Below are 415,850 nucleotides of genomic sequence, written 5' to 3'. Positions count from 1 at the left end.
CGGTGATGGAAGGAAGTTTTGGAACCCATAAAACGGCCTACGGCCTGAATAAAATCAAGGTTAAGGGAGAGAAACGAGAAATGATGCATGTTTTCTTCGCTGTCATGATGGCCAATGCTGTTAAGCTCAGCAAACGGAAATCTGAGAAAACACCCCTACTTCAGGCTGCATAAACTTAAGTCGGAAAAAGTCATGGGATCAGTGTGTCCATACTATTCAAAATAGGAATTTCTTCAGATTTGCAAATAGTAATATCTATAATTTTGTACTTTTCCAAGAAGTTAAACACCTAAACATCGAGGATCAAAATAAAAAAAGCTGAACTTCATCAGTCCAACTCTTATATTTTCCTTTGGCTATAGTAATTATCAAGGACGTCCTATTTACTTCTCTAGGAGTAGTAATATAAAAGTCATTGAAAAGAATCACATCCTTCACATAATGGGTTCGTACAATGGGTTTATTTAGGGACTCAATGGTAAAAATATTGTAGGTAGATTCAGTTCCTCCATGAGTAAGATCTCTTTTGATTATCCAGTCAAATGCAGTATCAACTGAGATTTCTCGATGAGCATCAAAAATAAATTTATCATCCTCTTCGGTGACTACGAAGATTCTTTGTTTTATTAGATTGCGAGTAGTATCAGAGTATTTTAAATCATAACTTTTTGTTGTCTCTTCAAAATCTTTTATCAGTTGTATGTTATGTATGTCAATAGTGGTTAACTTGTCAGTTACATTTTTTGATTCTGCACTATACCAGAGCTTTTTTGAAAAATAATCTTTTAAATAATCTGAAGAAAATGCGTAGCCGTATCGAGCAAAAATCTCGTTCCTCATTATGCTTAACTCTTTCTTCGATTTGCCTGCTAGAAATTCTTTAGTGAGTTTAAATTGCTCTGGAGTATTCTGTGCATTAATTGAAAATAAAGAAAAGAGGGATATGATAATACATAAGGTGATGTTTATAAATACCTTATTTATTCTTTTATTGTTTGTAATAAAAGTCCAATTAATATGTCTATATATTTCTAAACTAAGCATAATGCCAATTTATGCATAAAATCCACTTTTTTTGATTCCATTGTAAGCTTTGACATTTAATTAAATGATGAGCCTACACCTCTAACTGAGATTCTGTAAATGAAATGAACAACATTGAAAATCTGACCATCGTGTAATTATTTAGAAATATCATGGTTAATGTTTACTTAAATAATTTTTTATCACCTCAATTTCTATACGCTATCTTTGGTATGCGAATTCAATTACCTGGCTATGCTTTGAATTGACCCTATCTATTAAATAAGTGTGTTTTCAGCTATACTTATTTACTTTTCTTAACCTCCAACAAACAGCTACAATACTTACTAGTATTTACAAATTACTCTATTCAAAACAGTGAACATAGTTTCTTACTTTATAAAATCCTAACTATTTATAAAATAGATTAAGAATACTCAGCATTGGGTATAGGGATTGGAGTGGGAGGAGGCAGGTTATTCACCATCAGCACAAATGCTCCATTCATTTTAGTAGAGCACCTTTATGAAATGAAGTGGACAATACTGCTGAGCTCAGTGTATAAGTAAGAGGGAACAAAGAAAAGGTTGAAGTATCTTGTTTGGTCATATAATCAGCAATGCTATCATAGATTTAACTTAATTCACTTTTAAGTGAAGAGTTATTAACTGAAACAGCACGGTGCCTGCACGTGGTAATTTAAGTCAGGATGTAGTTAGAATTTCTAAATCAGGGTGCCATGGGTAAGCCTAATAATCCTCCTTATTCAATAACTAAAATGCAAAATATTTAATTGATAGAGTAGAAAATGGGATCATTTTGGTATAAAATATTAAGTATAAACGGTTGAGATATAATATATTGAGATAATGATGGGTATTTGTTTATTGTTGTTAACAATAATGGGTTAAAAGCATTTTACTCGTGAAGAAAATCGCTTTTTTTATTATTAAAGTTACATTTATCGATAGTTTTTATTTGTTTATTCCTCTTCTTATTAACCCAATTGATCGAATTAGGCGTTTAACCATCTATTAAATCCATATCTTAGTGGGAGAATTTTCTTTTTTAATAATTACATCAGAAAAAACAGAAAACATGAAAGAACTATTACCAATGAGAGTTGGCAGGTTAAAAACACTGCTGACATTGTCACTTACGTTACTGACGCATTTTATGTACAGTCAGGTAGTTAATATTGGATCTTCGCGCGGCACTATTTCCCTCAGTGTGGAGGCAGGAAATACAGCTGAGCAAACTTTTACTTTAAGTAATTCTGGTAATGCCACGCTGGAGTGGAATTTAGAGAATATAAGAATTGGGGAGGAGGTTACTTTTACCAAAACGGACTTTGCTGATTGGACATTGGAGGAAAATCAAGATAGAATTACAGAGCAGGTGTGGATTACCAGAGCTAATGAGCAAGGAATATTTAATTTTGCTTATGAGAGTAGCTTCAGGAGTGATGAATCCCCGGCAGGAACAGAATGGTCATATGGAAATTCATTAAATCTTAGCTCAGATGATTACAGAAATTGGTTAAGTGCTATTTCTGAGAACCCTCCAGAAATGGTCGGAAGAATTATTTCTATGCATGCTATTGAGGAAGATAGATATTTCGATATTGAGTTCACCTCGTGGACAGAATGGACAGAAGAGTCTTCTGGTGGTGGATTTTCCTACATCAGAAATGAAGTGTTTACACAGGCTGGTTTATCATCAAATAGTGGTGAGATAGCAGCTGGTGCTTCTGGCGATATTACTCTTACAGTAGATGCGCTAAATCTTGCTGCAGGAACTTATTCTTTTAATATTGTAATTGCTAGTAATGCTACGAGTACTCCTGAATTAATTATACCAGTAGAACTTACTGTTACAGGTAGTGCGGAGCTGGATGTAGCTGGCTCTTTGAGTTTTGATAATACATTCATCGGAGCAAACACTACGGAGGTATTAACTATTGTTAATGATGGTACTGCCTCTTTGACAATCTCCGAGATCAGTTCAGATAACGAAGCTTTTGCCTCTTCATTAAGTGATTTAACAGTTCCGGCTTTCTCGTCCAGAGATATTGAGGTCATTTTCACCCCGGCATTAGCGCAAACCTATACAGGAACACTTACTATAACCAGTAATGATGCTTCAAGTCCTACAGAAGTTTCCTTGTCAGGTAATGGGTTTGATCCTCCTGTAATAGAAGTGAGCGAAACATCTTTTGCCGAAACACTTGATTATGGAAATACGACCACCGCTACATTAACCATTAATAATACAGGTGCTTCATCACTTAATTGGGGTGCAAAGCTGGTGATTCCTAATTCTACTGTTTCTTTTGAAAAAAAGAATTATGCCGAAACATCTGAACCGGCCAATCAGGATAGAATTACTGATAATGTTTGGATTACGCGTGACGTAAGTCAGGGAATATTTAATATTAAACAAGAAAACTCTTATATAGGTAGTTCCCCTTTAGGTACGGAATGGGTAGATGAAAGTACTCAGATAGCCCTGAGTGATGATCTAACTTACTCCGGATGGAGAAGTGCACATGGTGGTTGTCCTTCATGCATGATAGGGGAAACTTATTCCATGAGAACTACAGATGATAACAGGTATTTTGATATAGAACTTTCCCAATGGACCGAAGGAGGGAATGGTGGTGGCTTTGCTTATACCAGAACCGAAGTTCCGGGGTGGATCACCTTATCTGATTATAGTAATACTGTGGAAGCTTCTTCTTCTACCGAAATCACGCTTGAATTTAATGCGAATAGATTCGGAGGTACACACGTAGCTCAGCTGATTATTTATTCAGATGACCCACTTCAGCCTGAAATTGTTATTCCTGTAACAATCACCATTAATGGAACTCCTGAAATTCAAGTACCTGTAACAACTTACGATTTCAATAGCGTATATGTAGGGGCTACATCGATTGCCACACAAGTAGAAGTTGTAAACAATGGAACCGCAGATTTAACCATAACTGATGTTGTTTCAGATAATACCGCTTTTACGGTGTCGGCTACATCAGCAGTTATTGCAGGAGGTGGCGGATCTTCATTTTTTGAAGTTTACTTTACACCAGGCACAGCAGGTGATGCTTCTGCTACTCTTACCCTTACCAGCGATGATCCTGTAAACAGCAGTGTGACGCTTGATCTATCTGGTAAGGGGGTAGTACCTCCATCTATTTCAGTTACACATAATGAATTGACTGTGGATTTGGATGCAGGCGTGTATGATGAAACCATTAGTATTGCCAATACAGAAGGAGCAGATTTGAAATGGACATTTTCTGCTAGTATTGATGAAACCTTAGTGAGTTTAAACGAGAACTTTAATTTGATTTTAAACCAACTACCAGGTTACTATGAGTTTAGGTATGATGGTGGTTCTGGTAACATTGGTGATGGTGGAAATGATATTTACGATGGAGGGAATGAACTTTCTACTGATTTAAGTGGTGGTACCATCGATTACTCCGACAATGTAGTGGCCGATGGAACCGGATTGTTTGGGATTGGAACAACTTATTATACCAGGCATTTCAATGGTTTATTTGTACTAGCTGCTGATTTAAACGGTGTAAGTGAATTTACCATAGACGGCAATATTGGGGCAGATGGTAATGGTGTTGTAACAGGACCAATCTTGGAAATAGAACATCATGGGGTAACATACCAGGGCTTTGTAAAAATAGTATCGGAAGGAGGAGACCCTTCTATTCATCATCTTATTATCCTTGAAAAGAATGCAGATGTTACACAAGAATATGATGAAACTTCAGAAGACGATTATCATAAGTTAAGCGGGCTTTCAGCATCTAATCGTTTGTATTATTTGCTTTTTACGCGTGAAGATGGGACCGCTTATAGCGAGGAGCAATTGAAAGCCGTAATGAATACATTTCTTGATATAACTGCAGGAGTTCCGGGTTATATTAGTCTTTCAGCAACAAGTGGTAATACAGCTAGTGGAAATGCTGATGATATAACTATGCGTATTGATCCTACAGCGGTTCCGAAAGGAATTAGTGGTACTGAGCTAAAAGTAATTAGTAATGACATAAATACTCCTGAAGTAATTATCCCTATTACTTTTATAAGTACTCCTAAAGCTATTGTTTCTGAAGCTGAGCTTAGTTTTGGTGATGTATTCCAGGAATATCCTGAAACGCAGGAATTTATTGTAACCAATGAAGGTCTTTCCAACCTGGAAGTAACCAGTATAGTCTCTGATAATGATCAGTTTACACTTGAATCATCTAGTTTAAGCCTGGCAAATGGAGAGGAAGCTGTGGTAAAAGTTATATATAGCCCATCCATTGATGGAACTGCTACAGGGACGATTACATTAACGACCAATGATCCAGCACATGAAACTATAGAGGTATTGGTTGATGGTAATGGTTTAACTGCTCCTGGTGCAGTGGTGTCACCTGAGTCCATTACGGTGAAATTATTCCCCGGTGAATCCACCACAGAAACAATCTCTATTGAGAATACTCAGGGAATTAATCTGGACTGGACTATATCAGAAGGTTCTATGGCCGGTTCTTTAGAGAGTGTATTATCTAATTTAAATAGTGGGTTTAGCAATATAACAGGTGTTATTCCTTCCAGATATGATTTTACATATGATATTACAGGGGATGCTGCAATAGAAACAGGAGGGAATGACATGTTTAGTAGTGGCAATTATATTATTAATAGTGCCTCACCTAGCACGCCATTGTTATATTCGGATAATGTGATTATAGAAGCACAGGCAGCTTTTAACAATTCTAAGGGTTACTTCGGAGAAGGGTCTATGGTGTTTACCAGGCATTTAACAGGATTGTTTGTAATGGTGGCTGATGTGAATCAACTAGATGAATTTGGAATAACTGGGGATTTGGGATCTTCTGTTTCTGTTGACGGTACAGTATTGGAGCTTACGTATCAAGGTAAGGTTTATGAGGGCTTTGTTAAGCGAGTATATGGAGGCATAACACCTTCTGTAAACCATATTGTAATAGCGGAGAAAACAGGTAATGCCACTCAAGATATTGATGGTTTTTTTATGGGGGATGACGATCATTTAGTAAGTGGTTTGAATGGTACAGATAGAATATATTACCTGATGTATGGTGGTACAGAGGGAGCCTATATTGACGATACAGCCACAGAGACTATTATGCAGACCTTCCTGGAAACTATACTTCCTGAAAGTAATTTGTCCGCAACAAGTGGCTCTACCGCTGCTGGTGATACAGATGTGATTGATTATACTTTTTCAGCAGATGATTACCCTACCGGAATTACAAGATTTAATGTAGTTGTTAATAGTAATGACCCTGAAAAACCTTCGATTTCCATTCCTGTTACGGTTTCAGTTGGAAATGTTCGTGTAGAAAATATAATCGATGATATAATTATAAATGAAGGCTTTGGTACTGAAGTAATTGATATATCAACTACTTTCCGTGATGCAGATGATGATGTTTTAACATATATCCCTGCATCAAGTCGTGAAGATTTACTCTTAGCATCTGTAGCAGGAGAATCACTTACGCTTACTGAAAAAGGTATTGGTACTTCCAGAATTTCAGTGGCTGCAACAGATGGTACTAATACTGCTTTTGCTGACTTCAATGTAAGAATAAATGCGGTGCCGGTTGCCGTGAATCCCATTGAAGATCAGGTGTATGAGAGAAGCTTCGGTACTGCACAATTTGATTTAACTACTGCTTTTGAAGATGCCGATACAGAAGATGAACTAAGTTACGCTGTTTCATTAAGTGTAGCGGGTGTTGTAGAAGCAAGTATTGATAATGGAATATTAACGTTAACAGAAGTAGCTGCGGGAACAGTCAATATCACTGTATCTGTTACTGATGGCGTAGGGGGAGAGTTGGACTATACCTTTGAGGTATCAGTTAATAAAACTGAAGCTACAATTACCATTACTGATTTAAGCTTTGAATTTGATGGCACAGCGAAAGAAGCAACTATTATAACCAATCCTGCGGGGTTAAATGTTGTTGTTACTTACAACGGTAGTGAAGAGGCTCCTGTTGAAGTGGGTGAGTACGATGTTTTAGCTAGTATAGAAGATGTTAATTTCAAAGGTAGTGCTAGTGCCACTTTAATAATCAGAGCTGTAACTGCAATTGATAAAGAGCAAATAGCTGATATTGTTATTTATCCCAATCCGGCTAGCAGTCATTTAAATGTAGTACTGGGGATTGAAAAAACTGATGTAGATATCATTGATATATCTGGAAGTGTTATAAAGCATATTGCTGGTTATACATCTGGTGAATCTATAGATGTTAGCACACTTAATTCTGGCGTTTATATTGTTCGTGTTCAAACAGAAGACGCAATAGCAAACCTTAGATTTATTAAAAAATAGATTTTTTGATCAATGAAAATTGGAAAAGGGGGAGCAATAGCTTCCCCTTTTTTTATATTATGTGATTTTATCTTATAGTGAGAGGTGATGAGGAAAATAATTAGAACTCACTTCTTCTATAAGTGTAGCTGAAGCTTTAGGTTTATGACCCAACGATTTAATCATTAATTATATCCTTCAACATTTTTTTTACTGTCTTACTGAGAAGGTTTGGTGTTTTAGGTCCACTTTGATTAGTTATGATGGAGATGCCTAACCGATAATCAGGAAAAATAAACAACCAGTTTTGTGTACCGCTTGTACCTCCATGATGATTGTATGAAGTACCATGTTTATCATTCCATACTCTCCAAAAATACGCTATTTTAAAAGTTTTTCCTTCTTCGAAAAGCACTTTATGGGACTCAGAGGCAATTGGGTCTTCATTATTTAGTTGCAATTCAATATAACGGAGCATATCAGTAAGATTCATTTTCACTCCACCTGCTGATCCCCATAACGGGTTGAGCTGATTCGGTGATAGCGTTGTATTGTTCATCCAATACCCTTTTACAAGTTTATCTTTTTGAATCTGGTTTAGTTCTATAGCTGTATTAGGCATACGATATGTATCCAGGAAGCTATCCTTCAAAAGTTCATCAATGCTTTTTTCATAGACTATTTCTAAAACATACCCAATTAATTCTGCTCCAGCATTAGAATATGTATACCGGGTACCCGGCTCAACATTTATAGAAACCTTTTTCAGATCCATAAGGAATTTTTGTTTATCATATGATTTCTCTATTTCATTGTACCTGGTTGGAACGTTTTCATCCAGATTTTCAAATACGCCATTTAATTCTACTGGCATAGTCATAGGTAAACCACTGGTATGCGTAAGGAGATGCTTTATTGTAATGGGCTTATCATTGTATTCTAAATTTGGATAATCTTCTTTCAAATAAAACCTAACATCTTCCTCTAAGTTAATTTTGCCCTCTTTTACAGCTTTTGCAACCAAATAGCCAGTCATTGTTTTAGTTACTGAGCCCACTTCATAGATAGATTCATTATTTGGATTATTAGCTCTTCCTTTTTCAAGCGCGCCAAAGTGTTGGGTGTAAATTTCTCCGTCATTAAACACACCTATAGAAACAGATGATATGTTTTTATTACTAACAAAGTCTTTTCCGTGTTTTTCAATAGTTTTTACAATAATATCATTGTTGTTTCTTTCTTGTGAGTAGCTCTTCTTAGATAAAAATGTTAAGCTTAAAATAATTAAGAATAGGTTGTGCTTTATTTTCATAAATGTTGGGTAACAATCTTTCAAATGTAATTTGAGGTACTCTTATTTACTTTATATTTTCCCCAGGTACCAACAAACGCTTGTAGTCGCTTAGTAAAAATTTACAAGCCGATTTATGCTGGTTACTTTATTCAATACTCTGAACATAGCTAATTTTTTATAAATATAATCTACTGAAGATCAGCGAAAAATATCCGTTCCTGGGTGTGTGTTTTGGTCAAAATGAGCAATACAAGTAAGAGTTCTGCATTGTAAATGCACTATATCAAATTAATCTGTGAAATGGAATTGAGGAGGCGGTGAAGATAATTACTAAAAATGATTAGTTTGAAATGCGTTATCATGGTCAATTTACAATGCCAGCCATATATTTTTTAGGCACTGTTGTGTGTTCTTTTCAGTTCATAAACGAAACATTCAGACTCATCAAACTGTCTCTCTTCAATAAACTCAAAGCCAAGCCTTTCATAAAATCTGTGGGCTTTTACATTGGATTTTAGTGGGTCAATAAGTATTCCGTCTACATCTTGATTCTGGAAACATCTTTGAATTGCAAGTGTCATCATTATGGTTCCATACCCTTTGTTCAGGTTGCTTTCTTCTCCAATCCAAATGTCAATAGCTTTTTTGTTTTTCTCAACAGTTCCCCAATAATGAGTTTCTTCTAAATAAGGATCAATTATTTGAATAAATCCAATTGGCTCTCCATTCAACTCAGCTATTAGTTGTTCTCTCCATGTAGGATTTCGATTAAGCTCAATTTCCCAATTCCATAAGCCATCAGGATCGCAATCAATTACGTGCTGTTTTGTGTCCCAGTGTTTTACTAAGTCAAGGTCATGAATTGTAGCAACTCTTAATTGCATTGATATCCCATTTTTTCAGCTTGCATATAATAAATTACTATATGCCCTTTAAAGTACACATATTTACTTTTTTCTTAACCGAAAGCAAAGGCTTGTAAGCCGTATTCTTTATTCCAACAGCTACAAACTATTTTAAGCACTATGTATTAACAATATTTAGTATCGTTTTATATCCTTAAGTATAGGCTACCCATTGCTTATCCACCTTTTTGTAGATCAAACTTCGGTTCATTTCTTCCACTGAATGGCATCCTGAAGCAGCCAATAATTCCAAAAAGTCTTCCAATATATTTTTGTGGTAATTCCTAACTCGCTTCCATTTTTCGGACACTACCAACCCTCTTACAAATTTTGGGTCGTTTGTAGCCACAGCGGTAGGGCATTCGTTGGTGTTGCATTTTAATGCTTGTATACAGCCCAGCGCCAACATCATACCGCGTGCTGAATTACATACATCTGCTCCGATGCACAGCGCCTTGAATATGTCAAAGGCAGTAAAAATCTTAGTGGCTGTGATGACCTTAATTTCTTGTTTCAGATTATACTTATTGAGTGTGTCAACCACAAAAATCAAAGCATCTTCCCAGGGCATGCCCACGTAGTTGGAGAAATCAATAGGAGCAGCGCCTGTACCTCCTTCGGCACCGTCTACAGTGATGAAATCCGGCTTGATGCCTGTTTTGAGCATTTCTTCACATATTTCAACAAACTCCTGCTTACTACCTATGGCCAGCTTAAAGCCAACAGGTTTTCCGTTGGACAATTCGCGCAATTGCTGAATGAACTGCAATAATCCTTCCGCATTCCCGAAAGCAGAATGACCTGGAGGGGAGAGTACCACCGTATGTGGTTTTACACCTCTTATTTCTGCAATTTCGGCATCATTTTTAGCTGCAGGCAATACCCCCCCATGCCCTGGCTTGGCTCCTTGTGAAACTTTGATTTCGATCATTTTCACTTGCTCCCAATTGGCCTTCTCTTGAAACTTATCCGCATCAAAGTTTCCCTCCTCATTCCGGCAACCAAAGTAGCCTGTGCCTATTTCCCACACTAAATCACCACCTTTCAAATGGTACTTTGATATACCGCCTTCGCCTGTATCATGAAAGAAGCCTCCGGCTTCTGCCCCTAAATTCAATGCTTCCACCGCATTTTTACTCAAAGCACCAAAACTCATTGCTGAAATGTTAAACAGAGAGGCGCTGTAGGGTTGTCGGCAATCTTTACCGCCAATCATAACGCGAGGAGGACGCTCCATTTTTTTGGCCGGGTAGATGCTGTGCTGCATCCATTTATAATCATCGTGATTAATGTCCAGCTCTGTGCCGAACGGGTGTGTTTGTCGCTCTTCTTTGGCGCGTTCGTAGATATAGCTGCGATGATTTCGATCGATGGGCTTTCCATCCGTGCCTGATTCCACGAAATACTGATGCAGTTCGGGACCAATCATTTCCAGTAAGAAACGTATATGGCCAACTACAGGAAAGTTTCTGAGTATGGTATGCTTTTTTTGAAACATATCATAAAAGCCAATGGATGCTAATAGGATAGCCAGAACAATAAAGCCTGGCAAAGGCCATAAAATAATCCCAATGATTATTCCAAAAATAATCGAGGCAATTAAGGTGAATTTAAGTGCTTCTTTCATAATAGATTACAATTCTCTCAGGTATTTTATGTCGCTTTTGGTTGTATCTACTATTTCTGCAAATTTTCCATTCAGCATCATTTTGGACATAGATTTAGCAAAGCCTTTCATTTGTTCAAAAGTGAGAGAGGGGGGCATGGCCAGCGCATTTGGATCCGTGAAAATGTTGACGATGGCAGGCCCTTTATGGTTGAATGCATTTGAAAGTGCTAATTCGACATCTTTGGATTCTTTGGCCTCCCAGCCGGCAATGTTCATTGACTCAGCCAATTTAACAAAATCAGGATTAACCATATCGGTTTGCCAATCCATGTAGCCTTCCACACGCATTTCCAGTTTCACCATCCCCAGCGTACGGTTATTAAAAATAATGATTTTAACCGGTATTTGATATTGGCTAATGGTCATCAAATCGCCTAAGAGCATGGAGATACCTCCGTCTCCGCAAAAAGCAATTACCTGACGATCAGGATGCGATAAGCCGGCACCCATGGCCATCGGCATGGCATTGGCCATAGATCCATGATTGAAAGAGCCGGTCAGATAGCGATTTTTCCCCGCTTTTAAGTAGCGCGCAGCCCACACAGCACTCATTCCAGTATCCACGGTAAATATGGCATCATCATCAGCTAATTGATCTACCAAATGAGCTACATATTCCGGGTGGATGTTTTTTTCAGAGGATTTATCTTTTACATAGCTTTCATAGGTGTTTTCAATATCCTGATGCAATGCACGCATTTTGTCAAGAAACTCAGTGGAGGTTTTTGCTTTCAGGAGAGGCAGGAGCTCTTGCAGGGTTGATTGAATATCGCCACAGTACCCATAATCTACCTTGGCCCTTCTACCCAATTTTTCCGGTTTGGTATCGATCTGAATGATTTTACATTTTTCCGGAAGAAATTCACTGTAAGGAAAATCTGTACCCAGCATCAGCAGTACATCTGCCTGATGCATGGCTTCAAAACCGGATTTATTCCCCAGAAGGCCATTTAAACCCACTGCATAGGGATTGCTAGCCCGTTCAAAAAATATTTTCCCTCTAAAACTATAGCCCAATGGGGAATGGAGTCTTTCGGCCAGTTGCATCACTTCATCTACCGCATGGCGACAACCATGTCCGCAAAAGAGCACCACTTTTTCATTTGTGTTGATGATCCCGGCAAGTTCATCAAGATCATCGGTGTTTGGTATCACGCGTGGCTGCGTATAGAAATTTTTATTGGCAGAGTGCACTGATTCTATTTGAGCAGAGGCTACATCACCCGGCAGCCCTAACACAGCTACCCCTCTTTGGCTGATAGCGTGCTGAATGGCAGTTTGCAACCCATTTTGTGCCTGTTTTGGCGTATTGGCCATAAACACGTATTTCGAACAATCCTGGAATAGTGCTTCGGGTCTTGTTTCCTGAAAATTGTCCAGCCCCAGTTTATCAGTATGAACGGTTGAAGCAATAGCAATAACAGGATTTTCGGCTCTGTTGGCATCATATAGGCCATTAACGAGGTGCACATGTCCCGGGCCACTGCTCCCCATACAACAACCGATGCCATTCAGTTCCGCATCCATAGAAGCTGCGTAAGCACCTGCTTCCTCGTGCCTGACGTGAATCCACTGCAACCTGCCATCTCTTCGCACGGCATCGTTTACGGGGTTGAGACTGTCACCTGTGATGGCATAAATTCTTTTTACACCTGCGGCAACAAGTGTTTCTACTAAGTGGTCAGCTACATTTTTTGACATATTAATTTTGGTTTGATAGTATTAAATTTATTGTTGCTTTAATTCGCTATAACGCCAATATAAGAACCGTAGCTTTGGCTTGCTCATGGCATTATGGAAATATAATTTTCACATATTTTAGCAGCTACTTTTCATTCATCAGTGATTTCAAATTTTTCCTGATCAACATCTGATTTAACTTTTTGAATCAATTTCAAATTATCAGTTGTCGCAATAAAATAAGCCGTTTCAGACCATTCCCAACTTTCCTGTTCTCTTACATTAGTACCATCTACTTCGTAATAAACAGAAATGGAATCTCCTTTAGTGTCAATTACAATTTTGTCGAAAGTATTTTGGCTTGTTGCAGTATAAGGAATTGTCGGGCAGTTTGATTTTTGTAGTTCGGATAAAACCTCTTTGTCACCTGAGAACCATTTTCTTAAATAACCAAGGTGTTTTTCTGAACATTGATAGCCTAGTCCAAGAGCGGTGATTATTTTACAGTCTAAATTGCTTCTATCCTCATTTGCCTCTCCGTCCCACCAACACTCGTTTCCTATAAAGGTAGACACATATCCAATCGCAGCTTTTTCCTGATTGGTCATTGTGTTAATATAGTCTGTATTCAAAAATATTGAGCTGAACGTCTCTTTTAGTGTTGAGTCGTACTTCATGTCTCTCCACATGAAGGTTATTGTCGTATCGGTTAAATTTAATTTAGAAGTTTCAGCTTCTTCTTTTTTTCTGTTTGTTGATTCCTGTTCAGTTTTTGTGTTTATCCGTCCACAACAAGTCAAAAGGGTGAAGACTGTAATTATTTGTATTAGTTTCATTTTTTCAATTGTCGCTACCAATTTGCTAAGTACACCGGAAGGTACACTTATTTACTTTAAAATTTTCACTACCCAACTATAATTACTGAAAATGCTTACAACATTTACAAATCATTTTTGCTAGTTACTCTATTCAAAGTTCTGAACATACTTTCTAAAAAAAAGAACCAACCTTTTAAAGAAGGCTGGTATAATTATGTTTTTTATATTCTCTATATTTCTATTTCGTTTCAATTTCGATTATTTCTTTTCCTTGATCGCCCAGATAATGAGTTAATATTCTTTCGTACACTTTATAGCCATCATCCACATTGGTGAAGATAATTAATCCTTTCTGGGTTTTTGGAAATATAAAAACAATGGTTTGAACCCCATTGTCAGCCCCTCCGTGGGATAAGGCATAATCTCCATTTTTAAAATTGTACACTTCAAATCCCAGCCCGAAGTGCTTTCCATTTTTGGTGGCCACCTGATTGCTTTGCATTTCTTTAAACACCTTCTCTGAAAGACCTTCACCCTTCATGGTGCTGATCAAAAAGGCTGCGTAGTCTTCTATGGTAGTGAGTAAGTCATCTGCAGCATTTTCATATTTTCTTTTATACGTTTCGTAAGTATTCCCCTCTTTGTCATACCCTAGTGCCACTCTCGATTCATCTGTCGCTTCATTCCAAATGTATTGGGTATCTGTCATTTTCAGAGGCTCAAAGATCAATTCCGTTGCTAGCTGATTTAAAGATTTATCAAACTTCTTTTCTAATGCTTTCCGCAAATATTCAAATCCTTCTCCTGAATATTGATATTGAGTTCCGGGAGTGAATTCAAAGTGCAACTTCCCATTTTCATTATTCTCCCGCCAGTTAGGAAAGCCTGTTTGATGACTGAGAATATGTCTTGTCGTCAATTTTTTAACCCTATCCTCATTCTTTAGATCCGGATCGATCCAATATTTGTAAATAGGTTCATCCAAATCCCACTGACCCGCACTGACTAATTTTAAAGTGACCATTGCAGTAACTGGCTTGGTTAATGAAGCTACATTGAAAATGGTATTATATGGAGCGGAAATACCTGCTTTAATTTCTCCAAAAACCTGTATTTGTTTAAGTGCTCCATTTTCAATTAAGCCAAGACCGAGCGTTGGAACTTTATTTTCTTTGAGCCATTGTTCCATTTCTGCGTTATTTTCAAAAATCGGTTTTTCTGTTGCTTGCACTTCATAGGCCCGATGTCCATAACTTAAAGAAGTTCCCAGTTTCCACAGGCCATTTTCCAGCACCCATACATTTGAAAACCTGGCAATACCGGGTTGGCTTTCTTCGCTTTCATAAAACAAATGTTTACCATTATGAATGGCTCCATACAAAACTCCATTTTTATATAGAGGGAAAATCTCTGTACTTTCTTTTACTAATATTCTTTCTACCTGGCGCGTTTCAGGACTTTTGCACAGTCCGTTTTTTAAATCGTACAGAAATTTTGTCTTATCAGAGATTCCATCTTTATCGTGGTAAAACTTTAAATCATTACTTAATAGGTATTCAAATTGGCTGATGTCGCAGGTATTAAACCCTACATTGAAAAGTAAGCTGTCTTGGGTTAGTATGGTATTATAGAGTGTTGAATTTTTGTCAACTTGCGCTATGCTATTTGCCTCAAAGATAATAGAGATCACGAAGCATAGAATGATTTTTTTGGACATAATGAATTTTGTTTTGCTGTAAATAATAATCTCAGCAAAAGTGAAAAACTCATTTACTTTATTCTAAAAATCAGCCCGACAATAACTCGACAATCACCCGACAGTTTTTATATCATATTGAAATTCAGCTTGTAGCGGAGTGTTTGGCGTTTATCAATCTCTCTTGCATTCCGAAGAATAATGAATAAGTTCGATAGAGCAATTGTTATCATTAGCAGGAAAGAGAGCTGGTTACCAGGCTTAAAAAAGATGCCCAGCATAAATACGATAGGGGCTAAAATTGTCCAAAGTATTTGTATTGAAATAAGCTGTTTAGTGAGGCTGTTTTTTTGTTTCATGGCGAACATCAGAACAAGCGGGATGAGGATGTTTAAGGGTGGAAAAATGATAAAAGGGATGGACGAAAGGTTGATTAATTTTAGAGTAGAATAGTTAATGAATGCCTCGTCCTGGAACTCTTTTTTCTCTTCAATGATAGGTTGTTTTGCCGGTTCAGGCTTTTTGTGAAGCAAGTCACTTTCTTTTATTTCTAATGCTTTTGCCAAAACTCTAAGAGTATGCCCTTTAGGCTCTCTTCCTGTTTCAATTCGCTGTATGGTTCTTGCAGAAATTCCGGATTTTTCTGATAACTCTTCCTGAGTCAGATTTTGTTGTTCTCTTAATGCTTTTAACCTGGACATTCTTCTTTTTTAAATCGCCACCAACAATGCTATAAACCCTGAATGAGTTTTGATGCAATATATCAAGATTCCCAATATGTTTTCACTTGGGGATTTTTAAATAAAGCAAATACTGGTTAACCTATAAAGGGAAAAAACATTTATTTAAGTTTTTACTTAGCTTTTAATCTGTAGAATTTAATGCAAGAAGTGCAGAAGTAAATAATTTCATTATAAATATATTTGTCGGAATATTGCCTGTATTTACCGGATTTTTTCTAATGATAAGGATAATCTCTTTTATATATTTGCAATTAGTGGTTTAATTACCCGTTACCAGGTAATAGTTCATCTGAAAATTAAGTTCAACCTAATAACCCCAAAAAAGCATGACAGCTTTCACATCTCAGTACTTCCGGTTTATAAAATGTGTACCCGATATTAATAGTAAGCTGAGTTAGTATCATAAACATGGAGTCTCCGCTAAGGCGGGGCAAAATCAAGACTAATTTTTTTAAAAGTCTTAATTTATGCTGCCTGTGCCTAATAATCGGCATATCTCCTGTTATAATACAATCAGATTATGGATACCGCCTGGGAGCGGCACAGGCTAATTTTCTTTTTTCTGAAAAATATAATCCCTCTTTAGCGAGACCGAAATAGCTTGTCCCGCCAAAGCGGGAAAGTCCCGAAGGACTCTCAGAATGCCTAATTATGCATTCATTTAATAATTCTTAAATCAAATTTTATAGTTAGCACATCAATACAATTCAATATAAATCAACCCTTTCAAAAGAAAAGACTATGGATAAGATCACCTATGCTACCCGGCAAAATGTAAAACAAAATAAGCAGTCTGAAGAAACGATTTGCACCTTTATTGACAAACAGGCCTTGCAGTACCCTGAACGCACTGCTTTAATAGATGGTGAAACAGAGATAAACTATAAGTACCTAATGAAAAGAGCAGGTGCAATTGCAGGCGAGCTTTTGGCACGTGGTGTGAAGCCCGGGTCATTAGTAGGAGTATGCATGGGCAGAAAATGGGAGCTTGCGGCCACTATCTTGGGAGTATTGCAGGCAGGCTGTGCGTATGTGCCGCTTGACCCCGCTTACCCTCGCGAACGTGTTAATTATATGTTGAAACACTCAGGGGCTGTAGCAGCAATTGTAGATACTGAAAGTACCGCTGAACTTTGCTCAGGAGTAAACGAATTAATATGGTTGGGTGATGCGATAAGTAATGAAACTTCAGACCATACAATTTCTCCCTCCGGAGATGATCTTGCCTATGTGATCTATACATCAGGCTCTACAGGACAACCAAAAGGAGTAGCCATAGAGCATCGCAATGTGGTGGCCATGATTGAGGCAATGGATAATATACTGGAAGAGGAAGACCTGCAGGGAATGCTGGCTGCGACATCAGTCTGTTTCGACCCATCGGTTATGGAAATCTTAGGTACCTTATCATTAGGAGGAACAGTGGTACTGGCCAATAATATGCTTGATCTGCCAGCGCTGACTGAGGCAAAACTGGTAAAAAGTTGCGTAGTGGTACCATCTGCCATACAAGCATTGCTTTCTTCAGGTTGGGTGCCGAGCGGTATGAGAACTATCGTTTTTGGCAGTGAAGCACTAAAGAAACCACTGGCAGAAAGGCTTTTCGCCCTCAGGACAGGAGTGAGGGTATTTAATTTATATGGACCTACCGAAGATACTGTGTTTTCTACTGCGACTGAGATCTTTGAAGATACACCTACCATTACTATTGGAAAGTCGGTGCCTAACTCCCGCTCATATATTCTGGATGCTTCTATGAACATAGTGCCCGATGGTGTGGAGGGAGAGTTATATTTGGCGGGAAACAAGCTTGCACGTGGCTACTTATATGATGAAGCCCGTACCAATGAACGATTTGTAGTGCCAGATTCGAATGATGCTATCCCTGAAGAAAGATTGTATAAAACGGGAGATCTATGCAGAAGAACTGAAAATGGGGATATTGAATTTCTGGGCCGCGTAGATCAGCAAGTGAAGATCAAAGGATTCCGGATTGAACTTGAAGAGATCGAGTCTGTGCTGGAATCTATGCAGGGCATTAAAGCAGCTGCGGTAGCCGCAGTGGAAGGTGGCAGTGGGCAAAAAGTACTTGTGGCCTATGTGGTTTGCCAGAGTAAACTAATTACAGATGAAGAGGTGAAGGCCTATTTATGGGAAAGAATGCCAAAGTATATGGTGCCTCACCTGATAGTGCACCTGGAGGAACTTCCCCTTTTGCCTAATGGAAAGCTAGACCGCAATACTTTAAGGAATTTAAAAGAAGTACATGATGGCAAGGAACCGGCTTCAGGCAGCAATGATATTGATCAATCAGGTAGCTTGATTCAGAGTCTGACAGAATCCACCAAAAGCCAGCAAGCCACCCTGCTTTCCATCATTCAGGGTGAAGTGGCTTCACTCCTGAACATTGATAAACAGCAGGTTTTGCCAAACCATTCTTTCACTGGCCTTGGTCTCGATTCTCTTACCACGCTGGAGTTGAGTAGCAGGCTTTCAAAGATACTAGGTAAGAGATTACCTGTAACAGCAGTGATGGAGTATCCTTCTCCCTCAGCACTTGCTAATTACATCTTTCAATTGATGAAAGGTAACACAGATCATGAATCTGCAGAACAGCAGTCCTGCAAGGTGGTTTCAGATTCTCTCGCCACTTTTCAGACGCATATTCAGTCGAGCCACCCTACTTTTCAGGCCGCCAAGGTATCTGCCTGGTCTGCTCCTGATAAGAGTAAGCTTGTGCAGGAAGTATTACACCTGGTGAATGATCAACGCAGAAACCCTTACAGTAAGGTACTTCGCACAGGAAGTGCCACACGGGGTATGGTAGCAGATGCGTATAATGATGAAGAACAAGAGGCTATTATATGGACAACCAACCTGTACCTGGGTTTGAATCGTGATGAGGAAGTGATCAGAGAGGCTACTAAAGCGGTACAGGAATTTGGTACCGGAATGGGAACTTCTGCTGCGGCTTCTGGTATGACTGATCACCACTTGCAGTTTGAAAAAGAATTTGCTGAGCTAACCGGAAAACCAAGTGCCTGCCTGTTTCCTACTGGCTACACGGCAAATGTAGGTGCTGTTGCAGGAATTCTGGGTAAGAATGATGTAGTCATTATCGATCAGCTTTGTCATGCATCCATCGTGGATGGCGCACGACTTTGCGGGGCCACTATCAGGTCGTTTCAACACAACAATGCCGCTGATCTGGAAGCTATTCTGAAGTCGGAAGCATCGCCATACCGCACTATGATGGTAGTACTTGAAGGTGTATACAGCATGGGGGAAGGTGCAGCTCCGGTAGCAGAAATTGTGCATACTGCCAAAAAATATGATGCATTGGTACTGGTTGATGAAGCTCATTCTTTCGGGTTTTACGGGGATCGTGGGGCAGGCATCTGTGCGGCTCAGGGTATTACGGAAAAGGTAGACTTTATTATGACTACACTAAGTAAGGCACTTGGAAGCCTGGGAGGTGTGGTGGCAGCTTCGCAGGAGCATGTGGACCTGATGAAATCTTCATCTCGTGCCTATATCTTCCAGGCCTCTATCAGTCCGGCCGATATGGCTGCTGCACTCACTTCTTTACGTAGGCTTCGCTCAGACGACAATTTAAGACAGCGCCTTTGGGATACCACCCGCTATATGCGTCAGCAATTTACTGAAGCAGGCTATGACCTGGGTACAGGAGATGGCCCCATTGTTACTCCGCATTTTAGTAATAAAGATAAGCTTTACGCCATAGTTCAGAGCATGTATAAACGGGGCATACAAACCTCAGCTGTTACTTATCCTATTGTGGAAAGTGGACGCGGTCGTCTCAGGCTCATCTGCTCGGCTGCACATACAAAAGAGGATGTGGATAAAACGCTGGCAGCACTTATAGAAGCCGAACGTGAGGTGGATGAACTGCTAGCAGCGATCCCTGCAGGTACTGAAGGCTCCGTTGCTAAGCAATCTGATTTAGAGGATTGGGCCTATAGCTTTTCTGTTTATCTGAAAGAGTGGGTGGATAAATCTCAGCAACCTACTCCGGATCTTGTTATTTTGGTCAGAATTTCCGAGCAGGAAAATCCGGTAATGATAGTGGTCAATAAAGGAGAAGTTATGTTGAAAACTGAAGAAGTAACGGGCCTCCCGGTTTGTTCGCTGCTTTTAAAGGACAGTGAGGCACTCTCTGCATTACGCGCTTCAAATGTTCAGGGACTGCTTCAGAGCATTGGTAAAGGCACATGTATATTGAATGGTCAGGTAGAGCCCTTTGTATGGTTCATCGGAAGGATGGTTGAACAGCAACGTGGTGTGAAGAAGGCTGAAGGAGAGAAGTTACTTGCCTGAACCAAATAACTAACAAACCCCCGAAGTCTGAGGCTTCGGAGGTTTAAATTATATTATTGTGCTTCTAATTATGGAGTTGTGAATAATTTGAATAGTCTAGAGTTATTAATAAACAGCTTCATGGTACGCACATATCTGTCAAGAAGCTACAGATTTATCCAATAGCTGCTAGTATGCTCAGGTAGTTGTTTTTAATGACTGAATTAAATTGTCAATGATTTCCATGTGATAGTTCAATACAACCGGACTGCCAGGGAATGAACCGGAAACTTCTGCTGATAGAACTTTAGTATTCCCTTTTTCGTTGTAGTTCAAGGGTTTCATCACTGTTTTGTACTGTTCGTTAGCTGCGGCTATCCAATGTTCAATTTCTTTTCTTCCATTGTAAGTCTTGCCTTCGTCCACTACTACAGCCATTTCTGAAAAACAATTAGCATAAGCGCTGCTGTTAGCATTATTTTGAGCCTCTATTAAATCGGTTATTACTGTCGGTAAATTTTTCATTTTATTTATTGTTTTAAGTTATTAAATAGTTGGTAGGGTGCCGCCATCAATTACAAATTCGGTTCCTGTTAAGTAGGCTGCTCGTGGAGAAACTAAAAAGCCTACCAATTCAGCAACCTCTTCTGGCTGGGCGGGTCGTCCCATAGGAATTCCCCCCAATGCTTGCATTACACTCTCTTTGGCCTCTTCGATAGAAATTTTTGAACTTTCAGAAATCCTCTCCATCATGCGAGAAGAGGAATCTGTCATAATCCATCCCGGTGAAACAGTCAAAACTCTAACCCTCTTTGAGGCAACTTCTTTGGATACCCCTTTGCTGTAATTAAGGAGGCCGGCCTTTGCAGCTGCATAAGGTAAGGTTGAATCGTATAAGGGAAGCTTTGCCTGAATTGAAGCAATGTGTATAATTACACCACTTTTTCGGGCAGTCATTTGAGGTAGAAATTCTCTGTCCAGTCGAACAGGAGCGAGTAAGTTTGTTTGAAGAGTCTGCTCCCAGTCATCATCGGACAAGGCGGAATAGCCCCCTGCTTTAGTTTCTGATCCCCCCATATTATTAATGAGAATATCCAGCCCTCCGAATTTTGAAAAAATTTCTTTGGCAACTTTCTGGGTGCCTTCGGTTTTGCTCAGGTCTGCAGCAATAAAATGTTGATGATCGCCCTCTGTATCGGGTTTATTTCTTGCTGTGATAATAACCGTTGCACCTGCTTTCACCAGTCGATCCGCAATTGCTTTGCCCGTGCCCCTGGTACCCCCGGTTACCAGCGCGATTTTGCCGGATAACTCATTATTGAAATTAAACTCCTGTCCCATTTGCTATAATATTTATGCAAAAATGGTTTGTATGTTGAGTTTGTACAAGTACGGAAAATCGATTCAGATAGGGATAAATTTATCCCCTATTGTGCATTTTAGTACATTGGGGTAAATTTACATTATGTATGAAAGAAAGATACCGTTAAGCTTAAATTGTGGCCTTGATCTTATTGGAGAGGTACTTTATGGCAAGTGGAAAATTCGCCTGCTATGGTTCATCAATGAAGGTTTTATGAGGCCAAGTGAATTGCAACGAAAAATTCCTGATGCCTCCCGGAGAGTTTTAAATATGCAGCTAAAAGAATTGGAAGAGCATGAGTTAATTAGCCGAAAGATTTATCCTGTTGTTCCCCCAAAAGTTGAGTACAGCCTTACAGAATTTGGCAATACCTTAATACCGGTAATTTCAGCTTTAGGTCAATGGGGTGATGATCATGAAGAACATTTACGAACGGTAATCACGAAAAGGTTAGAAAAATAGGCTCTGCATAAGCCTAACAAATCGATGGATAATTAGCTTCCTCCTGAAGTTTTATTGTGTAATCGTGAATTTCATTATTAAACAGATATGATTTGCAGTATCCTCAATTAAAGCTGGCTCTAAAGGCTAAAGGAGTCATTTGGGTTTTTGATTTAAACAATTTGCTAAATGATTGCGGATGTTCAAACCCGAGTTGATAGGCAACTTCAGCAACAGAGAGGGAGGAGATACTGAGTAATTCCTTAGCTTCTTCTATTACCAGATATTGAATATATTGCTGAGCATTTTTACCGATAAGCATCTTTAACAGATCACTTAAATAGCGTTGTGATAAACCAAGCTGGTCACTAATAAATGCTACTGAAGGCAGGCCTGTGTCAAGTCCTTTTTTCTGTTGAAAATAATCTTTTAATATTTGGTCCAGTGAATCAATCACCTTATGATTAACTGCTTTTCGGGTAATAAACTGACGGTTGTAAAAACGTTTGCTATAGTTTAACAGTAACTCTAGTTGTGAGACTAATACATCCTGACTAAATTGATCAATATTCTCATTTAATTCAGCGCTCATAGTTTGAAATAGTTGTTCAATAATCGCTTTTTCTTTTGCAGATAGGTACAACGCTTCCGAAACGTTATAAGAGAAAAAACCATATTTGTCAATGCTTGTTCCCAGCGGATATGTCCTGATGAAATCCGGATGAAAATATAAGGCATAGCCTTCATAGCTCTCTAAATTGTTATAGGGAGTAACTATTTGGCCGGGTTTTAAAAATGCGAGTCCTCCTTCTTCAAAATCATAATAATCCTGCCCATATTTAATTTTTCCACTGAACTTATCTTTAAAAGAGATTTTATAAAAATCGATACTTAGTTTTTGTTTACTCTCTGTTTGCTGTTGCGATGTTTGATTATAATCTATCAGGGCGAAAAGAGGGTGTTGCGGAGCAGGCAAACTCAAATAGCGCATCAATGTTGAAATGCTTTTAAAATGTTTTATTTCCGGATTACTCGCTCCCATACAGCCCTCAAGGTAATTAAATTTTAATTTTGTACAGCAGGGCGAATAACAATATCCCCAATTTCCACCTCTTTGGGTTGGCTTATGGCATAGATTACGGCATCTGCAATAGCTTCAGGGCTTATGGCTATTTTATCTCTGTTCTTTAAAATAGCAGTGCGCATCTTGTCATTTTTTATATTTTCAGCAAATGCTGTATCAACAAAACCCGGAGAAATTCCGGTAACCCTAATAGCACCATCCGACTCTTGTCTCAAAGCTTCAGCAAGGGTTCTTACCGCATTTTTGGTGGCAGCGTACACGCCCATAGTGGGTGTTATGGTGAGGCCGGCAGTAGAAATTATATTTACTATGTGTCCTGATTGCTGTTTTTTGAATACAGGGATGGAGGCTGCTATACCATGTAAAGTTCCATTGAGGTTAATGTTGATCATTTCCTCCCAGCCTTCCACATCCAGCTCATCAATTCTGCTTAACTGACTGATGCCAGCATTATTTATCATTACCTCCAGTTTTCCCCATTCAACCACAGCGCGTTCTACTAACTGAAGCAAATCCTGTTTTTTTTGAACATCTGTTACTACATAGATTGCCCGGCCTCCGTTTGCTGTAATGTCATCTACTATAGCTTTTAACTTTGCCTCTCTGCGGGCAGCCAATATTACTTGAGCACCATTTGCGGCTAACTTTATGGCGATAGCCTTGCCTATTCCGCTACTGGCTCCGGTGATGGCAACTACTTTTCCTTTCATTGGATTTTCCATATTTCAATTTTTATTTGAAATACAAATTTCAGCTTACTGGGGATTTAAAAAGTAGTTCAATCCGTAAATAGTGTAGCTATGTTTGCAGATTTTTATGGTGGAGGAGGAGGGAGATGTTTAAGCCCTTTAATACTTACTTAGTAACATAGTTGAAATTCTTTTTACCATCTTGGATTTCAATTTTGGCAATCTGATCAAGGGGGATTGATTTACTCATTGCAGACATAAATCTAGATTGTACACCATATAATTTATTATCCTCAATAATAATTCTATCGAAGTAAAAGATAGTTTTCTTGCCTGAAGTCTCAGTCAGCCGAATTTCAATTGAAGGTTTATTAACTAATTCCGCTTCATTCCCTTTCTTATCAGTTACTTTTATTATATCTATCGGATTAGCCAGGTAATTATATTTTTCTCCAAGAGGGCCTCTTACAGTTACGGGAGTTAAAGCAGCTGAGTCTACTTGAGCAAGTTGAGTTGTTAAACTATCTGTTGTAACCAGATAAGTTGTGCATGAAGAGCAGAAGATTGCAGCAATTATCACTTTTAGTAAAGTAAGCTTTTTCATATCATGGAGAAAGATTATTTAAACGAATAATGCGTTTTCCTGCAATATATCAACATTCCTGCAATATATTTTCAAATATTCCGAAATGCTAATTTAATCCCCTACAGTAAGACTTACTGAGTGCATTTAGTATCAGCCTATTTTAGCATGGGAAAAATGGACATAAAAAAACCTCCATGGAGAGATGGAGGTCTTTTACCCAACAAGTAATTGAAAATATTATCGTCTTTTACGTTTTGCCGGTCTAATATCATTTACAGGGCCAAAATGCTTAAATTCCAGCACCTTTTTCTTTCCTTTTATTAATTTAATTTCAGCAGGAGCTAGCTTTAGGTCAGAAGTCTTGACAATGGCTCCATCAAAAAAGGTTTTGGCCTGGTGAAATTCTCCCTTGTCAAAATCATGGCGCTCCTTGTTAGATTTTACAGGTAGCCCAGGGATAACGTGATACAAATCTACTTCAACAGCATATGTTGGCTTAAATGAAGTAATAAAACCTTGAACACTCTTCTTAATACTTTTGATCATACACTTAATGATTTAAAGCTTTGAAATAGTTTAAAAAAAATGGTTTATGCAAGTGTGGAAGCTTTCGCATTAATTACACATGACGTAATTTAAAGGGACTAATTGTATGGTAAAACACTCATTTTTGCGTGAAAATCATGATTTTAAAATATTGTTTGGATACTTGCTATGTATGTTATGCATAAAAATAGCTGGTTACATAATTGAGTATGTGGTGCAGGTGAATCACCTAAGTACATATGTATCGATGATGCAACCAAACGGCAATTAGTGTACTAACCTGAGTTCGGTTAACAAAATGGCACCCCTGCACCACCAAATCGAAAATGCTCTGACTGACTTTTAAATAAATTAAGAATTTAACTCAGGTTTATAGCAAAGGCAATTCTATAAAAAAGACGTTATTTCAACATGCTGTTGAAATGGACTGATTCCCTTCTGCAAGGGAATGACGGAGCTAATGGTAATTTGAGTATAAAAACTATCTTATTACACAAATGAACAGAAAAGCCAAGGTCTTTGGCTCACAGACCTTCCCCTTTTTGCTGGACTGTAAGCTGCAGACCAGTGGAAAAAAAGACCTAAATAAGCAAGCACTAAATGCTTGTCACCACCACAAAAGCCGGCAATTATCGTCATCCCCGAAATTTTTGGAGAGCAACGGAAAAAATTATCAGGGATCTTTTCAATGAAATGAAATTTCATTACCTGAATTTTATAGCATAATAGAAAAGATGGCTTTGTGACTGGCAATGACGTTTTAATTGAGTTTTCATTTTGTTTCTATCTGAGAATCCCCCCTGCCCCCTTTGAAAAAAAGGGGGAGAGATCCAGTGAGAATTTACGCTGTTCTTTTAGACATATCAAATTTTTCGTCCTTGCGAAGGAGGCACGACTGAAGCTGTCTTAGTGATTGGAATCTTTTCTTTGAGATTGCTTAGGTTCCCACTAAAGAACAGTAAGATTGCTTCGTTGCACCAGCAATGAATTCTATAACTCACCCAGCCAAAAGGCTGGCAAGCTCCTGATTCGTCTTCGGGCAAATCTGTCCCCTCTCTTTCCCGATAGGTCGGGCCAGGCCAAAAATAGAGGGGCAAGAATCGAACTCAGGTTAATACGTTTCGGGAAATCCGTTTTACTTAAAGCCCTCGGAAACTTCAATTTTTTGTCCTGTTACAGATGGTGCATCGTCAGAGGCTAAAAATACAGCAACTTTTCCAATATCACTGGGTTGCGCCATTCTCCCCATTGAAGTTCGTGACATCATTTGGTGGATCACTTCTGAATCTTCTGTCATACCCAAAGCCTTCATCCTTTTTTAGGAGCTTTTTTGCTTTCTGAGAATTTTTACTATTCTGTTATTGATGATTTCTGACAGGTTCCAATTGTACAACTTAGGATCTGTTGTACTGTAAAACTCAACCACAACTGCATCGAGGTCTTTGTAATATTTTGCGAAACTCTGGTAGCCGGGAACCCAGCCGGCATGTTCATACTTGTAGAGGGAAGAGTAAATTTCCTGTTCTCCTTTATCAAACAAAGAACCCTCGTTTAATGCTCTCAGGAATGTACCGACATCCTCTGCGGTAGCTAACATACCATGTTCGTCCTCCTTTAAGTCGAATGGATGTCCTACATGGTAACCACTCATTACATTGTCCATATTTACTTCTGCTAAGGAACTGAATGTGTGGTTTAGCTTCAGGGGAATCAAAATTTCTTCCCGAATGAATTGGAAGTTATCATAGCCCAGCGTTTCATCCATGATTTTATTGAGCAACAAGTAATTTGTATTACAGTATTCATAGTCTTCGCCTGGTTCAAAGTTGGCTGGCATGTCCAATATCAAAGCAAGGCTTTCTTCATAAGACTGGGTGGGGGTGGCCCAAAAATTTGGAGTGTCTGTAAAATTGGGAATACCACTTCGATGCTGGATCATCATTCTCAAAGTAATTTTGTCTGCGTTTTCGATTCTCCCGACAAGCTCAGGTAAATAATCAGCGATTGTCATATCTAAGGAAAGCCGACCCTCACTTACCAATTTTGTAACAGCTACAGCATCGTAAAGCTTGCTAATGCTGGCAATTTTAAACAGGGCCTGGGGTTTAGCAGGTATCTTAGCTTCTCTATTATGCCAACCGGAAGCAAAATATTGAGGTGGCTGACCCGCCTGCTCTATGTAAACAATCATCCCGTCAAATCCATGAGTTATGGCTTCATCTAACTGTTTCTGCACGGTTTCCGGTACGGGAAGTATCCATGCCTTCACCAAAAGCCAGGGTACAAAATACAAAGAAACAATAGTTCCGACTAGCAGTGTGATTCTGATTATCAGTGTTTTTTGCTTGTTCTTCATTTTATCTCCTATTGATGAGGGTGTTCATAATGCCATTGTATGAAGCATGAATAATTAAAAGTACAAAAAAATTTAGTTTACTACTGAGGCAATTTATTTGAGCATGAAAGTAAATCCTGTCGATAGACTGTAAACCAGCCATTATTTTATAAAGTGTTTAAGTGTTGACACTATCCAATTAATACAATATTTAATTTATTAGACTCAATATGCCTTTATCTTTTTTGAAAATCAAACCAACAATTCCAACTGTTAGCGCTATATGTCCTGAAATTATAATTTCTCTACTACCAAAAGCAAAAGAGCCTAATCCTGTGATGATAACTCCTAAAATGTTCATCAAAGACAAAAAAAAGTATGTTTTCTTATGAATTTTCCAGCGTTTATAGCTAAACCAAGATAAAATAAAGCTCGTCCGATAGTCATAAATGGAATTCGGATTGATGGCCTTTCCATTATTTGATTTGTCAAATTGTTCATTCCTTCATAAGCAGTTCCATAACTCCACCAAAGAAAATCTATAACTGCTTGTCCCATTAAGGCAATAATACCTATTAAAGTGAGAGCAGTTGCTGTGTTATTAAAAATACCATTTGAGAATAATTAGTTTAGGGATAAACTTAGTAATACACCTAAAAATAATAACCAATGAACATAATATATCGGCTCTTGAGTTGGAATGAATTCTTTTCCCTTTAGTAATAATAATTGATTAAGTATTAAAAATAACAATCCGACTGTAGCATAAATTTTCAGTTTCATTGATTTTTATTTAGACGGTTCAAATGGATTCAAATACCAAATTTTTTGTTCTATTATAAATTTACATTTTCTGAATTGTTGAATAAGCTTGACGAGTTGTTGATAATTTGCACAACACTTAGGCTATGACAATTGCGGGATTTTGAAACCACTTATTTGCCCGCCTTACTAAAGCGTATTAATTGCAATATTTTAATTTTTAACGATTTAACCAGCATTGGCTATTGCTGATGTGTGTTGACAGTATAGGGGTCGAAGTGTTAGCCTGACGGCTATGGCTAACTAGTGGATCAGAAACGCACACCCGATAAAAGATCGAGGCCGGTTGTGGGCTTATGGGGCTCACGGCCGTATACTCGATTGTAAGCAGTTTTATCCATCGAGGTTGAAAAAAGCTATAATTTAACATTCATTCCGGATTTATATATTGCAAGACCTATTTGACCAAAATTAGTAACACTAACTTTAACTCCGTTTTTAAGAAAATTATCTTTAATCCAGCTTTCTTCAAAAGAATATGTGCTAAGACCTTCTGGTGACTCGAATAGTACTCCTTTAGCACTTCGGCTTATCAATAGGTCGGTAAATCCACTTCCGTAATAATATAAAGCTCTTTCTTTATTGGCTAGTTCACTGCATGTATAAGTAAATATGATGAAATCCACATTCAACCTTGATATGGAATTAATTGCACTTAAATGATTGTTAATATTTCCAAAGCTATTAAATGGATAAATTGCAATTGACCTTTTCTCAGGCGTTAGGAACCTGAGTTCAGAAATATCAGCTAGACATTCCGCATTGCCATGTATAAGTTTACAATCACTTCCCATGTAATTACTAAAGAATCTAGTCCCATAGTCAATTTGTTTTTTGCTATAGTCGATACCCAAATATCTCTGATTTTGCTCTCTAACAAATTGCAACAATCTTCCATGCATGCATCCAATCTCAATAACCTGACTGTATTCACTTATCCCATTACAGGTTATCTGTCTCTCTAGTGAAATAAACTCACTAATGGCTCTAGAGTAATTCTTTGAATCAATCAGCCTATTGCCAATTTCGTTGTCGTAGATACTACTCATTTACACATATTATTGGATTCCATTTAGTTTAATTTATTTAGGTTATCATAGATTACTTTAATCTCTTTCAACTCTTCAACAGTTCCTATATACTTATCCTTCAAACTATACATCACAGATGCTTCACCAAAAATTTGAGTAAATATAGGCAAGTAATCGCTGAACGATGAGGTGCCCCATTTTGTGAAGCTTTCATCACCATCTTGTTGAAGTGGATGAAGTGTAGCAAGATTTAATGAGACAACTTTAGGTTGCTGAAATTCGCTCTGCCACTTTTTAAGTTGCTCAAGTATTTCAATTCTCTTGCGATGTGTTTCACCAAGACCATATAGGATAGAAAAGCCACAGTTAATTTGATATGAGTGCAAAAATTCAATTATTGACTTAGCCTTGGTCATCCATGGCGTCTTCTTATCTGTGTTCTTATTCATGGTTTCAGCAATCTCTTCAACATTCGTCTCGATACCAATAAATACATAAGTTAATCCAATAGTATTCAATTTTCGAATAGCCTCTCTATGGCTTTCTTTTTGAAGCAAATCAACTGTGTATTGCATTCCGAATTCAATGTCTAGTTCACTGCCCTCCATTAGGGTATGAAATTTATCGAGTAGTTTTACATTTCCTCCTAAGAACACACTATCCTCCACAAAAATGCTTGCCTTATGACCTACAGCCTTTGTCTTTTCACTAACTACGCTGAATTGTTGGTATAGTCGATTCGGTGCGGTAGATGACTGACTCATCATTCCATTAATCTGTCGCTTTTCACTACAGAAAAAACAATCAAAAGGACACCCTTTGCTCATATAAGAATAGGCATGGAAAGTCACATCTGAATCGAAAACTGGAAAATGGCTCTTGCTATAGAAAAATTCACATGGAAACGGAAGTATATCTTGGTTTAGTGGTTCATTTCCAACTAAGTATGATATTTCGTTCGACTCAATATATCCTCCAATCCAATTACCTTTTGCCAAAGCCAAAGAATCCGCTTTTTTGAGAACAGAACTCACAGAGAATTTGTCTTCCAGATTTACAATGATTTTTCCTAGTTCATAAATAACCTCTTCACCGTCTCCACTCACAACTAGATCAAAAACTTTTGGTACTTCACCTCTAATCATTTGCCTTAAAGTACAGGATTTATTACCACCGAGTTCTCCACTCTCATCGAGAAAAGTAGTTTCTATTATGTGCTTTCCCCCAATTGCAATAAAGACTTGATCGCCAAGTGTTTTCCTAGCAACTGATGCAATTTCAATAGCTCCCGGATAGCCAAGCGTCATAGTGCATATCACTATCAAGTTAGGTTTAATACTCTGAATGCGTGAAATATAATCGTCTAGTTGATTTTGAAAGTATTCATATAGCATTATACTCTCTTTCAGTCTTTCTCTGCAACTCCAATTTGATTCATACCATTCATCTTCTTTATTTGAAGCTGCTTTAACGCAAAGCCGAATCGCATTCTGAAGTGAAAAAGGCTCTCTACTATTCAGACTTGTTTGAGAGTCTGGATTATGGGATTTAATCCAATGAGGTGCTGTTACAGCGAAAGCCCTAAGTTTCTTCATAACTATTATTTTTATTATTATTTAATAATACGGTTATATTCTATTCTATGTCCCGTAGGTCATGATCTATACAGAGTGTTGTAGAGCGTTTAGTATTTTAATTTCAAACCCGTTTCCAAGGCATGAAAATCCTTGTAGATAGGACCATCATTCCCAATTTTGTATGATATATTCCAAAATAACTTTTTGCTTATACGCTTGTCAGTTGAGCATTTAAGTTTTCCTGCAAGGTGATTGTCATAGATTGAGTCATTTTCTGAAAGAATCGCGAAAAGATCACCTGATAACTTAAATACCCGGTTTTCAATGGGTTTATCTTTTTTGTCCTTTGTTAATAATCGATACTTTGTTTCTAAGATAAGACCTGCTACAGAGTAAAAGTTGTTTGCGTTTAAAGATTTACTAGTCCTTTGTCCTAAATTAACAAATGGACTTATGGCAAATAAAAAGCCTTTTTTTACGTAATCTTTTTCAGGATCAGAATCAGTAAACTTAGAGCCAATCCAATTCAGCTGATAGGATATTTGTCCATAATACAGATACTCTTTGAAGCTTTTGTCTGCGGTGAAAGATGGACTCAATTCAAGCCCTTGATTGAATTGATGTTGTTTCAGGTTTTCGTTTTTTAATTCACCTAAGAATACTTTGCCTAATGAAAACTGAAAAGTCACATTATTTTCAGAAGAGGTAGTACCTTCTCCTAGATTAACATCAGATGATGGCGTTAGATATATTCCATTTTTATTGTACAGAAGTGATTTTCCCGACTTTTCTTTTACGCTTTCCGTTCTGTTAAAATCAAATGAAATTGTTTGTATAAAGGAGGTAGAATCTTTTAAGGATGTTCCTACTCCAAAACGAAACATGTCTTGTGAAAATCCGGATTTCCCTATTAGGGTAAATAATACAATTATGAAGAGTGTTTTTTTCATTGGTTTAAGATTCTATTAATTTTATTATATCTTCTCCCGTTTTTATTGAATCAAATAATTCATTATGTAAGTCTGTACAATTAATTTCAGGCCATTGGTTACAAATATCATTCGCTAAAGAATCTTTAAATTCTGAGGCGACATATCTGTCTTTTATTTCCTTAGATAAATCAATCATGCTATAAATAAATGGATTATAGGAGGAAATGATTTTTTGAAGTTTTATTTTATTCATGATTCTTGTTCTTTATGTTCAACAACGACCAAATAAAATGAGTATGGTCCCCAGTTGCTAGAAGCACTGAAACGTCTGTTTTGCATTGTCTTGTCAAAGGGCTCAGTATGCATATTCGTTTTAGTGTTTGTTATCGGCTTTACTCTTTAAGGTGCTTTGATTTCCTTTGCGAAGCTCTGATAAATGGTGTTGTTAGCAGAGGCTGTAGCTTGAACCAATGACCTGAAGGTTCTCATTACTTTGTTTACCGTATTCGTGTTCTTAAGTCCGCCGTCTAGACCATCATTTAATTGGTTGCAAAATGGAACTGTGACATCTATTATGTGTAACCATATAACTTCGGCTTGTGCAGGACTTGTCTCATTTCCAAAAGAAATCCTGAAAATGTTAGGCACCTTCCGCTCTAAGAAAATTTCAAGGCAAGATGCTATCGCTGAACTAAACAAAAAAATTGAACCTCTTTGTCGGAAATAAGCTAAATAGTCTTCTTCAGCAGCAGTCAAATTTGATTTTTTAGATTTATCAACAATCTGCTGTTTCTTAGACTCTACTGATTTGAGTAACGAGTAAGCAAAAACAATGTGTGCGGCCTTTGTTTGCTCGTTGAAATATTTCGAGTACAGTCGGTCGTTAATCCAGATGGCTGACTTTTGATTATAAGCTATAATTGGCTCTAAATTTATACAAGCCAATGCCTGTCCAACTGTATAAGATGGTAAAAGATTGGCTCTTCTTCTAATTACTTCGGCAGAACCACCACGTCTACCGCCTTCATATTCAGCTGAATTAATGCTATCAAATTCTTGTTTCAGCCGCTTTTGAATTTTATCAGTGCTTCTAAAGTCAGACGCTTCAACTTTATTCTGACTATTGTTATACCTAATAATACTATGAATTAAATCAGTATCGGAATCAGTTGTTGCCACAAAGCGAGCTTGTACTAAAGTGTTTTTGTCTGGCAACTTATTTAAGGAACCAATTGCACCGGTGGTTTGAGCCCCATTAACAATTGAAAAGCCTTTAATTTTTAACTTTTTTGAATATGAATCGATGATTTCATGGGTTAGGATAGTTAACCCGTTATTGAAGACCCAAAAATTACCAGGGTCTTCCTCAATTGTTTTCCTAATACCATTATTAATATTGGAATCAGTTGATCGTGCTCCTAGATAGTCACGAATGTTAGCAGAGAATATTTTGGTTTTATGTTTTTTGTACATTCTATACAAGAATTGAGCTGGGATTGAAGTCGAAAAGGATTTCCATTTTTGGCCTTTTATTTCATACCCTCCACTGAAATCAATTTCTAAAACCTCATTTACTAGAATTGGGGATTGAGATTCTTCATACCACTCAGTAAGAGTATTTTTGCCAACTTCAATCGCACTTATCTTTAGTTTGTTTTCTGTAAAATCGGCCTCCAATATACTTGTGGCAGTTTGTTGAACCGTGATAAGTTCATTTTCTACATTTTGAGATTCAGGAAGATTATGAATATACCAAATATGTAGACGCTTTACTGTTTTGTCTTTAAGGCAGGATCGTAGTTCCTTAGCCGCAGACTTTATTCTTTCAGGTACTTCATTAATGTTTCTTTGCAGCAACCAGCCGATAGCAGTATTTAAGTCACTTGCCTTATTTGCAGGAGCCTCTTTTTTATCTTTAGAGCTCATGTAACACTGAGCAATTACAGCATATTCCTCTTCGGAATTGATGTAAACCATATCGCACTTTTTGTCATCACTACCGTCAGTAATGGCATCAGATGCTATAGTTTCTAAATCTTCTACACCAAATTTCAGGGCCAAACCAAATAATGCTAGGCCATTATCATCATATTGGCTTAAATCTTCTCTGTTTTCAAATGCTTCTTTCCAGTTGCCCATTATTTCTTGTTTGCAAAGTTGCCGATAGCAATTCGCTAAATACACCCAAAGGTGCATTTAGCAACTCTATATTTTCCCTAACCGAGAACAAACGACTGCAAGCGTTTACCAACATTTGCAAATCGCTTGATGATGGTTATTCAATGATTTGAACATAGCTCATTTATTTTTTTTAATACAACATAATTACCTGAAAATCAATGAAAAATACCCAAGGTTGGGTATATGTTTTGGCTAAAAAGAGGGGTGAAGAGGAGAAATGTAGTGAACATTCCATAGCCCAAGGTTTAAACCTTGGGCTATGGAATGTTCACAATATCCCTGATACTACAAACGATTATTTGCGATTATTAAGCCCATATAATTGAGCAAATTCATTATGCTCTTGGCTGAAAGATTTCTTTTGGTGATGTGCTTTTTGGTTTCTGATGTATTGAAAAACCCTTTCTACCACCGATTCTGAAACAGAATAAGCGGCATACCCGGCAAATTTGTCAGCTGTGAGGTTGCTTTGGTTAATAAAATGAGAACTGCTCCCTTTTACCTGTTTAATGGTTTCAGCAATAGACTTCTGGGGGCTTAATAAAAACAATGCGTGCACATGATCTGGCATTCCATTAATAATTCGTACCGGAGAGCCTGGTTCACGCAATTGTGTTGAGATGAAATGATAGACTTTTTGTTCAATGGAAGGACTAATGAAAGGTATTCTTTCCTTTGTTGCCCATATAGCATGAATCCAGATTTTGTTAAATGAATGTGCCATTCCTATATTTTTTGTGGAGCATTATAAATCTTACCCGATAAGCCCCTGGTTTAAACCATGAGCTTTATTGTATATCCTCAAAATAGCTTCTTTGCAAATGAAATCCCAAAGAACCCGACCAATAGTTAGCTTCTGCGATGCTTCTTAATCGTGCTACACTTTTAAAAATGATTCTTAATCTGTCAGCCATAGTAAGAGTTTAAAAAGGTAGCTGTCATAGTTTGAGATTCCCCTTATTTCTTATCTCTACCCTGTTTTTTCCTCCAATTGTACACCCATTGTACACCTGCATTTATCAGCACGTTTCTTTTTGTCTACCTCATTTATTAAGCAGTTTTTCTTGCTGAACCTACATTTGTATCAGTTCAAAAAAAAAGAACCTGAAAACCATTATCAACTATTTGTACCAGAAATGAAACGCATTTTCAATTATACCCCGCTCAGTGGACTTTTGGCAGTTTTTGCCTTAAATGCATGCACTTATGAAGTCATTCCTGAAGCAGCAGCATGTCCTGAGCTTCCCGTTCTAGAGCTGACAGCCACTACGGAAGCCAATTGTGGAACGGCCAATGGCGCACTCTCTGTAGCGGTTGTAAATCCGGCAGGCAGCTCTTTTATATTTAAGCTGAACGAGCTGGAAAATACAGATGGTGTATTTACAGGCCTGACTGCGGGCAATTATTCCATTACCGTGGAAAATGAAGAAGGCTGCACCAGTAGCATTGATGCTGTTATAAAAAATAAAGATGGCGTAAATATCACCACGAAAACAAAAAATGCCTCCTGTGGCAGTAATAATGGAAGCATCACTATCGCAACAGAAGGCGGGGTGGAGCCTTTGCAGTTTCGGATTGATACCAATGATTTTCAGAGCACCAATGTATTTAATGGGCTTGCGCAGGGAAAATACCAGGTATTGGTGAAAGATGCCAATGGCTGTGAAGTTTCCAGCGAAGTAGAAATCACTTCCGATGTGGTTTTCAGTGATGTAAAAGCCCTCATTAGCCAGAACTGTGCTACAGCAAGCTGCCATGGAGGCAATGTCTCTCCGGATTTCCGGCAGGATGGTAACATAGTGAGCCGTGCCAGCAGCATTCAATCCAGAACAGGAAGCAAATCCATGCCGCCCCCTTCCAGCGGAAAAAGTCTTAGTGATTCACAGATTCAGCAGATTGCCTGCTGGGTAAATGATGGAGCAAATCAATAACCTAAAAATATAACCATGAAAACGCAAAAAATTATTCTGGCAGCATTTTTAATGTTGTTTGTTGTAGTAAAAATTACAGCACAGGAAAGTAAGTACTTCACCACTGACGGAGTCGCTGAATTCTTTTCCGAAGCGCCTTTGGAGAATATTGAAGCACGCAACGAAAAAGTGCAGAGCATCATTGACCTCAGCAAAGGGGATGTAGTCATCAGCATTCCTATTAATGGGTTTGTATTCGAGAAATCACTGATGCAGGAGCATTTCAATGAAAACTACATGGAATCAGAGAAATTCCCCAAAGCGGAGTTTCAGGGCATTTTTACATCAGCCACTCCTATTAAAGCATCCAGAAATGGTACTTATGAAGTGGAAGTAAAAGGGAACCTCACCATCCATGGAGTTAGCAAGCCTTTAACTACCAAAGGAATTATTAAGGTAGATAAAAATACCTTAATAGCCACCACTACTTTTTTTGTGAAAGTGGCAGATCATAAAATTGAAATTCCTCGCATTGCTTTTAAAAATATTGCGGAAGAGGTAAAGGTTACAGTGGAAATGAAATACCTGCCTTTTAAGAGCTGATATTGATTGATAAAACTTCATAGTTAGGTTATAGGTAGTAGGGGGGACTGGCATAATGCCGGCCCCCTGAATGCCTGGTTGAAACCTTCTCTGCATACATCAACCAACAATTATATACACATGAAATATTTACTTTTTATCTCTGTTTTTCTCTTGCCATTTTTCAGCTCAGCCCAGGATAATGACCTAATGGCACTTCTGAATGACCAGGTGGAGGAACCAATAAACTATGCTACTGCTATTTTTAAAGGCAGCAGGCTGATTAACGGCCACACAGTACAAACCAGAAAGGCAAAAGCTTTTGAATTCCTGATTTCTCACCGATTTGGCAGGCTCAATTCAGGTGCTTATGAGCTTTTTGGACTAGATGGAGCTAACATAAGGCTGGGATTTGAATACGGGTTAAACGACTTTCTTACGGTAGGCCTGGGAAGAAATTCCTTTGAAAAAACGTACGATTCATTTTTAAAATTCAGGTTGTTTAGACAAAGCACCGGCCGGGTAAACAGGCCTATTTCATTGGTGTACCTCACCAGTATAGCTTTAAAAACTTTAAAGGATCAGGAACATTTTGATGATCTCTCTTCAAAACTTTCCTACACGCATCAATTCCTGATTGCACGCAAATTTAGCCCTAAGTTTTCCCTTCAGTTAATGCCTACACTGGTTCACAGAAACCTGGTATTAGAGCAACAAGGTGCCAGTGATATTTATGCTTTAGGTGCTGGCGGCAGGTTTAAGCTTACTCAAAGGTTGTCCTTTAACTCAGAATACTACTACCGCTTAAATCCGGAAGAGGATGAACTATACTATAACTCTATAGCTGTAGGGGTGGATATTGAAACCGGAGGCCATGTTTTTCAATTACACCTTACCAATAGCAGGGCCATGATTGAGAAAGGATTTATTACCGAAACTACTGGTAATTTCTTTAAAGGAGACATTCATTTTGGTTTTAACGTGTCACGTGTTTTCTAAAGTAAGATAGACTGATAGTATTTAATTAATAGATTGATGAAAGCAATACATTTTCTTACCAAAGCGCTCTTCGCCCTCACCATTTCTGTATGGAGTCTTTCAGCTTGTAACCCTACGGAAAAGGGTGATTTTAAAGCACCCCTCTTTGACAATCTTGGGGATTATGCGATCAGTATTTCTACAGAATCAAAATATTCTGAAAAGTTCTTCAATCAGGGGCTTAATCTGGCGTACGCCTTTAACCACGCGGAAGCAGAAAGATCCTACAAGGAAGCCATCAGGCTGGATAGCAACAATGCAATGGCCTATTGGGGCGCTGCCTATGTACTGGGAGCCAATTATAACGCTGCTATGGAGGAGGGAAACAAACTTAAGGCTAAAAGCCTTATAGAGAAAGCGGTGGATTTGGCCGAAAATGCTAATGACTGGGAAAAAGCACTTATTAATGCCACAGCCATTCGCTACAACTATACGCCTGGGAGTGATCAAAAGGTAATGGATTTGGAATATTCCACTGCCATGCGAAAGGTATACACAAGTTTCCCCGCTAATGATGAGGCTGTGGTTTTGTACGCAGAATCTTTAATGAACCTGCACCCCTGGGACTTTTATACAAAAAAGGGAATAGCTAAGCCCTGGGCTAAGGAAATTGAGGATTTACTGGAAAAGGTGTTGGAAAGAAACCCGGATCATCCCGGAGCCAATCATTTATATATTCATGCAGTGGAGGCTTCTTCCACCCCTGAAAGAGGTCTGCCTGCAGCTGAAAGGTTGCCCGCTTTGGTGCCTGGTGCAGGCCATCTGGTACATATGCCTTCCCATATTTACATCCGAACAGGTGACTACCACAAAGGCAGTGAAGTGAACGAATTAGCAACTGAAGTGGACAGCCTTTATATAGCTAATTGCAGTGCGCAGGGAGTTTACCCCTTGTCTTATTTCCCTCATAATATTCATTTTTTGGCAGCTACTGCAGCATTGGAAGGCAGAGGAGAAACGGCTATTAATGCTGCTTTCAGAACTGCTTTCCACACAGATACCACTGTAATGAGAGAGCCGGGTATGCAGACTTTGCAGCATTACCTGATGATTCCTTATTATGTAATGGTGAAATTTGGTCAGTGGGATAAAATTCTGTCGCTTGATAAACCTGCTTCAGACTTATTATATCCTACAGCCGTATGGCATTACGCACGCGGAATGGCTTTTGCTAACAAAAATAATATGCAAAAAGCGGGCATTGAACTGCACGAAGTAAAGGACATCTCTCAAAACCCTGAATTGAAGAACATCACTATCTGGGATATTAATTCAGCTGTAGAACTAATTCAAATAGCCAAAAATGTACTTGAAGCAGAGATTCTGAGAAAAAATGGTGAGTTCAGGGGAGCTATTCAATTGCTTTCCGAAGCGGTGGAAATTGAAGATCAGCTGAATTATAATGAACCGCCAGACTGGTTTTTCTCTGTGCGCCATACCCTGGGAGCTGTTTTAATTGCTGAGGGGCAGTTTGAGAAAGCACAGCAGGTTTATGAGGAGGATTTGTTTTATTTCCCTAAAAACGGATGGGCACTCAATGGCTTGTACAATAGTTTGATGAACCAAAATAAGTTAATGGAAGCTTTAACTGTACTGCAAAAATTTGAGGAGGCCTGGCAATATGCAGATATTGAGTTGAATGGTTCTTTAGTAAAGCCTAAAAATTACAGCAATATTCAGTTAGTGCCAAAGCTTCAGGATACCTTACTTACGTCTTCGCAAGTTATTCCTTTATGCAGAAGAAAAATGAAGAGCACTTATTTGATCAAAAACGGCAGTTAACCTTGATTTCTATTTTTAATGCAATTTAAGTACCTAATTGGTTGCCATGTGTGGGTTTTAGATGACTGGTATTAATGGTGTTCAGCGTTGAATAAAAGTATAATTACCTCAGTTCATCAGCTGTAGCAGTCATCTCAATCCATTATTAAAATCATTTTATTTTTATATTTCAATCACCTGTTTTTTTAAAATTGTTTACCTTTTGTCTACTTACTTTACAAGGTGTTTAAAGTAGATTAGCTTACTTTTGAGGCTAAATTTCACCAATAGGTTTTCAACTAAAATCAAAACAGACACATGCAGAACTATGAGGATGTTCCTTTTTCTATAATCTGGAAGTATAAAATTAAAATAGAGAATAAGGAAGAGTTTGAATTTGAATATGGCAAGGAAGGAACATGGGTAAGGTTATTTAGTGAGTCAGCAGATTACAGAGGCTCCATTATGTACAGTGAAACCATTTTAGACGACACTTATATTGTAGTGGATACATGGAAGGACGAAAAAAGCTATTTGACATTCTGCAAAATTATTGAAGACATATATCAAAGTATAGACCAGGAATTTAGTTCATTGTACATTTATGAAGAAAGGGTAGGAGGGTTCAATCAATGTTAGTATGTAATTTACCAGGTGTTCATACATGTGAAGCATTAAGGGAAAGATTAGCCTGATTTTAAATGCAATTAATTCAATTTTGATAGAATTGCCTGTACTTACCTTTTCCGTGAACTTAAAAATCGGTAGAAGCTCATAAAATGGTATATTTACGCGCCAAAGCTAAAAGCGACCCACTTATGAGATTTTTGCTTGTATTAACTCTGTTAATTAATAATACCCTGCTGGTAGAAGCTCAGAACATTGTTATTGATAGCCTTAAAAATGAATTACATCAAAATCCGGAAAGAAGGGAGCAACGTGTAAAAATCCTCAATGAACTAAGCTACAGGTACTGGATAGTTGATCCGGTGGAGGCTGAAAAATATAGTAGAGAGGCACTTTCTATTTCCGAGGATATGCAATATAAAAGCGGGAAGGCTTTTGCTTATAGATCGATAGGTGTAACCAATTGGGCACAAGGTAATTACGAAGAAGGTCTTGCGGCATTAATGCAATCTTTGGAATTATACAAGCAGATGCAGGATACCCTCAATATAGCAAATGCCATGATGAACACCGGGCTGATTTACAGTGAGCAGTTTAGCTTTGAGGAAGCATTGGCCTACTATCTTGAAGCACTAAAAACTTTTAATTTGCTGGACAGACAAGAACGTGCAGTGAATACACTCAACCATATTGGTGAGCTATACCAAAAGCAAAAAGATCATGAGAAAGCTTACGAGTATTTCCAACAGGCTTTGTCTCTAAGTTTTAAAAGTAATCACTCTTACGGTAAGTCAACGGCATATTCCAATCTCGCTAATTATTTTAAGGATGTTCAGCAGCTCGACTCCGCTCTCATTTATTCTAATAAAGCCTTACAGATTCAGAGAGCCACCAGTGATTTAAATGGTAAAACATTCTCTCTCTATACTATCGGACTTATTTACTACCTGAAAAGTAATTATACAGAGGCTGAAGATTATCTTTTAAGGGCACTGGCAGAGGCTGAAAGCATCAGTTCTAAAAAAATGAAGCAGGATATTTATTTTAAGCTACAGCAAGTGGCCACTAAGCAGGGTAATTATAAGAAAGCATTGAATTACTATCAGGATTATACCAATGTAAAAGACTCTTTATTCAATGCAGACAAATTAAGGGAGTTTGTCAGGCTGGAGAATAAGTACGAATTAGAAAAAAGCCAGCAAAAAATGCAATTGAAGGAGCAGGAACTGGAAATAGTACAGCAAGAGTCTGAATTAAATAAGCTTTGGAGACAAACACTTCTTATTGGCATAGTAGCTCTTATTCTCATCTCTTATTTTATATACAGCAGGCAGAGAATCAATATCAAAAGGAAAAATGAACTATTGTTAAAAAACCAGCAGATTTACGATGCCAGAGAAGCGTTAACAGTAGTAGAACTGGAGAATGCTAAGTTGAAAGAAGAAGAATTAAATCAAAAAATAGCATTTAAAAATAAAGAACTCACCAGCTATACGCTCAACTTTATGCAGAAAAATGAGCTGATGGAAGAGCTAAAGGAGGCAATTAAAGAAATTAAAAAATCTCCAGGTAATGATGTGGGTAAAAAGCTGGGTGCATTGAATAAAATGGTCACTAACAGTATGCAAATTGACAAAGACTGGCAGGATTTCAAGCGGCACTTTGAGGAAGTGCACACAGATTTCTTCACGAGGCTTAAGTCAAAATTTCCGGATATAACCAGCAATGAACTTAAGCTCTGTGCTTTGTTAAAGCTGAATATGAACCTGAAAGAAGCTGCAAGTATAATGGGGATTTCTCCTGAGAGTGTTAAAACAGCCCGTTACAGATTACGGAAAAAGCTACAGCTGAGCAAAGAGGATAACCTGGTGGAATATATTATTAACCTGGAGAAGGAGATAGTTTGAACGTGAGTAAGCCCACAAAAACCTTACGGGATAGAAAAAAGAAAAGACCTTTTACCAGTTGATATGGGAGCTTTTGGACAAAGTAAAACTAGTTTGAAAGGGATATTGAACTTTGATATGGGGCGTTATAAAGCATTTTGAACTGTTGAAACAAATATTATATCTATAGAATATCTTCAATCGTCTTTTGCTTTTTTATAACTAGAGCTTTCAGGTGAAACCCACTAAAAAATATAATGAAGCAAGGGACTAACTAAATTACGACTTTCATCGAATAATGAGGCTATTTGATAGCTAAGAATAAAAAAGCATACATAAAACAAACCCGGAAATTTGAAGGAAAGTGCCAGTGTTTTCCCTGAAAACCTTTTGAATATTTTTAAAACTGAAATTCCCCAAATTATAGAAATTCGGATTATAGCACCGGCCAATATATCTGTAGGGTAGTGTAATCCTAAATAAATTCTCGGAAAACAGATAACGAACAAAACATAAAAATATGAGATGATACCCCACTTTTTAGAAACAAGAAAAACTCCGGTGGCGAGAGAAAAGAAAAGAACCGCATGATCACTTGGAAAGGAACTCCAGGTTTCCAGACTGGATAATGAAGCTATTTTATAATTGAAATCGAATTCCGGATTAAGAAGAGGCCTGGCTCTGAAAGGAAGTAAATTAGCCAAACCTCTACCAACTACTATTGCAATGATGCAACCATATAAAGTACTAATGATTTTTTCACGGTTATTAGAGTTTTTGCTTTTCTCGTTAAACCAAAGATACCAAAGAACTGCTACAATCACTCCGCCCTTTACAAGCTTATTGCTTACTATTAAAGCCATAACTTTGGTGAAAAAGAATGCAATATTGGCTAGCGTATTTAATATATTAATAATAAAATCATCCATGAACTGTAGGTTTTTCCGATCAGTACCTTTGTGTCAACTTACACTTTGCAGCCTGAATAGCTTCTCAATTGATAGGTGAAATTTACTTAAGGATAAAATCAGGATCACTTATAAGTATTATACCCTATTATTTTGCAACGAAGCCTCTTATTACTAAGATTATCTTTTAGGCATATTTCTTTAAGTTATTGTTAATAAAGTTTTTGAAATAGCTTCTGAACGGATTGTGCTATGATCGAGTATCCACAATATAAATCACAGGCATTTTTCCACTCTATGTAGTCAGAGCATCTGGCCACAAAGATACTGGCAAACTGAAACTTCATAGTTGAAAGCAACAGCTATGGCTTAGGTATAGCACCGTTGTATTTAAAACAGGTAGTTTACTCCCAGGGAAAGTGAGAGGCCATAATGGTTTATTCTCTGGCCTCTAAAGTACTCTGAAGTAGTGACTGTTGTGAAACTGTGCTGATAGGCAACCGATGTTGATAGCGCAAAGCTGCCAGGGAGTTGAAAGTTTACGCCAAATTCTGCTAAACCGGCAAAGTCAAATTGCGCTACATTCTCTGTTACATCAACTGTACTAGCTTCTGCGAGGCCAATAATTGCAGGAGTTAAGGTTTCAGCATGTAAAAGTATTGAGGGAACCACACCAATATTCACAAATGTTGAAATTGTATTTCCTTTTTCAAATCCTACTTTTAAAGGAAGGGATAAGTAATCGTAATTAAACTCCATATCAATAGTAGCTGCATTTCCATCTGCATCAACGTAATTGAGATCAGTTTGAAATCCCTTTTGGGAATAAAGCATTTCTGCACCTGCATTAATGTTATTGTTGATTCTATAGCGATAGCTGAGTCCTGCATTCAGTCCTTTGCGGCCCGATGTATTTTTTATAAGATCGCCCGTATTAGCATTTGCCCAGTTAATGCCACTCTTTAATCCAATAGAATGTTTTTGTGCAATAGTTTGGAGTGATAACGCCATCAAAATTAGTAGGGGAAGGGTCTTTTTCATTATGGTTGTATTTTTTTTGATTGAAAAGTAAAATGTGTAGTCTACAAGTTGATAACTACGGACGGATTAACGCTTGAATGATGGGTTTAGTGTTCAATAGCATTAAGTTTAAACGGCTCTGTTTGAATTAATTATCTCATTCATAAACCTTTTTTATGAATGAGATAATTATTATTAATTTTTATTTATGAATTCAATCTTTTTGTTTTGTGAAAAACAAGCATTATGCAATATTATCTTTTAGCACTCATTCCAATTTTAGCTCCTTTAAGCCTCTTTCTCTATTCTTTAGTGATTGTAGCCGGCAAAAAATCACGATGGGCCCTGCCCGCAATTTTAGCAGAATACCTGGGCTGGTTTGGTATTTTAGTGGCATTGTACACTGCATTTTTAGTTTATCTGAAAGGCACTTTACAAACACCAACATTAGGCTGGGATGGCCTGGGCTTTTCCCTGAGGTTGGACCCGCTCAGTATCACCATGCTGTTGATGATCTCGCTACTGGGTTTTATCATTTTAAGATTCAGCCGAAACTATCTGGAAGGTGATGCAAGAAAGATGGTTTTTTATGCCAGGCTCTCAACCACCATTGCCTCAGTGCAACTGCTGGTGTTGTCTGGCAACCTTTTGCAGCTACTGGTTTTTTGGACTGCAACCAGTATTTGCCTGCACTATTTGCTGGTTTTTTATCGAGAGCGACCGCAAGCTATAGCCGCGGCAAGAAAAAAATTTGTAATAGCACGCCTTGGAGATCTTAGTCTTTTTGTAGCAGTAGTGTTACTCTACCTTTCCTTCGGAACAGGTGATTTACAGGAAATATTTACCAGCATTCAAAATGAGTTGATATTGAATAACTACTTAATGTGGGCGACAATACTATTGGTGATAACTGCAGTGCTTAAGTCTGCGCAGTTTCCTACATACGGTTGGCTAATCGAAGTGTTGGAAACTCCTACGCCCGTATCAGCACTTTTACATGCCGGCCTTCTTAATGCCGGCCCTTTTCTGATGGTAAGGTTAGCACTGCTGATGAACGAATCTGTACCTGCTTCTTTATTATTAATTTCTATAGGAGGTATTACAGCTATGTTTGCCTCAGTTGTTTTTCTAACTCAGCCTTCAGTAAAAGTAGCTTTAGGCTATTCAAGTATTGCCCACATGGGCTTTATGCTTATGATATGTGGTTTCGGGGTGTACACCGCAGCTATTTTACATTTGGTAGCCCACTCCTTTTACAAAGCGCATGCGTTTCTTTCATCTGGTAGTGTGGTAGAGTCTGTTAAATCCGGCAGGGTAGTAGTGCCTCGGAGAAGGGGGAACTCCTTGAAAATAGCATTGAGCATAGGTCTCTCATTTCTATTTTACCTTGGATGTTGTTATTTGTGGGGCGTCCACCCGGAGGAAAACTTTTCATTGATGGCTACAGGAGCTATCATCATCATGGGCTTAAGCCAGATTATGACGCCTACTCTTGATTCCACAGGAAATTTTAAAGGGGTATTGCTTTCAGCTTTAATGGCATTTGCAGTTGCGCTGGCCTTTTTCTCTTTGGAACACGGAGCCCACCTTGTATTGCATTCTCAAATTCCTGCAATTATCCAAACAAGCTTTATTGTAAAAGTGGCAACCACCATTATCTTATGCTGCTTCGTTTTGCTGGTGGTTTTACAGCTTTTTGCGCCAAAGCTTAAATACACTGCTACTGCGTACAAACTTGGAGTTCATTTAAGAAATGGCTTCTATGTTAATATCATTTTTGACAGATGGATAGGAGCTCTGAAACGCAATAAGTTTAAATGGGCTAATTTGGATGTTAGAGAGAACCCCTAAAAAATCTACCGTTGATTTTTCTCCTGAATGGAAAGACACACTTCCTTCAATATCACAAAACTAAAAAAACTGAATTCCATGAACCTAACGCAGAAATCTGATAAAACCCTCAGCATTCAATCACTTTTAAATAAAGGAGTAAGCAGAATCGCTCCTCTTTGGTCGCTCGACAGTTTTGTAGCTGTTAATCTATACCTGGGTCTAGCGGATATGAAGTTTCAGGATGCGATGCTGTTTCTGCATAAAAGCAGTAAAGTGGAAGCTACCTTGCCACTTTCCTTTTATCTCAATGCCTTACATGAAGATATTATCAGCAAGCAAGATCTTAAAGAAGCTTTTAGTAAAGATGGATCAGGTATTGTAAAAGAGGTGGATGAATTTTTATATCACCTTCAGGAGATAGATGAGCAGGAATCAGAATTCAAGTTATTGACTTTGGCAGAAGTGGCCAGCAGTATTTACAGCAAGGAATGGAGCAGGTTTATGGTAGATCGTGTTTCTTTCTGGGCTTCAGCCTATTTTGATAAGGATCAGGCGCTTTGGGATACTGCTCCTCGTTCCGCCTCCCTTTTTAAAGCATGGAAAAAAGAAGCAGAAATAGATTTTAGCATGGAGGCAATGGGCTTAAAAGGCTTTAGAAAATTCCTTCGATCATTACCTGATAATCATTTAGAAGCGGCTGAGGTAGCCCTGGAAAAATTAAAGCTTCCTGAGGGTTTGGTGGAGGCTTACTTAACAGGCTTGCTGATGACATTGAATGGCTGGTCTGGTTTTGCTGCCAGAATAGACTGGGATGCCAAATTGCAAAATAAGGATAGCCAGGCACTGGAAGAGTTTCTCTCGATTCTTTTAGTTTGGGAATTATGTTTGAAAGAATTGCTGGAAAGTGATGAGCTCGCAAACGCGTGGAATGCGCAGAAAGTTAAGGCAGACATTCAACTTAAAAAACATAATGTAAATACAGCATTCAATACTCAGCTTATTATGCAGGAGGCATTTGATCTGGCTAACCAAAGAAAGCTGATAACGAAAATCAACACAGAAAAAGTAAGCCAATCAAGAGAAAATAAACCAAAAGTTCAGGCAATATTTTGCATAGATGTTCGCTCCGAGTTATACCGAAGAAATTTGGAAGCGGCTAACCATGAAATTGAAACCATGGGATTTGCGGGCTTTTTTGCTTTCCCGATTAAATACGTGCCGCTTGCGTATCATGAAGGAAGTAGCCAATGCCCTGTGCTGCTTACCCCTTCACATACGGTAAAAGAGGGCCTGGGAAATTCTGAGGAAGAAAAAGCTGCTGTTGCCGGACGTACATTGAGGGCACATCTTCTAAAGGCATGGAAATCCTTTAAACTTGGTGCTATTACGTGTTTTAGCTTTGTGGGACCTGTGGGTTTAGCCTACCTGCCAAAACTTTTTTCCGATTCTTTCGGTTTTACCAGGCCAATTACCCATCCTGATGTTTCAGGTTTAAACAAAAAACAGTTTCAGCATAAGCAGGTAAACATCAACGAAGGGAAGGGAGATGCCTCCGGAATACCCGCTCAGGATAGAATTCAAATGGCAGCCGGAGCCTTAAAAGCGATGTCATTAACCGAAAATTTTGCTGAAACGGTGCTTATAGTGGGCCATGGTTCTTCTACAGTTAATAATCCTCATGCTACCGGGTTAGATTGCGGGGCATGTGGAGGAAATACAGGCGAAGCCAATGCAAAAGTTGCCGCAACAATATTGAATGATCCTGAAGTGAGAATAGGTTTGCAAACCATGGGCATCAGCATTCCTAATACTACTGTTTTTGTGGCGGCTCTGCATGATACCACCACGGATGAAGTAAAGCTCTTCCATACTGGAAATGAAGCTTTTACTATGAAAGAGGAAAACCTGAAGCAAATACAATTTTCACTGAAATTGGCAGGTGAAACATCAAGGAGAGAACGTGCGGTAAGAATGAAGCTTACAAAGGGAAATATTAACAGAAAAGTGCTGAAAAGAAGTACTGACTGGTCTCAGGTGAGGCCCGAATGGGGCCTGGCAGGTTGTTCCTCATTTATTGTTGCACCCAGAAAAAGAACAGAAGGTCTGGATTTTAAAGGCAAAGCTTTTATGCATAGCTACAATTGGCAGAAAGACGAGAATTTTGCTGTGCTTGAGCTGATAATGACTGCGCCTATGGTGGTCACCAGCTGGATCAACCTGCAATATTATGCCTCTACTGTCGATAATAAAAAGTTCGGCTCAGGCAATAAAACACTGCACAATGTGGTAGGTGGACTGGGAGTTTTAGAGGGTTTCGGAGGGGATTTGAGAGTTGGCCTTCCTTATCAGTCGGTTCATGATGGTGAACAATTTCAACACGAACCTCAGCGCTTAAATGTATTTATTGAGGCGCCCATAGATGAGATGAGTAAAATACTAGCCAAAAATGATACAATTAAACAGTTGTGCGACAATGAATGGATCTACCTCTTCGGAATGAATGATGACGGAAAGGTAGCTTTTCAATATTGTGGTGATTTACAGTGGGATATGATTTAAAAAATAGCCGGTAAATTATTGAGCACCATCTGAATATAGATACAAATTTGATGAAACACAGGTAAAATAGCTTCTTTGAACCATATCCTTTTTTTTAAAGAATTTATCAAGAACTATGTATTGTAACTTCTGTAACCCTTAAGTAGGAATAGAAGATCATTCTTTTATTGAAAGAAAATGATCAACTGAGCCTACTTAAAGGATGAGAAGAAATTCAGGTATTTAATTAATGTATTTTTTTAAGAGGTCATATATTATGAGAAATTATAGTACTCTCCCGGTAATGTATAGAGCAATAGGAAATGCATCTGATGAAGTTTTCCAGGGAGAGAAACTTGATTCCCGCATATATTGTCCCCCTTCTTCATAGCCTTTTCCATAAGTGAAAAAAATGTTGTTATAAGTTTTATTACTAAACCAGACTTTTACTACCTCATAGCTAATAATTACATCCTGATCAATAATAATTTTTTCATTACTAAAATCTTTACTTATCCATTTTTGCCCTTTATAACTTTTCATGTATAGTTCTTTACTTAAAATTGTCTGGTCGGGCAGTCCGTTTTTAATATCTTGTATATTAATTCTGAAGAGTATGCTGTCGGTGGAGTTAAATCGCATATGGAAATTCACTTCTTTGAGCATATAAGATAAGCCCTCTGTATTAATCCGAATGCCGTAAGCCATTCCTGTTCCATAAGAGGTTGAATTACTTTGCCCTCTGGTTGTTTTGGTCTTTTTCTTTCTTCCAAGTACCACCTCTTCATTGATTTCATTTGCCTTAATACTAACTTCCTTTAATATTTGTATATCCTCAGAAAGATAGACTTTTAGAAAATCTTCATTAATAGCTTTAATGGCAATGCTGAAAGGTTGGTAGCCCACCATAGAAAAACTTAAACTATCAGCAGAATCATAGTCTTTTATAATCATATCAAATGAGCCATCTTCTCTGGAGATAGTGCCAACGTTTTTACCTGATATTCCGATATTCACAAACGGAATAGCTGATTCGGTCTTTAAATCCATCACCTTTCCACTTATACTGAGTTGTGACATGTCTTCACTATCTGTCTTGTTATATTTGTTATATTGGTCCTTAAGTTTATTCAGAGATGTTTTCATTCCACTTAAATAGGAGTGACCCTGCTGATAGTTTTTCCAAAAAACATCTACAAACAATGGAAGATAAATGAAATGCTTTTGCTGCAGATGAAATTCCATTAGCTTGTCTTCAGCCTCAGTATCTCCCAGCATTTTTCTTATAATAATTTCGCCTGATCGTGTAAAATATTCATTTACTACACCCTTCCAAGATAAATAATTTTGCTCGCGCATTTGCTCTTCAATGAATGTGAAAGCAGGAGCTGTTTGTTCAAAAAGCTCATCTGATAATTGCTTAAATGAAGGATTTAATAAAGAATGCCCTAATTCATGAATATAGATGTCCATCACTTTTGAGGTGTCCGCAAATCCCATTTCTTTATTCTCCAGCGTTTGATGGGTTTGTGCTGATAGCAAAGCAAAAGCCTGTTTCTCATCATTGGTAGCAAATCCCATATAAGGAGGTAAAGTGAGAGATGGATACACATTATAAAGTGCAAATGAATGCTGATAGAATGATTCAGCCATATCAAGCCAATCACCGGAATTAAGTATTCCACTTATTTCATCAGTAGCTGACTGATAGAAAGCACTTCTTTCTTTCCAATAGCTATCAAAATCTATTTCTTTATAGAATTTATTCATTTGTCTTAAAAAGTGGATGGCTATTTCTCTGCCTTCTTGCGGATTTTTATTTTGTGAAAACCCTGCTATATCAGCATCTGATATGTCTTTAGGCAGCCTGGCTTTAGGAAAGTCATCAACTTTCAGGAGTAAGGAGAAGAAATCACTAATCCATAAATGATCAATAAGGGGTAGCATTTAATGTATGGTTTTACTTTCTCCATATTTACCATACTTTCCGAGCAACCAGTTTCCATATTCCCAATCAGGATTGTGCGTATCATATCTCGGATTTTCAGGGTTTTCATACACAATGGTGTACATCATCCCTAAAAGCTCCATGTTTTTATTAGGTTTTACCTGTATTCTATCTTGAGCAAAGCAAGTAGAAAGTCCAAGCCCCAGTGCAATCATCAAATAGTATTTCATAATTATTTTTTGATTGCAAGAAGGTTGAAAGAAAGTATGTAGTCGCCTAATTACCGGTTTTCGGACAAGTTTTTATCTATATTTTTCAGGTATTCTGTAGGTGTGTGGCCTGTAAGGCTTTTGAAGATGGCATTGAAACTTGATTTTGAATTGAAACCTGCATCAAGTGCAATGCTTAGTAGTGTTTGCTTTTTATGCTTACCCGCTTTTAATTCTTCAATTACCTTTTGCACTCTTTGTTGGTTAAGGTAATTTTTGAAATTCATTTGATAAAATTTGTTAACCAAATAGGACAGATATTTAGGAGAAACCTCAATTTCCTTAGCTGCTTGCTTAAGTGTTAGCCCGGAATCCTTATAATAACTTTCCTCCTGAATGTAATTTTTAAAAGCACTGCAATATTTTACATGGTTATAATTGGAATATTGAAGATCAAGAACAGATACAGACGGAGGTTGGAAGAAATTGGGTTTAATATAAGCCAGGTATCCTAGCACAAATAAAGTAGCTATCAGTATAATTTCTACGGCAGTAAAAATCTGATGAGGAAATATATAATCTACCAGCCAAAGCAGGAATACCAGAAAGGAGTAAATATATACTAGCAGGTATTTGGTGGATTGCTTCTTCCATTTCATGTTTATGATTAGGACAAACCCGAGCCAAATCAATGGTGCTATTTGTGTGTAAAATATCCAGAGAACATTGTTATTAAGGAATTGAAAATCAAAATAGTAATAAGAATAATAGCGAATTACATTGACTATAATTTCTAATATACCGGGGATTAATACGATGAAGGTTAGCTTATTGGGTTTATAATTCTCAAATCTTAGCCTGTGCAGAATATAATTAAGGGCTGGAGGAAAAAGTAAATAAGAACTTAAATTCCAACAGGGGAAAGCAAAATCGCTTTGGATAGTACGAGTTTGAATTCCCCAATAGGTCCAGATTTCAATGGAAATTACAAAGAGCAAAATACCGAAAAAGAATCTGAAATAATCTGATTTAACTACACGGCTGATCAACGCAATGCTTAATATGCTTCCCTGGCCTGCAGATAGTATCAAGATTAGGTTACTCAACTATTTATTTTTTTTAAAGTACGATGGTTGTGAAATTAGCTATCCAACTTCCACCGATTAATTTAACATTAAATTTATTGCTAAGATATGCTTCAAATTTAGTGGTATTTTACAATTAACATAAAAGTATAAGCTAAAGAGAATTTACATTTTGGCTTATACTCCATACCTGTATACCTTTCTTAATTTACTTCAGTCAACAGTTTCTCTTTTGGCCACCTTACTTACTTTCAGATTCAAAAGCTCGTCTAGTTTCTCACTATTAAAACCTTCCATTGGAGTGGTTTCTACCTGTAAATTGGCTGCAGCAATTAAAGCAGTACCTAATGCAATGTAAGCGTGTCTACTTGACCATTCAATGTTCCCTTTTTTAGTTTTCTGCTGATCTAAAGCCGTGTGGCTGTGCCCTCCAGCTGGAGGGGACTACAGGGGTGTTTTTCGAGATAGAATAGTTTTCCATTGAAGGAAATCAAGTCTTGTTATATAGTAGCAAAAAGATAGAGAATAAAATTTTGTTTAAAATAGCTTAAAGTGTAATTGAAACCTCAATATTTAGTGAAATTTCTCTTTTTTGAGGCTTTATACTTAGTTTTAAAGTTTAAGGAACACTTATTAAGGTCAGTATATCTAGTTTTTGAGTTCAATTTCATTTTCCATGAGTAGCGTAATTAATACTAACCTTCCCGGATATGGTATGTGCATTCGGGCTTTCTAAAGAAAATAAGCAGATGACAATTCGTTGATTTTTAACCAAACTTATCTTGAGGCAACTTAAATGACTTTTTTGTTTATTTTCTTTACATCTGGATAATTTAAAGAGAATTACTAAGCGCTACAAGAATAAGGTTTATGTAGACAGCGCAAATGGTGTGCCCAATTAATGTCCAAACAAAATACGTAAGCGATAGCAGGTTGTAGTTGGTACGACTTTACTTAAAAGTATATCATTGCTGGAGATAAGAATTCTGTTGCTATATAAAATCACAGCTTAATAGTTGATAATAAAGTAAATAGCATTTTAAACTTAAAAAGGAGTACCAATGAAATATCAAAAGAGAAGTAAAAAAATGACATTTCGGACAGAACATATATTCATTTTAATTTTTGCTTTTATGGTCAGTTGTAACAAGGACTCTACCATATTCGACCCGCCACATCCTTCTTTGCTATCATCAAAGGATTTACACTACTTAGGCTCTTTTAGGCTTGACTATGTTACCGGGCAAGAAGCGAGGTTAGGTTTTTCTGAAGGACGTTTTGCGGTCAGCCCTGAGACTAATTCATTTTTTATTGAAGGAAAGCCTTCCAATTCGATTGCCGAATTTGCAATTCCTGAGTTAACTAATACGACTGTATTATCAGAAATGAAAAAGACAGGGCCTACTTTACAAGAATTTTCATTGTTCAACGATCGAGTGCCTTTCAAAACCCCAAATAACGACATAAGAAATATAGGGGGCATGGAGCTAATTGACGGTAAACTTATTGTGACTGTATTCGACCCCTATGACGCAGCTTCTGCTACTGGGTTTGATGTTGACAACCTGATGATTATTGAAGATCCTTCCGATTTGGCAAACAGCGATGTGAGAGGCTATATCGGGATGAATGATAAAATGCGAGCTACAGGCTGGATGTCTCCTATTCCGCTTGAATTACAAGGTGATTTAGGTGGTAATTACTTAACAGGAGGAGCACGTATGGCCTCCATTAATGCCAGATGGTCAATGGGGCCTAGTGCATATAGCTTTAACAAAGAAGACCTGTTAACTATAGGGTCAGGAGGTACCGTTCCGAATACAAGATTGCAGGAATACCCGCTTCACAATCGCTTAGCCGAAAATTCGTTTAATTACCCTCGGCCATATACTGAAGAGTGCCCTGATTTCGTACATGACGCTAGCAAATGGCGAGGGGAATGTGTTGGTGATAACGATTTATGGACTGAGCTCTCTAGAGGGATTTATGGTGTAATCGTGCCAGGTACGCGTACTTATCTTACCATCGGAAGCACCGGTGGTATTCGTCACGGAATAGCCTATAAAAACACTCCTATCGGAAGGGATGGGGCGTGTTCAGGCGAATGCCCACATGATTGGGACGATTGGGATAACTACATTTGGTTATACGATGTGCAGGATTTGATTGATCATAAGAATGGCCTTACAAAAGAATATGAGGCCAGACCTTATGAGTACGGCCCGATAGTAGTACCGGTTCAAGATCCGGATAACGATGGACATATAGCTACCATTATTGGCGCTGATTATGATGAAATAAATAACAGGCTTTACATATCACTAAAGGCAGATACAGAAGGAGGCTATGAGACTATTCCTTTAATAGCTGTATATGAAATAGCTTTGTAGGCACTCCATAGTGTGTGTGAAGACCTTGGGAATATCCAATACCCTTATGGTTTATGTAAGGGTATTGGCATGTTTTCTCATTTTTCTTTTTGGTTGGTGACTGCCGTCTTGTGCCTGTCCTCCTCCTCTTTTTTGTATAGCAAACACCTAAAATTTGAAACATTTAAGAATTATATCTTTTGCTTTATTGCTAACAGGTTTTTCATTACTTGGAAATACCGCATCTGCCCAGAAAACGCCTCTTGTAATCAATCCTATTCTTAATCGTACTTACAATTATGAGCTTGAAATGGTTTATAAGGATCTGATTAGCAAATACGGCCCTTTAGGCACTACTGAAATGTTACTACACTTTGATTACACTGTAACTTTTATTAATGCCGATTTTGATTATTATTTTCAAATCGTTGGTTTAAAAGGGTACTCTAAAGTCAACTCTTCCGATGAATACTTTAACACCTATGAAACTACCCATATAAATAAGAAGAATAGCAAACTGTATCAACTTGTGGGTAAGCGTTTTTTAGTTTCTCATGAGGGTAAAATAAGTATGCCTGATAGTGCGGACAAATTTTGGGAAGAACTAATAGATGAAGAAATGTTACATAAGTTTGTTGATTTTAATCAAACGGCAATTCCCACTCCTAAAAGTGCAAAAAAAATAAAACAGGGAATGATATGGGAAAGTGCCGATTCTATGTTGGTACGAAAAAGCAGATATATTCCTTTTTCTTATAAACACAAGGTGAAAGAGGTCTCCAGAAAATCTATTCATGTCACATCTACCGGAAAAGGGCTTTTCTCTGGTAAAGAAATAGAGGCTGGGCAAAATATTATTCTTAATAAGAAAGACGGCATGCTGTTAATGGCCAACCAATATTTACAGCTAGATGGTAAGATGGAATTGTATACCAAAATTAAACAACAAGGTGTAAACTCCCCCACTTTGCTCGAGGAGATTGACTATTTCTCTATGATACGCAATGATAACTACTATAAGTACTTGATGAAGTCCATGTATAAAGAAAGTAGTGACCGAAATGATACTTTGCCCGAATTTCCACCTATGCCACATTACACCGACCTACAGCTTAATACAATAATAGATGCTTATACTGATAGCCTTCATTTTGCAAAACATGAAGGTTACGACCTCAGCATATATTACAAAGGCTCAATTGATTTTGATAAAGATTTTATAACCAGTCCTATGAGAGGTGTATATGTTAAGTCGAAATCTGTTCGTGGAATTACCAAAGAAGGAGATACTATATCCTATCAACCAATACTTAAGAGATATATTGGCTCATATGATACTTACTCTAATATTGGGCCATTTCAAAAATCACCTTACACACGAGATGCAGAACTTACTCAGTGCCTTGTTGACCTGGATATTTTTATTGCAACAGGAACGCACAAAACCAGGTTGTCAGCTGGTGATAAAATAAAGGATAATTTTGAAATTAAATCAACAGATAGCACACTCACCCTCAAGTATTATCCCAGGAACCAGTATTTCTATACACCTATTCCTATGTACTCTTTAAAATGTTACAATGCTAAAGGTGAAGAGTTGCATTATAGACCCACTATTCCGTTTCAAAGTGATCTGACTACTCAAAATCATGTGTTTACAGCTGCGGAATTAGCAGAACTATATGCCAACCTTGAATTGAAAGACTTAAATGTAACTCAGTCTGTTTTAATCGAAGTAAAAGACCTGGATCATATTATTCTGGAGGTCTTTGATAATGTACGTCAGTTTGAAAGAAGTATAGTGATTACCCATTAGAGTAAAACATAGCTTATGAAAAACCCCATAACCAGAAATTTCAATAACTTTTAAATAGAAACCTCAACAATGAAAAAGCAAATATTAGCGATCTTAATTTGCAGTTTAATTTTATTATCCTGCAAGAAAAACTCTGACCCTGGAATAATATATACAGTCAGTAATGTCAGTACTGTGGCCCCGGCAGGTATTATAAGCTGGGAAGATATAGAGGCTGGTTATAAGGGGAGTTTTTCCTTTCCTACGGGCAGTGAAGGAGTGAAAGACCAGAATTTCTCCTATTCCTATGGAGCCTTTTGTATGCTAGACCATACATCTATAATTCTGGAAGGGCATACCTATTCTAAAGATGTAAGAAAATTAATTTTGCCAGGCAACCTAAATGGTGCCGAAGCTACTGTTGAAGGAAACTGGTTTGAGCCAACAGGTAATTTACAATCAACAGGAGAAACAAGCAACGGATATTATAGGTTAGGCGATTTGTTAAATATTGATGACCGGATATATTTTACGAAATATGTGTGGTATAATGGGAGTGGGGAGGATTATGACAGCTTTGGTTATTTGCAAAAAGGAACTTCTTATGATAATGGAACGGCACATGGAATGTGGAATGCTGATCATGAGTTAGCCCATAATATGCGGATTGGTGGCTACTTATGTCAGGCTCCTGCCAATTTAAAAGCGAAAGGGGTTACTTTTCTAGCCGGACAAGAAGGGGTATCCGGAGCAGCTTTGGGACGTTGGGGACCAAATCTTTTTGCTGTAAAATTTGATGATACTAAACCTGTGGGGGAAGATATGACGGCAATCCCATTGGTCGTGCATAGCTCTGAAAGCACAATGCCCCAGTATTGGTGGATGGCCAACAAGGTACATTCAGCTGTCTGGATAGAAACAGAAAGCAAACATGGGGTTATGATTCTCTTTGATAGGGGATATGGTGACACTTGGTATGGTGAAGCAAATGCAAACAACCCGCCAGATCCTTACGGTGGTGGCAAGGGATACCATTCATCAGGGAAACAACTTGTTGCCTGGGTATATGATCCTGTTGATTTAATGAAAGTATACAATAACGAAATGGCACCGCATGAAGTAGAACCTGTTTATGAAAAGATTTTATATGATTTAAAACCAGGTGATAGTAGAGGTGAGGAAACCAGTTACAGCTTTTTACATGAAAATAGAGAGACAAGAATGGACATCAAAGACAATAGGTTGATTCTTTTGCAAGCAAGCTTTGGCGATCAACCAACCGGTTATGTAGTTGATTTGTAAAATATAAATAAAGCCTTCCTGTCATACCTCTGGTTGAACATGGTCTCCAGATCGCTCGGTTGCATGTCTGCATGAACAAGAAAATAAGTTTAGCATTCAGACATGCATACCAGCGGAGAATTAAAAGAGCCAGTGCTCTCCTGTCTCTCTCGATTAAACGATCAAGCATCTAAACCGCACAACGTTTTGTGATATTCCAAGGGATAGCCTTAGGTCTTGGCTACTTAGAGAGGGAAAAAAGTCGTGGTCTTTAAGGACTTTGACTTTGTACTTCCCAGGTGGATTTTGGAAGGATGTTCCCTACAGGGTTCTTTCACATCCTTCCAAAAAAGGTACAAGTTGTTCGTATTAATTAAACTTTGTTGAGCTAATCACTGAGTTTCCGATACATTTGAGGAAAAATTCTCAGCTCTAATTTTTTCAACAAAACTTAGATTGAGTTTACTCCACCAAAACCTTTAGTATAGAAATCTGATGGTTTGTTTCCGCTTTAATTATAAAAAGGCCTTTGTCCTGTAAAACAATGTTTTCTGGTTTTGAGAGTTCTTTTTCAAAAACTATTTTGCCATCTATGCTCATAATCTGTACAAAGGTTTTGGCATTTAACTCAATTGTAAATTGTCCGACAGAAGGGTTCGGATAGACTTTTATAAGCTTAACCGCATGTTTTTTATCTATTGAAGTTACTATAACACGTGTAGTAAAATCGATGGTAATATCAGATTGTAAATTGGTTATTCCCTTATTTTCAGGAGAAAATAGGTAGCCATCTAGTTCCGGTATGATGGTACCAGACCAGTTTTCAGATTCGGTAGTTGAGAAGTTTCCATTCTCATCTGTCAGTACAGGGTTGGTAAATCCATTGAGTTTTACACTTGCTAGTGGATTTCCCTCTTCATCCAGAATTTGACCACTTATTGTATAAATGATGGTTTCAGGAATAGTATGCTCTAATATCACAGACTGAATAATATCAGTAGCATCAATCTTAAATTCACCAGCATAATCATTAAAACCATCAGCAGAAATGGAATAGTTGTAAGTGCCGTTTTCAAGTTCATCAATCACAACTTCACCATTTTCATCGCTCAGATAGCTTTCTTCATTGAATTCAATTTTTGCGTTTTCTATTGGCGTAGTGCCATCTGAGATATTGAAGGTGATGGAATAAAGTGTTTCTTCTTCTACAGGTATAAGGGTGATGTTTTCTATGAGAGGAGCATCATTAATGGTAAATTCACCAGAATAATCCTCAAAACCATTTGCAGATATAGAATAGCTATAAGTACCGTTTTCTAGTTCATCAATGCTTACTTCTCCATTAGCATCACTTAGATAATTTTCATCATCCATTACAATTTTGGCATTTTCAATTGGGTTAGTGCCATCGGAGATATTAAATGTGATGCTATGCTTTTCTGTATCTACAGTTGAGGCTATAAAGTTGTTTTCGGTTGAATCTTTATACAATTTATCAAACTCAATATAGGCGGGAGAGAAGTTAAATTTACTATCCACTGCACTTACTTTGCCAGACCAACCTCCTAATACTTCTACTGAATAATGCCCGTTTTCATCTGTTTTCACCTCACCTGGAAAACCTACTACAGGCGTATTTTTAATAGGATTTCCTGCTTTATCGGTAATTGAACCTTCTAATAAAATTTTATCAGATTGAGCCAGTCTAATACCAGCATAAGTAATGTATTGGGCACCAGCTAGATATTCTCTTCTTTTTATTCTAAATATTGTCTCAAAAACACCATTGGTTCCTCTAACAGATGGTCCTAAATTTGATCTAGTTTGGCAAACAGGATTAAATGAATCACTTATGCTATAATAGTTTTTATTATAATAATCCTGACAGATTTCAGCCACATTGCCTGACATATCAAAGATGCCTAATTCATTTGGTTTTAAAGACCCAATGTCAGATGTATTCTTACCATGTACTGCCACTTCAGTATAATCATTGCTACCAGCAAATTTGTAACCTTCACTTTTATTGCCCCCTAAAGCAGCAAACTCCCATTCTGCTTCAGTTGGTAATCTATAGCCAGCCCAATCTGCAAATTTTAAAGCACCATCATGATACATATGGCGAACAGGATGATTAGCATAATTAGGATCCACTTCAAAATTAGTTCCGTTCCAGATAATTGGGGCATCATACCCGGGTTCATAGCCAATATTATCTCTTTCTGATAAATCGCGAGTAGCATCAAAAACCAAACAAAGTGTGCTGCTATTATTGAGCACAACTGCCTGATAGGGAAATGCTTTTTGCCTATGTGATCTTATTGAATTTACTAAGCTTGTAAAAGGTAATATAGCATTTAAAAATTTCACATATTGCTGGTTGGTAACTTCATATTTACCTATTTTGTAATTGCTTAGGGTTACAGCATGAGCAGGGTTTTCATCTGTGATATCCCACCAAATTTCAGTACCTATATCTGTAGTTAAAATATATTCTTCTGTAGCATCAGATTGTCCCATCATAAAAGTGCCTCCTTCCACTTCTACCATATCGATAGAAAAATTTGTTGGTGCATTATTCCAGCAAGAAAAATAAGAGATTGCTGAGGTGTCTGCTATTCCTGTTTCATCTTTTACGACCATCTTCCAGTAAAGCATTCCATAGGTGCTAAATGTATGTTTATAACTGGTGGTTTGCAGATTAGTGGCAATAAGTGTTTGCGGATCAGGCTCTGCTGAAGCATAAATATCATATTTGAGTACATCTCCATCTTTATCATAAGCTTCTTCCCAATTGAAATTGATCGTGAAACCAAGGTTTTGGGTATCTAAATTCATCATTAATGGGTCAGGAACGGGATAAATCAAATCACCTATTTGAGGTGGGTCATTATAATAGTTCCCAATGGTAAAACTATTGCTTTCAGAAATGACTGCCTCATTACTATAACCGTCAACTGCTGCCACTGAAAACTGATAGTTTAATTGGTCTACCAGTTGATACGGGATAGTGTAAGTGGTATCCGTAATATTACTTGCAATAATTGAAGCATTATTATTTTCTCTTTTTAAATAAACACGGTAAGAAACAGCATCTCCATCAGGATCGGTACTTTTATTCCAAAGTAAGGTAATGTTTCCATTTTCAGTGATGCTTCCGTCTGCCGGAGAAATCAATTTTGGAGCAGTGGGTAGTTGGTTAGCCCGTTTAGGTTCACTTGTTTTAAAAGTAAAAACATTGCTTTCCAAATTGAGTCCGGATGCACTTTTAGCGACTATTTTCCAGTAGTAAGTGGTATTGGTTTCAAGTGTGTCTTGTATGTTTATATAGCTGGCAAAGTATAGTTTGTCATCCCCATCTTGAACATTGCCTGAAAAGCTAAACTCAGTGCCATCACTATTGAGAGGTCCATCTACAATTTCTATAGCTGATCTGTAAATGGGTGGGCTTGGGTCTTTACCAAGATAGATATCATAGGTAAAAGTTGCATCGGTATTTTTAGGAATGAACCATTCTAAATATATCATAGAAGTATCCACTTTATCAAAATTATCAGATGGGTTATAAGCATCTGGTGGAGTGGGTTGCGCATTTGTTAAATGCGTGATGCATACTGCTATTGACAATAGGAGTAAATATGCTTTCATTTTTTTAGATAATAATGAAAAATTATTCTTGATCGATGCAGTAAATTTGTTGCCGTTACTGCTTCTCAGCAAGCCATGATGAGTGCCAGTTTACGAAGTGCCTTCGTCTCTGCCTACACCAAAACTAATTAAATTTACAAAATTTTTCCTTAGCACTTCATCCAAATCATTGCGCAAAAACATCATCCTGGCGGAATGGGGTTTAGCGCATAGGAAAAGGGTGATGGCGAAGGAATAGAATATTCATAATGAAATCTGATTTAAGTAACTGATAATAAGCGATCTATGTTTCTTGATAATGTGGTGCTTGCAGCATGCTTGAAAAAAAGCGAGAAATATAGGTGATATTTCTTCTAAAATGAGAACTTAGTTATAAAAGTGAAGCCATGATTGTATTTGATGAACAGAATACACAAACCAGAGAACTGGCAATAATTCAGTGGTATGAGGAGGTTTTTCCTGTAGCAGCTTTATATATTAAGCGTAAGGGAGGTGAATTGGAGGAAGCCAAAGAGGTTTTTCAGCAGGCAATAGTTTTATACTATGAAAAACTGATGCTTAAAGATTTCAAGCCACAAGTAAGTGATAAAGCTTACCTGATGGGAATAGTGAAAAAGCAATGGTTAAAACATCGTCAGCAAGTTGTAGGCAATGAGCGTATTGAACAAATAGAGATATCTGAAGATAATATTCAAATACCCCTCACTCATAAACTTTTGCTGTATCTGCAAAAATCAGGGGCAAAGTGTATGAATTTGCTGTAATCTTTCTACTACGAAAAGCTTTCAATGAAGCAGGTGGCAGGTCGCTTTGGTTATAAAAGTGAGCGTTCAGCTACGGTGCAAAAATATAAATGTCTGGAAAAAATAAGAGAAGAGATAAAGCAAAAATCATTACACTATGAGGACTTCTTTGAATGAAACTTTGGAAATAGAAAACTTACTGTTGCAGCAGGGGAATCTTCCTGATCGACTGCTTACAGAGGCAAAAACTTTAACCAATGCTGAGCTGAGGAAAACAGCAGAATGGCAACTGACTGCTTACGAGGTAATCCGTTTACACGGTAGACAAAAGCTCTTACAGGAGATTCGGCAAGTAGAGCATCAACTGTTTTCAATGTCCAAGTACCAGTCATTTCAGCACCGAATTATGTCAATATTTAAATTTAAAAGATGATGAGTATTCAATCCGGATTAATTCCAATGGTGATAGATCAGCATAGCAGAGGCGAACGCGCTTATGATATATTCAGTCTGCTTTTGAAAGAAAGAATTATTTTTTTAGGCTCAGCCATTGATGATCAGGTAGCAAATGTGGTGGTAGCTCAGCTGCTTTATCTTAACAGCCAAAACCCGAAACAACAGATTGATATGTATATTCAGTCCCCCGGAGGCTCTGTTTATGCAGGTTTAGCTATTTATGATGCTATGCAAATGATATCGGCCCCGGTTTCTACAGTGGCCGTTGGCTTTTCCGGTAGCATGGGCACTGCTTTGCTTACCTCGGGAGCCAAAGGTAAAAGGTACGCGCTGGCACAGGCTACTATTCATCAGCATCCTACAGGAGGTGGCGCTAAAGGTTATACTGAAGATGTGCGAATAGCCATGCATGAGCAGGAAAGACTGCAAACCCAATTATTCCATATTATGGGTAAAAACAGCGGACATACCTGGAAAGAAATAGAGACCTTTTTTCTACGCGATCGCTACCTCAATGCTATAGAAGCAAAAGAATTTGGCTTTGTAGATGAAGTGCTGGGAGATACTTCCAACCTGATCAAGATGATGAATACTGAAGCAGGTGTTAGCTTTTATGGTAGTAGACTTAATTAGGGAGCTCATGATAAATACAGTACTGTTCGATAACCAAATAATATCCCGATTGTTCTGGACAAGTCTTGCTAAAACCGAGCGGGCTGGTCGACAAAAAGACGAGGAGCGCGTTGAATTGTAGCGTGGTAGTCCGTCAACTGACGGATCTTGATTTTTTGTATCTTTTTGATCAAGTCATCGCAGTTATTGGAACTGAACTTCAAATGAGATAACTTGCCGCTGGTCAGCGATTGTCGACTTCCAGCTTTTTGAACTCATCCCGAACCCCGCCAGCTGGCGGGGCCCACCCTTCTCTTTTATGAAGAGAAGGGAATATTTGCAGCGGTCATTGTTACGTAACAATAGTAAGTTTAATGAATAATATCGATTTTTACGAGATTTCTCCCCTCTCTCCTCAAGAGAGAGGGGACAGATTTGTCAAAGACGAATCAAGAGCCTGCCAGCCCTTTGGCTGGGTGAGTTCTGCAAAGGTGGCTTTGCAACTATCCGTTTAAGCTACTTATATAGTAGCAAAAAGATAAAGAATAAAATTTTGTTTAAAATACCTTAAAGTGTAATTGAAATCTCAATATTTAGTGAAATTTCTCTTTTTTGAGGTTTTATGCTTAGTTTTAAAGTTTAAGAAACACTTATTAAGGTCAGTATATCTAGTTTTTGAGTTCAATTTCATTTTCCATGAGTAGCCTAATTAAATACATTTATTAAAAGAAAAACTATTCTACGAATATTTATCCGCTAACTTTCGAATTTTATTGGCTGAATTGCTTACATGTTTAAAAAAATGGTTATCTGTTTTCATAAGATTTTGAATTTCATCAGCAACTCTCATTATGTGGTCGTCAACATCTGCCATAAGTAGATAATTGCATCCTGCTTTTAATGCTTTAATGGCCATATCTTCGATCGAATCGTGCCGTATACTTGCTTTGGTATCCAAATCATCACTCAAAATAATTCCTTTAAACCCGATTTCGTTACGTAGCTTTTGGATAACTGTTTTTGAAATTAATGCAGGATTTTTTTCATCTATTGTTCAACAATAGCAGGGCCTACCATAAGCATTTCCACATTACATTCGCTGGCCGTCCTAAGTGGTAAATAATTCTCTTCAACCTCAGTAATTGAGGCATCCATTATTGCATCAATATTTGTTGCTGGATCTAATTCTATATTACAATATCCTGGAAAGTGTTTTGCCGTTGCAATTACCTTCTCTTTTTGAACTCCATTTAATAAAGGCCGCTGATATTTTAATCAACTCATAGACATCTGTTGTCCATGTTCTTCCCAGTAACCAGGGATTCTTACCTTTAACAATATCTAATGTAGGGGCCAGAAAACAATTAACTCCCATTTCCCTGGCCTCAATAGCTATGTCTGAACAAATTGACTCCAAAGCCGTAGGATTCATCAATTTTACCTCTTTTCTAGTGGGTGTATTTGAAGATAAAACATGCAATCTATTAATGCCTACCAGCTCCTGGTCAACCGCAACAATTAAGCCTGGCTGAATTTTCTTTGCTTCATCAATCAGTTGCTTAATAGCTTCTTGAGTTTCATTTTGTTGTCTTTCAGCGCTCATCTCTCTATTTACATATTCCTCTCTGGTTTCAGCAAGTAGAATTGAACAGCCACCATTTGTAAGAAAATTTCTAATTGTAAGGCTTAACGATAACTCCGTAAAGGCAGGCAGTAGTACGGCATAAGAATCCTTTATAATCTGTTCTTTTATAGTCATTATATTAGGTTTAGGTTTTCAGATTTCTGATAATTACACATGGATTCCCTGCTGCAAACACATCGGAAGGAACATCTTTTGTCACAACACTTCCTGCACCAATTATGCTTCTATCACCTATACTTACTCCCGGGCAAATGATGGCACTACCACCAATCCAAACATCTTCACCGATAGTAATAGGTTTTGCAAATTCCAGTCCTGATGCACGCTCTTTATAATCTATGGGATGTGTAGCTGTATAAACCTGGACGTTGGGTCCAAACATTGTTCTACTACCAATTTTGACTCGATTAACATCTAATATCACACAATTGAAGTTAAAATAGACATCATTGCCAATCTCGATGTTTTCACCATAATCACAGTAAAAAGGTGTTTGTATATACAAGTTGACTCCGGTGTTGGGAATCAACTTTTTCAAAAGATCCACTCTTTTTGATGCTTCGTCCTCTCTCGAATCATTCAATTCTTTTAATAATAATCTGGCTTGCAAGCGATCATTTGATAATTCTCTATCAGACGGATCGTATAGTTCGCCCATCAACATTTTTTGCTTTTCTGTTTTCATTATTCTGCAATTTCGACCCAATTGCTTTCGCAATCCTCAATAACACTTTCGTAATACCCATCACCCGTAGTTCGAGGTTCTCCAACAATATGATAACCATCCTTACGAAATCTCTCAGTTAAGCGATCAACTTTACTTTTGCTCCCCACTGAGATTGAAAAATGTGTTAATCCGTAAGATGTAGAATGTTTTCTGTCCAGATCTTCTATCTCTGGACGACTCATAATTTCTAATCTTGTTTTAGCCCCCGCAAATGATAAAAAATAGGAAGAAAAACACTTTTGGGAATTTGTATATTTCTCACTACACTGCATCCCAAAATACTTGGCATAAAACTCTTTTATAATTTCAAGGTCTTTTGCCCAAATGGCTACATGTTCTATTTTCATGCTGTATTATATTTAATATTACAGCACAAAATTAGAGCGAGAAAATTTTTAAGAATTGTATATTTTAAACACTAAAATAATTTGAAATTATAGTTAATGATTTGACTTTGTTTATCCGTCTGTTTTATTAATGCTTTGTAATTTGATGGCGTTTGATTTAGAAATATCTTAAATTCCCGAATAAAGTGGGCCTGGTCAAAATACCCTGAATTTGCTCCTATTGAAGTGAGACTATCTTCACTGTCAATTAAACTACATAATGATTTGCGGAACTTTATGAGTCTCTCAAACCCTTTTGGGCTTAACCCTACTATTTTGGTGAATTTCCGGTTAAGTGATGTATAGTTTGTTTCTGATTTTTTACAATAATCTTCAATGGTATGTGTTTCATCCTCCCATCTGAATTGATTGTAAAAGTTCATGATAGGAGAGATGTCATCATAAGATTTTTGACAAAAAAGCTCACTTAGTAAGTTATACAGCTTATCAATCTTATTAGTATCACATTCGTCCATAGGAAAATCAATAGTTTTCTTTATTTTTTCAGTGTCAGGAGGATAAGGAATGGAATTATTAATCAGTTCTTTCCCCTGTAACTTAACAAACGGATACAAGCCAAATGCAAAAAATCTGATGCCAATCAATTTTGTATTAGCCGGGTAGGTTAAAACTGTTTTTTGAGTTGATATACCTTCTATTTGAGGTGTATTTATCCGGATTTGATTTCGATTAAATTTAGAACTATTAAGAGGAAAAACCAGATTAACATATTGATTGGGGGGAATTACCAGGTTCACTTCTTTTTCAAAATTATCTGCAATCCAAATTCTTTCAATTAAATCAGAGAATCGTTCGGGCTTATATGTTTCAATGTTTAGCAAGTCGGTCTCTCTTTAGATTCTGACTAACGTAAATTTAAACAATTGGTAATAAGTCATTTGTAAATCCAATATCTTCATTAGTCAGACCGAATTTATCGATTTGTTTTTTAATTCGCTTGACCAATCGGAGTTTTCTTTTCTGGTCTGGGAATAGATATTCTTCCAGATTGAGATAAGGAATACACCATGGTGAATAAATCTGGGTTGAAGACGCCAAATGCATGCAGATTCATTTCGGATTGCCCTATAGCCTCCCAATGCTAGCTGCTACCTACATCGACATCCCCTGCATGCGGATGAACGACTTCCATTGAGATTGATTCCTGTTTCATAATTAGTAAATAAAAAATTAAAGCTCTACGAGGATGTGCTTTTGGCAATAAAATGCTCTGAACGGGGTTGCTGTATCAGCACTGCCACTAAAGTAATCGCAAGCATCCCAACCAGGATTGCGCCCGTGTTTCCCGCATAAACAGGAGTAACAGTTTAAAAAGTAAATGGAATCCTATAAGGAGGATTGCTTACAAAGATTAGTCTACCCAGCGGATGAGAAGGGGCACCCCCGATAAAAAAGTCGGGGCAGATTGTGGGATTATAGCTCATGGCCGTCTACTCTTGATTGGATGTTCGGCTTTATTTCTTTATGCTAGTTTTACAAAGTCGTCTTCTAACTTTACGTGAAAGTTGATATCAGCCTTCAATGCTTTAAAAACTTTCATAATAGTATCTATAGTTGCGCTGTTAGCGCTACTTTCTAATTTAGAAATTTGGGATTTTTGAACTCCAATAAGTTTACCTAATTGTTCCTGAGTCATATTTCTTTCTTTTCTCGCAGACTTAATCATTTTGCCTAACACTTCCATTTTCAATTCATACTCATAGGAATCTCTATCAGGAGTTCCCACTTGGCCGATATATCTGTCCTTCATCTCAGACAATGTTGTCCTTCTCATTTCCTTGGTAGCCATATCATTTATTGTTTTTTTTGTCTTCAAAGTATTTCATTCTGATAACAACTGCTCTATCAATCTCCTTTTTAGGAACTTTATCGGTTTTCTTTATAAACCCATGCGTTGCCAAAACCAATGTCTCTTTGTTCCCTTCCTTATCCCAAAACGCTAGTAAGCGAATTTGTATACCTAAATACTTGGTTCTAAATTCCCAAATGTCTTTTTCTAATTTTTTAAATAGACCAGGATCTTTTGTTTGCTCTGCTAAATCAATATTATAAAGTACTTTCTTGATAGATTTCTTATCAAGAGTGGCTACAAAGTCTTCTGCATCATTAAGGAAAATAGTTTCAAAGTATTTCATTAACAACTGCTTATTGTAACATTTCAAAAGTAGAGAAAGTTTCTAAATATAGCAACTTTATAAATAGGCTGACACCTAACGCCAAGCTATCTGCTGTGTGTTCAGAGATAGCTCGAAATATAGCGGAACTACCAACCCCGCAACAGTATCCACGATTCACTGCGTTTCACAAGTACAAGTCCAGAACCAAAGAAGCTGATAAGAGCGATGATGTCTCAGAATGGGCAGAGCAGCGGTCGAGTCCAGATACACTTTAAAAAAGCAGATTGACACATGGCAGATCAGAGATTGTTAGGGTGAGTTTATTACTGTTTGGTTCCAACTATTTCGTATCTGAACCGGCACGAATATTCAGTGTTGGTATCTTCAAATGAGCATGTTAATTCCCCATTATAAATATACTTTCCTTCCTCTTCAACTTTGAATTGTATGTAAACAGAACTTACAATTAATTCATATTCAATTGAATAGGTTGTCCGTTGTGCAGAACTCTCAAATTTTAAAGAGTATAGTTGGGGAAGTTCACCATTTGATCCGTGGGTAGCGTTTTTATTTCTTTTTCAATTAGTTCATACAATTCGTTCTCCCATTCTATACCCGAAATATTTGGGTATTCAGAATTCGTTCGAAAGTCTCTTGGGCTAATTATTACCTTAACACCATTGTTTATTGCCTTCTGTGTTAAAAGGAACACTTCTTCAATAGCTTCATCACCAATCGGAATGCACCCAATAGTTGCTGATTTACCGTGTATAAAAATATCTCCGCCCATATTAGCAATGTCCGATAGTTCAGTTTTAGCCTTGTCAAAGTCGTTTGGGTAACTCACTTTTATGGAAAGATAGAATGAGCTGTTAGGATTTAGATATTCAACCTCATAAATCCCTTCTGGTATCTGCTTGTCGCCTTCTTTTAATTTGGGTCCAAGATTACCGCTGAATGCAGTAAACGGATACTCCTTAATGAACTTAATTCCATTGTAATCCTTTGAGTATACCTGTAACACTCTTTCTTCTTTAAATGCTGCTAAGATAATCTCCTTAGGAAAGTCCATTTTGTAACCTGCCATATTCAAGTTGTTTTCAAGTCGGCTCCATACTTCTCCCTCGATGGCAGTAGTTCTTGATTCAACAGTCTCGTTACCCTTCATCTTATTTATCGCAGGCATATAGACTGACCTACCATATTTCAAAAAGATGGCGACAGCTATGATTAGTCCTACTGCTAAAAGTATCTTTCTGTTCATTTTTCTCAAATGCTACCCAACAATTGGCTAAATACACCTAAAGGTTCATTTAGCTACATTATATTTTCTTACTAACCGACAACAAACATTTACAAATGCTTAATACCAGCTTGGCTTTAATAGTTATTAACATACTTTCTTCCTACTTCAAATCCTAACTATTTATCAAAAACCAATGAAAAATACCTGGAAGCAGGTCTATATTAGAAAGGAAATTTTCTGGTTTTGTTTCTGGAGAATAAGTGAAGGATTTGGACTAGTAAAATTTTAGGGACTTTAGTTTGAATTAAATATCGTAAATTCATAGAACAAACCTACCATTTATGGTTGGCTGGCTTTCTTATGGCTTTTCATAGCACATAGTGTCGTAGTGCGTTTTTTTAATTCCATACGCTTAGTAAAAATGGCTTGAGAATCTCTAGTTTTCCATTAACCTTATTCAAAGGAATTTTTGTTGGACTACTAAATGTTACTTTCTTATCGATCTCACTATTTCTAAATGACATTATTTGCGCTGAAATTATTGTCCCAAATCTGGTTACCACTCGCACTTTTGTTTCAGGACAGTAGTACCCATCTCGTCCTTCATATTGTAAAGCATCTGCTTTAACTTCATTTTTAAGTTCGTCTGATGATAACTCAACCTCAAAGGTTCTTTCAGGTGCTTCTGCTAACAAGACATTGTAAGTTTTTCCACTGTCCAAAAAATACCAACAATTAACTTCTTTGGTAGTTGGCTTGTATGCATAAGAACCAATGCCTATTAATACAAATAGAGATGCTAAAAAAACTTTTTTAGCATTCGTATTTATTAATTTAAGTTTAGTTTGAGTTGATAAAAGAAGTCCAATGCTTAATGAAAAGGGAATAACACCTAATATCATTCTTCCGTAATTACCTTCATCGAAGAATATCACAAAGCCAATTGTTTCGGCACTTGATATTAACCAAAGGCAAGCGGATGCTAGGAAAGTTAAGTTCGCTTTTTTGTATTTACTAATTCCTAAAATCAGAGCAACTACTATCAAAAGTGTTAGGAAAGGAAAATGTGGACCAACAGAGAAAAGTTTAGACCAAGCCATAAGCAATCCCCAAATTACCAACAAAATCGAAAGTATGTATTTTAGTTTTTTCATTTTTAGTCAATGCGCTACAACGCTAGTGTATGGTGTCGTAGCATCCCGAAGGGGGCTATGCACTATACACGTTACCTGCTGCCCTTTTTTTTATTTATTATTCTTTTCAAGAAGATGCTTTAGATTCTGTCCAAGAAGATTATTCCAACCCCATTCAAACCGTTCTCTTTTGAAATGTGGATGGTTGGGAAAACTTTCCAAATCGGTTTGAGTCACCCTTAATTTGGTTTTGTCCCCTTCCGACAATAAGTCAAATATTACTTCTGAACTTCCCGAATAGCCTTTGTATGCCCAAGTATGTGCCAAAGTTTTGCCTTCCGTTACTTTGGTTACAATCCACACTTTTTGATATTCAGCATTGTCATCTTCAAATTGAAATTTAAAACCGACTTTAGGTTCGAATTTTTGCAATTGAGGAAAATACCATTCTTTCATTTTTTCAGTTTCCGTTAATGCTTGCCAAACTTCTTCAACTGGTGCATTGTATGTAAATTCCTTTATAAGTGGTGAATTCATATCTTTTTGGCCTTTACAATTATGACTATTTATACCGCCACAACTTATGAATACAACTGTGAATAGAAATATTGTTGCCGTTTTATTCATATTGGGTTTTCATCCGTTTTTATGTTACGAAGAATTTTATAGTCAACATAAAATGTGCCAAATGGAACAAAACAGGCAAGAAGAACTTTCCAGGTTGTTTCCTTGAATTTCCATTGTTGTTCTATACCAACACGTAAAGCGTTAAATACAAACAAAAGGAACAATGCTCCGTGTATCGGTCCAAGATTTTTTGATAGCGAAGGATTATCAAAGTAATACTTTAGTGGAACAGCTATGAAAACCAAAATAATTAATGAGATTCCTTCTAAAAAAGCGAAAAGGCGTAAACGCCCTATTGTTGTTGTAAAAAATTTCTTCATAATTAAAATGTTCTAAAGTTTGGTCGGCTTGATAGCGGTGAAAATGACCAGGGAATGGCAATGAAAATGATGATTAGTACAATAGAAAACCAAACCAACATTGTTCTAAATTTCTCTTTGTCCGTTGGTTTTCGTTTTGCTAAGGCGGAGCCTATTGTCAATACAACAATGGCTGTCAACATTAAGAAAATATGTATCAGACCGTAAAATGTTAAGTCTAAATTCTGTAAGGCGGTTTTAGTATTTGCCAAAAAATATTTTACAACAGGACTTTGAGTATAAAGGATTATTCCAATCATCAATTGAATATGAGCAACAGTTGCTGTCCAATGTCGAAAAGCATTGTCGGTTTTTGAAAAAGACTTGTTTCTCGTATAGCCCACAAATGCTCTGTAAATGGAATACACTAAAAACACTAATACAAGCCAACGAACCAAGGAGTGCAAGAATAAAAGCGTTGAATACATACCTAAGCTGTAATCGTTTTTTGTTTTTTAAATACTTTCCAAATTGTAGGTGCTCCAAGGAAAAACCAAAGTGCAAGTATTGGGTCGCATACCGCACAACCAGCCGAAGAAGAAGGTTCAAGGTAAACGATTGGATTGCCGTATAGATGGTGCAGTATGTCCCACCCTGTGTGCAAAAGCCAACCAATACCAATAAAGTAATAATGTTTCAATCCTTTGTAAGCAATAAATAGCATCAGCGAACCAAAAACAAATTCCCAAACACCTAAACCGCCACTCCAATAAACTGCCCCTGCCCCCGCGATTAATAGTGCATTTATTTTCTGTCGATAGGGCTCTTTTACAAACGACATTATTGTGATAAATGCAAAAGCAATCAACACGGCCGCTAATGCAGCATTTATTGTAAAGTCGGGAACAATGTGATTATGTGTATCCATATTTCTTCCAATTTTCTGTTGCAAAGATATAATAAAACATACTAGTTGGTATGTTTTTAAAGAAAAAAATTATTCTAGGCTTTTTAGATAGTTCTTAAGTTCCTTTAAGTAAGGTAGATAAGCCTTCTTGCTATTCTCTAATTTTCCAAAGTTTCGTATGCCCCAATAGCCTGACATTACAAAAGTTGTTACCTGTTTTGCATTTACGTCTTTGCGGACAAATCCGTTTTCTTTTCCTCTCTCAATGGTGGTGGTCATTACTTTTGTCCATTGATTGGTTATTTCGTTTAGAGCATTATTAAAATCAGTATTCCAAGGTGTCATTTCCTGAGTGAAATTTGAAGCAGGACAGCCATATTCAACTTTCAAGAACTCGTTTTCCATTAGCAGGTTGTAAATCAAGTTGTAAATAGCGACCAATGGACTTTGTTCGTTTTGCAACGGTTCTATAAAACTTTTTGTGAGCGTTGGTTTCAGGATTTCGTTAATAATGGCGAGTCCCATTTCGTCCTTGTTTTTGAAATGGTAATAAAATGCACCTTTTGTTACTTGTGTCGTGGCGATAATGTCGTCAATGCTTGTTGTCTGATAACCTTTAACGTAAATCAGTTCAAATGCTTTTTGTAGAATTGTCAGCCGTGTTGTCGCTGCTTTTTTCATAAAGATACCACTTAGTATTTTTCAAAGAAACAAATAAGTATCGTAGTTCCAAAATTTCGATTGGTTCGTTGTCCTGTTGCGGTGTCGTCTTTTATGGGTTGCAGGTAACGATTAGTATATGAAAAGTAGGCGATTTCTAAGCACGAACCTTTCGGTTAAACACAAATTTTGATACTAGCCAAAAGCCTTAAATTTGCTGATATATCGCCTATTTTTTATATACCTTGTTGTAGGTAGTTTTATTTTAAGATTCCTTCATCAATTAAAATATCTGCAATTCCGTTTACTTTGCGGTAAGCCTCTCCTGAACCAATATTTGAAAGCACTATTACTGCAATTCCGTCATCAGGAAATCGCAATAATTGAGAGCTAATTCCCCAATCTCCTCCATCCCAAGCGACTATTTTTCGTCCTTTAAAATTTCCAATGTATAGACCAAAAACTTGATTGTCTCTGTCGTGGTTAAACTTTATGGTTTTGTGCATCAAGTCATAAAATTCCTCTCCACCAAAACTTTTTCTTGTCATATTTGAGCTCCATTTCAGTAAATCATCAATAGTAGTTACTACTCCACTTCCCCCATAATGAGGTGAATTTCTTGGATGTTGAATATATTCCCCTTCTTCTTTGAGTTTAATACCATATTCATTATATCCATCCAAATATTCTTCTGTTCTAGGATTGTAAGGAGTAACTCTATTTTTAATTATTTGTGTTATGTCATCATTGATAAGGGTGTTTTTCATTCCTAATGGCTCAAATAATTGTCTTTTTGCAAATTCACTAAACGATTGTCCACTTATCTTTTCAACGATTTTTGTGAGTAGCATAAAGTTTACGTTGCAATAATCCCATTTATCTCCAGGTTTAAATTGAAGGGTTTCTTCTTCAAGAGAAGTTGAAATACATTCATCAATATCAAAGTAGTTAAATGTAATCCAAGATTTGCCACTTTTTCGGTTCAGACGCGGATAGTCTGTAATCCCACTAGTATTATATATAAGATGTTTAATTCGTATAGTATCTGAGTATTTTCTTAATTCTGGAATAAAGTCAGCTGCAGCAGATTCCAATGATATCTTATTTTCTAAAATCAATAATGCGATACAGGCTGCAGTGAATTGTTTTGAAACCGAAGCGATACTAAATGCTGAATTCGATTCAATCGGTATGTTATAATCCAAATTAGCTGAACCATAGCCGTTTTTATAAAGTGTTTTTCCATTTTTTGATATTCCGATTGCATAGCCCGGGCAATTCAGGTTATCAAATTCAGAAAACAATGAGTCAATTCGAATTTTTACGGAATCAGGAATTTCGCTGTTTAGTTCATTCTGAGCACAACCTGTTAGACCGATTAAGCTTATAAAAAGTATGATTATATTTCTCATTTCGTGCTGTTCTTAAATTACCTACAACGGTTGGTACATGTTGTCGGGGCGGATTTCGGAGCGCGTTCCTGTCCGAAGGACACGGAACAGCGCTCCGAAATCCGCAGTTGGCGTACCACCGGACCCCGCCCTGCAATATGTACTGTGTTAGCTACCGTATTTTTCATTTAATTCAAGTTTATTTATTCGCGAATGAATTGCACCACCATTTCTATCGAATATCTTACTTAATTCTGTTATTGATTTTCCTTCACAGAAAAGTAATTCTAGTTTTTCATCATCTTCTTTTGTCCAAGGTGCATAGGCATTCTTATATTCAAGTTGTTTCTCAGCTTTTGTATATGCCTTCTTCGTACCTCTTTTCCCTTTTAAACAGTACTTTGGTTGTAATTTGTCAAAGAGACGCTCTTCTAATTCTTTTCGCCCTAAGTCAACAAGGATATAGGACACCGTGATATTTTCTTCAATCCAACTGTTTAGCATCCTTTCAATTTCTTCTGGAAAACTTACTTTAGAAGAAGCCTTTTTATAATTTGGCAAATCAGAATAATGAAAATGCCCTAGATTTCTTCTGATAGTGTGATTTTTAGTATTTAGAATATCTGTCATTCTTCCTCTCAGACTTCCTGTTTCTCCAACATAGCATATTTCATTTTTTTCTCGAAACAAATAGACTGCGGATTCTATGGGGAAAGATTTTGCCCATTCTCGAGTTAGCTTAATGGAATGCTTTTCAGATTCAATAAGTAATTTGTGCTCAAGCTTAAGCAGATATTCTTCTATTTCAGTTTTTGTCATACTTATGCATTTTCTACTTCATAAGTAATTTGAAAGTTAAAAGGTTGTTGTTCTCCAACTCCGTAAATATTAACTCCATAGTCATGAGGCTCATGTATTTGATTGAAGAATTTTGAGTAAATATTTACTACTCTATACCTTCTCTCACCGAACTCAAATTCATCTCCGACATTGAAAAAAGTTTCATTAGTGTCAAAATCAGTTGGAATTAATCCAATTTGGTCTAAAATTTCTTTTTCATAGAAATAAGCAATGTCTGCTCCTTGTACATGCTTAATTTTAATTCTTGTTAAAATTCCTGCCATTTTTATTTGTTTTTTGGTTTGTTAATATGGTAGCTAACGGTCTTGTATATGAAAAGTAGCGGATTTTAAGCACTAAATTTTCGGAAAGCAAGATACTTAATTAAATGCAAAAACGGTTCAGGTTAGCACCTAAACCGCTATTTTTTATATACGTTGTTACCCACTGGCTTTATTCCGTTCAGCTTGGTTTTCAGCGTTGGCAAAGACATACTCTTTTGCAATTTTTGGCGTAGCGTTGGCTCGTGCGAATTGCAAATGTGTATGGCTTTTAGCGTTGGCTTTTTAGCAACAACTTTCTTTATGTTGTATTGAAGGACATTTTACTGAACCAAAACTGCAATAGACACAACAATCGCCTTCGTTTGGTCGTAATACTTTTTTACAATTATCACATTCGTAAAAGAATTGACAGGATTCTGTTGGCATTTCTTCTACTTTTTTATGTCCACAATTTGGACAAGTAATTTCTGATTTTAATTGAACTTCCATTAATTTTCTTTTTTGTCGGTTACTTTATAACCTGTTGAGTTAATTGCTTTCTCGATTTCCGTTTCGTTGGTTTTGGTTTTGTCAAACTCAATGATTGCATTTCCATTTTCGTATGACGCTTTTGAATTTACAATTCCATTGAGTTTATTTACTTCGTGATTTACGTGTTCTTCGCAACTCGCACAAGTCATTCCGCTGATTTTAAATTCGGTGGTTTTAATGTCCGATTTGTCAACTACAATTATTTGTTTTTCTGTGTTTGGGTAAAAAATTCCAGAATAATATGGGAAAGCCAACATTACAATTGCAAATACGGTTACAATTCCTAAAAACTTTTTTGATTGAATAAATTTTGGTTTTTCGTCCGTCTCACAATCACAGTCTATTTCTTTTTGAGGTTTAAGTTTTTGATACCAAGCAAAGCCAAGAACTAAAATTGTCAGTCCGATTAAATAAGGTCTAAATGGTTCAATCCAAGAAAATGTTGAAGCAATTCCACTTGTTCCTGCGATTAGAGCCAAAACTGGTGTAATACAACATAATGAAGCTGTAATTGCAGTTAACAAACCTGCACCAATTAATTTGTTTTCGCTTTTCATATCGTTTCTAAAATTTTGTTTTTATCAAGTATCTCAAAGAATGGATTTAGCATTTTTTCGTATTCAGCCGTGAGTGAGTAAAAAATCGTTTGAGCATCTCTTTCTGTTTCTAATAAATTTCGGTCTTTCATTTTTCTCAAATGTTGAGAAATAGCAGAAATGTTCATCCCGAGAATATCGCTCAAATCACAAACGCAAAGTCTTTTTTCTTCAAAGAGTAGGTAAAGGATTTTCAGTCGAACGCTATTTCCGACTAATGAAAGTCCATTTGCCAAATAGTCGAACGATTCGTTTAATTCAGAAACTGTGTCTTTGCAACGATTTATTTGTTCAATATCGGCTTGTTGTCTTATGCAAGAATTATTTTCCATATCGCAAAGTTACACTTATTTCTTATTTAAGCAAATACTTAAATACAATATTGTGAAGCGTTGGAAAAAAACAGCTCTTTTATTTTTTTGAGCGTTGGCTATTTGCGGTGGGAAAAAATAAATGTGCTGTTTGTGCGGCTGGTTTTCAGCTTGTGGGTAACGTATTTGTATATGGTTTGTTGCGTGGTTTAAGCAACTAATTTAGTAAATAATTACCAACCAAGAAAGTTCGTGAGGACTTTCGTAAGTAAGCGAAACGCCAGCAATAAATTATATACGTTGTTATGTGCTGGCTTTTTTCCCGTTCATTTAATTTTCTTTCTCAAACTCTTCCATTTCTCTGTAAAATTCGATGGCTTTTTCAACGGATTTTCCGCCCGAACCTGCTATTAAATTTCTAAACCATTTTTTATTTAAGTTTTCGGGTTTGTGATTTTTATACAACCAAAAGGAAAAGTAAATAAAACTACCTGTTAGGATTATTTGAAAGATAATATAAGGTAATCCTACGTTTTGTGGAAACCAATTGTCACTCAAATAAAATGTTGTAAAAAAGGGAAATTGTAAACACATAATTTTGGCGTGGTCAATTATGGAAAGTTGAAGTCTTGATAATTGTTTCTGAATTTCCATTATGCTACCATCGTAATTTATATTTTTTGTCCAAGCAAGATGTTTAATATAGTCTGCAAACCCTTTTATATTTATCAAAGCGATTGCTGAAACTGAAACAATAAAATAATTACTTGCCGAAGAATAATTTGAAATAGCATACAATAGAGCATATCCCAATATGAGAAGGTAAAATACAAATGATACTATACCTGCCGTTTTTAATTTAACCAAGCCTTTTAAAGTAGATTCTGCCTTTCTGCCAATTGTCTCTTTTAAAAGTAATTTATTAATTACCAACGTTTTTTCTATTTTGGCATTTTGTTTTTTCCAAATATTTATAAGTTCTATATTTTCCATTTTATTGATTTTTAAGTTGATTGAATTCCTTTTTTATTTTGCTTTTTATTCTGCCGATTTTTGTTGCAACATTGGTTTCGGTAATTCCGATGATTTCTGAAATTTCCTTGTAACTTTTTTCTTCGAGATAGAGTAACATTAACGCTTTGTTCAAATCGTTTAATTCTGAAATTATTTGGTTTAGGAAGCCAAAGTTGGTTTCTTTTTCTTCGGCTATTTCTGTGTCGGAAAAATCGAAAATTTCAGTTGTTAGCGAATTTGAAATTCGTTTTCTACTATTCTCTTTTCTGTAAAATGAAATGGCTACGTTCAAAGAAATTCTGTACATCCAAGTTGAGTATTTGAATGTTTCGTTGTAGTTGTCATAAGATTTCCACAATTGCAATATAATTTCTTGAATGAGGTCTTTTCTATCTTCATTATTCCGACAATATGAGTTTACCACTTTGTAAAGAATGCCTTTATTGCTCTCAATTATATTCAGAAAGTTGTCTGTCTTATTTCTGTTCATAATTAGGTTTGGGTAAATGAGAACCTAATTTTACTAAATAGGTTGTGCTGTCTGTTTTTATTGGCGTTTTTGGTTTTTCACTATAATAATTTCTAGTTATTGAAATGCTACAACCTGTTGATAATATTGTAAATACCATTACGGCAACAATTATTAATCCGATGTTTTTGTTTTCCATTTGAGTTCCGTTTATTAAGAAAAATTCGTCTTTTCTTAATTATTCGCACAATGGTTTCAAAAATCACACTTTTTTCAATATTTTTTTTCGGCCAAGAACTCGACTTTAACTTTCAATGAAGAATTTTGATGTTATTCCGTAAGTTTCTTCTGCTTGCACATAACGGTCTTGTATAACAATCAGTTGCGGATTGTTTGAAAACTAAGATAGCTAAAATTCTCAACTTTTATGCTTGCGCGGTTGTGTCCGCAGGACACAATGCCGCAATTGTTGTTATACGGTGTTAGGCAACGTTATTTTTTATTAATAATTTCATTCGATTGGGCTATTACAAGTGGTTTCAATAATCCGTGATATTCCATTGTGCAAACAAATCCTATCGCATCTTCAATATTTTCTCCATCATAAAACATATCGTTTTCTCCAGGAATCATAGCTTTTATTTTATATTGAAAAACAGTTGGATGTCCAATATTACTCCAATCAGTTTCATAGTCAATATACTCTCTGAAATATCCTTTAACTTTTTGCAATTTTTCGTTTTCTTCGTCTCCTTCTGCGATTGTTCTGATTTGGTATTCCTCTGATATTGATTTTCCATATTTTGAGTAAAATAATCCTTTGAAATTTTTAATATGTAATTTTTCAATGTCATTGTAGCTGAAGCTAATTTCAAATGATTTTCCTCCCTCAATACTGAATACTCTTTCTTTCCAATTGCTTTTTCTCATTATTGAGCGTACAGCTTTAGCGGTCATTTCTTCTTTCAAATCATCATTTTCATTTAAAATTCCAATAGCATCTCTGATCTCTTGATCAATTTTGGAATAGAGCCCAATATTACAATCATAACAAGCGGGAACTGTCAATAATTCCTTTTTGTATTCTGGCGGATATGTTTTGAATAAATTTTTGGCGGGAATATGTTCAACGTGGTTAGTTTCGTCAGTCAATTCAATTCCGCAATTGTAACAATTCATTTTGCTTAGTTTTAATGTTGCCTAACGGTCTCGTATATGAAAAGTAGCGGTTTTAAAACACAAACTTTTCAGCTGTAAACAAATATACAAAAAAGCACAAGCCTTTTTGACTTGCACTTTTTCCGCTATTTTTTATATACATTGTTGTAAGCAGTTATTTTCCTTCTTTTCTTTCTTCTAAGACTTCTTTCAATATATTTATACCATTAATAGCTGATGGAAAACCTGAATAGACTGTCATTAAAAGCATAATCTCTTTGATTTCGGTTTCGGTAAGTCCGATGTTTAAACCTGCATTGATATGGAATTTCAATTGCGGTTGCGCATTGCCTAATGCTGTTAAGGCTGCAATAGTTGAAATTTGTTTGTATTTAGGGCCAAGGTTGTCTCTTGAAAAAATATCGGCATATCCATATTCCAAAGTGAATTTTACCAATTCAGGTGAAAAATCATTGTAAGCATTTTTTAATCTTTCCACTTGCAAACTGTCCAATTTTGATAGTTCTTGTTCTCCTAATTTTAGTCGGTTGATTTGCGTTGTGTCAGTTGCAGTTTTACCAATTTCGTCCTTAATTCCGTGTTCTTGACGTTCTTTTAAAACTTCTTTTAATGCGTTCATTCCGTTAATTGCACTCGGAAAACCTGAATAAACGGACATTTGTAAAATCACTTCTTTGACTTCGTTTATTGTGCTTCCTGTATTCAAAGCTCCATTGATATGGACTTTTAATTGTGGTTGGGTGTTTCCCATTGCAGTTAAAGCTGCGACAACAGCAATTTCTTTGGATTTTAAATCCAAGCCATTTCTTGTATAAATATCCCCAAAAGCGTATTCTATGATGAAAGTTCCCAAATCAGGCGAAATATCTTTAAGACTTTCAATTACTTTTTCTCCTGCCTCTCCGTCAATTTCTTTTAATTTTTCCCAACCTCTTTCAAATCGTTCCGATTTTGTACTGTTCATTTTTGTTAGATTTTTTGTTTGCCCATATCCACTTGCGAGAATGAATAAAGTGAATATTAAAATTGATAGATATTTCATTCTGTTTTTAGGCAAAAATAAGGGTTGAAAGAAGTTCGTTTACAGGACTTTTTCCAGATCTTCAGGCACTTTTAAATTCGGTGGGCGAAAGGTTTGTTTTCTGTTTGAATATTCTTGAAAAATAAGAACTGTCCTCAAATCCTAATCGAAATGCGATTTCCTTTACCGATAAGTCCGTGAAATAAAGCAATCGTTTGGCTTCCGTTATTTTCTTTTCCAAAATGATTGTTTTAGGGCTTTGTCCATAATTATCCTTGCAGATTTCGTTGAGTTTATCAACGGTCAAATTCAATTTTGACGCATATTCGTTTACGGAAACATTTTCGCAAATATTGTCTGATACCAATTTTGAAAACTCTAAAATAGTTTTTGGTTTAATTTCCTTGTTTTGAGGATTTTCATTTGATAACCTTTTTAGTTGAAGTAACAAATATGAAATTCCTTGAACGATTGTCTTTTCGCTCAATTTGTCATTTTTATTGAACTCTTCGATAAGATTTTCAAATAGTGATTTTAGAAATTTTGTATTTCTGTCGGATAAATCAAAAAATGCTTTGTTAACAAAATCAGTTGTTTCTTTTAAAAGATGTTTGTCAAAAATGATAATATATCCATTCGAGTTTTTTGAATAGGACCAATTATGAACCTGTTTGGGGCGCATCAGGAAAAGCCTGTTGTGTTTGATTTCATATTCCTCAAAGTCGATTACATTGATTCCCGAACTTTTTGTGAACCAAACAAGCGAATAAAAGTCGTGTCTGTGTGGCCATTCAACATTGGGGTCTTCCGTTCCCTCAAAAGTTCCAACGTAGAAAAATTTTTCTTTTGGATTGGAAATTATAATGTCCGATATGGAATATTCTTTTAGCAGGACGTTTGTTTTAATTGCTTACAACGGTTTTCAGCTATACGCAGGCAGGGATTTTAACCACTGAACTTCCTACGAAGAACTGAACTTCAAATTTACCACTTTCCTGTCCTACGAAGTACCAATCCCCTGCTTGCGTATAGGTGATGTTATGCCTTCGTTGTTCTTTTTCATCAGGTCTTTTGTCTGTAATTCTAATGATTTAACTATTGTCACGTCCGATTCAAAACCAAAAAGTCGGCTTATTCCTGTTTCTCTTGTTTGGATTAAGATTTTCATTTTATAGTCCTTACCGTAAGATGCTTTTTCTAATTTCTCAATTGCATCTTCTATTGTTTCATATTCTCCTTGAATCTTTACTGGAACTGGCATACCTTCAAAATGGTCTTTTAAAAATCCGTCAATTCCACTATTTCTTTGAACAGGAAAAGCATTTATGTTTTGTAAAATGGCTAGTTCTTTTTCAGTTTTCTCTTGATACTCGTTTGTTCCTTTGTTTAAAAGATTAGATTCTGAAATTACCATTTCTTCTAATCGTGAATTTGCAAGTTCAACCGCATCCTTTGAGATGTCAATTCCGATAAATTGTCTCTTTAATGATTTTGCAGAAACACAAGTTGTTCCACTACCACAAAATGGGTCAACAACTAAGTCGCCTTCGTCTGTAACGATATTTAAAATTTGATTGAGTAGTAAAACTGGTTTTTGAGTAGGGTATCCCGTTCTTTCTTTTGCTTTTGGATTTAAGTATGGAATTTCCCAAACGTCAGAAAGAGGAACACCTTTTTTCTCTTTTCCTAAAATCACATTTCCGTTTTCATCTTTTTTATAAACAGATTTTCCGTTTTCATTACGTTCTCTGTCTTGTAATATTTGGTCAAGATTTGTAGTTGCTGAATAATCAGTATAAAGTGTATTGAATTTAAAATCTTGTGTTTTGGAATAAAAGAAAATTACTTGATGTGAATTTAACAATCCTTTTTTCGCATTAGACCATCTTTTGTATGACCAAATAATTTCACTTTGAAAATTCTCACGTCCAAAAATCTTGTCCATCACAACTCTAATATTGTGCGATGCCGTTTTGTCGCAATGAAGAAATACACTTCCTGTGTTCTTCAATACTCTTTTTGATTCTAGCAAAACATTTTCAACTAGTTCCAAATACTCCTCAATAGAATTGTATTTGTCGTCAAATTCGTAAGTTTTAGAATTGTCTTTATTTGTAAGACTATGTTTGCGTTGAGTAAAAAAAGGTGGGTCAAAGTAAATCAAGTCAACTTTGTTGGCTTCAATTTCTTTGAGTTTTTCAACGCAATTTCCGTGATAGATTTTATTAGTTTCCATTTTCGGGTGTCCTTTCGTTAGCAATCTGTGTCAAAATAGCTTTTAGGTCAACTCCTGAATAAGCTTTTAAGTATTCCCAAGCTTCGTCACCACCATAGTATTCACCTTCAACACCTGCATAAAGTGTTTTCAAAGTTTCTTGGATTCTAATAGCTTGGTCTCGTTGAGGGTAATAAAACATTACCCTAATTGGTTTGTAACCGTGTTCTCTAATTACTTTAACTCTTGTGTGTTCTTTGGTAATATGGTCTCCGTCCGTAGTTGCATCTCTCCACTTTACTTCAATAGCGTCATTTCCATTTAGAAAATCAATTTCAAAAGTTTTTGGTCGTTGTCCAATTGTATTTTCAATTTTGGTCTTTATGCCTTCGGGAAATTTGAAATTCAAACACAAAGTTGCTGCTTCTTCAAGAAATGAACCTGCATACTTATAAAGAAATCGTCCTGTGTTTTGATATTGGTCAATAAGTTGTCCTTCTTGTAAGGAAATGCCCAAAACACGATAAATGAGATAATGAGAATTGTCATCAGCTTTCATTTCTTCTGTTCTGGCTTCAATTTTCCCTTTCAAGTTTGCAGAATAAACTTCAGCTAAATTCTTTATATTTTGTATTAATTCGTCCATTCGTTTTTTGATATATAATTTGTTTCGCAAGTTACGAAATTTTGTTCGGTTACGGTCTTCCTACAATGAGGCATAACGACCCGGCTAAGAAACGTAGGGGAGTTTGAAATACTGCCCTTTCAGTTTAGCACTTAGCCAAGCCAAATATTTTTATAATTATCTTTCTTTTTTCATTATCAAAATTTTGGTTTGGCGGACTTGATTAAAAACTCCAAACTTTCAATTTACCATCGAAACCCCTATGTTTTTTTAGCCATTGTTACCCACCGTTTTCATTGCTTTTCAGCGTTGGCAAAGGCATACTCTTTGACAAGTTTTGGTTCGTGCGGTTGGCTTTTGAGCGACTTGGCAATGTGTATGACTTTTAGGGTTAGCATTATTTCTTGTTCCAGTCGTATTTTGTTTCACCACAACCTCCACATCTTATTTTCTTTGCAACAGTGTCATAATTCTTTAGTGATACCATTGGTCTTTTACAGTCCGATTGTTCGCAAATGAATATTTTTTCCAATTCAAGGATGTCAGCCCAGAATGCTTTTAAATCCCCAATTTTAGGATTAAATGGATTGTCATGTGAAGAAATGTTTCCCAATATTGCCGAACTTTCTATGCGGTCAATGACTGGAAATTTTGCTTTTAATTCTGTACTACACTTTTTGATTTCTGATTTAATCCCCATAATCAATTCGTAAGGCATTCTATGCTCGTTCGAATCATTATACTGAAAACTTAATTTAGCTTCAATATTTAGGGCAATTTCCTTCAATGAGTGTTCAAGGTATCTGCGAATAGGATTCCCTAAATTCTCTATTTTACTGTCGGCTAGATTTGTTTCTATTCTTTCTCTTAAATCTCTTGGCTCTTCGTCAAGATATGTTCCTTTATCTTCTGTCCATTTAATCTCGTTAATTAGCCAGCCTTTCTTTTTTGCTAGTGGACTTACAAAATTTGTAAACCAATCGGCTTCATGAGTAAGTAAAATGATTTGATATTTTGAGAATTTTTCAAAAATCAATTCTGCAAAGCGTTTTCGGTGGTTAGAATCAAAACTTGAAATAACATCATCAAGTAGGATAAATTCGTTCTTATCGTTAAAGGCATTTACAGAAGCCAAAAAGAATGATAATCCAAAACAGTTCAAATGAGATTCACTAAAGTACTTTTGTGGCGGTGAAACCCAATTACCGTTGTACTTGTACTCAATTGTAATTCCGTTTAGTTCATCCTCATCACCAATAGTTACAATTTTAATCTCCTGAAAAGGCTCATCAGGATTCATGTATTGATAATATTCGTTGATTTTGCCTGAGAAATTGGTGATGAAATTTTCAAGTCCTTCTTTTTGAACTTTTACAAATTCATTATAGATTATTTCTAAGGACTTACGCTGTTTCTCCAGTTTTGCCTTTTGCTTTTCAAACAGTTTTATTTTTAGAAACGCGTCTTTAGAGGCAGAAATATTTGAATACAGAACTGCGGAATTGTCTTTCTTAAAAATTTCCTGTATTTGCTTAATTCTTGAAGCTATTGCCTTTTGAAACTCAAAATCTGAGGTTAAAAGTTTAAGTGTTTCCGCTTTTGGAATTTTATTACCTGAGGTTACTCGCTCAACACTTGCCTTTTGATATTCAGTGATTTTTTCTTTTAAATCCGTGAAGCCTTTCTTAATGAGTTTACTTTCCTCAATTTCAACAAGGGGATCTAAAAGAACGGTTTCCAACCTCTTAATTCGTTCAATGGTTATTGAATTAACTAATTGTTTTGCCTTATCAAATGATGCTTTTTTCTTAGAAGATTCTTCAATCTCTTTTAATCTAATGGCAATTTCTGCACGAAGTTCTTCAATGCTTTTGGGTTGCAAACAAAGAGGGCAGTTATCCGTCTTATGATACTTTTTAGCTAAAACGGTATCACCTGTTTTTAATAATTCACCTAAAAAAGTTTGCATGATGCTTTCAACATCATTTGCAATAAGTTCAAATTCATCAAAATATTTCGTGTATTCGGAATCAATAAATTCTACCTCTGATTTGAGTGTGTCCAATGCCGTGTTTGCTTTTTCTAAAAAAGCCAATTCCTTATTGAGTTTATTATTTGTTGCGTTTTTTAGGTGTGCTAGAACTTTATCAATATCCTCAAATTTCTTAACCTCAATGCCTGTTTTTAAGGGTTTGATTTTTTCGTTTATCTTTTCAAATAAATTTTCTTCTTGGCTAATAGCAGCACCTAATTTTTCAATAAGAGTTCCTTTTTGAATATTCGTTTGAGCTTCAAAATTTTGGTTCTTGATTTCGGTTTTTATCGAATTGTAGCTTTTTTTGAGAACCTCCTTCTTTTTAGTTACTTCCGAAAAACCAATAATGTCCGATAAGTACTTTAGTTTATCACTTTTTGTGTTGTCAATAAAATCGGTCAGATATTGATAACGCAACAGGAGGTTTTCTTCCTTTGAAAGCTCCAAATATTTTTTAAAATCATCAGAAGAATTAGAAAAATCCGTAGTTAGATTATCTCTTTTATAGAAAAGGGTTTTGGAACAATCAATATCAGTTTCTTTAACGAATGACACTTTAACTTCAGAAACATCATCTTTACCGAGTCCAGAGTTTCTTAAAGCATCTTTTAGGTCTATTTCACTATTACTGGATAAATGCGATACACGATTTGTGTAAAACCACTCAAGTGCATCTGAAATACTACTTTTTCCTGTTCCGTTATCACCATAGAGAACAATTGATTTGCCTTTTAATGGCAATTCCAAACTGTCTTTTGCCCCTCTAATACCTTTGATGGTAATACTATTTATTTTAGTCTTTATCGCCATCTCGTAGTTGTTGAAGTTCATTTTTAACATTGGTATCAGTCAACTTATCTTCTTGATAAAGTCTTTCCAACATTTTAGCAATGTCCGTATCAACATTTTCAATTTTCTCAATTCCATTGAAAAAATCGTCCAATATTTCTTTTCCAGATTTTACATTTTCTGCCATACTGTATTATTTAAAGTATTTCCAATCAATTTTAAAACTGGAAGTGAGTGTTTTATTTTGAATTTCAAAACCTGATTTATTATTACAAATAGGGTAAACTCCATATTGTTCCACAAAATCCAAAATGAAGTAGCTTTCCAAATCTTCGATACGGAATTGCCAAATATTTTTGAGCATTTCAAAATTGATATAGGTAAATAGTAAAGGTTCTACTTTTCTGTAATTGGTTAACCCCAGGTTTTTCGATTTACAATCAAAATGTCCCAATAAGCGTCTGCCAATGCTATTAGTTTTCTTCTCGCTCATACCTATATAAAGTAGTTTTGATTTATCAAAAGGGTATTGAATATCAATGGTCTGGCTAAAAATGAAGTACAGACCTGCAATGCCATTTAATGGCTGAATATTACTCGGCTCAAATGACAATGGGCGGTCAAAATATATGGTTACTTCATTACTCATTCCTAAAAAGCATTAAACTTATCGCCCATAGCGTGTTTCAGGTTCCATTTTTTGGTAGTGTCCAAAGCACGTTCCAGCACGATTAATTTTTGGTCGGTGTGGGTTTTGAAATGTTCTACTGTTTCATCTGCAATGGTTACATCCAAACAAATCAAAGTTTCTTTGTCTCCGTCAGTAGCCAATAGAATTTCATTCTTTTTGAATGCTTCTTGTTTGGTTAAGGTGTAATTGAGTTTGAAACCGTTTTTGATTAAAATTTCAGTAATGAGTTCATCTCTGTTAAATGCCGTAACCAATTGAGCTTCTTTGTCTCGAATGTATTTTTTGAGCAACTCTATATTTTCGTCTTCCGATTTTTCAGGATCGGGAGCGTATTCTACTCTTGGGAAATTTGATTTCTTCAATTTAAAGACTTTGAAACCTAGTCCTTTTAGTTGTTCATCCTCATTTTCCTTTTCTTGTGCTGAGCTTGCCGAAGCATTGCTGAATAAATCGGGTTGGGCTTCTTTCTTTTCCTTGATGATTTTTTCAATTACCCGCTTGTTACGCTCAATGGTGATGTCGCTTATCTTTTTGTAGCCTGCTTTGTAGGCTTCACTTTCTTTGTCAGTTTGTTCGGGTAATTGCACCAAAATGTATTTTCTATTTTCACCATCTTTTTGATTAATTTCTTCTACTGCCTGACCTGTGGTACCTGAGCCTGCGAAGAAGTCAAGAATGATGTCACTATCTTTTACACCTGAAATTTGTAGTATTCTATCTATAAGTTCAATAGGTTTTGGTGTGTCAAAAGGAACTTCATTATCAAATAATTCTTTTAAATCATTTGAAGCATCTCGGGTAGAACCTACTTCTTTGGCAAACCACAAACTTTCAGGTGCTCGACCCGTTTGGTTTGATAAATAAATTTTCCTGATAATCCTTTCTTCATCTTCACTAAAAATAATTTCTTTAGATTTTATTTTTTCTTGGACAGTTTCTTTACTCCATCTCCAACCTTTTGATGGTGGTTTAATTATTTTCCCTGATGGAGTTTTTATATCATATATTAAGTTTGGACGGTAGAGCGAATTTCTAACATCTCCTGACCTCCATTCTCCATTTGGGTCATTATCAGGATTCGAATAATTTTTATTATGCTCATCCGTTCTTTTTAATTCACTTAATTCAAAATTTTCTGATTTCCTATAAGCCAAAATATGATTATGATGAATAGAAAATTTGTCAGTATATCCTTTTGGCTGTACACTATGTTGCCAAACTACATTTACTAAAAAATTATCTTCTCCAAAAACCTCATCACACAATTTTCTAAGGTGATGTACTTCGTTGTCATCAATCGATATAAAAATTACGCCATCTTCTTTTAATAACTGTCTTGCAATAAGTAATCGGCTGTACATCATATTCAGCCAATTGCTATGAAAACGGCCATCAGTTTCAGTATTGGTGTCTATTTTAAATCCGTTTTCAGTTATTTCGGAATTTTCCCAATATTCCTTTTTATCTTGATTAAATTTATCAGAATATACAAAGTCATTTCCAGTGTTGTAAGGTGGGTCAATGTAAATACACTTTACCTGCTCACGGTAGCTGTTGCTAAGAAGTTTAAGTACCGCCAAGTTCTCACCTTCAATAATTAGGTTTTCGCTTTCAGTTGGGTTTACACTTCTTGTTTCATCATAGGCTAAAGTGGCATCCGTAGGGGTAAATGCTTCTCTTTTCGCATTGCTTTTACCAAACCATCTAAATTCGTAACGCTCTGTTTCATTCACACTTTTTGGGTCAACTACCTTTTTAAGTTCGTTGATGTTGAGCTTACCATCATTTGTAAAAAGGTCAGGCATTAATTGCTTTAGCTGCTCCAAACGTTCTTTGTTCCAATCATGTGATTGTACCTTCTCCATTGGGTTTTCTGTGGTTTCTTTTTCCTTACTCATTATGCTTCTTCAATTAATGCGTTAATATCTTTTTGGGCTTCCGTTTTAAAATACTGGTAGTCTTTTACAGGAGCTTTGTATTGCACTTCTACACCAAGCGTAGCAAAATGCTTTACAGCACATTTTATTTTGTAAACCTCACTTTCTTTGAGTGCTTTTTTGTTGTTGATGTCATTTGTTCCTTTGGTTTCAATCACAAAATAGAACTCACTTTCTTTTCCGTTTCTCAGGCTTTTCCGCTTCATCACAATCCCAAAATCGGGTTCATATTCGCCAATAGGTGTTTGAATTTTATAATAAGACGGAAGTTTCAAAAAGCAAACCACTTCATCATCTAAATCGGTAGCTAAGGCAAATTGATGTTCAACATGGCTATCCACAAGCATTTTATCCCAAATACCTCTTTTGGGTGTGTCGGTATATCCTGAATTATCCACTTGTTTAACAAAATCATTGAATTCAAAAGGAAAAGTTTCATCTGTTAAATGATAATCCAAACCTCTCAGCATTTCTTCCAACTCAATGTTTTTAATGAGCGAAGATGCCTGATGAATGTATTGCGGTGGATTTTTTGCCAAATGGTCGTGATTGGTTATTCCATCTACAATTTTGAATGTGGTGAGGTAACTCAATCCAGTGTTTTCACTTAATTCTTCTACCAAATCTAAAGCCGAGAAGTAGGCTTTCAGTTTGTAACTTTCTTTGCCTCCAAATTCATCTTCAATACCCTCTTCCGTTATAGTACCAATTGAGCGACTGCTAACTTCTGCTTCATAGTCTGCAATATCAATGTTGTTCAAAGCTTCTTTGCTTCTTTCAATCAGGGCTTCTTCGTCAAAACTTACAGTATAGTTTGTTTTTTTGGCTAAGGCATTCCAAAAACGCTTGAATGCTTTATTCAGTTCGTCATTCGGATTTCGTTTAAAATGAACTTCATTTTGTGGTTTTCCTTTATGGGTATGCGTCATTCCTGCACCAGCTTTAGAAGTTCCGTACACTTCTTTAATCTCTTCCTGATATTGGGTTACAAAGGTTTCGTAGGTTTCATTTGGAATAACAGTCAATTGATTAATCCGCTCATCATCTGCTACGTTTAGCTTGTCATAAACACGTTGTCCTTCACTGTTTACACAAATTCGTAAACCTCTACCAATTTCCTGTCTCTTTTTAATTTCAGAGTAAGAATTACTGAGCGTGGCAATATTGAAGATATTCGGATTGTCCCAACCAACGCCCAAAGCAGAATGCGAGAAGATAAATTCAATTCTGTTAGCAACGGAATCGCCATAAGTCAATAATTCTTTTTTGTCTCTCAGAATTGCATCAAACACTTCTGAGTTTTTCCTCATGGAGTTTTCATTGTCGGTAAATTCGCCTTTTCCTGTTTGAGCAAAATAAAATCCTTGGATTGCATCAATATGCTCTGCGGTGGGTTCTTTACCGTCATGAAATTCGGGGTATAGTGTTTTGTATTTTTCGATAAATAGATTTTTGATGATCGGATCATCACTGACGTAATTCGCCACCTTATCAATAAAAATGAGTGAAAGGCATTTTATGCCTTGCTCACTTAGTTTTTGTTTTTTAGTAAAATGGCGAAGAATAAGCCATTCCAATTGCAAAGCCCAAACACTTTGAATATTTCCAGAAGTTTGTTTTTCTAGAATTTCGGTTCCATTAGTAAAGGAAACAGACCATTTTCCAGTTCTTAAACTTTTGTTGATGCGTTCAATTTTGTATTTGAGATAACTCGGGTTGTTGGTAACCTCTCCAAGATTATCGCCATCTTTCAACCATTTTGTGTCCTTGAATTCTATTTTTCCACTTGCTAACTGATGCCATGCTTTAATTTTAGCTTGTATTGGATTTTTTCCGTTTTTGGTTTCAGAAAGTTCCAGTTTCAAAGTGGCTTCATCATTTTTTTCTGTAACTGTTAATACTTCAATCTTTTTTACCAGCCCTTCTTTATAGCTGTCATAAGGCGTTAAGCGATAAACTTTATTGACTGAAACTTTATGTGTAGCGGAATACCTCAGTTTAAAAAGTGGATTGAGTTTAGCAATTTGATTCACTGAATTTTCGGTATCCATTCCTTCCTGCGGTTCATCCATGATGATGACTGGATTTGTCCGTCCGATTGCTTCAATAAAAGGAATGTTTGCAAAAAGGTCTTCCCGTTTTGCTTGGTTCAGAATCTTGTCTTCCGAATTAAATGAAGCTAACGTCATCACCATTATTTGAGGATGTTGTTCCTCAATAAAGTTGGTTACTTTATTCAGCTTTTTGCTGTTGTATTCAAAGGATTTAGGGGAAAAACCATAAATTTCTTCCAACTGTTTTTCAAAAGTTGAAATGGTACTCAACACCCCTTGTCTAATAGCTACCGAAGGAACAAGAATGATGAACTTGGTAAATCCGTAATGTTTGAATAATTCATAAATGGTTTTGATGTAAACAAGTGTTTTACCTGTTCCAGTTTCCATTTCGATAGTCAATTCCTGTAATTCGTTGAGTTTGGCGGTTTCTTCATCAATGCCATTTCCGATTATTACAGATTTGATGTTTTCCGCTAATTGTTCTTTTGAAAGTGAGCAAACATTTGAGCGAATACCTTCAAAACAAGCATTGTCAAATGTGTTTTTGTTGTTTCCGTCAAAAACATTGACCACAGACTTAATGGCTGCTTGTTGGTATTCTAATTCTTCTAATTTTATTTCCATCAATCTCAGCTATTGTTTTTGTTATTGTATTTCATCTTTTGCTCGGCTGCTTTAAGTGCTTTGCTTCCCAATTCTTCATCTTTTATTTCGTAGAGAATTTTTTCGCTCAGGTATTGAACAATTAATGCTTCTTCGTCTAGTTCGAGAATTTCAGCAAGTTTTATTATCTGTTCTTTGCTTGCTTTTCTTTCGCCTCTTTCAATTTTGCTAAGTATTGCAGTGTCTATGTCAAGCATAGCGGCTACTTGCCTAAGCAACAATCCTTTTTTTTCTCTTTCTTCGCGAAGTATTTCTCCTGTTGTCTTGCTTTCTTTCATTTGTGAAATATCACTTGATTATTTTATCTTGGCAATAAGTGTCAAATATAATTAGTCTTTTTGGAAATTCCTTGAAATTGCTCTCCGAACTTATTAACAGTCTGGGAGCGGTGGGAAAATTTATACTCTTTTGGTTTTTTCGGGAGGGCTTGTGAGTTGGCAAAAACCAAATGTGTATAAATGTGCGGTGGGCTTTTTTCTAATGGTGGGTAACGGTTTGCGTATATGACTTGTGGCGGTTTTCGAAGTGCTTTCTTGTCGGCTTGCACCAAACTTACTTAAAAGCAAAAAACTTGAATTTACCACTTTCCCCGCCATAAGTTATATACGCTGTTAGCGGTTCGGTGTTTATCAAAAGTAATTTAGGTCTTTTATTTCCACCAAAAATCAAATACTTGGGTGGTATCTTTTAGGTAAACCACTTCGCCAATTTTTGGGGTTGCAATGTTTAGGTTTTCTGTTTTATTAAGCTGTGTTAGGGTTTCTAAAGGGTCGTCCCAATTGTGATTGGCCATTTTAAATTTAGAAGAGTGTGCAGGCAATATGCGCTTGGCTTTTAAATCTTTGGCAGCTTGTATAACGTCTTCCGGAAAATTGTGAACCGCTCGCCAAGCAGCATTGTACTGACCGTTATCTAAAATAGCAAAATCAATTGTTGCATATTTCTTCCCAATGGCTGCAAAATGACTATCGTAACCACTATCTCCACCTACATAAATAGTCATCGATGGTGATTTAATTAAAAAGGATGCCCAAAGGGTATTGTTGCGGGAAAATCCTCTGCCCGAAAAATGCCGAGCAGGCTCGCAATGAATGCTTAGGTCGGTGCCTTGTTGTGTGCTTTCGTACCAATTTAATTCGATGATTTTATCTTCGGGAACGCCCCACTTTTTAAGATGATTACCTACCCCTAAACCAACTATAAACTTTTCTGCCTTTTCTTTTAGATGGATTATAGTGGGGTAATCTAAATGGTCATAATGGTCGTGGGTAATGATAAGGTAATCGATTTTGGGAAAATCTTCTGCTTGATAAATATCCGTTCCCGCAAAGGCTTTGTTGGTACCGGGAACGGGAGATGCATTGCCGCTGAATACAGGATCTACCAAATAGGTTTTTTGGTCGAGTTGCATAAAATAACTGGAATGACCGAACCAAACAAGAACATTTTCCTCAATTGCTAAACTTTTCAAATCGGTTTTAATGGTAGGTAATGTTTTATCAGGAATAGGGTTAGAAGGTTTTTCAAATAGTTGCTCTTTTATCACTTGTGTCCAAGAATAATTAGGGGTAAGCATCGGTGTTGGACTGATATTTTGAAATTTACCATCCTTATAATTAGAGAGTTGTTCATATTTTTGCCTGTCATCTTTGGTTGGAGAAGCCCCAAATTTATCTTGTTGCATAAAAAGCCAAAGAGCAAGAATTAAAATGGAAACTATTACAATAAATACAATCATCACTTTTTTTAATTTTCGAAAAAACTTGTTCATCTTTTTTAGATAGAAAAATTTGATTCATTTAAATTCTTGAAAAAGCCAACACATCTAATCTTTTCCAGAAAGCTTATCACTATTTTCTTTTATTAATTTGCTAAAAACACAACGGGCAACTACTACGGGATTTTCTTGGTGGTCTTGAAAAAGTTGAATATCCACTTTAACGATGGTTTTCCCATCTTTAATCACTTGGGCTTTAGCTTCTATATCGCTGGAGGTTGCAGCGTGTAGATAGTCTATGCGCATATCAATGGTATTGAGTTTGTCTTTGGGAGATTGCAGCGTAGTAGCAGCTGCAGTGCCACCTGCTGTATCTGCAATAGCAGCTAAAAACCCTCCGTGCCAACGCTCTTGAATGAAATCTCCAATGAATTCGTTTTTAAAAGGAACGTGAAGATGTGCATAACCCGACTTCACTTCCAAAATTTTTATACCTAATAGTTGATTAGCAGGCATCAATTCTTCAATGCCTTTTTTTAATAACTCAATAAATTCTTTTTGCATATTTTATGGCTTTATTTGTCATTTAATTTGCCGGTTGCAAATAAATAAGACCGCAAGATAATTTTTTTAATGATTTCTTTTTCTTCTTCATTTCGAGGGGCATACACCATAATAAAATTATGAGTAAGATAGCCCATTTTGGCAACTGGGTGTAACTCACCCCAACCTCGGCTTATGACATATTCAGCATCTTTTAATGTTAGACCTAAGTGCATACTGCCATCGGGCACTGGATGAAAGTGAGCAAACTCATTTCCAATCATAAAGGCGTGACAATCATTGCACATTTTGTCGGAAGAGAGACACATAGCTTGGGCTCCGGGAACAGATATTTTGCTGAACTCTTTGTTGATTTCAGGAAGCGAGAATGCCCAATCCATTAGTGAATCAACGAGTTTACGGTCTTCGGGCTGTTGATTCAGCTGCATATGTGGGTTGCTTGGTGTAGTTTTGGGTTTAATCCCATTTCGTAAGGGAAGTTCAAAGGTGTTTTCGTTTATCATATTTTTAGGGATTGATTTTTCATATTTTGTTAATTGTATTTTTCCTTGATTGAAACTGACGCTAAATGAAGTGAAAATCAAAACGATTAATAGTAAGTACCAATAACAGGATACTGTCATTATTGTTTGATGATAAAACTCCTTTCCCCAAAAGCGGGAAGGGAAGACTCTGATTCAAAAAAGTAATGTATTTCATCTTTGGAATCCATCAACCCTAAACTATATAATACAGGCACAAAATGGTCGGGCGTAGGAGCTGCCAGTTTGCCTAATTTATGACTGTTTTGATAATTAATAATGTTAGAGATATTTCTTTTATCTATTTGTTCCTTAACCCAGTTATCATATTCCATCTCCCAACCATAGGGCGAACTATCATTGCTTTGCATTTTTTTCATAGCAAGTGGGAGATTGTGAATTAATGCACCGCTGCCAATGATGAGTACTCCTTTTTCACGAAGTGATTTTAATTGTTTTCCTAACTCGTAATGATATTCAGGTTTTGCATAATAGTCGATGCTTAATTGAAATACAGGCACGTCCGCTTCAGGAAACAAGTGCATAAGCATAGGCCAAGCTCCGTGGTCGAGACCCCAGTCGGTAGTTTCGCTAACCGATGGGATAATGCGTTTTACTTCTTTTGCAATTTCAGGGGAGCCTTTAGCTTTGTAAAATACATCATAATATTCTTTAGGAAACCCATAGTAATCGAAAATCTGTTGCTGTTCAGGCGATACGTTAACAAAAGTTCCTCTGGTACACCAGTGAGCCGAAACCACCAAAGCAGCTTTTACTTCATAATTTTTTTTCAATTCCTTTCCCAATTGAAATAAGGTATTCCAAAAGGTGCGTTCTTCTCTTGAAAGCGGAATATCCATAGGATTGCCATGCGAAGTAAATAAAACAGGCATCTTTTTTCCTTGAACAGGAAGTTCATCCGTATATTTTCTAAAGCTGCTTAAGGTATTCACAATTGTTAGTCCTAATGTTGCTAATATAAATTGTTTTCTATCCATTTTAAGTTGACTGTTCTAATACTGGATTTGATTAAGAAGGATTTCCACTGATTAGTCTTGTAAACATTTCAGGGGTTCTTAACCAAGCAGTTACCCAAATAAACAACAGAACGATGGATTGAAAAACGTAAGGCTCGTCATTGGCCATATGTACCAATATGGCACCTCCAAAATAAGCACTCAATAACAATACCCCTAAAACAGCAGTGCGAGGTATCAAAAACAACAATACACTTACCAATTCGCCCAAAGCTATGATGGTTATCATTGAGCCCAAGCCCCATTTACCGAAATTTTCAACCATTTCGGGGTTACCTATTAGCTTTTGGCTGGCACTCATTACTAATAAAGCGGTAAGCAATCCTGCCATTACCCAACCTGTAATTTTTCTTTTTTTGCTCATAATTTTTTGTTTTAAAATGTTTAAACTCTATTTTCATCTGCAGTCCAATTTTTTATGCTTTCTTTTATGGCTTTTGGACTAAGGTTTTCTTTGGCTGCTCGCTCTATCAATGCTGCTAATTCTTCATCTGATGCAAATCTAGTGGCAACCAGTTGTGCCATAGTTAATTTATCTTCTAATTCTTCTAATCTGTTGCCTGTCAAAATATAATAGCGTAATCGTAGTTCTGCTCTTATGGTTCTGTCTTGATTTTTTGTGGCATACAATCTAGCTATTAAAGAAGCGAGAAAAACACTTAAAGCTAAAATCAGAAAAAAGATTTTTTCAGTCAGACTGTGGTCAGAGAATAGCAATACAATACTCAATATCACCCCAACAAGTGTGAGCGGAGATAGAATAAAATGATGAAGTGGATTGTAACGGACGTGATTTTTAAAATTTTGCATATTCAATTATTTTTTGGTTATACTTTGTTTAAAATTATTTACAATGATGCTCTTTAGTTAAGGCAATTAGCTTTTGCAAGGTATGTTTCATCTGGTCCATTTCTTCTTGACTTATCCCTGAATGACTAATGGAGCAAGATAATTTTTCAGGTATGTAACTCGCCTTCTTTTTTAAATTTATTCCTTTTTCTGTAAGGCTTATCTCCACTACACGTTCGTCACTACTAGAGCGTTTCCTTGAAATAAAACCTTGACTTTCCAACCTTTTAAGCAAGGGAGTCAGGGTGTTGGACTCCAGCATTAGTTTACTGCCAATATCATTTACCGTCAGGTTTTGGTATTGCCAGAGCACCAACATCGTTAAATATTGAGGGTAAGTAAGCCCCAACTCGTTGAGCAGGGGCGTATAAAGTTTGGTTACCACTCTAGATGCTGCGTATATCGGAAAACAATACTGATTTTCAATTTCTAATTCAGCAGAATTTTTCATTTTTAAAGAATTTTTCGCAGGTAACTTTCCATTTTCTCCGGCTTGGTGGTAGGAGCAAATCGTTTGACCGGCTTTCCGTTTTTATCAATGACAAATTTGGTAAAATTCCATTTGATGTTGCTACCTAAAATGCCTCCAAGTTTGGATTTTAAATACTTAAAAACGGGGTGAGCATTGGGCCCATTGACTTCTACCTTGTCGAACATAGGAAAACTTACCCCGTAATTAATTTCGCAAAATTCACTAATCTCATTGGCTGTGCCTTGTTCCTGCTTTCCGAATTGGTTGCAAGGAAATCCCAAAATAACCAACCCCTTGTCTTTGTATATTTTATACAAATTTTCCAATCCCTCATATTGTGGGGTAAGTCCGCACTTGCTAGCAGTATTTACCACCACTATGGTTTTACCTTCAAACTCTTTCAAAGAAATGGTTTCTCCGTTGAGTTTTTTTGCCTCAAGTTCAAATAAGCTCGCTTCCATTTTAATTACTTTTTAGTTGGAAAATAAGTTTTGAAAAAGGCTTTCATATCCTTCCAAGAAGCTTTGTCGGCAGCTTCATTGTAGGAAATGGGAAGGTTGAATTTTTCCCCGGTAGCTGTAGATGCTTTATTGGTAAAAGCGTGTGTGGCATCAGCATAAGACTTAAACTGGTAGGTAATGTTGTTGTCTTTCATTTGTTGATGAAAATTATCCACATCAGCTTGCGGCACAAACGAATCACTTTCACCGTGGCAAACCAATACTTTGGTGTTTTTCATTGCAGGACTAGCTTGAAAGCCGCTTAGTCCACCGTGAAAACTAACCACAGTTTCTAATGGTACCCCTAAGCTGGCAGCAAAAAGCGAAACCGTTCCGCCAAAGCAATAACCTATGGCACTTACTTTTGAAGCGTCCACCTGTTGTAGTTGAACTACAGCATCATAAGCCGCCTGCATCCGACTTTTTATCAGGTTAGGATCCCCATAAAACCTTCCGGCATTGGCCTGGGCATCGGCAGGGTTTTCTACGACCAATCCATTACCGTACATATCCACCGCCATAGCTACATAGCCTAACTCTGCCAACATTTTAGCACGATTTTTCACATAGTCGTTCAGCCCCCACCATTCGGGCACTACTAAAATGGCAGGTTGTTTTCCCTTTTGCTTTGCAGGATAATAAACAACGCCATTGAGTGTAACCTCGCCATCTTTATAGGTAATTTCTTCAGTTTTAACCTTGCTTTTTACATTTTCTTTGCTGTTTTGGGCAGTCAGAGTTTCTACACTAAAAAGGAGTGTAAAAAGCAATAAAATGTATGTTTTAAAATTTATCGTATTCATTCTGTTTGGTTTTTAAATTTTATAAAAAGAAATCTCCATTGGCTCTATCCATAGCTGTAAACTGCAACATCCAATAAGGATAAATAGGGTTTAATGCTGTTAGCTCATCCAGGATTTTAACATCTTCTGCATCCATTTCCCAGGTAGTAGTTTTGATGTTGTCTTCCAACTGGTGAGGCTTGGTAGCTCCAATAAGTACGGAAGTTACTCCGGGTTTTCTCAAAAGATAATTTAGGGCTGCTTGTGCTATAGAAGCCTTGTGTTTGTTGGCAATTTTTTCCAACTCATCAACAATAGCATAGCCTTTTTCCGGATCGATTTGAATAAAATTCTGCTCTTCATTGGTTCTTCTTGCTCCTTCCGGCATTGGCTTGTCTTTTCTGTATTTACCGGTTAAAAATCCGCCTCCAAGTGGCGACCAAGGGGTAAAGGCTAGTTTTTGATCCAAGCAAAGCGGTATCAATTCATATTCTACATCTCTGGATATAAGTGAATAAATGGCTTGCAATGAGACGGGTTTTTCCCAATGATTTTTTTCAGCGGTGTTGATAAACTTCATTAGCTGCCAAGCCGGGAAGTTACTTACCCCATAATATCTAATTTTTCCTTGTGAAACGAGGTCATCAAGGGTTGAAATGGTTTCTTCAAAAGGAGTAATTGGATCGTAACTATGAAGTACATAATGGTCGATATAGTCGGTACCCAATCGTTTTAAACTGTTGTGACAACTCTCGATAATGTGTTTTCTGGAAAGGCCCACATCATTAATTTCTTTACTCATTCTACCGCGGACTTTGGTAGCAATGATGACATCCTTTCTTTTGTCTTTCACTGCTTTTCCTAAAATATCTTCCGATTGGCCGTGAGAATAAACATCAGCAGAATCGAAGTAATTAATGCCAGAGTCTATGGCGATGTCCACTAATCGCTTGCTATCTTCATAGCCTAGAGAACCTACCACACTCCAGTAGCCACTGCTACCAAAACTCATCGTTCCCATACAAAGTTCTGAAACTAAAATTCCTGAATTTCCTAATTGATTGTACTTCATAGTGATTTAATTTAAAGTGAATGATAAATATTTAAGTGTAAAAGTATATCTTTGAAGATTAAATCGCAAGCGATATATTTTGTTTTAACAAATTTTAGGATTTTGAAATTTTTTACACTGACCGCTAACATTGTTATATCAACATTGCTGATATATATTATTATCGCACTAATCTAATGGATTTTTTATGTTTTTAATAAAATTATTTGCAACATGAGTATAAATCTCTGTTGTACTCAAGTTGTTATGTCCTAAAAGTGACTGTATGCTTCTTAAATCTGTGCCTTGCTCAAGCAAATGAGTTGCAAAACTATGCCTTAAAGTATGCGTTCTTACCTTCTTCTTTATTCCTGCTTTTGCAACTGCTCTTGTTAAAATAGCTCTTATAGAACTGCTGGAATAGTACTCGCCATTCATTCCTTCAAATAAGTGAGTTTTTGGCTTATATTCTGAATAGTAAGTCCTCAATTCACTCAATAATTTTTTGCTCAGTAAAGTATAGCGGTCTTTTCCTCCTTTTGAATTTTCGATTCTTATCATCATTCTCCCGCTATCAATGTCACTTATTTTTAAATGGATCAATTCGCTGACTCTTAATCCGGCAGAATACACTGTTGTGATCATGCATCTATGCTTTTTATTTTTGATACAAGAAATTATCCGATTTACCTCATCTTTCGATAGTACTTCTGGGAGTTTTTCCTTCTTAATCGGCCGTTCTATTTCATAAAACCTGTTGGGCATACTCAGTACAATCTCATAGTAAAACTTAATACTGTTAATGGTTTGGTTAATGCTCGAATCACTATGCCCAAGCCGTATTAGATGCGAAAGATATTCACGGATTTCAATTTCTCCCAATTCGTCTAAAGCTGTATTTTGATAAAAATTTATAAATCCTTCAAATTGGTTTATATAGCTTCTTGCTGTGTTTTGAGCATATTTTTTTAATTCCAGTTTTAGTAAAAAACTTTCTGGGCACTTCCTTTTTCCTGAATGATTCTCACTTTCACGGTACTTTTTTATACTGAATAGCAACTCTTTCTTTATAGGGTCTTTCAATGTCGCCTTCTTATAAAAATACTTTCCATCTATCCATGCTACTCCTTTAAATTGCTGATATACTTTTTTCAGGTTGTCTCCTTCATTTGGTATATAAGCCATTCCGTATTGATTACTCCATTTGATGCCCGATAATTCTTTAACCAAAGCTTGAATAACCTTGTCCGGATAAAATTTTAAACCAATCATTCGCTGACCATTTATTTCTAAATGTCTGAGGCTTATTATCTTGTTGAGTTTTTCCATGATCTTTTTTAGTACAAACACCGGAAAAATTTTCGGTATTTAAAAATTTAAATGTAGATTTAAACGTTAAATAAACGTAAAAATCTACCGTTATGAACACATGTCCAAATTGTGGCAATGAAGTAATAGGCAGGGAAGGCAAGAAGTTTTGTAGTGCTTATTGTAAATCTAATTATCATTACGAGCGGAATAAAGAAAAGGAAAATACTCTTTTTAAGAGAATAGATAAACAGCTAAAAACCAACAGAAAACTTTTAAAATCCTTCAATAAAGCAGGTAAGTCCACAATTCGGAAGGAAAAATTACTGAAGGAAGGTTTCGATCCAAAATATTTTACTCACTACTGGAAGAATTCAAAGGGAGAAGTTTATTTATTCTGTTACGAGTTTGGTTTCTTATCCAAAAGAGATGAGAAAGGCATAGAAAAATTCATTTTAGTGCAGCATCAAGCATATATGAATTAGCACCTAAGCTTAACCGAAAACAAACACTTACAAAAGGCTAGGCATCGGTATAATAATCTTAGGATTGAACATACTTTCTTCCTTAATAAAATCCTAACTATTCATCGAAAAATAATGAAGAATACCTATAAGTAGGTAGTAGTTCAATTGGGCTCCCAAAGTTCAATTTTATTCCCTTCTTCGTCCATAATATGAATAAACTTTCCGTAGTCAGAACTTTCAATATTATCGAGTATTGTTACTTCGTTTTGTTTCAACTTTTCAACAAGCCCTTCAATATTTTGCACCCTGTAGTTAATCATGAATTCTTTTTTAGAGGGGGAAAAGTATTCACTGCCTTTACTGAAAGGGCTCCACTGAAGAGAGTTAATTTCATCCGGCTGGTTTACATTTCTGAATTCAAAACTTGCTCCCCACTGGTTCACCTCAAAACCTAAATTTTTGGAGTACCACTCTCTCATTTTTTCCGGATTGTCGGAGGAGAAGAAAATTCCACCTACTCCGTTTACTTTGGGTATATTATCATTAGTAGCTTTAGCATTCTCTTTTTCTACGGATTCTTTTTTCATGTCATTTCTGGTTCGTTTTAATGATTTTATTTACTGTGATGATTGTTTCTACTACTAATTTACTCTTATCAATTTAAGTACATTAGTTGTTTTATCCAAGTAAATGCAAAAGTAGGGTAGGAGTGATAAAAGCCTGGCCAAATTTGTAGTTGAAGAATTTTATTGAATGCTATGAAGTGAGTTGTTGATATTTTGAGGAAATTATCTGAATTCTTTTGGCCCAAATTCTCCATAAAACTATTGCCTGAATTATAGTAATTAGGCCAAAAACAATTATGCTTACGTAATGCCTCTGCTCTAAAACTTCAATTCCCGATAGGAAATACCCCAATAACATGCATAGGGAAAATACTCTGGCTGATACAGAGAGATAAGCATATTTTTTCAACTTTAGTAAATATAACTTCAAGGATTGAGCAATGTTAGTTCCTTTCACAGGGTGACCAATAACCTGATAACCCAAAAAATTATGCACCAGCATTAGGCCAACAGAAATAATTAAGGCAATATTCCAAAAAACAGGTTTTTGATCTCCATCAAACAAATTGTAATAAAGGGCCAGAAATAAAATCCAGGCTGTACTTTCTACCAATAGCTGAATTCTTATCCTTTTCAGTGTAGGATGCTGGTTCATGCTGAGCATAGCAATTAGCATTTCTTTGCTCATTGCACTTGCTTCAACTGAATTGAATTGTGATTTCAAATTTTCAAGTTCCATGATTTATACGTTTACTAGTTTTCTTATTTTTTCTTTCATTCTTGTGAGGCGTGCGCCAACATTACTTTCACTAATTCCTAAAATTTCCCCAATTTCAGCATAGCTCAATTCTTCAAAATAGAGCGATAGTAAGGCTCTGTCTGCTTCATTAAGTTGTCGGATAACAGAGAAAAGTATTTCATTATTTTCCTGTTCATTGTCAGGAGAAACTGTGTCCGGTAGTTCTAAATGTTCATCCAGTCGGGAGTGTTCCAACGAGGGTTTTCTGAATGCCGCCATTGCTGTATTAAGCCCTATTCGGTACATCCATGTAGAGAATTTTGACCTGGCTTCAAAGCGATCAAAAGACTTCCATAACTGATAGGTGATTTCCTGAAACAGGTCCTCTCTATCTTCTTTTGTATCACGGTACATTCTACAGATTTTGTGTATAATCGCCTGATGTAGGAATACTTGTTCCAAAAAGTATGTTTTGTCCTTCATTGCTTTTCAAAATAATCAACTCTTCCTCTTCCTTGTGCCTCCAGTCCTTTTATTTTAGCTGCCTCGTTCATTTGAAACATAAGCAATATGTCGATTTTACTTGAATAAAAAGAGAGTTCGTTCTTTGCCATTAAAGCAAAAGGAGGGTGGCCACCCAGCTTTGCATATAAGTTTCCTTGATGTGTAAAAACTTTTAGAAGCATTCCATTCTCAGCTAAATAGTTGCCTGCTAGTTTCTGAAGCTGTTCGTCAGCTAAAGCGACCGACTTTTCATACTTTTCAGGCATTTTAAAGGGTAAGCCAAACACTATTTTCTCAATATCTCTCCTTAATTGATCCACTGGCAGGAACGACATGTTGGAGAGAATAACAATACTGAACTTATTGGTCGGGTAAATGGATGCAGCGCTTGAAAATCCATAAGTGCCTCCACTTATGTGATAGTTTGTAGGTATATCGTTCTTTTCCTCTGTTAAATACCATCCTTGTCCATAGAGTGCTCCCTCTTTTTCAGTACTATTAAAAGTGGTAAGTGGTGAAAATGTCTGCGTTAGTATTGTCTGTCCCCAATAATCATCTGAAAGAAAACTTCTGCACCAGGTAGTAATGTCTTGTGCAGAAGCATACATGTTGCCTGCCCCTTTTAGTGTATTCATATTTCGTGGAGGTGCAACAATCACGCTGTCATCAGCTACTAAGTGATAGCCAGATGCCATGTCAGGAATAATGGAAAGTCCATTACAGGTACCGGATTCATTGAGGTTTAGTTTCTGTAGGATTTTCTCTTTCAGCAAATTGTCAAAGCTTTCAGAATAGATTTTTTCCAGGATTGTGGCCAGCAAATAGTAAGTGGGACTGGAGTAACTAAACTGGCTTCCCGGCTGAAACAAGAGCTCCATTTTAAATATTTCCCCCAGAATTTGCTCCAGACTTAAAGGTAAGAATGATTTTTCAGTCCAGTATTGGTCAAAGCCTGCCCAATGAGGAATGCCAGATGTATGAGACATGAGTTGCTTTATCGTAATTTCTTTCCATTTTTCTTGAGTTAAATCAGGAAAATATTGAAAGAGTGCGTCCTCCATTTTCAACTTTCCTTCCTGAATAGCCAGCGCTACCAGCAATGCAGTAAAGGACTTAGTCATGGAAGCAATTTTAAATTTTGAGTGGGATTGAACAGGCACATCAAGCTCTCTGGAAGCTAGTCCTACTTTCTTTTCCACCATAATGCCCTCTCCGGTGCTAACTACAACAATTCCATTAAATCCCATTTTTTCATGTTGGATCTCCAGGTACTCTGACAAACTATTTTCAAAGTCTACGGGAGTTTGAGCGCTCAAAAGGGTTGAGGTAAATAAAAGGTAAACCCCAAACCAGCAACTGGTTAATGCTTTTGATTTCATCATTTCTTCAAATTTTAGGTATATGTTGAGGAAATAATGAAATCCTTACAGGTTAAGAGATTTTTTTGAATTTCAGGTTTGACACACTAACTATTAGAGGCGGAAATTAAGTGGCAGCAAATATTTAATATTTGCTGCTCTTGCTACTTCTGGGCAGGTTTATAATATGTTTTAATATATTGATAATTAATCTATTACAAACTTAAAGCCTGAAGTGAAAATACTGGAGCGGAAGCTACTGTTGCGCTCGTACTTGTAAAATTTTAAGTCTACACTTTTCAGCCCCAATTTCCATAGGTGTAAGGAAGTAAAAATATCCGTATAGGATACCCCAAAACCATACTGATTGGCATTGAATTTTGAAAGATCATAATCAGAAGTATAATATTCATCGGTCGACAAATTCTCGTTAGCTGGCGCAAAGTATTCTGCGGCACTTTGATTGTAAAAGCGGTAAGAAGGGTATAATGTGAACTTATCGGTGATCTTATAGGGCACTTCTATGCTTGCTGTGTGGGAGGTAATGCTCCAGTCGTCAAAATAGTACCTGTAGAGCGTGCGAACAGTAAATCGCTCATTGATATACCAGTTTAACCTGCCTCCCATAGCAACCTTGAACCTACTGTCGGGTAAGCGTTCTATGTCATCGGCCAACTGAAATTTCTCTATAAAGGAGTCTTCCACATCAGCAAAATAAACCCTTTGGAATGGAGTGGAAAGAAGTCCCTGTTGTTGAACAAAATCTAAAGCCAGTGAACCCTGAACATTTCTGTGCAAGATTTGTGAAAAGCCAAAACCCAATGAGTAGGAATTTCTTCCTTTATTGTCAAATTCTGTAAACTGAGGGTTGTAATTGGTGTTTCCGGTAATTCTGTACTTTTTAAACAGTGGGTCGTTCAATCCACTATTGCCTTCTTTAAAAGGTCTTAATTCATAGGGATAGATGGTAGTCCAGGTATCTAAATACACATTGGCATTAATACTTAGCTCAGTATTTTTCTCATTAAATAGCCTGGAGTAGCTTCCTCCAAAACCCATGGAAAAGTAATCGTACTCAGCAGATAATGAAGCTTTAGCCGAAATAATATTGTTTCTATCATCGGAACTATGGCTGTATGAAGCTGTAATATTAGTCCATACATCACTGCTGGAGGCTCCTGAACTTGCTGTATAAAAGTTTGCCTCACCTTTATCGAATGGGTTAATGTTACTGGAAGAAGCCGAAGTATAGGCAGACACGCCAGCGTCAATGGTTAAAATATCATCATCATTCAGCGGTACAGAAACTACAAATGTTGAAGTCACATCCTGTAGCTCTTCCGTTCCTATACCACCGCTTACAGCTGCATTGTTTCCATCCTGCTGATAATAACTTGCCAGAAAATCTATTTCTGTGGTTTCCAGTACTCGTTTTTTATATACCTGAGTGGTATCATTGGTTTTCCCTTGTGTAAATCCAAAAAAGGAAATAAAGAGAAGAAGTGCCGATAAACTGATTTTAAATGTTTTCATGCTGTTTTGCGTTTCGCCTTAGTATCAGTAAAAGAATTAATTACAGCCGCATCCGCCACCTGTTTTACCTCCGTTAGCACCTACCGCGGCCTCCCGGTAAGAGTGCATTGTAGTTACATTTCGGTCACTCTTTTTATCTGCTAGTGCCATATCCGGATCGTTAAGGTTCACCTTATCGTATTCTTTCACCACCACACAGGAGGTGAAAGTGGTTGCTGCAAAGAGCCATATGAATAAGCGCTTGATCATAGTTTTTTAATTTGAATATTATCTGAAGTGAAAACTTTTCCGGTATCATCAATAATAATACACTCTACTTTGGGCAGCTGATTTATTCGGTTTAAACCAACCTCAACCCCCATCACAAATACGGAGGTGGCTAGTGCATCTGCAAGCTCAGCTTTAGGTGCAAATACCGTTACACTGATAATGCCGCTGGAGGGCATTCCGGATCTCGGGTCAATAATATGCGTATAATGTGTGCCATTAAACTCAACAAATTTCTCATAGTTGCCGGAAGTAACCACAGCACCGTCTGTAATAGGGAGCAACCCATATGACTTTGACTTATCCATAGGGTTAGTGATGGCTACCTGCCATTCTTCTCCATTGGGCTGCTTTCCCCAGGTGTTCATATCGCCCGAAGCGTTGATAATGCCTGCCGGAACACCTTTAGCCATCAGAAGATTTTTCGCCTGATCTGCTGCGTAACCTTTTCCTATAGCGCCAAAGCCGATTTTCATTCCTTCCGCTTTTAGGAAAACAGTGCTGTTTTCTTTGTCTAATATAATTTTATCGTAGCCTACTTTTGCTACCGAATTAGCTATTTCTTTCTCACCGGGCATTTCTTTCATTGTGCCATCAAACTTCCAGATCTTATCCATAGAAGCATATGTAATATCAAATGCACCATCAGTTAATTTTGAAATATTAATGGCTCGTTCTATTAGTTGAAATAGCTCTGCCTCAACCTTTACTGGCCGGATGCCAGCATTTCTGTTGATTTCTGAGGTTTGAGAGTTAGCATCCCACGAAGAAATTAATCTTTCAATCCTGGTGATCTCAGCAATTGCTCTATCGATTTCAACATTGGCATTAGTTTCATCATCCGCTACCACGGTAATATCAAAGCGGCTTCCCATCAACTTAAGTGTACGCTTATAGCTCTGCTGAGCAATGCATGCAAAAGAGAAAGGGATGAAGAAAATAAGGATGAGCTTTTTCACTTATTGAGCAATTAATGAGTTCAATTCTTTGATGTATTCCTCTGGTGTTAACTTTTTATAACCGGTTTCTCCGAGTACCTTACCTGTTTTATCCAGCACTACCACGAAAGGGAATATCCCGTTTTTATTATAGGTTTCTGCCAGTTTTGCATTAGCTTCTGCCTGAGCAGGGGAAAGTGCATTTGCTTTTTTCCTGGGGAAGTCAGCCTGCAGCATTACATAATGATCTTTGGCATACGCTTTAAAAATATCAGTACTCCATATAGAGCGGTCTAATTTGATGCAGGGTGCGCACCAGTCAGATCCCTGAAAAACAAGTATGATGGGTTTATTTTCTTTTGAGGCGATCTCTTTTGCTTTTACAAAGTCCGTTTTCCATTCCTGCGCTATTGATGCATTTAAATTCATCGCTATTGCTATAAATACTATTACAAGCTGTTTCATGACTATTCTATTTTAGTGATTTTTTAGATGTATAAGACTGATATCTGTGAGTTTTCTATCTGTTAATTTCGATTATTTTTGCTTCATTTCTTATTTCTTTATGGGTTATTTCTCCACCACTGTTTCCTGCGAAAGTGGCTAATACTCCATCAGTTAAGGCTACTAGTAAACATAAAATCATCAGGTATTTTGAGAACTTCGCTTTTTTAATCTCTGCGATAAGCGTAATAAAAGACAAACTGCCTAAAATCAATGTTAACATAAAAAAGGCTTCTGCATCTTCTTCGTGTAAATGCATCAACGTTTCGCTGTACCCTGCTAAATTCTCCAGCACTTCTTCAGCTCCTTCGCCACTGTAAAAAGTGACAATTGATGCAAGGGCACTAAAAATGAAAATTGCCATAGCAGTTATTTTTACTTCTGCTTTTTTAAGTAGCATTCCTGCCAACAGTACAAGAATTCCTATCAATAGACCTACTATAGGTACATGATTAACGAGCAAGTGAATATGGGCATCATTCATAATTATTCGGTTATAAGGTTAAAAGCGCCTCTAGTTAAAAATTGCGTATTTTCATCGAATGCTGAGGTATTCAATACCTCCATCCGTTCATTATTTGAAAGTCCAGTTTTCACTTCAGTTCTTTGAAAAGTATAAGCGGTAGCAGAAGAATCTTTCAATACCAGTGCATAGTATTTATTATCCAGCTCCACTACAGCCTCTTTAGGTAAGGCGCTTTTTTCTTCTGTATTAGTGAAAATTTCTGCCTCTATATACATTCCGGGATTAAATTGAGCTGCCAGTTTTTCATCGGCTAAATGTCCGTGAATACCTACTGTTCTATTTTCCTGCCCGATCGTTTTATTTACCAAATGCACTGTCGCCTCATAGCTTGCACTTTTATCTTCCTGAATGCTGAACCTGATAGACTGACCTACACTTACTTTAGCCAAATCTTTTTCAAAAATGTTTAACTCCAAATGGATATGGTCAGGGTCTACCAGGCTAACCGCTAGTTGTGAAGGAGTAAGAAAGGCTCCTCTGGATATGGCCACCTCGGTTACATAACCAGCAATAGGAGAAAGTATGGGTATAGTGGTACTAATATTTTCCACAGTAAGGGTATGAGGATTAATGTTCATCAGCGCTAGTTTTTTACTTAGCCCTTTCACTTTAGCACTTGTAACTCTGTAGTCAGATTCAGCCTTCGCAAAATTCTTCTGAGAGGTTACGCTATCCTTTGCCAGGTTTTTCTGCCTTTCGTAGTCAGCCTTAAGGTAGGATAGCTGCCCTTGTGCCTCCAGAAAATCCTGTTGAATTTGTACATAATCAGGGTTTTCAAGCATGAATAATACCTGACCTTTTTTTACTTTTTCTCCGGGCAGTAGCTTTATACTTTTAACAGTGCCTCCAAAGTAACAGCTCACAGCTGCCTTATTTTCAGGAGGTACATCAAACATTCCCCTGGCCTGTACTACCTCATGAAATGCTGTCTTTTCCAATTGCCCCAATTCCATACTTGCCGACTGAAATTGCTTTTTAGTGATTTCATAAATGTTTTCTTCTTTAGCCTGATTTAAATTTTCATTAGCCATTGGTGGCTCCGGTGTGGAGGAACAGGAAGCCAGAAGAAGGGAAAAGACAATCAAGAAAAAAACTAAAGCTTGAGTTTTCATTGCGTTCATCATTAATTATTATTCAAATAGTTTGCTTCCAGTGCTGTCATATTGTACTGAAAAAGTGTAGTGAGATAGTTGCTCTCAATATTTTTAGCATTTTCCAAGAGCTGAATGTATTGTAGAAAGTCTATCTCACCGTTCTGAAAAGCCTTTATGGCATGAAAAAGAGTCTCCTCAGAAAGCTTTTTTCCGGTCGAATGATAGTAATTGATACCTTCCTTAAATTTTCTCAAATCTGAAGCAAGCGACTGATAGCGAGAGACTAATTGTGTCTTGTAGTTCTCGCTTTGAGCACTCAGAATTGAATGGCCCGTGGCTGCTGCAGCTATCTTAGATTTATGAGCGCCAAACCATAAAGGGATGGCAATACCCACCTGAAAACCTGTATAGGTTTCTGCTTCAGGACCATTGTTTGTTCCCTGGAAAAGGGAAAAGTTTAGGTCGGGAAGTAATCTTTGTTTTTCCAGGTGAAGTTCCTTTTCAGAAAGACTGATGGCATCCCTGTAGAACTGCACTGTTGGGTGCTGCAGGGTATCAATAGGAATCAATTTTACCTGTTCAAGCGAACTGTCCAGCAAATAAAGAGAGTCAGTTTGCAGCCATTGATTAAGTATAACATAAGATTTCCGGATGCTTTCTTCCATTTGATTGAGCATGAGAGATACCTCTTTCTTTTTAGTTTCAGCTGTCAGTTTTTCAAGGTAATTGGATTCACCTTGCTCAAACCTTCTCATGGCTGCATGCTCAAAAGCAGTATATAAGCTATCCAGGTAATGGTAATTATCTGCCATTTGTTGCCAGTAAACAATTTCATAGTACACCTTAGATACTTCCTTGCTTACATAATATTGATCTCTAGCATATTGATCATTTGTTAATTGTAATTTCCCCTCCATTACTTCACGTTGTGCTCCATATACAGTAGGAAATTGAATGGATTGATTAATTCCCCACACATTCAAGGGTAAATTGTTAGGGGCTATGTTATTATTATCCTTATTGTAATAAATCTCTGTTTTTGGGATGCTGATGGCAGTACCCAACAGTTGCTGGCTTTGCTGTACCGATTGAGCCGAGGCCTGTAGAGCTTTGTTGTTTTTGAGTGCAATTTCTATTGCCTGCTCCACAGTAATTTTTTTATGCTGGCTAAAGCTAAGCATGGGGGATATCAAAAGAATGAATAGTACCATCATCTTTACAGGTAACTTTACCTTTGGAAAATGTCCTTTTCTATCGAATAGGGCATACAGAACCGGTAGTACAATGAGTGTTAGCACTGTGGCAGAAACTAAACCACCTACCACTACAGTAGCCAAAGGTCTTTGTACTTCAGCACCTGCAGAGGTTGAAATGGCCATGGGTAAAAAGCCTAAAGCAGCCGCTGATGCGGTGAGCAAAACAGGTCTTAACCTATTCTTTGTACCTATCAGAATCCTCCTGTTGAGGTTGGTGATGCCGTGTGCTTTTAATTCTTTGAACTCCTCAATAAGAACAATTCCATTAAGAACCGCTATTCCGAAAAGAGCAATAAACCCTACTCCGGCAGAAATACTGAAAGGCAGATCCCGGAGGTATAGAAGAATTACTCCACCAATTGCCGACATAGGAATAGCGCTGTAAATAATCAGCGCTTCTTTCACAGAATCAAAAGCAAAATAGAGGAGGATAAATATAAGAATCAGTGCTATAGGGACTGCAATCATCAGCCTTTCCCGTGCTGTTCTCAGGTTCTCAAATTGACCTCCGTAGGCAATGGTATAGCCGATGGGTAAATTAATTTCTTTACTGATTACCTGCTGAACATCGTTTACAACGGATTCCAAATCCCTGTTTCGGACGTTCACACCTACTACAATTCTTCTTTTGGTATTGTCTCTTGATATTTTTGCCGGACCTTTTGTAAAGCTGATACTGGCAAATTCACTCAGTGGAAGTTGGTTGCCATTCGGTAGTTGAATGGTCGCATTCTCAATATCTGAAATGCTTTGGTGGTGTGCTTTATCGAATCGCATCGCCAAGTCAAATTGTTTTTCTCCTTCAAAAACAGTTCCTGCTGACATTCCCGCAAAACCCATGCTGATGATGCTGTTGAGGTCTTCTACATTAATACCATATTTGGCAATTTTTTGTCGGTCATATTTTACAGACATCTGAGGAAGTCCTGCTACTTTCTCCACTGTAATGTCAGCAGCACCTTCAATATTTTGAATAGCCTTTTCTACTTCCAGTGCTTTTTTATACAGAATGTCCAGGTCTTCCCCAAAAATTTTAATAGCCAAATCCGCACGCACTCCCGTAATCAGCTCATTGAAACGCATCTCTATCGGTTGGGTAAATTCAAAGTCAACACCCGGTATTTCCGCCAGGGCTTCTTTAAATTTTTCTGCTAATTCATCTTTTGTCTCGGCAGAAGTCCATTCACCTTTAGGTTTCAACTTTATGATTACATCACTTTCCTCCATCGACATGGGGTCGGTGGGTACTTCGGCAGCTCCAATTCTGCTTACAACTTGTTCAACTTCAGGAAACTTTAGTAGAATACGTTCAATTTTGGTTGTGGCTTCCGTAGTTTTACTCAGTGAGGTTCCCGTTTTGAGCACAGACTGAATAACAAAATCGCCTTCATCCAATGTGGGTACAAATTCTCCGCCCATTTTTGAGAAAAGAAACGCAACAGCAAGTAGGAGAGTAGCAGCAAGTCCCAGTACTAATTTTTTCCTTCTTAGTGCCCAGGCCATTGAAGGTTTGTATTTGTCCTCCAAAAAAATGATAAGTCGTGATGAAATAGTTTTTTTAGAGGTATTGGCAGGTTTAATAAAAAGCGAAGCCATTACCGGCACGTAGGTAAAACACAGTATCATAGCGCCCAGCAGTGCGAAGCAGAATACCAAAGCCATGGGGCGGAACATTTTGCCTTCCACACCCACCAGGGAAAGTATCGGGATAAAAACAATGATAATAATGAGTTGCCCAAATACTGCAGAATGCATCATTTTAGTAGCTCCTGTAAGGGTAATATTGTCAATAAAATTTTGACGTTCCTCTTTCGGTAATGATAAAAGCGTTGTGCGTTCGGCAGTAATCTTAAAAGCAATAAACTCCACAATAATAACTGCTCCATCAATGATGATCCCAAAATCAATAGCTCCCAGGCTCATTAGGTTGGCATCAACACCAAAGATGTACATGAGAGATAAAGCAAAAAGCAGACACATAGGGATTACGGAAGCCACCACCAGGCCGGAACGCAGGTTTCCAAGTAGCAAAACGACTACAAAAATTACGATTAAACAACCCAGAATGAGGTTTTCTGCAATTGTGAAAGTCGTTTTTGCAATCAGTTCACTTCTTTCTAAAAAAGGATTAATACTGATGCCGGGAGGCAGTGAGGGTGAAATTTGAGCTACTCTCTCTTTCACAGCTTCTATAACGGCCTTGGAGTTAGCGCCTTTTAGCATCATTACCTGACCCAAAACTTTTTCCCCTTCTCCATTGCCTGTAATTGCACCAAAACGGGTAGCATGCCCAAAGCCTACTTCAGCTACATCTTTAATAAAAACAGGGATTCCATTTCTATTTTCAATTACTATATTTTCAATGTCTTCCAGGGAATTTACCAGGCCTTCACCTCTTATGAAATAGGCCTGATTGGTTTTTTCTATGTAACCACCACCGGCCACGCTATTGTTTTTTTCCAGGGCTGAATAGGTTTGGGCAACAGAAATATGGAGGCTTCTTAACTTTTCAGGATTAATGGCTACTTCATATTGTTTGAGATAACCTCCCCAGGTATTTACTTCCACTACTCCCGGAATGCCGGAAAGCTGGCGTTTAACCAACCAGTCCTGAATGGTGCGTACATCTGCTAAAGAATATATATTCCGGTAAGCAGAGTCAACCTCAATTACATATTGATAAATTTCACCAAGACCTGTGGTAATAGGCCCCATGAAAGGTTTCCCAAATCCTGCGGGGATTTTTTCTTCTGCAGCTTTTATTTTCTCAGCAATTAACTGCCGTGGCAGATAAGTACCTAGTTTCTCATCAAAAACTACTGTTACTACAGAAAGTCCGAATTTGGATACAGACCTGATTTCTTTTACATCCGGTAAATTAGCCATTTCAAGTTCCACCGGATAAGTAAGAAATTTCTCCACATCCTCAGTGGCCAAATTTCTTGAAGTAGTAATTATTTGTACCTGGTTGTTAGTGATATCCGGAACTGCACCAATAGGAATTTGGGTCAATGAATAAATTCCGAACCCGATAATTCCTGCTGAAAACAGAAGTATGATTAGCTTATGATGGATGCTGTACTGAATGATCTTTTCTAACATTAATGTGTAGCATTTGAATTACACAGTAAATGTAGAAGAGTGTTTCTAAGGCTTTTCTCAAGCTTTTCTTAAGATTGGCTTAAGATTGATTTTTTAAGCCAGGCTTATGCCGAATAAATGGCCTACCAATGCCGTAAGCCCCATAGCCACCGTACCCCAAAAAGTAATACGCAACACAGCCTTTAAAATTCCTGAGCCTCCGGTCTTGGCGGCCAGGGCTCCTAAAAGTGCTAAAAATAAGATAGCAAAGGCATATAAAAGATATTCCATGTAGGGAAGTGGCAAAAACAATGTTACCAAAAGCGGCAGTAGCCCCCCAGCGCTAAAAGCAGCACCTGATGCCAAAGCAGCCTGTAAAGGTTTAGCTTTGCTTATTTCATTGATGCCTAGCTCATCTCTTATGTGCGTACCTAAGGCATCATGAGCAGTTAACTCTTGCGCCACAAGCAGGGCGGTTTCTTTTTTTAAGCCTCTTTCCTGGTAAATTTCGGATAGCCTCTGCAATTCCAAAGCAGGAGTTTCTTCCAGTTCCTGTCTTTCTCTTTCAATATCTGCCTTTTCAATATCAGTTTGGGAGCTTACAGATACATATTCACCTGCTGCCATTGAGAGGGCACCGGCTACTAATCCGGCAAGTGTTGCCAGAATAATTGGCTCACGTGTGGTGCTTGCAGCAGCTACTCCTATAGCCAAACTGGCGGTGGATAAAATTCCATCATTAGCACCAAGTACAGCAGCTCTCAGCCAGTTACTCCTGTGTATATAATGATTGGCTAAATAATCTTCCGTTGTATTTTCCATGTCATGGTTTTTATGGTTTTTTGCTTAAGACTCACTAATGTTAAGGTTTGCCGGAGCACTTTTAGTAGCTGTTGAAAACAAAATTGTCACAATGGTGCCATGGCCAACTTTGCTGTCTATTTTTAATTCAGCGTCAATTGCATCGGCACATTTTTTGGCGATAGATAAACCTAAACCGGTACCCTCAATATGCTTATGTACAAGCGCATCGGAACGGAAAAAGCTTTCATAAATATTGTTCAAATCTTCTTCCCTAATACCAATGCCTTCATCTTTGATGGTACAGGCAATTTTATCATCAGCCCTGGCTATTGTTATGGTTATTTCAGCTTCCTGATGAGAATACTTGATAGCATTACTTACAATATTGTCTATTATAATACTGCCATAGTAGTGAGGAACAAGTAAACTATGTGAAGCTTCCATTTCCGACTTAATACTAATTTTCTTCTCCTTTATTTGGGTATTAAATCGTGATATTGATTCGTTAGCTAATTGAGACAGATCGATTAATGCGTCATTTTTTTCGTTGGTAGATTTTTCTAAACGGGCCAGCATGAGTAACTGCTCCAAAGTAGCAGCCATTCTATTAATTTCTTTCAGGCTGAACTGAATTTTTTCATGGTATTCCTCCTGTGATCTTGGCTTCCTGATGAGAACTTCCAAAGTGCCCCGGAGGGTAGATAGAGGTGTTCGAAGCTCATGAGAGGCATCAGAGGTAAATTGTTTTTCTCTTTCCAGAGCATTTTCGATGCGTTCAAGCAAAGCATTGAAATTGGCGGAAAGATTATAAATTTCATCCTGATTTTGAGGCAGGCTTACCCTTTCTTTAAGATTGTTCCGAGTAATTCTTGTAATGGTACTGGTCATTTCCTGAACTGGCTTTATGCTTCTTCCTGCCAGAAAGCGGGAAAAGAAATATAAGCCAATGAGTACAATGAAGTAAGAAATAAGAAGAACATTTCGAAGCTGTAAAATAACAGAAAGGGAAGATTCTGATGACATAGCCGCTAAAATATATCCTTCTACTTTCCCATTTTGTTCTATAGGCAATTGCACTTGCCGTATGCTGGTATTATTGATTTCGGCATCAAAATGTATTCCTAATTCCGATTGCTTAAAAGGGAGATCGCCCCCTTTTAAATTGGGAGACTTATCCATTAGTTTCCCTTTTTTATCATTTAGCTGAATAAAAACAGGGTTAACCTGCACTTCCCTGTGTTCTCTTTCTTCCCATTCGGCTTTGTTAACGAATTGGATGCTGTCGCCTATCATTCCTACTTCCTTGGTATGCTTCTCTGCTTCGTAGGACAAGTCATTGTCTAGATTAAGAATTACTGTTCCCTTTACAATGAAGAAGATGGTACTGAATACCACAGCCATAATAATGGCTGTAGCCAACATATAATAAAATGCGATTCTATTTTTGAAACTTAAATTCATACCTCTTTAGCAATATAACCTACTCCACGCACAGTTTGAATATGATTTTCCTGATCAGACAACTTTAGTTTCTTTCTTAGTGCATTAATGTACACATCAATTACTCCGGTATTGTATTCAAAATGAATGTCCCATACACTTTCTATTATTCGGGTTCTTCTGCAAACTTTGCCCTTGTTGCGCAAGAGGTATTCCAGGAGGGCAAACTCTTTTTGTGTAAGTGAAATTTCTTCAGCTTCTTTAAACACTTGATGTGTTTCAGTATTAAGTGTAATATTTCCGAGTGAGAACTGTGAGTGAGCTCCTGATTTAGGTCTCAGCTGTACTTTGATTCTTTCCAGTAATTCTTCAAAATGAAATGGTTTTTTAATGTAGTCATTTGCACCTGCCTGTAAACCAAAGATGGTTTCATCAATTGTGTCTTTGGAAGTAAGGAAAATAATGGGTGTGGCAGTGAATTCTTTTCGGAATTGGCGACAGATTTCAATCCCGCTTAAACCGGGTAACATCCAGTCTAACAATAGGATATCATATTCTCCTGATAAAGCAAGCTCCAATCCTTTTTTACCCTCATCTGCTACATCTACAGCAAATGATTCCTCTTCCAATCCTTGTTTGAGGAATGCCGCAATACCTTGTTCGTCTTCTACTACCAGTATTCTCATTCAACCAAAGTTCGTTAATTTAGGCTTAAGTTTGGTTTAGTGTTTTCTTAAGATTTGCTTAAATCTAGCAGGATTCTTCTGGTATTACACACGAAGGTTTATTAATTTGAAATTAAATATTTTGGAGTTAAAAAGTCATTGAAAGTCCCAGGCCATATTCCTTACCATTATAATAGGGCATCACCAGGCCACTTACTTTTTCTTCATTTTTAAAGAACGTACGTTTAATCACAGGATGTAGCCAATAAGCAATTTTGGTACTTAATATTCCAATTCCTGCACCTGCGGCAACATCACTTAACCAATGTCTGTCATTATACATTCTGAAGAAACCCGTTCCTGCAGCTACTAAATAGCCAGATATACCGTACCAAAGTGATACATTTTTGTATTCCTGAAATAAAAATTCTGCCCCTATAAAGGCGGTAGCTGTATGGCCTGAAGGAAAGGAATTATTAGATGAGCCATCAGGTCTTACCTCATTTCCGGTGGCTTTAATAACATTCACCGTTGTGCCCATGATGAGATAAGCAGTGCCTAAAATGATGGTTCTGTCCTTAAAGTTGTTTTTTCCTTTTACGCCTAATGCATTTAAGCCATACACTGTAATAAACGGAGCGTACTGGGAAATATCGTCCACAGTAAATTGATTGTCTATGTGCTCTTTTAATTCATGTTGCGTATTCTTGTTAACACCTTTCAATGCATGACTTTCCAGTCCTATCACACCATAAGTAATTAAAACTGACGGAATAATGAGTGTTTCGTATTTAAACCTCGTCCTTGTTTTACCTTCAAGGGAGTCAGCCTTTTGATTTTGGCTGTGCAATGCGGAGGCCAGCAAAGAAAATAGAATTAAGGGATAGATTTTCTTCATCTTTTATGACTAATCAGATTATAAACTTTAGCAAAATAAATTAAATCTGTTTAATAATTTTCTGAATTTATCTAAGGTAAGCTATTAATGTACTTTCTATTTTCACTTTAATCTTTTTCTCTCTTTTACTTTACCATGATTAATCAATAATTCAGTTGTTGAAATTAATTATCCTCTCAAGAGCCCCTTTTCTTCAATTCCTATCATAAAAATTAAAAAAAATAATCTCGGCTAACTCTGTTTAAATTAAGCTTTTGCTTCAAGTTGCTTGCAATACTCATAACTCCAAAATCCGCTTCCAAAATAGCTTCGTAGGTCAATATGTCGACAAACGAATAAATTTTGCATATAAAAACTATTAAAAATGAGACTAAAAAAAGTTAATAAGTATTTAAGCAAGGCATTTGTAGCATTAATAGCTGGGATGTTCTTATTCTCTGCTTGCGATGATGACGATGAAACCACAATGGATCCGGATATGCCGGGAGGGATGCTCACGGTGAGCGATCAAACGCTATCCCAAAATAAAGTAATGATTTCTAATGTGAACTTTGACCAGGCCGGTTGGATAGTGGTGCATGCCAGTACAGCTGAAGGAGGGCCTGTAGTTCCGGATATTATTTCAGAGCCACTCTTAGTTCAGCCTGGTTCTAAAAGCAACCTGGAAGTAATGATTAATGATTTTTCTGCTTTGGAAGATGGGGCAAAGCTTTGGGTAATGCTTCATACTGATGATGGAATAGAAGGTGAATACGAATTTGACGGAGCCAGTGGTTTTGATGCACCAATTACTGATGAGAATGGAGATATTGTTATGACTGATATTACTATTTCTGCTCCTTCTATTACAGTAGAAAATCAGGCAGTGAGTTCTAATACAGTTACTATTAGTAAGGTGAATGCTGCAGTTGATGGCTGGCTTGTAATTCATTCTGGTGAGGCAACAGGTCCTGTGTTAGGACAAACAAAAGTAATAGCAGGTACAAATACCGATGTAGTAGTCAATATAGGAAATGAAGTGTTTGAAGGAGGCGAAATGCTATTCCCAATGTTACATATTGAAAGCCCGGCTGATGGCGAATATGGATTTCCTGACAATGGAGATGCCCCGGAAGTATTTGGTGAAGATGTAGTGGTAGTAGGTTTTGAAACTTTAGCTTTAACAGGGTCTATTACAGCCGAAGACCAGATTGTTCAGGGAAATACTATTACTGCTGCGAATCTGACAGTTAATGCGGATGCCTGGGTAGTGGTTCATGCAAGTAATGCTACTAATGACGGTCCTCAGGTGCCGGAAATTATATCAGTTCCAGTGCGGGTACCGGCTGGTTCTAATGAGGATGTTGAAATTGAATTAACGGAAGCAGTAGCTGCAGGTGATGTAATTTATGTGATGCTTCATACAGATAATGGTGTAATTGGTGAATATGAATTTGATGCGGGAGTAATATTTGACGGTCCGGTTAAGACTGAATCAATTACGGTACAGGCACCGACAGGTTCATTTACTGCTAATAATCAGACACTTTCAGCTGATGGTACTATAACCGTAGAAAGCATAACAGTTGGTCAGCCATCATGGGTAGTGGTACATAGAGATGATGGAACAGGTGAAGGTTTTGTTGCTCCGGGAATTATTTCAGTACCGGTACTACTGGAAGCCGGAACCACCACTGATATTGAAATTTCTTTTGAAGATGGAGAAGAAATTGAAGATGGAGAAAGGTTATGGGTAATGTTACATAATGACAATGGAACTGTAGGTGAGTATGAATTTGATGGCGCCAATGGTTTTGATAGTCCTATCGTGTTTGACTTTGTAGATATTACAGTTCCTGCGACCAGATATGAGGTAGCAAACAATAGCACAACTGCATATTTGTTCACCGGTAATGGGTTAACGGATTCCTCTAATCCAGGCATTACATTAACAAGGGGTGAGACTTATACTTTCACAATTAATGCAAGCGCACATCCATTTTATATTAAAACAGTGCAAGGCTCTGGTACAGGAAATGCTTTCAATGATGGTGTAACCAACAATGGTGCAGAATCAGGCACTATTACTTTTACAGTGCCACTCGATGCACCGGATACATTATTTTATAACTGCCAGTTCCATGGTGGTATGACGGGCACTTTCACGATTGTGTCTTAAAAATTACTCCTAATTTTTGTTTTATGGTTTAAACAGGGGTTATGCCTCACCTGAAAGGGTGGGGCTTTTTTCTGTTAAAAAGAAGGACGCTTTCGATAAAGAAGGTACAACTGAGATATTTGCACCAGGGTGCTCATGATAAATACTACACTGTTCGATAACCAAATAATGTTTGTAAAACCGAGCGGGCTGGTCGACAAAAAGGCGTGGAGCGCGTTGAATTGTAGCGTAGGAGCCAGCCTCTGGCTGGCATCTTTTTGATCAAGTCATCGCAGTTATTGGAACTGAACTTCAAATGAGATAACAGGACTTTTGCTATATTAGAAAATAGAGCTAAAGCTGATTAGTTTTCTGCTTACTTACATCTGTGAGGCTGTCCCCTGGAGGGGACTACAGGGGTGTTTTGGAGCAATATAGAAATGGTATCAGTTGATAAAATAGAATCTTGTTATATAGTAGCAAAAAGATAAAGAATAAAATTTTGTTTAAAATACCTTAAAGTGTAATTGAGACCTCAATATTTAGTAAAATTTCTCTTTTTTGAGGTTTTATACTTAGTTTTAAAGTTTAAGAAACACGTATTAAGGTCAGTATATCTGGTTTTTGAGTTCAATTTCATTTTCCATGAGTAGTCTGCACTATCCATAAACAAAAGAGCCTTTTCGCTTGCACGAAAAGGCTCTTTAAATAGTTTAACTCTGCAATTAATTATCTATTTCAATAACTATATAATTTGAATCTTTCCAGAATTCAGCAGGGTTAGTAATGTTGAATCGGGTTACTTTATCGCCATCTTTAACAAATTCGTAACTACCTTGTGGATGGTTAGTGATAAGTACCGCTTCATCGCTATTCAATTCCAGAGTAGAAAGCTTATCTTTTTCTGCTTTAGTAAATAGTTTGTCTGAAGCGTTAGCATTAATTACTTTTACTTTACCCAATCCAATAAATCCACCTTCTTTGCTTACAATTTCTTTTTCCTTTAGCTCATCAGCTTCTCCAATAAAATAGTAAGCTCTGTTCAAATTGTTTCTTAATTCTTCCGCTATAGAAGTTTGTCTATCTAATTTTTGACCTAATTCTTCCAATTGTGCCTGCAGCGAGGTAGTCATTTCTGTCAGTTCATCCTGCTTTTCTATCAAGTTTTGGCTTGCTTCTTCTAACTTTTGCTCTAAAGCTAAAATTTGCTCACTTTTTGCTCCGGATTGCTTTCTTAGCTGGCTTAATGACCGATCCAACTGCATGATTTTGTTTCTGGAGTTCTCCATTAACTGTCGCATGTTAGCAATTCTGGCATTAATTGTCTCTGCTACTTCTTTATTGTTAGTTTCATTGAGATCACCTTCAAGTTCTGCTACCATCGATTGGTTGGCATTAATATCAGCTAAATTTTTATCAATTTCTGCAAGTGTTTGTTCATAATTCTCAATGGATACTTTTCGCTCTTTGCTTAAGGATAATAAAGAATCATTTTTCATTTGAAGCGAATCCACCTTAGCTTTAAGCGCTTCGTTTTCCTTTTTAACTTTCTGGCATCCGGTAAAAAATACCAACAGAGCCAACATCATTAATAGATTTTTCATAGTTAAGTGTTTTTTGATTTAGTGTTTGTTGCAACGAAAAAGGTTAAGCGAAGTTGGAACTATAGTAGAAATTATAATTTTTCAATATTTATAAACAGATGTTGTCCAGTAGTTTAAAAGGGATTTAGAGAAATAGATTTTATAAGGATTTAATGCCTGGAGGAAAAGAGAAGCCTCCAAAATTCTTAATCACTGTTGTCAATTTTCTCATATTCTTTAGCGCTGTCATTATTGCTAATTCCGATGCTGCTCACTGCGCCACTTAATAAGGACTTTGCCCAAAAATTGAATATTGATCTGCTCTTATCGCGCTTGTAAAAGATACCGCCTTCATGGAGTTTAAAGAAATTTGGATTCTGGCCACGTACCACAAAGCTGTTAGCGAAAAATGTTCGCAGGTTATTGTTTAGCCCGGTGGATTTATAAGTTTGTCTATCAAGAATGTTGATTTTCAGATTGTCGTACTGAAAGCTCATGGTACCCTTTGAATATTCATTGTTGCCACTGAAGTTAAAGGTCATGATATCATTAGTACCTGAACGTACTTCAACTGCTGCAATGGGCACAAGCATATCATTTAAGGTAGTGAGCTCCATTCTACCAACAGAACCTTTCATGCTGAAAAAATCCTTTTGCGAATTAAGTGGGAATTCTACCTTAGCCTGAAAGTCTCCCGAACCGTTAAGGGTACCTTTGGCTGAGAGCTTCATTGGCAGAGAGGAAGTATTGGGTCTTGTTGTGATATTTTTGATTCCTCCTTTAAGGTTTTCAAAAGCAATGTATCCTAACCCGGTTCCATCGGCTGGTACAATATAAATTTTAATATTGGTGGTTACAGAAATTGAATCAACTGTTACCGGGTATTTTACTTTTCTAAGTAGTTCTTGCGGCAGAGGTACATATTTGGTAGAGTCTAGTGGAATGTTCAAATCTCTGAAAATAGTAAAATTACCATCGTTAATCGCTATTTTTTGAATCTCGAAATTCTGATTTACCAGCTTGTCCAGGTTAATGCCTGAAAGCCTGACAGACTTAAGACTTAAGTCAAACCAGTCAGTTTGATAATCTATGTGATTACTGAAGTCAAACCTGTCATACTTATTTTCCATGTTGAAACTGGATAAGTTGAGGCCAGCATCAGGGTAAGAAAAGTTATAGTCTCCGATAGAAACGGTGTAGTTTTTCCCTAAATCCTCTTTAAAATTTTTCCCGCTGAAACTGAAGGACTGCACTCTGTGATGCAGATTTTTAACATCAAATGCTGAATCCAGCCTGAGCTTTTGAAAAGCCAAATTAGCTTCACGAATATGATACGAACGTCCCTTTTTTTGATGATAAAGCTCAAGGTTCATATCATCGGCTTTAAATTGATTAATGGTTAATTGGCTGAATGGAAGAAACTTTTTGCTTTGAAAGGAACTGGCAGAGTCGGAGTTGTTGAGAATCATTTTTAGGGAAATACCTTCGCTGGCAACTTTACCTATTTTAAGTTCATTGTCATCCCTTAATTTTATAATGTTAAGGTTTTCCAGTTTTAGCGTGCCAATTTTAGAATTGATATTATTCTTTTTGTTGGCGTATTGCAAATTATTAAGTTCTCCTTTTTGAGTAATTGTACTGTAATACGCTCGGCCTATGAGCAGAGAATCCCCATTGGGTATTTTCCCTACAAGCTTATCAAATTCTAATAAATGGCCTTTGGAAAATAGCAGGTCAGTCTTTTCACGGGAGGGATAGGAGAAATCCTTTAAAGTTAAAGAAGTATTTTGATGAGTCCACAGAGACTTTTCATTGTTTTTATTGACAAGCGTAGCCAGCCCATTTTTTATTTTTAAGTGTATAGTGCCCAGATCAATAGAAAAATCATTATTTGTTTCTTTTTTAGAAGCTGAGGTTTTTTTTGTGTTTGCTTTGTTGATTGTCTGTTCAATCCAATAAGTATCAATAGAAGAAGCAATTATTTTTAAGCTATCGGCCACCAGCTTTCCAGAGCTCAAAAGTGTTTTTTTCTCAAATGATATAAACTGCAACAATGGTATTTTAGCATTGATTTTCAGATGACTTTTATTGTTTAAAGCTTTAGAAGTAATATTTCTTATTGAGAGCTTTCTACTATTAGCCGGTAGTAAAAGACTATCAGCAGAAATACTATGTGCAAAGTCATCAATTTCTATTTTTAATTTGCCTGCTTGGAAATAGTCAAGGGAGATAGTATTGAGATAAGATATCCTCGTATTAAAACTGCTCACATTTATTTTTGTAGATGCGGAGGGAGTGTAGTTCAATGAGCCATCTTTTAGCGTGAGAAGGATGGGTTTTTCAGGTAGTTTCCAATTCGATTGCTTTTTGCCTCCTTTTTGAATTTTTTCTCTAATATTAAACACCGGAGCAGTCACTACTATTCCTTCTAACTGAATGATTTTACTTTTAATTATGCTGTCCAATTGAACACCTGAAATAATAAGCTGTTGCGTGCGGATGGCATTACCTGTTTTAGGGTCGGTATATTGAACAGCGCCTATTTCAAAATTACTTAATTGCTTTCCTGCCTCTATTTGTTGAGCATTTAAAACCATATTGTCTCTATTGAGCGTTAAGTTGTCAGCATGAAACACAATGCTGTCTGCTAAACTATGCCAGGAAGAAGAAGCTGTATCAATTTTTAAACCTCTTAGTTTAAGGCTAATTCCATTAATAAGAAACTCATTGCTAATTTCAACTCTCCCATTATTTACCTCTATTAATGAAGCATTTATTTGTTCAAAATAATTGTCCATAAAGCCCTGCAACACTTTCGGAGTTACAACAACTGAAGAATCTGCTTCGTGCTTTTTACCGGAAGCTGTTATCTCAATGGAAGGGTTTTGGAACACCATCTTTGACAGAAAGACCTGTTTATCTATCAGGGCCTGCTTAAAATCCATACCTTCCAAAGTAATAGAGGGAATTACAAAGTTATACTGAGTTATGGATTCATCCTGTTTGCTTCTGGAAGGACTAATTACAAAGTTTTTGACCTCCAAAGTGGACGTCATAGTATTGATGTTTAGTGAGTTGAATGACATTAAGTGTAAGCTGTCCGGTAGTTTGTAATTATAGTCATGAATTTTAATTTTAGCATCTTCAAAATAAGTGGTTCTGCTGTTGATTTGATAATTATTGGAATCCAGTCGGATATTGAAAAGCGCAATGCTGATATTTTCAGATTTAAATTGTTGCTGGTTGTTAGTTTTTACAATCAGGTCCAGGGCTCCATTATTTATTTCAAATTTGCTTACTTTTACCAGATCAAAAAGTGCTAGAAGAGACCTTCCAATAGTATTGCCTGAAGTCTTTTTTGAGCTGTCGGCATCTGATGCAGAGCGAATATTGATAATTGGCTCCGGAATATTTACCTGATCAATTACCAGGTGGTTGTCTTCATAGGCTTTTAAATAATTAATACCTTTTAGTTCAAGTGTAGGAATTAAAATGTTATATATATTTTGCCCTTCCTGGGTAAAAATTTTCTCCCTGTCTACCCCGGGCCGGGGTTGTATTTTTAAATTACTAAAGCTTAAAATTGAATCTTTAGTAGACAGGTTAAAGCTATCAAAAGATAGCACGTGAATGCTATCGGGTAAATCAATGGATTGGTTGGAGAGCCCCAGGTTAATAGCTTCAGAATAGAATACTTTTCGTTTTTTCTTAGAGGGGTCTATAATGAATTCAGTAACCTGGAAATCAATAGTGTTTAAAGAAAGTTGGCTGGGAGAGTGACTGAGACCACCACCAATTACTTTAAAATACTCGATCTTCAGTAGATCCAGGTAGTCTGAAATTGTTTCATACAGCTCACCGGTTTCCCGTCCGAATTTCAGTAACTTCTTCTCCGGGTTAATTTTTGTCATCCTGATTTGAGGATTCACTACTGTTACTCCTTCTACAACTAATTCATTTTCGGTATAAATTTTTATTACAGAACGAAGTTTAATATCGACAGAATCAACACTCACGTGGTAAACGTTGGATACAGTGCCGGAATCCTGCAGATTTTCGATTTGAGGAATAAGTTTAGCATTATACACCTTAATTGTTCTTCCCAGAATATCAAGGTCTATTCGGTCGAAGCTGAGCTCGTAAAGCCCGTTGCTCTCCTTCTTTACAAGGTTTAAAAGTACTTTTTCTGATATTTGATTTCCAATCCTGTTAAGCTGGTCATTTGCGTAGAACATGCCAATTACTATTATAACAGTAATCATCAGGATGATAATAATTGGCTTTAGTGCTTTACGCATATAGACAAAAGGTAGATAAAGATTTTAGTTGATCAAAGATAAAGCGAATCAATTGAATATTTATTGCCTGACGTAGACAATTGTACAAATTAATGAAATTAGCTAAAAACTTGCTGGTGAATGCTTAATTTATTAGTTAAGAAAGAAAATCAGTACAGAAACAACAGTGTATCCCCTTAGTGTTATAGTGTGTATCATCCTGAAAATAGCTGGGCTGAATTTTCGATTAGTAAGTTGGAAGGGTGCAGCTTTAAACCTTCCGGAATACCGGGTTTTTAAACCCTGATACTTCTCTGCGAACCATAAGATTTCTTGCAGAACTTGTGTTTATGTTATTTCATCCACTTTCCTATCATTCAATTTCTGCTAAATTTGCAGCATGTTAGAGACTCTCATCGAATGGGATATTCGCTTATTCCTGTTTCTTAATGGATTGCATACCGATTGGCTGGATCCTGTTATGTTGGCCATCACCGGCAAATATCTTTGGATCCCCCTATATGTGGTTATTTTAGCCATCATGATCCGTAAGTTAAAATGGAGAAGTATTTATATTATGGTTGCTTTTGCGCTGTTGATCACTTTGGCGGATCAGTCAGCTTCTGGTTTGTTTAAACCCTTTTTCGAAAGACTCAGGCCCTGTTATAATCCAGATATTCAGGAAATGGTGCACATAGTAAAACACTGCGGGGGCAAATATGGCTTCGCATCCAGCCATGCATCCAATACTTTCGCTTTAGCGATATTTCTCTGGCTGATCTACAGGAATTTATTTGGAAAGATAATGATAGGCTGGGCAGTTCTGGTTTCTTATTCCAGAATTTATGTAGGAGTACATTATCCTGCCGATATAATTATGGGAGCCATTCTTGGATTGCTTTCCGCTTTGATAGTGTATTATTTATATAAAAGAATTTTCCCTAATGACTTAGAGAAAATTCATGGTTTTATATAAAATGTCTTTGTAAGAAGCTCCAATAGGAATCGCTTTTACTTTAATGTGTACACTTAAATCTTCTATGAAATCAATTTTTTCCAGATTGACGATAAAGGAGCGGTGCACTCTTACAAATCGTTGATTAGGAAGTTTTTTCTCCACGCCTTTCATTGTATGGTGTACAATGTATTTTTTAGCTTCTGTATTAATTACGACATAATCAGCCAGTGCCTCAACAAAAAGAATATCGGCCAGCTTAAGATGAATTATTTTACCATCGCTTTTAATAAATATATGCTCAATTGAATCTTTCTTCTTGCGGAAAGCTTCAATGTTGCCTTTAGCTTTTGTAACAGCTTTGCTAAACCGATCATATTCAAAAGGTTTAACAAGGTAGTCAGTAACTTTTTGGTCGAAAGCATCCACAGCATAGCTGTCATTGGCAGTTACTAAAATTACCTCATAACCATTATTCAATCTGGCAACTAATTCTATTCCGGTCATTTCCGGCATTTGAACATCAAGAAATATAATATCAACTTCATGTTCTTCCAAAAGATCGATCGCTTTGGTAGCACTGTCAGCCTCTACTACCAGCTTCAATCCTGAGGTTTCCTTTATTTGTTTGCTGATGTATTGTCTGAAAATTGGATCATCATCCACCACCATGCAATTTAATTCTGCGGCCATAATAGGGTCAATTATTTGTTTCTGTTGACAAGTTTTTGTACATATTTCCCAATTATATCGAATTCTAAGTTTACTTCATCATATTTTTTGATTTTTTTGAAGTTAGTATGCGAAAAAGTATACGGAATGATAGCTACTCTAAATGAAGTATCTGTTACATTAAAGCAAGTAAGACTTACTCCATTAATGCAAATAGAGCCTTTCTCTACCAATACATTTTCACTACTATCGTACTCAAAATCGAATAGCCAGCTTCCATCTGCCTCCTGTACCTCCAGACATTTTCCTTTTGCATCCACGTGCCCCTGCACAATGTGTCCATCCAGCCTGCCATTCATTTGCATGCAACGCTCAAGGTTAACAAAATCTCCGGCTTTTAAAGTGCCGATATTTGATTTTTGCAGTGTTTCATCTATTGCAACTACGGTATGCGCATCAGGATGCAGCTCAGTAACAGTTAAGCAAACACCATTGTGCGAAACACTTTGATCTATCTTCAATTCATTGGAAATGTCACTTTCAATCTTTAAAATAAGGTTTCCCTTTTCCTTTTTAGCGTCTTTTACTTCGCCCAAGGTTTCTATAATCCCTGTAAACATATTGTAATATTACTCAAATGTAAATAAACATAAAAACAGTAAAGATGCTAAATAGTTACACTTAATATGGACTTGCCTGAATAACAGAGAGTTCACTCTACAATTGTACGGAAAGTAAGGTTAATTCTTGGCTCGCTCACTTTGGTAGTAGGAGGTAAGCGATGCAACCAATACGTTTGGGTAACTCCTTTCATTACCAGTAAACTGCCATTTTCAAGCCACAAAGCGACTGTTTCTTTGCTTTCTTTATGCTTAAATGCAAATTTTCGCTCTGCTCCGAAGCTCATGGAAGCTATAGCTCCATTTTTTTTTAAATCTTTTTCTCCATCACTATGCCAGGCCATTCCTTCACTACCGTTGTGGTATAAGTTGAGAAGACAGGAATTATAAGTCTCTCCTGATTCTTTTTCAGCCAGTTGTTTAAGTTCCAATAATTCTTCCGTCCAGGGCAAGGCTTTTTTCGTAGTATTGGAGTACGTATATTCAAAGCTCCGGTCACCGTACCAGGCAACTTTTCTTTTGGTGATGATGTGCTTGCCAAAGATTACTGCTTCATCGTTTTTCCACTCAATGGTGTTTAGCAACTTTTCATAATAGAACAACAATTTTGAATTAGGGACAATTCTTCCATAATAATTGACCGTGCCATTATAGGGTAAAAGGTTTTTGTGAGGATTAACAGAGTCTGAAAACAACTTCATTTAAAACAAAAATTAACATTGATAACGTATATCATCTACGCTTCAAAATATCAATTGTGAAATTAAAATGTTATGTTTAATTTTTAAGTATTTAATGATATTAAGTTTCCTCAAGAGATGTTTTTAAATAAGAGAAAAAAAATAACGGAGCAGATTAAACAGTCATTTGGAAATATTAAAGAGGAAAAATTTTACTTTCAAAATATTGAAAGATATTACCGAAATAAGAAAATAATAGGTGATTCAAAGACTATTTCGGATGAAACAGCTCTCGATCTCGATTTTGACGATCTATTTATGTATTTGGACAGAACCACATCAAAGGTGGGGCAGCAGTATCTTTATTACTTACTCCGAAACATCCATGCCGATCAATCAAAAAAGGCAATAAAAGAGCAGTTGATTCACAAATTCATTAATGATGAGAGTTTTAGACTGAAAGTTCAACTAACGCTTAATGAGCTGAGTGAGCATGAATGTCTTTACCTACCTTCCTTGTTTCAGGAGAAATATTTGTCTCCACCTAAATGGTTTTTCATACTGAAATTTCTAGCCTTATTACCAATCGTATTTTTACTTTTGGTGCCTGTTAGTCAATATTTCTCACTTTTTTTATTGGCTGCACTTTCTATAAATTTTGGAATACATTATTGGAATAAAAGCAATTTATTACAGTACATTGGCGCACTTCCATATGTCAATATTCTATTTAAGGTTGCGCGTAATCTTTCAAAAGAAGATGATTTGCTTCTATTAGACGCTACTATTGGAGCTGCTATTAAAAATGCGGAGAAAGTTAAGGGTGGAATAACCTTTTTTAAGACCAATTCTGGAATGGAAAACGAATTCACTTCCCTGGGTTGGGCGTTATTTGAGTTGGTGAAAATCCCGTTCTTACTTGAGCCTCTTGTACTGTTTCGAACCCTCAATAAACTAGATAAAAGAAGAAGTGACATGGATAAGGTCTATTCCTTCATAGGGAAAATAGATGTGTTGATATCGATAGCATCTTTAAGAAAAGGCCTTGCAAATTATTGTGAACCGAAAATAGCTGCAGAGAAAAAAAACTTGGATTTCACAGCATTGTATCATCCGCTTATTGAGGATTGCGTGTCTAACAGCTTGAATATAAAGTGTAAATCTGTTCTGCTGACAGGTTCCAATATGTCTGGCAAAACTTCATTTATCAGAACTATCGGAGTAAATATAATTACGGCTTTTGCTTTAAATACTTGTTTTGCTGAAAATTTCTTAGTTTCTAAAACAGATATTATGTCTGCTATAAGAATCTCGGATGATTTACTTAATGAGAAAAGCTATTATTTTGAAGAGGTGTTAAGAATCAAAGCAATGTTGGATAGAGCAGAAGAAAGCGAGAGCTGTCTTTTTATGCTTGATGAAATTTTCAAAGGAACAAATACTATAGAGAGAATAGCTGCTGGGAAAGCTGTGCTATCTGCTCTATCAGCAAAAAATCATATTGTATTTGTGTCCACACATGATATTGAACTTGCTGATTTATTAAAAGAGGAATATGCACTGTATCATTTTTCTGAAGAGATAAAGGATCGGTCAGTTGGTTTCGATTATAAATTAAAGAAAGGGAAGCTGACAAAAAGGAATGCTATTAAAATACTATCTATCAATAAATATCCTAAAATAGTAACAGAAGAGGCACTGCGCGTAGCAGATGAGCTTAGTAATACTAATAAGTAAGGGTGATTTATATCAATAGTTCAATACAATTCCTCATTTTTAAAAGGAATTAATGCCAGAATGACTGCTTCTGTATAGTAGCTTGTTCTGTTGACCAGATCACCTGTTAAAATACCAACAGCACCATTTTTCTGCTTAGTATTTGTGCCTCCAAAAACCATGTCATCCGCCTCACCTAATTCCTTTCCTTCAGCAATTAATTCGGTAACAGCCCTGGGAAGGTAGAAGGTGCTGGTTTTGGCTTTACCGGTTTTCTCTTTACTGCTGATTATTATCCATGCAAATACTTCCATCTCCTCATCTATTTTTTCAATTCCCCCTTCAATACCTACCCAAAATTGTGCATTTGGGGTAAGCGCTTTCGCGTTTTTGATCCTGTTAAGAGCGCCTTCTTTTGTTTCCTTACTGCTCAGTGGCTGTTCACTCACTCCGGAAGGGGAGGAGATACCTTCAAATTGAAATTCCAGAGTGGGAAACATCTTCTGAAAACCAGCTTTTACAGCATTGATCTTTACAGGATTTTTGGAGGCGATTATTACTTTTTGAATCATAATTTATTCTAAAAAGGCTAAAATTAAGAAAATCCTTATTTAGGAGCTAGTTTGATGAACCTTACAGGTTTAGTTTTTTGTAACTAATTAAGCTCTTGCGTGTTAAACTAATCATATGAATTCATTTAATAATTTATGATGAGCAAAATCTATTTCACTTTTTTACTCGCTTTTATATTGCCCTTGATGCAATGTACTGCACAAAATACTACTGAGGAGAAAGATGACCCCTACAATTATAAAGCAGGAGATCCTAGTGGCATTGGGAAATGGTACATGGGCAGGGAAATTGCACATGTGATGGGCTATCAGGGGATTAACTGGTTAGAGCGACCAGAACGTGAAAGAGAAGAAAATACAGATAAATTGCTTCAAAACATGAATATTCAGTCTGATGATGTGATTGCTGATATTGGAGCAGGTTCAGGCTACCATGTTTTTAAAATGGCAGCTTTGGCTAAAAATGGGCTAATCTATGCTGTAGATATTCAGCCGGAAATGTTGCAAGCTATGAGAGTGCGACAAAAGAAGGAAGGAGTAAGCAATATAGAACTGATCAAGGGAGCTGAAAAGAGCGTTAATTTACCGGAGAGCTCTGTAGATAAAATCCTGATGGTAGATGTATACCATGAGTTTAATTTTCCAGTGGAAATGATGGCTTCAATCGGAAAAGCACTTCGCCCTGAAGGTAAGGTATATTTAATTGAATACCGAGGAGAAGATGACTCCGTGCCCATTAAAAAAGTTCATAAAATGACTGAAAAGCAAGCCGTGAAAGAAATGGAAGCAGTAGGTTTTGTTTTAGAAGAGAATATTAAGAACCTACCATGGCAGCATTGTTTAGTGTTTAAAAAGAAGTAATATAATTATTCCCCACCTGCTTTCTGTGGAGTAGAAGCTTCTGAATACTTTTAACCCGATCCTTGTATTAGTATTGTTTCATTCCTGAATTATAGGAATTCCCTGGCCAACATTTCATTAATTTACTTTACATTTGTTGTTACACTAATTATTTTAAATGCAAGAAGCGCAGAAATATAGCCGATATTCTTTTTTGTTGGATCGCACAGCCAGACGCGTAAAGCAGTACGCCAAGCAACGGTTTCGTGAGTTAGGCTGGAGTATTACCGTGGATCAATGGACTGTTTTAAAGCAACTATTTGATAGGGGAGAGCTTAATCAAAGGGAGTTAGCTGAACTTACTTTCAAAGATCACCCAACTATGACGCGCATTATAGATCTGCTATCAACTAAGGAGCTTATAGTAAGAAATGCACACCCGGATGACAGGAGAAGTTTTAAAATTTCACTTACGGAGAGTGGAACAGAATTGGTGAAAGAGTGTCTGCCGGAAGTACAAAGTATCAGAATGAAAGCCTGGGAAAATCTCTCTGAGTCTGACTTTAAGGAGTTTAAGAGAATATTAGATAGCATTTATGACAATTTGAGTCTATAAATGCTATTCATTTGATTTATAATTGGTTCAACTTCCTGCAAAGGGAGTTCCAAAAATTCCTACTGCCAATTCGGCCCATATAAGAAAAAAGGCAATTATTACCGCAGCTAGGATGCCCATTCTATAATTCTTCTGTCTTACTTTTCTAAAAATGAGTTCTGCAAGCACGCCTGTCCCTAAAAGTAGTCCGCCCATAATTATGAAGTCTGAAAGGGTCCATGCCACTTCAGGAGTAAACTGCATAGCAATTAAAGGAATGCATAAGATAACTGCTACAGCAAGTAATATTCCGGTTAATCTTTTGTTTGAAGTATTCATGATGTTGTTTGTTAAAAGTACTTTGTATTTCAAAGTTATATCAGTTTTCGGAATTAGCAAATTTTTTGAATACATTTTTCATTGAATGGTTGGGTTTTATGGGTAAAGTATTTTATATCTTTTTCCCTGAAAGATTTTCTCAAATATAGTTAGTAAAACAACTATATTTATACGAACTTTGTTGGCACATAGTAGTTATATCATCCAAGAAGTAATTAAAGATATGATACAAACAGATATTTGCATAATAGGAGCAGGGCCTGTTGGCTTGTTTTCAGTGTTTGAAGCAGGATTATTAAAATTAAGGTGTCACCTTGTGGATGCATTACCGCAAGTAGGAGGGCAGCTTTCTGAAATTTATCCTAAAAAACCTATTTATGATATTCCGGGATTCCCTACCGTGAAAGCGCAGGAATTAGTGGATAATTTAATGGAGCAAATAAAACCTTTTAACCCGACTTTTACATTGGGTGAAAGGCTTGATACTATGGAAAAAACTGCAACCGGCTTTCAATTGAAAACCAGTGACGGTACAGAAATAGATTGTAAAGTAGTTGTAATTGCAGGAGGTTTGGGCTGTTTTGAGCCGCGTAAACCACCTATTGTAGATATCGCTAAATTTGAAGGAAAAGGAGTTCACTATATGGTGAAGGATCCTGAAACTTTCAGAGATAAAAATGTTATCCTTGCAGGTGGTGGTGATTCTGCTTTAGACTGGACAATAGAGCTTTCAAAAATAGCTAAGAAAATTACTCTGATCCACAGAAACGAAACATTCCGTGGGGCACCTGATTCAGCAGAAAAGGTTTTTGATTTGGCGAAAGAAGGTAAAATCAACTTGCTACTTAAAAGTAACCTTACCTCTGTGTCCGGAAATGGAAAATTAAATGCTGTAAAAGTGCAGGGAGCTGATAAGTCTGAATTGGAGTTAGAAGCAGATTATTTAATTCCTCTCTTCGGTTTGAGTCCTAAATTAGGGCCAATTGCTGAATGGGGCTTAAGCATTGATAAAAATGCTATTGAGGTAAATACCACCGACTATTCTACTAATATACCTGGTGTTTACGCTATTGGTGATATAAATACTTATCCCGGTAAGCTTAAATTGATCTTATGTGGATTCCATGAAGGTGCTTTAATGGCACAAAGTGCATTTAAGCACATTTATCCGGACAAGCATTTAAGCTTTAAATATACTACTGTAAACGGAATTGAGTCGTTCTAATGGCTGATATTAAAATAAGAGTCCAGGATTATACTGGTGAGATCAAAGAGATAGAAGCACCAACAGATATGAATTTGAGTCTGATGGAACTTCTAAAGGCCAATGAGTATCCGGTATTGGCAACCTGTGGTGGTATGGCACTTTGTGCTACCTGCCACGTTAAAGTGGAAGAAGGCTTTGAGAAACTTTCTGAGTCAGGAGACAATGAGCTGGATATGATTGATACTTTGCCAAATGCTGAATACAATAGCCGCTTAGCTTGCCAGTTGCGGCTTAACGATGCAATGGATGGCATGCTGGTACGTCTGGCTGCTGATGAGAATGACTTATAAAATATATGTAAAAGCAGTGAGAGTATTTTTTGCTCTCGCTGCTTTTAAATTTATACTTAATAAAGTAGCTGATTCAGTTCAGTAAAAAGGAGTTAATGAAAATTGAATTTTTAGAACTGTTGATTAAAAAGATAACAGCTCTAAAATGTTTAAAATCCTTAGTAAGACTTTACATTCGTTAAGTCAAAATTGGATATGGTACTTTTCTCCTTGTTATCAGAAATCGTGAAGATTATATCATTAAAATCTTTATCACCCCCATCTGAGGTAAATATATCCTCAAAAGCCAGTACAATTTCATTAAACTCTTGGAAAGTAAATAGCACGTGCTGTTGTTGTTGCTCCAGATTAAAATTTGTATTGGTATAAAATGTTTCTCTATTAAAATCAACTTTTTCGGAATTCCAGCCCCTTACTATTAAAAAGAATCCTATTACTGTTCCTGCGGGATATTTACTATCACCCACTTGTAGCATATCTCCCTGGTCTAGAATATCGTCACTCACGTTGGGGAAAAGTACTTGAAGGTTTAGATTAGACTTCTGGACCGTTCCTTCAGAAGGAGTATAAATATAATAACCTAAAGTGTTTTCATATTTGGCCCCTTCAGAAACAAATGTTAAAAAAACCTCTGATTCTTTTTTTAAGACTATATTTTTCTCAGCACTTACATCAAATAATTCAGGGTGAGATTCCAGAAAGTTTGTTCGTTCAGGGAATATTGAGTCTATCTCTTCTAAAACCTCAGCCTTAACTACTGTAGGAAGTATTTTCCCTGGTCTTTCTTCAATCTTTTCTTCTTCTTTTTCACAGGAAATAAAAATTGTTGAAATAAGTGAAAGTGCTATTATTGAAAATAATTGCTTCATTAATCTTTGGGTTGCTTTTTTCATGTAAAAAATAATTACTTTATATTAAAAAATTTCAATTTGTTTTGAGCGGTAGAGGTAGAAAATCTTACTGCTTTTTAGACGAAACCTATAAAATAGCTCACGAATTATATGGATTACTGTTTCAAATCTACTATGGTTATTGAATGATTTGATTTTTATTTCTATAGCTTGTATAACTACTTTAAACCAGAATGTTTAAATAGTTATATTTATTCATCTTTAGGTTTGTTGTTTTGAATTATAATATAAGTATTCATTAAATAAGCCAGGGTTTGAGTGAATGAGACCTTACCTTATCTATTTACCTATTTATTTAAAATCTGATATTTAGGATTGGTTACAAAGACATTCTTTGATAGTTGAACATCATATTCATTGATAATGACTAAGAATGCTCCCGGATCACCGTCTTTTCGCATGAACTTATTATATTTAGGTTCCGTTTAGCCAAGAAGATAAATTATTCAGCATATGTACGTACCTTTTAATGAATTGAATGAAAAAGCAAGAGTCTGGATTTACCAGTCTGATCGTAAACTTTCAGATGAAGAATGCGATTTTATTGATAGTGAAGGAAAAAAATTTTCAGAGGAATGGACAGCTCACAATCAGGCTTTAAGGGCTTCAATACGAGTGAGTCATGCCCAGTTTATTATCATTTCAGTGGATGAAACTCAAACTATGGCTAGTGGTTGTTCTATTGACAAGTCTGTGCATTTCATTCAGGGTTTAGAAAAACAGCTTAGCGTTAACCTGCTTGATAAAAGTAAGGTGGCCTTATTGATAAATGATGAGGTAGTTTTAACTCCTTTAGGTAATATTAAAAAGAAGATCGCTGATGGGGATATTCAGGAAAATAGCTTGGTTTTCAATAATTTGGTAGAAAATATACAATCCTTAAATGATAACTGGGTCATACCTGCTAAAAGCAGTTGGATGAATCGTTTTTTTTAGACTACAGGTATTTTTTTGAGTAAAAATACGTTAACTACAATACAAATTGACTTAATTACCTAAATGATTAAAAGGAAGCTATTAGTTGCATTTCTTTGCCTCTCTTTGGCAGCTTGTTCTGTTAGTAAAAAGGCAGAGAAGAAATTTGATAACGGGGAATACGATCTTGCCATAGGTCTTTATGAATCTGTTATAAAGAAAGAGGAGCAACCCGCTGAGGCTTATTATTACCTGGCCGAATCTTACAGGCTTTCTAACCGATTGGAAATAGCTACTCCTTATTACAAGAAAGCTATAGAGCTGGGTTATGATCAGGAAATGATTTATTATAATTATGCACTTTCACTTAAGGCTAATGCAAATTATGAAGCTGCAGAGCAAGTACTTCAGGAGTATATGTTGGAAGCTACTGATCCTAAAGTAAAAGAGCTGGTTGAGCATGAACTGGACAATCTTAATAATATCGATGAAATATTGGAAGATGAATCCTACTACACAGTTAATCCATTAAATGAAATCAATACATCTGCTTCGGAGTATTCCCCTTATTTTCATGATGGTGAATTGTATTTCACCTCAACAAGGGATGATGGGAAAATTTACAAAGCTACTGGCGAAAACTTTTCTGACATTTATAAAGTAAAATCAAAAGGGGCGCTAGTCGATACGACCAGCATTACAAAGCTACCGGATATTATAAATTGGCCTAATGCCAATGAAGGATCAATTGCTATTACCTCCAATGGTAGAACTATGGTTTTTGCCAGAGGAAACACTGGTAAAAGAAAGGGACTTAACGATGTAAACCTCTATATTACCAGGTATAGAAACGGGCAGTGGTCTGAACCACAACTCATGGCTATCAATGATCCCAACGCATGGAACTCTACACCTGCATTTAGTTCGGATGATAGAACTCTTTATTTTTCTTCCAATCGCGAAGGCGGTTTTGGCGGAAATGATCTGTATTCTGCTACAGTAAATAGCCGTGGTGTTTGGGGAAATGTAAGAAACTTAGGCCCGCAAATTAACACGCCTGAAGATGAGCTTTTTCCTGCTACTTCTCAGGATGGGAGACTTTTCTTCTCCTCCAATGGTCATCCCGGACTTGGTAAACTGGATTTATTTTACGCTGAAAGAAAAGCAGGAAAAATATATGTGACCCACATGGGAAACCCCATGAATTCCAATAAAGATGATTTTGCTTTGTTTCTTTATGCTCCTGACCGGGGATTCTTTTCTTCAGACAGGCCTAATGGAAAAGGTAGAGACGATATTTATACTTTTAAGAATGAAGATCCTAATCTTAAAATTGTTAACTATTACCTGGTAGGAACCACAACAACCAATAATAGTAACAATGAAGAGGTCATTTTACCAGGGGTAAATGTTCGTTTCTTTTCTCAGGATAGCGTATTGTTAGGAGAAGTGCTTACCAGTCAGGATGGTAAATTTAATTTTCGGGTTTCTGAAGAAGAAAACTACTTCATTATTGCAGAAAAAGAAGATTACTTTACTACAAGGAAACTTTTCTCTACAGTAGGAAAAACAGTTGATAAAAGCACGCTTACAGAGCTGATAACTAATAAAATTTTCGAAACAACTATTCTTTTGGAAGAGATCATTTTAGATAAAGCCTTCGAGCTGGAAAATATTTATTATGATTTCGATTCAGCCAATATTCGTGCAGATGCCGCTATAGAGCTTGATAGGTTAGTGACTATTTTAAAAGATAATCCGCCAATCAAAATAGAGTTAAGCTCTCATACGGATGCAAGGGGTGAAGCAGCTTATAACCAGGATCTTTCTAAAAGAAGGGCTCAATCTGCTGTGGCTTATATTATCAGTCAGGGAATTGATGCTTCCAGAATTACTGCCAGAGGTTATGGGGAAAGCCAATTAAAAATACCTGATGCTCAGACAGAGGAGGAGCATGAAACCAACAGGCGTACTGAGTTTAAGGTAACTGAATATGACAAGGAAATAGCAAAACGTATAAAACAGCAGGAAGATGCTTTGTTTAAAAAGGACAATGTGCAAGTAGAGGTGAAAGAGGAAAGGCTTGAGCCACAAAACAAGACTGAAGAAGACGAATTTGACTTCAATTAACTAGAGTTATAATTAATAGAACATAATATCCTGTGTTTTTCAATATATTAATGTAGCATCAGATGAAACTCTGATGCTATTTTTTTATAGAAGGTTGAAATTAGTTTATGATATGGAAATAAACTTAGTGAGTTAATGAAATACTCACTTTATCATCTCTGTAACATTATGATCAAGATCAATTTCTAAGTCCATAATTGTGTTGGCTTTAACTTAATTTTTGGATAGACTTTGTAGACTATAATCAAAAAAAAGCCCTGCTTTCACAGGGCTAAAATCTTTGTTCAAGTTAATAATAATGTTTATTAGAACATAAATCCAATGTAAATTTGAAGAGCTGAGTTTTTGCCTAAATCTCCCTCAGCTAAATCTGTATCCCATTCAACATTTTGCAAACCCAGACCATATCTGGCTCCTACGCTTACGTTATCGAAATCAAGTCCGGCATCAATAGCAAATCCCCAATCAAATGTTTGAAAATTGTCTCTGTCAAATGATTCTTCTCCTTCAAATGAGTCTCCATCATCATCTACTGCTTTAGCCTTTGCAGAAATAAGCGTAGCAACATAAGGACCAGCGCCTATGTGAAGAAAATCTGTTGGGTGAATGTTAAAAAGAACCGGAAGTTCAACATAGTTTAAAATTCCTCTTACCTCTCCATCAGCCCATAAAACATCATATTCAAAAGTAGATCCTTTTTGAGTAAAGCCTATCTCCGGCTGAATACTGAAATTGTCAGAAACAAACCCCCGATAGAATATCCCTACACCAAAACCTGCTTTCAGATTTTTATCATCCAGTTCATCCTCGTACCAGTTGGTAAGGTTAAAGCTTCCGCGAATACCTACTTTACTTTCTTTGTCTGCATCATCATCCATTTGTGCGAATGTGCTAAAGCTAAAAGGGATTAGCAGTCCCAATAAAAAAATTGTTTTTTTCATAATAAAAAGTTTTAGTTCTAGTACAATCCAACCGTTTTCACATTGTAGGGTTGTGATAAATGATAGAATTTTTCTTACTGAATATCAATCAATGGTTATTGTCCAATTTCTCCTATTATTCCTTATCTTTTGTAGCTTTAAAAAGCAAATAGCCGGAGCTAGCCGGCTATTTGTTTCATTCGAGTTCATGATTTTGTTTAGAATGCAAAACCAATAAAAAATTGTAAAACAGAATTTTTACCATTATCAAGACTTTGAACATCTGGAGCAACTTCATTTAATCCGTAATTATATCTGACTCCTGCGGTGCCACCTGTAAAGTCAAAACCTAAACCTGCGGCAACACCATAATCAAAAGTATTGAAATCATCTCTATCTAATTCCCTTACTGAATTGACACTTCCATCACCATCTATATCTTTTACTTTCGCAGCTATAAGTGCTGCTACATAGGGACCTGCTGAAATATATAAACTTTCACCTAAATGAATATTAGCTAAAACCGGAATTTCTATGTAAGATAAATTAAATCTATAATTTCCATTTCCAAATAAGCCGTTATAAGTTATCTGAGAACCTTTAAGACTATAGTTAATTTCTGGTTGTATACTTAACGCTTCACTAATTGACTTTCGGAAATACACTCCGGCAGAAAAACCGGGTTTAGTATTTTCATCATTTACATCATCTACGTATAAATTAGATAAGTTAAATGAACCTCTTATTCCTGACTGGTCATTTTGGGCGAATCCACAAAATCCTGAAAACAAAATGGCAATTACTAAAATTGATTTTTTCATAAATTAAATGTTTGATTATGGACTATTTTAACTGCTACAGCTATTTAATGGTTGCGTTGCTAAGGTTTATAGGTTGGAATTCAAATAATTAGAGAAACATTGTTGTGATTAGTATTTATTCTAAAGGTATGTTTTTGTGTTTAAAGAGAATGAATCAGCAGCTACATATTTTATAATTTTAACAGGAGTTTTTTCTTCAGATACATCAGGGATGGACTAATTTAGCTAATATAGAATATTTAAGAATTTAAGCTGTTTATTCTATTGATTTCAATTTATGGTAGAGAAGGGGTTTTATGTTTTCTTTTTTACTTGTGCTCAGGCTAAGAAATCAATCTTGCAGAAATTAAATGGAATGTGCTAATTACCTGACCAAAATAAGGTATTTTTGATGCGGCTAATATTTACCAATGAAAAGACTAATTGTAATCTTAATCCCTTTGCTCTTTGTAATTTCCCAGGGAGTAGCACAAGACGGTCACCTTTCTCTCAAACATTTCTCTGTTCCAATTCCCAAGCAGGATTATGTTTTCAATGACCTGACAATTGATGGGCGCGGAAGACTATTGCTTGCCCACAGAAGAGAGTTACTTCAATTTGATGGTAGAAACTGGGAAAAGCTTTCAGTAAATAGTAGTCCTCTTCGTTTTATAAAACTGGATTCCACCCTTTTTCTTCTAACACGTGAAGGAATTTCCAAAATTGAAGAAAATAAATACTATCAAAATAATGTTAGGCCGGTATTTCGAAATCCTGAGTTTTTAATAGGCGCTGATTTGATCAAACATAAATCCACATATTACTACCTGGCAGGAAGTAGAATTTTAGCCTTGTTCCCCCCAAATTTTAAGGTGGATACAGTTTTTAATAGTGAGTTAGGATACAACGATATTTTTACCTACCAGGATAAACTGTATGCATTTAACGGTAATTTTCTTTTAGAGTACTATGAAGGTGCTTGGTTGGATTTAAACCTTTATGCCCCTGATGATACAGACTTTATATTTTCCTGCCAGACAGACTCACTTGTGTTTTTCGCTTATGATAATGGTGATTTTTTTGCTTTTGACGGTAAAAATTTCAATGTTTTCTCAGAAGAGTTGAATGAATACCTGAGAGATAATTATCCCGTCTCGGGTAAAATTCTTGGAGATAAAATAGTGATAGCCACCTTGAATGGAGGAGCTGTCTTAGTGGATATAGCCAGTAAAAAAATCCTCAATACTATTCAATATTATAATGGCTTGCCATCCGATGAAGTTACTGCAGTAACCAGTGATGATCAGCAAGGTATATGGTTAGCCCATGGCGCAGGTATTTCAAGAGCGTCATTAGAAATCCCTATTAAAGAATTTCATCATTATCCTGGCCTTAGAGGTATTCCGGAAGCTGTGCTGATGCACAATGATACCTTATATGTAGGAACCAACGAAGGGTTGTATTTTTTGACTCAGGTGAAAGACTATGAAACTTTAAAGAAGGTGATGAAGGAAAAGGTTAGGGTGGAGTTAGAACCTGAAAGAAAACCAGAGGACGAAAATGAAAGTAAGTTTTTGGATAACATTTTTAATTTAAGCAAGGAACAAGACGGGCAGGATCAGGAACAGTTTATTGAAGAAACACTTGATAAGTATAAGAAAATTTATAGAAAGCAAGGTTTTCATTTTGGTAAGTTAAAAGATAAGCTTGCAGAAAAAGAAAGCGCTTTACGCGATTCCATAGCTAATATTAAAGCAATGGATGAGATGATGAAGTCCGAAAAGCCTGCAGCCCCTGATAAAAAGCAGGTGAGGTTTAAAACCATCAATAAAGTGGTAAACGTTTCAAAGCTTAAATCAATCAAATATCAGTTTCTTCCAGTAGAGAATATTGAAAGAAAAGTAACTGAGCTAATTGAAACACCTAAAGGGGTAATAGCTGTAACAACTGTAGGTGTTTTCCTTATTAATGGTACAATAATTACTAAACTAAGTGACCGCAGGTTTATAGAAAGAGCATTTTATCAAAAGAACGAAAAAACACTTTGGCTGGCAGGTGAATTCGGATTATTCAGCGTAGATATGTCCACCAGCAACTTTACTACTCAAAACCATTTTTCCAATGCTGTATATGATATAGCCATCCATGATCAACAAATGGCTTTGGTGGGTGATAATGAGGTTTTCGTTTTCAAATTACTGAACAAACAGCTTAAAAGCTTGCAGTCTTTCTACATTGAGAATGATTTTTCGGATAAAATGATGATTTTTTATGAGAAAGGGTTTTTCAAAGTATTGAAGCTGGATGGTGTGTATATTGTGGACCAGGATAAAGATGAGGTTATACTGGAGGATAAATTCACAGAAAGCTTGAGGTATTTTGTAAAGGACACACGGCAGACACTTTGGTTGGATACCCCTCAGGATGAATGGAAAATTAAAAATAGTCAATCTCCCTTTCTGAATTTACAATGGTTGAAAGTTTTACCTTATATCAAGTATATACATGCACCTTCTGATTCAATCATTTATTTAGTAGCGGAAAATAGGGTAATAGCTTTACAGGCAAATACCAAGAAATGGCAGACGTTACCGGAAAGCTTTATTAATTCTGTTTACAAGCAGAATGAAGAGCTTTCAGAGTATCAGGAACTAAAGTTAGAATACAGTAATAATTCTCTAAAGATTAATTTAAGTACTATAGATTATCTTTTTCCGGAAGGGGTGAGTTATCAATATTTCGTAAAGGGGCTCACTGAAGAATGGTCTGATTGGTCAAAGGCCGGTGAGATTGATTTCCCTTATTTGCCTGTTGGTGAATATGTGCTCCAAATAAAAGCAAGAAGTGGGTTTTCAGGTGAAATAACCGATTTTGACCTCTCTTTCGAAGTATTACCCCCTTATTGGAAAACGTGGTGGTTTTATGTTTTGGAGATTGCCTTTTTTAGTACTATCATCCTCATTTCATTAAAGTTGAACAGAACCAGTAGGAATTCTTATCTCACTAATACAGTCACATTTCTTACTTTAATATTGATTTTAGAATTTATTGCTACTATTTTAGAAAATAACCTTCAAGGATATGTGGAGGATTCCCCGGTTTACGCATTTATTATTAATGTAATTTTAGCTTTAACTATTTCTCCTTTAGGGAAGCTAATGAATAAGTTATTACTAATCATAAATACCAGACATATTAAAAGAGTTACTCATAAAATGAGAGCAGAGCAACTTCAAAACCAGAATAATGAGCAGAATTAAAATTGACGAACCATTTGTTTATCCTTTTGCCGCTTTTATTCATACCAGAATAACCGACTTAAATTATGGCGGTCATGTGGGCAATGACCGTATTTTTGCTTTTATGCATGATGCCAGAGTGCAGTACTTAAAGCATTTAGGTTATAAAGATGAAATGGACTTTTCAGGCACAGGAATGATTCAAACGGATGCTGCTATTACATACAAAGCAGAAATTTTTGCTCACGAAAAAATTAAAATTGCAATAGGCGTTACTGATATTAACAAATACGGGCTTGATTTTGTGTATAGGTTCAGTAAGGAGGATGGTCGGTTAGCGGCTTTAGGTAAAACAGGGATCACTTTTTTTGATTATAAAGAAAGAAGAATAGCAGAAATGCCTGAAGAGTTTGCCCAAAAAGTGACCAGGTGAGGCTCAAATTTTTTGGTGCAACTTGTAATTTATTTATATGTAGCTTAAATCTTAGCTAAATTAATATCATCGTTAGGTGATGAGTTATTAGTAGCAGTATCTTAATTATTCTCCATTTTGCTATAGCAAAAAAATACGGTTCGATTCTTGCTTTGCTATAGAGGAACTCAATTAAGATATATGAAAGCAATTCTCCTAATCTCCTGTTTTTCTGTGATATGTCTGTGTTTTGCAAATGCTCAAAATGAAGTAAATAAATCTTCTCGCATATATGAGGTAGTGGAAATCACTGGCCCTGGATTGCTTCAAGGAGCTTTAATCAAATTAGAATGGGATAGATCCCATAAACTGTTTTGGGATGCTCGCTTGAGAGACGAAAGGGGTAAGTTATTGGAATTTGAGTCAATACAGGATGCTCTTAGTTATTTAGACCTAATCGGGTGGGAAACCATTAGCTCCTATAATGATGAGGATTTTAAGGTGAAATTTGTGCTTAGGAAGAAAAATGATGAAGCAATTCTTCTTCCTACACTCACCAGGGAGTAGGTTTTAGCATCTCCTTTTAATTCAATCATCACTTTTCCGGATATTTGGCTTCCCGGGTAATAACTCTAATGATTTCAGCAGGAATGGTTTTATTTTAGGTTTGAAATAAAATTCAATAAGATTGATATATTCTTATTTCATTTATGTTTATTTAAACCCCTTGATCAAATACTGTTACCCTTGATAAATAAAAACTCATTGAGACTTAAGGTTCCCTGAAATAACATTGTAAATTCCGAGAATCTGACCTAATTTTAAGCTCAAATTAGAAAAAGATTATGCAGAGAGATACCGCCCTATTTGACCTGATCCAGAAGGAACAAAAAAGACAAGAAACCGGCATTGAGCTAATTGCTTCAGAGAATTTCACCTCGCCACAGGTAATGGAAGCAATGGGAAGTGTACTAACCAATAAATATGCTGAAGGCTTGCCTGGCAAAAGATACTATGGGGGGTGTGAGATAGTGGATGAAGTAGAAAATCTGGCGATAGAGCGGGTAAAGGAATTATTTGATGCTTCCTGGGCCAATGTGCAACCACATTCCGGAGCACAGGCAAATGCTGCAGTAATGTTAGCCTGCTTAAATCCGGGGGATAAGATCTTAGGTTTTGATCTTTCTCATGGAGGTCACCTGACCCATGGTTCTCCTGTAAACTTTTCCGGTAAATTGTATAAGCCCAGCTTCTATGGAGTGGAAGAAGAAACCGGATTGATAGATTGGGACAAGGTAGAAGTAACAGCAAAAAAGGAAAAGCCCAAAATGATTATCTGTGGAGCTTCTGCTTACAGTAGAGATTGGGATTATGAACGCTTAAGAGAAATAGCTGATGAAGTAGGAGCTTTATTATTGGCTGATATTTCTCACCCAAGTGGTTTAATTGCACGTGGAATTCTTAACGATCCTTTAGACCATTGCCATATTGTTACTACAACTACTCATAAAACGTTAAGAGGCCCCAGGGGAGGCTTAATTTTAGTAAGAGATGATTTTGAGAATCCTTTTGGAATTAAAAACCCTAAAGGTGAATTAAGAACAATTACGCAATTGTTGGACTCAGGTGTGTTTCCCGGCACTCAAGGTGGCCCGTTGGAGCATGTTATTGCTGCTAAAGCTGTGGCTTTCGGACAATGCTTAACCGAAGATTACTTCAATTATATTCTTCAGGTACAAAAAAATGCTGATGTAATGGCCAAAGCATTTATGGAAAGAAATTATAAAATCATTTCTGGAGGAACCGATAACCATTTGATGTTGATTGATTTACGTTCTAAAAATATTACCGGAAAGCAAGCTGAAGCAGTTTTAGGTCATGCAGATATCACTATTAATAAAAACATGGTGCCTTTTGATGATAAATCACCTTTTGTTACTTCCGGCATGAGAGTAGGTACAGCAGCTATTACTACAAGAGGGTTAGTAGAGAAAGATATGGAAAAGATTGTAAATTATATTGATACTGTGATCACCCACCATGAGGATGAACAAAAAATCTCTACATTAAAGAAAGAAATTAACGAGTGGATGTCAGGATTTCCTTTATTTAAAGCATAAGTATGCCATCAGATCAACCACAGGTGGAAATGAGCTTCTTAGATCATTTAGAAGCGTTTCGCTGGCACATTGTACGCTCTTTTGTGGCCATTGTTGTTTTTTCTATTATTGCTTTTGCCTCAAAGGAGTTTGTGTTCGGAACCTTAATACTAGGGCCTAGCCGCCCGGATTTTTGGTTTTATCAAATGGCTTGTAAGTTTGGCCAAACAATAGCAAATTCCACTGCCTTTTGCATTGATGAACTGCCTTTCATTATTCAAAGTAGAAAAATGACAGGGCAGTTTAGTATGCATATTACTTCATCTACTGTGGTAGGCTTAATTGTAGCTTTTCCTTACTTTTTCTGGGAGATGTGGAGGTTTATCAGCCCTGCTTTGTACAGTAAAGAGAAGCAGTATAGTCGTGGAGCTACCTTTTTTGTAACGCTGCTTTTTATATCAGGAGTACTGTTCGGCTACTACATTGTTACGCCTATTTCAGTTAACTTTTTAGCGAATTATCAGGTGGACCCTTCTGTATTGAATGAGTTTGATATCACCTCTTATGTATCTACAGTAACTATGCTTGTGCTGGCTTGCGGGCTCATGTTTCAATTGCCAATGGTAATTTACTTTATGACAAAAGCAGGAATTTTAAATCCTGAGATTCTAAGAAGGTTCAGGAGACATTCCATTGTAATAATTTTAATACTTGGTGCGCTTATAACACCTCCTGATCCTATAAGCCAATTACTGATTTCCCTTCCTCTGATGTTACTGTATGAAATCAGTATTTATATTGCCTCAATTGTTTACAGAAAAAACAAGAAAAAGGAAATGGGTTTACAAAAAAGTGAAGGCAACTAAATAAAACCTACAGCTATGACTTTCGCAGAAATACCTGGATTGGACGATTTAAAAAAGCAGTTGATAAAGGGAGTGAAGAATAATCACATTGCCCATGCCCAACTGTTCTTAGGAAACTCCGGTTCAGCTAATCTGCCTATGGCTATTGCTTACGCTACTTACCTTAATTGTGAGAACAGGGGAGAAGAGGATGCTTGTGGAGTATGTGCCTCATGCCAGAAAAATGCTAAATACATTCATCCGGATTTTCATTTTTCATTCCCTACCGCAGCCAATGATCAGATAAAGGGATCAGATGCAAAAATTAGCCAAAATTTCTTGAAGCCATGGAGGCAGTTCTTGATAAAAGATCCTTTTGCGTCAGTAACTGACTGGGTAGCTCATTTAGGAGTGGATAATAAGCAATTGAATATTTCCAGAGAGGAAAGCAGACAAATTATCAAAAGCTTATCTTTGAAGGCATTTGAAGGCAGGTATAAAGTAATGCTGATCTGGCTGCCTGAGTTTTTACATCCTTCTGCCGCAAATGCATTGCTGAAGATTATTGAGGAACCTGCTGAAAAAACAGTATTTCTGCTGGTTTCGAATAATCAGGGAAAATTATTGGGTACTATTACCTCCAGAACTCAGAGTGTTCATGTGCCTGCTTATTCTGATGATGAAATTTTGGAGGTCTTAACCAAGAGATATCAGATTGATCCTCGATTGGCCAAACAATTGGCACATATCGCTCAAGGTGATTTGCACAAAGCCCTGTCTCTGTCTGATGATGTTTCTGACGATACTCAGGCTGAGTTCGAGCAGTGGATGCGAGAGTGCTATACTAAAGATTATGCCAGTATGGTAAAGCGTTCTGAATCCTTCCATAAGTTTAGTAAAGTAAATCAACAGCAGTGGTTGATACATGCTGAAAATATTTACAGGGAGTCATTAATGGCTCTTATGCAAACCAGTGAGCTCATGCGCATACCAGCTGAAAATAAAGCTTTTGTTGAAAAATTCAGCAAAACCATTACCCTGGAAAAAGTGGCTCAAATGACTGATGTACTGAATAAAGCTTCCTATTACCTGGAAAGAAACGCAAGTCCTAAAATGACTTTCTTAAACGTCTCTATCCAAATATCAGGGATTTTACGAGCAAGTTAACTACAGCGATTTTAGTAAACCTTTAAAAATACGCATCATTTTTGGTTGAGCCTTCATAGCAGCACCTATAATTTCAGGAATAGAGACTGGCTTTAGCTGCTCCGGTGTGCATAAATCTGTTATAACTGAGATTGCAAAAACAGGCAGCTGCATATGGCGGGCGACAATATTTTCTGGTATCGTACTCATTCCTACTGCATCAGCCCCAATTGTCTCAAGGTATTTATATTCCGCTGGAGTCTCCAGGTTAGGGCCTGGTACCCCGGCATACACGCCTTCCTGTAAGTTTATTCCTGCATCTTTAGCTACTTCCATAGCCTTTTCAATAAGTTTTCTGTCATATGGCTCATACATATCGGGGAAACGACTACCAAATTCATCCAAATTTGCTCCACGCAAAGGGTTTTCGGGAAATAAGTTGATATGATCATTGATAACCATCACATCACTTAATTTTAAGGAGGGGTTAAGACCTCCTGCAGCATTGGAAATAAATAAGTATTGAATGCCCAGCAGCTTCATTACACGCACGGGCATAGTTACCTGCTGCATTGAATAACCTTCATAATAGTGAAACCTGCCCTGCATAGCTACTACTTTTTTACCGCTAAGCTCACCAAATATTAGGAACCCGGAATGTGTTTCAACTGTAGATACCGGGAAGTTAGGGATATCTTTATAACTTATTTTCTGATGGATTTCAATATCTTCCACCAGGGCACCAAGTCCTGTTCCTAAAATAATACCTACTTCTGGTTTGTAATCAACTACCGACTGAATGTAAATAGTTGCCTCTTTTATTTGTTCTATACTTACCATATGAAAAATTTGACTTCAATTTGCCTGAAGAATGCTTAGTATCAAAATTATTTTTAAAAATTTGAAACCTTATTGCCAGGAAGAGAGTTTATTGCGCATATTACATGTAGGTACATGTAAATTGAAAAACCTATAAATACTTTATCAACGATGAGAATTAAAATTTTATCAATTGCATTCGCTGCTCTTATAGTAGCCGCAGCTTTTACGTTTATCAGAAAAGAAGTAAAAGTTGACGTAAAATCTAGCCAAATTGCCTGGGTGGGAGAAAAAGTAACTGGTCAGCACAATGGTACTGTAAATATTAAGAGTGGTGCTTTAGATGTTGAAAACGGAACCATTAAAGGGGGTGAATTTACAATTGACATGACCTCTATAGATGTATTAGATCTTGAGGGAGACTCAAAAGGTAAATTAATGGGACACTTGAAGTCAGATGATTTCTTCAGTGTAGAAAAATATCCAACTGCGCTTTTCAAAATAAACTCTGTAAGTGAAAGCAAACAAGCCGATGCTACCCATTTTATTTCTGGTGAGTTAACTATAAAAGGAATCACTAATAAAATTACTTTCCCTGCTACAGTTACTGTTAATGGCGACAAAGTGAATGCAAAAGCTACCTTTGCATTGGACAGAACAAAATGGAACGTGCGTTATGGCTCAGGTTCATTTTTTGATGGTTTAGGAGACAAAATGATTTATGATGATTTCAAATTATCAGTAAATCTTTCATCATTATAATAATAGTTTTACGGATAAACTATGGGATAGGGACATTATGTCCCTATTTTTGTTTACAAGAAAAAGCACATATGATTACAATAATTGCAGGTACCAATCGTAAAAATTCTGTTTCTCTTGAAATAGCCAACTTATATAAAAACTTGCTTGACCAACACCAGCAGCAATCTCAAATAATAGATTTGGCTGAATTGCCTAATGATTTTATTTTTTCTGCTTTATATGAAAACTCAGGGAAAAATGCTGCTTTTAACGTTTATCAGGATAAATTAAAGGATAGTGAAAAATATGTATTTATCATTCCTGAATACAACGGATCTTTCCCCGGTGTGTTGAAAGCTTTTATTGATGGCATGGGTTATCCTTCAAGCTTCAGAAATAAGAAGTGTGCTTTGGTAGGGCTGTCTTCCGGTGTGCAAGGAGGTGGACTAGCTTTAAGCCATATGACGGATATTTTCAATTATTTAGGGATGCATGTGCTGGCACTTAAACCTAAATTAGCGAGAATAGAAAGAAATTTTGACGGAGAACAGGTAACAGATGTGCTTTATAATCAATTATTGGAAGAGCAGGTTAAGTTGTTAATTGAGTTCTAGTACTATTTAATGTTGGTACATTCTTGAAAGCAGGATTTTTTTGTAAGCCTAACACCATCTTATTACGATTCGTACTTAGAAGAAACTGACTAATTATGAATAGCGAAACAGGTAAATGGATTATCTTTCTGGGTTTAGGAATTATTCTAATAGGAGTTCTGATCTATTTCTTCCATGATAAGCTCCATTGGATAGGCAGGTTACCCGGTGATATCAGGATAGAAAATGAGAATATGCGATTTTACTTTCCTATCACTACCATGTTGCTGGCTAGTGCTTTACTTACCATCATCATAAACCTCATTAAAAGGTTTTTATAGAATAATTTCATGTGTTGGGGTTGTGTAGATAATCAGATAGTTTCTCATAGAATAAACCTACATGATAACCGTCCACTAATGCATGGTGGGCATGAATGGAAACTGGCATCATTCGTTTTCCTTCTTTTTCTACTGCTTTTCCCACTGCAAGCTTAGGAATTGAATCTTTGAACTTGAAGTGTCTGGCATGCGAAATAGAAGTGAAATGTAACCATGGAGTGGCTGTGTAATGAATTACATCATGCTGCCCGGGAATCAACTGAAGTCCTGAAGAATTTCTGACCCTTTCTGTCTCTTCCTTCATACCCTCAGCAAATTCTGCAAAACTGCTTTTATAAAGAATCTTTGAGAAACCAAAGGTTTTGTTGTCCCTTAGTACAGTAGACGAAACATGGACTTCTTCCATGTCAAATATTTCCCCATCAATTAGCCGGTGCCGTAGCTCTGGTACTTCATTCACAGCTTTCAGGATTTGAAAGGTGTAAAATTGATAGAAAGAAATTTTTTCTTCTTTACAGAATTGAGTCGCTTTAGCACAGTCTATTTCTACTGTCAATCCAAAAAATGGCTCATCGAATTGCCCAAAAAATTCAAAATGCTCTTTTCTTGGGTAGCTGTTAAGATCTATCTTTTTCAATAGTTTTATTTATTCAGTTGTAAAATTATTCCTTCAGAATGACTTTTAAACTCAGGAGCATACATGCTTTCTATAGTGGTGACACCGTTTAAAAATAGCCCTGCATTGTTTACCAAAAGATCGTACTCAAATACATAAACTCCTTTTGGCAATTCTTCAAAGAAAAAGTTAGTGCTGGCATCTTTCGTAGATTGGTAATAACCCAATCCATCCTGCCATTTATAGGCTGAAATAACATCCACAGGTTCCAGTCCTGCTGCACGCTGATCTTTCATATGAAGAAATTCCATATTTCTGTCGGATTTTAGTACTATCCTGATTCTTACTTTATCTCCTAATTTAAGTTGAACTGAATCAGTGACTTCAGATAAAATTTCTCCTTTGTCATTTCGGCTCACCTTAAATACTTTTTTAGTCAGTTTTAAGGGCCCTTCGGTATTGGCATCAATTTTATCAAGCTCCTCAAAGTATTGCCAGTATACCGCTCCATAAGCCAGTCCTTCATTCTTTTTAGTCACAGAAATGTTACTCATTGCTTGCTCAATCTCTGTTGGTTTCCAGCTCTTTTTAATGTAACCGGCACCTTTTTCCTTAATAGCAACATCTATTGTTTTGCTACCTAAGCTTACTTGCACCTCATCCATTTCTGATAATTGCTCCTGATTATTTTGCAGCAGCGCATAAATTGCCTGCGTGGTAGCTTTTGTTGTTGACCATTGGTTACTCCGCTTATTTTGCATAAGCCAAATTTGTAAATTCTGAATGATATTTTTTAACTCATCTTTATGTATTGAGGAATCTGATTGACCTACTTCCTCAAATAGCCTAATCATTAAAGCCTGGGTTTCAATGGGAGATTGAGTCCAGTAATAACTATTTTTATTTTCCTTCCAGTACATTCCCATCTCTTCAGAAGTAATGCTATTTTCATTCAAAGAAGCTAAAATTTTATAAGATAGATTTTTGTCGCCCATTCTAAAATGTGATAGCGCAATCATGCCACGAAGCTTTAAGTCGAATGCTTTCCGGTATTCTTTAGATTGATTGATATAATAGTCATAAGCCTTCTGCGAGGAGGTTGGGATTTCTTCATCAAAGAAACTGCGGGCATAAATTGCCTGAACCTGGTAATTACCAATATGCTGATCAGAAAGGTTTATGTTGTCATACACTTTTTTGTTTTCTAGAAGTAGTTCATAATCTTTCCGTATACCTGCATCCAGGTATTGGATTCCTTTTTGAATTATATTCCTGATTTTTGAGTCTGCATCAGAAGAAGTTATCTTTTGTAATTGTCCTAAGCCTGTTAAGATATATTGTGTGATGTATCTGTTGGCTATTCCATTTCCACTAAACCAGGGGAAACCACCGTTGGAAAGTTGCATTTGAGCCAACTTATCTATGGCACTTGTTAATTGACGATCCATCTTATCAAGATCAAATAGCATTGCTATTCTTTTTTGTTGTTCAGCTTCATTTTGCGCATCCCTAAGCCATGGCGTTTCCTGAATAAGAATACTTTTTAACTCTGCATTTTCTTCCAGGGGACTTTTAAAGTTGCCCTCCTCCTTCCATTGATCAAAAACAGATTGTATAACAGGGTTTTCAGCCAGGATTTGGCTTCCCAATTTATTGGCAAAATACCTTGAAAATATTTGTTCTGAACATTCATAAGGGTACTCCATTAAATAGGGTAAGGATTTGATCGCATTCCAGATAGGATTGGTGGTGAGTTCGAAAGTAAGCTGATGATGGCTCAGTGTGCCGGATTTATTTTCCCGTAGCTTTTTAAAAGTAAACCTATGCTCGCCTGAATCTCTGATAGTGAAAGGCAGACTTTCCGTCACCAGTTCTTTGTTAGGTAATATTGGGATGATGTTCTGCTCGCCATCGCTATAATTTCCCGTAGTGGCTACTATCTTGTACTGCAACGCATCAAATTGCTCAGGCACCTTTATTTCCCAATTCACTTCTGTAGTATTTTTTGCAGCTATGCTAAAATTTTGCTGTCCTGCAGCATTCTCAAAAGCTGTATTTAAAGATTTACCTGTGATAGCATCTTCTAAAATCAATGCTATTTTACCGCTTAGGGGCTCTGCGCTTAAATTGGTGATTTTAGTAGAAAGAGACAGAATATCTCCTTTTCTCAAAAATCGAGGTGCGTTAGGGCTTACCATTAACTCTTTCTGTGTAACAGCCTGTAAACTTTTGTAGCCTACAGATAATGATCTATTGTGCGCCAGTAATTGCAATTTCCATCGCGTGAGAGACTCCGGAGCAGTAAAATGGAATGATACTTCCCCCTTCTTGTTGGTGGTTAATTGTGGGTAGAAGAAGGCGGTCTCTTTAAAATCTTTTCTTGATTGAACTTCTAACAACATTTTATCCATTTGTGCCTGGCCTTTTTTGGTAGTAATAATAACAGCGCCATTGGCAGCTCTTGCACCATAGATGGAGGTAGCAGCTTCACCTTTTAGCACCTCCATGGAGATGATATCTTCTTCTGATAAATCCATCTCAGTTACGGGAACTCCATCCACAATGTACAGTGGAGGATTTTCGCTACCGATGGAGCTGGTGCCCCGGATTTTTAAATCTACCATTTCTACATCATCAGTATTATTGGCGGAAAACGCTTGCTGTTCAGTTGGAGCAACCATATCTAACATTATTTCTTCTTCTACTACGGTGACAGCACTACTCAAACTTCGTTTTTCTCTTTGTACGCCATAACCTACCACCACTACTTCAGAAAGTGACTGAATATCGGCAGCCATTTTAACATTGATCACATTCTTATTTTCAATAGTTATAGTGACATTCTGTAAACCGATGAAGGTAATGATTATAGAATCACCTGTATTCGCCTGAATACTGTATTTTCCCTGTTCATTTGTAAGGGTTCCTTTGTCAGTGCCTTTTACATAGATATTTGCACCAGCCAGAGGTGCTCCCTTGCTATCTGTGATTTTTCCTGCTATATATCCCTTTTTAACTGAGTTGCTACTGGTTTGTGTAATGGTAGGTGTTTGCGTAGTGAAAAAAACCGATCGGAGTTTATTGAGATATTGTCTTTGAGCATAAGAGTTGCGGAACAAGCTAAAACCGAACCAGTTAAAGGAATTATAATTATTGGTGGGAGCTATGTAATAATTGTTTCTGTAAAAATTAGACTGAAAATAACTCCTGCCAAAACCTGATGGATTTGAATACCTGTAACTGTAATACACAGGTGTTTGTAAAGGGTTAAATCTCCATTGATGAGGCTTAAACTGGTCCAGCGAGGCATCATACATGGAAGCCAAAAGCTCAGCTTCTTTTTCAGCCTTTTTTTTCCCTGATACACGAAAGCTCCATGTCTCCTCTGCTCCGGGCAAAAGTTTGTCTCTAAAGGTAGAAGTGCTAATTTTTAGTGGCTTTATTTCCTTTTTTACCGGAATAATCATTTTACCACTCTCATATCTGTTAAAATTGGCATAACTGTATAAAATGGCAAAACCTCCATGCTCATTATTTCCTGCGGGAATTTCAATAGTTTTGATCTCATCAGAAAGATGAATAATCCGGCTCTCCACTATTTCATGATCCCTTTCAATATCAAGGGTAATGCTTAGCTTAGGGGAGGAGCTTCCTATTGTTAATTGTATTTTATCTCCTTCCGAGTAATCGGATTTATCTTTTTCAATTGAAAATAATTGAGGTTCCGGCAGCTTTTTTGATTTTGGATCGAAAACTTCAAAATAGGTTTTTGCTTCTATTTTATTTCCCAGGGAATCAGTTGTCTCCAATTGTGCCACATATTTACCTAAAGGCCATGATTGTGAGGGGGACAATGATATTTCTTTAGCATCTTCTGTATTAAATTGCTTGACTGCTAGCATTTCACCTAAAGTCCACTGCTGATCGTCTGACTCAGTTTGGTGGCTTTCATGAGGGAAATATTCTTTGTATTCCTTATCACTTAAAACAGGTAAATCGGGTATTTGCCAATATCGCTCGATTGTTAGTTTCTCAGGTCCTTGTAGTTTATAAACTTTTACCTCTCCTTTAGCATCTGCTTCCTGACCGTTTAAATTTTTAATGATGACTTCGAATTTAAAATTCTGATCATTTCTGTTAATTCTTTTAGGAAGGTTAATAGTCGCTTCAAGTCTATGGTAAGCTAATTTTATTTCAGTTGTAGCGATTCTTGTTTCACCATTTATATCTGTAACATTGGCTGTTACTTCATAAATAAAAACCGGCTGTGCACTTACTTCGGAGTCAGTATCCGGTATTGCCTTAAAATCAATCTGAAAATTCCCTTCTGAATCTGTTTCAGTTTCTCCGGAAGTTATTTCCTGCTCTTCTTCACCAAAATAAGGTCTTGAATATTCGCCATAATACCATGGTTTAAATTCTGTTTTTCTGGTGACAGCATAGGTTACTTTCGCATTATTTAATGTAGCTCCGCTAAAAGCAGTAGCAGTCCCTGAAGTTGTAATACTATCATTTAAACTGTACGAGGCCGTAATAGGGGCAAAATTGACTTCAAAAGTTGGCCTTTTATATTCTTCTACTGAAATAGTTGTGCTGCTGTATTCAAATTCATCTAGCTCATAATCATAGAACTCGCTTTCTTCTTCATTATCTTCCTCAGCTACTAATGAATATTCACCGGTTAAGCCAGTTTCCGGGAGTTTAAAACTTCCTGTAGCGGAGCCAAACTCATTCGTTTTTAAGCGTAGATGAGCAACTTCCTCACCATTTACATTTTCTAAAATTACTGTGATATATTGACCGGCAACAGGTTCTGTTTTATCATTTTTTTCAGACATCAAAATTGCTTTAAAGAAAACCTCCTGTCCTGGCCTGTATATGCTCCTATCGGTCAGCAACTTTACTCTTGCAGTTACTTCGGCCTCGTTTCTATTGTAGTCATTATAGGTTCCGATATAGGAATTGGTTAAAAGTAAACTGTCATTTTCATGAACAGCCAAAACATCTAATCTGGTATAGGCTTTTGGATAAGGAAAGGTGGCAAAGCCCTTAGCATCTGTGTTTAATTGCGTAAGAGGCTGCTCTTCTCTACTTTTATACAGAACAAGTGTGCTATTGGCAAACGGGGTACCAGTGTTCCTGTTAATCAATTGAAATCGTTTTTCGTTTTTTAGTTCAGTACTGATTATTGCCAGATTACTGACTTGTAAATTATTACAGGCAAAAATTTCCTTGTCCGATGTGTCAAAAGCATTGGCTAATAAGATGTAGTTGCCCGAAGGAAGAGGAGGTAAAAGTACCTCTGTTGAATGCTCAATATAATCTTTCGGATTTGTAAGCACCTGAGTAAAGCTTTTCAATACTGGATGGGTTGCTAAAAAATGAGCCTTAGCAGAATCAGAATGTGATAATTGGTAAATATTGATAAACTCTTGCTTTACCTTAAAAAGGCTAAACTCTATGCTGTCGATATTTTTATATTCTACCAGCAATTTAGAGTGCTGATTGATGGAAAGCACTTCCTCGCTTATAATCCTTAGGTCCGGGCTTAAAATCTCCTCCTTCAATTTCTGGCAATATTCAGCACCTTTGCTTTTAGGAAATGCATCAATAGCCTTGTTGCATAAAGAGAGTGCCTGGCTTTTTTGTTGCTGAGAAAAATAATGGCTGGCAAGCTCAAAAATCAACAGCGTTGCCGCTTCATTCTCATTGTACTTTAAGAGTAACTGGTTTAAAACTTTTTCATAAAGCACATTAACACCAGTGATGTAGCTATTATTTTTGAGGTATTGCAAATAATCAATCTGTAGTACTATGGTTGCTGCTATATTTTCTTTTGCTGTATGCAAGGAAAGAAGTTCCTGGTATAAATGCAGTGAGGCTATTTTTGGGTCAAAATACTCAGTTTGAGGAATTTTAACTTGTAATGGTGCTATAAAATAGTTTGAATCAATCACTTCACTTGATTGTGCCGGACGATCCATACTAAGGGCTTCTTGTGCATAAAAATCGAGTGCGTTATGGGCCAATAAATCATAAATTGTAGGTCTGTAGTTACTGGAATCCTCTTTAACATCCAGTAAGACATAATAATCATTGATGGGAATATTTTGGAGTTTGTTTTTAGGTTGTAACGATTGTTGAAAAAGTAATTTTACTTCACTTAAAATTGTTTCAGTATCCCATGTGCGAAAATCAACAGAGTCAATTTTATCTTCCGTTTTTGTTCTTTTTCTAATCTGCCATCTATTTTGATTGTAATAATCGAGGTACAATTCTGCCAGAAGACTTTTTAATATATTTTTCTCAGGGGAAGTAACTGTCTGAATTTCTTTTTTAAAATTATTGATGATTTTGAGTTGTGCCTCTTCCTCTAGTATGAGTGAAAATTTTGATTGATAGATAAGGGCTTTAATTCGATGCTTAGGTTTTTTTCTTTTGATGGACTCTTTATAAATGGAGTCAACTAATCCGGCAGCAGACTTGGGTAAATCATCCATTTCGTATTGATAAACCTGTAGCCAGGCTTTTGCAAAAAAGTTATCCTTTTTCTGTGCGTTGGTAATAATAGGAATCAGGATGAATAACAGGAAGGTGTATTTTTTCATTAGTAATTTTTTGACATGTAAAATCTACTTAATCGATGGCAGGTTAAGCTTATGTGTTGTCTGGAGTAAAAGTGAAAATCCTATTCTTCTTTTGTTTTCTTTTCAGACTTGCTCTTTTCTTCTTGTTCAGCTACCAGTATTTTCAAACGCTCAATTTCTTTAGAGATTTCCTCGTCCTCGGGCTTTATTTTGAGAGCAGTTTCATAAAATTGTAAGGCCATTGGGTAATTACCTGCTTTATCCAGTGCTTTAGCAAAACTTTTATTAACGTAAGGATTATATTGATAAAAGGAAACATTGAAATTGTATACCAATAGTGCTTCCTGTAATCTATCTGACTCCAGGAGTACTTTGCCCAAAGTATTTAGCTCGTTGTATTTTGAGACTTTTCCATATGCTGCGTAGAAATGTTTATTGCCATCTTTATAAATTGAATCAAGAGGCATTTCTTCAAATAAGTTTAACAAGTAATTAGCAGCTCTGTAGCTGGGTGCAGGAGGATAACCTAAGGCAATTTGTGCCAGGTCCGTTACTAAATCAGTATTAGGAAATTCCACAATTCTGCCCACCTCTTTACCATTTTCTTTAAAAATAAAAGTAGGTACTCTATGGATTTTTAAACCTCTTTCTTCACCATTAGGTCCTTGTTTATACAGAGAGTCACTATCATGAAGTGCTGTAAAATGAAGCTGCTCACGCTTTAAGCCCAGTTTGTCCCACATGTGCACAAACTTAGGAACATAATTTTTGGTATCACCACACCAGGTAGCCATATAAATATCTACCTGCTTATCCTTCAAATTTTTTACCCACTTATAATCTGTTTTTTCCATATTAAAAGCATCATAGCTTTCATTAAACCATCCTGCATAGGTGGTATCCTGCTTTAGGTACTCAATAGGGAAAGGGCCCCATATGTGCTTGTCTCCAGATTCACTTTCATAGAATTGAATGCTTTGAGCTGTAATTTGAGTTGAGAAAGCAAAAAAGGCAAGTAAGAGGATAGTATATTTTGTCATGGTACTTGTTTTAAGGATAATAATTTTTCAAACTAAAGTAGAAATTTTTTCATTTAAATAAGAAGGTTTAGCTATTCATTGTTAGTTTAAATCCATCTTTTTAACTATTTTAAAGAGTATAACTTCTAAATTTTAATAATTTAATAGGGCATTCCAGTGTAAACTAAACCTAACTCTTACGTTGGAAGGTTTTTAGAGTGTCCACGAAGTGACTCTATCCTATTTTAAGAATTAATTGATGAATAAATGAATAAGCAATTTTATATTTTTTTAATATTTCTGACTTTTTGCTACAGTTATGTAATTAACGCGCAAGATACTGACATACAAGAGATTGAAATACCGGTTGAACTTCAAAATGTTTTAACTGACTATGAAATGCACTGGCGTGCTTTTAATGCAGAAGCCCTGGCAGAGCTTTTCACAGAAGATGGCTTTATTCTAAGACCAGGCAGAGAAGCTGTGCGAGGTAAAGATAAAATAGCGAGTGCTTATAAAGGTTCCGGAGGACCACTCTATTTATCCGCTTACGCTTATGAGAAATCAGAAAACATTGCTTTTATTGTTGGAGGATACAGAGCAACAGAAGAGGGGACAGATGGGGGGAAGTTTACGCTAACACTTAAAAAAGTGGATGGCGTGTGGAAAATATTTTCTGACATGGATAACGGAAACAGTAGGTGAAGTAATTACTTACCTTTAGATTGTCTCATGTTATTTTCATATCTAAATAGAAGATATTCCCGTTAAACGCAGAGAGTTTTACAGTAAAATGGTCAATTTGGAATCAGTCAATCAAATTTTAAATGAATTAATAGCTGAAGCACCTCTCAGAGAGGAGATTTTGAGCTTGGGCAGATTACGAAAAGTAAAAGCAGGACAGACTGTTATTTCACCTAATCAGTCAGCGGGTGAAATGCCTTTAGTTATTAAAGGGTTACTTCGTGTAATGCGTCATGATGAAAAAGGTAATGAAGTGTTTTTGTATTACCTGGAGGGAGGACACACTTGTGCTATGTCAATAACCTGCTGTTTGGAAGGAAAGAAGAGTACTTTTCATGTAGTGGCGGAAGAAGATACTGAAATGTGGATGATGCCTACTGCTTACCTGGATAGCTGGATTCAGAAATACCCTTCTTTCAGGAAATTTGTATTCCAATCCTATCAAATGCGCTTTGATGAACTGCTACAAACAGTGGACAGCCTGGTTTTTATGAACCTCGATGAGCGGTTGTATAATTATTTGCTGGATAAGAAACAGGCAACAGGTTCTTTTGAAATTAATAAAACGCATCAACAAATTGCAGATGAGTTGAATACCTCGAGAGTAGTGGTTTCAAGAGTTTTGAAGAAATTGGAGAAAGAAGAGAAAATAGAACAGCACAGAAATAAAATTGAGATATTATAATTTAAAACATCCGGATTCTAATTGAAAACGTAAAGCATTAGAATAATATAAATATTGAAAAAGTATAATACATATAGTTTTTAAAGTAATTTGTATTGATGAAATTAAATAAGGCTTTTACATCCCATTGGTTAAGAACCATTATAAGCGATGAGATAAAAATGAATGAGGAGTATGAATGATAAAAAGCCTGGGAAGTATGTCATTTCAAGAGGATTAGATCAGTTTTTTATTGGCGTAAGTGATGCCTACCGATTCACAACCCGTTTTTTTAAGGAATTATTTAAACCCCCATTCTATTTTAGAGAAACTGTTAACCAATGTTTTGAAATTGGACTAAAAGCCCTTCCCTTGATCTCGGTTACCGGTTTTATTATAGGGCTGGTTTTTACTAAACAATCCCGCCCTTCGCTGGAAGATTTTGGAGCAACGTCCTGGCTACCTTCCTTAATGGGAATAGCCATATTACGTGCACTGGGGCCACTGGTAACGTCTTTGATTTCTGCGGGAAAAGTAGGTTCCAGCATTGGTGCAGAATTAGGGTCTATGAAAGTGACAGAGCAAATCGATGCCATGGAAGTTTCGGCCATTAATCCTTTCAAATATTTAGTAGTGACAAGAGTATTAGCTTCTTTAGTCACCATTCCTTTGCTTACTTTTTATTGTATAGTAGTTGGTTTGCTGGGCTCTTATGTAAATGTGAACATGGAGGAAGCAACAGGCTTTATTGCCTATTTTAAAGGGGCTTTTTCTTCTATTGGTTTCTTAGACATAATTACCTCTCTTGTTAAATCACTCTTTTTTGGTTTTACAATAGCTATAGTAGGCTGTTATAAGGGCTACAATGCTACTTCCGGCACCCGTGGTGTGGGAAGGGCGGCCAATCAGGCCGTAGTTTTGTCTATGTTCTTAATTTTCTTAGAAGAAATGCTGATTGTTCAAGTAGTAAACTGGATAAGATACTTTTAATATGACAGAGGATAGAAAACTTGATCAGGATGTTATGAGAGAGCCCGTAATTGAGATTAAGGGGTTGTATAAGTCATTTGGGGATTTAGAGGTACTTAAAGGAGTAGATTTTAATCTTCAAAAAGGTCAAAACATTGCGGTGCTTGGTAAGTCCGGAACGGGTAAATCTGTGCTGATCAAAATTATTGTAGGCTTGCTGAAGCCCGATAGAGGCTCTGTTAATGTACTTGGTAAAGAGGTGAACCAGTTAAATGCTAAAGAGCTGGACGCCCTGCGTTTACGTGTTGGCTTTTCTTTTCAAAACAGTGCCTTATATGATAGTATGAACGTTTTTCAGAACCTGTCATTTCCACTCACCATGAATTTTAAAAAGCTGAGCAAAGCGGAAGTAAAAGATGAAGTAATGGATGCATTGGAAGCTGTAGGTTTAGCAGATAAAGCCAAACAAATGCCTGCAGGACTTTCAGGAGGGCAGCGCAAAAGAATTGGCATAGCCCGTACCCTTATTTTGAAGCCGGAGATTATGTTATATGATGAGCCAACCTCAGGCCTTGACCCCGTAACCTGCACGGAGATTAATGAGCTGATTGTAGAAATGCAGGAACGCTACCATACCAGTGCCATAGTGATTACACATGATTTAACCTGTGCGAAAACAACCTCGCAGAAGGTGGCGATGTTGATAGATGGGAGCTTTACCAAGAGCGAGAATTTTGAAGACCTGTTTGATATAGAGCATCCCCAGATTAAAAGTTTTTACAATTATAATTTTACTAAGTAAGTAATGAATGAATCATCCAATAAACGCGCAGTAGTTGTAGGTATTTTTGTTGTTGTAGGCCTGGCTTTTCTTATCACAGGAATTTTAATGGTTGGAAGTATCACAGGTACTTTCAAGGAGAAAATGCATGTTACTTCCTTCTTTGATGAGGTAAGTGGTCTTCAGAAAGGTCATAATGTATGGTTCTCAGGGGTTAAAGTGGGCACTGTGAAAGATGTTTCTTTACACGGAAATTCCCAGGTAGAAGTGCAAGTCAATATTGAAACCAGGGCACAGGAGTATATTCGTAAAGATGCTAAAATTAAGATCAGCTCTGATGGACTTATCGGAAATAAAATATTGGTCATTTATGGCGGTTCCGCCAGTGCTCCGCAAGTGAGTGAGGGAGATACGCTTATTGTGGAAAAGACTTTTGATTCAGAAGATATGATTGACATGCTTCAGGAAAATAATAAAAATATTTTAGCCATTACGGATGATTTTAAAGTGATTAGTAGCGGACTGGCGGCTGGCGAAGGTAGTTTGGGTAAGCTCCTTAAAGATGATGCACTTTACAACAATATGAATGCTACTGCCATTTCTCTTAGAAATGCTTCCCTTAAAACGGAGAAATTAATCACCTCCCTAAATAATTTTACGGCAAACCTTAACAAGGAGGGTACGCTTATCAATGATTTAATGACGGATACGGTAGTTTTTGAAACTATTAAAGGTACTCTGGCAGAAGTGCAACAAATTGCAGATACTGCTTCTGTATTTATTTCAGAGGTGAAAGCTTTAACCAATAATCCCAATAGTTCGCTGGGCGTTTTGCTTCATGATGAAGAGGCGGGTGCCGACCTCAAGCAACTTATTGAAAACCTGGAGAGTTCATCAGTAAAGCTGGATGAAAATATGGAAGCTTTGCAAAGTAATTTTTTATTCAGGAGGTATTTTAGAAAGAAGGAAAAAAGAGAAGCCAAAGAAAAAGACGAATAAGCAGTAAAGATAGGTTTAGTAGAAAATAGAACTGTAAAGGAACAAGTTTAGAATCCTCTAACTCCTTTACGGCTTAATCTATTCAATGAGAATTCTTTATATTTCCGGAAAAGAGTGCAAATAATCCCGCAACAAATAGTACGCTGAAAAGTATACTCAAAACTATTCTTGTAGCAAAAAGAATTAAACCGACCTTTGCCCGGTTGACCTTGTTCATGTTAGTATCAGAGCTGAAAGCCCACACAAATAGCATGATAAACCCTACTAAGGGAATTCTTAGGTTTCTTATGCGTGATCAATGCAATTCTATTATAGTAAAAATAACATTATATGGAATCTGAAATTAGATTACACAATGGGGCATCATTTGTTGCTGGCTTTCAGATACAGGTAATAGATTCTCATGTAATTGTTCAATGGGCTCTATTTAAACTAAAAGCGGGGAGCTAATATAGTTTTTCTAAAGAGTTTGAAGCAAAAAAAAGCCTGTAACAAAAATGCTACAGGCTTTTACAATAATTTAGGTATTTCTTATTGAACAGGCTCAACAGACACATAAGATCTGTCTTTTCTACCTTTTTTAAAGGTAACTACTCCATTTGTTAAAGCAAATAGAGTGTGGTCTTTGCCTATACCAACATTTTGTCCCGGGTGATGTGCGGTTCCACGCTGACGAACAATAATATTGCCCGCTACTGCTGCCTGACCTCCGTAAATTTTAACACCCAATCTCTTACTTTCCGACTCTCTTCCGTTCTTGGAACTACCGGCTCCTTTTTTGTGTGCCATGGTTTATCTTAGTTTGAAATGTTTTCGATTAATACTTTTGTGAAATCCTGACGATGTCCGTTTCTTTTCTTGTAACCTTTTCTTCGTTTCTTTTTGAAAACAATTACTTTGTTACCTTTAACATGTCCAAGGATTTTCCCTGAAACTTTTGCGCCTTTTATTAAAGGTGCACCTACTTCGACTTTCCCGCCATTGTCTACTAACAATACTTTGTCGAACTCTACGGAAGCGCCATCCTCACCCTCCATTAATGGAGCATAAACGAATTGGTCTTGCGTTACTTTGAACTGCTTTCCGGCTATGTCTACTATTGCGTACATGAAATAATGATTAAATTATTTTATTTAATTCCTCAAAAGGAATGCAAAGATAAGGATTTTATTAAAAGTTGCAAAACTAAATTGTTATTATCATTTTTTAAGTCTGAATCACTTCTTCACATTGTAACAGCGACTTTTTATTTGCTTGCTTTTTCAATATTATGAAGCACTAAAAGCTTTTATATGTTTATTAACCCAATTTTTACCCTCAATATCGCTTGCTTCGCTTGCTTTATTTGCTTGCTATACTTTAATTTGCAATAACAAATGAATAATTAAGCGCATATCTATGAAAGTTAATATTCCTGAAAAGTACACTGATCTGTACGTGAAAGCTTTGAAAGAGAAAAAGCAAATGTTACAACTTAAAATTAATCAATTTAAGGCTGAGATCAATGAGATAGACGTGCACCTTGATTCTTTACTAAACCTGCCGTTGTTTCATGAAAATGAAGAACAGAATTTAATGCATCAGAAAACCAATGCGTATCATGATCAATGGCCCTGGACCCGAAAAATCGCTTATTTTATTGATTTTAAGAAGAAATTAATAAAAACAATGGAGGTGGTTGAGTTTATTATGGAGAAAGAGCCTGAACTGAATAAAGCAAAAGTAAGGAGCTCAGTATCAGCGGCCTTATCTAATAAAATGAAAAAAGGAGTGTATAGAAAGTTTGAAGATCCGGTTACCAACACTACTTATTATGGCCCAGCTACTTACTTTCTTAATTTGCACGAACCGCATATAGAATATATGCCGCAAGATTTAAAAGAACGACTTTTATATAATAAATAGGTATGTAATATTTATTCATTCTGCCTAATTTTAATTAGAATGAATTGCTTGTGCTTGTGGAAAACTTTTTGATTTTTTTTCTATCTGTCCATAGCCCCTGAATAAGCATAAGTACAATTGAAATAAGTGTAATTAACTTACTGGTTGTTAATTAATTATGGACTTATCCACAGGCTTGTGTCTGTAACTTTCCCGCCTTTGATTTATCGGCTTCATTGTCAATATTTGTAAACACAAAAGAGAGAATAGGGGGTTATTTTTTGGTTTTGTAGCTAGTAATTTTTGTATCTGCTTTATACAGAAATGTTTATCATTTAATTACTCCTTATTTCGAGAATAATATTTTAACAAATAAAAAATAATAGAGATGAGTGATGTAGTAGAACATTTGGATGAACCTATTTTGCAGGAAAACAAAGATCGCTTTGTGTTATTTCCTATCCAACATGCAGACATTTGGGAATATTACAAAAAAGCTGAAGCTAGCTTCTGGACAGCAGAGGAAATTGATTTAAGTCAGGATTTAAAAGATTGGGAAAACCTAACTGACAATGAAAGACACTTTATAAAGCATGTGTTGGCTTTCTTTGCAGCAAGTGATGGAATTGTCAATGAAAACCTTGCTGAAAACTTTGTTGCTGAAGTACAATACACTGAAGCTAAATTTTTCTACGGTTTTCAGATAGCCATGGAAAATGTGCACTCTGAAACTTACTCTCTTTTAATAGATACCTACGTAAAGGAGCCTAAAGAAAAAAATATGCTCTTCCACGCCATAGATACTATGGACTGTGTGAAGAAAAAAGCTGATTGGGCTTTACGTTGGATTGACGAAGGATCATATGCAGAAAGATTAATTGCTTTTGCAGCTGTTGAAGGTATCTTCTTCTCAGGAAGTTTCTGTTCTATTTTCTGGTTAAAGAAAAGAGGCTTAATGCCAGGCCTCACATTCTCTAATGAGCTTATCTCACGAGATGAGGGATTGCATTGCGACTTTGCCTGCCTTCTATATAACAGCCATTTGAAAAACAAACTTCCGCAGCAAACCATTACTGATATAATTGCTGACGCAGTAAGAATTGAGCAGGAATTTGTTACAGACTCTCTTCCTGTAAACCTAATTGGCATGAATGCTGACCTAATGCGTCAGTATATTGAGTTTGTGGCTGACAGGCTTTTATCTGAATTAGGATGTCCTAAAATATACAATGCCACTAATCCATTTGATTTTATGGAAATGATATCACTTCAAGGAAAAACCAACTTCTTTGAGAAAAGAGTTGGAGATTACCAAAAAGCAGGAGTGATGAAAAAAGAAGATGATAACCAGGCAAGGTTTTCATTAGATGAGGATTTTTAAAGATCCTCAGAGGTTATACTTCTCGTTTAACAGAGAATAATACATTAAAGAATTATAAAGAACCTAATAATCATACAGTAAAAATGTTAGTAATAAAAAGAGACGGAAGAAGGGAATCCGTTAAATTTGATAAAATCACCGCCAGAATTGAAAAACTATGCTACGGCCTTGATTTAAACTATATTCAGCCAATCGATGTGGCCCGTAAAGTGATTAATGGTATTTATGATGGTGTAAGCACTCAGGAACTGGATAATCTTGCAGCAGAAACTTCTGCTTCAATGACAGTTAAACATCCTGATTATGCGAAATTGGCAGCCAGAATTGCTATCTCCAACCTTCATAAAAATACAAGCAAGTCTTTTTCAAGTACTATGAAAAGGCTTTACACCTATGTAGATGAAAAGACAGGCCAAAATGCTCCTTTGCTTTCCAAGGAAACTTATGGAGTAGTAAAAAAGCATGCTGCGCAGCTTGATTCAGCCATCATTTACGATCGTGACTTCGGTTATGATTATTTCGGTTTTAAAACGCTGGAAAGATCTTACCTGATGAAGGTGGATGGTAAAATAGTGGAGCGTCCTCAGCATATGTTAATGCGTGTTGCAATCGGTATTCATGGTGAGGATATTGATTCTGCTGTTAAAACTTATAATTTAATGTCGGAGAAATGGTTTACCCATGCTACTCCTACCTTATTTAATGCGGGAACCCCTAAACCGCAATTATCATCTTGTTTCCTACTAACTATTCAGGATGATAGTATAGACGGAATTTACGATACATTAAAGCAAACTGCTAAGATTTCTCAATCTGCAGGAGGTATTGGATTAAGCATTCACAATGTACGGGCAACAGGTTCTTATATTAAAGGTACAGGTGGTGTTTCCAATGGTATTGTTCCTATGCTAAGAAACTTTGATATGACTGCCCGCTATGTAGATCAGGGTGGTGGAAAAAGAAAAGGAAGTTTTGCCATCTACCTTGAGCCATGGCATGCCGACATCTTCGCTTTCCTTGATTTGAAGAAAAACCATGGAAAAGAAGAAATGCGTGCAAGAGATTTATTCTATGCATTGTGGATTTCTGATTTGTTCATGAAAAGAGTAGAGTCTGATGGAGAATGGACTTTGTTCTGCCCGAATGAAGCACCAGGATTGGCGGATTGCCACGGTGAAGAATTTGAAAAGCTTTACGAAAAGTATGAACGTGAAGGAAGAGGCAGAAAAACTGTAAAAGCTCAGGATTTATGGTTCGAGATTTTGGAATCTCAAATTGAGACGGGCACGCCTTACATGTTGTATAAGGATTCAGCCAATAAAAAATCAAATCAGAAAAACTTAGGTACCATCAAGTCATCTAACTTGTGTACCGAGATAATGGAATATACATCTAAGGATGAAGTAGCTGTTTGTAACCTGGCTTCTATCGCTTTACCAATGTTTGTAACGCAGGATGAAAAAGGTAACAGTACTTTTGATCATGATAAACTGTACGACATTACTTATACTGCTACAAAAAACCTTAATAAAGTAATTGATGTAAATTATTACCCTGTTAAGGAGGCTGAAAACAGCAATGTGCGTCACAGACCAATTGGTTTGGGTGTGCAAGGTTTGGCAGATGCCTTTATTTTAATGCGTTTCCCTTTTGATTCTGAAGAAGCAAGAGCCTTAAATAAAGACATCTTTGAGACCATCTATTTTGCGGCAATGACGGCCTCTAAAGATTTAGCTGCTGTGGATGGTCCGTACCAGTCGTATAAAGGATCACCGGTTTCTAAAGGTATTTTCCAATTTGATATGTGGGGTGTTGAGCCAAGCAATCGTTGGGATTGGACTGCATTGAAGCAGGAAGTGAAAAAGCATGGCGTACGTAATTCACTATTAGTAGCACCTATGCCAACAGCTTCTACTTCGCAAATTTTAGGAAATAATGAGTGCTTTGAGCCTTATACTTCTAACATTTACTCAAGAAGAACATTGTCCGGTGAATTTGTGATTGTGAACAAACACTTAATGCATGATTTAATTGAATTAGGCATCTGGAACGACAGCATGAAAAACAAGCTGATTGCAGCCAATGGTTCTGTTCAGGGCATTGATGGCATTCCTGCTCATATTAAGGAGTTGTACAAAACTGTTTGGGAGATTTCTCAGAAAGCGGTGATTGATATGGCAGCTGACAGAGGTGCATATATTTGCCAGTCGCAAAGTATGAACGTGTTCCTACAGGATCCGAACTTTGCTAAATTGACTTCATTGCATTTCTATGCATGGAAAAAAGGCTTGAAAACCGGTATGTATTACCTGAGATCAAAAGCTGCCACAAGTGCTATTCAGTTTACAGTAGATAAATCTCAGTTGGGTGAGCCTAAGCCGGAAACGGAAGTAAGGCCTGAGCCGAGAAATACTACTCCGGCTCCTAAGCCTAACACAAACAGCAATATGGATTCTTCTGCGGATGATGACCTAAAAGCTTTAAAACAGGCACAAATGGCATGTTCGCTGGATGATCCGGATAATTGCGAGATGTGCGGATCTTAAGAGGCTAGATGTTAGATACTAGATTCTAGATATTAGAATCTAGACTGAATGAACTACATAGTTTTGGCCTTTTTCATGAACAAAATGATAAATCAGAAGCTACCTGGGAAACCGGGTAGCTTTTTTATTGGGTTCAATGTCAGACATTCTACAGAGAGAATAATAATAAATGAGAACAAATGAAATTTCATTTCATTGAAAAGATTCCTGATATTTTCCTCGTACCTCGTAAAATTCTGGAATGACGGCAGTTGTTTACTGTGCTGCCTAAAAATTTATTGCAGTCATGCCAATTCAATACCTTACTTCTTTATTTATAAACAAGATTAAAGTAGAACGTCATTCCCTTGCAGAAGGGAATCTTATAATTTAAACCAAAGGGTTAAATATCGCTTGAGTATAAGGCTTTAATAAATAGACGAATATGAAGATAAATTTGATACTTTGTCATCAAGAAAACTAAATTATGGGGTTCACTAATGTCAGACATTAATTCTACAGAGAGAATAATAATGAATGATAACAAATGAAATTTCATTTCATTGAAAAGATTCCTGATATTTTCCTCGTACCTCGTAAAATTCTGGAATGACGGCAGTTGTATACTGTGCTGCTTATAAAATTTATTGCAGTCATGCCAAATCAACATCTTGCTTATTTGTAAACAAAATTACGATTAGAACGTCCCCGCTTTACTTGCGCGGCAGGCGATTCCCTTGCAGAAGGGAATCTTTTGATTTAAACTATATGTTTAAATGCACGCACCAAAATACCCCTTTTTAAGCTTTTTCCTTTTCCTTTTCAAGCAATTGATTAATATTCATTTGTACCTGTTCTTTTAACCCTTCAAGCTGGGTTAAGTCTTGCCCCCATAAGTTGGTATTAGAAAGAATGCCATTTGCATCAAACTTATCCCCATTCCAGGCATTTTTCAAAAGAGCCAGCACTTCTGCAGAATCATTTAATTGTATTTTCTCGCCTTTCCATTCGCCTCTATAAAACACAAATAGAGCAGCAAAAGATTGAAGCAGGCTCTCAGGCCATTTGTTAAATCTATTTCTGTATTCCAGAATAGAAGGAAGTACCCTCACTTTGAATTTTGAAATAGAATTTAAAGTAATACTGATGAGCTCGTGTCTGATGAAAGGGTTATTGAATCTCTCCAGCACATCATTTGCAAATTCTACCAGTTCGCTTTCAGGTAAATCCAGCGTTGGAATAATTTCCTTAAAAATGATTCTTTCCAAAAAACTGTTCATCTTTTGGTCATTGATCACCGCTTCTACAGTTCTTAAGCCTTCCAGGTAAGCTCTGTGTACAATAGAGGTGTGTGCCCCATTAAGAATGCGTACTTTCCGAGTTCTGTAAGGAGTAATATCTTTTACAAATTTCACCTGTAGACCTAACTTTTCTGTCGGGAATTCTTCTTTCACTCTTTCGTCACCTTCAATCACCCACAAATAAAAAGGTTCTGCCTTAACTACCAGTTTATCTTCATATTGAAGCTCTTGCTGTACTTGCAAAATAGATTCCCGGGGGTAGCCCGGCACAATTCTATCTACCAAAGTATTGCAGAAGTAATTGGAATTATCAATCCATTGTGCGAATTCTTCCGGTAGCTGAAAATGCTTTGCGTACTGAAGAATGGCTGCTTTAAGATTAGTGCCATTTTTATCAATTAACTCGCATGGTATTATAATAAGTCCTTTGTCAGCAGCTCCTTTATAGTGCTCAAACCTATGGTAGAGCAAAGCAGTAAGTTTACCAGGGAATCCAGCAGGCAGTTGATCAATAGACTTATCTGAAGATTCAAATACTATTCCTGATTCTGTGGTATTAGAAAATATAAAACGTAAATCGTCATTTTCTGCTAACTTCAGGAATGCTTTATAATCATCATAAGGGTTAATGCCATTTACTATGGAGGTGATAAGTCTTTTTTCATTTACTTTCTTGCCATGGCTAATTCCGTTTAACCAAACATGGTATAAACCATCCTGATCATTTAACATCTTTACCATTCCCTCCTTAATCGGTTGAACTACACAAATTCCACCATTAAAATCAGTTTCTTCGTTCAGCTTGTCTATAATCCAATCTACAAAGGCACGCAAAAAGTTACCTTCGCCAAATTGTAAAACTTTTACGGGTAGCTTTTTTCTATTTTTTACTGTATTATTATTTAATGGGTTCATAATCAATCTTTTATTATTTAATATTCTTTTTTCTTAGTGATGTTTGCCTGATGATCAGCTTCGGTTTCAGAATAGTTTTTTGCACTTTACTATGTCCATTTTCTGAATCATTTAATTGTTTAAAAAACATTTCTGCTGTGGCATGGCCCATATCTAAACTGAGCTGATCTACTGTTGTGAGCGTAGGATCAGTGAAAGAGGTAAAAGGCTCGTTGGCAAAACCGGCAAGTGCTACTTCTTCAGGAATTTTTATATTTTTTTCTTTGAGTATCTGCATAGCTCCCATTGCAGCATAATCACTTGAAGAGAATACGGCATCAACCGAAATTTTTTTATCCAGCAATTTTTGCATGCTAATTCTTCCATCTTCCAGTTGCAGGTTACTTTCTACCACCAGGTCCTCATCGTAAGGAATGCCATGGTTTTCAAGGGCATCTACATAGCCTCTTAGCCGCTCTTTATAAATACTGATTTTTACCGGACTGGTAAAATGGGCTATTCTTTTGCAGCCTTGATCAATAAGATGAGAAACTACTTCATAGGCACCTCTGTAATCATCTATCATCACCTGGTTTACATTAAGCTTCTCAGAAGTTCTATCAAAAAGTATCACAGGAATACCTTTATCAATGGCTTTTTGGAAGTGATCAGTATTGACAGTTTTTTTGCTGATAGAGACTATTATTCCGTCTACCCGGGCGTTTGTTAATGCATTAATTGTTTCCACTTCCTTATCATAATCATCGTATGATTGGCAAATAATTACCTGGTAATTAAGTTTGTTGGAAATCTCCTCAATACCTCTTATTACTGAGGAGAAAAAAGCTCTGTCTGCAGTGGGTACGATTACACCCAATAAATGACTTTTCCCCCTTCTTAATGCAGCGGCAATATTATTGGGTTGGTAATTGAGTTCCTTAGCAGCTTTTAGCACAGCTTTCTTGGTAGCTTTACTAATTCGCGGGTTATCATTAAGTGCACGGGATACCGTTGAAGTGGTAATGTTTAATTTGGTTGCGATGTCAAGTAGGGTAGCTTTTGCTGCCATATTTATATTATTTATGTTGTATGAGCATTCATACATTATGCTCAGGTTTAACAAACAGATCTTTCACAGGGTTAACTATCTTAATCAAAATTAGAGTAAACTCTTTAATAATAAAGCGGCTCTACCTGTGTTATTCATTATATCATATCTATCGCAAGATCTTCTTTGACAGAAGTTATACCGCCACTTAAAATCTTCACTTCAGATATTTGATTTCTGGCCAAAAGACCGATTTCAGTTTTTTGATTATGCGTAATCGTTTGCGCAATATAAAACAAAAAATGCATTAATCAGAATTATGGAAAAATTTTAAATTCCGAATTATCTGTAGATATATATGTCTCATTCCGATAAATTAATAGGTTAATAAGGAGTTTTTTGAAAAATTTATTGGCAACACTTGTGAAATTAACATTTTATTTCTAAAATGCAATCGTTTGCACATGATTAATGATTGTTTATTAAATTTTGTTGCACAAAAAATTGATAATAGGTTGAGTTGATTGAGTTTTTGCTGGTGTTTCCATTGGTTTCTTAACAAGCCAATTACAACAGATAATTTTCAATTGATGAGACTGTGAACTGATAAAACCTAATGTTATGTTTGAAAAATTACTACACAGCAAGAACACTTTGATCTTTGCTGGCATCATTTTGCTGACTTTCATGGTCAACTTAGATGTACAGGCACAATCTAAAGTGGTATCCGGGGTGGTCAAGGACGCTACCGGTGAAACATTACCAGGCGTGACGCTGGTTGAAAAGGGTACCTCCAATGGTACTACTACTAATATTGATGGTGCTTACCAAATTGAAGTAAAACCCGGGGCAACTTTAGTTTTTTCATTTATAGGAATGAGAACAGAAGAAGTTGAAGTAGGAGCCAGGTCAGTGATTGATGTACAAATGATAGATGACATCTCCCAACTAGACGAGGTGGTGGTAGTAGGTTACGGAACTCAAAAAAGATCTGAACTTACCGGTTCTGTGGCTTCAGTGGAAGGAGATGCTTTGAAAAAGGTGCCCGTTTCCAGCGTGGCTGAATCATTAACAGGACGACTAGCCGGTGTGCAAATAACTGGTACTGAAGGCTCACCGGATTCTGAAATCCGGATTCGAGTGAGGGGAGGTGCCTCTTTAACCCAAAGCAGCAATCCTCTTTATATAGTAGATGGTTTTCCTGTTGCAACTATTACAGATATAGCTCCTTCAGATATAGCCAGCATAGATGTATTAAAAGATGCTTCTTCCACAGCTATCTACGGATCGCGTGGCGCAAACGGTGTAATCATCATTACCACAAAAACTGGTAAAACAGGAAAAGTAACTGTTAATTTCAACAGCTTCTATGCAGCCAGTAAAATAGCAAAAACACTGGATGTGCTTGATCCGGGTGATTATGCTCGTTGGCAATATGAGTATGCAATGTTGGATGCGAATAATCCAGAGGAGGATCTTTCTTCTTACGAAGACTATTTTGGTCTATTTCAGGATATTGACCTTTATAATGGAATTGCTGCTAATAACTGGCAAAAGCAAGTATATGGTCGCACAGGTAATATATTTAGTAATGATTTAAGCGTAAGAGGTGGAAGTGATCAGTTTAATTATTCCGCCAACTTTGCCAGGTTCGATCAAAAAGCTATTATGGTTGGATCAGACTTTGTGAGGAACAACATTACGTTAAAATTAAATAATAAACCTAGCGATAGATTAGAACTGAATTTTTCCTTGCGTTACTCCGATACAGAAATTAATGGGGGTGGTGCTAATGAACAAAATGAAGTGTCATCGGCTGATTCACGATTGAAGCATAGCGTAGGATACGCTCCTTTCCCAGTTCCAGGTCTTACAGCTAATTTAACGGAAACCAATGAACAGACTGCCGGAGACCTTGTAAATCCACTAAGATCTGTAAAAGACAATGATAGAAATCAAACTCGTCAGAATTACAATATAGCAGTAGGCCTGGCCTGGAATATATTAGAGAATTTGCAGTTTAAAAGTGATTTTGGGCTTGATAACTATAATTTTACAGATAATCGGTATTATGGTTTAACTACTTATTACATCAATAATATTCCTTCTTTTGAAAACCAAGGCCAGCCGGCTGTTATCTTAAGAGAAAGAAATGAGTCTCGTTATAGAAACACAAATACTCTATCATACAACCTTAAGTTAGGAGATCATAATTTGAATTTCCTGGGGGGGCAGGAAATGCTTTTTACTGAAAGAGGTCAACTTACTTCCGTAATACACGCTTTTCCAAAACTTTTTAGTTCGGAAGAAGCTTTTAAACTAACAAGCCAGGGAGTACCATTTTCTACTGATAGATTCCTTAGTCCGGATGATAAACTTCTTTCTTTCTTTACCAGGATAAATTACGATTATAATGGCAAATATCTTTTGTCGGGGGTTTACAGGGCTGATGCTTCAAGTAGATTTTTAGGAGACAACGTGTGGGGTTACTTTCCCTCCATTTCCGGTGGATGGCAGGTTTCCAAAGAAGATTTTATGGTGGGCACTTCCGGTTGGTTAGATTTCTTAAAAGTAAGAGCCAGTTACGGTGTGGCAGGTAATAATAACATCCCTACAGGGCAAACTGTTCAAACATTTCGCTCCAGCACCACTTCCTGGATCAATAATGTAAACAGCTATTGGGCTCCAAGTGATATTTTAGCTAATCCTGACTTGAAATGGGAAACCACTTATACAAAAAATATAGGGATTGATTTTGGGTTGCTACAGGGAAGGGTGAACGGTACTCTAGAGGCTTATCAAAATATCACAAAAGACCTTTTAATAGAATTTCCATTGGAAGGATCAGGGTATGACGGTCAGTTCCAAAACCTGGGAGAGATAGAAAATAAAGGATTAGAAGCTTCATTGAACTTAATATTGATCGATAAAGAGAAATATGGTTTAAACTTTAATTTCAATATGGCATTTAACCGTAATGAGGTGTTGAGTTTAGGCTTCCGTGAAGATTTTGGTGAAAATACTAACTGGGCCTCCAGCCAAATTGGTAACGATTACTTTGTGAGTGTAGGCAGACCTAATGGCTCTATGTTTGGATACTACAATGATGGCCGTTATGAAGTGGATGATTTCAATTATGATGCTGCTACTCAAACCTATACTTTAAAGGAAGGTATTCCTGATATCAGTTTCTTAGATGTGGTGCCGGGAATGATGAAACTAAAGGATATTGATGGAAGTGGTACTGTTGATGCAGAAGACCAGGGCTTTATTGGAAATGCCAATCCTAAACATACAGGAGGTTTTGTGTTAAACGGTTATGCCTTTGGCTTTGACATGACAGCAGCATTCAGCTACAGTTATGGTAACGATATTTACAATGCCAACAAAATTGAATTTACTACTGCCAATCAAAATAACCAGTACAGGAATTTAATTACCATGCAGGCAGAAGGAACCAGATGGACTAATATAGATTTTGAAACCGGACAATTGGTGACAGATCCTACTGCGTTAGCTGCTTTAAATGCTAATACCACTATGTGGTCACCTTATATGGATCGTTATGTGTTTAGCGATTGGGCTGTGGAAGATGGATCTTTCCTAAGGTTGAATACACTTACAGTGGGTTATACTTTACCTAAGTCAATTACGGATAAGGCAAAAATCCAGAGCCTTAGATTGTATGCAACAGGTTATAATGTTTTCCTGTGGACCAATTACACAGGATTTGACCCTGAAGTTTCCACCAGAAGAAATACGCCTTTAACGCCGGGGGTTGATTACTCCGCTTATCCCAGAAGCAGACAAATCACTGTTGGTTTAAATCTCACTTTCTAAATTACATTACAATGAAAAAAATAGTATATATATCAGCGATTTTAATATTAAGCGTATTAACATCCTGCGAAGATTATTTAGAAGCACCGGCAAAATCTACTGTAGATGAATCTGTTCTTTTCTCTAGTGTGGATTTAACAAGAGCCGCAGTAGACGGAATTAAAGTGCCATTTGGAGAGACTAACTCTTACAGAGGCCGGTTTTTACCCTGGTATGGGATGAACACTGATATTGAATGGTATAACTCCTCCAATTCAGGAAATGACAACTCTGATTTGGTTACTTACAGTGCTGAACCTACTAATACAAATATGAATACAGCTAATAATGCCTGGGCTATGATGTATTCAGGTATTGAACGTGCTAATCAGTGTATAAGAGGAATTAATTTATATGGTAATCCTGAGCCGGGAACAGAAATGGGTCACCTTTTAGGAGAAGCTATTACGCTAAGAGCTATTTATTATGCAGATTTACTGAAAGCATGGGGTGATGTAGTAGCCCGTTTCGAGCCTATTACTTCTGAAACGCTTTACCTTCCCAAAACTAACAGGGATGAAATCTATAAAAGATTGCTGGCTGATTTGGAAGAAGCTGCCACTTTAGTTCCGTGGCCAAATGAATCAGGTAGTACGGGTAATGTAGAAAGAATTAATAAGGCTTTTGTAAAAGGATTACGTGCTCGTTTGGCTTTGGTAGCTGGTGGTTATTCTGAGTATCCTGATGGAATCAGATTAAGTAATGACCCTGACTTAGCAAGAGAAGCGATGTATACATTGGCTTTGCAGGAGTGTAGAGATATAATTGAAAGTGGAACGGCTCAGTTAGAGTCATCTTTTGAAGGTTTATGGAGAAAATTTAACGAAGATGATATTTCTGCAGGAGGAGAGTCACTTTGGGAAATTCCTTTTTCAGCAGGTAGAGGTAGGTGGCTGTTTACCTTTGCTGTCCGTCACAGAAGCGCAGATTTGCATACGGGACAGGGAAGAGGTGGTCAGGCTGGCCCTACACCTTTTATGTTCTACGAATATGATCCGGGTGATTTACGTCAGGCAGTTACATGTGTTCCTTATGAGTGGGGAGAAGTTCCTCCCACTGAAGCACTTACTTCAGCAATACAAGAGTTAACACCTATTGATAATTGGGGCTTTGGAAAGTACAGGTATGAGTGGAAAAATAACAGGGTAACATCTACTAATGATGATGGCACCAATTACATGTACATGCGATATGCTGAGATACTATTGATGGCCGCAGAATCTGCCAATGAATTGCAAGGCCCTTCAGCAGCAGCTCCCTATTTAAGACAAATCAGGCAAAGAGCTTTCGATCCGGCAGATTGGCCTACCATGGTGGATGCCTACATTAATGGTTTAGGTGGACAACAAGAAATGTTTGAAGCCATTGTAGAAGAGCATAAATTAGAATTTTGTGGTGAAATGCTGCGCAAGCAGGCACTTATCAGATGGAACTTGCTTAAAAGCAAGCTAGATGAAGCCAAAACTAAAATGTATGCTTTAAGATCTGCTTCAGGTGAATATTCCGATGTACCACAAACTATTTATTACAGTTATGTGGAGGATGATGAGTTGGGCCAGGTGCTGGATGTGTATGGACTGCAAAGAGGTGAAACAGAAGATAGAGCAAATGAATATACATCTTCTATGCCGTGGGCAGTTGCAGATGAATTAGAGGATGAAAAAATTGAGACAATTTATACAGCTGACCCTAATGCAAATCAGTTTTGGCCTATCTGGCAGGTATTTATTGATGCGAGTAACGGACAATTAGTTAACGATTAGGCTTAAAGGCTGAAATAATTTTTAATACTATAAATTTAATACTGATGAAATGAGCATAAATAGTAAATGGCTAATTTATATCAAATGCCAGTAGAATATTTATTGCGAATTCCATGTGATCATTAAAATTAAAATAATACACACATGAAAAATATATTTAAAAGTATTGGTCTGGCAGTAATAGCGCTATCTATGTTTACGCTATCCTGTTCAGATGATATAGATCCTGTTATAAGCGATTTAAACCTTGATAGGCCATTAGCCCCTGTTAATTTAAGAGCTTTCGTTCGTAACCAGACAGCCATCGAGTTGTCCTGGAATGTAAATGAGAATATTAGTGAGTATGTAGTGGAATTTAGTCAGGATAGTCTGGATTTTAATTCTATCATCAGAACAGTTTCCATTTCACCTGATTCATTACCATTAAGAGAAAACTTTGAGGGGGAAACTCAATATTCGGCAAGAGTAAAAGCAGTTAGAGAAGATGGAGAAGAATCCAGTTGGGCTGAGGTAGCTATTATGACAGCTATAGAGAATATTCTGGAACCTTTGGAAGGTGGCGATATCGCTGCTACTAGTGTTACTTTTAGATGGCCAGCAGGTAGTGAAGTGACTAATTTTACCCTTACTCCGGGGAGTATCAACAGACAAATCACAGAAGATGAAAAGGAGGCAGGAGAAGCTACTATTGAAGGTTTAACTGGCTCAACGCTTTATACCGCAACATTATTTAATGGCTCTAAAAGAAGAGGCTTAGTTGAATTTGAGACCTTAGTAGATATAGGAAATGCTACCCCGGTTTATCCTGAGGATGATTTGTTAGCCATCATTGCAGCAGCGGCAGAGGGTGATGTGTTGGCTTTGTTTCCGGGAAATTATGGCAATGATTCAACTTTACTAACCATAGATTTGGAGAAGTCAATTACTTTACGAGGAGTATATCCATTCGATAGACCAGTTGTTTATGGTAAATTTACAAGTGGTGTTGGTGTGGGTTCTGTTGAAATAAGGAGTATAATTTTTAAAGGAGAAGGAGAGTCGCAATTTTTCAATTCTACTTCAACTGATTTTAATCTTCAAACTTTATTGATTGATGATTGTGATGTAAGTGGTTATGCGGATCGATTTATTTACAACCAAGGAAGCGGTACTTATGGATCAATAACTGTCTCCAATAGTTATGTGCATGATATTGTTGGTAATTCAGGTGACGGGTTTGATTTTAGAGGTGGTACTGTTGGAGCATTAACATTGCAAAACTCTACTTTTGCAAATGCATTTAGAACATTTATTCGTATGCAAGTAGAGAGTGATGTAGTAGTTAATAATTGTACTTTTTATAAAGTCTCTACATTAGATAATGGGAATAATAGAGGTCTTTTTCGCGCTAGTGGTGGAGGTTCTATTGAAGTTAGTAATTGTTTATTTGTAGGTATAGGGATTCCAGATACTGAACGTGGATTTTGGACTAAGTCTGGAGATATGAGTGCTAATGCCAGCTATAGCAACAATTATTACTTTGATAGTCCGGTATTGTTTGCAGCTGGTAGTGAATATACCAACCCTGCAGAAGTTGATGCCACAGAAGCTGATCCGGGTTTTGAAGATCCGGAAAATGACGATTTCACTATCACTAATCAAACATTAATTGACAATCAAGTAGGTGACCCACGCTGGAGATAATAATAGTTTAAATTGTTTAGGTTATTTAGGTGTGGCTTCTAAAAGAGCTGCACCTAATTTTTACATTTTTATCCAACTCAAATTCAAATCAATTGAAATACTTGAAAACAAAAATAGTTGCTTCTCTGCTCCTGGTTACTTTTCTAATTAGTGCAGGAGTAGCACAAGAGCTAGCTTTTCCGGGTGCGGAAGGATTTGGAAAATTTACCAATGGAGGTAGAGGAGGCCAGGTGCTTATCGTAAGTAACCTTAACGATTCGGGTCCGGGCAGTCTGCGGCATGCTATCAACACCAAAGGCAAGAGGATTATCACTTTTTCAGTTTCAGGTACTATTGCACTTGAATCAGATTTACCTATTAATGATGGTGATGTAACTATTGCTGGCCAATCCGCCCCCGGAGATGGTATTTGCATAAAAAACTACCCTTTTAGAATATCAGCTGATAATGTTATCATCCGCTACATGCGTTTTCGGCTAGGGGATGAAAAAAAAGTGGAGGATGATGCTTTAAAGGGAAATAAAGCTAACAAGGTTATGATAGATCATTGCTCTGTGAGCTGGTCAACTGATGAATGTGCTTCTTTTTATCGTAACTCAAACTTTACCATGCAGTGGTGTATAATTTCCGAGAGTTTAAAAAATTCGGTACACCAAAAAGGAGCTCACGGTTATGGGGGGATCTGGGGCGGAACTGGAGCTTCTTTTCATCACAATCTATTTGCACATCATACCAGTAGAAATCCTCGTTTTAGCGGCTCAGCTACTACACCAAATACAGAAGACGAGCTAGTTGACTTTACCAATAATGTAATCTACAATTGGGGTGATAATAGTACCTATGGCGGGGAGAAGGGCAAATATAATATGGTGAATAATTACTATAAAGCAGGCCCTGCCACTTCGGATTCTAAAAGAGATAGAATAGTAAATCCTTCTGAGCCTTACGGTAAATTTTACGTGGCGGGTAATTTTGTAGCAGCAAGCCAGGAGGTTACTACTCATAACTGGAATGGTGGTGTACAGTGTGAAAGCCCGGAAGCGGCAAAGGCTGAAAAACCATTTGATGTAATCAGATTAAGTACTATTCAGTCTGCAGAAGAAGCTTATCAATCAGTTTTGAAAAATGCAGGTGCAAGTTATTGCAGGGACGCAGTAGATGTCCGAATTATTAAAGAGGTGGAAAATGGGACTGCTACTTTTGGCGAAAACGGAATTATTGACTCACAAACGCAGGTGGGAGGATGGCCGGAATTGAAAGTCAAAAAAGCCCCGAATGATTCGGATCAGGATGGCATACCGGACAAATGGGAAAAGAAACACAACCTCAATCCTGAAGACAGTAGTGATGCTTCTCAGTTTAGCATCAGTAAGATGTATACCAATATTGAGCTTTACTTAAATGAATTAGTCGATTAAAATCCCTTAACATGCATAGAGCATATTCTAAAATCACCATTTTTTTACTAACAATATTTCTAATGGCTTGCTCTGAGTCTAAAAAGGCAGGAAATGAAGCCAAAGCAACTAAAGGTGATTCAATTAGCATCAATGGATTGAATTTGGCCAAAGAAATGGCCACCTCTGAAATAAAGAGGGTTCCTGATGCACAGTACCTGGATTTCAGGGAGAAACCCAAGTGGGAATATACTAATGGTTTAGTCTGCTCTGCTATGTTGAAAGTATGGGAAGCCACAGACGATTCATTGTATTTTAATTACGCCAAAGCCTATGCAGACTCAATGATCAATGCACAGGGGCAGATTAAAACTTACAAATTATCGGATTATAACATTGACAGGGTAAATCCCGGGAAATTTTTAATTGAATTGTACAAAGTTACAGGTAAAGAAAATTACAAGCTGGCTATAGAGACTTTAAGGAAACAGATGGCAGAGCATCCCCGCACAAGTGAAGGAGGTTTTTGGCATAAGAAAAGGTACCCCCACCAAATGTGGTTGGATGGACTTTACATGGGCTCTCCCTTTCTGGCGAAATATGCAAAGAATTACAGTGAAGAAGCTTTATTCGATGATGTAGCCAATCAAATTTACCTCATCGATAAGTATGCCTATGACAGCATCAGTGGACTTTATTATCATGGATGGGATGAAAGCAGGGAGCAGGATTGGGCCGATAAAGAAACGGGACTCTCTCCTCACTTCTGGGGAAGATCCATAGGCTGGTTTAGCATGGCATTGGTAGATGTGCTGGAATACTTTCCTCTAGATCATCCTAAGAGAGGAATGATAGTAAATATAGCCAACAAACTTGCACAGGGCATTTTGAAATACCGCGATGTTAACACGGGTGTTTGGTACCAGGTGGTAGATATGGCCGACAGGGAAGGTAATTATTTAGAAGCTTCAGCCTCCGGCATGTTTGCTTATTTTCTACTTAAAGGAAGCAATATGGGCATATTTGAGCCCTCATTAGCAGAGGAGGCGAAACAATCTTTCAGAGATGTTACAAAAGAGTTTGTGGAAACCAATCAGGATGGAACGATTAGCCTTACAAGCATTTGTGCTGTTGTTGGCTTGGGTGGAGAGCCTTACCGCAGTGGAACATATGAGTATTATGTCAGTGAGCCACAAAGAGATAATGATCCTAAAGGTGTGGGGCCGTACATAATGGCTGCACTGGAATACCATAAATTAGATAAAAATTGAGGTTACTTATTTACCATATTGCCCTTTTACTAGCCTTCTTTTCTTTTAATGCTAATGCTCAGAAACCGGATTTCATAGTAGATGCATCAGGTAAAGGTGATTTCAGTACTGTTCAGGCAGCCTTTGATGCTGTACCCCATTTTAGAAAGAAGGAAACCGTAATTTTTATTAAAAATGGGGTTTATAAGGAGAAACTAATTCTGCCTACTTCCAAAACGAATGTCACCCTTATTGGTGAAAGCGTTGAAAAAACAATAATTACCAATGATGACTATGCTTCAAAGCCTAACGTGTTTGGAGAAGAAATGGGCACCACAGGCTCCACCACTTTCTATGTTTTTGGCGATAATTTCCACGCACAAAATATCACTTTTGAGAACAGTGCAGGACCTGTAGGTCAGGCTGTGGCTGTAAGAGTGGATGGTGACCAGGTGATTTTTGAAAATTGCAGATTCCTTGGTTTTCAGGATACGCTATATCCCCATGGTAAAGAGAGCAGGCAATATTATTATAATTGCTACATTGAGGGCACTACTGATTTTATATTCGGCTGGTCTACTGCAGTATTTGAAAATTGCGAAATTCATTCCAAAAAAGGAGGCAATTACATTACAGCTGCTTCTACCACCGAGGGCACTGAGTTTGGCTTTGTATTCATTGCTTGCAGGTTTACTGCAGAAAAAGGAGTAGTCGATATTTATCTGGGCCGGCCCTGGCGACCTTTTGCAAAAACTGTCATTATTAACAGTGAATTAGGCTCGCATATCCATGCTGCCGGCTGGCATAACTGGAATAAACCGGAAGCCGAATCCACCTCATTTTATGCTGAATATAACAATACAGGAGCGGGCGCTGATACTTCTCACCGTAGCTCATGGTCGCATCAATTGAAAGATGATCAGGAATACCAGCTAAAGAATATTTTTAACGATTGGTTACCGAAAATTGAAAAGCAGGAAGAATGAAGTTGAAATCAACAGTTATAATAATTTTCATTTATGTACTGATAGTAGCACCTCTGGCAGCACAGCAAAAGCTATCAGAGGTTTGGGTGGCTGATTTAGGTAATGGAAAATACCAAAACCCCGTACTGCATGCAGATTATTCCGATCCGGATGTAGTAAAGGTGGGAGATGATTTTTATATGACTTCCTCTAGCTTTAATGCGGTTCCCGGCCTGCCCATTTTGCATTCTAAAGATTTGGTGAATTGGTCGCTTATAGGTCATGCAATTGACAGACTTCCACCTTTCGAGCATTTTGCAAAACCCCAACATGGAAATGGTGTGTGGGCACCGTCTTTCCGGTACCACAATGGAGAATTTTACATCTACTGGGGAGATCCGGATTTCGGGATTTATAGGGTAAAAACCAAAGACCCCAAAGGCCCATGGGAAGCGCCTGTTTTGGTGCAGGAAGGCAAGGGGTTAATAGATTCAAGTCCCCTTTGGGATGATGATGGAAATGCCTATTTGGTGCATGCTTATGCAGGTAGTAGGGCAGGGATTAAGAGTATTTTAGTCGTGAATAAAATGAGTACTGATGGTACTAAACTGCTGGACGAAGGAACCATTGTTTTTGATGGTCATGAAGCACACCCTACGGTGGAAGGGCCTAAATTCTACAAGCAGAATGGTTATTACTATATTTTGGCTCCTGCCGGTGGGGTTGCTACAGGCTGGCAATTGGCTTTACGTTCTAAAAATCCATTGGGGCCTTATGAGGAAAAAATAGTGATGCATCAGGGTGAAACCGATATCAACGGCCCTCATCAGGGAGGCTTAATCAATCTGGAGAATGGAGAATCATGGTTTTTACATTTTCAGGATAAAGAAGCTTATGGTAGAGTGGTGCATTTACAGCCGGTAACGTGGAAAAATGATTGGCCCATAATTGGGGTGGACAAAGATGGAGATGGAATAGGTGAACCTGTTAGCACCTATATAAAACCTAAAGTAAATACCGAAGGAGCTAAGGCTGGTCCTTCAGAATCTGATGAATTTAATACTACGGAATTGGGGCTTCAATGGCAGTGGCATGCCAACCCGGAAGCTACCTGGGCTTTTCTCTATCCTAAAAAAGAAGTGCTACGCTTGTATACTGTTCAAGAACCCCATGAAACGGTGAATTTATGGTCTGTACCTAATTTATTGTTGCAAAAATTTCCTGCACCTGAATTTACAGCAACTACAAAAGTGACTTTTACTCCTAACGAGAAATTGGTAAATGAAAGAACGGGTCTGGTGATCATGGGAGAGGATTATGCACACTTATCCATAGTTTCTAAAGAGGATGGACTCTATTTAATTTTTAGCAAAGTGGAGGATGCCCGTGGAGGAACTGTAGAGAAAGAGCAGGTAATTAAGAAATTGGATGCCAATACTTTGTATTTACGAGTTGAGGTGAAATCAGGTGGTAGATGTACTTTCAGCTACAGTGAAAATGGTAAAAAGTATCAAGCGGCAGGCCAGGAATTAATAGCCAAACCGGGAAGATGGATAGGAGCTAAAGTAGGCATCTTTGCCACAAGAAAAGACAAAATTAATGATTCAGGATATGCCGATTATGACTGGTTTCGGATCACTGAATAACCTATTAAAACACCATGCTATGAAAAGAATATTTCCCTTTGTATCGATAATCGTATTATCTGTATTGGCAGCCTGTAATGGACAAAAAGAAACCAACAAAGCTTCCGAAATGGAAGTGGAGGTTCAAAATACCCTGGATATTTCACGTGCTAGTGGTACTATTACTATCAGTTTAGAAGAACTGGAAGCAAGTTTTCCTGAAGCAGAAGCTTATGCAGTTTATTCCGGAATGCAGGAGATTCCTCATCAATTGATCAAAGAGGGACCAAATGCAGGATTAATGATTCTGATTGAGGAAATTGAGGCTGAGGAAACTCAAAAACTGACTGTAAAAGGCATTTCAAAGGATTCAGCATCAAGCTTCCCAAAACGTACACAGGCGGAGCTTTCTATTAAAGAAGGTGGTGAATGGAAAGGTCGCGAATACATAGGAGGCTCATTTAAAAATGTGGATAGCTTACGAGTGCCGGATGAACATACTGATCATTCATGGTATATCCGCTATGAAGGCCCGGGCTGGGAATCTGACTTGGTAGGCTATCGTTTTTACCTCGATTGGAGAAATGCAACGGATGTGTTTGGGAAAACCACTACCGACATGGTGTTGCAAAATGCTGGTCAGGATGGCTTTGACTCCTATCACGAATTGAGTGACTGGGGCATGGATGTGCTGAAAGTAGGTAAATCTTTAGGAATAGGTTCACCAGCTTATTTTGATGGTGAAAAAGCTATCCGAATTGATTCAACGGATAGCATTAACAGCAAAATCCTGGCAAACGGAGCTATTTATTCTTCAGTTAAAACTAATTATTATGGATGGTCAGTTTCGGATAAAAAATTAGATATTACTTCCTTCTACAGCATTCATGCCGGCTCAAGGCTAACCCATCATCATATCGATTTCGAAGGAAATACTGACAATCTTGCGACTGGTATTGGAAAAGCTGACAGTGCAAAAATTTACACTAGTAAAGGTTCCTCTGAAGCCTTTGGATACATCGTCACGTACGGAAGGCAGAGTTTGAACAATGATAAATTAGGTTTAGCAGTATTATTTCCTTCTGAAGCACTCAAACAAATCACGGCTGATCAATACAGCGATATCGTAGTACTGACACCTCAACATAATGCAGTGGATTACTATTTTCTGGCTGCCTGGGAACTGGAAAAAGAAGGCATTACTACGGAAGAAGATTTTCTGAAGTACGTAGAAAATACTGCAAGAGAATTAGCCAGTCCATTGGTGGTTACTATTAAAAAATAAACAGCGGAATGAGATTAGTGGTACTTATCATATTGTTTTTGTTTGCGTTGACTCCGGCCTTCTGTCAAACCACAGTGGTTGTGGCGGCTGATGGCTCCGGAGAGTACACCTCTTTGCAAGCCGCAATTGATGCTTCAAGGGCTTTTGCACCAGGAGGTGTAGTAATTCATCTGAAAAATGGAATCTACAAAGAGAAAGTAACCATTCCTTCGTGGCGCACCAACATTTCCATCATTGGTGAAGACGCTGAGCATACCATCATCACCTGGGACAATTACTCAGGACAGGAGGGCATTCATACTTTTAATTCTTACACCATGAAGGTAGAAGGGAATGATTTCTATGCAGAGAATATTACCATTCAAAATACAGCTGGCCGCGATGTTGGGCAAGGAGTAGCTTTGCATGTAGAAGCTGATCGTGCCGAGTTTTACAACTGCCGTATAATTGCCAATCAGGATACATTGTATGCCGGGGTAGATAATAGCAGGCAGTATTACAGGAATTGTTTTATTGAAGGAACCACTGATTTTATTTTCGGGCCTGCCACAGCGGTTTTTGACAACTGCGTAATTCTATGTAAAAAGGATTCTTACATCACTGCGGCTTCAACTTCTCCTCATCAACAATTCGGATTTGTATTCCTTCATTGTGAACTCAAAGTGTCTGATGAGGCTGAAAAGGTTTATCTGGGCAGGCCATGGCGAGACTATGCTAAAACAGTATTTATCAATACAAAAATGGACGCTAAAATAAGACCCGAAGGCTGGCATAACTGGAAAAGACCTGAAGCAGAAAAAACTGTGTTTTACGCAGAGTACAATTCAACAGGGAAAGTAGCTGAAACGGCTGAAAGGGTTTCCTGGTCTAAACAATTGAGCAAAGCTGAAGCCAAAGCTTATACAATTAAAAATATTCTCTCATTAGCAGGCAGTTGGATGCCAAAATCTATCAAAAACTAAAAGTATGAAGACACACACAAAATATATTGCGCTGATTTTTATGACCCTGTTGTATGCTGCTTGTCAGAATGAACCAGACACAGAAACAGTAGACATCAAAGAAGATGAGGCAACCAGCCTTTATGATGGGTTGGAATTTGACATGCCTGAAGTAAAGGAAGCAAGCTTTCCTGATAATGGGATGCTCATTACAGATTTTAAAGCCATAGGAGACGGACTTTTTATGAACACAGAAGCCATTAATAAAACTATCAATGAAGTGGCAGAAAAGGGCGGAGGTAAAGTAGTGATTCCAAGAGGTGTTTGGTTGACAGGCCCCATCACTTTAAAAAGCAATATCAATTTACATTTGGAAGAAGGCGCTTTATTAATTTTCAGTGATGATAAAAGCTTATATCCTTTAGTAGAAACAAGTTTTGAAGGACTAAACACCTATAGAACGCAATCTCCCATTTCGGGCAAAAATCTGGAAAATATTGCCATTACTGGTTCAGGAATTATAGACGGAAATGGTGATGCCTGGAGACCTGTTAAGAAAAGCAAAATGACTTCTTCCCAATGGAAGAGCTTGGTGAAATCTGGAGGAGTTTTAAGTGAAGACGAAAAAACCTGGTATCCTTCTGAGTCTTACAAAAAAGCCAATGCTTTAACGGAGAATTTTAATGTACCTCCTTTTAAAACCAGGCAGGAATTTGAAGAGGTAAAAGAATTTTTAAGACCAGTAATGGTGAGTCTGGTGGAATGTAAAAAAGTTTTACTTGATGGGCCTACCTTTCAAAACTCTCCCGCATGGAATATTCATCCGCTTATGTGTGAAGATGTTATCATCCGTAATTTAACAGTACGAAACCCCTGGTACTCACAAAATGGTGACGGACTGGATCTGGAATCCTGCAAAAATGCACTCATATACAATAATAATTTTGATGTGGGGGATGATGCCATTTGTATTAAATCCGGAAAGGATAAAGATGGAAGAGACCGTGGTGTCCCTACTGAAAATGTAATTGTTAAAAATAACATTGTGTACCACGGCCATGGCGGTTTTGTAGTAGGAAGTGAAATGTCAGGCGGTGTAAAGAATGTACATGTTTCCAGGTGTACTTTTATAGGAACGGATGTGGGCTTGCGTTTTAAAAGTACAAGAGGAAGAGGAGGCGTAGTAGAAAATATTTATATATCTGATATAGATATGATCAATATTCCAACTGATGCGATCAGGTTTAACCTGTTTTATGGTGGGCAGTCACCCATTCTGGAAGAGGATCAGGAAGCTCCTGAAATAGATGAGGAGGCTGTGGCTGTAACGGAAGAAACCCCATCTTTCCGTAATATTTACATGAAAAATATCAATGTAACCGGTTCAGAAACAGCAGCTTTTATGCAGGGACTGCCGGAGATGAAGTTGAAAAACATCAATTTGGAAAATGCCAATTTCCAGTCTGAAAATGGTATTACACTAATTGATGCAGATGGGATTTCATTTAAAAACGTAAAAGTGGCTCATAATAAAGGCTCTGCTATGACAGTGTATAATGGAACTGATCTGAAATTAGATAATGTAACTTTAAAAGAATCTGAAAAAGCTTCACTGCGTGTGTTTGGTCAATCAAAAGGTATCGTAGTGAACAATAGTAATTTTGGAGAAGAAAATACCTCAAGTAGCAAGGAAGTACCTGCAGAAGCAGTAAAATATCAATAAAACCAACCGTAGTAAACCAGATTGGCAATCATAAATTTATAGTGATGATGTGAGAGGAGTTAGAGACTTATCTCAATACTCGTATCTCACATCTCAATACTTATTCTAAAACAATGAAAATATTCACACTTTTTCTAGCCATGCTTTCTCTTAGCTTCAAAATTCAGAAGGATGAGGTTACCATTTTTTTAGTAGCAGATTCTACTGTTTCCGACAAACCTTTTAATGAAGGGGGCAACCCGGAAAAAGGATGGGGCCAGATTTTTCCTCTTTACCTGAAAGAAGGGATAAAAGTAGATAACCATGCAGTGAATGGAAGAAGCACCAAAAGCTTTATGGACGAGGGTCGGTGGGATAAAGTGCTCCAATTGATCAAGCCAGGTGATTATGTGATCATTGAGTTCGGCCATAATGACCAGAAATCGGAAGACCCCAAGCGTTATGCAGATCCGGAGCTGGCATACCGTGCTAACCTGAAAAAATACATAGCTGATACACGTGCCAAAGGAGCTTTTCCAATTTTAGCAACACCAATTGTAAGAAGAAAATTTGATACAAATGGTCAACTGGTGGATACGCACGGTAAGTATCCTGAAGTGGTGAAAGCAGTGGGGGAAGAAGAAAATGTACCTGTATTGGACCTTCATGAAAAATCCCGCAAGCTGGTTTCCACTTATGGTGAGGAAAGATCGAAGCAATTGTTCTTACATATAGCCCCCGGTGACTATGCTTCCTTGCCCGAAGGCAGAAATGATGATACGCACTTATCGCCCTGGGGAGCATTTAGAATATGCGATTTAGTGGCAGAAGAATTGGAAATAAAAGTACCTGAGTTAGCTAAATATTTAAAAAAATGAGCAATTCACTTAAAATATTTAAATCAACAGTCAAGGATTTTCTTATTAGCTTGTGTGTGGTGTTTCTTGCTATGTTTGTGATATCCTGTGAGGAAGAGGAAGCGGATGCTCCCACTGTTTTTGTTGAAAGCATTGAAGTAACAGGCGAAGAAATTACTGAAGGAACTACAAGGCAGATGACTGTAACTATTATGCCTGAAAATGCCAATGATAAATCTGTTACCTGGAATTCTTCTGATCCATCCGTAGCGGCAGTCTCCTCTGGCGGATTAGTAACCGCTTTAAAAAATGGTATAGTAACAATTAGTGCCACTGCAAATGATAGAGCTACCATCACTGGAAGCACAACATTAAAAATTTCTTCATTTGATGGAGGAGGCAGTGGAGAAAGTTCTGCTGACTATATTGTAAACACTTCTGCTGAATTATTGGCTGCAATTTCTGCAGCTCAGGCCGGGGAGGTAATCGAAATGCAAGGCGGTACTTATGAATTGTTTAGTAAAATCAGAATAGTTAATTCAGGCACTGCTGAGCAAATGATTACTTTGCGGGGTGCTTTGGAAGGGGGGAGACCGAAATTAGACTTCTCAGCGATGTCTGAAAGCTCTTCTAACCAGGGAATGGTAGTGGAAGCAGACTTTTGGCACATTAAAGGGATAGATTTTTTCAGAGCAGGTGACAATGGCATGCAGGTGAAAGGCAATAATAACCTGATAGAATTTTGCACCTTTTCTGAGTGTTCAGATACAGGTTTACAGATTGATAATGGGGCTTCTAATAATACAATCCTTAATTGTGACTCTTATTTTAATGCGGACTCCTCCATTGAAAATGCCGATGGATTTGCCTGTAAGCTTACAGCCGGAACAGGCAATAAATTCATCGGTTGCAGGGCCTGGAATAACCTGGACGATGGCTGGGACGGTTACCTTAGAGGTACAGATAACATTACTACTACTTATGAAAATTGTTGGGCGATCAGGAATGGCTTAATGAAAGATGGTACAGTTGGGGCTGGAGATGGTAACGGCTTCAAAACCGGAGGAAGTGATGATAAATTATTAAAGCATAATGCCATTTACACCAATTGCTTAGCAATAGAAAATGTGGTAGACGGCTTTGATCATAATAGCAATAGAGGAGTAGTTACTATCTATAACTGCTCGGCTTACGGAAATGGCAGAAACTACAATTTCAGTAATACTAATCCGCTTGAAAAGTTAATCTTGAAAAACAGCCTGGCCTTAGGAGATTTCGGATCTACCAATACAACTACTCAAGATATTACCAATAACAATTGGACATTAAGTTTAACCGTGACAGAAGAAGATTTTGAGAATATTGATGTAAATGAATTATTGTTGCCACGAAAAGCCGATGGTAGCCTACCCGATATAGGTTTTATGCATTTAACTGCGGGAAGTGATTTGATTGATAAAGGCGTGGATGTTGGCCTGGAGTTTAATGGGGTGGCTCCTGATTTAGGGGCTTTTGAATTTAACAATTAAGAAATGAGCAGACTTTATAAATTTAGAATTTTATTGACGGCCATTTTATTGGCTCTGTCTGTGTCGTTCGCATTTTTCTCACAGGAAAAAGTTGTGACTGTTTATCTTATTGGCGATTCCACTATGGCTGATTATGCAGATAATTATGAGGAGGGTAAGGATTATATGAAAACCCGCTATCCTATTACCGGATGGGGACAGGTTTTTCAGGAATTCATGTCTTCGGACAGCATTAAAAAAATTGAATTCATTAAAGGTAGCAGAGTTGTAGTTGATGACAGAGCCCGTGGAGGTAGAAGTACACGTACATTTTTTCAGGAAGGGAGATGGCGGGCTGTCTATGAAAAGCTGCAAAAAGATGATATAGTAATTATGCAGTTTGGCCACAATGATGCTGCAGAAAACAAGACAGAACGTTATGTGGATGTGGAAGGCTATAAAGAGTTTTTGAGACTTTATATTAGCCAGACGCTTCAAAAAGAAGCTATTCCCATAGTGCTTACACCAGTTGCCAGAAATTATCCATGGAAGGATGGTTATTTAGAAAATGTACATGGTGAATATCCGGAAGCGGCCAGGGAGGTGGCTACTGAATTTCAAATCCCTCTGATTGACCTCAATCAGCTTTCAATGGATGCCTTTAGCAAAAAAGGTAAAGAGTACGTCAGTCAGAATTATTTTATGAATTTACCTGCCGGGAAATATGAAGCCTATCCCGAAGGACAGAGTGATAATACGCATTTCCAACCTGAAGGAGCAAAAGCCGTTGCTCAATTAGTATTTAATGCGCTAACAAAAGTTAGTAGGAAAAAATAATGCTATGTGCAAGTACCTCTTTATCTTTTTGATATGCTTACTTTCGGCATCTACAAGCTTCAGCCAGAAAAATGAATTAAAATTATGGTATGACAGGCCCGCAGACAATTGGAACGAAGCGCTCCCTATTGGAAATGGAAGGCTTGGTGCAATGGTTTTTGGAGGCCTGGAGGAAGAACACCTTCAACTCAACGAAGAAACTATTTGGGCAGGAGAACCCGGTAATAATATTCCTGATGGCTTTAAAGAGCTACTTCCGGAGGTAAGAGCACTCATTTTTGAAGGTAAATATAAGGAAGCCGAATCATTGCTGATGACTCGTGTACCGAGATTTGCACCATCAGATAATAATTATGGCATGCCTTATCAGTCAGCGGGAGATTTATACATTACATTTCCAGGTCATCAAAATTCCAAAAATTACAGACGCCAACTTGATATTAAGAATGCTATTGCTTCAGTGAGCTATGATGTGGAGGGAGTTACTTTTAAAAGAGAAATCATTTCTTCGTTTACTGATGATGTCATCATTGTCAGACTCTCAGCTAGTAAGCCCAAAAGCATTTCATGTAAAATAAAACTTACTACTCCACATAAAGAACAGAATCTTACAGTGGAGGGTGATATGATCAGGCTTCTGGCTACATCGGGAGATGTCGCTAATAAAAAAGGGAAGGTAAAATTTAACAGCATTGTTCAGCCGGTAGCTGATGGTGGAAAAGTGATTACCTCAGATGAAACTATTGAAATTCAACAAGCCAATAGCATAACTATCTATCTTTCAATCGGTACTAATTTTATATCGTATGATAGCCTTTCAGGTGATGCTGAAAGCAAGGCAAAAAGTAAATTGAAAGCTGCTGTTTCTCAGGATTTTGATAAGGCCAAAGAAGAACATAGCTCCTACTATAAAAAATATTTTGATAGAGTTTCACTCAGCTTCCCCCAAAGTAATAAAAATGAGCGGCCGACTGATCAGAGATTGAAAGAATTTGCCAAAGATAATGACCTTTCATTGGTCTCTTTATATTTTCAATACGGACGATATTTGCTAATAAGCAGCTCACAACCGGGCACTCAGCCGGCTAACCTACAGGGTGTCTGGAACGATAAATTGTCGCCTCCCTGGGATAGTAAATATACGGTGAATATTAATACAGAAATGAACTATTGGCCTGCAGAGGTAACCAATCTGCCGGAGATGCATGAGCCTCTTTTTTCTATGATAGAAGATCTTTCCGTTATGGGTCAGGAAAGTGCAAAAGAAATGTACGGTGCAAGAGGATGGAATATGCATCATAATACAGATATCTGGCGGGTTACAGGGCCTATAGACGGTGCATTTTATGGAATGTGGCCTATGGGTGGCGCCTGGCTAACTCAGCACATGTGGCAGCACTATTTATACACAGGTGATACAGCATTTCTCGAAAAAGTGTACCCTATTCTTAAAGGGTCTACATTATTCTATATAGATGTACTTCAAGAGGAACCAAAACATGGTTGGCAGGTTATTACGCCTTCTATGTCTCCGGAAAATGAGCATCCGGGAGGAACCTCTCTGGCGGCAGGAAATACAATGGATAATCAACTGGTTTTTGATGTTTTCTCTAATTATATAAAGGCAGCAAGCATTTTAGGAAAAGATTTGACCTTTGCTGATTCTGTAAAATCCGCATTAGAAAAGCTTCCTCCTATGCAAACTGGTAAGTTTGGGCAGCTCCAGGAGTGGATGACTGATTGGGATAATCCATCCGATAAGCATAGACATGTTTCTCACTTGTATGGACTGTATCCTTCTAATCAAATTTCTCCTTTTACCCACCCTGATTTATTCAGTGCGGCCAGAACCTCTCTTGTTCAGAGGGGTGATAAGTCTACAGGCTGGTCAATGGGCTGGAAGGTCAACCTTTGGGCCAGGCTTTTGGATGGTGACAGAGCTTTTAAGCTGATTGAAGATCAGCTCACACCGGCTTCCGATAAGGAAAATGGTGAAGGAGGGGGTACTTATGCCAACCTGTTAGATGCGCACCCGCCCTTTCAAATTGATGGAAACTTTGGATGTACCTCTGGAATTGCTGAAATGTTATTGCAAAGTCATGATGGTGAAATATTTATTTTACCAGCCTTGCCAAACCAGTGGCCAGCGGGAGAAGTGAAAGGCCTGGTAGCTAGGGGAGGATTTATTATTGATATTAATTGGGAGAAAGGGAAAGTGAAAAAGGTGAAAATAGTATCGCAATTAGGAGGAAATTGTAGAATCCGATCCGGGAAGAAGTTACAACTTGTAAAGGGAACTCTTAGGCAAGCGGAAGGTGAGAATTCGAATCCGTTTTATGCGCAGGCAACTATTAAAGAGCCTCTTGTGAAAGCGCCTGAACAAATAGTGGAGGTTAAGCTCCCTGAAACTTTTGTATATGATATGGAAACAGAAAAAGGGGAAACTTATATACTTGAATTGAAATAACTAAAAGCGAACTAATTTCTCCGCTACAAAACGCAGAGTTTTAGCCGATGATAACCTATTTAATTGAAACAGGGTTTTATGGTATAGTTGACTGATTAGTTAAGAAAAAAAAACAGACATGAGTAATATAAAAGTAGGATTGATTGGTTTCGGAATGGCTGGTCGTGTTTTTCATGCACCTCTCATTGATCATGTAGATGGCTTGGAGCTCAGCATCATCCGTGAAACGAAACAGGATAATATTGATATCATTAAGGAGCGCTATCCGCTTGCAAAAATTGTAGATAGTTCTGAAGCTATTCTGAATGATTCTGAAATTGATCTGGTAGTAATTGCAGTCCCAAACAAATTTCACTATGAAATAGCCAAACAGACACTTTTAGCCGGAAAGCATGTAGTGGTCGATAAGCCTGTTACGGTTACCTCAGAAGAGGCGCAGGAATTGATCAATATCGCAAAAGACAAGAATAAAGTGCTTTCTGTTTACCAGAACAGGCGTTGGGATAGTGATTTCCTTACGGTACAAAAAGTGATTGATTCAGGTAAATTAGGTAGAATAGTTGAGTATGAAGCACATTTTGATCGATTTCGTAATGACATCAGGCCTAATTCATGGAAGGAAGAAGGTTCGTTGGGCACCGGATTGCTCTATGATTTAGGTTCGCATTTAATCGACCAGTCTTTAGTGCTTTTTGGCCATCCGGAGAGTATTACGGCTGACATAAGAGTACAAAGAGATAATAGCGAAATACCTGATTATTTTTCTATGATGCTGGAATACGGGAAGTTTAAAGTCACCTTGAAATCCGGGATGTTGGTGAAAGAGCCTCTGCCCAAATATATCGTTTCCGGCACTGAAGGTGCTTTTGTGAAGTATGGAATGGATGTTCAGGAGGCGGCCTTAAATGAAGCAAAAATGCCACTTTCTGATCCGAATTGGGGAGAGGAACCAGAGGAGATATGGGGAGTATTAAATACAGTGAAAGAGGGAAGGAAGACTATTCAAAGTGAAAAAGGTCACTACACATCATTCTATAAAAATGTAGAGGCAGCCATCAATGGAAGGGAAGAATTAGCTGTGCGTGCTGAACATTCCAGAGATGGTATTAAGGTGATTGAATTTGCTATGCAGAGTGCTAAAGAAAAGCGAACTATTCCATTTAAGTAATGGCTGTTAGAATTCTACTATCCTTTGTATTGATTTTGTCTACTGTAAACTTGCTTCATGCCCAGTATGATTACCCGCGTGATACAAGCTATAATATCAGGAGCGCCTATTTAAAGATTAAGAAGAACCACCCTCATGTCACTCCAATTCAACCTCTGAAATTGGGAGGAATACAGGTAGAGAAGGAGGTAGTATATGCAGATATTGGCCGTGATCTTACGCTTGATATTTTTTATCCTAAAAGATCATCGGAAAAAGGTTATCCTGGTGTATTACTAATTTATGGAGGAGGATGGAGTTCAGGGGAAAAAGCCAATCAAATTCCGATGGCGCAAAAATTGGCAGCTGCAGGCTATGTGGCAGTGGTAGCGGATTATCGTTTAAGCCCTGAAGCACAATATCCTGCAGCAATGCATGATCTTAAGGCGGCTATTCGCTGGATGCGCACTAATTCAGAGAAATATAGTCTCAATCAAGCAAAAATTGCTGTTCTGGGCTGTTCTGCTGGTGCTCAATTGGCTACTTTGCTAGGCACTACAGGTGATTTAGAAAAATGGGAGGGAAGTATCGGTGTTACTGATCAGGCTACCAGCGTTCAGGCAATTGTAAATATTGATGGCATAGTTTCCTTCATACATCCGGAAGCTTCCTCAGAGGGCGAATACGCTGCTAAATGGTTGGGAGGCTATAAAGATGAAGTGCCTGAGGTCTGGCAGGAAGCTTCTCCACTTGAATATGTAAATGGAAACACACCACCTACCTTATTCATTAACAGTTCCCAACCTCGTTTCCATGCCGGCCGGGATGACATGGTCAAACTACTGGACAAGTATCATATTTATAGTGAAGTTCATACCCTGGAAGGTTCTCCACATTCATTTTGGCTGGTGCATCCGTGGTTTGAGCCCACATATGAGTTCACTGTGAAGTTTTTAGATAAGGTGTTGAAATAAGTTTAGTGAAAATCTGAGAACAAAAAATTGATTGAAACTCGTTACTTTGGTGAAAAGTTATTGAAATAAGCATAAAAATTGTCATACCGATCGGTGATGATTATGAAATATACAATTTTAACCTATCGTGTTAAACCAAGAAAGCACCAAATTGAACTTATCAATATTTGATCTGCGAGAAGAAAGCAGATAAAATAGAATAATTAAAAGTCAGTTGATACAATTAATCTCATATTATTTCTAATGAAACTAGAGCACTTCGCCCTCAATGTAAAAGAACCATTGGCCATGACGCAATGGTATGTAGATAACTTAGGAATGACAGTTGTAAGGCAGCAGGAACAAAGTCCCTATACCACTTTTCTGGCAGACACCAGCGGGCAAATGATGATTGAAATCTATAATAATGATAAAGCAGCTATTCCTGATTACGCGCAACAACATCCTCTCATAGTTCATTTGGCCTTTGTTTCTGAAAACCCTGATCGGGATAAAGAAAGATTACTGACTGCCGGTGCTGTGGAAGTCAGCAATGATAGATTGGGAGATGGATCGCACCTGATTATGCTACGCGATCCCTGGGGATTAGCGATCCAGCTCTGTAAAAGAGGAAAGCCTATGCTTCAATAAGTTAGATCTGCTAATTACAAAGAAACCCCTCTTTTCCACGGGATAAAATCATCTTGTCCTAAATCCATCGCTTTGGTAGTTCTTTCACCGCTGGCCACTTCAATGATAAAATCAAGAATATCAGCGCCCAGTTCTTCGATAGTAGATTCACCTGAAATAATACTACCGGTGTCAATATCAATAATATCAGGCATTCTTTCTGCTAAACTGGTATTAGAGGATAATTTTACAACCGGGGTAATTGGGTTGCCTGTTGGTGTGCCCAACCCTGTTGTGAAAAGTATAATTGAAGCGCCTGAGCCAGCCATTCCTGTTGTGCTTTCTACATCATTCCCAGGTGTGCATAATAAATTTAAACCCGGCTTTTGTGCATACTCAGTATAATCCAAAACATCAGCTACAGGTGAAGTGCCACCTTTTTTGGCTGCTCCGGCAGATTTCATGGCATCTGTTATTAAGCCGTCTTTGATGTTACCGGGACTAGGGTTCATGTCAAAGCCAGAGCCAACTGCCTCAGCCGATTTGGCATAAGCACGCATCAGGTGAATGAATTTCTCTGATGTGGCATCATCTTTACAACGGTTGATCAGTTCTTGCTCAACGCCACACAATTCGGGGAATTCAGAAAGAATAGTTTTCCCTCCTAAAGTAACTATTAAGTCAGACACCTGCCCAACTGCTGGATTAGCCGAAATTCCTGAAAATCCATCGGATCCGCCACATTCCATACCAATAACCAGTTTATCCAGGCCGGTAGGTTTTCGCTCTTGTTTGTTGGCTTCCACCAGCCCCAGAAAAGTCTGCTGAATTGCTTTTAGCAACATTTCCTTTTCGGTACCTTCTTTTTGCTGCTCCAAAATGTAGAGTGGCTTTTTAAAATCAGGATTTACTTTATTCAGCTTCTCCTCCAATAAAGATATTTGGGCATTCTGACAGCCTAAACTTAAAATAGTAGCTCCCGCTACATTAGGATTGTTAATGTAGCCGGCAATTAAACCGCAAAGCATTTCAGAATCCTGTCTTATTCCACCGCAACCACCTTCGTGGGTTAAGAACTTAATGCCATCAATATTTTTAAATAATTTGGATTTCCCTTTATCTAGCTGCTCTGAAAAATTGAGTTGACTGATAGCCTCTGTATCTCCTTTTTTATAGAGCTCGGCCATTTCATGTACATAATCTTTATAGCTATTTCTTTTTGCAAAGCCTAATTCTTCTAAAAAGGCATCTTTAATAATGTTTACATTTCTGTTTTCACAAAAAACCAATGGAATGACCAGCCAGTAATTGGCGGTGCCCACTTGTCCATCCGGCCGGTGGAACCCATTAAAAGTCCTGTTTTTAAAACGGCTAATATCTGGGGAAGTCCATTCTCTGGTTTGAGTTTTGGCCTCAAAGCTGGAGGCGCTGTGTTTTATATTTTCTGTGGTTAAGGCAGCTCCTGAAGCAATAGGGGAGAGTGCTTTACCTACTAATACACCATACATTTTCACTGATTCCTCCGGCTTTAGGTCGTAAATGGAGAATTTATGCTTTGCTGGCACATCATTTTTCATAGTGATGTGAAAGCCATTATATTGAATATTTTCACCGGCTTCTAGGTTAGTTAAAGCAACCAGTACATTGTCGTCAGGGTGTAGTTGTAATACTTTTTGTCGCATATAGAGCTAGATTTGTACAATCCTTTGTTCAATATAAAATTACGTATAATTTATTAATTACGCTATATATGTATGTGATTTATTATAGATTTGTGTAAACGATTGCACTAATTATGTACTTCAATAGATCGAATTTCCAGTTGAGTGTCTTAAGAAATATTGAAAACGCCCTCTTTTTCCTCTATGTGAGTTGTTCAAAGTAGATTTTGTATAGAGAGAGAACCTGCATTAACCATTGATTTCCAATCGGATTGTGTTCCTCACTTATAGCTGTTTTTCATTGCTTTTCTGGTGAAGTATTAGGATTCAATTTTGGAAAAAGTTATGTTAATAGCTTTGAATTGAGTAAGCGATAAGAGCGGTGTAAATTTTTATCGGGATGGTAAAAATTATATATAGATGATAACAGTTGTTTGCTGATAAAACATATCAGCATTGTTGGTATATTGATGTTGCGTACAATAAAAAAGCAGGAATGAATAGACTTAAGAACTGGCATATTTTCAGCTTTATCCTTATTCTACTAGTTGCTAGCCAACTAATTGTAGATAAGTTTTTAGCTGACTTGCTAATTGCTGGAATTTTTGTTTTTGTTTCTACCTACTTTCTATTTATTGGCGATACTTTAAGGCAACTAGCGAAAGAAAAAACAAACTGGTACTTTGTATTCAATTGTTTTTACCTGCTTCTTTTTTATGTTCTTTTAATATTAGATTTTCAACTAGGAAATGGTGCTATAGTCATTGGACTTAGTGTCTATTTTGTTTTTTCTTATATTTATGTAGCGGACGAGTTAGCAGTAGCGCTTAGAAAAGCTGAAGGAAAGAATACATCGGATTTTAAGCAACAAGCAGAATTTTTATTCTTTTTCCTTTGGCCAGTAGGGATTTGGTTTCTCCAACCAAGAATTAATAAATTAACTGTGGAAAGAATAAAGTAATACCCCTAACATCTGGTAAACTATTCAAGGTTAAAAGTGTGGGATTGGTGTAGTACTTTCATTTTTATTTAATTCTACTGTTATTTCATTCCTAATTTTGAATTTATGGTTTGGCTTCGTTAAATTAGTCAGCTAAGTGTGCCAAATTCACTTTATCTCTGCATTATACACAAACCGAAAAAAATGAAAATTAGACTTTCAGAAATAAAGGAAATTGACACAGATCAAATTATTGAGTTATACAAGGCTAATGGATGGAGTGCAGCTGATAAACCTACTGAATTAAGAAATGCTTTATTGAATTCTCACTCATTGATTACGGCTTGGGATAGGGAAAAATTAGTAGGCCTTGGAAATGCAATATCCGATGGTTATTTAGTCGTTTATTATCCGCACCTACTGATTCACCCGGAATATCAGGGAAAAGGAATCGGGCATATGATAGTGAATAAGCTTCAGGAGAAATATAAAAATTTTCATATGCAAATGTTGACTGCTGATGGAAAGGCCATAGATTTTTACAAAAAGGTCGGTTTTGAAAAAGCCGGAGAAACCATGCCCATGTGGATTTACAAAGGGAATGAACACTAAATAATTATTATGACAGCAAGAGTTTGGGAAGGAAAAACCAGAAATGAACATTCGGAAACGTATACTGAAATTATTGAGGAGCGAGATATACCTAATTATAGAAAAACAGATGGGTTGATAAAACTAACCTTTCTTAAACGTTCTGATAATGAATTCACCTACTTCAAGTTATTGACCTTTTGGACGGATATGGATTCCATAAAAAAATTCACGGGACCGAATCTGGAAGAGGCTGTAGCTTACAATGAGGATGAAAAGTATTTAGTGGACTTTCCCGGAAATATAATGCATTATGAAGTATTTGCTGAATAAGCCAGTGGTAACCTCCCATCTCCAATTCACTACCTCTCTGCCAATTCGCTCTTTTTCATTACAGTTTAAATTCATAAAATCTGTCTGATTTTAAACTATCTGATTTTGGAGAAACATATCACTTACCTTAAATGCCAAACAGATTGTCGAAACTGGTGAAAAAAATCCTCAGTTAAAACAATCTGTTTGGCTTGTTCATTATAAATCATCAATAAAGTAACTTCTAATAATTAGGGTGCTCATGATAAATACTACACTGTTCGATAACCAAATAATGTTTGTAAAACCGAGCGGGCTGGTCGACAAAAATGCGGGGAGTGCGTTGAATTGTAGCGTGGTAGTCCGTCAGCTGACGGATCTTGATTTTTTGTATCTTTTTGATCAAGTCATCGCAGTTATTGGAACTGAACTTCAAATGAGATAACAGGACTTTTGCTATATTAGAAAATAGAGCTAAAGCTGATGTATTCTGCTTACTTACATCTGTGAGGCTATCCCCTTGAGGGGATTATAGGGGTGTTGCCCTAGAGGGGACTACAGGGGTGTTTTTCGAGATAGAATAGTTAGTTTTCCATTGAAGGAAATCAAGTCTTGTTATATAGTAGCAAAAAGATAAAGAATAAAATTTTGTTTAAAATACCTTAAAGTGTAATTGAAACCTCAATATTTAGTAAAACTTCTCTTTTTTTGAGGTTTTATACTTAGTTTTAAAGTTTAAGAAACACTTATTAAGGTCAGTATATCTGGTTTTTGAGTTCAATTTCATTTTCCATGAGTAGCCTAATTAGCAAGAGTGAAGCAGTTGATGAAGCTCCTTGCTTTGTAGCTTGATAGCCTCCTTTTTACTGAACTACTAATCTTCCTACTTTTAGTAATAAACCGTTGTCATCGTGGACACGATACAAATACATACCAGCTTCAATTCCAAACTGACTAATGTCTAAGCTGGATCGCTCATGGCCTAATTTTTCAGCAATTTTGACTCCCAAACTATTATAAATACTGAAGTTAAAAGGATACATCATATCTCCCGAAAAATTGAGTTTTTCATGCTCTGCATTGATTGGGTTAGGATACACATTGACTCTCCTTTGTGCAGGATCAAAGTATATAGTGCTTACAATATTTGTGTAGATCGGCATTTCAAAATCAAAAATGATTTTCACCTGATTCTCAATGATGTCCCTATGGCTTAAAGTAGTTTTAGGTTTAACGCGAAATCTAATATATCCGTGACTTCCTGCTTCGTCTCTAGTGCTATCAGGCAAGTGAATTTGATCAAACTTCCATGAGATAGTATTTCCTTCTACATAAAACTCTGTCACTTCATGGCTAGTGCTTACTATTGCTAAGCTTGACATATCCAATTGACTGCTTAATTGATCCACTACCTTTACAAAAGTGGCAGGATAATTACCTACATTTTGAAAGCGAATGAGGTACTCTAGTGGCTCATTTAATTGATCAATAGCTGTTTTAGAAACCCATAAATCGTTGGGGTCAATGGCGCCAACCACTTCTGTTTGATCCTGATAGCTGTTATCTGCGCTATTGCACTCACCATTTGAAGTACTTATTTCGAACTGTGTGTTTAGAATATTTCCTATGGTAGCTCCTAATAAAGTCCTTGTGGTGAGTTTAAAAGTATGCTTCTTGAAAGACTCCAAATCAGGTAAATTCCAACTATAAGTGCCATTTCCCAGATTTATGTATTCATGTTCACTCTCTACTATTTCTACCTCGGTTGGAAGAGTAGTTAATAAATTCACTCCCTCAGCAGTTACTGTACCCATATTTTCATAAGTGATTACAAAAACATTTTCAAATCCCTTATGCAATACAGTAGTACCTGCATTGATAGATAAGTCCGGCTGATTACAGGCGGATGTGGCACCGAAGTTTAAACTTTTATCTTGTCCTGAAGCAGTCAATTGAGTAGTATAACCTGAAGCATTACAATTGCTCCATCCAGCGTTTAAATTAGCATTTAACTGATAGCTTCCATTACCAAGATAAACCTCGTAATAACCGTTTTCATCAGTCCTTAATTGATAAGTTGTTTCTCCCGAAATTGTTATAGTTTGATGCGGAATACCTAACTCACCTGCATCTTGCGTACAGTTTCCATTGGCATCATGATACACATAACCTGCTACTTTACTTGCTTCTGCTTCACCAATTTCGGTACATGTGCCAGCAGATAAATTACTTATTTTCTGAATAATACCTGATGGCCATTCTATGATTACTTCTTCCGCTTGTGTGGCATCACCTAATCCAAAGAAAACTTTAAGTGAATTTTGTGAGCCTATACCTCCGCCTGTTTGTGCGCTTACTTCTCTCATCTGCCAAACCGTTTCACCATTAATAGTGGCTCTCATTTTTACTTTCGCACCAATAGCACTTTTGTTGGATACGGTACCGATCAAGGTCATGCAGATCGATTGGTTACACCTCCCCCTACTGTTGATGTATAACTGATTAGCTTCACCAGAGTGGTTGGCTACAAAAATATCTAAATCACCATCATTGTCGTAATCGGCAACTGCTGTTCCGAATGATTTTTGAGGTGTTTCTGTCAGATCATTTTCAATTTTTTGGAAGCTTCCATCTCCATTGTTCATGTATAAAAAGTTACCTTCACCGGCATCATTTGTTACATATAAGTCCAGGTCGCCATCGTTGTCCAAATCTACCCAGGCACTACCATGTGTATTGCCTTTGTCACTTGTAATAGGAGAGTTAGTAATCTTTATAAAACTACCATTGCCCTGATTATTGTATAGTGTATTGTACTTGGTTCCCGGGTTGGCAACAAATAAATCCATGTCGCCATCATTGTCATAATCTCCCCAGCTGGCACCTACAGAGCCTAAATTTTCATTCACAATGATACCTTCGGTAATACGTGTAAACTCGCCAGCTCCTTCATTTCTATATAAGAAGTTCTCCTGCTCTCTGTTCGGGATAAAAACGTCCATATCACCATCATTATCATAATCTGACCAGGTAGCACCAAACGAACTTGAAATCGCTGTTGCGATTGATGCATCTGCTATTTTTGTAAAAGTGCCATCCCCATTATTATGGTATAGCCTATTGAATTTTGTTTGAACCATATCCAACACGAAGAGGTCTAAATAACCATCGTTATCGTAATCTACCCAGCTGGCACTATGGTCGTAACCTTGATCCGTAGCAATGTCACCACTGGTAATTTTAGTAAAACTTCCATTGCCGTTGTTGTGGTACAAAAGTCCCGGGCTTCCCACATTGGTGGCTACGTATAAATCTAAATGACCATCATTATCATAATCACCCCAGGTAGCAGTAGTTGCAGAGGTTAAGTCACTATTGATGATGGTTGAGGCGATTGTAAAAGTGCCGTCTCCATTGTTATGGTAAAGCTTGCTAGCTTTTCCGGCATCATATTCCGGAACAAATAAATCTTCATAACCATCATTGTCATAGTCTCCCCAGCTAGCGGCCCAGCTATTGCTAGCTCCACCAGATAATCCTGAGTGGGTATCTTTTTCAAATTGAATGCTTGGGTCAACAGCCAAATTAATTTCCGGTAAGCTTAAGCCACAAGTTGCCTGTCCTTGTACGTTCACCTGTAAATATTCTCCTGCTCTGAAATTCGGATTCAGCTGAACCCAAAACTTTAGCTTCAAGGTATTGTTTTCTAAGTCTAGTACGCCTGGAAGTCCATTTTCTCCAATATTTGTATCTAAGCTTGCCAGCTCATAGCTGTACTTATTGTCAACCTGATTAGGTTCCGCTACTATTCTGTAACTGTCGTTTAAATTATAAAGCAACTCACTGCTATTAGCCAAATAGCTAATACTGCCACTTTCTGGTGTAAAGAAATTGATTTTTAAGCTATCTACAGCCGCTAATTGCACTGAGCGAACCTCTACAGTTACCATCATGTCGTTAGAACAAGTTTCTGCTGCAAATTCACTTTTTATCCGTACCTGATACTGAGCTGGCTTAGGTTCTACACTTAAACTTGATTGTGTATAAGGGCAAGTAAAATCTGCGAAGTTCTCCGGATAGCCTGCACATTCATAACCGGAATAAATCTTTATACTCTCCATATTACAGGCCGAATAGCTAGCGGTGATTTCATAGGTTTTTGTAGCGCCAACACCTATTTCACCTATGCGATAAATATCTCCTGTTAAACTAATTACCTGGTCAGTAGCTGCGTCTTTCACTTCTTTTACCTGGATGCTTCCACTTGCAGAATTCAAATGTATCCAGGCGTTGCCTGCCTGTGCATTATTAGCTGTGTTTTCTATTTTAACTGTCCAGGTAACTGTTTTACCTAGCCCATCTTCTTTAGGATTAAGTGGAGTTATCCTTAATGCTGCAGGTGAGAACTTCACTTTATCGGGCTGTTCGGACATCCAATCAGTAGCAATTCCTCCTTCTAAACGCTCTGCTTTATTGAAAGCGAAAGCCCAATGAACATCTGTATAACCAGTAGTAGGAACCTCACAAGTGGGTAACAATTGTACCCTTAACCTACCTTTGAAACCATCATCACTCGGATGAATGCTTCCGCCATTTTGCTCATAATATTGGGCTAAATCAAAATAAAGTTCCTGACCATTCCGGCTATCAGGATTTAAGTTGGTGGCTTGTTGAAAAATATGGGTATTAGTAGCCATGGTTGCCCACTGTTGCATGCGGATATCGCCCACTTCATAGCCTTCAGGAATAGTCACCTTTGCTTCCTTCATCCATGACCAGTTTCTGTACTCATAAGGAAATAAATTACCTCCATTATAGTTTGAACAACAATCGCCAATACTTAGGTAAAACCACTGATCTATGTACTGACTACAGCTTGAGATGGTCGTATAAGTACCTTTATCAGTATAAAAATAGTGCCCCATTAAGGTAATTCTTTCATCGTAGAAGCCACATTGGAATTTATTAGCTGATGAAGCTGGTCGCTCCACATCGCTGAGGTAAAAAGCGTTATTCACTTCCACTTCTTTTATTCTTCCACCTAAATTCGTGCTTAGAGTGTAGTAAACTGTTAATTCAACGAGATCTTCATCTTCATACCGGAACCCACCTAAGTGTAAATTTCCATTGAACACAAGCGTAGCAACACTAAAATCCATATCAAAAATAGCTGTTTCGCCCGCTTTGGTTTGCTTTAAGTCTACATTGTTGGCATAAAGCTGTGTGTTGGCACTGGCATCAAAGATTTGCACTTCTGCGGAAATTGGTGTTAAGTAACTTCCCAGTTCAATAGTAGATTGGGCATAGCCATATTGCCAGCTGGGATGCTGCCCTGATGCTTTCACCTTGCCATAAAATACTGCTTTGATAGTATCATTGGTCATTACCCTATTGGTCTTTACTTTACTAAAATCCAACGTAGCTGATGCATCTGCATAACCATCACCATTGTTATCTGGCTTACCAAAGCTTGTTCGTTCAATGGTGAAATTCTGAAAGGCCATTCCTTCTTCACATTCATTGGGGCATATCAGTGTAGTGCTTACTGTTTGTGAACATGCTAATGCTACTGCACAAATACTTTCGCAACCAGGATCAGCAATAAAATTAACTGACATTTGAATATTTTGTGCACCGCCCTGCCCATTAGCATTGGCACAGCTTGCTTTTAACTTCAGGCTGATTTCCGTTTTTGGTAAGTCAAAATTAGCAGGATAAGGAAATTGTGCTGTAAGTGTATTATTTACAGCATTATATATAATGGAATTGGGTGTCCATACATTAGGACTGCTTGACCATAAAAGGTCATCAGCCATTCCCTCATAAACTAAACCTGCAGGTAATTGAAATAATACTTCATAATAAGCTCCTTCTGCAGCAGGATAAGTGTTTTTATGACCAGATACCAAGAAGTTGAAAGTTTTCTTCTGACCATCGCTGATATGGGCAGGTGTTTCAGTAAAAAAGCTCATGCTGGCTTGTACCGGATCTTGTCCTTTAATAGTGTTTTCAAAAGTTTTTCCACAATTGTCCTCATAAACAACTCTACTTTTCCAACCTCCCAGCTTTGCGCCTATGCACGAGTTGATACAGCAGTGTAAGGTGTTCCAATAGATGTAAACTTCTTCATTGGCACCAACATCTGGCAAATCCAAAGTAACACCGCCCACTGCGTTGGCCCCTAAACAGCTGTAATTTCCGCCAGTACTACTTAATAGGGTGGCAGATGGAGTGATTGACTTTAAAGCTCCATTTTCGCCTATTTTATAAGTTATGCTGTTGACATCGATTTTAGAATATAAAGTAGGGTCATAATCTGCATTGCTCGCATTGAAAATTTCCACACTAAGATTCCTGGCAATAGCTCCGGTGGTATTTGTTACCTTTAATATTTGTTGACTGGGTGAATCGCTATAGCATGTATTAAAGGAAGGTGTAGCTGTTTGATTTAAATTAGGAGCTATATAATCAACATAAGTGTTGGCGTAGCTTGTAGTAGTTTGGCAGATGCTTTCATCTAATAGCCAAAAAGCTGATATTTCAGAGGTATAAGTAACATCTGAACAGCTTTCTGCATATACAGTTTCTTCGATTACTATGCTTTCATTGCTGTCAAAAATGCCATCTCCATTGCCAATAGTACTGAAATCAGTAGCGGATAAACTCAGTAAGGAATCACCTGTTAATTGACCTACATTTACGTTTGTTATTTGCAAGCCCGCCAAGTGATCATCTGATAAAAAGAATTGATTAATGCCCCCATTACCACCATTCACGATAGTGATTTTTCGTACGTAGCTTTCTTTATTGGCAATAGATTTATTCTTAGAAGTTATTCTTGTAATGCTTAAAGAAGGATATAAAATATTATAAGCCGATGAAGTATGGTTAAAATTACCTAATGAAGATTGGAGACTGACAATATTTCTAAAAATATTACCTTCCCATTGGTGAGCAACAGCTTCGCAGCTTCCACTATATTGAATGCTTAATTGGTAGCTTTCTCCTGCTGGCAAATCTGCCGCTTGCAAAGTGATCTGGCTAAGGTTGCTTGCATCAGCAATAGCCACTTGAAAATTACTGGTTTCCTGAAGACTGCCCACTACATATTGCATTCCTTCAGGTAATGAAATAACGATATTTGTTTCCTGTAGTATTGCTTCAGAAGTATTTTCAATGTTGATTTGATAACTTCCGGCACTGACTCCGATGTTGACTTCTGCCTGTGGACTTGAAGTAATATTTACTTGTGCACGTAGCTCAGTGCTGATCACTAAGAATAGACTAATAAGAGGTAAAAATAGATACTTGTGCATTGTCTTTCGGGTTTTATATCGGAAGAACAAGTCTAAACACTATGCCTTTTTTATAAGGTATTGATATGTAGTTAGTTATGTTTTCGAGTGGTGTTGATATTTCCATATGCTGGAAAGGTATTCCAGAAATTATCAAATAAAATGTAAATTGAAGGTCTTGTTTTGAGTTAGAAAGAGAAAAAAAATTCTTTTAGGAGTTTTTAGTTTAATTATCTGCAAAATGATTTTTTTTGATCATTTACCTGACATCAAATGAGAGCTTATCCAAACTAGCACAGGTATATTTAATGAAATTAAATTTACATATTTGGATAAACCATTGCGAAAGTCGATTTTCTCATAAAAACACAGTTATTAATAAACTATATGGTTTGATTACAGAAGAATAGTAAGATCTGGAAATCATCTTAATATTTCTTAATTTTCAGTTTTACCATAACCAGAGACGAGTTGAGAAAATTATTTTTAGCAAACATAACTTTTGTTGTGCTATGCCTTTTAATTTCATGTGATAATAGTGAAAAGGTTGCATTTCCTCCTGATAATTCTACTATTCATGTATGGGTTTTTCTGGATGTTCACTGTCCTCTTTCCCCATTTTATTCAAATATTATAAATGATTACCAAAAAGAATTCCTTAAAGATTCTGTGATTTTCTACGCTGTGTTCCCTAAAGAAGAATCCAACTCAACTCAGGTAAAGCTTTTTGCGGAAAAACACTCTCTGCAGGTGAAGGTTGTAGGGGATCCTGAATTAGAGCTGAGTCAACGATTTAATGTGACAGTTGTGCCAGAAGCATTTGTTACGAAAGATGAGGAAGTGTTATATCGAGGTAAAATTGATAATTCATTTGAGGCTGTGGGTGAGCGAAGATGCGGTACTGATCAATTTTACGTAAAGTATGCGCTCAGGATGTTAGCTAAGCAAAGTAATTCCTTCGTAAAAAAGACTAAGCCTGTGGGCTGTATTGTTAAGTGAAAATAAAAGAGGTAGTGGTCAAAACTTCATTGATAGTGCTACCTTCATTATAATAACCTACAATGTTAAATAGCAAGATTAAATAGCAAGGAGTAAATAAAAAAAGCGCTAGCTTTTCAGTTAGCGCTTTTCATTTTCTGTTTTTTTGATCCTTTTAAAACTCTGCGTTGTCTGGTGTACGCGGGAAAGGAATGACATCCCTGATATTACCCATACCTGTTACGAAAAGCATTAAGCGTTCAAAACCTAATCCGAAACCACTGTGAGGTGCGGTTCCAAACTTTCGGGTATCCAGATACCACCACAAACTTTCTTCGGGAATATGCATCTCCTGCATCCTTTTTTGGAGCTTTTCTAAACGCTCTTCCCTTTGCGACCCACCTACAATCTCACCAATACCCGGAAATAGAATATCCATAGCAGCAACAGTTTTATCATCCTCATTCTGACGCATATAAAAAGCTTTGATATCTTTTGGGTAATTATAAATAACCACCGGCTTCTTGAAATGCTTCTCTACCAAATATCGCTCGTGCTCTGATTGGAGATCAGCGCCCCATCCCTCAATAATGTAGTTGAATTTCTTTTTCTTATTAGGGTTGCTATTTCTTAATATGTCAATAGCATCCGTATAAGTAATCCGCTCAAAGTTATTGTCTAAAACAAACTGAAGTCGCTCCAGTAAATTCATTTCCTGCCTTTCATTCTGAGGCTTATTTTTTTCTTCATCTGCTGCTCTTGCGGATAAAAATTCCAGGTCCTCTTTACAGTGTTCAAGCGCATACTTTACTACATATTTAAGTAGGTCTTCTGCCAACTGAATGTTATCCTGAAGTTCATAAAAAGCCATTTCAGGCTCTATCATCCAAAATTCTGCCAGGTGGCGTGTGGTATTGGAATTTTCAGCTCTAAAGGTTGGGCCAAAAGTATAAATCTCTCCCAAAGCCATAGCTCCTAATTCTCCTTCCAGCTGTCCGGAAACGGTTAGATTTGTTTCACTACCGAAAAAATCCTGCTTATAATCTACTTCTCCTTCGGGTGTAAGTGGTATATCTTTTAAATCGAAATTCGTAACGTGAAAGGTTTCTCCGGCACCTTCTGCATCACTTCCTGTAATGATAGGTGTATGGAGGTTGTAAAACCCTTTCTGATGAAAAAACTGGTGCACAGCGAACGACAGTGCATGTCGTACTCTGAATACAGCGCCAAAAGTGCTGCTTCGCATACGCAAATGAGCAATTTCACGCATAAACTCCATCGAGTGCTTTTTAGGCTGCAATGGATATTTCTCCGGATCGGCTGTGCCTAATACCTGGATTTGCTCAGCAACAACTTCTACAGCCTGTCCGCTGCCTGCAGATTCCACTACTTTACCGGTTACACTTATTGCAGCACCAGTTGTTACCTGTTTTAAAATTTCTTCACTAATTACTGAAGGGTCGGCAACAATTTGAATGTTGTTGATAGTAGAGCCATCGTTTAGGGCAATAAAATTGACATTTTTGTTTCCTCTTTTCGTTCTTACCCAACCTTTAACCAGCACATGCTGCTCCTTAGCCTGTTCATTCAGTAATTTTTTTATCTTTATTCTCACCGGAACTGTCATAAATTTCTTGCGTTTAACAATGGTATAAATTCGAGGCAAAAAAACGATATTTTAGCCTTTTTATCAAAGATTTAAAGAATTTAAATAAATTTGAATTATTATTCTTGGCACAATTTTTAGTTTTTAAACTTCTATGCAAAAACTCACACTAACACAAGGCTTAGGTCAACGCTTATCACCACAGCAAATTCAATTTATTAAGTTGCTGCAAGTACCTACTGCTGAAATAGATAGTCGCGTTGAAGAAGAGCTTGAAATTAACCCTGCGCTGGAGGAAGGAAAGGAAGAGGATGAAATGAATGATGAATATGAAGAAGAATCCGGCAGTGATGAAATAGATATTGAGGATTATCTTCAGGATGATGATTACGCTTCTTACAAAACTCAGGGTGATGGACCGGGGCAGGAGGAAGAAAGGGAAATGCCTATTGCCGTCAATACTTCTCTTAATGATCAGTTGATGACTCAGTTGGGCTTTCTAGGGCTGGATGAAAGAAGGAATAAGATTGGAAAGCAACTGATAGGAAGTATTGAAAGTGATGGTTATATCCGCAGGGAGTTAGATGCTATTGTGAATGATTTAGCGTTTTCTCAGAATGTAGAAACAGATGAGGAAGAAATTGAGGAGGTTTTAATGCTTATTCAGGATTTTGATCCGGCAGGAATCGCAGCAAGAAACCTTCAGGAATGCCTGTTATTGCAACTTGAAAGAAAAATTGATCAGTCAGACGCTGTAAGTTTGGCTTACCAGATTATTGACACCACTTTTGAAGAGTTCAGCAAGAAGCATTACGACAAAATTATTAAAAAGCTAAATGTTGAAGATGAAGAACTTTTCAAAGATGCAGTAACCGTAATCACTAAGTTAAACCCTAAGCCAGGAGGGTCTGGCTCAGGATTGGTGAAAACACAGTACTTGATGCCTGATTTTATACTTAATAACCAAAATGGTGAAATGGTTTTAAGTTTAAATTCAAGAAATGCCCCCGACTTAAGGGTAAGTGCCTCTTACGCTGAAATGATGAAGGCATATGAGAAGAGCGATAAGAAGGATAAAAAACTAAAGGAGACTGTAGGTTTTGTAAAGCAAAAGCTGGACGCTGCTAAGTGGTTTATTGATGCAATAAAACAAAGGCAGTTAACCCTCCTAAACACCATGCAGGCTATTTTGGAGTATCAATATGAGTTCTTTAAGGAAGGTGATGAGAGCAAACTGAAGCCTATGATATTAAAAGATATAGCTGAAAGAATTGATATGGATATTTCTACGGTTTCAAGAGTAACCAATAGTAAATCAGTGCAAACAGAATTCGGAATCTACCCGCTTAAGTATTTCTTTTCGGAGGGTATAGCAACTGATTCCGGGGAAGATGTCAGCTCCAGGGAAGTAAAAAATACACTTAAGTCATTTATTGATAAAGAAGATAAGAACAAGCCTCTTTCTGATGATAAACTTGAAAAATTATTGAAAGAGGAAGGGTATCAAATTGCTCGAAGAACAGTTGCCAAATACCGTGAGCAACTTAATATTCCTGTGGCGCGACTAAGAAAAGAATTGTAGTGTCCGATCGTTTAGCTAAAATTATATCGATTGCTTTTCATCCTTTGTTAATGCCCAGTTATATTTTTCTGGGGATTCTCTACTTTTTGCCTTACTCATTAAATTTCCCCAATGATTTGGCCTGGCGGTTTTTAGCAATGGTTTTTATGACCACTTTCCTGATTCCACTCATGGGCGTGTTATTATTGAATTTTACTAAGACCATCAGTGATTTAAATATGAGCAACAGAAAGGAGCGGTTTTTCCCTTTTGTATTCATTTCTCTTTTTTACATTGTGACCACCTATTTGTTTTGGCAAAAATTCAGGTTTCCCCCTTTAATTAATTACCTGATGGTTTCCATGACGCTCAGCATAGTGGTACTTACTATTATTTCTCTTTTCTGGAAGATAAGTGCGCATGCAATATCTATTTCAGGTGCTGCCGGGGTTTATTTTGCTTTAATTTTACAAGAGGAGCCGTCCCAGCTTTATCTGGGCTTAGCATTGTCTTTCGCATTGTGTGGCGTGGTAGCATCAGCTCGTTTAAAGCTTATAGCCCATAATAGCAGCCAGGTATGGGCGGGATTACTGTTGGGGTTCCTTTTGAATTTTATAATGATTTTAATTTTAAATGTATAAAGATATTATGTACAAATTTCTAAAATATGAACTCCATGAAGGTGTTTGTACCATCACATTTAACAGGCCGGATTTTTACAACGCTTTTAATGATGGCATCAGCTATGAGTTTCAGGATGCATTAAAAAATGCTTCTAAGGATGATCAGGTACGTGTGGTAGTAATAACAGGAGAGGGGAAGGCTTTTTGCTCAGGTCAGGATTTAAAATCGGCAAGGGATGATGACGATAAGATGTTTTATAACTCGCTGGAGAAACGTTATAACCCAATTGTGAGGGCTATGCGAAACCTGCCAAAACCTATTATTGCCAGGTTAAATGGTGTAGCTGCTGGGGCTGGCTGTTCACTTGCGCTGGCTGCTGATATGATTATAGCTGCAGAATCAGCTAAACTGGTGGAAGTGTTTATTAATATTGGTTTAGTGCCTGATTCAGGTTCTTCTTTCTTTCTTCCTAATTTAGTGGGATACCAAAAAGCTTTCGAATTATGTGCTATGGGCACTAAAATATCAGCACAGGAAGCTTATGCAATGGGAATAATCAATAAAGTGGTGGCTGATGAGGATTTGGATGAGGCTGTAAAATCATATACCAATTATTTTGCAAAAGCTCCTACCAAGTCTATCGGGATGATCAAAAAAATGCTCAATAAGGCTGCTTCATCATCATTAGATGAAATGCTGGAATATGAGAAATATAGTCAGCAGATAGCAGGTAGCTCGGAAGATTATAAGGAGGGAAAGCAGGCATTTCTGGAGAAGAGGAAGCCTGAGTTTAAAGGGAAATAATTAAAAAATAGTCATAAAAAAGGCTGCTATTCCTAAGATTAGCAGCTTTTTTTTCTCTTTTAACTTTTAAAATAAGTTAAAGCTGATGCCAAACCTGTAAGGAATTGTGGTGGTGTTTTCAGGACCTTTGCCCGGGTTAAAAAGTTCCGATAGGTCATAGTTAAAGAAGGCTCCGAAGCCGGCAATTCCCACACGAACGTGAGCTCCATACCTGAATTGATTTAATTCAAAGTCATCTCTTCGGATCAATTTTTTGCTTTCTTCCTCTTCAGTATATTTTATTTTCGTTTTTCCTCCTATTAAATAACCAATACTACCACCGGCCGCTACAAAAAGACCTCTGCCAATTTTATCTTTGTTGATGTAGTATCTGAATTCAACGGGAATGTTTACGTAATTGGACTGGAATTTTGTTTTGTCAACAAATCCTGTCCCTACAATGTCTTCTCCTATTCCGTCAAGCACGATTACCTGTCCTTCGCCTAATGCATCCTGAGCATAATTAAGGGTAAGCGCACTATCAAAAGCATACCTGGCAAATGAAAATGATAAACCGCCATTGAAGGTAAAATTAGATTTTCCTAATTGAATAGGATACGTATAACCTATTGAAAAATAGTTGTTTCCAAAAGTTCTGAGATCTAAAGCCTCCACATCATTATGTGCCAGCTGACTTAAACCAAATGAAAGGGTCAAATCTCCTCTTAAATCCGGTCGGGGACCAAAAGTATTTTTTTCTTCCAGATTTTGCGCTTTCAGAGATAAGATTGAAATAAGTAAAAGGCTAAGCGTCAATAATTTCTTCATAAATGATTTCTTGTTTTCACTTTCAGCGGACAAAGATAGTGTTTTATTTATAGCATAAAGTAAATAAAAGGCTTTTCTTATCCTGAATAATTCCATAGATTTGCAAACTCATTCAGAAACGTGGTTTCAGAAAGATTATTGTAAAATTGACTTTTTAGGTCAATTAAATAGAGCATCCTGCAAGAGGCGGGAAGGTAACAGTTTGAATTCTGGCACCTGCCAAGTCAAAATAAATAAAGAAGATATTGAAAATGGCTTCGTAGCTCAATTGAATAGAGCATCCCGCTAGAGGCGGGAAGGTAACAGTTTGAATTCTGGTACCTGCCAAGTCAAAATAAATAAAGAAGATAGTAAAATGGCTTCGTAGCTCAATTGAATAGAGCACCTGATTACGGCTCAGGAGGTTACAGGTTTGAATCCTGTCGAGGTCACTATAAGCCTGCTGGAAACAGCAGGCTTTTTTGTTATATGGAATTCCGAGTTTATATATTGTATAGTTTAAGTTTAGGTCAATATTATGTGGGCCAGACAAGCGATCTGGAAAAACGGATTATAAGACATAATAGCGGACATGGTAAACACACGAAGAAAGGCATTCCTTGGAAATTGATCTGGAGTATTGGGAAACGAAACAGGAGCGAAAGCATGGAATTAGAACGAAAGATAAAAAAACGAGGGGCTGAAAGATACCTGGCAGATCTAGGGGTAGATTCTAAAAATTAAGAATAGTTACAACTCTACTCTATGGAAAAGTTGTGTAGATTTTCCCGCTTACTCATTTTGAGACAGGCTTATAGCTTATTCCTGTTTTATCCAAATTTATCATTCTCACTATAAGCCTGCTGTTTTCAGCAGGCTTTTTTATACCCATACCATGATTTTCCAAGCCTGGAAAAAATACACCTTCTGAGATAAATAAATTTTTATATCAGCACAACATTCTTGGTGTTGCATCGTGCTAAAAAATAATAAGGTTCTTTCGAACCCCTACAATCGTAATATCACCAAGCTTTATTTTTATTTTATTTATTCACTTTTTAAACTGAAAGTTATGAAAATGCGATTATTCAAAAACAAGAAAAATTGGATTTACAGTCTGAGTTGGGCTGTTGTTTTTACATTTTTTATGGGAGCCATCACCAGTTGCGATGATGATGACGATATTATTGATGACGGTGATACTGTTCCGGTAGCTTATGTTTCGCTTTATCATGTGTCTCCGGATGGGCCAGACCTCGATATTTTGGTAGATAATAGCAGGGTGAACTATTATCCTTTTGAATACACTAACTATACCGGCTACTTACGATTTTATACAGGTGAACGAGAGTTGAAATTTACTCCTTATAATGCCTCTAATACATTATTCGAAACTTCACTTTCACTTGATAAAGATAGCTTGTATTCTGTTTTTATAACAGGAATTGCTGGTGAAAGGGAAACCATAGTAGTGCATGATCAATTTGAAGAGAATGATACAGATAATGCTCTGATACGTATAGTAAATGCCTCTCCTGATGCTCCCGCTATTGACTTATCTCTTTCAGGAGAAGATGATAATTTGTTTGAAAACATTGCTTATAGAGATGTTTCAGGCTTCATGGAAGTAGAGGGTGGAGTTACATCTTTTGAAATACTAAATGCAGGAAATGGTGAAGTAGTAACCTCTGTCACCGATATTAACTTCAGGCCTGACAGAGTTTATACATTGATAGTGAGAGGGTATGTTGAACCACCGGCAGGTACAGGGGAAGATTTAAGTGTTCAGGTTGTGCCTAACTATTATAATTTATAATAAAAGAGAAATCAACACTTTAGAAGCCCGTTATTTTAACAATAGCGGGCTTTTTGTGTTTAAACTACAGTTACTATTTTTGATCGATTGAGATCTGACTTAATTATTATTTAAACAATGAAATCAGTTATCAGAATTAATTATTACTATCTTAAATAATTAAATAGCTTTGGTTTACTAATTAATTACACTAATACACTTGATAAGCAGTAAATTTTTTTTCTACCCCCTCTTATTGATATTAACTTGCTTCACTGGTCAGCTTTCTGGGCAGGTAAATGATTTGCCTAAGTATCGTTTCGAGATAGTAGAGAATATTCCAACCCAACGTGCGGTAGCCACTATTTCTCAGGATGATCAGGGCTTTATTTGGATGGGGACTAATGGCCTAGGACTTTTTAAGTATAATGGAAAGGATTACCAATCTTACCAATTTACAGAATCTGATAGCATGAGCCTTAGTAATTCTCTTATTCATGTTACTTATGTGGACAGTAAAAACAGGCTTTGGGTTGGTACCGAGAAGGGTATTGACTTATACAACAGGGAACAAGATAATTTCCTTCATTTAAATTTATCACGTAACCCCAAAAGTTCCGGAATCTCAGTTCAGGCGATTATTGAAAATAAGCAAGGTGATATTTTAGTGGGAACTCATGAGCATGGATTGTTTAAAATAGATAATAGCTTACTGAAGGTTTCTCAAATTAAAGTAAATGATGTACCTGAAATAAGAAATTTCCTGATAAATTCTATAGTGGTATTTGATAGTAGAGTCCTGATTGGTACAATTGATGGGTTATATGAATGGAAAGATGAGCTAAGTGTAATAACTCCATTGGAATTTATTACCACAAATGGTAAAGAGAGGATAAATGCTCCCATAAAAACCATGAAAGTTGATAGCAAAGGTACAATATGGATTGGTAGCACGAGGGATGGCCTTTATAAAGTGGATGGTAACGAAAATGGGAGATATGAAATTGAACATTTCCCGCTTACCTCCAAGAGAATTTTGTCATTATTGGAAACACCACGCAAAACTATTTTATGTGGAACTGAAAATGATGGTTTATTTGAAATAGACAGGGAGGGGAAAATTATTCATCATTATCTGAATAGTAAATTCGAGATAAATGGCGTCAAATCAAATTCAATATGGTCTTTGTTTCTGGATAATAAGGATCGTATTTGGATTGGTTATTACAATAATGGTGTAGGTATTTATGACAAATTGTATGATCGGTTTGGAGACATTGAAAGCAAGGTCAATGATCCTAATTCGTTACAGGCCAGTTCAGTAACAGGCATACTGGAAGATGAAAATGGCAGGTTATGGATAGGTATGGATGGTGGGGGAATAGATGTGGTTGATTTTGATAAAAAGGATTTTATTCATTTACTGAACACCAACAATACTGTTGCCAAAGGCTTGGCATCTCCTGATGTGCAAACTCTTTTTAAAGACAGTAAAGGGAATATATGGGTAGGTACCTGGGATGATGGCATATATTTTCTGAAAAGGGGAAGCAAATCTTTTATCAACTATTCCATAGAAACCACAAAAGGCGAAATGATGTCCAACAGGATATTGAGTTTTTCAGAAGACTCAAATGGTATAATTTGGATGGGAACATTTTCAAGAGGAATTCATTCATTTAATCCCGATACCAGGAAATTTGCAGTGTATGATCAGGGTTCTTTCTTAAATGAAAGAATTAGCTACAGCGATGTAAGAAGGGTATATGTGGACAGTGAGGATAATGTTTGGATTGGTAGTAATGAGGGCTTATTCAAATTAAGGATTAATTCAGGCAGTTATACGCTGACATCGCTTTCTTCCAGGTTTTACAGCAACCAGGATAATCCCTACCCAAGCCTAATATTGGATATCTATGAAGACTCCTTTAAAAATATCTGGATAGGTACCGATGGTGCAGGCTTATGTAAATATGACATGAAAACTGATTCTTTTCAATGGGTAGGTTCAGAAACAGGCTTTAATAAAGTGACTGTTTCCACCATAATTGAAGATGATCAGAAATCTATTTGGGTAGGCGGAAATAATGGCTTATCGCGAATAGATAGAGAAGATAGTGTAATCAAAAATTTTACGGTGAATGATGGGCTCTTGAGTAATGATTTTAACAATAATGCGGCTTATAAAAGCAAAAGAGGATTGCTTTTCTTCGGAACCTATGGTGGAATTAACTATTTTAATCCCAGAACATTGCCTGTAAATTTGAGTACTCCCAAAGTGTATTTAACTGATTTGCGAATATTTAATAAACCTGTTAAACCGGGTGACCCGGGGTCACCATTAAATAAGGTTATTTCTCACACAGATCAAATAACCTTGAACCACAATCAGTCAGTGTTTACCTTAGATTATGCATCAATTGATTTTACAAGGCCTGAGAATATCCATTTTGCTTATTATTTAGAGGGGTTTGAAACACAATGGAATTATGTTAAAAGTGCAAGAAATGCTACTTATACTAACCTGCCGGCAGGAACATACACTTTCAAAGTAAAAGCAGCGAATAGTGATGGGGTGTGGAATGACCAACCTACTGAGCTAATCATTAAAATTTTACCTCCCTGGTGGCTAACTCACACAGCTATTGCTTTATACTTCCTTTCACTTTTAATCATCTTTTATTTTGTTACTCAATTTATAAATGCACGCCTAAGAGCTAAAAGGGCTATAGAACAGGAAAGAATGAGGCATCTTCAGGAAGAAGCCTTAAATAATAAGAAGATTCAGTTCTTTACTAACATTTCCCATGAATTTAGAACTCCGCTCACACTCATTTTGAGTCCTCTTAATGATATCTTGAGAGAAACTTCTGCCGTTCCTGAATTTTTCAAGGGAAAAATAAAAACCATACACAGAAATACCATGCGTTTGAACAGGTTGATAGATGAACTAATGGATTTCAGGAAATTGCAGTTCAATACTATCCCTTTAAATATTGAATCCTTTAATTTGAAGGATCTTCTTTCAGAAATAGTCGATCATTTTAAAGAGGAGGCTTACCATAGGAATATTGAACTGAATTTTATCATATCAGACCAGATTAAAACTATTTGGGCCGACAAAGGTAAATTAGAGAAAATTGTATTTAATCTACTTTCTAATGCCTTTAAAAGCACAGCTAATAGTGGAAAAATTAGTCTGCACGCAAGTATCAGACCCAATCACATTTTTAAGCTAATAGAGGAAGGAGCTACACTTTCTGCTTTGGAGATAAGCATAGAAGATACAGGTAAGGGAATTGCTCAGGAGGAAATAGGGAAAATATTTGATCGCTTTTACCAAATAAAAGACAGGAATGAGCAGTACTACAGTGGCACCGGAATTGGCTTGGAGGTGGTAAGAAGTTTTGTGGAATTGCATAAAGGAGATATTGAGGTAGAAAGCCGGGTAGGAGTAGGGTCAAAATTCAGGATCCTCATTCCATATGAAAAAGAACAATATGACTTAGCCGGTGTAGTTTCTACTATAGAGCCTCATACTATTCTTTTTAATGAGAAAGTGCCTGAAGTATCCGGAAAGGGAGAAGTTAAAGAACACAAGCGTACTTTGTTAATAATCGAGGATAACCTGGAGTTAAGAAATTACCTTATTGAGGAGTTGAGGTCAGATTACAAAGTGCTCAATGCAGAAGAGGGGCAGGAGGGTTTAAAAAAGGCTAAGAAGTATATGCCTGATGTCATAATAACAGATGTAATTATGCCAAATATGAACGGATATGAATTTTGCAATCAATTGAAAGGCGATCTGAATACAAGCCATATCCCTGTATTAATGCTTACCGCTAAAGCAATGCCTGAAGATTGGGTAGAAGGACTTGAAGCTGGTGCGGATGTGTATTTGAACAAGCCTTTCGATATGAACATAATGAAATCCCATTTAAAGCAGTTGATAATCAACAGGGAGAAGTTATTTACGAAATTTATGGCAGGGGTTTCAAAACCTGAAAATGATCATGCTACCTCTTCGCTGGATCAACAATTTATTCTTAATATCATTAAATACATTAAAGAAAATATCAGGGAGACAAATTTAAATGTAGAGAAACTGGCGGACGATTTTAGCCTAAGCAGAAGCCAGCTTTACAGAAAAATAAAAGTGCTAACGGGACTTTCCGCTAATGAACTGATCAGAAAAATTCGTTTGGAGAGAGCTAAAGAACTTCTTCAGGAAAATGCTAATATATCTATTAGTGAAATCAGCTACCTGGTGGGCTTTTCTTCACCCTCTTATTTTTCCAAAAGCTTTAAAGATTATTTCGGCATTTTACCTAATGAGGTAAAAACTAAGTAAAAAAAAATACCGGAACAGAAATTCCGGTATTTTAAAAATCTTAAAGAGTGTTACAATATTAGTTTTGTAATTCTCCTGTAAAATCTTCACTCACATCTCGGCCAGCTAAGCCGTCAGCCACTCCTTTATAAGCATGTTTTCTCTCGTAATCAGCATCAAAAACATTTGGAGATTCATCAGGCAACCAAAATTCATGTTCTTCCGGGCTGTCTGAAACATTCCAAAGCGTAATTCCATACTGCTGTGCTACAGGAATATGTTGCTTATATGCATCTATTACAAATTTATACATTTCAGCCTGCTCTGCTAATTGCTCATTAGTGGGTGAAGCAGTACCAAGCCTTATATCAAATTCGGATATTTTTATCAATTTGCCACTGGCGGCTAATTTCTGAAACATCTGCACTATATTGTCCCGATCGGTGCCAAGGGAAATATGCATTTGCGTACCAATTCCATCTACAGTAGCCCCTTTGCTTTCAATGTATTCTACATAATCAATCAGTCCATCACATTTAGCAAGGCTTGACTCCAGGTTGAAATCATTGATGAACAAAACGTCATCGGGATTTCCATACTGCCTGGCAAGATTAAAAGCTGTAACAGCAAAATCAGGTCCAAGGTATTTTACCCAGTAGAAATCATCATTGGCTAATTCATTTACATTTCCATCGCGCAAGGTACCACCTTCTCTCATGGGCTCATTTACCACATCCCAGGCTTTTACATCATCTTTATAGCGAGTCACCATTTGGGTAATCCAATACTCAAAGGCTTCTCCTATAAGTGCTGCTTTTTCTTCATCTGTTTTTTCAATAATAACAGGATCAGTTCCTGTAGCTATCTCTCCTGTAGTAAGCACTACATCATCTATGTAAAAGGTAGTGGCTATTTCACCAAAATCGAAAATAAATCTATTTCTATCAGCGGCAGTTGGGGTGAAACTTCCAGTTACTTGCGTCCAGTTAGTTGTAACTGCTAGTCCTCCTGAGTAATCCCCAGAAAAATCCGAACTCTGTAACTGAATTTGAATAGTAGCTGAAATATCAGCTTTTACATAAAATGAGAAGCTATGTTCTACACCTTCTTCAAGAGGTTCAGCAAATTCAAATACTTGCTGTGCCTCATAGGATTGTGCATCAGTAGGGTTCGTTAAAACCATTGCATAACCTGTATTTGGATAGCCTTCACCTTCAGCAGAAATGGTACGGGTAGACTCATTTCCGTATCCAAACCATGGATCCAAAGTACCACCTTCAAAATCACCATTAGTTATCAAATTAACAACTTGTGGTTCTGCATCTAAATCAACCACACTTATATTATTTACATCAATATAATACGTTACATTAGGAAGATAACCTAAATCAAAAAGAAACTGGAAAGTAGTTGCTCCGTCTACAATATCATCAACAGTGAATTTTACCTGTTGGTATTGAGAATTGGTTACAAAAAATTCAGTTGCTTCACCGGTTTCATACCAATCTTTATAAGGGTATTGATTGGTAACATTATTATCAAAAGAAATTCTTCCCTGGCCTGTTATATCAGATTTGATGTAGAACGATATTTCATAAGTATGCCCGCTTACCACAGGAATATTGGGGGAGGCTAACTGCAAATTAAAAGGTTGGGAAGAATTATCGCTGGAAATAAGCTGAATAGCCTGAGTACCGGTACCTAAACCTTCATTCTCCACAATGGTGATTCCCTGTCCTGCATTAAGTCTGCCCCATCCTGTAAATGAGCCATCTTTCAAGCCTGATAAATCCACTGAATTAGAACCGCTTGATCCCGGTATAATTGTCGGAGCGATTAGGGAATTTAAATAATTGGCATTTTGATTAGCATGCCATGCCAACGTATGGCCATAAACAGTTATACCAGCCTCTCTTGTTTGTGTCATGAAGGCATCTACAGGGGCAAAATTTATTTCACCCTGGGCATTTACCATGGCGCCATGTTTCATCGCATAGCCCACAGTAACATCATCAAAGTTTTCATTTACAATGTTTCTGTAAACCTCATTGGTCATGTACCGGTCCATGATGATGCCTGCGCCCAATACAAAATCAGTATAATTTTTTAAGGGCTCATATCTGCTGATTTTTTCCTGTAATTCCAGCGGTAATTCAGCAGTAGTTATTTTTTGATCTTCATCAAGTTCTTCCCATTCCATTATTTGGTCATCGCATGCTGAAAATATAGCTACTATAAATGCTAATGTGGGTATTATTTTTAACTTAAAATTTTTCATTGCTATAAAATTTAATTTTCTAAATCTTCTTCAGGAAAATCTGTGATTGTGGGAACTTCTAAAGACACAATTCTCCAATTATCTGTGTATACATCTACAGAAGTTTCAAAAGCGGGGAATATAACTTCGCTGCTTCCTCTGGTTACATTACCAAGGTTTACATCTGTATTATTAAAGAAGATGCCAAAATTCGCGTAATCGGCTGTTTCTCTTAAGGTTAAAACATCTTCGAAAGTAAATTCTTCATCATCGTCTTCAAACAGATAGAAATCTGTAAAAGGAACTGTTACTGTTATCCAACCATCGGTTTCAAAAGGTTCTCTTTCTCCATCTACAATCCAGGGCACATAATTATAAGTCCCACCGGTCCATTCACCTCCATTGAAGTTATTGATGAGCAAAATCTGTAAATAACCACTTTCCCATTCATTAGGCACATATATGTCAAATTGAAATGCCAATTCTTCCAAGGCGGTAGAAGCAGGGAAGAAGTCGGTAAATTGTGTACGCCAGTTTTCTTCTCCGGTGGTAAATACTTCCGATAAACGGTTGGACCCCGCAGGGAAAGCGGCTATATCAGCAGTGCGGTGAGGAACATAAGTACCCTGAGATACATTTCCTTCTCCTATCACGGCTGATTCCAGCTGGTCTGAGGTGATTGTATTTCCAAACTGTGCCATTTCTCCCATTCCATCAAAGTTGAGGATAACACCTTGTTTGAAATTGAAATAAGCAGGAGAAGCGGCATCTCCGTTGGCAGTTTCTATTAAAATAGACCCCCCGGTTTCGGCCACGCCTTCCGGCATGGTTACAGTAAAAAACTCACCATCTTCTTCATCAAAGGTTATGCCTTCGGTAACTTCTACCTCTCCCGGGAAAATTACTTTTGTCACCTCAATCAATCCGCTGCCATACACAGTGATAAGCTCTCCGGGATTAGGCATTGTATGTGAAATACTGGAAATTGAGGGAGCTGATGACCTTATTTCAAAGTCAATGGTAGTTTCATAACTATCATTGGCCAAAGTAATTTTGTTTCTTACATCATCAGATGCTTCAATAGTAGGCGTATCAGGAGATACTCTTATGAGAAAAGAGTTATCAGATAAATAAGCAGGATTAAAACCTGTCTGATAACCATTAATAAACACTCTTTTTAACCCTCTAAATCCTGATCCTTCAATTCTAATTAGTTGTCCCAGGCGAACAAAAGTAACTTCTCTGTCCTCTACCTCTGAATTCACATCCTGCAAGTATATCGCATTAACAGTAATGGGCGCTCCTTCGAAGTCATCTTCGGAACAGGCAAATAAAGCCAAAGTAATGAAGACAATCCCTAGTATGGACTTCACGCTCCAATAATTCTTATATAAAATATTATCCTTCATCTTAATTTTTATTTTAAATCGTAATAGCTATTATTCAAATAGATCAGTTATTCGCTCTTCGGTAAACTCATAAGGTACCGGGTCTTCTCTTAGTAAGGGGTTTTGAACTACTTCCGATTCCGGGTAAGGTAGTATAAATATACTGGCATCGATTGATCCAATTGCCCGACTCTCAGGGTCTCTTGTTTCATCTATTGATACTGAATTAGTTTCAGCATCATAGGTAAAAGGAATGATGTTATCTCTGCTCTGGCCATCAATAAAGTTCAAAACCTCTTGCTGTTCGTAATAGGCTCTTCTTACTAAATCGTACCAGAACTGGCCTTCCATGCATAACTCAATACGTCTTTCCTGAAAAATGTCATCGAACGTAAGACTGCTTAGAGCTCCCAGGTCTGCTCTTTCCCTCAGCTCATTAACATACATAAGCGCCATTCCGTCACTGGTGCTTTCATTATTGCCTAATGTTGCTTCTGCATAATTTAAATACACTTCAGCCAGCCGCATCATGTAAGTATTTAAAGCTGAATTTTGTCTGGAAATAGCCGGGTTGTCTCTGGTGGAACCTACCACACCTTTTTTAACATTTACATAGGTGTTTTCGTGTTCTACTAAATAACCACCATTGGCCTGGTTAATTTCAGGATAGAAATCCCCATCTGCCATCCAGGTTTCTCTTCTCCTTAAATCATTTGGTTCGTACTGAAGTAAAACTTCATAAGAGGCCCTTGTAAAAAATCCGTAAGCAGCATCATCTCCGGTAATTTCAGAGCCTAGAGCAAAAAATGCCTGATGAGGGTTATTTACACCATATTCCCCATTAGGTACCCACTGTAAAGCAAAAATGGATTCCTCATTATTGTTATTTTCTATTCTATAAAGGTCTCCGTAATCATCCAATAGCATATAAGGACCTTCATTAATCACTTTTTCCGCAGCCATTTTAGCCATTCCAAGCAATGTTTCATCTCTAGTGCCGCTATTTGGGTTGTCGCTCAGCCCTGAATAGGATAAATAGAACCTGGAGAGCATCGCAAAGGCACTGTATTTATTTACCCTTCCTGATTGACCAGATACTTCAGGGAGATATTTGGCAGCATATTCCATATCTCTGATAGCAAATTCATACACATCAGTTCTCGGGCTCTTATTTACTATTGGGTTTGCTAAAATTTCTGCCTGACTGGTAGTGATAATAGCATCACCCCAAAGTGAAGCTAAATACCAATAGGCAGTACCTCGCATAAAGCGTGCTTCCGCTATATATGGATTTTTTGTTTCTTCATTTACAGGGCTTTCTTCTATGGCGGAAATCACATTGTTGGATTGCTGTATCACTATATAAAAAGATCTCCAGGCTTCTACCAGTGGGCCTGTTAACCCTGTTTCCGTTAAATCACTAAATGGGAAAACATAATCTGAAAAAGGAGCATACAGGTTGTTTGAACGGCCATCCCCCAGGCCAAAGTAAAATTTATCATTAAAGGAAAACCAGACCCTGTTATAAAGAGGTGCTGTAGCAGCCTGAAAATCTGCCTCAGATTGAAAGAAATTTTCCTTAACAACCTGATCTTTAGGGGCTAGTTCCAGTGCGTCTTCACAACTAAAAGCTGTGAAAATTAAAATCACTAGTAGAAATTTATTTAATTTATTATAAGTAGTCATGTTGTTGAGATTTAGAAATTTACATTTAAACCAAGCGTTACTATCCTTGGGGTTGGATATCTTCCATTATCCAGTCCGGTCAAAAGTGCATTCTGATTGATGGCGCCTACTTCCGGATCATAGCCGGAGTATTTGGTAAATATGTATGCGTTCTGGATATTGGCATATACTTTTACACCCAGCATGCCATATCTTTCTATTAAATTTCTTGGCAGATTATAGCCAAAAGATATGTTTTGAACCCGAAGAAAAGATCCATCTTCCAGAAACCTGTTACTAAACCTAAAATTAGAAGCAGACGATTGGTTAGATGCTGCAATACGTGGCATATAAGGATCTCCTCCTATAATCTGAACATTGCGGTAGTCATTAGGTCCATCCGGGTTAATTAATCCCAACTCGGCATAACCTAAAGCGGTTTTAAGCAAATTGGAGTTGGCCCTGGGGTTTTCCAGGAATCGTCTTTGATAATTTATTAGTTCGTTTCCAAATGATCCGGATAGCTGAATGTTTAAATCAAACGATTTGTAGGTGAAGGTATTTCCAATACCGAAGGTAAAGTCAGGCAGTGGATTTCCAATAAACGTACGATCTTGTTCGTCAATGACGCCATCATTATTTACATCATCAAAAATATAATCTCCGATCCAAACATCATTAACGCCAATGGAGGATCCTTCCGGCAGCGCTCTTGGTACTACTGCTCCCTCAGCATTTCTATAATAAAAGTCAGTAGCATTTTCAAAACGTCCGATAACTTTGTAACCATAAAATTGAGCAATCGGCCTTCCTGCTTCGGTTCTTGTAACTATGGTTATATCTGACCCCTCTTGAAGAGTTTCATCCAGTATACCTGTTTCTGTGGCTAATGATAGAACTTCATTTCTGTTAAGCGTAAAAACAAGGTTTGACTTCCAACTAAAATCATCATTATCAATGTTGTAAGTATTCAAGGTTAACTCAATACCTTTGTTTTCCAGTGAGCCTATATTAACAAATGGTGCTGTGGCTGCTCCTACACCTACAGTTCCTGAATAATCAGGGAATGGTGCGAGTAGTAATAAATCATCAGTTCTTTTGTAGTAAGCATCTGCGATAAACTCTAAGCGATTATTAAACATGTTTAGGTCTACCCCGATATTGGATGAATAAGTTGTTTCCCACTTTAAATCAGGGTTTCCGGTATTTGATGCCAGCAACCCGGGACCAAAAGGAGTGGGGGAGGCAGAATATATAGAGGTAAACTGATAAGGTTCAATTCCTTCATTACCCACTGCACCATAGCCGATACGAAGCTTTAGGTTATTGATATACCTGTTTTCCTTCAAAAAACTTTCATTAGAGATTCTCCAGGCAAGAGCAGCTGATGGAAACCAGCCCCATCTATTTTCTTTAGAAAATTTTGAAGAGCCATCATACCTCAGGGTTGCAGTTAAGAGGTATTTATCATCATAAGAGTATTGAGCCCTTGTGAAATAGGAGGATATAGCATTTCTCCTGGTTAAATTATTAGCTATTGCAGTTTGAGCATCTCCGGCATTTAAATCTGTGGCTCCATTGCTTAAGTAGCCTGATCTTGAGCCAAATAAAGTTTCGAAATTTGAATCCTGAAATTCCTGTCCTAATATGGCATTTATACTGTGAGATCCGAGAGTCTTATCAAAAGTTAATACATTTCTGAAGTTATAATAATTACTATAGTTCTTAGTTCGCGTTCCTAAAGTTGTTTCCCGGAAAGCCAATTCACTGAAAAAGTAAGCAGGTAAGAATGAGTATCCATTGAATAACCCATAATCAATTGAGTATTCTGATCTTAGTTTAAGTCCTTCAAAAAATGTAAGTTCTGCATAGGTATTAGCCCTGATACCTGTATTTTCACTGTAGTTTTCGTTAATTGAAGCTAAACCTACAGGGTTACTTGGTGCAAATTCATCATTGTCCGGACCGGCAAAAGAACCATCTACATTGTATATCGCCACATTGGGAGTTTGCCTTAACGCTGTTTGAATAAGCCCCTGATCGGAAAATGTAGTAGTTTGATTTGTATTATTAAATGCAAATGTTATTCCTACCTTTAAAAAATCAGTGGCCCTGGTATCGAAAACTCCTCTTAAGTTCACCCTGTCAAACCCTGATCCAAGTGCAATACCTTCCTGGTTTAAATAACCTATATTCATTAAGTAGGTACTGTTTTCATTTCCACCCGAAACAGTTAAGTTATGGCTTTGCATGATGGCTCTCTGAAACATTGCATCTTGCCAATCAGTCCCTTCTCCCAATAAGTCAGCGCGAATGAATTCAGGATCCTGCTGAACGATTCCTCCGATTGCTGCCCTGGTATTTTTGTGAATAGCATATTCTTGCAGATTTAAAAGTTCCAATTGTTTAGGCAGCTCCTGGAAACCTGCGTAGCTATTTAAGCTGATGGAGGTTTTTCCCGCCCTTCCTCTTTTAGTAGTAATTAAAATTACACCATTGGCAGCTCTTGAGCCATAAATAGCCGTGGCTGAAGCATCCTTTAAGATATCAATGGATTCAATATCTGCCGGGTTTATAGAGGCGAAAGCATTTTGGCCTGATAATCCGGTGTTTCCATCTACAATTACTCCATCAATTACAAATATGGGTTCGTTAGAGCCTGTAATAGAGCTAATACCTCTAATCCTGATAGAGGAACTGGCGCCAGGTGCACCGCTATTTTGTTGTATCTGAACACCTGCAGCACGCCCTTGCAACACCTGATCTACCGTGGTAGGTACGGATTCTTCAATGGACTTATTGGAGATTGAGGCAACTGCTCCCGTTACATCGGTTCGCTTCATAGATCCATAGCCAATAACCACTACTTCATTTAAAGAAGAGATGTCCTCTTCTAGTTGCACATTTATTTTGGTTTGGTTATTTACCGCTATTTCCTGCGTTTTGTAACCTACAAAACTAAAAACAAGAATTCCGTCCTTTGGCACATTTCCAATTGAAAAATTGCCCTCCAAATCTGAGACCGCTCCATTTGTAGTGCCTTTTAAAACAATGGTAGCTCCGGGAATAGGGCCGGATTCATCTGATACAACTCCTGTAACAGTTGTTTGCGCTAACGCTGTTAATGTGAGAAAAGTCATAAGAAAGGAGAGCTTTGCAGCCCGAATCTTTGACCTGAATTTGATGAGTAACTTTTTTTTCATTTCTATTATCGTTTAGATTTTTTTAATACACCCTGATGAATTGAAGAGAAGGTTCTTTGTTATCGCTGCAAGAAAGCAGTGCGATTAATTAAAAATTTCGCAATCGATTGCTAAACAAAATTCAGCTACTATTCATCGGTAAGTATCAGGGCAAATATATCCGAAGCACAATCAAAGGAGTATCAGATTTGATGCAATTATGCATCAATTTTGAAGCATAAGGGTCTAAATAGAAGAATAGGAGGGTTTAGAATTTAGTGAACTAAAATGTATTAATAGTGAATTGCCGTAATAAATGTTAGCGTTTTCCCTCTGATATACATTAGAAAGATGGTAAAAATTTCAATCGTTTTATCGCGGATATTTGATATTTCCTTTGCTCAATAGCTACTCCATAAAAATTTTTTATCTAAGTAGATTTTATCCAACCATTTAAATATATGATGTGTCTTTAGGGAGGTTTTAATGATATCAAAGAAATCAATTCTTCAAACTTATAATTAACCTTTTAACAATTATGAAAAAAACAACTTTTGTAATCTTCCAAAGATTATGCTCCAAGCTTTTAGTAAGCATTTTCACTATTTTTTCCCTGGCTTTTTTGGCATCCTGCATTAATGATGACGAAGTAACTCCACCCAGTCAGGATCCTGTTTCTTATATGTCACTTTACCATCTTTCTCCAAATGCTTCTCCATTGAACATATTGGTTAATAATGGGCGTATCAATAGCAGGCCTTTTGAGTATGAAGACTACTCAGGTTATGTGAGAATGTATGCTAAAGAGAATAATTTTAAGTTTACTCCAACAAATGCATCGAATACTGTAGCTGATACCACTGTAAAAATGGCTCAGGATAGCTTGTACTCTTTATTTATTATAGCTGATACTAACAAAGTTGAAACCTTAATAACTTTAGATAAGATAAAATTCGATGATACAGAGAATTCTTTAATCAGGCTTATTCATGCTTCTCCTGACACACCGGAAGTAAAGGTGGTGTTCACAAAAGGAAATATTGCGACTCAAAATTTAGCCTATCGTTCTATCACCAATTTTCAGGAAGTTGGTAATGGGAACTACTCTTTTGAAGTACAGGATGCTGAATCAGAAGAAGTATTGGCTACAGTTTCCAATGTGGATTTTCTATCACAAAGAGTTTACACCATTGTGGTGAAAGGCTATAGTGAGCCACCAACAGGTAACAATAATAACTTAAAGGTTGAAGTAATGCCAAGTTCTTAATAACTGGTATTTAATGTTAAAAGAAAAAGGCCTGAGCAATCAGGTCTTTTTCTTCTTCTTCTTTGCTGCCGGGAATAAAATATTGTTAAGAATTAAGCGGTAACCCGGAGAATTAGGATGAAGATTTAAGTCTGTAGGCGGTTCGCCCACATAATGCTGATAATCTTCAGGATCATGGCCACCATAAAAAGTCCAAAAGCCTTTTCCATAAATTCCATGGATGTAGCGCACTTCATCTGCTGCTTGGTTTTCCCCTAAAATAACTACATCTGACTTAACCATTTCCTTTTTGTAGGCCGTAGTTTGTCCCATAAAACCTTTCACTAATTTTTCATGGTTTTGCGTAAGCATTGTAGGAATAGGATCCCATTTGGCTGAAAACTCAAATAGGGTAAAGAAATCATTTCCCTCTTTAATTCCAGGCCGGTCGATCAGGTTTTGATCAATGTCTGAATATTCATATTCCAATGGATTCATTTTTAAGGTGAAATCCTTAAAAGCAAAAGTGTTTTCGTAATTCAGTTGTGATTGAGCATTAGGGTCAGCCGGATCTCCATCATACACCCTTCCCACTATATCAACACCATCTGCAGCAAGGGATATGTCGTAAGTGTCTGTAGCTGAACACATAGCAAAGAGGAATCCTCCTTCAGTAACAAATGAACGAATTTGCTTTACTACTGCCAATTTAAGCTGACTTACCTTCTTAAAACCGTATTTTTGTGCTAAGGCTTTATATTCATTTTGTTGTTCCACATACCAGGGTTGGTTCGCATAGGTGGCATGAAACTTTCCGAATTGTCCTGTGAAATCCTCATGGTGGAGGTGGAGCCAATCATAATCCGATAATTTTCCTGTCATCACCTCGTCATCAAAAACCACATCATAAGGGATTTCAGCGTATGTAAGCACCAATGTCACAGCATCGTCCCATGGCTGTTTTGATTTTGGTGAATACACAGCAATTTTAGGTATTTTATCCAGCCGCATCGCATCTTTGTTGGAAGAAGGGCTTGCAATATCATCTAAAAGGGCATTGGTTTGCGCATCTGAAATAATTTCATAGCTCACCCCTCTGATAATCAATTCATTAATTATTGACTGCCTGCTTTGCACTAAAAAGCTGCCACCTCTGTAATTTAGCAGCCAGTCCATTGAAACATCGTTAGATAAAACCCAATAGGCAATACCATAAGCCTTTAAATGATTTGACTGTTTTTCATCCATTGGAACCAGGATATAGTTTGCTCTTAGTTGAAAGCAAACCAAAACAGCCACAATGATTGATAAAGAAATTTTTTTATACATGGATTTATTTTTCTTTATTGAAGTATCTTTCGCTTACTATTTATTTAATAATCTATCATAAAAATACTGTCAATCAAATAATGATGCGTATTTTTATAAAATATATCGTGAAAATTAGCGATTAATTGTTAAAATTTAACAAAAAATTCAGCTTTGGACTATTTAGAAAACATTAGAGAAGGAATTCGTTCCGTAAAAGGCAATAGATTACGAACTATTTTAACAGCTTTAATTATTGCAATAGGAATAATGTCTTTGGTAGGAATTTTAACAGCTATTGAAGGAATCCAGAGTTCTGTAGGAAGTAATTTTGCCAGTTTGGGCGCGAATAATTTTGATATAGAGGCAAAAGGGCTTGATGGCCGTGGAGGTACTTCCCAGGGTGTACAGCAGAAAAAATATGAACCCATAGGTTATAAAGAGGCACAACAGTTTAAAGATAAGTATGATTATATTGGATCGGTTTCCATTTTCTCAAGAATAACGGGAAGCGGGGAAGTAAAATATGGTTCGGAAATTACCACCCCTACTATTAATATAAATGCAACCGATGAAAATTATTTTGTGCAGAATGCTTATGAGATAGCTGAAGGGAGAAACTTCACAGCACTTGAGATACAGAATAATAATAATGTTGCAGTAATAGGAGCCAATGTGGTAAAGAAACTTTTTCCTGACAATGTAAATCCCATCAATGAAAATATTTCCTTTTTAGGTAGCAGGTTTAAAATTATTGGAGTGCTGGAAGAAAAAGGAGGGATGGGAGGAGGAGGCTCTGACCAATCTATTTATATTCCTATCGGCTTGTCAACCATCGTGGCGGACAGGGTGTTGCGCTACTCTTTAACTGTTTCAGTTCCTGATCCTTTGTTATTGCAAACTGCCATTGGTGAAGCAACCGGAGTAATGCGAGGCGTAAGAGGCGATAGAGTAGGAGAGGAAAACTCTTTCAATATAGAAAAGAGTGAATCTTTAGCTGATAGGATGGAGGAAATTGCAGGCTATTTGAGAATAGGAGGTTTTTCTATCGGTGCCATCACTTTGTTGGGCGCCTCCATCGGTTTAATGAATATTATGATGGTTTCAGTAACGGAAAGAACCAGGGAAATTGGTATCAGGAAAGCAATAGGAGCCTCTCCTGCCAAGATAAGATTGCAGTTTCTGTGGGAAGCGATTGTTATTTGCCAGTTAGGAGGGTTGGCAGGCGTAATTTTAGGCATACTTATTGGTAATGGTATTTCAGCATTGATTAGCGAAGGCGGCTTTGTTGTGCCGTGGCTTTGGATGATTGTAGGCTTAATAATTTGTGTGGCGGTGGGTTTAATTTCGGGTTACTATCCTGCGCATAAAGCTTCCAAGTTAGATCCTATTGAAGCCCTTCGCTATGAATAGGCCTATAATAAATGATCTACATCTATTCAATATATTTTTCAATACTCAGCCTTTTATTGTGGGATAAACCCATTGATGAAAGTGAGGATACCTATTTTAAAGGATTTTACCACGGTAGAAATGTTTTTATCAGGAACCCTTACATAGAAAGTGAGAAGAAGTTTTGCATTGAATCCATCTACCTGAATGGTAAAAAGGTAACAGACTCCCCCAATATTTCAGCCTATGAATTGTCGATGGAAAACCTGGCACTTGATGAAAGAGTAGTCATAAGGATCGTTCATAGTGGAGTTTGCAAGCCACAGCTAATCAACCCTGAAGTGATTCAGGAAGACCTTAGCTTTTCCTGGGTAAACTTTTATATAAATGATGAAAGTATAATTTGGGTAACCAGCAAAGAAGACAGAGAAGCTAAGTACTTTGTGGAAAGAGAATCCGAAGGGAGTTGGGAAATAGTAGATACCGTTGCAACAAAAGGAGGAATCTTTATCAACCAGTACAGTCTGGAAATAGATCATAATAAAGGCGGCAATACCTACAGGATTTCCTATTTAAAGCCCGGGGGAGATCTGGAGGTTTCCGATAGCTTTTATTTCTTTTCAGATAAAAGGGAGATTAGCCATGTGGTAGATACTGATAACTGGATGATAGAATTTACAGAAGAAGTGAGTTATCAGTTGCTGAATGAGAATGGCCGTATTTTACAAAAAGGGAAAGGTGTTTCATGTAGCATTAGAAAGTTACCCCGAGGCACCTATATTCTTAAATACGAAGGCCAGGAACATGAAGTAGAAAAGTCAGGCAGGTAAAAATATACATTTGCTGAGAGCTCTTTTTGCACTATACATTGAAGGTACATAATACATTATATTTCTATTAATTGTGTCACAAAAACTTAAAGGATTCGATTTTTACTAAAATTGCCGCTTTAAATCGAATAGAGCCTATGGTTCAAAATATGTTATAATAGATTTTAATTCTCTTCTCTATTTAATTTCTGCAATCGTTTGCAAATTGGAATAAAATTTTACAATTTACTCTGCATACAGCATAAATTAATTTATAACCAAAAACCTATCTAAAATGAAGAGAATTTTAACCGCTTTAGTAGCCATTACTTTTCTATGGTCTTGTTCAAAAGATGAAGAAAAGCTGGAATTGAAAGAGGAGCTTGTAGAAACTCCACAAACTATTGAAGTAATTCCCAAGGAAAAGATTGATGAGTTTATCATTAACAGCTTAAGAAAAAACAATGAGTTTAATTGGTCTGAGGCAAATGATGTAATGCTTTGGAGCGCATTAGTGCATGCAGATAGCCTGCTTACTATAGGTTATACCGTTTCAGGAGAGGGAAATATTAACGAAAGAATTACCTCTATCAATGTAAAAGACAGAGAGTGGGTCCGTTCCAAAGATGAAATTTTGATGGAAACCACAGAAGTTTTATCATACAAATATGATAAAGAAGTAACAGTCTCTGAACTACCGAATTTTACACATGAAGTGTTGCCTTTTGTGGAGATTAAAGTAAGTGACCTGGAAGTAATTAGCCGTTTAAGATCTTTGGATAACGTGCGCTATGTAGAACCTTTAGGCTATGAAGTGAACTTTCAGACCTATGCTGCCGGTGAGCGCTACAGCGACTCAGGTTGCTCCAATGAATCGGATTTCAACCTTACACCTGATACTTATACCACTATTTCACCCAATGCAAAAATGTCCTGGAATTACCCTCATATGGGCATAGATCAGGCATGGAATTACAGTACCGGACAAGGTATTACTGTGGGCTTAATTGATACTGGTCTTTCTCCTGATCAAACTAAATTAGGCAATGAATTTAATTCAGGTTTATCGGCTAATCGTTCGGTGGAACGTTACGGATTTTATGCTACAGGAATGTGGTGGTGGAAAGAAATTGACGGACCTGACGATAAGTGTGGACATGGAACTGCTATGGCGGGTGTAATTGCAGCACCAAGAAGTACTAATGGTTCCTCCGTAGGAGTTGCCTACAATGCTAATTTAATAGGTGTTAGAGGTACAGGAGATGTTATAATTAATGGAGGAAATGAAAAAACAGGTGTTTCCGATGCCCTGGTTTATTTAGGTAACAGAAGCGATGTGAAAATCATCAGTATGTCTATAGGAGATGTTTTTACCAATTCAAAAGTAGCTGATGCTATCCGCTACGCTTACGGAAGAGGAAAGCTTATTTTCTCAGCGGCAGGAACTTCCACCAGCTTTACCAATTGGTTTGGTGTTATTTTCCCGGCTACAATGAGTGAGACAGTGGCTATTACCGGAGTAAAGGAAGGTCAGTATGTACGTTGCGATATTTGCCACTCGGGAGATAAGGTAGATTTTACCGTGGTGATGGAAAAAGCAGGTTCTAATGCTCATCCACTCTCGTTGCCTATGAGCGGTGCACAACCTTCAACAGTAGGAGGTTCTTCAGTGGCAACTGCTACTGCAGCAGGTATTGCAGCACTCGTTTGGTCTAAAAACCCCGGCTGGACACGCGATCAGGTACTGAATAAACTCAAGCAATCAGCAGATTTTTATCCTAATAGAAATTCAAGTTTCGGTTATGGCAACCTGAATGCGCTATCTGCCGTCCAATAAAATAAATCATAATATACTATTATATCTGAGGCCAACCTATTTCATTAAGGGTTGGCCTTTTTTAATAGTTCCGGGGTCTTTAAAATCTATCAACTATATTTTTATGGAAGCTTTTTCAAAACCTGAACTACTCATATTTGATGTAAATGAAACCCTGCTGGACATGTCGAATGTGAAAGAGGAGATCAACACAGTCCTTCAAAATGAATATGCTTTCAATATTTGGTTTCCGCAATTATTGAATTACGCCATGGTAGATACCATCACCAACCGCTATCACCATTTTGGGGAAATAGCTGAGGCGACCTTAAAAATGACAGCTTACAGCTTAAATAAAAAAATCAATCAGGAAGAGCTTTCATCTATTCTTAAAACAATGGCTTGTTTAACTCCGCATCCGGAGGTAGAAGAGGCAGTAAAAAAGTTGAAGGAAGCAGGCTTTACCTTGGTAGCTCTCACCAATGGCGCGCTTAAAGTAGCAAAGCAGCAAATGGAATTTGCAGGGTTAGAGTGCTATTTTGATAAAGTATTCAGTGTGGAGGAGGTGAAAGCTTTTAAACCCTCATACAAAGCTTATAATTATGTGCTTGATACAATGAAAGTAAAAGCAAAAAATGCAATGCTTGTGGCAGCACATGGCTGGGATATAGCCGGTGCCAAATCTGCAGGCCTGCAAACAGCATTTATAGCAAGAAAGGGTAAAAGCACTTACCCGCTTGCTGATGACCCTGAAATTAAGGTAAATGATTTGACTGGTTTTGCCGATTTCATCATCAATTAATGATGATGTTACACCGCTTCTTTCTTCCGCTTTTTCAGTTTAGCTATTACTATCGCCAGTAATATAATTGCTACCCCAATCCATTGAAGAGGAGTTACAACTTCCTCCAATAACCAGCTGGAAAAGAATACTGCCACAGGTAGTTCGGCAGAGCTTAAAATAGCACTTAAACTCACTCCGGTCTGCGGAATGCCATAAGCAAAGAACAAAGGAGGAATGACTGTTCCGAAAAGTGCAAAAACTAAGCCCCATTGTGTTAAGCCATTCACAAGGCTTCCATTCCATAAAAATTCAGGAGGGAAAAGAATGAAGATGAAAAAGCAGGATCCAGTAATCATCAGAGCACTTTTTTGTACAGGAAAAAGTTTATTTCCCACTCTGCCATTGGCCCAGATAAATATAGCATAGAAGAAAGCCGCTAATAAGCCGAATCCTAAGCCTTCCAGGCTCCAGGGAATATTTTCAAATGAATAAACATTTCCAGCCAGGTAAGTGCCAAATAAAATAAACAAAACAGAAACCCATTGCATAGGCTTAGGATATTTTCTATGAACAATTATCTCTATGATCATGCTGATCCAGGTAAACTGCATTAATAGTAGTATGGCAATAGATGCAGGCAGTTCCTGTATGGATTTGTAGTAGCATACGCTCACAAGCCCGGTGCTGATGCCTGTTAGCAATACCCTCCAGCTATTTTGCCAGCTAAAGTGTACTTTAATTTTTTGAAAGAGCATTCTGCCGGATAAAATAAGCCACAGAATTAGCATGCCGAAAAAAACCTGCACACCTGTTACTTCCCCAAGGGTAAAGCCTTGCTGATAAGAAATTTTAACTAAGGTGGTAAGCACTCCAAAACTGCAGGCTCCTAATAAAACTAAAATGGCTCCTCTGATCATACTTTAAAAATTGGAGCACAAAAATGAGGAAATTTTCTTTCTTATCAGGTATAAAACCAAAATTGTATAAGATATAATAGTGACTCGACAGTGCAGATGGATAACCTTGAGTGAGCAGGCCATTCTTATGAACCATCATCAAAACAGCCTGGTATTTTGCATTTTTTAATGCTTTAATTCTCTTTTAAGAATTAATCCTAGAAGTGTTAAATAATGATTGCACATAATCGCATCATTTAAAATAATAGTGCGTAAGATTAAGTAAGTCGTTATTTTTTAATGCGTTACAGATTATAAAGTCTGTAATTTTTTTAATGTAAAATTTAAACATTATGCCGAATAAAGACATCCCTCAAATAAAGAATGAAGAGCAGTATGAAGCCCTTCGAGATCAGGGAATGAGCAAGCAGAAAGCTGCCAGAATCGCTAACACCAAAAACAAAGATATGGACACCGGTGGTGAGAAGTATGAGAAGAGAAGTAAAGAAGATCTTTATCAGAAAGCCAAAGAAGTTGGCATTGAAGGCAGAAGCAAAATGACTAAAAAAGAACTTATAGAAGCCTTAAGGAAAGGCTGATTTTTTAACCTTAAAAACCAAAAATTATGAACCAACAAGAAAATATTGATTCACTGAATAAATTATTAACGAGAAATTACGATGCTGAAAAAGGCTATCAGCAGATTGCCGAAAAAACAGATAGAAATGACTTGAAAGAATTTTTTCGGCAAAGCTATAAAGAGCGCTACCAATTTGGCCATGAAATAAAGGAGATTTTGCAGGAATATGGCGCTAAGCCTGACAAAGGTTCAAGTGCTTTAGGTGATGCTCACAGAGCCTGGATAGACCTGAAAGATTGGTTAACAGGTGAGGATTACGAAGCAATTGTAAATGAAGCTATCAGAGGAGAAAAATCTGCAATTAAAGATTACGAGGAGATTATTGATAATTCTTCTCTTCAGGTAGAACATAAAAGAACCCTTTCTGACCAATTGGGAGCAATTAAAACTGCTGAGGCAGAGTTGGAAAGTATGAGTAAAGTACTTTAATAACTCACTTAAATTAATTTAGAACTATAAAAAATTATAATATTATGGGAAGATTAGAAAATAGAAAAGTAGCTATTTTAACAGAAACAGGTTTTGAGGAATCAGAATTATTGAGTCCTAAAGACAGACTTGAAAAAGAAGGAGCTACAGTACATGTTATTTCACCTTCGAAGAAATTAAGAAGCTGGAATGGAGGAGAATGGAATTTGAATTTAGATGCTGACAAATTGTTAGAGGAAGTCAACGCTTCAGATTATGATGCATTAATGTTGCCTGGAGGCGTTATTAACCCTGATAAGTTACGCAGAAAGCAGGAAGCAATTGATTTCATCAAGCATTTTTTTGATGAAGGAAAGCCCATTGCTGCAATTTGCCACGGACCGCAAGTACTTATTGAAACAGGTGCTTTAAACGGAAGAGTGATGACTTCTTTCCCAAGTATAAGAACAGATTTAGAAAATGCAGGTGTTTCCTGGGAGGATAAAGAAGTGGTGGTAGATCAGGGATTAACTACCAGCCGCTCTCCTGATGATTTAGATGCATTTAACAGAAAAATGGTGGAAGAATTTGCAGAAGGAGTTCACGAAGGAAACAAAACTTTGTAAATTTCAATTCTGGATTAGAATTAAAGCTAAAAGCCTCAAATCATTACGATTTGAGGCTTTTTTTATGAGGTTACGTAAAGGGTTGGTAATTTCTGTTGATTAAGACTCATCATCTCGGAGCTTAGAATTTGGAATCCAGACTCTAACCTCTAAGTTCTAGACTCTAGAATCTGGAATCTATGCTCTAGACTCTAGAATCTAGACTCTATGCTCTAGCATCTAAGCTCTTCATTCCAGTATCTAATTCCTATACTCAGGATTAGGATTATCTTTATCTCCCTTTTCCGACCATTCCTTGCTGTTGTTTCCATAGCCTGGTACACCTTTATTATCTTTCAATGTTTTAGCAAAATGCATCAGGTTCCAGGTCATAAAAGTAGTGTTCCTTGTAGTGAAATTGTTTTCCGGCCCGCCTGATTCTTCATCAAGGTAGGATGGGCCCGGTCCGGCTTCTCCCACCCAGCCGGCATCTGCATTAGGGGGGATGGTGTAGCCCAGGTGTTGTAAGGAGTAAAGTAAATTCATGGAACAGTGCTTTATGCCATCTTCATTTCCAGTAATAATACATCCGCCTACACGGCCGTAATAAATGAACTGACCTTTTTCATTGGTCTGGCCTGAGCTACCATATAATCTTTCAATAACCATTGAAGCTACGGCCGATTTTTCACCTAACCATATGGGCGAACCAATGACTAAAATATCAGCATCAAGAATTTTCTTTTGAATATCCGGCCACTCATCATCCGGCCAGCCTTTATCCCTCATATCCGGATACACACCAAAAGCAATTTTGTGGTCTACCGCCCTGATCATTTCCGTTTGCACGCCATTTTCTTTCATGATGGTTTCACTCATCTTCATCAAGCCTTCCGTGTTGGATACATCAGGTGATTTTTTAAGTGTACAATTGAGAAACACAGCTTTTAAATTGGAGAAATCGTATGGATTTTCTTTGTTTAATTTTTGTTGGAATGAATTGAGTTTCATTGATAAGGTTTTATAGTGCTACATAGAAAAAATGACTCTTGCCATTATCATTAAAAACGTGCCTACGCTTAAAAGTTAGTGAACTGTGCACAAAATCTACTTTCAGAAGCATCAAAAAAAAGTCACCACATTGCTGCGGTGACTTTAAAACCAAACCACTATTTACTATTAAAATTAAAGAGAATTTAATGACCAGTCATAGTCATAAAATTGAATGCTGTAATCACCCGGGATTTTTTGCGTTCTGTACTTGTTAATATAGGCTAGTACTGTAGCATTCCCTTCTAAAAATTCCTTTTCATACCACTTGAAAATCATTGAAACATTTACCTTTTTTGTTTGATTATCTACTTTGATAAACTCCGGATTGTTGACCGCCCTGGTGGTTCTGCTCACTAATTGTTCCTCCAAATTCTCAGGATTAAAAGCAAAATTGGCTAACTCCGGGCATCCTGTTGCAGCACAAGAAAAGGCAAAATGTACGCGGGGATCCCTGAACTTAAGGATTACTTTACCCTTCTCAATCTGATCTAAAGTGAGGCTTTCTCCTGCAACATCATGTTTCACTTTATCAAAAAAGCCGTTTCTGTCCAGTGCGGATTTTAGCGGGTAGTATTTGGCTATCTGATGGATGACAATAAGATTATAAGCATTAATGTAGAAAGCTTTTACCTGTGCTTCTGTTGATTTGGATAAATCAATTGATTGTAGCGAAGAATATAATTTATCTACCTCACTGAAATTGTCCTTCAGGCTTTTATAATTTACTTTGCCTTTCATCACATTCTTCCGGAAGAACTGATCGGCCTGTTGATTGAAAGTAGAGGTGCTTTGTGCCTGCAGAAGCGTGTTATGGAACTGTAATGTTGTAATCAGTAAAATAAATAGGATATGTTTCATGAGCATATTTGTTTATATTGATGGAAATAATTACGTAAATATGGCTTTATCAGATTGAGCTTAATTGTCTTGGGCTGGACAATAGGGCTATTTTAAATGATATAATATTGTATTCAGCCTAGAAAATAAATTTTATGAGGAAAATAGTAATTATCGGTAATGGCATTGCAGGTGTAACAGCTGCAAGGCATATCAGGAAGCACAGCGATGATGCCATTACACTCATTTCAGCTGAAACCGATCATTTCTTTTCGCGCACAGCCCTCATGTACATCTACATGGGGCATATGAAATACCAACACACCAAACCTTATGAGGATTTTTTCTGGGAGAAAAACAAAATTAACCTTTTGAGGGATTATGTGGAGGAGATTGACTTCGCTCAGAAGCAATTAAAGTTGAGCAAAAGCGAATCAATGCATTATGATGTTTTAATTCTGGCGGTAGGCTCAAAGCCCAACAAGTTTGGCTGGCCCGGTCAGGAGTTAAAAGCTGTGCAGGGCTTGTACAGCTTTCAGGACCTAGAAACAATGGAGGAATATACCCCCGGAACCAGGCATGCAGTAATAGTGGGAGGTGGTTTAATAGGTATTGAAATGGCAGAAATGTTTCACTCTCGCCATATAGAAGTGACTATGCTGGTAAGGGAGAGCAGCTTCTGGAGCAACGTTTTACCTCCTGAAGAATCAGCAATGGTGAATAGACAGATCAAAAAAAATGGAATTAAGCTGCAGCTGGAGTCTGAAATTGAAGAGATAATTGATGATGGAAACGGCAGGGCAGGAGCTGTTAAGTTAAAAGGAGGCGCAATAATTGATTGTCAGTTTGTTGGTTTAACTGTAGGTGTTTCCCCCAATACAGGTTTTCTGAAAAATACAGATTTGGAATTAGGAAGAGGCATAAAAGTGAATGAGTACTTTGAAACCAACCAGCCGGAGGTGTATGCCATCGGTGACTGTGCCGAATTTTTGGAAGCCCCGGCAGCAGATCGCAAAAACATTGAGCAGGTATGGTATACAGGCAGAATGCATGGCGAAACTGTTGCACAAACGATCTGTGGAAACAAAACAGCCTATCAGCCGGGTATTTGGTTCAATTCGGCCAAGTTTATAGATATTGAATACCAAACCTACGGACAAGTAGCCAATAAACCTGATGAAAATACGGAAGAGCATTTCTATTGGGAGCATAAAAGTGGTGAAAAATCTATCCGACTGGTTTTTCATAAAGAGAATAAAACCCTCAAAGGAGTAAACCTGATGGGAGTGCGGTACAGACATGAAGTATGCGATAAAATGATCAGGGATAAATGGCCTATGAAAAAAGTGTTTACCCATTTAAAAGCTGCCAACTTCGACCCTGAATTTTTTAAAAAGCATGAAGCAGAACTCATTCAAATGTATAATGAGCGATATCCGGAGGAGGCTATCAAACCCCGTAAATTATTGGGTATTTTCTCACGCTGAATGAATGGAAAGTATAATCGAATTGATTAAAAGAAATTAAAATAGAGCAATGAACTCACTCAAAATAATACATAAAGCAGGGTTACTGATATTTATCATCGGCTTCGGCTTATTTATCAGTATGTTTTTTATTGGCAAATACGAAGTAAGCGGGGAGGTACTTAAGAAGGAGCTGGGGGAAGAAAAGTTTACCAATATGTCTCCGCAATTTCAGCAGATGCTTGGTAAAACGTATTCCAGCCAGTTTACTTTTGTAAGCGACCTGAAAGCTGTTTTTTCTGCTATTAACGACTCTATTGTACAAGTATATAGTATTGATGCAAAAGTAGCATCCGAAATTGCCGGCAAAGCCTCTGACAATGTGTATAAAAAGCAATTGGTAGAAAGTTACTTTTCTGAAGATGAAGAAGTGGCTAACTGGAGGAAAGAACAGCTTTTAAGCTATACCGGATGGATGGAAGATAAATCCTACGAATCATCCGAAGCGCTGACAGCCCAGCTGGAACAATCCATTACCCAAATAAATGCTGCCATTGCAAGAACAAGAGGCTATGACAGCTACAAGGTTGGTGACCTTACAGCCAGTATCACCAAAGCGTCCAATACAGGTCATGTGGCCAAAAATCCGTGGTTATGGTTGCTTTTAGCCATTATTATTCCAATTTCAGGTGCCTTAATATATATGCTGCCTCGCCTGAAAACTACCCACTCAGGAATTAAGAACAACCATATCTTTCATAACGCCTTGACCAGTAGAGGTTGGTTGGGTATTTTTCTGGGCACTTTCCTTATTTTATTTTATGTGGTACTTTACTGGTATCCGGAGTATATGACTACATGGATAGTGATGGTTGACCCGGTGAGTAAATTGCTTAGTGGCTTCCCGGCCAGCAGATGGTTTTTATATGGGTTTTTGTATACCATAGCGATATTGGTAATGGGAATCAGGATGCTGATTAAATACAGGCACAGCCCATACCAAATGGCCAGAACTGTTTCAGTGATGTTTTTTCAGCTCTCCTTTGCCTTCATTATACCGGAAATACTGGTGCGCCTGAACCAGCCGTATATGGATTTGAAAAATATGTGGCCGCTGGACTACAGCTTCTTTTTTGATTACAAAATAAACGAGAAGCTACAGGCAGGTACTTTTGGCATTTTTATGTTGGGTTGGGGGATAGCACTATTTGCTATTGGAGTGCCTCTATTTACCTATTTGTATGGAAAAAGATGGTATTGCAGCTGGGTATGCGGCTGTGGAGGACTGGCGGAAACTTTGGGAGATCCTTACCGTCAGCTCTCTGATAAATCATTAAGTGCCTGGAAATTTGAGCGATTTAGCGTGCATGGAGTATTGGTTTTTGCTGTGGTAATGACGATAGGCGTATTATACTCCTATTTTTCCGACTCCCAGACACTGGCAGGAGTCAATACTGCTTCTTTAAGGTCTGTTTACGGTTTTACCATCGGTTCGGTATTTGCCGGAGTAATTGGTACAGGCTTTTATCCGCTGATGGGCAACAGGGTATGGTGCCGTTTTGGCTGTCCTTTGGCTGCCTATATTGGCATTATCCAACGCTTTAAATCCAAATTCAGAATAACCACCAATGGCGGGCAGTGTATTTCCTGTGGCAATTGTTCCACTTATTGTGAAATGGGTATTGACGTGCGCTGGTATGCACAACGCGGACAAAATATTGTGCGGGCATCCTGCGTAGGTTGTGGTGTATGTTCTTCCGTTTGCCCAAGAGGTGTATTAAACCTGGAAAACAGAGACTCTAAAGGCAGGTTGAACCAGCCAGTTTTAATAGGAAACGACAGCTTTGGTGTGAGGAGTTAAGCCAGGTCATTTTTAATTAGGTACGTCATTCCGAGGCACGAAGGAATCTTTTTATTAGCAACGTTCGCGATTCAACTCAACCCAGCCCAACCAAAGGGCTGGCAGGCCAGAATTTTACAAGGCACGAGTAAAATATCAGGAATCTTTCGAACGAGGCAAAGCATTGTTACCTGTGCGATCAGATTAATCGTATTTCAACCTGCGGTTTAATTGGTAGGAATCTTTTCAAAACGCATCGTCATTCCGAGGCACGAAGGAATCCTAAGGTTAGAACTTCTCACCTAAATTCATTCCATTGCCAAAAGCACAACATCTTTTCTCCAAAACCACGTTACATTGGGTGCTCATGATAAATACTACACTGTTCGATAACCAAATAATGTTTGTTAAAACCGAGCGGGCTGGTCGACAAAAAGGCGGGGAGCGCGTTGTATTGTAGCGTAGGAGCCAGCCTCTGGCTGGCATCTTTTTGATCAAGTCATCGCAGTTATTGGAACTGAACTTCAAATGAGATAGCAGGACTTTTGCTATATTAGAAAATAGAGCTAAAGCTGATTAGTTTTCTGCTTACTTACATCTGTGAGGCTATCCCCTTGAGGGGATTATAGGGGTGTTTTATGACATAGAATAGTTTTCCATTGAAGGAAATCAAGTCTTGTTATATAGTAGCAAAAAGATAAAGAATAAAATTTTGTTTAAAATACGTTAAAGTGTAATTGAAACCTCAGTATTTAGTAAAACTTCTCTTTTTTGAGGTTTTATACTTAGTTTTAAAGTTTAAGAAACACTTATTAAGGTCAGTATATCTAGTTTTTGAGTTCAATTTCATTTTCCATGAGTAGCCTACATTTTTCAAAAAGGACAGCATGTTTTCCTCAAAACCACTGCCTTCCTGTTAAACTTGTACTAAATTTTATTTTGGAGGGTGAATACTTTAAATCAGTAAACTGATGTGGTATAAAAGAAAAGCCCCTAATTAAGTAAATCAGAGGCTCAATTTTTTATTTCTTCAAAAGATAAATGCTTTGTATTTCTTTGTCCCTTATGTTCAATTCATACAAAACCTCTAAGTCGTTATAGAACATATTTCCGAAAACAGTGCCTCTTTCATCTCCAACATCAGTGGTTTTGACAAATTGCTTTCCATAATTTTTATGATCATCGTAATGCGATACAAGTGCAAATTCTGAATTCTTTCTGATGTTATCTACATTTTGCACTTTCGAATTTGACCCATCAGGGCTAATAATGAATCTATAGTAAGAAGCAGACATTCTTCCCGCCACATTTACCGCCACATTTACTGTGCCATCAGGTAGTACAATAAAAGAGAGCCCTCTTAAACCAGGTGTAGCATGCACATTGAAATGTTTATTTTCAACCATTTCAGCATTGTCAGTAAGCTCCTTTTTCCAAATCTGATTCCCTTTAAGATCGTATTTAATTACATAAGCCCCTTCATATTTGGCAGCTATTTTCTTGAATTTTCCCGGTCCCATTAATCCATACAGATAAATGTGATTCCCTTCAAAATAAATTCCCGTGAAACCTCCATAGGTTGGATAAATAGCTCTTGATTGGTTGTTTACTGTATAATCAAGGTTGGCTTGGTCTGAAAAGATTCGCGCATGGATTTTATCTAAACGTGTTGGTCTGATAAATGCATTATCTAGTTTAACATTTAGGGTGAAGTTTTCTTTCTTGTTTCCTTTGGCATCAAATGAAATAACATTTACTTCAGAAATATTTTTCTCTTCATCCACTTTCTTAGAAGCAAGAAAAAATTCCGAATCATTAAGACCAATAAATTCCCAAAAAATCTCTTTCTCGCCTTCCACAGCGGGTAAATCTAATAGCTTTCTGGAATGTGAAAAATTATCCTTATTAAAAGTATTCAGTATTAGTTTTTCGTCCCTTTTTTTCTTGTCATGGTTCTGATTGCCATTATCTGTAGCCAAATAATAGAAATTATTATCATTACAGAAAATTGTTTGCAGTTCTTTACCGAATTCATCCCTTCCTTCAATTTCATATTGAGTTAACTTTCCTTCAGAATCTATTTTAGAAATATAATGAGTTTTGTTATGGTAGCCATTAGAAGCGATCTGCACAGTATAAAGATAATTTCCGGATGGAGAGGTGATGGTTTCTATAACAGGTTGTGTGAAATCCTTATATTCCTGTTCTATTTTTGCACTCCATTCTTTGCTGAAGTTATCACTATAATTAATTACTTTAATTTCATTTTTATGATTTATTACAAAAGCAATACCTTTTCCCATGGGTAAAGTAGCTAACAAGCGTCCTTCTTCATTTAATTCAATTTTTTCAACATCTTGAGCGACACCATTGAAAAGGATTAAAAAGCAATAAATGCATAGAATCAGTGATTTTTTGTTGGGTAGTTTCATAAATTTGGTTTTATTTTTTAGAAATTGGTCTTTTGCTTATAAAAAGATGTCAGTATTTGAGTCAGTAATGTATGGGCCAATTAATAATATTTTGTGTAAGAGGAAAAATGACTTTAATTGTCTTTTCATTAGTTATCTCATGTATATTTTGACCGTTGAAATGTAAATAATAGAGCATTAAAAGTAATAGATGAGGATTAAAATACCTTACTTTTATTAATATTTCTAAAATTGAAACCCTTTAAAAAAGAGTGGCATAGAGAAATTAAGAAGGTGTTCTGCAATATAAATTGCATTTGCATGCGGATGCATATGATTGTTTTTCTAAGAAAGAGTGAAGGTAGTAGATAATCATTGAAGCTTACCCTCAATATCATTGCCGCTATATGAAGCCAACCGCTGCAAAGCACTTACATGCCGGGAGGCACATAGAAATCTCTCAAAACACACCGTCATTCCTAGGCACGAAGGAATCTTCCGATTAGAAACTTTCTCGGTTCAACTCACCCCTGTCCAGCCAAAGAGCGGGCGGACCAGAATTCTCCGCAGACACGTCATTCCGGCCAAAGGGCAGGCAGGCCAGAATTTTACGAGGCACGAGTAAAATATCAGGAATCTTTTGAACGATGCAAAGCATTGTTATCTAATTTATTAGAAGAAAGATATTTAAACCTGCGGTTTAAATCAACAGATTCCCTTCTGCAAGGGAATAGCCTGCCCCGCATGTAAAGCGCGGGGACGCTCTAATCTAACTTTGTATTTAAGATAGCTGTAATTGCTTTTAAGGTAAATAATGCCCACCATTGGAAGGTTACTTTTAACAATTGTTGTTGTATGAAGCTCTCTGCTGAAAAAAAATATTGTTTATTCCGAGGCACGAAGGAATCTTTTCACCAGAACTCCGTCCCCAAAACACCACCTACTGTTAGGTGTATTTCTTTATTTTTAGATGAGTAGGTATGATTTGATTTGGGAAGAAGCTAATTTAATACATTTAATATAGTAACCGTGAGATAAGCATTGACAAGCAACTACACAAAATCTACATTTTATAATTCAAACCCATTTAACGATGGTTCAACTCAAAATTCTTTCATAAATTGGCTATAAGATTAACCTTTACGCCTACACTATGAGTAATTGAAATTTCAATGATCACAAATAAAGAAAAACGAGTAAAATACCTGGGGTTTGATGATAAGTGGTTTACTATTATCGGGATTTTGCTATTGGGCTTATCAACCGGCTTTATCTTTAATGCAGCCAATGTAAATCTCACCACTGTTGAATTCGTCTTAACCTTTATCGTTTCTTTATTTTTTTCCGGATGCGATTGGTTGATCAATAGGTTGATCTTAATACAGTTAAGAAAAGCGTATCCGGGCTTAAAGGATAGCGCTAAGCGTATTCTCTTCCTTTTTTTCTGCATCACAATCACTGTGATCCTAGTTGATTTTCTAGGCGTTAGCCTAATTTCCTCGGTTGCGGAGAATATTGGCGGTAATGTTCAGAGTGGTAATTTTCAAGAAAGAACCAGAACATTGGTAGTCATCGTTTTTCTCACTATGATGGTCATGGCCATTTATGAAGCCATTTACTTCTTCGTTTTACTCAAAAAATCAGTCAGAGAAGAAGAACAGGCAAAGCAAGCGATCATTCAAGCCGAGTTGGACACACTTCGTAATCAGGTGCAACCTCACTTTTTTTTCAATACCTTGAACACACTGCGCGATATCATAGACCAAAGCCCGAAAGAAGATGCCAGGCAATTTGTAGACAAACTATCGGATATCTATCGCTTTTTGCTGGAATCAGGTAATAGCCATCTGATTTCATTGAAAGCCGAGCTTAAGTTTGCGAAGGCCTATATTCACATACAATCTGAACGATTTGGCGAGAACCTAAAATTGAATTGGAACATTCCCCCAACGCTGGAAGATAAGATGATTGCACCGATGAGCCTCCAATTGCTTTTAGAAAATGCAATTAAACACAATGTGATTTCCAGGGCCAAACCTCTGGTGATTGACGTTGACATTGCTGATGATTATATTGTAGTATCTAATAAAATTCAAAAAAAGTCCACACAACTACCTTCTACCAAAATGGGGTTAAAAAATATTGAAAAACGGTATACGCTTATTTCAGACAGATCAATTGAAGTAAAGAATGATGGCAACTACTTTTTAGTTTCGCTCCCCTTGTTGAATGAAAGCACACTTAAAGAATGACGATGCAAATATTAATCATTGAAGACGAAATCCGGGCAGTGAGCCAATTACAATCCATGTTAAAAGCCTGTGACTTTACCTTCGAATTGCTGGGAATCATCGATACAGTGGAAGATGCGGTGCTGTGGTTTCAGCAAAACGAAGCCCCCGATCTCGTATTCATGGACATTCAACTGGCCGATGGGTTAAGCTTTGAAATTTTCCAGAAAACAACTGTAAAGGCTCCCATTATCTTTACAACGGCCTTTGACCAATACGCTATTCAGGCTTTCAAAGTGAACAGTGTTGACTATTTACTTAAGCCCATACAAAAGACAGATTTGAAAGGAGCACTTGACAAATTCCTTCAATCCAATAATTCTTCTACATTAGATACTGCTACTTTAAAGCAACTGCTTAGTGATTTACAAGTACCTGCTGTAAGAGAGGGGATATTAGTGAAATCAGGAAACGGATTTGTACAACTCAAAATATCGGAGATACTCTATTGTTATTCTGAGGATAGCATCACTTTTGGCGTCACAAGAGACAAACGCTTTATCATCGAGGAAACCATTGATGAGCTATTCGGTTCATTAGATCAGACCAAATTCTTTAAAATCAATCGAGCTCAGGTTGTGGCGAAATCTTCTGTTTTAAAAATAGAGCCTTATTTCAACCACCGTGTGATCCTTTCTGTGAGCAACCCAAGAGATCAGGAATTCATTGTAAGCCGACCCAAAACCAGCGACTTCAAGAATTGGATGAACGGCTAACCCGGCCATTACAATTCAACCAGCCTTGACGATAGTCCAGCTAAAACATCTTTCTAGCCTGCCAATAAGCATTGATATTGCACCCATATCAATTTAAAAAAACAGAAAGATGAAAAAATTCACACTCAGACAAATCGTATTTCCCGTAGTTACGCTGGCTATTATCCTTTTCATGTACTTTGGCCCTGTTACCAGAACAATTTTCGAGAACATCATTCTCTCTTTAGTAATTATTGTAGCTAATTATTTCGAATACAAGGGAAAACCTTTTGCAGCAATTGGAATGTATCGTAAAAACTTCACCGCGAAAAACCTATTGGTACTAGCTCCATTAACTGCTTTTGGGCTTTTCGTTTTTTATGTCGCGGCACTTGTTCCTACAATTGAGATGCTGACTGGCATTCCTATTGATTTGTCGCAATTGGCTGATTTAGAGGGAGATCTTCCCACTACCTTAATCTGGCTGGGAGTGGTTTGGGCTACTGCAGCATTTGGAGAAGAAATCATTTTCCGAGGCTTTTTGATGCGACAATTCGTTAAGTTCTTCGGTGACAGCAAAATAAGCATCGCCATCAATATTCTAATTATCTGCGGCTTCTTCGGTTACATGCACATGCAGCAAGGAATCACCGGACAACTTGTTGCCGCATCTACAGGGGCGCTCTTATCGATCATTTTCTATAAGCGCAATTACGATCTGTGGTTTACGATTATGGTACATGGCTTTTTTAATACGCTAGGCATACTCAGCTTCTACTTTGGATTGGTTCAACAATAAGCTCAAACACCGTTGCATTGAGGTATTTGCAGTTGAGAATAGTATATAAATACTGGTACTGGTCATTCCGAGGAACAAAAGGATTTGTAATAAGATAATTGGTTATTCCGAGGCACGAAGGAATCTTTTTAAAACATACCTTCATTCCAAGGCACGAAGGAATCTTAAAATTAGAACTCCTCAACTCAATTTTCCTCATACCCAAAAGCACAGCATCTTTTTTCTAAAACCACCGCATCTTTTTCAATTTTTTACGATTTATCCTCATTTTATATACCCAACCTTGGGTATTTTTCATTGATTTTCAGTCGATTATGTAGGATTTTATTGTAAAAGAAAGTATGTTCATCGCTTTGGAAACAATAACTGATCAATAACCATTTGTATATGTTTATTGTCGGTTAAAAAATAAATATAGTTCGGATATAACAACTTTGGTTACTATGTCTAGAAGGTTAGTTGCAAATTGAAATCACTTAAAACAATGTAATAATGTTCTTACAGTATAAAATATGGAAGACTTTCTAAAGAAATTATTTGAAACAGACAATAAGCTTAGCCTACTTTTATTAGAAGCAAAAGATTTATCAGATGAATATGAGGAGAAAGAGTTGTCAAGCTATATAGACAAAGAAATCAATGGTTATAAAGTCGAAGATGGGTTGCCTGATTATAGAAAAATTGCAGGACAAATTGTAGGAGACATTCAAGATGTATACGGTAATTTGACTCATAAGGAATCCCCTATTGACTTCTCCGTCCTTTCTGAAAAAGTAAGATTTAATCTTGATATTTTACATATACCAGATGGAATATCTTTTATCGAGGCATCTTTAGACGGAATTACAGGGAAAACGGCATTAAAACCTATACCTAATCAAGTGGTAAAAATGTTGAATGAAACATTTCATTTAAACAATCCACAATTACATTTAGTGGGAGCTTACCATAAGGTTCCAGTACCTACCTTAAAGTACATTTTAGTTAAGGTAAGACAAGATTTAATCCAATCCTTTCAAAAACTAAACAAAAAATTACAAAAATCAGAAAGTCAAAATACAGTTGAGAAACCCATTGAAAGCAGCAAAATGCAACTCCAACAGAGAAAAATTTTTGTTTCTTACGCATGGGAAGATGAGGAGCATAACTCTAAAGTAATTTCTTTTGTCGATTTCCTTCGTAATGAGGGTTTTGATGCTTCAATGGACAGAAAAAAGAGCCAAGAAGAAACATCAGTAAATTTTAATCAAATGATGATAGATGGTATCCAAAATAGTGATAAAGTAATTGTGGTTTTGTCAAGAAAATTTAAAGAAAAAGCTGAAAAGTTTGAAGGTGGCGTGTGGCAAGAATTTAGTATAGCAATTGAGGAAATGAAACAGAAAAAGAACAAATATATTTATGTTTTTTTTGGAAAGGAAAAGAGAGAAGAAGTAACCCCTACAGCAATTTTGGGTGTGGACATCTTGGATTTAAAAAATGACCAAGACGAAAATAATTTTAATACACTTTTCGCTAAAATAAAAGAAGAAAACACAATCTCATTTTCTGAGGTTAGTCAACAAGTAAAAGAGGTGCAAAAAATAATAATAAAGCCGTTCAAATTATAAATGCAACTAACACTAAATATAGGTTATTGGGCAGATAGTCTTAAAATCGAAAATGATTACATTTAAGAAAGTCTAAGGAATTGGTGCTTTGGAACTTTGAAATGTCCAACGCCCCATATTCTTAACGTTGCCGAAAATTGAAAAAATAAAATGAGAGAGAAAATTTGGTACTATATGATTGATAGCAAGTTTCAAGCTTTATACTTGGACTATGCAATGACTCAATTTCAGAAATATGACCTAGGCATCAATATCTTTCTCGCACTAACTTCTTCTGGAAGCATTGCGGCTTGGGCTATTTGGCAAGAACTGCAAATGGTTTGGGTGATAATAATTGTAGCGGCAAATGTTGTTACAATCATTAAACCATACTTCCCATATTCCAAATACGTCAAAGAACTCAGCGAAGGAGCACTAAAAATGCAGAACCTTCATCTAGACTATGAAAGACTCTGGTGTATAAGTTTGAAAAAAAAAAATCTAAGAAGATGGTGCTACTGAACAGTTTTTCGACTTAAAAACTCGAGGTGTTGAACACTTATGTTTAAACGATGATACTCTGGTGACAGAAGATGAGAAAATCGTAAAAGTGGTCGAAGAAGAAATGAGATTTTATGTGAAAAATAATTATAATGTTGAATACTAAAATCAAAGACAATGTCTGACAAGAATCGGAAAACTCCGCCTCCACCACCACTCAAGCCCTCTCCAGATAAAAGTTCAAAAGAAGGCTTAGATGAAAGCAAAGTACATAGCATGAAAAATTCTACTCCACCACTTCCAAAAGAGAAAAAATAACTTTCGCCAACAATGCGATAGCTTATGGCCGGTGAATGGCTTACCACAAGTTTTTCCCTTCGTAGCACATTTTGGTTTCGGTAGAAAGGGAAATACTTCGAAATTGTAAAATATGTATGTAAACTGTTTATAGAAGAAATATGAAAATATTTTTGAGCCACGCAACAAAGGACAAAAAACTTGTTCTTCGAATTAATAAAGATCTTAAATCCCATGGCTTTGATACTTGGCTTGATAGTGATAATATACCAATCGGTGGGTCAATAGTAACATTTATTCAACAGGGATTAGAAGATACAGATGTTTTTATGCTTTTTCTAAGTCCTTTTTCAGTCCACAGCAAATGGGTACAATCTGAATGGCAGGCACAATATTTTAAGCAGGTAAAAGAAAGCAAAATAATAATTCTTCCAATACTTATTAGTGATTGCGAGATTCCTAAATTCTTGACCGATATAAAGTATGCAGACTTTAGAGATGATAATGGCTATGAAAGTAATCTTTCAGTCCTTCTTGAAACTCTTAACTCTATGAAGCATGAGAAAGAAGAAATACACCGCTGGGGTGAAGGAAAGCCAAATACCAGTAGCATATATGATTGTACTTTGGATTTTCTTGAAGACATGAAGGATGAACATATTTCTCTTCCTTTAAGGGCTCATAAGAAAATAAACATTTTAGAGTCGCTAAAGAAAATCAATCGATCTGGTAAAATACTGAGGTTGAAGAAATATAAACAAGCTAAAATTCCTGCAAGGTCAATATATGATCATATTTTGTCAGTTGCATATGTAGCAGATTTTCTATTGCCACACATTGATCATGGGATCGAACAACAAGAATATGTAGAGTTAGCTCGGTGCATTGCATTTCATGAGTTAAACGAAGTAGTTCTTGGAGATATTCCAACTTATACGCCAATGTCACAAAGGCAAAGAAAATATTCAAGAACATATGCAGAGGCAAGACTTAGAAGTGTAGAACCATCAAAACGAGAAAAAATTGCAAATGATTTTATTTGGCTATTTCTAAATGAAAGACATAGAATATCAATTGATACAGTCAATAAAATCCTTTCTAACAAAACCTCAAAAATCAATTTAACATTCAGAACGTTTGATAAAATTGATCCTATAATAGCAATATGGAGGTATTTACATTTTTATAGGGGCAAACTAGGGGTAGACTCCGTTTTCTTTACAAAACTTATGCGAGATTTCTTCGAAAATCCAGACATCAAAAAATTCCTTAGGACAAATAAATTAGATAACAAGATTCTTAACTTAGTTATCAATTTGCAAGATAGAAGTAAAGCGGATCAATATTATTCTAACCCTGATAAACTATTTCAGGAAAAAAGCTTATTTCAACTTCCGGAAAGTGCTGTGAAAAGTGCAATTGAAGTAGTACCCCTTTTTTTCAATAATGTTAGTAACAAACACTAAAATGAATATAATTGAGCGGTATCCACAATTACCAAAAAAAAATGATTATAATGAAAAATTGGATTTATACTTTATTACCAGTAATATTTTTGTTCTCATGTGAATATAAAAATAATAAACCTGATAAAGAAGAATTTTTTGGATCGTGGATCTACGATACAGATGATGAACAGATTGAGAAATATGTAAAATCCGATACACTTAGCATGAATAACTTTGGATTAAATTTTAAACCAGATAATACATTAGAAAGAGTCCAACTAATAGGAGGCTGCGCAACTCCGCCACTAGAATTTGAAAAAGTTACCGGTATATGGTCTCAAACCTCTGACTCCACCATTTTAATTAAATACAACGACTGGAGAGGATCAATAAAAGATCATTATTGGATTAAAAATATTAACAACAATCAATTATCCTTAAAATTAATTGATTACCAGAGAACAAAAAGATAGGAGAGGCCAACAATAACTAAAAATTAATTCTGCTTATTGGCTCAGTTTCTATTATTGGTTTTAGCTACTTTGTAGCGATAAATAATATCTTAATTTGATCACCTCACTGAGTGTAGACTCATCGATAATAAAATTGATTAAAAATTTATAAGTTTTATATGAAATTGATTATTACCCTTGTGCTTTTAATAACCACGCTTTCAGTGGGTTGTGCTCAGGAATCCAAAAGGTACCTAAAGTTAAAGCAAAACATCAGCTATTGGGAAGGATATGTTTTAAACAGAGATTCAGTAAAGATTACTGGATTAGTCAAAGATAATTTGTTAAATGATACAAAAAAATACTCTGCTGTAACCTTTGTACAAAAAGATGGAACTAAATTAAAGCTTTACCCGAACACAATTAAGGGGTATGGATACTCCAGTCATAATTTTATATCCAATGGTTCTTCGTTTTTAGAAAATGTTCAACATGGTAGGAAGTTAAGTTTGTACAAAAATGTTACTGTCACATCATGGAGTGCTGGCGGAGCTCCGGGAATGGCTCCAATGACTCATACAAACGTAAAGGAAAACTTTTATGTAAAGCGTTATAATGAAACTGTTTTCAAGGAGGTGAGAAAGAAGAATTTTAAGCAGGATTTTAGCGACTATTTTAAAGATTGTGAAGAACTTTCAAATAAAATTTTGAATGAGGAATATAACCACAAGGACATTTCCAAAATAGTAAGAAAGTATAACTATTGTCAATAATTTCATTTCAACAATATTAGTATTTCCACAACTACTATTTAAAAAACTGGGAATAGCATAATTGAAATAATCCGAATTATTGAAACAATCTTAGTCCGTGCTCATGAAAATACGTTAGTCAGAGTGAGAATATATATTCTTTAACTCAACTTTATGAAATGGATTTATACTAATGATGACCCTATCATCCAGACTTTAATCGGTTGTGCAATCATTTTTGTAGTGATTATACTACTCACCCGTATCGTGGGGTTGCGATCCTTCGCCAAGTTCACCGCCTATGATTTTGCTTTTACAGTGGCCATTGGTAGTATAATTTCTTCCATACTTACCTCAAGCACCACACTGGCTCATGGCACTGTAGCCATTGCCGGACTTCTGATGATTACCTTTATCTTTTCCTGGCTCCAGAGAAAAAGCCCATTTTTAAGCAATTTAATTTCCAATGCGCCATTGCTTTTGATGGATGGCAATACCATCTTATATAAAAACTTAAAGTATGCCCGAATTGAAGAAGACCAGTTAATTGCCAAACTGCGTGAGGCGAACGTCCTCAATTACGACCAAGTGATTGCGGTTGTACTTGAATCTACAGGGGATATTTCAGTTTTGCACCAAGCCAGCCATGACAGCAAAGAAAAGTTTGATGCTAAGTTGCTGTCAGGTGTGAGGAGAAAACCATAGAGAATAAAACGTTTTTTTATGATGGAAAATAACATCATTATTTCAAAATGATAAACTCTTTTTTGCTAATGCGATATTTTAACAATTACTATATAATGAGCGGCTTTGATGGTTGGTGATTTCTTGCCCGTATTACGGCAAAGGCTGGTCAGCCTCTGGCTGACATCTTTTTGATCAAGTCATCGCAGTCCTTTGAACTGAACCTCAATTGAGATAACAAAACTTTTTTTACGATAGAAAATAGTGTTGATGCTTTTGGTTTTCTGCTGACTTACATCTGTGAGGCTATCCCCTTGAGGGGATTATAGGGGTGTTACCCTGGAGGGGACTACAGGGGTGTTTTACGAGATGGAATAGTTTTCCATTGAAGGAAATCAAGTCTTGTTATATAGTAGCAAAAAGATAAAGAATAAAATTTTGTTTAAAATAGCTTAAAGTATAATTGAAACATCAGTATTTAGTAAGATTTCTCTTTTTTGAGGTTTTATACTTAGTTTTAAAGCTTAATAAACACTTATTAAGGTAAGTATATCTGGTTTTTGAGTTCAATTTCATTTTCCATAAGTAGCCTATTTAGTGTAGAGTAGTGGGACAACCACACCATATAATGTAATAAAGCAGGTCCATAAAAACTCCCCGTGTAAGAAGTCAATTAATTTTTAAGGCCTTTCTTTTAGTTTTAATGTCATAATTTTCATTAAATTCGCTACTTAATGTTCACACTATCAATTGCATAAACAGTTTAGTGAGGTAATCAAATTATGCTTCGGGTAAAAGTTTTTTTGTTAATTATCATATGTAGCTCGGCCCTTCAAGCGCAAAATTTTAAAGCAAGTCTTAAAAAGGGTGATCAATACCTAAACGATAGTGACTTTAGCAAAGCCATAAGTTTTTATAAAAAGGCTTTGCAATACAAGCCCGGGAATTTGGACGCCACTTACGGATTGGGGATAGCCTATTTATTTGATTTTAGGATTGATGAAGCACTCAAAGAGCTCACTTTAGTGAGGCAACTCAATCCTACAATTGGAAATAACATAGACTTTTATTTAGGGCTTGCTCATCAATACAATTATAATTTTAAGGAGGCTATCAGATATTTCGAACTTTATAGTGACAAAAAAAGAAGTAACCGTTATCAAGCCGACTTTCATATTTCAGAATGCCTAACAGCTGATTCCTTATACAGTAAGCCTCAACCTGTAGTTGTTGAAAACCTCGGTCAAACTGTCAATTCACAATATCACGATTACTCACCCGCGTTAATGGCTGACGGCAAAACACTTTATTTCACATCAAACAGAGCAGGTTCTACGGGAGGTATGAAATTAGCGGACGGTAGTTTTTATGAAGACATTTACAGCTCTTCCCTTCAAGATGGGCAGTGGAGCAAGCCCCAAAAACTAGGCAAGAACTTAAACAGTGATTATCATGATGCTGTAATTTCTATCTCTCCTAATGGAGAAACGCTTTTTGTCTATTCTGAAAAGGGCAATGGTGATATTTATTTTTCAAATTTTGAAAATTCAACATGGACTTATCCTCAACCGCTAAGCTATAAGATCAACTCCAGTTTTCGGGAAACATCGGTGTCTATAACTGCTGACGGTAAAACCTTATATTTCTCAAGCGAGCGTCCGGATGGTTACGGTGGCCTGGATATTTACAGGTCTACAAAAGGAGAGGATGGCGAATGGGGTACTGCTCAAAACCTTGGGCCTACCGTCAACACTGAGGCGTCTGAGGAAGCACCGATGATACATCCGGACGGACATATCTTATATTTTAGTTCTTCCGGCCATCAGGGAATGGGCGGATATGACATCTATTATAGTAAATTGGAAGGTCAGGAATTTCAGGAACCGGTTAATTTAGGATACCCTATCAATACAGTTTATGATGATAATTATTTTGTGATCTCGTCCGATTTTAAGCATGCTTATTATGCTACCGGAAGACCAGATGGTTTTGGAAAGGCAGATATCTACCATGTAGATATGGAACCAACAATAGAAGTTGAAGAAATAGCCCCTTCCGAGCCCACACCTGAACCTGTATTAGCAGAAAATACTGTAATAACTTCTGAGAATGATAAAGAGGTTGATGTAGAGTTGGCTGAACCTGAAGCTAAAACTGTGGTTACTGTATTTAAAGGGAAAGTACTTGATGCCAGCACGGGCTTACCAGTGGGTGCTAAAATTAAGATGGTTGATAACAATAATAATGTATTGACTGCGGAAGCATTTGCTGATCCACAAACAGGTGAATTCGAATTGATTGTTCCGAAAGGGGGTAATTATGGGGTGTCAACGAATAGAAAAGGCTATCTGTTTAATTCGATGAATTTTAGGTTACCCGAATTTTCTGAGTATCAGGAAATAGATGTTTCAATATTGCTGGATAAGGCTGAAGCAGGTACAAAGATGGTACTTAAGAATATTTTCTTCGATAATGGTAGCTCTGATTTAAGAACTGAGTCGCTAGGAGAGCTTGATGTGATTAAAGACCTTTTAGTGAATTCACCTGAGCTAAGGGTGCAGATAAATGGACATACCGATAATGTCGGGAATTCAGTTTACAATAAGTTGCTTTCTAAAAAAAGAGCGCAATCTGTGGTAGATTACCTGATTGCAAATGGTATTAATGCCGAACGTTTAGAGGCCAAAGGCTTTGGAGAAGAAAGTCCCCTGGTCTCAAATGATGATGAAATAGGGGGTAGGGAGATTAACAGAAGAACCGAAATAGAGATCTTAGGTCAGAGTCAAAATGGTTAGATAATCAGGTTTTTGCCTGTGACTCATTTTTTCATTGCCATGTTTCGTGTCACACGAAACATTATTTAAGCCATCTCAGCCATGCTTCGTGTCTTACGATACATTAGCTGCTCTTAGTTTGCTTACATATGAGGTCAGATATAATGTCGTCCTTACAGGACTTTAAAGCATGGTAAGTTTATATTACCAAAATACCACCTCTACGAGGTTTTAGACCATGGACATTTCACGTTAGCCATGCTTCTTGTCTCACGAAACATTATTTAAGCCATCTCCAGCCATGCTTCGTGTCTTACGATACATTTCAGATGCACTTAGCTAGTTTGAATATGCTATCATAAAATTCGATCTTAGTGTATCAAAGGCATCAGTCCCAGCGGGACGAAACTATGGTAGCAATCAAGCTGAATGGTTTACAAAATCCCAACGGGATGACATTTTATAAGAAGGCTGCTTAATGAATATTGAGGAGATATAATGTCGTCCTTACAGGACTTTAAAGCATGGTAAGTTAATTATTACCATAATACCACCTCTACGAGGTTTTGGACCATGGACATTTCACGTTAGCCATGTTTCGTGTCTCAAGAAACATTATTTAAGCCATCTCCAGCCATGCTTCGTGTCTTACGATACATTTCAGATGCACTTAGCTAGTTTGAATATGCTATCATAAAATTCGATCTTAGTGTATCAAAGGCATCAGTCCCAGCGGGACGAAACTATGGTAGCAATCAAGCTGAATGGTTTACAAAATCCCAACGGGATGACATTTTATAAGAAGGCTGCTTAATGAATATTGAGGAGATATAATGTCGTCCCTACAGGACTTTAAAGAATGGTAATTTAATTATTACCATAATACCACCTCTACGAGGTTTTGGACCATAGGCATTTCAGGTTAGCCATGTTTCGTGTCACACGAAACATTATTTAAGCCATCTCAGCCATGCTTCGTGTCTCACGATACATTTCAGCTGCTCTTAGCTTGCTTACATTGAGATCACAGAATTTGACCGTGGTGTATCAGAGCTATCAGTCCCAGCGGGACGAAACTATGGTAGCAACCAAGTTGAATGGTTTACAAAATCCCAACGGGATGACATTTTATAAGAACGCTGCTTAATGAATATTGAGGACATATAATGCCGTCCCTACAGGACTTTAAAGCATGGTAAGTTTATATTACCATAATACCATCTCTACGAGGTTTGGGATTGCTACACATTCCGCTTGAGCCATGTTTCGTGTCACACGAAACATATTTCAAAACCTGCATTTGCCATAAACAGAAAATCCCCGGCAATTTTTCAATTACCAGGGATTTGTACACCTGAAGGGAGTCGAACCCCTAACCCTCGGAGCCGAAATCCGATACTCTATCCAGTTGAGCTACAGGTGCATTTTAAGATGTTAGATGCTAGAACCTAGAATTAAGACAATAAACCATCTTGATTCTAAGTTCCAGGCTCTAGGCTCTATTTTCTATGCCAGCGCTTCTTTCACTCTTTCAGCAGCATCTTTCAATACAATGGCTGAAGTTACTTTTAAGCCTGACTCTTTTATAATCTGGGCGCCTTCCTCAGCATTAGTTCCTTGTAAACGAACAATGATAGGCACCTGAATATCACCAATGTTTTTATAAGCTTCTACCACACCTTTGGCCACTCTGTCGCAACGAACAATACCACCGAAGATGTTAATCAAGATAGCTTCCACTTTAGGATCTTTCAAAATAATTCTGAAACCAGCTTCAACAGTCTGCGCATTAGCACTACCTCCCACATCAAGGAAGTTAGCCGGCTCACCGCCAGATAATTTGATGATGTCCATTGTAGCCATTGCTAAACCGGCACCATTTACCATACAACCCACATTACCATCCAACTTCACATAGTTAAGGCCAGACTCAGCTGCTTCAACTTCTGCAGGATCCTCTTCAGTGATGTCTCTCATTTCAGCTAAATCCTTATGACGGTACAATGCAGAATCATCAAGATTCACTTTTGCATCAACGGCTAAAATCTTGTTGTCAGATGTTTTCAACACAGGGTTGATCTCAAACATAGAAGAATCGGTAGCATCGTAAGCTTTGTACAAAGAGAAGATAAACTTCACCATGTTTTTAAAAGCCTCACCTTCCAAACCTAATTTGAAAGCTACTTTACGTGCCTGAAATCCTTGTAAACCAACACGAGGATCAATCCACTCTTTAAATATTTTTTCAGGAGTTTTTTCAGCTACTTCTTCAATGTCCATTCCGCCTTCCGTAGAAGCCATAATTACATTGCAGCCTTTTGCCCTGTCTAATAAAATTCCGATATAATATTCTTTCGGTTCATTTTCTCCCGGATAATAAACATCCTGAGCTATTAAAACCTTGCTTACTAACTTACCTTCTTCACCAGTTTGGTGTGTTACCAGGGTACCACCTAAAATAGCTTTAGATTTAGTAGGTACATCATCCAAGCTTTTGGCTAAAACCACGCCATTTGAGCCTGTTTCTTTCACTTTACCTTTTCCCCTTCCACCAGCATGGATTTGTGCTTTAATCACATACCACTCAGTGCCCGTCTCTTGGTTGAGCTTTTTGGCAGCTTCAGTAGCTTCTTCCGGAGTGGAGGCAACAATTCCTTTTTGAATGGTTACTCCATGTTTTTCAAGTATTCCTTTGGCTTGATATTCGTGTATGTTCATTCTTGGATAATTTTTGTGCGAATGTACGGCATTATAAATTATTATTCAACCACAATAGGTAATTAGGAATTACAAATTTCTAAATTCCGTACTTATATTCTTTAGCATCCTATTTCTTTAATACCTATTGTAAAAACCAACTCCTAAAATCCTGAAATCTTGTGTCTGGTTTCTGTATTCTCTTTATCTTTACGGCATGAGTATTTTATCGGCTAACAATATTTTTAAAAGATACGAAGATCTTCAGGTTTTAAGCGGTGTGAACTTTTCTGTGGAGGCTGCTAAATTAAGTGCTATTGTAGGTCCCAGCGGAGCGGGAAAAAGTACTCTTTTACATATTTTGGGTACGCTGGATCAAAGCGACAGTGGTAGCTTAAGTATTAATGGGTTGGACATCAGTAATTTAAAGGGGAATGAGTTGGCCAGATTCAGGAATGATTCTATTGGTTTTATTTTCCAGTTTCATAATCTGTTGCCTGAATTTACCGCAGCAGAGAACATTAGTATTCCTGCTTATATTAAAAAGAGCAACACAAAGGAAGTGGAGAAAAGAACCACTGAGCTACTGAGTATTTTGGGATTAAGCAGCAGGGCGCACCATAAACCGGGGCAGTTGAGTGGAGGGGAACAACAACGTGTAGCTGTGGCCAGGGCACTAATGAATAAGCCCGCTATTGTTTTTGCCGATGAGCCGAGCGGTAATCTCGATTCCAAAAATGCAGAAGAATTACACCATTTATTTCTAAAGCTGCGCGATGAGCTTGGTCAGGCATTTGTAATCGTTACACATAATGAAGACTTGGCTGAAATGGCTGATGAACGACATGAAATGAAAGATGGCAGCTTAACCAGAATTTAGGGAAGTTAATTTTAGGCATTTCCCTTAGTGAGAGATTCAGTTCTTCCCCCATGTTTGCCAATATTTAAATGTGGAATTTTACCACATCATAAAGGCTTAATGAAATGGGAAAATTTTACGTTTACTTTACTTTGTTTCTGCTAATTAGCTTACTACCTCTAAAGAGCTACGCTCAGGATGCCTATTTCTCACAATTTTATGCTAACCCTGTTTATTTAAATTCTTCCCTAGCAGGAGCAGAAGGAAACCATAGGTTAGTGGTGGTGCACAGGCAACAATGGAATGCTTTGAATGCATTTAATTCCACATTTTTCTCATTCGACAGCCCTGTAGGCAAAAGCTCAGGTTGGGCAGTCCACGCCATGAAAGACACGCAATTGGACGGAGTAATTAACAATATGAGTGCAGGAACTACGCTATCCCACAGAATTAACCTGCGAAGGGGAGCTGTTTTGGGCGGAGGAATTTCATTATCGTATCTGCAAAAATCTTTTCGTTGGAATCAGCTGGTTTTCGAAGACCAGCTGCGTGCAGGAAGTAATTCTTTATACCCTACTGCTGAGAGAATAGGAGAATCCAAAACCGTTATGTATGATGCCGGAATAGGATTAATGTATGCCTCTGAAAGATTGATGGCCGGACTTAACATAGCACATATCAATACGCCTAAAGAGAGGTTTAGCCCGGAGTCAGAAGCTGTTCTTCCCCGCAGATATACATTACATGTGGCTTATTCTCTGCGCAAGCCCACTGAAGCAAGAGGTGCATACAGTATTACCCCCACTGTAATATATGAAAGTCAGGCCGGCATGAGTTATTTGAATATCGGCAGTTATATCAGTAATGATTTACTCACTTTTGGCACATGGTATCGCGTAGGGAAGGCAATGGTCTTTACAGCGGGAATAGCCATCAATCAGCTAAACCTAGGGTACAGTTGCGATTATAATTTAAGTGAATCAGGAAATACATTTGGTGCAACCAATGAGTTCTCTATTTCCTACCGTTTACAAAGAAAGAGCAAAAATAAATTTCAGTATGCAGGAAAATGCCCGGATTTCTACAAAAATCTGAGATGAGTTTTTGGTTCAGGAATAGCTAATCAGTAGCTGCGATTTCATCAATAATATATTAGTGAAGGTGGTTATCTTAAGTCACCCGACTTGAAACACTTTGTTCCTAAGTCTTAAAAGCTGTATTTTCGCTTTGAATAAAAAAAGCACCTATGATAAATACAGCATATATAGTGGATATAGTCAGAACACCTGTCGGTAAGTTCGGAGGCACATTAAGTTCAGTCAGGCCCGATGATTTAGCCGCACATATTATCAAATCTTTATTACAAAAACATCCTGATTTTGACCAGAAGCTTATTGAAGATGTTGTTTTCGGAGCTGCCAACCAGGCAGGAGAAGATAACAGAAATGTAGCGCGTATGGCTTCTCTAATGGCAGGTTTGCCTATTGAGGTGGGTGGGGTGACAGTTAACAGGCTTTGTGCTTCCGGCTTACAGTCTATTATGGATGCCAGCAGAGCTACTATGCTGAATGAAGGTGAGGCCTACATTGCCGGTGGAGTGGAAAGCATGACCAGAGCTCCTTTTGTAATGGCAAAAGCGGAGACTGCCTATTCCAGAAAACCAGAAATATATGATACAACTATCGGTTGGCGATTTATTAACCCAAAGTTAGCCGCGATGCATCACCCGTATGCCATGGGTGAAACGGCTGAAAACGTAGCCGATCAGTGGAAAATTAGCAGGGAAGCACAGGATGAATTTGCGCACAACTCCCAGGTGAAATATGATGCGGCCTTCAAAGCGGGGAAATTTAAGAATGAAATTATTCCGGTTGAAATTCCTCAGCGAAAGGCTGATCCTGTCATTTTTGATAAGGATGAGCACCCTAGGCTTTCCTCTTTGGATAAACTAGCCAGCTTAAGTCCGGCATTTAAAAAGGGAGGATCTGTAACTGCCGGTAATTCCAGCGGGGTAAATGATGGTGCCGCAGCGAGCTTAATCGTATCTGAGGAAACATTGAAAAAATTTAACCTGAAGCCAATGGTAAGAATAGTTTCTATGGCCATTGCAGGGGTTACACCTGCCTGCATGGGTGTGGGGCCAGTACCTGCCACACAAAAAGCGTTGAAAAGAGCGGGTCTTAAAGTGTCTGATTTAGATTTAATAGAACTGAATGAAGCATTTGCTTCACAATCAATCGCTTGCATGCAGGATCTTGACCTTAATCCTGAAATCGTAAATGTTAACGGAGGCTCAATCGCTATTGGTCACCCGCTAGGAGCAAGTGGAACACGTATAGCAACCACTTTATTACATGAAATGCAGAGAAGAGAGAATGCTAAATATGGATTAGCGACTATGTGTATAGGAGTTGGGCAGGGTGCTGCGGTCATTTTTGAAAAACTTTAACTCGCTGTTTAAGATGGATTTGGCAAGAGCAAAACGGTTTGTATCATTTTTGTATTGGGTTCCGGCAGTTATCATTATTGTAGGGAGGGTAATTGTTCCTCATTATGTGTTTTTGGCACTCCCTATTCCTTATTATGTGGTAGCTTTTTATCTTATTAATAAAACACCTCCGGAGGAGAGACTGCAAGTGGATTATGCCAGAGTGGTTTTAATTTCAATTTCGCATTTGGTGTTGTATTACCTCATGTTCTGGCAATAAAAATTTTCATTTTAATAGGTGGAGTACTTTTAATTAACCACTTAACCTATTGAAATACCACTTAATGAGTTAAGGCCTTAACTTCTGTTGAGGCCTTATTATTTTTACTAAAATAAAATTAAAAGTATGTATAAATTATTTCTTGTTTTTTTATTGTTTGCCACTACAAATCTGAGTGCGCAAAAGCAAATTACCATTGATGACATCTATAAAAAGGGAACTTTCAGACAGGAATCTGTCTACAATGTGAACTGGATGAATGATGGAAAGTACTATAGTGCGCTGGAAAATAATCAGGTTAAGAAAATAGATGTTACCACAGGAGAAACAGCAGAAATTCTTGTGGATGGAGATCAGTTAAATCCAAAGCTGGACATCAGAAGTTACAGTTTTAGTAATGACGAGCGCAAAATCTTACTTGCTACGGAAGTTAACTATATCTATAGAAGGTCCTTTACAGCAAAATACTATGTTTATGATTTTGCAAAAAAGAGTCTGAAACCTCTTTCTGATGATGTACAAATGTATGCCACTTTCTCCCCTGATGCTTCCAAAGTGGCTTATGTCTTTGAGAACAATATTTATGTGGTTGATCTGGCTTCAGATAAAACTTCTCAGGTAACTACTACCGGTAAAGTAAATGAAATAATTCACGGAGGCTCTGACTGGGTGTATGAGGAGGAATTTTATATTACCAAAACTTTTTATTGGTCACCGGACAGCAAAAAGCTTGCTTACTATACAATGGATGAATCTCACGTGAAGGAGTATACACTACAGAAATGGAATGATGGCCAGTTATATCCTGAGAACTATGTGTATAAGTACCCTAAGGCGGGAGAGAAGAATTCTTATGTGTGGATTTCAGTGTATGACCTTAGTAATGACAAATCTACCAAAATGGATATTGGTGAGGAGAAAGATCAGTATATTCCAAGAGTGCAATGGACGCAAAACCCAAATCTTTTGAGTATCATCAGGATGAACAGAAGGCAGAATATTCTGGAAATTTTACATGCTGATGCCAGCACAGGTCAATCCAAAGTAATTCTCAAAGAAGAGTCTGATACCTATGTGGCACTTAACTATATGGATGACCTCACTTATATGAAAGATGGTGAGCATTTTATCCACTCAAGTGAAAAAGATGGCTACAAGCATCTGTATTTGTATAAAATGAATGGTGAGCTGGTCAGGCAAATTACTAAAGGAAATTGGGAAGTTGAAAGCATAGTAGGTATAGATCAGAAAGCCGGAAAAATCTATTTTATTAGTACCGAAGTCTCACCACTTGACAGAACTTTCTATGAAATAAAGCTAACAGGTAAGCAGAAAAAAGCATTGGCTGAGCTGAAAGGAATTACCAGGATTAATATGAGTAATGATTACAAATATTATCTTAAGTTTTATCATAATGAAGAACAGCCTCTTCAGGTGAGCTTGTATAAAACTAAAGGGAACGAGAAAATTAAAACGTTGAAAGATAATGCGGAATTAACAGAAACAGCTAAAGAGTACGGCTTAGTAGCAAAAGAATTTTTTCAGTTTAAAGCAGATGATGGTACTTTGCTTAATGGTTACATGTTAAAGCCTGCAGACTTTGATGCTTCTAAAAAATATCCGGTAATTGTTTATCAGTACAGCGGACCGGGAAGTCAAAACGTTCAGCATGGATGGGCAGGTTCGCATTATTACTGGCACCAAATGATGGTTCAGAAAGGATACATTATTGCTGTGATTGATCCACGCGGAACTGGTGCAAGGGGAGAAGCCTTTAAGAAAATTACCTATAGAAATTTAGGTAAGTATGAAACTCAGGATTTGATTACCGGTGGTAAATACCTTGCGGATCTTGATTATGTGGATGAAGATAGGGTTGGCGTATGGGGATGGTCTTATGGTGGCTATATGGCAGGAAATGCTATTTTGGAAGGTGCTGATGTATTTTCAGCAGCTGTTTCAGTAGCAATGGTGTCCAACTGGAGATTTTATGATACGATTTATACCGAGCGCTACATGGATACCCCACAAAACAATCCGGAAGGTTATGATGATAATTCACCATTAAGTAAAGTGGATAAACTAAAAGGAAAGTATTTGATTATTCATGGCACAGGCGATGATAATGTGCACGTGCAAAATACTATTGTTTATCAGGATGCTTTATTGGAAGCCGACAAACAATTTGACTTATTCTACTACCCTGACAGAACCCATGGAATAGGAGAGCAAGGCGCCAGACCTCACCTGTTCACCATGATGACCAACTGGTGGTTAGAGAATTTATAAAGTAACGCTCAGTTATCCTTACTATCGGCTGGTTTAAATTATTCATAACAGAAATATTTAGGCCAGCCGATTTTTATTTCTGGGGTGCTGTGCTTATTCAACTTCAATAGCTTATTCGAGACCTTTCAACTTGCTAACTTGAACATTCGTCAACCTGTTCACTTGTTAAACCTAATCCCAAAGCTCTTTCGTATAACCTTTCATATCCCTTATTAAATTTTTAATTTCGAATTTCACAATAAGACAGATAAACAATGAAATATAAAGCGAACGATCCTTATTTAAAATCATGGGTGGAGGTACCTGAGCATTCTGATTTCCCTATTCAAAACCTTCCCTATGGTATTTTTTCTACAAAGGAAAAATCTCCCAGAGCCGGGGTAGCCATAGGTGATTTCATATTGGATTTAACAGAAATTCAATCAGTTCAATTGCTTAACGACCTGGGGCTACCTGAAAGAATCTTTGATCAACCGGTGCTTAATGGCTTTATGGAGCTGGGTAAAGAGGTTACAGTACCTGTTCGGGAAAGGATTTCAGAATTACTTCAACATAGCAATACTGAGCTTCAGGGAAATGATCAATTGCGTGAAAAGGCACTGATTCCTCAGAAGGAGGCCACTATGCATTTGCCTGTTCGGGTAGGCGATTATACTGACTTTTATTCTTCAGAATCCCATGCTACCAATGTGGGAACTATGTTTAGAGATCCTGATAATGCATTACTACCTAATTGGAAGCATATCCCGGTGGGATACCACGGACGTGCTTCCTCCATAGTTATTTCAGGCACACCACTTCATCGCCCTAAAGGTCAAACCAAAGCTCCGGATGCCAGCAAGCCTGTGTTTGGACCTTCCAAACGGGTTGATTTTGAATTAGAAATGGCATTTATCACCTGTGGAGGCAATAAGCTAGGGGATTCCATTAACACTAAAGAAGCAGAGCAGTATATCTTTGGCTTTACAATTTTTAATGATTGGTCGGCCCGCGATATCCAAACCTGGGAATATGTGCCCCTGGGGCCCTTTTTGGCCAAAAACTTCGGTTCTTCTATGTCGCCATGGATTGTTACTTATGAAGCGCTGGAACCTTATAAAGTGGCCGGCCCAAAGCAGGAACCGGAAGTGTTTCCTTATTTAAAATTTGAAGGTAACTACCATTTTGATGTAGAGCTGGAAGTATCGATAGTACCACAGGGAAATAAAGAAAAAGTAGTCACTCATTCTAACTTCAAGCACATGTATTGGAATGTGGTGCAGCAACTTGCTCATCACACCATCAATGGTTGTAATATTAATACAGGAGATGTATATGCCTCCGGAACAATTAGCGGCCCGGAAGAAGGCTCATACGGATCAATGTTGGAAATAGCCTGGAAGGGAACAAAGCCGGTTCAGATGCCTGATGGAAGTGAAAGGAAATTTATTAATGACCATGATACAGTAATTATGCGTGGCCATGGAACTAAAAATGGTGTTAGAATAGGTTTTGGAGAGGTAAAAACAGAAATTCTACCTGCAAAGTAAATAAATTAGAAATTTTATCTATTAACATTTGGTGTTCATCAGACAAACTCTATCCTTCGTAAAATAATTTTCGAGAAACCTTTTATTTCAAAAATTAGCATTAAATTAAATGTGAAATTAGGGGTGGAAGGTTTAAATGGATTACGAAAAAATTACAGGTAATTATATCCGTGGGAAACAATTAATTGTTTTGTAATGGTTAGTCTTAGTATGATAGGTATTTCTCTTGATACCTATACATACTATGATAACTATATTGTGGAGCATATATACCTGCAGTATTTTTGTATAGCAGTAAGTTTTGCCTCTCTAATTTTGGTGATCATTAACATAGAAAGATTTTATAAAATAGCTTATCTGCTTACAGTTTATTCAGTTATTTTAACACTGCTCTCTACAAGTTTTTTCTATAATTATTTTAATTTTGATGAACCGGTCAATCAATCATTTATTGGGCTCAGAGATACCTATTACATGATTATTTTCACTGCAATAAGCGGTTTTATTATTGATAAACGCCATATTATTATCCAGGGCATCTTATTAAACATTCTAATTTTATACTATACTTTTTATCTTAAGGATTCTTTTTTCCTGGAAAATATATTTGTAAATATTTTTACTTCTATTGGTTTCATTATTATGTGTTACTTTCTGGTTAGAACTATCACCAGATTGAATGAAGGACTCAATCAAACCATCATAGAGACGCAAAAAAGACATGAACTTAGTCAATTACGTACCACAAAGCTATCAATATACCAGGGTGCCATGGTAAAGCTAATTAAGGCCAATACACTACATATTTATGACTTGGAAAGTCTATATTATAACATCTGTAAGATAGCAGCAGAATGTATGGGCGTGAATCGCGTAAGCATCTGGGCCTTTGAAAGTGATAATACTGTTTTGGTGCGTAAAACTTTATATGCCAATAGCGAGCTCAATGAGGAAGTAATGGTTATAAGAGAAGCGGATAATCCCCTTTACTTTCACTCACTTCAAAATAAGTTTTTCATAAAAGCAGACAATGTTTACACAAATCAAGATACTAAGGCCTTTACTTCAACTTATTTAGAGCCTCTAAATATTTGCTCTATGCTTGATTGCCTCTTTAGGCTAGATGGAGAACCCGCAGGTGTTATTTGTTGTGAGACCCAGGAAAAGTTTATGAATTGGACTATGGAGGACGTGCTCTTTGTTCAGTCTTTAGCTGATTATGCAGCAATTGCTCATAAAAATCAGCAAATAAAGCAGTTGCTTGAAGAAATAAGGTCAAAAAATATTTCTCTGGAGTCACAAATAGGTGAAAACCGATTAATGAATGATGAGCTGAATGCCCTTAATGAGGAATTGATGTCTGTAAATGAAGGACTGGAAAAGACAGTGATGGAAAGGACCTCGATTTTACAGGACCAAAATGAGCAATTGGCAGAATACGCTTTTATTAATTCTCACCTTTTAAGGGCTCCTATTGCCAGGATTTTAGGCTTGGCCAACATTATTACAAAGGAAGTAAAGCTTGATAAAGACAAGCATATGCTGGAGGCACTTCATATAACTACCCAGGAGCTGGATGAAATTGTAAGGAAAATCGGTGATATCTTATATGAAGAAAGGCCTATGAGCCGTGCTGACGTAAAGGAGATGATATCCAGAAATATGAGTAATAACAATTGAGTGCCTACCTGATAAATCATTTGGAAGAGGGAGACAGTTGAAAAAAAATAGTTTATTTTATCAATAACCTTTGCTCATTTGAGCGTAAATCTTTAACATTGCAATCCCAAATAAAGACAGTTAGTTAATAACTTCTTTAAGGGCCTATAGCTCAGCTGGTTAGAGCACTTGACTCATAATCAAGGGGTCCCTGGTTCGAGCCCAGGTGGGCCCACAAATAGAAACCTCAGTAGAAATGCTGAGGTTTTTTATTAAATGAAAACTTTCGTCTATATACTATTTTCAGAAAAATTGGATCGGTTTTACACTGGTCTTACTACTTTGTCTGTTGATGAGCGTTTAAAAAATCATTTGGAGAAGAAATATAGTGAATCGAACTTTACCCAGAAAGCAGATGACTGGAAGTTATTCTACTCGATTCAATGTGAGAACTACTCTCAAGCCAGAAAAATAGAGTTGCATATCAAAAGGATGAAATCAAAAACCTATATCCGAAATCTACTACAGTATCCTGATATAACTGAGAAACTATTAATGAAATACAAAAGCGCTTGACTCCCCCGAAAGCTTTCGGGGCAAGGGGTCCCTGGTTCGCCCCGATAGCTATCGGGGCAGGTGGGCCCACTTTCTAAAAGCACCTTCATAACGGAGGTGCTTTTTTGTTTTATGGCAATAAAATATTTTGAGGAAGAGAAGTCTATCTCAATAATTCAAGCGTCTCGCTTGGATTTGAGCCAAGTAGTTAAAGTCCTTTTTTAATTAGTTTACCATAACCTTCTTCCAGTTCTTATTCAACACAGGCCTACTAAAGCTAGTCTGCCCTCCAGACTCCTCGCCTGAGTAATGACAATACTTTTCCCTGTATTTTTCATCCGAGTACTTGCTCCATGATTCAAATGCTTTTTTTGTAAAGGGCATTTTCATATCAAATTCAATTTCAGCACCGGTTCTAATACAATACCCTTTTTTTGTAACCGTTCTATTATTATTGGTAGTAGCCACCTTTTGGATTTTTTTGAATCTCTCATCTAAAATGTCTAAAATAACATGTGAGTCTTTATGTATGGTTTTTAGACCAAACATTTTTGATTCAATTTCTGGCTCCTTATGATATAGTAACTCACTATTTTCAATTACTTGATCGAAGTAATCATATGCGGACTGATCCAATTGGGAACTTGCCTCATCATTCCTATAAGTGAGTACGCCAAACTCTATGTTGTTATTAAAAGAATAGTCATATAGGTTCATTGAACTCAATATTGAGCTATCATCATTTGCATAGTATTTAGCATGCAATCTTGGTTCATGTCTTATTTCAACTGAGCAAAACTCTTTAAAAAATTCTAAATCCTCTGCCGCAATACTTTTACCCAAATCATCATCGTTTTTCCCAAATACAATTACTAAATGAAACTTAGGATCATTTTTATGCGACTTTAAAACGTCTTTTATTTTCGCATGTAATTTTATATAGGGGGATATAATTACAGCTAGCTTCTCAGCTGTTCGGAAAATTTTTTCTAATTCATAATTTAATTCTGAGCTTGTTATAAATTTTGCCATAGATATAATTATATAACTTGTTAAGTAAGAAAGCTATTTTAATACCGGTAATTTAAATTATTAATCAATATAAGCTAGAATTACCTCGTTTTATTCTATAAAATTATTATTTCATAGTGTGTAATGAATAAAGATTTATACCATTTTGCTCGAGTCATTTAGAGGATTTAAATTACAATGGTTTAATATTCAAGGATTTTCTAGTTACTTTTAATAAAAGTTTATTCATTTAAAATCAAATAACTTTTCAGTTTCGATTTTTTCTAATAATTGATAAAATAGATGGAAAAAAACTTTGAAAATCCTCTCTTTTTAAAAGAGATTCAGATTCTACATGATTTATCTCTACTAAAGTCGCATCAAGCTTATTTTTTTGGTTTCGCCATTCTTGTTTATATCGTATCTCATATTTGGTATTATTAATTTCTGAGACGTAACAGTATACTTTAGCCCAGGTGGATCTCTCGTCTTCTAATTCAAGCGTTTCGCTTGGATTTTGAATAATGTAGCGTCCGCTATATTTGCTGATATTTAAAAAAAATAAACTTATCGCATAGCTAATCAGCTGACGCTGAGATTAAATCCTATTAGGGCAATTGCACGAGAATCAATGATGTGTGTCTGAAAGTCAGTAACAAATGATTGCCCATTGTTGTGTGTCTGATTTTAGATTCCATATGAATTAGATACAAGCGGACGCTTGCATCATGGTAATGAAAGAGGTTACTTCTTGCCCTAACCCAAAACCGCAATCCCTCTTTCTCGTTTTTTTCAGTTATTGAAGTGCTATTTCTATAATCACGAAAGTTATTCTCAATCCGGATCAGATTAATGACAACTAATTTTCTTACTCTTAGGATTATGAATATTAGTATTCTTCCAGGTTTATCTCATCCTTTTAAAGGATTTACTTCATTATAAATGGATGTACGGTTTTGGTTTTCAGATATTCACGATGATAATGTAAGGATAAATTTAGTGCCTACATTTTCTTCTGACTCCACCTCAACTGTTCCGTTCATACTTTGCATATGCTTTTTCACCAAATATAACCCTATGCCTTTGCTATCGGTATTACTATGGAATGTCTGATTCAACTCAAATATCTTTCCTTTTGCTTCTTCCATATTAAATCCCAAACCATTATCCTCAAATACCAATTGTTTTTTCTTATCCACCATTCTGGAGTAAATGGATAAGTAAGGGTTAATACTTTGTCTTCTGAATTTAATGCTATTACTAATCAAATTCAGAAATATGCTACTAAGGTATTCTCTATTAAAAGAAATGGTTCTAAATTCAGAGAAATCTATTTTAATTGAAATTTGCGTGTTTTGTATTAAGGTTTGTAAAGCATTCATTACCTTTTTTAAAACCTCTTCAATAACTATATTTTCAATCTCAATGGAAGGGCTTTCACTGGTGTTTAGCTCATCTATATAGTTGTCAATTTTCAATTTCAATTTTTCTCCTCCACACTTCAACAGATTAATTAATTCAACTGTTCTTTCATTCTCAATAGTATTTAAATCAATCAAGCGAAATACTGATAAAAGACTATCTAGGGGAGATCTTAGGTCATGGGAGGTTGTATAAGAAAGCTGCTTGTATGCATTATTCAATTTAACTAAATTGGCAAGCTCATTATCCTTTATTATTTCAAGGCTTTTCTTAATAGTAATATTTTTAGCAATGGCAAAAACCAGTTCATCTTCTGTGGATGGCTGAGAAGTCCATGAAAGCCAAATGATGTCCCCCGATTTAGTTACATACCTATTTTCAAAGTTAAAAAGCGTTTCAGAGGAAGTGAGACTAGCTCTTACAAGGGTTGTCATTTCCACATCGTCCGGATGTACAAAGGCGTTAATTGGCTTAGCATAAAGCTCTTCAGGAGAGTAACCTAAGGTACTTGAAACTGCTGCATTAACCTTTTTGAAGTAACCATCAAAGCCGGCAATACAAAGCAGGTCAGGTGTTAATTCGAAAAACTTTTCATAGTTATAATATTCAGCATTCATGTATTAGAAAATTTTAAATAGTAAAATTGATCTACAAGTTTCTATTGCAATGATAGGTAATAAAAAACACATTGTAATTATTTATATAACTGGTAACCAGGGTCTGTTCTCATCTTTTCCCGTTTTAACCACCAATTTTTTCATCATGCAGAAACTCTTCTCGCTCCTCATTTTAGCATTAGTCGCTAGTATTGGTATTGTAAATGCCCTACCTTACTCATCATTGGTAAGCGCGACAGGACAGCCCTCGGTAAACCACTAGTATCTCCTGAAGTAAGAGCTGCAACGGGGCTTTATGACCAGTTAGGAAAAGAAACGCAGCAGAAAATAAAGAATAGTAAGCTGGTGGAAATCCCTGATGTTGGGCACTTACCTCACATTGAAGCGTTTGATCAATTTATTGACCCTTTAATTGATTTTCTGCCTGCGAAATAATTCTTATTTCTTATGAATAATATTTTACTTGCTTTTTAGAAGGAAATATGTTAAATCTGAAAGAATAAAAATTTATTTATTGCAATATATATGAAAAATAAAATTCTATTTGGTGTAAGTCTGCTGTTCGGACTGATGTTTATTAACTCAGGGTTGAATAAATTCTTCAATTACATGCCAATGCCGGAAGAAATGCCTGAAAATATGTTACGCTTAACAGCAGCTTTTATGGAAATCGGTTGGCTAATGCCTTTGGTAGGCTTTGTGGAAATTGTAGGAGGTTTACTCTTTATCATAAGAAAGTATAGGGCATTAGGAGCCATTGTTATTTTCCCGGTGATGGTAGGTATTCTGTTAACTCACATTTTTAATGCTCCTGAAGGACTTCTCATAGCTGTTGTATTACTGGCTGTCAACCTTTGGGTAATGTATGAGAATCGTGAGAAATACCTTCCTTTAATAAGATAAACCTCAATGAATTTGTAAAGAAGCTTTTAAGCCTTCTTTACAAATTCTGATTTGAGCGCCATTGCTCCAAATCCATCAATTTTGCAATCGATATTGTGATCGCCATCCACAAGGCGGATACTTTTTACTTTTGTTCCTGCCTTTATAGGTTTGGGTGCTCCTTTTACCGGAAGGTCTTTTATAATGGTAACTGCATCGCCATCCTGTAAAACATTACCATTAGCATCTTTTACTACCGCTCCTTCAACATCTCCACCACCTTCATTTTCATCAGTGGCACTCCATTCGTGTCCGCACTCCGGGCACATTAATAAAGTATCAGTAGGGTAGGTGTAAGGTGAATTACATTGCGGACAAGGTGGAAATTCTGACATTAAATGCGGGTTTTAAAAATGAAAGTGCAAAGATAAGGAATTTACTTAATCCTGAAACATCCTGTTCAGGATAGTGCATCAGTTGTAAGTGAAGTGGCTATTTGAAACTTAGGTGAGCTGAACAATCTTTAGATACCTGCGAGAGTTGTTCTTTCAAAAGTGGGTTGATGGAAAGGACTGGTAGGGCTGAAAACTAGAGTATATGAAGAATAAATGAAGCCAGACTAACTTATTTAAGCAATCCGGCTTCATTTTATTAATGATTAATTTACTCTATAATTAACTTCGAGCGATTTACACCTGATGGTGTATCAAGCTCCAGGAAGTAAATGCCTTTATTAATTCCTTGAATAGCTATTTCATTTTTATTGCCCTGAAGTTCTGTAACGAGAACCACTTGGCCTGAAGAATTGAAAATACGTGCTTTTACTGGTTCCTCAAATTCATTTATGTCTATGTTAAGAACCGTTGAGGCGGGGTTAGGATAGATAACAATATCTTTATTAGCCAGACTGGAAGCACTTTCTACATTACTGATTCTGCTGGCTGCGGCTACGCTAACCAACTGCCACTGTGAATTGGGGTGAGTAGTATTAGCCCACTGACCGCAGGCTGATGCATTTGAAGTATTTCCCAATCCATCTAGAAATAGTCCTGTAACTCGGTTTTGAACCTGGTAGTATATACCCTCATATTGTTCAATTGACCAATGAGAATTCTCATTAGAGGTATTGGCATATTGGCCTACATCATCTCCATTGGTTGTTCTTCCCAGTCCATCAAGGAATAGCCCTGTGCCGCGGTTTTGAATTTGATAATAGCCATTTCCAACATCTATCACTTCCCATTGAGCATTTACGCTGGAGGTATTAGCGTATTGTCCACATGCTGCACCATCTGTAGTTCTTCCTAAACCATCCAGAAAAAGCCCTGTGTTACGGTTTTGCAATTGGTAGTAACCACTGATGCCACCACCGCCTCCTCCGGAACCATTTATCGTTCCCCGAAATGTGGTAATACTATATCCTGTTAAAGAATTAGTTAGTGTAGAACCACCTGCGTAATTCCCTACTTCTGCTATGTTATTGCCTACTGTTCCCGTTGTTTCCCACTTAGTTATATTGCTTACGTTGTATCCTGAAAAATTGAAAGTAATATTCCGTGATGAGGAGTTTTGATTAATCGCTACTAACACTAATGTGTTTCCATCTTTGTAGGCACTTATGCTTACTCCCGGGGTCGGGTCTGCCTGTGCTCTCACTCTTACAAAACCAGGGCGTACAAATTTTGCAAAGTGACTCATCACAAAGCCTCTCTTTGAAACACTTCCGTTTTCAGTAATTAAACCATAACTTCTTCTGATGTACCACCATATATAGGCATTATAACCATTGATCATATAGTCGTGAATTTCCTTACCTGCTTCAAGTGCTTCTGGCCAATTGTTGGCACTGTTGCTATTACTATTGGGAGCGTAATGCTCGGTCATCCACTGCTCTTTAGTCGAATTGGCACGTGTTGCTGTACCTCCATACGCATGATTAGCTAAAATATCTACCTGTTGGGATCCTGAAATAGTATTCATATAGTTCGCATTAAAGTGAACCGTCTCAGGAGCCATCACTCTTGTAGGAATAACAGAAGCATTGTTGTCTAAAAAAGTCCTGATTTGAGATGCACTCCATCCGCAAGATTCATAATTAGGAACAAAGTCAGGTTCATTTTGAACAGAGATAGCGTACAGCGGTACCCCATTAGTAGACATGTAATTGGTGAAGTCGCGCAAATGGTTGGCATAAGCTTGATAGGAAGAGGGATTCAGGGTGCCTCCTGTTGTACTTCCGTTTGACTTCATCGATGCGGGCGGGGACCATGGTGTAGCAAATACAATCGCTCCAAGACTTCTGGCTCTTTGTGCTGTGGGTACTTCTAGCGCCCACGAAGAACTGTTTGGCGCTACACTAATTCTTAAAATTGACAGGCCTATCTGGCCATACCCATTTCCAAATGCTTTCTCTGCCTGATCCTGGGACAAATCATCAATCCAACGTGGGAAATTCATTCCTCCAAAGCCTCTAATGGTTTGGTCTGTATTGTCAATGTAAATACCGGCTGTCTGAGCGCTTACCCAATATGGTAGCGCAAGAAGTACAAAGAGTACTATTAGTAATAATTTGTTATTGTTTTTCATGACATTGTTTTTTGGGTTTTTGTTGAAATAGAAATACAATTACATCCTTTTGTTATAATTGTATTTGTAATATATGCAATCGTTTTATCTTAGGAAAATATTTTAAATATTTTTATTTAAAATAACCGTATTATAACAATATATTTATATGAATGAATATTTGAAGACTGAAATAGTGGCATACGAAAAGTCAGCGACACATCCGACTGATCCAACAAGACAGGGGTACACCTTTACAGGTTGGGATTTGGATTTTAGTAATATTACCAGAGATGTTACATTAAAAGCACAATATTCATTGATTACAAGTGTGCGCAATCAAGAAAGTAATGCGATTAATATTTATCCCAACCCTTCAAAAGGAGTATTTATAATTGAGTCTGTAAGATTGAATAATAAAATTACTATAGTTAATAATGTTGGTGCACTAGTCTATACTTCTTTCATTAAGGATCTTAAACACACTCTGGATATAAGTGATTTAAATAGTGGCATCTACTTTATCAAGATAGGAGAGGTAATCAAAAAGTAATGAAGTAATGAAAGGTAAATCCATTCAAAATTGATATTCTGTTTTCTCCTGAATAGAGAAATGGCTTATTTAATCCATTTCTCTTTTTGTTCTGTGCACTTATCAATTTACTTTCCTATTTTTAATTTCCAGTAAAGTCATAATTGTTGACGGAGCAAACAGGGGTTATTTCTGAAAGTTCTTTCAATAGTAATTTTAAACAGCAATTAATGAAATTATTATTTCCTTTATTATTACTCTCTTTTTTTATTTCTTGTCAGTCTGAAAATCCTGTTAACGCTAATTTAGTAGTAGACGTAAGCACTGAAATAGTTCAACCCAAAAAATATATTGTAGCTAAAGCTGAATCCTTAACAATTGATGGGTTTGCCAATGAATCAGCCTGGCAGAATGCAGACTTTACAGACTCTTTTATTGATATTGAAGGAGTAAAAACTCCCCGGTATAATACCCAAGTGAAAATGCTTTGGGATGACAATTTCCTGTATGTGTATGCTGAAATGGAAGAACCACACATTTGGGGAGATTTAAAACAGCGAGATACCATCATTTTCTATAACAATGATTTTGAAGTGTTCATCTCACCCTCAGGTAGCACCTACAACTATGGAGAGATAGAAATCAACAGTTTGGGTACTGTTTGGGATTTGCTGCTCGATAGGCCCTATCGTGATGGAGGTAAAGCCAATAATCACTGGAATTTAGATAGTCTTAAAACGGCTGTACACATTGAAGGTAGTTTAAATGACCACTCGGATATAGATTCTCTCTGGACGGTAGAAATGGCAATTCCTATGAAAGCCTTAATTGAGTTAAAGAATGATCCTAAAACATTACCCAAAGAGGGGGAGCAATGGCGTATTAATTTTTCTCGCGTGGAATGGGATTATGACTTAGTAAATGATAGGTATGTGAGAAAGAAAGATAAAAAAGGTAATTTTCTGCCGGAATATAATTGGGTCTGGAGCAATCAGAAAGTAATTAATATGCATGAACCTGAGAAGTGGGGTTTTATTCAGTTTACAGAAGATTCAAGCTTGGCGGAGAAGTCGTTCAATGAAAGCAAAAATGAAATTTTTAAACAGGTCACTTTTGCACTGTTCAGACAAACAAAGTCCGGGCAATTGAAGGAATTATTGGAAGCTACTGAAAACTCAAAGGGACTGAATGTAAAATACTCATCAAATGATACGTTAGAAGCTACTTTCTACAAGACTAATTTCGGGTTTGAATACAAGGTAAACTTTCCTGATTCTGAGCAAGCTTATATCATTAATGAAAGTGGTAAAATAAAATTAACTAATGAAAAATAACCTGATATTTTATTTCCTATTTGCCTGCATGGCATGTAATTCTGTTAAAGAAAAAAACAAACCTCAAGAGGAGGAGATAAAGAATGATTTCATCTTTGCCACCTGGGCACATGCAAGCGATAAGTTTGTTAAAGAGGAGTGGGAAAAGAAATTTCAATATTATGATTCCCTGGGTATCACAGAAGCTTTAATAGGAGGAAATGCTGAGGTACTAAAGCAGATTGTACCACTGGCAAAGCAAAAAAACATTAAGGTCCATGCATGGATGTGGACGCTCAATCGGCCGAATGATACAGTTGCAAATCAACATTCTGATTGGTATGCAGTGAACAGGTTAGGGGAAAATTCCCTGGAATACAGAGCCTATGTTGATTATTACCAGTGGTTGAGCCCATTCCACCCTGAAGCAAGAGAATATATAAAGAATAATGTGCGGGAGCTTGCTAAAATAGAAGGTTTGGCCTCTATTCATTTAGATTATGTACGTTATGTAGATGTTATTTTAGGAGCAGATTTACAGCCTAAATATGGCCTGGTACAGGATCATGAAATGCCCGAATATGATTATGGGTATCACCCTATTGCCCGCGAGGGATACAAAGAGCTATTTGGCGTTGATCCTATAGAGTTTGAAAATCCGGAACTGAGCACGGAATGGCGACAGTATAGATTAAATGCTGTTACAACTTTGGTGAATGAGTTAGTGGAAGTAGCGCATGAAAGTGGACATAAAATGACTGCCGCGGTTTTCCCATTTCCGGAAATGTCGCGTCAGATGGTAAGGCAAGCCTGGGATGATTGGCATCTGGATATGGCTTTTCCTATGTTGTACCAGAACTTTTACCGTCAGAACATCAACTGGATTGGTTTTGCAACCGAACAAGGAGTAAGGGATGTAGACTTCCCAATAATTGCGGGTCTGTACAGCCCGGCCTTGCGAAGCCCTTCAGATCTTGAGCAGGCGATTCGTTTAGCAAGGGAAAAAGGAGCAAAAGGAATGTCTGTTTTCACAGCGGACGATCTGACTAATGAGCAGAAGAAAGTATTTGTTAAGCTAAGTAAAGAATTTGAGTAAGCGCTTTGAAAGCTAATCAGATGAAATAATTAGCCTATAATTTCTCCTCAACAAATTGCCAGCATTCTTAAGGCATTTGAAGCTTGAAAGTCTGATAGAAGCCTCTATTTACTCTCCTAACGAAGAGCCCGCTATTGAGAAAAACGATATTTTAAGAATATAATGCGATAAAACACACTAAGGGTTACTTTATTCGGTTGGCGGTAATGTAAAACGATATTCTCAAAAACAAAGAAAATGACTCAATCTGAACTCATAATTTTAAATTTTACAGACATTAGGAGAAGAAGTGTAAAACTTTGGAATGCACTTCCTGAGAGCTGTTATAGTTGGAAGCCTGACGAAAAAGCAATGAGTGCCATAGAAATGGTTAGGCACGTTTTGGAAGCCGATTATGGATGGAATATAATAATCAATAATGGTAGTATGACAAATTATCGTACGCCTTGGAGAAATCGACCTTTCATTAGCGTTGCTGATGAACTTGAATTTGCTGAACCTTATAGAAATGCATTTTTAGAAAGCGTTCGACAATTTTCGGATATGGAATTAAGTGAAACGGAAATTGTTCACCCCGGAAATGGAGATAAGAAAATCCTTGGAAAATATTTATTACGGATAGGATATCATGAAGCTGTTCACGCAGGACAATTCCTTTCGTATTTAAGAGCAATGAAAATTAATCGTCCGGAGATATGGGACTGAAAAATAAAAAACACTACAGCCAATAGTGGGTATAAACATAAGCGGAAAATGGTTTCTGCAAATTGTGGCCTCTTAGCAAGCTTTGTCTCAGTGGGTATGTAGGCGGTTTAACGCATACGCGGGGTCCTTATAAATAATGCCGGAGAATATTGTTAACAATTAAATTTTTAACGAGAATAAAACTTTTACGCAGATACATTGTATAGCTATGTACTTTTCTATACATTTGTTTTGTGAATGTGGATTTTGTACATAAATGGAAATCTCAGGTAAAAAAGGGAACGCTTGCCTTTATTGCTTTGAATGTCTTAAAAGATCATGAGTACTATGGTTACGAACTGATCGAACAGATAAAGAAAAATACACAAATTGAAATTGCCGAAGGAACTTTATATCCCCTGATGAATCGGTTGAAAAAAGAGAATTTAGTTACTTCTAAATGGGTAGAACAAGCGTCCGGTATTCCAAGAAAATATTATGTGTTAACACCAACGGGAGAAGAAACCTTATTACAAATGAGAACATTTTGGTTGGATCTGGAAAAATCAATTAAAAAAATATCGAAATGAAAGCGATACAATTCACCAATAAAACAGCTCAAAAGATTTATGCTGATTATATATCCAGAATTAAACGAACTACGGCCACACTAAATAAGACCGATAGGGAAGAAATTCTAATGGAATTAAACAGCCATATCTACGAAGGTATGATGCATAAAACTCCGTCAAGTGAAATCGAATCTTTAGTAGATGTAACCGAACAACTGGGAGCTCCAGAGGAAATTTTAAAGCCTCTGATTGCTCAGAAGAAACTAGAGCAGGCAACAAGATCATTTAACCCGAAACACATATTTAAAGCTTTGGTATTGAATATTTCCAGCAGCGTAGTGTATGTATTTTTTGCCCTATTATATTTAACACTATTTGGTTTTGTATTTGCGATCATAGAAAAAATCAAAAATCCCGAGTATGTAGGTTTATTTTTCAAAAATGGAAATTTCCATCTACTGGGCACAAGAAACCCTGCTAATTCAGAAGAACTAGGTCTCACCGAAGTTTTAGGAAATTGGTTTATTCCAGTAATGATTCTCTGCATTATTGTTCTTTATATGGTCATTACCCTCTTACTTCGGCTTAAACGCAAAAAATAAAATTTTACCCCAATACATAGTATAACAATGTAATAAGTTTAACTATAATAAAACTGATATGAAAAACACATTTTTAACACTTCTACTACTTTTATTTTGTTTACATACAAACGCTCAAAAAGCTGGTCTTGAAGATTTTAAAGCCAAGTATGAGCCTTATTATAAGGCCACAAATATTAAAATGGGAATCCTGCTGAAAAAGGGTAACCAATTTTATGCACAGCGCATAAACTTTGAAAACAATGACAATGTCGTTTTCAACATAGGAAGCGCCACTAAAACTTTCACTGCCGTTTTAATATTACAGGAAATCGAAAAAGGAACACTGAATTTATCTGATACCATTGGCACCTTTCTAAGTCCTATTCAAAATATTGCATCAGATATTACCATTGAGCAATTATTACGGCATCAAACAGGACTTGCAGAAGTTGTAGGAGGAGAAGAAGAGTGGTACGCTTATGATATTCCACACGACAGTATTTTCAGAAGAGATGTATTTAGTAATGTAAAGCCAAGACAAGAGGCTAAAATAGGAAAGTTTGATTATACCAATACCAACTATATTTTGCTTGGAGAAATACTCGAAAAAATTAATGACAAGAGTTATTTCGACCTGCTAAAAGAACGAATATTTGAGCCTTGTGGTCTTGAAAAAACGTATCCTTATCTTTCTAAAACCATTCCTGATCTGGTACATCCAACTGATGAAAAAAATGAATCCGATCAATTTGAGGGCATCAATTATAAACTTTTTGCTCACTATGATTTTTCAGCGGGGAGCATCGCATCCACTTTGAAGGACATGGCTGCATTCTATGAGAACCTGTACGAAAAAGAAACCTTGATAAGCAAAAGCAGTCTTCAGCAGATGACTGACTTTAAAGGAGGAAGTTATGGCCTGGGGCTTCAAAAACTAAAAGTTGAGGGTGTTGACTATTGGGGACATGGTGGCAATAATTATGGGTATGCGTTCCGTAACTATTATAATCCGGAAAATGGCAATATGATGATGTATTTCATCAATCGGTTTAGAGTGCCTATGAAAAATAGCGTGTTAAAAGATTTTTCCGCTATCATGCACAATAAATCCTTAGTCGCATTTCGGAAAAATATAGTTGATGAGTTTAAAGATTTCGAAGGTAATTACATCTTAAAAGGTCCTGAATTAGCATTTACTATCTTCGAGAAGGGAAACATATTGTATTTCCAGGTACAGAATCTAAAAGTCCCTTTGGTAAGCTATGAACCCAATATTTTATTAGATGTCTCATCAGGAATTGAATTCACAAAATCGGAAGATGATCCAGGTAAACTGATCTGGTCGCAGAGTGGAGAAAAACTTGAAGCGGTAACACAATAAAATTAGAAGGAAAATATAAAGAACTGTTTATGTAAGCTTTCCCTTTTTTGGGACAACTCAAAAAAGGGAAAGCTTACATAATAGGCTCTATTTATTCAATCATGTCATAATTGATTCCTTTTTATTTCAAACGGGGTAGGGGGATTCTATAAACAATCATGTTGCAAAATTCTGCAAATCAGGATTTTGGAAAAAATGATTTGTGTGATAGAAAGGAGTAAATAAGCCATTTCAAAGAATTTTCAGCGTTCTGCTCATCTATTGTATCTTTATTGAGAGACTGAGAAAGAAATGAAGAGTTCTTCAAACAGCTTCTATTGTAAGCATTTTTATCCATTAGGCCTTTTCTTTCTACTTTTCAATTACACCCTTAATAAAATCACTTACCAGGTAGGAGAGCAGTTTTCCGGTGCCGCTATCTTTTTGTCCTGTTTCCAGTTCAGCGGCTGCTTCACATACATGAAAATAAGAAGGTAATAACTGATGTGCGCATTGATAAGCATAATAACGTGCTTCATTGGTGCTAAAGCCGGATGGTGTTTTAGCAGAACTTAATACGCCTGCAATGCTATCGGTATCCAGCTCTATACCACATTGATTCTGAGTAGTAAGCTGTAGAAAATCCTGTAAAGCTGCTTCAAAAGTGATTTTCTTTCTTAAGTAAATGTCCTCCCAGAAATAATAATGGATACCCTTTTGCTGATCCATCTCAGACAACATATTTTGACTGTTGTAGTTTTCGTGCAATCCTAAAATGCAGTAATCGGCAAGTACTCCTTCTTTCTTTGCTGTGCTAAAAGGATTGCCACTATGCCTTCCTTCCAGAGGGCGGAAATCAGCATGAGCATCAAGGTTAATTACCGAAATAGCCTGCTTTTTTGCTGCGCTAACACCTTTTATGATGGGGTAGGCATTGGCATGGCTACCACCTATTATAACAGGTATTTTATGAGCAGCAACAATTGCTTCAATCAATGGGGCAATTGCCTCATCCATCAAGGGTACTAATTGCCGAAAATCTTCAGCACTGCCGGCCTCTTTTACTATCGGTGCAAAATCAAAAGTACCTAACAGATGAATCTTTTCACCATGAAGTTTATGGGTGTCCTGAATATTGAGAAATGAAGCTAAAAAAGCCTGCCATGCACTGTGCGTACCGCCAATGCCAAGGTTAGCCTTTACTCCAATAGATTCCTGAATGCCTATCACAACAAATTTTGCCGTGCTTTGTGTGAATTCGGAGCCTATCTGAATAGTTTCTCCCAGCTTGGTTTCACCCTTTCTGGGCTTGCATATTCGATTTAAAGATTCCCGTTCTATAAACTTAAAATGCTTTACATCCATTGGCCTTTTATCATTACTTTTTCTATAGAATTAGAACCGAAAGCGTAGGGTAGGTAGGCCAGAGAAGGAATCTCCTTTGTGAGAATTAAATTTGCCAGCTTTCCTTCCTTAATAGACCCCACTTCCTCTTGCACCTCCATAGCAAAGGCACCATTTAAAGTGGCCGCATTAATAGCTTCTTCAGGGGTCATTTTCATTTGAATACATGCCATTGAAATCAATAAAGGAATATTTCCACTTGGAGAGGAGCCGGGATTATAATCTGTTGCCAGTGCTACCGCAGCGTTAGCTTCAATCAATTCTCGTGCAGGGGGAAAGTTCATTCGCAGAAAAAAAGCTGCCGAAGGTAATAGAGTGGCTATCGTGTTATTCTTACCTAGTAATTGAATTTCTTCAGCGCCAATAGATTCCAGATGATCAACAGACAGAGCGTTTTGCTCAATGCCTAACTGTACTCCTCCACTGTTATGGAGTTGATTAGCATGTATTTTCGCTTGTAAGCCATATTTAGCACCTGCTGAAAGTATTTTTGAACTTGTAGCAACATCAAAGAACCCTTGCTCACAAAATACATCAATATAGTCTGCCAGCTTTTCTTTAGCAATGGCTGGTAGCATCTCTTCAATAATCAGCCTAACATAGCCTTCTTTGTTTTCTTTATAAAGTTTAGGAAATGCATGAGCCCCCAGAAAAGTTGCTTTTACAGGAATTCCGGCAGCTTCTTTAATTCTTTTAATAACGCGAAGCATCTTTAACTCGGCTTCCACACTTAAGCCATAACCGCTCTTGATTTCAAGTGCACCTGTTCCCAGGTTAATTACTTCTTTCACGCGCACCATGGCACGCTCATAGAGATCATCTTCAGAGGTATTGGCCAGTTTTTCAGCGGAATTAAGTATGCCACCTCCTTTAGCTGCTATTTCAGCATAACTTACCCCTTTTATTTTATCTACAAACTCTTCTTCTCTGCTCTGAGCGAAAACTATGTGGGTATGTGAGTCGCAAAATGCTGGTAAAATACTTTGTCCTTTAACGTCTTCCACCTTTTTGTAATCGCTCAGCTTCGGACATTCACTCATAGGGCCGAACGACTTGATCAGGCCATTTTCAATTTCCAGATAAGCATCCTGAATAGTTGGAAAGTGTCCTAAATCCTTACCGCGCAGGATTTCATTTTTTTGATGTACACCAAAAAGTGATTTTATGTTAATCAGTAACATTCAGTTTTTTTATAATTGTAATAATAGAAAAGTAGAGTTTAGCTATTAGTCTAACCTGTCTTCAATCGATAGTTTGTGTTTCCTTGCAGTGTCTTTTGCGATGTCATAGCCTGCATCAGCATGACGGATAACGCCCATTCCGGGGTCATTACGAAGTACTCTGCTGAGTCTTATTTCTGCATCATCTGAGCCATCTGCCACTATTACCATGCCGGCATGAATAGAGTACCCCATTCCTACGCCACCTCCATGGTGGAGAGAAACCCAACTGGCTCCTCCAGCGGTATTCACTAATGCATTGAGTATAGGCCAATCTGCTACTGCGTCTGAACCATCCATCATCGCTTCTGTCTCCCTGTTTGGTGAGGCTACAGATCCCGTATCCAAATGATCTCTGCCAATAACGATAGGTGCTTTTACTTTCCCCTCTTTTACTAATTTATTAAAAGCCAGGCCGGCTTTCTCCCTTTCACCCTGACCTAACCAGCAGATTCTGCAAGGCAAGCCCTGAAAAGCAATACGTTCCTGTGCCATTTTTATCCACCGGTGTAAAGATTCATTTTCAGGAAACAATTCCAGTATTAAATCATCTGTTACTTTAATATCCTCCGGATCACCGGAAAGTGCAGCCCATCGGAAAGGACCTTTTCCTTCGCAGAATAGTGGACGAATATAAGCAGGTACAAAGCCAGGATAATCAAAAGCATTTTTTAATCCTTTTTCATGTGCTCTTGCACGTAAATTATTTCCATAATCAAAAGTAACAGCTCCTTTTTGCTGTAATTCCAGCATCAATTCTACATGCCTGTACATAGATTGGTAAGATAATTCCTCATATTTTTCAGGGTTTTGGTCACGCAGCACATTGGATTCTTCCAGTGAAATGCCATGAGGCACGTAACCAATTAAAGGGTCATGGGCAGATGTCTGGTCAGTTAAAACATCAGGGGTTATATTTTTCTCAACAAGTCTTTCCAGGAGGTCTACAATATTGCACCTCACTCCAATAGAAATAGCTTCCTTATTGGCTTTAGCCTTTAAAGCCCTGTCAATAGCTGTGTCAATACCTTCTACCGCCAAATCCAGGTAGCGGGTTTTTAATCTTTTATCTATTCTCCACTGCTCCACTTCAGCAACAAGACAAACGCCATCATTCATGGTAACTGCCAATGGCTGCGCGCCTCCCATTCCGCCTAAACCTGCAGTTACTGTTAAGGTTCCTTCCAATGAGTTATTAAAATCCTTATTGGCAATGGCTGCAAAAGTTTCGAAAGTTCCCTGAACAATCCCCTGAGAACCTATATAAATCCAGCTTCCGGCAGTCATTTGGCCATACATCATTAATCCCTTCTTTTCCAGCTCGTCAAAGTGCTTCCAATTTGCCCAGTTAGGCACCAATTGTGAATTGGAAATTAAAACCCTGGGAGCATCTTTATGAGTAGTTAAAATCCCCACTGGTTTTCCTGATTGAACAATCAGGGTTTCATTCTCTTCAATTTCTTTTAAAGCTTTAATAATAAGGTCAAGAGATTCAAAATTGCGTGCAGCTTTACCCCGCCCTCCGTATACAATAAGTTCTTCCGGTTTTTCAGCAACCTCAGGATCCAGATTGTTCAATAACATACGTAAGGCAGCTTCCTGCACCCATCCTTTACAATTTAATTGGGAGCCTGTAGGTGTTTTATATAGTTCGGGAGTATATCTATTTTGAGTTTCCATTGAAGTATTCTTTTGTTAAACATTTACTGATTTAAAATAGCAATATTTTAAACAGATTTCCAAAGTAATGTGGTTTCAGATAGAAGGGAGAGGCTTGAGTAATTTAACGATCAAAGGAATAATTTCCTGTACTCAATAGCAATTTACCGCTCAAGTTCCAGTTCTGCGGAGGCACTTTCACATAAGCCACCAATAGGAGGTTGGTGCTTAATTACTTTCACTCTTACTTTAATGGCTGCTGCATTATCCTGTAAAATTTTCTTTGCTATCAGATAGGCAAGGGTTTCCAAGAGTTTCAAGGGTTTTAACATCACCTCTTTCGTACTGGTATAAAGCGTTTCATAGTTTATAGTACTCTCCAATTCATCATCCATTTTGGTGAAGTTTGTTTCTACTTCAAGATCAACGGTATAATGATTTCCTAATTTATTTTCTTCAGTATAATAGCCATGGTATCCATAAAAAGCCATCCCTGATAGCGCCACTTTCCCCTTCATGCTGTAATATTATTGTATTTCGTCAAAAAAAGAAGTGTCTTCTCCTTTGCTGCTGTTTTGTTTTTCTTCTTCTTTGTTTTTTACTATTGTTTCCCTCACAGGCTCATGTTTGATCTCATCCTGCTTTCTTTCTTCTGGTGCTGAACTGCTGAAATTGGGCTTTTCAATATCATTATCGATATTTTGTATTTTCTTAACTGCCTTTCTGGCTCTTTTTAAGTGAGTTTCAATATCAACATGCTGCAGCCTGTCTTCCACTTTTTTCACTTTGTCCTGAAGACTGGTGCTTAAGTTTTTAAGCTCTTCAACCGTATTGTCCCTATGGTTTTCCAAGGTTTTAAATCCATCAGCCAGTTCTTTCAATTCATCTTCCATCTCTTCCATAATGCTTTGGGCTTTATGGCTGGCATCCTCTATCATGGCATGGGCTTTTGCCTGAGCCTCATGAATAATAGCATCCGCTTTCATTTGAGTTTCTTTTATGTGTAGTTCTGCAGTTCTATTAGCCTGGCTGATTACATTGGCTCCTGTATCTTCAGCAGTTTTTAAGGTTTTATAAAGAGAGCTTTCTACTTGTCTGAGTTTTTCCACCTCTTTTTCAGCAGTTTCCAACTTCATTCTTAGCTCTTTCTGGGTATCCATTACCCTTTCCCACTCTTGCGATAGAGAGGTGAGAAATGCACTTACTTCATCTTTATCATATCCTCTGAATCCTTTTTCAAACTCTTTTTGTCGTATTTCTAAGGGGGTAATTTTCATTGTGTTTATCCGATATTTTTAAATAGAACGACCAGGCCCTGACTTTGTATCTTATTATAGGAAAAAAGTTTCACTTTTCCCAGATAGTAAAGATACAGTTATATTTTTATTTATCGATTTGAATGTCCCAAATTGATAAAGTTCTGTCATCGCTCGCACTAATTAATTGATTTTTATGCGTCATCCATAATAATTTATTTACTGAAGTACCGTGGCCGGCATGTCGAGCCTTGTCGATTACTTTTAATAATCTGAAAGTATCAGCACTCCAGATTTTGATGCTTTTATCCATGCTGCAGGTAGCAAAGTACTTCTGATCAGGACTAAAGCAAACATGGTTAATGGCATACATATGTGCTACGATTGATTCCACTAAACTATAATCGTTGAAGGTATTCCATATTTTAAGATGCGCATCTCTTCCGGCACTTAAAAGTAGTGTTCCATCTTCGCTATACTGTAAAGTGAAAACAGAATTGTTATGCGCATTTAATTTTTTGCTGACTTGGTATGTATCGGAATTAAGGATTTGGATGGTATTATCACTAAATCCAATAGCAAGCTCCTTCCCGGATGGATGAATAGCAATGCATCTGGCACTTTTATCACTAAGTTTCAGTTTGGCCAGCGTACTTAAGTCGTTTAAATCGGAAAGTATAATTTCACCATCTGCACAGGCTGAAATGATAGTGCTTCCCACTAACTTGATGTCAAAAATGGCTTGAGAAGTAATTTTGGCCGACTTAATTTCTTTCTTTTGTGCTACATCAATAAGGTGGATGCCTTCATAATTATGCCCTACTATCAACTGGTTATTTGTTCTGATATAATGTAAAGCATAAACGGAATTTTGTACTTTGGCTACCATGCTGCCCAATTCAGGGTTATTTAAGTTCCATTGTGCCACAATTCCATCCCCACCGGCAGAAAAAAAATGGGATTCTTCCGGCCCTGTTTCAACAGTGTATAAGCAATCTTTATGTCCCGTTAGGGTTTGAATTTTTTCTACATTAATTTTAGGCATGATGTAAATTTAAAATATGCCACTTGTAAACATTCAAAAAGTCAACGAAAATATTCATTTAGCAGTTTGGAGGATTACGGAAGATTTAGCTGAATTAAAAGATCAAATCATTTTGAGTGCCGAAGATAAGGTAATTTACTCACAGATTAAGCACAAACATAAAGCTTTGGAGTTTTTAGCTGGTCGCATGGTATGCCGGGAAACATTTTTAAACCTTAATATGGGATATACTCCTATCATAAGGAATATTTATGGAAAACCTGAGATGCCAAATTCGCCTTTTCGTCTGTCTTTATCACATACTGATAGATATGTAGTGCTTGTAATAGGCGAAGCAATAGAAGTTGGCATAGATATTGAAAAACCTCAGGATAAGATGAGGAAAATTGCGCCAAGAATATTGAATTCCAGTGAATTACAAGCTTGTAATGATGACCTTTCACGGTTCAGTAAAATGTGGTCTGCAAAAGAGGTGCTCTATAAATTGTATATGAAAAGAGAGATTGATTTCAAGGATAATTTGTTTTTAAAACCCTCAGATATTACATGGAATACGATGGAGGGGGAAATAAAAAAGGATGGTTTTGCAAAGACATCCACTTTGAAATTTATTAAATTACAAGAGTATTTTATTTGTTTTAATACCAACTAGTATTATGAAAGCATTTATACTTTATATCTTTTTTGTCTTTACTATATCGGCAGCTAATGCGCAGGATATTAGCACTATTAATCTGAAAGAGGTGAAGACAGGTCAATCGGTGGATTTGAAAAGTAAAATTTCATCAAAAGGAGCTTTTATATTTTTTATTGATGATACATGCCCTTTTGTTGATTCGTATATGTCGCGCTTGCAGGATTTTTCTCAGAAGCAGAGCGGTAAAGGCTATGCCGTTCTTTTTATCAATCCGCATGAAAACAATAATCCTTCTACAGACAATTTAGCGGAAATGAAAAAGTACTTTTCTGCTAAAAAATTAGGTGGTGTTTACTTCTCAGATACAGATCACGCACTTGTAAAAGCCTTGGGAGCTACTAAATTACCTGAAGTGTTTTTCGTGAAGTTAAATGGAAATCAGCTAAGTATTATTTACCAGGGTGCTATTGATAACAACCCTCAAAATGCTGGTGAAGTGAGTAATAACTATCTTTCAGATGCTGTGTCGGCTCATGAAGCAGGTAAAAAGCCTTCTACTTCTAAGACACCAGCTTTAGGCTGCAGGATCAAGAGGTTTTAAGGAAATAAATTGACTGATTTTGATGCATTAGAGGCCTAATGCATCAAAATCAATTCCTCCGGAAATTAAGACCAGCAATTCTTTTACTTCCTCGGATTTCTGGTGTTCATCCAGTTTTTCATAAGCTACAATCAGGTTCCTCAATACTCTTTTAATAATATCCTCATTGCTGCAGGGTTGATAAAAACTTTCCTTTGGGGTAAGATTTAAATTAGCAACGTAATTATCTATATCTTTTCTTGAGAAAATAAGCCCTCTGTTAAAGGCATTTATATAAAACTGGATGTCTTCAGTTTTATAAGTAATGATAAATAAATTAGGCAAGTTCACTCCTTTAATAGGTAAACCCAGCCTTTCGGCTACTAAAATATAAAGCACGGATAAGGAAATAGGGTTTCCCTTCTTGCTCTCCAATACCGCTTTTAACAATGAGTTATTGGGCGAGTGAAAATTTTTAGTATTTGCCCTAAATTTTAATTTACTGAATAAAGCACTATTTATCATTTTGATTTGGTCATAAGGATGCAAATCCGGCTTTAATTCAATCCATATATCATAATATATTTGCTCTATTTGCTGGCTTAATTCTTCCAATTCAGTATCAGGATACTGATAAGTGGAAATAATCCACATGCCTTCAAGCAAATCCGTAGCTCCATTCTCTTTCCAGCGAGATAGTCTTTCTTTTAGCTGGCTAAACTGAAGGATATGAATCATATCCTCTAATTTGCGCTGAATAGAAGGATCAAAACTACTTTCCCATTGCTCTTCCAGGTAGGGGATAATTTCACTACCCAGCGACATGATTTTCTCTTCTACATGTCGATTCACTTCTGCATCCTCATCGTCCAGCAGAGAAACCAATGCTTTAAACTCATTTTTGCTAATTTCCATCATCAGTATTCTATCAGGTTTGGATAACTCCTACATTAAATGGTTTTTCAATAGGAGCGTGGTTGGCTGCCTCAATCCCCATGGATATAACTTTCCGTGTTTCGAGAGGATCGATGATTCCATCTACCCATAGCCTTGACGCTGCATAATAGGGCGAAAGTTCTTCATTATACTTGTCAGTAATTTCAGCAAGCATTTTCTTTTCTTCCTCTTCAGTTATTTCTTTTTCACCTTTAGCTTTTAAAGTGGCTACTTTTATTTGAAGCAATGTTTTAGCCGCAGCAGCTCCGCTCATTACTGCTATTTGGGCACTTGGCCAGGCATAAATTAACCTTGGGTCGTAAGCCTTTCCACACATGGCATAATTTCCAGCTCCGTAAGAATTCCCCATAATGATGGTGAATTTAGGAACTACTGAATTGGCCATGGCATTTACCATTTTGGCACCGTCTTTTATAATTCCGCCATGTTCTGATTTGCTGCCTACCATAAAACCACTTACATCCTGAAGGAAAAGCAAGGGTATTTTCCTTTGGTTGCAATTCATAATAAAACGTGCAGCTTTATCTGCTGAGTCAGAGTAGATTACTCCTCCCATCTGCATTTCTCCTTTTTTAGTTTTCACTACTTTGCGTTGGTTGGCCACTATACCTACAGCCCAGCCATCTATTCGTGCTGTTCCGCAAATGATAGATTTGCCGTATAAGGCTTTATATTCATCAAAATCTGAATTATCAATCAACCTTTCAATGATGTCTTTTGTATCGTATGGTTTTACCCTGTCATGCGGAAGAATGCCGTAAATTTCTTTTTCATCCTTTGCCGGTTTTGCTGGTTCGGCTCTGTCGAACCCTGCTTTTTCATATGTCCCAATTTTGTCGAATATCTTTCTGATGGCATCAAGGCATTCTTCATCTGTTTCGTACTTATTATCAGTAACACCAGAAATTTCGCAATGCGTAGTAGCACCACCTAATGTTTCATTGTCAATGGTTTCTCCAATGGCAGCTTTTACCAGATAAGATCCCGCCAAAAAGATAGAGCCTGTTTCATTTACAATCATGGCCTCATCTGCCATTATGGGTAAATAGGCCCCACCGGCTACACAACTACCCATAATGGCGGCTACTTGTATAATACCCATGGAAGACATTTTTGCATTATTTCTGAATTGGCGACCAAAATGCTCTTTGTCAGGAAAAATTTCATTTTGCATAGGCAGGAAAACACCGGCACTATCTACCAGGTAAATGATAGGTATTCTGTTTTCCATAGCAATTTCCTGTGCACGTAAGTTTTTCTTAGCCGTCATAGGAAACCAAGCACCAGCTTTTACAGTGGCATCATTGGCTACTACCATCACTTGCCGACCTTCTACGTAACCTATCCCGGTAACTACTCCAGCAGAAGGACATCCGCCAACTTCCTCATACATACCGTCAGCAGTAAAGGCACCAACTTCTAAAAATTCAGTGCCTTCATCCAACAAGTATTTTATTCGTTCCCGTGCGGTAAGTTTACCTTTCTTATGTTGTGATGCGATTTTCTTTTCTCCACCCCCTAAATATACTTTTTCAAGTTTATGCTTTAGTTGGTCTACCGATTGTTTGTTAAGGTCTTCGTTTTTATTGAACGCTATATCCATGAAAGCTGAGTAATATTTTTTAATTAGTTTATGAAGGAGCTACCTCCCGCTTTATTCGAAATTAATTAAACATCATCCTTAGGGGGAATTGATTATAAATGACTCGCAAAGATTTTTCCGACTAACTTTTTTCTATTTTAAATGCATAGAAAAAAGCTTTTTAGAAAAACAGGCGATGTAATTTTTCTAATTCAGACGTTTAGCAATAATACTAACTTAAGTGATAATTTCCCACCTTTTATTTAAAAGGTTTCAGTATATCTCTTCTACTTAAAAATATCAACTACAACTATTTTCTCTAAGAAAAACTTCAAATAAGGCTAGTGTACTTAGCTTAGTTATTCGTCTTTGCTTTTTCTTCCAAATAAGGAGAAGTGAACATAATCCTTAGGCTGTTCCTGAATATCAATTAGTAATTTATCAAGATCAACTAAAGTTTTATTCAAGCTGTTGTAAAGAGAGTCATCATTCAATAATTTATCAACTGTTCCCTGTCCATCTTGCATAGAAGCTATTAGTGAATTTACATTAGCTAAAGTAGTATCTAATCTGTTTACCACTTTACCTACCTCCAGGGCATTAATGGAGTCCGCTATTCCATTGGCTTTAGCTAATATGGCAGCTAAGCCTTTCTTCTCGTCTGAAAGTGTTCCGGTGATTTTTTTAAAGTCATCAATCAATGCTTTAATCGTAGCTTCTTTTTCAGAAACTTCTGATAATGCATCAGTAGTTTTCTTAATATCTGCTAAAATCCCATTAATCAATTGCTCATTTCCGTCAATATTTGCCAATATGCCATTAAGGTGCTTACCTACAGAATCTAAAGTTTGCAAAACCGGATATGCCTGCTCCTGAATTTGCTCTGTAAGAGCTGGTCTGATAGAACCTCTAATTTCACTGTCTTCGGATAAAGGTTGTTCCACTTTATTTATTTGAAGAATGATAGACTGTGAACCTAAAAGATCAGTGTTTAAAACTGCCTCAGAATTTTGGCCTAACCGGATATCTTCACGTACTTCAAAGTATACCTTCACTTTATGGTCCTGATCCTGCAAAATCTCAATTTCACTCACTCTTCCTACAGGTAAACCACTAAGGAGAACTGGATTTGATACTGTTAAACCATCTATTTTCTCATAAACGGCAAAATATTCATTTGATGGATTGAAAAAATCTATTCCTTTTAAAAAATTAAACCCCAGGTAAAAAATAACCAGTGATGCAACCGCCAAAATGGCTATTTTAACTTCTTTTCCTATTTTCAATATTTTATTGTTTAGTTCATTGATTCAATTTCTACTTTGTAATCTCTAATGGCTCTAAAAATACCTGAAGCAATGTAAGTTTGACCCAGGTCATCATTCAGGTATCTTTCTTCTTTAGGATTACTTAAAAAGCCGGTTTCGATTAGTACGCTTGGCATAGAACTTTTGTATAATACCACAAAACCTGCCTGCTTTACTCCCCGGCTGTGGCGCCCTACACGTTTCTTAAACTGATACTCAACTTTTTCTGCAAGGTTTAAACTATTCGAAAGATATGCATTTTGATAGAGAGAAAATAATATATGCGAGGCAGGGTCATTCGGGTCGAAGCCTTCATACTTTTCTTCATAATTCTCCTCCATCAATATTACAGAGTTTTCTCTTTTAGCTACGTTGAGGTTTGTTTCAGATTTATGCAATCCCATTACCCAGGTTTCAGTACCACTTACATCGTGACTATAATCCACGGCATTACAATGAATAGAGATAAAGAGGTCGGCACCATTTTTGTTTGCGATGTTAGCACGTTCATCTAATTCAATAAATTCATCATCACTTCTAGTGTAAATGACTTCAACATCTGGCAAATATTCTTTAATAATGGTTCCTAGTTCCAAGGCTATATTTAATGCTACATCTTTTTCTTTAGATACTGCTCCGCTGGTACCGCTGTCTTTGCCACCATGCCCGGCATCTATTACTACACGATCAACCTTATACGAAGGTTTGTTCAAATTAGTGAAAGATCCCAGCACTATAAAAAAAGTAAGTAGGGAAAGGAGAATAATATTTTTCACAATCTTTCGGTTGTTAAATTTGAATAGTATAATTTTACACAAAGTTGTAAAATTTTCAACAAATCGGAAAAATCCAGTAAAGAATTTGAGGCGGTATATTTTAAGTTTATTCATATTTTTAATTCCTTTTTTATCTCTTGCGCAGGAATCGGATACTTTATCTCAAAAGAAACCTAATATTTCTCCTGTTGGTGCCAACGATTCTGTGAAGTCATTGGTTGACTCTACGCAAATAATTTCTGATTCAACCATTGTTAATCCTTCGGATACTTCTAAAACTGCTCAAAAGGGCGATATTCAAACTACTGTCAATTATAAGGCCAAAGATTCAGTTAACTTTAATCTGAAAACGCAAAATATCATTATGTATGATGATGCCCATGTTGATTATGGTGATATTGAACTGGATGCAGATAAAATTAAAGTCAATTACGAAACTAAAATCCTTGATGCAGAAGGATTGCCCGATTCATTGGGAGTAATACAGGGCGATCCCGTCTTTACAGATAAAGGACAGGTGTACCAAACAAAGCAGATTACCTATAACTTTGATTCAAAAAAAGCTATTATTAAAGGGGTAATTACTCAGCAAGGCGAAGCCTTTATGCACTCCGAATGGATAAAGAAAAACGAGAAGGATGAATTATTTGGTGAGCATGCTTTATATACAACTTGTAATTTAGAACATCCTCATTTTGGTATTTCAGCTAACAAAATTAAGATGATTCCGAACGATAAAATCTTAATTGGGCCTTTTAACCTTGAAATTAATGAAATTCCTACTCCACTATTGTTGCCATTTGGTATGTTTCCTATGCCTAATACCAAAACGTCAGGAATTCTTTTTCCTACCTATGGGGAAGAGAATAGGAGAGGTTTCTTCCTGAGAGATGGCGGCTATTATTGGGCTATCAGTGAATTTGCAGATATGGCTATTCGCGGAGAAATATATTCTAAAGGAAGCTACGGTCTTTCAGTAGCAACAAACTATAAGAAGCGCTATGCATATAACGGAAGTTTAAATCTTCGTTTTAATCAACAAAGAGTAGGAACTACTGAAGCGGATTCTGCAATTTCCCGGGATTTTTGGGTGCAGTGGTCGCACAGACCTGAATCTAAAGGAACAGGCAGGTTTTCAGCTTCTGTAAATGGTGGAACATCTACTTTTAATCAAAATAACCCTGTTAGCGATTATCAACAACAGGTAAATGCTAGTTTCACTTCCAATATTTCTTACTCCAATGTAATCCCTAATACTCCTTTTAACTATGCGGTAAGCGCGAGGCACAACCAAAACGTAATTACTAATGAAATAGATATCTTGTTACCTGAAGTGGCACTTAACATGAACCGACAGTATCCTTTTAAGAATTTTAAGGCAGACGGTTTTAACTGGATTTCCAAACTTAATTATTCTTACAGTTTTACTTCCACCAACCAAATCACCAATAATTTAGGGAGGATAAAAAGAGATAATATCAGAGAGGACAGTATAGCGCCTTTTAATATGGAAACATTGCCTTATTTGCTGGAAAGAGCAGATAATGGAGGAAGACATAGAGTTCCTGTTTCCACCTCATTCAATTTATTTAATTTTATTACGGCCAGCCCCAATTTTAGCTACGATGAAGTTTGGTACTTAAAAGAACTGAACCATTCCTACAGTGAGGAATTGCAAACAGTAGTAATAGATACTTTAGATAGATTTTCAAGAGCAGGTTCCTATAGTGCTGGTATTGGCTTTACTACCCGACTTTATGGTACAGTATATGCCAAAAATGGCCCGGTGAAGGCAATAAGACACGTGATGACACCATCAGTAAACTTTTCGTGGAGGCCCGATTTTGGAGATGAGAAATATGGTATTTACAAAACAGTACAAACAGATTCATTAGGAAATACAAGAGTGTTTTCAAAATATGAAGGTTTTGTATATGGTAGCCCGGGAAGAGGGCAATCAGGGGCGGTGAGTTTTTCATTGGCTAATACCATTGAAATGAAAGTAAAAAAGAAAAATGATACTTCAGATGCACCTCAGAAAGTAAGTTTGTTCGATAACCTTTCCCTCAGCACCAGCTATAATTTCCTGGCGGACTCATTCAGGCTGGCTCCAATAAATATAAATGCCAGAACCAATCTCTTTAATAATAAAGTGGATATCAACTTGCAAACTACAATAGATCCTTATGTGATGGTATTGGACAGTATATCTGAGGCTAGCAATGGCAACCTTACCTACAATCAAAGAAGAATTGATACCTATGCATGGGAAGCCGGCAAGGGAATTGGAAGACTTACAAATGTGGCCCTGGCACTTTCAACTAATTTAAACCCTAAAGGCAAAAGCAATGACGATGCCAATAGGAAGAATTTAGAAGGCCGTGCAAGAGCAGCAGGGGCAACGGAAGATCAGGTGCAGGCCATCGCCAGTAATCCTGATATGTATGTTGATTTTAGCGTGCCATGGAATTTAAGGCTTCGTTATAATATCAGATGGAGTAAAAATGGATTTGAAGATCCTCGAATTACACAAACAGCTAGTTTTAGTGGAGATGTAAACTTTACAGAGAAATGGAAAGTGGGCTTCAATTCCGGTTATGATTTTGAAATGAATGATTTTACACAAACTTCATTTACTATCTTCAGAGACTTACACTGTTGGCAAATTAATGCCAACTGGACTCCCTTCGGTAGATTCCAGTCATTTAGTGTAGATATCGGAGTAAAAGCCTCTATACTACAGGATCTTAAATTAAACAGGAGAAGAAGCTGGTTCGATAATTAAGAATGCATTCTTACATTTTCGGAGTAATATGCTTTAAATTCCGGTTTTCAGGAGTTTAATTCTTGCCTGAGGTCTAATAGTAAATTGTCTGTGGATCTGTTCAGAATATCATAAACATCCTGAAATCCTTTTTCACCACCATAATAAGGATCCGGGACGTCAATATTCTTCAAGTGCTGATTCGCTTCATAATATCGAATCAATTTTACTTTCTCAACATCTTCTTTTGTTTTGGCCAGTTTTAAAACGTTCTGTTGATTAGAGGCATCCATTACAAGTATTCTATGAAAGTGCTTAAAATCATCATGTGTAAACTGCCTGCCTCTGTGTTTTAAGATTAAGCCATTCTGCCTGGCATTTTTCAGGGTTCTTTCATCCGGTAATTCTCCAATATGGAAATCCGAAGTGCCACATGAATCAACTGATATTAGTCCTTCTAGCTTATTTTCCTGAATTTTTTTGAGTAATAACCCTTCTGCTAGTGGGGAGCGGCAGATGTTTCCTAAACACACAAATAACACCTTAATCATTTTTAAAAATCGTTTTAGCCCACAAGCTACTAAATTTCATGAACAATCTTAACCTATTGAACAGGAAAGCTTGTTTAGCTTCAAAACCCAGCCTGCTTAACAATGCAAGTTTTTCCTCCTTATTTTGAATTAAATGGTAGATTTTGCAGCATATAAGGTAAGTGGAATTCAACTGTTTATTCCCTTTACGGTATTGTTTTACTGACATTGAATCAGGTAACACTCTTTTTTGCACTAGTATTTTGTCAATGTAAGAAAAGGGGTAATTTCTTGATAATCTTATTTTTAAATCAAAATCTTCATAAGCTAAACTCTCATCATACCCACCAATCTCCCTAAGGTAACTACCTCGGTACATCATGGTGGGAGAGCAAATGAAATAGTTTTTAATAATATTAGGGAATATGTAGCCTTGCGGAACTTTTTGGATTGATTTATTTGATTCATTTACCACATAATGTGTTCGTAAAATGTCACCTGAAGGGTTAATGTAATGTGCGTTTGAAAAGTTAATGGCAACCTTTAGTGTCTGATTCATATTCTTAACACCTTCCTCTAAACGCATAGGTAAAAGAATATCATCAGCTGCTAAATCAATAATATAATCGGCATTGGTGCGGGCAAGGGCTTTATTAAAGGCTTTGCAATTCCCCAGGTTTTGTGGATTGAAAATTGATTGGATGTTATAGGAGCTGTTCTCCAGAATAAATTCCTCTATCATATTTATACTATTATCTTCAGAGGCATCATCCACAATAATTAATTCCCAATCTTTAAAGGTTTGTTGCACCACAGAATTTAAAGCTTCCTTTACATAAGCTTCATGGTTATAGCAGAGGCATACTACAGCTACTTTAGGCATGGCTCCAATGTTTTTTAGTAAAAGAAATGACCAGAATCAGATAAACTATAAACCTGAAGACATGAGCATACACAAGGATTTCAATATCAGAATGATTCCCCAGGAATATGCTTGCCACATAAACAGAAGCACTTACAAATTCACAAAAAATGTATTTTCCAGTGCTGACAGTTGCCATCAAAAGTAAAGCAAAAGGAAAACTTAAGAAGGCTAATAAGTCACCCAGCATTTGCCAGTTAAAAAGTGAAGTTGCTTTAAGATAGTCTGCTGAGTATAAAAAGAGAACCACCCAATGCTTGAGAAAAAAAAGCAGCAGGAAAAAGAGCAGTGTAAAACCTAAAAGCTTCTTAAAATATTTCGTAAAGAAGGACGATAAATCTGCCGAACTTTTCCGGTAGAGCTGAGTAAGTACAGGGTAAAAGGTTAGAAAAAGAAAACTGATGAGTAACCCCCTGTAGGCTTCAGAGATTCTTACCACGGCTTGCCATAAACCTGTTTCCTCTATTCCAAAAAGCTGCATGGCATTTTCCCTTACAAAGAAATCCACCCATTTGCTTGTTATCCATACGGTGAGGCCCATTAAAATAAATTGTCTGAAATGAGCAAGAATAGGTTTCTCAATTCGGAACAGATTAAACCGCAATGCTTTAACTTTCTTAAAGATTAAAAAAATAACTAAACCCATAGTGAAACAACCTTGAACTACTACGAATAGTAGTAAGGTGTTTGATGCTGTCGTGTTACTTGCTATCAAGATTCCAAAAATTGATAGCCATTGCATCGCACTAAAAATCACAAGAAACTTCAACTTCTTTTGTGCAATAAACAGAGCGGAAAGCAGACTCTGAATAGTAATAAGAAGTACCGAGGCTATTACAAGTAACCATGTGCCTGTAGTGAAGCTAAACAGATCGGTGGGGAAAGCCCCTGAAAACCATAAGGTTGCTAATGTCAGGAGAAATATGACGATTGTTAAAAAAAATGCTGTGGTAGTTATATCTTTTGTTGAGTACTTTTCATGGGAGTAAGCACTTATGTAACCTTGGGCTACTGCATCCTGAATAGGCTGGCTAAAAAGGCTTATCAGATTTTGAAAGTGGCTAAGAAGGGTAGTGCCGGCGGGGCCAAATAATACGGCCATGTACTTTTGCATCCCCAGGCCCCCAAGCATCCGGACGAAAATAATCAGGCCTCCCCAGAGGTAATTCGGAAGCTTTCGTACTTTTAGCATTGCACTGTGTATTTTTTAGACATTCTTCCGCCCACTGATAATTTATATCTAAGTAGTCCTTTATTGAGCAAACCTTCTTTTTTCATAGAAGTACCCATTTCTATGAATTGTATATTTTCTCTCTGAGCTATTTCATATAGAGCATTCCATAATAAAAGGGGGAAATTTTCTTTGGGATAGTCAGGATTAGTTATGAGCGAATATACATAGAAACAAGTGCTATTTACCTTAATAAATATGGCTAAACATAAGGTTTGATAGGTATCATTCAGAACTAATCCTCTGAAATTTTCGGGTAGCTCAATTTTTGCATCGTCCATAAATTCCGTGGAGATTAAATTTTGATGCCCTTTTATTTTTCTCCAACCTACCAATTGCTGATAATATTGACTCCATCCTTCGTTACTAATTTCTTTAATTGAGAGTTCACTGCCTAGTAGACTCTTCAATCGTCTTTTTTTTCTCCTGTTAACAATATGCTGAATAAAGGAAATGCCTGTTTTAACCACCAAATAGCTAGTTACTTCTACCTCTGCTATAGTAAAGCCAGCATTGATTAAATCAATTAACATCCTTTTCTCATTTAATAAAAAGAGAGGAGCCAGGGTAATACTAATTGTCTGATGTTTTTTATTTTTTAAGTAGTTAATGAGCAAATTAAGTATTTCTGGAAGCAGACTTTCTTTTTTTACATAGGGATAGAAATAAGGTGCCAAATAGGGTGCTTTCCATTCATTATTCCATTGTGCAAAACAGAAAAAAGCAATTAGCTCACCTGTGTCTTCTCTACTAAATGAAAGAGGTAAATAATCAACTTCAGATTCTCTTAAATTCCAGAATTTTTTGTGCGTAAACAAATTAGAATCCCTCATATGCTCATGATCAAAATCAGGCCATTCTTCAGAAATACTGTACATAGTTGGATTTTTAATCAACGATTAACGACTTTTGATTTTTGCAATGGATTTAACTTGCCGGTGGCTTAAAAGCACCACCGAAATATAAGAAATAAATGGAAGATTACTTTTTTACTGTTGAAGGAAGCGCTGAAAGTTTATATAAAGAAAAAGGAAGTAAATTTATAGGGCTTAGTTTCAGGGTGCAAAGTGAAGAGCAAATAAAGGCAATTCAGGAAGAACTTCGAAAGAAATATTATGATGCCAGACACCATTGTTATGCCTATATTCTTGATGAACACAAGTATAGGGCAAATGACGATGGAGAGCCGAATCACTCAGCAGGAGATCCTATTTTGGGACAGATCAGATCTAAAAACTTAAAGCAGGTACTGGTTGTTGTAATTCGTTATTTTGGAGGGACAAAACTAGGTGTTTCCGGTTTGATAAATGCCTACAAAACGGCAGCTTTTGATGTGTTAGAGAATGCAAAAATAGTAAAGGAAGTTGTTGAAGAGGAGTATGAGCTTCGTTACAGCTATGAGCTTACGAACGAGGTAATGAAACTGATGTCGGATTTTGAGGCTACTATTATTCACCAGGACTTTACAGATACGTGCAAAGCTAAAATAGGAGTGAGGTGTTCGCTCACTCAAAATTTTAGTGAAGAAGCAGAAAAGATTCCCGGTCTGACTTTTTCTAAATTAGAATAATGAAAAGGGTATTTTAAATATTTTACACTTTTCAATTTCTAAAAGCACTTCCTACAAAATCAAGGCCTAATGCTATGCCGGTTCTCCAATATTCCCAAGTGTGGCCTCCATCTCTGATTCTTAATTCAAATGGTATATTTTTGCTTTTAAAGATGTGCGTTAAATTTGTGTTTTGTTTAAGAAGAAAGTCATCATCTCCACAATCAAGTGTTATCGCTGGCATACTTTTTTCAGCACCCGGACCAAACGGACTAGGAGCCTTATAATTATCCATTTCTTTTATCATTTCTTGAACAGAGTGCTTTTTATAATTAGTGGGTAGCCCCTCATCATTCAATGGCCCCCATAGCTTTGTATTAAAATTAGCTCCCTGACCACCGTTAGTCCCGGCTCCTTCTTTGGAAGGTTCAACTTCCAGTACCGCTGCACTTAAAGCATAACAAGCTTTAAACATCTCTTTGTGTGAAATAGCGTGATAAAGCGCGCCATAACCTCCCATTGATAAGCCTGCAATGGCTCTATTGTTTTTGTTTTTTAAAATTCGGAACCTTTTTTCTACCTGTGGGATAAATTCTTCATAGAAAAAGTCGTTCCACCTGACCGATTTGTCATAGTTGTTGATGTAAAATGCATCCGTAAGGCCATCAGGCATAATGATAATCATTTCTGGAATACTTCCGTCAGCCATTAAACCGGAGGCAATTCTGTTGATTTCACCTTTAATTACCCAATCAGTGTAATCACCCCACATACCGTGCAACAAATATAGTACAGGATAGTCCCGGACAGATTGATCATATCCCTCCGGCAAATAAACAGAATAATGCATTTCTCTTTTTAAAATTTCACTCTTTATACTAGGAGAGGTGTCAACAGTTCCTTCTTGGGCTAAACTGTTAACTGCAAAAAGAATGGTGATTAAGAAAAACAAAGATTTAAACAATTTCATTAGCTAAAAGTAATTTGTAAAGCCCGTATAGCCGGCTTGTATTCAGTAAATTATTCTGGTAAAGATGTAAAAAATGAGCCAGTGCTTCAGTACCTTAAGCCGATTTTCTTGTAGATAAAATGAAGTAACCAGGCTGGTCCAATCAATAAAAATTGAAGGTCTTTAAGAAAAGAGGGTTTCTTACCTTCTATTTTGTGTCCGTAAAACTGACCTATCCAGGCCAGGAAAAACACTATTAAGCCCACGGCCCAAAGCGGTAAAACTTCCCAGCCACTAACCGCCCTTGCTACGGCAATGCAAATAACTGCGAAAACAAAAAGACCCAGCGCCAAAGGTACTGACAAAGTAAAATAGTATATAAGTGCCAAAAATAACACAATTACAGCCCAATTATCAAAATAACCTACTCCGAAAATATAGGTAAGCTGATCATTAGGGATGGAATATAAAAGTGCTACAACGCTCCAAAAAATTAGTGGGACACAAACCCAATGCACTTTTTTATTAAAGGCATTTTTATGACTTGCTCCATATTCTTCCAATAATGCATCTATCCTTCTCATGTTACTAAAATATAAACTTTTACCGGATTTGACAATATGAATTCATTAGTAAACACTAATTAAATGCCTTATTTAAGGTAAAATATATTTGAAGCTAAAATTCATGATTAATTATTGGATTTAATGAATTACTTTCTACATTTGCAAGCACATGGGTAAATATTTTACAAATAAAGCTATTTTAAACATTGCTTCTCAGGCAATGCACAGCACTCATGTATTCCATCATTCCTCTTTATAAGAGGAAAAATAATCATATATCGCCCCAGGCAAACTGTTGCCGTTTTATAATTAAGATTTGCTGAATTTGATAAAACATTTCATCTGTAAATCACTTATTTTACTATTCTTTTCAAATATTCAAATTTAACTAATGAACGTATTAAAAATTGCTATACAAAAGTCGGGTCGACTAAGTGAAGATTCGCTGAAATTAATTAAGGAGTGCGGAATAAAACTTAATAATGGTAAGGGTAAATTAAAAGCGACAGCGGACAATTTTCCCTTGGAATTTCTCTTTTTAAGGGATGATGATATCCCTGGTTATGTGGAAGATGGGGTAGCTGATTTGGGTATTGTGGGAGAAAACGTGTTGGTGGAGAAAGAAAATGATGTTGAGCTTGTTAAAAAGTTAGGATTCTCTAAATGTCGTCTTTCAATAGGTGTGGATAGAAACTGGGATTATAAAAATATTCATGAATTAGAGGGAAAAAGCATTGCTACATCTTACCCGAAGATTTTAGGAAATTATTTAAAAGGGAAGAAAGTTAATGCTGAGATTCATGAAATAAGCGGATCTGTGGAAATTGCTCCGAGCATAGGTTTGGCTGAAGCAGTTTGTGATATAGTGAGCTCAGGGAGCACCTTATTAAGCAATGGATTAAAAGAAGCTGATGTTATTATGCGTTCTGAGGCAGTTCTTATCGCTCAAAATGCTTTGAGTGCTGATAAGAGAAATATTCTAAATCAGTTGATTTTTAGAATAAATGCTGTTCAGGAAGGTAAACAAAACAAATACATTCTATTGAATGCACCTAATAGTGCTATTGATGAAATTATTTCGCTCTTGCCGGGGATGAAAAGCCCTACTATTTTACCGCTAGCAATGGAAGGTTGGAGTTCTTTACATTCTGTAGTAAAAGAAGATGATTTTTGGGAAGTGATTGAGAAGCTGAAAAAAGCCGGAGCTGAAGGTATTTTGGTTTCTTCAATAGAGAAAATGATTTTATAATACGAAGATTTAAGAGATGAAGGAATTTTATAATCCCAACAGGGAAAGTTGGAAAGAGTTGCTTAAAAGACCCACTGTTTCCTTATCAGAAATAAGAAAGGTGGTGCAACCAATAATGGACCAGGTACTTGAATCAGGAGATGAAGCATTGAAGGAGTATACCCATAAATTTGATGGTGTAGCAATTGAAAATCTTGTAGTTTCAACAAAAGAAATAGAAAAGGCAGGTGATGAATTAAACAAAGCCTTAAAAACTGCCATTGAAGTAGCACATAAGAATATAACAGTATTTCACGAAGCCCAAAAGCTGAAACCTCTTAAAATAGAAACTATGGAAGGGGTAGTGTGTGAGCGAAAATCCATTGGTATTCCAAAAGTAGGCTTATATATTCCCGGAGGGAGTGCTCCTCTTTTCAGTACAGTGCTCATGCTTGCTATTCCTGCGAAAATTGCCGGTTGTAGGGAGATAGTTCTTTGCAGTCCGCCAGATAAGCAAGGTAATTTGCACCCTGCTATTTTATATGCAGCACAAATTTCAGGCATTACCAAAATTATAAAAGTGGGAGGTGCGCAGGCAATTGCAGCGATGGCTTATGGAACAGAAACCGTACCTAAAGTAGATAAGATCTTTGGGCCAGGTAACCAGTATGTTACAGCAGCTAAACAATTGGCCAGCTTAGAAGCGGTAGCAATTGATATGCCCGCAGGTCCTTCTGAGGTATTGGTTTATGCCGATGAAGGGGCTGACCCTGCTTTTATTGCCGCTGATTTACTCTCCCAGGCTGAGCACGGAGTAGATAGCCAGGTGGTTTTTGTAACAACTAGTGATGTAAAGTTGCCTGAGTTGCAAAAAGAGATTTATACGCAATTAAGAGAGCTACCCAGGTGGGAAATTGCCGAGAGATGCTTGCAGAATAGTCTGGTGATTATCTTAAAAAATGAAGAGGAAGCAATTGAACTTATCAACGAATATGCTCCTGAACATTTGATTTTTCTCTGTAAAAATGCCCGTGAAATGGCTGATAAAATAGATAATGCAGGCTCCATATTTTTGGGTTACTTTACTCCGGAATCAGCAGGAGATTATGCATCCGGAACAAACCATACCTTACCAACTAATGGAGCAGCAAGAGCATATAGCGGTGTTTCTTTGGATAGCTTCGTAAAAAATATAACCTATCAGGAGATTACGGAGAAAGGTTTGCAAAATTTAGGCCCACATGTGGAAGAAATGGCGGCAGCTGAAATGTTGCAGGCACATAAAAATGCTGTATCTGTCAGATTGAAAAGCATTAAGAAAAAGCGATCCTGAAAAAAATATTTTTATGACACCAACTATTAATTGGGTAGATTACATTCGCCCACATATATTGAAATTAAAACCTTATTCCTCCGCCAGGGACGAATTTTCCGGAGAGGCAAAAATATTTTTGGATGCCAATGAAAATCCTTATGATGAAATGCACAAAGGATACAACCGCTATCCAGATCCTCATCAGAAGGAAATTAAAGCTAAGCTGTCAGGCATTAAGTCAATAAATAAAGACTCAATATTTTTAGGGAATGGAAGTGACGAAGCCATTGATCTTTTATACAGGATTTTTTGTGAGCCGGGAAAAGATGCAGTCATAACTTGTCCCCCTACTTACGGAATGTATGGTGTATCTGCAGCTATCCATAATGTGGAGAATATAGAAGTGCCGCTTACTGAGCAGTATCAACTAGATGTAGAAAATATTCTGGTTGCAGCAGAAAAGAATGTGAAAATGTTATTTATCTGTTCCCCCAATAATCCAACCGGAAACAGTTTAAGGGCCGATGCTATTCAACAATTGCTTAATCAGTTTAAAGGTATAGTTATAATTGATGAGGCCTATATAGATTTTTCAGCGCAAGAATCATATACTGAGCTAATTAACAATTACCCTAATTTGGTAGTGATGCAAACGCTTAGCAAAGCGTGGGGGCTTGCATCTGTGAGGTTAGGTATGGCTTTTGCCAATGCTGAATTGATAAAAATCCTGAACAAAGTGAAGCCACCTTACAATATCAGTGGTCCAAATCAGGAATTGGTTTTAGCCGCATTAAATGAAAAATCAGAAATGGAAAAGCAGGTAGCTGCTATTCTGGGTGAAAGGGACATTCTGGCACAAATGCTGGCAGATGTGCCTGGAGTAAAACAAATCCATCCTTCTGATGCCAATTTTCTGCTTATACAAATTAATGATGCTTCAAATATCTATGATAAGTTAATAGAGGAGGGAGTAGTGTTACGCGATCGATCAAAAGTGAGACTTTGCAATGATTGTTTACGCATTACAATAGGAACCGAAGAGGAAAACAGGCAATTGGTGAAGCTACTGGAGGAGTTGGCAAGAGATTAAAATCAATAGTCGGAGGAATAGATTTTCTCCGACTCTTTTCTTACTTTCTGCAGCTGGGATAGCTAGGATTAGTCTCCATTAGGCTTTTTAATTAACACTTCATGAGAGGCTACCACACCTAAGGTTCCTGAAACAGAGCAATATTTTCCTGCAGCCAGCTCAACAAGCTTTTCAAATTCTTCTGTTTTGAGGTCAGAGGAAGTTGCAGTAAAAACCATGTGAATCTTATGGAATGAACGTGGATGTTCTTCTCTTCTTTCGCCATGTGTTTCTATCTGGAGTGCTAGTAATTCTTTTCTTCTTTTTTTGATCATTTCAACCAAATCTACTGCAGCGCAGGAAGCTAATGCACCCAAAAGACTTTCCATGGGAGAGAAAAAGTCTTTCTCTTTGGCATTATACATATCAATGTTGAGAATATTCCCCGATTCATTTTTGCTCTCATACTCCTTAGGAGCCAACATGTTGGTGATGATTTTCATAAACTTCAGATAAAGGGTTTGCGATTACGCAAAACTAAGCCTCAGATTTTAATTTGCAGGCTATTCTTCTAATTTTTTTCAATTAGTTCTCTAAAGAGTAACAACTATAGCTGTACCTCGTCTTAATTTTTTACATATGTTACAATTACATTCATAAATACCTGTTTATTCAAATGGATTACCGTATCTTTTCTTATTCTTATTTTACTGCTAAATGAACTCCTATGCTGCAACTCATTAAAGATGATCCTTGGTTAGCACCTTATGAAACGGATTTAAATACTCGATTTAAATATTTTCAAGATGAATTAAAGCGAATAGAAAAGCAGTATGGATCTTTATTAAATTATGCAAATCGGCATCAGGAACTTGGCTTTCATCATGATTCAGCTAAAAAAGGATGGTGGTATAAGGAGTGGGCACCGGCAGCAGAAAAGCTTTATTTAAAAGGAGATTTTAATGATTGGAACAATGAGAGCCACCCTCTCAAAAAGGGGGAAAATGATATTTGGGAAATCTTTATTCCCGATAGTGAAGGATTGAAGAATCTTTCCAAAGTGAAAGTGAGGGTACAAGCCTCTAATGGTATAAATGATAGAATGCCAGCCTATACGCGCTATGCTATTCAGGATCCTCAGTCTCACGATTTCACTGCTTGCATATGGCAAAGTAGCAAGAAATTCAAATGGACTGATAAGAAATTCAATTTTAAAGAAATAGAAGCGCCTATTATTTATGAGTGTCATCCGGGTATGGCACAGGAAAAAGAAGGAGTAGGGACGTTTAAGGAATTTGAAGAAAATGTGCTTCCGCGGATTAAAGCATTGGGTTATAACTGCATTCAAATGATGGCTATTAAGGAGCATCCGTATTATGGGTCTTTTGGTTACCATGTGTCTAATTTTTTTGCGCCTTCTTCCCGTTTTGGGACACCGGAAGACCTAAAGTCACTGGTGAATGCTGCTCACAATATGGGCATAGCAGTTATTATGGATATGGTTCATTCTCATGCGGTAAAGAATTTTGCTGAAGGATTGAACGACTTTGATGGATCAGGACATCAGTATTTTCATGAGGATGGGAGAGGTTACCACACTGGGTGGGATTCGAAACTTTTTAACTATGGCAAAGAAGAGGTTTCTCGCTTTCTGCTGTCCAATATTCGCTTTTGGTTGGAAGAATTTCACTTTGATGGTTATCGTTTTGATGGTGTTACTTCTATGCTTTATCATCACCATGGTGAAGGAATGGCTTTTGATCATTATGATAAATACTTTAAAGAAGGAGTTGATTGGGATGCCATTCGATACTTACAGTTAGCCAATACGCTTATTCATCAAATAAAACCGGAAGCCTTGAGTATTGCAGAGGATATGAGTGGTATGCCCGGCAATTGCAGGCCTGTAGAAGAAGGTGGCATCGGGTTTGATTACCGACTGGGGATGGGTATACCTGATGAGTGGATTAAACTTCTAAAGCATAAAAGCGATGAGGAGTGGAAAATGATGGAGATGTGGAATGTGCTGAGTAACAGGAGACACGGTGAAAAAACAGTAGCCTATGCAGAGTCACATGATCAGGCGATGGTGGGTGATAAAACAGTGGCTTTCTGGCTGATGGATAAGGAGATGTATTGGCATATGAACAAGAGCGATGACAATATAATTATTGACAGAGGAATCGCTTTGCATAAAATGATCCGATTAATCACCTCAACTGTAGGAGGAGAAGCCTACCTCAACTTTATAGGAAATGAGTTTGGTCATCCGGAGTGGATCGATTTCCCCAGAGAGGGAAATGGATGGAGCTACAAATATGCAAGAAGGCAATGGTCCTTAGTAGATAACCACGAGCTTAAATATGAATATTTAAATGAGTTTGATAAAGCCTTGGTTCATCTGCTAAATGAAAAGCAGGTGTTAAGTGCACAACCAGCACAGCTTTTGAATGTGGATGAGCATAATCATGTACTCATATTTGAGCGAGCAGGTCTGATTTTCGTATTTAATTTCCATCCTACTAATTCCGTTCCTGATTATGAGTTTTGGATTCCGAAAAAGGGCACGTTTCGTTACCTTCTTAATAGCGATGCACCGCAGTACGGAGGGTTTGACCGGCTAAATCCTGAAACAGAGCATGTGAGTTTTGAAAAGCAAGGGGGTGACTTCCTGAAAATATATTGTGTGAACAGAACTGCCTTGGTGCTGGGGAAATAAGAAAAGTGTAAATTATTTAGCAGCGCAAGCTTCAATTTCGATTAATAGATCAGGATGAGCAGTGAATGTATAGCAATCTACTACACTCGTTGTGCGGTCAGGTTGCTGACTTTCAGAATATCATTGATTCTCGTGTAATTGTCTAATAGTATTTATTTAAAATGCTGCTTTAAGGTCTTTGGCATTTAAATAATGGGTTGGTTTTTAATTGACTCTTCTCTTTCTGTAGCAGTGGAACAGGAATAGAGGAGCTCTAAAACTGTGAATTTGAAGAGTAAGCACTTTATCATTTGGTTAAGATTATGTTTTGTTAAAGTTACAATTTTATCTGAATGAGCTTTAGGCTTTTTTAAACTGCGTAATGATGATAACTTTCCCTCTTCAACTGCGTTTACTCCTAAATAGCTAGGGTTGCGTTAGTACAAAACGATTCTTTTTAATACCTTTCTGAAAACCCCTACATGGATGGCAATACTATTTATTGACATTGAAACAGTTCCTCAGCAACCGAACTTTCAGTCATTAACAGATAAAGAGAAAGAATTTTGGAGTTACAAATCCAGGTATATTTCATCCGATGAAGAACCTCCGGAAGATGTTTATCATAGGGCAGGCATATATGCTGAATTTGGAAAGGTGATTGTTATCTCTTTAGGCTGGCTGGCTGGTGAAGGTGATTCTGCCCGCTTAAGAATTAAAACTTTAGCCAATGATAACGAAAAGGAGTTGTTACAAGAGCTGATAGCAATTCTTGTAAAAGTAGACAATTCTTCCACTGTTTTATGTGGCCATAATATTAAAGAATTTGACGTGCCTTATATTTGCAGGAGGATTTTAATTAATGGTCTAAAACTTCCTGATATGCTGGACGTATCTTCTAAAAAGCCATGGCAAACACCATATCTTGATACGCTTGAAATGTGGAAGTTTGGCGATAGAAAACACTATGCAAAGCTGGATTTACTGGCCCATATATTTGGGTTGCCCACCAGCAAAGATGATATTGATGGAAGCATGGTTTACAAGATCTTTTATGAGGATAATGATCTGGTTAGAATAGCTGAGTATTGTGAGAAAGATGTTATCCTTACCTGCCAGCTTTATTTGAAAATGAATACACAGCCCATTTTAGAAAATGAGCAAATAATACGAGTGTCTGTAGAGTAAATCAATGGCTTCATTGAGCTTAATAACAGACTGATTAAAAAATTATATGAAGAGTAAAAATAAAAAAACAACAGGTGGAAAATCACCTAAAAGAAAGATAAAGGATTTATCTGAGTTGAAAAATGAAGTATTACAGGTACTTGAATTTAACTTGCATAAATCCTATACGGTAAGAAATATTGCTAAAGCTTTACAAAGTAATACTGCGGAGACTAAAAAATACATTGATAGGATATTGAATGAATTGCTAAATGAAGGAAAAATTGAAAAAGCTTCACGTGGTTCTTATATCTCTACCAAACAGCCTGAATTCATAATTGGCAAAGTGGATCATGTAAATCCGCGCCTGGCATATATTATTTCTGAGGGCAGGGAAGAGGATATTATTGTAAAGTCCGATAATTTGAAGGGAGCTTTTCATGGCGATACCGTGAAAGTAGTAGTAACTAAAAAGAACAGGGAAGGCCGGGAAGAAGGCAAAGTGCTGGAGATTATTGAAAGAAACAAAACCCAGTTTGTAGGTAGAATAGATATGTCAGTCCGCTATGCATTCTTAATCCCCGATAGCAGAAGCATCCATACTGACTTTTACATTTACAATGATAAATTGAACGGTGCTAAACATCAGGATAAAGTAATAGTTGAAATTACGCGTTGGCCTGATGGGCCGGACCGAAAGCCTGAAGCAAAAGTTGTGAGAGTTTTAGGCAAGGCTGGAGAAAATGAGGCTGAAATTCATTCTATTATGGCAGAATTTGATTTGCCAATGGAGTTTCCTGAAGCTGTTCTTAAGGAATCTGAAAATATTTCAGATAAGATAACTGATAAAGAAATCTCCCAGCGCAAAGACATGCGTGGTACTACCACATTCACAATAGATCCGGCTGATGCAAAGGATTTTGATGATGCTATTTCTTTTAACAAGTTAGAGAATGGCTTTTTCGAAATAGGTATTCATATAGCAGATGTAACGCATTACGTAAAGCCAGGTACCTTATTAGAGGAAGAAGCTTATACAAGAGCTACCTCAACTTACCTTGTGGACAGAACAGTTCCTATGCTACCCGAACGTCTTTCCAATGGACTTTGCTCACTTAGACCTAACGAAGATAAACTTACCTTTTCAGCTATTTTTCAGTTAGATGAACACGGAACAGTGCACAACGAATGGTTTGGTAGAACAATTATTCATTCTGACAGAAGGTTTACCTATGAAGAAGCTCAGGCAATTATTGAAGCACAAATTGGCGATTACTCTCAGGAATTACATCAGTTAAATGTAATCGCTAAGAAACTAAAGCAAAAACGTTTTGAACACGGAGCAATTGCTTTTGAATCTGTGGAAGTAAAATTTAAATTAGATGAAAATGGAAAGCCTCTGGGTATAATTCCCAAAGTAAGGCAGGATGCACATAAACTGGTTGAAGAATATATGCTGCTTGCCAATAGAAAAGTGGCAGAATTTATAGCTACTAAGAAAAAAGGAGAGCAAAAACTTACTTTTGTCTATCGCCAGCATGATTATCCTGATCCTGAAAAGCTTAATACATTCTCTGTTTTCGCCAAGAGGTTTGGTCACGATCTTAAGGTGGAGGAGAAAGCTATTTCTAAATCATTGAACAATTTAATGAGCGATATAGAAGGAAAGCCTGAGCAAAATGTTTTAGAAAGTCTAGCAATACGCTCCATGGCAAAAGCAAAATATACCACCAAAAGCTCGTTCCACTTTGGTTTGGCTTTTCAATACTATACCCATTTTACCTCTCCTATCCGTAGGTATCCTGATGTAATGGTACACAGGTTATTACAGCATTACCTTGATGGTGGTAAATCGGTTAATAAGGAAGAGTATGAATCAAAATGTTTGCATTCTTCTGATATGGAAAAGAAAGCTTCTGATGCTGAGAGAGCTTCAATTAAATACAAGCAGGTGGAGTACATGGCTTCTGTTGAGGATAAACCTTTTGAAGGCCTTGTTACAGGCGTAACAGAGTGGGGTATTTTTGTTGAAATTATAGAAACAAAATGTGAAGGTATGGTACGTCTTGCTGATATGCAGGACGATTATTATGAATTTGATGAGAAAAATTACCGTGTATTTGGTAGAAATAATAAACGGATGATTACTCTGGGAGATAAAGTGACAGTAGAAGTTAAAGCCACAGATATTGATAAAAGAACAATTGATTTGATGTTTGTGGATGAGAAGAAAAGCAAATAAATAAGCTTCAACAAATCTTATGAATGAAAAAGGCTGCTGAATTTTCAGCAGCCTTTTCAATTTTATTAATCTTCAAGAGCAGCTACTCCGGGAAGGGTTTTTCCTTCCATGTACTCAAGTAAGGCTCCACCACCGGTAGATACATAGCTTACTTTATCCCCATAGCCTAAACTATTAACAGCAGCAGCAGAGTCTCCACCACCAATTAATGAAAAAGCACCTTTTTCAGTTGCCTTTACCACAGCTTCTGCAATTGCTTTGGTGCCTTTTGCAAATTTTTCCATTTCAAAAACTCCCATTGGTCCATTCCACAAAATAGTCTTGGATTTTTCTACTGTTTGCGAGAAAATTTCAGTTGCTTCAGGTCCTATATCCAAGCCCATCCAGCCCGATTCAATAGAATGATTTTGTGCAATTTTAGTATTAGCATCTGCTGCAAATGCATCTGCAACCACTGAATCAATAGGTAATTTAAGTTCCACTCCTTTGTCTTTCGCTTTTTGGATAAGTTCCTTTGCCAGGTCAACTTTATCTTCCTCCACTAGTGAGTTGCCTATTTGGCCCCCCAAAGCTTTAAAGAAAGTATAAGACATGCCGCCACCTATAATTAGGTTGTCCACTTTGTCTAATAGCTTTTCAATAATCAGGATTTTATCAGAAATTTTTGCGCCTCCCATGATAGCAGTATAAGGCTTGTCAGCTTTCCCCAGCACTTTGTCTGCATTTTCTATTTCTGCAGACATCACATAACCGGCTAACTTATCTTTGAAATATTTTGCTACCACAGTGGTAGAAGCGTGGGCACGGTGAGCTGTTCCAAATGCATCGTTAACATACACATCTCCTAATTCTGATAATTTTTTAGCAAATTCTTCATCCCCTTTGGTTTCACCCGGGTAAAAGCGAACATTTTCCAATAATAATACCTCACCTTTCTTTAGCTGACTTGCTTTTTCTTTGGCCTCATCGCCTACTGCCTCTTTGCTAAAGTGAACTTTTGTTCCATAAGCAGCTTCCAGCGCTTTTACTATATGTTTTAATGAGTATTTATCTTCAGGTCCATCTTTAGGTCTGCCCAGATGCGACATAAGAATTACTTTGCCGCCATCTTTAATAATTTTTTTAATAGTAGGTATGGTTGCATCAATTCGCGTATTGTCAGTCACTTCAAACTCTTTGTTTAAAGGAACATTCAGGTCTACACGTATCAATGCAGTTTTGTTTTCAAAAGAATAGTTTTCAACGGTTTTCATCTATGTATTTTTAGTTATTAGTATTCATTCACACAAGCCCTCTTTAATCTGTCATTTATTGCTCTTCCTAAACCAATATCAGGGACCTCCTCTGTTAAAATGATATCAGCATCGCTTTCATCTAATTCTCTAAGGTAAGAAAATAGATTTTTAGCAGCCTCATGCATATCGTCATTTTCAGTAAGCACATAATTTAAATAAGCACTTTTATATGTAGTACGGTAAGAAAGTACTGCAGTTTTCCTCTGTTTATATTCTGAAAGTAAATCTGATATGTTACCCAGGAATATTTTTTTGGTGGGTGCATAATGACTTTTAAGCATGCCAGGTGCATCAGGCTGAGAGCTGGAATGTGCCATTACTTTTACTTTTCCGATACACTCTTCTATTGCTGCTAAATCAAGGCCGCCCAGGCGATAAACTGTTGCTACATTATTCTCAAAACCAATAATAGTAGATTCTATTCCTACTTCGCTCACTTCTCCTTCTAAAATATAAGGAATTTTATCCCCCAGCTGTTTTTGAACATGCAGCGCACTTGTGGGTGAAATGTAACCAAAAGGATTAGCACTTGGAGCTGCCAGGGGAAAATCGAGTTGCTTTAGCAAGCTTAGTGCCACGGGATGTTTTGGAATCCGAAATGCCGCTCTGCCCAATCCGGAACATGTTAAATCTGGTATTTTGTTATTTCGTGGCAGCAGAAGTGTCAATGGGCCAGGCCAGAATTCTTTGGCTAATATGAGTGCCTTTTCCGGAAACTCAGTCAAATAAGGTTTAATAGCATCAATACTATAAGAGTGCAAAATCAGAGGGTCGAAATGTGGTCTGTTCTTAACTTCAAAGATCTTGCTTACGGCATCTGTATTCAACCCATTACCGGCTAAACCATACACGGTTTCTGTAGGAAGTCCGATTACTTCTCCTTTACAGAGAAGGGATTTTGCTGTTGCTATATTTGTACCTATTTCAGCCATATTGAAAGCTAATTTAGAGGAAAATTTACTTGAACCACAGATTTATAAAAAGAGAATTTTATATTTAAGCCTCAATAAATAAAACGCGTACTCAAATGAGCAGAAAAACGAAAAATTTTCTAAAGTTGGTAGCCATTATAATAGTAATGGTTTTAGTTTTTATGGAGCTGGGATTTATTGCAATTCCTGTTTTAGTTGGGTATAAATTCTGGCTTACGGTAATTGCATTTTGTCTTGTACTGATTGCTTCTTAGCATTTCAGCCTACCGCTAGTTTTATGCTAGCGGTAGGCTGAAATTAAATTTTATTTGCAAAATTTTTCTAAAGCCTCATTGGCATCTGCAAAGCCTCTGTTTTTAGCCTTAACAAGTTCACCGCAGCCGGCTTCAGTATCTCCGGTATTTATTTTAATAAAACCAAGCCAATAGTAAGCCTCTCCATTATCAGGGTTCAGTTGTAATGTGGACTCCAGCAACTCCTTCGCTTTTTCAAATCCCCCCACCTGAATATAAGTTTTTGCATTGTTAAGATAGGGAAGGTAGTTGCCGGGAGCTAATTTTATAGCAAAATTATTATCCTCAATTGCCACCTGAAATTGCTTTAATTCAAATAGAGCTGTACCGCGATTAATGTATAAATCAGCATCATTAGGCTTTAAATTGATAGCCCGGTTGTAATCTATTAAAGCACTTTCGTAATTCTTAAGCGCTAAATGAGCATTACCCCGATTATAGTACGGCTTATAGCTGGTAGTGTCAAAATTTATATAATTAGTAAAGTCATTTAAGGCCTCTTCGTATTCTTCTTTCTGATAATGAGCAACACCTCTCATATTCAGTGCATCAAGGTTGCTTTCATTATTCGATAGCACTTGATTAAGGTATTTGATTGCTTCATCATAAGATTCTGATTGCATTTTTTTTCTGCTTTCTGCCATTAGGGTTTCTTCCGATGGTGTGCAGCTGAAGAGTAAAAATAGTAGAGTAAAGACTATCTGAGATTTTAGAAACATTTGTTGTAATAATTATATTGTGGTAAAAATAGCTAAATATTACATACATAAGGAAAATTACTTTTGTGATATTTTGATCTCAAAAATCCGCCTTACATTTGTAATAAGCTTTACGATTCATTTTTCAAATGGGCGTAATTTTAAGGTTGATAGTTTACCCCGGTTTGGTTCACCGGGGTTTTTTTATGCCTTGTCTTCTCTTTCAACTTTTTCAAATTCAAGAATGAAGTCTTTTCCAAATGCCTGAGCAGGAGTGAGGTATCCTATATTCTTACTATTATCCGTTATTAACTTTAACCCGGCTTTTAAAGCTGTTAGTGAAGTGAGTTGATAGGCTTCAGGAGTAATTAAAGTGCTTGTTTTAGTATCCCCTTTATCATTTTTCACAGTGGCAATAATATAGGTTTTTCCTTTTTCTAAGTGTTCCTGAGAAGGGCCGGTGACTGAATTTTCGATTTTCTTTCTCACACTTTTTTGAATCCAGGCTATTCCTAATAGAAACTTGAGAAACCTAAACCTTCTAATCCTTTTAAGCATTTTTTTGCTTGCCCCGGAGAAGACCTTAATGTTAGGAATTTCAGTTTGGTAGTAGGCTGTCATTAAATCTCCCCAGGGAATCGTCATGCACCATTGTTTACGGTGAGGGAAGTCAACCTCTTTTATTTGATAGGCCAGTGGCACCTGCTTTAGTTTCCCTTTCTCTCTAATATAACCACCCTGAGAAGCATTTTTTGCCATTGTAATAGCAGTTCCTCTGGACATGCCGGTTTTTTCACCTACAAAAGCCATTTCCAAATGTGTAGCATCTGACATGCGTTCTTTCATATGTGCTGCAAGGCAATCAGTGGGTACTACATCAAAGCCTGCACCCGGTATTAAGGCAATCTTTGCTTCCTTTGCCTGGCTATCAAAGGAATAAATGTTTTCAAAAACAGACACTTCCCCTGTAATATCAATGTAATGGGTTTTACTACTAATGCAAGCTTTAACCATAGGCAAAGCTGTTTCTGAAAATGGGCCAGCGCAATGAATGACAACCTTATAACTACTTAGAAGGTTTTCCAGCTTCTTATCTTCTTCTAAAGAGATTACAGTATAGGTAAAGCCTGTTTCCGTGGCTACTTGACGTAATGATTCTTCATTTCTTCCTGCCAAATGTACGTTTACAGCTTGTTTCATAGCTTGTTGTGCAATTAAACGACCTGTATAACCGTAGGCACCGTAAATTAAAATCTCAGCTTGCATGAGTAAAGTACTTTTTAGTCTTTTCAGCCATTCTTAAGATTGATTGGCTATCTGTGTATTTTTGTAGACTTTCTAAAGCTATCCACTTAAAATCAATACTCTCATTATTGATTTTTGTTGCTGTCGAATCCAAAACCTCAAAAATAAACCTCACATCATAATGCTCATGTTCCTTTACTTCCTTCCTTTCTGGTATTTTATGGATATCAATATCAAAAATGCCGTTTTTCAAAAGTGTTATATTAGTTAGATTGGTTTCTTCCTGCACTTCTTTTCTTGCCACTTCTTCAAGGTCTGATAAACCGTCAGCATGTCCACCGGGTTGCAGCCATTTATTTAATTTAGAATGCTTAAGTAGAAGTACTTTCTTGTTTACTTTATCGATAAGCCAGGCAGATGCCGTGAAATGAGCCTGTATAGAGCTTCTTAAAAAAGCATTTTCACCTTGCTCTTTAATGAGCCTCAACATTTGCTTTTTGAATATGATCTCTTGATCGTCTTTTGGTAAGTAATCGTCTAGTTGTTTTATAAATTTTATCATAAAAAAAGACCACCTTATTGGGGTGGTCTCAAGTATTTAAAATTTTATGTTTTATTGCTTAGTAGCTGTTAAAGTAATATTTGCATTATCACTAGTAGGTTTAGGATAAGGCGAGCTATAGTTTAAAGTCAATGTTGTTTCAGTAACATTGATTGTAATTACTTTGCCTGAAACTAAGGTAAGTTCGTTAAAATTACTTCCACTTAATGAAAAAGAACCGCTTGCAGCAAATACATCACCGTGGTTCAGGTTGTTGCTCTCTAAAGTGGCCAAACCATTAACAGTATATGTAGTATTGGCTCCTGAGAAGGTAATACTTACTCCACTTAAAGTCTCATTTGCATCGGGGGTCTTGGCTGAATTAATTTCCCATGTTCCGTTTAGCTGATTTATTTTTTCTTCTTCAGGTGAAACATCATCATCTTTTTTACAGGCTGTAAATACTAAAGTAAGTGCAATTACTACATAGCTTAATAATGTGAAATTCTTTTTCATAATAATAGTTTAATTGTTAAATGAAATCCGAGTCAAATTTAATTAAAATAAACTTTAAAGTATAAATAATAGTAATTAGATACAATTATCATGTAAGTTTAAAGATTATTTTAAACCTTTAAAGATTCAATGTTAATTAATTTATTTGTAAATATACTGAATTCCTCTTCATCATTTGAAAAAAACAATGTTATTCTGTTGTTAATTTTTCTTATAAGCAATTGATTATACCACTCTTTTCCTTCTTTATCTAAGTGAGAAGTGGGTTCATCAAGCAATAGCAATTCAGACTGATAGCAAGTAGCCAATATAAGTTTCGCACGCTGTTTCATCCCTGAAGAAAACTCACTTATAGGTTTATTTAAGCTATTACTTAGTTTTGCATTTTTTATTTCCTCCAGCACCTCCTGGTCATCATAAGGAACTTTAAATTTCTGATGGAAGTGTATATGCTCTATCAGTGTAAGTTCTTCAATCAACTCAAGGTAAGGTGCACAAATTGAAATATTCTGAAAATAATTGTCCTTAGGGATTATTGCTCCATCATCTTTTTTAAAGATTATTTCGCCTTTTGTAGGAGCTAAAACACCAGCAATTATTTTAAGCAGAGTTGATTTTCCACTTCCATTGGGACCAATGATGGCATGAACTGAATTGGGCTCAAAGCAAGCATTCAGATCCTTAAAAAGTGTATTACTAACAAATTTCTTTGAAAGGTTTGTTAGCTGAATTTCCATAAAACCTTAATTGCTATAGCCCTTCATAATACCTCTTTCAGATTTCCTGACAAACGAGGTTATATTGTCTCTTTCTTCGCTGCTAGGGATTAGAGTTTCTATTTTTTCCAAAGCTTTAGCGTTGTTTAACCCACTAAGGTAAAGGTTTCTGTATATTTCCTGAATATCATTTATTCGTTCATTGGTAAAACCTCTTCTTCTGAGGCCCACGGAATTAATTCCGCAATAAGTAAGAGGCTCTCTTGCAGCTTTTACATAAGGCGGAACATCTTTTCTGACCAATGATCCACCTGAAATCATCACATGGCTGCCCACTTTTACGAACTGATGTACCGCAGAAGCTCCACCTATAATAGCCCAATCATCAATAGTTACATGCCCACCTAGCTGAACAGAATTTACGATAATACAGTGGTTTCCAATAATACAATCGTGTGCTATATGAACAAAAGCCATTATCAGGCAATTGGTGCCAATTTTAGTGGTTTTTTTGTCAACCGTACCGCGGCTGATATTTACATACTCCCTGATAACAGTATTATCCCCAATTTCAGTAAGCGTTTCTTCTCCGGCAAATTTTAAATCCTGGGGAATGGCCGCAATTGTGGCTCCTGAAAATATTTTACAGTTATTACCGATTCTGGCCCCTGAATTAATTACAGCATTCGGCCCTATCCATGTATTATCGCCAATAACCACATTTTTATCAATGAAGGCAAACGGCTCTATAACCACATTTTTACCGATTTTAGCTTCAGGATGTATATAATTTAATGAATTTCCCATTTAATGAAATTTATGAAATGAGCATAATGATGCTCAATATTAAGTATTTTTTAACAAACTATACATTTGTTAGTTTCTTGTTGATCGTTTTTATTTTTTACTGATCAACCTCATCTTTCTTTACAATCCTTGCTGTAAGGGTTGCCTCACTTACAATATTGTTTCCTACAAAAGCAGTTCCATGCATTTTTGCTATGCCTCTTTTTATGGGGGCCAGAAGTTCACATTTCAGTATTATAGTGTCTCCCGGTTTTACTATTCTTCTGAATCTGCAATTGTCAATCCCTAAAAAATATGTCCAGTAATTAGCTGGGTCGGGTACTGTGCTTAGCACTAAAATTCCACCGGTTTGCGCCATTGCCTCTACCTGTAATACACCAGGCATAACAGGGTTATCGGGGAAGTGTCCCTGGAAGAAATTTTCATTTATAGTGACATTCTTAATACCAATCACTGTTTTATGATCCTGGTGAATGATTTTGTCTACTAACTGAAAAGGATACCTGTGCTTTAATTTTGCTGAAATACCTTCAATGTCTAAGACTGGCTCAGAATTAGGATCGTACTTAGGCGCTATTCTTTCAGATTGCTTAATAGCCTTCTTAATTCGCTTAGCAAATTCTACATTGGTAGAATGCCCGGGTCTTGCGGCTAGTATTTGTGCTTTTATTGGTCTTCCAACCAATGCCAAATCTCCCACAACGTCTAGAAGCTTATGGCGTGCGGGCTCATTTTTATGCCTTAATTCTATATTATTAAGAATACCTTCTTCTTTTACTTCTATTTTGGGCTTATTAAATAGCTTTGCAAGATCATCCAGCTCTTCAGGCTTTATCAGCTTGTCAACAATAACTATGGCGTTATTTAAATCTCCACCCCTTACGAGGTTATTATTGTAGAGATACTGGAGCTCATGCAAGAATACAAAAGTTCTGCTGGATGATATCTCAGCTTTAAAATCGTTAATTTTGTTAAGAGAAGCATGTTGGCTACCTAATACCTTTGAGTTGTAATCCACCATTACTGTTACCCGATAATCATCAACAGGTAAGGCAGCCATTTCAACGTTTTTTACTTCATCACGGTAGAATATACCCTCCGGCACCTCAAAGAAATTTCTTAATGCATTTTGTTCCTGAAGCTCCGCCTGCTCTAACACTTCAATAAATTGAATAGAGCTACCATCCATAATAGGTGTTTCAGGAGCATCAATTTCTATTAATATATTATCAATCTGCAGACCTACTAAGGCTGCCAATACGTGCTCTACAGTAGATACTCTTGCTTCGTCTTTAGCTATAGTGGTTCCTCTGGATGTGTCTGTTACCAAATCAGCATCTGCTTCAATAACTGGTTGGTTGGGGAGATCAATTCTTTTAAATTTAATTCCTGAATCTATTTCATCCGGCTTAAAAGTTAAGGTTACTTTTTCACCTGTATGTAGACCAACTCCGGAAACAGAGACAGGTTTTTTAATGGTATGCTGTTTTGTATACATTTATTTATTCTTGTCAGTCGGCAAATTTAAAATTTTTTCTTCCAATTTGTCTACCTTCTGAGATAATTCGGGCAGGTTTTTAAAAATAGTGTTGGCTCTGAGGAATTTTTTGTGCTCAAACCCAACATAACCTGAAAGAATAGTATGAGATTTTCTGACAGTTTTTGATATTCCTGTCTTTGCACTAATAGTGGTATGATCTGCAATTTCAATATGTCCTACTATCCCCACTTGCCCTGCAATTACGCAGTTTTTTCCTATTTTGGTTGAGCCGGAAACGCCTGCTTGCGAGGCGATTACAGTATTCTCTCCTATTTCAACATTGTGGGCAATTTGAACCAGGTTATCTAACTTGGCTCCTTTTCTGATAATAGTTGAGCCTAATGTTGCACAATCTATTGTAGTGTTTGCTCCAATGCTAACATTATCTTCTAAAATTACATTTCCTAATTGCGGAATTGTTTTATAGCTGCCATCTGCCTGAGGGGCAAAGCCAAAGCCGTCACTTCCTATCACTGCACCTGCCTGAATATTGCATTTTGACCCTATTTTACAGTCAGCATAAATTTTTACCCCCTGAAAAATAATAGATTCATCACCTATTTCAACATTGTCACCAATATGTACATGAGGATATATTTTAACATGCTTTCCTATAGTTACATTTTTGCCAATATAAGAAAAAGCACCTCTGTAAACCCCTTCACCCGTTTTACTATTCTCACCTAAATAAGAAGGTTCTTCAACCCCTGTTTTAGCATAAGAGATAATGGTATGGTATTCCTCCAGGAGACGAGTAAATGCTGAATAGGGATCTTCGACTTTGATTAGTGCAGGTATTATTACTTTTTTTGCCTGAAAATCATTTTTAACTATGATAGCCGCAGCATTGGAAGTATATATAAAATGTTCATATTTAGGATTGGATAGAAAACTGATTGTTCTTTCTTTTCCTTCCTCTATTTTGCCAAGATTATCAACGATGCGAGTGCCATCTCCTTCTAACTTACCCCCAATTAAATCTGCAATTTGTTTTACGCTAAACTCCATTTATAAATTATGCTAATGAATAAGATTACAAAGATACTGTTTTAGGAAGGCAGAGATAATATTTTTTAACTATTTTACTCATTGCCTTAATATTTGGTAAATCTGCTGCCTGTGCAATATCAGTAACTTCTCCCTTTTTAGTTAAAATATTGATGCTTTTGCCTCCTAAAATATAAGCAGAATTTGTTACTTCCCCATGAGAAAAATAGAAAGAAGCTTCTTTATTTAGAAAATTAAACTGTTGGGAGATAGCTAATTTATAGGCTTTTATCTCACTTTTAGCTAAAGGCTCATTACTTAATTTAATTTTAAAGAGGTCCCTGTTGAGAATTCTGAAACTTAGCTGACGCAAAACTTTATCGGTATTTCCCGCCCATGTTTTAATCGCATGCCATATGTCAGCGTCATCCAACAATGCAAACTGATCTATAATTTCAGGGTTTTCCTGAATTTCATCCAGTGTAATATCATTTTCCAGAAAATATTTTAAAGCAGGGGAAATATTATTGAGACTATGTACCTCTTTAGCCCTGGCCATTAAATTTACTAACATCCGTTCAGCACTAAGTGCCGTTTTATGAAGATATACTTGCCAGTACATCAATCTTCGCGCATTGAGAAAATTTTCAATACTGTAAATTGCTTTTTCTTCTACCACTACCTGGTCATCAACCACCACCAGATGACTAATTATTCTTTCCACACTTATGTTACCTTCCGAAACGCCTGTATAAAAACTATCTCTATTAAGGTAGTCCAGTCTGTCTACATCCAGCTGACTGGAAATAAGTTGATGGAAAAATTTCCGGGCATAAGTGTTTTTAAACATTGAAATGGCTAAGTCAAGCTGGTGATCAAACTCAATGTTGAGCCTCTTCATAAACTGTAAAGAGATGTTTTCGTGCGTAATTCCGTTTAAAAGACTGAATTCCAGTGCATGCGAAAAAGGGCCATGGCCAATATCATGCAGTAATATAGCTATTTGTGCCGACTCATATTCATGATCGGATATTTCTGTGCCTTTCTCCTTTAACTGGTCTAAAGCCTTTTCCATTAAGTGTGTGGCACCTATTGCATGATGAAACCTGGTATGAGTTGCTCCGGGATAAACGAATTCACTCAAACCCAGCTGTCGAATTCTACGTAAGCGTTGGAAAAACGAATGATTCAAAATTTTAAAAAGTAAATCACTCTTTATGGTAATGAATCCATAAATTGGATCGTTTATCTTTTTTATCTTTTTCAATACACACAATTTTAAGACACAAATATAACTTATGCAAAACTATCAGATTTTATGGGCAGATGATGAAATTGATCTATTAAAACCTCATATTATTTTTCTTGAAAATAAAGGGTATGAAGTAACGCCTGTAAATAATGGTTCCGAGGCCATTGATTTGTGTCAGGAAAACAATTTCGATATTGTTTTTTTAGATGAAAATATGCCGGGCATGACTGGTCTGGAAACGCTAAGCATCATAAAATCCAATAAGCCAAACCTTCCCGTAGTAATGATTACTAAAAGTGAAGAAGAATATATTATGGAGGAAGCAATAGGTGCGAAAATTGCTGATTACTTAATAAAACCCTTGAATCCTAACCAGATTTTGCTCTCCGTTAAGAAAATCTTGGATAACAGACGTTTGGTAACTGAAAAGACAAACCAGGGATACCAGCAGGATTTCAGGAATATAAGCCTGGCATTTGGAGACGACCTTAATCACGAAGAGTGGGCTGATATGTATAAAAAGCTGGTATACTGGGACCTGGAAATTGATGAAACTGAGGATCAAAGTATGGCTGAAGTTTTATCAATGCAACATGTGGAAGCTAATAGTAATTTTGCTCGCTTTATTGATGAAAATTATGAAGATTGGTTAAATGATAAGAATGCTGATGCACCTCTTTTGAGCCACCAGGTGATGGAAAAAAAGATATTTCCTTTGTTGGGAGATGAACCCGTATTTTTTATTGTAATTGACAACCTCCGATTTGACCAATGGAAATTGATTGAAGGTGAGGTACTTAAGTACTTTAATCTGGAAGAGGATTCAAACTACTACTCAATTTTACCAACTACTACTGCTTACGCAAGAAATGCTATATTTTCAGGACTTTTGCCTGATGAAATGGCCGGAAGGCATCCTGATTTGTGGGTAGGAGAGGATGAGGAAGATGGGAAAAATAATAATGAAGAAAAGTTTCTGGAAAGACACTTAAGCAGAAAAAATATAAAACATAAATTTACTTATAACAAAATAGTAAATGTTGGGCAGGGTAAACAGGTTTTAGAAAATGTTTCTCAATTACTTGATAACCAATTAAATGTGCTTGTTTATAATTTTGTGGATATGCTATCTCATGCCCGAACGGATATGAAAATGATTCGTGAATTGGCTGCTGATGAGTCGGCTTACAGGTCGCTAACAAGAAGCTGGTTTTTACATTCCCCATTACTGGAGTTGCTCAAGCGAATTTCTAATAAAAAAGTGAAAGTAGTTTTAACTACGGATCATGGTACTATTAGAGTGAAAAAGCCATTTAAAATTGTAGGAGATAAAAATGTAAACTCAAACCTGCGTTATAAGCAGGGTAAAAACCTGGGCTACAAGAAGAATAATGATGTGCTGGAAGTTGCTAAGCCTGAGCGTTTTCACCTTCCTAAAGTGAATGTGAGTACTTCTTATGTTTTTACAAAAGGTGAAAGCTTTTTTGCCTATCCCAATAACTATAATTATTATGTGAATTATTTCAAAGATACTTTTCAGCATGGAGGAGTTTCGATGGAGGAAATGATAATTCCTATTATTTCCTTATCTTCGAAGAATGGAAAGTGAATTGGATAATACTTTGCTTTTTGAAGAAGTAGGTTTGCCTCATTTGAGCAATGTGGTAGCTGATGTTTTCAATTTTGGTAAAGAGTATAAAATCTGGTTATTTGAAGCAGAGATGGGGGCCGGGAAAACAACTTTTATTAAACGTTTGTGCGAATATCTGGAAGTTGAAGACCATATCAGTAGCCCTACATTTGCTCTAGTGAATGAATATAATTCTCCAAGAACGGGCAATATTTATCATTTCGATTTCTACAGAATAGAAGATGAATTGGAAGCGTTTGATATTGGTGCTGAGGAGTATTTTTATTCAGGTAACTTATGTCTTATAGAATGGCCTGAAATGATCCCCTCTTTACTTCCTGATACTTTCCTGAAAATTAATATTTTTAGCCAGGAATCGGCTAATGACAGAATGATTAAAGTTGAAAAACATGGCAAAGGAGATCTCTCGTAAGGGATTTGAGGTGCTGGCTCGAAAATCAGGGCTTTATCCTCAAGAGGAATTACTGGCAGTGGAAAAAAGAAATAATTCATTGCAAATTGGTGTGCCTAAAGAAATCTCCCTACAGGAAAGACGAGTTCCCCTCACTCCTGGCGCAGTGGCTTTGTTAACGAATAACGGGCATGAAATATTAGTAGAGAGTGGTGCTGGTAAAAGCGCTAATTTTAACGATAATGAATACAGCGATGCAGGGGCCAAAATAGTTTATTCTGCTAAGGAAGCTTTTGAAGCACAGTTAGTTGTTAAAATAGAACCTCCTACTAAAAAAGAGATTGAATATCTGAAGCCCGGAAAATTCATTATCTCGGCCTTACAAATAGGACAATTAGATAAAGCATATTTTGAAGCATTAAATGATAAAAAAATTAATGCAATAGGAGTGGAGTTGGTAGAGGATAAAGTGGGCGGCATGCCGATAGTAAGGGCTATGAGTGAAATTGCAGGAATATCTGCTATTCATATTGCTACAGAGCTTCTTAATAATTTAAACAAAGGAAAAGGTATCATATTAGGAGGAATTACAGGGGTAAGGCCTACAAAAGTGGTAATTCTTGGTGCCGGAACCGTAGGTGAATATGCGGCCAGGGCCGCTTTAGGCTTGGGAGCCACTATTGAAATTTATGACAATCAGCTCTATAAATTAAGAAGAATTAAGCATGCTTTAGGTCAACCAGTTCATACGAGTACGCTGGATACAGTTATGTTAAGCGAATCGCTGATGGAGGCTGATGTGGTAATTGGAGCAATTAGAGCAGAAAAAGGTCGAAACAGATGCATTATAACTGAGGAAATGGTAATGAATATGCAGAAAGATGCAGTGATCATTGATGTTACCATAGATCAGGGAGGTTGTGTTGAAACTTCAGAAGTAACTACTCATGACGATCCAACTTTCCGAAAATTCGATGTAATTCATTATTGCGTTCCAAATATAGCTTCCAGGGTGTCTCGTACAGCAAGTACAGCTGTTAGTAATATTCTAACACCTATGCTATTGCAGGCAGGCGAAGTTGGAGGAATTGAAGAGATGATTTTTACACACTCCTGGTTTATGAAAGGTGTTTATACTTATAAAGGAGGACTTACCAATATGCATATTGCCAAAAAATTTAATTTGAAATATAAAGAGTTGAGTTTATTGATGGCTGCCAGGTTTCAGTAAAAGCTTATGAGGTTTTATCAGGTTTAATTTCAGGTTGTCCTTCTATACTCAGCTTAAATACATCATTTCTGGCATAATGACCTATAGCATCAAAATCCATCTTGCTTCTCACAACCTCATCTAAATCAATATTGGCTGTAAGCAAACCTTCTTCATTAAATAAAGGGCCGGCTAATATTTTACCTAATGGTGAAACAATTACACTTCCACCCCTGGAAAGAATTTCTGGTCGGTCAGTAGCCAAATGAGGTGCTAAATCCTCAGGGTAATCACTTTTAGTGAAATACTGATTACAACCAATTACATAACATCTGCCTTCACAGGCAATGTGTATCATTGTTGCATTCCAGCTATCCCTGGCATCTGCTGTAGGTGCTACATATAGCTGAATACCTTTCTGATATATGGCCATTCGCGCCAATGGCATGTAATTTTCCCAGCAAATAAGACCACCTAACCTGCCGATTTCCGTATCAAAAGTAGCAATAGTAGTGCCATCACCCTCTCCCCAAATCAATCTCTCCGCTGCTGTCGGTTTCAATTTTCTATGCTTTCCCATTAAGCCACTTTCCGGAGAAAAATAAAGTAAAGAACAATATAGTGTGCCACTCACTGCATCTTTTTCCGTTACGCCAATAGTGATAAACATATTGTGTGCTTTTGCCCATTCAGCAATTTGATAAGTTTCAGGACCGGGCACCTCAATACTGTTTTTCCAATATCTTTGAAACTGATCTCTACCCGCTTCAGTGCGACTACCCACCACTGTTCCAAACCCTAAGCCGGCAGGGTAGGCAGGAATAAAGCTTTCCGGGAAAACCAATAATTTAACCTCTTGCTGAGCTGCCTTTTTGACCCATTTTTCAACAATTAGCATAGTTTTATCCTTGTTGAAAAGGGCAGGTGTCGCCTGAATGCAGCCTACTTTATACTTTCTCATTGGGTATTGACTGAACCTAAGTTTTCTATAGTTAGTTTAAAAGATTTCCTATGGTGGTGGCAAGGTCCAAATTCTTCCAGCCCTTTTCTATGAACTTTCGTAGGATAGCCCACATTTGTATCCCAACCATAATAGGGAAAATCCTTTGCTAATTGATGCATTAATTCGTCCCTATACTCTTTGGCAAGTATTGACGCAGCAGCAATGCTAAGGTATTTACTGTCTCCTTTTACAATGCAGGCATGGTCAATTTCTTTATATTGTGTAAATCTGTTCCCGTCAATTAGTAAAAAATCAGGGATTGGCTTCAGCTGATCAAGAGCACGATGCATAGCTAAAAAAGAAGCATGAAGAATATTGATTTTATCAATTTCTGCCGGACTACATGAAGCGATTGCATAAGCTACTGCTTGCTGCTTTATTTCCTTAACTAGTTCTTTTCTCTTAGTGGCATTCAGGAGCTTAGAATCTGTTAAAAATGAATGTGTAAAATCTTTTGGCAGAATAACAGCCGCAGCCACTACTGGTCCTGCAAGGCATCCTCTTCCTACCTCGTCACATCCTGCCTCGTAAGTATTTTTATTATGATAGTAAGATAGTAAACTCATTTTTTGATTGGGAACATATAACCTAAACCAACACTTACAAAGCTTTGATTATACTCCAGTGCTTCATTATACAGTGAAACTATATCAATACCTGCGTAAGCATCTAACTGAAACTGATTATTTACAAGGTAACTTATGCCGCCATTGATGTAGTTTAAAGGAGTAGTGTTTTTAGAACGATTACCATAAAATTCCAGGAAGGGTGTATATTTATCAAATGTATAAGAGCTTCGTAATGTGTAATTAAACTGAGTTGATTCATCAGCAAAAGATTGAAAAATTCCTAAGTTATAGACCAATAACCAATCAGGGTTGAGGTGATTTAATGCAGTTAAGTTGAACCTATAGATGAAATTTTCTTGCTGAAAATTACCATTACCCTTTGGTAAGTTTACTTCTGCTACTAGTGCTGTTTCAGGAAGAAAACCATTTTCATCAGTTAAATTTACTTTTAAACCAAGCATTAGTGGAGCTAATCCACTTTGCCAGCCAACACCTATTTCCTGACCATTTTCAAGAATTCGAGAACTCAAAATGCTTTGGTTTAACCTAAGTTCTAAGCCTTTTAATAGACCATATCTTATCAAAGTGTTATTGAAATTAATCAATTGCTGCTCTTGTGAGGGATTAATTGATTCCACCGAGAAAAGAAATCCACTTTCAATATGTAAATAACCTTTAGGCACAGTGCGTGAAGCATCTGAAGCCCCTGGTCTGTCTGTGTTAATCACATGCTCAGTGTTTTCAGTTTGTGCCAAGAGGAAATATGGAATCAATAATAGGATTGTAAGTAGTAATCTCTTCATAAAGGGTTAAATTGGGTAAGCTTTTATCTTTTAGATGTAATTCCGAAAGTTTTATAATTTAAGTAGGGTTAAAGTTTAGAACATTTTCCATTCATATAGAAACTATTCATATGATTATATTTTAAAGTATATTTCACAAAGCTAATTAAAATTATAAAATGAAGAAGTCTCATTTAATTACACTTATTTCTGCTATAGCTATTTTTATAGCTGGCTTTGCAATCAATGATGTAAATGAAATCACCAAAGAAGATATTTTGTCCACTTTAAAGCTGCTTGGTCTTAATTATTCAGAGGCAGAAGTAGACTCACTTCACACTGAAATAGTTGATTTGAAAGCATCTTATCAGAAAATCAGATCGTCTTCCCCTTCGAATGAAGTTATTCCTGCAAATATTTTTTCTCCTTCAACTATGTATCCTCCTGCTAATAATAGAGCGGATGATGTATATATAAGACAGGGTAAAGTAGAAATGCCAAAGAATAAGGAAGATTTGGCCTTCTACTCTATTAAGGAACTGGCATGGTTAATTGAAAATCAAAAGATTACGCCTTTAGAGCTGACACATATTTATCTTAATAGGATAAAAAAGTATGATGACACTTTAAAATCTGTAGTAAATATTACAGAGGAGTTAGCATTACAGCAAGCTAAAAAAGCAACAGAGGAAATTAAGAAGGGAGTTTACAAAGGCTTGCTACATGGAATTCCTTATGGAGTGAAAGATTTATTAGCAGTGGAAGGCTATAAAACAACTTGGGGAGCTATGCCTTACAAAGATCAGGTGATTAATGAAACTGCAACTGTGGTTAAAAAACTGGAAGAAAGAGGAGCTGTTTTGATAGCAAAACTGACTTTGGGAGCGCTGGCTTATGGAGATATTTGGTATGGTGGAGTTACTAAAAATCCCTGGAATTTAAATCAAGGGAGTAGCGGTTCTTCAGCAGGTCCTGCATCAGCTACTGTTGCAGGGTTGGTAGCTTTTTCCATTGGTTCTGAGACTTTAGGCAGCATTGTATCACCCTCTACCAGGTGTGGAGCAAGTGGGCTCAGACCCACATTTGGTGGCGTTAGCAGAAACGGGGCAATGGCTTTGAGCTGGAGTATGGATAAACTAGGCCCAATTTGTAGGTCTGCCGAAGATGCTGCTATTGTTTTTGCTGCAATACATGGGAAAGATGAAAAGGATCCTTATTCATTGGATTATAACTTTAGCTATCATCCTGAAAAAGCAAAATTGAAAGTGGTTTATGCGAAAGATTTGTTTTCCAATTCTTGGAACGCCAGAAATGACTCGATGATGTTAGCTACTTTTAGGAAAAATGGTATTAAAATAGAAGCAGTGGACTGGTTTAAAACAGATCTTCCTGTAGGTGATTTATCCATTATTCTGACGGCAGAAGCAGCAGCAGCTTTTGACGAACTGATTATATCCGGAGCTGCTGGAAAAATGGTTTGGCAAGATAAAAATGCATGGCCTAATTTATTCAGAGCAGCTCGCACCATTCCAGCTGTTGAATATATCAATGCAAATAGATTGAGAACCCAGCTTATTTCCCAGTATCAGCAATGGATTAAACAGTATGATGCGGTAATAGTACCATCTTTTGGAGGGAATCAGCTGCTTGTTACCAACTTAACGGGCCATCCCTCAGTAGTGCTTCCGAATGGTTTTAACCCTAATGAATCTCCTACAAGTTTTACTATAACAGGTAATTATTATGCTGAAGGTAAATTGCTGGAATTAGCAGGGAAATTTCAGGCATTAACGGATTACCATAATAGGAGACCTCCTTACTTTAATAAATGATATTAGGAAAGTAGTATTTATTTGTTTGTCTATACATGTAATAAATTATAACAGACTGTGCTATTCAGAAGCGGTGAAGCGCATATTTAACCAAAGAATTGGAGGGTTGAAGCAATTACATGTAAGATTTATTTAATGTTTATATCCAAATTGAGTTTTAACTATTTACCTTGAAAATGGCTAGAAATTAGAAGGATATAAGAATTGAAAGTAATTTTTATGTGTAACTTTTCTGTTTTGAAAGGCTAAAAATCAACTTTCACCGATTATATTTATTAAAATGTACCTTTTCAGGTTTTTTTATTAAAATACCAAACTATATTTGTATTGGTAAAAAGTGAAAAGTAATCTGATATGGACAAATTTTACAAAAGGAATTTATTGAGCGCTTTAGTATGTTTTTTACTAAGCTTTTTTTCTTCTGGTTTGGTTGCGCAAACTGGTCCTGGAGGAATAGGTAATGCTGAAGGGAGCAATGGTGAACCTAAGTTAGAGATGTGGTATGATGCGAGTGATATAGGACTTGCTAATAATACATTGATTAGCTCATGGATGGATAAATCCGGTAATGGAAATAATATTAGCCAGGCAGGGGATGCAAGACCTACCTATAAAAATAGTACAGATGCTAATTATAGCTTTTCTTCTGTAAGATTTGATGGTGCAGATGATTTTTTACCTATAGATGGAAGTGTACTGGTAAATACCAACTATACCGTAATAGTAGTAGGAGCAAGAAGATCTAATGGTCTTCAAGCTATAATGGGTGGTTCTACCGGTACTACTAATCAAAACTTTCATCCCTATTTTAATACTAATCAATTGCACTCGCATCAGTGGGGTAACGATCATAATGCCAACTATACAGGAGGTGCAGGAAGCACTGTAAATGCAACAACACCTAATTTTGGAGTTTTTGCTTTTAGGTTAAATTCTAATCTGGGATCTGCCCAGAGAGCGATGTTTCAAAATGGTCAGTTAATAGGCACATCTAACAATAATGCACAACTAACATCCTACACAGGTGCGGCTTTAGGAAGAATAGAAGCAATAAATTCGTTCAGTCGGCTAGATCTTGCTGAGGTGATAATTTACTCAACAGCTTTATCTGAACCGCAGCTCGCAATAGTAAATAACTATTTATCTTCTAAGTATAATCTGAATATGAATTCAAACGATTATTATGCCGGAGATACTCCTGCTAATAATAATTTTGATTTGAATGTTACAGGTATAGGTCAACTAGGTGGCGTAAAAGTAAACACCAGCTCCTCTCAAGGGGTTCTGCTTGAAGGTGGCACGGGCTTAAATGCTAATGGCGAATTTCTTTTAATGGGTAGTGATGCTACTGTAAATGGTATTTCAACTTCAAACTTAGGTGCTACGGTTCAAGCAAGATGGAACAAAACGTGGTATTTTGACAAAACAGGTAATTTAGATGCTAAAATTTCTTTTGATCTAATAGAAGGTATTGGAGGGTTATATCCGGCAGGAGATAAAAATAATTATGTTCTATTGAGACTAAATGGAGGAAACTATAATATTGTACCTTTAAATGCTGCCGATAAAGCACTTCTGGGTAGTAAAGTAGAATTTACTGTAAGTAATGCAAACCTTACTGATGGGTTTTACACCCTTGGTACTACTAATTCTGCTCAAAGTCCGCTTGATGGTCAGCCCAATCAAACATGGTATTCCTATCAAACAGGAAATTGGAATAACCCACTTACATGGACAACTGATGGTTCTGGTTTAGATAGGGCTCCTGCGGGAGGAGGTATTCCTGATGCATCTGATAATGTAGTTATATTGTCAGGAAAAAATGTAACCATGGACGCTAACAATATTGTAGTGGCAAGTATGGAAGTAAATGGAGTATTGGATGTAGCTGCTACTTCAGGACACAATTTCATTACAATAGCTGGGAATGGAACAATCAGGTTATCAGGATCGTCTTCAATAGATAACTTTCCGGCCGGAAATACTACTGACTTTGCTGATGATTTTACTGGAGGTACCGTAGAATATTACGGATCAGGTTTATCACTTAACCAGAATAGAATCTTTAATAATCTGGTTTTGAATTTGAATAATACCACAAATGAATTAGTGTTATTATCTAACCTTTCATTAAATGGAGATTTAACGTTAACCAGGGGTAGGTTTAAGATTAACGATAACTCTGCCACAAACATTTTAAATTTAACGGTTGAAGGAGATGCAATAGTTGAAGCGGATGCTTCTATAAGAGTAGGACAAGGTAATACCATTGGAAGCTTTTCCATACCTGGTACCATGCCTGCCGTAGGGAATTATCACTCAATATTTCATCAGGTTACTTTCAGAGGTGACTTTGTTAATAATGGCTCAGTACGCTTTACTAACCAGGCTTCTCCTGTATATAACCAATTTACGTCCACAGGAGCAGCCACTGTGAGATTTGAGGGTTTAACCAATAATACTGCTTCTTTATTTGGCATTACTGATTTTTATAACTTAGTTATAGATAAAGGTATAGACCAGACATATGAGCTTGAAATTACCAGCAGTAATATAAATAATTTTAATCTATTTGGCCCCAATACTCCGGGCCGGGTTTCAAATGGTGGTTTTACGCAAGCTAACCCTGAAGTAAGGAAAGCTCTTTGGATCTATAATGGAACTTTACATTTAACAGGTGATATTTTAATCTCTACTTTAACCGAAGGTAGTGCTGCAGGAGGTAATGGAGATTATCCTGTAGGAGCCAACGCTGGTTTGTGGATTGATGGACCGAATGTTTCCGTTTATACTACAGCAGATAATACAGGTCAGGTTCCTTCAGGTGCTGTTGGCGTAAATACTGGTGGTGGTAACCAGGCGCTTTCTTTATATGGCAGATTTAGAATTTCAGATGGTTTTTTTGGTACCAGGGGAAGCGCAGGTTTTATATTTTGGAATGATAATGCTGGAGAGGTGTTAATTGAAGGGGGTACAGTAAATGTATCACAATTTAGATCCGGTGCTGGTGGTCCAGGCATTTATACTTATACGCAAACTGGTGGAAATGTATTAGTCAGATCAAATGAAGGACAGAATGGAGAGGTTGATGGAAATTTCGCTTTATTTAGTCTGCAAACAACAGATGCTGTTTTTAATATGAGTGGAGGAACCTTAACAGTATATGGAAATAATGGGGAAGCAATATTTATAAATAGTAGTGAGGGAAATTATAATGTAACAGGAGGAACAGTAATTGTTGAAAATAGAAATAACAATAGTGCTATAATTGCTTCTACAGTTCCTTTTTGGAACTTAACATTGAGAAAAGATCAAGCTGGGGATGCTGATGAGATTGATTTAATCACAAGTGAATCAGGTGGAACAACCATTACTAACCCGAATTTAAAGGTTTTGAATAATTTCTTTATTGGTCCTGATATCATCTTTGATCATAACGGTAACGATGTAGAGGTAGGTAGTGATTTTACAGTGAGTGTTGGAGCTACTTATGTATTTGATGAAAATAAAAAGAATACACTAACCATTAGTGGTGTAGATAACTCTAAAATTGCCTTATTAAATATTTCTGGTGGAGGTAGCCCTGGAGCGCAACAGCGTTTTTATAATTTAACAATCAATAAGTTACATGGGAAAGTAGTTAGCTTACAATCAAGCAAAACTGGTGGGAATCTCAATGGGTTTAACAATAACTTGTTTAGAGTAGATGGAGAAGCTTTTAAAGTGTTAAGTGGTACACTGGATCAGGGTTTTCATAGTATTTTGGTCAATTGTGATACGTTGATCAATTACGATGTTTTAACAGTTTATAATGAAGCGTTAGGACCTACAGGCCCAAATGGAACTGATTCAAATGCCAATGGCAATAATGATCAGCTTAAACTGGCCTCTAATCAGGGTACACCTACAGATATTGTTATTATCACAGCTGATACAGCAGTGATTGGCAACCTTAAGTTTTTTATGCAAAATAATATTGTAACCCTGAATAGTGATTTAACTATTCAGTACCTCCAGCATAATAATGGTAGATTGAATATTCAGGATAATAATTTAAGGGTGTTTTATTATAACGAAAACCCACCTGATGGAGTGCAGCAGGGAAGCCTAACCAATATGATTGTAACTAATGGTCAGCCTTCTGATGGAGGATTGACATTGGCTATTAGAGCTAACAGAACTTATACATTTCAGGTAGGTATTGGTTTAACAGGTAGCAGTCCGAGTTCAAAGTATACTCCTGCTACTGCTGAAATTAGTAATATAAGTGACGATGGTTTTATTACTATTCGTCCTGTTGATAGAGTTTTAGCTACTACCCTCAATACTGGCGGCAATATCCTTTCTTATTATTGGAGAGTGAATCATGAAGGGTTTTCTACTTTACCAAACGTTATTTATACATACAAGTATAATCAGGATGATGTTGATGGTGCTGGAAATGAAACCTCATTTGTAGCTGGAAAAGTATTAGAGGAGGTTCCTTATACAAGAAACTATGAAGATGATAATATCCCTCAAAATGAAGGTGTTAATGCTACTACCAATACTATCACATTCAATGGACCAACAGATTCTGGATTCACAGTTGAAAACGCGAGTTATACAGCAGGTATTAATACAAGGTTTGTAGGTGCGCCAATGGTTTATTATTCTACTACTGCTAGTAGTGGCAATGATACTGACTTTGGAAACAACGATAAATGGAATGATAGTAATAGGTGGTCAACAGAAGGACATTATTCTACTACTAACACAGGAACTTTTCCGCAAACAGGTGACATAGCAATAATGGGATTTGGTTTACGGTGGTCCACTTCAACCTCAGATAACAATCAAAGATCTCATTGGTATTTCATCGACAGTGATGTAGATGTGGCGAAATTAGTTTTTGCTAAAGAAGTGGAAAATAGAGATGGAATAAAAGTGCCTAGAGCATCTTCTTATCCTCCTCAATTAATTGTAGATGATGATCGTAATTTAACCATTAATTTTGGAACTGTTGAAGGTCTAGGTACATTTAATCTGGAAGTGAACTGTATTATGTGTAGTGCAAACCCGAATATTTCTGTACCTGTAATTGCGGACGTAACTGGTGATTTTGGACTATTTGCTTCAGAAGATGGAAGTAGGTTTGACTATGATTTAGTGTTTGGTAATAATAGAGCAGTAAGGCTTCCTTCTACTTTTCCAACGGTTTATCCAAATTTGCATATTAAAGGTCGTAACGGTACGGGCCGTACTCTTCTAATAGCTCAGGATATTACAGTAAAAAGAGATTTAATATTAAGAGAAGGAGCAATTTTAAGGTTAAATGATGGTGGAAATGGTGACATAGTTGTAAAGAGAAATTTGAATTTAAGTGTAAACAATAGAGATGAAACTTTAGAGTTTTCTTCAACTGGAACCAACAGGACCTTAAGAATAGATGGTAATATTATTACGAACACCAACGATAGAATAAGAGTGTTGAATAATACACCTTCTTCATTAGTGCACAAATTTCAACTGGGAGGTTCAATTATTCAATCAGCGGGAACAAGTATAGATTTGTTCAATGGACTTGGAAATAATAATAATGCTATTTTAGAGTTGGTTGGTGGAAATAGCGCAAATTATTCGAGATCAGGAACAAATGCATTAGATTTGTTTCAGTTGGTGATGAATAAAGAAACAAAAAGTACGGAATTTATTTTTGACGATAGTTTCACATTAGGTGCCACCACAGATGGCGAAACAAAGGCACTTACTATTACCAGAGGTACTTTAACTTTAAACGATCCTGCTATCGATATCAATCTTACTACTGGTGGAGCAAATTTTGTAATTCCTTCAAGTGGAGTATTAATGCTCACTTCCGGGGTAGCTAATGCATCGGGAGATGATTCAGGTATTTTCTTAGATGGCTCTCTGAACATCAATGGAGGTACACTAGATATGTCTTCAGGTGCAGGTAATGGTAATAATTTTATTGAATATTCTGCATCAGGTAGTGCATCACTTAGTATTTCTTCAGGAAGCCTTTTAGTAGGTTCGCAAATAAGAAGAGGAACAGCCACTACTGCTGGTATTTTGAATTATGTTCAAACTGGTGGCACTGTAGAGGTGGGAAGAAATGTAGCTCCAGAGGCATCCAGAGGAGTATTTGAAATAGTTAATACAGGAAGTAATTTTAGCTATACAGGAGGTACACTTACCTTAGTGAGGCAAAATACTGCCAGTCCTTCTGTTGCAGCTCTGAGACTGTTGCCTTCTTCCTCAACAGTGACTTCCACTATTTTTATTGGGAATGCAAATACACCTGCTAATCAAAATAATTTTGGAGTTAATGCAAATATTCCACTAGCTGGTTTGGAGATTACAGGCACAAACTCACCTACTGCAATACTTCAGGTGAATCCGCTGACACTCAATGGTCAACTATTAATTAATAATGGGGGCTCTTTAGATGCGAACGGTTTGGATCTGATCTTAAATGCTGACTTTGTGAATGATGGATCTTTTATACCTTCAGGGAATGAAACCATATTCGCAAGTACAGGCAATCAGTCTTTTAATGGTACTGGTACTACATCTTTCTTTCAGTTCACAAAATCAAGTGGTGGACTTTTGAATGTAGAGAAAGATATAACAGTTCTAGATCTTTTCACTATTTCTGGCGGAACTTTGAATGATAACGGAAACACTATTGATTTGAAGAGCAACGCTTTAATTGATGGAGTACATGAGAGTACAGTATCAGGTAATGGTATTCAATTTTCAGCAGATGTTCAACAACAGTTATTACGTTCAGAACCGGGTACGGGAAATTTAGGTCTATTGACTATTGTTAATCCGGTAGGAGTTATTATACCAGAGGCTAATGGGTTCAATTTTAATATAAATAATGGTTTGAGAATGAACGGGGGTGTATTTAATATAGGAAGCTCAAAAGTAACTATAGGTGTAAGTGCAAATATTACTACCAATTCTGGATATTCTGAGACAAATATGATCAAAACGAACAGTTCTTTTACTGATAATGGTTTAACAAAAGTATTTCCTTCGGGTTATAACCAGTTATTTACTTACCCAATTGGAGAAGATGATTATACTCCAGCAGTGATTGACTTTACAGTATCCGGAGGGACTTCTGGCACAACTTTAGGATCTATTTCAGTAAAACCAGCGAATGAATACCACCCTACAGTAAATGATTCGGATGATATTTTGGCTTCGGGAGATATAAATAATGTGCTTCAATATTATTGGACGTTGCAAGCTAACGGCATAAATGATCTTGTAGCGAGTGTCAGGTTCCAATATGATCAATCAGATGTAAGTATTGCTGAAGGTGGTTATACGGAAGAAGATTATATTGCTGCCAGGGTTTTATTGTTTGATAATCCTATGGAAAACATAAATAAATTTACTGCTTCTGCTGTAGACGAAAGTTTAAATCAGATTGTTTTCAATCAATCAGTTGTATTTAATGGGGTAGGAAGTAACGGTATTTCAGGTGATTATTTTGCTGGTATAGATGAGGCTATCCCAAATAATATTGCTACGTATACCTCTACTGGTACTGGTGGAAATGTTAATTCTACTGCCACTTTTATTGAAACACTTCCAACTGATGGTGTTGCTCCAAGTGGATCTATCTTAATTGTAAGCACAGGTACTGAAGTGGATTTCAATGTCAACAATGTTAGGCTGTACAAAACAATTATAGAAGATGGTGGAGTGTTAAATGTGGATCAGACTGATGGCCATAGATTGGGGATATTAGAAGGTACCGGAACTTTAAAAATAACTAGTAATACTAACAATGCTTCTTTACCGGCAGCAGATTATGCTGATTTCTTTTCTTGTACGGGTGGTGGTTTGGAATATGCCGGTACTGGTAGTTACAATGTACTCCCTGGAATTACAGCCTTAAGAAGACTTACATTAAGTGGTTCGGGAAATAGAAATTTTCCGAATAATGATGTTGAAATATGTGAAGACCTCAACGTTGAGGGGCCATTGCTATTAGCACGGAACAATAGAAGGATAAATATCCGTGGAAATGTTCTATTGTCTGGAGGAGAAATTACCCCTCCAGCGGGATCATCAGGAAGATTCAATGTATTCGGGAATAATTTAACAATAGACGGAGGTACTTTTAACGGAAGAGCTTTAGGATTTACAAACGTTGTGCAAGATTTAATTATTGCTTCAGGAACCTTAAATGTAGGGACTTCCAACTATAGACTTAGGATTGGTAGAAATTTTAATTATACAGGTGGTGTTTTTGATGGTGGAAGTGGTAATTCCTCTGTAGAGTTTACTACATTTTCAGCATTAGTAGATGATTCTCAGATAAGTGGGAATTTTACAGGTACTAATTCCTTTTTTAACGTTGTTATTGACAAATCGGGTTCTGGTAGAAATGTTTTTGTTAATTCAGATATTCAAGTAGACGGACAATTAACTCTTACTAGTGGTTTAATAGTTTCCGGAAATAATAAAGTGTTTTTAGGAGCTACATCCACAGTATCTCCTGCAGATGGTCGAAATAACTCCTATATAACTGGCAAAGTAACTAAAGTTATTTCTTCTGCCGGGGAAAACTTCACCTTTCCTATTGGAAATATATATAGATGGAGACCTGCTACTGTTAATAATGTATCGAATGCTGGCTTAACCTGGGAAGCTCAGTATTTTACTGCTAACCCAACATCTCATCCTTTGGTGGATAATTTAACACCAAGTAGTACAGCTACAGCAACTATTTCAGACAACGAGTATTGGATCATTTCAGATGGGCCTAGTGCTCCCGCTGGTGTTACAGCAAGTATTGGTTTAAGTTGGGGTATTGAAAGTGAAGTGTCAGATGAACCTGCAGAAAGGCAAGAGCTTCAAGTATTGGCCTGGAATAATGCAACCTCCTCATGGGATAATTTTGGAGGAGGAAACTTTAGCTCCGGCAATACACAATCTCAAGGATCATTTTTATCTGCTAGCGATGTTACCTTTAGCGAAAGGGTAATTACTTTAGGATCAGGGGATGCCAGTAATCCGTTACCGGTTGAGTTAGTATATTTTACAGCTGAAAATAGAAATACAACTGTTGATCTAGAATGGCAGACTGCTTCGGAATTCAATAATGATTTCTTTGAGGTACAAAGGTCATTTGATGGAAAATCGTTTGAAGTAATAGGGCTTGTAGAAGGAAACGGAACAGTAAATCAATTAATCAATTATGGATTTACAGATTATTCACCTCTTGCAGGAGAAACCTATTATAGATTGCGTCAGGTAGATTACAATGGCGATTATGAATTCAGTCCTATTGCAAAAGTTAATAGAGAGGAATTATCTGATTTAGCACTGGTACCGAATCCTACGTCTGATCAGGCAATTTATTTAAGGTTATCAGGTTTCCATGTGGAGCAACCTGTACAAGTGAAGATTTTTGACCTACAGGGTAAGCTTTACTATTTTAACAACCACTCTCCTAATGAACTTCAGCAAAGACCTTTGCCCGTAAGAAATGAAATGCATGCGGGTATTTATTTGGTTGAAGTAGTTCAGGGAAATACTGTGAAGCAGGTAAGGTTAGCCATCAGATAAAAATCTGTTAGATTTAAATATTTGGAAGGTAGGAGCTAAACTCCTACCTTTTTTTATGTATTCTTTCTTTTACTTGTAAATCCACTCTATTCATTGGATAGTGAAGAAGTATTTCCCTAAATCTATTTTATTCCGTTAAAAAGCAAGTTAATTTTGCACTATGTTATCAATCAATAATCTAAGCTACTACATAGGGGACAGGCCTCTATTTGAAAATGCATCTTTACATATTAAGCCAAAAGATAAGATAGGGCTGATCGGGCTAAATGGCCAGGGTAAGTCTACTTTACTGAAGATTATTAACGGAGATGTAACTCCGGATGGAGGTGAAGTGCAAATGAGTAAGGAATGCACTATAGGTTTTCTCAATCAGGATTTGCTTTCCTATCAAACGGAAGAGAGTATTTTACATGTGGCAATGACTGCCTTTAAGGAGGCTTTAGTGCTTCAGGACAAAATAGAGAAAATTTTGAAGCAGATGGAAGAGAACTATTCTGATGATTTGGTTGATAAACTCACTAAAGCACAGGAGCAGTTTGAAATGATGGAGGGGTATAGCTTGCAGGCTAAAGCTGAGGAAATATTGGAAGGTATTGGTTTTTCTACTCAAGACTTGTCCAGACCCCTCAAGCAGTTTTCCGGAGGATGGAGGATGAGGGTAATGTTGGCAAAGTTATTACTGGAGAAACCTTCTTTGCTAATGCTCGATGAGCCCACTAACCACCTTGATTTACCCTCTATACAATGGATAGAAAATTATCTGAAAACCTATGAAGGGGCTTATATTATTGTCTCTCACGATAGGGAGTTTTTGGATAGAACTATTGAAGTAACAGTAGAGGTGGATCAGCAACAGTTGAATTATTATGCGGGCTCATATAGTTTTTATCAGGAAGAGAAAGAGCTGAGAGCAGAATTGCAACAGAATGCTTTTGAGAATCAGCAGCAGAAGATTAAACAGACTGAGAAATTTATAGAAAGATTCCGTTCCAAAGCTACAAAAGCTAAGCAAGTACAATCCCGTGTAAAAGCTTTAGGAAGAATGGACAGGGTAGAAGCGGTAGTTGATAATAATGCCGTAATTAACTTTAGTTTTAAAATTAATAATAAATCCGGCAGACATATAGTGAGGTTGGATCATGTAGATAAAGCTTATGGGGACAACCAGATTCTTAAAAATGCTTCAGCGCATATTGAAAGAGGTGATAAAATAGCTTTAATTGGGGCAAACGGTAAAGGTAAATCGACCTTATTGAGGATTATAGCCGGATCAGAAAAAGTTAATGATGGAAAGAGAGAAGAAGGCTATAATGTGGAATTTGGTTTCTTTGCGCAACATCAGCTTGAATCCTTGAATATAAACAATGAGATACTTGATGAACTAAAGCAGGCGGGTAGTGATAGAAGCGAACTGGAGCTTAGGAACCTTTTAGGAAGTTTTCTTTTCAGGGATGAAGAAGTTTTTAAGAAGATAAAAGTGCTTTCAGGGGGTGAAAAATCTCGTGTGGCTCTTTGTAAAACGATGATTTCTAATGCAAATTTCCTTTTACTTGATGAGCCTACCAACCATTTGGATATGCAGTCTGAAAATATTCTTATTCAGGCTTTGCAGCAATATGAAGGATCTTTCATTACTGTATCGCACAACAGACATTTTATTTCCGGTGTAGCAAATAAAATCTGGTTTATAGAGGATCATCAGGTTGTTGAATACCCTGGTACTTATGCTGAGTTTCAGCATTGGTATGATAAAAGAGAAGCCGAAAAAGTAATACCTAAGGTGCAGGAAGCTCCTAAAAAAGTAGAAGTAAAGGAAAAGCCGAGAAAAAGCCCGGAAGATGCTGCTTTTAAAGCAAAGCAGAAAGAATTAGCTTCTTTAGAAAATAAAATTGACCAGGCAGAAAGGCAAAAGAAACAGTTAGAAGATGAGTTGGCTAAGCCCTCAGTGTATGGAAATCCAGATGAGTTAATGAAGGTCAATCAGAGTTTTACTAAAATTAGCGAGGAATTAGAGCAGTTGACTAAAAAGTGGGAAGAATTAGCATTAGAGTTGGAATAACTTCCTGTCTTACGATGCACTGATCAATCAATATATGATTACATCTTTTCAAGATATTTATTATATTCGATCCATTAACTGAAGTGCTAATAAATAGAGTTAATGCTTTGCTACTGGTAATTTTAATCTTTTATGCTTATAAATGAAAAAACAACGACATTCCATTAAAGATATCGCTTCAGCATTAAATGTTTCAGTTACAACAGTTTCTTTTATTATTAATGGTAAAGCAAAGGAAAAAAGGATATCAGAGAAAGTAACTAAGAAAGTACTGGCTTATATTGATGAGATTAATTACAAGCCCAATCAATTAGCACAAAGCTTACGCACAGGTCAGTCTAAGATCATAGTATTCATGGTGGAAGACATATCCAATTATTTCTTTGCCAGACTTGCTCGCATTATTGAAGATATCGCTTATGAGAAAGGATATAAGGTGTTATTCTGTAGCAATGACAATGAAGATAAGAAATCTGAGGAACTAATAGCATTATTTAAGGACAGACAGGTAGATGGTTATATCATTATTCCTTCATCTGGCATAAAAGGTACTATTAAGAATTTGTTGGATGAGAATATTCCCCTCATACTTTTTGATAGATATTTTGAGGATTTGCCTACTAATTATGTGGTAATTGATAATGAAGAGGCCACATTGAATGCTACAAATCATCTTATAGAAAATAAGTTCAAGAACATAGCTTTTGTAACCACCGATGTTGAACAGACTCAAATGTTGTCCAGGCTGAGTGGCTACAAAAAAGCTGTGGGACAAAAACAACTGCATGAGATAGTGCTTAAAATCCCCTACAATGCGAAGCCGGTAAATAGAAAAGCTATTATTAAGGATTTTATTATAAATAATCCTGAGGTTGACGCGGTATTTTTTGCGACTAATTATTTAACGCAAGATGGTATCTCAGTGATAAAAGAAGGTTTCCCCTCTCTACTAAGCAAGCTTGGTATTATTACTTTTGATGATAATACCCTGTATGAAATTTTTACGCCTTCGATATCCGCAGTTGCGCAACCTCTTGAAGAAATTTGCGGAACGCTTATGTCAATGATGTTAAAACTTCTGAAAAAGAAAGAGGATCAAAAAGTAGAGAAAGTTGTGTTAAATGCCAAGCTACTTGTAAGAGAGTCTTCTTTGCCGAAGTAGCGAAATTTGTGATTAGCTAGGAAAGAGATTTTAATTGTTTTTTACTTAAATCCTGTTCCTAAATTATTTATTACTAATTAATAAATCGTTTTAGCAAATTATTTCTTAATTTTAAGTTCTATTAAACTTCTATAGAATTTTGAATGAAAAAAAAGTTTTGTAAAATGATATGGAAGTAATAGCTATATTTTACTATTAAGGATTAAATACATGCCAATAACAATTGGAGTGGACATTGGAGGAAGCCACATTTCTAGTGCTGCCATAAATAACGACACTAATACCATTATAACTGATACTCTTTTTCAAGGTTCAATTAATAATAAAGCTAACAAAGAGACAATTCTTAAGGATTGGGCAAATGTAATCAATCAGACCCTTCTTAAAATAAATGGGGAAGGGCCTGAAGGGATAGGGTTTGCGATGCCAGGACCCTTCCAGTATGGTAGAGGAGTCGCGCTGTTTAAAGGAAATGATAAATATGAGGCTTTATATGGCGTATCTGTTGCTTCTGATCTGTCCCCTCTTCTTATTCAGCCTAAGCTAAACATGAGATTCCTTAATGATGCAGCTTCTTTTGGTATAGGTGCATCCGTAAATACTTTAAATACTGAAGAACAGAATGTTGTTGCAATTACATTAGGAACAGGTTTTGGAGCGGCCTTTCTTAAAGGGAATGTACCGGTGGTAAACGGAGATGATATCCCTAGTGGCGGACGTTTGTGGGATCAACCTTTTCTTTCAACTATAGCTGATAATTATTTCTCAACCCGATGGTTTCTTGTGAGGTATAAGCAATTAAAAGGAAATAATTTATTTAGAGGAGTAAAGGAGATTATAGATAATGATAGAGAAATTGCTTCGCTACTCTTCCAGGAATTTGCAGATAACCTGAGCAAATTTCTGCTGCCCTATTTACAGAAATTTAAAGCAGATGTTTTAATAATAGGTGGCAGTATTACAAAATCTCAACACCTGTTTTTATCCCACCTGCTTAAAAACTGGAAAGAGAGTAATTACCATATCAAAATTAGTATTATTAATAATACTGAGGAGTCTAATATTCTTGGTGCTTCCTATCTGTTTGATCCGACCTATTGGAAAGCTATTAAAAGCACCCTTCCTGAATTCTGATCAATTGATTGATTAAATATTTTAATTAGGTTACTGCGGCATATTTAATTTTGTTTTGCAGCGGGTTTATTGTTAAAATAGTAAATCGTTTTAGTAAATAGTATAATAAATATTTTGTTTTACTAAATCGATTTAGTAGTTTGGTAAAAATTAACTAACTATTAACAAAATTAAACCTTTATGAAAGCACGATTATTCAATAGGATACCGCTTTTTCACATGAAAAGGCGTGGGTTCGGAGGTAAGCAATTTATCTTCACTTGCTTGCTTTTTTATTTCTTACTGGTAGAAAATTCAATAGCATTTTCTCAGGAATTTAAGCAGACAACAGTTACGGGTACAGTCACGGATTCGGAAGGATTACCTCTTCCGGGAGTAACTGTTTTGGAAAAAGGAACCAGCAATGGAGCACATACTGATATTGATGGAAAATACGCTCTTATAGTTACATCAGAAGGAGCAGTGCTAAGATTTTCATTTGTTGGGATGGCAACTACAGAAAGAGAAGTTGGTCGTACTACAACCATTGATGTACAAATGGAGGAAGATTTAGAGTCATTGAATGAGGTAGTGGTGGTTGGATACGGAACTCAGGTAAAAAGATCTGTCACTACTGCTGTTTCTAAGGTATCTGAGGAAGATTTTAATCAGGGAGTGGTTACTAATGCGCTTTCACTTATTCAGGGAAAGGTACCCGGACTTTCCATCACTCGTTCTGGTGGTAATAATCCCAATGGAGGTACTTCTATTCAGTTAAGAGGAGTTACTTCTATTACAGGAAACACGGAGCCCTTGATTGTAATTGATGGAATTCCCGGGGGTAATCTGGATCTGGTACAGCAAAATGATATTGAGTCATTTGACGTGCTAAAAAGTGGAGCGGCAGCTGCTATATACGGAACAAGAGGTAATAATGGGGTGATATTAATTACCACCAAAAAAGGTAAAGCTGGTATAACAACTTTTAACTACTCAACTTATATTTCAAGAGATTATGTAAGTGCCAAACCCGAATTTCTATCTGCCTCACAATTTAGAGGAGCGATTGCTGATGGATTAATATCTGCAAACGATTTTGGCCATTCAACAGACATTTATGACGAATTAGTAGATGAATCTAATTTAAGTCAATACCATAATTTTGCGGCTTCTGGTGGTAGTGAGAAAACTAATTATCGTGTTTCATTATATTATAGGGATTTAGAGGGCGTAGCCTTGGAAAATGGAAGAGAAGAATACGGTATTCGTGCTAGTTTTAATCAAACTGGATTCAACGATAAATTTAATATTCAGTCAAGCATAGCTACTAATTTTAGTGATGCTAATTTATTAGGAGGTGGGTATTTGAATAAGGATAATCAATTAGTAGGAGGACAGTTTGGTATAGTAACCGATTGGAATCCTACTGCTCCAATTTATGCTCCCTACTCAACTGATGAAGGAACTGATTTATACAACGAAGGAAAATTTGGTTTTTATCAACCTCAAAATGGATACAATCCTTTTTCAGAATATAAAAACCGGATTAATGAAAGACAGCAAAGTACCTTCTCTTGGGATGCGAAAATTGGATATGAGCTGGTAGAAGGCTTAATTATATCCGCTTTTGGTTCTTATCAGAGAAATATGAGGAATGAGAGGCAATATAGATCTACAGAAGACTGGGCTCAGTATAATGAGGGAAGTAGCTATAGAGGAACTGGTTATGCTTACAAATTTAATAGGCTCCAGTACACACAAACTTTTGAACCTACTATAACCTATGAGAAGAAAATCAGTAACCATAGCTTAAATTTCCTAGGAGGTTACAGTTACCAGTATTCAACTTTGGAAGATTTTGAAATGAGCAATAGTGGTTTCACTACTGATGCCTTCAAAGATTGGAACATTGGTGCGGGAAATGCCATAACTGATACCGATTTGCCCAGACCCACTATGGAGAGTTTTAAGGATGATAACACTTTAATTGCCATTTTTTCCAGAGTCACTTATTCCTTTATGGAGCGCTATTTCTTTCAGGCCTCCATTAGAAGAGAAGGATCCTCAAAGTTTGGTGCAAACAATAAATGGGGAAATTTTCCAGCTATATCAGGAGCCTGGATGATATCAGATGAGAATTTTATGGAAAATGTTAATTTGTTCACTACTCTTAAGCTTAGGGCTGACTATGGTATTACCGGTAATCAGGGGATTCCTAATTACCAGTCGTTGGTAACTTTAGGTACAGGTGGAAGGTATCCTATTTTCCCGGCTACTCCAAATGGAGATGGCGAGTACATCCCAACTTACTACCAGACCTACGGAGCTAACAAAAACCCCAACCCAGACCTGAGATGGGAGCGTAAAAAGGAATGGAATATTGGAGTGGATTTTGGACTTATTGGCAATCGTCTGTCAGGTTCTCTGGATGTTTACAACAGAAAAACAGAGGATCTTCTATTGAGTTATAGTGTGTCACAGCCTCCTTATGTACAAGGAAGTATATATACTAATGTGGGAACCATCACTAATAATGGTGTAGAACTGGGAATGAGCTTCCGCGCCATCAACACTGGGGATTTTAGCTGGACAATTGATGTGGCAGCCAATTATCAGCAAAATGAGATTACCACACTTTCTAATGATGTATATATTGTATCTGAGCTTTTTGGAGGGAATATTGGAAATCCCGGTAATTTGGGGGATGCTATTAGAAACACAGAAGGTGGCCCTATAGGCAACTTTTATGGAAAACGATTTGCCGGATTTACGGATGATGGCGAATGGCTTTTTTACAAAGAAGATGGTTCTACTGGTCGTACAGATGAAATGGTGAGTGAAGATTCAGAGATTATAGGAAACGGGATGCCTAAGTATAACGCCTCACTTACAAATACTTTCCGCTATAAAAACTTTGACCTGACGGTATTCTTCAGAGGTAAATTTGATTACGATATATTAAATACTGTAGATATGTTTTATGGAAACCCTAATATCGGGGGAAATATCTTAAGCTCTGCTTTAGGAAAATATAGCCATATTACGGAGGCACCTCAATATTCAGACTACTACCTGGAGAAAGGGGACTTTGTAAAGTTGGATAACCTCACATTGGGCTATAACTTCAACTTTACCGGAAGAAAAGTGATTAATGCACTGCGTGTGTATGTAAATGCAAGAAACCTGGCCACCATTACCGGTTACTCAGGTAGAGATCCGGAAGTATCGGACACTGGATTATATCCTGGTATAGATGATAGAAATTTCTATCCGCGCACAACTACACTTACTGCAGGAATTAATGTGAAATTTTAAAACTAAGAGCAATGAAATCTAAATATATCAAACAATTATTTTGTCTGTTTTTAGCAGTTGCATTTAACGGATGCATGGATCTGGATGAGACACCTTATTCAGAGTTAGAGGAGTCAAATTTTTACAACAACGAGCTGGAGATTATTCAGGCCACACTTCGTCCTTTTACTCATATGCAGGCGTGGCTGGCTTTTACAGGCCAAAGTGGCTACTATTATCATAATGAACTCTCTGCTGATCAGACCGCATGGACTCAAAAAGGTCGCCATGGGTATGATGGTGGTGATCATATCAGGCAGCATTACCACACCTGGACTGATCAGGAAAACCGTTTGGCTAATGCCTGGCGCTTAATGTGGACTGGTGTTGGCTTTGTAAATGCAGCAATAGAGGATATTGAAAGTATTGATCCTGCAGCTGCAGGCATCACAGAAGAGCGTTTACAATCTTTAGTGGCTGAGTCCAAAGTGTTGAGAGCCTACCATTATATGAAAATAATGGATATGTGGGGCAATGTTCCCATTGTAACTACTGTTGGAGTTCCTCAAGCTCCGCCAACTGCAAGCAGAGCAGAGGTTTTTGATTTTATAGAACAGGAACTACTGGATAATGTGGAAAAACTACAACCACTGTCACAAGCCTTATTAGGGAGGGTTTCCAGAGCTGTAGGATATGCTATGCTTTCAGAATTGTATCTAAATGCAGAAATATGGAGTGGAGAGCAAAGATGGCAGGACTGCATTACTTACTCGGATAAGATTATTAATGGCGAAGGAGGTTCTTTGACAGGTTCTATGGCTCTTGATCAGAATCCGCTTGGTCCATTTAGTAATTTGAATGAATTTTCACCTGAAAACATATTCCAGTTTCCTTTTAGCAGGAAAAATGGATTTGGATATAGCTGGGCTTCATTTTACATGGGCTTCTCCAATATGGCTCCCGCTTTAAATGTGAACTATGCCGGCAATAATGCTTTTGTGGTAATCCCTTCTGCATTTGATGCTTACCAGGAAAATGATATTAGAAAACAAGAATGGTTTCTATTTGGTCCGCAGTACAAATATGGTACTGACCAGCCTATTTTAGGGTCCGAAGAATATAATGGTCAGCCTTTTGTATATGTAAACAATATCAGAAGGAATTCTGAAGGCCAAACAGGGGTTGGTAGCATGACAGATGGAGAAGAAAACAGCGGTGCAAGATTCCATAAGTATCGCTCCGGTACGCAAGATGATCCAAATTACCTGGAGAACGATTACGTAATCTATCGCCTCACAGAAATATATTTCAATAAAGCAGAAGCGCTGATACGATTAAATGGAGGTAATGCCACAGGTGATGCAGTTAGCCTGATTAATGAAAGCAGAAGCAGGTACTTTAGTGAGGAGGATTGGCCAGATGAAATGTACACAACAGCCAGTTTAACATTAGATGAATTGCTGGCTGAACGTGGTCGTGAATTTATATTCGAAGGTAAAAGAAGAACGGATCTGATCCGATTTGGTAAATTCACAACTGCATCATGGTGGGATCATGAACCAAGTGGAGATAAAAACCTAACACTTTATCCTATTCCATTAAGGCAGCTTCAATCAAATCCTAATTTGAAGCAAAATGATGGCTATTAAAATAAAGTCTATTAGGTAATGAGCGAGAATCAATGAGATGTATCTGAAAGTCATCAATAAATGATTACCCATTGTGTAATCTGGTTTTAGATTCCTTACAATTATTTTTTTGTTTTTTTCGTGGTTTATTTTTTTAGCAGAGGGTTTTCCCTCTGCTTTTTTTAATCAATTACAGTAATCAAATTTCTTATCTGTTAAAAAGCTTATCTTCATCAAATAAAATCAAACATAAACTTTGTTTTTATGCTAAAACGTTTTAATTATGTGTAGTGGAATTATAATGAAGGTGAAAAGCAATTTTCATACGCTTAAAAATATTACAAATGCTTAATCAAACAAAAGTTTATTTATCACTGCTTAGTTTAATTTTTGTTTTTACTGCAGAGGCTCAACAGAAAGAGAAGGGAGAAAATAATCCTGTTTTTGAAGGTTGGTATGCTGACCCTGAAGGAATAATTTTTGAAAAGCAATATTGGATCTACCCTACCTTTTCAGCGCCTTATGAAAAGCAGGTGTTTCTGGATGCTTTCTCCTCACCGGATTTAGTCAACTGGAAAAAGCATAAAAAAATCATTGATACTTCTGATGTGAAATGGGCACATAAAGCCATGTGGGCTCCCTCAATCATTAAAAAGGGAAATCAGTATTTTCTTTTTTTTGGAGCAAATGACATCCAAAGTAATGAAGAGGAGGGTGGTATTGGTGTTGCTGTAGCCTCGCAACCGGAAGGGCCTTATAAAGATCATCTGGGCAAACCATTAATTAGCAAATTTCATAATGGGGCTCAACCAATTGATCAATTTGCATTCCGGGATTCTGACGGGCAATACTATTTAATATATGGAGGTTGGAAACATTGCAACATTGCAAAGCTGAACGAAAACTTCACAGGCTTTATACCTTTTGCAGATGGCGAAACCTTTAAAGAGATTACGCCTGAAAATTATGTTGAAGGACCTTTCATGTTTAAGAAGGATGACAAATATTATTTCATGTGGTCGGAAGGAGGCTGGACCGGGCCGGATTATAGCGTAGCTTATGCTATTGCGGATTCTCCTATAGGACCATTTAAAAGAGTGGGTAAAATTTTACAGCAGGATGCTGAAATTGCCACCGGGGCAGGACATCATTCAGTGATTAAAGTGCCTGAAGAAGATAAATATTATATTGTATACCATAGAAGGCCTCTGGATCAAACCGATAGAAATTCCAGGGTAACCTGCATAGATGAAATGCACTTTGATGAAAATGGATTGATAAAACCTGTCAAAATTACCGAAAAAGGAGTTAAACGAAATCCGCTCAAATAAAATATTCAAATATCTATTAACTTACCATTATATGAAAAGAATACCTTTAGTAGTTTTTTTGCTAGTCATTTTCACTCAGTCTGTGCTTGCGCAGAACGAGCTGATCAAAAAAATTGAAAGTCCTGTGGATTACGCAAGCCCTTTAATGGGTACTGATTCTCATTACAGCTTGTCGAATGGAAATGTATATCCAGCAATAGCAATGCCATGGGGAATGAATTTCTGGACCCCACAAACGGGAAATATGGGAAATGGATGGGCTTATACCTATGAAGCCAATAAAATCAGAGGCTTTAAGCAAACCCATCAGCCATCACCCTGGATGAATGATTATGGCCAATTTTCCCTGATGCCTGTAACCGGAAAGTTAATGTTTAATGAGGATAAAAGGCAGAGCTGGTTTTCACACAAAGCAGAGAAAGTTACCCCATATTATTACAGCGTTTACCTTGCGGACCATGATGTTACCACAGAAATTACACCTACAGAACGTGCTGCCCGCTTCCGATTTACTTTTCCGGAGACTGATAGTGCTTTTGTAGTGATTGATGCTTTCGACCGAGGATCTTATGTGAAAATTGTTCCTGAAGAAAATAAGATAATAGGTTATACCACCAGAAATAGTGGAGGGGTACCTAAAAACTTTAAAAACTACTTTGTTGTAGTATTCGATAAGGAATTTGACTATTTACATACTTTCAGTGATAGCACCCTTACTCAGTCACTGGAAACTACCTCTAACCATGCAGGAGCAGTAATTGGTTTTAAAACCAGCAAAGGTGAAATAGTAAATGCTAAAGTGGCCTCTTCTTTCATAAGTTATGAGCAAGCTGAGCGCAACCTGAAGGAAATAGGAGCTGATGATTTTGACCAGTTAAAGCAAAAAGGTAAAGCAATCTGGAACAAGGAACTAAGCAGAATACAGGTAGAAGGAGGCGCTTCCGATCAATTAAAAACATTTTACTCTTGTCTTTATCGTTCTTTATTGTTTCCAAGGAAGTTTTATGAATATGATGAAAAGGGAAATGTAGTGCACTATAGTCCTTATAACGGAGAAGTAAGGCCAGGCTACATGTTTACCGATACAGGTTTCTGGGATACTTTCCGTTCATTGTTTCCATTCCTCAACCTAATGTACCCAACGCTTAATGCCCAAATGCAGGAAGGACTATCCAATGCTTATGATGAAAGTGGCTGGCTGCCTGAGTGGGCCAGTCCCGGCTTGCGAAATGTGATGGTGGGAAATAATTCAGCTTCCGTTGTGGCTGATGCTTATCTTAAGAGCGGTGATGCCTATAAATATGATATCGAGAATTTATATGAAGCATTGCTTCATGGAGCAAATAATGCCGGCCCAATGAGTGCAGTAGGTCGTGCAGGAGCTGAGTACTATAAAGAATTAGGGTACGTGCCTTACGATGTAGGAATTAATGAAAATGCTGCCCGAACTTTAGAGTATGCTTATGATGATTTTGCTATCTATCAACTGGCAAAAGCCTTAAACAAGCCTAAAAAGGAAATTGAGCTCTACAAAAAGCGCAGTATGAATTACAAAAAGCTCTACGATCCGGAAACTAAATTGATGAGAGGGAAAAATAAAGACGGGAAGTTCATGCAGCCTTTCAATCCCTTTAAATGGGGAGATGCCTTTACCGAAGGAAACAGCTGGCATTATTCCTGGTCTGTTTTTCATGATATCCAGGGTCTGATTGATTTAATGGGTGGCAATAAAGTGTTTGTTTCTCAATTAGATAAAGTATTTTCCCTACCTCCGGTTTTTGATGAAAGCTATTACCGTGGAGTAATCCACGAGATCAGGGAAATGCAAATTGCGAATATGGGGCAGTATGCCCATGGTAATCAGCCAATTCAGCACATGATCTATTTATATAATTATGCCGGAGAGCCTTGGAAAGCGCAGAAATGGGTAAGGGAAACCATGAACAGAATGTACCAACCTACACCCGATGGATATTGCGGAGATGAAGATAACGGGCAAACATCTGCCTGGTATGTTTTCTCCGCCATGGGATTTTATCCTGTAGCTCCAGCTACTGATCAATATGTTTTAGGTGCCCCGCTTTTTAGGAAAATGACTATTCAATTGGAAAACGGAAATACGGTGGAAATAAATGCTCCTAACAATAGTGCAGAAAACAGATACATTAATCAAATGACTGTTGATGGGAAAAACTATACTAAAAACTGGTTGAGCCATAAGGCACTGATGAAAGGTATGACTATTGATTTTGAAATGTCAGATACTCCGAACAAAAACAGAGGAACCAAAAAGCAGGATTTCCCTTATTCCTTATCCAATGAATAATACTATGTTAAATCAATTATTAATAAATAGGATGAAGTTTAAATTGAGTAAACCCATAGCAATTGGTGTATTCCTTTTAGCGTCAGGAGGCATCCTATCCTCATGCGAAAATACTTCCTTAAAAGGAGAAGCAGCATCTGAAACTCATACCAGCAGCTCTCTGGAAGATTTTGCCAAATATGTTGATCCTATGATAGGAACTGCAAAAATGGGACATACCTATCCGGGGGCCACAGTTCCATTTGGTAGTGTGCAGCTGAGTCCTGATACAGATACAATTCCTTACGCGGTAAATGGACGCTATAATCCTGATGTTTATAAGTACTGTGCTGGCTATCAGTATGATGATGAAACCATTGTAGGTTTCAGTCACACACATTTTAGCGGTACTGGTCACTCTGATTTAGGTGATTTTCTGGTGATGCCTACCACAGGTGAGCTGCAGCTTAATCCCGGAACAGCCGAAAAGCCAGAGTCAGGTTACAGGTCACGCTTTTCGCACAACAATGAAAAGGCTGAGCCAGGTTATTACAGCGTTTTACTGGAGGACTACAATATTAAAGCCGAGCTTACAGCTACCACAAGGGTGGGAATGCATCAATATTCCTTTCCTGAAGGAGAAAAGGCACATGTGGTTTTTGATTTAATGTCCGGTATTTATAATTATGATGATAAAAATGTTTGGACTTTCGTTCGCGTTGAAAATGATACTTTAGTAACAGGCTACAGACAAACCAATGGCTGGGCCAGAACAAGAACGGTATACTTTGCCATGTCCTTTAACAAGCCTATTGCAAAATATGGGAGAGACAGATATGATAAGCAACCTTATAATGGCTTCTGGGGAAGGTTTAATCAGGGAGAGAATTTTCCGGAAATAGCAGGAGAGAAAATCAGAATGTACTTTGATTTTGAGCTGGAGGAGGATGAAAAATTGAATATTAAACTGGCAATTTCTCCGGTAAGTACGGAAGGAGCTTTGAATAACATGAAGCACGAAATTCCGGATTGGGATTTTGACAAAGTTAAACAAGAGGCTAGAGCAGAATGGAATAAAGAACTCAATAAGATAGATATAGCATCGGAAAGTGAGGAAGAGAAAACAAACTTCTACACAGCAATGTATCACGCATTTTTAGGCCCTACAGAATATATGGATGTAGATGGGAAATATCGCGGGCTCGATATGAATATTCATCAGGCTGATGGATTTACTAACTATACAAGCTTCTCATTATGGGATACTTACAGAGCTTTACATCCATTATTCAATGTGTTACAGCCGGAAAGAAATGCTGATATGATTAAGTCTATGATGGCGCATTACGATCAAAGTGTTCATTCCATGCTGCCTGTCTGGTCGCACTATGCCAATGAAAATTGGTGCATGATTGGCTATCACAGCGTTTCAGTTATTGCAGATGCCATTATGAAAGGGAATGCTAATTTTGATGAGGAGCGTGCTTTGGATGCAATGGTGCAAACTGCTCGCACTGCTTATTTTGACGGGCTTAAATACTATATGGAGATGGGTTACGTGCCCGAAGATAGGAGTGGTGCTTCCGTATCCAAAACACTTGAATATGCTTATGATGACTGGGCAATTGCCCAGGTAGCTAAAAAGTTAGGAAAAGAAGATATTTATGAAGAATTCAGCAAAAGAGCGCAGAATTATAAAAATGTTTTTGATTCCCAATCAGGCTTTATGCGACCTAAATTATACGATGGAAGCTTCAAAAAAGAGTTTGATCCTTTAAATACCCATGGCCAGGGGTTCATTGAAGGAAATGCCTGGAATTATAGCTTGTACGTACCGCATGATCCTGCCAGCATGATCAAAATGATGGGAGGGAAAACACAATTCTCTCAACATTTGGATTCTTTGTTTTCAATGGAGTTGCCTGATAAGTATTTTGAACACACGGAAGATATTTCCAGGGAAGGAATTATCGGTAACTATGTGCATGGAAATGAGCCCTCGCACCATGTGGTCTATCTCTATAATTGGACGGATGCACCTTGGAAATCACAAGATAAAATCAGGATGGTCTTAAAAGATCAGTACCAAAACGGAGCCGATGGCTTAGGAGGAAACGATGATTTCGGACAGATGAGTGCCTGGTATATTTTCAGCACTTTAGGTTTCTATCCTGTAGCTCCAGGTTCAACTGATTATGCATTGGGTAGTCCGGCCATTCATCAGGCAGCCATAAATGTTGGTAAAGGAAAGGTTTTTAAAGTGCTGGCAGAAAATCAGTCGGATAAGAATGTTTTTGTAGAAAAAGTGACCCTTAACGGAGAGGCTTTGAAAACTCCTTTTATTCAACATGAGGATATTATGAAAGGTGGGGAGCTTGTATTTTATATGTCAGCTCAACCCAATAAGGAAATTTATCAGGCTTTATAAGAGCCGGGTGCTAGCTTGTTTCACCTTTTCTCAGTAATAAATTTATGAACCAAAGAAAATCGTACCGTACTGCATTTATCTTTTTAACTATCCTTTTCTTTCTGTGGGGGTTTATTACGGTATTGGTGGATTCACTGATACCCCGACTTAAGGAAGTATTCACATTAAGTTATTTTGAAGCTGGAATGGTTCAGTTTGCTTTTTTTGGAGCTTACTTTCTTTTCTCTATTCCTGCAGGCTATATCCTTTCAAAAATAGGATATAAAAAAGGCATCATTCTGGGGTTAACAACAATGGCTTTAGGTTGTTTACTATTTTATCCTGCAGCATCTTACAGGGAATTCGGGTTATTTATGTTTGGGTATTTTACCCTGGCAGCAGGTATAACCATTCTTCAGGTAGCGGCAAACCCATATGTAACTATTTTAGGGCCGGCCAAAACAGCATCCAGCAGACTCAACTTATCTCAGGCATTTAATTCCTTAGGTACTTCAATTGCCCCTGCAATGGGTGCTTTATTCATATTGCAAGATAAAGTGATGACTTCTGCTGAAATAGAAACTTTGAATGAACAGGCAAAGCAATCCTATTACATTGCAGAAGCTGCAGCCGTACAAACTCCCTTTCTTGCCATTGCAGGATTTATTGCAGTGATAGCATTATTCTTCGTGTTTGTACAGCTGCCAAAAATAGGAGATACAGCGGCCTCTAACGACTACAGAAAAGTACTTAAAAATTCAAACCTTATTTTAGGAGCTATAGCTATTTTTTGTTATGTAGGTGCAGAGGTCAGCCTGGGAAGCTATATGGTAAATTACTTTTTAAGTCTGAATCTGGCTGAAGTGGTAAGGCAAACGCCATTGATGAATAACATCGCTACCTGGATTCTTAGCAAAGATATAAGCATTTCAGAGGACATGGCTGTGGTAGGCGTTTTTGTTACTTTTTATTGGATGGGGGCAATGGTCGGTAGATTTATCGGGTCTTACTTAACCAGTATTTTACCTCCCGCCAAAGTGCTCACTCTTTTTGCTTTAGGAGCTATCGGCATGATATTAGTCTCCGGGGCTTCAGCAGGATTAATAGCCATGTGGTCAGTAATTGCAGTTGGTTTCTTTAATTCCATCATGTTTCCTACCATTTTTAGTCTGGCACTTGATGGTTTAGGAGATGATAAGCCTCAGGGATCAGGTGTTTTGTGTACAATGATTGTGGGGGGGGCCATTATTCCTCCTGCCTATGGATACTTAACAGATCAGTTTAGCTTTTACATAGCCTTTCTATTAGTGATCTTATGCTATGCTTATATCTTTTTTTATGCCTCTTTAAGCCAGAGAAAGCATTCTAAACTAATGAAGGCAAGTAAAGAAAGTATATCTCAGTAATTAAAGAAGATGGAGATCAATCCATCCACCTGAGTTGGATTTAATTCAATCGGAAATACATAATGAAATGCATATCCTTAAAACTATTCCTCTATTTTTTGTGCTTGCAATACTTTTCTGCTGCTCAGGAGTTAAATCAGATGAAGTAGAAAATAAAGAAAAGGCAGGTCCAACCAGGCTTATTCAGTATGTTAATCCTTTTATAGGAACTGCCCCACTTACTGATCCGAAATTCATAGGTTATACACCTCCGGCGGGCTGGCGTGTATGGGCCGGACTCACCTATCCAGGAGTCTCTTTGCCCAATGCAATGGTGCAGCTAAGCCCTATTACTAAATATGGAACAGGTGCAGGCTACCAGTATGAGGATAGTGTAATTTTAGGCTTTACTCACACCAATAAAGGGCACTGGAACTATTGTAACATTCCTGTATTACCTGTTTCCGGTAATTTCAGTAAAGGCGAATTAGGTTCCCGTTTTTCTCATGAAAATGAAAATGCTCATCCGGGATTTTACCAAGTATTTCTGGATGATTATGAGGTGGAGGTAAAGCTGACCTCTTCCTTAAGAGCAGGTTATCACCAATATAAATATGCTAATCTTAAAAATAGGCAGATTCTATTTGACCTCGGCAATGCAAACAACCCTGTCTCAGATTGGCATATTGAAAAGGAAGGAGATTATGCAGTTAAGGGATTTCAAAGAAATGGTGAACAGATAATTCATTTTTATGCCACTTTGAATGAGGGAATTGAAGATTTGGAAGTTCAAGATCAGGGAGAAGAGCGGGGTTATGCCTTATTACATCTTAAAAATACTGATAAGGAAGTGGTTGAAATGAGAATAGGCTTATCATTTGTCAGCATTGAAAATGCCAGATTAAATTTATCGAATGAAATAGCTTCTCGCTCTTTTGATGAAGTGAAAGAGGAAGCTGAAAAGACTTGGGAAGCCTTACTTTCTAAAGTGCAGGTGAAAGGAGGTACTGAGAAGCAGACAGAAATGTTATATTCTTCTTTGTACCGTGCTTTTTTGTGGCCTGCATTAAGAAGTGATAGCAATGGTGAATTTAAGGATGTAAAAGGAGAAGTGGTAAAAGCGGATTTTAACTATTACACTAAACCCTCATTGTGGGATACTTACCGAAACAAACTGGTGCTTCTTACATTATTGGCTCCTGAAGTCACTAATGATGTCATTCGCTCTTTGCAGGATATAGGAGAGAAAACAGGTTTTATCCCTACATTTTTCCATGGAGACCATGCTGTTCCTTTTATTGCAGGTGCTTACAAAAGAGGGATTAAAGATTTTGATCTGAGCAAAGTTTATGAGTTGCTACTGCGAAATGCCAATGTGGAAGGTGGTACCAGGCCTCACATTACTGAGTACATTGACCACGGATACATTGCTACCCCTGAAATTGATAGGCCTCATGTGGAAACAAAGGCCAAAGCAGGGGTATCTAAAACGCTTGAATATGCTTATGATGATTATTCTCTTGCTCAAATAGCTAAAATGCTGGAGGATACCGGGAACTATGAAAAGCTGATGAGCAGATCTGAAAACTACAGAAATGTTTTCGATCCGGAGTCTAAATTTATGAGAGGTAAGTTGGAAACTGGGGAATGGGTAAAGAATTTCGATCCACAGTATCCTTATTATGAATACATGTTCAGGGAAGCCAATGCCTGGCAGCTTTCCTTCTTTGTACCACATAACATGGAAGGGTTGATTAAACTGTATGGAGGAGTAAGTGCTTTTGAAAGTAAGTTGGATTCTTTATTTACCACTCCCTGGAATCCTAATCATATTGCCAGAAATGTCTCAAGTTTTATAGGTCAGTATTGCGTGGGCAACCAACCGGATCATGAAGCTCCTTTTTCTTATTATTTCATTGACAAACCTGAGAAATCTCAGCAAATCATTGACAGCATATTAAACAACTATTATGGAGTAGGGGAGTATGGCTTGTCACTTCCCGGCATGGATGACGCAGGGGAAATGTCATCCTGGTATGTATTTAGTGCATTAGGATTGTACCCTTTTTCACCGGCTGATGATAAATATCTTGTAACAGTGCCTCTTTTTGATGAAGTAAAATGGGATATAGGTGCAGGGAAAGAATTAATCGTTATCAATCCTGAAAAAGGCCGTGAATTAAAAGGCATCAGGGTAGATGATGAAGAACTTAGTGGGTACTTTGTTACTCATCAATTATTCAGTGAAGGTGGGAAAGTAGAGTTAGTAACCGAATAACTTAGAACTAAGATATTTTTACAACCTGCTCATGAGAGTACGCAACCGGCTTGTCGCTAAACAATACTTTTGTTGCTGGCCATACTTTACCGAAAGTCTCAGAGTACCGATAATTATTTAAATCTTCTTCTGTGTTCCAGTGGCTAAAGGTGGAATAGCTGTTCGGCTGATGTATATCTTTCCACAGTTCCAGGTGGGTGCAACCCGGCTGGTTCCTGATAGCTTCTTTGTATTCATCAAATAGCGCAAGGAAGTCATTAACTCTATCTTCCTGAAATGTCATTCGTACTACTCGGATTATCATAAGTCGTAAAATAAAAAAGGCAAAGCATTGAGAGTAGTAGATGCTTTGCCTGATGGGTAATTAATAATTTACTTTCTTTTGATTACTTTTTCTACTGCAGCCACAATGTTTTTGGCATCTAAACCATATTTCACCATTAATTCAGCTGGTTTACCACTTTCTCCAAACTGATCGTTTACAGCTATATACTCCTGAGGAGCAGGTTGATTTTGGCTTAAAACCTGTGCTACAGCATCTCCTAAACCACCATTTCTCTGGTGTTCTTCAGCAGTAACTACACACTTGGTTTTAGCTACTGATTTTAAGATAGCTTCTTCATCTAAAGGTTTGATGGTGTGTATATTAATTAACTCCACACTAATCCCCTTTTCTCTCAAAATAGCCTCTGCTTCAACGGCTTCCCATACCAAATGCCCGGTAGCAAAAATAGTAACATCAGTTCCTTCAATCATAGTGATCGCTTTGCCTATTTCAAACTTCTGGTTTGGATCTGTGAAAATAGGCACTACGGGTCTACCAAAACGAAGGTAAACAGGCCCTACATGATCAGCAATAGCCATTGTAGCAGCTTTTGTCTGATTATAATCACAAGGATTTATTACCGTCATGTGAGGTAACATACGCATCATGCCAATATCTTCCAGAATCTGGTGGGTAGCACCATCTTCACCTAAAGTAAGCCCTGCATGGGATGCGCATATCTTTACATTCTTTTCTGAATAAGCAATGGATTGTCTGATTTGGTCATAAACCCTTCCTGTTGAAAAGTTAGCAAAGGTACCTGTATAAGGAATTTTACCACCAATGGTCATACCGGCTGCTATTCCCATCATGTTGGCTTCAGCAATTCCTGTCTGGAAAAACCTTGAAGGAAATTCTTTCTGAAATGCCCCCATTTTTAATGAACCGATAAGGTCGGCACATAGTCCTACAATCTGATCATTTTTCTTCGCGGCTTCTAGTAGTCCATCACCAAATCCTGAGCGGGTATCTTTTTTTTCTGTGTAAGTAAATTTAGTATTTGCCATTCTGCTTATTTTAATAAATCCTAATGTTTGCTGTTGTACCTGATTTTACTGTAAATTCTTTTATTTGCGTGTATTTGCTTCCTAAAGCTTTGTCTGAGCGGAATACATATTTATAATTTCCCGGCTGAATGCCAAAGCTGGCCTGCCCCCCGGATGAATCAATATTTTTAATCCATTTTTGTCTGCCATCATCTTCAATAACATATAAGCTACCTATTCCCTTGCTACTAAAAATAAGGTTCAATCGTCCTGGTGCTGGAATCGAAATCTCGTTGGTTTTTCCCTGGTTTACAGTTACATTATTGATGTAAGTGCGGGGTAAAGTTAAAACTTCGAGGTTGTAAGTACCAATTAAGTAGGACTCGCTGCTTTGCACATCCTGGGTATGAATAATTTCATTTTTGCCTGCTACCCTTACAAGTGCGGTGACTGCTTTGGTATATTCAAAAGAATTAGCTTGTGAAATTTTGAGCACCCCCTGAGGGCTTTTTATTTTAATCACATTATGTGTGCCCCCTCTAAGAAATACATTATTTTTAACCACTGGTGGAATGGTGTTTACCAATATATTGTAGGTTAGTACAGGATCCACCTCAACAGTGTCAGGCTGTCCGTTTTTATCTCTATAGTGGATAAAATCAAATTCGGAAGACCCCGTGAAATCGTTGATAAAGGAAACGTTAACATTTGTTTCTTTAGGTTGTCCATTCTGATCCAGCAATTCCACACTGGCTGTAGTTTTATTTAGAGATTGTGCAAGAATACCGTTTAGCACCGTTCTGAAAGCATTGATATTCTTGGCGTTAAAGTACCTTCCCATACAATCGAACTCCTTGGCAAATTGCTCCTCCATTCCAAGCCCTATAATAAATGGTTTAAGGAAAATGTCTTTTTTCTGTAATTCCAGAGAAACAGCACACGGATCTCCATCGCATGATTCTATTCCGTCCGTTATGATGATGATGATATTTCTGTAGCTGTCGTCTTTAGGAAAATCATTAGCTGATTGGGAAAGTGAATAGGAGATAGGAGTATTTCCTTTAGGGTAGATATATTTCAACCTGTTAATAATGGCATCATGGTTACCTTTGGAAAAGCCTATTTCCAACCTGGTATCTTTACAATTCTGCTCTTTTGCCGGTGACTGATGCCCATAAGCTCTTAATGCTAATTCCACTTTATTATTTACTTTTAAAGAATCCACCAGATCGGATAATATTTGCTTTGCTGCATTAATCCTTAAAGTGTTTTCCCATGGAGCCAACATGCTACCAGAAGCATCGAATAAAAATAGTACGCGCGTTTTTTCGGGTATACTCTGTTCTACCTTTTGTCCAATAGCATGGACGGAAAAGAAGATGAGGAAGCTTAATATGGTGTATTGGAAAAATTTCAACTAATAACAGTAGTAGTGAGTAAAGTGAAGGTATGGATGAAAATGCAGAAAGCTAATGTAGGAAGCTTTCTGCATTATTGGTTTTAATAGTCTCCCAGCGTTTCTTCCAGTTGACTTAAGGCTTCTGTCAATTGCTCATCATTTGGAGCAACACCATGCCATTTATGTGATCCCATCATGAAATCAACACCAGCTCCCATTTCTGTTTTCATTATATTGATTACAGGTTTTCCTTTGCCTGTTAAGCTTTTAGCATGCTCCAAAGCTTTTACTATTTCAGACATGTCGTTACCATTGCTTTCAATTACTTCCCAACCGAATGCCTGCCATTTTGCTCTTAGATCCCTCAAAGACATTACTTGTTCAGTAGAACCGTCAATTTGCTGACCGTTGAAATCTACTGTGGCTATCAGGTTATCAATTTTATGGTGTGGTGCATACATAGCGGCTTCCCAAATCTGACCTTCCTGAAGCTCACCATCTCCCATTAAGGTATAAACCATAGAATTGTCACCATTGAGCTTTTTAGTTTGAGCAGCACCTATTGATACTGATAAGCCCTGTCCTAAAGAGCCGGAAGCAATCCTGATGCCCGGTAGCGCTTCTTCCGGAGTGGGGTGTCCCTGTAACCTTGAATCAATTTTTCTGAAAGTAGAAAGTTCCTTAGGTTCAAAATAACCACTTCTGGCAAGGGTGCTGTACCACACAGGTGAAATATGACCATTAGATAAAAAGAAAAGGTCTTCACCTTCTCCATTCATGTTGAATTGAGGTTTGTGCTTAAGTATGTGGAAATAGAGTGCCACAAAATAGTCTGTGCAACCAAGGGAACCTCCCGGGTGGCCTGATTGTACTTCATGTACCATTCTAAGAATATCTCTTCTTACTTGTGAAGCTATTTTTTCCAGCTCCTGAATATTTGCCTGACTTGCCATTAGTTTATTTTAAAATTTGTGCGGTATGATCTTTAGTTTTTACTTTCTCTATGATGTCTTCGATTTTTCCTTCTTCATCAATAACAAAGGTAGTTCTTAATGTACCCATATAGGTTTTTCCATACATTTGTTTTTCTCCCCAGGTGCCGTATAAGTTATGCACTGTATGGTCAGTGTCAGCAATGAGAGGAAAAGGTAATTTTTGTTTCTCAATGAATTTTTGGTGTGATTTTTCACTATCCTGACTTACTCCCAGCACCACATAACCTTTATTTTGCAATGCTTCGTAATTATCTCTTAAATTACAAGCCTGAGCAGTACAGCCTGGAGTATTGTCTTTTGGGTAGAAATAGATCACTACCTTCTTACCTTTAAAATTACTCAAAGAAATTTCGTTTCCATCCTGATCCTTTGCTTTAAAATCAGGGGCTTTATCACCTACTTTTAGTTTCATTACTTATAATTTAGTTGTATAAATTGTTTCGTTTCCTGCGTTATCTTTCACTTTTAATTCAAAATTGCCTCTTTTGTTTTGCATCCCTTCCGGCCACTCAATCCATACTAATCTCAATTTAGGCTCATACCTCATCATTATCCATTCTCCATTGAGGCTGGCAGTGTAAGAAGCTATGCCTGATAAATTATCGCTAATATAATAGTAATTTTTTTCTGTTGCAGGTCTAATAACTGGAGGTGTATCATCCGTAACCAATGTAAACTCACCCATGCTTCTATGATTAAACTGAATAGTCTCCCCGGACCATGAACCTCCAACAAAGGAGAAGTTACCTGCATCATCCGTTTGATAAACATGAGTTTTATCTTTCTGATAATGTGAGAATTGAGGCGAAGCACTCACGTAAAAACTACTTTTCAAAGGAACTGTTACAGGTTCAATAGAGAAAACCTCCAGTGAATCCTGTGTTCTCACCTCGTAGGCTGTGCTAACATAAATAGTATCATACAGGGCCGACTGAGGAAAATTGACTATGAAATTTTCTGCATTGATCACAGTGGCCTGGTGCGGAATGGCTCTGGCATTGATTGATATATTTACTCCTTTGTTGCAGGACAAAACTGAAGTAGGTATACCCTCATGTAAGTCCCAAAGATATACCGCAACGTTGTTAAGAAAGTATGCGGGTAAAACAGTTTTAATGCTATCGTTTATATAAATTGAAAGCTCCTTATTGGCATCTTCCTCACAATTTTCTCTCGTAAACACTTTTAAGATATTTTTCTCTACCTGATAGCTTATTCTGTCCAACTCAAAGTCTATTCTTTCCTTTATTTGTTTTGCAGGTGCTTTGCCTTTTATGTTGAGTGTAACAGTACTTATATTGCCATAAGGATCATACATTTTAATTTCAATATGATAAGTGCTATCAGCTTCAATGTTTAAATAGCCATTATTGGCTTTACTTTCATAGAAATTTAGCCTGTTCCCGTTATCAACATATAAATTATGATAAGTACGACCTTTATTCACCTTTATATCATAAGGATAGTGGACGATAATGTCACGCATTAAGCTAAAACTCATTACGTCAATAATCTGCGAATGGTATTTTTCATCATTCACAAAAACTTCAATGGTACTAATACCATTTTGGTTAGCTGCTCCATCCAATTTGTCATGCCCCAGTAACTCAATTCCAATTTTTCCAAAAGCAGTTATTGTATCATTGATAGCATAATTCACTCCATATCTGCTGAGGTAATAATCTTTTCTGTCAAAACGATTCTCTACACGCGAATTAATATTAATGGGTCTCACTGCTAACCTTTGAGCAATTGGAGCAATATTATCTTTTATTTCATCAAATCCATAATGCAAAGGGTTGAGCACGCGCTGTTGTTCATCTCTTATCTCAAAGTGCAAATGGGGTCCTGTGGAACCTCCAGTATTCCCTGATTTAGCGATTACATCACCTCTTTGAAAGGCAAATTCATATGGATCAGGAAACAATTCTATTTCATAGGTTTTGTTTTCGTACTGAGCAGCTCTCACGTACTTGGCGATCTCATCTGAAAACTCCCTTAAGTGGGCATAAACGGAGGTATTACCATCAGGATGAAGCATATATAAAGCATTTCCATAACCTGAGGTGGAAACTTTTATTCTTGAAATATAGCCTCTTTTGGTAGCATAAACCGGTAATCCTTCCTGTCCACCTGTTTTAATATCTATTCCCGCGTGAAAATGACTTGATCGTAATTCTCCCATAGTGCCGGCCAGATAATTTTTGTTGCCCGGATTAATGGGAAATAAATAAGTTTCATCAGTCTGAGCCAGAAGCTTACTAAAAGAATAAAATGACAGAAAAATTAAGGTGAATGCTTTATTTAATTTCAAAATCCAATAGTTTTTGTTGTTCTAAAAATGCTTCCAAATGATTCCCTATAGCAATTGGGCCTACTCCTTTAGGTGTGCCTGTATAGATAATATCTCCCGTTTTTAAAGTAAAAAATCTGGATAAGTAAGAGATAATATAGTCAAACGAAAAAAGCATGAGGGAAGTGTTACCTTCTTGCCTTAATTCTCCATCTACCTTTAAAGAAAAATTTAAATCTTTCAAATTACTAAATTCTTCTTTATCTATCCATTCTGAAACAGGAGCAGAGCCATTAAATCCTTTTGCAATAGCCCAGGGCAAACCTTTCTCTTTGGCTATGGACTGGAGATCCCGTGCTGTGAAATCTATTCCCAAACCAATTTTGTCAAAGTATTTATGCGCATGTTCTTCCGAAATATATTTTCCTTCTTTACATATTCTGAGAATAATTTCAACTTCATGGTGAATATCTTTTGTAAAGTCAGGATAGTAGAAAGGTTCATTATTCTTAAGCAGTGCGGTATCAGGCTTTGTAAATATCACAGGCTCATCTGACCGCTCATTATTAAGCTCTTTTATATGGTCTGCATAATTTCTACCGATGGCAAGTATCTTCATTTTTTGGAGGCTTTAATGCAAAAATATGTTTTCTTTTAAGTTTAAAAATAGAAACGCTCGTAAAATAGTAAAGAAATGTTAAGTTTATGAAGATAAATACTTTAAACAGTATTTAGAACACTTTTAAACCAGATTATTCTATGAAAAAGTTTATTTATGCACTTGTTTTAACTTTTGTTTTTGTTGCCTGTTCCAAGGTGCCGCTAACCAACCGGAAGCAACTCTCCTTAGTTCCGGATAGTCAATTAATGGCTTCAAGCTTTTCTTCTTACAATGATGTTTTAAAAGAAAGTAAGCTCTCCAACAATACACAGCAGACACAAATGATCCGCAATGTAGGACAGCGTATTCAATCAGCGGTTGAGAGATACCTGGCCCAGAATAATCTTTCGGATTTAACAAAAGATTTTAAATGGGAATATAATTTAATAGCTGAAAATGTGGTAAATGCCTGGTGCATGCCTGGAGGTAAGGTAGCATTTTATGAAGGTATACTTCCTGTTTGTCAGGATGAGGCCGGTATTGCAGTAGTAATGGGCCACGAGGTGGCGCATGCCGTAGCTAGCCATGGTGGTGAAAGAATGAGCCAGGCGTTGTTGCAGCAATTAGGAGGAGTAGGGTTGTCCATCGCGTTAAGAGAACAACCTCAGCAAACCCAGGCTTTAGCAATGGCAGCTTATACTGGTGGCAGCACAGTATTGGGTATTTTACCTTTTAGCAGGTTGCAGGAATCAGAAGCAGACAGGTTAGGACTTACTTTTATGGCAATGGCAGGTTATGACCCTGAGGAAGCTCCTGAATTTTGGAAGCGTATGCAGGCCAAATCATCTGGAGCACCACCAGAGTTTTTGTCTACTCACCCTAGTGGAGCAACCAGGATTGAGGATTTGAACAAATACATGTCAGAGGCAAAAAATTATTATAATAGCAACTCAAAGGTGAATAATGAGCGAATCCCTAATCTGGATGCAATAGATACTACTTCCGAGCCTTCTAAAACTAAGGAGACTAAAAAGATTCAACTGAAAATAGGAAATTGATGTATGGATTTAAAGGGTAATTATGAGATGATTCTTATGATTACCCTTTAATAATTAGGCTACTCATGATAAATACTGCACTGTTCGATAACCAAATAATATTCCGATGGTTTAGGACAAGTCTTGTTAAAACCGAGCGGGCTGGTGGACAAAAAGGCGGGGAGCGCGTTGAATTGTAGCGTGGAAGCATCTTTTTGTCTTGATTTTTTGCATCTTTTTGATCAAGTCATCGCAGTTATTGGAACTGAACTTCAAATGAGATAACAGGACTTTTGCTATATTAGAAAATAGAGCTAAAGCTGATTAGTTTTCTGCTTACTTACATCTGTGAGGCTATCCCCTTGAGGGGATTATAGGGGTGTTTTATGACATAGAATAGTTTTCCATTGAAGGAAATCAAGTCTTGTTATATAGTAGCAAAAAGATAGAGAATAAAATTTTGTTTAAACTACCTTAAAGTGTAATTAAAACCTCAATATTCAATAAAATTTCTCTTTTTTGAGCTTTTATACTTAGTTTTAAAGTTTAAAAACACTTATTAAAGTTAGTATATCTAGTTTTTGAGTTCAATTTCATTTTCCACGAGTAGCCTAATTAATATTGCCTCTTTTTTTGAATGAATTGATTGCTTTTGTCCGCATGGTTCAACTGCTCAAAGGCCATTTTAAAGCTTTCTGTTACATCGAATATGTCTGTTATACCTGCCAGGTGTGGCGTTATAAAACATTTGGGGTGTATCCATAGAGAAGATTCTTTATTTAGAGGTTCTTCCTCAAAAACATCTAATACTGCTTTTCTAATATGTCCCTGATCAATTGCTACCAATAAGGCTTCGTGGTCAACTGTTCCACCTCTCCCTACATTGATGAACAAGCAATTTTTAAGGTGCTGCAAAAAATCTTTATTTACTAACTTCTCTGTTTTATCAGTGAGCGGAAGGGAATTGATGATAATACTTCCTGCAGTGATACTATCCGGGTTAATGGAATCAATTGCAATCGACTGATCAAAAATCGCGTTTTCATTTCCTCTGGAATTGATTCCAATGAGCTTTTTTGAAAGAGGTTTAAGAATTTTGGCTATCTCTGTGCCTACATAACCTGTTCCAAGAAAATACACTTCCTGATGTCGCAAACTACTCTGCTTCAACTGATCCCAAACCTTTTTCTGTTGGTTAGTGTGGATTTTATCGACCTGTTTTAAATCTTCCAGAATATAGGTGAGGCAATATTCTCCCATTCTGATTCCCATTTTACCGGTTGTTTTAGAAAGCAGACAGTTTTCAGGGATGGATATTTGCATAAATGAATCTACACCCGCACCAAATGAATGAATCCATTCAATATGGTCTATTTCGTAGCCATTAAGGAAATTAAACCCTCCGACATAGTTGGCTGTGGGGAGCAAATCCTTTATCTCCTGAGGGCTTTCTGCTCTCACACATTTTATTTCAGGAAACTCTTTATCCATGAATGTTTTAAACTCTTTTGATAAGCGGCCTGAAGTTAAAAGTGTCTTTTTCAATTTTTCAATTTTTTAATCTCAAATTACTAACAGTGAATCACTGAAATAGAAATCTTCTGAACTTAATTATCCTTTAGCTACTAAGTTTCTGAAGCTTGCCGGTGCTACCAATTCAAACTTTAAAAGCTTGCCTGTAACCGGATGATTCATTTCAATCATACTGGCATGTAAAGCTACTCTGCTCAATGGATTCTTTCTGGAGTTATATTTTTTATCACCTGTTACAGGGTGGCCGTAATGTTGCATTTGAACTCTAATTTGATTCTTGAAGCCGGACTCCAGTCTAAATTCCAGTAAGCTAAAGGCATTACTTTGCTTTATTAATTTAAAGTGAGTAATGGTTTCCGTAGCACCTTCGGGAGTGTCTGTAACGAATACCTGGTTATTTTTATTGGAGACAAGGAAATTGCGAAGTGTGTCTGCTTCCTTTTTTACTCTTCCTTCTACTACACCAATGTACTTTCTGTCGGTTACGTATTTCTCCCAGGAATCCTGCAGTTTTTCCTGAACCTCAGGTGATTTAGCAAAAATAAGAATTCCTGAAACCTCTCTTTCCAATCGGTGGACTACATAAACCTTCGCTTTGGGGTCAACTTTTGCTAAATGATCTTTTAGAATTTGTATGGCAGTTTTCTTTTTCTCTTTTAAGGAGGCAACTGATAAAAGTCCTTCTGCTTTTTCAATCACTATAAGGTGCTGATCTTCGTAAATAATATTTAAATGACTTAGCTTAACTTTCTTGGCAGGCTTAGCCCAGTTGATAACCATTTCGTCACCTTTTTTCAGTACCTGGTTAAATTGAGTAGTAGGTTGATCATTTACTTTAATTTGTCCACCGCTTAAAACAGCTTTCAGAAGAGGCCTTTTTTTATGAGGAAAACGAGCTGTTAAAAATTTCAGTAATTCGCTTTCTTCCTGAATTTCAATCACTTCATTGAGTTGATTGCTTGGATTATTATCTTTAGCCATAAGCTTTACTACTTTCTAATTGAATTAACTAAGGTACGAAAACAAAGAAAGGTGGTTTATTAAAACCACCTTTGCTGTATAGGTGAAAGAAAAGCTCTTTCACAATATCATATTAATTGATGCCCTTGAACAATCTGTTCCATCGGATTTTATCAAGGCTAAACAATGGTTTGTTCGGGTCCATACTCATCCATATAAATAAAGCTTTGCCTACTACATGATCATATGGTACAAAACCCCAATACCTGCTATCCCATGAGTTGTGCCTGTTATCACCCATCATAAAGTAGTAGTCTTGTTTAAAGGTGTATTCCGTTACCTGCTTTCCATCTATAAAAAGCTGATCATTATCAATCTTCACATCTTCTAAATGCTCATAGTAGCGAAGCACATCTCCATACATCACTAAATTTTCGTGTGTTACAGGAATAGTTTGTCCTTCACTTGGCACAAACACAGGACCATAAAAATCTTTGTTCCATGATGTTTCAGGTGTTTTAGGGAAAGTAGAGGGTTCTACTACTGATGAATCTGCCGTAACAATTTTGCCTTTAGAAAAATCAGGAGAGAAAATTATTTCTTCTACAAAAGGCAGTTGCTCCATTTTTTTTATTTCATCAGGCTTGGCATGCACTCTGTAGCCATATCCAGGTTCATACGCTTTGTCCCAAATGCCGTAATCTTCAAAAACTCTGTCTCTAATGGTCTGTTTGGTTTTAATAAAATAGCTGAATTCAATATCTTCAGGAACATAGGCTTTTTCTCCATTTACATAAAGCACTGCATTCTTGATTTTTATAGTATCACCAGGTAAGCCTACACATCTTTTGATATAGTATTCTCTTAAATCCAGCGGATATTGAAGCTCCTCAGGATAATTAAAAACCACTGCATCGTTTCTTTTAACTTCACTAAAACCCGGAAACCTAAACTGAGGAAGTTGAATCCAATCAAGGTAGGCAGGCACATTCTCTGTTCCATAAAACCTTCTATGCGTTAAGGGCAATTGTAGGGGAGTGATCGGAGTTCTTGGTCCGTAATGCAATTTACTTACAAAAAGATAATCACCTACTAAAAGTGTACCCTCCATTGAGGGGGTAGGAATTACGAAAGCCTCTAAAGTAGCCCAACGGATAAGTGTAGCAGCAATTACTGCAAATACAATAGCATCAATCCACTCCCTGGTTTTGGATTTTGGTTTGGCCGGCTTTTTCTTCTTATTGAAAAATGGTATTTTCATTTTATTATCTATTAGAAGTAATCAGAACTTAATTCTGATTATTGTTTTTTACAATTTGAGAAAATCATCAATTTTAACAATCCCTTTTTGAGAGGGCAACCATTCAGCAACTAAAACGGCTCCTTGCACAAAACCCTCTCTGCTGTACGCTTCGTGTTCAATGCTAATCTGATCCACTTCGGATTTATAGGTTATTTTATGAGTCCCTGGTATTTCACCTATTCGTTCAGAAATAATGGGCATTTGGCTGCTTTCAGATGTTTTGTCATTTTTCCAGCCTGTAATATGCTTATTTTGTTCGATAATACCCTCAGCTAAGGTAATTGCTGTGCCACTCGGAGCATCTTTTTTATGTATATGGTGAACTTCTACCATGGAAGGCGCATATTGTGTGTGTGGTTCCATTATTTTTGCCAGGAATTTATTTACCTTGAAAAATAAATTTACACCAATACTAAAGTTAGAAGCGTAGAGAAACGTACCCTTATTTTCTTCACATATTTTTTCGATTTCAGGCATTTTCTCTAGCCAACCTGTTGTACCTGAAAGTATGGGTAAGTTATTTTCGAGACAGAACTTAATATTTTCGAAAGCTGAATCAGGATGTGTAAATTCAATGGCTACATCTGCCTGTTCAGTCAGAATAGAAGAAATAGAATCCTGCACATCAATGATAGCAACAATACTGTGGCCGCGTTGAATAGCATAGGCTTCTATGGCTTTGCCCATTTTTCCGTGACCTATTAATAATATTTTCATTTTTTATTATTCTCTGATCAATAATTACTTGAACTTCAAATTGAGGGATAAGCCTGCATGCATACCATTGAAGCTGGATCGCTGAATAGTTGGCTCAAAATTCAGGCTTAAATCTTCATTAATATTAAACTCTCTTAAATGTGCATCAACAGTGGCATCCACAATATTTAAAACATAAAACAGTCCTGCTAATATGATCCAATAATCTCTATCTCTTCTGTACAAGTCCGTTCTCCTATTAACATTATCACTTGTTCCTAAAACATCTGGAACTTCATCATTATTGGTGGGATCAAGATCATCTAATTTGAAGGCAGCATTTCTATAAAAAAGAAAATTTTGATGATTGTTTTTAATCTGATAGGCTGCAAATGCACCCAAAGCATACACTATAGGTATTTTCCAGTACTTTTCATTGTAAAATTGCCCCAGGCCTGGTATCGCTGCAGAATATAAAGCAGCCAGGCGAGGGGAGTGGTCCTTATCTTTCGTTTCAAAAGTTTCTATATTTTCTTCAGAGGTAACTATTGTTTCTGATTGTTCTAATAACAAGGTATCAGTAGCAGTTTCCTGGCCAAATAGCTTAAGTTGGCTTACACTTAGGATAAATAATAGCAGAAAGAAATTACGCATAGATTAAAGATCAACATCCAACAGATCCAAAATTCGATTCAGATCATCTTTTGATAAAAAAGGAATTTTAATTTCCCCTTTATTTTTGTCGTCAATTTTTAAACCAACTTTGGTGCCAAAGTGTGAAGATAACTTGTTCTGAACATTTTTTGCTTCATAAGGTATCTCCTTTTTAGGAGCTTTTTCTTTGTCAGCATCTTTACCTGTTACTATATCACGCACCAATGCCTCTACCTTACGCACAGATAAATCTTCATTGATTGTTTTTTTGAAAACATCCAATTGCTTATCAACATCTTCGATATTAATGATGGCACGCGCATGTCCCATGCTTAACTTTTTCTCTTTTAATGCCAGCTGAATATCAGGTGGAAGTTTTAAAAGTCGCAGGTAATTATTAACTGTAGTTCTGTTTTTTCCTACTCTTTCTCCAAGCTGCTCCTGCTTAAGGTCGCATTCCGTTAAAAGCCTTTGGTAACTCATTGCAATTTCCATTGCATTAAGGTTTTCACGCTGAATGTTTTCAATTAAAGCCATTTCCAGCATTTGCTGGTCATTGGCCAATCTTATATAAGCCGGAATAGTCTTTAAACCAGCAATTTTGGAAGCCTGAGTTCTTCGCTCCCCGGAAATTAACTGGTAGCTGTCATCGCTTAATTTACGGACAGTAATTGGCTGAATAATCCCTTGTGTTTTAATTGAATCTGCCAGTTCATCTAAGGCTTCTTTGTCAAAATGGCTTCTTGGTTGAAAAGGGTTAACTTCAATTTGGTTAATGGGTATTTCATTAATATTAGACACACTTTCCACATCAGGAAACTCTCTTTCAATATTTGAAGATTTGTTTGATGTTTCTGAGTCTTGTAAAAGAGCACCTAAGCCTCTTCCTAATGCTTTTCTGGGTTTCTTTGCCGCCATCCTCTATTTTCCTAATCCGTTTTTATTAATTATCTCTTTAGCCAAGTTTAGATAGCTAATTGCACCTTTACTTTCTGCGTCATGTGCGATTGCCGGCAAGCCGAAACTTGGCGATTCACTCAATTTAATGTTTCTTGGTATTAAGGTATTAAATACCATCTTACTGAAATGCTGCTTTACTTCATCCACCACCTGATTCGATAGATTTAATCTAACATCATACATGGTTAATAAAATTCCCTCAATTTCTAAATTAGTATTTAATCTTGTTTGAATAATTTTAATTGTATTCAATAACTTTCCTAATCCTTCAAGGGCAAAATATTCACACTGCACCGGAATAATAACGGAGTCAGATGCTGTTAAAGCATTGATGGTAATAAGGCCTAATGAAGGAGAGCAGTCTATGATAATAAAATCATATTTTTTTCGCACCTTCTTAAGGGCTTCACGCATCCGGTTTTCCCTGTCTTTAATACTTACCATTTCTACTTCCGCCCCAACCAGGTTAATGTGAGAAGGTAAAATGTGTAAATACTCCAGTTCAGTTTCAATAATAATATCCTGAGCGTCAACTTCATCTACCATGCATTCGTAGATACTACTCTCTATTTCTTTTGGGTTAAAGCCGATACCTGAAGTTGAATTGGCCTGGGGATCGGCATCCACTATTAATGTTTTGTACTCTAATGCAGCTAAACTGGCAGCCAAATTGATGGCTGAAGTAGTTTTACCTACTCCTCCTTTTTGATTAGCAATTGCTATAACTTTGCCCATGCTAGATATATTGTTTGTTTTAACCCAATAATATGATTTGCTCGCTCTGTTCTTAGGAAGAATTCTAGTGTCTGAAATAATTCCTCAAAAGCGATTTCCGAAAATTCCGGTTTTTTTAGCGAACCACAAAGATAAAATTTTAAATGAGAAATTGAACTGAAATTTCTAATGCTTTAGTACATGCTACATAAAGTCTACATCCACATTTAGCGGATACTTCATTAAATATTGTACAGCCTCTTCCATGGTAAGTCCTTCAAATAATACTCTATGCAGTATCTCGGTTATGGGGGCTCTTATTTTGAAGCTTTCAGCAATTTTTTTACAGATTTTGATAGTATTTACCCCTTCAGCTACTTCCTGCATATCTCCTAAAATATCCTGAAGACTTTCACCTTCTGCTAACCTTCTGCCAACAGTGAAGTTTCTACTTAAAGTGGAGTGGGAGGTGGCCACAAGGTCTCCAATGCCTGCCAATCCTATGAATGACTCTGTTTTGCCGCCCATCGCACGGCCTAAATAGATCATTTCCACCATGCCACGACTGATTAGTAAGGATCTTGCATTTTCACCCAAACCCAAACCGCTCAGCGCCCCGGAAGCAATGGCAATAATATTCTTAAGTACACCACATAACTCAATTCCCGTTAAATCAGGATTTCCGTACACCTGGAACCTGTCACTTCGCAATAGTTGCTGGCCAATCTGTATCACTTCATTAAAATGACTTGCCACTACCGTGGCAGCTGGCAAACCTTTTGCAATCTCCCCTGCTAAATTCGGTCCAGCGAGGCAACCTACCCGCACCACCACGCTTTCATCGGTAATTACCTCACTCATGGTTTTAATATGATGCCTTTCCAGTACTTTCATGTCTGAAAGAGAGCAGCCCGCAGGCAAATTTAAATCCAACCCTTTTGTTGCATGGATCAGAATATGGTAAGGATGCAAAAAAGGGGAAAGTGTTTTAATCATTTCCCTAAAATTGGCCGATGGCACTACAGGAAAGATAATTTCACATTTTTCAGCCAGCTCCTGAATATCGTTGATAGCACATACATTGCTGTGAATATTGTACTTATCCCAGCTTTTATTTTTGTTAATTGCCTCAACTACCTCAATATTTCTGGCATATAGTAACACACTATTATTTTCAGCCAGTAAATTAGCGACAGCCAACCCAAAGCTGCCTGCGCCTATTACCCCAATGGGTTTATTATACATGTTTTTCGAGCCCATATCCATCCAGTCTGTTTCTGTAAAAGTATAATAAATTCATGTCCATAGTAGTCACATCTCCTGAGTTCAATCTAATGAGCGGCCTTTTGGAGTGATACATGCCTACGTTAGAAATTCCATGATCAATTATTTCATCAATAGGCTCATGCATATGATCAGCTACTGACATGCGCTTTTCTGCTACACGCTCAAATATTTTGTCTTTTAACCTTGCACAGACCCGCTTAAGTTCGTCATAAGAGATAATCAGGTCTTCTTCAGGAAGCCGTAGAAGTGAGAACAGATCCAGTTTTCTGTTTCTCTTTCTAAGTATTTCAAAAGCTGCGAATGCTACCAAATGACTTGAAAAAACTCTTGCAATTTTGCTATACTGATCAACAATTTTTTCAGCAAGCATCCGTGTATACTCTTCTTCCCTCTGCTTATCAATGGTTATTTTATCCTGAAAAGTAAAGTAATCTTTAGCATCTATCAGTCTGTTGTGCCTGTCAATGCTATTGCCTTCATCATCTACATTATTGCCCAAGACATCCATTGGCTTTCCTATGCTCACCGATATATTAGATCCTTTCGTGAAAAATTTAAAAAGGAAAGTAATGATTTTGTAAGAGGAAGAGAACTCATCATTTTCCACATAGTATCTTTCCTGACCTTGCTTTTCAAGGTACTGATGGATAAGGCTCGGAGCCTCAAGCACAAAATGATAATTCAGGCTTACGGGTACCACATAAATCTTCTCTGCTTTGTCTCCTTTTTCCTGGTAGTTAATCCTTTGTGCTTCTATTGCCGTGCCCAGAAGACCCAGTTTTAATTCTTTTTCAATTTTTCCGCTTCTGGCCCGGGTTCCTCCGGGGAAGAATAAGCTTTGGCAACCTTTTTTAAGAGCAAGGGCGGAATATGCTTTTAAAGTTTCCAGGTAAATGATGTTTTTCTTTCTTCTGTCCACCTTATAAGCCCCAAGACTATTCATGAAATAGGCTATAATGCTAATATTAAATAGATTGAGTCCTGCACCGTAGATCACCGGAGGAAGGCCTAATGTATAAATTACCCAGCCTATCAAAATGGAATCGAGATTGCTGGAATGGGTAGGTACAATAACAATAGTCCCTTTTTTAGCCATTTCCCTGAGTTTTTCCACTTCTCCATTAATCTGGATTTTATCATTCATAGTCAGCTGATCGCTCCAGAATGAACCAAATTTTTTAATGCGTGCCGCATTGAGCAACCTGTTAAAGCCAAAAGTAGCAATGGTGCGGGCTATACGGTAATGGCTGGTATTAAAATTACCTGCAATTTCTGAAGCATATCTATGAATGATATCTTTGAGGATATTATCTGCTTCCTGGCTGTTTTTGTTTTTGGATTGAGAAAGATCGAGTAGCCTGCTTTTTACACCGTTCCAAAATGATGCGTCATCATCTGGGTCTACTTTCCATGAATTTTGCCTGATCCTTGCCTTTTCCTTAAATAAAGTGATCTCCAATTCTTCAATCAGTGCCACTTTATTGCGAGTAATACCTTTTATTCTTTCAAAGGCTGAATCGCTAACTTCCTGAACAAATTCCTTACGATTTCTACTTATTTGTACCACAGGCCATTCTTTAGGCCCGGGTAAAATAGGTTCATATTTTCTTTTGTTCCTATAGCGATTTATCTTCATATAATAATTTTAGTTATGCTAAGGCTTGCTTTAAATCTAGTATTAAATCTTCTACATCCTCTATGCCTACACTCAGGCGAATGAGAGAATCTGATAAACCCACTTTATCTCTTTCAGCTTTTGGAATGCTGGCATGGGTCATTGTTGCAGGGTGTCCACTTAGGGACTCTACCCCTCCAAGAGACTCAGCCAGGGTAAATAATTCAAATTTTTTCAAAACCTCAGTAGCTGCACCAGCAGTATTTTCTTTTAAAGAAAATGAAATCATTCCTCCATAGTCATGCATTTGCTGTGAAGCAATTTGATGGTTAGGATGTTCTTTAAAGCCCGGCCAGAATACCTTGTCAACTTTTGGATGAGTCTTTAAGAAATTGGCGATTGTAGAACCATTTTCACAGTGCCTTTGCATACGGATATGTAGGGTTTTAATTCCTCTTAACACTAAGAAGCAATCCTGCGGGCCGGGTACTGCTCCGCTTGCATTCTGGATAAAGCCAATTTTTTCAGCAAGGTCTTTATTACTGGTGGCCAAAGCTCCCATTACCACATCCGAGTGGCCTGCAATATATTTTGTAACGCTATGCATTACTACATCTGCACCTAAATTTAAAGGGTTTTGTAGATAGGGTGTAGAGAAAGTATTGTCTACACATAAAAGTACATTATGCGCTTTTGCTATTTTAGCGGCTCCACTGATGTCGATGATGTTCATCATTGGGTTAGTAGGTGTTTCTACCCAAATGAGTTTTGTTTTGTCCGTAATATGCTTTTCCAGCACTTCAATATCAGACATATTGATAAAGTGGAAGTGAATGCCAAAATCTTCAAAAATCCTGGTAAATATACGGTACGAGCCTCCATACAAATCGTTGGTGCTAATAACTTCATCACCAGGCTTCAGTGTTTTTAATATAGCGTCAATAGCTGCTAAACCTGAGCCAAAGCAGAATCCGTATTCAGCATTTTCCAGGGCAGCAATGCTTCTTTCCAATGCTTGCCTGGTCGGGTTCTGACTTCTGCTATACTCAAACCCTTTGTGAACTCCCGGTGCACTTTGCACATAAGTAGAGGTTTGATAAATAGGAGTCATAATGGCTCCTGTTGCAGGATCAGGCATTACTCCCGCATGAATTGCCTTAGTACCGAATCGGTGATCTTTTGACTGACTCATGATATGGTGTTTAAGTTTTAACTTTATTCAGATTTCTTATTCTGAAATGTTTCAAGTTTGCTTCTCATGGTTTGCTTATCCTCGTAATTCGGTGATAATGAAGGTTGACCTGGAAAGTTTTCCATGTGAAGTGTTTGCGTAGGAAACGCAAACTGAACGCCCAGGTTTTTAGCTAAACGCATTATACTTAATAAAATATTTTCTTTATGTTCAAGTTCCTCTCCCCAGGTGGGTACATCAAAAAAGATGTAGAACATAATGTCCAATGAGTAGGCAGACATGTTATTGAAATAGATATTGTAGTAGTCTTTTCTGGTATGCGGGTGTTCCTCAACAATTTTCTTCAAGCCTTCCACAAAAATCTCTATTAGGTGAGGGGGGGTGTCATAAGTGAGGGTAATATTGGTATAAAACCTTCTGTATTGTCTCATGCCATGGTTGTCCACTGACATATCCGCTAATTTACCATTGGGAACGGTTATTAATGAGTTTCTAAAAGTACGAATTCTGGTGGATCTGAAACCTACTTCCTCCACAGTGCCATCAATGTCTCCTGCAGTTATCCAGTCTCCAATTTGAAAAGGCTTGTCAAATAAAATCATTAATGAGCCGAAGAAATTTTTGATAGTGTCTTGCGCTGCCAGGGCAAAAGCCAAACCACCAATAGAAATACCTGCTAAAAGTGCTGTAATATCAAATCTTAGCTGGTCAAGAATGAAAAGGAAGCCAACTACGATGATGAAAATCTTTAAAACACGCTTTAGGATAGGCACAATCTGATCATCCATTGTGCTTTCCGTTCTTTCAGCTACTTTTAGCATGTATTCGCCCAAAATATCCACCAACTTATAGGCTACCACAGTACCAAACAAAGGAACAAGTGCATTCAGCAATAAAACAAGATAATGATTGGCTACAATAGGGAGTTGTAAAACGGGTACAAAAACAATAAGCAAGGCTACAATTATTGCCATGCTGAAAGGCCTGGCTACAGGAAGAATGTAATCATGGGCTACATGTTTATACCCCTTTTTATTAAGCAGACGGAAGATAACTACATCGAATATGAATGTTAAAATTTTATGAATTATAACACAAATCAGAATCAACAACAAGATGCTGATCAACTGCCAGGTATGTAGCCCCATAAATTTCTTTGAGCCTAATTTGGGCAGTATATTCATGAGTTTTGCAGTACCGAACGGATAAACCATTTTATGCAGTTCGGGGATTGCGCTTAAGGTTTTTTTGCTAAAGTACCATTTGCCCTCAAACTTCTCCAGAAATACTGTAGGTAGCTCAACAGGGGCTATATAATATCTCTCTTTTTGACTGAGTGTGTCTTCAAAATTATTTCGTTCCGGAACTTCATCCAGTTCTATGAGAACTCCTTTACCATCAATAACCTGTTTAAGCTGAACCGCCAGCTCTTTTTCATCTAATCCCTGAATATAGGCAGGGTGTAGCGTTTTAGCAGCGACAGCCGGCTTAAAATTGTCTTCCTGTAAATAGGTTAAAAACGTATTTAAAGTAGCCCTGGGAGATTGAAGGCTATAGGTAGCTGCTTCACCAGTATTAGAATTTTCCTGTGCCTTTGTGTCCGTTGTACAGAAAATGAAAAAAAGTGTTAGTAAGGATAAAGTGAATGATCGCATTATTTAATAATTAAACTTTAAGATGCTAAATGTATTTTCGTGACATTTATAAATATGGATGGAGTTCTCATTTCCATAATAAATCATAGCTATTTGGTTTCCACTTTCAATAGGTTGGTTGTTAATTAATGTACCATCCTTAGTGTAGATATAGGTGAAATCCTGTATTTTGTCTGTAATGATTATCAGCTCTTTTTCTGCTGCAAACTGATAATACTGAATTTCCATTTCCTCACGGCTCAAATAATCCTTATCAAAAAGCAGTTCACCATTAGGGTTTAAGAGACTCACGCGGTTAAGATCCTGCCTGGCCAGAAGATAAGATCTGCCGGTTGCATCAGGTATTATTTTAAAGATGGTTTCTTTGGTAGGCATATACATTTGATCTTTCTTATCTACCTTACCTGTAAAACTTAGTTTTACCAGTTCGCCACCATTTGTTAAGGTAACCAGGTAGCTTTTATCAAAACTATTGCCTACTTCAAAAAACAGATTGTCAGATAGCCTGTCTTCAATTTTAAAAGGAAAGTTAGGTTTCATTTCACCATTTCTACTCATTATATTAATGGTTCCATTTTCCTGTAATGCCACCATAAAATCCTTACTTCTGATCCTTATATGTTGAGGAATAGAAGCAATTTTGTCTCCCAGTTTCATAGGGTCCCAATCTCCGAGTAGCTTTCCATATTTATCGGTAAGGAATAGATCCCCCTGTTCCGTAGCGGTTATAAATCGGTAGTTTTTACTTTTGTCGTAATCAATTACATTAAAATACTGGGTATTATCTTCCCCACTGTGCTCAATAGGGTAGTTTTCTAATGCTATGCCATTTCTATCAAGCAGATACACTTTATTTTTTGTGGCAAATGCGTATTGTAGTTTGTCGTTTTTGTAAAAATCTATTTGAAAGATATCGCTTACCACTTTTCCCTCTAAAGGTTCCGTCCATAATACCTGTCCGCTATTACTAATTAAATGGAGGTTGTTGGCACTGTCCTGAACAATGGTTTCAAATAATCCCGAATCATGGTTTCTTACTACAAATGGTTTGCTGGTAATGGGAGCCGGAAGCACTACCTGCAGTACCTGGTCATAATACTCCATTTCAGAGGCAATTTCGTGTTCGTAATGATTTACCTCCAGGTTGGTATAGAATTTACTGCCCTCATTGCTAAACTGTAAAGCGATAAGCTCCAGATTTTTGAGTGGGTATTCATTTTGCTTAAAAAAGTCAGACCATTTATCATTAAGTGCAGGAAGCAACATAGGCCACGCTTGTACATTGTTAATGAAGACACTCAGGTTAGCTTCCTGTAGGGTAGATTCAATAAATTGGTTTTGTTTGATGGACTTACCCCAAGTGCTTTCCGTTTCAAGATCGAGCACAAGTGTTTTAATTGTCTGGATATTATTACTTAATACTATAAAATTGTTGAAAATAGTATAAAAAGTATTTTCAAAGCCCTTATAGTTAGGGCCTAACAACCAATAAGGGAATTCCTCAATTGCCAGTTCCCTTATTTCTTTGTCAGAATAAAATTCATAATAGAGCGTATCTGATTTAAATTTTGCAGCCTGCTCCGCCAGCTTGTTGAAGCTGTTTAATCCTTCATTTTCATCTTTTAATTTGATGTAAACCAATTTGTCGGATTCATTTTTTGAGGAGATATTATTGAGTACTGCTAAAGCATTTTCTCCACTCATAAAAGTATGAAACTCCCGGAAATCCACAGGATACTTTTCAGCAACTGCACGTTGTTCAGTGCTAAAATTTGCTTTTTTATTATTCCAGAACCTCAATACATTTTCGTACCATCTTGCAGGATCACTAAACCTTTCGTGTACTAAAAGAGCAGTTCTGGCAGGAAGAAGGTTTTCCATGCTGATATCTCCTCCTGTTTGGTTTTCATATATTTTCAGGTAAGCACTGGAATCGTTCAGGAAAGTGTAGCCGTTGAAATAAAGTTGATTTTGATCAAAAACGAAATCCAGAAAAGTAGAGCCGGAAAAGTTTTCAAGAATGCTTAGTAATTCGTTGCTGGCATCGCGGGTAAATATTTTAAAAAGCCAGTTGAGCCTGTTGAAGTTAACAAATATATTGCCTGCATCGTTTTGGAATTTGGCTATTTTAAAGCTCGATTGATTTTTCTCTCGAAAGCCGGGTTCATCTTTTCCCACTTTTCTGATCACATCTTCCACTAAAATAGGAGAGAAACTCCCTACAAAATTTCCTTTGAGGAAGAGGTAGCTGAACACCACCTGGTTTTCCTTGTTCTTCAGCTCGCTAATGATGAAATTGTCATATTTCCTTTCAGACTTTTTAAGTCCCTCTATATGCTTTTCTATGTTTTCTACCACTTCAATTTGCCCTGTAGTATTGAGCGTTTGATAGAACACAAAATCAAAATCATCTTTCGCTGTTAAATGCATTGATATCAGGAGCGGATTATTCTGAAACAATTCATCCAGCGCTCCATTTTGCCCGGTTAAGCTGTCTAGGCTTTCGAAATTATTTTTTAGCTCTTTAAAAGATTCAATGTTCAATAAATCTTTCCAGATGGGGTTTTCCTGAATGTCGTTCCAGCTAGCTACCAGGTTAGTATTTTCATACACCAGAAAAGCATTTTCAGGAACTAAGGACCAAACATCCAAAGATTTTTGCTTGCTCCAGTAATAGTAAATACCATATCCGCTGGCAAGAATAAAAACGAGAATGAAAATTATAATGACGGTTCTTTTCAAGGAAGTAGCTAATTTTTAGGATTCAAATGCAAATATAGAATTTATTCAAAGGCCAGTAGGCACAAATGTTATTAAAATCATCTTTTAAACCAAGATGACTTCAATTCCTTTTTCTTCCAAAGCATGTAGAAACTGCTCAGGCAGGTTTTTATTGGTAATAATTTGATCCACATCTTCCAACTCACAGATTTTTCCGAAGCCCTTTTTTCCAAACTTACTGGAATCAGCTAAAACAATGGTTTTTTGCACAGATTTTATCATTTTGGTATTTAAATGAGCTTCCATCATGTTGGAAGTGGTAAAGCCATGTTCCAGGCTTATGCCATCGGCACTTAAAAAAAGTTTGCTGCATGCAAAGCTTTCCATCATTTCTTCCGCATAATGGCCAACTACTGAAGAACTACTTTTTCTTACCACGCCACCTAGTTGAACTATTTCTACTTCAAGGGCATCAAGCAATGCCATGGTAACATTCATGGCTGAAGTAAGCACTGTGAGCCGTGCGTTTTTGGGGATAGCTTGAGCAAATGCACCTACGGTAGTGCCTGAGCCTATAATGATAGCATCCTGATCTTTAATTAGTTTGGCAGCTGCTTCTGCAATAAGTTTCTTTTCTTCCACATGGAAAAGCTGCTTTTCGTCTACCGGCTTATCGTTTACGTAGGGAGATGCCAGGGTGGCACTGCCGTGAGATCTGTAAAGTAGCCCTTTGTCTTCCAGTAACTTCAGGTCTTTACGGATAGTAACTTTTGTAACGTCAAGCTGAGTGCTTAATTCTGTAACCCCCACAAAACCAGCTTTATTAAGCTGCTCCAGAATGTATTTATGCCTTTCTGCTATAGTCATAGTTTTCAAAAATATAGGGTAAAGATAAGAAATAGAAGCAAAAGGAAATATTTTAAAGAAGAAAATTAAGTTTAAGCTTTCATTTTCTTTCTTTTTGTTTTATTTTTGAATCAAACGAAAGAAAATGAATAGAAAAGAAAATCTTAAGAAAGCAGGGGAGAAAGATGTTCTTTGGGATATAGCTGTAATTGGTGGAGGTTCGTCCGGATTGGGCGTGGCACTTGATGCGCTCTCTCGTGGGTTAAAGGTAGTACTTTTAGAGAAGGCTGATTTTGCAAAAGGTACCAGTAGCCGAAGTACAAAGTTGGTACATGGAGGGGTGAGGTATTTGGCTCAGGGTGATATCATGCTGGTGTTAGAGGCGCTGAAGGAGCGTGGGAGGTTGCTTAAAAATGCACCTCATCTGGCGCACGATCAGGCCTTTATTGTCCCTATCTATTCATTGTTTGATCGTTTGAAATACACAGTAGGCCTCAAGCTGTATGATTTAATGGCCGGAAAGTTGAGAATTGGCCGCTCTTCTTTTATATCAAAAGAGGAAACCATGAAGCGCTTACCTACTTTGAATAATAAAAACCTTAAAGGTGGGGTCGTTTATCACGATGGGCAATTTGATGATGCAAGGCTGGCTTTGAACGTGGCACAAACCTGCGATGAGATGGGGGGAGTAATGCTGAACTACATGAAAGTTACACATCTTAATAAAGATGAGAGCGGAAAGGTAAATGGCGTACATGTTACTGATCAACTCTCTACTAAGGCTTATGACATACAGGCAAAAATGGTGGTAAATGCCACGGGTGTATTTGCAGACAAAATCCTTAAAATGGATAATCCGGAGGCAAGAAAAATGATTCAGCCGAGCCAGGGCATTCACTTGGTATTAGACAAGTCATTTCTTTCTGATAAAGATGCACTCATGATCCCTGAAACGAGTGATGGCCGCGTATTATTTGCTGTTCCCTGGCATGATAAATTAGTAGTGGGGACGACTGATACGCTTAGGAAAAAGCCTAAACTGGAACCGGAGCCATTGGAAAGGGAAATAGATTTTATTTTAAAAACTGCTGCTGAGTATTTAACCAAAGCACCCACTCGTAAAGATGTGCTTTCCGTGTATGCCGGTTTGCGACCTTTGGCAGCACCGGAAGATGAAAACGAGAAGACCAAGGAAATTTCCAGAAGCCACAAAGTAATTGTTTCTGAAAGCAATTTAGTTACCTTAACCGGAGGTAAGTGGACCACCTTTAGAAGGATGGGAGAGGATACTGTTGTCTATTTCCCAAAAATTACCGGCATTTCTATCCCTAAAAGTAGCTCCACTTCTCAAAAAATACATGGCTCTGTCAGTAATCCGTCTACAGACTATCTGGGAGTATATGGAGCAGATCGTGAAAAAATTATTACATTACAAAAGGATAATCCGGTACTGAAAGAGAAGTTGCATCCTGATTATCCGTATACCAAAGCTGAAGTAGTGTTGGCCGTGAGAGATGAAATGGCGATGAAGATAGAAGATGTGCTGGCCAGACGTATCAGAATTCTCTTTCTTGATGCAAAGGCAGCAATGAAAATGGCTCCCGTGGTGACGGATATAATGGCAGCAGAGCTTGGCAAAAGTGAGGAATGGAAAGGAAAACAATTGGCCTCGTTTAATAAACTGGCTTTAAAGTATACAATATAGAAATAGTTTTAAGATAGCAAACTGTAAAAGATATGAGCAAACCCCAGTACATTTTAGCGCTTGATCAGGGAACCACCAGTTCACGAGCTATACTTTTTAACCAGAAAGCTGAAATTGTAGCGGTCGCACAAAAAGAATTTAAGCAATTTTTCCCTAAGTCTGGCTGGGTAGAGCATGATGCCAAAGAAATTTGGACCTCACAGGCTTCTGTAGCTACCGAAGCTATAACCAAAGCCAATATTATAGCTTCTCAAATTGCTGCAATCGGAATTACCAATCAGCGGGAAACCACCATTTTATGGGATAGGAATACAGGTGAACCTATTCATAAAGCCATTGTATGGCAGGATAGACGAACTTCAGCCTACTGCAACGAGCTAAAGAAGAAAGGTTTATCGGAAAAGATTAATGCCAAAACAGGATTAATCATAGATGCTTATTTTTCCGGAACTAAAATAAAATGGCTGCTGGATAATGTGAAAGGAGCGCGTGAGAAAGCCGAAAAAGGAGAAATCTGTTTCGGAACGGTAGATAGCTGGTTAATCTGGAAGCTTACGAGTGGGAAACATCATTTTACAGATATTACCAATGCCAGCCGTACTATGTTGTTCAATATTCATGATAAGAAATGGGATGAGGAACTACTGGAAATATTTGACATTCCGGCCTCTATTCTACCTGAGGTAAAACCCAGTAGCGAGCAATACTGCACTACTTCAGGAGATATTTTCTCTCAAAAAATTCCTATCGCTGGCATTGCAGGCGATCAGCAGGCAGCATTATTTGGTCAGTTGTGCACCCAGCCGGGAATGGCTAAAACCACTTATGGAACAGGTTGCTTTCTGGTGATGAACACAGGGAATAAACCTGTTCATTCTGAAAACAAATTGCTCACAACCATAGCCTGGCAGATTGGAGACGATGTGCAGTATGCTTTAGAGGGAAGTGTTTTTATTGGTGGTGCTGCTATCCAGTGGCTGCGCGATGGTTTGGAGTTATTCAGACATGCCAGTGAATCAGAAAAATTAGCTACTTCCATAGAAAGTAATGAAGGCGTATACTTTGTCCCTGCACTCACGGGATTGGGCGCTCCACATTGGGATCAGGATGCGAGAGGAGCTTTTTTCGGGCTTACAAGAGGCACAGGAAAAGCGCATATGGCACGGGCAGCTTTGGAAGCTATTGCTTTCCAGGTGAATGACGTGCTAAAAGCAATGGAAAAAGATGCGGGGAATAAAACTACTGAAATGAGGGTAGATGGAGGGGCTTCTGAAAACAATTTTCTTATGCAGTTTCAGTCGGACCTGGTGCGATGTACAATTAACAGACCTAAAATTACTGAAACCACTGCTCTGGGAGCCGCATTTTTAGCGGGTCTGGCTGTAGGTTACTGGCCTGATATGGAGGCATTGAAAGCATTATGGGAAATTGACCAAAGTTATGATCCTCAGGAAAATGAAGAAGAAGTGAATAATAATTTACATTTTTGGCATAAAGCAGTGAGCAGAAGTAAAGACTGGCTTGAATCATAAAACCATCAAAAATACATGAACTTTTTTGTAGCAGAATTTTTAGGCACTTTCCTGCTTATATTAATGGGGTCAGGAGTAGTTGCCAACGTAGTATTGCCCGGTACTAAAGGAACACAAAGCGGATGGATGGTAATTACAACTGCCTGGGCTTTTGGTGTTTTTATCGGGGTGGTGGTGGCTGGTCCTTATAGTGGAGCTCACATTAATCCGGCCGTAAGCCTTGCTTTAGCCATAACAGGTGATTTTGCCTGGGAATTATTATGGATCTACATTCCTGCACAAATATTGGGAGCAGCTTGTGGTGCTTTACTAGCTTATATTATCTATAAAGATCATTTTGCTAAAACTGATGACCCTGCACTTATTTTTGCGCCTTTTGCAACAGCTCCTGCCATCAGAAACAAAACTTCAAATTTTACTTCTGAAGTGGTAGGTACTTTTGTATTAATCATCGTAATTCTTTATTCAACACCTCCTGCATTGCTCAATGAAGCCAATACACCTATCGGATTGGGTTCTTTAGGGGCTTTACCCGTGGCTATTTTAGTTTGGGTAATTGGTTTATCGCTTGGGGGAACCACAGGGTATGCCATTAATCCGGCAAGGGATTTAGGCCCAAGAATAGTACATCAGTTGCTTCCTATCAAAGGAAAGGGAAGTAGTGATTGGTCCTACAGCTGGATTCCCATACTCGGCCCTGCTTTAGGAGCAGCATTGGCTGCGGGGGTTTATCTGCTTTTGGAATAGTATTTCGATAGCATTTGTAAGATTTTATATGCCAGATCATACTGTTTTTGCCTGTTATTCTTTAATATTACGGTATGCAATCAGAAGTTACCTCTTTCAAAACCTCGGACAACCTTAATCTTGAAATACTTAGCTTTTCAGCGATAGAAAATCCTGAAAAAGTACTACTAATCATTCATGGCCATGGGGATTATGCCGGCAGGTATGTGCATGTGGCAGAGCATTTCGCTACTAAGAATATAAATAGTGCCATACTTACTTTAAGAGGACATGGAAATTCAGAAGGTAAAAGAGGCCATGCGTCCTCAATGGAACAATTACTGTTGGATGTGGAATATTTCGTGCGGAAAGTAAGAAGAAATAATATTGACGCAAAGCTCTACCTGTATGGCCATAGCATGGGCGGCAATATTGTGCTGAATTACCTGCTGAAGGACCAATCCAATGAAATAGAGGGCGCTATTATCACCTCTCCGTGGATAAAGCTGGTGTTTCAGCCTGCGAAGTGGAAAGTAATGGCAGGGAATATTATGGCAGATATTATTCCTTCCTTTAGTGAAAGCAGCGGACTGGATGCAAGCGAAATTTCTACTTTGCCTGATGAAGTGAAGAAATACAAGGAAGATCAATTAATCCATGATAAAATCTCTGCCCGATTATTTAAAGTTATCACAAAAGGAGGGGAGACCATTCTTTCCAGGAGTGAAAAGTTTCATCATCCTGTTTTTATAGCGCACGGATTAGCTGATAAAATAACGGATGCCTTTGCCAGTAAAAAGTTGGCCGATAGTAATTCATTATTCTCGTGGCATGGTTACGAGGGCAATAAACATGAAATTCAGAATGATGTAGCCAAAGAGCAGCTATTGCAGGATATTGAAGAATGGCTGAAGGATAAGTAGAACTATTCTATCCCATTGAGGGGATTATAGGGGTGTTTTCTTCGTCTTTTAATAGAATACGGCTTTAGTTTTAACTCCAACCAGAGGCTGGCAGGTTATCCTTATCGCCAGCTGGAGAACAATCCTTCTCTTTTTGAAGGGAAGGAAATATTATAAGTCATAATTATTCCGAAGAAACTTGAGGGATTTATATAATATTTACGGGATTCTTCCCCTCTATTTTTTGAAGAGAGGGGACAGATTTGACATGGACAAATCAGGGGTGAGTTTTACTAGACAAAAAATAAACCGAGATTTTCTTTTTCAAAGTTGGATGAGATATTGACTTACATGGTTGTGACCCTAGTTTAAATTACTCCAGCCTTAGGCTTACAGGCTATTCCGATTCCTCACTGTCGGAATTTAATAATCCGAAAACCTCACACTCACCATACTCCCGTATTCCATGCCTAGTAATTCAGATGCATTACCTTCTTTAATACCTATTTCAAGCACATTCTGATCGTTAAATAAAGCAAAAGCTTCTCCACCAGTAGTTTCGTGGTAATATTGCTGTACTTTGGAAAGTACATAATTTCTAAACTTTACCTGAATGCTTTTTCCTTTGCTCAGGATGTCATAATCAGTTTTACCAATATTGGTGATGAGGTTACCGTAATCATCCACATGAATTACATGTCCCTGGATAATCTCTCTTGTGGCTTTTACCCGCTGAGGTAGGTAGCGCACAAATTCACTTTCATCCATTGGCGTGCCTAAGTCCTGAAAGCTTTTATTGCTTGCGATCTGGCTGGCTGCCACTGCGAGTACATCTTTGGCAGGGAAATTACTGCCAGGTTCATTTTCAGTAATTTTTATAATTTCCTGAGGTGCTTTTTCATCCAACAGACCCAGCATACCGTTATTACCTCCTAAAATGTATTGATTATTTAGCTTAATGGCAATCATAGCTTCTTTGGCCGATTGCCTGAGGTTGATGGCTGTAAGGTGAATGGTGCCTTCCGGAAAATCGCGGTAAACAGCCTTTAGTACCTGCGCCCCGTGAATGATATCAAACTTTTTGATGTTATGAGTAATGTCAATGATTTGTGTTTCAGGGTTTTCAGCCAGTATTTTGGTTTTCACCGAAGCAACATAGTGGTCGTGCCATCCAAAATCCGATAGAAAAGTAATCAAAGGCATACAAACAGTAGAATTATTATTAAATTTGTTTAAAACAAAACTACGTAAATTTTAGTACTAACTCATTTTAAAACCTTAAACAAAAAAAGCATTTGGTAGAAAAAGTTATTACCTTAGAAAATGTGTCACTGGTTGATTTTTTAGGAGTGGAAAATCGTAATATCAATGAATTATCCTCCGCTTTTCCTAAGTCAAAAATTATATCGAGAGGCAATGAAATCCGCATTCAGGGAAGCTCTCCCGAGATCATCCGCATCAATCAAATTGTTCAGTCGCTTGTAGACCACTACCATAAGTTTGGTAAAGTGACGGAAGAAAGCATTAAAACCTATATTAATGAGGAACAGTCCGAAAGCCAGAAACGCCTGCATGCTGATGCAGAAGAAACACTGGTTTTTGGCACCAAGGGCTTTGCTATTAAAGCCAAAACACCTAACCAGATAAAACTGGTTGAGAGCGTAAATGCCAACGACCTGGTATTTGCTATTGGCCCTGCAGGAACGGGGAAGACCTATATTTCTGTAGCCATGGCCGTACGGGCATTAAAGAATAAAGAAGTAAGAAAAATAATCATCACCAGGCCAGCTGTGGAGGCCGGAGAAAACCTGGGTTTCCTTCCGGGAGATCTGAAGGAAAAAATTGATCCGTATTTACGACCGATTTACGATGCGCTGGAAGATATGGTGCCTTCTGAGAAGCTGAAGTATTACCAGGAAAACAGGGTAATTGAAATTGCTCCCTTGGCTTATATGAGAGGAAGAACCCTGCACAACGCATTTATTTTGCTGGATGAGGCACAAAACACCACCCAAATGCAGATTAAGATGTTTCTGACCAGGATGGGGCCTAACTCCAAAGCCATTATTACCGGAGACATGAGCCAGGTGGATTTGCCTAAAAGGCAAAAATCAGGGCTGGCGGAATCTACAAGAATCTTAAAAGATATTAAGGGAATAGGCATGGTGCATTTAAGCGGAGAAGATGTGGTGCGCCATAAGTTGGTGAGACAGATCATTGAAGCTTACGATAAAAACGATGCCGAAAAAAATAAAGACGAATGATTACTGTAACAACTGTTGAAACAAAAGAAGAGCTAAAACAAGTATTTTCTATCAGAGAGCAGGTTTTTGTGATAGAGCAAAAAGTGGCACCTGATGAGGAATATGATGAATACGAAGATGAATCTACCCACTTTATAGCGAAGGAAGATGACGGGGCTCCTTGCGGCACAGCCCGGTGGAGGTTTACCGATAAAGGCATTAAGCTTGAGCGATTTGCCGTATTAAAATCAGCCAGAGGAAAAGGAGTAGGCAAAGCATTGGTGGGAGCTGTTTTGGAGAATATTTACCAGCATCCGGAAGCAAAAGGAAAGAAACTATACCTGCATGCACAGCTGAAGGCTGTTGATTTATATGAAGGTTTTGGTTTTGAAAAAGTAGGCGAGCAGTTTGAAGAGTGCAATATTATGCACTACCAAATGGAGTTGGAATCAGCTTCCTGAAAAGTTAAGCGAGGGTAATTACTCTCGCTATTTTTTTTGTGCTAAAAAGCACAGCGTTTTTTTTCTGAAACCACCACATCTTTTTTGTTTTCCAATCTGATCAGTGGTACGAGTGTTCCATTCGTACTTTTATAGGCCCCTAGGTTATATATGTTGCAAGTGTCTCATCTGTAACCCTTCAATACATATTTTATCTATTCACTGAATAAACCCGCTACTTACTTCCAGGTATTTTCATTGCTTTTTGATGAAAATGTAGGATTTAATTTAGTAATAGCTTATTATTATCCTTATGAACCTAAGGGTGGTATTACGCATTTATAAATGTTTACAAGCGTTTGCTGCTGGTTAAGAAAAATATAAAGAGAATAAGCGGAATTGTCCGCCTATTGAAATATTAGCTGCAAGCTGAAACACAACTATGTTCAATATTTTCAAAAAGAAACAAAAATCAGTTAATCAAACGGAGAGAAAACCTAAAACTATTCTTTGCATACCTGGAAATTGGAATGACAGAACGGAAATCGTAACTGCGATAGCGGAAAATAATATGAATGATTTCATATTTGCTGGAATGGTACTTCTGAACCTAAAAACTAATAAAGGATTTGATTTAGAAGTTTGCGAAAGAGATAATAAAATGAAAGATTCGTTCAAATTTGCAGGAATGATAAATCGAGTTTCAGATGAATTTTTAGGTGAAATCGATAAGCACAAATACGTTTTATACTTATCAGCAGAAACTGGAGATTTGCAAAGCGCAAAAGAAATTGCCGATGCGGGAAATGCACTTTTAAAATCCGGAGGAATAGGAATTAAAGTAGAAACAACTGGAAAAGCATTTACAAAAGAACACTGGACTGAATTCTTAACCGATTTTGATGAATCAAACCTTTACAAAATGTACGTCTTGGATTCAATAAGTGATGGGAAAGGAATAACCTATACCTGTGGAATGCATAACTTGGGATTAAAAGACAGTATTGTCTACAATGAAGAATTTCAAGATTCAGTCAATTTGCTTTCGGTTTTTAGCTATTATCAATTAATTGAAAAACCTGAAATTAATATAGGACAGACTTTTAGCACAGATATGCAATCACCGATATTTGAAATTGGTGAAGAGAAAAATCAACCAAACGAAGGAGATGAACTATTTGAAAATCCGTATGGAATGTGGAAAATGGAAAGAAAAGCCAGCAGGTAATAATTATATATATAAAATAAGCACAATATTAGTAAAATCAAGGATTTTAGTTTGCGTTATTTTTTGTGTTTCCTAACCGATTACTTTTCGTATACTCAACATTATCAGCCATTTATTGAAGAATAAATTATGAAACAAACTCTTCTTATCTTAGCAATTTTTATGATTTCAATAACTCAACTTCCTGCTCAGGAATCTAATGAAGTTCAGAAATGGCTAACATCCACTATTGAAGAGTACTTTGCTAAGTTTCCTCTTAAACCCCTTAATGAAATAACAACTGAACAATATGCGGAATATATGCAAGACGCGATTTGTGTAGTTTATGAGTGTGAAAACTCCTTAACTAAGGAACAGTTTAAGCAAAAATGGGGTGGCATTTATGACACTTCATATGCCGAATTTGGAATAGGGTTTCTTATTGATCAACAGGATTGGGATAATATTGTCGTTACAAAGTGCAAGCTACTTGAAGAAAGAGAGGAGGGAATGTTTATTTTAGAAGTAGAAGTTACTGATACTGGATTCGAACTAACACACCTGAACGAAATAACAGTGATTCAGACTCTTAATGGGTTTAAAATAGATGACGTAAAGAAGCGAAAATGAATTGTATGCCTATTGAAATGTTGTAGCGTATTAAGAAATGACATAGATGAAGTTTTTTGAAAAGTTTAGAAATAAGAAAAAGGTAATGGATGAATCCTCTGAATTAAAAAGAGGTGAATTCAAGAAAATAATATTACCACTTATGGAGAAACATTTTCCTGATTTCCAATTTACTTCCTATAAAAACCAATATTACTCGTTTTTAAGAACAAGACAGATTGGCCCCCTGAAAATATTCGAGAGTTTTGACATAGCCTTTGCTTTAAAAGATAAAATCTGTGCCTGTTCTGTAGCTTCAAGACTTAATCCATTCTTTGTTGGTCGAAGTGGATACAATACTGGTTGGATTAATCCTCACTGTGATTTGATTTCTCAAAAACGAGGCATAGGAATTACGCCACTTGAGGACGCATATTATTATCATAACGGCCGCATTGAAACGACAACAAGAGTAATACATGAAATCATCTCAGATTTAGAGAATTACGGACTAGTGTTTCTGGATAATCAGATTAATAATTTAAGTGCAAACCCTCTAATCATTGTGGGCTTGAGGTTAATTAACTCAATTGAATATGACATTACAAAGTTAAAAGCAGAAATAGAAGCAGAACAAAATAACAAGGGGCATGTAATTACAAGGCTTAAGCATCCAATATATGTAGAATTGAAAGAATCGTTGCAGAAAATGGAAGGAATATCTAGAGAAAATAGACAAGAAATTCCAAAGCTTGCCTATGAACTTATTGAAATGATAATGTTGAATGAATAAAACCGCACTACTATAAATGAAATTATAGCTGGTTCTGTGTTTTTTAAAATTGTTATAGATACTTTTTAGCGGGCCAAATCGTAGATTTGGCCAAGCTGTAAATTGAAAGTTTACGCTTTTAATTGTACGTCACTCAGAAAAAACGACCGAAAGATAAATGAACTACCTGACATTTCAGCCTCATCCGGATTTAGCATCGTTTATTAGCTGCTACTGGACTTTAGAAGTTCCTGCCAATATTGATTCACAAAAACAGCGGATTGTTCCCGATGGCTGTATCGAGATGGCTTTTATTCTTGGCGATGATATTAAGCGATATACTTCGGATGATGAATTTATCCTACAACCTCGGGCAATGGTACTTGGACAAACAATTGAACCATTTTATATCCAACCTACAGGACATGTGAATACATTTGCTATTCGCTTTTACCCATACGGATTTGCCAATTTTGTATCCGAACCCATTAAGAACTTAGCTAATAAAGAAACACCAATTGAATTATTGTTTGAAGAAAAAATCGCCAGGGAACTGGAAAAGGAAGTAATTCAGGCAAAAAACACTCAAGAAAGGATTCAGATCATAGAGAAATTTCTCAGAGCGAGATTAAATGAAAAATCAATGGTTGAGAATATAGTAAAATCCACTGTTGAAGCCCTTTTGTCAACTAAAGGAACTGCTTCCATAAAAACGATTCTTAAAGAAGACTTGTCCAAAAGAAGACAACTTGAGAGAAAGTTTGCAAATCAAATAGGAGTGAGTCCAAAACAGTTAGGTAAAGTTATTCGACTGCAAACAGCATTAAAAATGCTACTTGATAAAGAGGAAGAAAGCTTAACTAATATCGCTTATGATAGTGAATATTATGACCAGGCCCATTTCATTAAAGACTTTAAGGAGTTTACAGGGACAAACCCAAAGGAGTTTTTAGGAAATGAAAATTTAACTCTATCTACTATTTTTTACAAATAAACTGGGTGTCGCATTTTTACAATTTTAAGGGACTTTCCACAATTAAATTTGTCCTGTTAAAAAAATTGGAAAATGAAAGAAACTATACTTATCACAGTTACTGCCCTCGCTTTTAGTGTTGTGTCCTGCACAAATAAAGATTCTTCAATCTCAGAACCAGATCATACCAAAGAAACAACTTTCAAAAACATGGAAAATATGAACAGCTACATCTCAATTTTTGAAATTCCGGCAACAGATATTTCACGGGCTATCAACTTTTACAAAGAAATTTTAGGAGTAGAAATTGAAAGATTAGATTTCTCTGAAATGGAAATGGGTTTGTTCCCCTATCAAGACCAAATGGTAACAGGAGTAATTATGAAAGGAGAAGGCTTCGAACCTTCTGCCAAGGGAGTTACTATTTATCTCAATGGTGGGGAGAATCTTCAAACTATTCTTGACAAAGTAGAAAAGAACAGCGGAAAAATTATTATTCCAAAAACACCTCACGCTGACGAGAATGGATATTTTGCCATTTTCCATGACTCGGAAGGAAATAAGATCGGGCTTCATTCACCAAATTAAACGAAGAGAAGCGAACTCACTATACATAAAAGCCATAGCGGATCGGGTGTAAGCTCTAACCGCTTTGTGTTTATTCAGTAGCATGTTGAAGATTTGATGCACTCACTCTGCTACTGTTTTATACTACACCTTAGTACAAACAAGAGTAGGGGAAGGAGAGATGGTTTACAGAGTTAAAGGGACATAGTTTACTCTTTTTAAGCAGTAATTTTGTAAAAGATCACATTGTTATGAACTTGAAAACCGGTTTATGAAGTAGGTTAATATTCTGAATTTAAACAATTGAAAAGGCACAAACAAACAACAATTGATGGTCGCCTAGCCATATTTTAATCCGCATTGACAAATTCCCCCTTTTCACTTACCACTTGATTGCCCCATTGGGTAATGGACTCCAACACCGGGATAAAAGATTTTCCGAAATCGGTTAACCCATAAACAACCTTAACCGGTGGTTTTTTGCCATATACTTTTCGGGAGACTAATCCGTCTTTTTCCAGTTGCTTTAGTTGCAAGCTTAGTGTCATTTCGGTAACCGTACCCATTTCCCTGCGGAGTTCGCTAAACCTTTTGTTAGCATCCATCAAGTGGTATAAAATAACCGCTTTCCATTTTCCGCCCACCAAATCCATTGTTAGACTTACTGAACACGGATAAATTTTCCCGTTCACTTTTACGTAATCGCCTTTACATTCTTCTTTCATCGCTATTTAATTTCCAGCTATCCAAATCGATAGGTATTGTAAATATAAAGCACTAAAAGTAGTTTAGCAACTCAACTAATGATAGTATAGATTATGGCATTAATTATTTTAGGACATCCCAATTATAAAAACTCCTTCGCCAACAGAACGGTAATCGAAGAATTGCAGAAATGGGATTTAACTATTGAAATCAGGAACATTCACCACTTATATCCGGACTACAAAATAGATATAAAAGCAGAGCAGGAAGCACTGTTAAAGCACCAAACTATTGTGTTTCAATATCCATTTTACTGGTACAATATGCCCGCCATTTTAAAACTTTGGTTCGATGAGGTTTTTGCATATCAATTTGCTTATGGTTCCCAAGGCGACAAACTAAAAGGTAAAAATTTTGTCCCGAGTTTTACTGTTGGCTCATCAGAAATCAGCTACAATGTTTTAGGATTTCAGCATTTTCGGGTGTACGAGTTTTGCAAAAACCTGGAGCAAACTGCCTTGTTTGCCCAAATGAATTATATTGATCCCATTTACTTTCATGGAACGTCACTGGCGGCCGGTTATACCGAAACCGACATCAAAAACAACGCAAAAGAACATGCCCGAAAACTAATAAAACGCTTAGCTGAATTGGAATAGACGCAAACGGTTTTTGCATAAAAGCTTAAATTCATGAATTGATTAACTGTATTTGCCATCCGCAGGATAAGGAGTAGGTGTAGTTTTTAAGGATGTAAAAATAAGCCTAGCCTTTCCTGTCCAAGGCAGGCGGTTTTGTTTGCTTGTCCTGAGCTTTTGTTGAAGGGTGCGCAATGCTAATCTACAAGGTAGGTTTATGAGCCCTAAAACCAAGAATCAACAGTGAGCTAAAAAAGAAAGGAGGGATGTTGAATGTTTTATGTCACAGGTTTTTTTGACTAGTTTTAGACTATAAAAATACCAGATTCATCACCGGCATCTGGTGTCTTAGAGAGAAACTGAAAATAATGAATAATCTACTAAGCTATATTTGTTCTTTAACCCCCTTTTCAGAGGAAGATTGGGAATATTTAAAACCTGCTTTAACTAAGAGAACATTTGCCAGGAATGAGTTGCTCTTACGGGAAGGGGAAGTTTGCAGCTCACTTTTTTATATAGATGCGGGCTATTGCAAAAGTTATTATGAAATAGATGGAAACATAAAAAACACCGAATTATTCTTTGAGAATGAAATAGCAACTAATGTTACTAGTTTTGGTAGCGGATTAGAGTCAAAATATAACATCATAGCCTGTGAACCGCTAATTACTATTGTATTTAACAAAGATAAATTATTTGAGCTATCAAAACAGCACCCTAAAATCGAAAATTTAGGACGAATTTGTTTGCGCCAGTTTGCCGTAAAGCAGGAAGAATTTTTAGCAATTTTTAAGCTTTATAGCCCAAAAGAGCGACTGGAATATATAGAAACCCATCACCCACATATTGTACAAAGAGTTTCACTTACCCAATTAGCTTCATTTCTTGGTGTCACAAGAGAGACCCTAAGCAGAATACGCAATAGAAGGATTTCCTGATTTTGTGACAAATGTCTCAGCTTAATTAAACAATTAAGCGCCACTTTTGACTAAACAAAAATGTTGATATGATGCTACAAAAAATTAGTGATAATAATAATGTGCTCACATGGTTTGAAATCCCGGTTTTAGATACTACTAGAGCTAAAAAGTTTTATGAGACTATATTTGATATAGTAATGACCACTAAAACTTTTACAGAAACAAATGAGGAACTAACTTTCTTTCCTTACGATCCCAATGTTAAACAAGCACTGTCAGGGAGAGTTACCGGTGTTTTATCGAAATCAAAAGACAGAACGCCAACAGAAAAAGGAATATTTATATATATAAATGCCAGTCCCCATATTCAAGTTGTTATTGATAAAGTTGAAAAAGCAGGAGGGAAAGTTCTTATTCCTAAGACTGAAGCTCCTTTCGGTCTGTTTTCAGTTATACTAGATACCGAAGGAAACAGGATTGGCTTGCATGCTGAAGAATAAAAATGAGTTAGGGTTAAATTTTCCCCTCCAAAGCTGATTTTTTTATCTTTTTAATTAGGGTGAATCAATTTTGTGGAAACGGCCACCCTATTTAAAAAATTCATATGATTGATGGCGATAATGAGCTGTGCGATTTCATTACCACTGAATAACGTACTTATCTTCCCATAGGTATGGTCGCTAAGCCCTGCCTCATTTATTTTAGTAATCTCTTCGGTGAGCTGTAATACGGCTCTTTCTTTTTCAGAAAACAATGGACTTTCCTGCCAGGCGGATAAGGCGAATATCCTACGTTCAGTTTCACCCAATTTTAACGCGTCTTTTGTATGCAAATCAATACAAAAAGCGCATTTGTTGATTTGAGAGGTTCTGATTTTAATGAGTTCCCTAAGTTGTTTATCTAAAGAAGTCCTGGCCAAAAATTGTTCTATTTCAATAATTAATTTCCAGCATTCAGGCTCCACTTCTTTAATGTTAATGCGGTGTTGTGAGTTAAAAGTTGAAGACATAATGTTTAAATTTTGTGTTATTAAATCCGATTTTATGATAAAGTTGTTGTGCTTTTTTATTGTCATTTCCTGTCAAAAGCCAAACTTGTTGGCGATGGGTTGCTTTGGAAAATTCCAAAACGCTTGTTAGTAATTGAGAGGCCACGCCCAAACCCCGAAATTGTTCCGATACAAACAGATCGTTCAAAATCCATATTTCTTCTAATTTGATAGTCGAGAAAGAAGGGAAAAGCTGGGTGTAGCCTAGCAACTGGTCTTCCAGAACGGCTACAAAAATGACACTGTCCTCCTTATTCATTCGGTCATTCAGAAAGCTTTCTACTTCTTCAGGGTTTGATTCTTGTTTGTAGAACTTTCTGAATTCATTCATAAGAACCATCAGTGCGGTTATATCTAAATGTGTTGCTCTTCTTACAGTCATCTGAAGCTTATTTTTTAGCGGCTAATTTATTATGTAAAAAAGTATCAAGGGCAGCGATACAATAACCAGGCACCAGGGAAAGGATGAGGATAAAAAGTGATTGGACAGCGATTTCAAAACCCGAAGAAAACCAGGTGATGAGTCCCAAAAAGTAGGCGGGAATGGTATTCAAACGTTTCAATTTTGAAATGTAGAAAACCCCGATCATAGCGATAAATACGGCTAAAGGAAATCCAAACGCTCCGATAAATGCTGAAAGCCAAGCTCCCGTATATTGAATGAGCATCGCAATGAGGATTCCAAAAAGTTGTTGGATCAGGATGGTGAAGGCAGTTTTTAGGTTTGTGCCAAAAAGATGGTAGCTCACCCAGGCGATGAAGAGTACCCAGGGTGGTAATGCAAAATAGAAAGCTATAAAAATGGCTAAAGCTCCTGTACAACCTAAAGATAAGGCCTGTTTTAAATTGGTCATAGTAATCTTGTTTTGTGCGGACAAAGATTACCAGAAACAAGCAGCAAATTCTTAAACTGGTTTAAGAAAGCTCTTTTCTGCGGATTTCACTTAAATATTCAGGGGTGAAACCTAGAAATGAGGCGATAAGGTATTGGGGCACACGTTGAATGAATTCCGGAAAGTTATCTCTGAAGTGATAATATAAATCTTCCCGGGAATACTCATAAAGTAGTTTTATTCGGCATTGAGAAGCCGCATAAGCCCGTTGAAAGACCAAGTGGAAGTATCGCTCCAGAACAGGAAATTCTTTAAGCAATGCTTCTTTAGCATCGGCACTTAGCACTAAGACTTCACTGGGTTCTACTGTGCGAATGGTGAAGTTGGATGTATTCTTTTTAGAAAAGGCTGAGAAGTCGGTAGTCCACCAGTTTTCCAGCGCAAAATCAATGGTTTGTTCCGTGCCGTTTTCTTTAGTGTACAATACCTGTAAACAACCTTTGTTCACAAAAAAGAGATTTTGACAGATAGCACCTTCTCTTAATAAGTCTTTTTTCTTTTTAAAGACCCTCGTTTCAAAAAGGGTATCCATCATGCCGAGGTTTGTATCCTTAATATCTATAAATTTTTCTATATGATTGATCAAAGCCGCTATCATACTACTTAAAATTTAATATCATTTTACCAGCTTTTTATGCTTGGCTCCCCAGCTGCTTAATTTTGACCAGATAGGAATCAATTCAATGGCGATTGGGGTGAGTTCATAATCTACTCTTGGTGGTACTTCTGCGTAAACTGTACGTTTCACCAATCCATCTTTTTCTAACTCCCGCAACTGTAAGGTGAGCATTCTTTCGGTAATGCCATCTATCGCATTGCGCAGTTCACTATAGCGCAACTTCCCGTTTTCAAGCTTACAAAGGATTAATAATTTCCATCTTCCACCAACCTTACAGACCGCATAGGTTAAGTCGCAACTTTCCATAATGTATTTTTCATTCAACAGATTGGTTGAGCTTTTCTTTCTTTTTCCCATAACGGACAAATTTGTATGTACCGAACATTTAGAATCCTATATGCAAAAATAGGGATAGCTACATAATTTTGTGCTATCAATTTTAAAACAAAAAAAATGAAGAGATACACAACAATTCTTTTGCTTTTACTAGGCGTGTGGAAAGGCAAAGCACAAAAAGATGTAACGAATAAAACGTTTACTATGACCCCAGAAGTACAAAAGGTATTGAACTATATAAAAGCTATTGAAGTACCCGAAAACGAAAAACCCTGGATAACAGGGCGCTTATTTTACGAAAAAATGAATCCACTAGCAGGAGGAAAGGAGCAGGTATTTAAAATTGAGAACCGCATTATCACACTTAAAAAAGACACAGTGCCAGTTCGTATTTATCGTCCAAATAATCAGAAGGGCCTACCTATCATCATCTATTTTCACGGTGGATGGTTTAAAGGAGGAAGTCTGGAAACCCACGATTCCCCCCTACGTCAATTGGCAAATCTCTCCCAAGCCGTCATCATTTCAGTGGATTATCGTCTTGCCCCTGAACATCCATTTCCTGCCGGAATAGAGGATAGTTTTACTGTGGTAGAATGGGTTTTAATGAACACCAAAGAATTGAATGTTGACAAAAACCAAATCACTATAATGGGAGATAGCGCGGGCGGTGCTATAGCCGCCACCGTTTCCAATAGATTTTCAAACGAAATTGCCACACAAGTGCTCATATATCCTGCTACCGATAATAGCTTAAAAACCAATTCGTGGAATCTTTTTAAGAACGGCCCTATTTTGAATATTGAAGAAGCTAAAGAAGCTTGGTCCTATTACTTGCCAGATGAGAAAAACCGCGAAAATCCAGATGCAATCCCTTTAAAAAGGGAAAGATTCCCCAATCTTCCACCTACATTTATCGCAACGGCTCAATATGATCCGCTGCGGGATGAAGCCCTACTATATGCCGAAAAATTAATGAACAATAATGTTCCTGTAACCCAAAAAACCTACGGAAATATGATTCACGGCTTTTTTCAAATGGGCGCTTACCTCAAAGAGAGCAGAGAACTGATGCAGGATATTGTCAATTTCATCAACGATTCAGAATAGTACGATGAGAAAATATGCTTATATCGGTTGCCTGGGTTTTATAGGGGTAATCACTACGGAATTTGGAGTAATTGGAATCTTACCACAAATAGCAACCTACTATGAAATAAGTATTGATCGTGCCGGACTTTTACTAAGTGCTTTTGCCCTTGTCATCGCATTAACAGGCCCTTTTATGACCCTTTTTGCTTCTGGGTTTGACAGAAAGAAAGTAATGCTGCTTTCTATATTTTTGTTTGCTATTACCGGACTGGTTTCTTCCTTTCCCCCTCCGTTTTGGTTATTGATGCTGGTCAGGGTTTTACCCGCATTTTTACAACCCGTTTATATAGCTACAGCTCTTTCAGTAGCGGTATCTCAGGGAGATAAAAATAATGAAAATGAATTAATGAGCATCGTTTTTAGCGGTGTGGCCATTGCGATGGTAACTACCGTTCCTTTTGCGACTTACATCGCCAGTATATGTTCCTGGGAATATTCGTTTTATATGCAATCGACAATTAGTATCATCGCATTAATTGCGATATATGTTGGTTTACCCAGTATGCCTGTAAAGGAGAAGAAGTCGTATGGAAGTCAGTTAAAAATACTAAAACAACCTACTTTTATAGCAAGTACCGCAATGAATTTCTTTATGATTACCGCCTGGTTTTCTACCTACAGCTATTTTGCAGATTACCTAAACAAAGCTAAAAATATGAACCATACGATGGTCAGTTATATGATGCTTGTTTTTGGCATTATTGGTGTACTGGCGAATTGGACAGCCGGGAAAATGTTAGATAAAAACATTACCAAAACCACTGCTTTTTTCTTATCAGGAACCATTTTGATACCAATATTGCTGCATTTTTCAGGAGGAAATACGGGTGCTACAATTGTGGTGATAGGAATCTGGGGATTTTTATATTCTCCAAGTTTTTTAAATGCTTCTACCTATATGATTTCATCTGCACCCAAATCCTTAGAGTTTGCGAATAGCCTTGCCACCTCCTTCGGGAATTTAGGTATCAGCTTAGGAACTACCGCAGGCGGTTGGCTGATCGCTACAAAAAGTGTGGTATACACCCCCTGGTTAACCTTGCTTTTTGGAGTGCTGGCTTTACTGATGATGGGTGTAAGAAGAGTGTTGGAACGAAATAATTTTAAGTGAGAGTTACATTAAGGCGAAGAATTATAGTAACTAGCCTTCAAGAGTATCGATTTTCACCCATTTTGGGAGCATTGCAGTACAAATTTTCACAGAAAATTTGTACTGCAATGCCCCTAAATAAACTTCTTTACCAACATTTACTCAGCTTCCGCAATTTTCTTATTAGGAATCTAAAATTGGATTACACAATGCGTAATCATTTATTGCTGACTTTCAGATGCCTATCATTGATTCTCACGTAATTGCTTAATGTAAATCAAATACAGGTTTAAACGTATTTTTCAAAACTGTATTTAAGCATCTTACACCTTCCATCCATTTGATTGTTGTTGGATATCCCACATTTTTCGATAAATACCATTCTTATTCAATAGTTGGGCGTGTGTTCCTCTTTCAGCAATTTCTCCATTCTCCAGGACTAATATATTATCGGCACGCATAATGGTTGCCAGTTTATGGGCAATGACCACCACCGTTTTAGATTTAACCAACTCCTGAATGGCCTGCTGGATGAAAATTTCATTTTCCGGATCCAGGCTCGCTGTAGCTTCATCCAACAGCACGATTGGAGCATCTTTAAGCAGTGCCCTGGCAATACTTATGCGTTGTTTTTGCCCCCCTGAAAGCTTATTCCCTCCTTCGCCCACGCGCGCGTGGAGGCCTTTGGGTAGTTCCCAGGCAAAACTAAGTACCTGTGCTTTTTCGGCAGCGTCTATGATCTCTGATTCTGTAGCTTCTGGATTTCCTATTTTGATATTGTTGTAAATACTGTCATCAAATAAGTACACGTCCTGAAATACTTCACTAATCAGTTGATAGAACTGTTCTTGAGGAATATCTTTGATGGGGACGCCACCAATCTCGATTTTTCCTGAATTGACATCCCAAAAGCGAGCAATAAGAGCAGCAATAGTAGATTTTCCCGAACCAGAATGTCCTACCAGGGCAAGCATCGATTTTTCGGGGATGTGAAAGCTAAGGTTCTGTACCGTAGGCTTATTGAGGTAACCAAAACTCACGTCCTTAAAACAAATATCAAATTTCTCTGGTAGCTTAGCTGTTCCAGATGCCATAGCAGGAGCATCCAGCATTTCAATAATCCGTTTTAGGCTTTCATTCATATACCTAAGCGATAAGTAATCGACCATCACCACTTTGAGTGGATGGTAAAGATGGTAGCCTAAAATTAAAAAGCTGATCAGGACGGGTATAGTAATCAAATTCCCGTTTAGATAATATAAACCCAAAGCAACCATTGCCAGGAATGTAATTTCAAATACAATAAAAGCTGTTACTATAAAAGGACCCGGCACAGCTTCCATCCTGATGCTTTTTTGACAAAGATCTTTAAGGGTCTGTTCTAACCCCGTATGTTTTTTCCCGATTAGAGCATATGATTTTAAGTGACGTATTCCTTGTACATATTCTAAAAAATTGGCACCTACGGTATTCCGCGCAGCAATCTGCTTGTTTCCCAGACGACTCACCAGGTAGTTAGCGGCAAGTAAAAAGAGATAGGTAATGGGTAGAGCAGCTAAGAGACACAGGGCAAGCCTCCAATCATAAATGACTAAAAAAACCGAAAGTACAGTCGTTCCAAAAACAGCTGCTGCCAGATTACCTACACTATGCCCAAAAATACCTTCAAAATTCGCCACATCCTGCAAAACGATAGCAGCTACCTCACCCGGGTTCTTTTGCTTAAAATAACCAAGAGAGAATTTACGTAAACGATTTCCTAAGGTAATTCGCAGCTTTGTAGATAAGCCATACACCCATATATTGGTTTGTACCATCGATTTTGCTGCAATAAAAAACTGCAAGACTAACATTACGGCCATTACGCCTACCACCGTCCAAATTTTAGTGGTATTGGGATGTTCTGAAAATAATTCCCAAACAATAATGAGTACTATTCCCGAAGGTGCAGCAACAAAAATGCTGTGTAAAATCTCCCAAAAAAAGACCTTAAGTGTGGCTTTGGGATCCAGTTGACAAATGCGGTTTAAATTTCTGATCATAACTTTTTATTTAAATGGAAGTTGGGAGCCTAAATAGTTTTTTTCTGAAAAAAGTAAGCAGGAGTAGAAAGAATATCAGGTACGAAAGGTTAAAGCCTGCGGCAATTAACCAGTCCTTAAAAGTTGAAGCTGGTAAAATAGATTTGATGGGGGCTTGATAGATCGTAAGAAAAACTGGGCTAATAAAACCTACCCATCTGGGAAGTGTTGTTTTTCCTAGGAATACTAACACCGAAAATAGAAACCAACCTAACAGTAACACGATAATGGCCGTGCCCCAGGAGATGTACAACATTTGCATGAATCCGGCAGCAGTTTCAAGCAGATAAGGATGGGCAGCGACAGGGCTGTTATAAATGGATTTGAAAATTTCACCGGTATAAAAGAAAACAGCGTGGCCCAATGGCATCAAGAGTACACTTAGTAACAGGATAAAATAAGTAACCCAGACATACCATTTGGACCGATCTTTTACATACTGATAGGCCAGCCATACCCCCGGTAGGAACAATATAGCTGTCATTGCTGCGATTAGGGCACCAAACATTAATCGTTGGGTAGAACCTTCGAGCATTAGTACTGCAAACTCCACATCAACTTGATCTGCATAAGTTTCAGAAAAAAGGGGATATTTTTCAGGTATGATCTCAAAACCAGCAATCGCAATATCACCAATTACCCAACATATAGAGGCCATAATGGCTGAAATAAACGACCATTTTATTTTTGTTTGATATTCCATTTTATTGTCTTTGGGTGTTTTTTATTTTCTCTACAAGAAATTCCGCATCTTCCTGGATGCCAAATACTAATCCTGATTTTTTCTTTCTTAACCACGGAAAACCGATGCAGTACAAATGTTCCGTGTTCATTATTCCATTACAGTGCGCTGGGCTTCCTGTATCGTTTAAAAGGGAAGGGCTCATATAAGAAAAATCATATCCAAAACCTGTCGCCCAAATAATGGAGGTGATTTCTGACTGCTTGATGTTAATTTCCTTTACTTCAGAAGCCGATGAATAGTCCACATCTGGGAAATCTGCTTCATCTTCTTCCGTGATTCCTGTATTCAGTTCAGGATGTTTAGAAAGGAATCCATCAATATTTTCTTTAATCGAGTGCGAAGTATCATCAGCAAAACGAATATTTTCTTTTGCATTATCTGAGAAATGAAAGGCTTTTTTGTTAATACCTTTGAACGAACCTAAAATAGCAACTCCTAATTGATGTAAGGATTGATAACTAATGGTATGTCCAAAAACGCCCACTCCTGAACTTTGCGGTTGTTTATTCTGTAATTGTGGGGTTGATTTTACGTCTTGCGTCAAGGTATCTTGAATACCCATGATGTTCAGCCATTCCATAATATCCTTACCTCTGTAACGTCTGGGGGCACGAGGCACTTTACTGCTGGCCAAATACACTTTTTTTCCCGACAGCGCGATTTCTTCCGCTATCTGGCAGCCCGACTGTCCACCGCCTACAACCAGGGTTTTTCCGTCAGGTAATTGATTGGGGTTTTTATAGTCAGAAGCGTGCAGCTGTAGGATATTTTTGGGAATTTTCTGCGCCAGTTTTGGAAATTTTGGTTTGTTCATTATCCCAGAGGCAATCACCACGAAATCGGCTTTTATCTCAAGACTTTTTCCTTGATTATCAGCAAATATGGTAAAGGAATCCTCTTGTTTTTTAAGCTGAATAACTTGGAGTGCTTCTGCTATTGGTAATTTAAATTGTTGAACATACTTGTTTAAATAATCGACAAATTCATTTTTGGTCATAAACTGTTGACTTGTCGCTTTGGGTAATGGCATTTCTGGTAGTGCGGTCATCCAGTTTGGAGTATTCATTTTAAATGAATCCCAACGTTGGGCCACCCAGGAAGAACCAATCACATTTTTTTCCAGCACTATATGTTTGATGCCCGATTTTTGGAGGTAATAACTTGTGGCTAATCCCGCTTGTCCTGCGCCAATAATAGCAACTTTATAGTGTGGCTCTGTAGTTGTCATTTTGCTCATTGAGTACTCTTCTGTTTCCTGATGCCTTGCTTTCATAGATTTATCTTCCGTCATTCCCGCTTTCCAATATGAATAGGCGTACAAATCTTCTCGTTGCCAGGATTTTTCTTTACGGAGGTAATTGCGAATTTTCTTTACGGAAGAAAATTCTGCAGCTACGTATCCAAAATGTGGAGCTGGTGGTAAACTTTGCTGTTTTACTACTTCTACCAGTCGACTCCCTTTTTGAGGGTTTTTATTGTACAGCCAGGTAAAATGAGCATTCGCATTCGATTTCAATGGCTGTTCATCTTCAGGCCCGTGAACTTCGATGATACAAGTGGCGTTGGCCGTTTTTGGGAGATCTTCTAAAATAGCTGCCAGAACGGGAAGTCCTGTGGCATCTCCTATGAGGAGATAATTTTCAGTTTTTGGATAAAGTTCAGTTTTTCCATCCCACATTAACACCCCCAGCAGGTCACCGGGTTGCGCATTTATCGCCCAGGCAGAAGCCGGACCTTCTTCCCCGTGTGCTATAAAATCGATCCAAATTTCATTGTTTTTGAGGTCTATACCGCGATGGGTATAGGTTCTCACAATAGGGCGTATAGCATCGGGTTGCGGTTTCCACTGCATTTTTTCATAATCAAATTCAGGAAAATGGATTCGATCAATTCCCTTTGGCGGAATAAGAATTTTATTATTGACCCCAATCGTAGTATTTGCAAACAAAGGGACTTTCTCCCCGGTAAGAAATACGCGTATATAGTGCGGACTGAGGTATTCTTTTCTTTTGACTGTAAGTTCTGCCTGAATTGTTTTCATGTTTTGTATGCTCATATTGTGTTTAGTTTATTGGATGACAAAGTCTTTAGCTCTGTTGTGTGCATCCCACATTCGTTGGTAGAGTGTACTATTTTTCAGTAAATCCTCATGCTTGCCTTTGCTGACCATTCTTCCTCTATCAAACACCAGAATTTGATCGGCATTGGTAATAGAGCTTAGCCGATGGGCGATAACCAGCACTGTTTTGTTTTTAATTAATGTACTAAAAGCCTTTTGTATATAGTATTCACTTTCAGGATCGGCAAAAGCGGTGGCTTCATCCAGAATCAGGATGGGGGCACCTTTAAGTATCGCCCGGGCCAGTTGAATTCGTTGTTGTTCGCCCCCGCTTAAGTGAATGCCCGATTGCCCAAAACGGGTATCATACCCATCGGGAAGGCTGTTGATGAGTTGGTGGATTTGTGCCGCTTTTGCTGCATTTTCCACTTCTTCAGCAGTTTTATCCATGCCCATTTTTATATTTTCATAGATAGTCTGTTGAAACATAAAACTGTCCTGAAAAACAAAGGATACCAATTCCATCAACTGCTCGGTGGGATACTCTTTTATGTTTATTCCGCCAATCGAAATGGTACCGTTATTCACTTCCCAAAACCTGGAAATCAACTGACCTACGGTACTTTTTCCAGCACCGGACGGGCCAACCAGAGCGGTAATGCTGCCCTCAGCAACGCTAAAATTGATTTCGTCCAGTACTAGCTGGTCTGATTGGTAAGCAAATGAGACATCTTTAAATAGAATTTCATAGTTGTCAGGTCGTTGACGCTCACTTTTTTCTTCTAAAACATCTTGGTCCAGTAGCGCATCTATCTGTTCTACACCCCTGTTGATGATGGAAAGTTGTATGCCCATATTATTGATGGCAAAGAGGGGTTTGATATAACCTGTACCCAATATGAGAAAGAGAAGTAGGGTGGCCAGGGAAATCCCATTTTGAAAATACAAGTACAATCCCAGGGCCAGCACCGGTAATAGGGCATTACTGGTAAAGCTCATAAAAACGGCAAATGCGGGTGTACTGCTTTTTATCCATTGTTGTACAAATCCATAGAAACGCTTTACCGTATGACCGTATTTTTCGAAATTTTCAGCAGATTGCCCAAAAATTTTCATCACCGGAAGCGCTCGCACATATTCAACAATACCAGCGTTCATATCCTCCAGTGATTGATGGTAATTTTGAATTAGTTTTTTGTTTTGATTGCCGTACATTTTGGGAAGTAAAACAGCCAGAACAACTAAGGGCACTGCGCTGATGGCTGCCAAACGCCAGTCTTGTGAAAAAAGATAGCCAATAGTAAGCAGTGGTAGGGCTACTCCTTTAACGAAATCCGGGATTTGATGCGCAATGAAATTTTCGATACGTTCTACATCGTCCGATAGTACTTTTTTGAGCGCACCTGAGTTTTTGTTATTCAGGTATCCCATCGGGAGTTTCCCTACCCTATCAATGATGTATTTTCTTAGTTCATATAAAATGCGGTAAGCTGCAATATGAGATAGAATGCCCGATATATAGAGCACAACCATACTAATAATTGCAGCAATGACCGCCTGGACAATATAGTCGCAGGTCAAGCTAAAATCTATCTGAACCTGAGTAAGTTCCCTAATGATATAAAATATAAGTACATAGGGCACTAAGCTTAAAATGGCATGTAGTACAGCGAGTGCACCGGAAGCTATAAGGAGGTTTTTACGACTTCCCGCAATTTCCAGGAGCCTGAAAATCCCCTTTTTTATCTTTCTTTTTCTCATTTATTGTGCTCTTATTAAGAATTGTTCTAAATAATTATAACTTTGGCCAAAATTACTGGCAACTTGTTTATGGGGTGTTGGTAAAAAGGAGTAAAAGCTCCGCAAAAAGGAATAATTCGATTAAAACACACACAGGATGCACATCAGTTTATATGCGGAAGATTTTGAAATCAATCTTTTCCAAAGTGCTTTACCGCTAAGTGGGGAGAATGGGATTAGCGAAAACAAAACCGCTTTTAAAGGCGAATTTGGGAAGGGTTATTATAAAGAAATTGCTTTCGAAGGGGTGCATATTGGTTTTGGCAATGTATCCCTAAAGGATCGGGTAAAACTTTTTTTTGAAAGCGACCTGGAGACGGTAGAAATGCACTTTGCCTTAAAGGGAAAAAGTAACGTTTGTGCATCCAGTTTTAAAAATAACGTGCGTTTTCAAGATCATCAGCATAATATTGTGTATGCCAAAGGTATTTGTGGGGAGTTAATTTGGGAAAGCAAAGAATTGCAACTTTGCGAGATTAACCTGAGCCCTTCGTTTTTTAATAAATTTTTACCTGAAGACAACAGCTTATTCGAAAAATTCAGGAGCAGCATAGAAAAAGGGAATTCCAACTTGATTACACAACAACATTATCACATTAATCATCAAATGTATGAGATTATTGATGGGATAATGAACTGCCAGCGTCAGGGAATTTTTAAGAAAATGTATTTGGAAGCAAAAGTAATTGAACTCTTATTGCTGCAATTAGAACAATTTTCTGAACAGGATAACTGCCCTACTTCCCTCAAAAAAAGGGATATTGACAAGATGTATGAAGTGAGGGATTTTATGCTGAATAATATAAGTGATACTTCTTCGCTTCTGGAGTTGGCACATCGCGTTGGGACCAATGACTTCACATTGAAAAAAGGATTTAAAGAGGTATTCGGCACTACGGTATTTGGTTTTTGGAAAGAAGCAAAAATGGAACAGGCCAGACATTTGATCGCGCAGCAGGGAAAAAGTGTTCAGGAGGTTGCCGAAGCTTTAGGCTATAGCAATGCACGACACTTCTCTACAGCCTTTAAAAAAACCTATGGCGTTTCGCCTGGCTCTTTAAAAGCGTAAAGGATTGCTACATTCGATTGAAGGGTGTTTAAACGGGAAGTATGGGGGTCATAACTATTAAATTCAATTTAAATTGACCATACTGGCTAGTTGATTATGCAGTATCTCAGACCATATGATGACTTCATAATTCGTCAGGATTTATGTGAATTTTATCGTAAAGCATTTCTTGAGCCCTCTGTTAGTTGAAGTTTAATCCACTACCTTTATGTAAAAAAAATGGCGGTAATATTAAAAAACAATGTACCAGGAAATTAAACCATCAGAAGGGCTTGATAGTATCATCGACTCCTTTTGGACTTTCTCGGAAAATAAAGCCAGTGAGAATTTAAAAATATTACCCGATACTTGTACCGATTTGATTTTTGACCTTAACCAAAATAAGGGATTTTTATCAGGAATTATGACAAACTATCAACGTGTGGAATTGGCGACCCAATCAAATTTAATAGGAGTTCGATTCAAAATTGAAAAGTTTGGTGCTTTGGCTAAAATACCGCTTAATGAAACTAAAAACTTACGGGTTGAATTATCACAACTATTTCCGCCAAAAAGTCTCGATAGCATAGATCAACTAAACGAATTAAAAACAATCACAGAGAAAGTTTACTTTCTCGAAAACTTTATAAAAACATCGTTTAAACAAAATTTCCAAAAACAAGACCAATTGATTTTATCAGTTGCACAAAATATAAGGTCTTTTAACGGAATTGTAAATATTGAACATATAGCACAATCGCATCACATAAGTTTAAGACAATTAGAAAGGCGTTTCAAAGCTTATATTGGTTTAACACTAAAGGAGTTTTCAAATATTGTACGTTTCAACAAGGCAAAAAAAGCAATAACAACTTTTCAGAATTCAAGCCTTTTAGAAATAGCATTTGATATGGGATTCTTTGACCATTCACATATGACTTATGAATTCAAACGCATTTCAGGGGAAAATCCAAGCTTTTTTAGGTAATGTCGTTTTTTTACAAAGTAATACTTTTATAAGCCAAGTAACTTTGTATCAAACCAACGATATGAAAAATTAGCTTCTGGGAATCAGCGTAACAATGCTTATTTCCTGTAAAAGAAGCTTAGTAATTCAAAATAAACTGCGTTGATGATTACAAACTAAAGATGAAAAAATGGACATTCAGTACGCATACACCATCCTTTACGTAAAAGACGTACCGGGAACAATAGAATTTTATAAAAAGGCATTCGGATTTGAGGAAAAATTCCTAACCCCTGAAAATGACTACGGAGAAATAATTTCAGGCCATACCACCATAGCATTTGCCAACCTTGAGCTTGGTAATTCCAACTTAAAAAAAGGTTTTGCAGAAAGTAATTTAAGTGAAAAACCCTTTGGGATTGAATTAGCCTTTACCACTTCAGAAGTAGAAAAAGTAATGGATAGTGCCATTGCAAATGGAGCTATATGTTTAGAAGAAACAGTGACCAAACCCTGGGGACAAAAAGTAGGTTATCTAAGAGATGTAAACGGATTTATCATTGAAATCTGTACCCCAATTCCAAATCAGGAATAGGTCAATTATAGTACTAAATAATTCGCATGTTACGCAATTAATATGCTATCTACATTTGCGAATCGCACTTAAATAGTTAATTTCAGTCGTTGGGTGTTTTATAGCAAATAATATTCTTAAGCGCATTAGAATTGATTTTCTTCAAATGAAAAAAAGGTTAATATTCATTTCCATCGTCTTTCTTCTCATGGCTGGCAAACTAACAGCTCAGGTAGACTTAGAAAAGGTGCCCAGGATAGGCTTTGCATGTGGTTATGGTGGAAATCCCACAGAGGCTGTTCAGAAGGTAGGAGGTCTTCTGGAGTCAGAGAACTATAGAGAAATAGTTCAATTACTGGAATCTGGTAATTCAGCAGAGAAATTTATATCAGCAGTTACTATTAATTATCTACATAGTGAAGGTATAAAATCTATTGAAGAAAGGGAACTTAGCTTAATTTTGGCTATTCAAAAAAGTACTGAATATATATGCTATTGTTATGGGTGTACTGATATTCGATTTAGAATGCTTTTTGAGATTTTCGAGCAAGAGAATTACCTTGCAGAGGCTAATGCATGGATTGCAAATTATTTATATTCCAGATGACAGTTAAAGAAAATATGCAAGCTGTTTAAGTAGCAACTTGCACAATCTTTTTTGGGATTGCATAGCCATATAAGTACTAATATTTATCCTCTTGTGGATATCATGACTTAACTTTATGGTTGCGCTGCTTTATTTGACCTAACATGCCAATTAGTTAATAAGCATAAATAGAAGTATTGAAATAGAGATGACCATTAAAGAAATTTTAGTTGATACTGAGCACAGACCGTGGACAATACCTGCAGAAAAATGGCAGTATTACCAGGAATGGAATAAAGCAGTATTCCTTCATTGGCAAGTTGACATAGAGGGATTACAAGAGCTTGTGCCTGCGGAACTGGAAATAGATCTGTATGAAGGAAAGCCATGGGTTTCATTGGTGGCTTTTACAATGGAAAAAATCAGACCAAGGAATTTACCGTCATTTCCTCCTATATCTGATTTTGATGAGATAAACATTCGGACTTATGTAAAGAAAAATAATAAAACAGGGGTTTATTTTCTGAGTATTGAAGGTGGCACTTATCTTTCCTGCCAAATAGCAAAAAAGCTTTCAGAATTACCGTATCGTTATTCAAATATGCATAGGAAAAAGTCATTCTATAGTTCCGAGAACAAACTTTTTAAAGATAGATTGCATATCAATTATCAGGTTGCGAAGGCAGTCACTGAAAAGACAGCGCTTGACAAATGGCTGACCGAGAGATACGTTCTATTTCAGGATACAAAGACTTCAATTAATGAATTTGAAATTCACCATCTTGAATGGCCAATATACGAACTAGATACAATGGAGTTAGAAGTTGATTATCCCAGGTTCAAAAAAATATTGAGTAACTTCCCTGATAAAAAACATTATTCAACTGGTGTTAAAGTAATAGCCTGGGGAAAGAGAAAATCAGAAAAGGGGATATTAAAATGAAGGGTCGAGAATGATGAATTGATTTTTTACTAAAAAAAGTAAGGTGTTACAGAAGAATAAATTTAAATAGAATGAGTGAATTTTGGGAAGAAGCTTTCAAAGAAAAAAAAGAAATGTGGGGTACAGAACCTGCCAAATCAACAATCCTAACAAATGATTTCTTTGTTACTAAAAAGCTCAAAAATATTCTGATCCCGGGAATTGGCTATGGCAGGAATGCGAAAGTTTTCAGGGACAATGGAATATCTGTAACAGGTATTGAAATTTCTCAAACGGCAATTGATATAGCTAAGGAGCAGTTTGGTAATGATTTAAAAATTTTTCACGGCTCCGTAACTGAAATGCCTTTTGACGACCAACTGTTTGATGGAATTTATTGCTATGGATTAATTTATTTGCTGAATAAAGCCGAAAGACGGAAACTAATTAAAGACTGTTATAGACAATTAAGGGTAGAGGGGTATATGGTTTTTACGGCAATTACCAAAGATGCTCAAACTTACGGACAAGGAAAACTGATAAGTAAAGATCAATATGAAATGTTTGGAGGGGTTAAAATCTTCTTCTATGATGAAGAAACTATAGAGGAAGAATTTGGAGAATATGGATTATTTGAAGTTACGGAAGTAATTGAAAACTATCCATTTTATTTAATAAAATGTATGAAGAAAGAGTAAAATCATAAATCATAATTAGTTTTAGCAATTGGAAGAAAAAATTAAGCTTAATTGATCGGATTACCTGGATAAAAGATGAGAAACTTACCATTATTATCAGTAATATTTATTCTATTGCTATGTAGTCAATGTACCATTGTCCAGAAACAGAAGATGGGAGAGGTACAGCCTCAGGAATTTGGTTATAAAACTGAATTTAAAACGCTTAAAACACTATTAGTTTTGCCCTTCAAAATTAATGGTGTTGAAAAAAACTTCTTATTTGATACAGGAGCAGAACTATGTATTATACAAAGAGATTCAGTGAAGGGAGAGGCAGCTGTGGTTTCCGGTGCTTCAGGTAATTCTTCGGCATCTGGCACGGAGGTTGTTAAATCACTAAAGTTTGGAGATGTCAATTTTGTAAATATATTCGCTCTTAATACCAATATGGCCGGAATTCAAGAGCAGATCTCTAATTTTGGAGGTCTTATTGGCCAATCTGTTATAAATAAAGCGAATTGGTTAATCGACTATCCTGAAAAAACTATTGAAGTTTCTAACCGGGATTTATCAGACAATACATTTGAAACACTGAACATAACATTCAAGAATAGCAGACCTTATACTTTTATTTCAATAGAAGGTAAAAAAGAGAAAGTGATGTTGGACTTCGGAAGTTCACGGAAGTTTATTGTGCCGGAAAATACTGAACTTGCCAAAACTTTATTAAGTAGATACGAATTTAAAGATCAATCGCGGTTGAAATCTAACATGGGTAAATCAGAGACGGTTATTGAAAAAACCGCTATTCTCCCACTCATTAAGTTGGGTTCAATAGATTTTAAAAACGTAGAAGTTACAGTAGGTAATTCCAAAAATATGAGGATAGGAATAAGTTTTTTTGAGGATTATCAAGTCTATATTGATAATTTAAATAACAGTTATAAAATTAAGGCTAGTTTTGAAGCAAGAAACTGATTTTTGGGGAGAAAAATTTTAATGGAATAAGAAGAGTATTGAGATAATCTAGTCAGTAAAGCCTAGTATTAGGATAATACGCTTTATTTTTTTGTATAGGCATTAACAAAGTTTAAAGGCGTTACACCAGTATTTTTCCTGAAAAATCTGATGAAATAGGATGTCTCGTTGAAACCCAATTCCTCACTTATTTGGTTAACATTGTAGCCTGAATGCATTAACATTCTTTTAGCCTCCAATATTACTCTTTCGCTAATTAACTGCGTGCTTGTTTTGTTAAAACATTCTTTTGTAATTCTATTTAGGTGCTTAGTAGTTATATTGAGTAAATCTGCATACTCACTTGCTAATTTGAGATTTTTGAAATTTGATTCAAGGACATCTTCAAACTTTCTTACAAGTTGTAAGTATGCTATGCTTTTCACCTTGCGAGTGGGACGATACTCCCGAGAGATATGAATGTAAACTAAGGTAATAAGAGAGTGAATTTTCTCCCATTTAAGCATTTCATTTTTCTCATTTTCAAGAACAAGTTCTAACATCAGGCTTTTTAAATTTATTAAAGCTTCACCATCAAGTTTAACATAGGGTGAACTTTGAAATGAAGCATAAAACTCAAAATCTTTAAGGTTTGAGGTTACGTTTCTATTATCATAAAAGTCTCTGGAATGAAAGAAAACGTATCCGTCAATATCTTCAGAGAGTTCCCAATAATGCATTTCGCCAGGTTTTAAAATGAACAAAGTCCCGGGCTCCACTTCAAATGTCTCAAAATCTACTTCATGTTTACCATTTCCTTCAGTAAATAAGATGATCAAATAGAAATCATGTTTATGTGGGAAGTTAGTAAAATGATGTCCTTTCACATGTATATTCACGTAATTAGCGTAGAAGTCCTTCTCCCTGCTCTGCGATTTGAATTCCTTAATACTGTAAACTGGAAATTTCTTGTTCATTATTCAAATTTACAAAAATGTCCTTATTGTGCTATAACATGCGTGAATTTGAACTGGTAAAATAAACTTGAACAACGAACTTTGTACTTTACAAATGCACAAAAATATGTTCCGGTTTATTAAAAATGTTTACGAAGAAAAATGTCCTAATTGCAAAAAAGAGCAGATATTTAAAAAGAATACTTCCCTTTTTAAAATTCCCGAGATGAAAGATACTTGTCCTTCCTGTAATTATCATTTTGTAAGGGAGCCAGGTTATTTTATCGGAGCAATGTATATCAGCTATGGGTTTACTATCATTGAAGGAGCGCTGGCTTTTATTTTGATGAAGTTGCTATTACCTCCTTTGTCCTTAGGATGGGAACTTTTCATTGTAATTTCAACATTTAGTCTGTTCATTAAGAAAAATTACAAATGGTCTCGGCTTTTGTATTTATATATATTCCCTTGGTGAGTACAAAAGCTTATCACCTAAGTACTTTAGGAATTCTTATTCATTTTATATTTCGTTTCCAGCGCCAACTAAAATTACGATTGCTCAACAAAGAGCCGTAGCTTTAAGCCAAATGAATTTTTAGAACTACAGGTATTTTATAACACTGGAGTAAAAGATGAAAAGAACTGGACAACTATTGAAGTGGATGACCTTACTGTTTTTTG

At 37.1% G+C, this 415,850-nt stretch carries 350 protein-coding genes, 3 tRNA genes and 1 pseudogene (1 of these 354 only partly in view); 162 read left to right on the top strand and 192 right to left on the bottom strand.

Annotated elements, in window-relative coordinates:
• Window positions 1-303 precede the first annotated feature (303 nt).
• Window positions 304-1,044: a YARHG domain-containing protein gene (locus tag IEV85_RS02725; protein WP_188460246.1), complete on the bottom strand. Its 741-nt coding sequence runs from the start codon at window positions 1,042-1,044 to the stop codon at window positions 304-306.
• A 1,077-nt stretch (window positions 1,045-2,121) separates the two neighbouring features.
• Between IEV85_RS02725 and IEV85_RS02720 the strand changes: the two genes are divergently transcribed.
• Window positions 2,122-7,422, top strand: a complete 5,301-nt coding sequence (locus tag IEV85_RS02720) for a choice-of-anchor D domain-containing protein (protein WP_188460245.1) — start codon at window positions 2,122-2,124, stop codon at window positions 7,420-7,422.
• Between the two features lie 157 nt (window positions 7,423-7,579).
• On the opposite strand, the gene IEV85_RS02715 is transcribed toward IEV85_RS02720, so the two are convergent.
• The 7 genes from IEV85_RS02715 to IEV85_RS02685 all read right to left on the bottom strand — a co-directional run bounded on the left by IEV85_RS02715 (window position 7,580) and on the right by IEV85_RS02685 (window position 16,164).
• Window positions 7,580-8,713, bottom strand: a complete 1,134-nt coding sequence (locus IEV85_RS02715; RefSeq protein ID WP_188460244.1) for a serine hydrolase domain-containing protein — start codon at window positions 8,711-8,713, stop codon at window positions 7,580-7,582.
• Window positions 8,714-9,087: 374 nt separating this feature from the next.
• Window positions 9,088-9,579, bottom strand: coding sequence for a GNAT family N-acetyltransferase (locus tag IEV85_RS02710; RefSeq protein WP_188460243.1), 492 nt, complete (start codon window positions 9,577-9,579; stop codon window positions 9,088-9,090).
• Between the two features lie 175 nt (window positions 9,580-9,754).
• Window positions 9,755-11,227, bottom strand: a complete 1,473-nt coding sequence (locus IEV85_RS02705; protein ID WP_188460242.1) for an FMN-binding glutamate synthase family protein — start codon at window positions 11,225-11,227, stop codon at window positions 9,755-9,757.
• Window positions 11,228-11,233: 6 nt separating this feature from the next.
• Entirely contained in the window at window positions 11,234-12,970 is a 1,737-nt protein-coding gene (locus IEV85_RS02700) for a thiamine pyrophosphate-dependent enzyme (protein WP_188460241.1), read from the bottom strand.
• 131 nt (window positions 12,971-13,101) lie between these two features.
• The gene (locus tag IEV85_RS02695; RefSeq protein ID WP_188460240.1) at window positions 13,102-13,785 is read right to left on the bottom strand and encodes a hypothetical protein; all 684 of its coding nucleotides are present in this window, start codon (window positions 13,783-13,785) and stop codon (window positions 13,102-13,104) included.
• 220 nt (window positions 13,786-14,005) lie between these two features.
• The gene (locus IEV85_RS02690; protein WP_188460239.1) at window positions 14,006-15,484 is read right to left on the bottom strand and encodes a serine hydrolase domain-containing protein; all 1,479 of its coding nucleotides are present in this window, start codon (window positions 15,482-15,484) and stop codon (window positions 14,006-14,008) included.
• 107 nt (window positions 15,485-15,591) lie between these two features.
• Window positions 15,592-16,164 (bottom strand): helix-turn-helix domain-containing protein, encoded by a 573-nt coding sequence (locus tag IEV85_RS02685; protein WP_188460238.1) that lies wholly within the window; start codon window positions 16,162-16,164, stop codon window positions 15,592-15,594.
• A gap of 783 nt (window positions 16,165-16,947) precedes the next feature.
• Here IEV85_RS02685 and IEV85_RS02680 point away from each other — a divergent pair.
• Window positions 16,948-20,544 carry an amino acid adenylation domain-containing protein gene (locus tag IEV85_RS02680; protein WP_188460237.1) on the top strand — a complete coding sequence of 1,199 codons (3,597 nt, stop codon included), beginning with the start codon at window positions 16,948-16,950 and terminating at the stop codon, window positions 20,542-20,544.
• A 177-nt stretch (window positions 20,545-20,721) separates the two neighbouring features.
• On the opposite strand, the gene IEV85_RS02675 is transcribed toward IEV85_RS02680, so the two are convergent.
• Together IEV85_RS02675 and IEV85_RS02670 are read right to left on the bottom strand one after the other, a co-directional pair.
• Window positions 20,722-21,048: a nuclear transport factor 2 family protein gene (locus tag IEV85_RS02675; RefSeq protein WP_188460236.1), complete on the bottom strand. Its 327-nt coding sequence runs from the start codon at window positions 21,046-21,048 to the stop codon at window positions 20,722-20,724.
• Window positions 21,049-21,069: 21 nt separating this feature from the next.
• Window positions 21,070-21,864, bottom strand: coding sequence for an SDR family oxidoreductase (locus IEV85_RS02670; RefSeq protein ID WP_188460235.1), 795 nt, complete (start codon window positions 21,862-21,864; stop codon window positions 21,070-21,072).
• 124 nt (window positions 21,865-21,988) lie between these two features.
• On the opposite strand from IEV85_RS02670, the gene IEV85_RS02665 reads away from it, so the two are divergent.
• Window positions 21,989-22,348 (top strand): winged helix-turn-helix transcriptional regulator, encoded by a 360-nt coding sequence (locus IEV85_RS02665; RefSeq protein ID WP_188460234.1) that lies wholly within the window; start codon window positions 21,989-21,991, stop codon window positions 22,346-22,348.
• A gap of 103 nt (window positions 22,349-22,451) precedes the next feature.
• Here the strand turns inward: IEV85_RS02665 and IEV85_RS02660 are convergent, their stop codons facing one another.
• The 14 genes from IEV85_RS02660 to IEV85_RS25025 all read right to left on the bottom strand — a co-directional run bounded on the left by IEV85_RS02660 (window position 22,452) and on the right by IEV85_RS25025 (window position 35,024).
• The gene (locus tag IEV85_RS02660) at window positions 22,452-23,369 is read right to left on the bottom strand and encodes a helix-turn-helix domain-containing protein (RefSeq protein ID WP_188460233.1); all 918 of its coding nucleotides are present in this window, start codon (window positions 23,367-23,369) and stop codon (window positions 22,452-22,454) included.
• 23 nt (window positions 23,370-23,392) lie between these two features.
• Window positions 23,393-24,133: an SDR family oxidoreductase gene (locus IEV85_RS02655; RefSeq protein ID WP_188460232.1), complete on the bottom strand. Its 741-nt coding sequence runs from the start codon at window positions 24,131-24,133 to the stop codon at window positions 23,393-23,395.
• 133 nt (window positions 24,134-24,266) lie between these two features.
• Window positions 24,267-24,704, bottom strand: coding sequence for a hypothetical protein (locus IEV85_RS02650; RefSeq protein ID WP_188460231.1), 438 nt, complete (start codon window positions 24,702-24,704; stop codon window positions 24,267-24,269).
• A gap of 219 nt (window positions 24,705-24,923) precedes the next feature.
• Window positions 24,924-25,232: a hypothetical protein gene (locus IEV85_RS02645; protein WP_188460230.1), complete on the bottom strand. Its 309-nt coding sequence runs from the start codon at window positions 25,230-25,232 to the stop codon at window positions 24,924-24,926.
• 489 nt (window positions 25,233-25,721) lie between these two features.
• On the bottom strand, window positions 25,722-25,937 hold the full coding sequence (locus IEV85_RS02640) for a hypothetical protein (protein ID WP_188460229.1): 216 nt from the start codon (window positions 25,935-25,937) through the stop codon (window positions 25,722-25,724).
• 430 nt (window positions 25,938-26,367) lie between these two features.
• Window positions 26,368-26,544: an SDR family oxidoreductase gene (locus tag IEV85_RS02635; protein ID WP_188460228.1), complete on the bottom strand. Its 177-nt coding sequence runs from the start codon at window positions 26,542-26,544 to the stop codon at window positions 26,368-26,370.
• A 6-nt stretch (window positions 26,545-26,550) separates the two neighbouring features.
• Entirely contained in the window at window positions 26,551-27,588 is a 1,038-nt protein-coding gene (locus IEV85_RS02630) for a serine hydrolase domain-containing protein (protein ID WP_188460227.1), read from the bottom strand.
• A 1,157-nt stretch (window positions 27,589-28,745) separates the two neighbouring features.
• On the bottom strand, window positions 28,746-29,438 hold the full coding sequence (locus IEV85_RS02625; protein WP_188460226.1) for a class I SAM-dependent methyltransferase: 693 nt from the start codon (window positions 29,436-29,438) through the stop codon (window positions 28,746-28,748).
• A gap of 23 nt (window positions 29,439-29,461) precedes the next feature.
• Entirely contained in the window at window positions 29,462-31,015 is a 1,554-nt protein-coding gene (locus IEV85_RS02620; RefSeq protein WP_188460225.1) for a B12-binding domain-containing radical SAM protein, read from the bottom strand.
• An 89-nt stretch (window positions 31,016-31,104) separates the two neighbouring features.
• Entirely contained in the window at window positions 31,105-31,947 is an 843-nt protein-coding gene (locus tag IEV85_RS02615; RefSeq protein ID WP_188460224.1) for a hypothetical protein, read from the bottom strand.
• 4 nt (window positions 31,948-31,951) lie between these two features.
• Window positions 31,952-32,182, bottom strand: coding sequence for a hypothetical protein (locus IEV85_RS02610; protein WP_188460223.1), 231 nt, complete (start codon window positions 32,180-32,182; stop codon window positions 31,952-31,954).
• A 146-nt stretch (window positions 32,183-32,328) separates the two neighbouring features.
• Window positions 32,329-34,068 (bottom strand): AIPR family protein, encoded by a 1,740-nt coding sequence (locus tag IEV85_RS02605; protein WP_188460222.1) that lies wholly within the window; start codon window positions 34,066-34,068, stop codon window positions 32,329-32,331.
• Between the two features lie 337 nt (window positions 34,069-34,405).
• Window positions 34,406-34,834: a transposase gene (locus IEV85_RS02600; RefSeq protein WP_188460221.1), complete on the bottom strand. Its 429-nt coding sequence runs from the start codon at window positions 34,832-34,834 to the stop codon at window positions 34,406-34,408.
• Window positions 34,835-34,898: 64 nt separating this feature from the next.
• Window positions 34,899-35,024, bottom strand: coding sequence for a hypothetical protein (locus IEV85_RS25025; RefSeq protein ID WP_262892130.1), 126 nt, complete (start codon window positions 35,022-35,024; stop codon window positions 34,899-34,901).
• Window positions 35,025-35,246: 222 nt separating this feature from the next.
• On the opposite strand from IEV85_RS25025, the gene IEV85_RS02595 reads away from it, so the two are divergent.
• From IEV85_RS02595 to IEV85_RS02570, 6 genes are all read left to right on the top strand, one after another.
• Window positions 35,247-36,041 carry a hypothetical protein gene (locus tag IEV85_RS02595; RefSeq protein WP_188460220.1) on the top strand — a complete coding sequence of 265 codons (795 nt, stop codon included), beginning with the start codon at window positions 35,247-35,249 and terminating at the stop codon, window positions 36,039-36,041.
• Between the two features lie 15 nt (window positions 36,042-36,056).
• On the top strand, window positions 36,057-36,623 hold the full coding sequence (locus tag IEV85_RS02590) for a YceI family protein (RefSeq protein ID WP_188460219.1): 567 nt from the start codon (window positions 36,057-36,059) through the stop codon (window positions 36,621-36,623).
• Window positions 36,624-36,743: 120 nt separating this feature from the next.
• Complete coding sequence (locus IEV85_RS02585) at window positions 36,744-37,601, top strand: DUF5777 family beta-barrel protein (RefSeq protein ID WP_188460218.1); 858 nt, start codon at window positions 36,744-36,746, stop codon at window positions 37,599-37,601.
• A gap of 36 nt (window positions 37,602-37,637) precedes the next feature.
• Entirely contained in the window at window positions 37,638-39,422 is a 1,785-nt protein-coding gene (locus IEV85_RS02580) for a tetratricopeptide repeat protein (RefSeq protein WP_188460217.1), read from the top strand.
• 297 nt (window positions 39,423-39,719) lie between these two features.
• On the top strand, window positions 39,720-40,040 hold the full coding sequence (locus tag IEV85_RS02575; protein ID WP_188460216.1) for a hypothetical protein: 321 nt from the start codon (window positions 39,720-39,722) through the stop codon (window positions 40,038-40,040).
• Window positions 40,041-40,219: 179 nt separating this feature from the next.
• Complete coding sequence (locus IEV85_RS02570) at window positions 40,220-41,935, top strand: tetratricopeptide repeat protein (RefSeq protein WP_188460215.1); 1,716 nt, start codon at window positions 40,220-40,222, stop codon at window positions 41,933-41,935.
• Between the two features lie 224 nt (window positions 41,936-42,159).
• Here IEV85_RS02570 and IEV85_RS02565 read toward each other — a convergent pair whose 3' ends face one another.
• Window positions 42,160-42,843: a phosphatase PAP2 family protein gene (locus IEV85_RS02565; RefSeq protein WP_188460214.1), complete on the bottom strand. Its 684-nt coding sequence runs from the start codon at window positions 42,841-42,843 to the stop codon at window positions 42,160-42,162.
• A 369-nt stretch (window positions 42,844-43,212) separates the two neighbouring features.
• Complete coding sequence (locus IEV85_RS02560; protein ID WP_188460213.1) at window positions 43,213-43,863, bottom strand: outer membrane beta-barrel protein; 651 nt, start codon at window positions 43,861-43,863, stop codon at window positions 43,213-43,215.
• Window positions 43,864-44,088: 225 nt separating this feature from the next.
• Between IEV85_RS02560 and IEV85_RS02555 the strand changes: the two genes are divergently transcribed.
• Together IEV85_RS02555 and IEV85_RS02550 are read left to right on the top strand one after the other, a co-directional pair.
• On the top strand, window positions 44,089-45,693 hold the full coding sequence (locus IEV85_RS02555; protein WP_188460212.1) for a proton-conducting transporter transmembrane domain-containing protein: 1,605 nt from the start codon (window positions 44,089-44,091) through the stop codon (window positions 45,691-45,693).
• Window positions 45,694-45,771: 78 nt separating this feature from the next.
• Window positions 45,772-48,234: a YbcC family protein gene (locus IEV85_RS02550; RefSeq protein WP_188460211.1), complete on the top strand. Its 2,463-nt coding sequence runs from the start codon at window positions 45,772-45,774 to the stop codon at window positions 48,232-48,234.
• A 264-nt stretch (window positions 48,235-48,498) separates the two neighbouring features.
• Here IEV85_RS02550 and IEV85_RS02545 read toward each other — a convergent pair whose 3' ends face one another.
• The 4 genes and pseudogenes from IEV85_RS02545 to IEV85_RS02530 all read right to left on the bottom strand — a co-directional run.
• Window positions 48,499-50,160 carry a carboxypeptidase-like regulatory domain-containing protein gene (locus IEV85_RS02545; protein WP_188460210.1) on the bottom strand — a complete coding sequence of 554 codons (1,662 nt, stop codon included), beginning with the start codon at window positions 50,158-50,160 and terminating at the stop codon, window positions 48,499-48,501.
• Window positions 50,161-50,391, bottom strand: coding sequence for a hypothetical protein (locus IEV85_RS02540; RefSeq protein WP_188460209.1), 231 nt, complete (start codon window positions 50,389-50,391; stop codon window positions 50,161-50,163).
• Between the two features lie 50 nt (window positions 50,392-50,441).
• On the bottom strand, window positions 50,442-51,476 hold the full coding sequence (locus IEV85_RS02535) for a helix-turn-helix domain-containing protein (RefSeq protein ID WP_188460208.1): 1,035 nt from the start codon (window positions 51,474-51,476) through the stop codon (window positions 50,442-50,444).
• Between the two features lie 192 nt (window positions 51,477-51,668).
• Window positions 51,669-51,848: pseudogene (locus IEV85_RS02530) on the bottom strand (nitroreductase family protein); the annotation flags it as partial.
• Window positions 51,849-52,516: 668 nt separating this feature from the next.
• Between IEV85_RS02530 and IEV85_RS02525 the strand changes: the two are divergent.
• The 3 genes from IEV85_RS02525 to IEV85_RS02515 all read left to right on the top strand — a co-directional run bounded on the left by IEV85_RS02525 (window position 52,517) and on the right by IEV85_RS02515 (window position 56,921).
• Window positions 52,517-53,845, top strand: a complete 1,329-nt coding sequence (locus tag IEV85_RS02525; protein WP_188460207.1) for a hypothetical protein — start codon at window positions 52,517-52,519, stop codon at window positions 53,843-53,845.
• A gap of 154 nt (window positions 53,846-53,999) precedes the next feature.
• The gene (locus IEV85_RS02520) at window positions 54,000-55,640 is read left to right on the top strand and encodes a hypothetical protein (protein ID WP_188460206.1); all 1,641 of its coding nucleotides are present in this window, start codon (window positions 54,000-54,002) and stop codon (window positions 55,638-55,640) included.
• Between the two features lie 69 nt (window positions 55,641-55,709).
• Entirely contained in the window at window positions 55,710-56,921 is a 1,212-nt protein-coding gene (locus IEV85_RS02515; protein WP_188460205.1) for a hypothetical protein, read from the top strand.
• 441 nt (window positions 56,922-57,362) lie between these two features.
• Here the strand turns inward: IEV85_RS02515 and IEV85_RS02510 are convergent, their stop codons facing one another.
• Entirely contained in the window at window positions 57,363-60,548 is a 3,186-nt protein-coding gene (locus tag IEV85_RS02510; RefSeq protein ID WP_188460204.1) for an SUMF1/EgtB/PvdO family nonheme iron enzyme, read from the bottom strand.
• Window positions 60,549-60,934: 386 nt separating this feature from the next.
• On the opposite strand from IEV85_RS02510, the gene IEV85_RS02505 reads away from it, so the two are divergent.
• The 3 genes from IEV85_RS02505 to IEV85_RS02495 all read left to right on the top strand — a co-directional run bounded on the left by IEV85_RS02505 (window position 60,935) and on the right by IEV85_RS02495 (window position 62,380).
• Entirely contained in the window at window positions 60,935-61,312 is a 378-nt protein-coding gene (locus IEV85_RS02505) for an RNA polymerase sigma factor (RefSeq protein ID WP_188460203.1), read from the top strand.
• 136 nt (window positions 61,313-61,448) lie between these two features.
• Window positions 61,449-61,724 (top strand): hypothetical protein, encoded by a 276-nt coding sequence (locus IEV85_RS02500; protein ID WP_188460202.1) that lies wholly within the window; start codon window positions 61,449-61,451, stop codon window positions 61,722-61,724.
• Window positions 61,721-62,380, top strand: coding sequence for an ATP-dependent Clp protease proteolytic subunit (locus IEV85_RS02495; protein WP_345259114.1), 660 nt, complete (start codon window positions 61,721-61,723; stop codon window positions 62,378-62,380). Before IEV85_RS02500 ends, IEV85_RS02495 begins: the two co-directional genes overlap by 4 nt.
• Window positions 62,381-63,098: 718 nt before the next feature.
• Here the strand turns inward: IEV85_RS02495 and IEV85_RS25185 are convergent.
• From IEV85_RS25185 to IEV85_RS02270, 46 genes are all read right to left on the bottom strand, one after another.
• Window positions 63,099-63,410 (bottom strand): glycoside hydrolase family 3 N-terminal domain-containing protein, encoded by a 312-nt coding sequence (locus IEV85_RS25185; RefSeq protein ID WP_188460267.1) that lies wholly within the window; start codon window positions 63,408-63,410, stop codon window positions 63,099-63,101.
• Window positions 63,407-63,586 (bottom strand): hypothetical protein, encoded by a 180-nt coding sequence (locus IEV85_RS25180; protein ID WP_188460266.1) that lies wholly within the window; start codon window positions 63,584-63,586, stop codon window positions 63,407-63,409. Before IEV85_RS25180 ends, IEV85_RS25185 begins: the two co-directional genes overlap by 4 nt.
• Entirely contained in the window at window positions 63,552-64,118 is a 567-nt protein-coding gene (locus IEV85_RS02480) for a glycoside hydrolase family 3 N-terminal domain-containing protein (RefSeq protein ID WP_188460201.1), read from the bottom strand. Before IEV85_RS02480 ends, IEV85_RS25180 begins: the two co-directional genes overlap by 35 nt.
• A gap of 10 nt (window positions 64,119-64,128) precedes the next feature.
• Window positions 64,129-64,689, bottom strand: coding sequence for a sugar O-acetyltransferase (locus IEV85_RS02475; RefSeq protein WP_188460265.1), 561 nt, complete (start codon window positions 64,687-64,689; stop codon window positions 64,129-64,131).
• Entirely contained in the window at window positions 64,689-65,078 is a 390-nt protein-coding gene (locus IEV85_RS02470; RefSeq protein WP_188460200.1) for a VOC family protein, read from the bottom strand. Before IEV85_RS02470 ends, IEV85_RS02475 begins: the two co-directional genes overlap by 1 nt.
• A 71-nt stretch (window positions 65,079-65,149) precedes the next feature.
• Complete coding sequence (locus IEV85_RS02465; RefSeq protein ID WP_188460199.1) at window positions 65,150-65,959, bottom strand: helix-turn-helix domain-containing protein; 810 nt, start codon at window positions 65,957-65,959, stop codon at window positions 65,150-65,152.
• Window positions 65,960-66,600: 641 nt separating this feature from the next.
• Window positions 66,601-66,927, bottom strand: a complete 327-nt coding sequence (locus IEV85_RS02460; protein WP_188460198.1) for a helix-turn-helix domain-containing protein — start codon at window positions 66,925-66,927, stop codon at window positions 66,601-66,603.
• A 1-nt stretch (window position 66,928) separates the two neighbouring features.
• Window positions 66,929-67,273: a type II toxin-antitoxin system RelE/ParE family toxin gene (locus IEV85_RS02455; RefSeq protein WP_188460197.1), complete on the bottom strand. Its 345-nt coding sequence runs from the start codon at window positions 67,271-67,273 to the stop codon at window positions 66,929-66,931.
• 499 nt (window positions 67,274-67,772) lie between these two features.
• Window positions 67,773-68,519, bottom strand: coding sequence for a L,D-transpeptidase family protein (locus IEV85_RS02450; RefSeq protein ID WP_188460196.1), 747 nt, complete (start codon window positions 68,517-68,519; stop codon window positions 67,773-67,775).
• Between the two features lie 380 nt (window positions 68,520-68,899).
• Window positions 68,900-69,655: a hypothetical protein gene (locus IEV85_RS02445; RefSeq protein ID WP_188460195.1), complete on the bottom strand. Its 756-nt coding sequence runs from the start codon at window positions 69,653-69,655 to the stop codon at window positions 68,900-68,902.
• Window positions 69,656-69,745: 90 nt separating this feature from the next.
• Window positions 69,746-70,261: an SRPBCC family protein gene (locus IEV85_RS02440; protein WP_188460194.1), complete on the bottom strand. Its 516-nt coding sequence runs from the start codon at window positions 70,259-70,261 to the stop codon at window positions 69,746-69,748.
• The gene (locus tag IEV85_RS02435) at window positions 70,258-70,581 is read right to left on the bottom strand and encodes a DUF3817 domain-containing protein (RefSeq protein WP_188460193.1); all 324 of its coding nucleotides are present in this window, start codon (window positions 70,579-70,581) and stop codon (window positions 70,258-70,260) included. The genes IEV85_RS02440 and IEV85_RS02435 overlap by 4 nt, the downstream gene beginning before the upstream one ends.
• Before the next feature lie 2 nt (window positions 70,582-70,583).
• Window positions 70,584-71,018: a hypothetical protein gene (locus IEV85_RS02430; RefSeq protein ID WP_229712476.1), complete on the bottom strand. Its 435-nt coding sequence runs from the start codon at window positions 71,016-71,018 to the stop codon at window positions 70,584-70,586.
• 32 nt (window positions 71,019-71,050) lie between these two features.
• Window positions 71,051-71,488, bottom strand: a complete 438-nt coding sequence (locus IEV85_RS02425) for a DUF6010 family protein (RefSeq protein ID WP_188460191.1) — start codon at window positions 71,486-71,488, stop codon at window positions 71,051-71,053.
• Between the two features lie 69 nt (window positions 71,489-71,557).
• On the bottom strand, window positions 71,558-72,148 hold the full coding sequence (locus IEV85_RS02420; protein ID WP_188460190.1) for a TetR/AcrR family transcriptional regulator: 591 nt from the start codon (window positions 72,146-72,148) through the stop codon (window positions 71,558-71,560).
• 239 nt (window positions 72,149-72,387) lie between these two features.
• Window positions 72,388-73,539, bottom strand: coding sequence for a serine hydrolase domain-containing protein (locus IEV85_RS02415; protein WP_188460189.1), 1,152 nt, complete (start codon window positions 73,537-73,539; stop codon window positions 72,388-72,390).
• 147 nt (window positions 73,540-73,686) lie between these two features.
• Window positions 73,687-74,337: a GIY-YIG nuclease family protein gene (locus tag IEV85_RS02410; protein ID WP_188460188.1), complete on the bottom strand. Its 651-nt coding sequence runs from the start codon at window positions 74,335-74,337 to the stop codon at window positions 73,687-73,689.
• A gap of 2 nt (window positions 74,338-74,339) precedes the next feature.
• The gene (locus tag IEV85_RS02405) at window positions 74,340-74,642 is read right to left on the bottom strand and encodes a hypothetical protein (protein WP_188460187.1); all 303 of its coding nucleotides are present in this window, start codon (window positions 74,640-74,642) and stop codon (window positions 74,340-74,342) included.
• A 282-nt stretch (window positions 74,643-74,924) separates the two neighbouring features.
• Complete coding sequence (locus IEV85_RS24805) at window positions 74,925-75,131, bottom strand: DpnI domain-containing protein (protein ID WP_229712475.1); 207 nt, start codon at window positions 75,129-75,131, stop codon at window positions 74,925-74,927.
• Window positions 75,131-75,730: a mercuric transport protein MerTP gene (gene merTP, locus IEV85_RS02400; protein WP_188460186.1), complete on the bottom strand. Its 600-nt coding sequence runs from the start codon at window positions 75,728-75,730 to the stop codon at window positions 75,131-75,133. The genes IEV85_RS24805 and merTP overlap by 1 nt, the downstream gene beginning before the upstream one ends.
• Complete coding sequence (locus IEV85_RS02395; protein WP_188460185.1) at window positions 75,727-76,101, bottom strand: ArsR/SmtB family transcription factor; 375 nt, start codon at window positions 76,099-76,101, stop codon at window positions 75,727-75,729. The genes merTP and IEV85_RS02395 overlap by 4 nt, the downstream gene beginning before the upstream one ends.
• A 309-nt stretch (window positions 76,102-76,410) precedes the next feature.
• On the bottom strand, window positions 76,411-77,073 hold the full coding sequence (locus IEV85_RS02390; protein ID WP_188460184.1) for a hypothetical protein: 663 nt from the start codon (window positions 77,071-77,073) through the stop codon (window positions 76,411-76,413).
• Window position 77,074: 1 nt separating this feature from the next.
• Window positions 77,075-77,584, bottom strand: a complete 510-nt coding sequence (locus IEV85_RS02385) for an RNA polymerase sigma factor (RefSeq protein ID WP_188460183.1) — start codon at window positions 77,582-77,584, stop codon at window positions 77,075-77,077.
• Window positions 77,571-77,762, bottom strand: coding sequence for a hypothetical protein (locus IEV85_RS02380; protein WP_188460182.1), 192 nt, complete (start codon window positions 77,760-77,762; stop codon window positions 77,571-77,573). The genes IEV85_RS02385 and IEV85_RS02380 overlap by 14 nt, the downstream gene beginning before the upstream one ends.
• Window positions 77,763-78,055: 293 nt before the next feature.
• Window positions 78,056-78,742, bottom strand: a complete 687-nt coding sequence (locus IEV85_RS02375) for a hypothetical protein (protein WP_188460181.1) — start codon at window positions 78,740-78,742, stop codon at window positions 78,056-78,058.
• Between the two features lie 154 nt (window positions 78,743-78,896).
• The gene (locus tag IEV85_RS02370) at window positions 78,897-79,784 is read right to left on the bottom strand and encodes a carboxymuconolactone decarboxylase family protein (RefSeq protein ID WP_188460180.1); all 888 of its coding nucleotides are present in this window, start codon (window positions 79,782-79,784) and stop codon (window positions 78,897-78,899) included.
• Between the two features lie 61 nt (window positions 79,785-79,845).
• Window positions 79,846-80,622: a helix-turn-helix domain-containing protein gene (locus IEV85_RS02365; RefSeq protein ID WP_229712479.1), complete on the bottom strand. Its 777-nt coding sequence runs from the start codon at window positions 80,620-80,622 to the stop codon at window positions 79,846-79,848.
• Between the two features lie 141 nt (window positions 80,623-80,763).
• The gene (locus tag IEV85_RS02360; RefSeq protein WP_188460179.1) at window positions 80,764-81,999 is read right to left on the bottom strand and encodes a DNA-methyltransferase; all 1,236 of its coding nucleotides are present in this window, start codon (window positions 81,997-81,999) and stop codon (window positions 80,764-80,766) included.
• A complete protein-coding gene (locus IEV85_RS02355; RefSeq protein ID WP_188460178.1) occupies window positions 81,989-82,624 on the bottom strand; it encodes an ApaLI family restriction endonuclease in 636 nt (211 codons plus the stop codon). Before IEV85_RS02355 ends, IEV85_RS02360 begins: the two co-directional genes overlap by 11 nt.
• 376 nt (window positions 82,625-83,000) lie before the next feature.
• Window positions 83,001-85,448, bottom strand: a complete 2,448-nt coding sequence (locus tag IEV85_RS02350) for an AAA family ATPase (protein ID WP_161594430.1) — start codon at window positions 85,446-85,448, stop codon at window positions 83,001-83,003.
• The gene (locus tag IEV85_RS02345; protein ID WP_116183694.1) at window positions 85,432-85,614 is read right to left on the bottom strand and encodes a hypothetical protein; all 183 of its coding nucleotides are present in this window, start codon (window positions 85,612-85,614) and stop codon (window positions 85,432-85,434) included. The genes IEV85_RS02350 and IEV85_RS02345 overlap by 17 nt, the downstream gene beginning before the upstream one ends.
• 6 nt (window positions 85,615-85,620) lie before the next feature.
• Window positions 85,621-86,076 (bottom strand): hypothetical protein, encoded by a 456-nt coding sequence (locus IEV85_RS02340; protein ID WP_116183693.1) that lies wholly within the window; start codon window positions 86,074-86,076, stop codon window positions 85,621-85,623.
• A gap of 2 nt (window positions 86,077-86,078) precedes the next feature.
• Entirely contained in the window at window positions 86,079-88,016 is a 1,938-nt protein-coding gene (locus IEV85_RS02335; protein WP_188460177.1) for a site-specific DNA-methyltransferase, read from the bottom strand.
• Window positions 88,016-90,736, bottom strand: coding sequence for a restriction endonuclease (locus IEV85_RS02330; RefSeq protein WP_188460176.1), 2,721 nt, complete (start codon window positions 90,734-90,736; stop codon window positions 88,016-88,018). The genes IEV85_RS02335 and IEV85_RS02330 overlap by 1 nt, the downstream gene beginning before the upstream one ends.
• Before the next feature lie 5 nt (window positions 90,737-90,741).
• A complete protein-coding gene (locus IEV85_RS02325; protein ID WP_188460175.1) occupies window positions 90,742-91,053 on the bottom strand; it encodes a helix-turn-helix domain-containing protein in 312 nt (103 codons plus the stop codon).
• Window positions 91,054-91,424: 371 nt separating this feature from the next.
• The gene (locus IEV85_RS02320) at window positions 91,425-92,459 is read right to left on the bottom strand and encodes an MBL fold metallo-hydrolase (RefSeq protein WP_229712474.1); all 1,035 of its coding nucleotides are present in this window, start codon (window positions 92,457-92,459) and stop codon (window positions 91,425-91,427) included.
• Window positions 92,460-92,600: 141 nt separating this feature from the next.
• The gene (locus IEV85_RS02315; protein ID WP_127137571.1) at window positions 92,601-93,056 is read right to left on the bottom strand and encodes a PaaI family thioesterase; all 456 of its coding nucleotides are present in this window, start codon (window positions 93,054-93,056) and stop codon (window positions 92,601-92,603) included.
• 11 nt (window positions 93,057-93,067) lie between these two features.
• Window positions 93,068-93,679, bottom strand: a complete 612-nt coding sequence (locus IEV85_RS02310) for a luciferase domain-containing protein (RefSeq protein ID WP_205780347.1) — start codon at window positions 93,677-93,679, stop codon at window positions 93,068-93,070.
• A complete protein-coding gene (locus IEV85_RS02305) occupies window positions 93,679-94,575 on the bottom strand; it encodes a dioxygenase family protein (RefSeq protein WP_127137570.1) in 897 nt (298 codons plus the stop codon). The genes IEV85_RS02310 and IEV85_RS02305 overlap by 1 nt, the downstream gene beginning before the upstream one ends.
• A 31-nt stretch (window positions 94,576-94,606) precedes the next feature.
• Window positions 94,607-94,978 carry a DoxX family protein gene (locus IEV85_RS02300; RefSeq protein ID WP_127137569.1) on the bottom strand — a complete coding sequence of 124 codons (372 nt, stop codon included), beginning with the start codon at window positions 94,976-94,978 and terminating at the stop codon, window positions 94,607-94,609.
• Window positions 94,979-94,998: 20 nt separating this feature from the next.
• Window positions 94,999-95,424: a DUF6526 family protein gene (locus IEV85_RS02295; protein ID WP_127137568.1), complete on the bottom strand. Its 426-nt coding sequence runs from the start codon at window positions 95,422-95,424 to the stop codon at window positions 94,999-95,001.
• 34 nt (window positions 95,425-95,458) lie between these two features.
• Entirely contained in the window at window positions 95,459-95,914 is a 456-nt protein-coding gene (locus IEV85_RS02290; RefSeq protein ID WP_127137567.1) for a MarR family winged helix-turn-helix transcriptional regulator, read from the bottom strand.
• 2 nt (window positions 95,915-95,916) lie between these two features.
• Window positions 95,917-96,396, bottom strand: a complete 480-nt coding sequence (locus tag IEV85_RS02285) for a glutathione peroxidase (protein WP_127137566.1) — start codon at window positions 96,394-96,396, stop codon at window positions 95,917-95,919.
• A gap of 5 nt (window positions 96,397-96,401) precedes the next feature.
• A complete protein-coding gene (locus IEV85_RS02280; RefSeq protein WP_127137565.1) occupies window positions 96,402-97,238 on the bottom strand; it encodes a dienelactone hydrolase family protein in 837 nt (278 codons plus the stop codon).
• 19 nt (window positions 97,239-97,257) lie between these two features.
• Window positions 97,258-98,289, bottom strand: coding sequence for an aldo/keto reductase (locus IEV85_RS02275; protein WP_127137564.1), 1,032 nt, complete (start codon window positions 98,287-98,289; stop codon window positions 97,258-97,260).
• A 168-nt stretch (window positions 98,290-98,457) separates the two neighbouring features.
• Window positions 98,458-99,597 (bottom strand): tyrosine-type recombinase/integrase, encoded by a 1,140-nt coding sequence (locus IEV85_RS02270; RefSeq protein ID WP_229712473.1) that lies wholly within the window; start codon window positions 99,595-99,597, stop codon window positions 98,458-98,460.
• A gap of 92 nt (window positions 99,598-99,689) precedes the next feature.
• Here IEV85_RS02270 and IEV85_RS02265 point away from each other — a divergent pair, with 92 nt between their 5' ends.
• A complete protein-coding gene (locus IEV85_RS02265; RefSeq protein WP_188460174.1) occupies window positions 99,690-100,061 on the top strand; it encodes a hypothetical protein in 372 nt (123 codons plus the stop codon).
• Window positions 100,062-100,204: 143 nt separating this feature from the next.
• On the opposite strand, the gene IEV85_RS02260 is transcribed toward IEV85_RS02265, so the two are convergent.
• The 15 genes from IEV85_RS02260 to IEV85_RS02190 all read right to left on the bottom strand — a co-directional run bounded on the left by IEV85_RS02260 (window position 100,205) and on the right by IEV85_RS02190 (window position 116,216).
• Entirely contained in the window at window positions 100,205-100,630 is a 426-nt protein-coding gene (locus IEV85_RS02260) for a VOC family protein (RefSeq protein WP_188460173.1), read from the bottom strand.
• A 169-nt stretch (window positions 100,631-100,799) separates the two neighbouring features.
• Window positions 100,800-101,348, bottom strand: coding sequence for a hypothetical protein (locus tag IEV85_RS02255; RefSeq protein WP_188460172.1), 549 nt, complete (start codon window positions 101,346-101,348; stop codon window positions 100,800-100,802).
• A gap of 3 nt (window positions 101,349-101,351) precedes the next feature.
• Window positions 101,352-101,831: a sigma-70 family RNA polymerase sigma factor gene (locus IEV85_RS02250; RefSeq protein WP_188460171.1), complete on the bottom strand. Its 480-nt coding sequence runs from the start codon at window positions 101,829-101,831 to the stop codon at window positions 101,352-101,354.
• Complete coding sequence (locus IEV85_RS02245; protein ID WP_188460170.1) at window positions 101,828-103,234, bottom strand: serine hydrolase domain-containing protein; 1,407 nt, start codon at window positions 103,232-103,234, stop codon at window positions 101,828-101,830. The genes IEV85_RS02250 and IEV85_RS02245 overlap by 4 nt, the downstream gene beginning before the upstream one ends.
• Before the next feature lie 183 nt (window positions 103,235-103,417).
• Window positions 103,418-104,743 carry a DUF3570 domain-containing protein gene (locus IEV85_RS02240; protein ID WP_188460169.1) on the bottom strand — a complete coding sequence of 442 codons (1,326 nt, stop codon included), beginning with the start codon at window positions 104,741-104,743 and terminating at the stop codon, window positions 103,418-103,420.
• A gap of 36 nt (window positions 104,744-104,779) precedes the next feature.
• Window positions 104,780-104,992: a DUF4266 domain-containing protein gene (locus IEV85_RS02235; protein ID WP_188460168.1), complete on the bottom strand. Its 213-nt coding sequence runs from the start codon at window positions 104,990-104,992 to the stop codon at window positions 104,780-104,782.
• Entirely contained in the window at window positions 104,989-105,969 is a 981-nt protein-coding gene (locus IEV85_RS02230) for an FAD:protein FMN transferase (protein ID WP_229712471.1), read from the bottom strand. Before IEV85_RS02230 ends, IEV85_RS02235 begins: the two co-directional genes overlap by 4 nt.
• Window positions 105,970-106,413 (bottom strand): thioredoxin family protein, encoded by a 444-nt coding sequence (locus IEV85_RS02225; protein ID WP_188460167.1) that lies wholly within the window; start codon window positions 106,411-106,413, stop codon window positions 105,970-105,972.
• A 55-nt stretch (window positions 106,414-106,468) separates the two neighbouring features.
• On the bottom strand, window positions 106,469-106,936 hold the full coding sequence (locus IEV85_RS02220) for a hypothetical protein (protein ID WP_188460166.1): 468 nt from the start codon (window positions 106,934-106,936) through the stop codon (window positions 106,469-106,471).
• Between the two features lie 2 nt (window positions 106,937-106,938).
• Window positions 106,939-108,090, bottom strand: a complete 1,152-nt coding sequence (locus IEV85_RS02215) for an efflux RND transporter periplasmic adaptor subunit (protein ID WP_188460165.1) — start codon at window positions 108,088-108,090, stop codon at window positions 106,939-106,941.
• Between the two features lie 11 nt (window positions 108,091-108,101).
• Complete coding sequence (locus tag IEV85_RS02210; protein ID WP_188460164.1) at window positions 108,102-112,430, bottom strand: CusA/CzcA family heavy metal efflux RND transporter; 4,329 nt, start codon at window positions 112,428-112,430, stop codon at window positions 108,102-108,104.
• Window positions 112,431-112,523: 93 nt separating this feature from the next.
• The gene (locus IEV85_RS02205) at window positions 112,524-113,231 is read right to left on the bottom strand and encodes a VIT1/CCC1 transporter family protein (protein WP_188460163.1); all 708 of its coding nucleotides are present in this window, start codon (window positions 113,229-113,231) and stop codon (window positions 112,524-112,526) included.
• A 24-nt stretch (window positions 113,232-113,255) separates the two neighbouring features.
• A complete protein-coding gene (locus IEV85_RS02200; RefSeq protein WP_188460162.1) occupies window positions 113,256-114,674 on the bottom strand; it encodes a sensor histidine kinase in 1,419 nt (472 codons plus the stop codon).
• On the bottom strand, window positions 114,671-115,339 hold the full coding sequence (locus IEV85_RS02195; protein ID WP_188460161.1) for a response regulator transcription factor: 669 nt from the start codon (window positions 115,337-115,339) through the stop codon (window positions 114,671-114,673). Before IEV85_RS02195 ends, IEV85_RS02200 begins: the two co-directional genes overlap by 4 nt.
• A 127-nt stretch (window positions 115,340-115,466) precedes the next feature.
• Entirely contained in the window at window positions 115,467-116,216 is a 750-nt protein-coding gene (locus IEV85_RS02190) for a phosphatase PAP2 family protein (protein WP_188460160.1), read from the bottom strand.
• A gap of 364 nt (window positions 116,217-116,580) precedes the next feature.
• Between IEV85_RS02190 and IEV85_RS02185 the strand changes: the two genes are divergently transcribed.
• Complete coding sequence (locus tag IEV85_RS02185) at window positions 116,581-118,374, top strand: DUF7282 domain-containing protein (RefSeq protein WP_188460159.1); 1,794 nt, start codon at window positions 116,581-116,583, stop codon at window positions 118,372-118,374.
• Between the two features lie 704 nt (window positions 118,375-119,078).
• On the opposite strand, the gene IEV85_RS02180 is transcribed toward IEV85_RS02185, so the two are convergent.
• Window positions 119,079-119,957, bottom strand: coding sequence for a Cbp1 family collagen-binding glycoprotein adhesin (locus IEV85_RS02180; RefSeq protein WP_188460158.1), 879 nt, complete (start codon window positions 119,955-119,957; stop codon window positions 119,079-119,081).
• Between the two features lie 185 nt (window positions 119,958-120,142).
• A complete protein-coding gene (locus tag IEV85_RS02175; protein WP_188460157.1) occupies window positions 120,143-124,234 on the bottom strand; it encodes a hypothetical protein in 4,092 nt (1,363 codons plus the stop codon).
• 379 nt (window positions 124,235-124,613) lie between these two features.
• Here IEV85_RS02175 and IEV85_RS02170 point away from each other — a divergent pair, with 379 nt between their 5' ends.
• Window positions 124,614-125,189: a phosphatase PAP2 family protein gene (locus tag IEV85_RS02170; protein WP_188460156.1), complete on the top strand. Its 576-nt coding sequence runs from the start codon at window positions 124,614-124,616 to the stop codon at window positions 125,187-125,189.
• On the opposite strand, the gene IEV85_RS02165 is transcribed toward IEV85_RS02170, so the two are convergent.
• The 3 genes from IEV85_RS02165 to IEV85_RS02155 all read right to left on the bottom strand — a co-directional run bounded on the left by IEV85_RS02165 (window position 125,163) and on the right by IEV85_RS02155 (window position 127,161).
• Window positions 125,163-125,861, bottom strand: coding sequence for a LytR/AlgR family response regulator transcription factor (locus tag IEV85_RS02165; RefSeq protein WP_188460155.1), 699 nt, complete (start codon window positions 125,859-125,861; stop codon window positions 125,163-125,165). The genes IEV85_RS02170 and IEV85_RS02165 overlap by 27 nt on opposite strands.
• An 11-nt stretch (window positions 125,862-125,872) precedes the next feature.
• On the bottom strand, window positions 125,873-126,460 hold the full coding sequence (locus tag IEV85_RS02160) for a riboflavin synthase (protein WP_188460154.1): 588 nt from the start codon (window positions 126,458-126,460) through the stop codon (window positions 125,873-125,875).
• A gap of 92 nt (window positions 126,461-126,552) precedes the next feature.
• Window positions 126,553-127,161 carry an alpha-ketoglutarate-dependent dioxygenase AlkB family protein gene (locus IEV85_RS02155; RefSeq protein ID WP_188460153.1) on the bottom strand — a complete coding sequence of 203 codons (609 nt, stop codon included), beginning with the start codon at window positions 127,159-127,161 and terminating at the stop codon, window positions 126,553-126,555.
• A gap of 117 nt (window positions 127,162-127,278) precedes the next feature.
• Between IEV85_RS02155 and IEV85_RS02150 the strand changes: the two genes are divergently transcribed.
• On the top strand, window positions 127,279-128,877 hold the full coding sequence (locus IEV85_RS02150) for a MutS-related protein (protein WP_188460152.1): 1,599 nt from the start codon (window positions 127,279-127,281) through the stop codon (window positions 128,875-128,877).
• Window positions 128,878-128,897: 20 nt separating this feature from the next.
• On the opposite strand, the gene yjjX is transcribed toward IEV85_RS02150, so the two are convergent.
• Window positions 128,898-129,428 (bottom strand): inosine/xanthosine triphosphatase, encoded by a 531-nt coding sequence (gene yjjX / locus IEV85_RS02145; protein ID WP_188460151.1) that lies wholly within the window; start codon window positions 129,426-129,428, stop codon window positions 128,898-128,900.
• Between the two features lie 135 nt (window positions 129,429-129,563).
• Between yjjX and IEV85_RS02140 the strand changes: the two genes are divergently transcribed.
• Together IEV85_RS02140 and IEV85_RS02135 are read left to right on the top strand one after the other, a co-directional pair.
• Complete coding sequence (locus IEV85_RS02140; RefSeq protein WP_188460150.1) at window positions 129,564-130,289, top strand: methyltransferase domain-containing protein; 726 nt, start codon at window positions 129,564-129,566, stop codon at window positions 130,287-130,289.
• A 157-nt stretch (window positions 130,290-130,446) separates the two neighbouring features.
• Window positions 130,447-130,884: a MarR family winged helix-turn-helix transcriptional regulator gene (locus IEV85_RS02135; protein WP_188460149.1), complete on the top strand. Its 438-nt coding sequence runs from the start codon at window positions 130,447-130,449 to the stop codon at window positions 130,882-130,884.
• 27 nt (window positions 130,885-130,911) lie between these two features.
• Here IEV85_RS02135 and IEV85_RS02130 read toward each other — a convergent pair whose 3' ends face one another.
• Window positions 130,912-131,202 carry a hypothetical protein gene (locus IEV85_RS02130; protein WP_188460148.1) on the bottom strand — a complete coding sequence of 97 codons (291 nt, stop codon included), beginning with the start codon at window positions 131,200-131,202 and terminating at the stop codon, window positions 130,912-130,914.
• A 223-nt stretch (window positions 131,203-131,425) separates the two neighbouring features.
• On the opposite strand from IEV85_RS02130, the gene IEV85_RS02125 reads away from it, so the two are divergent.
• Together IEV85_RS02125 and IEV85_RS02120 are read left to right on the top strand one after the other, a co-directional pair.
• Window positions 131,426-132,427, top strand: coding sequence for an NAD(P)/FAD-dependent oxidoreductase (locus IEV85_RS02125; protein WP_188460147.1), 1,002 nt, complete (start codon window positions 131,426-131,428; stop codon window positions 132,425-132,427).
• Window positions 132,427-132,759, top strand: a complete 333-nt coding sequence (locus IEV85_RS02120) for a 2Fe-2S iron-sulfur cluster-binding protein (RefSeq protein WP_188460146.1) — start codon at window positions 132,427-132,429, stop codon at window positions 132,757-132,759. The genes IEV85_RS02125 and IEV85_RS02120 overlap by 1 nt, the downstream gene beginning before the upstream one ends.
• A 158-nt stretch (window positions 132,760-132,917) precedes the next feature.
• On the opposite strand, the gene IEV85_RS02115 is transcribed toward IEV85_RS02120, so the two are convergent.
• Window positions 132,918-133,652 (bottom strand): DUF4114 domain-containing protein, encoded by a 735-nt coding sequence (locus IEV85_RS02115; RefSeq protein WP_188460145.1) that lies wholly within the window; start codon window positions 133,650-133,652, stop codon window positions 132,918-132,920.
• A 471-nt stretch (window positions 133,653-134,123) separates the two neighbouring features.
• On the opposite strand from IEV85_RS02115, the gene IEV85_RS02110 reads away from it, so the two are divergent.
• A complete protein-coding gene (locus IEV85_RS02110; protein WP_188460144.1) occupies window positions 134,124-134,606 on the top strand; it encodes a hypothetical protein in 483 nt (160 codons plus the stop codon).
• Between the two features lie 63 nt (window positions 134,607-134,669).
• A complete protein-coding gene (locus IEV85_RS02105) occupies window positions 134,670-136,715 on the top strand; it encodes a CHU_0125 family OmpA-like outer membrane integrity protein (protein WP_188460143.1) in 2,046 nt (681 codons plus the stop codon).
• A gap of 305 nt (window positions 136,716-137,020) precedes the next feature.
• On the opposite strand, the gene IEV85_RS02100 is transcribed toward IEV85_RS02105, so the two are convergent.
• Together IEV85_RS02100 and IEV85_RS02095 are read right to left on the bottom strand one after the other, a co-directional pair.
• Window positions 137,021-137,656 (bottom strand): porin family protein, encoded by a 636-nt coding sequence (locus IEV85_RS02100; RefSeq protein ID WP_188460142.1) that lies wholly within the window; start codon window positions 137,654-137,656, stop codon window positions 137,021-137,023.
• A 197-nt stretch (window positions 137,657-137,853) separates the two neighbouring features.
• Window positions 137,854-138,456 carry a porin family protein gene (locus tag IEV85_RS02095; protein WP_188460141.1) on the bottom strand — a complete coding sequence of 201 codons (603 nt, stop codon included), beginning with the start codon at window positions 138,454-138,456 and terminating at the stop codon, window positions 137,854-137,856.
• A gap of 410 nt (window positions 138,457-138,866) precedes the next feature.
• Here IEV85_RS02095 and IEV85_RS02090 point away from each other — a divergent pair, with 410 nt between their 5' ends.
• From IEV85_RS02090 to IEV85_RS02065, 6 genes are all read left to right on the top strand, one after another.
• Window positions 138,867-141,695, top strand: coding sequence for a triple tyrosine motif-containing protein (locus IEV85_RS02090; protein WP_188460140.1), 2,829 nt, complete (start codon window positions 138,867-138,869; stop codon window positions 141,693-141,695).
• On the top strand, window positions 141,682-142,107 hold the full coding sequence (locus IEV85_RS02085; RefSeq protein WP_188460139.1) for a thioesterase family protein: 426 nt from the start codon (window positions 141,682-141,684) through the stop codon (window positions 142,105-142,107). The genes IEV85_RS02090 and IEV85_RS02085 overlap by 14 nt, the downstream gene beginning before the upstream one ends.
• 180 nt (window positions 142,108-142,287) lie before the next feature.
• On the top strand, window positions 142,288-142,653 hold the full coding sequence (locus IEV85_RS02080) for a hypothetical protein (RefSeq protein ID WP_188460138.1): 366 nt from the start codon (window positions 142,288-142,290) through the stop codon (window positions 142,651-142,653).
• 278 nt (window positions 142,654-142,931) lie between these two features.
• The gene (locus IEV85_RS02075; RefSeq protein WP_188460137.1) at window positions 142,932-144,206 is read left to right on the top strand and encodes a serine hydroxymethyltransferase; all 1,275 of its coding nucleotides are present in this window, start codon (window positions 142,932-142,934) and stop codon (window positions 144,204-144,206) included.
• 2 nt (window positions 144,207-144,208) lie between these two features.
• A complete protein-coding gene (tatC, locus tag IEV85_RS02070) occupies window positions 144,209-145,051 on the top strand; it encodes a twin-arginine translocase subunit TatC (protein WP_188460136.1) in 843 nt (280 codons plus the stop codon).
• A 15-nt stretch (window positions 145,052-145,066) separates the two neighbouring features.
• Window positions 145,067-146,197, top strand: coding sequence for a DNA polymerase III subunit (locus IEV85_RS02065; RefSeq protein ID WP_188460135.1), 1,131 nt, complete (start codon window positions 145,067-145,069; stop codon window positions 146,195-146,197).
• Here IEV85_RS02065 and IEV85_RS02060 read toward each other — a convergent pair whose 3' ends face one another.
• The gene (locus IEV85_RS02060; protein WP_188460134.1) at window positions 146,198-147,016 is read right to left on the bottom strand and encodes a purine-nucleoside phosphorylase; all 819 of its coding nucleotides are present in this window, start codon (window positions 147,014-147,016) and stop codon (window positions 146,198-146,200) included.
• Window positions 147,017-147,166: 150 nt separating this feature from the next.
• Between IEV85_RS02060 and IEV85_RS02055 the strand changes: the two genes are divergently transcribed.
• The 3 genes from IEV85_RS02055 to IEV85_RS02045 all read left to right on the top strand — a co-directional run bounded on the left by IEV85_RS02055 (window position 147,167) and on the right by IEV85_RS02045 (window position 148,673).
• The gene (locus IEV85_RS02055) at window positions 147,167-147,757 is read left to right on the top strand and encodes a YceI family protein (protein ID WP_188460133.1); all 591 of its coding nucleotides are present in this window, start codon (window positions 147,167-147,169) and stop codon (window positions 147,755-147,757) included.
• Window positions 147,758-147,828: 71 nt separating this feature from the next.
• Window positions 147,829-148,353: an NADPH-dependent FMN reductase gene (locus IEV85_RS02050; protein ID WP_188460132.1), complete on the top strand. Its 525-nt coding sequence runs from the start codon at window positions 147,829-147,831 to the stop codon at window positions 148,351-148,353.
• 95 nt (window positions 148,354-148,448) lie between these two features.
• Complete coding sequence (locus tag IEV85_RS02045; RefSeq protein WP_188460131.1) at window positions 148,449-148,673, top strand: DUF2905 domain-containing protein; 225 nt, start codon at window positions 148,449-148,451, stop codon at window positions 148,671-148,673.
• A 7-nt stretch (window positions 148,674-148,680) separates the two neighbouring features.
• Here IEV85_RS02045 and IEV85_RS02040 read toward each other — a convergent pair whose 3' ends face one another.
• The 3 genes from IEV85_RS02040 to IEV85_RS02030 all read right to left on the bottom strand — a co-directional run bounded on the left by IEV85_RS02040 (window position 148,681) and on the right by IEV85_RS02030 (window position 156,916).
• The gene (locus tag IEV85_RS02040) at window positions 148,681-149,310 is read right to left on the bottom strand and encodes a chloramphenicol acetyltransferase (RefSeq protein WP_188460130.1); all 630 of its coding nucleotides are present in this window, start codon (window positions 149,308-149,310) and stop codon (window positions 148,681-148,683) included.
• A 5-nt stretch (window positions 149,311-149,315) separates the two neighbouring features.
• Window positions 149,316-155,897, bottom strand: coding sequence for an alpha-2-macroglobulin family protein (locus IEV85_RS02035; protein WP_188460129.1), 6,582 nt, complete (start codon window positions 155,895-155,897; stop codon window positions 149,316-149,318).
• Between the two features lie 80 nt (window positions 155,898-155,977).
• Window positions 155,978-156,916, bottom strand: a complete 939-nt coding sequence (locus tag IEV85_RS02030) for a thioredoxin family protein (RefSeq protein ID WP_188460128.1) — start codon at window positions 156,914-156,916, stop codon at window positions 155,978-155,980.
• A gap of 246 nt (window positions 156,917-157,162) precedes the next feature.
• Between IEV85_RS02030 and IEV85_RS02025 the strand changes: the two genes are divergently transcribed.
• The 5 genes from IEV85_RS02025 (at window position 157,163) to IEV85_RS02005 (ending at window position 161,052) form a co-directional block, all read left to right on the top strand.
• Window positions 157,163-157,600, top strand: a complete 438-nt coding sequence (locus tag IEV85_RS02025; protein ID WP_229712470.1) for a YybH family protein — start codon at window positions 157,163-157,165, stop codon at window positions 157,598-157,600.
• An 88-nt stretch (window positions 157,601-157,688) separates the two neighbouring features.
• Entirely contained in the window at window positions 157,689-158,324 is a 636-nt protein-coding gene (locus IEV85_RS02020; RefSeq protein ID WP_188460127.1) for a Crp/Fnr family transcriptional regulator, read from the top strand.
• Between the two features lie 174 nt (window positions 158,325-158,498).
• The gene (locus tag IEV85_RS02015) at window positions 158,499-159,293 is read left to right on the top strand and encodes an MlaE family ABC transporter permease (RefSeq protein ID WP_188460126.1); all 795 of its coding nucleotides are present in this window, start codon (window positions 158,499-158,501) and stop codon (window positions 159,291-159,293) included.
• Between the two features lies 1 nt (window position 159,294).
• Entirely contained in the window at window positions 159,295-160,074 is a 780-nt protein-coding gene (locus tag IEV85_RS02010; protein WP_229712468.1) for an ABC transporter ATP-binding protein, read from the top strand.
• A gap of 3 nt (window positions 160,075-160,077) precedes the next feature.
• Window positions 160,078-161,052 (top strand): MlaD family protein, encoded by a 975-nt coding sequence (locus IEV85_RS02005; protein ID WP_188460125.1) that lies wholly within the window; start codon window positions 160,078-160,080, stop codon window positions 161,050-161,052.
• Between the two features lie 531 nt (window positions 161,053-161,583).
• Here the strand turns inward: IEV85_RS02005 and rpmA are convergent.
• Together rpmA and rplU are read right to left on the bottom strand one after the other, a co-directional pair.
• The gene (gene rpmA / locus IEV85_RS02000) at window positions 161,584-161,841 is read right to left on the bottom strand and encodes a 50S ribosomal protein L27 (protein WP_188460124.1); all 258 of its coding nucleotides are present in this window, start codon (window positions 161,839-161,841) and stop codon (window positions 161,584-161,586) included.
• An 8-nt stretch (window positions 161,842-161,849) separates the two neighbouring features.
• The gene (gene rplU / locus IEV85_RS01995) at window positions 161,850-162,161 is read right to left on the bottom strand and encodes a 50S ribosomal protein L21 (RefSeq protein ID WP_188460123.1); all 312 of its coding nucleotides are present in this window, start codon (window positions 162,159-162,161) and stop codon (window positions 161,850-161,852) included.
• A gap of 289 nt (window positions 162,162-162,450) precedes the next feature.
• On the opposite strand from rplU, the gene IEV85_RS01990 reads away from it, so the two are divergent.
• The 3 genes from IEV85_RS01990 to IEV85_RS01980 all read left to right on the top strand — a co-directional run bounded on the left by IEV85_RS01990 (window position 162,451) and on the right by IEV85_RS01980 (window position 166,863).
• Entirely contained in the window at window positions 162,451-162,957 is a 507-nt protein-coding gene (locus tag IEV85_RS01990; RefSeq protein WP_188460122.1) for a hypothetical protein, read from the top strand.
• A 367-nt stretch (window positions 162,958-163,324) separates the two neighbouring features.
• Window positions 163,325-164,317 (top strand): ribonucleoside-diphosphate reductase small subunit, encoded by a 993-nt coding sequence (locus IEV85_RS01985; RefSeq protein ID WP_188460121.1) that lies wholly within the window; start codon window positions 163,325-163,327, stop codon window positions 164,315-164,317.
• Window positions 164,318-164,400: 83 nt separating this feature from the next.
• Window positions 164,401-166,863, top strand: a complete 2,463-nt coding sequence (locus IEV85_RS01980; protein WP_188460120.1) for a ribonucleoside-diphosphate reductase subunit alpha — start codon at window positions 164,401-164,403, stop codon at window positions 166,861-166,863.
• 779 nt (window positions 166,864-167,642) lie between these two features.
• Here IEV85_RS01980 and IEV85_RS01975 read toward each other — a convergent pair.
• Entirely contained in the window at window positions 167,643-169,058 is a 1,416-nt protein-coding gene (locus IEV85_RS01975) for a tagaturonate reductase (protein WP_188460119.1), read from the bottom strand.
• 13 nt (window positions 169,059-169,071) lie between these two features.
• Window positions 169,072-170,106: a LacI family DNA-binding transcriptional regulator gene (locus IEV85_RS01970; RefSeq protein WP_188460118.1), complete on the bottom strand. Its 1,035-nt coding sequence runs from the start codon at window positions 170,104-170,106 to the stop codon at window positions 169,072-169,074.
• Window positions 170,107-170,706: 600 nt separating this feature from the next.
• Here IEV85_RS01970 and IEV85_RS01965 point away from each other — a divergent pair.
• The 17 genes from IEV85_RS01965 (at window position 170,707) to IEV85_RS01885 (ending at window position 194,995) form a co-directional block, all read left to right on the top strand.
• Window positions 170,707-173,925, top strand: coding sequence for a SusC/RagA family TonB-linked outer membrane protein (locus IEV85_RS01965; protein WP_188460117.1), 3,219 nt, complete (start codon window positions 170,707-170,709; stop codon window positions 173,923-173,925).
• Between the two features lie 11 nt (window positions 173,926-173,936).
• Window positions 173,937-175,727, top strand: a complete 1,791-nt coding sequence (locus IEV85_RS01960; protein ID WP_188460116.1) for a RagB/SusD family nutrient uptake outer membrane protein — start codon at window positions 173,937-173,939, stop codon at window positions 175,725-175,727.
• 144 nt (window positions 175,728-175,871) lie between these two features.
• Window positions 175,872-177,410 carry a DUF5123 domain-containing protein gene (locus tag IEV85_RS01955; RefSeq protein ID WP_188460115.1) on the top strand — a complete coding sequence of 513 codons (1,539 nt, stop codon included), beginning with the start codon at window positions 175,872-175,874 and terminating at the stop codon, window positions 177,408-177,410.
• Window positions 177,411-177,502: 92 nt separating this feature from the next.
• The gene (locus tag IEV85_RS01950; RefSeq protein WP_345259144.1) at window positions 177,503-178,828 is read left to right on the top strand and encodes a pectate lyase family protein; all 1,326 of its coding nucleotides are present in this window, start codon (window positions 177,503-177,505) and stop codon (window positions 178,826-178,828) included.
• 11 nt (window positions 178,829-178,839) lie between these two features.
• Window positions 178,840-180,078, top strand: coding sequence for a glycoside hydrolase family 88 protein (locus IEV85_RS01945; RefSeq protein WP_188460114.1), 1,239 nt, complete (start codon window positions 178,840-178,842; stop codon window positions 180,076-180,078).
• Window positions 180,075-181,043 carry a pectinesterase family protein gene (locus IEV85_RS01940; protein WP_188460113.1) on the top strand — a complete coding sequence of 323 codons (969 nt, stop codon included), beginning with the start codon at window positions 180,075-180,077 and terminating at the stop codon, window positions 181,041-181,043. Before IEV85_RS01945 ends, IEV85_RS01940 begins: the two co-directional genes overlap by 4 nt.
• The gene (locus tag IEV85_RS01935) at window positions 181,040-182,668 is read left to right on the top strand and encodes a glycoside hydrolase family 43 protein (protein WP_188460112.1); all 1,629 of its coding nucleotides are present in this window, start codon (window positions 181,040-181,042) and stop codon (window positions 182,666-182,668) included. Before IEV85_RS01940 ends, IEV85_RS01935 begins: the two co-directional genes overlap by 4 nt.
• Before the next feature lie 19 nt (window positions 182,669-182,687).
• On the top strand, window positions 182,688-183,932 hold the full coding sequence (locus IEV85_RS01930; protein ID WP_188460111.1) for a DUF4861 family protein: 1,245 nt from the start codon (window positions 182,688-182,690) through the stop codon (window positions 183,930-183,932).
• 8 nt (window positions 183,933-183,940) lie between these two features.
• Window positions 183,941-184,894: a pectinesterase family protein gene (locus tag IEV85_RS01925; protein WP_188460110.1), complete on the top strand. Its 954-nt coding sequence runs from the start codon at window positions 183,941-183,943 to the stop codon at window positions 184,892-184,894.
• Window positions 184,895-184,898: 4 nt separating this feature from the next.
• Window positions 184,899-186,596, top strand: coding sequence for a glycoside hydrolase family 28 protein (locus IEV85_RS01920; RefSeq protein WP_229712467.1), 1,698 nt, complete (start codon window positions 184,899-184,901; stop codon window positions 186,594-186,596).
• A 113-nt stretch (window positions 186,597-186,709) separates the two neighbouring features.
• Window positions 186,710-187,453 carry a rhamnogalacturonan acetylesterase gene (locus IEV85_RS01915; protein WP_188460109.1) on the top strand — a complete coding sequence of 248 codons (744 nt, stop codon included), beginning with the start codon at window positions 186,710-186,712 and terminating at the stop codon, window positions 187,451-187,453.
• Window positions 187,450-188,961: a right-handed parallel beta-helix repeat-containing protein gene (locus IEV85_RS01910; protein ID WP_188460108.1), complete on the top strand. Its 1,512-nt coding sequence runs from the start codon at window positions 187,450-187,452 to the stop codon at window positions 188,959-188,961. Before IEV85_RS01915 ends, IEV85_RS01910 begins: the two co-directional genes overlap by 4 nt.
• A 3-nt stretch (window positions 188,962-188,964) precedes the next feature.
• Window positions 188,965-189,777, top strand: coding sequence for a rhamnogalacturonan acetylesterase (locus IEV85_RS01905; RefSeq protein ID WP_188460107.1), 813 nt, complete (start codon window positions 188,965-188,967; stop codon window positions 189,775-189,777).
• A gap of 4 nt (window positions 189,778-189,781) precedes the next feature.
• A complete protein-coding gene (locus IEV85_RS01900) occupies window positions 189,782-192,244 on the top strand; it encodes a glycosyl hydrolase family 95 catalytic domain-containing protein (RefSeq protein WP_188460106.1) in 2,463 nt (820 codons plus the stop codon).
• Window positions 192,245-192,362: 118 nt separating this feature from the next.
• Entirely contained in the window at window positions 192,363-193,412 is a 1,050-nt protein-coding gene (locus IEV85_RS01895; RefSeq protein ID WP_188460105.1) for an oxidoreductase, read from the top strand.
• Window positions 193,412-194,365, top strand: a complete 954-nt coding sequence (locus tag IEV85_RS01890; RefSeq protein WP_188460104.1) for an alpha/beta hydrolase — start codon at window positions 193,412-193,414, stop codon at window positions 194,363-194,365. The genes IEV85_RS01895 and IEV85_RS01890 overlap by 1 nt, the downstream gene beginning before the upstream one ends.
• A gap of 243 nt (window positions 194,366-194,608) precedes the next feature.
• Window positions 194,609-194,995 (top strand): VOC family protein, encoded by a 387-nt coding sequence (locus tag IEV85_RS01885; RefSeq protein WP_188460103.1) that lies wholly within the window; start codon window positions 194,609-194,611, stop codon window positions 194,993-194,995.
• A 14-nt stretch (window positions 194,996-195,009) separates the two neighbouring features.
• Here the strand turns inward: IEV85_RS01885 and IEV85_RS01880 are convergent, their stop codons facing one another.
• Window positions 195,010-196,656: a UxaA family hydrolase gene (locus IEV85_RS01880; RefSeq protein ID WP_188460102.1), complete on the bottom strand. Its 1,647-nt coding sequence runs from the start codon at window positions 196,654-196,656 to the stop codon at window positions 195,010-195,012.
• A gap of 409 nt (window positions 196,657-197,065) precedes the next feature.
• Here IEV85_RS01880 and IEV85_RS01875 point away from each other — a divergent pair, with 409 nt between their 5' ends.
• The 3 genes from IEV85_RS01875 to IEV85_RS01865 all read left to right on the top strand — a co-directional run bounded on the left by IEV85_RS01875 (window position 197,066) and on the right by IEV85_RS01865 (window position 198,499).
• Window positions 197,066-197,596, top strand: a complete 531-nt coding sequence (locus IEV85_RS01875) for a hypothetical protein (RefSeq protein WP_188460101.1) — start codon at window positions 197,066-197,068, stop codon at window positions 197,594-197,596.
• Between the two features lie 183 nt (window positions 197,597-197,779).
• Window positions 197,780-198,187: a GNAT family N-acetyltransferase gene (locus IEV85_RS01870; RefSeq protein WP_188460100.1), complete on the top strand. Its 408-nt coding sequence runs from the start codon at window positions 197,780-197,782 to the stop codon at window positions 198,185-198,187.
• Between the two features lie 9 nt (window positions 198,188-198,196).
• The gene (locus tag IEV85_RS01865) at window positions 198,197-198,499 is read left to right on the top strand and encodes an antibiotic biosynthesis monooxygenase (RefSeq protein WP_188460099.1); all 303 of its coding nucleotides are present in this window, start codon (window positions 198,197-198,199) and stop codon (window positions 198,497-198,499) included.
• Window positions 198,500-199,341: 842 nt separating this feature from the next.
• On the opposite strand, the gene IEV85_RS01860 is transcribed toward IEV85_RS01865, so the two are convergent.
• Window positions 199,342-205,794 (bottom strand): FG-GAP-like repeat-containing protein, encoded by a 6,453-nt coding sequence (locus IEV85_RS01860; RefSeq protein ID WP_188460098.1) that lies wholly within the window; start codon window positions 205,792-205,794, stop codon window positions 199,342-199,344.
• Window positions 205,795-206,244: 450 nt separating this feature from the next.
• Between IEV85_RS01860 and IEV85_RS01855 the strand changes: the two genes are divergently transcribed.
• A complete protein-coding gene (locus IEV85_RS01855; protein WP_188460097.1) occupies window positions 206,245-206,772 on the top strand; it encodes a thioredoxin domain-containing protein in 528 nt (175 codons plus the stop codon).
• A gap of 154 nt (window positions 206,773-206,926) precedes the next feature.
• On the opposite strand, the gene asnS is transcribed toward IEV85_RS01855, so the two are convergent.
• Complete coding sequence (asnS, locus tag IEV85_RS01850; RefSeq protein ID WP_188460096.1) at window positions 206,927-208,378, bottom strand: asparagine--tRNA ligase; 1,452 nt, start codon at window positions 208,376-208,378, stop codon at window positions 206,927-206,929.
• Between the two features lie 133 nt (window positions 208,379-208,511).
• Between asnS and rpoN the strand changes: the two genes are divergently transcribed.
• The 3 genes from rpoN to IEV85_RS01835 are packed head-to-tail and all read left to right on the top strand — an operon-like array spanning window position 208,512 to window position 211,346.
• Window positions 208,512-209,939 carry an RNA polymerase factor sigma-54 gene (gene rpoN, locus IEV85_RS01845; RefSeq protein WP_188460095.1) on the top strand — a complete coding sequence of 476 codons (1,428 nt, stop codon included), beginning with the start codon at window positions 208,512-208,514 and terminating at the stop codon, window positions 209,937-209,939.
• 50 nt (window positions 209,940-209,989) lie between these two features.
• Window positions 209,990-210,559, top strand: a complete 570-nt coding sequence (locus IEV85_RS01840) for a PA-phosphatase (RefSeq protein WP_188460094.1) — start codon at window positions 209,990-209,992, stop codon at window positions 210,557-210,559.
• Between the two features lie 7 nt (window positions 210,560-210,566).
• Entirely contained in the window at window positions 210,567-211,346 is a 780-nt protein-coding gene (locus tag IEV85_RS01835; protein ID WP_188460093.1) for an enoyl-CoA hydratase-related protein, read from the top strand.
• Between the two features lie 66 nt (window positions 211,347-211,412).
• Here IEV85_RS01835 and IEV85_RS01830 read toward each other — a convergent pair whose 3' ends face one another.
• Entirely contained in the window at window positions 211,413-212,153 is a 741-nt protein-coding gene (locus IEV85_RS01830; RefSeq protein WP_188460092.1) for an outer membrane beta-barrel protein, read from the bottom strand.
• A gap of 357 nt (window positions 212,154-212,510) precedes the next feature.
• On the opposite strand from IEV85_RS01830, the gene IEV85_RS01825 reads away from it, so the two are divergent.
• From IEV85_RS01825 to IEV85_RS01810, 4 genes are all read left to right on the top strand, one after another.
• Window positions 212,511-212,584: transfer RNA gene (locus IEV85_RS01825), tRNA-Arg, on the top strand.
• Between the two features lie 37 nt (window positions 212,585-212,621).
• The gene (locus IEV85_RS01820; protein WP_188460091.1) at window positions 212,622-212,876 is read left to right on the top strand and encodes a GIY-YIG nuclease family protein; all 255 of its coding nucleotides are present in this window, start codon (window positions 212,622-212,624) and stop codon (window positions 212,874-212,876) included.
• Window positions 212,877-213,204: 328 nt separating this feature from the next.
• Entirely contained in the window at window positions 213,205-213,948 is a 744-nt protein-coding gene (locus IEV85_RS01815) for a DUF4397 domain-containing protein (RefSeq protein ID WP_188460090.1), read from the top strand.
• Window positions 213,949-214,183: 235 nt separating this feature from the next.
• On the top strand, window positions 214,184-218,278 hold the full coding sequence (locus IEV85_RS01810; RefSeq protein ID WP_188460089.1) for a two-component regulator propeller domain-containing protein: 4,095 nt from the start codon (window positions 214,184-214,186) through the stop codon (window positions 218,276-218,278).
• A 58-nt stretch (window positions 218,279-218,336) separates the two neighbouring features.
• On the opposite strand, the gene IEV85_RS01805 is transcribed toward IEV85_RS01810, so the two are convergent.
• From IEV85_RS01805 to IEV85_RS01790, 4 genes are read right to left on the bottom strand one after another with little or no spacing between them, the layout of a single operon-like run.
• Complete coding sequence (locus IEV85_RS01805) at window positions 218,337-220,535, bottom strand: endo-1,4-beta-xylanase (RefSeq protein ID WP_188460088.1); 2,199 nt, start codon at window positions 220,533-220,535, stop codon at window positions 218,337-218,339.
• Window positions 220,536-220,546: 11 nt separating this feature from the next.
• Complete coding sequence (locus tag IEV85_RS01800; protein ID WP_188460087.1) at window positions 220,547-221,923, bottom strand: glycan-binding surface protein; 1,377 nt, start codon at window positions 221,921-221,923, stop codon at window positions 220,547-220,549.
• A 30-nt stretch (window positions 221,924-221,953) separates the two neighbouring features.
• Window positions 221,954-223,588 (bottom strand): RagB/SusD family nutrient uptake outer membrane protein, encoded by a 1,635-nt coding sequence (locus IEV85_RS01795; protein WP_188460086.1) that lies wholly within the window; start codon window positions 223,586-223,588, stop codon window positions 221,954-221,956.
• 11 nt (window positions 223,589-223,599) lie between these two features.
• Complete coding sequence (locus IEV85_RS01790) at window positions 223,600-226,770, bottom strand: SusC/RagA family TonB-linked outer membrane protein (protein ID WP_188460085.1); 3,171 nt, start codon at window positions 226,768-226,770, stop codon at window positions 223,600-223,602.
• A gap of 517 nt (window positions 226,771-227,287) precedes the next feature.
• Between IEV85_RS01790 and IEV85_RS01785 the strand changes: the two genes are divergently transcribed.
• Window positions 227,288-228,016: a DUF4397 domain-containing protein gene (locus tag IEV85_RS01785; protein WP_188460084.1), complete on the top strand. Its 729-nt coding sequence runs from the start codon at window positions 227,288-227,290 to the stop codon at window positions 228,014-228,016.
• A 39-nt stretch (window positions 228,017-228,055) separates the two neighbouring features.
• Here the strand turns inward: IEV85_RS01785 and IEV85_RS01780 are convergent, their stop codons facing one another.
• A complete protein-coding gene (locus tag IEV85_RS01780; RefSeq protein ID WP_188460083.1) occupies window positions 228,056-229,324 on the bottom strand; it encodes an asparagine synthetase B in 1,269 nt (422 codons plus the stop codon).
• 153 nt (window positions 229,325-229,477) lie between these two features.
• Between IEV85_RS01780 and IEV85_RS01775 the strand changes: the two genes are divergently transcribed.
• The 4 genes from IEV85_RS01775 to IEV85_RS01760 all read left to right on the top strand — a co-directional run bounded on the left by IEV85_RS01775 (window position 229,478) and on the right by IEV85_RS01760 (window position 234,122).
• Window positions 229,478-230,716: an ABC transporter permease gene (locus tag IEV85_RS01775; protein WP_188460082.1), complete on the top strand. Its 1,239-nt coding sequence runs from the start codon at window positions 229,478-229,480 to the stop codon at window positions 230,714-230,716.
• Window positions 230,717-230,727: 11 nt separating this feature from the next.
• Window positions 230,728-231,525: a hypothetical protein gene (locus IEV85_RS01770; protein WP_188460081.1), complete on the top strand. Its 798-nt coding sequence runs from the start codon at window positions 230,728-230,730 to the stop codon at window positions 231,523-231,525.
• Window positions 231,526-231,799: 274 nt separating this feature from the next.
• Window positions 231,800-233,341 carry a S8 family serine peptidase gene (locus IEV85_RS01765; RefSeq protein WP_188460080.1) on the top strand — a complete coding sequence of 514 codons (1,542 nt, stop codon included), beginning with the start codon at window positions 231,800-231,802 and terminating at the stop codon, window positions 233,339-233,341.
• A 103-nt stretch (window positions 233,342-233,444) separates the two neighbouring features.
• A complete protein-coding gene (locus tag IEV85_RS01760; RefSeq protein ID WP_188460079.1) occupies window positions 233,445-234,122 on the top strand; it encodes a haloacid dehalogenase type II in 678 nt (225 codons plus the stop codon).
• Between the two features lie 8 nt (window positions 234,123-234,130).
• On the opposite strand, the gene IEV85_RS01755 is transcribed toward IEV85_RS01760, so the two are convergent.
• Window positions 234,131-235,021 (bottom strand): EamA family transporter, encoded by an 891-nt coding sequence (locus IEV85_RS01755; protein WP_188460078.1) that lies wholly within the window; start codon window positions 235,019-235,021, stop codon window positions 234,131-234,133.
• 332 nt (window positions 235,022-235,353) lie between these two features.
• On the opposite strand from IEV85_RS01755, the gene IEV85_RS01750 reads away from it, so the two are divergent.
• From IEV85_RS01750 to IEV85_RS01740, 3 genes are read left to right on the top strand one after another with little or no spacing between them, the layout of a single operon-like run.
• On the top strand, window positions 235,354-235,599 hold the full coding sequence (locus tag IEV85_RS01750) for a DUF7218 family protein (RefSeq protein WP_188460077.1): 246 nt from the start codon (window positions 235,354-235,356) through the stop codon (window positions 235,597-235,599).
• Between the two features lie 26 nt (window positions 235,600-235,625).
• Window positions 235,626-236,069, top strand: a complete 444-nt coding sequence (locus tag IEV85_RS01745) for a ferritin-like domain-containing protein (protein ID WP_188460076.1) — start codon at window positions 235,626-235,628, stop codon at window positions 236,067-236,069.
• 44 nt (window positions 236,070-236,113) lie between these two features.
• Window positions 236,114-236,674 (top strand): type 1 glutamine amidotransferase domain-containing protein, encoded by a 561-nt coding sequence (locus IEV85_RS01740; protein WP_188460075.1) that lies wholly within the window; start codon window positions 236,114-236,116, stop codon window positions 236,672-236,674.
• A gap of 240 nt (window positions 236,675-236,914) precedes the next feature.
• Here the strand turns inward: IEV85_RS01740 and IEV85_RS01735 are convergent, their stop codons facing one another.
• Both IEV85_RS01735 and IEV85_RS01730 read right to left on the bottom strand, forming a co-directional pair.
• Window positions 236,915-237,664: a flavodoxin family protein gene (locus IEV85_RS01735; protein WP_188460074.1), complete on the bottom strand. Its 750-nt coding sequence runs from the start codon at window positions 237,662-237,664 to the stop codon at window positions 236,915-236,917.
• A gap of 174 nt (window positions 237,665-237,838) precedes the next feature.
• Window positions 237,839-238,564: a DUF547 domain-containing protein gene (locus IEV85_RS01730; protein WP_188460073.1), complete on the bottom strand. Its 726-nt coding sequence runs from the start codon at window positions 238,562-238,564 to the stop codon at window positions 237,839-237,841.
• A 134-nt stretch (window positions 238,565-238,698) separates the two neighbouring features.
• Between IEV85_RS01730 and IEV85_RS01725 the strand changes: the two genes are divergently transcribed.
• Window positions 238,699-240,030: an NAD(P)/FAD-dependent oxidoreductase gene (locus IEV85_RS01725; protein ID WP_188460072.1), complete on the top strand. Its 1,332-nt coding sequence runs from the start codon at window positions 238,699-238,701 to the stop codon at window positions 240,028-240,030.
• A 49-nt stretch (window positions 240,031-240,079) separates the two neighbouring features.
• Entirely contained in the window at window positions 240,080-241,870 is a 1,791-nt protein-coding gene (locus tag IEV85_RS01720) for a 4Fe-4S binding protein (RefSeq protein WP_188460071.1), read from the top strand.
• A 1,001-nt stretch (window positions 241,871-242,871) separates the two neighbouring features.
• Here the strand turns inward: IEV85_RS01720 and IEV85_RS01715 are convergent.
• A complete protein-coding gene (locus tag IEV85_RS01715; protein ID WP_188460070.1) occupies window positions 242,872-244,281 on the bottom strand; it encodes a hypothetical protein in 1,410 nt (469 codons plus the stop codon).
• A gap of 1,151 nt (window positions 244,282-245,432) precedes the next feature.
• On the opposite strand from IEV85_RS01715, the gene IEV85_RS01710 reads away from it, so the two are divergent.
• The 11 genes from IEV85_RS01710 to IEV85_RS01660 all read left to right on the top strand — a co-directional run bounded on the left by IEV85_RS01710 (window position 245,433) and on the right by IEV85_RS01660 (window position 256,563).
• Window positions 245,433-246,512, top strand: a complete 1,080-nt coding sequence (locus IEV85_RS01710; RefSeq protein WP_188460069.1) for a sensor histidine kinase — start codon at window positions 245,433-245,435, stop codon at window positions 246,510-246,512.
• Between the two features lie 2 nt (window positions 246,513-246,514).
• A complete protein-coding gene (locus IEV85_RS01705) occupies window positions 246,515-247,267 on the top strand; it encodes a LytTR family transcriptional regulator DNA-binding domain-containing protein (protein WP_188460068.1) in 753 nt (250 codons plus the stop codon).
• A 109-nt stretch (window positions 247,268-247,376) separates the two neighbouring features.
• Window positions 247,377-248,045: a CPBP family intramembrane glutamic endopeptidase gene (locus IEV85_RS01700; RefSeq protein WP_188460067.1), complete on the top strand. Its 669-nt coding sequence runs from the start codon at window positions 247,377-247,379 to the stop codon at window positions 248,043-248,045.
• A 512-nt stretch (window positions 248,046-248,557) separates the two neighbouring features.
• On the top strand, window positions 248,558-249,655 hold the full coding sequence (locus tag IEV85_RS01695; RefSeq protein ID WP_188460066.1) for an AbiTii domain-containing protein: 1,098 nt from the start codon (window positions 248,558-248,560) through the stop codon (window positions 249,653-249,655).
• Between the two features lie 150 nt (window positions 249,656-249,805).
• The gene (locus IEV85_RS01690) at window positions 249,806-250,156 is read left to right on the top strand and encodes a hypothetical protein (protein WP_188460065.1); all 351 of its coding nucleotides are present in this window, start codon (window positions 249,806-249,808) and stop codon (window positions 250,154-250,156) included.
• A 156-nt stretch (window positions 250,157-250,312) separates the two neighbouring features.
• Window positions 250,313-250,453: a hypothetical protein gene (locus IEV85_RS01685; protein WP_188460064.1), complete on the top strand. Its 141-nt coding sequence runs from the start codon at window positions 250,313-250,315 to the stop codon at window positions 250,451-250,453.
• A 140-nt stretch (window positions 250,454-250,593) separates the two neighbouring features.
• A complete protein-coding gene (locus IEV85_RS01680; RefSeq protein WP_188460063.1) occupies window positions 250,594-251,898 on the top strand; it encodes a TIR domain-containing protein in 1,305 nt (434 codons plus the stop codon).
• Between the two features lie 50 nt (window positions 251,899-251,948).
• A complete protein-coding gene (locus tag IEV85_RS01675; protein WP_188460062.1) occupies window positions 251,949-252,353 on the top strand; it encodes a hypothetical protein in 405 nt (134 codons plus the stop codon).
• A 158-nt stretch (window positions 252,354-252,511) separates the two neighbouring features.
• Window positions 252,512-253,105, top strand: coding sequence for a hypothetical protein (locus IEV85_RS01670; protein WP_188460061.1), 594 nt, complete (start codon window positions 252,512-252,514; stop codon window positions 253,103-253,105).
• Between the two features lie 153 nt (window positions 253,106-253,258).
• The gene (locus IEV85_RS01665) at window positions 253,259-253,789 is read left to right on the top strand and encodes a DUF421 domain-containing protein (RefSeq protein WP_188460060.1); all 531 of its coding nucleotides are present in this window, start codon (window positions 253,259-253,261) and stop codon (window positions 253,787-253,789) included.
• Between the two features lie 761 nt (window positions 253,790-254,550).
• Window positions 254,551-256,563: an OmpA family protein gene (locus tag IEV85_RS01660; RefSeq protein WP_188460059.1), complete on the top strand. Its 2,013-nt coding sequence runs from the start codon at window positions 254,551-254,553 to the stop codon at window positions 256,561-256,563.
• Window positions 256,564-257,891: 1,328 nt separating this feature from the next.
• Here IEV85_RS01660 and IEV85_RS01655 read toward each other — a convergent pair.
• Both IEV85_RS01655 and sucC read right to left on the bottom strand, forming a co-directional pair.
• Window positions 257,892-257,965: transfer RNA gene (locus IEV85_RS01655), tRNA-Arg, on the bottom strand.
• 83 nt (window positions 257,966-258,048) lie between these two features.
• Window positions 258,049-259,260 carry an ADP-forming succinate--CoA ligase subunit beta gene (gene sucC / locus IEV85_RS01650; RefSeq protein ID WP_188460058.1) on the bottom strand — a complete coding sequence of 404 codons (1,212 nt, stop codon included), beginning with the start codon at window positions 259,258-259,260 and terminating at the stop codon, window positions 258,049-258,051.
• A 202-nt stretch (window positions 259,261-259,462) separates the two neighbouring features.
• Between sucC and IEV85_RS01645 the strand changes: the two genes are divergently transcribed.
• The 9 genes from IEV85_RS01645 to IEV85_RS01605 all read left to right on the top strand — a co-directional run bounded on the left by IEV85_RS01645 (window position 259,463) and on the right by IEV85_RS01605 (window position 268,859).
• Window positions 259,463-260,119, top strand: a complete 657-nt coding sequence (locus IEV85_RS01645) for an ATP-binding cassette domain-containing protein (RefSeq protein ID WP_188460257.1) — start codon at window positions 259,463-259,465, stop codon at window positions 260,117-260,119.
• 104 nt (window positions 260,120-260,223) lie between these two features.
• Window positions 260,224-261,198 carry a PorP/SprF family type IX secretion system membrane protein gene (locus IEV85_RS01640; RefSeq protein WP_188460057.1) on the top strand — a complete coding sequence of 325 codons (975 nt, stop codon included), beginning with the start codon at window positions 260,224-260,226 and terminating at the stop codon, window positions 261,196-261,198.
• 149 nt (window positions 261,199-261,347) lie between these two features.
• Window positions 261,348-262,547, top strand: coding sequence for an acetyl-CoA C-acyltransferase (locus IEV85_RS01635; RefSeq protein WP_188460256.1), 1,200 nt, complete (start codon window positions 261,348-261,350; stop codon window positions 262,545-262,547).
• Window positions 262,548-262,560: 13 nt separating this feature from the next.
• A complete protein-coding gene (locus tag IEV85_RS01630; protein WP_188460056.1) occupies window positions 262,561-262,806 on the top strand; it encodes a hypothetical protein in 246 nt (81 codons plus the stop codon).
• A gap of 126 nt (window positions 262,807-262,932) precedes the next feature.
• Complete coding sequence (locus IEV85_RS01625; protein WP_188460055.1) at window positions 262,933-265,095, top strand: S9 family peptidase; 2,163 nt, start codon at window positions 262,933-262,935, stop codon at window positions 265,093-265,095.
• Window positions 265,096-265,349: 254 nt separating this feature from the next.
• The gene (gene fahA / locus IEV85_RS01620; protein ID WP_188460054.1) at window positions 265,350-266,624 is read left to right on the top strand and encodes a fumarylacetoacetase; all 1,275 of its coding nucleotides are present in this window, start codon (window positions 265,350-265,352) and stop codon (window positions 266,622-266,624) included.
• 195 nt (window positions 266,625-266,819) lie between these two features.
• The gene (locus IEV85_RS01615) at window positions 266,820-268,304 is read left to right on the top strand and encodes a GAF domain-containing protein (RefSeq protein ID WP_188460053.1); all 1,485 of its coding nucleotides are present in this window, start codon (window positions 266,820-266,822) and stop codon (window positions 268,302-268,304) included.
• Between the two features lie 140 nt (window positions 268,305-268,444).
• A tRNA-Ile gene (locus IEV85_RS01610) sits at window positions 268,445-268,518 on the top strand.
• A gap of 41 nt (window positions 268,519-268,559) precedes the next feature.
• On the top strand, window positions 268,560-268,859 hold the full coding sequence (locus IEV85_RS01605) for a GIY-YIG nuclease family protein (RefSeq protein WP_188460052.1): 300 nt from the start codon (window positions 268,560-268,562) through the stop codon (window positions 268,857-268,859).
• Between the two features lie 204 nt (window positions 268,860-269,063).
• Here IEV85_RS01605 and IEV85_RS01600 read toward each other — a convergent pair whose 3' ends face one another.
• The gene (locus IEV85_RS01600; protein ID WP_188460051.1) at window positions 269,064-269,870 is read right to left on the bottom strand and encodes a phospholipase D family protein; all 807 of its coding nucleotides are present in this window, start codon (window positions 269,868-269,870) and stop codon (window positions 269,064-269,066) included.
• A gap of 950 nt (window positions 269,871-270,820) precedes the next feature.
• Complete coding sequence (locus tag IEV85_RS01595) at window positions 270,821-271,888, bottom strand: sensor histidine kinase (RefSeq protein WP_188460050.1); 1,068 nt, start codon at window positions 271,886-271,888, stop codon at window positions 270,821-270,823.
• Window positions 271,889-272,413: 525 nt separating this feature from the next.
• Between IEV85_RS01595 and IEV85_RS01590 the strand changes: the two genes are divergently transcribed.
• Window positions 272,414-272,791 (top strand): DoxX family protein, encoded by a 378-nt coding sequence (locus IEV85_RS01590; RefSeq protein ID WP_188460049.1) that lies wholly within the window; start codon window positions 272,414-272,416, stop codon window positions 272,789-272,791.
• 26 nt (window positions 272,792-272,817) lie between these two features.
• Here IEV85_RS01590 and IEV85_RS01585 read toward each other — a convergent pair whose 3' ends face one another.
• Both IEV85_RS01585 and IEV85_RS01580 read right to left on the bottom strand, forming a co-directional pair.
• A complete protein-coding gene (locus IEV85_RS01585; RefSeq protein ID WP_188460048.1) occupies window positions 272,818-273,165 on the bottom strand; it encodes a zinc ribbon domain-containing protein YjdM in 348 nt (115 codons plus the stop codon).
• A gap of 268 nt (window positions 273,166-273,433) precedes the next feature.
• The gene (locus IEV85_RS01580) at window positions 273,434-275,356 is read right to left on the bottom strand and encodes an RICIN domain-containing protein (RefSeq protein ID WP_188460047.1); all 1,923 of its coding nucleotides are present in this window, start codon (window positions 275,354-275,356) and stop codon (window positions 273,434-273,436) included.
• Window positions 275,357-275,504: 148 nt separating this feature from the next.
• On the opposite strand from IEV85_RS01580, the gene IEV85_RS01575 reads away from it, so the two are divergent.
• From IEV85_RS01575 to IEV85_RS01545, 7 genes are all read left to right on the top strand, one after another.
• Window positions 275,505-275,888 (top strand): T9SS type A sorting domain-containing protein, encoded by a 384-nt coding sequence (locus IEV85_RS01575; RefSeq protein ID WP_188460046.1) that lies wholly within the window; start codon window positions 275,505-275,507, stop codon window positions 275,886-275,888.
• Window positions 275,889-276,097: 209 nt separating this feature from the next.
• On the top strand, window positions 276,098-277,201 hold the full coding sequence (locus tag IEV85_RS01570) for a carbohydrate-binding family 9-like protein (RefSeq protein ID WP_188460045.1): 1,104 nt from the start codon (window positions 276,098-276,100) through the stop codon (window positions 277,199-277,201).
• Entirely contained in the window at window positions 277,191-278,276 is a 1,086-nt protein-coding gene (locus IEV85_RS01565) for a family 10 glycosylhydrolase (RefSeq protein WP_188460044.1), read from the top strand. Before IEV85_RS01570 ends, IEV85_RS01565 begins: the two co-directional genes overlap by 11 nt.
• Window positions 278,277-278,513: 237 nt before the next feature.
• Window positions 278,514-278,981, top strand: coding sequence for a DinB family protein (locus IEV85_RS01560; RefSeq protein WP_188460043.1), 468 nt, complete (start codon window positions 278,514-278,516; stop codon window positions 278,979-278,981).
• A 233-nt stretch (window positions 278,982-279,214) separates the two neighbouring features.
• Window positions 279,215-279,550, top strand: a complete 336-nt coding sequence (locus IEV85_RS01555) for a PadR family transcriptional regulator (RefSeq protein WP_188460042.1) — start codon at window positions 279,215-279,217, stop codon at window positions 279,548-279,550.
• Window positions 279,547-280,134 (top strand): HAAS signaling domain-containing protein, encoded by a 588-nt coding sequence (locus IEV85_RS01550; RefSeq protein ID WP_229712466.1) that lies wholly within the window; start codon window positions 279,547-279,549, stop codon window positions 280,132-280,134. Before IEV85_RS01555 ends, IEV85_RS01550 begins: the two co-directional genes overlap by 4 nt.
• A gap of 58 nt (window positions 280,135-280,192) precedes the next feature.
• Window positions 280,193-281,497, top strand: a complete 1,305-nt coding sequence (locus IEV85_RS01545; protein WP_188460041.1) for a serine hydrolase domain-containing protein — start codon at window positions 280,193-280,195, stop codon at window positions 281,495-281,497.
• Window positions 281,498-281,848: 351 nt separating this feature from the next.
• Here IEV85_RS01545 and IEV85_RS01540 read toward each other — a convergent pair whose 3' ends face one another.
• From IEV85_RS01540 to IEV85_RS01515, 6 genes are all read right to left on the bottom strand, one after another.
• Window positions 281,849-282,841 carry a formimidoylglutamase gene (locus IEV85_RS01540; RefSeq protein ID WP_188460040.1) on the bottom strand — a complete coding sequence of 331 codons (993 nt, stop codon included), beginning with the start codon at window positions 282,839-282,841 and terminating at the stop codon, window positions 281,849-281,851.
• On the bottom strand, window positions 282,832-284,061 hold the full coding sequence (hutI, locus tag IEV85_RS01535) for an imidazolonepropionase (RefSeq protein WP_188460039.1): 1,230 nt from the start codon (window positions 284,059-284,061) through the stop codon (window positions 282,832-282,834). The genes IEV85_RS01540 and hutI overlap by 10 nt, the downstream gene beginning before the upstream one ends.
• A 45-nt stretch (window positions 284,062-284,106) precedes the next feature.
• Entirely contained in the window at window positions 284,107-285,780 is a 1,674-nt protein-coding gene (hutU, locus tag IEV85_RS01530; protein WP_188460038.1) for a urocanate hydratase, read from the bottom strand.
• A 143-nt stretch (window positions 285,781-285,923) separates the two neighbouring features.
• A complete protein-coding gene (gene folB / locus IEV85_RS01525) occupies window positions 285,924-286,277 on the bottom strand; it encodes a dihydroneopterin aldolase (protein WP_188460037.1) in 354 nt (117 codons plus the stop codon).
• A 9-nt stretch (window positions 286,278-286,286) separates the two neighbouring features.
• The gene (locus IEV85_RS01520) at window positions 286,287-287,036 is read right to left on the bottom strand and encodes a DivIVA domain-containing protein (RefSeq protein WP_188460036.1); all 750 of its coding nucleotides are present in this window, start codon (window positions 287,034-287,036) and stop codon (window positions 286,287-286,289) included.
• Window positions 287,037-287,142: 106 nt separating this feature from the next.
• The gene (locus IEV85_RS01515) at window positions 287,143-288,060 is read right to left on the bottom strand and encodes a WD40 repeat domain-containing protein (RefSeq protein ID WP_188460035.1); all 918 of its coding nucleotides are present in this window, start codon (window positions 288,058-288,060) and stop codon (window positions 287,143-287,145) included.
• 16 nt (window positions 288,061-288,076) lie between these two features.
• On the opposite strand from IEV85_RS01515, the gene IEV85_RS01510 reads away from it, so the two are divergent.
• Entirely contained in the window at window positions 288,077-288,712 is a 636-nt protein-coding gene (locus IEV85_RS01510) for a 4'-phosphopantetheinyl transferase family protein (RefSeq protein ID WP_188460034.1), read from the top strand.
• Window positions 288,713-288,716: 4 nt separating this feature from the next.
• On the top strand, window positions 288,717-289,298 hold the full coding sequence (locus IEV85_RS01505) for a redoxin domain-containing protein (protein WP_188460033.1): 582 nt from the start codon (window positions 288,717-288,719) through the stop codon (window positions 289,296-289,298).
• 27 nt (window positions 289,299-289,325) lie between these two features.
• On the opposite strand, the gene IEV85_RS01500 is transcribed toward IEV85_RS01505, so the two are convergent.
• The 4 genes from IEV85_RS01500 to IEV85_RS01485 form a co-directional block, all read right to left on the bottom strand.
• On the bottom strand, window positions 289,326-290,195 hold the full coding sequence (locus IEV85_RS01500; protein ID WP_229712465.1) for a transglutaminase-like domain-containing protein: 870 nt from the start codon (window positions 290,193-290,195) through the stop codon (window positions 289,326-289,328).
• A 10-nt stretch (window positions 290,196-290,205) separates the two neighbouring features.
• The gene (locus IEV85_RS01495) at window positions 290,206-291,837 is read right to left on the bottom strand and encodes an acyl-CoA carboxylase subunit beta (protein ID WP_188460032.1); all 1,632 of its coding nucleotides are present in this window, start codon (window positions 291,835-291,837) and stop codon (window positions 290,206-290,208) included.
• A 338-nt stretch (window positions 291,838-292,175) separates the two neighbouring features.
• Window positions 292,176-293,102 carry an MlaD family protein gene (locus IEV85_RS01490; protein WP_188460031.1) on the bottom strand — a complete coding sequence of 309 codons (927 nt, stop codon included), beginning with the start codon at window positions 293,100-293,102 and terminating at the stop codon, window positions 292,176-292,178.
• A gap of 11 nt (window positions 293,103-293,113) precedes the next feature.
• Window positions 293,114-293,902, bottom strand: coding sequence for an N-acetylmuramoyl-L-alanine amidase family protein (locus IEV85_RS01485; RefSeq protein ID WP_425562874.1), 789 nt, complete (start codon window positions 293,900-293,902; stop codon window positions 293,114-293,116).
• An 82-nt stretch (window positions 293,903-293,984) separates the two neighbouring features.
• On the opposite strand from IEV85_RS01485, the gene IEV85_RS01480 reads away from it, so the two are divergent.
• On the top strand, window positions 293,985-296,684 hold the full coding sequence (locus IEV85_RS01480; RefSeq protein WP_188460029.1) for a putative LPS assembly protein LptD: 2,700 nt from the start codon (window positions 293,985-293,987) through the stop codon (window positions 296,682-296,684).
• Window positions 296,685-296,731: 47 nt separating this feature from the next.
• Here IEV85_RS01480 and IEV85_RS01475 read toward each other — a convergent pair whose 3' ends face one another.
• Genes IEV85_RS01475 through IEV85_RS01460 form a run of 4 tightly spaced genes read right to left on the bottom strand, consistent with a single transcriptional unit; the run spans window position 296,732 to window position 300,224 of the window.
• Window positions 296,732-297,214, bottom strand: a complete 483-nt coding sequence (locus IEV85_RS01475) for a low molecular weight protein-tyrosine-phosphatase (protein ID WP_188460028.1) — start codon at window positions 297,212-297,214, stop codon at window positions 296,732-296,734.
• The gene (locus IEV85_RS01470) at window positions 297,207-298,076 is read right to left on the bottom strand and encodes a glycosyltransferase family 2 protein (protein ID WP_188460027.1); all 870 of its coding nucleotides are present in this window, start codon (window positions 298,074-298,076) and stop codon (window positions 297,207-297,209) included. The genes IEV85_RS01475 and IEV85_RS01470 overlap by 8 nt, the downstream gene beginning before the upstream one ends.
• Complete coding sequence (locus IEV85_RS01465) at window positions 298,069-299,307, bottom strand: MATE family efflux transporter (protein ID WP_188460026.1); 1,239 nt, start codon at window positions 299,305-299,307, stop codon at window positions 298,069-298,071. The genes IEV85_RS01470 and IEV85_RS01465 overlap by 8 nt, the downstream gene beginning before the upstream one ends.
• The gene (locus IEV85_RS01460) at window positions 299,301-300,224 is read right to left on the bottom strand and encodes a hypothetical protein (protein WP_188460025.1); all 924 of its coding nucleotides are present in this window, start codon (window positions 300,222-300,224) and stop codon (window positions 299,301-299,303) included. Before IEV85_RS01460 ends, IEV85_RS01465 begins: the two co-directional genes overlap by 7 nt.
• Before the next feature lie 95 nt (window positions 300,225-300,319).
• On the opposite strand from IEV85_RS01460, the gene IEV85_RS01455 reads away from it, so the two are divergent.
• The gene (locus IEV85_RS01455) at window positions 300,320-300,916 is read left to right on the top strand and encodes an IMPACT family protein (RefSeq protein WP_188460024.1); all 597 of its coding nucleotides are present in this window, start codon (window positions 300,320-300,322) and stop codon (window positions 300,914-300,916) included.
• Between the two features lie 31 nt (window positions 300,917-300,947).
• Here IEV85_RS01455 and IEV85_RS01450 read toward each other — a convergent pair whose 3' ends face one another.
• Entirely contained in the window at window positions 300,948-301,865 is a 918-nt protein-coding gene (locus IEV85_RS01450) for an alpha/beta hydrolase (RefSeq protein ID WP_188460023.1), read from the bottom strand.
• Window positions 301,866-301,951: 86 nt separating this feature from the next.
• Window positions 301,952-302,428 carry an Mpo1 family 2-hydroxy fatty acid dioxygenase gene (locus tag IEV85_RS01445; RefSeq protein WP_188460022.1) on the bottom strand — a complete coding sequence of 159 codons (477 nt, stop codon included), beginning with the start codon at window positions 302,426-302,428 and terminating at the stop codon, window positions 301,952-301,954.
• A 373-nt stretch (window positions 302,429-302,801) separates the two neighbouring features.
• On the opposite strand from IEV85_RS01445, the gene hisG reads away from it, so the two are divergent.
• The 3 genes from hisG to hisC are packed head-to-tail and all read left to right on the top strand — an operon-like array spanning window position 302,802 to window position 306,043.
• Complete coding sequence (gene hisG / locus IEV85_RS01440) at window positions 302,802-303,659, top strand: ATP phosphoribosyltransferase (protein WP_188460021.1); 858 nt, start codon at window positions 302,802-302,804, stop codon at window positions 303,657-303,659.
• 16 nt (window positions 303,660-303,675) lie between these two features.
• A complete protein-coding gene (gene hisD / locus IEV85_RS01435) occupies window positions 303,676-304,971 on the top strand; it encodes a histidinol dehydrogenase (RefSeq protein WP_188460020.1) in 1,296 nt (431 codons plus the stop codon).
• A 13-nt stretch (window positions 304,972-304,984) separates the two neighbouring features.
• Complete coding sequence (gene hisC, locus IEV85_RS01430; RefSeq protein ID WP_188460019.1) at window positions 304,985-306,043, top strand: histidinol-phosphate transaminase; 1,059 nt, start codon at window positions 304,985-304,987, stop codon at window positions 306,041-306,043.
• Window positions 306,044-306,111: 68 nt separating this feature from the next.
• Here the strand turns inward: hisC and IEV85_RS01425 are convergent, their stop codons facing one another.
• Window positions 306,112-306,525, bottom strand: a complete 414-nt coding sequence (locus IEV85_RS01425; RefSeq protein WP_188460018.1) for an OsmC family protein — start codon at window positions 306,523-306,525, stop codon at window positions 306,112-306,114.
• 224 nt (window positions 306,526-306,749) lie between these two features.
• On the opposite strand from IEV85_RS01425, the gene IEV85_RS01420 reads away from it, so the two are divergent.
• The 3 genes from IEV85_RS01420 to rnr all read left to right on the top strand — a co-directional run bounded on the left by IEV85_RS01420 (window position 306,750) and on the right by rnr (window position 312,129).
• Window positions 306,750-308,741 carry an alpha-amylase family glycosyl hydrolase gene (locus IEV85_RS01420; RefSeq protein WP_188460017.1) on the top strand — a complete coding sequence of 664 codons (1,992 nt, stop codon included), beginning with the start codon at window positions 306,750-306,752 and terminating at the stop codon, window positions 308,739-308,741.
• A gap of 465 nt (window positions 308,742-309,206) precedes the next feature.
• Window positions 309,207-309,908: a 3'-5' exonuclease gene (locus tag IEV85_RS01415; RefSeq protein ID WP_188460016.1), complete on the top strand. Its 702-nt coding sequence runs from the start codon at window positions 309,207-309,209 to the stop codon at window positions 309,906-309,908.
• A gap of 46 nt (window positions 309,909-309,954) precedes the next feature.
• The gene (gene rnr, locus IEV85_RS01410) at window positions 309,955-312,129 is read left to right on the top strand and encodes a ribonuclease R (RefSeq protein WP_188460015.1); all 2,175 of its coding nucleotides are present in this window, start codon (window positions 309,955-309,957) and stop codon (window positions 312,127-312,129) included.
• A 65-nt stretch (window positions 312,130-312,194) separates the two neighbouring features.
• Here rnr and IEV85_RS01405 read toward each other — a convergent pair whose 3' ends face one another.
• Together IEV85_RS01405 and IEV85_RS01400 are read right to left on the bottom strand one after the other, a co-directional pair.
• On the bottom strand, window positions 312,195-313,382 hold the full coding sequence (locus IEV85_RS01405; protein ID WP_188460014.1) for a phosphoglycerate kinase: 1,188 nt from the start codon (window positions 313,380-313,382) through the stop codon (window positions 312,195-312,197).
• A 17-nt stretch (window positions 313,383-313,399) separates the two neighbouring features.
• Window positions 313,400-314,356, bottom strand: a complete 957-nt coding sequence (locus IEV85_RS01400; RefSeq protein ID WP_188460013.1) for an L-threonylcarbamoyladenylate synthase — start codon at window positions 314,354-314,356, stop codon at window positions 313,400-313,402.
• 95 nt (window positions 314,357-314,451) lie between these two features.
• Here IEV85_RS01400 and IEV85_RS01395 point away from each other — a divergent pair, with 95 nt between their 5' ends.
• On the top strand, window positions 314,452-314,610 hold the full coding sequence (locus IEV85_RS01395; protein ID WP_188460012.1) for a hypothetical protein: 159 nt from the start codon (window positions 314,452-314,454) through the stop codon (window positions 314,608-314,610).
• Window positions 314,611-314,660: 50 nt separating this feature from the next.
• Here the strand turns inward: IEV85_RS01395 and IEV85_RS01390 are convergent, their stop codons facing one another.
• From IEV85_RS01390 to IEV85_RS01350, 9 genes are all read right to left on the bottom strand, one after another.
• Window positions 314,661-315,293, bottom strand: a complete 633-nt coding sequence (locus IEV85_RS01390; RefSeq protein WP_188460011.1) for a tetratricopeptide repeat protein — start codon at window positions 315,291-315,293, stop codon at window positions 314,661-314,663.
• A gap of 258 nt (window positions 315,294-315,551) precedes the next feature.
• Window positions 315,552-316,613 (bottom strand): saccharopine dehydrogenase family protein, encoded by a 1,062-nt coding sequence (locus tag IEV85_RS01385; RefSeq protein WP_188460010.1) that lies wholly within the window; start codon window positions 316,611-316,613, stop codon window positions 315,552-315,554.
• Entirely contained in the window at window positions 316,603-317,154 is a 552-nt protein-coding gene (locus tag IEV85_RS01380; protein ID WP_188460009.1) for an NUDIX hydrolase, read from the bottom strand. The genes IEV85_RS01385 and IEV85_RS01380 overlap by 11 nt, the downstream gene beginning before the upstream one ends.
• 51 nt (window positions 317,155-317,205) lie before the next feature.
• Entirely contained in the window at window positions 317,206-317,649 is a 444-nt protein-coding gene (locus IEV85_RS01375) for a hypothetical protein (RefSeq protein ID WP_188460008.1), read from the bottom strand.
• Window positions 317,650-317,759: 110 nt separating this feature from the next.
• Window positions 317,760-318,386 (bottom strand): ABC transporter ATP-binding protein, encoded by a 627-nt coding sequence (locus tag IEV85_RS01370; protein WP_188460007.1) that lies wholly within the window; start codon window positions 318,384-318,386, stop codon window positions 317,760-317,762.
• A 6-nt stretch (window positions 318,387-318,392) separates the two neighbouring features.
• The gene (lpxA, locus tag IEV85_RS01365) at window positions 318,393-319,172 is read right to left on the bottom strand and encodes an acyl-ACP--UDP-N-acetylglucosamine O-acyltransferase (RefSeq protein WP_188460006.1); all 780 of its coding nucleotides are present in this window, start codon (window positions 319,170-319,172) and stop codon (window positions 318,393-318,395) included.
• A 97-nt stretch (window positions 319,173-319,269) separates the two neighbouring features.
• Window positions 319,270-320,670 (bottom strand): bifunctional UDP-3-O-[3-hydroxymyristoyl] N-acetylglucosamine deacetylase/3-hydroxyacyl-ACP dehydratase, encoded by a 1,401-nt coding sequence (locus IEV85_RS01360; RefSeq protein ID WP_188460005.1) that lies wholly within the window; start codon window positions 320,668-320,670, stop codon window positions 319,270-319,272.
• A complete protein-coding gene (gene lpxD, locus IEV85_RS01355; protein ID WP_188460004.1) occupies window positions 320,671-321,720 on the bottom strand; it encodes a UDP-3-O-(3-hydroxymyristoyl)glucosamine N-acyltransferase in 1,050 nt (349 codons plus the stop codon).
• Between the two features lie 25 nt (window positions 321,721-321,745).
• On the bottom strand, window positions 321,746-322,966 hold the full coding sequence (locus tag IEV85_RS01350) for an HD domain-containing protein (RefSeq protein WP_188460003.1): 1,221 nt from the start codon (window positions 322,964-322,966) through the stop codon (window positions 321,746-321,748).
• A gap of 31 nt (window positions 322,967-322,997) precedes the next feature.
• Here IEV85_RS01350 and porX point away from each other — a divergent pair, with 31 nt between their 5' ends.
• Genes porX through IEV85_RS01335 form a run of 3 tightly spaced genes read left to right on the top strand, consistent with a single transcriptional unit; the run spans window position 322,998 to window position 326,224 of the window.
• The gene (gene porX, locus IEV85_RS01345) at window positions 322,998-324,560 is read left to right on the top strand and encodes a T9SS response regulator signal transducer PorX (protein WP_188460002.1); all 1,563 of its coding nucleotides are present in this window, start codon (window positions 322,998-323,000) and stop codon (window positions 324,558-324,560) included.
• Entirely contained in the window at window positions 324,550-325,014 is a 465-nt protein-coding gene (gene tsaE, locus IEV85_RS01340; RefSeq protein ID WP_188460001.1) for a tRNA (adenosine(37)-N6)-threonylcarbamoyltransferase complex ATPase subunit type 1 TsaE, read from the top strand. The genes porX and tsaE overlap by 11 nt, the downstream gene beginning before the upstream one ends.
• Window positions 324,992-326,224 carry an alanine dehydrogenase gene (locus IEV85_RS01335; protein ID WP_188460000.1) on the top strand — a complete coding sequence of 411 codons (1,233 nt, stop codon included), beginning with the start codon at window positions 324,992-324,994 and terminating at the stop codon, window positions 326,222-326,224. Before tsaE ends, IEV85_RS01335 begins: the two co-directional genes overlap by 23 nt.
• Window positions 326,225-326,228: 4 nt before the next feature.
• Here IEV85_RS01335 and IEV85_RS01330 read toward each other — a convergent pair whose 3' ends face one another.
• The 3 genes from IEV85_RS01330 to IEV85_RS01320 are packed head-to-tail and all read right to left on the bottom strand — an operon-like array spanning window position 326,229 to window position 328,578.
• Entirely contained in the window at window positions 326,229-327,164 is a 936-nt protein-coding gene (locus IEV85_RS01330) for a carbon-nitrogen hydrolase family protein (protein WP_188459999.1), read from the bottom strand.
• On the bottom strand, window positions 327,161-327,772 hold the full coding sequence (gene rnhB / locus IEV85_RS01325; RefSeq protein ID WP_188459998.1) for a ribonuclease HII: 612 nt from the start codon (window positions 327,770-327,772) through the stop codon (window positions 327,161-327,163). Before rnhB ends, IEV85_RS01330 begins: the two co-directional genes overlap by 4 nt.
• The gene (locus IEV85_RS01320) at window positions 327,769-328,578 is read right to left on the bottom strand and encodes a transporter (RefSeq protein ID WP_188459997.1); all 810 of its coding nucleotides are present in this window, start codon (window positions 328,576-328,578) and stop codon (window positions 327,769-327,771) included. The genes rnhB and IEV85_RS01320 overlap by 4 nt, the downstream gene beginning before the upstream one ends.
• A 158-nt stretch (window positions 328,579-328,736) precedes the next feature.
• Here IEV85_RS01320 and IEV85_RS01315 point away from each other — a divergent pair, with 158 nt between their 5' ends.
• The 12 genes from IEV85_RS01315 to IEV85_RS01260 all read left to right on the top strand — a co-directional run bounded on the left by IEV85_RS01315 (window position 328,737) and on the right by IEV85_RS01260 (window position 358,945).
• Entirely contained in the window at window positions 328,737-330,389 is a 1,653-nt protein-coding gene (locus IEV85_RS01315) for an amidase (protein ID WP_188459996.1), read from the top strand.
• A gap of 354 nt (window positions 330,390-330,743) precedes the next feature.
• Window positions 330,744-339,983, top strand: a complete 9,240-nt coding sequence (locus IEV85_RS01310; RefSeq protein WP_188459995.1) for a T9SS type A sorting domain-containing protein — start codon at window positions 330,744-330,746, stop codon at window positions 339,981-339,983.
• A gap of 160 nt (window positions 339,984-340,143) precedes the next feature.
• Window positions 340,144-342,042: an ABC-F family ATP-binding cassette domain-containing protein gene (locus tag IEV85_RS01305; protein ID WP_188459994.1), complete on the top strand. Its 1,899-nt coding sequence runs from the start codon at window positions 340,144-340,146 to the stop codon at window positions 342,040-342,042.
• 142 nt (window positions 342,043-342,184) lie between these two features.
• Window positions 342,185-343,204 carry a LacI family DNA-binding transcriptional regulator gene (locus IEV85_RS01300; RefSeq protein WP_188459993.1) on the top strand — a complete coding sequence of 340 codons (1,020 nt, stop codon included), beginning with the start codon at window positions 342,185-342,187 and terminating at the stop codon, window positions 343,202-343,204.
• Between the two features lie 210 nt (window positions 343,205-343,414).
• On the top strand, window positions 343,415-344,338 hold the full coding sequence (locus tag IEV85_RS01295; protein WP_188459992.1) for an ROK family protein: 924 nt from the start codon (window positions 343,415-343,417) through the stop codon (window positions 344,336-344,338).
• Between the two features lie 180 nt (window positions 344,339-344,518).
• Window positions 344,519-347,632, top strand: a complete 3,114-nt coding sequence (locus IEV85_RS01290; protein WP_229712464.1) for a SusC/RagA family TonB-linked outer membrane protein — start codon at window positions 344,519-344,521, stop codon at window positions 347,630-347,632.
• Window positions 347,633-347,643: 11 nt separating this feature from the next.
• Entirely contained in the window at window positions 347,644-349,260 is a 1,617-nt protein-coding gene (locus IEV85_RS01285) for a RagB/SusD family nutrient uptake outer membrane protein (protein WP_188459991.1), read from the top strand.
• A 323-nt stretch (window positions 349,261-349,583) separates the two neighbouring features.
• Window positions 349,584-350,570 (top strand): glycoside hydrolase family 43 protein, encoded by a 987-nt coding sequence (locus tag IEV85_RS01280; RefSeq protein WP_188459990.1) that lies wholly within the window; start codon window positions 349,584-349,586, stop codon window positions 350,568-350,570.
• Between the two features lie 31 nt (window positions 350,571-350,601).
• Window positions 350,602-352,896, top strand: coding sequence for a GH92 family glycosyl hydrolase (locus tag IEV85_RS01275; RefSeq protein ID WP_188459989.1), 2,295 nt, complete (start codon window positions 350,602-350,604; stop codon window positions 352,894-352,896).
• Window positions 352,897-352,927: 31 nt separating this feature from the next.
• Window positions 352,928-355,303 (top strand): GH92 family glycosyl hydrolase, encoded by a 2,376-nt coding sequence (locus IEV85_RS01270; protein ID WP_188459988.1) that lies wholly within the window; start codon window positions 352,928-352,930, stop codon window positions 355,301-355,303.
• Between the two features lie 44 nt (window positions 355,304-355,347).
• On the top strand, window positions 355,348-356,688 hold the full coding sequence (locus IEV85_RS01265) for a sugar MFS transporter (RefSeq protein WP_188459987.1): 1,341 nt from the start codon (window positions 355,348-355,350) through the stop codon (window positions 356,686-356,688).
• A gap of 67 nt (window positions 356,689-356,755) precedes the next feature.
• Window positions 356,756-358,945 (top strand): GH92 family glycosyl hydrolase, encoded by a 2,190-nt coding sequence (locus tag IEV85_RS01260; protein ID WP_188459986.1) that lies wholly within the window; start codon window positions 356,756-356,758, stop codon window positions 358,943-358,945.
• A gap of 7 nt (window positions 358,946-358,952) precedes the next feature.
• Here IEV85_RS01260 and IEV85_RS01255 read toward each other — a convergent pair whose 3' ends face one another.
• From IEV85_RS01255 to IEV85_RS01225, 7 genes are all read right to left on the bottom strand, one after another.
• Window positions 358,953-359,249, bottom strand: coding sequence for an antibiotic biosynthesis monooxygenase (locus tag IEV85_RS01255; RefSeq protein ID WP_188459985.1), 297 nt, complete (start codon window positions 359,247-359,249; stop codon window positions 358,953-358,955).
• A gap of 68 nt (window positions 359,250-359,317) precedes the next feature.
• Window positions 359,318-360,277 carry a transketolase family protein gene (locus tag IEV85_RS01250; protein ID WP_188459984.1) on the bottom strand — a complete coding sequence of 320 codons (960 nt, stop codon included), beginning with the start codon at window positions 360,275-360,277 and terminating at the stop codon, window positions 359,318-359,320.
• A 10-nt stretch (window positions 360,278-360,287) separates the two neighbouring features.
• Window positions 360,288-361,673, bottom strand: a complete 1,386-nt coding sequence (locus tag IEV85_RS01245; protein WP_188459983.1) for a VWA domain-containing protein — start codon at window positions 361,671-361,673, stop codon at window positions 360,288-360,290.
• Between the two features lie 83 nt (window positions 361,674-361,756).
• Window positions 361,757-362,608: a transketolase gene (locus tag IEV85_RS01240; RefSeq protein WP_188459982.1), complete on the bottom strand. Its 852-nt coding sequence runs from the start codon at window positions 362,606-362,608 to the stop codon at window positions 361,757-361,759.
• A 4-nt stretch (window positions 362,609-362,612) separates the two neighbouring features.
• Entirely contained in the window at window positions 362,613-363,062 is a 450-nt protein-coding gene (bcp, locus tag IEV85_RS01235; protein WP_188459981.1) for a thioredoxin-dependent thiol peroxidase, read from the bottom strand.
• Between the two features lie 3 nt (window positions 363,063-363,065).
• Window positions 363,066-364,964, bottom strand: a complete 1,899-nt coding sequence (locus tag IEV85_RS01230; protein WP_188459980.1) for a M23 family metallopeptidase — start codon at window positions 364,962-364,964, stop codon at window positions 363,066-363,068.
• Entirely contained in the window at window positions 364,951-365,562 is a 612-nt protein-coding gene (locus IEV85_RS01225; protein WP_188459979.1) for a fumarylacetoacetate hydrolase family protein, read from the bottom strand. The genes IEV85_RS01230 and IEV85_RS01225 overlap by 14 nt, the downstream gene beginning before the upstream one ends.
• Window positions 365,563-365,702: 140 nt before the next feature.
• On the opposite strand from IEV85_RS01225, the gene IEV85_RS01220 reads away from it, so the two are divergent.
• On the top strand, window positions 365,703-366,602 hold the full coding sequence (locus tag IEV85_RS01220; protein WP_188459978.1) for a M48 family metallopeptidase: 900 nt from the start codon (window positions 365,703-365,705) through the stop codon (window positions 366,600-366,602).
• A gap of 594 nt (window positions 366,603-367,196) precedes the next feature.
• Here IEV85_RS01220 and IEV85_RS01215 read toward each other — a convergent pair.
• The 13 genes from IEV85_RS01215 to IEV85_RS01155 all read right to left on the bottom strand — a co-directional run bounded on the left by IEV85_RS01215 (window position 367,197) and on the right by IEV85_RS01155 (window position 382,738).
• Window positions 367,197-368,126 carry an NAD(P)-dependent oxidoreductase gene (locus tag IEV85_RS01215; RefSeq protein WP_188459977.1) on the bottom strand — a complete coding sequence of 310 codons (930 nt, stop codon included), beginning with the start codon at window positions 368,124-368,126 and terminating at the stop codon, window positions 367,197-367,199.
• Between the two features lie 66 nt (window positions 368,127-368,192).
• Window positions 368,193-369,095, bottom strand: a complete 903-nt coding sequence (locus IEV85_RS01210; protein ID WP_188459976.1) for an RluA family pseudouridine synthase — start codon at window positions 369,093-369,095, stop codon at window positions 368,193-368,195.
• 112 nt (window positions 369,096-369,207) lie between these two features.
• Window positions 369,208-370,335 carry a signal peptidase I gene (gene lepB, locus IEV85_RS01205; RefSeq protein ID WP_188459975.1) on the bottom strand — a complete coding sequence of 376 codons (1,128 nt, stop codon included), beginning with the start codon at window positions 370,333-370,335 and terminating at the stop codon, window positions 369,208-369,210.
• A gap of 48 nt (window positions 370,336-370,383) precedes the next feature.
• A complete protein-coding gene (dapB, locus tag IEV85_RS01200; protein ID WP_188459974.1) occupies window positions 370,384-371,094 on the bottom strand; it encodes a 4-hydroxy-tetrahydrodipicolinate reductase in 711 nt (236 codons plus the stop codon).
• Between the two features lie 24 nt (window positions 371,095-371,118).
• A complete protein-coding gene (locus tag IEV85_RS01195) occupies window positions 371,119-371,727 on the bottom strand; it encodes a DUF5683 domain-containing protein (RefSeq protein ID WP_188459973.1) in 609 nt (202 codons plus the stop codon).
• A gap of 3 nt (window positions 371,728-371,730) precedes the next feature.
• The gene (locus IEV85_RS01190; protein WP_188459972.1) at window positions 371,731-372,645 is read right to left on the bottom strand and encodes a ParB/RepB/Spo0J family partition protein; all 915 of its coding nucleotides are present in this window, start codon (window positions 372,643-372,645) and stop codon (window positions 371,731-371,733) included.
• A 3-nt stretch (window positions 372,646-372,648) separates the two neighbouring features.
• Window positions 372,649-373,422, bottom strand: a complete 774-nt coding sequence (locus IEV85_RS01185; RefSeq protein WP_188459971.1) for a ParA family protein — start codon at window positions 373,420-373,422, stop codon at window positions 372,649-372,651.
• 183 nt (window positions 373,423-373,605) lie between these two features.
• On the bottom strand, window positions 373,606-374,646 hold the full coding sequence (locus IEV85_RS01180) for an NAD(P)H-dependent glycerol-3-phosphate dehydrogenase (RefSeq protein ID WP_425562872.1): 1,041 nt from the start codon (window positions 374,644-374,646) through the stop codon (window positions 373,606-373,608).
• Window positions 374,639-376,324, bottom strand: a complete 1,686-nt coding sequence (locus IEV85_RS01175; protein WP_188459969.1) for a 1-acyl-sn-glycerol-3-phosphate acyltransferase — start codon at window positions 376,322-376,324, stop codon at window positions 374,639-374,641. Before IEV85_RS01175 ends, IEV85_RS01180 begins: the two co-directional genes overlap by 8 nt.
• Before the next feature lie 13 nt (window positions 376,325-376,337).
• Window positions 376,338-377,495 carry a cystathionine gamma-synthase gene (locus tag IEV85_RS01170; RefSeq protein ID WP_188459968.1) on the bottom strand — a complete coding sequence of 386 codons (1,158 nt, stop codon included), beginning with the start codon at window positions 377,493-377,495 and terminating at the stop codon, window positions 376,338-376,340.
• Window positions 377,496-377,518: 23 nt separating this feature from the next.
• Window positions 377,519-379,150: a mechanosensitive ion channel family protein gene (locus IEV85_RS01165; RefSeq protein ID WP_188459967.1), complete on the bottom strand. Its 1,632-nt coding sequence runs from the start codon at window positions 379,148-379,150 to the stop codon at window positions 377,519-377,521.
• 3 nt (window positions 379,151-379,153) lie between these two features.
• Window positions 379,154-381,892, bottom strand: a complete 2,739-nt coding sequence (locus IEV85_RS01160; protein ID WP_188459966.1) for a hypothetical protein — start codon at window positions 381,890-381,892, stop codon at window positions 379,154-379,156.
• Between the two features lie 84 nt (window positions 381,893-381,976).
• On the bottom strand, window positions 381,977-382,738 hold the full coding sequence (locus tag IEV85_RS01155; protein ID WP_188459965.1) for a DeoR/GlpR family DNA-binding transcription regulator: 762 nt from the start codon (window positions 382,736-382,738) through the stop codon (window positions 381,977-381,979).
• A 124-nt stretch (window positions 382,739-382,862) separates the two neighbouring features.
• Here IEV85_RS01155 and IEV85_RS01150 point away from each other — a divergent pair, with 124 nt between their 5' ends.
• The 4 genes from IEV85_RS01150 (at window position 382,863) to IEV85_RS01135 (ending at window position 387,603) form a co-directional block, all read left to right on the top strand.
• Window positions 382,863-384,422, top strand: a complete 1,560-nt coding sequence (locus IEV85_RS01150) for a glycerol-3-phosphate dehydrogenase/oxidase (RefSeq protein WP_188459964.1) — start codon at window positions 382,863-382,865, stop codon at window positions 384,420-384,422.
• Window positions 384,423-384,454: 32 nt separating this feature from the next.
• Entirely contained in the window at window positions 384,455-385,954 is a 1,500-nt protein-coding gene (gene glpK, locus IEV85_RS01145) for a glycerol kinase GlpK (RefSeq protein ID WP_188459963.1), read from the top strand.
• 15 nt (window positions 385,955-385,969) lie between these two features.
• Window positions 385,970-386,701 (top strand): MIP/aquaporin family protein, encoded by a 732-nt coding sequence (locus tag IEV85_RS01140; protein ID WP_188459962.1) that lies wholly within the window; start codon window positions 385,970-385,972, stop codon window positions 386,699-386,701.
• A 74-nt stretch (window positions 386,702-386,775) separates the two neighbouring features.
• Window positions 386,776-387,603 carry an alpha/beta hydrolase gene (locus IEV85_RS01135; protein ID WP_188459961.1) on the top strand — a complete coding sequence of 276 codons (828 nt, stop codon included), beginning with the start codon at window positions 386,776-386,778 and terminating at the stop codon, window positions 387,601-387,603.
• 402 nt (window positions 387,604-388,005) lie between these two features.
• Here IEV85_RS01135 and IEV85_RS01130 read toward each other — a convergent pair whose 3' ends face one another.
• A complete protein-coding gene (locus tag IEV85_RS01130) occupies window positions 388,006-388,785 on the bottom strand; it encodes an SAM hydrolase/SAM-dependent halogenase family protein (protein WP_188459960.1) in 780 nt (259 codons plus the stop codon).
• A 92-nt stretch (window positions 388,786-388,877) separates the two neighbouring features.
• Here IEV85_RS01130 and IEV85_RS01125 point away from each other — a divergent pair, with 92 nt between their 5' ends.
• From IEV85_RS01125 to IEV85_RS01095, 7 genes are all read left to right on the top strand, one after another.
• Window positions 388,878-389,846 (top strand): PhoH family protein, encoded by a 969-nt coding sequence (locus IEV85_RS01125; RefSeq protein WP_188459959.1) that lies wholly within the window; start codon window positions 388,878-388,880, stop codon window positions 389,844-389,846.
• Window positions 389,843-390,286, top strand: coding sequence for a GNAT family N-acetyltransferase (locus tag IEV85_RS01120; protein WP_188459958.1), 444 nt, complete (start codon window positions 389,843-389,845; stop codon window positions 390,284-390,286). Before IEV85_RS01125 ends, IEV85_RS01120 begins: the two co-directional genes overlap by 4 nt.
• Window positions 390,287-390,707: 421 nt before the next feature.
• Complete coding sequence (locus IEV85_RS01115) at window positions 390,708-391,493, top strand: DUF4261 domain-containing protein (protein ID WP_188459957.1); 786 nt, start codon at window positions 390,708-390,710, stop codon at window positions 391,491-391,493.
• Between the two features lie 129 nt (window positions 391,494-391,622).
• Window positions 391,623-392,102, top strand: coding sequence for a hypothetical protein (locus tag IEV85_RS01110; RefSeq protein WP_188459956.1), 480 nt, complete (start codon window positions 391,623-391,625; stop codon window positions 392,100-392,102).
• Window positions 392,103-392,148: 46 nt separating this feature from the next.
• Window positions 392,149-392,874, top strand: a complete 726-nt coding sequence (locus tag IEV85_RS01105) for a hypothetical protein (protein WP_188459955.1) — start codon at window positions 392,149-392,151, stop codon at window positions 392,872-392,874.
• A 157-nt stretch (window positions 392,875-393,031) separates the two neighbouring features.
• Window positions 393,032-393,847, top strand: a complete 816-nt coding sequence (locus tag IEV85_RS01100) for an AraC family transcriptional regulator (RefSeq protein WP_188459954.1) — start codon at window positions 393,032-393,034, stop codon at window positions 393,845-393,847.
• Window positions 393,848-393,919: 72 nt separating this feature from the next.
• On the top strand, window positions 393,920-394,414 hold the full coding sequence (locus IEV85_RS01095; RefSeq protein ID WP_188459953.1) for a VOC family protein: 495 nt from the start codon (window positions 393,920-393,922) through the stop codon (window positions 394,412-394,414).
• Between the two features lie 329 nt (window positions 394,415-394,743).
• On the opposite strand, the gene IEV85_RS01090 is transcribed toward IEV85_RS01095, so the two are convergent.
• Window positions 394,744-395,118, bottom strand: a complete 375-nt coding sequence (locus IEV85_RS01090; RefSeq protein WP_188459952.1) for a winged helix-turn-helix transcriptional regulator — start codon at window positions 395,116-395,118, stop codon at window positions 394,744-394,746.
• A gap of 93 nt (window positions 395,119-395,211) precedes the next feature.
• Between IEV85_RS01090 and IEV85_RS01085 the strand changes: the two genes are divergently transcribed.
• From IEV85_RS01085 to IEV85_RS01075, 3 genes are all read left to right on the top strand, one after another.
• Window positions 395,212-395,757, top strand: a complete 546-nt coding sequence (locus tag IEV85_RS01085; RefSeq protein ID WP_188459951.1) for an NAD(P)H-dependent oxidoreductase — start codon at window positions 395,212-395,214, stop codon at window positions 395,755-395,757.
• Window positions 395,758-396,104: 347 nt separating this feature from the next.
• Window positions 396,105-396,674, top strand: coding sequence for a Crp/Fnr family transcriptional regulator (locus IEV85_RS01080; RefSeq protein ID WP_188459950.1), 570 nt, complete (start codon window positions 396,105-396,107; stop codon window positions 396,672-396,674).
• 68 nt (window positions 396,675-396,742) lie between these two features.
• Entirely contained in the window at window positions 396,743-397,156 is a 414-nt protein-coding gene (locus IEV85_RS01075) for a VOC family protein (protein WP_188459949.1), read from the top strand.
• 50 nt (window positions 397,157-397,206) lie between these two features.
• Here the strand turns inward: IEV85_RS01075 and IEV85_RS01070 are convergent, their stop codons facing one another.
• From IEV85_RS01070 to IEV85_RS01050, 5 genes are all read right to left on the bottom strand, one after another.
• On the bottom strand, window positions 397,207-397,665 hold the full coding sequence (locus tag IEV85_RS01070; protein WP_188459948.1) for a carboxymuconolactone decarboxylase family protein: 459 nt from the start codon (window positions 397,663-397,665) through the stop codon (window positions 397,207-397,209).
• On the bottom strand, window positions 397,649-398,086 hold the full coding sequence (locus tag IEV85_RS01065; protein WP_188459947.1) for a GNAT family N-acetyltransferase: 438 nt from the start codon (window positions 398,084-398,086) through the stop codon (window positions 397,649-397,651). Before IEV85_RS01065 ends, IEV85_RS01070 begins: the two co-directional genes overlap by 17 nt.
• Before the next feature lie 7 nt (window positions 398,087-398,093).
• Entirely contained in the window at window positions 398,094-398,558 is a 465-nt protein-coding gene (locus IEV85_RS01060; protein ID WP_188459946.1) for a DUF1097 domain-containing protein, read from the bottom strand.
• 61 nt (window positions 398,559-398,619) lie between these two features.
• A complete protein-coding gene (locus IEV85_RS01055; RefSeq protein WP_188459945.1) occupies window positions 398,620-399,195 on the bottom strand; it encodes a Crp/Fnr family transcriptional regulator in 576 nt (191 codons plus the stop codon).
• Window positions 399,196-399,213: 18 nt separating this feature from the next.
• Window positions 399,214-399,573, bottom strand: a complete 360-nt coding sequence (locus IEV85_RS01050) for a winged helix-turn-helix transcriptional regulator (protein WP_188459944.1) — start codon at window positions 399,571-399,573, stop codon at window positions 399,214-399,216.
• Between the two features lie 96 nt (window positions 399,574-399,669).
• Here IEV85_RS01050 and IEV85_RS01045 point away from each other — a divergent pair, with 96 nt between their 5' ends.
• Window positions 399,670-400,662 carry an alpha/beta hydrolase gene (locus tag IEV85_RS01045; protein ID WP_188459943.1) on the top strand — a complete coding sequence of 331 codons (993 nt, stop codon included), beginning with the start codon at window positions 399,670-399,672 and terminating at the stop codon, window positions 400,660-400,662.
• A 4-nt stretch (window positions 400,663-400,666) separates the two neighbouring features.
• Window positions 400,667-401,815: an MFS transporter gene (locus IEV85_RS01040; RefSeq protein WP_188459942.1), complete on the top strand. Its 1,149-nt coding sequence runs from the start codon at window positions 400,667-400,669 to the stop codon at window positions 401,813-401,815.
• A gap of 302 nt (window positions 401,816-402,117) precedes the next feature.
• On the opposite strand, the gene IEV85_RS01035 is transcribed toward IEV85_RS01040, so the two are convergent.
• From IEV85_RS01035 to IEV85_RS01020, 4 genes are read right to left on the bottom strand one after another with little or no spacing between them, the layout of a single operon-like run.
• Complete coding sequence (locus tag IEV85_RS01035) at window positions 402,118-403,836, bottom strand: ABC transporter ATP-binding protein (RefSeq protein WP_188459941.1); 1,719 nt, start codon at window positions 403,834-403,836, stop codon at window positions 402,118-402,120.
• Window positions 403,837-403,846: 10 nt separating this feature from the next.
• The gene (locus IEV85_RS01030; protein WP_188459940.1) at window positions 403,847-404,578 is read right to left on the bottom strand and encodes a DUF6796 family protein; all 732 of its coding nucleotides are present in this window, start codon (window positions 404,576-404,578) and stop codon (window positions 403,847-403,849) included.
• Window position 404,579: 1 nt separating this feature from the next.
• Window positions 404,580-406,661 (bottom strand): SIP domain-containing protein, encoded by a 2,082-nt coding sequence (locus IEV85_RS01025; RefSeq protein WP_229712463.1) that lies wholly within the window; start codon window positions 406,659-406,661, stop codon window positions 404,580-404,582.
• Between the two features lie 27 nt (window positions 406,662-406,688).
• Window positions 406,689-408,440 carry an ABC transporter ATP-binding protein gene (locus IEV85_RS01020; protein ID WP_229712462.1) on the bottom strand — a complete coding sequence of 584 codons (1,752 nt, stop codon included), beginning with the start codon at window positions 408,438-408,440 and terminating at the stop codon, window positions 406,689-406,691.
• Window positions 408,441-408,576: 136 nt separating this feature from the next.
• Between IEV85_RS01020 and IEV85_RS01015 the strand changes: the two genes are divergently transcribed.
• From IEV85_RS01015 to IEV85_RS00985, 7 genes are all read left to right on the top strand, one after another.
• Window positions 408,577-409,548, top strand: coding sequence for a helix-turn-helix domain-containing protein (locus tag IEV85_RS01015; protein WP_188459938.1), 972 nt, complete (start codon window positions 408,577-408,579; stop codon window positions 409,546-409,548).
• A 241-nt stretch (window positions 409,549-409,789) separates the two neighbouring features.
• A complete protein-coding gene (locus IEV85_RS01010; protein WP_188459937.1) occupies window positions 409,790-410,515 on the top strand; it encodes a helix-turn-helix domain-containing protein in 726 nt (241 codons plus the stop codon).
• Window positions 410,516-410,684: 169 nt separating this feature from the next.
• Window positions 410,685-411,089, top strand: coding sequence for a VOC family protein (locus IEV85_RS01005; RefSeq protein WP_188459936.1), 405 nt, complete (start codon window positions 410,685-410,687; stop codon window positions 411,087-411,089).
• Between the two features lie 145 nt (window positions 411,090-411,234).
• Window positions 411,235-411,675: a hypothetical protein gene (locus IEV85_RS01000; RefSeq protein WP_188459935.1), complete on the top strand. Its 441-nt coding sequence runs from the start codon at window positions 411,235-411,237 to the stop codon at window positions 411,673-411,675.
• 187 nt (window positions 411,676-411,862) lie between these two features.
• Entirely contained in the window at window positions 411,863-412,597 is a 735-nt protein-coding gene (locus tag IEV85_RS00995; RefSeq protein ID WP_188459934.1) for a YqjF family protein, read from the top strand.
• A gap of 71 nt (window positions 412,598-412,668) precedes the next feature.
• Window positions 412,669-413,274 carry a class I SAM-dependent methyltransferase gene (locus tag IEV85_RS00990; protein WP_188459933.1) on the top strand — a complete coding sequence of 202 codons (606 nt, stop codon included), beginning with the start codon at window positions 412,669-412,671 and terminating at the stop codon, window positions 413,272-413,274.
• Between the two features lie 75 nt (window positions 413,275-413,349).
• Window positions 413,350-414,234 (top strand): aspartyl protease family protein, encoded by an 885-nt coding sequence (locus IEV85_RS00985; RefSeq protein WP_188459932.1) that lies wholly within the window; start codon window positions 413,350-413,352, stop codon window positions 414,232-414,234.
• An 83-nt stretch (window positions 414,235-414,317) separates the two neighbouring features.
• Here the strand turns inward: IEV85_RS00985 and IEV85_RS00980 are convergent, their stop codons facing one another.
• Window positions 414,318-415,190 carry an AraC family transcriptional regulator gene (locus IEV85_RS00980; protein ID WP_188459931.1) on the bottom strand — a complete coding sequence of 291 codons (873 nt, stop codon included), beginning with the start codon at window positions 415,188-415,190 and terminating at the stop codon, window positions 414,318-414,320.
• Window positions 415,191-415,395: 205 nt separating this feature from the next.
• Here IEV85_RS00980 and IEV85_RS00975 point away from each other — a divergent pair, with 205 nt between their 5' ends.
• Complete coding sequence (locus IEV85_RS00975) at window positions 415,396-415,644, top strand: hypothetical protein (protein WP_188459930.1); 249 nt, start codon at window positions 415,396-415,398, stop codon at window positions 415,642-415,644.
• Between the two features lie 157 nt (window positions 415,645-415,801).
• Window positions 415,802-415,850 carry the 5' end (the start) of a hypothetical protein gene (locus IEV85_RS00970; protein ID WP_188459929.1) on the top strand. 449 nt of this gene lie beyond the right edge of the window, so only the first 49 of its 498 coding nucleotides appear in the window; it begins with the start codon at window positions 415,802-415,804; its stop codon lies beyond the right edge, outside the window.

Origin of the sequence: Marivirga lumbricoides (assembly GCF_014636295.1) — a bacterium.
Lineage (GTDB): Bacteria > Bacteroidota > Bacteroidia > Cytophagales > Cyclobacteriaceae > Marivirga > Marivirga lumbricoides.
This window is presented reverse-complemented; position numbering and strand designations above follow the sequence as displayed.

Excerpts from the sequence above, each read along its gene's own strand:
- IEV85_RS02725 (WP_188460246.1), bottom strand. The coding sequence starts at position 1,044 with ATGCTTAGTTTAGAAATATATAGACATATTAATTGGACTTTTATTACA.
- IEV85_RS02720 (WP_188460245.1), top strand. The coding sequence starts at position 2,122 with ATGAAAGAACTATTACCAATGAGAGTTGGCAGGTTAAAAACACTGCTG.
- IEV85_RS02715 (WP_188460244.1), bottom strand. The coding sequence starts at position 8,713 with ATGAAAATAAAGCACAACCTATTCTTAATTATTTTAAGCTTAACATTT.
- IEV85_RS02710 (WP_188460243.1), bottom strand. The coding sequence starts at position 9,579 with ATGCAATTAAGAGTTGCTACAATTCATGACCTTGACTTAGTAAAACAC.
- IEV85_RS02705 (WP_188460242.1), bottom strand. The coding sequence starts at position 11,227 with ATGAAAGAAGCACTTAAATTCACCTTAATTGCCTCGATTATTTTTGGA.
- IEV85_RS02700 (WP_188460241.1), bottom strand. The coding sequence starts at position 12,970 with ATGTCAAAAAATGTAGCTGACCACTTAGTAGAAACACTTGTTGCCGCA.
- IEV85_RS02695 (WP_188460240.1), bottom strand. The coding sequence starts at position 13,785 with ATGAAACTAATACAAATAATTACAGTCTTCACCCTTTTGACTTGTTGT.
- IEV85_RS02690 (WP_188460239.1), bottom strand. The coding sequence starts at position 15,484 with ATGTCCAAAAAAATCATTCTATGCTTCGTGATCTCTATTATCTTTGAG.
- IEV85_RS02685 (WP_188460238.1), bottom strand. The coding sequence starts at position 16,164 with ATGTCCAGGTTAAAAGCATTAAGAGAACAACAAAATCTGACTCAGGAA.
- IEV85_RS02680 (WP_188460237.1), top strand. The coding sequence starts at position 16,948 with ATGGATAAGATCACCTATGCTACCCGGCAAAATGTAAAACAAAATAAG.
- IEV85_RS02675 (WP_188460236.1), bottom strand. The coding sequence starts at position 21,048 with ATGAAAAATTTACCGACAGTAATAACCGATTTAATAGAGGCTCAAAAT.
- IEV85_RS02670 (WP_188460235.1), bottom strand. The coding sequence starts at position 21,864 with ATGGGACAGGAGTTTAATTTCAATAATGAGTTATCCGGCAAAATCGCG.
- IEV85_RS02665 (WP_188460234.1), top strand. The coding sequence starts at position 21,989 with ATGTATGAAAGAAAGATACCGTTAAGCTTAAATTGTGGCCTTGATCTT.
- IEV85_RS02660 (WP_188460233.1), bottom strand. The coding sequence starts at position 23,369 with ATGGGAGCGAGTAATCCGGAAATAAAACATTTTAAAAGCATTTCAACA.
- IEV85_RS02655 (WP_188460232.1), bottom strand. The coding sequence starts at position 24,133 with ATGGAAAATCCAATGAAAGGAAAAGTAGTTGCCATCACCGGAGCCAGT.
- IEV85_RS02650 (WP_188460231.1), bottom strand. The coding sequence starts at position 24,704 with ATGAAAAAGCTTACTTTACTAAAAGTGATAATTGCTGCAATCTTCTGC.
- IEV85_RS02645 (WP_188460230.1), bottom strand. The coding sequence starts at position 25,232 with ATGATCAAAAGTATTAAGAAGAGTGTTCAAGGTTTTATTACTTCATTT.
- IEV85_RS02640 (WP_188460229.1), bottom strand. The coding sequence starts at position 25,937 with ATGAAATTTCATTTCATTGAAAAGATCCCTGATAATTTTTTCCGTTGC.
- IEV85_RS02635 (WP_188460228.1), bottom strand. The coding sequence starts at position 26,544 with ATGAAGGCTTTGGGTATGACAGAAGATTCAGAAGTGATCCACCAAATG.
- IEV85_RS02630 (WP_188460227.1), bottom strand. The coding sequence starts at position 27,588 with ATGAAGAACAAGCAAAAAACACTGATAATCAGAATCACACTGCTAGTC.
- IEV85_RS02625 (WP_188460226.1), bottom strand. The coding sequence starts at position 29,438 with ATGAGTAGTATCTACGACAACGAAATTGGCAATAGGCTGATTGATTCA.
- IEV85_RS02620 (WP_188460225.1), bottom strand. The coding sequence starts at position 31,015 with ATGAAGAAACTTAGGGCTTTCGCTGTAACAGCACCTCATTGGATTAAA.
- IEV85_RS02615 (WP_188460224.1), bottom strand. The coding sequence starts at position 31,947 with ATGAAAAAAACACTCTTCATAATTGTATTATTTACCCTAATAGGGAAA.
- IEV85_RS02610 (WP_188460223.1), bottom strand. The coding sequence starts at position 32,182 with ATGAATAAAATAAAACTTCAAAAAATCATTTCCTCCTATAATCCATTT.
- IEV85_RS02605 (WP_188460222.1), bottom strand. The coding sequence starts at position 34,068 with ATGGGCAACTGGAAAGAAGCATTTGAAAACAGAGAAGATTTAAGCCAA.
- IEV85_RS02600 (WP_188460221.1), bottom strand. The coding sequence starts at position 34,834 with ATGGCACATTCATTTAACAAAATCTGGATTCATGCTATATGGGCAACA.
- IEV85_RS25025 (WP_262892130.1), bottom strand. The coding sequence starts at position 35,024 with ATGGCTGACAGATTAAGAATCATTTTTAAAAGTGTAGCACGATTAAGA.
- IEV85_RS02595 (WP_188460220.1), top strand. The coding sequence starts at position 35,247 with ATGAAACGCATTTTCAATTATACCCCGCTCAGTGGACTTTTGGCAGTT.
- IEV85_RS02590 (WP_188460219.1), top strand. The coding sequence starts at position 36,057 with ATGAAAACGCAAAAAATTATTCTGGCAGCATTTTTAATGTTGTTTGTT.
- IEV85_RS02585 (WP_188460218.1), top strand. The coding sequence starts at position 36,744 with ATGAAATATTTACTTTTTATCTCTGTTTTTCTCTTGCCATTTTTCAGC.
- IEV85_RS02580 (WP_188460217.1), top strand. The coding sequence starts at position 37,638 with ATGAAAGCAATACATTTTCTTACCAAAGCGCTCTTCGCCCTCACCATT.
- IEV85_RS02575 (WP_188460216.1), top strand. The coding sequence starts at position 39,720 with ATGCAGAACTATGAGGATGTTCCTTTTTCTATAATCTGGAAGTATAAA.
- IEV85_RS02570 (WP_188460215.1), top strand. The coding sequence starts at position 40,220 with ATGAGATTTTTGCTTGTATTAACTCTGTTAATTAATAATACCCTGCTG.
- IEV85_RS02565 (WP_188460214.1), bottom strand. The coding sequence starts at position 42,843 with ATGGATGATTTTATTATTAATATATTAAATACGCTAGCCAATATTGCA.
- IEV85_RS02560 (WP_188460213.1), bottom strand. The coding sequence starts at position 43,863 with ATGAAAAAGACCCTTCCCCTACTAATTTTGATGGCGTTATCACTCCAA.
- IEV85_RS02555 (WP_188460212.1), top strand. The coding sequence starts at position 44,089 with ATGCAATATTATCTTTTAGCACTCATTCCAATTTTAGCTCCTTTAAGC.
- IEV85_RS02550 (WP_188460211.1), top strand. The coding sequence starts at position 45,772 with ATGAACCTAACGCAGAAATCTGATAAAACCCTCAGCATTCAATCACTT.
- IEV85_RS02545 (WP_188460210.1), bottom strand. The coding sequence starts at position 50,160 with ATGCTACCCCTTATTGATCATTTATGGATTAGTGATTTCTTCTCCTTA.
- IEV85_RS02540 (WP_188460209.1), bottom strand. The coding sequence starts at position 50,391 with ATGAAATACTATTTGATGATTGCACTGGGGCTTGGACTTTCTACTTGC.
- IEV85_RS02525 (WP_188460207.1), top strand. The coding sequence starts at position 52,517 with ATGAAATATCAAAAGAGAAGTAAAAAAATGACATTTCGGACAGAACAT.
- IEV85_RS02515 (WP_188460205.1), top strand. The coding sequence starts at position 55,710 with ATGAAAAAGCAAATATTAGCGATCTTAATTTGCAGTTTAATTTTATTA.
- IEV85_RS02510 (WP_188460204.1), bottom strand. The coding sequence starts at position 60,548 with ATGAAAGCATATTTACTCCTATTGTCAATAGCAGTATGCATCACGCAT.
- IEV85_RS02505 (WP_188460203.1), top strand. The coding sequence starts at position 60,935 with ATGATTGTATTTGATGAACAGAATACACAAACCAGAGAACTGGCAATA.
- IEV85_RS02500 (WP_188460202.1), top strand. The coding sequence starts at position 61,449 with ATGAGGACTTCTTTGAATGAAACTTTGGAAATAGAAAACTTACTGTTG.
- IEV85_RS02495 (WP_345259114.1), top strand. The coding sequence starts at position 61,721 with ATGATGAGTATTCAATCCGGATTAATTCCAATGGTGATAGATCAGCAT.
- IEV85_RS02480 (WP_188460201.1), bottom strand. The coding sequence starts at position 64,118 with ATGACTATAAAAGAACAGATTATAAAGGATTCTTATGCCGTACTACTG.
- IEV85_RS02475 (WP_188460265.1), bottom strand. The coding sequence starts at position 64,689 with ATGAAAACAGAAAAGCAAAAAATGTTGATGGGCGAACTATACGATCCG.
- IEV85_RS02470 (WP_188460200.1), bottom strand. The coding sequence starts at position 65,078 with ATGAAAATAGAACATGTAGCCATTTGGGCAAAAGACCTTGAAATTATA.
- IEV85_RS02460 (WP_188460198.1), bottom strand. The coding sequence starts at position 66,927 with ATGGCTACCAAGGAAATGAGAAGGACAACATTGTCTGAGATGAAGGAC.
- IEV85_RS02455 (WP_188460197.1), bottom strand. The coding sequence starts at position 67,273 with ATGAAATACTTTGAAACTATTTTCCTTAATGATGCAGAAGACTTTGTA.
- IEV85_RS02450 (WP_188460196.1), bottom strand. The coding sequence starts at position 68,519 with ATGAACAGAAAGATACTTTTAGCAGTAGGACTAATCATAGCTGTCGCC.
- IEV85_RS02445 (WP_188460195.1), bottom strand. The coding sequence starts at position 69,655 with ATGAAAAAACTAAAATACATACTTTCGATTTTGTTGGTAATTTGGGGA.
- IEV85_RS02440 (WP_188460194.1), bottom strand. The coding sequence starts at position 70,261 with ATGAATAAAACGGCAACAATATTTCTATTCACAGTTGTATTCATAAGT.
- IEV85_RS02435 (WP_188460193.1), bottom strand. The coding sequence starts at position 70,581 with ATGAAGAAATTTTTTACAACAACAATAGGGCGTTTACGCCTTTTCGCT.
- IEV85_RS02425 (WP_188460191.1), bottom strand. The coding sequence starts at position 71,488 with ATGGATACACATAATCACATTGTTCCCGACTTTACAATAAATGCTGCA.
- IEV85_RS02420 (WP_188460190.1), bottom strand. The coding sequence starts at position 72,148 with ATGAAAAAAGCAGCGACAACACGGCTGACAATTCTACAAAAAGCATTT.
- IEV85_RS02415 (WP_188460189.1), bottom strand. The coding sequence starts at position 73,539 with ATGAGAAATATAATCATACTTTTTATAAGCTTAATCGGTCTAACAGGT.
- IEV85_RS02410 (WP_188460188.1), bottom strand. The coding sequence starts at position 74,337 with ATGACAAAAACTGAAATAGAAGAATATCTGCTTAAGCTTGAGCACAAA.
- IEV85_RS02405 (WP_188460187.1), bottom strand. The coding sequence starts at position 74,642 with ATGGCAGGAATTTTAACAAGAATTAAAATTAAGCATGTACAAGGAGCA.
- IEV85_RS24805 (WP_229712475.1), bottom strand. The coding sequence starts at position 75,131 with ATGGAAGTTCAATTAAAATCAGAAATTACTTGTCCAAATTGTGGACAT.
- merTP (WP_188460186.1), bottom strand. The coding sequence starts at position 75,730 with ATGAAAAGCGAAAACAAATTAATTGGTGCAGGTTTGTTAACTGCAATT.
- IEV85_RS02395 (WP_188460185.1), bottom strand. The coding sequence starts at position 76,101 with ATGGAAAATAATTCTTGCATAAGACAACAAGCCGATATTGAACAAATA.
- IEV85_RS02390 (WP_188460184.1), bottom strand. The coding sequence starts at position 77,073 with ATGGAAAATATAGAACTTATAAATATTTGGAAAAAACAAAATGCCAAA.
- IEV85_RS02385 (WP_188460183.1), bottom strand. The coding sequence starts at position 77,584 with ATGAACAGAAATAAGACAGACAACTTTCTGAATATAATTGAGAGCAAT.
- IEV85_RS02380 (WP_188460182.1), bottom strand. The coding sequence starts at position 77,762 with ATGGAAAACAAAAACATCGGATTAATAATTGTTGCCGTAATGGTATTT.
- IEV85_RS02375 (WP_188460181.1), bottom strand. The coding sequence starts at position 78,742 with ATGAATTGTTACAATTGCGGAATTGAATTGACTGACGAAACTAACCAC.
- IEV85_RS02370 (WP_188460180.1), bottom strand. The coding sequence starts at position 79,784 with ATGAAATATCTATCAATTTTAATATTCACTTTATTCATTCTCGCAAGT.
- IEV85_RS02360 (WP_188460179.1), bottom strand. The coding sequence starts at position 81,999 with ATGGAAACTAATAAAATCTATCACGGAAATTGCGTTGAAAAACTCAAA.
- IEV85_RS02355 (WP_188460178.1), bottom strand. The coding sequence starts at position 82,624 with ATGGACGAATTAATACAAAATATAAAGAATTTAGCTGAAGTTTATTCT.
- IEV85_RS02350 (WP_161594430.1), bottom strand. The coding sequence starts at position 85,448 with ATGGCGATAAAGACTAAAATAAATAGTATTACCATCAAAGGTATTAGA.
- IEV85_RS02345 (WP_116183694.1), bottom strand. The coding sequence starts at position 85,614 with ATGGCAGAAAATGTAAAATCTGGAAAAGAAATATTGGACGATTTTTTC.
- IEV85_RS02340 (WP_116183693.1), bottom strand. The coding sequence starts at position 86,076 with ATGAGTAATGAAGTAACCATATATTTTGACCGCCCATTGTCATTTGAG.
- IEV85_RS02335 (WP_188460177.1), bottom strand. The coding sequence starts at position 88,016 with ATGAGTAAGGAAAAAGAAACCACAGAAAACCCAATGGAGAAGGTACAA.
- IEV85_RS02330 (WP_188460176.1), bottom strand. The coding sequence starts at position 90,736 with ATGGAAATAAAATTAGAAGAATTAGAATACCAACAAGCAGCCATTAAG.
- IEV85_RS02325 (WP_188460175.1), bottom strand. The coding sequence starts at position 91,053 with ATGAAAGAAAGCAAGACAACAGGAGAAATACTTCGCGAAGAAAGAGAA.
- IEV85_RS02320 (WP_229712474.1), bottom strand. The coding sequence starts at position 92,459 with ATGCAACAAGATAAATTTGGGGCTTCTCCAACCAAAGATGACAGGCAA.
- IEV85_RS02315 (WP_127137571.1), bottom strand. The coding sequence starts at position 93,056 with ATGCAAAAAGAATTTATTGAGTTATTAAAAAAAGGCATTGAAGAATTG.
- IEV85_RS02310 (WP_205780347.1), bottom strand. The coding sequence starts at position 93,679 with ATGACAGTATCCTGTTATTGGTACTTACTATTAATCGTTTTGATTTTC.
- IEV85_RS02305 (WP_127137570.1), bottom strand. The coding sequence starts at position 94,575 with ATGGATAGAAAACAATTTATATTAGCAACATTAGGACTAACAATTGTG.
- IEV85_RS02300 (WP_127137569.1), bottom strand. The coding sequence starts at position 94,978 with ATGAGCAAAAAAAGAAAAATTACAGGTTGGGTAATGGCAGGATTGCTT.
- IEV85_RS02295 (WP_127137568.1), bottom strand. The coding sequence starts at position 95,424 with ATGCAAAATTTTAAAAATCACGTCCGTTACAATCCACTTCATCATTTT.
- IEV85_RS02290 (WP_127137567.1), bottom strand. The coding sequence starts at position 95,914 with ATGAAAAATTCTGCTGAATTAGAAATTGAAAATCAGTATTGTTTTCCG.
- IEV85_RS02285 (WP_127137566.1), bottom strand. The coding sequence starts at position 96,396 with ATGGAAGCGAGCTTATTTGAACTTGAGGCAAAAAAACTCAACGGAGAA.
- IEV85_RS02280 (WP_127137565.1), bottom strand. The coding sequence starts at position 97,238 with ATGAATACGATAAATTTTAAAACATACATTTTATTGCTTTTTACACTC.
- IEV85_RS02275 (WP_127137564.1), bottom strand. The coding sequence starts at position 98,289 with ATGAAGTACAATCAATTAGGAAATTCAGGAATTTTAGTTTCAGAACTT.
- IEV85_RS02270 (WP_229712473.1), bottom strand. The coding sequence starts at position 99,597 with ATGGAAAAACTCAACAAGATAATAAGCCTCAGACATTTAGAAATAAAT.
- IEV85_RS02265 (WP_188460174.1), top strand. The coding sequence starts at position 99,690 with ATGAACACATGTCCAAATTGTGGCAATGAAGTAATAGGCAGGGAAGGC.
- IEV85_RS02260 (WP_188460173.1), bottom strand. The coding sequence starts at position 100,630 with ATGAAAAAAGAATCCGTAGAAAAAGAGAATGCTAAAGCTACTAATGAT.
- IEV85_RS02255 (WP_188460172.1), bottom strand. The coding sequence starts at position 101,348 with ATGGAACTTGAAAATTTGAAATCACAATTCAATTCAGTTGAAGCAAGT.
- IEV85_RS02250 (WP_188460171.1), bottom strand. The coding sequence starts at position 101,831 with ATGAAGGACAAAACATACTTTTTGGAACAAGTATTCCTACATCAGGCG.
- IEV85_RS02245 (WP_188460170.1), bottom strand. The coding sequence starts at position 103,234 with ATGATGAAATCAAAAGCATTAACCAGTTGCTGGTTTGGGGTTTACCTT.
- IEV85_RS02240 (WP_188460169.1), bottom strand. The coding sequence starts at position 104,743 with ATGAAAACATTTAAAATCAGTTTATCGGCACTTCTTCTCTTTATTTCC.
- IEV85_RS02235 (WP_188460168.1), bottom strand. The coding sequence starts at position 104,992 with ATGATCAAGCGCTTATTCATATGGCTCTTTGCAGCAACCACTTTCACC.
- IEV85_RS02225 (WP_188460167.1), bottom strand. The coding sequence starts at position 106,413 with ATGAAACAGCTTGTAATAGTATTTATAGCAATAGCGATGAATTTAAAT.
- IEV85_RS02220 (WP_188460166.1), bottom strand. The coding sequence starts at position 106,936 with ATGAATGATGCCCATATTCACTTGCTCGTTAATCATGTACCTATAGTA.
- IEV85_RS02215 (WP_188460165.1), bottom strand. The coding sequence starts at position 108,090 with ATGAAAACTCAAGCTTTAGTTTTTTTCTTGATTGTCTTTTCCCTTCTT.
- IEV85_RS02210 (WP_188460164.1), bottom strand. The coding sequence starts at position 112,430 with ATGTTAGAAAAGATCATTCAGTACAGCATCCATCATAAGCTAATCATA.
- IEV85_RS02205 (WP_188460163.1), bottom strand. The coding sequence starts at position 113,231 with ATGGAAAATACAACGGAAGATTATTTAGCCAATCATTATATACACAGG.
- IEV85_RS02200 (WP_188460162.1), bottom strand. The coding sequence starts at position 114,674 with ATGAATTTAAGTTTCAAAAATAGAATCGCATTTTATTATATGTTGGCT.
- IEV85_RS02195 (WP_188460161.1), bottom strand. The coding sequence starts at position 115,339 with ATGAGAATACTGGTAGTAGAAGACGAACAAGGTATTGCGGCATTCCTC.
- IEV85_RS02190 (WP_188460160.1), bottom strand. The coding sequence starts at position 116,216 with ATGAAGAAAATCTATCCCTTAATTCTATTTTCTTTGCTGGCCTCCGCA.
- IEV85_RS02185 (WP_188460159.1), top strand. The coding sequence starts at position 116,581 with ATGAGACTAAAAAAAGTTAATAAGTATTTAAGCAAGGCATTTGTAGCA.
- IEV85_RS02180 (WP_188460158.1), bottom strand. The coding sequence starts at position 119,957 with ATGAAAAATCTATTAATGATGTTGGCTCTGTTGGTATTTTTTACCGGA.
- IEV85_RS02175 (WP_188460157.1), bottom strand. The coding sequence starts at position 124,234 with ATGCGTAAAGCACTAAAGCCAATTATTATCATCCTGATGATTACTGTT.
- IEV85_RS02170 (WP_188460156.1), top strand. The coding sequence starts at position 124,614 with ATGTTAGAGACTCTCATCGAATGGGATATTCGCTTATTCCTGTTTCTT.
- IEV85_RS02165 (WP_188460155.1), bottom strand. The coding sequence starts at position 125,861 with ATGGCCGCAGAATTAAATTGCATGGTGGTGGATGATGATCCAATTTTC.
- IEV85_RS02160 (WP_188460154.1), bottom strand. The coding sequence starts at position 126,460 with ATGTTTACAGGGATTATAGAAACCTTGGGCGAAGTAAAAGACGCTAAA.
- IEV85_RS02155 (WP_188460153.1), bottom strand. The coding sequence starts at position 127,161 with ATGAAGTTGTTTTCAGACTCTGTTAATCCTCACAAAAACCTTTTACCC.
- IEV85_RS02150 (WP_188460152.1), top strand. The coding sequence starts at position 127,279 with ATGTTTTTAAATAAGAGAAAAAAAATAACGGAGCAGATTAAACAGTCA.
- yjjX (WP_188460151.1), bottom strand. The coding sequence starts at position 129,428 with ATGATTCAAAAAGTAATAATCGCCTCCAAAAATCCTGTAAAGATCAAT.
- IEV85_RS02140 (WP_188460150.1), top strand. The coding sequence starts at position 129,564 with ATGATGAGCAAAATCTATTTCACTTTTTTACTCGCTTTTATATTGCCC.
- IEV85_RS02135 (WP_188460149.1), top strand. The coding sequence starts at position 130,447 with ATGCAAGAAGCGCAGAAATATAGCCGATATTCTTTTTTGTTGGATCGC.
- IEV85_RS02130 (WP_188460148.1), bottom strand. The coding sequence starts at position 131,202 with ATGAATACTTCAAACAAAAGATTAACCGGAATATTACTTGCTGTAGCA.
- IEV85_RS02125 (WP_188460147.1), top strand. The coding sequence starts at position 131,426 with ATGATACAAACAGATATTTGCATAATAGGAGCAGGGCCTGTTGGCTTG.
- IEV85_RS02120 (WP_188460146.1), top strand. The coding sequence starts at position 132,427 with ATGGCTGATATTAAAATAAGAGTCCAGGATTATACTGGTGAGATCAAA.
- IEV85_RS02115 (WP_188460145.1), bottom strand. The coding sequence starts at position 133,652 with ATGAAAAAAGCAACCCAAAGATTAATGAAGCAATTATTTTCAATAATA.
- IEV85_RS02110 (WP_188460144.1), top strand. The coding sequence starts at position 134,124 with ATGTACGTACCTTTTAATGAATTGAATGAAAAAGCAAGAGTCTGGATT.
- IEV85_RS02105 (WP_188460143.1), top strand. The coding sequence starts at position 134,670 with ATGATTAAAAGGAAGCTATTAGTTGCATTTCTTTGCCTCTCTTTGGCA.
- IEV85_RS02100 (WP_188460142.1), bottom strand. The coding sequence starts at position 137,656 with ATGAAAAAAACAATTTTTTTATTGGGACTGCTAATCCCTTTTAGCTTT.
- IEV85_RS02095 (WP_188460141.1), bottom strand. The coding sequence starts at position 138,456 with ATGAAAAAATCAATTTTAGTAATTGCCATTTTGTTTTCAGGATTTTGT.
- IEV85_RS02090 (WP_188460140.1), top strand. The coding sequence starts at position 138,867 with ATGAAAAGACTAATTGTAATCTTAATCCCTTTGCTCTTTGTAATTTCC.
- IEV85_RS02085 (WP_188460139.1), top strand. The coding sequence starts at position 141,682 with ATGAGCAGAATTAAAATTGACGAACCATTTGTTTATCCTTTTGCCGCT.
- IEV85_RS02080 (WP_188460138.1), top strand. The coding sequence starts at position 142,288 with ATGAAAGCAATTCTCCTAATCTCCTGTTTTTCTGTGATATGTCTGTGT.
- IEV85_RS02075 (WP_188460137.1), top strand. The coding sequence starts at position 142,932 with ATGCAGAGAGATACCGCCCTATTTGACCTGATCCAGAAGGAACAAAAA.
- tatC (WP_188460136.1), top strand. The coding sequence starts at position 144,209 with ATGCCATCAGATCAACCACAGGTGGAAATGAGCTTCTTAGATCATTTA.
- IEV85_RS02065 (WP_188460135.1), top strand. The coding sequence starts at position 145,067 with ATGACTTTCGCAGAAATACCTGGATTGGACGATTTAAAAAAGCAGTTG.
- IEV85_RS02060 (WP_188460134.1), bottom strand. The coding sequence starts at position 147,016 with ATGGTAAGTATAGAACAAATAAAAGAGGCAACTATTTACATTCAGTCG.
- IEV85_RS02055 (WP_188460133.1), top strand. The coding sequence starts at position 147,167 with ATGAGAATTAAAATTTTATCAATTGCATTCGCTGCTCTTATAGTAGCC.
- IEV85_RS02050 (WP_188460132.1), top strand. The coding sequence starts at position 147,829 with ATGATTACAATAATTGCAGGTACCAATCGTAAAAATTCTGTTTCTCTT.
- IEV85_RS02045 (WP_188460131.1), top strand. The coding sequence starts at position 148,449 with ATGAATAGCGAAACAGGTAAATGGATTATCTTTCTGGGTTTAGGAATT.
- IEV85_RS02035 (WP_188460129.1), bottom strand. The coding sequence starts at position 155,897 with ATGAAAAAATACACCTTCCTGTTATTCATCCTGATTCCTATTATTACC.
- IEV85_RS02030 (WP_188460128.1), bottom strand. The coding sequence starts at position 156,916 with ATGACAAAATATACTATCCTCTTACTTGCCTTTTTTGCTTTCTCAACT.
- IEV85_RS02025 (WP_229712470.1), top strand. The coding sequence starts at position 157,163 with ATGAATAAGCAATTTTATATTTTTTTAATATTTCTGACTTTTTGCTAC.
- IEV85_RS02020 (WP_188460127.1), top strand. The coding sequence starts at position 157,689 with ATGGTCAATTTGGAATCAGTCAATCAAATTTTAAATGAATTAATAGCT.
- IEV85_RS02015 (WP_188460126.1), top strand. The coding sequence starts at position 158,499 with ATGAATGATAAAAAGCCTGGGAAGTATGTCATTTCAAGAGGATTAGAT.
- IEV85_RS02010 (WP_229712468.1), top strand. The coding sequence starts at position 159,295 with ATGACAGAGGATAGAAAACTTGATCAGGATGTTATGAGAGAGCCCGTA.
- IEV85_RS02005 (WP_188460125.1), top strand. The coding sequence starts at position 160,078 with ATGAATGAATCATCCAATAAACGCGCAGTAGTTGTAGGTATTTTTGTT.
- rpmA (WP_188460124.1), bottom strand. The coding sequence starts at position 161,841 with ATGGCACACAAAAAAGGAGCCGGTAGTTCCAAGAACGGAAGAGAGTCG.
- rplU (WP_188460123.1), bottom strand. The coding sequence starts at position 162,161 with ATGTACGCAATAGTAGACATAGCCGGAAAGCAGTTCAAAGTAACGCAA.
- IEV85_RS01990 (WP_188460122.1), top strand. The coding sequence starts at position 162,451 with ATGAAAGTTAATATTCCTGAAAAGTACACTGATCTGTACGTGAAAGCT.
- IEV85_RS01985 (WP_188460121.1), top strand. The coding sequence starts at position 163,325 with ATGAGTGATGTAGTAGAACATTTGGATGAACCTATTTTGCAGGAAAAC.
- IEV85_RS01980 (WP_188460120.1), top strand. The coding sequence starts at position 164,401 with ATGTTAGTAATAAAAAGAGACGGAAGAAGGGAATCCGTTAAATTTGAT.
- IEV85_RS01975 (WP_188460119.1), bottom strand. The coding sequence starts at position 169,058 with ATGAACCCATTAAATAATAATACAGTAAAAAATAGAAAAAAGCTACCC.
- IEV85_RS01970 (WP_188460118.1), bottom strand. The coding sequence starts at position 170,106 with ATGGCAGCAAAAGCTACCCTACTTGACATCGCAACCAAATTAAACATT.
- IEV85_RS01965 (WP_188460117.1), top strand. The coding sequence starts at position 170,707 with ATGTTTGAAAAATTACTACACAGCAAGAACACTTTGATCTTTGCTGGC.
- IEV85_RS01960 (WP_188460116.1), top strand. The coding sequence starts at position 173,937 with ATGAAAAAAATAGTATATATATCAGCGATTTTAATATTAAGCGTATTA.
- IEV85_RS01955 (WP_188460115.1), top strand. The coding sequence starts at position 175,872 with ATGAAAAATATATTTAAAAGTATTGGTCTGGCAGTAATAGCGCTATCT.
- IEV85_RS01945 (WP_188460114.1), top strand. The coding sequence starts at position 178,840 with ATGCATAGAGCATATTCTAAAATCACCATTTTTTTACTAACAATATTT.
- IEV85_RS01935 (WP_188460112.1), top strand. The coding sequence starts at position 181,040 with ATGAAGTTGAAATCAACAGTTATAATAATTTTCATTTATGTACTGATA.
- IEV85_RS01930 (WP_188460111.1), top strand. The coding sequence starts at position 182,688 with ATGAAAAGAATATTTCCCTTTGTATCGATAATCGTATTATCTGTATTG.
- IEV85_RS01925 (WP_188460110.1), top strand. The coding sequence starts at position 183,941 with ATGAGATTAGTGGTACTTATCATATTGTTTTTGTTTGCGTTGACTCCG.
- IEV85_RS01920 (WP_229712467.1), top strand. The coding sequence starts at position 184,899 with ATGAAGACACACACAAAATATATTGCGCTGATTTTTATGACCCTGTTG.
- IEV85_RS01915 (WP_188460109.1), top strand. The coding sequence starts at position 186,710 with ATGAAAATATTCACACTTTTTCTAGCCATGCTTTCTCTTAGCTTCAAA.
- IEV85_RS01910 (WP_188460108.1), top strand. The coding sequence starts at position 187,450 with ATGAGCAATTCACTTAAAATATTTAAATCAACAGTCAAGGATTTTCTT.
- IEV85_RS01905 (WP_188460107.1), top strand. The coding sequence starts at position 188,965 with ATGAGCAGACTTTATAAATTTAGAATTTTATTGACGGCCATTTTATTG.
- IEV85_RS01900 (WP_188460106.1), top strand. The coding sequence starts at position 189,782 with ATGTGCAAGTACCTCTTTATCTTTTTGATATGCTTACTTTCGGCATCT.
- IEV85_RS01895 (WP_188460105.1), top strand. The coding sequence starts at position 192,363 with ATGAGTAATATAAAAGTAGGATTGATTGGTTTCGGAATGGCTGGTCGT.
- IEV85_RS01890 (WP_188460104.1), top strand. The coding sequence starts at position 193,412 with ATGGCTGTTAGAATTCTACTATCCTTTGTATTGATTTTGTCTACTGTA.
- IEV85_RS01885 (WP_188460103.1), top strand. The coding sequence starts at position 194,609 with ATGAAACTAGAGCACTTCGCCCTCAATGTAAAAGAACCATTGGCCATG.
- IEV85_RS01880 (WP_188460102.1), bottom strand. The coding sequence starts at position 196,656 with ATGCGACAAAAAGTATTACAACTACACCCTGACGACAATGTACTGGTT.
- IEV85_RS01870 (WP_188460100.1), top strand. The coding sequence starts at position 197,780 with ATGAAAATTAGACTTTCAGAAATAAAGGAAATTGACACAGATCAAATT.
- IEV85_RS01865 (WP_188460099.1), top strand. The coding sequence starts at position 198,197 with ATGACAGCAAGAGTTTGGGAAGGAAAAACCAGAAATGAACATTCGGAA.
- IEV85_RS01860 (WP_188460098.1), bottom strand. The coding sequence starts at position 205,794 with ATGCACAAGTATCTATTTTTACCTCTTATTAGTCTATTCTTAGTGATC.
- asnS (WP_188460096.1), bottom strand. The coding sequence starts at position 208,378 with ATGACAGTTCCGGTGAGAATAAAGATAAAAAAATTACTGAATGAACAG.
- rpoN (WP_188460095.1), top strand. The coding sequence starts at position 208,512 with ATGCAAAAACTCACACTAACACAAGGCTTAGGTCAACGCTTATCACCA.
- IEV85_RS01840 (WP_188460094.1), top strand. The coding sequence starts at position 209,990 with ATGCCCAGTTATATTTTTCTGGGGATTCTCTACTTTTTGCCTTACTCA.
- IEV85_RS01835 (WP_188460093.1), top strand. The coding sequence starts at position 210,567 with ATGTACAAATTTCTAAAATATGAACTCCATGAAGGTGTTTGTACCATC.
- IEV85_RS01830 (WP_188460092.1), bottom strand. The coding sequence starts at position 212,153 with ATGAAGAAATTATTGACGCTTAGCCTTTTACTTATTTCAATCTTATCT.
- IEV85_RS01820 (WP_188460091.1), top strand. The coding sequence starts at position 212,622 with ATGGAATTCCGAGTTTATATATTGTATAGTTTAAGTTTAGGTCAATAT.
- IEV85_RS01815 (WP_188460090.1), top strand. The coding sequence starts at position 213,205 with ATGAAAATGCGATTATTCAAAAACAAGAAAAATTGGATTTACAGTCTG.
- IEV85_RS01805 (WP_188460088.1), bottom strand. The coding sequence starts at position 220,535 with ATGAAAAATTTTAAGTTAAAAATAATACCCACATTAGCATTTATAGTA.
- IEV85_RS01800 (WP_188460087.1), bottom strand. The coding sequence starts at position 221,923 with ATGAAGGATAATATTTTATATAAGAATTATTGGAGCGTGAAGTCCATA.
- IEV85_RS01795 (WP_188460086.1), bottom strand. The coding sequence starts at position 223,588 with ATGACTACTTATAATAAATTAAATAAATTTCTACTAGTGATTTTAATT.
- IEV85_RS01790 (WP_188460085.1), bottom strand. The coding sequence starts at position 226,770 with ATGAAAAAAAAGTTACTCATCAAATTCAGGTCAAAGATTCGGGCTGCA.
- IEV85_RS01785 (WP_188460084.1), top strand. The coding sequence starts at position 227,288 with ATGAAAAAAACAACTTTTGTAATCTTCCAAAGATTATGCTCCAAGCTT.
- IEV85_RS01780 (WP_188460083.1), bottom strand. The coding sequence starts at position 229,324 with ATGTATAAAAAAATTTCTTTATCAATCATTGTGGCTGTTTTGGTTTGC.
- IEV85_RS01770 (WP_188460081.1), top strand. The coding sequence starts at position 230,728 with ATGATCTACATCTATTCAATATATTTTTCAATACTCAGCCTTTTATTG.
- IEV85_RS01765 (WP_188460080.1), top strand. The coding sequence starts at position 231,800 with ATGAAGAGAATTTTAACCGCTTTAGTAGCCATTACTTTTCTATGGTCT.
- IEV85_RS01760 (WP_188460079.1), top strand. The coding sequence starts at position 233,445 with ATGGAAGCTTTTTCAAAACCTGAACTACTCATATTTGATGTAAATGAA.
- IEV85_RS01755 (WP_188460078.1), bottom strand. The coding sequence starts at position 235,021 with ATGATCAGAGGAGCCATTTTAGTTTTATTAGGAGCCTGCAGTTTTGGA.
- IEV85_RS01750 (WP_188460077.1), top strand. The coding sequence starts at position 235,354 with ATGCCGAATAAAGACATCCCTCAAATAAAGAATGAAGAGCAGTATGAA.
- IEV85_RS01745 (WP_188460076.1), top strand. The coding sequence starts at position 235,626 with ATGAACCAACAAGAAAATATTGATTCACTGAATAAATTATTAACGAGA.
- IEV85_RS01740 (WP_188460075.1), top strand. The coding sequence starts at position 236,114 with ATGGGAAGATTAGAAAATAGAAAAGTAGCTATTTTAACAGAAACAGGT.
- IEV85_RS01735 (WP_188460074.1), bottom strand. The coding sequence starts at position 237,664 with ATGAAACTCAATTCATTCCAACAAAAATTAAACAAAGAAAATCCATAC.
- IEV85_RS01730 (WP_188460073.1), bottom strand. The coding sequence starts at position 238,564 with ATGAAACATATCCTATTTATTTTACTGATTACAACATTACAGTTCCAT.
- IEV85_RS01725 (WP_188460072.1), top strand. The coding sequence starts at position 238,699 with ATGAGGAAAATAGTAATTATCGGTAATGGCATTGCAGGTGTAACAGCT.
- IEV85_RS01720 (WP_188460071.1), top strand. The coding sequence starts at position 240,080 with ATGAACTCACTCAAAATAATACATAAAGCAGGGTTACTGATATTTATC.
- IEV85_RS01715 (WP_188460070.1), bottom strand. The coding sequence starts at position 244,281 with ATGAAACTACCCAACAAAAAATCACTGATTCTATGCATTTATTGCTTT.
- IEV85_RS01710 (WP_188460069.1), top strand. The coding sequence starts at position 245,433 with ATGATCACAAATAAAGAAAAACGAGTAAAATACCTGGGGTTTGATGAT.
- IEV85_RS01705 (WP_188460068.1), top strand. The coding sequence starts at position 246,515 with ATGCAAATATTAATCATTGAAGACGAAATCCGGGCAGTGAGCCAATTA.
- IEV85_RS01700 (WP_188460067.1), top strand. The coding sequence starts at position 247,377 with ATGAAAAAATTCACACTCAGACAAATCGTATTTCCCGTAGTTACGCTG.
- IEV85_RS01695 (WP_188460066.1), top strand. The coding sequence starts at position 248,558 with ATGGAAGACTTTCTAAAGAAATTATTTGAAACAGACAATAAGCTTAGC.
- IEV85_RS01690 (WP_188460065.1), top strand. The coding sequence starts at position 249,806 with ATGAGAGAGAAAATTTGGTACTATATGATTGATAGCAAGTTTCAAGCT.
- IEV85_RS01685 (WP_188460064.1), top strand. The coding sequence starts at position 250,313 with ATGTCTGACAAGAATCGGAAAACTCCGCCTCCACCACCACTCAAGCCC.
- IEV85_RS01680 (WP_188460063.1), top strand. The coding sequence starts at position 250,594 with ATGAAAATATTTTTGAGCCACGCAACAAAGGACAAAAAACTTGTTCTT.
- IEV85_RS01675 (WP_188460062.1), top strand. The coding sequence starts at position 251,949 with ATGAAAAATTGGATTTATACTTTATTACCAGTAATATTTTTGTTCTCA.
- IEV85_RS01670 (WP_188460061.1), top strand. The coding sequence starts at position 252,512 with ATGAAATTGATTATTACCCTTGTGCTTTTAATAACCACGCTTTCAGTG.
- IEV85_RS01665 (WP_188460060.1), top strand. The coding sequence starts at position 253,259 with ATGAAATGGATTTATACTAATGATGACCCTATCATCCAGACTTTAATC.
- IEV85_RS01660 (WP_188460059.1), top strand. The coding sequence starts at position 254,551 with ATGCTTCGGGTAAAAGTTTTTTTGTTAATTATCATATGTAGCTCGGCC.
- sucC (WP_188460058.1), bottom strand. The coding sequence starts at position 259,260 with ATGAACATACACGAATATCAAGCCAAAGGAATACTTGAAAAACATGGA.
- IEV85_RS01640 (WP_188460057.1), top strand. The coding sequence starts at position 260,224 with ATGGGAAAATTTTACGTTTACTTTACTTTGTTTCTGCTAATTAGCTTA.
- IEV85_RS01630 (WP_188460056.1), top strand. The coding sequence starts at position 262,561 with ATGGATTTGGCAAGAGCAAAACGGTTTGTATCATTTTTGTATTGGGTT.
- IEV85_RS01625 (WP_188460055.1), top strand. The coding sequence starts at position 262,933 with ATGTATAAATTATTTCTTGTTTTTTTATTGTTTGCCACTACAAATCTG.
- fahA (WP_188460054.1), top strand. The coding sequence starts at position 265,350 with ATGAAATATAAAGCGAACGATCCTTATTTAAAATCATGGGTGGAGGTA.
- IEV85_RS01615 (WP_188460053.1), top strand. The coding sequence starts at position 266,820 with ATGGTTAGTCTTAGTATGATAGGTATTTCTCTTGATACCTATACATAC.
- IEV85_RS01605 (WP_188460052.1), top strand. The coding sequence starts at position 268,560 with ATGAAAACTTTCGTCTATATACTATTTTCAGAAAAATTGGATCGGTTT.
- IEV85_RS01600 (WP_188460051.1), bottom strand. The coding sequence starts at position 269,870 with ATGGCAAAATTTATAACAAGCTCAGAATTAAATTATGAATTAGAAAAA.
- IEV85_RS01595 (WP_188460050.1), bottom strand. The coding sequence starts at position 271,888 with ATGAATGCTGAATATTATAACTATGAAAAGTTTTTCGAATTAACACCT.
- IEV85_RS01590 (WP_188460049.1), top strand. The coding sequence starts at position 272,414 with ATGAAAAATAAAATTCTATTTGGTGTAAGTCTGCTGTTCGGACTGATG.
- IEV85_RS01585 (WP_188460048.1), bottom strand. The coding sequence starts at position 273,165 with ATGTCAGAATTTCCACCTTGTCCGCAATGTAATTCACCTTACACCTAC.
- IEV85_RS01580 (WP_188460047.1), bottom strand. The coding sequence starts at position 275,356 with ATGAAAAACAATAACAAATTATTACTAATAGTACTCTTTGTACTTCTT.
- IEV85_RS01575 (WP_188460046.1), top strand. The coding sequence starts at position 275,505 with ATGAATGAATATTTGAAGACTGAAATAGTGGCATACGAAAAGTCAGCG.
- IEV85_RS01570 (WP_188460045.1), top strand. The coding sequence starts at position 276,098 with ATGAAATTATTATTTCCTTTATTATTACTCTCTTTTTTTATTTCTTGT.
- IEV85_RS01565 (WP_188460044.1), top strand. The coding sequence starts at position 277,191 with ATGAAAAATAACCTGATATTTTATTTCCTATTTGCCTGCATGGCATGT.
- IEV85_RS01560 (WP_188460043.1), top strand. The coding sequence starts at position 278,514 with ATGACTCAATCTGAACTCATAATTTTAAATTTTACAGACATTAGGAGA.
- IEV85_RS01550 (WP_229712466.1), top strand. The coding sequence starts at position 279,547 with ATGAAAGCGATACAATTCACCAATAAAACAGCTCAAAAGATTTATGCT.
- IEV85_RS01545 (WP_188460041.1), top strand. The coding sequence starts at position 280,193 with ATGAAAAACACATTTTTAACACTTCTACTACTTTTATTTTGTTTACAT.
- IEV85_RS01540 (WP_188460040.1), bottom strand. The coding sequence starts at position 282,841 with ATGGATGTAAAGCATTTTAAGTTTATAGAACGGGAATCTTTAAATCGA.
- hutI (WP_188460039.1), bottom strand. The coding sequence starts at position 284,061 with ATGTTACTGATTAACATAAAATCACTTTTTGGTGTACATCAAAAAAAT.
- hutU (WP_188460038.1), bottom strand. The coding sequence starts at position 285,780 with ATGGAAACTCAAAATAGATATACTCCCGAACTATATAAAACACCTACA.
- folB (WP_188460037.1), bottom strand. The coding sequence starts at position 286,277 with ATGAAGGGGAAAGTGGCGCTATCAGGGATGGCTTTTTATGGATACCAT.
- IEV85_RS01520 (WP_188460036.1), bottom strand. The coding sequence starts at position 287,036 with ATGAAAATTACCCCCTTAGAAATACGACAAAAAGAGTTTGAAAAAGGA.
- IEV85_RS01515 (WP_188460035.1), bottom strand. The coding sequence starts at position 288,060 with ATGCCTAAAATTAATGTAGAAAAAATTCAAACCCTAACGGGACATAAA.
- IEV85_RS01510 (WP_188460034.1), top strand. The coding sequence starts at position 288,077 with ATGCCACTTGTAAACATTCAAAAAGTCAACGAAAATATTCATTTAGCA.
- IEV85_RS01505 (WP_188460033.1), top strand. The coding sequence starts at position 288,717 with ATGAAAGCATTTATACTTTATATCTTTTTTGTCTTTACTATATCGGCA.
- IEV85_RS01500 (WP_229712465.1), bottom strand. The coding sequence starts at position 290,195 with ATGATGGAAATTAGCAAAAATGAGTTTAAAGCATTGGTTTCTCTGCTG.
- IEV85_RS01495 (WP_188460032.1), bottom strand. The coding sequence starts at position 291,837 with ATGGATATAGCGTTCAATAAAAACGAAGACCTTAACAAACAATCGGTA.
- IEV85_RS01475 (WP_188460028.1), bottom strand. The coding sequence starts at position 297,214 with ATGATTAAGGTGTTATTTGTGTGTTTAGGAAACATCTGCCGCTCCCCA.
- IEV85_RS01470 (WP_188460027.1), bottom strand. The coding sequence starts at position 298,076 with ATGCCTAAAGTAGCTGTAGTATGCCTCTGCTATAACCATGAAGCTTAT.
- IEV85_RS01465 (WP_188460026.1), bottom strand. The coding sequence starts at position 299,307 with ATGCTAAAAGTACGAAAGCTTCCGAATTACCTCTGGGGAGGCCTGATT.
- IEV85_RS01460 (WP_188460025.1), bottom strand. The coding sequence starts at position 300,224 with ATGTACAGTATTTCTGAAGAATGGCCTGATTTTGATCATGAGCATATG.
- IEV85_RS01455 (WP_188460024.1), top strand. The coding sequence starts at position 300,320 with ATGGAAGATTACTTTTTTACTGTTGAAGGAAGCGCTGAAAGTTTATAT.
- IEV85_RS01450 (WP_188460023.1), bottom strand. The coding sequence starts at position 301,865 with ATGAAATTGTTTAAATCTTTGTTTTTCTTAATCACCATTCTTTTTGCA.
- IEV85_RS01445 (WP_188460022.1), bottom strand. The coding sequence starts at position 302,428 with ATGAGAAGGATAGATGCATTATTGGAAGAATATGGAGCAAGTCATAAA.
- hisG (WP_188460021.1), top strand. The coding sequence starts at position 302,802 with ATGAACGTATTAAAAATTGCTATACAAAAGTCGGGTCGACTAAGTGAA.
- hisD (WP_188460020.1), top strand. The coding sequence starts at position 303,676 with ATGAAGGAATTTTATAATCCCAACAGGGAAAGTTGGAAAGAGTTGCTT.
- hisC (WP_188460019.1), top strand. The coding sequence starts at position 304,985 with ATGACACCAACTATTAATTGGGTAGATTACATTCGCCCACATATATTG.
- IEV85_RS01425 (WP_188460018.1), bottom strand. The coding sequence starts at position 306,525 with ATGAAAATCATCACCAACATGTTGGCTCCTAAGGAGTATGAGAGCAAA.
- IEV85_RS01420 (WP_188460017.1), top strand. The coding sequence starts at position 306,750 with ATGCTGCAACTCATTAAAGATGATCCTTGGTTAGCACCTTATGAAACG.
- IEV85_RS01415 (WP_188460016.1), top strand. The coding sequence starts at position 309,207 with ATGGCAATACTATTTATTGACATTGAAACAGTTCCTCAGCAACCGAAC.
- rnr (WP_188460015.1), top strand. The coding sequence starts at position 309,955 with ATGAAGAGTAAAAATAAAAAAACAACAGGTGGAAAATCACCTAAAAGA.
- IEV85_RS01405 (WP_188460014.1), bottom strand. The coding sequence starts at position 313,382 with ATGAAAACCGTTGAAAACTATTCTTTTGAAAACAAAACTGCATTGATA.
- IEV85_RS01400 (WP_188460013.1), bottom strand. The coding sequence starts at position 314,356 with ATGGCTGAAATAGGTACAAATATAGCAACAGCAAAATCCCTTCTCTGT.
- IEV85_RS01395 (WP_188460012.1), top strand. The coding sequence starts at position 314,452 with ATGAGCAGAAAAACGAAAAATTTTCTAAAGTTGGTAGCCATTATAATA.
- IEV85_RS01390 (WP_188460011.1), bottom strand. The coding sequence starts at position 315,293 with ATGGCAGAAAGCAGAAAAAAAATGCAATCAGAATCTTATGATGAAGCA.
- IEV85_RS01385 (WP_188460010.1), bottom strand. The coding sequence starts at position 316,613 with ATGCAAGCTGAGATTTTAATTTACGGTGCCTACGGTTATACAGGTCGT.
- IEV85_RS01380 (WP_188460009.1), bottom strand. The coding sequence starts at position 317,154 with ATGATAAAATTTATAAAACAACTAGACGATTACTTACCAAAAGACGAT.
- IEV85_RS01375 (WP_188460008.1), bottom strand. The coding sequence starts at position 317,649 with ATGAAAAAGAATTTCACATTATTAAGCTATGTAGTAATTGCACTTACT.
- IEV85_RS01370 (WP_188460007.1), bottom strand. The coding sequence starts at position 318,386 with ATGGAAATTCAGCTAACAAACCTTTCAAAGAAATTTGTTAGTAATACA.
- lpxA (WP_188460006.1), bottom strand. The coding sequence starts at position 319,172 with ATGGGAAATTCATTAAATTATATACATCCTGAAGCTAAAATCGGTAAA.
- IEV85_RS01360 (WP_188460005.1), bottom strand. The coding sequence starts at position 320,670 with ATGTATACAAAACAGCATACCATTAAAAAACCTGTCTCTGTTTCCGGA.
- lpxD (WP_188460004.1), bottom strand. The coding sequence starts at position 321,720 with ATGGAGTTTAGCGTAAAACAAATTGCAGATTTAATTGGGGGTAAGTTA.
- porX (WP_188460002.1), top strand. The coding sequence starts at position 322,998 with ATGCAAAACTATCAGATTTTATGGGCAGATGATGAAATTGATCTATTA.
- tsaE (WP_188460001.1), top strand. The coding sequence starts at position 324,550 with ATGGAAAGTGAATTGGATAATACTTTGCTTTTTGAAGAAGTAGGTTTG.
- IEV85_RS01335 (WP_188460000.1), top strand. The coding sequence starts at position 324,992 with ATGGCAAAGGAGATCTCTCGTAAGGGATTTGAGGTGCTGGCTCGAAAA.
- IEV85_RS01330 (WP_188459999.1), bottom strand. The coding sequence starts at position 327,164 with ATGAGAAAGTATAAAGTAGGCTGCATTCAGGCGACACCTGCCCTTTTC.
- rnhB (WP_188459998.1), bottom strand. The coding sequence starts at position 327,772 with ATGAGTTTACTATCTTACTATCATAATAAAAATACTTACGAGGCAGGA.
- IEV85_RS01320 (WP_188459997.1), bottom strand. The coding sequence starts at position 328,578 with ATGAAGAGATTACTACTTACAATCCTATTATTGATTCCATATTTCCTC.
- IEV85_RS01315 (WP_188459996.1), top strand. The coding sequence starts at position 328,737 with ATGAAGAAGTCTCATTTAATTACACTTATTTCTGCTATAGCTATTTTT.
- IEV85_RS01310 (WP_188459995.1), top strand. The coding sequence starts at position 330,744 with ATGGACAAATTTTACAAAAGGAATTTATTGAGCGCTTTAGTATGTTTT.
- IEV85_RS01305 (WP_188459994.1), top strand. The coding sequence starts at position 340,144 with ATGTTATCAATCAATAATCTAAGCTACTACATAGGGGACAGGCCTCTA.
- IEV85_RS01300 (WP_188459993.1), top strand. The coding sequence starts at position 342,185 with ATGAAAAAACAACGACATTCCATTAAAGATATCGCTTCAGCATTAAAT.
- IEV85_RS01295 (WP_188459992.1), top strand. The coding sequence starts at position 343,415 with ATGCCAATAACAATTGGAGTGGACATTGGAGGAAGCCACATTTCTAGT.
- IEV85_RS01290 (WP_229712464.1), top strand. The coding sequence starts at position 344,519 with ATGAAAGCACGATTATTCAATAGGATACCGCTTTTTCACATGAAAAGG.
- IEV85_RS01285 (WP_188459991.1), top strand. The coding sequence starts at position 347,644 with ATGAAATCTAAATATATCAAACAATTATTTTGTCTGTTTTTAGCAGTT.
- IEV85_RS01280 (WP_188459990.1), top strand. The coding sequence starts at position 349,584 with ATGCTTAATCAAACAAAAGTTTATTTATCACTGCTTAGTTTAATTTTT.
- IEV85_RS01275 (WP_188459989.1), top strand. The coding sequence starts at position 350,602 with ATGAAAAGAATACCTTTAGTAGTTTTTTTGCTAGTCATTTTCACTCAG.
- IEV85_RS01270 (WP_188459988.1), top strand. The coding sequence starts at position 352,928 with ATGAAGTTTAAATTGAGTAAACCCATAGCAATTGGTGTATTCCTTTTA.
- IEV85_RS01265 (WP_188459987.1), top strand. The coding sequence starts at position 355,348 with ATGAACCAAAGAAAATCGTACCGTACTGCATTTATCTTTTTAACTATC.
- IEV85_RS01260 (WP_188459986.1), top strand. The coding sequence starts at position 356,756 with ATGCATATCCTTAAAACTATTCCTCTATTTTTTGTGCTTGCAATACTT.
- IEV85_RS01255 (WP_188459985.1), bottom strand. The coding sequence starts at position 359,249 with ATGATAATCCGAGTAGTACGAATGACATTTCAGGAAGATAGAGTTAAT.
- IEV85_RS01250 (WP_188459984.1), bottom strand. The coding sequence starts at position 360,277 with ATGGCAAATACTAAATTTACTTACACAGAAAAAAAAGATACCCGCTCA.
- IEV85_RS01240 (WP_188459982.1), bottom strand. The coding sequence starts at position 362,608 with ATGGCAAGTCAGGCAAATATTCAGGAGCTGGAAAAAATAGCTTCACAA.
- bcp (WP_188459981.1), bottom strand. The coding sequence starts at position 363,062 with ATGAAACTAAAAGTAGGTGATAAAGCCCCTGATTTTAAAGCAAAGGAT.
- IEV85_RS01225 (WP_188459979.1), bottom strand. The coding sequence starts at position 365,562 with ATGAAGATACTTGCCATCGGTAGAAATTATGCAGACCATATAAAAGAG.
- IEV85_RS01220 (WP_188459978.1), top strand. The coding sequence starts at position 365,703 with ATGAAAAAGTTTATTTATGCACTTGTTTTAACTTTTGTTTTTGTTGCC.
- IEV85_RS01210 (WP_188459976.1), bottom strand. The coding sequence starts at position 369,095 with ATGGCTAAAGATAATAATCCAAGCAATCAACTCAATGAAGTGATTGAA.
- lepB (WP_188459975.1), bottom strand. The coding sequence starts at position 370,335 with ATGAAAATACCATTTTTCAATAAGAAGAAAAAGCCGGCCAAACCAAAA.
- dapB (WP_188459974.1), bottom strand. The coding sequence starts at position 371,094 with ATGAAAATATTATTAATAGGTCACGGAAAAATGGGCAAAGCCATAGAA.
- IEV85_RS01195 (WP_188459973.1), bottom strand. The coding sequence starts at position 371,727 with ATGCGTAATTTCTTTCTGCTATTATTTATCCTAAGTGTAAGCCAACTT.
- IEV85_RS01190 (WP_188459972.1), bottom strand. The coding sequence starts at position 372,645 with ATGGCGGCAAAGAAACCCAGAAAAGCATTAGGAAGAGGCTTAGGTGCT.
- IEV85_RS01185 (WP_188459971.1), bottom strand. The coding sequence starts at position 373,422 with ATGGGCAAAGTTATAGCAATTGCTAATCAAAAAGGAGGAGTAGGTAAA.
- IEV85_RS01180 (WP_425562872.1), bottom strand. The coding sequence starts at position 374,646 with ATGTATAATAAACCCATTGGGGTAATAGGCGCAGGCAGCTTTGGGTTG.
- IEV85_RS01175 (WP_188459969.1), bottom strand. The coding sequence starts at position 376,324 with ATGAAGATAAATCGCTATAGGAACAAAAGAAAATATGAACCTATTTTA.
- IEV85_RS01170 (WP_188459968.1), bottom strand. The coding sequence starts at position 377,495 with ATGAGTCAGTCAAAAGATCACCGATTCGGTACTAAGGCAATTCATGCG.
- IEV85_RS01165 (WP_188459967.1), bottom strand. The coding sequence starts at position 379,150 with ATGCGATCATTCACTTTATCCTTACTAACACTTTTTTTCATTTTCTGT.
- IEV85_RS01155 (WP_188459965.1), bottom strand. The coding sequence starts at position 382,738 with ATGACTATAGCAGAAAGGCATAAATACATTCTGGAGCAGCTTAATAAA.
- IEV85_RS01150 (WP_188459964.1), top strand. The coding sequence starts at position 382,863 with ATGAATAGAAAAGAAAATCTTAAGAAAGCAGGGGAGAAAGATGTTCTT.
- glpK (WP_188459963.1), top strand. The coding sequence starts at position 384,455 with ATGAGCAAACCCCAGTACATTTTAGCGCTTGATCAGGGAACCACCAGT.
- IEV85_RS01140 (WP_188459962.1), top strand. The coding sequence starts at position 385,970 with ATGAACTTTTTTGTAGCAGAATTTTTAGGCACTTTCCTGCTTATATTA.
- IEV85_RS01135 (WP_188459961.1), top strand. The coding sequence starts at position 386,776 with ATGCAATCAGAAGTTACCTCTTTCAAAACCTCGGACAACCTTAATCTT.
- IEV85_RS01130 (WP_188459960.1), bottom strand. The coding sequence starts at position 388,785 with ATGCCTTTGATTACTTTTCTATCGGATTTTGGATGGCACGACCACTAT.
- IEV85_RS01120 (WP_188459958.1), top strand. The coding sequence starts at position 389,843 with ATGATTACTGTAACAACTGTTGAAACAAAAGAAGAGCTAAAACAAGTA.
- IEV85_RS01115 (WP_188459957.1), top strand. The coding sequence starts at position 390,708 with ATGTTCAATATTTTCAAAAAGAAACAAAAATCAGTTAATCAAACGGAG.
- IEV85_RS01110 (WP_188459956.1), top strand. The coding sequence starts at position 391,623 with ATGAAACAAACTCTTCTTATCTTAGCAATTTTTATGATTTCAATAACT.
- IEV85_RS01105 (WP_188459955.1), top strand. The coding sequence starts at position 392,149 with ATGAAGTTTTTTGAAAAGTTTAGAAATAAGAAAAAGGTAATGGATGAA.
- IEV85_RS01100 (WP_188459954.1), top strand. The coding sequence starts at position 393,032 with ATGAACTACCTGACATTTCAGCCTCATCCGGATTTAGCATCGTTTATT.
- IEV85_RS01095 (WP_188459953.1), top strand. The coding sequence starts at position 393,920 with ATGAAAGAAACTATACTTATCACAGTTACTGCCCTCGCTTTTAGTGTT.
- IEV85_RS01090 (WP_188459952.1), bottom strand. The coding sequence starts at position 395,118 with ATGAAAGAAGAATGTAAAGGCGATTACGTAAAAGTGAACGGGAAAATT.
- IEV85_RS01085 (WP_188459951.1), top strand. The coding sequence starts at position 395,212 with ATGGCATTAATTATTTTAGGACATCCCAATTATAAAAACTCCTTCGCC.
- IEV85_RS01080 (WP_188459950.1), top strand. The coding sequence starts at position 396,105 with ATGAATAATCTACTAAGCTATATTTGTTCTTTAACCCCCTTTTCAGAG.
- IEV85_RS01075 (WP_188459949.1), top strand. The coding sequence starts at position 396,743 with ATGATGCTACAAAAAATTAGTGATAATAATAATGTGCTCACATGGTTT.
- IEV85_RS01070 (WP_188459948.1), bottom strand. The coding sequence starts at position 397,665 with ATGTCTTCAACTTTTAACTCACAACACCGCATTAACATTAAAGAAGTG.
- IEV85_RS01065 (WP_188459947.1), bottom strand. The coding sequence starts at position 398,086 with ATGACTGTAAGAAGAGCAACACATTTAGATATAACCGCACTGATGGTT.
- IEV85_RS01060 (WP_188459946.1), bottom strand. The coding sequence starts at position 398,558 with ATGACCAATTTAAAACAGGCCTTATCTTTAGGTTGTACAGGAGCTTTA.
- IEV85_RS01055 (WP_188459945.1), bottom strand. The coding sequence starts at position 399,195 with ATGATAGCGGCTTTGATCAATCATATAGAAAAATTTATAGATATTAAG.
- IEV85_RS01050 (WP_188459944.1), bottom strand. The coding sequence starts at position 399,573 with ATGGGAAAAAGAAAGAAAAGCTCAACCAATCTGTTGAATGAAAAATAC.
- IEV85_RS01045 (WP_188459943.1), top strand. The coding sequence starts at position 399,670 with ATGAAGAGATACACAACAATTCTTTTGCTTTTACTAGGCGTGTGGAAA.
- IEV85_RS01040 (WP_188459942.1), top strand. The coding sequence starts at position 400,667 with ATGAGAAAATATGCTTATATCGGTTGCCTGGGTTTTATAGGGGTAATC.
- IEV85_RS01035 (WP_188459941.1), bottom strand. The coding sequence starts at position 403,836 with ATGATCAGAAATTTAAACCGCATTTGTCAACTGGATCCCAAAGCCACA.
- IEV85_RS01030 (WP_188459940.1), bottom strand. The coding sequence starts at position 404,578 with ATGGAATATCAAACAAAAATAAAATGGTCGTTTATTTCAGCCATTATG.
- IEV85_RS01025 (WP_229712463.1), bottom strand. The coding sequence starts at position 406,661 with ATGAAAACAATTCAGGCAGAACTTACAGTCAAAAGAAAAGAATACCTC.
- IEV85_RS01020 (WP_229712462.1), bottom strand. The coding sequence starts at position 408,440 with ATGAGAAAAAGAAAGATAAAAAAGGGGATTTTCAGGCTCCTGGAAATT.
- IEV85_RS01015 (WP_188459938.1), top strand. The coding sequence starts at position 408,577 with ATGCACATCAGTTTATATGCGGAAGATTTTGAAATCAATCTTTTCCAA.
- IEV85_RS01010 (WP_188459937.1), top strand. The coding sequence starts at position 409,790 with ATGTACCAGGAAATTAAACCATCAGAAGGGCTTGATAGTATCATCGAC.
- IEV85_RS01005 (WP_188459936.1), top strand. The coding sequence starts at position 410,685 with ATGGACATTCAGTACGCATACACCATCCTTTACGTAAAAGACGTACCG.
- IEV85_RS01000 (WP_188459935.1), top strand. The coding sequence starts at position 411,235 with ATGAAAAAAAGGTTAATATTCATTTCCATCGTCTTTCTTCTCATGGCT.
- IEV85_RS00995 (WP_188459934.1), top strand. The coding sequence starts at position 411,863 with ATGACCATTAAAGAAATTTTAGTTGATACTGAGCACAGACCGTGGACA.
- IEV85_RS00990 (WP_188459933.1), top strand. The coding sequence starts at position 412,669 with ATGAGTGAATTTTGGGAAGAAGCTTTCAAAGAAAAAAAAGAAATGTGG.
- IEV85_RS00985 (WP_188459932.1), top strand. The coding sequence starts at position 413,350 with ATGAGAAACTTACCATTATTATCAGTAATATTTATTCTATTGCTATGT.
- IEV85_RS00980 (WP_188459931.1), bottom strand. The coding sequence starts at position 415,190 with ATGAACAAGAAATTTCCAGTTTACAGTATTAAGGAATTCAAATCGCAG.
- IEV85_RS00975 (WP_188459930.1), top strand. The coding sequence starts at position 415,396 with ATGAAAGATACTTGTCCTTCCTGTAATTATCATTTTGTAAGGGAGCCA.